We start from the raw sequence: 455,695 nt of genomic DNA on the forward strand, positions 1-455,695 counted from the left end.
GCGGCCGCTGCCGTCAAGCGCGGCGCCACGGTGACCTTCCTGCATCTGACCATGGGTGAGCAGGGCCATCCGTACCTGGTTCCCGCGCATTATTGCGTGCAGAAGGAAGAGGAAGCGGGCAGCGCGGCGGAGCGGCTCGGCGTCGCCATGCGTAGCTTTGGCCTGCGCGACGGCTTCCTGCCCACAGACGATCAGACGGCGCTCGAAGTGGGCGACATCATTCGCGAGCTGAAACCCGAGATCGTCATCACCCATTGGCATGGCAGCTGGCACAAGGACCATCGCGCCGCCGCGCATTTGACGAAGACCGGTATCTTCTTCGCCGGACTGCCGACCGTTGCCAGCGACCATCCGGCGCACACGCCGCAACTGCTGCTGTTCGGCGAGAACTGGGAGGACGATGACGGCTTCCGGCCCGAGCATCTCGTCGATGTCAGCGACGGGTTCGAGGCCTGGCGCGACGCGGTCATGGAGTATGAGCTGGCGCGCGGCCTGAGCAGCTTCCCCTATGTCGACTATTACAGTTCGCTCTACCGGCTGCGCGGCTGCCTGCGCGGCACGCGCCATGCGCAGGCCTTCGCGGCGGCGTCGCATTCGTGGAATGCCGGCAGCGGCCTGTTCTCGCTCCCCTTCGGCAAAGGGTCCGGTCGATGAGGCGGGTACTCGCCATCGATCTCGGCGCCACCAATCTGCGCGCTGCCGTATCTACGGGCGATGTCGGTGCGTTGGAGGCGCTGGGCAGCGAGCCGGCGCCAGCAACCCTTGATGCCTTCATTGCGCGCATCGACGCGCTGTGCACTGAGGCCGGGTCGGTCTCAGCGCTTGGCATCGCGGTGCCCGGTCTGGTCGAGGGCTCAATCTGCCGCTGGATCCCCAACTTGCCGTTCCTCGACGGCGTCGATATCCAGCCGCTGTTTCCCAAACTGCGCGTAGCGCTCGGCAATGACGCGCAGATTGCGCTGCTGGCGGAGGCTGTCGAAGGCAGTGCGAAAAACATGTCGGATGCGATCCTGCTCGCCATCGGCACCGGCATCGGTTCGGCGGTGCTGGCCAATGGCCGCATCGTTGCCGGCGCGCATGGCGGCGCCTGCTCGTTCGGCTGGGCCTGCGCCGACGTGAGGGATCATGGTGAAGAGCGCAGCGGCTGGCTGGAGCGCGTCGCGTCGGGCCGGGCGCTCGATGCCCTTGCCGGACAGATCGGCCTTGCCGACGGCCGCCAGCTGATCGCCGCTGCCCAGGCCGGCGAACTGGCCGCACTCACCTTGCTTGAACTGCCGGCGCGACAGCTCGGCACCGCGCTTGCAGGCGCTGTCGCGCTGCTCGATCCGCAAGCGGTGCTGATTTCGGGTGGTTTGGCGGACGCGCTGGATGTGATCCGGCCGCCGCTGCTTGCGGCGCTGCGACGTCAACTGCCGCCGCATCTGCGCGGCATCGACGTCAAGCCCGGAAAGTTCGGTCCCCGCGCCGGTCTGGTCGGCGCGGCGCTGGCCGGCGCCGTTGGGCAAGGGTGGAGGCAGGTGCGATGAGCGAAGCAAGCTTTCAGCAACCGGACCGCAGACGGCCGGAGCCGCTCTGGTACCAGGTCGAAGAGGCGATCCGAGCCATCGTCAAGAGCGGCGAATGGGCAACGGGCGACCAGATCCCGGCGGAGGACAGGCTGTGCGCCCTGTTCGGCGTCAGCCGCATCACGCTGCGCCACGCCTTACGCAATCTCGAGGAGGCAGGACTGCTCAGGCGCGAACATGGCCGCGGCACGTTCGTGCGCTCGACCACGCTGGTCGCCGGCACGCGCGAGCTGACCAGCTTCACCCAGGAGATGGGCAATATTGGCGTGGTCGCGGGCTCGCGTCTGCTCGACTGCAGCCTGACCACCGCCAATGCGGCGGCTGCCGGCGCGCTGGAGATCGAGGAGGGCGATCCGGTGGTGCGCATACGCAGGCTGCGGCTCGGCAACAACGAGCCGATCGGCATCCAGACGGCGCAGCTGTCGGCGGTGCGCGTGCCGGGCTTCCTCGATGCCGGCCTGCTGCAGGGCTCGCTCTACGAGGCGCTGGAGCGCCATTACGGCATCGTGCCGGTGGCCGCGCGGGAGAACTACCGGGTCGGCGCGGTCGGCGCGGCGGACGCCGAACTGCTCGACCTCGCTGTCGGCAGCCCGGCCTTCGTGGTCGAACGCATCACCACCGACGAGCGCGGCCCGTTCGAATTCACCGTCTCGATCATGCGCGGCGACCGCTACGAAATCCGCTCGACGCTGCGCGCCGGACGCGTGCCGCTGAACCCGAGAAGCTGATCCATTCCAGACCGACACATCAAACAGGAGTACCCACGTGTCCGATCTCTACATCCACCGTCTCGCCGCCCTCATCGACCAGGCTGCGAAAGCCAATGAAGAGGCCTTTGGTCAGGCTGCCAGCCGCTTTGCCGACTCGCTCGAGGGCGGCGGGCTGGTGCATCTCTATGGCTCCGGCCATTCGGTGCTGCCGGTGCAGGAAGTGTTTCCGCGCTATGGCAGCTATGTCGGCTTCAACCCCCTGACAGACCCGCGCGTGATGTGGCACAATGTGCTCGGCGCCGGCGGCGTGCGCGAGCTTTTGTGGCTGGAGCGTACGGAAAAATACGCCGAAAAATTCCTCGACCACCAGCCGCTCAACAAGGGCGATTCCATCATCATCTTCGGCCATAGCGGCCGCAACTCGTCGGGCATCGACACCGCGCTATACGCCAGGAAGCGCGGCATCTTCGTCGTCGCGGTCACCAGCAAGAACAATCTGGACAAGCCGGCGACGCACTCCTCCGGCAAGCGGCTGGCAGATGCCGCCGACCTCGTCATCGACACCTGTTCGCCGATCGAGGACGCCATCGTGCCGGTCGAGGGCTGGAGCCGGCCGGTGTCGGGCTCATCGACGGTGCTTGCCATGATCCTGGCGCATGAGCTGATCGCGCGCACGGCCGAGCAGCTCGCCAAGCGCGGCATCGAACTGCCGGTCTTCGCCTCGCCGACCATTGCCGGCGTGACGCTGCACGACACCGACGTCATCTACGGCGTCTACCGCGAGCGCATGCTGGAGGCGCAGCAGAAGCACCTGCCGACCTTCCAGGCAACGATGCGCGGAGAGTGAAAAAAGGGAGGCCCGGCACATGCCGGGCCTCCGACGTCTCGTTCCGCAATTCCTATCCTCTCAACGCCGCTTCGGGCGCCCGGCAGGCGATTTGTTGCCGCGCGGGCCGCTCTGAACCGGCGTGTTGCCCTGGTTTTCCTCCGACAGCTTGCGCCAGCGGGCAAGGCGCTCAGGGGAGAGCGTACCCGCCTTCAACGCAGCCTGCACCGCGCAGCCCGGTTCGTGGACATGGGTGCAGTCGCGGAACTTGCACAGCGGTGCGAGCTCGGTGATTTCGGCAAACAGCGTGTCGATGCCGGATGCGACGTCGCTGACATGCAGCGTGCGCATGCCCGGCGTGTCGATCACCCAGCCGCCACCGGCAATGGGGTGCAGCGACCGCGCCGTGGTGGTGTGGCGACCCTTGGCATCGTGTTCCCGGATGCCCGCGGTCTGTTGCGGCGATTGCTGCGCCGATCCGGCCAGCGTGTTGACCAGCGTCGATTTGCCGACGCCGGAGGAGCCGACCAGCGCCACCGTCTGCCCTGCGCCACACCAGGGAGCAAGCGCCGCTGCGGCATCGGCGACGCGCGGGTTCAGCACCACCACGGCCAGCCCACGCTGCAGGGCGGCGGCCTGGCCTTGGTAAGCCTCGGCATCGTCAGCGGTGTCGGCCTTGGTCAGCAGGATCACCGGCGTCGTTCCGGCCTCGTTGGCCAGCGCGAGATAGCGCTCGAGCCGGGCGATGTTGAAATCGGCATTGCAGGACGTCACGATGAACAGCGTGTCGACATTGGCCGCGGCCAGCTGCGGCACCCTGCCGCCCTGTGTGCGGCGCTCCAGCACCGTCTTGCGGGTCAGGCGGCGGCGCAGCAGATGCGTGTGAGGCTCGACCAGCACCCAGTCGCCGACGGCATAGTCGCCGGTGTTGGCATTGGCCGGCAGCGTCAGATCCACTGGCCCTGACAGAGACAGACCGGCCAGACGGTCGCGGTGCACCGAAGCGATGCGCGTCGGCACCAGGTCTGCCTCATCGGCTTCAAGCTGGTCGCCGAAGAAATCCGTCCAGCCCAGGCTTGCGAGGGAAGCCGTCACGGTTTTGACCACGGCGACGGCGTCACAGACATCGGAGAGTATCCTTTGGCAAAATGGGCGCGGACCCTCGGGGCGGTTGTTCAAGCCGTGTATGGGCGGCATGGCGGCATTTGGCAAGCCGAACCGCGCCGATGGCCAAGCCGTTTCGCGCACCGCTTGGAACGCATCGAGGCGGTGGTTCGCTGAACGTCACCAGACACGGAAACCTACCGTGGCACCTATCCACGTCGCGTGCGTCGAGGGTCGTTCAACATTGAGGAAAAGTCCTATGCGCTTACGTCTCGTTACTCTCAATGTCTGCAACACGGAAGGCGAACCGGAGCGCCTGGCGGCCATCAACCGGGAGCTGGGGCGGCTCGACCCGGATCTGGTCGCCTTTCAGGAGGTCGTCCAGACAGCCGATGTGAAATTCCTCGATACGCTGCCCGATGGTTTGGATTTGCATGCAACGCATCAGGCCTCGTCGTCGACCTCGAAGTTGGCAAGGACGGCTGAGGATGGCAGGTCGGGAAGCCTGGTAGAAGGGAGGGGGATGGCCGGCGCCACAGGGGGCGGGGGGTTGGGATGGGGTTGCCTGAAGCACCGGCCAAAGCGGGACAAGTCCCACGTCCACAAGCTAGCAGAGGTTGGATCGGTTCATATGGTGTGATCGCGGAACTGGCGCCAAAGCGCTTTCACATCCCCGCGCAGGCGTCGGCAACGGGCCCGCAACCGGGGGTTTCCGGTCGGTTGGTGGGTTGCGCAAGCGCCGGTTGAAGGCGCTGCGGGAGGCTGTCGTTTTTAGTGGGGTTCGAGTGCTATGCGCTCAGCGACAGGTGCTCAAGGCAAGGCAATCGCATGGCGCCACCACATGCCATTGTCCTGCTTACGCCACCGGCAGCATCCGCCCCGCAATCAGATCCGCCGCCTTCTCCGCAATCATGACCACGGCGGCGTTGGTGTTCGACGACACGATGCTCGGCATGACCGAGCTGTCGCAGACGCGCAGGCCTTGCAGCCCGCGCACGCGAAGCTCGGGGTCGACGACGCTGTCGGCATCGCCGCCCATCCGGCAGGTGCCGACTGGGTGATAGGCGCTGCGGCCATGTTCTCGGGCGAAGGCTTCGAGTGCTGAGCGCCCCTGCATCGCCTTGCCGGGCAGATGCTCGCGGCTGATGTATCTGGCGAAGGCTGGCTGCGACAGGATTTCGCGGCTGATCTCGATGCCGTCGATGGCGCGTTCGAGATCATAGCGCTCGGCGAACGGGTTGGGGTCGATGATGGGCGCATCGCGCAGGTCCGCGGACTTGAGCGTGACGCTGCCGCGCGAACGCGGGCGCACATGGTAGGAGTTCAGCGTGCAGCCATTGCCGCCGGGAACCGAGCCGATGCCTTCCTCAACGCCGGCGCCGGGCAGGAAATGGAACTGGATGTCCGGCGTCTTCTCCGCGCGGTCGCCCCACCAGAAGCCGCCGGCCTCGACGATGTTGGAGGCCACCGGCCCCTTGCCGAACAGCGCATATTCAAGACCGGCGACCGCTTGCCAGCGCTTCTTCTTGTAACGGTCGATGCCGTGCGGTCCGTTGAGCTCGGCGACGACATCGACGTCCATGTGATCGTGCAGATTCTGGCCGACGTTTTTGGAATCGTGGACCACCTTGATGCCGTGCTCGCCGAGATGCACGGCCGGGCCGATGCCGGACAGCATCAGCAATTTCGGCGAGCCGATGGCGCCGGCGGCGACGATGACTTCGCGCTCGGCGCGGAGCAGTTCGGTGCGGCCATTGACGATGATCTCGACACCGATGGCGCGGCCGTTCTCGACCACGATGCGGCTGACGGAGGCGTCGGTGCGTAGCGTCAGATTCTTGCGGCCGAGCGCCGGCTTCAGATAGGCGACCGCCGTGCTCGAGCGTTTCCCCCGGCGCGTCGTCGTCTGGTAGAAGCCGGCGCCCGCCTGCTTACCGGCGTTGAAGTCGGCGCGGAAAGGAAGGCCCGCCTGCTGCGCCGCCTTGACGAAGATGCGGGTCAGCGGATGCGGCGCGCCGCTGGAGACGCCGAGCGGGCCGTCAGTGCCGTGCTGCGCATCGGCAAAAGTGTCGTTGCCCTCGGAGCGGACGAAGTAGGGCAGCACGTCGGCATAGCTCCAGCCGGCACAGCCATTCTCAGTCGCCCAGCCGTCATAATCCTCAGGGCAACCGCGGGTGAACACCTGGGCGTTGATCGAGGAGCCGCCGCCCAGCACGCGGGCCTGCGGATAGACCATGGTGCGGCCGTCGATCTCCTTGCCGGGCGCGGTGTCATAACCCCAGATCAGCGGCCCCGACGTCATCTTGAAGAAGCCGACCGGCAAATGGATGTAGCGGTCGGTGTCGGGCGGACCGGCCTCGAGCAGCACGACGGACACGTCCGGGTCCTCGCTCAGCCGGGCGGCCAGAATGCAGCCAGCCGAACCGCCGCCGACAATGATGTAATCCGTCATTTCCACTCCCGGGTTCTCTTTGTTGGAGCATGATCTCCGGACAAAACGGTTTCCCGATTTGTCCGAGAAAACCGGTTCCCACTTCTAGGGATCATGCTCCGGCGGGCGATGAAAATCACCGCCCCTTCCTCTTGCGCGCGACGATCTCAAGTCGCTTGTGCCACGTCAAGAGAAAGGGTATGGTTATCGTGTTGAAGGGTTGTCGTACAAGTGGAGGAGCTTGACGATCCTCACCACGAGGTCCCGGCCGCGCTCCCTGCGCAAGATGCCGGGCGGAACAGAATTCAATCGGGAGGTTTCGAGGTATGAACGACACGAAGAATTTTGCGGTCAACCGGCGCACGCTGATGATGGGCGCCACCGCCGGCGTGGCGGCACTCGCGATGCCGAGCGTGCTGCGCGCGCAGGAAAAGCCGACGCTGGTGACGTCGATCCGCTCGCTGTCCAACCCCTATCACGCGGTGTGGAAGACCGGCGCGGAAGCGTATGCCAAATGGGCCGGGCTGGAACACGTCACGCTGGTTTCGGAAGGCAACAGCGAGAAGGGCATTGCCGACATCAAGGCGATGCTGGCCAAGACCGGCGGCAACATGGTGCTGAATTCCGATCCCAACGACACGCCCGATGCGCGCCCGATCGTCGAGGCCTGCGCCAAGGCCGGCGCCTATGTGGTGACCCAGTGGAACAAGCCTGGGGATCTGCACCCGAAGGATTTCAACCCGAACTATGTCTCGCATATCGAGTTCGACGGCATCGACAGCGGCAAGACCATCGCCGAGATCCTGTTCAAGACCATTGGCGGCAAGGGCGGCATCGTCGCACTCGGCGGCCTGATCTCGACCACGGCGGCGATCGAACGCAAGAAGGGCCTCGATGCGGCGCTCGCCGCCAACCCGGACATCAAGCTGCTCGACTTCCAGGTCGCCAACTGGAAGTCGACCGAAGCCTTCGACCTGATGGGCAATCTGCTCACCCGCTTCGGCGACGACATCAAGGGCATCTGGGCGGCCAATGACGATATGGGCTCCGGCGCACTGGAAGCGCTGCGTGCCGAAAATCTCGCCGGCAAGGTGCCGATCGTCGGCGTCGACGGCATCAAGACGGCGGTCGATGCGGTGCGCACCGGCGAGTTCGCCTGCACCGTCACTTCGGATCCGTTCTGGCAGGGTGGCATGGGTCTAGCCATCGGCTACAACGCCAAGATCGGCAAGTTCGACCCTACCAAGGAGCCCCCGGAGCACCGTGAGTTCTACGGCAAGGCGGTGCTGATCTCGCACGACAATGTCGAGGAATATTACAAGACCAATGTCGATGCGAAGCCCGAGATCGACTGGAACGATCTGTGGGGCCGGGTCACCGGAGCAATCCGCACCTGATCCATCGGAGTGGGCTGCAACTCCCTGGCGGCCCGCTTCCTCCCGCAGCCGTCGCGATCCCCTTGTCGCGACGGCTGTCACCAGCAGACGGGAAGCGGTTTCTTGACAATCCATACAGAACCCCTGAAGTCCGTTTCGGACATCGAGCGGACGACGCCCATGACATCGTTCCCCGGCCGCATCGCGACATTCCTGGGCGGCAGGCGCTGGCGCAGCCTGGCGCCGCTGGCGGTGCTGATTGTACTCTGCGTACTCATCGCCATTGCCAACCCCAATTTCATCGAGCTGCGCAATCTGGTGCGGCTTGCGAATTCCGCCGCCGTGCCGCTGACGCTGGCGATGGGGCTGACCTTCATCATCCTGATGGGCAGCATCGACCTCGCAGTCGAAGGCACGCTTTCGGTGGCGGCGATGGTGCTTGTGCTGCTCGCCGCCAATGACGGCAACGGCAACGACTATGGCTGGTGGGCGGTGCTCGCTGCCATCGCCGCCGGCACCGCCATGGGCTTCGTCAGCGGTCTCATCCAGACCATGCTGCGCATCCCGTCCTTCATGGGCACGCTCGGCATGTGGTTCATCGGCCTCGGCCTGTCGGTCTATATGCTGGGCGGCACGGCCATCAAGCTGAACGACGCCTCGATCCGCGACCTGGCCTTGCACCGTTTCCTCGGCCTGCCGGTGGCGGTCTGGGTCGCGTTCGGCGCCTTCCTGCTCGCCACTGTCATCCAGTATCACACCAAGCTCGGCCGCCACATATTGGCGATCGGCGGTGATGAGGATGTCGCCAAGCTCTCCGGCGTCAATGTCGTGCGCGTGCGCATCACCGCTTTTGCGCTGGCCGGGTTCTTCTTCGGCATTGCCGGCGTGCTGGCCGCGGCACAGCTCGGCCAGTCGCACGCCGTCATCGGCGACGGCAGGCTGTTTGCAGCGGTCACCGCAGTGGTCGTCGGCGGCACCGCTTTGACCGGCGGCGAGGGCGGCGTCGTCAACACGCTGATCGGTGTGCTGATCGTCACCGTGCTTGCCAATGGCATGATCCTGCTCGGCATCTCGCCCTACATCCAGCAGACGGTGCAGGGTCTGATGATCATCGCCGCGGTGGCGCTGTCGCTCGACCGTGTCCGCCTGAAAATCGTCAAGTGAACGCCATGCTGCAGGCGTCCAGCATCATCAAGAATTTCCCCGGCGTCCAGGCGCTGCGCGACGTCTCAATCGAGGTGCGGCCCAATGAAGTTGTCGGGCTGATCGGCGAGAACGGCGCCGGCAAGTCGACGCTGATGCGGGTGCTGGCCGGCGGCTACCGGCCGGATAGCGGCTCGCTGACGCTGGATGGCGAACAGCTGCGCATGCGCAACGCCCGTGATGCGGCCAGGCATGGCATCGGCATGGTGTTCCAGGAGCAGTCGCTGGTGCTGAACCTGACGGTTGCCGAAAACATCTATCTCGGCGAAGAGGACCGCTTCACCCGCTTCGGCCTCGTCAATTGGCGCGCCATGAACGCGGCGGCGCGGCGGCAACTGGCCAAGATCGGCATCGACATCGACGTCACCGCGCGCACCTCCGAACTCACCTTCGCCGCACGCCAGATGGTCGAGCTCGCCAAGGCGCTGACCTTGGAGGAAGTGGTCGAGCGGCAGTTGCTGATCCTGCTCGACGAGCCGACCTCGGTGCTCAACGCCGCCGACATCGAGGTGCTGTTCGCGCGGGTGCGGTCGCTCAAATCCCGCGCCAGCTTCGTCTTCGTCTCGCACCGCCTCGAAGAGGTGCTCAATATCTCCGACCGCGTCTACACGATGAAGGATGGCGCCGTCGTTGCCGAACATCGTGCAGCCGAAGTCACCGCGCCTGAGCTGCACGAGATCATGGTCGGGCGCGGCCTGCAGGCCGAATATTACCGCGAGGCCCGCCAGCTCGCGCCGCGCGATATCGTGATGGTCGAGGCCAAGGGGCTTGGCGCCAACGGTTTCTATCACGGCGTCGATCTCTCGATCCGGGCCGGCGAGATTGTCGGCATTGCCGGCGTCGTCGGCTCCGGCCGCGAGGAGGTGACGCGCACCGTTGGCGGCTTCGTCCAGCATGATGCCGGCGAGATGAAAATCGCCGGCGATGCCGTGCGCTTCTCCTCGCCGGAGCCGGCTGTGCGCAAGGGCATCGGCTATGTCCCGCGCGAGCGCCGGCTCGAAGGGCTGGTGATGTTCCTGTCGATCGCGGAGAACATTTCGCTGGCCGATCTCTCCAGCGTCATGCGCCATGGCGCCATCGACTATGGCAAGGAGCGCCGGCTTGCCGCCGACTGGATCAAGCGGCTGCGCATCAAGGCGCCCGGTCCCGATGCCGCCTGCCGCAAGCTCAGCGGCGGCAACCAGCAGAAGGTGGTGCTGGCGCGCTGGATGACGGCGGGCTCGCGCATCCTGGTGCTCGACCATCCCACACGCGGCCTCGATGTCGGCGCCAAGGAGGAGGTCTACGAATTGGTGCGCGATCTCTCGGCGCAAGGCGTGGCGATCCTTTTGATTTCCGACACGCTGGAGGAAACGATCGGTCTGTCGCACCAGGTGCTGGTGATGCGCGACGGTGCAATCACCGCGCGCTTCGATGCCAGTCCGGGCAACAAGCCGAACCAGGTCGATCTTCTCAGGGCAATGGTGTGAACCGATGAATGAGGCGTTCTCCATCAGGCAGGTTTTCGAGGGCAAGTGGACGCAAGGCGCCATTCCGCTGATCCTGCTGGTCGGCCTGCTGCTGATCATCGAGATCGCCGCGCCCGGCTTCCTCACCGGCGAAACCGTGGCGCTTTTGTTTGCCAACACCGCCGTGCTGTTCATCCTGGCGACCGGCGTCACCTTCGCCATCCTGCTTGGCGGCATCGATTTGTCGATCCAGGCGGTGGCATCGCTGGCCAGCGTCATCCTGGCGCAATTGCTGCCGTCGCTCGGCCTCGCCGCCTTTCCGGTGGCGATCCTGTCGGGGCTCGCCTTCGGCGTGTTGAGCGGTGTCGTCCATGTCAAGCTGCGCGTGCCGTCCTTCGTCGCGACACTCGCCACCGGCGGCGTGGTCACCGGCCTTGCGCTCTGGGTCTCCAATGGCCGCGCCATCACCATCGAGGAAGGTGGCCGAGAAAACACGGCGTGGATCAACGCCACCATCATCGGCATTCCGGTGGTGGTGCTGATTTCGGCGGTCATCGGCATCGCCGCCTTTCTGGCGCTGCGCTACACACGCTTCGGCCGCCAGGCGATCGCGGTCGGCGCCGGCGAGCCGGCGGCGTGGGCCGCGGGCATCAATGTCGACCGCACCAAGATCATCGCCTTTGCCGCGTCGGGTATGCTCGCGGCCATCGCCGGCATCGTGCTAGCAGCCAGGCTGTCGAGCGGTTCGCCGGTGCTGGCCAACCAGCTGCTGCTGCCGGCCATCGCCGCCGTCATAGTCGGCGGCACGGCGATCACCGGCGGGCTCGGCGGCGTTGCCCGCACGGCGGTCGGCGCGCTGATCATCTCGATCGTTCGCATCGGCATGACCTTTGTCGGCGTCAACATTTTCCTGGAAAACATGGTGTTCGGCGCCGTGCTCATTGCCGCCGTCGCCATCACCATCGACCGCAGCAAGATCGCGGTCATCAAGTGATCCCGCCTCCCAGGCAAGCGCGGACAGGACGGGACCGCATCGGCGCGAGGCCGATGCGGTCCGGCCCGATCGGATCACATCGTGTCGAGGCCGATCAGCTCGATCTTGTAGCCGTCGGGGTCTTCGACGAAAGCGATGTGGGTGGTGCCGTGCTGCATCGGGCCGGGCTTGCGCTGGATCTTGGCGCCGCGCTTTTCCAGTTCGGCGCAGACGGCGTAGATGTCGTTGACGCCGAGCGCCAGATGGCCGAAGCCGGTGCCGATCTCGTAGGGCTCCTCGCGGCCCCAGTTCAGCGTCAGCTCGACGACGGCTTCCTTTTCCTCGGGGCCGTAGCCGACAAAGGCGTTGGTGAACTTGCCGCCGGGGTAGTCGTCGCGGCGCAGCAGGGTCATGCCAAGCACCTCGGTGTAGAAGGCGATCGACTTGTCGAGGTCGAGCACCCTGATCATGGTGTGCATATAGCGAAAGCCCGGGGCGTCGCTCATTGGGGGAGTCCTCCGAATTCTGTGATTTGCGGGTCTGATCATCCACATCGAACGCTTGACGGCAAATGGCCTCGCTTGATGTTCTAAATCAGGGTTATATGATAACACGACAACGCAGGTATTTGTCCAGTCGTTTTGCCAAGGGGCCCAGAGCCAATCCATGAATGCCGCGCCCTCCGCATCGCAGATCGCAGCCCTCGCCGGCCTGCTGCCGAACGGTGGGCTGCTGACCGATGAAGCGGATCTGGCGCGCTTCAGCCGCGATTGGTCGGGCGATCATTTCGGCCGGCCGCTGGCCGTGGCGCGGCCCTCTTCGGTGGAGGAGATGTCGGCGCTGATGCGGTTCTGCCATGCCGAGCGCATTCCGGTGGTGCCGCAAGGCGGCCTGACCGGGCTCGTGGGCGCCGCAGTGGCGGCGGATGGCGGCGAGATCGTCATCTCGCTGGAGCGCATGAACCGTATCCGTTCGATCAGCCCGATCGACTTTGCCATGGTGGTCGAGGCCGGCTGCATCCTCGAGGACGCCAAGCGCGCGGCCGAAGCGAGCGACTGCCTGCTGCCGATCACCTTCGGCGCGCAGGGCAGCTGCCGCATCGGCGGCAATGTCGCCACCAATGCCGGCGGCTTCAACGTGCTGCGCTACGGCATGACGCGCGACCTGGTGCTTGGCCTGGAAGTGGTGCTGGCCGACGGCCGCATCTGGAACGGGCTGAAAGTGCTGCGCAAGGACAATCGCGGCTATGATCTGAAGCAGATCTTCATCGGCTCGGAGGGCACGCTCGGCATCGTCACCGCGGCGGCGCTGAAGCTGTTCCCCAAGCCGACGCAGATCGAAACCGCGCTGGTCGGCTTGCGCTCCGTCGAGGACGCGATGGCACTCTATGCAAGGGCGCGGCGCGATTGCAGCGATTTGCTCACCGCCTTCGAGCTGATCCTGCGCGGCGGCATCGAGATCACCATGCGCGAGGGCAAGGATTTTCTCGATCCGCTCAGCCAGCCCTATCCCGTCTACGTGCTGATCGAGGTGTCGTCGGGCGGGCTGATCGACCTCTCCAATATGCTTCTGGATTTTCTCGGCAGCGTCGAGGACATCGTCGAGGACGGCGTCATCGCTTCGACCAGGGCGCAGGGCGAGCGGCTGTGGCTTTATCGCGAGATCATGGTCGAGCGGCAGGGCAAGGGAGGCCGCTACCTGCGCACCGATGTGTCGGTGCCGATCTCCAGGCTTGCCGATTTCGTCACCGATGCGCTGGCCGCCTTGGAGAAAGCCCGGCCCGACGCCCTGGCTGTCACCTACGGCCATGTCGGCGACGGCAACATCCACCTCAACGTCGTGCCACCGGAAGGCATGGGCACCGAGGCGATGGAACATCTGTTCGAGCAGGCGGAAGCCGAGATCTTCACTGTCGTCGACCGCTATGGCGGCTCGATCAGCGCCGAGCACGGCATTGGCCGGGTCAAGCAGAAGGCATTCCTCGACCGCATCGATCCGGTGACGCTCGACCTCGCCGCCGGCATCAAGGACGCATTCGACCCGCGCCACATTCTCAGCAACGGCCGCATTCTGGCGCCGGCACCCGCCGTCGACTATAGGTGAGCGATGACGCTGAAACTCGACAAGGTCAATCGCGGCCCACACCTCTCCACTCTGGTGGCCAGTTCCATCTCGCGCGAGATCGCGCAAGGGCGGCTGAAGCCGGGTGACCAGCTGCCGACCGAGGCGGCGCTGGCAACCACTTTCGGGGTCAGCCGCAACGTGGTGCGCGAGGCGATCGCGCGGCTGCGCTCGGAAGGCCGAATCTGGTCGCAGCAGGGGCGCGGCGCCTTCGTGGTCGAGAGCAACAACCCGACGGTGCTGACCATCGACCATGAGACGCTGCAGCGCGCCGACTCGTTTCGCAATCTGTTCGAACTGCGTGGCATCCTCGAAGTGCAGGCGGCGGCCCTTGCCGCAAAACGGCGCAGCGACGCCGATCTCAAAGCCATGGGCGATGCGCTGTCCGGCATGCGCGCCGCCCCCTATGGCAGCGTCGCCTGGCTGCGCAGCGACCTCGAATTCCACCGCACCGTCGCCGAGGCGACGCGCAATTCCTACATGGGCCAATTCCTGGTCTTCGTGTCCGAGCGGGTGCGCGAAAGCATTCTCGCCGCCGGCAACCAGCAAAAGTCGGACGACATGGCCCGCATCACGCTCGGCGAACATGAGCGCATCCTGAGAGCGATCCGTGCCGGCGACGCCGAAGGGGCGCAAGCCGCGATGCGCGACCATCTGGCGGGCGCGGCGCTGCGGGTGGGGTTGCATGAGGGGGAAGCTGCGGAGATAGCGCCGGGGCCTGAGGCAGCGTCTCCGGTACGGCATTCGCGGTTGCGGAAGGCTGTGCGCGGGCAGGCTTAGGGATAGCCTTGCCTTGTCCGCGCGCTGGGCCAATCGCCTATGGCGGCGCTGACCCCCACTCCGTCTCGGCTTCGCCGAGCCACCTTGCCGGGGCGAGCCACGGGTCTCGCCCGTCCTTCGGACCCCCCATTTCATGGGGGATGAGGAAATGCCAATCTCCGAGATCGCAGCCCTTCAAAAGCTTTGGTTTCCTCTCCCCCACGAATGTGGGGGTAGAGGTGGCTCGGCGAAGCCGAGACGGAGTGGGGGAGCGCCATATCAGATTTCACACGGTCGTCGGCTCAACCAGCTCAGGGCCGGAGATAGGCCGCCACCCCACCGCGCTATTTCAGCGGCAGAAACAGCTCAAGCACCACTTCGCGCACCGGTCCGTTCGACGAAAAGTGCCGCTGGCAATAGATCGGAAAGTCGCGCGCCTCCTCGCCGCTGGCCGGAAGCCATTCGCGGTAGAGGTAGAGCGCTGCGGGCTCGAGATTGTTGGTGTTGCCGGGATAGCGCAGCACCGCGCAGCGTCCGCCGGGGATCACGCCGGCCTTCATCTGCGCGGCCTCGATCGGCCCGCCTTCTACCGGCAGGTCGGTTCCGGCACAAATATCCATGCTGTAATCGGCCGGGTTCGCCGGCTCCCTTTCGGAACGGAAGATGTTGAAGGTCGGGCTTGTCTCGGGCGAGAGCCCGGCCGCCTTGCGCCAGGCGATGAAGCGCTGGATGGTGTCCTGGAGCGTCGCCCGGTCGCCGCGATGCTCCATGATCGCCACCGGCGTCGGCGGCACATCGCGGATCATCACGTCGGCGGGTTCGAAGATTATCTGCATGAGCGTGGTCCTTGCTTTGTCGAGCGGCCCGAAGGCCATGAGCCACGCCCCCCAGTCGGGAGACTTCCGGAACGACGAAGGCGATTGTCCGAACCGTTGCCGAAAGGCGCGGGCGAAGGCATCCGGTGCGTCGTAACCGGCATCCATCGCTATGTCGGTGACGCTTTGGGCGTCGCTCTCGGCAAGCCGGTACGAAGCGCGCTTCAGGCGGGCGAGCTGGACATAGCGATGCACGGACAAGCCGAAGGTTGACGTGAACTGCCGGTGGAAATGGTATTTCGAGAACGCCGCGACGCCGCTTAGCGCCTCCAGGCCCAGATCGTCGTCCAGATGCTGGTCTATGTGGTCCAGCACCCTCTGCATCCGGGCTTGGTAGTTTTCAAGTGGCGTCATCAAACGTCTCGTCCTGCGTGGCGACACCAGATAGGCGGTTCCGGACATGTCGCGCTCGACCGATCTTGCGGTTTGACATGGAGGGATCGGTGCTGGGCGCGGGCAATTCATGACTGTGGAAGGTTTCTCCGCAAGGAGGTTTCGGGATAGCGGTTTCGGCCCGCGCCCTCCAATCGCGCCCATAGCACATGTCAGCGCTGGCCTCCTCTCCGTCTCGGTTTCGCCGAGCCACCTCTCCCCACTATGAGGGCGAGGAATCGCTATCGCAGAGGTCGCGGCCTGGAAAAAATTCGGTAATAGGTAGCAGCTACACCTGAGATTCCCGCGCTGCGCTGGGCATGTTACGGGCATTGTGCTACGGTTCGAATGTCGGAGGCAGCATGACCCAGTTGATACTTACGGGAACGATCGGCGGGCTTCTTGGCACCGGGCTGGCTCTAATCGGTGTTCGGCAGGTGAGGATTCTCGACTGTGTGGTCGCGTTCGGCATGTTGCTTCTGGGGCTGACGTGGTTTGTGGGCTAGCGCAATGCGCTTGTTAGCTCGACGGCTTCTCACGCAGTTGCACCGGTCCTGTCCCGTTCCGTTGGATGAACTCAGCCTTCTTGTCACAATCGCTTTCAACAGCGGTTCGTGGACCTCACGAAGCGCGGTAGTGCTCACTCGGGTACGCTAGGAACGGACCGACGATGCTCTTGTGCATCACCTCCGCTGCCGCCAGAAAGCGCCCATTTGGGGAGCGCCGTACGAGGTTTTACCCCGCCGGCTCCACCAGCGACACCCCGTTCAACCCCGCCACAATATCCGACAGCGCCGGCACGAACTTCTCGCCATGACCTGTCGTGACGGCAGTGGCAAAGCCGTTGCGCACCGCGGCGCCGATCGGGTTGGCGATGCCGGCGGCCTGGGCGAAGGAGGCGAGGTAGGTCATGTCCTTCAGCGCATTGGCGATGGCGAAGCGCTGGGCGTTTTCGTTGCGGTTCAAGACGAAATCGAAGAAGGCCTGGTAGAAGCCGCAATCCATGCGGCTGCCGGAGATGACGCTGTTGAAGACCTGCGGCGTCAGGCCGGCCTTGGCGCCGAGGCTCAGCGCTTCCGAATAGATCGCGGAATAGCCCATCGAGATGAAATTGTTGAGCAGCTTCATGGTGTGGCCGCTGCCGGTTGGGCCGGTGTGGACGATTCGAGCAGCGAAGGCTTCCAGCACCGGCCGTGCGCGGGCGACGATCTCGGCCGCACCGCCGACCATGACGTCGAGCTTGCCTTCCGTGGCTTCCTTGGGCGTGCGCGCCAGCGGCGCGTCGATCAGCGTTATGTCTTGCTGGGCGAGATCGGCGGCAAGCGCCGTCGTCGATGACGGGTTGGAGGTCGAGCAGTCGATGATCAGCAACGGCTTGGCTGCCGCGGCAAGGCCGTCCGGGCCCTTGACCAGCGCTTCGACCTCGCGCGAGCCGGTGACGCACAGGATGACGATGTCGCAGGTAGCGGCCAGTTCGCGCGGGCTTGCCGCCTCGGTGGCGCCGGCCGCGATCAGCCGGTCGGCGGCCGTGCGGCTGCGGTGGACATGCACCGTCAGCGGCCAGCCCTTGCGCAGCAGATTGTCGGCCATGCCAGCACCCATGCTGCCCAGGCCGATGAAACCGATGCGTTCTTTCATGCAATCCTCGGGTTCTTTCATGTAATTCTCCTTGGACCCACACCGGCGGGCTCACCCTTGGTCACCTTGCGGCGAGCACCTGTCGATGCAATCCTTTGAACAAGAATCGAACCGGAGGCCTTCGATGGCGGAGCCCATGACTTTCGATGCCATACCGCAGGCGCCCAACCTGCGGACGGGTCTGGTCAACACGCTGATTGCGCAGATCGAATCCGGCGACCTTGCGCCGGGGCAGCGGCTGCCGACCGAGCAGGAGATTGTTGCTGCCACAGGCGTCAGCCGCACCGTGGTGCGCGAGGCGCTGGCGGCGCTGCGTGCGCGCGGGCTGATTACCACGCGCCAGGGGCTCGGCGCCTTCGTCGCCAAGGATCCGCCGCCGAAGACGTTTTCCGTGCTGCCCGACGATCTCGAATCGATCGACGAGGTGCTGCGCGTGCTCGAACTGCGCATGGGCATCGAGGTGGAGGCGACCGGTCTCGCCGCCGAACGCCGCAGCGAGGCGGCGCTTCAACAGATGAGCGCTCGGCTCGACGCGCTGGAGGCGGCGGTGCGTGCGGGCGGCTCCGGCTCGGAAGAGGATTTCGGCTTCCACCGCGCCATTCTCGCCGCGACGCAGAACCCGAATTTCACCCGGCTGTTCGACACGTTCGGCAGCGCCATGGTCCCGCGCCATTGGACGCGGCTCGACCGGATGACGGAGGCCGAGCGGGAAAAATATCTCGACCGCATGCAGCGCGAGCACCGCGCCATTCTCGGGGCCATCGAAGCCAGGGACGTCAACGCCGCGCGCCGCGCCATGCGCAGCCATCTGACCAAAAGCTATGCCCGCTTCGAGGATCTGCGCGACAAGGCTGTTCACGATTAGGAGCCGACCACGGTTGACGGACTGCTCATCCGGCGACCCCGCCGAGATAAAGTTCGCGCATCGACGACATGTTCCTCCCGGCCTCAAATCGTTGCAGTCTTACCCCGTTGTCATACAACCCTGTAATCTGGTAAATCCCAGGAAGAGGGATGTCAATCGCGTTGCCATGCGGTATGAGGCTCCCGGAAAAATCGCAATCATGGAGCCGGCATTGCCGGCGAAGCCGCAAGTCAGGAACAGCGAGATGCATTCACGGAAATTTGGCCGTACCGGCAGATCAGTCAGCGAGATCGGCTTCGGCGCGTGGGCGATCGGCGCCGCCTGGGGCGAGGTCAATGATGACGATGCGGTCGCAGCCCTGCATGCCGCGCTTGATGCCGGCGTCAGCTTCCTCGACACCGCCGACGTCTATGGCGACGGCCGTTCGGAAAAGCTGATCGCACGGGTGATGAAGGAACGCGGTGGCGCGCGCCCGTTCATCGCCACAAAGGCCGGACGGCGGCTGCCGAAGCAGACCGTCAAAGGCTACAGCGTCGAGAACCTCAACGGCTGGATCGACCGCAGCCTGAAATACCTCGAGACCGACACGCTCGACCTGGTGCAGCTGCATTGCCCGCCGACCGATCTTTACTACCACCCGGAGGTGTTCGAGCGTCTCGACCGTTTGGTGGAGCAGGGCAAGATCCGCAATTACGGCGTCAGCGTCGAGCGTGTCGAAGAGGCGCTGAAGGCGATGCAATATCCCGGCGTCGTCAGCGTGCAGATCATCTTCAACGCCTTCCGCCAGCGCCCGGCCGAGCTGTTCTTCGACCAGGCGAAAAAGAACGATGTCGCCGTCATCGCCCGCGTGCCGCTGGCCAGCGGCCTGTTGTCCGGCAAGTTCAGGGCGGACACCAAGTTCGAGACCACCGATCATCGCCTGTTCAACAGGAATGGCGAAGCCTTCGATGTCGGCGAGACGTTTTCGGGCGTGCCCTATGAGGTCGGGCTGGCGGCGGTCGAGAAGGTGCGGCCGCTGGTGTCAGGCGACACCACGATGGCGAAATTCGCGCTGCGCTGGATCCTGATGTTCGACGCGGTGACGGTTGTCATTCCCGGCGCCCGCAATCCGGCGCAGGCGGTTTCCAATGCGGAAGCGGCGGAGCTTGCGCCGTTGTCCTCCGAGTTGATGGCCAAGGTGGAGGCGGTCTACGACGAGAACATCAAGCCCTACGTGCATCAGCGCTGGTGAGCCAGCGCCTGCCGCCCTCGACCGGCTGACTGACCAGAGGCCAGCCGGGCCAAATTGCGTTCGTCCGTCACAAGCCGTGCAGCGGATTCTATGATCCATCGGTCATTTAATCGACCGCGCCGCTTGTTATTGTGCAGTGCAGCAACGATATTGCTGCGTGTGCGTTGTGTGCACGAGTCTGCCCATTCCGGCGCGCAAGGATACCGATTTGCGAGACATATCCGATACGATCGCCCGGCTGAGCGCGATGCGCGGCCGGCCTGCCGGCGCAGGACAGAGCAAGGACGATCACCTGTCCGAGATGACAGGGTTCGGGTCCAATCCCGGCGCCTTCCGCGCGCGGTTTTATCTCCCTGAAAACCTGCCGAAGGAGGCAGCGCTGGTCGTGGTGCTGCATGGCTGTACCCAGACTGCCGCCGCGTACGATCATGGCTCCGGCTGGACCGAACTTGCTGCCGATCAGGGTTTTGCTGTGCTTTTCCCCGAGCAGCAGCGCGCCAACAACGCCAATCTTTGCTTCAACTGGTTCGTGCCAGGCGATATAAGCCGCGACAGCGGCGAGGCGCTGTCCATCCGCCAGATGATCGAGGCGGCGGTGGTCACCCACGGTCTCGACCGCAAGCGGATATTCGTCACCGGTCTTTCCGCCGGCGGCGCCATGGCGGCGGTGATGCTGGCGACCTACCCGGACGTGTTTGCCGGTGGCGCGATCATTGCCGGGCTTGCCTATGGCAGCGCCTCGACCATCCCCGAAGCCTTCGACCGCATGCGTGGCCATGGCGGACCGTCCAGATCCGAGTTGCAGCGTCTGTTGCGGGCGGCCTCGCCGCACAAGGGGCCGTGGCCGCGGATTTCGATCTGGCAGGGCTCGGCCGATACGACCGTGGTGCCTTCCAATGCCGACGCGGTGCTGGCGCAATGGCAGGGCGTGCACGGCCTCGCTCAAGCGCCGACACGCACGGAAAAGGTCGACGGTCAGAGCCGAAAAGTCTGGTCCGATGGCAAGGGCCGCGACGTGGTCGAGGCATACAGCATTGCCGGCATGGGCCATGGCACACCATTGCAGGCGAGCGGCGACAATGCTCTCGGCAAAGCAGGGCCGTTCATGTTGGATGTCGGGATTTCCTCGACGCGCCACATCGCCCGTTTCTGGGGGCTGACGAAGCCAGAGGTACGACGCACGGCGAAAGCCAAGGCCGCTTCAGGCACTGCATTGCAGCCTTTCTCGCCGAAGGAAAAACCGCGAGCTGTCCGTGTCGATCCGGCCCCGGAGCCTGTCAATCCGTCAGGCGGTCCGGCGGGCGGGATTACCAAGGTCATCGAGGACGCGATGCGGGCAGCGGGATTGATGCGCTGAGGCGGAGGTTCGCCCCGCACGAAGGACAAGGGCAAGCACCAGCATCATTATCGCAGCAGGCCTTCGTCCTCGAACGCATCCCAGCCCTTCAGTCCGGGCGGCGGGCCATCCGTGTCCCGGGCGTTCCTCGCAGTGCGCGCTTGGCCGGTGCCCTTTCCCGCGCGCGTCAACGCGGCCTTGCCCGCGCCGCGCCGCCTGTTCTCGGCGACTTCCTGGACATCCTGCTCTCTCCACACGGTTGCCAGATCGCGGTCCAGGACGTCCTCGATGTGGCGCGGGTCGAAAACGTGGAAGGTGACAGACTTTGATCGCCCACGCATCTTGACGGTGCGTGTGCCGGTGCTTTGCAGCCGACCGTCCTTGAGCCATTTGTGGCGCTCGCGCGAAGAGATCGTAAGGATATCCTCGACCTCGCGTGGAAGCACAGGCAGCGCTTCCACTCCCTCCAGTGTTTTGGAGATACTGGCAGAGGCGGCCTTGAACGCTTCCGCTTCGGATCTCGACATTCGCAATGCGATGCGGCCCGTCTCGGCCTTGACGTGCTTCCTGACTGCCCATGGCAGCCGGGCTCTGACTTCACGTTCGATCCCCTTGGAGCGCACGGCGGACCCGAGTGTCGCTGACGGCGACAACGGCCATTCGGCAATCAGTTGCGGGGACGGGCTCATGCTTTCCTGGGGCTGGGTTCGTTGGTTCGACGTTAACACGGCGAGAGCCGGTCAAGCCAAGGCAACAGCGAAAAGGGGCAGATCCGATGAGAACCCGCCCCTTATGGCCGAATCTGAACGTCGCTTGCAGTGCGCCGACAGCACCTTCGGCCCCGCCGCCGTACGGCGACGGGGCTCGATGATCAGAGTGGGCTGGCGTTGCGCGTTCTGTCGCGCTCGGCCTCGATGTCGGTGTAGGGGTCGGCATTGGCATCGAAGCCGGTCCAGCCACCGGCTTCATAGGCGCGTCGGCGGTCTTGCAGATCGACCGAGTTGGACTCGCCAAGAATACGCTCGGCCTCATCGGCGAGTTCGTCACTGACCCTGGCGGTCACCATCGTGCCACCGCGGCGAACGCCCTCCGCATAGACATGCGCATCCCTTTCGGGGACGCCTGACTCGGTCAGCGCCCCGACGATGCCACCGGCAGCGCCACCGACGACCGCGCCGCCAACGGCGCCGACCGCGGTGGCGGCCAGCCATCCTGCGGCCACGACAGGACCGACGCCCGGAATGGCCATGATGCCGAGCCCTGTCAGAAGCCCGCCGGCGCCGCCAATGACGGCTCCGAGACCGGCGCCGCCGGCCGCATCCTCGGCGGCGTTGGAAGTGTCGCCGTCGTCGTACCAGTCATCCGAATTGTTGGCGACGATGCTGATGTCGGCCTGCGGCACGCCGATTGCCTCCAGTTCGCCGACGGCATCGGAGGCATCATCGTAGTTGTCGAAAAGTCCGGTTACGGTTTTCATGGTCTTGATCTCCTCGTTCTGGTTCAGAGGGTTCAGTTCGCGCCGGCAACGACGTTGCCCTGATAATCGAGCGCCACGGTCGTGGTCTTGCCATCCTTGGTGGCCTGACCGCGCCAGATGCCCTGGTCGTCTTTGGTCAGCTTGGACACGCCGGAGAAGCCGGCATCCTGAATGCGGCTCTTCGCCTGATCCTCGGTGAAGCTGTTGGCACCCGGGACCGGGGCGGCCGGATTGGTGGTGTCGGTCGTGCTCACGGCCGGGGTGGTGGAGCTGGTGGTCGACGATGCATTGTCGGCGGAAGCGATCTTCTCGACCATTTCCTGATGCATTTTGAGCGTCGGCAAGGTCTCGGAGGCAAAGGTCTTCAGCTGCGCGTTGTCGCCGTCCTTGGCATAGCTCTCGAACAGCGTGACCGCCTCCGAATGCGCATCGCGCTGCATCTGGACATAGGGCTTGTCGACGGCATCGTTGGCATTCTGCAGAGCCTCCAGATCGGCCTTGTGCTTGGCGTCCAGCTCCGTCGGCACTTTCAGCTTCTGTTCGCCGGCGATGGTCGCAAGCTTGGCGTTGGCGGCGCCGTGATCGTCGATCATCTTCTTGGCGAAATCCTTGACGCCTTGATCCTGGGCCTTGCCTTCTGCGATCTTGCTGGAGTCCACTTCGAACAGGCCGCCGATGGCAGCCTTGTCGACAAAGTCCTGAGCACTGTCGGCGGCGAAGGCGGGCAGGGCGAAGACCATGGCTGTGGCGGTGGCCAGCGAAGCTAGAAGAACACGTGTTTTCATGGACAGAGATCCTCGTTGGGGCACACATCGTGCTGTGAGCCTAACCAGTGCGGCCAAGCTTTGTTCCGCCGCCCAAGCGTTATAACCGGGAGGGTCGATGCCGCGATGATGGCCCCTCATCCTCGGATTTTGCGCCTTTGCGATGTCGACGCGTGGCTCGGACGGCGACCCGCTCGATGGGCGCCTTGCAAGTCCATCGCAAAGGGAAACGAGGCCTCGCCGCCCGCAATGAATAGCGCCCGCGGTGGCCTATCGAGGTTCAGCGATCGTTGCGTTCGAGGCGGCGCGCAACCTCTGTCTGGGCGACCTGCAGCAGCGTGTCTATTTCGAACATCGCCGCCGCATGGCCGCCGTCGCGAATGACACGGCGGGCGCGGTGTAGCAGATCGGAGACCGTCCGCAGCGTTTCAGCATGGCTCGATCGATTCGACAAATGCGTGCCCTCCATCAGCCACAACCGTTGGATCGGGAGAGTGTTCCCAAAGTTGGCGGCCGGCCGGGTGAATGACTGTGAGCGCAGGCAGCGGAACCATCCTTGTCCGTTGGCCGTTCCCCCTGCCTCAACGAAAGGAACAGCCATGGCCGAGAACGACACCCCGAAGGACACCGCGAAGGACACCCCCAAGGACACCCCGAAGATTTCCGCCCGAGAGGCCCAGGAGGCCCTGGAGAAGCAGGTCGCATCGCTGAGGCGCGAGATCAGCAAGATCAACCGGACGCTTGCCGAGCGCGCAGAAGATGCCGTCGGCGAAGCCGGCGGCTGGTACGGCAGCGCGACCGAGCGCGCGGCACGGGCAACGCAGCAGCTGAGATCGCAGGCGCAGACGGTGTCCGAAGCCGTCCAGCAAAATCCCGGCACCATCAGCAGCGCTTTCGTGCTTGGCGGCATTGCCGGGTTGTTGATCGGCATGCTGCTCGGGCAAAGCCAGGAACGCGACCGAAGCTGGTTCTAGTGGGGTATCTTATGACCTATGGCGCCCGCCGGTTTTGCCGGCGGGCTTTGTATGGACGCCAGATCACTGTGGCTTTGAGTGAAAAACTCCCCGCTCGGGTAAACGGGATTTGTGGTCGGCGCCGCCTGCGCGGCGCCCTCGACAGGTGAGTTGAGTTTCCCTGCCGCGGTCGTATGTTGTTGACCGCAGTGGAGGATCACAAATGCCCATTCGACGCAAAGCCACGGAGGCCGGCGTTTTGCAGCCATCCGAACTCGAGCTGTTGGGCCGTGTATTCGAGCAGCTTAAGCGCGACGGTCAGTCGCCCGAAGCACGCGACGCCATCGCATCCCGGATTATCGCGAACTATATGGCCGGCGTGGTCGACGAAGCCGAGCTCGTCAGTCTTTCGAGGCAACCGCTGGGCCGGTAGTGCGCTTTTCATTCCGGGTTCAGAAGAGTTTCAGGTCGTCAAATCAGAGGGATAAGGCAATGCCGGCTGACCCACCGATAGAGCGACGGTCGCATATCCGTGATCTTGTTCTGAAGGAAGCGACAATCCGCGTTGGCGACGCCAGTATCAATTGTCTGGTTTGCAACCAGCACGCTCACGGTGCGGAGCTGCGGGTGAAGGCCGATATCGCAATCCCCGACCGTTTCGTCCTTCACGTGCCTGTCGATCATACCAGCTATCGCGCCGTGGTGCGGTGGAGACGGAACGAGCGACTTGGGGTGCAGCTTGATTCGGGACGGCAGGCGTAGATGGCGGTAGCCGGGACGGATCACCCAGCTGTTCAAGTGCAGGGTTGATGGGACAAGGCAGGGCTCGTTTGCGGCACGAACGCTTCCTTCCATGCTGCTTGCGATTTGCAATCAGTTGCGATAGCCTCTGACCGCTTGCATTGCAAGCGGTTGGTCCGTGGACCCACTAGGTGAAGGCGCTGCTTTTGGGCAAACTTATCTTGGGAATGAACGTTTCCATCGATGGCTATGTCGATGACCTTGCCGGAAATCTGGTCATGGGCGCACCAAGCCAGAAGCACTTCGAGTACTGGATCGAGACGATTCGCAACCATGCCGGCGCTGTGTATGGCCGCCGGATGTACGAGGTCATGCGCTATTGGGACGATGATCACGCGGAATGGGATGCTTCGCTTCGCCAGTTCGCGACACTCTGGCGCAAGCTGCCCAAATGGGTCGTTTCGCGCACACTTTCACGGGTCGGCCCGAACGCCACCCTCATCTCCGGCGATATTGAAACGCAGATTCGCGAGATCGCGGCCCGCACGGAGGGTATCCTGAGCGTTTCCGGTCCGGAACTGGGCGGTCTTATGACCGGGCTGGGCCTGATTGAGGAATATCATCTGCACGTGAGGCCGTTCGTGCTCGGCAAGGGCAAGCCTTTCTTCCACGAGGCAAGGCCTCCGCTGCAACTGGTGTCGAGCACATTGATCGATGACGATACCGTTCATATGATCTATGTGCCGCGAGGCTGAACGATAAGGCGCTTCAGCGCCAACATGCAAACCAACACGTACGTTCGCAGTGGGCCTGGTCCCGGCCTTCGCACCGAGGTCTCACATGTCAGCTTGCGTGCTGGGTATCCAAGCAGCAGAGGGTCTGCTGTCGGCCGAAAATCTGCCGGTCAGCAATGCGCCCCATGCCGGTCAAAGAGGCCTTGCCGCCGTTCCTCCATAAGCAGACATTGCAGACCTACAAGGACATCGCTTTTACGCCCGAAGCGCCGCTTCGGTTGGTCCTTCAGTGACCTGGCGGCCCAAGGGCGTCGTCCTCCACCGCCCGCCCTCGTCCGCAACTCACCGTTGCCAGCGGCTCTGCTCCTGGCCTTCCCGCGATGACCGAGCGGGTAGTGAAACATCATGGTCAAGCCTGAAAAGCAAGGTCCAACCTAGCCGCCTTTCCAGGCCTGCGTCATCATCGTCCAGCAGTTCAGGATCCTGCGTGCGCCAGCCGGGTCCGTCGGGTCGGCCGGCCGCACAGTTTTTTTCATCCCGCTGGAACATTGGCGAAGGAATGCAGTTGGGGTCGCTGCAGATGCCGCCGCGTGGTGCCTGTGGGCGATTGGTGGCAACACCTGATCGGCCGCCGCTCCTTTACGAGGCGGCTTAGCGTGTGAGCCAATCCTGCAGCAAAGGCCTTGGGATTGGAACGACCAACAGGAGGCAGTCATGAAGCACCAGACACTCGATCAACTCCAGTCAGTCGCGGACATCAGTCCACTATCGCCGGCTCTGCTGGCTACAAGGACGCAACGGATAGAGCGGTGGGCGGAACTGCTCTATCGAAATCCGACGCGCTCCCTTGTGGCTCTCACCGGGACTGAGCATCTGCATCCCTCTGTCCGCGGAGAAGCGCGCGCGGTCGGATCGGCGATCAGTGTCGCCTTTGACGATCCACTGCTGCGTGCGTCGGGCATGCAATCGGATACCTACGGGGAAGCCAGACGCTTCTTCGAACTCTCCGATTGGCAGTTGCATGAGATCGTCTGCAGTTGCCACACCGGCGCCACCATGCAGGCTGGCTGGGCCGCCGGGCGTGTCCGCAGGGTCCTCAATGGGAGCAAGATATTGGCTTGGCTGAGAAAAGGATTCATGCCGCACTGAGACACAGCGCTTGCGCCTGAAGAAGCATGCAGGCTCCAGCAGAGATTGCGTCGGCTCCGCGAAGGCATGGCTGACCTCAATGGAGTAGGGCGGCCGAGTTGCTTGCGACTTCAGAAATGACGTTCACCATTGCTTAGTGGACCTCGTCAGGGTGATCGGCAAGTTCGTGAATAGCGAGTACCAGCGCCAGTTTCGACCAACCGGTCGGCAGCGCCCTCGTGACCAAGCGGGGTTACTTATCCTCGGTGCGTCACATGTGCGCTTCGTCAGCGGTATAGCCTGCCAATCCCTCCACAGCCGTTTTGACGCTGCGAAAAGCTCGAGGCGTGAGGGGGCAATTTAACCCAGGAATCCCGAAAACGGACCTTCCGCTTTCGGCCCCGAAATTGAAATCCGAGGCACCCCGCCATCACCCCGGAAAGATCGTAAACCCGCCATCGACGCGGAGCACCTGCCCATTGATAAATCGTGCGCGGGGGCCGGCTAGAAAGGCCACCGCCTCGGCGATCTCCTCCGGCTCGGCATAGCGGTTCAGCGACTTCTTGCTCGAATCCATGCGCTCCGGATCGACCGTGCGGGTCGCCTGGAAGCGTGCCGTCTTCGTGGCGCCTGGGCTGACCGCGTTGATGCGCACGCCGTCGTCGATCAGTTCCTTGGCGAGACAGCGCGTGTAATGCACGACCGCGGCCTTCAAGGTGGAGTAAACGACCTCGGGCGAGCAGCCGAGATGTGCCGCCGCGGAGGCGATGTTGATGACGGAGCCGCCGCCGCGCTGCTTCATCGGCGGCACGAAGGCCTGGCAGACCAGCATCGTGCCGATCAGATTGTTCTCGGTGAGCACGCGGATGTCGTCCAGTTCGATGTCGAGGGCGTTGTTCGGGTTCGGCTTGCCGCCCTTGGCGCCGATGTCGCCGCCAGCGCAATTGACCAGCACATGGACGTCGCCGAGATCGGCCTCGATCCTGCGCTTCATCTCGGCCACCGCCTTCTGGTCGCCAATGTTGCCGGTCACCGACGTGACCTTCGTGCCGTGCCGCTTCAGGCGCTCGACCACTTCGCCGAGATTGGCGAACTCGCCGTACTTCGCCGGCGCTTCCTCGTCCATGTCGTGGATCGCGACATTGGCGCCGAGTTCGGCCAGGCGCTCGGCCATCACGCGGCCGAGGCCACGGCCGGAGCCGGTTACGAAGGCGGTCAATCCATCGAGTTCACGTGCCGTCATCGGATATTCTCCATCAGTTTGCGCATGTTGGCGGCGCTGCGCCGGATCATGTCGAGCTCATAGGAAACCAGTGAGACGTCGGCTTCGCGCTCCCAAGGCGTGCGGTAGTCGGCATCGTCGGGCAGCCGGTTGCGCTGCGCGGCCGCCAGGCAGGCGGCAAATTCGCGTGCCGTCTTCTGCGGATAGCCGCGCCACCAGTCGTCGCTGAGATAGCGGACATGCCGGGCCTCTAAGGCGCCCGGTTCGAGAACGGCGGTCATGCGATCGTGGTGCTGGCCAAGAATGGCGAACAGCTTGGCAAACGGCACCGCACCGTCGCCGATGGCGCAGCGGATCAGCCGGTAACCTTCGGTCGTGAACTGCACGCGGTAATCCTTGAGGTGGACATGGCGGACATAGGGGGCGATCACCTTCGTAAAATCGAGCGGCGCTTCGCCGACCGGGAACGTGTTGCCGGTGTCGAAGGTGACGCCCACACTGTCACCACCGAGGGCGCAGAAATCGACGAGTTCCCGGCTGGTAAAGTCCTGGTGGTTTTCGATCGCAAGGACATACCCTTCGGTATTCGCGCGGGGACCCCATTCCACCAATCGCCCCCGAATGATGCCGGCGTACTCGCTCCATTTTGCGCCGGCGGCGTTGCGGTCGCCGCAGAGAACCGGCGTCAGCGCCGTCCGGATGATTTTGGCCTTGAGCAGGCGCGCGGCCCGAAACGCATCGTCGAGCGGTTCGCCCACCAGCAGGCCGCCGCTGACGACCGGCGTGATGCCAAGGCCGGCGAGCCGTTCGCGCAGCGCGATCACCGCGTCGTCGGAAAGCTCGCTCAGCCATGGCACCCAGATCTCCAGCACGCGCGCGCCGAGTTCGGTCGCGAGCGCGATGAAACCTTCGAGCCCCGCTGGCTGCGGATTGGCGCGTGGCGTGCCGCGGCCCTGGAGGCCGAGATGATAGGTCAGGCCGTAGGGGTTCAGGCCGACCTCGAGCATGAAGCGATCCTTTGAGTCAGGTGTGGTCATCTCAGGCCGGCATCCACGGTGATCGACTGCTTGGTGATCATGCGGCTGTCGTCGGCGGCGAGGAACAGCACCGTGCGCGCGATCTCCTCGCCGAGCAGAACCTTGCGGATCACCTGGCGCTGCACGACCTGGTCGACCGAACCTTCGGTCTTGTACCAAAGCTCCCGCTGCCGGTCGGTGATGACGGCGCCCGGCTCGATGGCGTTGACGCGGATGTTGTCGGGGCCAAACGCCCGCGCCAGCGCGAAGGTCAGCCCGACCACCGCAGCCTTGGCCGCCGCATAGGGGGCCATCTCTGACGCGCCGAAACGCCAGGCGATCGAGGAAAAATTGACGATCGAACCAAAGCCCACTTCCTTCATGTGCGGATGCACGGCCTGAGCGGCAAAGAAGTGGTGCCTGAGGTTCACATCCTGGGCATGGTCCCATGTCGCCTGGGTCACGTCGGCGACCGGCTGGCGATTGTCATCGGCGGCGTTGTTGACCAGCACCGCGACAGGCCCTAGGCGGTCGCGCACCGTGCCGATCGCGGCCTGGAGGGCGGGGATATCGGTCACATCGCAGCGCAGGAACAGGGGCGCGTGCGCTGCCGCGGCGGCGAGTTCCCGCGCGAGCGCCTCGCCGGCCTCCTGCTGCAGATCGAGAAACGCCACTCGTGCGCCATTGGCGGCGAAGGCGCGGACCGTGTCGGCGCCGATGCCCGACGCACCGCCGGTGATCAGCACGACACGCTCGGACAGGCTCGGATAGGTGGCGAAGGACAAGGCGGAACTCTTTTCAGATCAGGCTTCGGTCAGATCGGGTCAGATCAGATCAGGCGTTGGGTCGTCGGGTCGAACAGGCAGGCACGCGCCATGTCGATGCCGAGCGTCACCGTCTCGCCCATAAGCGGCGTGCCGTCGGGGTCGAAACGGCCGGTGATCTCCTTGCCGCCCAGGCGCAGGACGGCCATGGTCTCCGCGCCTGTCGGCTCGACCAGTTCGACCACTGCATCGATCTGCGCGATGCCCGGCTTGCGGCGCGCAAGGTCGGGATCGAAGCGGTAGATGTGCTCGGGACGGATGCCGAGCACAAGCTGTCGCGGCGTGTCGGATGGGAGCGCCTGGACGATCGGCAGGCTGGCCGTCTTGCCGTCGGCGGTCTGCAGGACGACAGTCGGGCGGCCGTCTTCCTGGCTCAGTTCCGCGGCCAAAAAATTCATCGCCGGCGACCCCATGAAGCCGGCGACGAACATGTTGGCCGGACGGTTGTAGATCGTGGCGGGATCGTCGAATTGCTGGACCTCGCCCTGATGCATCACGGCGATGCGCGACGCCAGCGTCATCGCCTCGACCTGGTCGTGGGTGACGTAGACGGTGGTCTTGCCGACGCGGTGATGCAGCTTCTTGATTTCGGTGCGCATGTCGACGCGCAGCTTGGCATCGAGATTGGAGAGCGGCTCGTCGAACAGGAACAGTTTGGGATCGCGAACCAGCGCCCGGCCCATGGCGACGCGCTGGCGCTGGCCGCCCGAGAGCTGTCCGGGCTTGCGGCCAAGCAACGGCTCGATCTGCAGGAAGGCAGCAACTCGACTGACGGCCTCGTCCTGCTGCGGCTTCGGGACGCGGCGGCTTTCCATGCCGAAGGTGATGTTCTCGCGCACCGTCATCGTCGGGTAGAGCGCGTAGGACTGGAACACCATGGCGATGTCGCGGTCCTTCGGCGGCACCGAATTGACCAGCCGCCCGTCGATGCGGATCTCGCCGGAGGTAACGGTTTCAAGCCCGGCGATCATCGCCAGCAGAGTGGACTTGCCGCAGCCGGAGGGTCCGACCAGCGCGATGAACTCGCCGTTCCGCGCCTCGAGATCGACGCCCTTCAGCACCTCGACCGCACCGTAGTTCTTGCGCAGCGATCGGATGGTCAATGTCGACATGCGATGCCCTTCACTTGATCGCGCCTCATTTGATGGCACCTTGCGTCAGGCCGCGCACAAAATACTTGCCGCCGAAGAGATAGATCAGCAGCGGCGGCAGCGCGCCGATCAGCACGGCGGCGCTCATGACATCGTAGGCGCGCACATTGGTGCCGCTTGCCGTCAGCGCGACGAGCGCTGCCGTGATCGGCTGTTGCTGCCCGGAGGTGAAGACGACGCCGAACAGATATTCGTTCCAGATGCCGGTGAACTGCCAGATCACCGTGACGATCAGGATCGGTGAGGAGAGCGGCAGAATGATCTTGCGGAAGATGCGCCAGAAGCCGGCGCCGTCGATGCGCGCCGCCTTGATCAGGTCGTCGGGGATGCTGACGTAGTAGTTGCGGCAAAACAAAGTGGTGAACGAAATGCCCTGGATGACGTGGATGAGGACGAGCCCGTAGACCGAATTGCTGAGGCCGAGATTGCCGAGGATGAACGCCCACGGCATCAACGAAATCTGGCCCGGAATGAAGACGCCGAGCAGCATGCAGGTGAACAAAGCTTCCGAACCTCTGAAGCGCCATTTCGACAGGATGTAACCGTTCATCGCGCCGGCCGCCGTCGAGATGATCGTGGCCGGGATCGTCATCTTCAGGGAGTTGTAGAAGTTGCGCTGCATGCCCTCGCAGGTGCCGCCGATGCAATAGGTGCTCCAGGCCTGGCCCCAGGCATCGAGGCGGAAGCTGCGCGGCAGCGAGATCAACCCGTTGCGCGCGATCTCCTGCTGGTCGCGGAATGAATTCAGCACCACCACCAGCAACGGGACCAGGTAGATCGCCGCGAAGACGACCAGCAGCCCATAGATGGCGAAGCGGGTGAGAAAATGCCGGCGCGACGCGACTGCGGCAGCGCGACGGTCGAGCGACTGGTCCAGGGAGACGTCAGCCATGGCCGGCTTCCTTGCGCCGGCGCCAGACCACCCAGAATGAATAGGGCACCAGCACCACGGCAACAGCGGCAAGCATCATGATGGCGGCGGCCGCACCTTCGCCGATCTGGCCGCGTTGGAACATCAGGTCATAGACGTAGATGGCGGGGAAGGTGGTCGAGATCCCCGGGCCGCCTTTGGTCAGGGCCGCCACGAGGTCGAAGGTCTTGATGGCGAACTGGATCTGGATGACGGCGACCGCCAGGAAGATCGGCGCAATGGTTGGCAGAAGCACCTTGCGATAGAGGCGGAACGTCGATGCGCCGTCGATCTGCGCGGCCTTGACGAGGTCCTGATCCACCGAGCGCAGGCCGGCCAGGAACAGCGCCATGGCAAAGCCCGAGGCCTGCCAGACACCGGTGATGATCACCGCGTAGATCGCATAGTGCCGGTCGCTGGCGAGTGCGAAACTGAAGCTCGCCCAGCCGAAACCGCGCACCATGGCCTGGATGCCGTCGGTCGGATTGTAGAGCCAGCTCCAGACCGTGCCGGTGACGATGAAGGAGACGGCCAGCGGATAGAGGAAGATCGTGCGCCAGGCCGCTTCGCCGCGCACGCGCTGGTCGATCAGGATCGCCAGCAGCAGTCCCACCGCCATCGAGCCGACGATGTAGAAAGCGCTGAAGAAAAACAGGTTGTTGTAGGCGATGTTCCAGCGCCGGTTCGCCCACAGCGACGCGTAGTTGTCCAGGCCGACGAAGCCGTAGGTCGGCAGCAGCGAGGAGTTGGACAGCGAGATATAGAGCGTCCAGCCGGTGAACACGAAGATGTAGACGAAGCTCGCCACGAGAGAGGGGCCGAGCACCAGCAAGGGCATCGCGGAGCCCAGCCGCTCGCGCCAGGGGCGGGCGGGCGCCGGTACCGACAGGATCAGGTCGTGATTTGACATTCAGAGCACGGAGATTGGCAGAGCACAGGACTGGCGGAGCGCGGGACCGGGATGGCGGATGGCCGGGTGCGGATGGCGCCCGGCCATTGCCATCTATTTCTGTGCTTCCGCCGCGTCGGCCATCGCGTTGGCGCCATCCTCCGGCGACATGTCCGGCGTCGCCACGAACTCGGTAATGGAGTCCATGATCGCGCCGCGCATCTTCTGCGGGATGGTCATGTTGTGGGCCATCGAGCGGACCAGTGTGCCGTCCTTGATCGAAGCCTGGAGATCCTTCTGCGAGAGCTGCTGGCACGGATTGAAGCCCTTCGACAGATCGATATCCAGGCGTGCGGGGATCGAGCCCTTGGCCTGGTTGAAGACCGTCTGGAAGTCGGGCGACAGGATCAGGCTGGCCAGCAGCTTCTGGCCGTCGATGTAATCCTGGTCCTTCTGCTTGAAGAACACGACCGAGTCCGAGTTGAGGATGAAGCCGGGTTTGCCCCAATCGGTCGGCGCCTGGGCGCAGACATAGTCGGTGCCTTCCTTGAAGCCGGCGGCGGTCAAAAGGCCGATCGTCCAGTCGCCCATGATGTGGAACGCCGCGTCGCCCTTGCCGACCAGCGCCGACATCGAATCCCAGTCGCGGCCGACCATGCCCGGATCCATGTATTTGCTCGTCATCAGGCGCATCTGCGTGAAGGCCTTGACCATTCCCGGGCTGCGCATGGACTCGACATCGCCTTCCACAAAGGCCTTACGGTAGAGATCGATGTCCTGGCCGTAGAGCACGACCTCGAACACCGTCGAATCCGTCCAGTCGGCGGTCGAATGCGAGATGCAGATCTTGCCTGTGGCGACGATCTTGTCGCAGGCGGCATTGAACTCGGCCCAGGTCTTGGGCATTTCCGCCACGCCGGCCGCCTGCATGACCTTGGGCGAGGCCCAGAGCCAGTTGATGCGGTGGATGTTCATGGGCGCGGCGACCCATTTGCCGGTCGGCTTCATCACCGGAAGCAATTCCGGCGCCACCACTTTCTCCCACCCTTCCGAGGCCGCCAACTCGTCGAGATCGGCGGTCATGCCGGTCTCGTTCCATTCGGCGATCTCGGGGCCCTTGAGCTGCACGGCAGGCGGGGCATTGCCGGCGATCACGTCGGCGCGCAGCTTGGCCAGCGTATTGGCGGTGTGGCCGGCGATCGAGGTCTGTTCCCATTTGCCGCCCTTGGCGGTGAACATCTCGCCGAGCTTGGCGATCGCCTGGGCGTCCGATCCGGTCGCCCACTGGTGCAAAAGGTTGGTCTTGGGTTCGGCGAAGGCTGTTCCGGCGAAAAATGTGCACGCAGCAGCGGCCGCAAGCGCGGTCATGACGGACTTCATCGTTTCACTCCCATATCGTGTTGCACGGTTCGTCTCGACCGCTTATGGCCGCGGTTTGAAGCCGCCGCCGGCGAGATGCGTCAATCTCGAGTTCTTTCCAAGATGACATATTGGAGCTATCAGTCAACGATGTTTATGTTGAGCCATGACAAAACCTTCGCTTAGAACCTGGCTGATCGACAGACCCTCCGCGTCGCCGGAGAGCATGATCGTGCGCTGCCTGAGCGAGCGCGGCGCACTCTCCGCGTTGCAGATCGCACGCGCCACCGGTCTGGCGCGCTCGACGGTGTCAACCGCGCTTAACGGCTTGAAAAGGTCTGGAATGGTGATCGAAGCCCCGACCAGCCGCGACGGCATCAGAGGCATCGGCAGGCCAGCCGCGGCGGTGACGCTCAATCCGACAGCGGGCACCTGCGTCGGCATTCACCTGGCTCTTCAGCAGATACGGCTCATCGTCGCCGATGTCTCGCATTCCGTCATTGCCGAACAAAATATTCCAATGGCGCTGGACTACCAGCCGCAACAGGCGGCCCAGGCGGTCAAATCGGCAATTGCCCAATCTTACAGGGAAAACGGTCTGCCGGTGGCGGGGCTCCTGGGGGTTGGTGTCTCCGTCTCCGGCCCTGTCAGCCGCGATGGAGTGGTGCTGCGCGCAAGCATGGTTCCAACATGGGCCGGCGTCAACATACGAGATGTGTTCGGACCCGTCCTGGAACAGCCGATCTTCGCCGACAACGAGAGCAACTGCGCGGCCATTGCCGAGCTGATGTGGGGCGCGGCCGTAGGCCAGGACGATTTCGTCCTGTTCAAGATCGATCTGGGTGTCGGCGGCGCCATAGTCCAGCATGGCCGGCTGGTGACGGGCGTCGCCGGCGGCGCTGGCGAATTCGGGCACATCAGCATCGATCCCGGCGGCGACCTTTGCCGCTGCGGCAATCGCGGATGCCTGGAGCTCTACGCGAGTTTTGCCCGGCCGCTGGAACAGATTTCGCGTGTCGTTGGGCGGCAAGTCACCATGGACGATGTCATCGCCATGGCCGAGCAGGGCGACGTGAGGGCGTTGCGGATGATCGAGGATACCGCCGAGATCGCCGGCCGGGGTCTCGGCCTGATCGGCTCGGTGCTCAATCCGCCGCTTATCATCATCGGCGGCCACATGGCTTTGGCAGGGGACATTCTGTTGACGCCGCTGATCGCGTCCTATGAACGCCACACGCTGATCAAGTCCCGGGATGTCGCTCCCGCCCTGCGCACGCGCATCATCGTTGGCAAGCACACCGAGAACGATGCCTTGCTGGGCGCGGTCGGCCTCGTTTTGAGACACCAGACGAAGGAACTGTCGCTGGGGTGATCGTCAGGACCAGCCTGTGCTTGTTCAAGTCAATTGCATGTGTCCGCAGCCTTGAGCGCTTCGGCGCGGGACGATTTGGGCAAATCCGCGATCCGCCGGACAGAAGCGTAAAACCTTGGATAGTCACCCGAACACAGGTCGAACAAGCGAAGAAAGGCCGGAACCTGTTCACCGTAGACGGCAGTCGCGGCGAGCTTTGCGTTGTTGATCGGGGCATCGAACCAGGCGTCGTATCCACGGTATCCCGCCCAGTGCCTGTCGCGCATCCGCCGGTAGCGCGCCCGCAACCGGTCGATGGTTGCTGCCTTGGCGGCCGCCATCTTTTCCGGGGTGCGGGGACTACCATAGACCTGCCTTAGCTCGTCGCGCGTCCTCGCCACCAGCCCGAGAAAATCGGCGCTGCGCTTGCGATCGGCTTCGTAGCGGCGCAATCCGGCCCGATCGCCGGCGGCGCGGAGCCATTTCCTGACGCCGCTGGTTTCGACGGCTACGGCGAACGCCTCATTGAATGCGGAATCGCCATCCACATAGAGGCGCTGATGCGCCAGCTCATGAAAAACAAGGCTTGCGAGATAGGTGTCGTCCTGATGCAGCATGGTGCTCAGCAGCGGGTCACTCGACCAGCCAAGCGTGGAATAGGCGGTGACGCCCGAGACATAGACGTCGAGGCCCTGTCTTTGGAGCTCGACAGCGCTTTCAGCTGCGGATTTCCGGGAGAAATAACCCCGGTATGGAACGCAGCCGAAAACCGGAAAGCACCATGTTCGTGGCGCGAGCGAGAATTGCGGCGCGGCAAAAACGGCCCAGGTCACGGCGTCGCGATGGATGTCGACATAGCTGCGGTAGCTGCTGTTCTCGGGCAATGCCAGTTCATCCGTCGCAAACCGTCTTATCGCGCTGGCCGACGTCAATTTCGCGCGCAATGCCTCGGGCGTCGAAGGGTCAAGGATGAGTTTCCCGACATTCCTGCGCGCGGCCATGATCTGCGCGTGACCCTGCAACGACTGCGCGTAGTAGGAAATGCTCGTGCAGCCGGTCGCCCCGGACGCGATGATCGCCGCGGCAAGCATCTGAAGAACGCGCTTCACTGTTTGCCCACCCTTGCCCATCTCCCCATGCAGCAAACGTCCTGGTCCACCTCAAACAGGAGGCACCGGTTTCCGTCAAGAGCTGCAGGGGCAGGGGGCGACACCGACCTGGGCAGGGCAATGCGGGCATTCGCCTAGGATTGACGAAAGTCCACCGCAGGGCGGAGCGGGCGAGATACGGACCGTCCGTTGGGACGCCGTTCCCCAAGCTGCAGCGCGCTACTGGTCCGAAAACCTCACGCTCACGCCGCGCTGGCGAAAATAAGCCTGCATCAACTTACGGCCCGAGCGGTTGTTCTGCGCCAATTTTGCCGGATCGAACACCGCCTGTTTTGCGCCCTCTCGTGTCAGCGCAGCCTTGAGCGTCGCGATATGGGCGTCGATGTCGGCATTGTCCGCCCGCAGCGAGGCATAGATACTTTCGGTCGCTTCGGCCACAGTCGGTTCGCTCACAGATGTCGTCCTTTGGTTGGTTGGGCGGCGGCTTTACCACAGATTTGCGGCTCCGACGATATCGACTGAACCGTCAGAGCACAGCGCCCAGGGCGCAAAACCGCAAAACGTATGTATTCGGCCCTGCTAAACATTGCCCGGCAGGCGAATGGGTCTAACTATCGCTAGGAAACGGGGGGAATCACGTGGCTGCCAATCGTCGAAACGACATCTCATCGTCCGAGCGGGGGCTAGGACGGATTCTTGCGGCAGGCAATGCCCATCCGCGCACAGCTCTGCCTACCGTGGCAACCATCGTCACGACAGTAGCTGCGCTGTATTTCGGTCGTGAGGTGTTCCTTCCCATTGCCATCGCGCTGCTTTTGACCTTTGCTCTGGTGCCGATGGTCTCCGCACTGAAGCGTGTCGGCTTGCCTCGGCTGCCCGCAGTGCTTCTGAGCGTGATTGGCGCATTCGCGGCCCTGGGCCTGTTCAGCTTCATTGTTGCGACCCAGGTAAGCGAGCTTGCTCAGAACATTTCCGTCTACCAGACAAACATTCTGACCAAGGTACGTTCCCTCAAGGAGACGGGCGTTGGTGGCGGCATAATTGCCAGGCTGAGCGGGGTGATCGAGCGTGTCGGTCAGGAGATCGACAAGCAGGATGTGGCGCCGCCTGCGGCCGACAAGCCCCGGCGCGAGCCTGTTCCCGTCGAGATCGTCGCCCGCGAGAGACCTCTGGAGGTATTGCAGAACATCATCGGACCGTTGATCAGCCCGCTGGCATCAGCTGGCCTGATCATCATCGTCGTCATCTTCATGTTGCTTGAGCGCGAGGATCTGCGCGACCGGTTTATCCGCCTCGTCGGCTATGGCGACCTCCATCGCACAACGCAGGCATTGCAGGATGCCGGCAAACGGGTTGGCCGCTATCTGATCATGCAATTGGTGGTCAACATCGTCTACGCCATACCAATCGCGATTGGCCTTTGGGTGCTCGGCATTCCCAACGCGCTGCTGTGGGGGTTGCTGGCACTGGCGCTGCGCTTCGTTCCCTATATCGGCCCTGTTATCGGCATGCTGCTGCCCTTGTTTCTGGCCTTGGCGGTTGCGCCCGGCTGGTCGCTGGTGCTGTGGACCGCCGCACTGTTTGTCGTCATGGAATTGGTAACCGGCAACGTCATCGAACCGTGGCTCTACGGCTCGCGCACGGGACTTTCTCCTTTGGCAATCATCGTTGCGGCAATTTTCTGGACATGGTTGTGGGGGCCGCTCGGCCTGGTCCTTTCGACGCCGCTGACAGTTTGCCTCGTCGTCCTCGGGCGACATGTTCCGCAGTTCGAATTTCTCGACGTCCTGTTTGGCAACGAGCCCGTCCTTGAAGCTCACGCCCGGCTCTATCAACGGCTCCTGGCCGGCGATCCCGACGAGGCAACTGACCATGCCGAGGAGATCCTCGAGGAGAAGTACCTGATCGATTTCTACGACACTGTCGCCATTCCTGCTCTCCTGTTGGGCGAGCAGGACCGCATGCGTGGCGTGATGGGCGATCAACAGCGAAGGCAGGTGGCGGCGAGCGCCCAAATTCTTGTGGCAAATCTTGCCGACGATGCACAGGAAGAGGCAAGCGAGGAAGATGCGCCGACAACCACCGCGGAAGGGAGCGCGAGCAAGGAAACAGATGGCATCGAAGAGGAAGAGATCGAACTGCCCGACGGCAAGGACATGTCGGTGCTTTGTGCCGGCGGTCGCGGCGAACTCGACGACGCCGCTGCCGCCATGCTCGCTCAGGTGCTGGAGGTGCAAGGTGCTACGGTGGCGAAGGCCAGTTTTGTCGATATGGAGCCGGCAGGTATTCGTCGTCTCGAACTAGAGGCGATCGACACCGTCGTGGTCGGTTTCCTGAACCGGGATTCGCTCAAGCATGCCCGCTTTCTGGTCCGGAGACTGAAGCGCGCCAAGGCAGGTTTGAGAATTGGGATTGTGTTCTGGTCAGACGCGGAGCGGGGCGATGTCGGGCAAGAAAGGCAAGCTTTGGCCGCCGACATCAGCGCCGATTTCGTAGCGCACGGCATGGTCAACGCTGTGCTTGGCGCACTTTCTCCAGCGCCGGCCGTTCCCCTCAAAGTCGTTTGGAAACGCCGCGATCGACGCCGTCCGGCCCCTCGAAAACGGATCCCGGCCCAGGCAACGGCCGCAACAGCCTAGCCGCACCGCCATGTCACAGATTGCCGCGCCGGCGCTGGAATGCCTGGTGAGACGGCAAGATCGTCCCCCACTCGCAAGCCATGGAACAATCTCGCGGCCTTGCGGTTCCTAACGTCGAAGGAGACCCCCCATGCTTAGATTCCTTATCCGCCTTGGCGCGATCTATGCAGCGTTCCAGATCGGCAGAGAGTTCGGCCGCAAGGAGACCGAAGTCGTGCTCCTGCCGCCGCCCGTTGACTACGAGCGGCACCCGACGTCAAGAAACGAAACCGAGTTCGGAGAGACATAGGACTGCTCAATCTGTCTGGTCGATCTGGCCTATGCTGGCGCGCGGGGCGCATTGTCGTGCGAACGGACCGGCCACTTGGCTGTGCCAGGATCGATCCTCGCAACGCAATAAGCCGCTATCTCTGCCGTTCAAACGCGGCACAGCGAGGTTGACCGTGCGTCGAGGAATGAGTCTCTCTCAGATCTTGGCGTTGAGCCGATGGAGAAGGCATGATCAGCACGAGCAAGGCACGACCCTAAGAAAGTGGAAGGGAAGAAGCACTGGTGCTGTCAATTGCCAGGGAGACCGGCATCACCGAGGATCACAGGCGCGACCTTGTTCGCCTGATCGGCACCGGCCGCAATTCACTGCTCCGTGAGGCACGGCAGCTGCTCCGGCAGCGCCTGGCTAGTTTAGACCGAAGGTGCTCAGAGCACGGCTATCCCGTCGCCTTCTGCTGCCCGGCGGTCATCGCTTTGAGAGCCCGGACCACCTCTGCAGGTCCGGCGGGTTTCATCACTCTTACGCCAGACGAGAACGCTTCGGGGGTTTCCTCGAGCCCCAGGCCGGAATAGACGATGAAAGGAACCGCCCGCCCTGCCAAGGTTTTTGCCGCGTCAACAGCCTCGCCGTCCGACAGCCTGACGTCCAGGATCGCTGCGGCGGGGGTATGGTCCGCAAGAAAACGTTTCGCCTGGGAACATGTCGCCGCCAATGCCACGGCAAAGCCCGCCTCCGAAAGAGTGGACTCCATATCCAGTGCTATCAAGGCTTCGTCGTCGACGACAAGGACCAAGGGTTTGCCCATGCGCGGATGATCGCACGTTTGTAGATGGAAGACGAGTCGAGGCTACGACCCTTTTAGGGTCCGGTTCCCGTACGCAGCGGGTCGAGACCGCGAGCAATGGGAACCAACTGATCCAAGCCGCATTATATTTGGTTGGACTGGACAAGGTGTTTGGGATGCATGAAGCAACACAGGCGAATGTTGTCGCCTTCGAAAACCCGGGGGTGTCCAGCAATGACGGTCTGGATTTCGATTACAAGGATTTCTTCGAAAACGGTGCCGTTGCCCTGCATCTGGTGAACGCAGACGGCTTGATCGTGCATGCCAACCAGGCTGAGCTCGACCTTCTCGGCTATCCTGCGGAGGACTACCTCGGTTGCCACATCGCCGAGTTCTATCCCGACCGGGACGTCATAGAGGACATTTTGGGTCGCCTTGCCAATGGCGAGAAGATCGTAAGATATCCGGCGCGATTGAGGGCCAGCGATGGATCGATCAAGCACGTCGAAGTCACCTCAAGCGGACATTTCCGGGACGGCAAGCTGATCAACACCCGGTGCTTCACGGTCGATGTAACCGACTTGGTACACACCCGCTCGGAGCTCAGGCAGCATGACAGTACCTATCACCAGATACTCGACGGCCTACCCGTCGCCATCTACACGACCGATCAGGATGGGACGATCACCTACTACAACCGCGCCGCGGCCGATCTGGCAGGCAGGGAGCCTGAGGTCGGCAAGGATAAATGGTGTGTGACGTTCAAGCTGTTCAGTGCCGACGGCAAGGAATTGCCGCACGATGAATGCCCGATGGCCATCGCGCTCAAGGAGAACAGGCCGGTCCGCAATCAGCAAGCTGTTGCGCAGCGTCCCGATGGATCGTTTTTTCCGTTCCTGCCCTACCCGACACCGCTGCGGGACGAGCACGGCGCTCTGATTGGCGCCGTCAACATGCTGCTGGACCTGACGGACCGCCAGCGTGCCGAAGAAACCAGGCAGCACCTGTCAGCGATCGTGGAATCCTCATTTGACGCTATCGTCAGCAAGGATCTCAACACCATCATAAAAAGCTGGAACCACGGCGCCGAACGGCTTTTCGGCTATACTGCCGACGAAGCGATTGGCCGGTCGGTGACCATGCTGATCCCCGAAGACCATCAGGACGAGGAACCCCGCATCCTCCAACGCATTCGCCGCGGCGAGCGCGTCGAACCATTCGAAACGACCCGCCTGCGCAAGGATGGCAGCCTGGTTCCGGTTTCGCTGACGATATCGCCCGTGCGTAACGCAACTGGGCAGATCACCGGCGCATCGAAGATAGCGCGAGACATCACGTCGGCGAAGGAGAATGAATACCGCATCCGCATGCTGATGCGCGAGGTCAACCACCGGGTGAAAAACCAGTATTCGGTCATCCTGTCGATGATCCGGGAGACCAACAAGCGATCGGAGACGCCAAAACACTTTGAAACCCAGGTGCGCGAGCGCATCATGGCGTTGTCGCGATCTCACGACCTGCTTGTTTCGGCGGATTGGAAGGGTGCCACGATCAGCGACCTCTTGGCGGCCCAGGTCGAGCCTTTCCCGCGGGGGGATGTGATCGAAATGTCGGGCCCATCATTGGTACTCAGTCCCAACGCAGTTCAGTATCTCGGGATTGCCTTCCACGAACTGGCGACCAACTCGGCCAAATACGGGGTTCTCTCAGGGGACAAGGGCCGGATCTCGGTCACATGGGGCATCACCGGTTCCGGTGCTTCGAGGCTCTTTCACCTCACATGGGTCGAAACCGATGGGCCGCAGGTTCAGACTGTCGGACAAGGTGGCTTTGGAACCGTTGTGCTGAAGAGGGTTGCGCCCGCAGCGGTCAGTGGGCAGGGAAATCTCGAACACGGTGCGCATGGCATAACATGGAGCTTGGAAGCGCCTTTGGCTTCCGTGGCAGCTTCTGCCGTCCATGAAGCTTAGAAGCACGAAGCAGCCCTGCGACGAGCATTCGTCAATTGGAAGCCCTTGATGCGGCCTTTGCCGAGCGAAAACCCCGTTTCCGCTGAAGATCGCCAGAGCCATTGCTAAAGTCGACAGAGCAAATCACCGGCAGAGGGCGCATTTCGTTGCACGGAACGGGACAGGACCGGCGTAGCCAGAGGCGAGGTAACTATGGACATCGACGAGTTCCGTGCGACCCTTCAGGGTGTAGAGCCCCCGGCGAATCTTGGGATGGCGCTCCACGCTCTATGGTGGGATAGACAGGGCGATTGGGAGCGGGCGCATGAGTGTGTGCAGGCCAACGAATCTGATCCGGCCTCTGTATGGGTTCATGCCTATCTGCACCGCAAAGAAGGCGACCTTTCTAATGCAGCCTACTGGTACCGCCGCGCCGGGCAGCCTGTGGCAACTGGCAAGCTAGACGCAGAGTGGGAGTCGATTACAGAATCACTTCTTGCAGGATAGTGAGGGTCGCCCAAGGGGCAGCCTAGCGCCTCATCGCCCCCGTAGAGGCGAAACTCACCTCCGCCCGATGGGATCGGCTGGGCCCAGGAGGTCCGAACGTTTCCGCATAAATTCATGCAGCGAGATTGTTCTCGCGATTCCGTAAGGTCTCTGTTTAATAATCTATATCTAATATTGACTATTTTCTGTCGCTCAAAAGTCGCAGACTTCATTTTACTGATCACCGTTAGCTTCTTGGTAGCTCTCGCGACTATAAACTTCTTGCGGGCGAATAGCTTTCATGCTGCCTTCGCGCACTCAGGAATCAGGGAGCTTAGGCATGGCGGAGCGGATTGCGCGTGATGGGTTTTGGGTTTTGCATCGCGCGCGCTTGCCGCAAGTCGTGTCGCTTCGCTCCGGCACTTCCGCCTTGACGATCCTAACTGTTGCCCTTGCGCTGAGCGCCGCGCCGGCTCGGGCCGATGGCGGCAATGGCAGCAGCGCAGGCGCTGGACAAGGTGGCGTTGACGGCGCGCTCGCGAGTGCCACGGGTCAGAATGCCGCCAATGGCGCGACCGCTGGTGGCGGTGGTGGCGGCATTGACCTCACGACGGGTGACGGGGCGCCAGGAGGATCGGGAGCGGTAAGTGGGACAGCCAACAACCCAAATGGCGTTGCCGGTGCCACTGGTGCTACGGGTCTGGTCATCTCGACAGACGGGACCATTGCAACCAGCATCAGCGGCGGGGCCGGCGCTTTGGGCTCCCCTGGCACGAATGGCGTCGTCAGGAGCAGCGGCGGTGGCGGTGGCGGTGTGGGCGTCAGTGCCACGGCCGACGTTACAGTCACTGGCACAGGATCGGTGAGTGGTGGCACTGGCGGCCGAGGTGGGACCAATGGCAACAGCGGCAGCGGTGGCGGCGGCGTCGGCATATTCTCGTCCGCAAACGTGTTTGTAGAGGCGGGCGGCAGCGTTACCGGCGGCACGAGTCTTTCCACAATTGGGGTCCAAGCAGGTGCTGGCGGCGGCGCAGCTGCCATCGTCCTGATGGGCGGCGGGACAATCCAGAACAGCGGGAATCTGCTCGGGGGTGCCGGTGGAAGAACAGTTCTCGGCGGCGGTGGGGACGGTGGCGCCGCTGTTCTGCTGCTTTCAGGTGGAACCGTCATCAACAAGCTAGGTGCGACGATCGTTGGCGGCAGTGGCGGTCAGGGCTCCTTGGCAGGCGGCGATGGCGCCGCAGGGATCAAGGGCGCCAACATCGCGGTCATCAATGCGGGTACGATCAGCGGCGGTGCCGTCGGCACCGGTGGCGGAACGCCGGCAGCCGGCAAAGCCATCCAGTTCACCGGCGGTGTCAATTCGCTGGAGATTCAGGCCGGCTCCACCATCACAGGCAATGTGGTCGCTTTCAGCGCCGCGGATACATTCAAGCTGGGTGGCGATATCAGCGCCAGTTTCGGTGTGTCGCAGATCGGCGCTGGCGCCAAATATGACGGGTTTGGGTTCTACGAGAAAACCGGAAACAGCACCTGGACCCTAACGGGGACGACAACTGCCGTCACGCCTTGGACCTTGTCCGGCGGGACCCTGCAAATTTCGAGTGACAACAATCTGGGCGCCCTCTCGGGCGGCTTGACCTTCGACGGCGGCACGTTGCGCACGACCACCAGCTTCGCCACCAATCGCAATGTCCTGATCAATTCGACCGGCGGGTTCGACACGGTGGCAGGCACGCAGTTGGACGTGTCAGGCCAGGTGACCGGCACCGGCACACTGGTCAAGAGCGGCGCCGGCACGCTCAACGTCAGCAATTTGTCCAACAACTATACGGGTGGCAACATCGTCAATGCAGGAACGCTTGCCGGCAACACCGTGGCGATCCGTGGCGACATCCTGGACAACGGCGCTGTCTCGTTTCTCGACCTCGGCCCCCACACCTTCGGCGGAAATATCTCCGGCTCGGGCAGCGTCGACATCGAAGGCTTCGGCACGCTGACGCTGACCGGTGCCAACACCCACAGCGGCGGCACCAAGGTCGGGACCGGCAAAAGCATCTCGGTCGCGTCGGACCAGAATCTGGGTGCCGCGACGGGCCTGCTGACACTCGACGGCGGCGAACTCGGCACGACAGCAAGCTTCGCCATGAGCCGCGATGTCAACCTCACTTCCGCCTATGGCTACTTCCGCGCGGCGGCGGGTACGACGCTGACCGCCAATGGCGAGCTGAGCGGCGTGGGCGGCGTCTACAAGGAGGGCGCCGGCACCCTGGTGCTCAAGGGCGACAGTACCTATTCCGGCCGCACCACCGTCGACAGCGGCAAGCTTATCGTCGAGGGCTCGCTCGGCAGCACCGAAACGACGGTAAACAGCGGCGGCACGCTGGGCGGCTCCGGCTCGATCGGCGGCGCGGTGATCGTCGCCGATGGCGGTGTGCTGGCGCCGGGGTCCAGCCCTGGCACGCTTACGGTCGGATCGCTCAGCCTGAGCTCCGGTTCTATGCTCGACTACGAGCTCGGCCAGGCGGGAATTGTCGGCGGCGGTGTCAACGACCTGATCGAGGTGACCGGCGCGCTGACGCTGGACGGCAGCCTCAACATCACCGATGTCGGCGGCTTCGGGCCTGGCGTCTACCGGCTCATCAATTATGGCGGCGCCCTCACCGACAATGGTCTCGAGCTCGGCAATCTGCCGGCCGGTGTCACGGCCGCCGACCTGACGGTGCAGACCTCCGTCGCCAACCAGGTCAATCTCGTCAGCAGCGTCGGCACCGACTTGCTCTTCTGGGATGGTGACGCGGCCGGCAACGCCAACAATGATCTGGTCGACGGCGGCAACGGCACGTGGACGGCGACAAGCCTGAACTGGACGACGAGCACCGGCCTGGTAACTGGCGCGATGAAGCCGCAGCCCGGCTTCGCCATCTTCCAGACGCTCGGCGGCACCGTCATCGCCGACGGCAGCGCCGGCGCGCTTGCGATTACGGGAATGCAATTCGCCGCCGATGGCTACCGCATCGAAGGCGACGCCATCACGCTTGATGGCGCTGGCGGCGAGAGCATCATTCGGGTCGGCGACGGCACGGTGGCCGGAGCAGGTTACACCGCCACCATCGCCTCCGTGCTAACCGGGACCAGCAGCCTGACCAAGACCGATGCGGGCACGCTGGTGCTGTCCGGCGCCAACACCTACACGGGCGGCACCTCCGTCCTGGGCGGCGTGCTATCTGTTTCAGCCGACAACAATCTTGGCGTTGCCGCTGGCGGCCTGACGCTCTCCGGCGGGACGCTGCGCAACACAGCGGCGTTCAGCTCGGCGCGCGACGTCACGCTTTCGTCGGCCGGCGGCACCTTCGACACTGTGGCCGACCTGACCTTGTCCGGTGCGATCTCTGGCGCTGGCAGCCTTGCCAAGACCGGCGCCGGCACGCTGACGCTTACGGGAACGAACAGCTATGGCGGCAACACGTTGGTCAGCGCTGGCACGCTGGTCGGCGATGCAACCTCGATTCGTGGCGACATCGGCAATTCCGGCACTGTCGTGTTCGACCAGGCGGCGGACGCCAGCTTCGCCGGCGATATCTCCGGCACCGGCGCAATGATGAAGGATGGCGCCGGCGTGCTGACGCTGTCAGGCACGTCGCTGCTGGACTGGACCGTCAATCAAGGCGGCCTCGTCTCGGCAGCCGAGCGCTTCGGTGGCGATGTCGCGATCGGCGCCGGCGCCTCCTTCACATTCGACCAAGTCGCCTCCGCCAGCTATGCCGGCGTGCTCTCGGGCGCCGGTACGTTCATCAAGGACGGCCAAGGCACGCTGCTGCTTGCGTTGGACAACTCAGGCTTTACCGGCGCCACTACGGTCAGCGGCGGCACGCTTGCCGCGGGCGCTGCGAACGCGTTCAGTTCCTCCTCGCAGTTTTCCGTCGCCTCGGGCGCCACGCTCGATCTTGCCGGCACGTCCCAGACGATTGCGGGGCTGAGCAACGCCGGAACGGTGCGCATCGCGGGTGGCGTCCCAGGCGACACACTTACCGTAAGCGGCGACTATGTCGGCAATAGCGGCGCCGTCGTTCTCAACGCTGCGCTCGGTGGTGACGGTTCGCCGACAGACATGCTGGTGATCGCCGGCAACACGTCAGGGACGGGTACCCTTCAGGTCGTCAATTTCGGCGGGTCGGGCGCCCAAACGGTCGGAGGCATCAAGATCGTCGACGTCGGCGGCGTCTCAAACGGCAGCTTCTCGCTCGACGGCAATTATACCTTCGAAGACGATGCAGCGGTCGTCGGGGGCGCCTACGCATACAGGCTCTACAAGAACGGCGTCAGCACACCGGCCGATGGCGATTGGTATCTGCGCTCGGCCCTGGTCAACGGCGATCCCGATCCGCAGCCGCTCTATTCGCCCGGCGTGCCTCTGTACGAGGCCTATGAAGGGGTGCTGCAGGCCTTCAATGAACTGGGCACCATGCAGCAACGCATTGGCAATCGGTCGTGGGGCGAGGGTGCTACGCCGCAAGGTGCGGACCTGCCAGGCCAGGGCTCGGTCGACGGCAAGGCGATATGGGCGCGCATCGAAGCTGCCCATGCCGAGATCAAGCCTGAGACGTCGACCTCCGGCACGAACTATGACGTGACCACCTGGAAGCTGCAGGCCGGCGTCGATGGCCTGCTGCACGAAAGCGACGCCGGTACCCTGATCGGAGGGATTACGGCCCACTACGGAACCGCGTCGTCGGACGTCTCCTCGATCTTCGGGGCAGGGTCGATCGCTGCCACCGGCTACGGCGTCGGCAGCACGCTCACCTGGTTCGGCAGCGGTGGCTTCTACGTCGACGCGCAGGCCGAGGCGACATGGTATGACAGTGACATCCGGTCGGCCACGCTGGGCACCACGCTTGCGGACGGCAACAACGGTTTCGGCTACGGGCTGAGCATCGAGACCGGACAGAAGATCGCCCTCAACGGCAACTGGTCGCTGACGCCGCAGGCCCAGCTTGCCTATTCCTCGGTCGACTTCGACGCGTTCACCGACCCGTTTGGCGCCGTCGTGTCGCCCGGCAGCAGCAACAGTCTCGTCGGCCGCCTCGGCCTCTCCGCGGACTATGAAGACCAGTGGGTGGACGATGCGGGGCAAGTCAGCCGCACGCACATTTACGGGCTCGGCAACCTTTACTACGACTTCCTCGACGGAAATGATGTCGATGTGTCTGGCACGAAACTGGTCAGCGAAAATCAGGCGCTGTGGGGTGGTGTCGGCCTTGGTGGCTCGCTGAGCTGGGCGGACGGCCGCTACGCCGTCTTCGGAGAAGGGACAGCGCGGACAAGCCTCAAGGATTTTGGCGATAGCCACGCCCTGGGCGCCAAGCTCGGGTTCGCTGTGAAATGGTAGCGGCGATCGAGATGGACATGTCGACCTTGGCTTGAGCGTCGTGTCCGGCACGGTTATGGATCCGGACTTGCGGGCCACCCGGCTCGACGGCCCTCGGACGTTTCCTTACCGGCTGCCGGCATCAAGTACCAGGCTCGCAACCGAAGCACCCTGGCGCTCGATCACAGGGATGCCAGCGCGCTGGACATGCGCTCCAGTCCTTGGCGCAACAGAGGACGCGGGCAGCCGACATTCAGGCGGATGAAGCCTTCGCCGCCAGGCCCGTAGACGCGGCCATCGTAGAGATTAACCTTGGCCCAATCGACAAAGAACTTCTGAATTCCACCCACTCGGCGATCGAGCGCGCACGCGTCCAACCACACCAGAAACGATGCGTCGGGCCGCATGGGCGTGATGCCTGGAAGGTGTTCACCGGCGAACTCGCAAACCAGATCGATGTTGCCGGCGATGTAGCGCGTGAGTTGGTCGAGCCACGGCGCGCCGCTGCTGTAAGCAACCTCCAAAGCCAGGCGGCCGAAAAAGTTCGCATTCACCATGAATGACGCCTGCATTGCGGCAAGAAGCGCCTCGCGGCGCTTTTTGCTGGCTACCGAAATGGTTGCCGAAGGAACCCCGGCAAGATTGAAAGTCTTCGTTGGAGCGGTGCAGATGAACGATTTCTCGGCAGCATCTTCCGAGATGGAGGAGAAGACGATGTGGGGGCGATCCGACAACCTTATGTCGCAGTGAATGTCGTCGGATATCACCAGGATCCCATGACGCTCGCAGATGTCGTTGAGCGCCGCCAATTCTTCGCGTGTCCAGGCCATTCCGGCAGGGTTGTGAGGATTGCACAGCAGGAATGCCTTGGCGCCGCCGGCCGCCAGTTTCTCGAAATCCTCGAGATCGAGCTCATATCTGTTGTTCTGCAGCCTCAGCCGGTTCGTAAGCAGAACGCGGCCGTTTCCCTGAACCACTTCGAAATAGGGCGAGTACACGGGCGACTGCACAATGACGCCGTCACCGGGCTTGGTGAAGGTTCGCAGTATCGCATCCACCGACGGCATGATCGCCGGCGCGGGAAGCAAGGTCTCCAGTTTCGGCGACCAGTTGTGCCGGTGCGCGAACCACGATTGCACGATCTCATAGTGGCGCGGATCGCGGCGTGTGTAGCCGTAAATGCCATGCTCCGCGGCCTCGCGCAGTCGCGCGATGACGGTTTCTGGAGCGCGGAAGTCCATATCCGCCGTCCACAGCGACAGCAGGTCCTGGCCCTCGACCTGGGGAGAGAACTCGTCCCACTGGTTGGCCCATTTGACGGATCCGAACTGCTGACGGTCGTGGATCTGGTCGAAATCTATTCCCGCGATATGTCGTTGCCCAAGCGCCGATGCGGGCGTGTCTGCACAAGCCATTTGATAGTCACCTTGCCGCGGGCATTGCTTGCGGCATCATCATCGCCTCCTAGGATTTGTGGCCACGCGCCAATTGGCGCTCCACAGATTGCGAGTAACGCGACATGCCGAAGCAAAAGCTCCAGTAGACCAGCCCCGCAAAGAGGTAGCCGGTTGATGAGATCGTCGGGCCTGCCCAGTTCGGATCGACGCGCGCCGTTTCAACGGCCTTCAGGAAATCCGCGATGCCGACGACGGCGACCAGAGTCGTGTCTTTGAACAGACCGATGAAGGTCGAGACGATGCTCGGTATGACGATCGTCAACGCCTGAGGGAGGACGATCAGGCGCATCATGTCGAAGTAGCCGATCCCGAGCGCCTTGGCCGCTTCGTGTTGGCCCTTCGGGATCGCCTGAAGGCCGGCTCTCACGACCTCGGCCATATAGGCGGACGAGAACAACGCTATCGCGATGAGCGGGCGCAACAGTCGATCAGGCGTCAGATAATCCGGGACGAAGAGCGGCATCATAAAGTTCGCCATGAACAACACTGTGATAAACGGCACGCCGCGGACGACTTCGATGAACGTGACGCAAACCGTCTTGACGAAAGGGAGTTCCGACCTGCGTCCAAGCGCCAGGATAACCCCGATCGGAAGCGAGAAGACGATGCCCACGATCGACATCAGCAACGTGATCAAGAGACCGCCCCAGAGCGTCGTATCGATGACAGGCAAATGAAGAAAGGCAACGCCGCGCACGAGAACGAACGCGGCCACGGGGTAGACGAGGAAGAACAGCAACGCCGCCACTTTGCGCCGCGGAGCCTTCGTCCACAGGAGCCAAACGATGAGGATGGCGCCGATCGCCTGCGCAAGGTCCACGCGCCACCGCTCGGAAACCGGATACGCGCCGTATCGCAGGTAGTCGAACTTCTCGGCGATGAAAGGCCAGCAAGCCCCCTGGCTGTTCGCACGGCAAGCTTCATGGCCGCCGCTCCAGACCGCGTTGAAGATCGCAAAGCTCAGGAAGTGATGCAGCAGCCACGCGGCGAGGAGGACAAAGCATATTGTCAGCGCGCCTGAAGACGGCGTCGAAAACAGGTTCTTTTTCATCCAGCTCACTGGACCCGGTCGAACGTCCGCGGGAGGCGCCATGGCTGGTATGAGCGCGCTGATCACAATTGGCGAACGCATGGACTGATCGCTCACCCGTCACCTCTCAACGATTGCAAAATGTTGGTTGCACGCGTTCATGGCCAATGACGTGGCAAGGGAGATAACGAGATAGACCGACAGGGTAATCGCCATGACCTGGACGGCGGCTCCGGTCTGGTTGAGCACCGTGCCTGCAAAGATCTGAACGAGGTCGGGATAGCCGATGAACACGGCAAGCGACGAGTTCTTGATGAGATTGAGATACTGGCTTGTCAAAGGGGGAATGATGATGCGCAGCGCCTGGGGAACGACGACCAGACGAAGCGTCTTGCCCGGCGCCAGCCCCAGCGCATGCGCAGCCTCGGTCTGGCCCTTTGGCACTGCCTGGATTCCACCTCGCACGATCTCGGCGATGTATGAACCGGTGTAGACCGACAGACCGATCAGGAGAGCGGCAAACTCCGGATAGAGCTGATGCCCGCCTTGAAAATTGAAACCCCGTAGCTGCGGGGCGACGAACGAGACCGGCTCGCCAGCCGCCAGGAAAAGGACCAACGGAAATCCTATCAAGGTCGCCAGACTGACCAGAAGCACCGGCAGCTGCCTGCCCGTCCGTCTCTGGACGCTCCTGGCGCGAAACCAGAATGCAACGCAGCAGGAAATGGCCGCAACGAATGCCAGGCCCACCAGCCCCGCTCCCGGATGCAAATGAATCTCCGGAACGATGAGGCCGCGATTGTTGAGGTAGATGCCGCCGGGAATGGCGATGGACGCCTTCGGCGAGGGCAACGGCTTGAGGACGGCGTTGTACCAGAACAGCAGCTGCAGCAATAACGGAACATTGCGCACAAGCTCGACATAGGCGGTCGCCACCTTCGAAACGATCCAGTTCGGCGACAGGCGGGCAACGCCGATGACGAAGCCAAGGAAGGTCGCAAACAGGATTGCGAGGACACTGACGTAGAGGGTGTTGACCACTCCCACCCAGAACGCCTGACCGTAGCTGGACAATGCATCGTACGGTATCAGGGTTTGATTGATGTCGAAGCCGGCAGACTCATTCCAAAAGTCGAATGAGAGCGGAATCCCCCGGACCCGCATATTCGATGCAGTCTGCATGCCGATGCCCAGGGCCAAGGCCAGCAGGCAGCCGGCGAGCAAGAGCTGGTAGAAGATGCCCCGCACCTTCGTATCGTGCAGCGACAACCTCCTGCGCGACGGCGCGGGAAGCGACAAATGGGACATGGGCTGTTCCTATCTGGTCCGTGCAAGGCGCTGACGGTAACACGCCAGCGCCTTGCAACCATGCCTTTGCCTAAAGCGCGTCGCCATTGAACGGACTCAGGCGACGCGCTTTAGGGTCTTCGTTATGCATGTCGTGTCTCAAAACCGGGGCCATTTTTGAGCGACATGCGTTAGCGGATCGGCGGAGCGTATTGAACGCCGCCTTGGTTCCAGAGCGCGTTCATGCCGCGCTCCATTTTCAGCGGCGAATCCTTGCCGACATTGCGATCAAACACTTCGCCGTAATTGCCGACCTGCTTGATCACCTCGACCGGCCAGTTATCGCCGAGCCCGATGTCCTTGCCTATGCTGCCGTCCACGCCAAGCAAGCGGCGGATGCTGGGGTTGTCCGACGATTTCATGGCATCGACGTTCTTGGAGGTGACCCCGTATTCCTCCGCGGCCACCATGACGTAGAGCGTCCACTTCGCCACATTGAGCCACTGGTCGTCACCCTGCCGCACGGCCGGGCCAAGCGGCTCCTTGGAGATCAGCTCGGGAAGAACAATGCTGTCGTCCGGCTTGGCCATGCGAAGCCGCGACGCGTTCAAGGTGGAGGTGTCTGCGGACAAGACGTCGCAACGTCCCTCCTCATAAGCCTTCACTACAGCTTCCTCGTCCGCGAAACCAACCGTCGTGTACTTGATCGACTGCGAGCGAAAATAGTCGGCAAGGTTCAACTCGGTCGTGGTGCCCTGGGTGACGCATATCGATGCGCCGTCAAGTCCCTTGGCTGACGTGATATTGTCCGCCTTGCGCACCATGAACCCCTGGCCGTCATAGAAATACGTGCCGGCAAACAGTATGCCTAGCGACGTATCGCGGGACGATGTCCAGGTTGCGTTGTGGGCGAGAATGTCGATCTCTCCCGACTGCAAGGCGGTGAAGCGATCCTTTGGCGTCAATGGGATGAACTTGACCTTTTGCGCGTCCCCGAGCACGGCAGCGGCCACGGCGCGACAATAATCGACGACAAATCCGGTCCATTTGCCTTCATTGTCGGGAAGGCTGAAGCCAGCCGTGGCCGAATTCGTGCCACAGGTCAGCACGCCATTTTTCTTGACATTATCGAGGGTTGCGGACCACGCCGAGGAGGCGGTGCACGCGATGGCGAGGGCAAGTAGGCCCTTGAACGTTGATCTCATTTCGGCATTCCCCTGTTATTGTTGAAGGGAATGTGCTCTCCAGCCCAAGTATTCGTCAAATCGATTGTTCTCATGGTGAAAATGAGCGCTGCTCATAGTTGCGAAGCACTCCAGCTGAAAAGCGGTTGAGTGGTGAAGCAGCGCGCGCGACCTATTTTACGGCCGACCCCGGTGCTCCGACGGTGCCTTGGTGTCTCTTGCTCCGCGATTCGTTGTAGATTCCCACGATGATTTCCCGGAGCCACCTGGTTCCCGGGTCATTCGCCATCTGGCGGTGAACAATAAGCCAGGCATTCACATTCGCTATCGGAAGGGGTGGCGGGACCAACGTCACCTCACTCCTCTCATCCAGCATTTGCAGGATGGCATCACCGCAATGGGTAATCAGTTCAGTGCCGCGAAGCGCCCAGGGCAGCACCGGATAGTTCGAGATGGTCGCAACGACATTGCGGCGAAGACCCATCTGTTTGAGGGCGGCATCCGCGAGGCCTTCCGCCAGGCCATCTGCGGAAATCTGGAGGTGGGAACTGGCCAGATAGGTTTCCAGCGTCATTGCGCTTCTGGCGATCTTGCTTCCGCTCCACACTGCGCAAAACAATCGGTCCTGGCCAAGCTCCACCTTCAAGAGACCTGGGTCGTCGCGTATCGCTGCTCCCGTCAGCGCGCAGTCAACTTGTCTCAGATAGACCGATGAACCGATTTCGGGTCCGTTTGCGGGAATGACGTTCAGCGTCGCGCCAGGAGCTTGCCTGGAAAATTCTCGAATGAGGCCCGGGATGAAAACCATGGCATGATAATCTGTAAGTCCAACGCGAAAGTTGCGCCGCGTCGTTGCTGGATTGAAGATCTGATGCCGGTCGATCGATGCGCGGATCGTTGCGAGTGCGGCGGAAATATTCGACAGCAGCTCAACTGCCCGGGGAGTTGGCCGCATCTCGCCGCCATCTCTGGTGAACAATTCATCCTGCAATAGATACCGAAGCTTCGACAGGGAGTGGCTTACAGCTGATTGTGTTCTGCCCAATTCGGTAGCCGCCCGCGTCACGCTCCTTTCCCGCATCATCACGTCAAAGACCCGCAATAGATTGAGGTCGATATCGTTATAATTCACGGAATTACCTCATCTGCGACCTGAGACCGCACCAGGCGGCACTAACGCGTTGGTTGCGACGGTGACAGATGGGGCACGAAGAGTGAAGACAGAGGTCCGGGGCTAAGCGCTTGAAACTCTGGCGGAACAGGTGACGACGACCGCCGCATCTCCCATTGTGGAGATCAGCGCGGCTGAAAGCCGACACGTTCCCAAAAATCGCTTGTTCAAGGCCGAGCCGAACGGCACACGGATGCCAAAACGCGAAAAGGGCGCAGTTCGTGACGGCGCCCTTTATTTGATAAGGTTCAACTGTCCTATCCTACGAGTCTTGCCGACCATACCAGTCGTCGACGTCTCGCCGCACTCGATCCTTCTCAATGCCGTAGCGTTCCTGGATCGTACCTTCGAGCTGATCGCGGTTGCCGGCTATGCGGTCGAGATCATCATCGGTGAGCTTGCCCCACTGCTCCTTGACCTTACCTTTGAATTGCTTCCAATTTCCTTCGACGCGATTCCAGTCCATAATGGCGATCTCCTTTCGTTTGTCCTTCGAACAACGGTCGTATGGCCGTTGGGTTCCGCTGCAGGAAAGTGCGCTTGCTGGTGATCTAGCAATGGAACCCGATGTCCGTCGCCCGCTTGTGTGCGCTGGCCCTTTCCGTTTTTGGGAACACAGCGGGCCTTTTGCCGTTGGGTGCGATGGAACAGCTTCGCAAGGAAATGCAGGTATTCGCCGATCCGGGCATGTGCGTCGCCCTGGCGGCAGTGCTGATGCCTTATGCGATCGGTGTCGCACTGCTGCTGCGGATAGCCGGTTGATGAACTTGCCAGCCGAAAGCGTTTGCGCAAGGCAAAACAGCCGGTCGGCCCCGCGCCTCTTTCCCCTACGCAAGAGGTGCGGGCGATGTCGCGGGCTTCAGTCCTTGTGCGGGACGATATAGCGACGGCTCACCGAATCCGCCCCTGTGCCCCGCGTGACGACAATGGTCCTGTATCCCGCGGGAACGGAACCTGTAGCCATCGGATCGATTAAACGGCATCGACCGACAATCTCTCCGTTGGGCGCGTCCGCGAGCCTCCTCGCTAGCGTCAACTGGCATGTGTCAAGGGATCCGAAAACGGCCGGTGATGTATCGAGTGGTTCGCAGACTCCCTGGCCGGGGCTGCAAGAAAGCAAAACTAGCACAGCAGCCGTTACCGGATCCATTTTTGAAGCCCCCTCCGCGAATGAGCCTCAACGCGCTATGTCGCAGTTAAGCCCGGTTGTGCCGAGCCCGGCCAGCAGGGGCAGGAAGCCATGCCCACTATATCGCGCTGCCGGAATCGCAGACGCCGGCAGCAACCAGCGAGATGACCAAGGCGCGGATGTAGAGCGGGACGAAGCTTATATCAGTGGTGGGTCTTTCGATCCGCCAGCGTAACCGCTTCGTCTATTTGTTGGCGCAGGCGGGTGAGGTCGTCCAACCGAAAATCAAGCGGCAGTTCCGCTCCACTCTCCAATCGGAGAAAGATGGCTACAGTGCCGTCCTCTTTCATGGCCAGTTGAGTGCTCGTTATAGAAATGCCCTGCAGTTTTGGTGTCATTTCGGCAGGAAGAGTGGCGACGAGCTTTCCCATCTCGGCCGAGAGGGCAGCAATTGCCAAAGGAACACATTGTGCGGAGAAATCGAGTTGGAATCTCTTTGTGTCGATTGATCCAAATGTGACCGACACCGTGCCTAAGGCGGCGTCGATCCCAGATGCTAAAACTACATCCAGAACCGGAGCTTTCATAACCGTGTCCGCCATGGCGTTCCCCCGCTTTGTTGAATCGCAGCAAATCATCATCCCTGCGCCGGCACAAGGACACGCCCAACGCTCCCCGCCAACCATGGGATCTACGCCTTGTCGACAAGTCGCGTCTTCCGCTTCGGCGCTACGTAGCTCTCCACTAAGCGAGCGTGAAATTCGAACTCGGCGCAATGATAACCCACAAAGACCAAATCTTGCCGTCTATGGTTATGGGACGGTTTAGGACCAGCAAGGTCCGCGGGATTTGCGGCGTGGGATCCTTCATGGACGTGGATCCCAATCGGGATAGATCTTGGCGGACAGCCTAAAGCCGATCGATGACGAGGCATGGGCGGATTGCATTCTGACTCCGGAGATGGTTGCGAAGCTCTCCGCCTAACCGCTCCGCATCGCAAACGACAGAACCCCGCCAAGTGTGGGGTTTTGTTGTGGCAGGCGGGCGGAACCGGAACGCTCTTAAACCGTTTAAAGCCCATAAGGGACGGCAACGGAAAGATAGAAGATCATGAATAAGATTGTATCGGGTATGCTGGCGGCCACGCTGTCAGTTTCGTTCGCGGCCACCGCCGCTGTGCCTGCAGGTGCAGCGCAAATGTTCACGCCGCAGGCGCCTTCGGCGTCGTCCGATGTGCAGGCGGTGGACTACAAGCCGTGGATGAAGCATCGCGGCGATCGCAATTTCTCGCGCTACAACAATGACGGCCCCTACTGGAACGGCCATCGCGGCTCGCGCCATTACCGACACGGCTATCGCCGCCACGGCGATTTCTGGTTCCCCGCCGGAGCATTCATTGCCGGCGCCCTGATTACCGGCGCGCTCAACAACAACCATCGCGTCTACCGGGGTGGCGATTCGCATGTGCAGTGGTGCTACGATCATTACCGCAGCTACCGCGCCTCGGACAACACCTACCAGCCGAACTACGGCCCTCGTCGGGAGTGCAATTCTCCCTACTGAGATTTTTGACCGAAATGAGAACCCCGCTTCGGCGGGGTTTTTCTTTGTGTGAGGCGTGACGGCGAATTAGGGTTACGAGACCCGACATCGCTGTGAGGGACAAACAAATGCTCCGCCGCCACGAGACTCAAGATATCCGGCTGGGCAAGGTTCCGAAGAGTTGCTACCGTCGAGTTTCCCCGGTTATGGCAGATCGATAAATAGTCAAAAAATACAATAAAATCAACGGCGATGGCGGAGAGAGCGGGATTCGAACCCGCGTTACGGTCTCCCGTAAACACACTTTCCAGGCGTGCGCCTTCAACCACTCGGCCACCTCTCCGTCCTTGCATTCGCGCCGGCCGGTTTTGCCACGCGGGTTGGGGAGATGCATCCCTTTGGGATTTGCGGGAAGACCCGCTTGATGGACACCGCCAACCAGCGGATGCCCTTCCCGGCGCCCGTCAATCAAACAGGCGCGGGGCTCATCTAGTCGATCCGGCGCCGAATGCCAAGCCATAACGGCAGTCTATTCGCTTTGCCGTCCACGCATCGTTTCGCGGGGCGTTGAACGCCTCCGCTTCTAAGGCGCTTCGGTTCTGAATGGTGTGCACGGGCAAGGCGGCAGGGCCGGCCGTGCTTGACTTCGCCCCTCGCCACCTGTCGAGTGCGGCGGAGGCTTTGCGGGGGCAACGTCCAGACATGACATCGAGCAATGAACAGCCGGCCAGCGGAACGCCGGCCGGAGGCATGCCAGGCGGGCTGACGCCCGCAGGGCGTCCGGACAGCGGGCTGTCCTTCGTGCCCGTGGTCTGGCTCCTCTTCGTCATGGCATGGTCGGTCTACTGGCTGGTCTCGGCGCGGTGGCTGTTCGAGAGTTCCGGCCTGCCGGACAGGGTCTTCTATTTCGTGCTTGGCGGACTGGCCTTCGACATCGTCACCATCGTGTGGGGGCTTTATCTGCTCGGCCTCGCCTTAAGCCGTTCCGCGCGCTTTCCGCGTCATTTCACCATCTGGCAGATCACCACCATCGCCTGGCGGCTGGCCGAGCAGGTCTATGCGCTGACCGTGGCCGATTTCACCGTCTCCGCCAGGGAGCTTGCGATCGCCGCCACCGAAATCGTCATCGGCCTTTTTTGCATTTACTTGCTGCGCCGCCGCGACGAGGCCAAGGCCTTTTATGCAAGGCCGGAAGCGCAGGCACCGTCAGCCTTTAGTTCGATCGTCGCCGCCCTGGCCGGCATCATCCTCGGCGCCGTCGTCGGCACTGTCGCCGGCTTCGCGCTCGGCGCGGGGATCGCCGAAGCCACCGACATCAGCTGTTTCGAAGGCGGCTGCGGCTACTTCGCGGTGTTCATCGGCCTTGCCGGGCTGGTGGTCGGGGCCATTGGCGGCGGCGTCCTCGGCGTCTGGCTCGTCCATCGGCGGAGCCGAAAAGTGGCCATAGGCGGGCGATAGGCTTCAAATTCGCGTATGGCGATTGCACGCCGGGCGTGCGCATTCTATTCCTCGCCTTTGACCGGAAGGTCCTCGGGAGGAACTTGAGGACCGGGGAAGATTTCGATGCTGCGTTTTTTGTTTCGCCTCGCGGCCATGGTCGCACTCTCGGTCGCCGTCATCATGGCCGTGCTCGACGCGACGCGCTCGGTGGCGGCTTCCGCATTGGTCATGACGCCGCTGAATTCGAGCTGGCTGGCGGTTTCGCCCGACACCCGCGCGGGCTTCGAGACCTTCGTGCGCGCCAAGGTCAATCCGATGATATGGGATGGCGGCATCGCCTGGGTGCTTGCCCAGCCCGGGTTTGCCGTGTTCGCGGTGCTTGCCTTCATCCTCTATGCGATCGGCTACCGGCGCCGGCGGCGCGGCGGAGAATTCGCGCCGGGCTGATGGGTTGTCCCAGCGGACTTGCGACGACAATGTGGCAATCGCCCACAGCTGTCACCGTCTTGGGCATGTTTTTCCAACGGGGGGCATGCTTTTCCAAAAGGTCAAAATTCCGCGTGAATTTTGTTTCGGGCCGTGCCAGATTGCCTTGAGCGGGAGGGGAGTACACTCCTGGCTGATGCCGCATGCCTGCCGGAGAACCGGGCAGGCGGACGGCGCGTAACGGAAAAAAATAACCGACAGGGTGTGGATCACATGAAACGTATCGTTCTCGGCCTCCTGGCCGCAACCGCAATGGTTCTTCCGGCTTTCGCCGCGGATGTCCAGCCGGCCATCCTCTACGATCTCGGCGGCAAATTCGACAAATCCTTCAACGAGGCTGCCTATCACGGCGCCGAGAAGTTCAAGACCGAGACCGGCACCGCCTATGTCGAGTTCGAAGTTTCGAACGCCTCGCAACGCGAGCAGGCGCTGCGCCGCTTCGCCGAGGACGGCCGCAACCCGATCGTCATGGCCGGCTTTGCCTGGGAGGATGCGCTGAAGGTGGTCGCGAAGGAATATCCCGATCTCAACTTCGCCATCATCGACGATGCCGTCGATATGCCCAATGTCCGCTCGCTTGTGTTCAAGGAAAACGAAGGCTCCTATCTCGTCGGCATCCTGGCGGCGATGGCCTCGAAGTCCAAGAAGGTCTCCTTCATCGGCGGCATGGACATTCCGCTGATCCGCAAGTTCGAATGCGGCTATGTCGGCGGCGCCAAGGCGGCCGGTGCGACCGACGTCATCCAGAACATGACCGGCGACACGCCGGCGGCGTGGAACGACCCGGCCAAGGGCGGCGAGATCGCCAAGACGCAGATCGACCAGGGCTCCGACGTGGTCTATGCCGCGGCCGGCGGCACCGGTGTCGGCGTGCTGCAGGCGGCGGCGGATGCCGGCAAGCTCGGCATCGGCGTCGATTCCAACCAGAACGGCCTGCAGCCCGGCAAGGTGCTGACCTCGATGCTGAAGCGCGTCGACGTGGCCGTCTACACCGCCTTCATGGACGGCAAGAACGGCACCTTCAAAGGCGGCCTGCAAAATCTCGGCCTCAAGGAAGGCGGTGTCGACTACGCCATGGACGACAACAACAAGGCGCTGGTCACCGACGAGATGAAGGCTGCCGTCGAAAAGGCCAAGGCCGACATCATCGCCGGCACGATCCAGGTGCACGACTATACCGCCGACAACGCCTGCCCGTATTGATCTGTATCCATTAGAGTTGAAACCGCCGGGCGAGAGTCCGGCGGTTTTGTTTTTGGGTTTTGACGGGGGCCGCAACTTGAGAGGCGAGAGTGAAGCCGACCATCGGACCGATGACCGAACGCGATGTTGATGCAGTGGCGCGACTGCGCATCGCCGCCTTTTTCGAGGGCAGCGCAAGAACGCTGAATGAGGACGTCGCCGGGCTTCGCGAGTTGCTCAATGGAGATGGCTTCGAGGCGGCGCTTGTGGCGCGGATAGGGGAGGTCCCGGTCGGGACCTGCCTGCTGGTTCGCCACGAAATTGAACCCGCGCATGAGCTGACGCCTTTGGCTGGCGGGATTGGTCGTCGATAGCGACCACCGCGGCAAAGGGATCGGCCGCGCGCTGGTTGCAGCCATCGAAGCGCATGCAACCGCGATCGGTGTGGAGAGGACCTACCTCTATACGTGGGTGGCGCGAGACTTCTATGCCGGGCTCGGTTGGGCAGTGGTCGAGTCGTTTGAGCAGGACGGCTACCCGATGCTGCTGATGTCGCGCGAACTCGGCCTATAGCTGTCCGACGAGATAACCCAGCGCGAATACCATGATCAGCGCGATGGCGATGACGGCGCCGCGTCGGCCACCGAGCGAATGCACGCCGACGCCATAGGGCTTCCGCTCCAGTCTGCCGATCACCGGCTTCGCTTCGTCCTGGCCAACCACACGCATCTGCGGCAGTTCGGCGATGCGTTGCGAGATCAGCCGCCAGCGATCGCTGCCGCCCGATGGCGCACCACGGTCGAGGACATGCATGCGCTCGGCCAGCCGCATCACCGTGTCGCGGAAGGCGGGATCGATCTCCAGGTCGCGCTCGGCACGCTCGCGGTCGCGATCGTTCATCAGGCCAAGCACATAGTCGCCCGCCCGCGCAACGCGATCGCTTTCACCGGCCATCGGCTTCTCCTTGCTACCAGTGCGGCGGTTTGGTTATCGGCACTTCGGGGGCCGACTGTTCCTCCAGCGCCATGAAGCGCCCGGTCAGCGCATCGAGCTTGCGCTGCATGCGCTCGATCGCCGTCCACTGTTCGGCGATCTGGCCCGACAGTTCCTCGATGGTCTTTTCCTGTTCAGCGGCGCGGATTTCCAGCGTCGTCAGCCGGTCGACAGGCATGATCATTCGAAACTCCCCAGGTCCTGGTGCACGCAGTTGCAGCATGATGCGACTGTTGAGCCTTGCATATTAGTGAATGTGAAGGTCTGCGGCCACGTTCGAAATTGACAAGCGCACCGGGATTTGTCGAGAGTGGCCACTGCGCCGCCAATTGGCACGGGTGGGGCATCATGCTAGGCGTTTTGACCAAGCGATAAAAAAATAAGAGTGGGACAGGCTGCATGGCGCAAGCCGCAATCGAACTGATCGGCATCAACAAGAGTTTTGGCGCCGTTCGCGCCAATCGCGACATCAATCTGGAGATCGCACGCGGCACCATCCACGGCATCGTCGGCGAGAACGGCGCCGGCAAGTCGACGCTGATGTCGATCCTCTACGGCTTCTACCAGGCCGACAGCGGCGAGATCCGTGTCGGCGGCAAGCCGGCGTCGATCAAGACCTCCAACGACGCCATCGCGCTCGGCATCGGCATGGTGCACCAGCACTTCATGCTGGTCGACAATTTCACCGTGCTGGAAAACATCATCCTCGGCGCCGAAAGCGATGCGCTGTTGAAAAAGAGCATCGCCAAGGCGCGCTCCGAACTGGAGCGGCTCGAGCGCGAATACGGACTGGAAGTCGACCCCGACGCCATCATCGAGGAATTGCCGGTCGGCCTGCAGCAGCGTGTCGAAATCCTGAAGGCGCTTTATCGCGGCGCCGAAATCCTGATTCTCGACGAGCCGACGGGCGTGTTGACGCCGGCCGAGGCCGACCATCTGTTCCGCATCCTCAGGCAATTGAAGGACCAGGGGAAAACGGTGGTGCTGATCACCCACAAGCTGCGCGAGATCATGGCCATCACCGACAATGTCTCGGTCATGCGCCAGGGCACGATGGTGGCGACGCGCGAGACCAGCAAGACGACAGTCGGCGAACTGGCCGAACTGATGGTCGGGCGGCGCGTGCTGCTGCGGGTCGAAAAGGGCGAGACGGAGGCCGGCGCGGTCAAGCTCGCGGTCAAGAACCTGACGGTTAAAGACCAGCGCGGCGTCACCATGGTCGACGACATCTCCTTCGATATCCGCGCCGGCGAGATCGTCGGCATTGCCGGTGTCGCCGGCAACGGCCAGTCCGAACTGCTCGAGGCGATTTCCGGCATCAGGCGCGCGGTTTCCGGCTCGGTGATGCTCGATGGCAAGCCGATCGACCTGACCGGGGCCGCCGATCCCGGCGAGTTGCGCGACCGTGGGCTCGCCCATGTGCCGGAGGACCGCCATCATGTCGGCCTGGTGCTGGCCTTCGAGGAGAACGAGAATTCGATCCTCGGCTACCATGACGACCCGCGCTACCTGAAAGGGCCGTTCCTCAACATCGACGCCATCATGGCTGATGCCAAGGACAAGATCGAGAAATACGACATCCGTCCCGGCAATCCGCGTCTGAAAACGGCGAATTTCTCCGGCGGCAACCAGCAGAAGATCGTGCTGGCGCGAGAAATGGAGCAGGACCCCGGTGTTCTGATCGTCGGCCAGCCGACACGCGGCGTCGATGTCGGCGCCATAGAATTCATCCACAAGCGGCTGATTGCCATGCGCGACCAGGGCAAGGCGGTGCTGGTGGTGTCGGTCGAGCTCGACGAGATCCGTTCGCTGTCCGACCGTATCCTGGTGATGTTTGCCGGCCGCATCGTCGGCGAGCGCGGCCCGGAGGCGACCGAAGGCGAGCTTGGCCTGCTGATGGCCGGTGTCGAGCGCCAGGAGGCGGCGCAATGAGCACGCCTTACGCAAAATTGCCGGCCTGGGCCGATTATGGGCTGATCCCGCTGATCAACCTGTCGGTGGCCTTCATCGTTGCCGGCTTCGTCGTCATGCTCGTGGGCGAAAACCCATTTCGCGCCGCCGTCATCCTGGTCGAAGGCGCCTTCGGCAAGGGAACCGGCATTGCCTTCACCCTTTTCTACGCCACCACCTTCATCTTCACCGGCCTGTCGGTGGCGGTGGCCGCGCATTGCGGCCTGTTCAACATCGGCACCGAGGGCCAGGCCTATATTGCCGGCCTCGGCGTGGCGGTGGTCTGCCTTGCCTTCGACAGTGTGCTGCCATGGTGGCTGACCTTTCCGCTGGCGATCGCCGCCGGGGCCGCGGTCGGCGCGCTGTGGGCGCTGATCCCGGCCTATCTGCAGGCCAAGCGCGGCTCGCACATCGTCATCACCACCATCATGTTCAATTTCATCGCCGCGTCGATCATGGTCTATCTCCTGGTCGGGCCGTTGAAGCCGGCGGCCTCGCAAGCGCCGCAGACGCGCAACTTCCTCGACGGGGCCGAGCTGCCCAAGCTCAACTGGATCATCGAACTGTTCGGCGCCAAGATCCGCTCGGCGCCGTTCAATATCTGCTTCCTGCTGGCGCTGGTCATGGCCTTCCTGGTCTGGCTGCTGATCTGGCGCACCAAGCTCGGCTATGAGATGCGCACCTACGGGCACAGTCCGAAGGCGGCGCGCTATGCCGGCATTTCGGAGACCCGCATCATCATCATCGCGATGATGATCTCGGGCGCGCTGGCGGGCATGATGACGCTGAACCCGGTGATGGGCGACCAGCACAATGTGGCAATCGACTTCGTCTCCGGCGCCGGCTTCGTCGGCATCGCCGTAGCGCTGATGGGCCGGCTGCATCCGGTCGGCATCGTGCTGGCGGCGATCCTGTTTGGCATGCTCTACCAGGGCGGTGCAGAACTTGCCTTCGAGATGCCAGCGATTTCCCGCGACATGATCGTCATCATCCAGGGCCTGGTCATCCTGTTTGCCGGTGCGCTAGAGCACATGTTCCGGCCCTATGTGCAGGCGCTGTTCGCTTCGTTCAGTCCAAGGTCGGTCGGCATGGAAGCGGTCAAAGGGAAGGGCGCCTGAGATGGATGTGTTCATCGCCATCGTGCAGATCCTGGACTCGACCATACGCCTGTCGGTACCCTTGCTGCTCGCTTGCCTCGCCGGCCTCTATTCTGAACGCGCTGGCGTCTTCGACATCGGGCTGGAAGGCAAGATGCTGGTCGGCGCCTTCGCCGGTGCGGCCGCAGCTTCGGTCTTCCATTCGGCCTTCCTCGGTCTCGGCATGGCGATCGTGATGTCGGTCGCCTTTGCCCTGGTGCACGGCTTCGCCTCGATCACCCACCGCGGCAACCAGATCGTTTCCGGCGTGGCGATCAACTTCGTCGCCGCCGGGTCGACAATCATTCTGGGCCAGGCCTGGTTCCAGCAAGGCGGGCGAACGCCGGCGCTGCAGCCGGGCGAGCGCTTCGAGGCCATCACTCTGCCAGGTGCTGCCGCCATCCACGACGTGCCGATTATAGGGCCGATCTATTCCGAGCTTTTGTCCGGCCATTCGATCCTGGTCTATCTCGCTTTCGCCATGGTGCCGTTCACCTGGTGGGTGCTGTTTCGCACCCGCTTTGGCCTCAGGCTGCGCGCCGTCGGCGAGAACCCGGCCGCCGTCGACACCGCCGGCATCTCGGTCGCCTGGCTGCGCTACCGGGCGCTGATCTGCACCGGTATCCTCACCGGCATCGCCGGCGCCTACCTGTCGATGGTGCAGAATGGCGGCTTCGTGAAGGATATGACCGCCGGCAAGGGCTACATTGCGCTGGCGGCGCTGATCTTTGCCAAATGGCGACCGGTGAACGCCATGTTCGCCTGTCTTCTGTTCGGCTTCCTCGACGCGGCGGCGATCCGCCTGCAGGGTTCGCCATTGCCGTTGATCGGCAAGGTGCCGGTGCAGTTCATGCAGGCGCTGCCCTATGTGCTGACCGTGATCCTGCTTGCCGGCTTCATCGGCAAGGCGATCCCGCCGCGCGCCGGCGGCGTGCCTTATGTCAAGGAACGTTGATCCGGGCGCGCCCAGGAGCACTGTGTCGAACATGCGGCTGGTGCTCGAAAGGCGCCAGGAAAACGCAAAGCGCCGGGTTTTGACCACGATCGTCGGAGAGAACGTCTAGATGTCGCATGATCTGTTCGAAGCCGCGCAGGAGGCCATGGCCAAGGCCTACGCGCCCTATTCGAAGTTTCCGGTGGGTGCGGCGTTGCGCACCGAAGACGGCCGTGTCTTCACCGGCGCCAACATCGAGGTCGCGTCCTATCCGGAAGGCTGGTGCGCCGAGACCACGGCGCTCGGCCATTACATCATGGGCGGCGGCGGCAAGATCGTCGAGGTCGCCGTCATTGCCTCGCGCATGGCCAAATGCTCGCCCTGTGGCGGCTGCCGGCAAAGGCTGGCGGAATTCTGCCGGCCGGACACAAAGCTCTATCTTTGCGACAACACCGGCGTGGTCGAGACCGTGACCATGGGCGACATGCTGCCCTACGGGTTTCGTGGCGACATTTTGAAGTGAGAGTTGGCTGATATGAAGGAAGCTCTGGACCACCTCGTTGAAAGGCTGGACGGGTTGGCGCCGACAACGGCGATGGTGCTGGGGTCGGGCCTTGGCGGGCTTGTCGACCAGGTCGAAAATGCCGTGCGCATCTCTTATGCCGACCTGCCGGGTTTCCCCCGCAGCGGGGTGACTGGCCATGCCGGCGAGGTGGTCGCGGGGCTTTTCGCCGGCACGCCGGTGCTGATGCTGTCCGGCCGCGCCCATTATTACGAGCACGGCGTTGCTGCGGCGATGCGGCCGGCGCTGGAGGTGCTTGCCGGCATCGGCATCACCAAGCTGATCCTTACCAATGCCGCCGGCTCGGTCGATCCCGACATGCTGCCTGGATCGGTGATGCTGATCACCGATCACATCAATTTCTCCGGCTCCAACCCGCTGATCGGCGAGCCGAGCGACCGCCGCTTCGTCGGCCTGACCGAAGCCTATGATGCCGGCTTGCGCGCGGCGATCGAACGGGCGGCGAAGGCGACAGGGACGGCGCTGCACAAGGGCGTCTATATGTGGTTTTCCGGTCCGTGTTTCGAAACCCCTGCTGAAATCCGCATGGCCCGCGTCATGGGCGCCAATGCGGTAGGGATGTCGACCGTGCCGGAGGTCATTCTCGCCCGCTTCCTTGGGCTTCGCGTAGCCGCCTGTTCGGTGATCACCAATCTCGCCGCCGGGATGACCGGGGCGGAACTGTCGCACCAGGAGACCAAGGACATGGCGCCGATCGGCGGCGCACGGCTGGCGACGATCCTTGCGCATGTGTTCCAGGATGGGTTGCCGGAGCCGAAGGGCGCTGCCTGATGCTTCCGCAGGAAATCATCCGCCGCAAGCGCGACGGCCAGAAACTGTCCCCGCAGGAGATTTCGGCCTTCGTCGCGGGCGTGACTTCGGGCAGCGTCTCGGACGGCCAGGTCGGCGCCTTCGCCATGGCCGTGTTCTTCAACGGCATGAACCGCGACGAGGCGGTGGCGCTGACGCTCGCCATGCGCGATTCCGGCGATGTGCTCGACTGGTCGGACCTGCCGGGTCCGGTCACCGACAAACATTCGACCGGCGGCGTCGGCGACAATGTCTCGCTGATGCTGGCGCCGATCGTCGCCGCTTGCGGCGCCTATGTGCCGATGATCTCCGGCAGGGGCCTTGGGCATACCGGCGGCACGCTGGACAAAATGGATGCCATCCCAGGCTATATCAGCCAGCCGGATATCGCGCGCTTCCGCAAGACCGTGCTCGAGACCGGCTGTGCCATCATCGGCCAGACCGCCGATCTCGCGCCCGCCGACCGTCGCCTCTATGCGATCCGCGATGTGACCGGAACGGTGGAATCGGTGCCGCTGATCACTGCCTCTATCCTGTCGAAGAAACTGGCGGCCGGCCTGCAGTCGCTGGTGCTCGACGTCAAGGTCGGCAATGGCGCCTTCATGGAGAAGTCGCGCGACGCGACAGCACTTGCCAACAGCCTGGTCGAGATCGCCAACGGCGCCGGCCTGAAGGCCTCGGCGCTGGTCACCGGCATGAACGAGCCGCTGGCGTCGGCGGCCGGCAACGCGGTCGAGGTTCGCAACGCCGTCGATTTCCTCACCGGGAGGCTCCGCGACAAGCGACTGGAGGATGTGACGCTGGCGCTGGCCGCCGAGATGCTGCAATCGGCAGGGCTGGCGTCGTCCAATCAGGACGGTCTCAGGCGCGCGGCCGAGACGCTGGCCGGCGGCCGCGCGGCGGCCGCCTTCGCACGTATGGTCGCAGCCCTTGGCGGTCCCGCCGATTTCGTCGAGAAGCCGGAAAAATACCTGCCGAAAGCGGCGGTGGAGTTTGCGGTCAAGGCGGCAGGCAACGGCTTTGCCACCGGCATTGCCACCCGCGATATCGGCCTTGCCGTGGTCGGGCTCGGTGGCGGGCGTACGCGGCCGGACGACAGGATCGACCATGCGGTCGGCATCACCAGGCTGCTGCCGCTCGGCGCCGAGGTGCGGACCGGCGAGCCGCTGGCGCTCGTCCACGCCCGCACGCAAGCGGAGGCCGAAGCGGCCGCAGCCGCCGTGCTTTCGGCCTATACGATCGGGGCGTCGAAACCAGCCGCCGACAAGACTGTCATCCGGCGCGTGCTGCCGCGCGGGTAGCGGAAGGCGCTACTGCACCAGCAACAGTGTGCCGTTTTCGACCTGGTATTTTGCCAGCCGCTGCAAAAAGCTCATGCCGATCAGGTTGGTGCGCAGCGCCTTGTCGTCGAGGACCACGGCCTGGATGTTGTCGACGCTGATCTTGCCGATCTGCAGGCGGTCGATGTTGACCACAGCGGCCCTGATCGCGCCATTGGCGGTGTTGACCTGATGGCTGAAATCCGACGGGTTGAGTGAGATGCCGATGCGGCGCGCCGTCGAGGTGTTGATGGCGACCAAAGTGGCGCCGGTGTCGATCATGCCGTCGACCTGGCGGCCGTTGAGCTTGAAGGCGGAGGTGAAATGGCCGCGCTCGTCGGCCGCCACCAGGACCTTGCGACCGGTGGGCAGCGGTGCGGCCGGCTTGTCGGGAACCGAGGCGAGGCTCAGCTCGGGCTGCGGTTGCGGCTTGCCGGCGACGGTCGACTTCAACAGGTTGTCGAGAATCTGCGGGTTCGACTGATAGACGATCGGGATCGATGCCGACGTTCCGGCGAACACGCCCAGAATGAGAAGCTTGCGCAGCATGAATGGACCTTCGTGAAGGCCCATTTTTGCCCACGTATGGTGTGTGCCGCTTTAACGCCAACCCGAAACCGCGGCTTTGCGTAAACGGGCGGTAAACGACTGGATGCCAGCTGGCCTTGCCAGCCGCCGTCATTTGGTTCCGTACATGCGGTCGCCGGCATCGCCGAGGCCGGGCATGATGTAGCCCTTCTCGTTGAGCTGGCGGTCGATGGAAGCGGTAAAGACCGGGACATCCGGATGCGCCTTGGTGAAGCGCTCGATGCCTTCTGGCGCCGCCAGCAGGCAAAGGAAACGGATGTTGGTGGCTCCGCGCTCCTTCAGCTTGTCGATGGCCGCGATGGCCGAGTTCGCGGTCGCCAGCATCGGATCGACGACGATCACCAGCCGGTCGGCGAGATCGCTCGGCGCCTTGAAGAAATATTCCACCGCCTCCAGCGTTTCGTGATCGCGGTAGAGGCCGACATGCGCGACGCGGGCCGCCGGGACCAGGTCGAGCAGGCCTTCGAGCAGGCCATTGCCGGCGCGCAGCACCGAGGCGAAGACCAGCTTCTTGCCCTCCAGCGTCGGCGCTTCCATGGTTTCCATCGGCGTTTCGATGGTCGTCGTCGTCAGTTCGAGGTTGCGGGTGACCTCGTAGCCGAGCAGGAGCGAGATCTCGCGGAGCAGTCGCCGGAAGCCGGCGGTCGACGTCTCCTTCTTGCGCATGATGGTCAGCTTGTGCTGGACAAGCGGGTGGTCGACGACGGTGACGCCCTGCATGGGTTGCTCCAGTGAATGGTGAATGGTGAATAGTGAATAGTGAATAGTGAGCAGGTTTGCGAGTCCCGATGGATCGATCATTGCCGTTGACAGGCCGAACCGCCGGCAAACCAATCACCAATCACCAATCACCAGTCACCTCTTCGCATCGAGCCGGGCAAGCAGCGCGCTTTTCGTCTTCCTGTCGACGAAAGCCGCTTCGATCGCCGTCCTGGTGACGGCGGTCAAAGCTTTTTCATTCATGGAGAAATGCTCGGCGGCGATGTCGTATTCGCGCTTCAGCGAGGTCCAGAAATAGGGTGGGTCGTCGGAGTTCAGCGTCACCTTGCAGCCGGCTGCCTGCAGCGCAGGGAAAGGGTGATCGGCGAAACTGTCGTAGACCTTGAGCGCGATGTTGGAGCCGGGGCAGCATTCCAGCACGATGCCCTCATCGGCGATGCGCCGCACCAGATCGGGGTTTTCGATGGCGCGCACGCCATGGCCGATGCGCGACGGGCGGATATGGTCGAGTGCGGCCTGCACCGTCTCCCATCCGGTCAGCTCGCCGGCATGGATGGTGATGCCGAGGCCGGCTTCGCGGGCGATCTCGAAGGCCCTGACATAATCCTCCATCTCGCCCATGCGCTCGTCGCCGGCGACGCCGAAGCCGGTGACCAGCGGATTTCCGCAGCGCGCCGCAAAGCGCGCCGCCTGCTCGATCGACTCGACGCCGACATGGCGTACGCCGGTGACGATCATGCGGCCCTCGATGCCGGTCTTGGCTTTGGCGCGCAGCATGCCTTCGCCGAGCGCATCGGTATAGGCCTTGGGCGACAGGCCGGCCCTGACGGCATGGTCGGGCGAGGTGAAGACCTCGGAATAGATGGCGCCGTCGCGGGCAAGGCTGGTCAGATAATGGTCGGCGAGGCGGGCATAATCCTCCTCGGAGCGGAACAGGTCGGCGGAAAAGTCGTAAGCCGCGAGGAAAGAGGTGAAGTCGTGCCAGACGAACGAGCCGTTCTGGATATAAAGCGAGGTGTCCTTGCCGTATTTCTGCGCCTGGCGGACGACGAGTTCGGGCGCCGCTGCCCCCTCGATGTGGCAGTGCAGTTCCGCTTTCAAAGGCATGCAGTTATCCCGTCTCATCAGTCCAGGCCGTAAAGCCCACCACCTGGAAGCGCGGCCGAACACCGCGCCTTAAACAATAGCGCCCGCACCATCGATCGGCTATGGTCCCGCCGGTTTTATGACGGATCAAAATAATGTCAGTTGAGAGAACCACGGCCGCGGGCGGCATGGAAACCTCCTATGGTTTCAAGAAGGTAGGGGCAGGCGACAAGCAGCCTCTGGTCAATGAGGTTTTCCACAAGGTGGCGAACCGCTACGACCTGATGAACGACCTGATGTCGGCCGGGCTGCACCGGCTGTGGAAGGATGCCATGGTGACATGGCTCAATCCGCCGAAACGTCCGGGCTGGAAAGTGCTTGACGTGGCGGGCGGCACCGGCGACATCGCCTTCCGCATTGTAGACGCCAGCCATGGCAACACGCATGCCACGGTGCTCGACATCAACGGCTCGATGCTTAGCGTCGGCCGTGACCGCGCGGAGAAAAAGGGCCTGTCCGGCAACACCGATTTCGTCGAGGCCAATGCCGAGGAACTGCCTTTCACCGATAGCACCTTTGACGCCTACACCATCGCATTCGGCATCCGCAACGTGCCGCGCATCGATGTCGCGCTGACGGAAGCCTTTCGCGTGCTGAAGCCCGGCGGACGGTTCCTGTGCCTGGAGTTTTCCGAGGTCGAGATGCCGCTGCTGGACAAGGTCTACGAAGCCTGGTCGTTCAACGCCATTCCGCAGATCGGCAAGATGGTGACGGGCGAGGGCGAACCCTATTCCTACCTGGTCGAATCGATCCGCAAATTTCCCAATCAGCAGAACTTTGCTGCCATGATCACCCGCGCGGGCTTCGAGCGCGTGTCGTTCCGCAACTATTCCGGCGGCATCGCAGCGCTTCATTCGGGCTGGAAGCTTTGAGGCCGGACAGTTTGCAGCAGCAGGGTAGACGATGAGCAGCGTCGGCGCCGCCTTTCGGCTCGCACGGGCCGGCTGGGTGTTGGTCCGCGAGGGCGTGATCGCAGCACTGCCGGGCGACGAACTCAGCGGCCTGCCGAAATTCGGCTGGCGCATGGCGCGGCTGTTTACCCGCCGCCGCGCGCTCGCTTATGAGCGCAGCGACCGGCTGGCCAAGGCGGTGGTCCGGCTCGGACCCTCCTACGTCAAGCTCGGCCAGTTCCTGGCGACGCGGCCTGATGTCGTCGGCAACGACATGGCGCTCGACCTCGCCATGCTGCAGGACAAGATGCACACTTTTTCGCAGGCGGAAGCGGTGGCGGCGATCGAGGGCTCGCTCGGGCGCAAGATCGGCGAACTCTATACGCAGTTCGGCGGGCCGGTCGCGGCGGCCTCCATCGCCCAGGTTCATCCCGCGCAAGCCATGCATGACGGTGTCGATATCAAGGTGGCGGTGAAGGTGATCCGGCCTGGCGTGCGCCGCCGCTTCTTCCAGGATCTCGAAAGCTATTTCCTCGCCGCCCGGCTGCAGGAGAAATACATCCCGTCGTCGCGCCGGCTGCGGCCGGTCGAGGTGACCGAGACGCTGGCGCAGACCACCAAGATCGAGATGGATCTTCGCCTCGAGGCGGCCGCACTTTCGGAACTGGGCGAAAACACCAAGGACGATCCGGGCTTCCGCGTGCCGTCGGTCGACTGGGAGCGCACCGGGCGCGATGTGCTGACCATGGAATGGGTCGACGGCGTCAAGATGAACGACATCGCCGGCCTCGCGGCGGCGGGGCACGATCTGAAGGCGATCGCCACCAACCTGATCCAGTCGTTCCTGCGTCACACGCTGCGCGACGGCTTCTTCCATGCCGACATGCATCCAGGCAATCTGTTCGTCGAGGCCAATGGCAATATCGTCGCCGTCGATCTCGGCATTGCCGGACGGCTCGGCAAGAAGGAGCGCCGGTTCCTCGCCGAAATCCTCTACGGCTTCATCACGCGCGACTATCTGCGCGTCGCCGAGGTGCATTTCGAGGCCGGCTACGTGCCGCGTCAGCACAATGTCGCGGCTTTCGCGCAGGCGATCCGCGCCATCGGCGAGCCGATCCATGGCCAGCCGGCTGAAACCATCTCGATGGCGAAGCTTCTGACGCTGCTCTTCGAGGTCACCGAACTGTTCGATATGGCCACGCGGTCGGAACTGATCCTGTTGCAGAAGACCATGGTGGTGGTCGAAGGCGTCGCGCGCACGCTCGACCCGGCCTTCAACATGTGGAAGACGGCCGAGCCGGTGGTCGGCCAGTGGATCGCCGGCAATCTCGGCCCGAGCGGCCTGCTGATGGACGCGCGCGACGGCGCCAAGGCGCTGCTGGCGCTGGCCCGCCAAGCGCCCGATCTTGCCGCCCGCACCGAACGGCTGTCGCGCGAGATCGATTTTATGGCCGAACACGGCCTGCGCTTCGACGAAGCGACATCGCGCGCCATCGGTAAGGCCGAAGCCCGTTACACCCGCTCGGGCCGGCTGGCGCTGTGGGTGATCGCGCTGACGCTGGTTTACATCGCGTGGAAGCTGCTCTGATCGCTTGCAACGCTAGCAACGGTGGTGCTAGCGTTGCAGTCGCGCTATTGATGTCGCGGAGCAAGTCATGGGCACCATTACTGTCCGCAATCTAGCTGACGACGTGAAGCAGAAATTGCGTGAGCGCGCTGCGGCGCGCGGGGTGTCGATGGAGGAAGAGGCGCGTGATGCGCTTGCCAAAAGCGTGCTGTCGGCGGAAGCCGGCATGCCCGAGAGCGAAACCCTCTATGCAACAATCCGCCGCCTGGTTGAGCCTCATGGAGGTTTTGACAACGATCTGTCCCAGCGAGGTCAATCCACAAAAACGCACAACACCCTCGACGGCAAGCGCATCCTGCTGATCATCGGCGGCGGCATCGCCGCCTACAAGGCGCTGGACCTGATCCGCCGGCTGCGCGAGCGCGGTGCGGCGGTGCGCGTCGTGATGACATCGGCGGCGCAGGAGTTCGTCACCACGCTTTCGGTCGGCGCGCTTTCGGCCGACCATGTCTTCACCGAACTCTTCGACCGCAGTGACGAGCACGATGTTGGCCATATCCGCCTGTCGCGCGAGGCCGACCTCTTGGTGGTGGCGCCGGCCACCGCCGACCTGATGGCCAAGCTCGCCAACGGCCATGCCAACGATCTGGCCTCGACGGTGCTGCTCGCCACCGACAAGAAGGTGCTGATGGCGCCGGCGATGAACCCGAAAATGTGGTCGCATGCCGCGACGCGCCGCAACCGGGCGACGCTCGCCAAGGACGGCATCGCCTTTGTCGGCCCGGCCAGGGGCGAGATGGCCGAGAGCAATGAGGTGGGCGAAGGCCGCATGGCCGAGCCGCTGGACATCGTGGCAGTGATCGAGGCACTGCTCGACAGCAGGCCGAAGCCGCTGGCCGGCCGCAGGATCATCGTCACCTCGGGGCCGACGCATGAGCCGATCGACCCGGTGCGCTACATCGCCAACCGCTCTTCGGGCAAGCAGGGCCATGCGATTGCGGCAGCGCTGGCAAGACTGGGCGCGGATGTACGCCTGATCTCCGGTCCGGTCAGCATTGCCGATCCGGCCGGCGTTGTGACGACACATGTCGAGACCGCGGCCGAGATGAAGGCGGCCGTCGAACAGTTGTTGCCGGCGGACGCCGCGGTCTTCGTAGCTGCCGTCGCCGACTGGCGCACCGCTGGCACGGCCGGCGAGAAGATCAAGAAGGTGGCGGGCCAGGGCCCACCGGCGCTGCAAATGGTCGAAAACCCCGACATTCTCGCCAGTGTTGGTCATCACGGGCAACGGCCGGGGCTGGTTGTCGGCTTCGCCGCCGAGACGCAGGACCTGATTGCGAATGCCGAGGCCAAGCTGAAGAAGAAGGGCGCCGATTTCATTGTCGCCAACGATGTCTCGCATGAAAGCGGCGTCGGCCCCACCGGCGTCATGGGCGGCGACCGCAACAAGGTGCGCATCGTCTCGAAGGACGGTGTCGAGGAATGGCCTGAGATGGGCAAGGGCGAGGTGGCGGCGCGGCTCGCCGCGCTCATCGCCGAGCGTTTGCAAGCCTGAGCGGCCGCCGGTTCCGCAATCGGGCAGGCCATGGTCTTGCAAGCAGCCTTGTGGCCGAGGGCATTTGACGTCGACAGCGCCGGCGGAATGCTGTCGCCAAATTCTCGATCGGCCGTGCCCTCAGCCTGGCGCCAGTTGCGGCCGGCGTGCCTCCAAAGCCATCTTCAACGCCGCCAGGCAACCGACAATGCCAAGTGGCACGAAGGCCAGGTACAGCCAGCCGGCGACGTGCGCTGCTGCCTCGCGGTTCAGCCCGTCCGAAAAGCCGCTGGCATTGGCGATGATGCCGGCCATGGCGGCGCCCACGGCGTAGCCGATGCGCTGCATGGTCGGCACGGCGGCCGAGGCGATCGTCTGCTCGCTGTCGCGGGCCGAGGCGACGATGATGCGGGTCAGGAAGGGCCATGACACGCCGAAGCCACCGCCTTGCAACAAAGCGCAGAGCAGGATCAGCGGGATCGAGCCGGCGGGGATGGCATAGGCGAAACCGGCGAGGCCGGCTGCAATCATCAGCGCGCCGATGACGAGGATCTGCCGTTCGCGCTGCAGCGGCGCATTGGCGACGGCGATCGACAGGATTGACCAGGCGATCGATTCGGCGGCGATGATGTAGCCTGTGGTCAGGATCGGGATGCCGTGCAGCGTGGTAAGCAGAAGCGGCCCGTAGATGGAAAAAGAGACTGTCGCCACCGAGAAGGCGGCAACCATGGTCATGCCGCTGCCGACCGGCGAGCGCCATGAGACCAGGCCCGACGGGAACAGTCGCGATTGCGGCTTAATGGCGTCGACGAAAACGAACAGCGCCAGGCCGGCGAGGCCGATGATCAGCAGCAGCGACGATCGAAGCAAGGCGACGTCGACGCCTGCGGTGGCGATCAGCACGACGGCGATGGCGAGGCAGCCAAGTGCTGCATAGGGGAAGGGCGGCGAGGTGCCGGCGGCGGCTTGCGGCTTCGTCGCTTCCGGCGTGTTCAGGACGATGAAGCTTGCCGATGCCATGGCAATGCCACCCAGCACGAAGACGCCGAAGGCCCAGCGCCAGGACAGGAGCTCGACCATGATCGCGCCGAGCATCGGGCCGCTGAACGCGGCGACGCCCCAGATCGCCGACATTATGCCGAACAGCTGTGGCCAGATGTTGCGGTTAAACAGCCGCTCGACCGAGACGAAGGCCAGCGACACCAGCGCACCGCCGCCGAGCCCCTCGACCAGACGGCCGGCAAGAAACACCGGCATGGACGGCGCGGTGGCGCAGATCAGGGCGCCCACGGCATAGAGCAGGGCGGCGACCGTGACGTTGGAGCGTAGAGCGACATAGCTGACCAGCCGCCCGGCCGCTGCGCCGGCGACAATGGCGCCGAGCTCGTAGACGGCCAGCGACCAGCCGACGAACTGCACACCGGCGAGGTCCCCGACCATGGCCGGCATGACCGTCGCCACCATCGTCTCGTTGGTGGCGTGCAGCAGGATGCCGAGGCTGATGAAGCAGAAGCGCGCGAGGTCGCCGCTTGCCCACAATGCCCGCCAGTCGACCTTGTTGCTGGTGATTTCAGTCATTCTTTTACCCTGCCTTTGCATATCTCGATGCCGGCGCATGGCGCCAGAAGCCAGTGGGGGCTTTCCGGCGGGGCCATGCGCGCTGTTTCAGTCAGGCGAGTTGTAAAACCTCAAGCGCAGTTGAGCTCAAGTGGCTTTTTATCGAAGTGCAAACGGTCGAGATTGGCCGGAAGCCTCTCCGCTTGATGCGCCGGTCAGTTCTCAATGCTGCGCAGCTGAAACTGGCTGACGCCGATCGCGATGTTGATACCGGTCTGCGTCTGCAGGCTGAGCGGCTGCAGGGTGAAGGCCTGCGAGGAGCCGCCGACCAGGAGATTGGCGCCGGCGCCGACCGCAGCGGTCACTTCGGCGCTGGCGCCGATATAGTCGCCGGCCAGCGCGCCGGGCGCATAGATGTTCCTCAGCGGCGTCAGCACCAGCCATTGCATGACGGTCTGCTTGGTGGTGCCGATGTCGAGCCCATATTTGTTGACGGCGCCGAAATAGGCTTCCGGCGAAAAGCTCTTGTCGGCCGGCGTGAAGGTGCAGCTCAGATCCTTGCTGGAGCCGAAAACGAAGCCGGTGCCGCCGCCGATGGCGCAATCGAGCACACCGAGTTCGATGCCCTGGTCTTGCGCTTGGGCCTGGGCGGTACAGATGATGGTGATAGCGGCGGCGATGGCTGGTTTCAGCACGGCGGATCCCCCAAAAAGCATACGGCGCGAAACAGTAACCTGTTCCGCGCCGCGCGTAGAGGGATCAGTCGATCCTTATTTGCCGACGCTTATTTGAACGAGTGGATCAGCTCCAGGGAGGTCACGGCGACCGCTACATTGACGCCGGTCTGCGCCTGGACGCTGAGCGGCTCCAGCACAAAGGCGCCGTCGAGCCCGCCGACCAGCAGATTGGCGCCGCCGCCGGTCACCACGCTCGCCTCGGCGTTGACGCCGTAATAATGGCCGGCAAGGTCGCCCTCGTCATGGCCGCGGGTGGCGGCCAGAACCGCCCACACCAGCTGGCCCTGATGCGTCTGGCCGAGATCGACCCCGAGCTTGGAGATCATCCCCGTGTATTTCTCGGACGGCCCATGGTGATAAGGGCGGAACGTGCAGTCGACGCCCTTGTTCGACGTGATGACGTAACCGACGCCGCCGTCGATGGTGCAATCGAGCGTGCCGAGCTGAAGCTTGCCGGCGCTGGCGGGAACGGCAAGCAGCGTCGTGGCAAGTGCCGCGGCACAGATGATTTTCTTGATCATGGGTCAGTCCTTTCGAAAATGCCTTCAACAACGGTTGAATGGCCCGGAGCGTTCCGCTGAAAACTTGGCGCGATCAAGGCAGGGGTTAACGCTTTGCCCCGGTGGTTAAGATTGGGTGATAGTGGGGTTTTCTGGACACGCATCCCTAGCGGAAGCGCTCTGCGCTTTCCCGGGGAGAAACCGCTCAAGCGGGGCACTGCATCAGGAATGGAACGTTGTTATAAAAGGCCGCGGATGGCGGCGCGCCGGCTGCATCTCAGCCGGCGGTGGCGCCCGATGTGCGCGACAGGCCGTCCTTGGCCGGCTGGTAGGTCGGGTCGAGATGGACGGCTTCGCGGTAGGCCTTCGAGGCCTTGACCTTGTCGCCGCGGCGCTCGTAGATCAGCGCCTGGTTGGACCAGGCTTCGGCGTTCTTGCCGTCGAGCTTGATGGCCATGTTGAAGTCGGAGAAGGCGTTGTCCTCGTCATTCATGGCGAGATAGGAGAGGCCGCGGCCGTTATAGGGTTCGGCCGCGTCCGGCGCCAGGGAGATGGCGGTCGAGAAATCCTCGATGGCAAACTTGTGCTGGCCCTGGCTTTGATAGATCAGGCCGCGATTGTGATAGGCGCGGGCATCCGTGGTGTCGAGCTGGATCGCCTTCTGGAAATCGTTGAAGGCCTGCTGGGTCTGGCCGGCCTTGCGATAGAGGTTGCCGCGGCCGATATAGGCGGCGTCATAATTTGCATTGATCTGGATCGAGCGGTTGTAGTCGGCAAGGGCGGCCGCCTGGTTGCCGAGGAAGCGCTGGATCAGTGCCCGGTTCGAATAGGCCTGGTAGAAATTCGGGTTGAGCTGGATGGCGGTGTCGAAATCCTTCAGCGCCGCCTGGTACTGGCCGCCACGGCCATAGGCCGAGCCGCGCACATTGTAGCCTTCCGGATCCTGCGGATTGCGCTGGATCACCGCCGACAGCGAGGAGATGTTCTCGCTTGAGCCTTGCGCCTTGTCGATGTTGTTGAATTCGCCGGTCGGAACGCTCTGGCAACCGGCAAGCACCAGGCCGGACATCAGGGCTGCCGCCAGGGCCAAACCGCGCATTGTGGTTTTGCGCTCTACGCCGATTGCGTTCATGTCTGCCCTGTCCTCACTTCAGCCGCGCGGTCCAGGTCCCCCTCCGGGCCGGGTCACAGATTGTCGTAACAAAATCTAGAACGCCGTTTGCGCGTTCAAGGGAACGGCCTCCAACAGAATGGCGGCGCTCCAAACAAAAAGGTGGCGGCGATTCCGCATCGCGCCACCTCAGAGTATCCTTCGAAAAGGACGAAAAATTGGCGTCAGAACCGCGGCGGACGCGGAGCACCACCAGGACCACCGGCGGCGCCGGCAGCAACCGGGCGCGGCGTCATCGGCAGCAGGCCTTCGCGCTGGGCGCGCTTGCGGGCCAGCTTGCGGGCGCGGCGAACGGCTTCGGCCTTTTCACGGGCGCGCTTCTCGGAAGGCTTCTCGTAATGGCCGCGCATCTTCATTTCGCGGAAAATGCCTTCGCGCTGCATCTTCTTTTTGAGAGCGCGAAGCGCCTGATCAACGTTATTGTCGCGGACGAGTACCTGCACGGGCAATCCTGTCTTTCGGGTTTGATATCAACAGGCAAGTGACCATAGCCACATGCCTCCGCGGCGCTTTACACCACGAATTGTGGCGGCTGATAGCAGAATCAGGCCGCGCTGTCCACACTGGAAATGAAGGACAACCGCCAATTTGCCACGGCAGCCCCGAGATAGGGCGCCAACTAGGCGCTGGCCAGATGGAGCCGTGCGAAATCCTCGAAGAATTCGCCGTAATCGCAGGTAATTTCCTCGCCGGCTGATATATCTCGAGTGGCGGTGGCGCCGCCATATTGCGAAAAATCCGTGTTCGGCCGCTCGGCGTGGTTCATGAAGCGGCCATTATCGACTTCATAGACCATGAAGCCGGGACGGTCGGGGCTCGGATAGGCATAGCGGTCGAGCAATTCCTTGAGGTGCGGCGGCGCCGCCTCGTATTTGTCCGTCGGGATCAGCCGGTCGAAATCCGGATCGAGCCGCCAGATCGAGGCGCCCTTCCTGATCGGCTCGGCGGCGAACACGCCGACGCCTTCGATTGCGCTCTGGGCGACATAGGTCCTGATCAGCAGCATGTCCGTCCTCCTCACCCGAAACCGAATCGCCAAATCGCGAGGAAAAAGCAAGTCCGGTTTCGGGTTCTATGGCTGATCGGCGCGGGCGATGACCCGCGAAATGCTTCACGTCCGGGTGATCGAGACGCCGCCATCGGCAAACAGCGCCGATCCTGTGGTGAAGCTCGACGCATCCGATGCCAGGAAGAGCGCAGCGCGGGCGATCTCTTCAGGCACAGCGACACGTTTCAAGGCATGCAGGTTTTCCACGAAAGCGCGTGATTCCGGCGTCTTGAATGTTGCCGACGGGGTGTCGGTGCCACCCGGCATCAGCGCGTTGACCCGCACGCCCCTGGGGCCGTATTCGGCGGCCAGCACCTGCGTCAGGCCGATCAGTCCGGCCTTGCTGGCGGCATAGCTGGTCATGCCCGGCATGCCGACTGTGTGACCGACGAAGGTCGAGGTGAAGATCAGCGATCCGCCGCCGCGTTCGACCATCGCCGGCACCTGGTATTTCGCGCCGAGAAAGGCGCTGGTCAGATTGGCGTCGAGCGTCTCGCGCCATCCGTCCAGCGACAGTTCCGAAATCGGACCCATCGTTCCGACGGAGCCGACATTGTTGAAGGCGATATCGAGCCCGCCGAATTTTTCGACGGCGAGATCGACGAGGGCTTTTGCATAGGCTTCGTCGCGGACATCGCCGGCAAGCGCGACTGCCGTGCCGTCGGCGTCCTCGATTTCGACGACCAGCGCATCGAGTTCGGCCTGGCGGCGGGCGGCGATGACGACCCTGGCGCCTTCTTCGGCGAAGAGTTTTGCGGTGGCGCGGCCGATGCCGGAACTGGCGCCGGTGACGATCGCTATTTTATTGGTGAGTGCGAACATTTTTTGCATCCTTTCATCGCGCCGGCTGTGCCGGCACCCGGGATGTTGATCGCAGTTCGGGACGGTGCTAGCCACCCGATACGTGCTCGACTTGCTGAATGGCTTCGCAGCGGCACAAGCGCCGCGCGCCGGACTATTGCTTCAGCAGCCAGCCGAGGCGATCGAGCGAAAATGCGTAGCTGATGGCGATGAGCAGCGTGATGACAACGCCCGTGGTTGTGTGACCGGCGGCATAGAATCCGGCTGCACCGCCAAACAGGATGGCCAGTTCAAGCACCAGCCTGACTGCGCCTGGTACAGGAACCGGCGCGCGTCCGGACCGGCTCGGATCGCCGCGCACCGCGAAGGTTCCCCACAGCGCAGCTGCAATGAACGGCAAGGCCAAGGCGAAGAGCCAGCGCCACCATCCGCCGGAGAGGCTCCAGCCGGCAAAGCCGAGGCCAAGCAAGGCGGCAAGTTCCAGCAGGAAACGCAAGGTTAGATTCCACCAGGCGTTGCCCATATCCGTCCTCCAGAGTCTCGCGATCGCCAGTGTGTCCGAACGCAGCCATGCCTGCCAGCCCGGGCAGGTCTTTTCCACCGCGGCGCAAAACGGCAAGCGCCGTCGCAAACAGCGCAAGGGTGGAAGCGCCGTTTCGCTAGTGATACACCTCGCGCGCCGGGGCTGCGTAAAATACCCCATCGCCATTTGCGAGGCTGGAACGTTGAAAAAATATTCGGTATTCGCCATCGCCCGCGAGGCCATGCGCGGCCACAAGGGCTGGGAGGAACAATGGTCCTCGCCGGAGCCGAAGAAGGAATATGACGTCATCATCGTCGGCGCCGGCGGTCATGGCCTGGCCACCGCCTACTATCTCGCCACCGTGCACGGCATCACCAATGTCGCGGTGCTGGAAAAGGGCTGGCTAGGCGGCGGCAACACCGGGCGCAACACCACCATCATCCGCTCCAACTACCTTTACGACGAGAGCGCCGGCATTTACGACCATGCGCTGAAGCTGTGGGATGGGCTCTCCCAGGAACTCAACTACAACGTCATGTATTCGGCGCGCGGCGTCATGATGCTGGCGCACAATGTGCACGACATCCAGGTGCTGAAGCGCCATGTCCATGCCAACCGTCTCAACGGCATCGACAATGAATGGCTGACGCCTGAGCAGGCGAAGGAATTCTGCCCGCCGCTCAACATTTCCAGGCAGGCGCGCTATCCCGTCGTCGGCGCCGCCTTGCAGCGGCGAGGCGGCACGGCGCGTCACGATGCGGTGGCCTGGGGCTATGCGCGCGGCGCTTCGGCGCGCGGCGTGCACATCATCCAGAATTGCGAGGTCACCGGCGTCAAGCGGGCGGCCAATGGCGCGGTCATGGGCGTCGACACGACGCGCGGCTTCATCGGCGCCAAGAAGGTCGGCGTGGTGGCTGCAGGCCACTCCTCGGTGATCATGAACATGGCGGGCGTGCGCATGCCGCTGGAAAGCTATCCGCTGCAGGCGCTGGTGTCGGAGCCGGTCAAGCCGGTGGTGCCTTGCGTGGTGATGTCGAACACGGTGCACGCCTACATCTCGCAGTCCGACAAGGGCGAGCTGGTGATCGGCGCCGGCACCGACCAGTATGTCTCCTATTCGCAGACCGGCGGCCTGCACATTTTGCAGCATACGCTGGACGCCATCTGCGAGATGTTCCCGATCTTCACCCGCATGAAGATGCTGCGCTCGTGGGGCGGCATCGTCGACGTGACGCCCGACCGTTCGCCGATCCTGGCCAAGACGCCGGTATCAGGCCTCTATGTCAATTGCGGCTGGGGCACGGGCGGCTTCAAGGCAACGCCCGGCTCAGGCCATGTCTTTGCCCACACGATTGCCAAGGACGATCCGCATCCGATCAACGCGCCCTTCACCATCGAGCGCTTCCGCACCGGGCGCCTCATCGACGAGGCAGCAGCGGCGGCGGTGGCGCACTGATGATGGTGGAACTGGCTGTAGCGGTGCCGCTGGTGCTGGCGGGGGAGCAGGACCTGTTCCATTTTCCGTCACCGGACGAGGTGCGGACGCAGCCGATCAGCCGCGCCGGCAACGAAGCCAATTGGCCGTTTTCGATCGACGCCGGCATTCTGGCATGCGTGTGGAGCGGTGGCCAGAAGGTGGTCATCTTCATGGAGAACAGGCCCTCCGATCTCGGCGAGGACGACACATTCGATGCGCGCAGCGTCATCGTAACGACCGATCCGTTTCAGCTCACGATCGGCAACATGGCGTATCGCGAGCTGTTTCGCCCCGCCGCAAGTGTAGAGGAGCGCATTCGGCTCGTCGCGCCTTTTGCGGCGATGGGCCAGAGGCTTTGCAACCAACCGGCCGGCGCGCATGTCGGCCACGGCGAATTGTAGGAACGAACGATAATGCTTCTCATCCGCTGCCCCTATTGCGAGGAAGAGCGCCCGGAGCTCGAGTTCCGTAACGCCGGCGAGGCGCATATTGCGCGTTCGGCCAACATGGCGGGCGAGAGCGACGACGACTTCGAAAAGTTCTTCTTCATCCGCTCGAACCCCAAGGGCATCATCTATGAGCGCTGGCGCCACATCCATGGCTGCGCGCGTTTCTTCAACGCGGTGCGCGACACCGTCACCGACAAGTTCGTCATGACTTACAAAGCCGGCGAGCCGAAACCGTCCAAGCTGCCCAAAAACTCCAACGAAATGGCTTCCAAATGAGCGGCGCGTTCCGCATTCCGAGCGCCGGCCGTCTCAGCCAGGCCAAGACCGCGCGGTTCTCTTTCGACGGCCAGTCTTACACCGGCATCGAAGGCGACACGCTGGCCTCGGCGCTGCTTGCCAATGGCGTGCATCTGGTGGGACGTTCGTTCAAGTATCACCGTCCGCGCGGCTTCCTGTCGGCCGGAGCGGAAGAGCCAAATGCGCTGGTCGAGGTCAAGCGCGACGCGGCACGCAAGGCGCCCAACATCCGCGCCACGGTGCAGGAGCTCTATGACGGGCTCGTCGCCAACTCGCAAAACCGCTGGCCGTCGCTCGCCTTCGACGTCGGCGCGGTCAACGATCTGGCATCGCCGCTGTTTTCGGCCGGTTTCTACTACAAGACCTTCATGTGGCCGAAGGCGGCCTGGAAGAGTCTCTACGAGCCGAAGATCCGCGCCGCGGCGGGTCTCGGCGTTTCGCCCGACAAGCCAGATCCCGACCATTATTCCTCGCGCTATGCGCATTGCGACGTGCTGGTGCTGGGCGGCGGTGCGGCCGGCATCGCGGCAGCGCTTGCCGCTGCCGAAACCGGCGCGCGTGTCATCCTCGTCGACGAGCAGGCCGGCTTCGGCGGCAGCCTGCGTTTCGAGAGCGGCGCCAGGATAGACGGCCATGACGGCTTTGGCTGGGCGCAAGCAGCGGTAGCCAAGCTTGCCGCCATGGACAATGTCCGTGTGCTCTCGCGCACGACGGCGTTCGGCTATTACGCGCAGAATTTCGTCGGCCTGGTCGAGCGGGTCAGCGACCATCTGCAAAACCCCGGCCACGATTTGCCGCGCGAGCGCCTATGGCAGGTACGCGCCAAGCGCGTGGTGCTGGCGACCGGCGCCATCGAACGCCATATGGTGTTTGCCGACAATGACCGGCCCGGCATCATGCTGGCCTCGGCGGCGCGGACTTATCTCAACCAGTACGGTGTCGCGGTCGGCAAAAATGTCGGCGTCTACACCGCCAATGACTCGGCCTACTCCGCCGCGATCGACCTGAAGAAGGCCGGCGTCAACGTGGCGGCGATCGTTGACCTGCGCGACCATCCGACCGGACCTGTGATCGACGAGGCGAGGGCGCTCGGGATCGAGGTCAATTTCGGCCGCGCGGTGATCCGCGCCGGCGGCAAGTTGCGCGTGACCTCGATGACGGTGCAGCCGAAGAATGGGGGCGGCGAGCGCACCATTCCGGTCGACGCCATCCTGATGTCGGCCGGCTGGACGCCGTCGGTGCATTTGTTCTCACAGTCGCGCGGCAAGGTCGCCTTCAATGACGAGACCAAGCGCTTCGTGCCGGGCATCTATGCGCAGGACTGCGTTTCGGTCGGCGCCTGCAACGGTACGGATGGGCTCTCGGCGTCGATCGACGAAGCCTATGCGGCCGGCGCCAAGGCGGCGAAGGATGCGGGCGGCAAAGTGGCCAAGGGCGTTAAGCCGAAGGTCGACGCGTCGGAAAGCTGGTCGCGCGGCATGCTGGGCGCGGCGCCCGGCGCCGGGCCGGACAAGACGGTCAAGGCCTTCGTCGATTTCCAGAACGACGTCACCGCCAAGGACATCCGCCAGGCGGTGCATGAAGGCATGCGCTCGATCGAGCACGTCAAGCGCTTCACCACCAACGGCATGGCGACCGACCAGGGCAAGACCTCCAACATGCACGGCCTGGCGATTGCCGCCGAGACGCTGGGCAAGCCGATCCCCGAGGTCGGGCTGACCACGTTCCGCGCACCCTATACGCCTGTCACTTTCGGCGCGATCGTCAGCCATTCGCGCGGTCCGCTGTTCGACCCGACACGCAAGACCGCGATCCATCCCTGGGCGGAAGCTCAAGGCGCGGTGTTCGAGGATGTCGGCCAGTGGAAGCGCGCCTGGTATTTCCCCAAACCCGGCGAGGACATGCACAAGGCGGTCGACCGCGAATGCGTCGCTGTGCGCAGCAATGCCGGCCTGTTCGATGCCTCGACGCTGGGCAAGATCGAAGTGGTCGGACCGGATGCGGCCAGGTTCATGGAACTGCTCTACACCAATCCATGGGAGAAGCTGGAACGCGGCCGCTGCCGCTATGGCATCATGCTGCGCGAGGACGGCTTCATCTATGATGACGGCGTCGTCGGCCGACTGGCGCCGGATCGTTTCCATGTGACGACGACAACCGGCGGCGCGCCGCGCGTCATGAACCACATGGAGGACTATCTCCAGACCGAGTTCCCGCATCTCAATGTCTGGCTGACGTCGATCACCGAACAATGGGCGGTCATCGCCGTGCAGGGGCCGAAGTCGCGCGACATCATTGCACCGCTGGTCGAAGGCGTCGACATGTCGGACGAGGCGCTGCCGCATATGTCGGTGCGCGAAGGCAAGATCTGCGGCGTGCCGACCAGGCTGTTTCGCATGTCGTTCACCGGCGAGCGCGGTTTTGAAGTCAACGTGCCGGCCGATCACGGCCAGGCCGTCTGGGAAGCGCTGTGGGCCGAGGGCCAAAAGCATGGCGCGACTGCCTACGGCACCGAGGCGATGCACGTGCTGCGCGCCGAAAAGGGCTACATCATCGTCGGGCAGGACACGGACGGTACGGTGACGCCGAACGATGCCGGGCTCGACTGGGCGGTCGGCAAGAAGAAGACCGATTTCGTCGGCATTCGCGGCCTGACGCGGCCCGATCTGGTCGCCAAGGGCCGCAAGCAGCTGGTCGGCTTGAAGACCAAGGACCCGAAAGTGGTGCTTGAGGAAGGCGCGCAGATCGTCGCCGACCCGAAGCAGGCGATCCCGATGAAGATGATCGGTCACGTCACATCCAGCTACTGGTCGGAAAATTGCGGTCGCTCGATCGCGCTGGCGCTGGTTGCCGGCGGGCGCGACCGGATGGGCGACACGCTCTATGTGCCGATGCCGAACGGGATGATCGAAGTGGAGGTTACCGGCATGGTGTTCTTCGACGAGACGGGAGGGCGCCTCAATGGCTAAGGCTGCTGCAAAGAAGACGGCCCCAGCTGCAGCGCCGTCGGTCGAGCGCCGCCCGGCCCTGGCTGAACGCGTCGTTTCCGCAACGGATGTCAAGGTCGAGGTGCTGCCGCCGGCGGAGCGCATGTCGCTGCGCGCGCCGGAGGCTTCCGTCGCGGCGCTGTCGAAGGCGCTCGGCCTGACCTTGCCGAAGCAGCCGAAAACTTCGGCGTCGAAGACAGGGCGCACGGCGCTGTGGCTTGGCCCTGACGAGTGGCTGGTTATCGATGAGGCTGGCAAGGATCCGCTGGCCGATCGTGCTGGGGTTGCCGCATTGCATTCGGCGGTCGGCATCTCGCACCGCAACGTCGCCTTCGCCGTCACCGGCCCGGCGGCTGCCGCCGCGATCAATGCAGGCTGCCCGCAGGATTTGTCGCTCGAGGCTTTTCCGGTGGGCGCGGCGTCGCGCACCATTCTCGGCAAGTGCGAAATCCTGCTGTTGCGCACGGCAGCCGACGCTTTCCGGGTCGAGTGCTGGCGTTCCTTCTCGGACTATGTCTTTACTTTCCTGTCGGAAGCAGCCAGCGACGCGGCGGCGTAGGAACGTTTGACGGGTCAAGCCGTTCTGCTTCCCCCATCAGGGAGAACATACGATGCCGTCGAAAGCGCCGCCGAAGTCAGCTGGCAAGACGTCCGCCGTGCGCTCACTCGAACATGAGCAGCATCACGAGGTGACTGCCGAAGAAGAGGAACTCGAGGAAGGCCTCGAGGACACGTTTCCGGCCAGCGATCCGGTGTCGATCACCTCGACCGCCATCCCAGGCGCGCCGGCAAGACCCGGCAAGGCCAAGACGGTGCCGGGTCGCAAACCGCGCAAGAAATAACCCGTTCGGCTACGCCAGGTTTGAACTCAGGAAAAGCCGGCTTGCGCTGAGGAAATGGGGGCGCTGAGGAAAAAACGGGCGGCCGGGATTATCCTGCCGCCCTTAAATTAATCGTTGTGCTGTGGTCGAGCCCGATCAACTTAGAACGTGCTCGGCACGATCCATGGGTTGATCTCGATGCCGAGACGCGGGCTCTTGGCCTTGACGTCGGACTTTTCGACCGAGCCGGTCACGGCGCAATCGAGCTTGGCATTGGTCGTGGTGTCGACGCAGGTGGCGGCGGGGGCCTGCTTGGTCGAGTGTGTGTTGTTGGCGGCGAAAGCCGAGCCGGAGAGAGCCAGCACGGTGGCGAGAGCGAGAAGGGTCTTGTTCATGTCTGTCTCCATCGGTTAAATTCTTTTCGTACATGTACGATACAACGTACACATACGCCCACCGAGATGGGTTTTCAAGTCGAAAAGCGTACGCGTACGACAAATTTTTTTGAATGCCGAAAATTGCGGCGCACTGACACAGCCGAAGCTGTCAGGCCGGACGTTGAATTGGAGGGGCGGGGATGCTCAGCAGTCGACCGGGGTCTCGGTCAGCGGCGGCACATTCTGAGTGCTGAGCGTGGCGAGTGTGAAATCGCACATCCGCGTCACGAAAGCCTGCGGATCCCCGAAGGGGTAGAACGGGAACGTGATCAAAAGCGAGATGGTGCCGTGGCCGACTGCCCAAAGCATGGTGGCGATGGCGCGCGGATCGCCCTGCAGCTTGCCTGCAGCAACGCAGGCCTCGACCCTGGATATCAGCGCTTTCATCGCCGGGTTGGCCTCTTCCATGTCCTCATAGCTTCTGCCTTCCGGCAGCTTGGTCTTTTCGGTCATGAACACGGTGCGGTATTCGTTGGGATTGCCGAGCCCGAAGGCAGCATATTCGGTCATCACCGCACGCAAGGCCTCGATCGGATCGTCGGAAGGATGCTCCTCGATGCGGCGGGCAAGTGTTTCGAAGGCATCCTCGGCCAGCGCAAACAGGATGTCTTGCTTGTCGGCGAAGTAGGAATAGACCGACATCGGAGCATAGCCGACCCGCTTGGCCAACTTGCGGATGGTCAGGCCTTCATAGCCCTCTTCCTTGACGAGCTTGTGGGCTGCGTCGAGCAGTTCGGAACGCAGTTCGGCCTTTTGTTTCTCGCGGCGTTTCTGGACGCTCAGTGGCAAGATCCGGTGCCTTTGGGTTGGTTGTGCATGACTAAATATATACGCTGTACGGAAACGGGCAAGGGCGCTGTCAGGGACATCAAAAAGCGACCTCAAGCTTTCTCTCGAATAGTCGTGCCCGTTCTGGTCCATTTCGCCAGCATCTATGTCACAGCATATGTAACCAGGGCGCACGCAGGCAACATCGGACCGTTACAAACAAAGCCTATCTGGCGGCACTGCAAGAAATTTCGGTTTTGGGGGGCCTCTATGGCTGCGATAGAGCTTTCGTCCGGGCTGCCGGGCGCACATCCACTTTCTCATGGCGCCAGGCTGGCGCTCAGGCGAGTCGTGATAGTCGCATGGCTGGCGATCGCAATCGGCTTCGCCATGGAAGCGCTTATTCTGACTGCCGGATTTGCGGCAGGTTCGCACCCGGCCCCGACCCAGGTTCTGATCGACTTGGCGCAAGGCGTGACCTGGTCATTCTTCGTCTGCGCCGGCGTCAGCCTCGGCACGGCGATCACCAAGGTGCGAGCCTCGCTTGGCGGCCTGATCGCCATGATCTCGGGGCCGCTGGCCATGGGCATCGCCAAAGGTACGCAAAAGGTGATGGTGAGCGCGCTTGATGTATCGGCAAAGCCCGTGATCCTGTCGCTCACCACGCTCGGTATGTTGCGGGCGATCGAGTATGGCTTGCTGGGCTGGATGCTGGCTTCGCTCGCATCCAAGGAAGAACCTCGCTCGCTGCATTTCATGCTGGCGGGTGCCTTGGCCGGCGCGGTGTTCGGCGGCGGGATCACGGCGCTGACGATCGAGACTGCCGCAGCCAAGGACATTGCGCTGGCATTGCCGCAGGCTGTCGCCACCGGCCTCATTGAGATCGTGTTTCCGATCGGATGCTCGCTGGTCGTCTACATCGCCCTGCAAGTCAGCCGGCACATGAAGTTCATTTCCAGCGATGCGCGCTAGAGCCGGATGATTTCAGGTCGAATTGACCTCAAATCTGAAACCGGCTCTAATCAAATAGATAGAGCATGATGTCGTCCGAAAACCGCTTCACACTTTTCGGCATCATGCTCTGTCTACAGACGGTGATCGGTTTGCGTCCTGTTTCCAGGCCGGTTGCCACCACCTCCGTATGGGCTTGCTCCCCGGTCGGGGAACGGAACTGATCCGATCTGTCATCAAATCGCGCCGACCACAATATCTCATTGTCGAGTCAGGTTCGGTCGATCAGGTTGGCGGAAAGGTGCGACAGCAGCTTCACCGCTTCGCCATAGGTTTTTGCCTTTTCGGGATTTGAGGCGTTGCCGTCGAGCGCCCGCTTGTAGACACCCTGGCAGATGGCCGCCAAACGGAAGAAGGAGAAGGCGAGGAAGAAGCTCCAATTGTCGATGCCGCCCAGCCGGCGCCGCCTGCAATAGGCCGCGACATAGGCTTCCTCCGAGGGCAGGCCGAGGGCGGCGCGGTCGACGCCGCCAAGGCCGCGAAAGCCTGAGGCGTGCGGCAGCCGCCATTGCATGCATTGATAGGCGATGTCGGCGAAGGGATGGCCGAGTGTCGACAGTTCCCAGTCGAGAACCGCCAGCACTTTCGGCTCGCTGGGCGCGAAGATCATGTTGTCCAGCCGGTAGTCGCCATGCACGAGGGATATCCGGCCGTCATCGGTCGGCATATGCGTCTCCAGCCAGGCGATCAGCCGGTCCATGTCGGCAACCGTGCCGGTCTCCGAGGCGCGGTACTGGCTGGTCCAGCGTGCCAGCTGGCGTTCGAAGTAATTGCCGGGTTTGCCGAAATCGCCGAGCCCGACCGCCTCGACATCGACATCGTGCAGGGCCGCAAGCGTGGCGTTCATAGCATCGTAGAGGGCGGCGCGCTCATCGTTGCCAGCGGCCTCCGGCACTGCCGGATCCCAGAAGATGCGGCCGTCGAGACAGTCCATGACGTAGAACATGCGGCCGATCGGCGTCGCCTCCGCCGACAGATGCAGCATCGCCGGCACCGGCACGGCCGTGCCGGCCAGCGCCTTCATGACCGTGAATTCGCGGTCGACCTGATGCGCCGATTTCAGCAACTGGCCCGGCGGCTTGGCGCGCAGGACATAGCGGCCGCTGGCCGCGGTCAGCAGATAGGTCGGGTTCGACTGGCCGGATTTGAATTTTTCGATGGAATGAAGCCCGGCAAAACCCGGGATGTGCGCCTCGAGATAGGGCGCTAGTGCCGTCTGGTCCAGCGCGTTGGCGTCGCCGCTCATGCGGTCTCCGGCTCACGCTCGATCAGCGTCAGCGTCAGCCAGCGCGCCGTCAGCGCCGGCTTCTTCGAGCCTTCGATCTCGATGGTCACGTCATGCGCCGTCTGCACCCAGCCCGACGGCCTGACCTTGACGTCGGCCAGCACGAAGCGGGTGCGGATGCGCGCGCCGGTCTTCACCGGCGCCAGGAAGCGCAGCGAATCGAAACCGTGGTTGACGCCCATCTTGCCCTTTTCCAGCGGCGGCATGGTCTCGAAGGTCATCGCCGAGAGCAGCGACAACGACAGGAAGCCATGCGCGATGGTGCCGCCGAACGGCGTCTCGTTTTTGGCCCGCTCGGGGTCGCAATGGATGAACTGGTGGTCGTCGGTGGCGTCGGCGAACTGGTCGATCATGGTCTGTGTGACCTCGCGCCATGGCGAGACGCCGACTTCCTTGCCGACGCTGGCCAGAAGCACATCGAGACTGATCGGTTCCACTGCGGTGTCCTCCCCTTGCCGCCGACCGCGGCTCATTCCTTGAACAATGTCAGCCCATGCTGCACCGACTGCCCGCCGTCGATCGGCAGGATGGCGCCGGTGACATAGGAACCGGCACGGCTGCACAAATAGAGCGTTGCGCCGCCGATGTCATCCGCCACGCCGATACGGCCGATGGGGACATGGCTGCCGACATGTCTGGCCTTTTCTTCGGTGCCGGTGGCAAAGGCGGTCATCCGGCTCTGGAAGGGGCCGGGGGCGAAGGCGTTGACGGTGATGCGCCGCGCCGCGAGTTCGATCGCCAGCGTGCGCGTCAGGTGGTGAACGGCGCCCTTGGACGCGGTGTAGGAATAGGCGTCGTCGGCCAGCGGCTGCGTGCCCATCACCGAGCCCAGGTTGATGACGCGGGCCGGATCGGCATCGCTCGCGGCGGCTTCCAGCAGCGGCAGCAATTCGCGCGTCAGATGGAAGACGGCGGTGACGTTGACGGCGAACACCTTGGCCCAGCCGCTATAGGGAAAATCCTCCAGGGAGGCACCCCAGGATATGCCGGCATTGTTGACCAGAATATGCAGCTTCTCGGTGCGCGCCTTGACCTCGCCGACCAGCGCGGCAATGCCTGCTTCGCTCGAGACGTCACCGGCAAAGCCTTCGGCACTGCCGGAGCCGCCGAGCCCGTTCAACTCAGCGGCGACCTTGATGCAATCCTCGCCCTTGCGTGAAGCGATCATCACGGTGGCGCCGGCTTGGACCAAAGCGGTCGCCACCATGCGGCCGATGCCGGTCGCGGCTCCCGTCACCAGCGCTGTCTTGCCGGCGACTGAGAACAGTTCTTCCAGATAGCTCATCGGAATTCCTCCGCGCTTTTCTGCTCACGGTCCGGGGCGAAAGGGGCTCGCGTTGACAAGGCTACCCGAAGTACGGTCATCCTTGCCACGGGTAAAGTGCCCAGATGCGTGAAAGGGTTGGAGACCGATGGCGGACATGAATCTCGGCATGACCGAGCGGCTGAAGCCGATCCACGCCCGCGTCGCCGCTATGGTGCGCGACGAGATCATGCCGCTCGATCATGAGTTTTTGAGCGAGGTCGGCAAGGGCGGCGACCGCTGGGTCTATACCGCGCGGCAGACCGAAATCCTCGAAGGGTTGAAGAAGACGGCCAAGGAGCGCGGCCTGTGGAATTTCTGGCTGACCGGCTCCGAGCGCGGCTATGGGCTGTCAACCGTCGAATATGCCTATCTGGCCGAGGAGATGGGCAAGGCGCATCTCGGCGCGGAGACCTTCAATTGCTCGGCGCCCGACACCGGCAATATGGAGGTGCTGGAGCGCTATGGCTCGGAGGACCACAAGCAGGCATGGCTGGCGCCGCTGCTCGAGGGGAAAATCCGCTCGGCCTATCTGATGACGGAGCCGGATGTCGCCTCCTCCGACGCCACCAACATCGCCATGCGCTGCGAAAAGCAAGGCGGCGACTATGTACTCAACGGCGAGAAATGGTGGGCGTCGGGGGCCGGGGACCCGCGCTGCGCCATCTACATTGTCATGGTCCGCACCAGCGGCGAAGCCGAGCCGCAGCACCGCCGCCATTCGATCATCCTGGTGCCGTCCGACACCAAAGGCGTGATCAAGCTTCGACCGATGCAGGTCTATGGCGATGACGACGCGCCGCACGGCCACATGCATCTTCGCTTCGACAATGTCAGGGTGCCGGCGGGAAACCTGATCCTCGGCGAGGGCAGGGGGTTCGAGATCGCGCAGGGGCGGCTCGGCCCCGGCCGCATCCACCATTGCATGCGCGCCATCGGCCAAGCCGAAATGGCGCTGGAGCTGCTGTGCCAGCGCTCGGTGCGCCGCGAGGCCTTCGGCCAGCCATTGGCCAAGCTCGGCGCCAATTTCGACATCATCGCCGAGTGCCGCATGGAGATCGAGATGGCGCGGCTGCTCTGCCTCAAGGCGGCGTGGATGATCGACCAAGGCGATGCGCGCGCAGCCGCGCCCTGGATCAGCCAGATCAAGGTCATCGCACCGCGCGTCGCGCTCAAGGTCACCGACGAGGCCGTGCAGATGTTCGGGGCGCAAGGCATCAGCCAGGACACGCCGCTGGCACGCTCATGGACGCATCTGCGAACCCTGCGCCTTGCCGACGGGCCGGACGCGGTGCACCGCCGGCAGGTGGCGCGTACGGAACTCAGGAAATACACGCAGGAAAAGGTCTGAGCGGATGAAGGCCATTATCGCCCGCGATTTCGCGCCGCTCGACCAGCTCGTCCATGCCGACAATCTGAAGGCGCTGGTCGGCTGGCATCTCGCCGGCAAGGTTCGGCCGGCCATCGAAGGCACTTATCCGCTGGCCGATGCCGCCGCCGTGGTGACGCGCGTGCTTGGCCGTGGCGCATCCGGCAAGCTCATCCTCAAACTGTAAGGAGCCCCGCCATGGCGATCCCCTCAGACATGAAAGCACTGCTGCTGACCGGCGACGGCTACACCAGGACGCCCTCCGGCAGTGCGCTGGAGGCGATGGAGCCGTACCTCAAGCTTGGCAGCATCGGCGTGCCGACGCCCGGACCGAGCCAGGTTCTAATCAAGGTCAGCCTCGCCTCGATCAACCCGTCCGACGTCATGTTCATCAAGGGCCAGTACGGTCAGCCGCGCGCCAAGGGCCAGCCGGCCGGCTTCGAGGGTGTCGGCACGGTCGTTGCCAGCGGCGACGAGCCCTATGCGAAAAGCCTGATCGGCAAGCGCATCGCCTTCACCACCGGCGTCACCAATTGGGGCGCGTGGGCGGACTATGCAGTTGCCGAAGCTGCCGGCTGCATTCCGCTGCTCGACACGGTCCGCGACGAGGATGGCGCGGCGATGATCGTCAACCCGCTCACGGCGCTCGCCATGTTCGACATCGTCAAGGAGACGGGCGAAAAAGCCTTCATCATGACCGCCGGCGCCAGCCAGCTTTGCAAGCTGATCGCGGGTCTCGCCAAGGAGGCTGGGTTCCGGCCGATCGTCACCGTGCGCCGCGACGAGCAGATTCCGCTGTTGAAGGAGATCGGGGCTGCCCATGTGCTCAACGAGAAGGCGCCGGATTTCAAGGCAGCACTACGCGATGTGGTCAAGGCCGAGCAGCCGCGCATCTTCCTCGATGCCGTGACCGGGCCGGTGGCCTCGGCGATCTTCGACGCCATGCCGAAGCGCTCGCGCTGGATCATCTATGGACGGCTCGATCCGGACACCACTGTCATCCGTGAGCCCGGCCAGATGATCTTCCAACACAAGCACATTGAAGGCTTCTGGCTGGTCGAATGGATGCGCCAGTTCCGCGACAAGCGCGGCCCGGCGATCATGGAAGCACAGAAGCGCTTTTCGGATGGGCGCTGGTCAACCGACGTGACGGCGGTGCTACCGCTGGATGAGGCGATGGCGAAGGTCCCGGCGGAGCTGGCCAAGCCGAACGGGAAGGTGTTTATCAGGCCGTGACTTTCTACCCTCCCCCTTGTGGGGAGGGTCGACGAAGAGCAATTTTGCTCTTTCGTCGGGGTGGGGGTCTTGGCTCCTACCTCTGTTATTCGCGGGAGCGCTGGACCGACGTTAGTTGGCGCTGCACCCCCACCCCGGACCTGCGGTCCGACCCTCCCCACAAGGGGGAGGGTAAGCGGAGCTACTCCGCCGGCTCGACATTGGCGTACGCCGCTTCCTCAAGCTCCCGCTTCAGCCTCGCTTCCTCATGCGTCTTCGGCGTGACGAAGCGGCCGAGCAGGAGGTAGGCGACCGGGGTCAGGAACAGCGTCGAGACGGTGGCGAGACCCAGCCCGCCGACAATGACCCAGCCGAGCGCGATGCGCGCTTCGGCACCGGCGCCGGCGGCCAGCACCAGCGGGACCCCGCCGAGAATGGTGCAGATCATCGTCATCATCACCGGCCGCAGGCGGATGATCGAGGCCTGCTCGATCGCCTCGCGCACGCCGAGGCCGCGGTCGCGCAGCTGGTTGGCGAATTCGACGATGAGGATGCCGTTCTTGGCCATGACGCCGACCAGAAGCACGAGGCCAATCTGGCTGTAGGCATTGAGGCTGGTGCCTGACAAAAGCAGCGCAAAGATTGCGCAGGCAAGGCCGAGGGGGACCGTCGCCATGATGATGACGGCGCTGACGAAGCTTTCGAACTGGGCGGCGAGCACCAGGAGGATGATGACCAGCGCGAAGCCGAAAATGGTGATCATGGCGCTGTTGGTCTCGCCGAGCGTCGCGGCTTCGGCCAGCGGCAGGACGCGGCTGCCCGGCGGCAGCAGCGGGGCGGCGATCTGCTCGGCAACGCCGAGCGCGTCACCCAGTGCGAAATTGCCGTTCAGGTTCGAGGTGATCGCCACCGAAGGCTGCTGCTGTTCGCGGGTCAGCGACGGCGGCACGGCGCGCTCGGTCAGCGTGGCGATGGTCGACATTGGCACGAAGCGGCCGTCGGCGGTCTTCAGGAAGATGTTTTCCAGATCGGTCGGATCATTGATCGGGTTGGTGGTCGAGACCAGCTTCACGCCATAGCTGCGGTCGGCGATGTAGACATCGACGACATCGTTGCCGTCGAGCATCGCCTGCAAGGTGTTGGCGAGACCCGATATGTCGATGCCGAGATCGGAGGCGCGCTCGCGGTCGATCGCCACCGCCAGCTGCGGCTGCGTCGGGTCGATGGAAAGCCGCGGCGTCTGGAAGCGCGGATCGGCCTGCATCCGGGCGATGATCTTCACCGCCGCGTCGCCGAGCGCCTTGCGGTCGTTGCCGACCAGCGCGAATTGCAGGCCGTTGCCGGCGCCGCGAATGCCGAGGCTATTGGCCTGCACCGGGAAGATGCGCACGGATGGCACCTGCCGGGTCAGCTGGCTTATCTGCGCCATGATCTCCTGCTGGCTGCGCGTGCGCTCGTCCCACGGCGCCAGCGTCATCACCATGAAGCCGGAATTGTAGGCGCCGTTCTGGCCGGCGTTTTCGAAGGTCGAGACGATCTCGCCGGAATCGCGCAGCGGCTGGATCAGCCGCTCGATCTTCTGCATCTGCTGCGTGGTGTAATCGAGGCTGACGCCTTGCGGCGCGTTGATGCGCAACAGCACGACGGCGCGGTCCTCGCTCGGCGTCAGTTCCTGGCGGATGGTGCCGAACAGGCTGAAGGCGACGCCCGCAAACAGCACCGCAACCAGCAGCACGATCCACGGCGCGCCGAGGCAGGCATGCAGGGCGCGCTTGTAGGCCGCGTTCAGCGCGCCACCGACGCGCGCGCCAATGCCGTGACCGCCTTCATGGTGGAGCGATGCGCCGGTCAACATGCGCGAGGCCAGCATCGGGCACAGCGTCAGCGCCACCACGCAGGAGAGCAGCACCGACATGGCGAGGACGAAGCCGAATTCGCGAAACAGGCCGCCGGTCTGTCCCGGCAGGAAGGAGATCGGCACGAAAACGGCAACGAGCGTCAGCGTCGTGGCGATGACTGCGAAGAACACTTCTTGGGCGCCGAGCACGGCGGCGGCACGAGGCCCCATGCCTTCGTTGCGCCGTCGCACGATGTTTTCCAGAACGACGATGGCGTCGTCGACGACAAGGCCGGTTGCCAGCACCAGCGCCAGAAGCGTCAGGATGTTGATGGAGAAGCCGGCGAGATAGATGGCGGCGATGGTGCCAATCATGGCGACCGGCATTGACAGACCAGGGATCAGCGTCGCGCGCCAGTCGAGCAGGAAGATGTAGATGACGATCAGCACCATGGAGATCGACAGGCCGAGCGCGATCTCGACCTCGTGCACGGCGCCGTTGACGAAGACTGCGTCGTCGCTGGTGATCTTGATCGACATGCCCTTGGGCAGGTTTTCCTGCAGCTTGGCGACGGCTGCCTTCACTCCGGTGGAAATATCCAGCGTGTTCGATTCCGCCTGGCGGATGATGCCAAGGCCAATGCCGGTCTTGCCGTCGGAGCGCAACGAGGTCTGGCCGATGTCGGGACCGAGCGTGACGGTGGCGACGTCGCGGATGCGCGTCGTGCCGCCGATGATGATGTTTTCGAATTCTTCCGGCGTCGTCACATCGGCCGTGGTGCGGACGATGAGATCCTGGTTGGTGGTGGTGATCGAACCGGCTGGTGAATCGAAAGCGACCGAGGCAAGCGCTGCCCTCAGATCGGCCACAGTGAAGCCGAGGCTGGCGAGCTTGTTCTGGTCGACATCGATGCGGAAGATCTTGTCGCGGTCGCCATAGACCTGAACGTCGGCGACGCCAGGCACGGCAGCCAGTTCGTCCTCGATCTGGTCCTGGACGATCACCGTCATGTCCTGCACCGACATGGTGTCGGAGGTGACGGCCAGTCGCATCACGGCATCGGAATTGGCATCGGCCTTGACGATGCGCGGCGGGTCGGCGGTCTCCGGTATCATGTTGGCGACACGGCCGACCGCGTCGCGCACGTCGGAGGCGGCGACGTTCAAATCGACGCCGTCGTTGAACTCGATGGTGACGCGGCTCTGGCCGAAGGAAGAGGTCGACGAGATCGACTTGACGCCGGAGACGCGGGCGACCGCGCCCTCGATGGTGTCGGTCAGTTCACGGTCGACGGTTTCGGCGGCGGCACCCTCGAAGGCCGTCGACACGGTGACCACGGCGCGGTCGACATCGGGCAGTTCGCGGATTTCGACGCCATAGAAAGCGGCAAGGCCGGCCACTGCGATCAGCGTGTTCAGCACGAAGGCCATAACCGGCCTGCGGATGAAGAGTGCGGTGAAGCCGGTTTCGCTGGCGGTGCTGACGGGTGCAGTCATGAGCCTTCGGCAGCTTCCGCGGCGCGCTGATCCTGGCCGGCGATGCGGACCGCGCCGCCTTCGCTGACGCTCTGGGTGCCTTCGGTGACGACCATGTCGCCATCCTCGATCTCAGCGTCGATCAGCACCGTCTCAGTGTTGCGCTGGATGATGCGCACGGGAACGCGCCTGGCCTTGCCGTCCTCGACCTGCCAGACATAGGCGCCGTCGGAACCCCACAGGATTGCCAGCGGGCTGACGGCCGGATAGGTGTCGCCGGGGAAGCGCATGGTGATGCCGAATGACATGCCGGCGCGCAGCGAATCCGCCGGATTGGCGATTGCAGCCTTGACCAGCAGGGTGCGGCTCTTTTCGTCGATGTGGTTGTCGATGGCCGACACGGTGCCGGTATAGGCCTTGCTCGGATTGGCGATCGGCGTCGCCGACAGTTGCGCGCCGACCTTGACGGCGGCGGCGAAGCGCTCGGGCACCAGGAAATCGACCAGGATGGAGGAGCGGTCGTCAAGCGTGGCGATCGCCGACTGGCTGGTGACGTAATTGCCGGCCGATATCGGCAGGATGCCGACCGTGCCGGCGATAGGGGCGACGATCGAACGACGCTGCAAGGCGAGTTCGGCATCCTGCAGCGCCAGTTTGGCGCCGGCTAGCACCACTTGGGCATCGGCGACGGCGACCGGAGTCGCGGCGTTGGAGGCCCTCAATGATTTCACCCGCTCGAGCTTGTCATGGGCATCCTGCAAGGCGAGCTTGGCACGATCTTGCGAGATCACCTCGGTCTCGGAATCGAGAACAGCGATGATCTGCCCCTTGTCGACGCGGGTGCCGGATTGGACGAGAAATTCAACGAGGCGCCCAGAGCTGTATGGGTTGACCGTCACCGAGGCGTTGGCGCGGCCGGTGCCGATCGCCTGCAGGCGATCGTTGATGGTGGCGGTGGCTGCAGGCAAGGCGACGACATTTGCCGGGCGGCCGGCAGCGTTGCGGCCGCCTGCCTGTTTTGTCGTGTCGACCGCACCGGTTGTGGCGGGCGCCGAAGCATAGGTCCAGTCGATGCCCCAGCGTGCCAGAACCTCCGGCGCGCCCGGGAAGAATCGCGCCCAGGCGAGGACAGCCGCGACCAGGATCACAAGCGCAAAAACGATCTGTTTCCAGGCGACCATCGACACTCCGGTTGGCAAAACGTCTACCGGTTTCACCAAGCAAAAAAACGCGCAGCGACGCACCCGGTATGTGCGAAGCCGCCGCAATATCATGGCTTTATGGCAATTCTGCCGCTTCCATGCACATTAAATCTGCGTAATTTTGCGCACCTGCGGCCGGGATTGAGCGTGTCAGCGCAGGCTTTCCAGGTCGCGGATGCGCCTGGCGCTGTCGGCCTCGAGCTGCCTGGTGACGGCGCCGATCAGCGTCTCGGCGACAACGAACAGAGCGGCGGAAGAGTCCCACGCCGAAGGCACGGCGGTGCGTCCGGCAATGACATGGCGGGCGAAGCGGGCGATCGGCGATAGCCACTGGTCGGTGAACAGCACGATCTGAACGCCGCGCTGATGCGCGGTCTCGGCAAAGCGGACCAGACTGTCCTGGTAGCGCCTGATGTCGAAGATCACCAGCACGTCGCGCTTGCCCATGTCGATCAGCCGGTCGCGCCAGATGCTCTCCTGGCCGGCGATGTGATAAACGTCGGGCTGGATGATGGCGAGGTGGGCGGCCATGTAGCGCGCCAACGGATCGGTGAAGCGGCCGCCGATCAGGAATGTCTTGCCGCGCCGTTCGGCGAGCCTTGCGGCGATGTCGGCAAGCTGTCTGTCGGAGAGATGCCTGAAGGTCTCGCGCATATTGTCCAGCGTCGCCTCCAGCATTGGCGATACTGCACCGCTTGGGGAGGCCGGGTTGAGCGTGCGCGATGCCGGCGACTGCAATTGCGCCGCCAGTTCGTCCTGCAGCGCCGACTGGAATTCGGGATAGTTCTGGAACCCTAGCCTCGAGACAAAGCGCAGGATGGTCGGCGACGATACGCCGGCGGCGGTCGAGAACTCGGCGACCGTCTTCAGCCCGATCAGCGGATAGTTCGCAATCAGTGTCTGCGCGGCGCGGCGCTCGCCGGCCGGCATCGTGCCGATGCGGTCCGAAATCAGTTCGGCAATGCTGGAAATCATCGTTTTCCCCACCCCTGAGCCCGTCCAGACCGCTTCCCCGAAATCGCGTTTGACAAAGCCGGACAAACTGTATGAAATCATCCACAGGGACGCAATGAGGCAAAATACGTAACATAAGATACAGCGCTCCCCAGGGGACGGCAGATTATGGAGAGAGCACGGCCCGCCAGCCTTGCATCGTCTGATACCGTAGGGGTGACGAACCCCGGCGGGTCCAGCCCTTTCGTGCTGACCTGCGACCACGCTTCCAACTTCCTGCCGTCGGCATTCGGCACGCTTGGCCTGCCGGCCGAGGACCTCTCCCGCCACATCGCCTGGGACCCCGGCGCGCTGCCGGTGGCCCGCCGCATGGCGGCAGCGCTCGATGCGACGCTGGTCGAAACCCGCATCTCGCGCCTGATCATCGACTGCAACCGTCCGCTCGACGCACCGGACCTGGTGCCGCCCGTCAGCGAGACGACGGCCATTCCGGGCAATGCCGGCCTGTCGGACAGTGAGCGCGCCGAGCGCATCGCTTTGTCGTGGCGGCCGTTCCACGACACGATCGCATCGATCATCGACGACCGGCAGGCGCGTGGGCAGGAGACCCGTCTGGTGTCGGTGCATTCCTTCACCCCCGTCTACAAGGGCAAGAAGCGGCCCTGGCATATCGGCATCATCCATGATGACGACCGCCGGCTGGCGTCGCCGCTGATAGCGGCGCTGCAGCGGCTCTCCGGCGTCAGTGTCGGCATCAACGAGCCCTATTCGCCGGCCGACCGCGTCTATTTCACTTTGGAGCGCCATGCACGCTCGCGCGGCCTTGCCTGCGCAATGATCGAAATCCGCAACGACGAGATCTCCGGCGAGACCGGGCAGCGGAAATGGGCGGATCTGCTCACAGGCATTTTTTCTGACCTGAAACCCGAGGAGGCCAAGGGTTCCCGGCGACACGCAATGGGAAAGTCAGTTCAATCGGCCAGCTAAGAACGTTAAAAAGGGGACTTCAAATGGCAGCACCGATACACACGGACACATCGGAGGACGTGAAGGTCCTTCACAGCATGGGCTACGCCCAGGAACTATCGCGGCGCATGGGAGCATTCCAAAGCTTTGCGATCTCGTTTTCGATCATCTGCATCCTGTCCGGCGGGTTTGGATCATTCCCGATCGCGCTTTCGACGGGCGGTCCATTCTCACTGACCATCGGCTGGATCATCGGCAGCGCGTATGCGCTTGTCGTTGCGGCCTGTCTTGGCCAGATCGCGTCAGCCTACCCGACGGCAGGCAGCCTGTATCACTGGTCGTCAATCCTGGGCGGCCGGTTCTGGGGTTGGGCAACGGCCTACGTCAATCTGCTGGGACTGCTGTTCGTCATCCCGGCCGTGAATGTGTTTCTCTATCTCATCACGCGTGATCTGTTCTTCGGTTCGGTACTCGGCTGGGACGTCTCCGGCTGGGGGATGGGGACGCAAATTCTATCGGTCGCCGTCATCACCGCGGCGCAAGCCCTGCTGAACCACTTCGGCATCAGGCTGACGACCATACTGACGGATTTCTCCGGCTACCTGATCCTCGGGGTCACCGTCATCCTTATCATCATGTTTCTGATGGCGGCGCCAAGCCTGGACATCGGCAAGGCGTTCACCTTCGTAAACAACACCGGGGCTTCTGGTGGTGGCGTTTCCCCGCAAACCGGTCCATTGATGGCGATCATCATCGGCCTTCTCTATCCGCTGTTCACCATTACCGGCTTTGACGCGTCCGCACACACGGCGGAAGAAACAGTCAATGCGCGCGACACGGTGCACAAGGGCATGCTGCATTCAGTCTTCTGGTCCGGCGTGTTCGGTTTTGTGCTGATCCTTGTCATGATCATGGCCATCCCGGATCTGAATGCCGCCGCCGCCTCCGGCTGGAGTTCCTTCAACAATCTCTTCATCGCAGCCATCATGACGTCGTTTATCGGCAAGTTGATGCTGATCGGTGTGATCATTTCCAACTTCCTCTGCGCATTAGCCGCCGTGACGTCCACATCACGGATGATCTATGCGTTTGCGCGTGATGGTGGCTTGCCATTCTCGGGCCTGCTGAGCTCGGTCAGCCCGACATATCGCACGCCGGTGGCGGCGATCTGGTTCTCCGCCATCATGGCGGTCGTGTTGACCGCCGTGACGACGCCACTCAATGCCTTTGCCGCGCTCTCGACCGGCTGCGCTATGTATCTCTACATTTCATATGCAATGCCGATTGTTGCGGGTTTCTTTGCCGAAGGAAAAACCTGGACCACCTTTGGCAGCTTCCGTCTGGGCGGTTTGTCAAAAGTCTTCGCGGTCATTGTCATGATCGGAACCGTCCTGGTCACGATCGGTGGTCATGCCTTCGTCGTGTCGATCCCCGGCACACCGGGCGACGCTGCCGCCAATCCGCCGGTTGCCGCCACAAGCTTCGTGCCGGGCCTGTGGTACTATTCGGTTGGCTTCGCCATCATCCTGGCAATTCTTTGGTTCGCCATTGAAAACCGGCGTTTCCAGGGTCCGCCAATCGGCGAGGCGGCAATCGCCAAGCGCAAGGCGATCATTGCAGCCGCTGAAAAGGCTGTCGGCGAATCTGCCTGAGCAACAATCAAAGCCGTGGCGAGTTCGATAGCCACGGCTTTTTCCCTTTCAAAGTGACAAGCCCAAGCGGCTAGCTGGAGTGCCAAAGGAATGGCCGGAAATTTCTCGTTCGATCAGTTGAAGAAAGCGGTCTCCAATGGCGAGATCGACACGGTGCTGGCCTGCATCGTCGACATGCAGGGGCGGCTCGCGGGAAAGCGTTTCCTGGCGCAGTACTTTGTGGATTCTGCTCATGACGAGACGCATGGCTGCAACTATCTGCTCGCCGCCGACATCGATATGGAGCCGGTGCCGGGCTACAAGGCGGCAAGCTGGTCGAAGGGCTATGGCGACTTCGTCATGAAGCCGGACCTTGCCACGCTGCGGCGGATTCCGTGGCTGGAAAAGACCGCGCTGGTGATCTGCGACGTGCTCGACCACCACACCCATGACGACCTTCCGCATTCGCCGCGCGCGATGCTGAAAAAGCAGGTCAAGCGGCTCACCGAACGCGGCTATATCGGCTACTTCGCCTCCGAGCTCGAATTCTACCTGTTCAACGAGACCTATGATTCCGCCCGCAAGAAGCACTGGCAGGGGCTCGACACCGCGTCGCCCTATATCGGCGACTACCAGATCGGCATCACCACCAAGGAAGAAGGCGTCATGCGCCGGCTTCGCAACGAGATGGAAGCGGCGGGCATTCCGATCGAAAACTCCAAGGGCGAATGGGGCCCGGGGCAGGAAGAGATCAATGTGCGCTATGCCGAGGCGCTCGACATGGCGGACCGCCACGTCATCCTGAAGAACGGCGCCAAGGAGATTGCCGAGTCCGAAGGCAAGTCGATTTCCTTCATGTCGAAATACAATTACGGGCTCGCCGGTAATTCCAGCCACATCCACAATTCGCTGTGGAGCGCCGATGGCAAGACGCCATTGTTCTTCGACAAGAAGGCGGACTGGACTTTGTCCACGCTTGGCCAGCAATGGGCGGCTGGGCAACTGAAATATGCCAGGGAGTTTACCTGGTTCCTGGCTCCCTACATCAACTCCTACAAGCGCTTCCAGGCCGGCACCTTCGCACCGACCAAGATCATGTGGAGCGAGGACAACCGCACCGCCGGCTTCCGCCTGTGCGGTGAGGGCACCAAGGGCATCCGCATGGAATGCCGCATCGGCGGCGCCGACCTGAACCCCTATCTCGCTTTCGCGGCGCTGATCGCCGCCGGCCTTGCCGGCATCGACGAGAAGCTCGAACTGCAGAAGCCGTTCGTCGGCGATGCCTACCAGGCCTCGCGCCTGCCGGAGATCCCGAAGACGCTGCGCGACGCCACCGAGACGCTGGCCAAGTCGAAGATGCTGAAGCAGGCGCTCGGCGACGATGTGCTCGAACATTATGTCCACACCGCAAAGTGGGAGCAGTTCGAATACGACCGCCGCATTACGGATTGGGAACTGCACAGGGGGTTCGAGCGGTATTAAAACTTTATACAGCTTTAATGTTGACAATGTAGTGAAGTTAGTACCATATGGTACCTGTAAACTGCAGTGCGCTACATTGAGGAGTTTGCAATGTCCAAATATGCGCCGCTCAAGGACTTTCTCATTGCCCAAAATGTCGATCGCGTTCCGATGTCATTCGCCGAAATCGAGAGAGTGCTCAATCTGCCGCTGCCCGCATCGAAGCAATACCCTGCATGGTGGAGCAACAATCCGAGCAACAATCCCATGACAAGGGAGTGGCTTGAGGCTGGGTTCGAGACCGAATCCGTCAATATAGGGAGTGGGAAACTGGTATTTCGCCGCGTTCGCAAAGTACCCATTTCGGCGCCGCCCAGTGGTAGCGTGCCTGCCGCGCCAAAGGAGGCGCGCGCGGATCGCCACCCCGGTTTTGGTTTCATGAAGGGCCTGATAACAATCGAAGCCGGATTTGATATCACCAAACCTTTCGATGACGAGCCATGGGACCGGGGCTATCTGGGCGGTGAGGCTGACGCGCGTGACGGCAAACTTGCGGTGCGTAAATGAGCGAAGAGCCAAACCTGCTTCTGGATACATGTGCGATGATCTTTGTCGCCAACGATAGTCTGATCGATCCGCACGCAAGCCGGGAGATTTCGGAAGCGGCCTATGACGGCCGTCTGTATCTTTCGCCGATGTCGGCATGGGAGATCGGAATTGGCGTAGCCAAGGGCCGGCTCAATCTGCCATTGGCGCCACTCGACTTCGTGGAGCGATTCATCGAGCGAATGTCGGCAAAGCTCAGCGCTATCTCACCAGCCATTCTGATTGCGTCATCCAACCTGCCCGGTCCGCCTCATGGTGATCCCATGGATCGGATACTGATGGCAAGTGCGCGAGCGTTGGACATGGTTCTGGTGACGCGTGACGAGCCCATCCTTCGCTATGGCCGCAATGGCCATCTGCGCACCCTAGCCTGCTAACTTGGAGTATCCTTTGGAAACCGTAAAACTCAAATCGCCCATCGATGGTTCGATTTACGCCGAGCGGCCGATCGCGACCGACCAGGCGATCAATGCCGCGGTCGAGCGCGCCAAGGCGGCGCAGGAGAAGTGGGCGCTGACGCCGATCGTCGAGCGCGGCAAATTTATGCTGGCGATGCTCGAAGCGCTGGTCGCGATGACCGACGAGATCGTGCCGGAGATCGCCTGGCAGATGGGGCGACCGGTGCGCTATGGCGGCGAGTTCGGCGGCGTCAGGGAGCGCACCGATTACATGGTCGAGATCGCTGAAGCCGCGCTGAAATCCGTGCCGGCATCCAACCCGAAGGACGGCTTCCGACGCTATGTGAAGAAGGATCCGCTCGGCGTCGTCATGGTGATCGCGCCGTGGAACTATCCCTATCTGACCGCCGTCAACACCATCGTGCCGGCACTGATGGCCGGCAATACCGTTATCCTCAAACATGCGGCGCAGACGCTGCTGGTTGGCGAACGGTTCCAGCAGGCGTTCGACAAGGTTGGGCTGCCCAAGGGCGTGTTCCAGAATGTCGTGCTGAACCATGCCCAGACCGAGAAGCTGCTCGGCTCGGGCAAGATCGACCATGTCAATTTCACCGGTTCGGTCGGCGGTGGCCGCGCCATCGAGAAGGCGGCGGCCGGCACCTTCATGACGCTCGGACTCGAACTCGGCGGCAAGGACCCGGCCTATGTGCTGCCCGACGCCAAGCTCGACCATGCGGTGGCCAATCTGGTCGACGGCGCCTTCTACAATTCCGGCCAGTGCTGCTGCGGCATCGAGCGCGTCTATGTGCATGAGAAGGTCTACGACCAGTTCGTCGAAGGTTTCATCGCCGAGACGAAGAATTATGCCGTCGGCAATCCGCTGGAACAGGCGACGACAATGGGGCCGATGGCGCAGGCGCGCTTTGCCGACCTGATCCGCGAGCAGAAGGCCGAGGCGCTGCGCAAGGGTGCAATCGCACACATCAATATGAAGGTGGCTAACGACAAGGCCGGCTCGCCCTATCTGGCGCCGGAAGTGCTGACCGGCGTCGACCACCAGATGAGCGTCATGCGCGAGGAAAGTTTTGGCCCGATCGTCGGCATCATGAAGGTGCGTAACGACGAGGAGGCGATCGCGCTGATGAACGACAGCCCCTACGGGCTGACCGCTTCGATCTGGACCGGCGATATCGAGCATGCGGTGGCGATCGGCGACCGCGTCGAGACCGGCACCGTGTTCATGAACCGCTGCGACTACCTCGATCCGGCGCTGGTCTGGACCGGCGTCAAGGACACCGGCAAAGGCGTCGCCCTTTCGGCGCTCGGCTACGACAATCTGACCCGGCCGAAATCCTTCCATCTGCGCGAAGCCATCTGATTTTTTGAAAGACAAGACATGTCCAAGCTGATCTCCAAATGGAACTACCCGACCACCGTCCGCTTCGGCGCCGGGCGCATCAAGGAACTGCCTGAGGTGCTCGCTGCCACCGGCATTAAGCGGCCGCTATTCGTCACCGATCCGGGGTTGGCGAAACTGCCGGTCGTCGCTTCGACGCTGAAAATCCTCGACGACGCCAAGGTATCTTATGGCGTGTTCTCCGAGGTGAAGCCGAACCCGGTCGATTCTAACCTCACCGCCGGGATCGCCGTGTTCAAGAAGGGCAAGCATGACGGCGTCATCGCCTTCGGCGGCGGTTCAGCGCTCGATCTCGGCAAGCTGATCGCGTTCCAGGCTGGCCAGACGCGGCCGATCTGGGACTTTGAGGATGTCGGCGACTGGTGGACGCGCGCCAATTCGGATGCCATCGCGCCGATCATAGCCGTGCCGACCACTGCCGGCACAGGCTCGGAAGTCGGGCGTGCCGGCGTCATCACCAATGAGGCGACGCACACTAAGAAGGTGATCTTCCATCCGAAGCTTTTGCCGGCAATCGTCATTGCCGATCCGGAACTGTCGGTCGGCATGCCCGGCTTCATCACCGCCGGCACCGGCATGGATGCGCTGGCGCACTGCCTCGAAGCCTATTGCGCGCCGGGCTATCACCCGATGGCCGACGGCATTGCGGTGGAAGGTGTGCGCCTGGTGTTCGAGAACCTGCCCAAGGCCTACGCCAACGGCAAGGACCTTGTCGCGCGCGCGCACATGATGAGTGCGGCCGCCATGGGTGCTGCCGCCTTCCAGAAGGGTCTTGGCGCCATCCACTCGCTGTCGCATCCGATCGGCGCGCTCTACGACACCCATCACGGCATGACGAATGCGGTGTTCATGCCCTATGTCTTGGCCTTCAATCGCGACTCCATCGAGGAGCGGATTGCCCGGCTCGCTGCCTATTGCGGCATCAAGGGTGGCTTCGACGGCTTTGCCAAAGCGATCATCAAGCTGCGCAAGGAATTGAAGGTGCCGCATGCGCTGCCCGATCTGATCAAGGGGCTCGACATGGACAAGAAGCGCAAAGGGCTGATCGCCGACATGGCGGTGGTCGATCCGACGGCCGGCGGCAACCCGGTCAGGCTGACCAAAAAGGCGGCGCTGACGCTGCTCGAGAACACTATCGCCGGCACTGTCTGAGGCGGTTTCTGCGCCGGACGTGATCCAAAAAACGAAGGGAAAGGAAGGGCAAGGGGGCAAAAAGCAAGGCAATAAACCATTAGCCGGGAAATTAAGTCGAGGCTAATTGCTACAGCCGGTTAAAAAGAGTTAACTTTTCGTACCGCCGGGGGCCAGTTTCAAAAAGCTTTCATCTGGCTGTCATATGAAACCGATACCGCATCGCAGGCGTCCAGGACGCCAGTTCAACGGAGAGAACACATGTTCAAGTTCACAGGGAAAGTGCTTTCCCTTTCGGCCGTCGCCCTCATGGCGACCTCTGCTATCTCGTCGGCCCAGTCCATGGATGAACTGGTTGCCGCTGCGAAGAAGGAAGGCCAGCTCACGACCATCGCGCTGCCGCATGACTGGTGCGGCTACGGCGCCGTCATCGACGGCTTCAAGGCAAAGTATCCTGAGATCACCATCAACGAACTCAACCCCGATGCCGGCTCCGGCGACGAGGTCGAGGCGATCAAGGCCAACAAGGACAACAAGGGCCCGCAGGCGCCCGACGTCATCGACGTTGGCCTGTCCTTCGGCCCGACCGCCAAGGCTGACGGCCTGATCCAGCCCTACAAAGTGTCGACCTGGGACTCGATCCCCGACAGCGCCAAGGATGCCGATGGTTACTGGACCGGCGACTACTATGGCGTACTATCCTTCCTGGTGAACAAGGACCTCGTCAAGGAAGCGCCGGCTGACTGGGCTGACCTGCTGAAGCCGGAATTCGCCAACACCGTGGCGCTTGCCGGCGACCCGCGCGCCTCGAACCAGGCCATCCAGGCCGTCTACGCGGCCGGCATTTCCGGTGGTGCGGCTGCCGGCGAAGCTGCTGGCACTGCTGGTCTCGACTTCTTCAAGAAGCTTAACGCCGCCGGCAATTTCGTGCCGGTCATCGGCAAACCGGCGACCCTGGCACAAGGCCAGACGCCGATCCTGGTGACCTGGGATTACAATGCACTTGCCGGTCGCGACACGCTGAAGGGCAATCCGCCCGTCGACGTCGTCGTGCCGAAGACCGGTGTAGTTGCCGGCGTCTATGTGCAGGCGATCAGTGCTTTCGCACCGCATCCGAACGCTGCCAAGCTCTGGCTGGAGTATCTCTACTCCGACGAAGGCCAGATCGGCTGGCTGAAGGGCTATTGCCACCCGATCCGCTTCAACGATCTTGCCAAGAACGGCAAGCTCCCGGCGGACGTGATGGCCAAGCTGCCGCCGGCCGAGGCTTACGCTGCCGCGGTGTTCCCGACGCTGGACGAGCAGGGCAAGGCAAAGGAAGCCGTCACCAAGAACTGGGATGCCGTCGTCGGCGCCAACGTCAAGTAAGGCTTGAAACCAACCGGGCGGCCTCGCGGCCGCCCGGTGTTCCTCGGAGACGGCAGCCGGCGCATGACAGATATCTCGCTTTCCGATCAAGCAGTTGCCGGGAAGACCGCGCCCCCCAGCGAGGCGCGTGCAATGCGACTGCCGACGCAATGGCTCGGCGTTGCGCCATTCTTCATCTTCGCCATCATGTTCCTGATCCTACCCACGCTCTATCTGATGCTGGGTGCATTCCAGAACGATGCCGGCGAATTCACGTTCGAAAACATAGCAGCACTGGCGCAGCCATCGATTGTCGCCGCCTACTGGATCTCGCTCAAGGTCAGCCTTTCCTCGTCGCTGATCGGCGCCTTCGCAGGTCTCGGCATCGCCATCGCCATCGTGCGCGGCGGCCTGCCGGAGTGGATACGTTCGGCGACGCTGACATTCTCCGGCGTGGCTTCCAATTTCGCCGGCGTACCGCTGGCCTTCGCCTTCATCGCCACGCTCGGACGCCTCGGTCTCGCCACGGTGCTGCTCAACACCGTGTTCGGCCTCAACATTTATGCGCACGGCTTCAACATCCTATCGTTCTGGGGCCTGACGCTGACCTATGTCTATTTCCAGATTCCCCTAATGGTGGTCATCATCACGCCGGCGATCGACGGCTTGAAGAAGGAGTGGGGCGAGGCTGCGGCGACGCTTGGCGCCACCCAGACGCAATACTGGCGCATGGTGGTCATCCCGGTGATCTGGCCGAGTTTCCTCGGCACGGTCATCCTGCTCTTCGCCAATGCCTTCGGCGCCATCGCCACCGCCTATGCGCTGACCGGCTCTTCACTCAACATCGTGCCGATCCTGCTCTATGCGCAGATACGCGGTGACGTGCTGCACAATGCCCATCTCGGCTATGCGATCGCCTTCGGCATGATCGTCATCACCGGGCTGGCCAATGTCTTCTACATTTGGTTCCGGACGCGCTCGGAGAGGTGGCTGAAATGAAGTCCGGAAAATTCTGGGCCTGGGTCGTCTTCGGGCTGGGCGCGGCCTATTTCTTCATTCCGCTGATCGCGACGGTGGAATTTTCCTTGCGCATGCGGCGCGGCGCTTATTCCTTCGACGCCTATCAGATCGTGCTTGGCGACCCTCGTTTTCAGGCGACCTTTGGCTACTCAGTGCTTGCCGCCATCTTCACCATCATTCTGGGCGTGTTGATCGTGGTGCCCGCCGCCTACTGGATTCGACTGCGCCTGCCGCAACTGCGGCCGATCGTAGAGTTCATCACGCTGCTGCCGCTGGTCATTCCCGCCATCGTCATCGTCTTCGGCTATATCAGGATGTACGGTTCGAATTCGCCGCTGCCGTTCCTGGCGACCGACATGGGCACAAATGCCTTGCTGGTCATCGGCTATGCAATGCTGGCGCTGCCCTACATGTATCGCGCGGTCGATACCGGACTGCGTACCATCGACGTCAGGACGCTGACCGAAGCGGCGCAGATCCTTGGCGCCGGTTGGGGCACGATCATTGGTCGTGTGATCCTGCCCAATGTGCTGATCGCCGTGCTGTCGGGCGCCTTCCTTACCTTCGCCATCGTCATTGGCGAATTCACCATGGCCAGCTTGCTCAACCGGCCCGCCTTCGGCCCCTATCTGCAAAACGTTGGCGCCAACCGCGCCTATGAGCCGGCGGCGCTTGCCATCATCGCCTTCGCCATCACCTGGGGCTGTATGTCGCTGATCCAGATTCTGTCCCGTTTCGCGCCGAGATCGGCGAACCGCCCGAACTGATCGACAAAGTACTGATCGAAAGAAAAAGCCATGGCCGAACCATTCCTCTCCATCCAGCATGTGCGAAAATCCTTCGGCGCCACCACCGTGGTCGAAGATTTCAATCTTGATGTCGAGCCGGGCGAGTTCGTTTCCTTCCTTGGGCCATCGGGTTGCGGCAAGACCACCGTGCTGCGCATGGTCGCCGGTTTCGAAGAGCCGTCGGCGGGCAAGATCGTCGTCGCAGGCAAGGACATCACGAGGCTAAAGCCCAACCAGCGCAATGTCGGCATGGTGTTCCAAGCCTATGCGCTGTTCCCCAACCTGACGGTGGCGCAAAACATCGGCTTTGGCCTGAAGGTCGCCGGCATGCCCAAGGCGGACATCGACAGACGCGTGGCCGAGATGCTCGACATCATCAAGCTGCCGCAGATGGCCGACCGCTATCCCTACCAGCTCTCCGGCGGCCAGCAGCAGCGCATCGCGCTGGCGCGTGCCATCGCGCCGAAGCCGAAGCTGCTTTTGCTCGACGAGCCGCTGTCGGCGCTCGACGCCAAGGTACGTGTGTCGTTGCGCGAGGAAATCCGCTCGATCCAGAAGAAGCTCGGCATCACCACCATCTTCGTCACACATGACCAGGAAGAGGCGCTGTCGATCTCCGACCGCATCGCGGTGATGTATGGCGGCAAGGCCGAGCAGGTCGGCACGCCGTTCGAGATCTACAACCGGCCGGCGACCAAGTTCGTCGCCAATTTCGTCGGCACGCTGAACGTGCTCGAAGGCAAGGTCACTGACGCTGCGGCCGGCACGGTGCAAGTCAACACGCAGGAAGTCTCGCTCAAGGGCAAGCTCAACGGCTCGAAGTCCGGTGACACCCTGTCGCTGGCGCTGCGTCCCGAGGCGATTTCGCTAGGGCGCCAGCCCGGTCGCGATTCAAGCCTGTCGGGCGAAATCTCCGAAGTGCACTTCCTCGGCTCGGTGATCCGCGTTCGCGTCGGCATCGGCGGCAACACGGTGTCGCTCGACACCTTCAACAGCCCGGCCACACCACCGCCGGCTGTTGGCGAGAAGGCGGAGATATCGTTTTCATCGAGCGACATGCTGGTGCTGCACTAGTAAAAGCAGCATCCCAAGGGAACCGAGACGGTCGAATCAGGCCAGCGCGATGAACGGCCGTATCCTGCCAAGGTCGGGCGTTTGCTGGACAATCAACAGCATCTTGCCATCCAGCCACTGCCCATGATGCCGCTTCGCCGCTACGATGGGCCATGGCGCTATTCGAACTTACCCTCATCCTGCTTCTGGCTGCCGTCGCGCTGACGGCGCTGTCGCGGCGGCTGGAAATTCCCTATCCGTCCCTGCTGGCTCTGGCCGGCGTCGCGATTGCCTTCGTACCCGGTGCGCCGACGATCGAGATCGATCCGGAGCTGGCGCTTGCCCTGTTCATCGCGCCGGTGCTTCTCGACGCCGCCTATGACACGTCGCTGCGCGACCTCAAGCGCTACCGGCTGTCGCTCGCGTTGCTCGCGCTAGGCGCCGTGGTCTTCACCACCGTGGTGGTTGCCTTGGTCGGCTGGAAGATGGCCGGCCTGCCGATCGCGGCGGCAATCGCGCTTGGCGCCATCGTCGCGCCACCGGATGCGGTGGCCGCATCCGCCGTGCTCAGCCAGTTCAAGGTACCGCACCGCATCACCGCCATCCTGCAGGGCGAGAGCCTGCTCAACGATGCCACGGCGCTGCTGATCTACCGGCTGGCGGTTTCGGCGGCGCTTGGCACGATCATGCTCAGCAACGCCGTTCCGGTGATCCTGCTGGCAACGATCGGCAGTGTGATCGCGGGCTATCTGTTTGGCCGCGTCTCGCTGCTGGCGCTCGGCCGCATCGAGGATGCGGCGAGCAGCACGGTGGTGCAGTTTGCCGGAACCTTCGCCGTGTGGATCATCGCCGACAGGCTCGGCCTTTCCGCCATCATCACCATCGTCGTCTATGCCATGACCATTGCGCGCAGGGCGCCGCGCCAGTCGTCGGCGAGACGCCGCGTCAGCACCTATTCGGTCTGGGAGTCGGCGGTGTTCGTGCTCAACGTGCTGGCTTTCGTGCTGATGGGCCTGCAGGCACGCACGATCGTTGGCAGGCTGGCCGGCGACGGGCAAGGCGAAGCATTCCTTTTCGCCGCAACGGTGCTGGTCGTCGTTATCGTCGCGCGCCTTGTCTGGGTGGCGAGTTACGTCGCGATCATCCGGTGGCTTGCCCGCTTCGGCAGCCAAGAGGCAAGGCGGGAATTGCCGACGTTCGGCGGCGCCGTCATTGTCGGCTGGTGCGGCATGCGTGGGTTGGTGACGCTGGTGGTGGCCATTGCGCTGCCGGCCGATTTTCCCGGCCGCGACCCGATCGTGCTTGCCGCCTTCGCGGTGGTGCTGGGCACGCTGGTGCTGCAAGGCATGACGCTGAAGCCGCTGCTGCGCTGGATCAACTTCGACCCCGATAGAACCGTCGACAATGAGGTGGCGCAGGCGCGCGTCGCCATCATGCAGGCAGCACTGGACGTGCTGAGCCGCAAGACATCTGCGGCCGCCGCCGTCGTGCGCGAACAGTATGAAGCGCAGCGCCTGATTGCGGAAAACCCGGAGGACGCTCAGGCCGCGACCGAATACGACCGGCTGCGCCTCTATGCCATCAACCGCCAGCGCGACACGCTCGAGGAGTTGCGCAGCAACGGCACGATCGGCGACGAAGCCTACCACCGGCTGGAGGAAGAGATCGACTGGGCCGAACTGGCGGCATCGCCGGCGGGCCGGTTCCAGCCGCTGACCACATCATAGACGCTGGCCCAGTTCCGCCGTCGTGCCGGTACATTGCAACCCGTCTGCCGAACCGCTACTGCCAAAGCGAAATTGAGCCGGATAAGCAATGAAGCTGGTCAGCTACAACATCCAGTACGGGTTCGGCGGCGATGGCCGTTACGATCTTTCGCGCTGCACCAAGCTGGTCGACGGCGCCGATATCATCGCGCTGCAGGAGGTCGAGCGGCATTGGCAGCGCACCAATGAGGACGACCAGCCGGAGGTCCTGTCCAAGCTGCTGCCTAGCTATTACTGGGTCTATGGCCCGGCCTTCGACATGGACGCCAGTGAGCAGCGCGACGGCCGGGTCGTCAACCGCCGCCGCCAGTTCGGCACCATGCTGCTGTCGAAGCTGCCGATCGCCTGGTCGCGGCTGCACGCGCTGCCCATGCGCCGCACGCTGCGGCCGCTCAACACGCGCAACGCCGCGCTCGAATGCATGATCCGCACGCCGGCCGGACCGGTAAGGGTCCTGTCGCTGCATCTCGCCCATATCGCGGCGGAGGAGCGTCTGGAGCAGATCGACTATCTCTTGGCCGAGCATCGCCGCGCGCCGTCCGAGGGCGGCCCGTGGAGCGGCGCGGACGATGAGCCTTCGCGCAACTGGACCAGCGGCGAGGCCGAGCCGGAGAACCCGACGGCGGCGATCTGGATGGGCGATTTCAACATGGAGCCTGGCAGCGCCGAATACAGCCGCATCGTCGGCAGCACGCCCTATCATCGCGGGGCGGCCTATCTCGACGGCTTTGTTGATGCCGCTGCCGTCGCTAGCGAGCCGGCTGCCGATTACCACACCCATGTGAAAACGATCGACGGGAAAGTGGCAAAACGCCGGCTCGACCATTGCTTCGTCGGCGGTATGTTCGCGGACCGTGTGCGCTCGGTCAGTGCCGATATAGGCGAGATCGCTTCAGACCATTTTCCGGTCCGGATCGATATCGATCTCGAAACGCCTTTGAGCTCAGGAGATCGGTGAGCCCTCGATGACGCTTTTCGTCTTCTTCGCGGTGCTAGCCGCCGCCGCCATGCACGCGATCTGGAACGCGCTGGTCAAGGTCCATCTCGATCGCTTCCTGTCGATCACGCTGATGACGCTGGGCATGGGGTTTGCCGCGCTTTTCGTGCTGCCCTTCGTCGAGTTTCCGAAGGCCGAAGTGTGGCCTTTCATCATCGCCTCGGTGATTTTCCACATGGGCTACCGGACTTTCCTGATCGGCGCCTACAAGGCCGGCGATTTCGCCCAGACCTATCCGCTGGCGCGCGGCACGGCGCCGCTTTTGACCGCCCTCGGCGGCGTTGTCGTGGTGCAGGAGATGCCGGCGCCTTTCGCCATCCTCGGCATCCTGCTGCTGTCGGCCGGCACGTTGGTGATGTCGTTTCGCGGCGGCGCGCATCTGGAGCGGATCAATGTGCGGGCGGTCGGCTTTGCGCTCGGCACTTCGATCTTCATATCCAGCTACACGCTCTCCGACGGCAGCGGCGCGCGGCTGGCCGCAACGGCAACGAGCTATGCCGCATGGCTGTTCATCTGCGATGCCACGTGGGCGCTGGTGCTGTGCCTCATCTTTCGCGGGCCCAAGGCGCTGCCCGTGCTGGCGCGCGACTGGAAGGCAGGCCTGTTCACCGGCGTGCTCAGCGGCGCGGCATACTGGATCGTCATGTGGGCGATGACCAAGGCGCCGATCGCCTCGGTGGCGTCGTTGCGCGAGACGTCGATCCTGTTTGCCATGATGATCTCGGTTTTCGCGCTCGGCGAGAAGATGACAGGCTGGCGCGGCGCCGCCGCGCTCGGCATCGTCGCCGGTGTCGTGGCCCTCAGACTGGGCTGAGAGCCTGATACTTCAGCCGAGCACCGTCATCACCTGTCCGCGCCGTTCCGGACTGAAGCGGATGACGACGATGATGCAGACGGCGACCACGCCGGCAAACAGCGCCAGCGCGTAGCCACGAGATTGGGCGAGAAGGCAGCCAGCGCGCCGACCACCGAATAGCTGACGATGTTGAGCATCAGAATGGGCTTGCGCCCATATTTGTCGGCCAGCCTGCCGAAGAAGAAGGCGCCGATGAAGCGTGTCGCCAGCGTCAGGAACAACGCTTTGGAGACTGCCGGAACGTCAGTGTTGAATCCGGTTGCGATATCAGTGAGCAGGAACGTCAGAAGGAAGAAATCAAAAGCGTCGAGCGTCCAGCCGAGGAAGGAGGCAAGGACGGTTTTCTTCTGTTGCGCGGAAGAGCCACGACGTTCCTCCTAAGCGCCCCGGGGAACGATATGTTCCTTGGGGCGCAAAAGAGAACAGGCGTCAGCCGGCTTTCGAAAGAAGCGCGGTCACTTTTTCGTAATGTCGAGATCGAACACCATCAGCCCGTCGGTGCCGCCTTCGAGCGCTGCGACCAATCGGGCGCCGGCGCGCTGATGCGCTTCATGCACGAGATAGGCGTCGCGGGCGGCGGCATCGCGGAAGTCGATGGTGAAGGCATGGCTGAAGCCGCGCGCGAACGGCTCCGGGCTGACATTGGTGCTGAAATGGACCGTGTCCATGCCGTCGACAACGGAGCGCAGTGCTTCGAGATCGGCGTGGATTGCGGTGCGCTCGGTGGCGGGCACATCGCTGCGGAAGCGTACGAAGACGCAGTGTCTGATCATTGGTTCGTTCTCCCAAGTGGCTATGCGGCCCGATTGCCGGAGAACACCGCCGGCGGCAGCGGCTCGCGGCCGAGGATGATGTCGGCGCCTTTTTCGCCGACCATGATGGTCGGCGCATTGGTGTTGGAGGAAGGCACGCGCGGCATCACCGAGGCATCGCAGACGCGCAGGCCCTCGATGCCGCGCAGGCGCAGGTCCGGTGTGACCACCGCCATATCGTCATGGCCCATGCGGCAGGTACCCACGGGGTGATGGTCGGTCTTGGCGGTGCGGCAGGCATAGTCGATCAGCTCGTCGTCGCTGGCGAGCGATGGTCCGGGCAGCACCTCGCGCAACACGTAAGGTGCAAGCGCCTTCTGCCGCATGATCTCGCGCGCAAGCCTGAGGCCCTTGATCGACATGGCGCGGTCATAAGGGTCCGACCAATAGTTGGGATCGATCAGCGGGTGGTCGGCCGGGTCGGCGCTGCTCAGCCGCACCGTGCCGCGCGAGCGCGGGCGCAGGAAGGCCGAGTTCAAGGTCACGCCGGGGTTCTTCAACCTCTCGACGCCGGCCTCGATGCCGGAGCCGAGTCCCAGATGGAACTGGATGTCGGGCGAGGCGGCGGTCGGATCGGCGTACCAGAAGCCGCCGGTCTCGAACAGGCTGGAGGCGACCGGCCCTTTCTTCAGCAGCAGATACTGCAAGCCGGCCCACGCGGTGCGGTGCAGCTTGGCGTAGTTGTCATAGGTGTGGTCGCCGGTGCATTCGGCGATGACGAACAAATCGAGATGGTCCTGCATGTTGGAGCCGACACCGGGCAGATCATGCACCGGCGTCACGCCGACCGATTTCAGGTGATCAGCCGGGCCGATGCCCGACTGCATCAACAGCTTCGGCGAACCGATGGCGCCGGACGAGACGATCACTTCGCGCTCGGCGCGCATGATGGTCTTCTCGCCGCCGGGTTTGTCGACGATCTCGACGCCGGTGGCGCGGCCTTTCTCGACGACGATGCGGGTGACCAGCACATCGGTTCGGACCGTCAGGTTCTTGCGGGCGCGGATGGGCTTCAAATAGGCGACCGAAGCGGATGAGCGCCGGGCGTCCTTCTGGGTCAGCTGGTAGTAGCCGACGCCCTCCTGGCTAGCGCCGTTGAAATCCGGGTTGAAGGGGATGCCCATCTCTTGGCCGGCGCGGAAATAGGCTTCGCAAATCGGCAGCGGCGAAATAGGGTTAGACACGCCGAGCGGCCCCTGGTCGCCGTGAAAATCGTTGGCGAAGCGCTGGTTGTTCTCGGCGCGCTTGAAATAAGGCAGCACGTCGCGATAGCCCCAGCCCGCGAGGCCCTCTTCCTTCTCCCATGCGTCGTAGTCGCGAGCGTTGCCGCGCGTGTATATCTGGGCATTGATGGACGAGCCGCCGCCGACCACCTTCGCCTGCGTATACCAGAAGACGCGGTCCTGCATGTGCCTCTGCGGCACGGTCGACCAGCCCCAGGAAGCGATGCCCTTGGTCATCTTGGCAAAGCCCGCCGGCATGTGGATGTAGGGGTGCCAGTCCTTGCCGCCGGCCTCGAGCAGCAGCACGGAATTCGCTGGATCCTCGCTCAGCCGGTTGGCCAGAACGCAGCCGGCCGGGCCGGCACCTACGATGATGTAGTCGGTCATAACCCTATCCACCTACAGTCGAGGCACGGAGAGCGCGCCGTCGACATTGATAATCGAGCCTGTGGAAAAGCCGAGCTTGCCGGCGGCAAGCGTCGCCACCACGGCGCCGATGTCCGATGCTTCGCCCCAGCGTTTTGCCGGCACCAGGCCGCTGTCGATAAGCGCGTCGTATTTGGCTGATACGCTCGCGGTCATGTCGGTGCGAATGATGCCGGGCCGCAGTTCGAACACGCCGATGTTTTCCGGCGCAAGCCGTAGCGCCAGGTTCTTCACCCACATCGAAAGGCCGGCTTTCGAGATGCAGTAGTCGGGGCGTTCCGGCGAGGCCATATCGGCGCTGACCGAGGTGATGGTGATGATCGAGCGCGGATGATTGCTGGGAGCCGCCAGCATCGCCTTGGCGACGGCCTGGCTAAGGAATACGGTGCCGCGCAGATTGATGCCGAGCGCACGGTCGAAGTTTTCGGGCGTCAGTTCCAGCAGGTCGCCGCGCACCACGGCGCCGACGCCGGCATTGTTGACGAGGCAGTCGATGCGGCTGAAGGCACGTATGGCGGCGTCGACGAGGGCCGTGTGATCCTCGAGGTTGGCGATATCACAACGGACATAGGCGAACTCCGCACCCCGTGCGGTGATGTTGGCGGCCAGTTCGTCCGGCGCTTGTTCGGCAAGGTCGGCGATCAAAATGTCGAAGCCGTCCCCGGCCAGCGCCTCGGCGCAGGCGAGCCCAATGCCGCGCGCACCGCCGGTGACGATTGCTGCGGGGCGGGTCATGCCGCGAGGTCCGTTCGGCGAATATGCTCGGCCACGCGCAGCGCCTGTGCCGCAATCGACAGCGCCGGATTCACGGCGGCCGAGTTCGGCAAAAAACTGGCGTCGACAACGAACAGGTTCGGGTGGTCGAAGGCGCGGCAGAAAGGGTCGAGCGGCGACGTCGCCGGATGGTCGCCCATTTTCACCGTGCCGCACTGGTGCGAGGGCGTGCGCTTGTCGAAGGGACGCGACAGCACGATGGGATAACCGCAGGCGCGGAAGTTCTCACGCATCACCCTGGTCAGCCCGTCCAGCGACTGCATGTTGGAGCGCCGCCATTGCATGACGATGTCCTTGCCGTCGACCATGATGCGGCTTTCCGGATCGGGTAGATCCTCGCACATCAGATACCAGTCGACAGCGTGACCGGCCATGTAATCGAGCGCGAATTTCGGCACGTGTTTGACGTTGGCCTTCAACATGTTGCCGTCGATCTTGCCGAGCAGCTGGACGTTGCCGAGCGGCTTGCCGCCTTTGCCGTCGGAGAGATAGTAGTCATTCAGCATCAGCGTCTTCTGGTAGACGCTGTCGTTCCTGCGGCGCGGATCGATCGCCAGCATGGCGCTCGAATTATGGTTCATGAAATTGCGGCCGACCTGGTCGGAGCGGTTGGCGAGGCCTTTGCCATCTGGTGAAGGCGAGCGCAGCAGGATGACGGCGGAATTGACCGCGCCGGCGGACAGGATGACCAGCTTCGGCGCGACTTTCTTCAGCTCGCCATTCTGACGGTAGTGAACGGCAGCGATGCTTTTGCCGTCGGACGACGCTTCGAGATATTCGACATGGCAGCCGGTTTCGAGCCGGATATTGCTGTCCTTGAGTGCAGCCGTCAGCGGTCCGGTCTGCGCATCAACCTTGCCCTGGGCGGTGTTGGGGAATGCGTCCCAGCCGGTCTTGCCCTCTTTCAGCCAGGTGTCGATGTCGACGCCGAGCGGCAGCGAGGCGGGGTGCAGGCCCAGTCCCTTCAGCTCGGCGCGGGCGCGCGCAATCGGCGCTTCGTCGGGCACCGGCTTGAAAGCATAGGGGATCGAGTGGAACGGTTCGGTCGGGTCCTCGCCGAGCGAGCCGCGGACGCGAAACAGCTGCTCGGCTTTCGAATACCAAGGCTCGAATTCATCGTAGGAAAACGGCCATGCCGGCGAGACGCCACCGAAGTGCTCCATGGCGGCGAAATCCTCTTTGCGGTAGCGGATCAGCACCGCGCCGTAGAATTTCGAATTGCCGCCGACATAGTAGTAATTGCCGGGGTTGAAGGCGCCGCCGCCGGGCTCGCGCCACATCTCCTTCGGACGGTAGTGGCCATCGACGAAGATCGAGCGCGTGTCGCGGGCATGCGGCGTTGCCGGCAAGGGCTCGCCGCGCTCCAGCATCAGGACCGAGGCGCCGCTGCCGGCCAGGCCGGAAGCGATCGTAGCGCCGCCGATGCCGGAGCCGATGATGACCATATCGGGGCTGACCATCTCGATCAGCGGATGCGGTGTTCGGTCGCCGGATCGAAGAACACGGCCTTGGTCAGGTTGAAGGCGAGCGGCGTGCTGGTGCCCGGCTGGATGTTGGCGTCGGCCCGCAACCGCGCCACCACGCCCTTGCCGCCGAGATTGGTCACCGCGAACGTGTCGGACCCTGCCGGCTCGACCACTTCGATGTGCAGGTCGGCAGTGGCAATGTTGGAGGCGTTGCGTTCCGCACCTTCCGGATCGGTCAGCGCTTCCGGGCGCACGCCGAAGATGATCGGCTTGCCCTGGAATGCCGAAAGACCCGCCGGCGCGTTGGCCATCGGCAGCGTGATCGGCTCGCGCGCCTCGCGCTCCAACACGACGGACAGCGCATTGCCCGACGTGGCAATGGTCGCCGGGATCAGGTTCATCGCCGGCGAACCCATGAAGTCGGCGACGAACAAATTGGTCGGGTTGTTGTAGATCTCGGCCGGGGTGCCGAACTGCTGCACCTCGCCGTCGCGCATGACGGCGATCTTGGTAGCCAGCGTCATCGCCTCGATCTGGTCGTGGGTGACGTAGACGATGGTTGTGCCGGTGGTGGCATGCAGGCGCTTGATCTCGATGCGCATGTCAACGCGCAATTTGGCGTCGAGGTTGGACAAAGGCTCGTCGAACAGGAACAGCTTGGGGTCGCGCACCAGCGCCCGGCCCATGGCGACGCGCTGGCGCTGGCCGCCGGAAAGCTGGCTCGGCTTGCGCTGCAGGAGGTGGCCGATCTGCAGGACCTTGGCCACCTTGTCGATCGCCTTTTGGCGTTCGTCGGCCGGCACGCCGCGCATCTCCATGCCGAAGGAGATGTTTCCGGCCACCGTCATGTTCGGATAGAGCGCATAGCTCTGGAACACCATGGCGATGTCGCGCTTGGATGGGTGCAGATCGTTGATGGCGCGGCCGTCGACGCGGATTTCGCCCTCGGTGATCTGCTCCAGGCCGGCAATCGTGTTGAGCAAGGTGGACTTGCCGCAGCCGGACGGGCCGACCAGCACCAGGAAGCCGCCCTTTTCGAGCTCGACATCGATGCCCTTCAGGATCTCGACATTCCCGAAGCGCTTCTTCAGCCCATCAATTTCCAGAAAAGCCATGGTCGTTCCTTCCGAATTGATCAGCCCTTGACCGCGCCAGCCATCAGCCCGCGCACGAAATAGCGGCCGGCGACGACATAGACGATCAGGGTGGGCAGAGCCGCGATCATCGCGGCCGCCATGTTGACGTTGTATTCGACGACGCCGGTCGAGGTGTTGACGACGTTGTTGAGCGCCACCGTCATCGGCATGGAGTCGCCTGTGCCGGCGTAAGCCGAAGCGAACAGGAAGTCGTTCCAGATGTTGGTGAACTGGTAGATGACGGTGACGACGAAGATCGGCATCGAGTTCGGCAGCATGATGCGGCGGAAGATCTGGAAGAAGGAGGCGCCGTCGACCTGTGCGGCCTTGATCAGCTCGTTCGGGAATGCCTCGTAATAGTTGCGGAAAAACAGTGTAGTGAAGCCGATGCCGTAGACGACATGGACGAAGACCAGGTTGACCGTCGGATTGCCGAGACCGAAACTCGTACCCGTCGCATTCTGCAGCTTCACGCCGAAACGTCCCAGGCTGCCGAGGATGGTCGCCATCGGCAGCAGCACCGACTGGAACGGAATGAAGCAGGCAAACAGCATCAGCCCGAACACCAGCGTGGCGCCGCGAAAACGCCATTTGGTCAAGACGTAGCCGTTGAGCGCGCCGAGCATGGTCGAGATCAGTACGGCTGGAACCACCATCTTGATCGAGTTCCAGAAATAGCCCTTGATGCCGGCGCAGGTGAGGCCGACGCAGGTCTCGCCCCAGGCCTTCAGCCACGGGTCGAAGGTCGGCGCCGTGGGCAACGCCAGCATGTTGCCGTTCTGGATCTCGTCCATGGTCTTGAACGAGGTCACCAGCATGACGAACAGCGGCATCAGATAAAACAGCGCAAACAGCGCCAGAAGCCCGTAGATGACGATGCGGTTGAGGGTCTTGGTGCTCATGCCGCCGGAGGCCTTTTGGGAAGCAGCGGGGCGGGCAGGGGTGGCGACAGCGCTCATCGCGGCTTCTCCCGCAGTTCGGAATAGAGATAGGGCACGATGATGGCGACGATGGTCATCAGCATGATCACGGCACTGGCCGAGCCGACGGCCATTTCGTTGCGCTTGAAGGTGTACTCATACATGAAGTTGGACGGCAGCCAGGCCGAGCCACCGGGGCCGCCGCTGGTCAGCGCCACGACGAGATCGTAGGACTTGATGGCAAGGTGCGCGAGCACGATGAAGGCCGACAGGAAGATTGGCCGCAGCAGCGGAATGACGATGCGGCGGTAGAGCTGAAAGGTGGTGGCACCGTCGATCTGCGCCGCCTTCATGATCTCGCCGTCAATGCCACGCAGGCCGGCCAGGAACATCGCCATGATGAAGCCGGAGGCCTGCCAGACGCCGGCAATGACCACCGTGTAGATGACGAAATCCTTGTTCTTGATCCAGTCGAAATGGAAGCTCGTCCAGCCCCACTGATGCAAGGTCTGCTCAAGACCGAGGCCGGGGTCGAGGAACCATTTCCAGGCGACGCCGGTGACGATGAAGGACAGCGCCATCGGGTAGAGATAGATCGGCCGCAACACGCCTTCGCCGCGAATCTTCTGGTCGAGCAGGATGGCCAGGAACAGGCCGAGCGCCAGGCAGATGGCGATGTAGAGAAAGCCAAAAATGCCCATATTGACGATCGACGTGTACCAGCTCGATGGCGGGTCGGAGTCGAAGGTCCAGCCCCACAGCCGTAGATACGCGCGTGGTCCGGTAATGACATAGGACGGGAAGGTCTTGGAATTAGTGAAGGACAGATAGACAGTCCACAGGATAAAGCCATAGACGAAGACGATGGTGATGGCGAAGCTCGGCGCCAGCACGATCTTCGGCAGCGCGTCCTGCAATCGCGCGCGCACGGAGGGGCGAGACCGCTCGGGTGTCAGCTTGATCTGGGTCGTCGCTACACTGCTCATGAGGCTCCTCCCGTTAGGGTCGTCCGTGCTCTGCCGTCAGGAGGCAAGGCGGCCCCGTGCATACGGGTCTCTGGTCGGCATGGTGTTCAAGAGGGTTTCACCGTTTCACGGAAACGGCGAACCTCTCTAACTCTTTCTTTTACGCAATTCCGGCCGGAAAACCGCTCACACTTTTCCTGGAATTGCGCCAGCCGGCCAATCCTGAGGCGAACCTTCCCCGCCGAAGCGGGAAAGGTGTCTTGCCGGCCAGGGCTTACTTGGCGTCGTCGATTGCCTTGACCAGTTCGGTCACGGCTTCGTCCGAGGTCTTGATCTGACCGTGGACGAACTTCGAAACGACGTCCTTGTAGGCATTGGCGACCGCCGGAGGCGCGCCATAGCCCTGGGCAAGCGAGCCGAACAGTGTGCCGCCTTCGTTGGCAGCCTTCAGGTCGGCGATGCCCTTCTTGCCGCACGCGTCGAAGTCGGTGTCGGGAACGTCGGTACGGGCGGGAACCGAACCCTTGACGACGTTGAAGGCCGACTGGAAGCTCTTCGACAGGGTGGCGGTGGCCAACGCGACCTGGGCGGCCTTGCGGTCGTCCGGAACGTTGAACATGCCGAACATGTCGGAGTTGTAGACCACCGAGCCTTCCGTGCCCGGGAAGCGATAGCACAGGAAGTCGGTGCCCGGCGTTTTCTTGGCGGCGTTGAACTCGCCCTTGGCCCAGTCACCCATCACCTGCACCAGGGCATCGCCCTTGATGACCATGGCGGTGGCAAGGTTCCAGTCGCGGCCCGAGAAGTTCGGGTCGACATAGGTGACGAGCTTGGCGAGGTTGTCGAACGACTTCTTCATCGTGTCCGACTTGAGGGACTCGTCGTCGAGGTCGTTGAAGGCCTTCTTGTAGAACTCAGGTCCGCCGGTCGACAGCACAACCGAGTCGAACATGGTGGCTTCCTGCCAGTTCTGGCCGCCAAGGGCGAGCGGAATGACGCCAGCCGCCTTGGCTTTGTCGAGCAGGGCGACGAAGTCGTCGAAGGTCTTTGGCTCGGTGCCGCCGATCTTGTCCATCACCGCCTTGTTGATCCACAGCCAGTTGACGGAGTGGACGTTGACTGGAGCAGCGACCCACTTGCCGTCGTAGACGGAGAACTTCTGCAGGGCTGCCGGAACCGACTTGTCCCAGCCTTCCTTCTTCGCCGTCTCGGTCAGGTCGCCCATGACGCCGGCCGCCGCATAATCGAGCACGGTGTAGCCGAGCATCTGCGACGCGGTCGGGTAATTTCCGGCCGCGACCATCGCCTTCAGCGCAGTCATGGCGGCGTCGCCGCCACCACCGGCCACCGGCACGTCCTTCCAGGCATAGCCTTCCTTGGCAAGGTCGCCCTTGAGGACGTTGAGAGCAGCCGCTTCGCCGCCCGACGTCCACCAATGCAGCATCTGCACTTCCTTGACGTCCTCGGCATGGGCCGAGAAAGCAAAGGCCGTCGCAAGAGCCGTTCCGATAAGCAGTTTGCGCAACATGTACTACCTCCCTTGTTGCATTACACGACCGGTGGAAGCCCACCGGGTTCTTCCAAACTCAGCCGACCCACCAACCGGTGCGCTGGCCGCGATGAAACTGGATTGTCTTTTCCTCGGTATAATCCTCGACAGCGCGTTTGCCGAGTTCGCGTCCGATGCCGGACTGCTTGTAGCCCCCGAATGGCAGCTCGGGAAAGCCTTCCATGAATGTGTTCACCCAAACGGTCCCCGAACGCACACCACGCGCCACCGACATACAAGTGTCGATGCTGGCGCTCCACACCCCTGCAGACAGACCATAGGGCGTGTTGTTGGCGATGTGCAACGCCTTTTCAATCGATCCAAAAGTCAGCACGGAGAGCACCGGGCCGAACACTTCCTCGCGCGCAATAGCCATGTCTTCGGTAACGCCGCGGATGATGGTCGGATCGAGATACTGGCCGGCATTGGACGCCAGCTGGCCGCCACCGCAATAGACATTGCTGCCGTCTTTTGCTGCCACCGCGACGTAACCCGCGACCTTGGTCAGATGGTCGGCTGATATCATCGCGCCAACCTTGGTTCGGTCGTCGAGTGGGTCGCCGACCGTTACCATGGCGGTGAGCGCCTTGACGGTGGCGAGGAAATCGTCGGCGATGGCTTCATGCACGATCAGCCGGCTGCCGGCATTGCAGCATTCGCCGGCGTTGAAGAAGCCGCCGAACACTGCTGCGTCAGCGGCCGCCTCGAGATCGGCATCGGGGAAGACGATCTGGCCGTTCTTGCCGCCGAGCTCCATCGAGACTTTCTTCAGCGACTGCGCGGCGGAAGCCATGGTCATCTTGCCGACGCGGGTAGAGCCGGTGAACGACACCATCTCGACCAGCGGATGGCTGACCATCGGCCCCCCGACATCGGCGCCGAGGCCGGCCAGGATGTTGACGACGCCCGCGGGCAGGCCGGCCTGCATCAGGATGTCGCCGAGCACGAAGGTCGAGGCCGAGGTCATTTCGCTCGGCTTAACCACCGCGGTGCAGCCGGCGGCGAGCGCGAAGGGCAATTTCTGGCTGACGATCAGGAACGGGAAATTCCACGGGGTGATGATCGAGACGACGCCGATCGGCTCGCGCAGGACGACGCCCAGCATGGCGTCGCCGAGATTGGCGTAGCTTTCGCCGTGCAGCGTGCGGGCGAGCGAGGCGGCATAGCGCCAGATGTCGATGGCGCCGCCGATCTCGCCGCGCGCCTGGGCGATCGGCTTGCCGGATTCCAGCGCATCGAGTCGGGCGATGTCTTCGAGCTGGGCCTCGATCAGGTCGGCCGTCTTGAGCAGGATGGCTGCGCGCTCGGCCGCCTTCGTGCGCGGCCACGGGCCGGTCTCGAATGCCTTGTGCGCGGCCTGCATGGCCGCCTCCACCTCGGCCTCGCCGGCCTGCGCATAGCGCGAAACGGTGAAGCCATGGCCGGGGCTGTTGCGCGCAATCGTGCGGCCGTCACGGGCATCGACATGCTTGCCGTCGATCAGGAGCTTGTAAGCCTTCGGCGCCTTGGACGCCTCGGCCGGCATGGAAATGTTGAGCGGTGCGTTCATCATGCTTTCTCTAAGATCTGGAAAAGGCCGGCCTCTGCTTGGCCTTGAAGGCGCTCACGCCGGCTTTGAGGTCGCCGGTCAGCGCAACGAAGCCGCTGGCGAGCGCCTCGGTGGCGGCCGCACTTTCCTCGCCTTCGGCGACTGCGATCATCAGCTTGGCGGCTTCGGTTGCGAGCGGCCCGCGCCCGGCGATTTTTTCGGCCCAAGTCCTGGCCTCTGCCAGCGCCTGGCCGGTCTCGACCACGCGGTCAACGACGCCGAGGGCAAGCGCGTCGGAGGCGGCAAAGAGCTCGCCGCCGAGTGCCATGCGGCGCACGATCTGGGCCCCAAAGCGGCGCACGGCGCGCTGCGTGCCGGACCAACCGGGGACGACGCCGATCGATGTCTCGGGGAAGCCGAGCTTCACCTGCGTTTCGGCGACACGGAAGTCGCAGGCGACCGCCAGCTCCAGCCCGCCACCCAGCGCATGGCCGGAAAGCACCGCGATGGTCGGCTGCCGCAGCCGCGCCAGTCGGTCGAAGACACGGTGGCCGTAGCGCACCCATTGCACCTGAAAGTCGGCAGCGCTCATTTGTGCCCAGGCCTCGACGTCGCCGCCGGCGCAAAAGCCTTTGCCTTCGCCGCGGATCAGCACGACGCGCACGCCTTCAGCCATTTCGGCTTCGTCGAGCGCTGTCTCGAGCGCGCGCAGCATCGGAATGTCCAGCGCGTTGAACTTCTCCGGCCGGCGCAGCGTGACGATGCCGATGGCGCCGTCCTGCTCGAAGGTGACGAGGCGCTCAGCCATGCGCGCCTCCGAGAGAAGCGCCACCATTCAGCGACAGGCCGATCGGCCGGTCCTGATAGAGAGCCGCCGGCGTGAACTTGAGATCGTTGGCGATGCCGAGCGGAATCTCTGACTGCGCCAGCACATCGCGTTCGAGGTCGATGCCGGGCGCCAGTTCCGTCACCATCAGACCGTCCGGCGTCAGCTTCATCACGCAGCGCTCGGTGACGTAGGTGATGTCCTGCCCTTGCGCGACGGCGCGCTTGCCGGAGAAGGAGATGTGTTCGACCTCGTTGACCACCTTCTTGACCTTGCCTTCTGCATCGATGCGGATGCCGCCATCGGCGAGCGACAGTTTTGCGCCGGCATTGAAGAAGCCGGAGAAGACGATCTTTTTCGCCCGTGCCGTGATGTCGACAAAGCCGCCGGCCCCGGCGGTGACATGTGGCCGGGCCGAGAGTTTCGACACGTTGACGGAGCCATGGCGGTCGATCTGCAAGAAGGAGAGCAGCGAGGCATCGAAGCCGCCGGCCTGGAAATAGATGAACTGGTGCGGCGAGGGCATGATCGCCTCGGCATTGGAAGCGCAGCCGAACTCGAAGTCGAGCAGCGGCACGCCGCCGACGGCGCCCTGCTCGATCACCCAGGTGACCTTGCCGTGCTGGCCTTCCTCGAGAAGGATACGCGGCACGTTTGCCGAGATGCCGAAGCCAATGTTGACCGCCATGCCGTCGCGCAATTCCATGGCGACGCGGCGCGCGATTACTTTCTGGACGTTCATCTCAGCGTTGCGGAAGCTGGACAACGGCCGGAAGATCTCGCCCGAAATCGCCGGGTCGTAAGGCGTCAACGTCGTCTGCAACTGGTCCGGCGCCACCACGATGTGGTCGACCAGGACGCCGGGCACGCGCACGTCATGCGGCTTCAGCGTGCCGTTCTCGACGACGCGCTTGACCTGCGCAATGACGATGCCGCCATTGTTGCGGGCGGCGAGCGCCTGTTCGAGGCCGCCCAAATAGGCGCCTTCATGCTCGTAAGTGAGGTTGCCGCGCTCGTCGGCGGTGGTGGCGCGGATGATCGAAATGTTGGGCACGATCGAGCGGAAATAGAGCCATTCCTCGCCGTCGAACTGCTGCACCGAGACGATCGGCTCGCTTGCAGCCGCGTTCATGGCGCAGCCCTGGTGGCGCGGGTCGGCAAAAGTGTCAAGGCCGACCTTGGTCAGCACGCCCGGCCGCTTGGCGGCGGCCTCGCGGTGCATGTCGAACAGGATGCCCGACGGCACATTGTAGGCGGCGACCGAATTGTCGCCGATCATCTTCCAGATCTGCGGCGGCTCGGACGAGGAGGGGCCCGAGGGATAGGAGCCGCAGAGCGTGCGCTTCAACAAACCGGGCTTGGCCAGATGGTCGATGCCCTTGATGCCATACATGTCGCCGGCGGCGATAGGGTGCAGCGTGGTGATATTTTTCGGATGGCCTTCCGCGTCGAAGCGCCCGCCGATGGCGGCGAGCACGGCGTCCGGGCAGCCGAGCCCGCTCGACGACGAGACCGACACGGTCATGCCGTCCTTGATGAGGTTGGCGGCCTGCTGAGCGGAGACGAGCTTGCTCACTTGGCGCTCCCGAGTTTCGGCTCGATGGCAACCGCCTTGCCGGATTTCCCGGACAGCAACGCTGCTTCGGCCGACGCCAGCGACCAGACGCCGTCCTCGCCGGTGGCGGAGGGCTGGCCTTCTCCACGCATGGCGGCATGGAACTGGCGCAGCGACCTGGCGTAGAGGTCTTCTCGGTCGAAGCTCAGTTCTTCCTCGCCTTTGGCGGTGCGTAGCAGCACCGAGCCGACTGGCTTCTGCGTCATCACATTTTTTGCGATCAGCGAACCTTCGGAACCATGCACCTCAAAGCCGGTATCGGCGAACTTGGTTGTGAAGCCTTCATGCGACTGGGCAATCAAACCGGACCTGAAGCGCCAGATGCACATGGCACCGTCTTCCAGCCCGCTGCCGGCCATGCCGGCCAACTGGGTGAAGGCCGAAATCTCGACCGGGTCGTCGCCGAGCACGAAGCGCAGCGTGTCGGCATCATGCACGGTGATGTCGAGCACCACGCCGCCGCCGGCCTCAGGCTTGGTAATGCGCCAGCCCTGCAGGTTTTCCGGCAAATAGACGGAATGGAAGACGCGCGCGGCAATCGGCTTGCCGATATGGCCGGCTGATATGGCGTCGCGCATGGCGCGGTGGGCGCCGGCATTGCGCAGATGATGATTGGTGCCAAGCACGACACCGGCTTCCTTGGCGGCGGCGACCATTGTGCGCGCGTCGGCGCTGTTCAGCGCCAGCGGCTTTTCGCACAGAACATGCTTTCCCGCGTCGATCGCGGCCAGCGCCTGTTCGAGATGCAGTTCATTGGTGGTCGAGATGTAGACGGCGTCGATGTCGGCGCTGAGCAGGTCATCGAGCGTCGAGACGGCAAGCGGGATGTTGTGTTCATCGGCATAGGTCTTGGCGCGCTCCGGGCTGGAGCTCATCACCGCTGATATTTCGCCACCCTCTTGCGCGCGAATGGCGTTGATCATGAACTGTTTGGCGATCGTGCTGGCGCCGATCAGTCCCCATTTGACGCTCATGCCGCGTCTCCCATTCCTGCTGATGTGTCCTGGGTGCCGCGATCGGGACCGCAGCTGTCCCTGACGACCAGATTGACGGCGCCGATATGGTCCTCGGCATGCGTGATGCGCGACTGGATCATCTTCAGCATGACGTGGGCGGCGCGTTCGCCGAGGCCGGGTGTGTCCACCGAGACGCTGGTCAGCGCCGGCATATAATGCTCGGCCTCGACCACGTCGTCGAAGCCGACGACGGCAAAGTCCGCGCCGGGCTCCAGCCCGCGCTTGCGCAGCGCCAGCATGACGCCGAAGGCGACGGCATCGTTGAAGCACAGTGCCGCCGTCGGCGGCTCGGCCATGGCAAGGGCGGTTTCCAGGCACGCGATGCCGCCCCTGCGGCTGGTCTCGCCTTCGACGACAAGCACGTCGCGCCTGGCAATGCCCAATGTTTCGCAAGCTTCACGAAAACCGCCCAGGCGCTCCTGATAGACGACCAGGTCGGAGGTGCCGCCGAAGAAGGCCAGCCGGCGATGGCCCTTGCCGATCAGATGGGCGGCGGCGAGATACGCGCCGCGATGGTTGTCAGGAGCGATCACCGGGATGCGGCTGTCCGGCAGGCGGCGCATGGCGAAGACGACCGGCACGCCCGCCATCTCGAGGCGACGGAAGGCGCCCGGCGTGGTGCCGCGTGCCGGTGACACGATCAGGCCTGCGACGCCCTGTTCCATCAGCGACTTCAGCACTTCTTCCTGGCGCACCGGGTTCTCCGCCGTGTTGGCGATGAAGGGCACGATGCCGGCCGACTGGAAGACGCGCTCCATGCCGACCGCCAGCTCGGCGAAAAAGGGGTTGGTGAGATCGTTGATGACCATGCCGATGACGTTGGAATGGGCTTTGCGCAGATTGGCGGCGCCGCGGTTGTAGACATAGCCGACATCCTCGATCGCCTTGCGAACCTTGACCGCGGTTTCAGGCCGGATCAGCCCTGAGCCTTGCAGCACAAGCGACACCGTCGATTTGGACACACCAGCCTCGCGGGCGATGTCCAGGATCGTTGCCTTGGCCCGGCTGGCCATGTCGGTGGTTTCCTCCGCTTAGATGGGCAAATCTATTGGAACGTTCTAATCACTCTGCCAACCGAGAGTCAATCGGGATTCTTGCGGAGGTCGAAAAGGTGATGAATGTGGTTCCTAGCAAGGACTCTTAGCCTTCTTGGCATTTGGACCGGTTCAATCGCCGCAATCATAAAGGTTCTTGATTTATTGGAACGTTCCATTTATAGGATGCCGAAAACGGAGGTTGCCATGGATATCACCCTGCCTACGCAGAATGGCGGCCGCGTCAGCTACAAGCTCGCGGGCAGTCCGGTCGAGCCCGTAATCGGTGCGGTTTTCCCGCGCATCGCCTATGCCGCGGCCCACGTCGTCGCCGATCCTTTCGCGATGACCGACCCCTGGTCGAAGCCTGCGGTCGATTGGGACAAGACGATGGCGTTTCGGCATCATTTGTGGCGGCTTGGCTTCCGCATCGCCGAGGCGATGGACACCTCCCAGCGCGGCATGGGTTTCGACTGGGCGAATGCGCAGGAATTGATCCGCCGCTCGATCGCCGAGGCGCGCAGCGTCGAAGGCGCAGACCTCTCCTCGGGCGCCGGCACCGATCATCTGGCGCCGGCCAATTCGAGATCACTCGAAGATGTGATCGCCGCCTATGAGGAGCAGTTCGCTTTCATTGAAGGCGAGGGCGGCAAGGCGATCATGATGGCCAGCCGGGCGCTGGCAGCGGTCGCAAAGGGTCCGGACGACTATATCAGGGTCTACGATCGCATCCTCAGCCAGGCATCCGGCAAGGTCATCCTGCACTGGCTGGGCGACATGTTCGATCCTGCACTGAAAGGTTATTGGGGCAGCGGCAATTTCGAGGCCGCGCTCGACACCGTCGTCGCCATCATCGAGCGCCATGCCGGCAAGGTCGAGGGGATAAAGATTTCCCTGCTCGATGCCGGCAAGGAAGTTGCCTTGCGCAACCGGTTGCCGGAAGGCGTCGTCATGTTCACCGGCGACGATTTCAACTATCCCGAACTGATTGCCGGCGACGGGAAGCGGCACTCGCACGCCTTGCTCGGCATATTCGACGCCATCGCGCCAGTCGCCAGTGCGGCGCTCGCGAAACTGGCTGACGGCGACCGCGCCGGATTTGACGCGCTGATGGCGCCGACAGTGCCGTTGTCGCGCAAGATCTTCGAGGCGCCGACGGAGTATTACAAGGCCGGCATCGTCTTCATGGCCTGGCTCAACGGCCATCAGGACCATTTCGCCATGGTCGGCGGCATGCAGTCGGCGCGCGGCATCCTGCACTATGCCGACATCTTCCGCCTTGCCGACCAGGCAGGGTTGCTCGCCGATCCCGAGCTTGCGCTGGCCAGGATGAAGCATTTCTGCGCGGTTGCAGGTGCCTGAGAACGACACAATCGCTGGCTGAACCTGTCCCCCGTATGGGGGATTTGCGTTCTCGCGCCAAATCTGTATTCGGTTGCCGGGATTGGATGCGGACGGAGCGGCAATGACGGAAAAAGTGGCGCTCATCACCGGGGTTACCGGGCAGGACGGGGCCTATCTCGCAGAATTGCTTCTGCAGAAGGGCTATATTGTCCATGGCGTCAAACGCCGCTCGTCCTCGTTCAACACCGAGCGCGTTGACGACATCTATGTCGATCCGCACGAGCGCGGTGCGCGTTTCTTCCTGCATTATGGCGACCTGACCGACGCGACCAACCTTATTCGCCTGGTGCAGGAGACACAGCCCGGCGAGATCTACAATCTCGGCGCCCAGAGTCATGTCCAGGTGAGTTTCGAGACGCCGGAATACACCGGCAATGCCGATGCGCTGGGAACACTCAGGCTGCTCGAGGCGATCCGCATCCTGCGCCTGGAGAAGTCGGTGCGCTTCTATCAGGCATCGACGTCGGAGCTTTACGGCAAGGCGCGCGAGGTCCCGCAAAGCGAGGCGACGCCCTTCCATCCGCGCTCGCCCTATGCCGCGGCCAAGCTTTACGCCTACTGGATCACGGTCAACTACCGCGAGGCTTACGGCATGTTCGCCGCCAACGGCATCCTGTTCAACCACGAAAGCCCGACACGCGGCGAGACCTTCGTCACCCGCAAGATTACGCGGGCCGTCGCCTCGATCCATCATGGCCTGCAGGACACGCTCTATCTCGGCAATCTCGACGCCAAGCGTGATTGGGGCCATGCGCGCGACTATGTGGAGGGCATGTGGCGCATTCTGCAGCACAGCGAAGCCGACGATTTCGTGCTGGCGACCGGCGAGGCGCATTCGGTGCGCGAATTCGTCGAACTGGCGTTTGCCGAGACCGGCCGCACCATCCGCTGGCAAGGCGAGGGTGTCGATGAAGTCGGTGTCGATGCCGGTTCGGGCACTGTCCTGGTGCGCATCGATCCGCGCTATTTCCGGCCGACCGAGGTCGACCTGCTGCTCGGCGACCCCGCCAAGGCCAAAGCCAGGCTGGGGTGGTCGCACACGACCGGCTTCAGGGATCTGGTGGCGGAAATGGTGCAGGCCGATCTGGCGCGCACCGCCGGCGGCACGCGGCAGAACAGCCGTTCTGCGTGAGGCAGGTTCATGGACGCGACATTTGATCTGAAAGGCAAGCGTGTCTTCGTCGCCGGGCATCGCGGCATGGTCGGTTCGGCCGTCGTGCGCCGGCTGGCGAGCGAGGACTGCGAGATACTCACCGTATCGCGCGACAGGCTCGACCTGCTCGACCAGGCAGGGGTGCGGCGCTGGATGGCCGAGCACAGGCCGGATGCGGTGGTGATGGCGGCCGCCAAAGTCGGCGGTATCCTGGCCAATGACCGGTTCCCTGTCGATTTCCTGCAGCAAAACCTGGTTATGCAGGGCAATGTCATTGACGGCGCCTTTCGCAGCGAGGTCGGCAAGCTTTTGTTTCTCGGCTCGTCCTGCATCTATCCAAAGCTCGCGCCGCAGCCGATCAGGGAAGACGCGCTGCTGACCGGTCCGCTCGAACCCACCAATGAATGGTATGCGATCGCCAAGATCGCCGGGCTCAAACTGTGCCAGGCCTATCGGCGCCAGCATGGCGTCGACTACATCTCGGCGATGCCGGCCAACCTTTACGGTCCTGGCGACAATTTCGATCTCCAGTCCAGCCATGTCGTGCCGGCCCTGATGCGAAAGGCGCATGCACTGGCGCTGAGCGGCGGCAACAGCCTCGAGGTCTGGGGCTCGGGCACGCCACGGCGTGAATTCCTGCATGTCGACGACGCCGCCGGTGCCTTGGTCTGGCTGTTGAAGAATTATGCCGGCGACAGCCACGTCAATGTCGGTTCGGGCGAGGATGTCACCATTGCCGAGCTTGCCCAGACCGTCGCATCGGTCGCCGGCGTCGAGGCTGATATCGCCTTCGATACGACCAAGGCAGATGGCACGCCGCGCAAGTTGATGGATGTTTCGCGGCTGTTTGCGACGGGATGGCGCCCGCGCTACGCGCTTCGCGATGGATTGGAACAGACATATGCGTGGTTTCTCAACCATATTGAGAAGGGTGATGTCCGCCTCGGCGCGGCCTGATTCCAATTTTCCTTGAACCATTTCGCTGCCGCCCGCGACCAGGCGGTGTGTAGCAAACACGGTCCATCAAGGAGAACGTCAATGTTTATCACTTCAAGAAACGCATTTCTCGCCGCCATCGCGGTTTCGGTGCTGGCAGGGTGTCAGACGGCACCGCCGAGGGAATGCGAGAAGACCAAGCCCGGTGTCACCTACAACGGCAAATGCTGCGGCATCGGCACACCGTGCCGTGAAGGCAACAACACCCCTCATGACAAGCCCGACAGGCCCGATCCGCGGCCACAGTGATCCGCGAGCCAGAAACGTCCCGGCACGTGCCGGGACGTTTCGTCCCCCGACAGGGTGGATTTACGGATCGGAAGGCCGCTACCCGGTTCCTTGCTGGCCGGCATTTTAATACGAAACGGGACGGCGGGGCAGTAGACGATGCGGTCGCGCAGATCGCGCGAAAACTTCCCGCCGGATCTGTACTTCAAGGGGCTGTTCGACTGTTCGAAGGGAAGGTCCCGGAGAAACTCAGATTTCGCTTTCCGTCGATGCGAAGGATGCTACTAAAAAAAATTCGAGATGCTCTTGAACTCATTTGGGGCGCCTCCTAATTCGATTTCCGCCAAGGCCATAAGGCTCGGCAAAAAATGGCGGCGCCGCACGGGGCGGCGTCCTTGTACCCATGTTGCTTCAAGGAGGATGTGGCTATGAGAACCTTTGATACCCTCTATCGGACCACCGTCGGTTTCGACCGGCTTTTCGACATGCTCGACAGCGGCACGCGTCCGGACTGGCCGCCCTATAACATCGAGAAGGTCGACGAGAACGATTACCGTATCTCGATGGCCATCGCAGGCTTCAGCCAAGATGAGGTTGAGCTGACCCAGCATGGACCCGAACTGGTCGTGGTAGGCCAGAAAGCTGATGATCAGAGCGGACGCCAGCTGCTGCACCAGGGCATTGCCTACCGCAGTTTCAGGCAGACGTTCAAGCTTGCCGACCACATGAAGATCAAGGCAGCCAAACTGGAGAATGGCCTCCTCTCGATCGACATTGTCCGCGAGATTCCCGAAGAGCTGAAGCCGCGCCGCATCAGCATCGGCGTGGGCGACACGCCAACGGCCGCCACTCAGATCACGCAAGACACGGACCGCGCGCGTAAAGCCGCGTAATCCTGTCGATCTGTCACACTTTGAACTGCGGGTCCGCCTCCCGGTTCCGGCCGGGAGGCTGTGATTGCGGAGAAACGAAGATGATCACTGCAGGACCTACTGGCGCGCCTCTGTCGCGCGCCTGCAGTTGGCCTGGACCGCGCAAACCATGAAACTCAATGGTTCGTTCAATTTGGAGGATCATATGAACGATCGGATGTTTGACAGCGCCGTTTTCGTGAAAAGCGGCGACAACCTTGTTCAGGAAATCACGTGTCTCGAGGACGCTCTGGAGTTCCTCTATGAATGGCCGAAGGACAGGCGCGGCCCCATTCACCAAACCGCATTGCGGGCCTGCCAGCGAGCTTTCGATAGCGATTATCCGCTTTCCGCAGCCAGAGACGCGTTCAGCGGTTTTGCGAAAGCAGCCAGAATCCTTGAGGAAGTATCCACGACAATGCCGTGGATGATGGGCAGAGGTGGCGAAGGCGGAGGAGTGACTGCCTAAAGCGCGTCGCGAAACGGATTCATGCGACACGCTTTAAGTCTTTGTTTTGATGCATGTCGTTGTCCCAGAACGGCGGCATACTTCTGGGTGACATGCATTAGGAAAGGAGGTCATGATGCTATCGAAACCTTTTGAAAAGCCAGTCCGGGTGTGGGTGGGATTGGGCTTTCCCCGCCAACTCAACACGGTCGCAGATGCCTATCAATTCGCAGCCGAATGGTGTGGCAACAGCCCGGAGCAGAGAGCTGCTATTCGCGCTTGCAAAGCCGCTCTGATTGGTGATGTGGAACCCGAGACAGCACGAGGCGTCTTCGTCGCGTTCGCTCGCAAGAAGGATATTCTTATGGAGGACGGCATCGAGCCTGCGCCTTCAAGGACGCTAAGCCCGCACCACGTCTAAAGCGCGTCGCGTTTGAACGGACTCAGACGACGCGTTTAGGTCTTTGTTTTTATGCATGTCGTCGTCTCAAAACCGGGGCCACTTTTGAGCGCCATGCATTAGAATGTCCACAAACACGAGGCGGCTGCCACAAGCGGTGGCCGCCTTACCGGCTAAGTCGTCGAAGGGGTGCGCCAAAAACGGGCTTGGCTAAGTTATTGAAAGGATGGTGGGCGTGACAGGGATTGAACCTGTGACCCCTGCAATGTCAATGCAGTGCTCTCCCGCTGAGCTACACGCCCATCCGAAGCCGCGCATACACCATTTTTGGTCCAGCGCGTCAATAGCCGGAAAGGGAAAGAAAGGCTCGTTTTGTCGCGCCGCCGACGAAGCGGCGAGATCACACTGTGCGTGCTTCAGGCGGCCTGCAGCATTTTTTCGACCTCGTTGACGAGATCGCGCAGGTGGAAGGGCTTGGACAGCACCTTGGCGTCTTTCGGCGCCTTGGAATCGGGGTTGAGCGCGACGGCCGCGAAACCGGTGATGAACATCACCTTCAGGTCGGGATCGATCTCGGTGGCGCGGCGGGCGAGTTCGATGCCGTCCATCTCCGGCATGACGATATCGGTCAGCAGCAGGGAGAAAGGTTCTTCGCGCAGCCGCTCGTAGGCGCTGGCGCCATTGTCAAAATCGCTGACGTGGTAGCCGGCCCGCTCCAGTGCCTTGACCAGGAACCGGCGCATGTCGTCGTCGTCTTCCGCCAGCAGAATGCGTGCCATCTTGTCCCGTCCGAATCACCCCAGCCAAGCCTGCCGTCCGGCAAGCCCGTTAACCATCCTGTATATGAGGAGCTGACGGTAAACATCAAGTGAACGTTGGCGGCATTAATCCTGATTTGACGGGGTTCCTGACATGCCGAAATGCTGGACATGCGGCCGATGAGGTGGCAGTTTCCCATCATGATGCATTGCTGTTTCCGGGTTCGTTCAAATTGACGACGGCAGCCGAAGATTTTTCGGTCGTTCCACCCTTCGAAATCCGATCGGGCGCCGAGCAGCGCGTTCCCTTCGTCTTCAACTCACCGCATAGCGGCCGCTATTATCCAGACCGCTTCCTGGCCATGGCGCGGCTCGACCGGAACGCCATCCGCCGCTCCGAGGATTGCTATGTCGACGAGCTGTTCGGCAGCGCGGTGGCGCTGGGCGCGCCGATGCTGGCGGCGAATTTTCCGCGCGCCTATCTCGACGTCAACCGCGAACCCTGGGAACTCGACCCGCGCATGTTCGCCGAGCCGGTGCCGTCCTTCTGCAACATCCGCTCGGCGCGCGTCGCCGGCGGGCTCGGCACCGTGCCCAAGCTGGTGGGCGAGGGGCTCGACATCTATTCCGGCCGTCTGCCGCTGGCGGAGGCCGTCCAGCGCATAGAGGTGGTCTACAAACCCTATCACGAGACGCTGAAGCGGCTTTTGACCAGAACCCATGCCAGGTTCGGCTATGCCGTGCTGATCGACTGCCATTCGATGCCGGCGAGCATCAGGGTGGGCGACAGCGGCCTGCGGCCGGATTTCATCGTCGGCGACCGTTTCGGCATCTCGGCCACGGCGGCCCTGACCGAGACGGCGATCGGCCTGCTCATCGGCATGGGCTACACCGTCGCGCACAACAAACCCTATGCAGGCGGCTTCATCACCGAGCATTACGGCCGGCCGGCGCGCCATCTGCATGCGCTGCAGATCGAGGTCAATCGCGGCCTCTACATGAATGAGCGGACGTTCCAGAAATCGGCCGGCTTCGATGCGCTGGCCGACGATATGGCGCGCTTTTCGGCCGACCTGATGGCGATGCCCGACCACCACTTCGTCGACCTGCCGCTGGCCGCCGAATGACGCCGGAGCGGCGGCTGTTCATGCAATCCCGCGCTGGCCATCCCGCAGCGTAAAAAAAGACCGCATCGTTTGCACGACACGGTCGAAGTCTAGGGAGGAAACGCCCAAGGAGGGCATGGACAGGAAAACCTGTCCGAGAACAAATTTATTGTGCGATGCACAAATGTCAATCGATCCCACGCTTTTTTAATTCACTCTGATGTGAAAATGCGTTTCGATGGTCCCGATGTGTGACATTTCAGCAACGCTGATGTCTCTGATAAATCGATAAACCGGCTTGTTTTGGCGGGAAAGTGCCGGCAGACCGGGTTGGCACTCTGTAATGCGGGAGAATCACGTGGACATCAGCATCGATTTCATGCGCCGGATCGCGCAAGCGGCGGCGGCTGAAACCTTGCCGCGTTTCCGCGCACAGGGCGCCGTGGCCAACAAGGAAAAAGGCAGTTTCGACCCGGTCACCGAGGCCGACCGCGAGGCCGAGCGCGCCATTCGGGCGCTGATCTCGGCTGAGTATCCCGATCACGGTATCCTTGGCGAAGAACATGGCAGCGAAAACATCTCCTCAAGGCATGTCTGGGTGATCGATCCGATCGATGGTACCCGCGCCTTCATCTCAGGCCTGCCGGTGTGGGGAACGCTGGTCGGGTTGACGGTCGACGGTGACGCCGTCGCCGGCATGATGGCGCAGCCGTTCACCGGCGAGCTGTTCTACGCCAACGCTTCCGGCTCCCACTACGAAGGCCCCGGTGGGCCGCGGAAGCTGTCGACCCGCAAGAGGACGAAGCTTGACGAGGCGACCTTGTTCACCACCACGCCGGCGCTTTTCAAGGGCGAGGCGCGCACCCGCTACGACGCGTTCGAGGAACAGATCCAGCTCGCCCGCTACGGCGCCGATTGCTACGCCTTTGCCATGATTGCCTCGGGCAGCGTCGACATCGTCGCCGATCCCGGATTGAAACCCTACGACATCGTGGCGCTGATCCCGATCATCGAAAAGGCCGGCGGCGTCGTCACCACATTCGAGGGCGGTCCGGCGGAAAAGGGCGGCGACATCCTGGCCGCCGCAACGCCGGAGCTTCATGCGGCTGCAATGGCAGCCCTGCGGGGCTGATAGTCGACCCGATCAGCGCGGCTTGATCGAGCGCTGGAATTCCGCCGGCGTTCGCCCGTAGACCTGCCTGAACGCGGAGCTGAAATGGCTGTGGCTGGAGAAGCCGAGGTCCAGGCCGAGCGTGGTCAGATTGTCGTAGCGGCCAAGCAGGTCGAGCGCGCGCGCCAGCCGCAGGCGCAGATGGTAGCGATAGAGCGGCATCGCCTCGACCTGCTGGAAAACCTGCGTGAGATAAACCGGTGATACCCCGACTTCAGCGGCGATCTCGGCCAGCGTCCAGCGCCGCGAAAGATCCGAGGACAGGACGAGCTTGGCGCGATCGACCAGCTTCTGCCGGCCAGCGCTGGCGCCGGCGGCATGCGAGGTGCTCTCGCCGAGGGAGCGCCGCACCAGCGTCAGCGCCAGGGTTTCGGCCTCCAGCGTTTCGGCAATGTTGCGGCTCAGGCTGTAGCGCAGCACCGCCACCAGCGCCTGAGCCCGCGGGTCGATGCGGCGGCGCTGACGACGAAACGCCACGGCGCTGCCCGAGCGCAACTGCTCCTTCGGCGTCAGCTCCTGCAGTTGCGCCTCCTCGACAACGAGATCGAGGCAGGAATCGCCACCCTCGACGGGATGGCTGATCCGGTAGCCTTCGGCGTTGTTGAAGAACAACAACTGGTTGGCTTCGGCGACCGCATCGTTGCGGCCGACATGGCGCACGAAGACGCCGCGATAGGGAAACACAAGATGCGTGGCAGCGGTGCACTCTTCTTCGCTCTTGTGCCGGCATTCGCCGCTGCAGAGGACATCCCTCACCCTGACGGTGCCGGTGTCCAGAAGCGTCTGTACCGTGAACTGCGACATGGTGAGCTGAGACATGGCCGTTGCGTTCTACCCTTGCGCCGAAAGCTGCTCCGGCACATTAGGCGATTGGCTTGTCCAAACCTGTCAGGAGACTTCACCTGTCGGGCCCTTCGTACGGCCATGGCTCAGTCCCACAAACGGCGCATGTATTCGCAGTGAGCTTGGCTGCGCGACAGGCCGATGTCCTTGAGCTGTTCGTCGGTCATTTCGAGCAAGGCAAGGCGGCTTCGGCGCCTTTCCAGTTGACGGCCGATCCAGTTGGCCGCCGCGATGCCTTGTGTCCGCAAGGACCGCCGGAACGTCGCGGTTTGAGTTGTCGGCTGATGTGCGAGGCATTGCGCCGCCGCTGCATGATCGGGGCGCATCGCTCAGGCTTCCCCGTTGCCGGCCACTGATGCGCCGGCCACTGATGCGCCGGCTTCGTTCAGCGCAATCGCGCATTCCTCACAGCAGACCTCGACGGTCTTGCCGCCGACCTTGACGCGGATCGGATTGGCGTCCAGCTGGCAATCGCAGGCAGCGCAGGTTTTCTCGGTCATGACGTCATCTCCTTGGCGTTCGGTTCGACACGGAGAGATGAGCATTCCGGGGCGGCACCGGCTGTCAGAATCTTTAGCTCTTTGTGTGCTGCCGACGCTGCTCCTGACAGAAGGCTGTCAGCAGGCGCAAGCTCAAGGCGCCGCAACATGCAGCGCCGGTGGCATCAGGCTGTGGGGTCGTCGTTGCCGGGTATGAAGGCGTCGAAGGCGGCGAGCAACTGCTCGCGATAGACATCGGCCTCCTGCAGGATCTCGTGTTTCGAGCCATCGATCATCAGCAGCGAGCCGAGGCGCAGACGCCTGGCGTAGGCTTCCACGGCCTTGGTCGAGACGACCTGATCGGCGCCGGCGGCGATCATCAGCAGCGGCACCTGGATCCTGGCCATGAAGTCGGGCTCGCTGATGGCTTCGCCTGCCTTGATTGCCGCCTGCAGCCAGCGGATCGTCGGCCCGCCGAGCGCCAGTTGCGGATAGTGCTCGTAGATTTTCGTGTTGCGCTGATAGCGCCCGGGGTCCGATGTCACCTTGTTGAGGGCGAAGGGCAGGGTTTCCCTGGGACGCGGACCCCAGGCGGCGTAGAGCCGACCGAAGCCGAGAAAGCACAATACCGAGCAGACGCGGCGCGCCATTTTTGCCGACACGGGCGAGTCGGGCACCGTCAGGAAAGGCGCAATCAGCACCATTCGACGCACCCGGTTGACCATCGACGGCGCCGCGAGCAGCGCGATCACGGCGCCCATCGAATGGGCGAGGATGTAATACGGGCCGCGGCAGTCGGGCAGCACGATGTCCTCGAAGAACTGTTCGAGGTCGCCGGTGTAATCGTAGAAGGAGCGGACATAGCCGCGTTGCGGGTCGGCGATCAGCCGGTCGGAATCGCCCTGGCCGCGCCAGTCGAGCGTGGCGACGCCGAGGCCGCGGTCGGTCAGGTTGCGGATGGTTTCGAAATACTTCTCGATGCACTCGTTGCGGCCGGGCAGCAGCACGACGGTGCCTTTCAGCGGCCGGGTGACCGCGGCAAACAGGCCGTAGCGGATCTTCTTGCCGTCGCGCGTGGTGAAAAAGCCGCCGGCGACATTTTGCGGCGGCGGATTGCCTGGCGTGGGATGGAAGAGATCCGTCATTAGGCGCTTGCGTCTTCGTGGTGTCTCACCCGGCAGGGCGTCGGCATGGTGATAGACGCCAATGGATGAAAAGCAAAGGGAGGACGCCAAGGGGGCGGACGAACGACAAGCAAGGCCGGAAGCAGCCTGCGGCGGCGTGCTTCCGGCCTCTGTCGATCCGGGAGGAAGGGACGTTACACCCGGTCGGCCTCGTCGCGGCGCTTTCATCCGGCGCCGCCTGGTTCTTTATCCTGGGGGCACTCTAGCGCCGGCCGGCTGAACGGGCGCCGAAGCAGCGGTTCATCTGCCGTTCATCGACGCCTCGATTGGCGCTCTTCAAAAATCCTTGAAATGCGCTTTTGCGCTCCCCAAATGTCGGATGCAGCCGCCGATGTCGGGGCTGCTGGTCCACCCGAAACGCCTTTCCAGGGTTTCGCACCGGCCACACGCAAACATGTTGCTCAACAGGAGAACACCTCATGCGTCACGTTGATTTTTCCCCGCTCTATCGCTCGACCGTCGGCTTCGACCGCCTGTTCACCATGCTCGACTCGCTGGCCCAGCCCGATGGCGCGCAGACCTATCCGCCCTACAACATCGAGCGCACCGGCGAGGACGCCTATCGCATCTCGATGGCGGTTGCCGGCTTCTCGGACGAAGAGATTTCGATCGAAGCCCACCGCAACGTGCTGACCGTCAAGGGTGAGCGCAAGGAAGAGGGCAATGGCGAAGGCTCCGAGCTGCTCTACCGCGGCATTGCCTCGCGTTCGTTCGAGCGCCGCTTCCAGCTTGCCGACCATGTCGAGGTCGTCGGCGCCACCCTGAAGAACGGCCTGCTTTTCGTCGACCTTAAGCGCAACATCCCCGAGGAGCTGAAGCCGCGCAAGATCGCGATTACCGCCTCTTCGGCCAACGCCAAGCAGATCGAGGCCAAGAACGCCGCGTGATCAAGACGGCGGCGTCACAACGCCCAAGGTTGAAAGCGTCTCCTCCCGAGACGAAAGCGGCGCCGCGAGGCGCCGCTTTTTTTCGCCGCAGCCTCTGTCACCCCAACCGAAGAGTTCTGGCTCTTTTGCGGCGGGCGCCGTCTTCCCATGAAGGGCGATGTCTGATCTTTCGGCTGATTTTTCCCTGGCCCTAACGGCAACCATTGCGGTGACCTTCCTGCTGGCCGGCATCGTCAAGGGCGTTACCGGTATGGGACTGCCGACGTTGGCGATGGGGCTGCTGGGCACAATCATGCCGCCGGTCGCCGCGGCTTCGCTGCTGATCGTGCCGTCCTTCGTCACCAATATCTGGCAGCTGTTTGCCGGCCCGAGCTTCGGATGGATCCTCAGGCGGCTGTGGCTGATGATGGTCGGCATCGTCGCCGGCACGCTGGCCGGCTCATGGCTGCTGGCCAGCGGCAATGTCAAATGGACGACGGCCGGCCTCGGGGCGGCGCTGATCGTCTATGCCGTCTATACGCTGCTGGCGCGGCAGTTGACGGTTCCCGCGTCAGCCGAGCGCTGGTCGTCGCCCATCGTCGGTTTCCTTACCGGCATCGTCACCGGCGGCACCGGCGTGTTCGTCGTGCCCGCTGTACCTTACATTCAGGCGCTGGGCTTGAGCCGTGGCGATCTGATCCAGGCGCTCGGCCTGTCCTTCACCGTGTCGACGATCGCGCTCGCTGCCGGCCTTGCCTCGCACGGCGCGTTCCAGGTCGGGCATGTCGCCATGTCGTCGCTGGCGGTTGCGCCGGCCTTGCTCGGCATGTGGCTCGGACAGTTGCTCCGGCAGCGGATCAGCCCGGCGACCTTCCGGCGCTGGTTTCTTGTTTTCCTGATCTTGCTTGGCCTCGAGCTTTTGGCGCGGCCTTTCCTTGCTTAGCGATCGGTGCCGGTTGCGAGAACGGCCTCGACGTTTTGCCGGTGGACGGGCTCGTACAGCGCGAAGTACTCGACCGCGCCCGTGGCGAATATGTCGGCGCCGCAGGTTTTCAGATCCTGCTTCGCAAGATCAGGCTCACGCCGGCAGCGAAGCAGTTTTTGAACGTAGGCTTGCGTCGCGGCGATGAGGCCTTTGTCGTAGCCGCCTCGCTCAATCGCTTCGAGCGAGCCGTGATTGGGCAAGATGCGGTCTATCGACCAGCCGGCCATGCGTTCGAGATCGACCAGATGTTGCGCCAGCCGATCCGCCTCGCTGACATAGGTGATCGGATCCTCGAGCGTGTCGCCCGCCAGGAGCAGGCCGGTTTCGGGCATGAACAGCACCGTGCCGTCATGGCTGTGGATTTCGACCTGACGCAGTTCGACGGCGATCGATCCAACGGCGAGGTCAAGACTGCCTGCGAAGGTCCTGTTCGGCAGCACGAGAGGCTTGATCGGTGGAACACCGCTTTCGATCTCAGCCCGGTTGTTCGCGAGCGCCGAGGCGGTGAGCGTGTTGGCGATAATCTCGCAATCCTGAAACACCTCATTGCCGGCAATATGATCGTCATGCCAGTGGCTGAGCACGACCCGGATCGATGTTGCGCCCATGGCTTCGAGCGTCTGCCTGATGAAGCGCGCGTGAGGCAGCGAAATATGCGTGTCGTAGACAAGCGCCTGCGAACCATCGACGATCGCATAGGTGCAGATGCCGAGGGCATAGGCGCCGTCGTCCAGCCAGTTCGGCTCGTCCGACCAGGCGCGAACGCCGTCAACGCGGCCATCGTAGAAGCCGAGCACGTTTGGCGCCGGGCGAACCAGCCGCATGGTTGAGCCGAGAGGTGGCTTTGTCATTGGCGCGGTCTCGCGGGTTCAGGCGATCATCTGGCCGAAGCGATCGACCTCATCTGAAGTCGTGGCAAAGCTCGTGACGAAGCGATAGAGCAACTCGTCGTCGCCGACATGGCCGTCGAAGCCGCGCGGCCTGTGCCAGTCGTAAAAGGCGGCGCCGACGGATTGCAGCCTTTCGGCTTCCGCCTTTTTCATCACCGCGAACACCTCGTTGGCCTGCGGCAACCAGGCGAGCTTAGCCGTTGCCGAATCCTCGATCGCAGCCGCCAGGCGCGCGGCCATGGCATTGGCATGACGGGCCATGTCCAGCCACAGGCCGTCCGTGAAGTAGGCGTCGAACTGCGCTGCGATGAAGCGCGACTTGGAGAACAGCTGTGCGGCGCGCTTGCGCAGGAAGGACAGCTCCTTGGCGCGGTCTAGATCGAACAGCACCACCGCTTCGGCGCACCAGCAGCCGTTCTTGGTGCCGCCGAACGAGACGATATCGACGCCGCGCTTCCAGGTCATTTCGGCCGGCGTCGTCTCAAGCGCGACCAATGCGTTGGCAAAACGGGCGCCGTCCATATGCAGCGGCAGGGAAAAGCGTTTGGCGATCTCCGAAATGGTGGAAATGTCGTCGAGCCCGTACACTGTGCCGACTTCGGTCGATTGGGTGATCGAGACGGCCGTCGGGCGTCCCCAATGGACGATTTCGGGTGCGAAACGGGCGACGGCGCGTTCAAGATTGTGCGGATCGATCTTGCCCAGGGCGCCGTCGACAGCATGGAGACGCGAGCCGCCGCTGAAATATTCCGGCGCGCCGCATTCGTCCTCGATGATGTGCGATTCGCGGTGCGCAAAGGAAATGCCGCCGGGCTTGTTGTAAGCGGCCAGGGACAGCGAGTTGGCCGCCGTGCCGGTAGCGACGAAGAACACCGCGACCTCGCGTTCGAAGATCTCGCTGAAACGCTGGTAGACGGCCCGGTCGAGATCGCCATCGCTATAGGCGGTCGAAAAGCCGCCAGCATTGGCTGACAGCCCGGCGGCAATGTTGGAATGGACGCCCGCCCAGTTGTCGGATGCAAAGAACATCAGGAAAGTCCCTGTCTGGTTGAGAAAGTCTGGTTGCGACAAGAGCGCGACCATGGCCGTTTCGGGGTTTGACGCGCAAGGGCCAAGGGCTGAAAAAGCGGTAAAGCCAAAGGCGATCACGAAGGAGTGCCGGGACCGAAATTTCGTTTCGACGTCGCCTGACGTAATTTTCAGTCGCCAAACATCCAAGAATTTGGTGAATCGGTCTTGTGTGCGCCCAGGATTTCTGCCATAAAAATTTAGGACAGTAGTGCTGTCTTATTTTGTCGCACAAGTCAGGCTGGATTGGCGTATATTTGGGCCACTCCGGCCGTTGCCGCGAGCGACGGGTAGACGGCTCGGCTGTGGCCTGTACGATACCGGATACGAACCGGCGGTGCACCGCACGGTCCGCCAAGGATTTCGAAAAGACGTGCCGCAAGAATGAGAGCGGAAGCCAGTCGCTTCCCAAGGTAGACCAGCGCCCCAAATGCTAGACGTGCAAGGGGCCGGAACGGAGGACAGGACGATGACGGAACTGACGCCATCTGCGATTATCGGCCAGGCCGCGCAGACGAAAGCGGCAGCCGTTAAAAATATCGTTCTGACCAAAGAAGGCCAGACCACCAACGGCCTGACCACCAATGGCATGGCCGCGCAGGGTCTCTATGATCCGCGCAACGAGCATGACGCGTGCGGCGTCGGCTTCATCGTCAACATGAAGAACGTGAAGTCGCACCAGATCGTCAAGGACGGGCTCTTCGTGCTCGAAAACCTGACGCATCGCGGCGCTGTCGGCGCCGATCCGCTGATGGGCGACGGCGCCGGCGTGCTGGTGCAGGTTCCCGATCATTTCTTCCGCGAAGAGATGGCGGCCCAGGGCGTCGAACTGCCGGCGGCAGGCCAATACGGCGTCGGCCACTGGTTCATGCCGCAGGATGCGGCACTGCGCGCCCATATCGAAGAGATCATCGCCGAGTCGGCGCAGTCAGAAGGGCTGCCGCTGCTCGGCTTTCGCGACGTGCCGGTCGACAATTCATCGCTGTCGAAGGCGCCCGATATTGCGGCCTCCGAACCGTTCCATCGCCAGGTCTTCATCGGCCGCACATCGGACATTCCAGATGACGAGGAATACGAGGCCAGGCTGTACCTGCTGCGCAAGGTGATTTCCGGCCGCATCTACGCCGAGAACAACAACAAGGATATCGGCGCCTACTGTGTGTCGCTATCGGCGCGCACCATTGTCTACAAGGGCATGTTCCTGGCCTACCAGGTCGGCGCCTATTACAAGGATTTGTCGGATCCGCGTTTCGAGACCGCGCTGATCCTCGTCCACCAGCGCTTCTCGACCAACACCTTCCCGTCATGGAAGCTCGCGCACCCCTACCGCATGGTCGCGCATAATGGCGAGATCAACACGGTGCGCGGCAACAACAACTGGATGGCGGCGCGCCAGGCCTCGGTCGATTCCGAACTGTTCGGCAACAACATCTCGAAGCTGTGGCCGATCTCCTATGACGGCCAGTCCGACACGGCGTGCTTCGACAATGCGCTCGAATTCCTGTTCCAGGGCGGCTACAGCCTCAGCCACGCCATGATGATGCTGATCCCGGAAGCCTGGGCCGGCAACAAGCTGATGGATGCCGACCGCAAGGCTTTCTACGAATACCACGCAGCCCTTATGGAGCCGTGGGACGGGCCGGCCGCGGTCGCCTTCACCGACGGTCGCCAGATCGGCGCCACGCTCGACCGCAACGGTCTGCGCCCGGCGCGCTACATCGTCACCGACGACGACCGCGTCATCATGGCGTCAGAGGCCGGCGTGCTGCCGGTGCCGGAGGAGAGGATCGTCAAGAAGTGGCGGCTGCAGCCCGGCCGCATGCTTCTGATCGACCTCGCCAAGGGCCGCATCATTTCCGACGAGGAGATCAAGTCGGAGATCGCCACCAGGCATCCCTACAAGACCTGGCTCAACAACACGCAGCTGATCCTGGAGGATCTGAAGCCGGTCGAGCCGCGCGCGCTGCGCAAGGATGTCAGCCTGCTCGATCGCCAGCAGGCGTTCGGCTACAGCCAGGAAGACACCAAGCTGCTGATGTCGCCGATGGCGACCACCGGCCAGGAAGCGGTGGGTTCGATGGGCACGGACACGCCGATCTCGGCGATGTCGGACAAGTCGAAGCTGCTCTACACCTACTTCAAGCAGAATTTCGCCCAGGTCACCAACCCGCCGATCGACCCGATCCGCGAGGAACTGGTGATGAGCCTGGTGTCCTTCATCGGGCCGCGGCCGAACATCTTCGACCTGGTTGGCAATTCGCGCCGCAAGCGGCTCGAAGTGCGCCAGCCGATCCTGACCAATGGCGATCTGGAAAAGATCCGCTCGATCGGCCACACAGAGGACCGTTTCGACACCAAGACCATCGACATCACCTACGGGTCGAGCGAGGGCGCGGCCGGCATGCAGGGCGCCGTCGAGCGTCTGTGCGAGCGCGCCGAGGCGGCCGTTGCCGGCGGCTACAACATCATCATCCTGTCCGACCGCCAGGTCGGTCCCGACCGTATCGCCATTCCGGCACTGCTGGCGACGGCTGCGGTGCACCATCACCTGATCCGCAAGGGTCTGCGCACCGCGGTCGGCCTGGTCGTCGAATCCGGCGAGCCGCGCGAAGTGCATCATTTCTGCTGTCTCGCCGGCTACGGCGCCGAGGCGATCAACCCCTACCTTGCCTTCGATACGCTGCTCGACATGCACAAGCGTGGCGAACTGCCGGCGGAGGTCGACGCCTACGAGGTGGTCTCGCGCTACATCAAGTCGATCGGCAAGGGCATCCTCAAGGTGATGTCGAAGATGGGCATCTCCACCTACCAGTCCTATTGCGGCGCGCAGATATTCGACGCCATCGGGCTGAAGTCGGATTTCGTCGACAAGTACTTCACCGGCACAGCGACGCTGATCGAAGGTGTCGGCCTGGACGAGGTCGCGGCTGAGACGCTCAGCCGCCACACCGACGGTTTCGGCAACGATCCGGTGCTGCGCAACAGCCTCGAGGTCGGCGGCGAGTACATGTACCGCATGCGCGGCGAAGCCCATATGTGGTCGCCCGACGCCGTCGCCACCTTGCAGCACGCCGTGCGCCAGGGCTCGTGGGAGACGTTCAAGGAGTATTCCGCGCAGATCGACAGCGAGACGGCCCGTGCCCAGACCATACGCGGCCTGTTCAGGATCAAGCTTGCGGAAGAGACCGGCCGCAAGAAGGTGGCGATAGAGGACGTGATGTCGGCGGCCGATATCGTCAAGCGCTTCTCGACAGGGGCGATGTCGTTCGGCTCGATCTCGCGCGAGGCACACACGACGCTGGCGCGCGCCATGAACCAGATCGGCGGCAAGTCGAACACCGGCGAGGGCGGCGAAGAGGCCGACCGCTATCTGCCGCTGCCCGGCGGCGGCAAGAACCCCGAACGTTCGGCGATCAAGCAGGTCGCCTCGGGGCGGTTTGGCGTCACCGCCGAGTATCTCGTCAATTCCGATGTCATGCAGATCAAGGTCGCGCAGGGCGCCAAGCCCGGTGAGGGCGGCCAGCTGCCCGGCCACAAGGTCGACGCGACCATTGCGAAGGTCCGGCACTCGACGCCCGGCGTCGGCCTGATCTCGCCGCCGCCGCATCACGACATCTATTCGATCGAGGATCTGGCGCAGCTGATTTACGATCTGAAGAACGTCAACCCGGCGGCCGACGTCTCGGTAAAGCTGGTGTCGGAAGTCGGTGTCGGTACGGTTGCGGCGGGCGTCGCCAAGGCGCGCGCCGACCACATCACCATCTCCGGCTATGATGGCGGCACCGGCGCGTCGCCGCTGACCTCGCTCAAGCATGCCGGCAGTCCATGGGAAATGGGCCTTGCCGAGACGCACCAGACGCTGGTGCTGAACGGGCTGCGCTCGCGCGTTGCACTGCAGGTCGATGGTGGCTTGCGCACGGGGCGCGACGTCATCATCGGTGCGCTGCTCGGTGCCGACGAGTTCGGCTTCTCGACCGCGCCGCTGATCGCGGCCGGCTGCATCATGATGCGCAAGTGCCACTTGAACACCTGCCCGGTCGGCGTCGCGACGCAGGATCCGGTTCTGCGCAAGCGTTTCAAGGGCACGCCCGAGCATGTCATCAACTTCTTCTTCTATGTTGCGGAAGAGGTGAGGGGGCTGCTGGCCGAGATGGGCTACACCCATATCGACCAGATCATCGGCGACAGCGACCTGCTGGAAAAGCGCGAGATGATCCAGCATTGGAAGGCGCGTGGGCTCGATTTCGGCAAGATGTTCTTCAAGCCGGACGCGCCGCATGAGGCGGTGCACTGGACCGAACGGCAGAAACACCCGATCGACGATGTACTCGATCGCAAGCTGATCGAACTGGCGAAGCCCGCGCTCGAAAGCAAGCAGCCGGTCAAGATCGAGGTCGACATCCGCAATGTCGATCGCTCCACGGGCGCCATGCTGTCGGGCGAAGTCGCCAAGCGCTTCAGGCACAAGGGCCTGCGCGAGGACACGATCCAGGTGAAGCTGACCGGCACCGCCGGCCAGTCGTTCGGCGCCTTCCTGGCGCGCGGCATCTCGTTCGATCTCGTCGGTGCGGCCAACGACTATGTCGGCAAGGGCCTGTCGGGCGGACGCATCGTCATCCGGCCGCCGGAGGAGTCCAGGATCGTCGCGGCGGAATCGATCATCGTCGGCAACACCGTCCTCTATGGCGCGACCGAGGGCGAGGCCTATTTCGCAGGTGTCGCCGGCGAGCGCTTCGCGGTGCGCAATTCGGGCGTCGCCGCCGTCGTTGAAGGCGTCGGCGATCATGGCTGCGAATACATGACCGGCGGCATCGTCGTCGTCATCGGCCAGACCGGTCGCAACTTCGCTGCCGGCATGTCGGGCGGCGTGGCCTATGTTCTGGATGAGGCCGGCGATTTCGCCGCGCGCTGCAACATGGCGATGGTCGAGCTGGAGCCGGTTCCGGAAGAAGACGATCTGATGGAAAGGCTGCTGCATCATGGCGGTGACCTCGACCACAAGGGTCGCGTCGACGTCTCGGGCGACATGACCACCCATGACGAGGAACGGCTTTACCAGCTTATCTCGAACCACGTCCATTTCACCGGTTCGGTACGCGGCCGCGAGATACTCGACGACTGGACGACCTTCCGGCCGAAATTCCGCAAGATCATGCCGGTCGAATACCGCCGCGCGCTGATCGAGATGGAGCGCATGCGCATGGGCGTGGCGGCGGAATAGGTTTTTCGACTTGCCGGGAGGCGCAGGCTTCCCGGCGGAACTTTCAGCGACAGTTTGACCTCGGATGCAAGGTTGCCACGGCTGCCTCAAGGGGTTAACGGGTGCGAAAACCGCACCATCTGGACAGCAGGAACTGGACTATGGGCAAGGTAACAGGCTTTCTCGAAATCGACCGGCAGGTGCACAAGTACCAGCCGGCCTCCGACCGCATCCGGCATTTTCGTGAATTCACGCTGCCGATGTCGGACAAGGAGGTCGAGAAACAGGCGGCGCGCTGCATGGATTGCGGCATCCCGTTCTGCCACGGGCCGACCGGTTGCCCGATCCACAACCAGATCCCGGACTGGAACGACCTCGTCTACAATGGCGACTGGGACAATGCGATCCGCAACCTGCATTCGACCAACAATTTCCCCGAGTTCACCGGCCGCATCTGCCCCGCGCCCTGCGAGGAAGCCTGCACGCTGAACCTCGAGGACATTCCGGTTGCCATCAAGACTGTCGAACAGGCAATCGCCGACAAGGCTTATGAAACCGGCCATATCCGGCCTTATCCGCCAGAGAAGAAGACGGGCAAGCGGGTCGCTGTCATCGGCTCCGGTCCGGCAGGGATGGCGGCGGCGCAGCAGCTTGGCCGCGCCGGCCACGAGGTCAGCGTTTATGAGCGTGAGAGCCGTCCCGGCGGGCTGATGCGCTACGGCATTCCCGACTTCAAGATCGAGAAGCACTATATCGACCGCCGCATCGAGCAGATGCAGGGCGAGGGCGTGACCTTCCATTGCGGCGTCAATGTCGGCGTCGACAAGCCGGTGGCAGAGTTGCTCGCCGGATATGATGCGGTGCTCTATTGCGGCGGTTCGGAATCGCCGCGTCCGGCCAATATTCCGGGCGACGATCTCGGCGGCGTCTATGACGCCATGCCCTATCTGGTGCAGCAGAACCGTCGCGTCGGCGGCGAGCCGATCCAGTCGGTGGCCTGGCCGTCGCATCCGATCATCGCCGGCGGCCAGCATGTCGTCGTCGTCGGCGGCGGCGATACCGCGTCCGACTGCGTCGGCACCGCCTTCCGCCAGGGCGCGGTGCGCGTCACCCAGCTCGACATCCGCCCGCAGCCGCCGGAGAAGGAAGACAAGCTTTCGGTCTGGCCTTACTGGGCGACCAAGATGCGCACCTCGTCCTCACAGGCCGAAGGTGCGGAGCGCGAATTCCAGGTGGCGACGCTCGAATTCATCGGCGAGGACGGCCAGCTGACCGGCGTCAAATGCTGCGAAGTCGACGAGAAGCGCAAGCCTATCCCCGGCACCGAATTCGTCATCCGTGCAGACCTCGCCTTCATCGCCATCGGCTTTGCCGGACCGGCTGCCGCCGGCGTCGCGAAAGAGCTGGACGGTGAGATGAAAATCACCACCGACAGCCGCCGTTCCCGCAATGTCGAAGCCAACGATCGCGACTACAAGACCAGCGTCGACAAGCTCTACGCCGCAGGTGATGTGCGCCGCGGCCAGTCGCTGGTTGTGTGGGCGATCCGCGAAGGCCGCCAGGCCGCGCGCTCGATCGATGAAGCGCTGATGGGGTCGACGGTACTCCCCCGTTAACGGTTGATCGCCGTCGTCGTATCCGTCGCGGCAGCGGCCTTGGGCGGCCAGGAGAAGTCGTCGGCGCGACCGGGCGAGGCCTCGGGCGCCTTGCCTTCGAGGATTAGTTTTTCGCCGGGCAGATCCGGATTGGCTTTCGGCGCCGCCGCCGCACCGAGAAGTTCGGTACCGCCGTCGAGCGCCGGATCGTTGAGCAGCATTGGAACGGTGCGGTCGACCACGATCGGGGCGGCGGGCAGCGACGGCGCCTCGACCGGGGCGCCGGCCGGTGCGGCAGCCGTCACCACGCTTCCCAGCGCTGCCAGGCCGAGGATCTTGGCCAGCGGCTTTTCGGTGTAGAAGGCGAGCTTTCGCTTGCCGGCTTTCGAGACGTTGATGCCGTCGTCGGAGCGCAGCCGCACGGCCTGGCCGTTAATGTCGGGGCCGGTCGAGACAAAGGCGCCGTTCTCGTCGACGAACCCATCCCAGACATCGACGAATTCGCCGCCGTTCTTCTCGGCAGCCGAGTGGTAGATGTCGTTGAATGCGAGCATGTCGGAGGTCATCTTCGGCGTCTTGAAGGCTGGCATGCCGACCCACAGATAAGGCACCTTGGTCGCCGCCAGTGCCTTTCCCAAGGCTTCGGTCCGGCGTTCGTATTCCTTGGTCCAGTTCTCGGAGCGCGGCTGCTCGCGCACATCGTTGACGCGCATCTGCTGGCGGTCGTTGGAGCCGAGCATGACGACGACCACGGAGGGTTTTTCGGTCTCGACCAGCGATTTGACCTGTTCGGGCCAATTGTAGACATCATCGCGCACGAAACCCGAAGAACCGTTGGCGCGCTCGACGATCCTGACGTTGGCATTGTCGGCAAAGGCTGTTTCGAGGCCTTCGGCCAGGCCGTTGGCCATGAAATCGCCGATCACCAGAACGACGCGGGCATCCGGTGTCTTCTCGACAATCGGAGCGGAAGGTTCAACGGGTGCACGGGGCTTCTTCTTGACCTTCGGCTTTGCCTTGCGGACGTCGAGCGGCGGCTCGATGCGTTCGCTGCGGCGCGGGAACAGAAGGTCGCGCAGCGACCAGCCGCGGTTCTGCGGTTGTTCCTGCGCCAAAGCCGGTGTGTGGAAACTGCCGGCGAGTCCCGTCGCCAGGACGACGATGGCCAGAATGAGGATCGGCAAGCGGAAAACGATCACACGGATACGCGCTGCCGAAACCAAGCACCCTCTCCATCCCTTGGTGCATGGCCCTTGCAGGGGATCATGCACAGACCGATGCTACGGCATCCCTTGCGTCGCAAATGCAAGCTGCCGTCGCCGGCTCTATTTCTTTCTGAGCCATTTGAGCACTTCCATGCTCGGATACCCGTCCTGGGTCAAGCCGACCGTTGCCTGATAGGTCATGATGGCGGTTTTCGTGCCGTCACCGATCTTGCCGTCGAACTTGCCGTCGTAAAGTCCGTGCTGCGAAAGCCGCTTCTGCAACTCCTGCCTTTCCTCGAAGGACAGTTTGGTGAAGGGCCGCTTCCAGTCCTGCACCAGACCATTAGAGCCGGCGATTTCGTCGGCAAGAAGGCCGACGGCCAGGGCATATTTGTCGGCGTTGTTGTAGGCCTTGATGACGGAGAAGTTCTTGATCATCAGGAATGCCGGTCCGCCGCGGCCGTCCGGCACTTTCAGCGTCGCCTTGTCGGTTGCGTTCTTGAACGGCTTGCCATTGGCCCTGGCGACGCCGAGCGCCTGCCACTGCGCCAATGTCTTCGAGCCGGCAGGCAGTTTGCCGGCTGGAATGGTGACCTCGTAGCCCCAGGTCTTGCCGCCCTGCCAGCCATTCTTCTTCAGCAGATTGGCTGATGTCGCCAACGCATCGGGGATCGAATTCCAGATGTCGCGCTTGCCGTTGCCGTCCATGTCGACGGCATAATGCTGGTAGCTGGTCGGGATGAACTGGGTCTGGCCCATGGCGCCGGCCCAGGAGCCCATCAGGTGGCTTTCGTCGATGTCGCCGGTCTGCAGGATTTTCAGCGCGGCGACCAATTGGGTGCGGGCGAATTTCGAACGCTTGGCGTCGCCATAGGCGAGGGTTGCCAGCGAGCGGATGACATTGCGCATGATGTCGTCGCGCTTGAGGATCTCGCCATAATTCGATTCCATCGACCAGATGGCGAGCAGGATGTAGCGGTCGACGCCGAACCTGGCTTCGATCCGGTCCAGCCACGGCTTCCATTTCCTGGCCATCTGCTGGCCGACGGCAACGGACTGGTCGTGGACGCGGTTGTCGAAATAGTCCCAGGCGGGCGCGGTGAACTCGGGCTGGGTGCGTGCCTTTTCCAGCACCACCGGGTCGGGCTCATTGATGCCCCGGAACGCTCGGTCGTAGACCGCGCCGGAAACGCCGCCCGCCACGGCCGTGGCGCGGAAGCCGGCGACCCATTGCCGAAACCCGGCATCGGCGAAGGCCGGTCCGGCCGGCATCAGCAAGGCGAGCGAGAGGCTGGCCGCCGTCAGCACGCTGGTAAAGAGTTTTGCGGCACTGCGAACGGACATATTTTCCCCTTTCTCTATCTCAGGAAAGACCATTCATCGCCGAACCGGGTTAGCAATTGGTTTACCATAGGCGGCGCCTGGAACGAAAAGACACCTGGATGCTTTACCGGTTGATGTTTCCCTCAATGGCCCGATAATCCACAATTCCGGCGCGAAAATGTCGCGAGGCGGGATTGCCGGGCACGCCCTCAAACGGATAATTGACGCATGAAGCGAGTTCGCAAGGCAGTTTTCCCGGTCGCCGGTCTCGGCACACGGTTTCTCCCGGCCACCAAGGCCATTCCCAAGGAGATGCTGACCGTCGTCGACCGGCCGGTCATCCAGTATGTCGTCGATGAGGCGCGCGAGGCCGGCATCGAACATTTCATCTTCGTCACCGGCCGCAACAAGGCGGTCATAGAAGACCATTTCGATATCCAGTTCGAGCTCTATGATACGCTGGCACAGCGCGGCAAGGACGACCAGCTGGCCCGCTTGCAGCGGCTGCAGCCGGCCCCGGGGCAGACCTCGTTCACCCGCCAGCAGGTGCCGATGGGTCTCGGCCACGCCGTCTGGTGCGCCCGCGAACTGGTCGGCGACGAACCCTTCGCGCTGTTGCTGCCCGACATGATCATGCAGTCGGAGAAGAGCTGCACGAAGGCCATGGTCGAGCTCTACGAGGAGACCGGCAACAACATCATCGCGGTGCAGGAATGCGATCCGGCCGAGACCCACAAATATGGCATTGTCGGCCGCGGCGAGGACACGCATCACGGCTTCCGCATCACCGAGATGGTCGAAAAGCCGAAGACCGGCACCGCGCCGTCCAATCTCTACATCAACGGCCGCTACATCCTGCAGCCCGAGATTTTCAAGATCCTCGAAAGCCAGGAAAAGGGCGCCGGCAACGAGATCCAGCTCACCGACGCGATGCTGAAGCTGGAAAAGCAGCAGCCCTTCTTTGGCTACCACTTTCAGGGCCGCACCTTCGATTGCGGCTCGCCGGAAGGCTTCGTCGAGGCCAATGTCGCCTTCGCGCTGTGGCGCAGCGACATGAACGAGAACATGGCCGGCGTCATCCGCACGCTGCTCGATGAGATGAAGCCGTCCGAGCGTCGCGGCGCTGCTTTTTAGCTACCGCTGCAGCTTCAGCCCCAAATAGATGCTGTTGGCGGTGTAGTTGCGCCCGGGCAGATTGCTGGTCAGCTTTTCGGTGCGGGCGCGGCTGGTGAGGCCGACATAGCGGTTCAGCCACCAGGTCAGCCCGGCCTCTGCACTCAGCGTCATGTCATGGCCGTCGGAGCCGGTGTAATTGCGCCAGTCGAGCCCAAGGGCTGCGTTGCCGGTCAGGTCGGCGCGGATCTGCCGCTCGCCGGTGAGGCGGCCGGAATAGAGGATGTCGCCGCTCTTACCGGCATTCGTCGTGCCTTCGACCGTGGTTCGCCCGGTGAGGCCGATGATGGTACCGCGCTCGGGCGACCATTTGAGGTCGGCATTGATGGTGGCTCCCGAAATCGCCTCCAGGTTCTTGTCGTCGATCGCCTCCCTCAGCCAGCCGGCCGAGAACTCACCCTTGAGCTTCTCGCCCATGTCGACTTCGATACCGGCGCGCGCGCCAAGCCGGGTCGAAGAGCGCTCGAAGCCCTTGTTGTCGATCCGTTGGTCATATACCCGGCGGCCGAGCTCAATCTCAGCAAAGGGCGTCAGAGCCGGGGAAATTTCATAGCCGGTCCGCAACGTTGCAGTGTAGAGCGTGTTGTCCTGGTCCTTCTGCGACAGCGAGGTGCCATCGGTAAGTTCGGCATCGCCATAGATGTCGTGGGAGACCGCACCGGTCAGCGCAAAGCGCAGCTTGCCGACATCCTTCTCGACGGCGAGGCTGCCGTCGACAGTCTGGCGGATCGGCTGCGAGGTGACGCCGGCAATGGCGTCGGGCGCGGAGGCCGATTCCGGCGCAATCTCGTAGCCGAGCTTGGCGATGGCGCGCAGTTCATTGTCGAGGTCGACATTGTACGTGCCTTGGATACGGCCGCGTGCCTCATTGATCTTCTGGCCCGAAATGGTGTTGCGGAAATTGCCGTAGCCGTCGATGACCGCCGAATTCTCGCGCCAATCGGAGGCGGCGGAGAAACGGAGCGCCGTTTCGGACAGCACCGCCGACTTGCCGCCAGCGCTGGAATCGGCGTTCGACGTGACGGCAACGCCCTGCTCGAGCGTCGGCCGCAGCAGGAACGAGCCGACCTTGATGCCGGTTGCCGCGTACGGGTCGTCCTCGAGCTTCTTCTTCTGGCCCTCGATGGCGCCGGTGCGCTCGGCGCCGGGGTCGAGCTTTCGTCGGTCGACACCGCCGACGGTGAGGACACGGCCGTTCGCTGTGTCCTGATCGGCGTCGCCTGCCGCAGTGCCGTCCGGAGTCGCGGCGGTGGTGGTCTGGTCCGTGGCTTTGCCAGGCTTCTTCTTGTCGGCAGCCTTGGTTTTGTCCTTGGCCTTGTCTGCATCCGCGGCGGCGCGTTGTTTTGCCGTCGATGGCCGGCGTGGCTGGACGGTTGGCGGCTTGTCGGCGAACGAATCGTCGATGGTCGCCGGCGGGTCGAAAATGCTGTTTGCGCCGGCCTGTGACGGGTCGGTGTCGTCAGGCAAGGCGCCATCGCTGGCCGGCACATAAGCGGTTGGCGTGTTTCCCGTGGGGGCGGTGTCGGCAGGGGCGGGCTTGACCTGCGTGTTGGCCTTGCTCAATTGCCTGGCCCGGCGCTGCTGGTCGGACAGGATCGCCGATTCCGAAACTTCGCCGCGCAGCTCGGTCTCCTGGGCATGAAGCGCAGTTGGCCGCAGCAAAGCGAGCACGCTCGTCGCCAGAAGCAGAGCGCAAAAGGCTCTGCCCGTTCGACCTTTTTTCTCTTGAGGCTGGGCCCGCGACATCGTCACCACTGCTTGCGCGGCGCAAGCGCGCCATACTTACCGAACCGTAAACGGGGATGGTTAACGGAGGGTTGAAGGTGTGCCTATACGACATGGCTGGACGGCAATTCTGTTGGACAGGCGAACGGCAAAGCGCTAATCGCATCAGCCATGCATGCGGGATCCCCAGAAAAGAAGCCTTTGGAGGCTTCGGTCGCCTCGGCGCTGAGAACGGTAGCCACGGAACAGGCCGGCGTGGCGGCATTGGCCGCCGCGCTGGAGAACGAACTGGCCGAACCTTTCGCCCGCGCCGTCGACATGGTGTCGCGCATCAATGGCCGCGTCATAGTCACCGGCGTCGGCAAAAGCGGCCATATCGGCACTAAGATCGCGGCTAGTCTGGCTTCGACCGGCACGCCTGCCTTCTTCGTCCATCCGGCGGAGGCCAATCATGGCGACCTTGGCATGATCGCCAGAGACGATGCCATCATCGCCATGTCATGGTCCGGCGAGAGCAAAGAGTTGATGGGCATCGTCGCCTATTCCAGGCGCTTCTCGATCCCGCTGATTGCGATTACCGCGGGCGCGGCCTCGGCGCTGGCGCGCGCGGCCGACGTGGTGGTGCTCCTGCCGTCCGCGCCGGAAGCCTGCCCGCACGGTCTGGCGCCGACGACATCGACCCTGCTGCAACTGGTGGTCGGCGATGCGCTGGCCATAGCGCTGCTCGAAGCGCGCGGCTTCACGCCCGACCATTTCCGCACGTTCCACCCCGGCGGCCAGCTCGGCGCCAACCTCACGCAGATCCACGAGATCATGCATGTCGGCGACAGGCTGCCGCTGGTGTCTTCCGGCACGGGCATGCGCGAGGCGATCCTCGAATTGTCGAACAAGGGCTTCGGCTGCGTGGCGATCGCGACGGCGGATGGCGCGTTGGTGGGCATCATCACCGACGGCGACATCAGGCGTCACATCGGCAGCAATCTCATGGAAATGAGCGTCGATCAGGTGATGACGAAAAAGCCGAAGACCGCCACACCGGACACGCTGGTGGCGACGGCGCTGCAGATTATCAACAATTCGGCCATTACGAGCCTTATGGTGGTCGAAGGCAGGCGGCTCGTGGGACTGGTTCATCTGCACGACCTGCTGCGCATCGGCGCCGCCTGAAAAAATCAAAGGACGCGTCGCGTTCGGGAAGCCCTGCGCGACGCGCCCTGATTTTCCGGATCGAAAGCGCCATGCGCTTTCGAAATGTCAAACAGCCTCGACGGTCAGTTCCAGATCCGTGTCGGCCGAACTGACGACGCGCACCTGCGTGCCGGCCGGCAGGTCGGGACCGGAGACGCGCCACAGTGTGTCGCCGAGTTTGATGCGGCCGCGACCGTCCTTGATCGGCTCGGCCAGCGTTGCCATCCTGCCGACCAACTGCGCGCCGCGCCGGTTGAGGAGCGGCTGGTCGCTAGGGGTATTACGCCCACCAACCAGCTTCTTTCCGGCAAGGGCCGAGACCAGCGACAGGGCCAGGAAGGCGAGGACCTGGACTTCCCAGGCCCAGAAGCTTGCGTCCCAGACGAGCAGGGAAATCACACCGATCACCAATGCGGCGATGCCGATCCACAGCATGAATATTCCTGGCGCGATGACCTCCATCACCAGGAGGACGAAGCCCAGAACCATCCAGTTCCACGGACCAAGTTCGGAAATGATGCGGTCGAACATGGGAGTGCGCTCCTATGATCTCAGTTCTCAGCTAGCCTCAATTCTCGCTTGGGCGAACCACCGGAGGGCGGGCGGCTTGCCTGGCGGCGCCGGCGGTACCTTCGCTGCGGAACACCTCCCTGGCGATCTCGCTTATGCCGCCGAGCGTGCCGATCAGCGCCGAGGCTTCCATCGGCATCAGCACGACCTTGCTGTTGTTGGCGGTGCCGATCTTGCCCATCGCTTCAGTGTATTTCAGCGCCACGAAGTAGTTGAGTGCCTGCACGTCGCCCTTGGAGATGGCTTCCGATACAACCTGGGTGGCTCGCGCTTCGGCTTCGGCCGAGCGTTCGCGCGCCTCGGCGTCGCGGAAGGCGGCTTCCTTGCGGCCCTCGGCCTCGAGGATCTGCGACTGCTTGAGGCCTTCGGCGGCGAGGATCTGCGCACGCTTGTTGCGTTCGGCGGTCATCTGACGGCCCATCGATTCGATGAGGTTGGCCGGCGGATTGATGTCCTTGATCTCGACGCGGGTAATCTTGATGCCCCACGGATGCGCCGCTTCGTCGACGACGCGCAGCAGCCGTTCGTTGATGGCGTCGCGGTTCGACAGCAGTTCGTCGAGGTCCATCGAACCCATGACGGTACGGATGTTGGTCATCGTCAAATTGAGGATGGCGTTCTCCAGGCCGGCGACCTGGTAGGCGGCCTGGGCCGCATTGAGGATCTGGTAGAAGGCGATGCCGTCGACGCCCACAATGGCGTTGTCGCGCGTGATGATTTCCTGGCTCGGAACGTCGAGCACCTGCTCCATCATGTTCATCTTGGCGCCGATTCGGTCGACGAACGGCACGATGAGGTTGAGGCCGGGGCTTAGTGTTTTGGTGTAACGACCAAAACGCTCCACCGTATAATTATAGCCTTGCGGGATTGTCCGGATGCCTTTGATAAGAAGCACCAATACCAGAAAGGCAAGCGCACCAATCGCAATACCGAAACCACTGAAGTCCATTTGAATCTCCCTCAGATGCCGGCCATGGCGTTGATTCCATGCAACCGACTTCACCAAACACTTAGGTGTGTTTCAATAATGTTACAATCAGGTGATCGTTGATTATTAGTGCATGGAATAGCGCAACTGCGGCGATCGATCGCCGCAACGTGGCGGCCTCAGACCCAGCCCGACAGCTCGCGCCGCACCATCGCCTCGATCACCGCCATGCCTTCTGCACTGTCGTTGAGGCACGGGATGTGGGCGAATTTCTCGCCGCCGGCGTGATGGAAGGTCTCGGCCGCCTCGCGGCCGATTTCGTCCAGCGTCTCGATGCAGTCGACGGAAAAGCCTGGGTTGACGATGGCGATCGATTTCACGCCGTCCTTCGCCAGTTTCTCGACCGTCTTGTCGGTGTAGGGCTGCAGCCATTCCTGGGCGCCGAAGCGCGACTGGAAGGTGATGATCAGCTTCTTTTCATCCCACCCCAGTCGTTCACGCAACAGCCGTGTCGTCTTCTGGCAGTGGCAGTGATAGGGATCGCCCTTCTCGAAATAGGGCTTCGGGATGCCGTGATAGGAGGTGATGACCACCTCGGGCTCGAAGTCTAGCGTTGCCAGATGCCGTTCGATCGAATGGGCGAGCGCCTCGATGTAGACCGGCTCGTCATAGTAGGGCGGAACACTGCGCACGGCAGGCGCGCGGCGCATCTTCATCAAGGCGCGAAACAGCTGGTCGTTGGCGGTCGCGGTGGTGGTCGCGGAGTATTGCGGGTAGAGTGGGAACGACAGGATGCGGTCGCAGCCTTGCTCGACCAGCCTTTGAGCGACGCTCGCGGTCGAGGGGTTGCCGTAGCGCATCGCCCAGTCGACCACGACATCGGGTAGGTCGATGAGCGCTGCGGCCAGCTTTTCGCCCTGCGCGCGGGTGTAGGTGCGCAGCGGCGACTCGTTCCTCTCGCGGTTCCATATCCTGGCGTAATTGGCGCCGGACTTCTTCGGTCTGGTGGTCAGCACCAAGCCGTAGAGGATCGGATACCAGATCGCCTTGTTGAGTTCGATGACGCGCGGATCGGACAGGAATTCGCGGAGATAGCGCCACATCGGCTTGAAATCGGTACCGTCCGGCGTGCCGAGATTGACCAACATGACGCCGATCTTGCCTGCCTTTACCGGCGGATGTCCGGCCGGCAGCGGGTCGAGCGCTTTCGCGGCTTTGGGGTCGACAGGCGTGGAAAGCGTCATGAAGGTCTCCCGACACCGCGAAACCGACGATGTCGGGCGAACCTAGCGAAGCGGCGCGAGTTTTCAATGCCGCGTCTGGCCGCACCTTACCCTGAAAGCCAAAAACCCGTCCGGTTACCCGGACGGGTTTTGCTGGTCGCAAGTGCGAAGCGAGGTTACTTCGCCGGAATGGTCAAGGTCGCGCCGACAGGAAGCCGGCGTGGTTCGTAGCCTTTGTTGGCCTCGGAGATCACCTTCCACTTGGCGCCGTCGCCGTAGGCCTTTTTGGCGAGATCCCAATAGGTATCGCCGGCGACGATGACATGGCTGGCTTCGGCCGGGGCGGCGTCAGCCGGCTTTGCCGGAGCAGGTGCGGCTTCGGCCGGTTTTGCCGGTTCGGCCGGAGCCGGCGTTGCCGGGGCGGTTTCCGCCGGGACAGTCGGCGGCGTGGTGGTGATGTCGCCGGAGCCTGCCGGCAATGCGGGCATCGCCGGCTCCGCCGGTGCAGCCTCGGCCGGTTTTGCCGGTTCCGCTGGAGCAGGTGCCGGTTCGGCTGGTTTTGCCGGCTCGGCGGCCGGGGCAGCCGCTACGGTTGCGGCAACCTCGGTGATGCGGCCGTCGAGCTTGGGCGTATAGGGCCGGTGCGCGGCGAGATAGTCGGCGACCACCTGTTCGAGGCCCGGGCCGTAATCATAGGCGTTCTTGGCCTTCTCGGCGAAGACCTTGTAGCCGTCGCCGCCCTGGCGGACGTAATTGTTGGTGGCGACCAGATAGTCCTTGTCCGGATTGATCGGCGCCCAGGTACCGTTCTGCATCACCTCGACCGACTTGACTCGGCCTGCATTGGGCGCGACCGACTTGTCGAAGGAGTATTTGAGACCTGCCACCTGCGGGAAGCGGCCGCCGCCGTCCTCGACCTGGCTGACGCCGTTTTCCAGCCCGGCAACCAGATCCTTGCCGGAAATCTGGAAGGTCGCCAGCGTGTTCTGGAACGGCAGCACGGTCAGCACCTCGCCCATGGTCACGGTGCCCTTGTCGATCGAAGCACGCAGGCCGCCGCCATTCGAGACGACGATCTCGACGCCCTGTCCCTTGACGCGGTCGAGGATGGCGTCGGAGACGAGGTTGCCCATCGCGCATTCCTTGGTGCGGCAGCTTTCGCGGCTGCCGTCGATGGCCTCGGTGGTCTCGGCCACTTCCTTGTTCTTCAGCGCCTCGATCGGCGCACCGAGTTCCTTGATGCGGGCAAGAACGGCCCGATCGGGAGTGATCGACTTGTCGAGGAAGATCGGGTCGCCGCTAGCTTCCTTGACGTTGCCATTGTCGTCGAACACGACCTTGAATTCGCCGAGATATTTCGAATAGGACGCGGCCTGCACGACAGGCACCTTGGAGCCGTCGGGGTTGTCGACCATCGTCGGATAGGGGCCTTCCGCCTTCGGGTCGGTGTTGGACAGAAGCGAATGGCTGTGGCCGCCGACCACCACATCGATGCCCGGGATCTTGGCGATGACATCGCGCTCGCGCCTGTAGCCGATATGGGTGACGGCAATGATCTTGTTGACGCCTTGCGCCTTCAGCTTCTCGACCTCGGCGGTGATCGACTTCACGTCGTCCTCTATGGTAATGTTGGGGCCGGGAGAGGCGAGTTCCGGCGTGTCGTTGGTTACGGCGCCGACAATGCCGATCTTCTGGCCGCCGACCTCAAGCACAATCGACGGCTTGATCTTGCCTGCGGCGCCGGACTTGTCGTTGGGCACGACATTGGCGCTGACGATCGGGAACTTCGCCTTGTCGAGATAAGGCACCAGCGCGCTCTCGCCATCGTCGAATTCGTGGTTGCCGAGCGTCACCGCGTCGGGCTTGATCTGATTGAGGAATTCCTCCTCCGCCGTGCCCTTGTAGGTGATGTAGAACAGCGATCCCTGAAAGCTGTCGCCGGCATTGAGCAGCAGCACGTTCTGGCCTTCGAGCTTCTTGCGCTCCTGTGCGATCGCGGTGACCAGCCGGCCGGCGCCGCCGATGCACTCACCCTTGGTCTCTTCCTCGGCCGAGCAGGTCGACTCGTATTTGTTGTTGCCTTCGATGCGGCTGTGCCAATCGTTGAAATGCAGGATGTTCAACGTGTAGTCGGCAAAGGATGGTGCGGCCGACAGGCCGAGTGTCGAGGCAGAGAGGGCGGCAATGGCGGCGAGCTTCTTCATCTTCGTCTCCCGGATATGATCAAAGGCGTTTAACGCTCTTGCCCGACTGCAGGATAACAGCCAGCATTTCGGGTATGTTCACATCGCGGTTGTGGCGATGCAAGAAGAATCAGGGCGGATAACCGGCATCGGTTTGCCGGCATAAAAAGGCGGCGGCATCGCGCCGCCGCCATCCGCAAAGCCGCATGGGAAAGGTTCAGCCGCGCCTGGTCAGCACGAAGTTCTGCCCGGCGGAGCTGGTGCAATTCAGCTGGTTTATGGACACCAGCAGGCAGTTGAAAGCGATTGGCTGCTGCCGGATAAGCGAGGTTCCGTTGATCTCGACCGAGGTGGCGCCGGTCTTGGTGTAGCTGCCGTCAGCGAATTTCTCACCGGTCTCCGCCGAAACGGTGGTGAAGACGCTGCCGTTCAATGTCGAGACCGCCTTGCCTTCGGCGTTCAGCCATGAGCCTTCGACGCCTCGCGCCTGCGATGAGATCGGTGGCCCGTCGGAGCCGCCGGTGGTGCAGGCGGCAAGCATCGTCGCAAGAGCGCCCGCCGCGCCCGCAGAAAGAATTTTGCGCGCAATCGTCATATCAAATCCTCTCCTGACGCATCGGCCCAATCGTCAAACGACGTTTTGGAGAACACGATGTGCGTGGCCTCAAGTTTCCAGAGCCGTCCCTCGTGCGTCCAACTGGATGCACACTGCTCTCGTCCGCATCCCTTCAATCGCCCGATTTCCGGGCGATTGCAAGGCAGTGAGGCAGGGGTATGGAACCGCTATCGAACGAGGATGTTGCGGAATTGCCACGGGTCGCTTTTGTCGAGGTCCTCGGGAAACAGGCCCGGACGGTTATCGAGCGGCGTCCAGTCGGTGTAGTAGCCCTTGACTGGTCCGAGATACTGGGACTGCACTTCCAGGCAGCGCTTGTAGTCCATCTCGTCGGCCTCGACGATGCCGGCTTCCGGGTTTTCCAGCGCCCAGACCATGCCGGCGAGCACGGCCGAGGTGACCTGCATGCCGGTAGCGTTCTGGTAGGGCGCCAGCTTGCGGGCTTCGGCCAGCGACAGCTGCGAACCGTACCAGTAGGCGTTCTTGGCATGGCCGTAGAGCAGCACGCCAAGCTCGTCCACGCCATCGACCAGCTCGTTTTCGTCAAGCACATGGTGGACCGGCTGCGGCTTGCCGGCAGCGCCGAACATTTCGTGGAGTGACAACACGGCGTCGTTGCAGGGGTGATAGGCATAGTGGCAGGTCGGGCGGTATTGCACCTTGCCCTTCTTACCGCGCACGGTGAAGAAGTCGGCGATCGAGATCGCCTCATTGTGCGTCACCAGGAAACCGTATTGCGCGCCCGGCGTCGGGCACCAGGAGCGCACGCGGGTGTTGGCGCCGGGCTGTTCGAGATAAATCGCAGCCTTGGAGCCATGCTTGTGCTCCTTGCCGTTCTTCGGCATCCATCTCTCATGCGTGCCCCAGCCGAGCTCGGCCGGCTGCAGCCCTTCCGAGATGAAACCTTCGACCGACCAGGTGTTCCAGAACACGTTCATCGGCTTCGGCTTCTTGGTGCGCTGGGTGTCGCGCTCGGCGATGTGGATGCCCTTGACGCCGGCCTTCTTCATCAGCTTCGCCCAGCCGTCACGGTCGTCCTGCGCGGGTTCGGAAAACTCAAGGCCGAGGTCGCCGGCAAGGTTCAGCAGCGCCTGCTTGACGAACCACGAGACCATGCCCGGATTGGCGCCACAGGTCGAAACCGCGGTAGCGCCGCCGGGCTTGTCGTGCTTCTCCTTGATCAAGGCTTCGCGCAGCGCGTAGTTGGTGCGGCTGGCATTGTCGGCCTTGGCGTCGAAATAGAAGCCGAGCCACGGCTCGACGACGGTGTCGATGTAGAGCACGCCGAGCTTGCGGCAGAGCCGCATCAGGTCGACCGAGCCGGTATCGACCGACAGATTGATGCAAAAGCCCTGGCCGCCACCATTGGTCAAAAGCGGCGTCAGCAGTTTCTTGTAGTTTTTCTCGGTCACGTGCTCCTGCACGAAGGCGATGCCGCGCTCGTCGAGCAGCTTGCGGTCGGTGTCGAGCGGGTCGATGACCGTCATGCGCGACTTGTCGAATTTGAAATGGCGCTCGATCAGAGGCAGCGTTCCCCGTCCGATCGAACCAAAGCCGATCATCACGACAGGGCCGGTGATTTCACCGTAAACGGGCCAGTTTTCATTCGCCATTTTATCGAGCACTCCTTCAAGCAACGCGCCAAAACGGCCGTTCGACCGCCGCGCGACAAACCATAGATCATTGTCACAATAAAGCGAAAAGCAGGGATAAGGTTAGTTCCCGACGGCGCAGATGCGCCTACGGTTCGAGCAGTTTCGCGAATTCCGGCGTGAGCAGCGCTTGTGCTTCGGAGTCCGGGATTTCAACGAGATCGCCGCCGCAAGCCTGGATGACGTTGGGCAAACCTTGCAGTCCGAAGACCAGAACCTGCCTGTCGCCATCGCGCTTCAGGCTGGCGCCGAGATAGTCGCCGATCAAATCGTCGATGCCGCATTCGGCCTCGTAATCCACCTCGGTCTGGTCGCTTGGCTTCTTGCGCTTCTCCTTGACGAAGGTGGCCAGCGAGGGGCCTGGCTTGCCGTCGACCGTATCGGAAAACATGTCCTGAAGGGTAAGCAAGGCGCCACGGCGCACGTCCATGACATAGGCCTCGGAATAGTTGTTCGGATGCGCACCGCCGCAATAGAGGCTGCCGGATTCCGACCAGCTCATCAGCTTCGGCGTCAATGACGTAACTTTGGACGTCGTGTCTTCATAGCCGCCAAGCGAATCGTCGTCCATGCCCTCCATCGGCGGCCCGTCGTGGAAACCGGCATATTGCAGCGCCGCGCATGTCAAGGCGCTGAGGCTGTCATGCCAATGGCGGTTCTGCAGCAAGGCATTGGCGGCTTCGATCGGCGCACTGCCGGCGAGATCGACGATGCGCGGCCTGGCGAATTTGGTGCGCGGATCGGTGACATAGTTGTAGGCTGCATCCGGCCAACCTTCCTTGGCGTCTGCCTTGGGCGCGAAATCCAGCTTGAGATAGTCGTAGGGCGATGCCGCCATGGTGATCGGCGCATCGTCGCCCGAGAATGTCATGTCGGTGAAATCATAGAGATCGCGTGGCGTCGTCGCCGGCGTCTCCGTCTGGGCACGGCTGGCGATCCTTGTCAGCTTCAGCGGCTGGGTCTTTTTGGCCGTCCAGGTGCCTTCCAGCGTCTTGCCCTTGTCGGCGGAACTCAACCGCCAGACGGCGCCGATGGGTGGAGCCTGGCCGTCGCGGCACTTCTTGGCATCGCAGGCTTCTTCCTCGGCCAATTGAAAGGTGGCGCCCTTGCTCGACTTCGCCTGCAGAGGAATATCGACGCCCTTGGAGCGGTAGAAATAGCGGCCCGCCAGTGCCTCTCCAGCCGTCGCCGGATCACCGGTAAACTCGACGACGATGTCGATGTTGCCGAGCTTCCCCGCATAGGTCACCGGTTCCGCATGCGCTGTTGCCGGCAACGCCAGCAATGCACCGAGCAGGACGGCTAGCTTCAGAACATGTCGGATCATCGTCACTCCTGAGCCATGGTTTGCAGGCGTTGCATCAGCCGGTCACGGTCTGATGTCATCCCCTTGTAGTCGAGTTGAGCCTCATCCAGCGCCTGCAATTGCGCCGCGAAAGAGGCGGCAAGCGTTGCCCGGTCGGGATGCCGCGCCAGCACTTTCAGCGGGTCGAGATGGATGCGGATGGTGAACAGGATGTCGCGCGACAGAGGCAGTTTGCGCAGCGTCTGGCGCTCCACGCGGATGAAGGCGTGGGTGTTGACGTCGCCGTCGGGAAATCGCGAGGGGCGCCTGGTGGCGCGGTCGATGCGCTCGACATTGGAGAGCGGGTGATAGAGCGCGTCGCCGGCCTGGATCGACCAGTTGAAGCGTTCGACGGCCTGACCCTGCAGGCCGTCGAACATGCGGTTGATGAGCTCGGCCGGCCTGGTGCCCGGACCGAAGCCCGGCACCGGTGCGTGGATCTGCTGCAGCGGCCGGCCGAATTTCTCGACCAGCGACCAGGATGACGGGAAACACAGCGAGCCGGCGGCGAGCCGCCAGCCGGTGTCGTCACGGCGCATCAGGATCAGGTCTTCCTGGACGAGCAGCGACGCTGCGACCAGCGGGGCATCGGGGAAGGTGGCGTCAGAGTCGGCTTTGGCGCCAATGACCTCAACCCCGGCATTGGTGCGCCGGTACATCCCGGGAAATGTCGACAGCAGATGTGCTTCGATGAGGCCGCGCACTTCGCGCTGGGTGTCGCGCGTGCCGTCTTCCTCGACAAACACCTTGTCGGGAATCTCGGCATAGAGCCGGCGCTTTTCGGCGAGATGGTCGAAGAGATACCGGTCGACCTCGATCCACTTGTCGAGCTCGAGCGGCTTCAGCCCGATGGTGAAGAGCTTTGAGGAGCCATCATAGGGCGTGTGCGTGGGCTGACGAGAATTCATGCTTCGCTAGAAAGTGTCCAATGCCGGCGGTTATTCTCGCAGCCGCTTCGTATCAGGCCAATGTTGCCGGGATCAAGCCGCGCAGAGAATTGCCGACGAACAGTGTTTTGGCGGATTTCAACTCGTCATAGCTGTAGATCGCCTCCTGGGCGCGGCCTTCGTCCAGCAGCTCGGCGCGCAATACGCCAGGCAGCAGGCCGCAGTCGAGCCTGGGTGTCATCAGCATGCCATCACCGAAATCGGCGAAGACGTTGGTGATGGTGCCTTCGCAGATTTCACTGCGCTCATTTGCGAGCAACACTTCGTCGGCCTGGGTGATCAGATATTCGGAGCGGGCGTGAGTGTAGACTTGCCGCCGGCCGGTCTTGTGGCGCAGCAGCGTGTCGGTGGAGGAGAGCCGCACCCGTGCCAGCTGCAGCCGCCAGACCTTGTCGGCGGCGAACGGCTCATAGGGCTGGACCGAGGCGGTCACTTCGCCATTGCGCTGCAGGACGAGCCGGGTGCGCAGCGCCTTTTGCTGCGCCCCGATAGTATTCGCCAGCACCTCGCCGATCCGCTGCGGATCGCAGGCAAAGCCGAGTTCTTCCGCCGAGCCGTAAAGGCGCGCGAGATGGCGTTCGAAGCGCAGAAAGCCCTGGCCGGGCTCCCAGCGCATCGTCTCGATCAGCTCGAAATCGGCGGTGTCCCCGTCGCGAAGCGCGCCTTCAGCAGACACTCCTGATACTCCTCTTGCGCCGTCGAATCGAAGACGACGCCGCCGCCGACATTGTAAACGGCCTCGCCACTGGAAAAGAGCGATATGGTGCGGATCGCCACCGAAAAGCGCATCATGCCGGCAGGCGCGATCCAGCCGATGGCGCCGCAATAGACGTCGCGCGGTGTCTCTTCCAGCTCGTGCAGGATTTCCATGGCGCGGATTTTCGGCGCGCCGGTGATCGAGCCACAGGGAAACAGCGCGCCAAAGATTTGGCGGATGCCGAGATCAGGCAGAAGCTTCGCCCGCACACGGCTCACCATCTGATGGACGGTCGGGTAGCTCTCGATGCGGAACAGTTCCGGCACTTCCAGCGTGCCGACCTCGCTGATCAGCGAGATGTCATTGCGCAGGAGATCGACGATCATTCGGTTCTCGGCCTGGTTCTTTTCGTCGCTGCGCAAGAAGGACTTCAACCGCGCGTCCTCGGCCTTGGTCGCGCCGCGCGGTGCGGTACCCTTCATCGGATGGGTTTCGATCATGCCTTCGGCATTGATCTCGAAGAACAGCTCGGGCGAACGCGACAAGACGATTGGATCGCCGAGCGAAATCAGCGCGCCATACTTGACCGGCTGGCGTCCTGTCAGTGCGTCGAAGGCAGCAAGCGGATCGCCCGACCATTGGGCACGGACCGGAAAGGTCAGGTTGCCTTGGTAGCAATCGCCCTTGCGGATGTGGTCGTGAAGGCGCGCGAAGCGTTTGGCGTAGTCCTGAGCGGACCAACTGGCCTTGGCGTCGAAGATGGGGCCATTGGTGGCCGGCGCACCGTTGCGCGGCACGGCCTCTTCGACCGGAGCATCGAACACACCCAGACAAACCAGTGGCGCGCGCCGGCCTTCAGGCAGCAGCGGCACCAGTTTCGGTTCGAGCAGATAGCCCGCTTCGTAGGAGAAATAGCCGGCCAGCCATTTGCCGGCATCGCTCGCGGCCTGCGCGGCCACCAGCGCCGGCAGAAAATCCTTGGCATCATAGGCAATGATGATGTCGGCCTGGTGGTCGAAGACCAACTGACGGCCGCTTTCATCGTTGCGGAAAATGGCAGAGGGCAGGGGCATGGGGCTCGGGTGCTGCGGTCGATGACGCCAGAACCGCTCTATATGGGGGCCGGGCGGCGTGCAATCGAGGGAGCGGCGTCGCAGGGCGCAAAGACAGTGGCGAATGCAAAAACAAAGACGGCGCCCGAGAGCGCCGCCTTCTGGTTATGTTGCCGATGACAGATCAGCTGTTGTTGGCGGTCCCGGCGCTCGGGAATTGGCGTGCGAACTCCTTTTCGTCGCCGGCGGCAAGCAGCTTGGCCTGCTCGACCCACTTTTCGCGGGCGATGCGGCCGTCGAAATTCAGCGTGTCCTCGATGCGCTTGACATCGGTCGCGGTCCAGCCGGCGATCTGCGCGTAGGTCGTGACGCCAAGGCCCTTGAGCAGTTTGTCGTTGACCGGGCCGATACCGATCAGGCGGCGCAGATTGTCGGCCTTCCCAGCTGCCGGGGCGGCCTTCTTCGGGACGGCGGCGGGCTTTGAAGCCGCGGCTTTGGGCGCGGCCTTGGCGGCGGCAGGTTTGCTGGCCGCTGGTTTTGCGTCCGCGGATTTGGCCGCAGCTGGTTTGGCCGCGGCGGGTTTGGCGGGGGCCGGTTTCGCGGCCGGGGCGGACTTGGCCGTTGCCGCTGTCGACACCAGCGCGGCCGGCGCCGAACTGGAAGGCTTGGCGGATGGAGCCGATGTTTCACGCAGCCGGCGTTCGAGATCGGCGCGGGTCTTGCCGCAGGCGTCGAGTTCGCCGGTCAGGCGGTCGGCGTCGGCGCGCAGTCTGTCCCGCTCGCTGCGGGTGCGGTCGAGATCGCCGCGCAGGCTGTCAAGTTCGCCGCGCAGCCGGCCCCAGATAAACCAGCCAACCAACACACCTACAAGGAACGCCAGGACAATGTAAAAGAAGGTCATCGTCTCTCTCCAGTCGGATCCGTCCGCCGCCGTCCCAAGTCATGACCTTGGCAGATCGGATCATCCAATGTGGTTCGGCGGCTCAGGGAACAGCCGGTCTGTCGTCGACTGTCGGCGTTCGGCTTTCCCGCCCATTGCCAACCGTCGCTGTCGCATTCGTCAGACCGCTGCCATGGGCCGGGATGCTGTCCGGCCTTAAGCCGCGCGCCCGGCTGAGCTTCGGTCGGAAAGCTATCATACGGCTTCGGGAAAGCTAACGGAAAATTTCGCCGGAGAGTTATTCAAGAACAGATATTTAGAACAAGAACAACGCTGCCGTCACATGCATTCCGGCTAAACTGTTCTGCGATTCCGCAAAGTCGAGACCGCTCCTGAACCTGTCACTCTGCGCCATCGGTCCAATGGGTGCCCGCATTAACTGTCGAGCGCTTCCAACTCGTCGATCAGGCCGCCGATCACGCCAAGCCCGATCTGCCAGAAGGCGGGGTCGGTGGCGTCGAGGCCGAAGGGCGCGAGAAGCTCCGAGTGATGCTTGGTGCCGCCGGCGCGCAACATCTCGAAATACTTGTCCTGGAAGCCATGCTCGGCGTTCTGGTAGACCGCGTAGAGCGAGTTCACCAGGCAGTCGCCAAAGGCATAGGCGTAGACGTAGAAGGGGGAGTGGACGAAGTGCGGGATGTAGGTCCAGAAGACCTCATAGCCCTCGCGCAGCTTGATCGCCGGCCCCAGGCTTTCGGCCTGCACCTCGAGCCAGAACTGGCCGAGCTTGTCGGAGGTCAGTTCGCCATTCTTGCGCTCGGCATGCACCTTGCGCTCGAACTCGTAGAAGGCGATCTGGCGCACGACCGTGTTGATCATGTCCTCGACCTTCTGGGCGAGCATCGCCTTGCGCTCGCGCTTGTCGGTGGTCTGATCGAGCAGCGAACGGAAGGTCAGCATCTCGCCGAATACCGAGGCCGTCTCGGCCAAAGTCAGCGGCGTCGAAGCCATCAGCGCGCCCTGGCCGCCGGCGAGCACCTGATGCACGCCGTGGCCGAGTTCATGCGCCAGCGTCATCACATCGCGCGGCTTGCCCATGTAGTTGAGCAGCACGTAAGGGTGCGCCGAAGGCACGGTCGGATGGGCGAAGGCGCCGGGCGACTTGCCGGGCCTGACCGGCGCGTCGATCCAGTTGCGGTCGAAGAAGGTGCGGGCGATCTCCGCCATGTCGGGGGAAAAGCGCTGATAGGCCGATAGCACAGTGTTCCTGGCATCATCCCAAGGAATCACCGCTTGCGGCGTTTCGGGCAAGGGCGCGTTGCGGTCCCAGTGGTTCATCACCTCCATGCCCAGCCAGCGCGCCTTCATCGCGTAGTAGCGATGAGACAGGCGCGGATAGGCCTCGCGCACGGCCGATGCCAGCGCGTCGACCACGCTGCGCTCGACACGGTTGGCGAGATGGCGTGAGTCGGCGATGTCCTCGAAGCCGCGCCAGCGGTCGGAAATCTCCTTGTCCTTGGCCAGCGTGTTGGTGATCAGCGTGAAGGTGCGCAGGCTCTTGCGGAAGGTTGTGGCCAGCGCTTCGGAGGCGCGGCGGCGGACCTCCCCATCGGCGTCCTGCAGGCGGTTCAGCGCCGGCTCCAGCGTCAGTTCCTCGCCGTCTATGTCGAAACGCAGATCGGTCATCGTCTCGTCGAACAGCCGGTTCCAGGCACCGCGCCCGGTGATCGACTTCTCATGGAACAGCTGCTCGACCCGATCCTCGAGCTGGTAGGGCTTGTCCATTCTGAGGTCGAGCACCCAGGGCCGGTAATGGGCAAAGCCGGCGTCGGCGGCGAGGGCGGATTCGAGCGCCTTGTCATCGATCAGGTTCAGTTCCAGCGCGAAGAACAGAAGATGCGCGCTGGCGTCGGTCATCTTTTCCTGGATGTCGCCATAGAGCTTTGCGCGCTGCGGATCGGCGGTGTTGCCGGCATAGATCAGGCCGGCATAGGAGACGATGCGGCCGATCAGTTCCTCCAGCGCCTCATAGGCTGTCAGCGCCTCGCCAAGCCTGCCGGCGCTTCCGCGCCCGGCCTCCGCAGCCAGTGTGCCCTTCCAGCGGTTCTCGAAGGCGACGGCGTCGGCCGCCGCCTTGGCAAGGTCACGCTTCAGTTCGGGCGCCTCCATGCCGGAATAAAGATCGGCGAGATTCCATTCCGGCAGGTCGCCAAGTTCCGCCGCGCCCTGACCGGACGCTACCGCCGCAAGCTGCCGACCGAGAATCCTGCTCATCAACAATTACCTTCTGGAATCAAGGGGAAAGGACAAGCCGGTCAAATCCTAAGGAATTCGTTCACCGGGTTTTTTGAAACCTTGTTTAGAACCCTGTGCCAAGATGATCCATGGGAATTTCCCAGGCGGGCAACTCAAATCAGTCATGACAGGTTCCATTCTTATAGTCGATGACGATCCCGTGCAGCGCCGGCTGCTCGAAGCGGCGGTGACGAAATTCGGCCACAGCGCCATCGTTGCCGATGGCGGCGAGGCCGGTCTGAGCGCGCTTGACGGACCCAATGCGAGGGATATTTCGGCAGTCATCCTCGACCTTGTCATGCCGGGCCTCGACGGCATCGGCGTGCTGAAGGCGATGCGCGAGCGCGGCATCACTGTTCCCGTCATTGTGCAGACTGCGCAGGGCGGCATAGAAACGGTGGTCTCGGCGATGCGCCACGGCGCCTTCGATTTTGTCGTCAAGCCGGCGTCTCCCGACCGGCTGCAGACCGCGATCGGCAACGCGCTCAAGGTCGAGGCGGTCGAGGACGAGGTCAAGCGCACGTCGCGGCGTCGGGGCGGCCACCTGACATTCAAGGACATGATCACGCATAGCCCGGCGATGGACCGGGTGATCCGCCTCGGCCAGAAGGCTGCGGCCTCCAACATCCCGATCCTGATCGAGGGCGAATCGGGCGTTGGCAAGGAATTGGTGGCGCGCGCCATCCAGGGCAGCGGCGAACGCCGCACAAAACCGTTCGTCACCGTCAATTGCGGCGCCATCCCCGACAATCTGGTCGAATCGATCCTGTTCGGTCACGAAAAAGGTTCGTTCACCGGCGCCACCGAAAAGCATACCGGCAAGTTCGTCGAGGCGCATTCGGGCACGCTGTTCCTGGACGAGATCGGCGACCTGCCGCTCGACGTGCAGGTCAAGCTGTTGCGCGCCGTGCAGGATGGCGAGGTCGATCCGGTCGGCGGCCGTTCCACCGTCAGGGTCGACATCAGGCTGATCTCGGCCACGCACCGCAACCTTCTGCAGCAGGTCAAGGACGGCAAGTTTCGCGAGGACCTGTTCTACCGGCTCAACGTTTACCCGATCGTCGTGCCGCCGCTGCGCGACCGCCGCGACGACATCCCCTATCTGGTCAAGCATTTCATGGACAAGGTGGCGCCGGCGGGCAATCGCCTGCACGGCATCTCGGATGCCGCACTGGCCATGCTGCAGGCCTATGATTGGCCGGGAAACATCAGGCAGCTGGAAAACGCCGTGTTCAGGGCCTCGGTGCTTGCCGAAGGCGATGTGCTCACGACTGACGAATTTCCGCAGATCCGGGCGCAGGTCGACGGCACCGTCAATCTCGACGCCGATGCGTCCTTGTCGGACCCCGGCATGGCCTTGAGCACCGGATCGCAAGGCGATGGCGCGCAGACTGACGACGCCGGTACTGCAGCTGCCGAGCCCGCCCCTCCGGCGAGGCTGCTTCAGCGTTTCGGCACGCTGCGGGCGCTGGACGAGCGTGGCAATGTGCGTGCGCTGGCCGATGTCGAACTCGAAATGATCAAGCTCGCCATCGACCATTATAACGGCCAGATGAGCGAGGTCGCGCGGCGTCTCGGCATCGGCCGCTCGACGCTCTACCGCAAGCTCAAGGAATACGGCGTCGACCCGGAAACCGGCCGCCTCGACCGCCTTGCCTCCTGAACGCCGAATTCCACAGCTTGCCAACGCAAGGCCGGGACCAGCTTGCCATGCCACATCCGGCGCTGCATAAGGGTTGGGGCGGGAATATGACTGATGCGGACAGCGTTGTTCACGCATTAAGGCCAGCGGTAACAGATCGTGTAGCGGGAAAAGGCTGAATCTTGATCTAAACCAGCAGTTTACCAAGAAATCCTGTGTATTATTTTTGACGGGATATCGCCACGGTGTTACCGCATTTCGGCTTCAATAAGCGATGATTAACCATTAGGATCGATATTCGGATGTGAGAACCACGCATCCGTTTGGACAAATCCGGGGACAAACGGCAGCCTGCAAGGCCTTTTGATTTGAACAAAGTCGAACGACACAGAAACGGGCGGCGCGATCACATGGGCGTCTGGCCGAGATGGCTGGCAGCGTTGATCGTTGCGTTCGCTTTCCTCGCCGCAACTGCTGCCGGCGCCAGCGCTGAAACGCGCTCGCTCAAGCTCTATCACCTCCACACGCACGAAAAGGCCGAGATCGTCTACAAGCGCAATGGCCGCTACGATCCGGCAGGCCTCAGGAAGATCAACATCATCCTGCGCGACTGGCGTCGCAACGAACCGACCAAGATGGATCCGCGCCTGCTCGATCTGGTGTGGGAAGCTTACCGGCAGGCCGGCGCCACCGACTACATCCAGGTCGTTTGCGGCTATCGCTCGCCGTCGACCAATTCGATGCTGCGCAGCCGCAGCCGCGGTGTCGCCAAGGAAAGCCAGCATATGCTGGGCAAGGCGATGGACTTCTACATTCCGGGTGTGCCGCTGAAAAAGCTGCGCAACATCGGCCTGAAGATGCAGGGCGGCGGCGTCGGCTACTATCCGTCGTCGGGGTCGCCCTTCGTCCACATGGACGTCGGCAATGTGCGGCATTGGCCAGGCATCAGCCGCCAGGAACTGGTCAGCCTGTTCCCCAATGGCAAGACGCTGCATGTGCCGAGCGACGGCAGGCCGTTGCCGGGTTATGACCAAGCGCTCGCCTCCTACAAGGCGCGCAAGGGCGCCGGTTCTCCTGCCATCATGATGGCCAGCGCAGGCGGCAGCACCAAGAAATCCGGTGGCTTCCTGTCCGCGTTCTTTGGCGGTGGCGGTGAAGACGAAGCCGACGACAGCGCCGATGTCGCTACCGCCGCGCCGCCGCCGAGAAGCGTGAAGCCGGTGCTGGCTGCCACGAGCAACAACAACAGCAATCTGCCTGGCATCGCGATCGTGTCGCCGCAGAACGCCAAGCGCGCCAACATTCCGCAGCTTGCCGACGACAGCGCTGACGATTCGGAGCCGCAGGACACGCCGGAGACGATCATCGCCGCGCTGCCCGCCAAGGAAGTGCCGCTGCCCGCTTTCGCACCGCGGCCGAAGGCCGATGTCGGCGCGCAACAACCTGAGACCGTGCCGTTCGGCGTGGCCGATGCCACCACCGAACAGACGGTGGCGACGGCGCAGGCGCCGGCCAATGTGCCGTTCGGCACGGCCGATGCGAGCAATGCCGACCAAGGGGCCGATCAAGCTGCCGCTCCGGCGCAGGTCGCGGTCAACGTCCCGTTGCCGACCTGGCGTCCCGACCGCTCTTCGCCGCCGGCTGAGCTTGCGCCGCAGGACAAGGGCGTTCTGCTGGCGCTGGCCGATACGGCTGCCCACAAGCAGACCGCAACCGACGCGTTCTCGGTGCTGCCGTCGCAGCGTCCGGACGAGGTCAAGGCGGTTCTCGAACAGGCCAGTGCCGCCGATACAGCCGGTGCTACCGACGACTATCAGGTTGCGTCGCTTGAGCCGCGCTCGGCTTTCAACGATCCGTCAGGTGTCGATGCCGCATCGCCGCGCGGTGCTATTGCTGCCCGTCCCGCCGGTACCGATCCAGCCTCGGTGATCGGCGCCGGCGTCAAGACGACACGCAAGGAAGCAAGGGCTTCGGCTCGCGACCTGAAGCCAGGACCGAAGGCAGTGGTGGTGGCGGCCGAACCGCAGGCGGCGCGCTGGGCGCTGAGCAGCGGCGACAACATCGCCACCGTTTCCAGCCCGACGACAGCGCCGCGCTATGCCTACAACATCGTGCATACGCCGCCGAGCGAGGTCTACACCGCAGGCTTCCAGGCGGACAACCAGATGGCCGATGCCAACCGCTTCACCGGCAATGCCGTAAAATTCCTTTCGGTCGCCCGCTTCCAGACGAAGTAAGGGCGTGACCGGGGCGTTATCGACTCGAAGCCGCGCTGGGCAACCCGTGCGGCTTTTGTTTTTAGCGAGATCTCGAGCACTGGCTTCCATCGCCACAGAATGCTAACCACCAAGCTGCATTCCCGCTTCGTCTAATGGTAGGACAGCGCCCTTTGAAGGCGTGAATCGTGGTTCGAGCCCATGAGCGGGAACCAAAATCTCACGCGTAGCAAACCCGGTCGGCGCAGCTGGCGGGTTTTTGTGCCGAGTGCAATTCCGGGAACACTGTGATTTTCCCGGGAAAGCGCGGAGCGCTTCCCTTGGGAATTGCGCAAAGACAAAGTAGCGGAGGTTATTTTCCGAGCTTGCTCGCGGTCTGTGCGAGCGCCTCGATCTCATCCCACTTGCCGGCCTTGACCAACTCGTCCGGCGCCACCCACGAGCCGCCGACGCAGATAACGTTGGACAGGCTGAGATAGTCGGCCGCGTTCTTGGCCGAGATGCCGCCGGTCGGGCAGAATTTCACGTCGGCCAGCGGCGAGGCAAAGGCCTTCAGCGAGGCGATGCCGCCGGATTGTTCGGCCGGGAAGAATTTCAGGAACCGCAGGCCGGCCTCGCGGGCAGCCATGATCTCGCCGGGCGTGATGGCGCCGGGCAGCAAGGGAACGTCGCTGTCCTTAGCCGCCGCCAGCAACTCTCGCGTGATGCCGGGGCTGACGATGAATTTCGAGCCAGCGGCCGCTGCCTCGTCGAACTGCTTGGCATCGAGAATTGTGCCGGCGCCGACAATGGCGCCCTCGACCTCACCGGCGACGCGGCGGATCGCTTCCAGCGCATCGGCGGTTCTCAACGTGATCTCGATTGCCGGCAGGCCGCCGGCGGCCAGCGCCCGGGCGAGCGGGACGGCGTCCGCGACATTGGCGATCTTCAGCACCGGAATGACCGGCTGGCCATTGAGCAGCGACAGGAGCGTTTCGGTCTTGCTGAGCATTGGCTTGTCTCTCCCTAGGTGATTTCAACCGATTAGCAGAAGGCCGATTCCGAGTCCACGAAACCCGGCCTGCCGCGATGTCACATGTCGGCCAACGAGCCTGCGGGCGAATACCGACGAAGTGTCTTTAGCTCTGCCTTGAATCCGCTTTGACCACGGTCTAGTGGCTTGGCGATGACCAACCATGAACCCGTGCGCGTTGCCGCGCTCTACAAATTTGCGAGGCTGGGCGACTTCGACGCGCTGCGGGTCTTGCGCAGGCCGCTTGCCGCCTTCTGCTGCGGGCGCGGCATCAAGGGCACGCTGCTTCTGGCGCAGGAGGGCATTAACGGCACGGTCGCCGGCAGCGAAACCGACATAGCCGACCTGATCGCTTATCTCGAGGCCATCGAGGGTCTTGCCGATCTCGAGGTCAAATACAGCACGGCCGCCGAAATGCCGTTCCATCGCATGAAGGTGCGGCTGAAGCGCGAGATCGTCACCATGGGCGTCGAAGACCTCGACCCGGCGACGGGTGCGGGGACCTATGTCGCGCCGGCCGACTGGAACGCGCTGATCTCGGACCCCGGCACCATCGTCATCGACACACGCAACGCGTACGAAGTGTCGATCGGCACCTTCGAGGGCGCGGTGGACCCGCGCACGTCGAGCTTTCGCGAATTCCCGGCCTGGGTGGAAAAACACCGCGACCAACTCGACGGCCGCAAGGTTGCGATGTTCTGCACCGGCGGCATCCGCTGCGAAAAGGCGACGGCCTATGTGAAGTCGCTCGGCTTCGAGGATGTGTTCCATCTCAAGGGCGGCATCCTCAGATATCTTGAAGAGGTGCCGGCCGAAGACAGCCTGTGGCAGGGCGAGTGTTTCGTCTTCGACGAGCGGGTCTCGGTGTCGCATGGGTTGACCGAAGGCGAGGCCGAACTCTGCCGCGCCTGCCGGCATCCGCTGACGCCGGAGAACCGGCTGTCGCCGCATTTTTCCACCGGCGTGTCATGCCCGCATTGCTACGAGGCACGCTCGGATGAGGATCGCACCCGCTATGCCGAGCGCCAGCGCCAGGTCGAACTTGCGCAGGCGCAAGGCAGGGGACATATCGGCAGTTAAGTGCCGCCGACGCCCTGACTGGATCACCACACGACAGAATAGCGGTCGATCACCCACAGCCATGTGCCGTCGGCCTGCCGGCGCGCGACCTCTGAGGTTATCGAGCCGTCGGCAAGCCTGGTCGACGTCAACGCGAGGTCGCCGTTGATGGCCGCCGGGCGCTGCTCGCCGCGCTGGAATTTTCGCCCGCTCGCGGCAAAGGCTTCGAACAAAGCGCGGATCGCCTCGTGGCCACGCGTCAATTCGGCTGCTCCGGTGTCGATGACGGCATCGGGTTGGAACAACGCCACCATGCCGTCAATGTCTCCGGCCCACTGCCGGTCGATCAACAAACGTTCCAGATCCTGCGGATCGCGCGCCGGTTCCCGGCCAGGTTGATCGGTCACAGCAAGGTTCCTCCCTCGACAATGCGGCGGCGACATTAGCGCAAGCCGAGGCCGGTATCGACACACCGATCACCGATTTGCGGCATTGCCGGCGCCGATAGCAAAGCGCGCCTCCGTCATTGTAATGTCAGTGTGCGGGACCTACGTCTGCAACGTCCAAAACCTGCCCGTCCACGTTGGTGCGGGCCCTTTTCTGGAGGCACCATGTTCGACCCCAAGAAGCTTCTCGACGATCTGCTCGGCTCGCAAGTTCCCGGCACAACCGGCACCGTTCGCGACAAGGCCGGGCAGGCTGTGCAGATGGCCAAGGACAATCCGCTGGCCGCCGGTGCGCTGGCCGCGGTGCTGCTTGGAACCGGCACGGGACGGCAGGTCACCGGCACGGCCGTGAAGCTCGGCGGACTGGCTGCGATCGGCGGTCTCGCCTACAAGGCCTACCAGAATTACAAGGCCGGCAATGCACCCGAGCAGGCGCCGGCGGCCGGCCAGCCGGAATTGCTGCCGCCGCCCGCCGACACCGGCTTTCATCCTTCACAGGCGCCACAGGGCGAGGACGAGTTCACGCTGACCCTGGTGCGGGCGATGATCTCGGCGGCCAAGGCCGATGGCCATGTCGATGACGCGGAACGCCAAAAGATCGCCGGCAAGCTCAGTCTGGCCGGCATCGGCACGGAAGCGGAAAAGTTTCTGATGGCGGAGCTGGACAGCCCGCTCGACCTCGATACGCTGGTCGCAGGCGCCAAGACCGATGAGCAGAGGCTCGAGCTCTACACGGCGTCCCGACTGACGATCGACCCCGATACGCGCGCCGAACGCGGCTATCTCGACCTGCTCGCCGGCCGGCTCGGCCTGCCGGATGCGCCCGTCGATCATGTCGAGGCGACGGTGTCGGCGGCCAAGGTGCCGGTTCCGTCAGGCACGGCGCCGAACCCGCGCTGGTAGACAACGCAGCCGCGCGCCTGGGGCAGGGGGGCCGAGGCCGGAAAAAATGCGTTAACGTCTCGTTTACCGAGGAAGCGCATGATTTTAGTCAGTCGGATCGGGCTTTCCTCCTCCCAAGCCCGGTTCAGATCAGGGCGGTCGCCAATGACCGCCCCTTTTTGTTGGACCGATCACATAAAGTGCGTCGCGCTTCATGTTTTTGTCCTGATGCATGTCGTTCTCTCACAACCGGGGCCACTTTGAGCGACATGCACAGTGTCCGGCTTGCCATGATCCCCGTCATTTGCGATGGGTCGGTGCATTCGGATGCACCCCGATCTGTGCCGGGATGCGCGGCGCGCAGGAGCAAAATCCATGACAGCCCTCCCAGAGAAAACCGCCATCGTCACCGGCGCCGGCACCGGCATCGGCAAGAGCGTCGCCACGGCGCTGCTGAAGGCGGGCTGGAACACGGTGTTTTGCGGCCGCCGCAAAGCGGTGCTCGATGCCGCCATTGCCGAGGCCGGGAAAACGGACGCCAAGGCGCTGGCGGTTGCCTGCGACATCAGCAAGGCCGGCGAAGTCGATGACCTGTTCGAGACGGTGGCCGCAGCCTTCGGCCGCGTCGACCTGCTCTTCAACAATGCCGGCATGAGCTACAAGTCGACGCCCATCGACGAGATCCCGGTCGAGGTCTGGAACGATATTGTCGGAGTCAATCTCACCGGATCGTTCCTATGCGCCCGCGCCGCCTTCGGCGTCATGCGCAAGCAAAAGCCAATGGGCGGCCGCATCATCAACAATGGCTCTGTGTCGGCCTATGCGCCACGGCCGGGCTCGGTGCCCTACACCGCGACCAAGCACGCCATATCGGGGCTGACCAAGACGCTGGCGCTCGACGGCCGGCCCTATGACATCGCCTGCGGCCAGATCGATATAGGCAACGCGCTGACCGATATGGCGCACGCAATGACGGTCGGCGTGCCGCAGGCCAATGGCACCATCGCCGCCGAGGCGGTGATGGACGTCCAACGCGTCGCCGACGCCGTCGTCCACATGGCCAGCCTGCCGCTCGACGCCAACGTGCTGTTCATGACCGTGATGGCGACCAAGATGCCGTTCGTGGGGCGTGGGTGAACAGCCGAAGGCCTACCTCTTCAAAAACGCCTCGATCCGCTCCAGCGCGTGCAAGATGTTCTCTTCGGAATTGGCGTAGGAAAGCCTGATGTAGCCTTCGCCGAGAATGCCGAAATCGGGGCCGCCGATCAGCGCCACGCCGGCCTCCTCGAGCAGTGCCGAGGCGAGCTTCTTGGCCTTCCAGCCGGTCTTCGAAACATTCGGGAAGGCATAGAATGCGCCTTTCGGCGTAATGCAGGAGACGCCGGGCAGCGCGTTCAGCCCCTCGACCACGATCTTCCTGCGGTTGTCGAAGGCGCGCATCATCTTGTCGACATCGTCCTGCGGGCCGTCGATGGCGGCGATGCCGGCGAACTGGCTCGGCGCGTTGACGCAGGACCAGCAATTGACCGCCAGCTTGCGGACCTTGTCGTAGAGATGCCCGCCCTTGTCGCCATTCGGCCAGATCGACCAGCCCATGCGCCAGCCGGTCATCGCCCATGTCTTCGACCAGCCGTTGAGCACGATCAGCCGGTCGCGAATTTCCGGAAAATTGAGCAGCGAAAAATGCGTCTCGCCGTCATAGGTCATGACGTCGTAGACTTCGTCGGAGAGGATAGCGACCTGCGGATGCGCTTGCAGCCCCTCCACCAGCTTCTCGATCTCGGCGCGCGGCGTGACGCCGCCGGTCGGGTTGGCCGGTGAGTTGAGGATTAGCAGCCTCGTCTTCGAGGTGATCAGCCCCAGCGTCTCCTCGGCCGAGAAGGCAAAGCCGTTCTCTTCGCGGATCGGCACCGGAATGGGCGCGGCGCCGGTGAACTCGATCATCGAGCGATAGATGGGAAAGCCAGGGTCGGGATAGAGGATCTCGGCGCCGGGTTCGCCGAACATCAGGATCGCCGCGAACATGGTCGGCTTGCCGCCGGGCAGGATCATCACATTTTCCGGCGAGACCTCGACGCCGGTGGTGGCCAGCGTGCGCCGCACCACCGCTTCGCGCGTCGCCAGCAGGCCGTTGGCCGGGGTGTAGCCATGGTGACCGTCGCGCAGCGCCTTGATCGCTGCGTCGACAATGTGCTGCGGCGTTTTGAAGTCGGGCTGGCCGATGCCGAGATTGACGATATCGCGGCCCTGTTGAGCCAGTGCGGTCGCCCGCGCCAGCACGGCAAAGGCGTTTTCCTCGCCGAGGCGGTCGAAGGCCGAAATCGTGTGGAGCATTTTTCCCGTCCGTGTGGTTCTTGCTGTTAGGTCGCGTTTTTGTGAGCGTCTGCTCACAAAAGTCAAACGGATTGGAGTTTTGCGTGTCGGAAAATCTCAAAGATTGGCAAGCGCGTCCGCGGCCCGAGCGCAAGCCCATTGACGGCCGCTATGTCCGGCTCGAACCGCTGAGCGCCGAAAAGCATGGCGACGGCCTTTACGAGGCGTCGTCGGTGCCTGACATTGACGGCCGCTTTGCCTGGCTGCCCGACTATCCGCCGCAAACCCGCGCCGATTTCCAGCCATGGCTGGACAAGGTCGAGGCGAGCGAGGATCCGCTGTTCTTCACCGTCATCGACAAGGCCAGCGGCAGGGTCGCGGGGCGACAGACGCTGATGCGCATCGATCCCACCTATGGCGTCATTGAGATCGGCAACATCTATTGGGGGCCGCTGATCTCGCGCAAGCCGGCAGCGACCGAAGCGCAGTTCCTGTTCATGAAGTACATTTTCGACGGGCTCGGCTATCGCCGCTACGAGTGGAAATGCAACAACCGCAACGACCCTTCGAAGCGCGCTGCGGAGCGGTTCGGCTTCAAGTTCGAGGGCATTTTCCGCCAGCATCTTGTGGTCAAGGGTGAAAACCGCGATACGGCATGGTACTCGATCATCGACAAGGAATGGCCGGCGCTGCGCAAAGCCTATGAGGCATGGCTCGATCCCGCCAATTTCGATGGCGAAGGCCGGCAGAAGCGGCGGCTCGAGGATTTCCGCGCCGAGTTCGGCGCGTAACAGGAGTTTTTTCCGATGGCGCACAGCCATGATCATGGTTTGCATGCTGGGCATGGCGCCGGCCACGTGCATGGCTCGACCGACAAGAAGCGTGTGCTGATCGCAGCCTGCCTGACCGCCGGCTTCATGGTGGCCGAAGGGCTTGGCGGCCTTTTGACGGGATCGCTGGCGCTGCTGGCCGACGCCGGCCACATGCTCGCCGACTCGATTGCGCTTGGCCTTGCCTGGTACGCCTTCCATCTTGGCGGGCGGCCGGCGACGGTGCGCCTCACGTATGGCTTCGGCCGAGTCAAGACGCTGGTTGCCTACACCAACGGCATTGCCATCTTCGCCATTGCGCTGTGGATCGTCTACGAAGCCTGGGGCCGGCTGATGACGCCGGCGCCGGTGCTGGGCGGGCCGATGCTGGTGGTGGCGATCGCCGGCCTTCTGGTAAACTTCGCCTCGTTCTTCGTGCTGCATGGCGGCGACCACGACAGCCTCAACATGCGCGGCGCCATCCTGCATGTGCTGGGCGACCTGCTCGGTTCGGCGGCGGCGATCGTGGCGGCGCTGGTCATCCTGGCCACCGGCTGGACGCCGATCGACCCGATTCTGTCGGTGCTGGTCTCCCTGCTGATCCTGTCCACCGCATGGTCATTGATGCGCGAAGCCGCCCACGTCCTTCTCGAAGGCGTACCGGCAAGCCTCGACCGCGACATCATCGCCAAGGACATTGCCGGCACCGTCAAGGGCGTGCGCGAGGTGCACCATATGCATGTCTGGTCGCTGGACGGCTCCAGCAACATGGCGACGCTGCATGCCTGCCTCAACGATGGCATCGATCCGCACCAGGCGGTCAGCGCCATCAAGAAGCGGCTCGCCGCCGAACACGGCATCAGCCACGCGACGGTCGAACCGGAATTCGGCCAGTGCGCCGACAGCCATGACGAGCACGATCATGACCACGACCATGGTGCGCCACCGCATCACGGCCATTATCACTGACAGGGAATTTCATGGCATTGGCATCCGAGTTGACGAGTTCCCGCTGTGGCGGGACGGCATGATGGATCGCGACACGCGAAACGCGCTGATTGCCGCAGCCTGGATCATGCTGCTGTTCGGCATCGCGGCGTTCTATCTGCCGACCGTGATGCTGGCCGTCGGCAATGTCTCGACCGTACTTGCCGGCATCGTCGGCATCGCCTTCGTGCTGGCATTCTTCCTGGTGTTCTGGTTGCGGGGTCGCAGCCAGAACAAGGGCAAATAAGAGGCTTTGAAATGCGCATCCTGATTACTGGCGCCGCCGGCATGGTCGGCCGCAAACTTGTCGACCGGCTGGCCAAGGACGGCACGCTCAACGGCCGCAAGATCACCGGGCTCGACCTGCACGACATCGTGCCGCCGCAGGCGCCGGCAATGGAGGGCGTCAGCATCACCGCCCATACCGGCGACCTTGCCGACCCAGGGGCTGCTGAAAGCCTGGTGTCGTCACACCCCGATGTGATCTTCCATCTCGCCGGCATCGTGTCGGGCGAGGCGGAGGCGAATTTCGATCTCGGCTACCGCGTCAATCTCGACGGCACACGGGCTCTGTTCGATGCGGTCCGGCTGGCGGGCTTTTCGCCGCGTCTGGTCTTCACCTCGTCGATCGCGGTGTTCGGCGCGCCGTTCCCCGATGTCATCCCGGACGACTTTCATCCGACGCCGCTGACCTCCTACGGCACGCAGAAGCAGATGAGCGAAGCGCTGCTGGCCGACTATTCCAGGCGCGGCTTCTTCGACGGCATCGGCATAAGGCTGCCGACCATCTGCGTGCGGCCCGGCAAGCCGAACAAGGCGGCGTCAGGTTTCTTCTCCGGCATCATCCGCGAGCCGCTGAGCGGCCACGAGGCGATCCTGCCGGTGCCGCGCTCGGTGCTGCACACCCATGCCAGCCCGCGCTCTGCGGTCGGTTTCCTGATCCATGCCGCCGGGCTCGACGGTGCCGCTGTCGGGCCGCGCCGCAACCTTACAATGCCCGGCGTTGCCGTCACCGTCGGCGAGCAGATCGAGGCGCTGGAACGCATTGCGGGCACCGAGGTGGCGAGCCTGATCCGTGAGGAGCCCGACGAAACGATCTGGGCGATCGTCAAGGGTTGGCCGACGCGCTTCGAGGCGCGACGGTCAAGAGACCTCGGCTTCAGCGCCGAAAACAGTTTCGATGAAATCATCCGCGCCCATATCGAGGATGAGCTGGGCGGAATGATCGCGGGTCAGGCCTGACCCGCCGAGGTCACACAGTTCCGGACAGGCTCGCCGACAACAGCAACAGTCCGAACAGGAAGACGAAGGCGGCGCCGCCGATTTCGACGACTGTGTGGATGCGGTTGCCCATGCGGCCGTCGCCGGCGAAATAGACCGCCCAGTTCTTGGCTGTCACCGCGATCGTCGCCAACGCCGAGACTGTGATGGCGGTGCCGATAGACATCGCCAGCACCGACAGCAGGCCGCCGAGCCACAGGCCGTTGAGCAGCGCGAAGCTGAGCACAATCAGCGCGCCGGAGCAGGGGCGGATGCCGACGGCGGCTACAGCCGACCAGGCCGTGCGCCAGTCGAAGCGATCGGCCGACAGCAGCGCCGGATCAGGCGCATGCGAATGGCCGCACGTGTCGCAGACCTCGCCGGCCGGTTGATCGTGAGCGGCGTGATTGTGATGAGCGTGGTCGTGATGGGAATGATCGTGTGTGTCGTGGTCGTGCGCAGCGTGATCGTGATGATCATGCGAATGGTCGTGATGCACATGCAAGGCATGCGAATGCGCATGCGCCGCGTGGCTGTGAGCGGCATGCGAATGGCCGCCATGGGAATGACCGGCGTGGGCTGCCGACAGGCTGTAGGCGGGCGCCTTGCCGAACCAGCGCAGGACCGTAGGCCCGAGCTTGCGCCACAGCAGCCAGGCGCCGAACAAAGTGACGAAGACATAGCTCATGATCTCCATGAACCAGGCTGCGTCGGTCATCGAGATGGCGGTGCCGCGCAGGACGAAATAGGCAAGCAGCATCACCAGGATCGCGGTCAGGCCCTGCAGCAGCGCTGAGACGAAGGACAGCAGGATACCGCGCCTGAGCGCCACTTCATTGGCCACCATGTAGGACGAGATCACCGCCTTGCCGTGGCCGGGGCCGGCGGCGTGGAAAATGCCGTAGGCGAAGGACAGGCCGATCAGCAGCCACATCTTGCTGCCCTCCTCGCGCATTGCTTTCATCGCCGTGGCCAATGCGCGGTAGAATTCCTGCTGGCGCAGATTGATCCACATCAGGATGTGGGCGAACGGGCCGGTGGTGGGCGCCATGCCGTCATTGACACCGATGCCGAGTGAGCTCTGGGCATGGGCCTGCCCGAGAAAGTGCGTCATCAGCAGGGCAGCGGCCACGAGGCCGAATGCCAAACGCAGGGACGGTTTCATCACCGGATCTATCCTTCTGGCGGGCAATTCAGTTCGAGCTTGGTGGCGAAGATCTTGCTCATGTCGGTGCCTGTCGGGTCGTTGAAGAACGCGTCCGTCAGGGTCTTCTGGTTTTCCTTGATCGCCTCGTCTGGATCAGGCCGGATGACGCTCTTGGTGCAGTTCGAGGGCAGGCCTTCCACCGTGATGTTGCTATCCTCGGTGAAGTCGATCGCTGTGTAGAAGGTTGGATCGTAGACGCCGAAATCGATCTTGCCGGCGAGCTTGATCGGCACCTTGGGTTCGGATTCGAACAGGATGATCAACTGGTCGTTGTCGAAATTGGCCATCAGATGCGGTGGCGGCGTCATAGGCACGTCCTTGCCGTCGACGGTGACGAGCTGGAAATAGTTGAATTCGGCCAGCGAGGCATGAACTGTGTCGGCGACATCCTTCAGCTCCTTGTCGTCAAGCTTCAGGTCGGAGTTCTTGTCGAACTCCATCATCACCGTACTCGAAAACAGATCATCGAAACGCCAGAGGTGACGCAGCGCTTTCACACTTTGGTGATCCGGCGAGAGGATCACGTCGAGGCGGGCCTCGGCGAAGACATGAGGATGCGCGCCAGCCGCTCCGACGGAGGCAAAAGTCGTCGCCAGGGCCGAAGCCAGCATGATTGCGTGCCGTTTCAGATGCATTCTCGGTCGCTGTTCCATCGGCCTCGGAGAGATTTCGAGAGGTTACCAGAAACGGGGCGAAATTGGGACCGCGGCACGGCAGGACCGGCTCAAGCGCTCTCGCGGTTCTTGAACCATTGCACCAGGAAATCGACGAAGACACGGACCTTGGCCGGAAGATAGCGACGGTGCGGGTAGACGGCGAAAATGCCGCTGCCCGACTGGATGCGGTCGTCGAGCAAGGACACCAGCAGCCCGGATGCGAGGTCGGGTGCGGCGATGAAATCCGGCAGGATGGTGAAGCCCAGACCCGACACGGCGGCGGCTCGCGCGGCCATCGGGCTGTTGACCTCGATCGGACCCGATACGTTGACACTGACAGACTCCTCGCCATCGCCCCTGAAGCGCCAGTTGGCGAGCGAGCGGCCATTGGTGTCGACGATGCAGGGCAAGTTGGCGAGATCCTGCGGGCGCGTCGGCTTGCCGTGCTTGGTGATCAGCTCCGGCGAGGCGCAAAGCTTGATCGAAAACGGCCCCAGGCGGCGGGCGATCAGCGATGAGTTCTCCAGGCGCGAGATGCGCACGGCAAGATCGAAACCTTCCTCGACCAGATCGACAAAACGGTCGTCGAGATGGATGTCGAGCACGATGTCGGGATGCTGCTTGGCGAAGTCGATGAGCGACTGTCCGATTGGCGCATCGGCGAAGGTGCGCGCCGCCGACAGCTTGATCCTGCCGCGCACGTCGCCGGAGGATTCGCGCACGGCGTCGGCCAGGCTGTCGACCTCGCGCACGATTTCCGAAGCGCGGCTGTAATAGGTATGGCCGGCCTCGGTCAACGAGAACTGCCGCGTGGTGCGGTTGAGCAGCAGCGCGCCGAGTTCGTCCTCGAGTTCGCGCACATATTTCGACAGCAGCGCCTTGGAGCGACCGATCTTGCGCGCGGCCGCCGAAAAGCCTTCGGCCTCGACGACGTCGATGAAGGCGCGCATGCGGGTCAGTGTATCCATCATCGGGCCTTTCGTGCCGCATCGAGAATTCGCCGGCCGAGCCGTATCAGGGCAATGTCGCTGCCGGGAGGGCCGAGCAGCGAGAGGCCGAAAGGGGCACCGTCAACCGAGCCCAGCGGCAGGGTGATTTGCGGAAAGCCTGAAAGACCCGAAAGGCACAAAAGATGCAAGGCCCTTTCGCGGTAGGCCTGGAGCTGCTGCGGCTCGCTTTTGACCAGAGGTGCGGGGCCTGGAACGGTGGGCAGGACAAGAAACCCGTCTTGGCCGAGCAAGGCAGCCAGCTCGGAGCGGAAGGTCAGGCGGCGCACCGCCTCGGCCCGCGCGGTCTTTTCGTCGATTGTCCGGCCGAAACCAAAGCGCTCCTCGACGCCCGGCCCGAGATTGCGCTCGCCCGAAATGATCCAGGCGCCATGTTGCTGCCAGGCCTCGGCGGCCTGGAGGCGGCGAAAGCACCAGTAGAGCTCGTCGGGGAAGGAGGCGAAGCTGTACTCTACCGGCGCCGGCTCACCGATAAGACTGGCGGCCAGCGCTCTCATCCTGGCATATTCGGCTGCCTCAGCGGGGCCGGCCACGAAAGCGTCCAGCCAGCGGATCGAAAGCGGTCGGGTGAGCGGATATGGATGCGGGTCGCGGCCGAGCAGCAATTTGCCGATCGTCTCATAGGTCTCGATGTCGTCGGCGAACCAGCCGAATGTGTCGAAGCTCGGCGCCAGCTTCATCGTGCCTTCGAGCGAAATGCGGCCATGCGTGGTGCGCAGCCCGATCAATCCGCAAAAGCTCGCCGGGGCGCGGATCGAGCCGCCGGTGTCCGAGCCGGTGGCGATATCGGCAAGCTTGCCGGCCACCGCCGCCGCCGAGCCTGACGAGGAACCGCCGGAGACGCGATCGGGAGCGGCCGGGTTCACCGGAAACGGAAAATGCGCGTTCTGGCCCATCAGCGAGAAGGCGAACTCGTCGGTCTGCGTCTTGCCGATGAAGCGCGCGCCGGCATCGAGAATCACCTGTACGGCCGGTGCGGTGCTCGACGCGGCGTGGGACTCGGCGAACTTCACCGGATTGCCGCAACCGGTGCGATAGCCGGCGACGTCGTAAATGTCCTTGACGGCCAGTTTGAGCCCCGCCAGCGGCCCCAGTTCCGCATTGGCGACCGGCATGCGGCGCAGGTCGAGAAAGGCGTTGAGCGGGCCGTGTGTGCCTGGCATCGTTCGATATCCGTATACAGTAGGCCAGCATTGTTCGATGCCGGAAATTTTACAACCTGGGATACGATTTTTATTGATTGTGAAATCTTTCGATCTTATATCGCGCTTGCCCAAAGTCGCACGTGCCTGTGGGTGTCCGCCGATCCTCGAATGGTGAGGGAAATCGGTAAGGTAACTGGAGCTAACCCCTCCAGTCGGTCTAGCGGCCAACCGCCAGCCCGAGGACACCTTGAAGCAACGACGGTGCGGGCCTTTCTGGTGTTCTGCCGGTCGTCCAAAGACCGGGGTTACTGAAGAGGCACACCTTCATTGCCGGCAGTGCGGACGGGTCTCCCATCCAAGCCAAGGCAGACAAAGCGAACCGAGGCCGGGCAAGGCCAAGGTTCACCGCCGCGAGACGGCGTTTCATGGTTCCGGGGTCTCCACCGGCTGGTTCCATGAATTTCCGTCCCGCCTTTGTTTGACCGCGTGTTCGCGAGGCCGAAAGCCCGCGTCCCGCAGCTTATTGCGCGCCGCAAGGCGTTGATGGAGAGACCCCGATGGCCACCCAGCGCATCCTCGACTTCCTCGCCACCCGACGTCCGTCCGGCCCCTGCCTCGTCGTCGACCTCGATGTCGTGCGCGACAATTTCCGTGCCTTCGAGAAGGCGCTGCCCGATTCCAGGATCTACTATGCGGTGAAAGCAAACCCGGCGCCGGAGATCCTGCGCCTGCTTGCTGCGATGGGCTCGTCTTTCGACACCGCTTCCGTTGCCGAGGTCGAGATGGCGATGGACGCTGGTGCGCCGGCGGACCGTATCTCCTTCGGCAACACCATCAAGAAGGAGCGTGACATTGCACGCGCCTACCAGCTCGGCATTCGGCTGTTTGCCGTCGATTGCGTCGAGGAGGTCGACAAGATCGCCCGCGTCGCTCCCGGCGCCCGCGTGTTCTGCCGCGTGCTGACCGACGGCGAAGGCGCCGAGTGGCCGCTGTCGCGCAAGTTCGGCTGCGTGCCGGCGATGGCCGTCGACGTGCTGCGCCATGCCAGGACGCTCGGCCTCGACGCCTATGGCGTGTCGTTCCATGTCGGCTCGCAGCAGACCGACCTGACGGCGTGGGACCGTGCGCTGGCCGACGCCAAGAAGGTGTTCGCCACGCTCGCCGACGAAGGCATCGTCCTCAAGATGGTCAATATGGGCGGCGGTTTCCCGACGCGCTATCTGCGTGATGTGCCGGCGGCTCAGGCTTACGGCCAGGCCATCTTCTCGGCGCTGCGCAAGCATTTCGGCAATGCGATCCCTGAGACCATCATCGAGCCGGGTCGCGGCATGGTCGGCAATGCCGGCGTCATCAAGTCGGAAGTCGTGCTGATCTCGAAGAAGGCCGAAAACGACAATGTGCGCTGGGTGTTCCTCGACATCGGCAAGTTCGGCGGTCTGGCCGAGACGATGGACGAGGCGATCCGCTATCCGATCGTCACCCGCCATGACGGTTCGGAGACCGCACCTTGCGTGCTCGCCGGCCCGACCTGCGATTCGGCCGACGTGATGTACGAGAAGACGCCGTATCCGCTGCCTCTGTCGCTGACCATCGGCGACGATGTGCTGATCGAAGGCACCGGCGCCTACACGACCACCTACTCGGCGGTCGCCTTCAACGGCTTCGAGCCTCTCCGATCCTACGTGATCTGACGGCTTCGGCCTTCAGATCACCCCAGGCGGACGTTTGCGTCCGCCCGGGTTCGCCTGTGGAACAAGCTCCGCTCGTGAAGGATCGCGGAAATGGACATTGTAAATTACATTGACGGCATTGGATTCTCCCCCCCGAGGGGGAGATGGCCGGCGCCATTCCCATCGTCGCCGAAACTGCGGCAGACATTGCATCGCGTGAAGCGTTGCTCGATCGCGCCATGGGGCCGATGCGGCGCAAGAAATCGTCGGAGAAGCTGCGGCGTGGCCGCCGGCCTTCCGAAGGCCTCGCCTTCGTGGCGCGTGATGCGGCGGGCGCGGTGATCGGCACTGTGCGGCTGTGGGACGTGCGTCTTGGCGAGGGTGGCCCGGGAGCACTTCTGCTCGGACCGCTCGCCGTCGATCCGGCGCTGAAGAACGCCGGCATCGGCTCGGCGCTGATGCGCCATGCTTTGGCCGAGGCCGCGCGTCTCGGCCATGCCGCGGTGCTGCTGGTCGGCGATGCGCCTTACTATGGCCGCTTCGGCTTCTCGGCGGAAAAGACCGGCGCGCTCGCCATGCCTGGTCCGTACGAGCGGCACCGCCTGCTGGCGTTGGAGCTGATAGAGGGTGCGCTCGACGGCGCGCATGGCACGCTGAAGGCTGCAGGTCGCAAGCTCAAGGCACAGAGGCTGTCGCTGGCCGCCTGATTGTCCAAAAACAAACGCCGCCGGTCCTTTGCATTTCAGCGAGGGCGGCGTTTTGTTGTTGCGAAGGGCTCAGCCGATCAGTTGGCTGAGCGCCATGGCGACCGACATATCGCCTTCGACCTTTATCTTGCCGGACATGAACGCCATGGTCGGGTTGAGGTCGCCGGCGATCAGCGAATCCAGATCGTCGAGCGACAGCTTTATGGTGCAGTCGGTCGGCGCGTCGGTGGTCGAGACGGTCGCGCCGTCGATGACGATGACGCCGTTGCTGCCGGTATCGAACTTCACGGAATGTTCGAACCCGGCGCTCGCCACGCGCGACCTCATCTTCTCGGCAATATCCTGAACGCTCATGACTGTTCTCCTGGTCTCGTTGCGTTTTGCCGCGCTTCAGTGACCGGCCTCCGCCGAAGTCACTGTCTCGCGCGTACCGCGATCTGGTCGCTTGGCGCATATAGCTTCGAGTTGACGTAAACGTCAACGCGCGATGCGTCATCTCGTTTCAGTCGGAAGGAATGCGGCAGAGAACATTCGCCCTGCGACGAAGGTTAGTGTTCAGCAGCGGGCTTCGCCGCCTCGGCCTGGGCCGATTCCGCCGGGGCCGGTTCGGTCGGCGTGGCCGGATCCTTGCGGCGGCGCATGGCGTTGTCGCGGATTTCGTCCTTGGTCAGGAAGTTGACCTGGTCGATCAGCACTTCATGCACCAGGTCGGCGCCGACGCGGGCGTTGACGGTGTCGCGTATGGCCTTGCGGAAGGCATCGAGATCGATGGTTTCCTTCTTGGTGAAGTCGATCTGAGGATTGGAGTAGAGATAGGAATAGACCTGATCGGTCATCAGCGCTTCGGCCGGGATCGACATCTTCTTTATCTCGGCCGGCTCGACCGTGTAGACGAGCTTGGTGAGGAAATAGCCGTCGATCTTGGAATCGCGGATCAGCGGCACCGAGATGATGTCGGTCTTGACGTAGTCGAGGCCACCCAGCATCGGTTTCGGCGTCTCGCCGACGCCGCGCTCACCGGCCGCCTGGAACGAATAGAACACCGCGCCAAGCGTGGCGGCGCAGATCCAGATCGCGGCAGCGATGAATTTGATCACCGGTTGTTCCCGCCTGTTGCCGAGATCATCAGCTCGCCCAACCGAATTCGCCGGCCGAATAGGTGCCGTCGGCTTCGGCGCGCTGAATGGCGTTCTTCAACAGCGTGGCGACTTCGTTGACCGCGTTGAGGTGGGCGAGGATTGCAGCCTCGTTTTTCGCGAGCTTCTGGCGCAGCCGCGCCAGACTGTCGCGATGCTGTTCCAGGAATTCGATCTCGTTGGCGCCCTTCATGGCGCGGGTCAGCTCATAGAGGTAGCGGCTCTTGCGGGCGTTGGAGGCCTTGAGATCATAGCTGGTGTCGTTCTTCAAACCGGCCGTCTCTTCCTCGACCGCTTCCTCGATGCGGCCGATGATGGCGGCAAGGTTGCCCGGCCGTGCAAACGGGATCGGCGCTTCGGACGTACGCGCCGGCAGGTTGGAAGAGTATTTTGAAAAATCGGCCATTGAAAATCCTGGTCTAGATCTTGATTTCGGTTTTGATGGTCGTCTCGTCGCCGGTCATCGACCGTGCGGCCTTGCGCTGCAATTCCTCGACCAGCGAGGTGGACAGCCGGGTCTGCTGGTCGATCTCGGTCTTGTGCGGCCCGGTTGACACCGGGCCGATCGGCACGGTGCGCTTGCCGTCCTTGTAGTGGTCGGCGAGCAGCGATTTGGCGATGCCGATCCCGCCGCGCTCGGCCATGACGTCGGCGACACGCTCGGCAAGCTGCGATTTCCACATGTCGCCGGCCAGCCCCTTGCCGTAGACGCCCTCGGTGTCCTTGGGCAGCATGTTTTGGATGAAGGTCTGCAAGACCATCGCCTCGAACTTCTTGAACTTGCTGGCGGGATCGGCATTTGCGGCGGCCTTGTCGGCGGTAGCGCGCGACAGGATCGAGCCGGCATCGACCGAAGCAGCCATGTCGACAGAAAAATTACCGCCAACGCCGTTGGCCCGCTTGGCCAGCGCGGCACGGGCAGCCTCGATATCCGCCGGGTCGACGGCTCGGGCAACATCGAGAACGATGTCACTGGGTGGAGAAATCGCCAAGAAAGTCCGCCTCTTTGCCGGGTTTCCTGAGCGACCATGCCGCAACAAGCTTGTGGCAGGCTTGCGAGGGAGAGGGGAGGCGGAATGCTGTCAGCTCGTCTGCTACGCGCCAATAGCGGCCGTCCACACGGGTGGTCTTCAATGACCCCGGACGGTGAAGGCCTGCTTACCGAAGCCTGTTCGACGAGGCGGCTATCCCACTTGTAATCCCGGCCCAATCCTTTACCGCACCCGTTGTGCGGTTTATCACCGCCAGAGTGGCGGATTCAGTGAGATCCCAAAGTGAAAAGAAGACGCCTCTTGTTTGTCGGCGGGAGCGGGGATCCTGGCGGTCTTCATATCCATACCGCCGACGTGGCCCACACCGCCGCTTCGCTTGGGTTTCCCGTCAAGATCATTTCCGTCAACACCGACTATTTTTCCGAGCTCCTTTCCCCTGAGACAATCGATGTAGAGCTTGTCGAGGGCCTTTCTTATCAAAGGCTCATCGTCAAACCGAGACGGTTCCCGATCTCAAGATACATCCTTTGGTGGTCTGTGCTGGTCAGGCATCCCGGCCACGATATCATTTTCTGCCGTGGTGCTTTCGCGGAAACGCCTGTCGTCGAGTTGCTCATGGCCAAGGCCGCGGGCCGGCGAATTTACACCATCGAACACAGGCCGCGCGAGGCCGCGTGGCGATCCATGTTTTCAAAGCGCAGATATGGCGCGGTCATGAATGCCTGCGTCCAACGCACCATCGGCGTGTCGAGCGAATTGTCAGAGATCGCGACGAAAGAGTTTGGCATGGCTCCCGACAAGGTCCGCGTCTGTGCTAATTGGGTAGACCCCATCTTCGCACCACCGACTGTCAATGAAAGGCGCCAAGCGCGCGAACGGCTTGGACTGTCAGACGATGTGCGAACGATCGGCTATGTCGGCCGGTTCGGGCCGGAAAAAAATATCGATGTCCTGATTGATGCTTTCTCGGCTCTTCGCGCGAGTCGGTCCGCCGCCAACGTCGCTCTGATCATCGCCGGGGATGGCTGGTTTCGCTCCGAAGTGGAAAACAAAGTGCGCTCGTCCGGAGCTGCTGACCGGATCAAATTGCTCGGCTGGCAAAACGATCCGCGTGCGATCTACCATGCGCTTGACCTCTTCGTACTGGCCAGCTCAGTCGAGGGTTTTTCCCTCAGCCTGCTGGAGGCGATGGCCACAGGCCTACCCTGTGTCGCCCATCCCATGGCGAGCGCGCTGGAGCTGATCAAGGACGGCAGTAACGGCTTTGTGTCCGACATATCGACGGCGAGCTTGTTGGGCGAAAAGCTGAAGGAATTTCTGGACGCCGAAGCAGCGACGGTGAGCCGTCTTGGTCAGGCTGCCGCGCAGACCGTGGCGACCAGCTTCTCACGCAGCGCACGCTTGCCCGCGGTCCTTAGGGCACTTGACATCCCGCTCGATGGCTCAGGCCTGCCGCAGCCATTTCCGCGCGTTCTCACCTATCGGAACGCACAAGCCCGATCGCCCGCCGCAGGCTCGAAATCCAGTGCTTGAGCCAGAGGGTTTTCCGGCCTGTCCGCCAGGCGGCCCTGGCACAATTTTTGTCAAAATAGTCGAGCCGGTCTTCCATCAGAGCGTTAAGCGCTGGAGAAAGCCGGTATTGTTTTCGAATGCGCAGCATGAGCGCGAGATGGTGCTTCCACTCCGTGTATTCGTCGTGATGTCGTGATTCTGAATGCGTCTGGTAGCGTTCGCCTTCTGCCGTATCGCGCCCAGTGACGTCATAGGTCGCCAATTGCCGGTCGATATAGACGAAGGGTCCGCGCGTGTTGAGCCGCAGCCAAAGGTCGATGTCCTCGGTGCGGGCGAGGCTTTCATCGAACCCTCCCGCCGCCAGTATCGCGTCGCGCCGAACCATCGTCGAGGAGGTGTGAATCCAAAGGTATCCGGCGATGGTCGTGGTCAGCACGACATCAGAGCGGGCCAGCAGGGAACGGTCCGCCTTGAGTTCCCGGCATGGCAGAAGAGATGCGGTCCGATCATAGGTTTCCCACCACGGCATCATGGTACCGAAGATCATGTCGCAGGCGGTCATGGACGTGTCGGCAAGCTCGTCGACCATGCGATAGTCGCTGCCAATCAGGATCGCGTCGGGCCGGGTGTTGGCCGCCGCAATGAATTGCGCCAGCTTGTCGTCGTCCCACCGATCATCGCTGTCCAGAAATGCGATATACAGTCCGCGCGCCTCGCGAATCGCGGCGTTGCGCGCGCCGGCCGGTCCGCTCGTGCCGGGGTTTCGCAGAATGCGCAGACGTGGCTCGGCCAGAGAGAGCGCAGTGATAGCGGCCAAGGTGTCGTCCGTGCTTCCGTCGTCGACAATGAGCAGCTCCCAGTCCCCGAACGTCTGAGCCGTAACCGAGGCGACCGCCTTCAGCAGATAAGGCAGGCGATTGTAGGTTGGAATGATGACCGTGCAGGCTCGCTCTGACATAAGGGCTCTTGCGTTGAAAGCCGGTGCCACGACGCGCTGTTGCGCCTTGCAGGCCCTGGACAGCAGGTTCACCGGCAGGCTTGTCACTCCTCGCGCCGCTTTGCAAGCCGCAGCGCCTGCCTACGGACCGCAGCGCTTCTTCCGCCTGCTGCGAAACCACGTTGCAACGGCGGCGGAACGGGGGACCGCTCCCAGCGCCATCTTTACGAGACAATCGCCTTTCATGGTGGCGCTTTACAGGGTGGCTGGACGGCAGGGACAAGCGTCGCCTTTACTCGGCAAAGAGCCCGTCAACCTCAGTTCCGCAACCGGGCAAATTCGAAGTGACGCAATCAATCAAAACCCTGATCGTGTCGGAGTATTTTCCCCACCAGCCGGAACAGATGGTCCATGGCGTCTTCCAGAGGCTCCGGCGTCACGCCGACGCGCTGAGTAGTATCGGTTCCGTCGATTTCGTTTTCATGTGGCCGTTGCACTGGTCCGAAAACGAAGACCGGCAACGTCAATCCGTCGAGGATTTTCGGCGGTCATGGTCTGTTGCCGGGCGGATAATACTGATTTCACCGCCCGCTCTGCCGTCTCGCTTCCGGCGCTGGCCGCGCGATCTTGGCATCCGCGACGTGATCGCCGCGACGCGCGGCGCAGTCAGTTTCACGGAGGGCCGGGTCACGATGCGGTCCAGCCGTATGGCGGAAGTTTCCCGGCTTGAGCAGGCGATCAGCGAGTTGAAGCCTGACCTCATCCTGGCGCATCGATTGGCGTCGACAGCGGCTCTGATCCGCACGGTGATGGATTTGCCTCCGGTGCTGGTCGACTTCGATGACCTCGAACATGTCGCCCTTGGCAGGTCTCGCCAGATGGAGCGCTCTCCCGCGAAACGCCTTAAACTGAGCCTGGTGTCCGCGGTCGCACGCCGAACAGAAAGACTCGTCGCGGGGTTTGCGACGGTGGGCCTCGTGTGTTCCGAGCATGATCGCAAAATCGTCGAAGAGCTTTCGCCGGGCGCCCGCATCGAAGTCGCACCCAATGCTGCCGTGATGACCGGCCGTTCCCCGATGCCTTCCGAGCCAACGGCTCTTTTTGTCGGCTACACCCGATATCCACCGAATGCCGAGGCTATCCTCTGGCTTGTTGGAAAGGTTTTTCCGCTGGTCCGGGCACGGCTGCCGCGAGCGCGGCTCCTCATCGCCGGTGATGGCGGCCGCGAACTTGGAATAGATGACGCCGGCGCAGGGGTAGAGACGCTAGGATTCGTTACGGATCTTTCATCTGCCTATGCGAGGGCAAGGGTTGTTGTCTGTCCGGTCAAGCGTGGCGGCGGCACACGGATCAAGATCATTGAGGCTGCGCTGTACGGCCGACCGGTCGTTTCAACTTCCATCGGAGCGGAAGGGCTCGGTTTCATCGATGGCAAGGAAGTGGTCCTTGCCAATGAGGAAGGGGCCTTTGCCGAAGCGATGGTCGAGTTGATGAGCAGCGATGAAAGGTCGGCCAGCATCGGCGCTGCAGCGGAGGAACGGGCACGCCAACTTTACGGCGCGGAACAGGTGCGTTCCAATCTGGCAGCGTTGGCAAGGTCGATGGTCGATCCGGACACTGCGCAGACATCGAAATCCGGACTGGACGCCGATGCAACAGTGAACACGCCGATAGCGTACCTATAAGCCAACGTGTTTCACGCAGTTGGTCGCGATCCACCATTGCATACCGGAGCCCCTCACAAGCCTCGAAAACTCCGAGGTTTTTTCACCAAAGCGTGAACGCTACATTCTTGTTTTTGTCGCATTCCTTTGTTTTCAAAGCGTTTCGACTGTGGGGGCCAAATATAGTGTTTTGCCGGGATTACTTCCGTTCCGAGGGCTGGTGAATGCGCTTCGGGATAGCGATCAGCAACCTGTCGACTTTCGGCGGGCTGCAACGGGATTGCCTCTCTATCGCCAGGAATATCGTGGCGGCGGGGCATGAGGTTACGATCCTGACCACGGAAATACGCGGGTCGATCGCAGACCCCGGCTGTTCGATCCAGATTGTAGAAGCCAACAATCGCACCAATCCCGGAAGGGATATCGCGCTTGGCGCCGCGCTGAAGGCGCATCGCCAGGGGTTTGACCGGATCATCGGTTTCAACAAGCTTCCGATGCTCGACATCTATTATTCCGGCGATCGCTCTTACGCGAAGATCAAGACAGGCGCGTGGCGCCCTTTTTCACCACGCCACCGAACCCAGATGCGGCTGGAGCAGCTTTGCTTTTCGCCAAGTTCGCGCACCAGCCTCATCATGCTGACCGAGCGCCAGCAAAATGAGTATCAGAGCGTCTGGAAAACGCCGGAGAGTCGGTTTCGACGCATTTCGCCCAATCTCGATCCGGCGAGGCGAATGCCGCATCTACGCACTGACGGAACGCGTGAACGCATCCGGGCTGAATTGGGCATTGCGGCAAACAGCAAGGTATGGCTGTCGATCGGCTCCTCGGCTTGGGTAAAGGGCTTCGACAGGGTGGCGGCCGCGCTGGAGGCATTTCCCGACTCGGTCTGGGTGGTGGTGGGCGTCGTGCCTGTCAGCGGCATGGGCAGCCGCCTGATCCAGAAGGTGACAATACACGCCCGGGGCCGAACAAAGATCATTGGAGTCCGAGACGACATACCGGCTGTTATGGCGGCGGCGGATCTCCTCATTCATCCTGCCCGAATCGAAACCACGGGAACGGTCATCGTCGAAGCCCTTGCCAATGGACTTCCGGTGATCACCACCGATACGTGCGGGTTTGCTCCCTTGGTCGAAAAGGCCGATGCCGGCGTCGTCATCGCCGGCGCGTACTCTTTTCGGGCGCTCGTCGAAGCCATCGCCATGGCACGAGCACCGGGCCAGCAAGCAGCATGGTCGTCACATGCCAAAGCTTTCGGCGGCGATCCCTCCTTATCCGATGGGCACGAGGAAGCGGCGCGCCTGTTTGTCGGAGAGCTTTGGTAGACACGGCCACATGCGCCGAGCCGAGGCTGTTGCTTTCAGGGGGGCTGGGCATTGGAGCAGAAACCTGACTATTTCGGGGTGCATGGCCGGCAAGATGAAAATCCCACGCTTCTCATCACCGTTTGACGCCCGGAAGCGTGACGCCGAGAAATTGCCGAAGCGCGTCTGGCTTACGCTCGACGATGGTCCGGAGCCCGGTCATACCGAGCAGATTTTGAAGGTGCTCGACCTTCATCGGATCAAGGCTACGTTCTTCGTGATTGGAGAAAAGGTGGCCGCTCATCCGGCCATCGTCCAGCGCGTCTTCGATGCGGGACACCGGATCGGAAACCATACGTTTTCGCATCGCCGTCTGACCGAGCTTAAACCAGCGGAAGTTCGCCAGGAGATCGAGAGCACCGGTAGCCTGATTTCCGCATTCACGCCGGGAGGGAAGATTTTTCGTCCGCCCTTCGGGGCTTTGAGCAGGGTCGTTTCAGAGATTGCGGATGAACTCGGGCATCGCACCCTTCTGTGGGATGTGGATCCAAACGATTGGGATCCTCACCGCCAGCCGAAGGGGTGGATCAGGAGCGCGCTTCGCGAAGTTCGAGCGAAGCGGGATTGCGTTATCCTCACCCACGATAGCCTGCCCACAACCGCCGAGAATTTCGACCTGTTCATCACGCTCCTGAAGAAAGCCGGCCCGATTACATTCGAAGATCCGGCGACGCTTCGTGCGACCGACCTGGCCCTTCAGGCGTTCTCGTCGACCGATTGAGCCATAGCTTGAGCCGATACCGCCAGAACCGCCATTGCGTCCTTGCGGTCTTCGGCAAAGGCCTGGCGATCATGAGAAATCGTTCGGCTGTGCGGAAACTGCCGTGGAGGTAATGGACGCGGGCAATCTTGATGGCCAGAAGAGCTTCCCGCCTGCGCAATGTATCCTCGTCGATCCGAACAGTGCCAAGCTCGCGCAATGCCTTGCGCCAAATGAAAAACTGCGTAGCGGGCTGGACCAAAAGCCGATTGTCGGCCCGTGCAGTCGATATTTGGTAGGTCAGCACCGGGTTGGGCACCTTGTCGACGCCGGCCTGGGTCAACAGCCTTGCCCAGAACAGTGTGTCCTCCTCGTAGGCGACGCCTTCGGGAAAGCGGACTGTGCCGATCGCCAGGCTTCTGATCAGGGCAGCGCCGACATTGATCGTCTCACATTTGTCGATGAGATAATTGCCTGCGTTTTCGAGCTTTGATGGACCATATCCGGCTGGCGCGTCGATGAGCCGGTCAACGCCATCTGTGCGCCTGATATAGGAGCCGACCACTATTCCGGTGCTCCCGTGCTCGGTCCCCTTGCGCAGCAAGTTGCGCAGCCCATCCTTCATATGGATGTCGTCGGCGTCGATGAAGTAGAGCCATGGCGAGACGGCTGTCTTTATGCCGACATTGCGGGCGGCGCCCGCCTGAAATCGGTCCACCCGTTTGACCAACACCGGAAGCCCGCTTTGCCGGCCGGTCTGTTCGGCGATTTCAGCGGTGCCGTCCGTCGATCCGTCGTCGACGATCAGGATTTCCTCGATGAGGTCGGCTTCCGAAGCCAGCGACCGGATCGTCGAAGCGATCGAACGCCCTGCATTGTGTGCAGGGATGATCACTGAAATGTCTTTCATCCGTATGCCCCCACCCGACATCAGCAGTTGCGATTTGCAGGTTCGGGTCAAGCCGCAGTTTGGCGCGGGCGCCTTCTTGCGGCAACTTTCCGGTGAACAGGAGCGCGCCGGTTCGCTTGCTCGCCGGCCGGCGACTGTTTTTCGGGCGTTCGGCTTTGCCTAGCGGCAAATTGAGATTTGTTCTGCGAGGAACGCCGTTATAAACCCATTGCTGTTGGAGGAGATACTCTTTGAAGGGCGTTGCGCTTTTAACCGTACCGAGAAGCGGCTCCGAATGGCTTGGAAGCCTTGCGAATGCCACAGGTTCCATGGGGTGTTTCGGGGAATGGCTGGATCCAGACCATCTCAAATTCGTGGCCCGCTCTTATGACGAGCTGGAAAGCGCCGTCCTCAAGGCCGGATTGTCAGAAAACGGGCGTTTCGCCATCAAGCTGTTCCCTGGCCATCTGCGTGAAACGCGAGAAACGTTTGAGAAAGACTTTCTGTTTGAAACGCTGAAGAAGCACGAAATCGGGTTGATTTTCCTCGAACGGCGAGACCGGCTCCGACAGGCCATTTCGTACTATCGCGCCAGTGTTTCCAGGCAATGGACCAACAGAGCAAGGGGAACGGGAGCGAAAGCCGCCTACGATTTCGCGGAGATCTCCCGAGCCTGCATTTCTCTTGAAGATGGGTACTCGTTCTGGTCGAAATATCTCGACATGCTTGGGCTGCCCCACAAGCATGTCGTCTATGAGGAGATGTTTGAGGATCCGACACCTTTTTTGGAAGCGGTCGCTGAGCATATGGGTGTTGGAGCTCCCGCCGAGAGACCGGCTTCTTCGATTCAGATCCAGCGCGATGGCCTGACAGAAGAATGGGCAGAGCGTTTTCGATCGGATGCCGCAGCCAACGGGATTATTGATCTGCTGCTTGAGGAGAGACCAGCTGTAAGGACGTTGTCCAATCTTCGGCGGTTCTTCAAAAAGCGGCCACTAACCAAAGCCTATTCGTAGGATATCGGGCTGCGCAGATGCAGAGGTCATCTCGCTCGAAGCTGACGCGTTTAAGATCGCGGTAAACCGCGGAACGTCCAATGCGCGCAAGCCAGCCTGTCGACAGGCCGCCGGAAATGCTTGCATTTACTGGAACCGCAGCTACTCGCCGCCTCGCCTCTGCGCGATCAGATCGAGCCGGTCGCGGTCGGAGCGTTCGCGTTCGTCGCGGCTTCGCACGTCCTTGTAGGCACGTTCGACCATGTTGGTGCGCGCCGTCGCAGTGGCGATGAGCGTGACCTCCTGCCTGGCGCTTTCCAGGCTCGCTTCCTGCCGGACCAGCGCATTGGCGATGCGGCGATGGTAGAGGTCAGGGAACAGCACCGCCATCGACTGGTCGGCGTCGAAATGCTGGACAAGTTCCTTGGCCTCGGTTTCGGCGGTTGCGGCTGCCGCCAGGAAGGCCGCATGGCGCGTCTCGTGCAGGGCCTTCAGCTGCTCCTGCACCTTGACCAGTTTCTTCAGCCGTTCCTTGCGCGTGCTCATCTCACCTCGCCAGCGTCAGATCGACAAAGCCGTCGACGAACAGCGACAGCATGGTGCCGATGGCGAAGTAGAAGATGATCATGCCGCCGGCGATGACGAAAGGCAGCGAGATGAAGTAGACCGGAATCTGCGGCGTCAGCTTGTTGACGAAGCCGATGGTCAAATTGACCAGGATGGCATAGGCGATGAACGGGCTGCCGAGCCGGATGACCAGGAAGAAGGCGTCCGACACCGTGTCGGTGAGATCGACCAGTGCGGCCTGCGGGTTGAAGAAGACGTTGACCGGCGCCACCGTGTAGGAGGCGACCAGAGCGCGGATGATCTCGTGGTCGAAATCGAAGACGAAGAGCAGCAGCAACGCTGAAAACGAGATGATGGCGGCCAGGGCCGCCTGCGGCTCTGGCTCCTCGATGGCGGGGCCGCCGGTGCCGCCATAGCCGATCAGCATGGCGATGGCCGAACCCATGAAGCGCAGCGCCTCCATGTAGAGCCTCGTCATCGCGCCGATCAGCCCGCCGACCAAAAGTTCGGAGATGATCATCGGTGCCAGCACCTGCGGACGCGCATCGACGAAGGGAAAGATCTTGTCCCACAGGAAGGCGAGCAGGCCACCGGTGGCGGCGATCGACGCGAACAGCCGGACCTGGACCGGCACGCGGGCGCTGGACAGGCCCGGCATCAGCATGAAGCAGGCGCCGATGCGACAGAAGGCGAGGAAGGCGGCGATGACGACGCCTTGCGACAGTATGTTCACGAGATCGTCCCGAGCACCTTGATCTCGACGCCCTTGGCGATTTCGACATGGGAGAGAACGGGAAGCGTCGTGAACAGGCGCTCGATGATCATGCGCACATAGGGGCGAGCATCGGGCGCGGTGACGAGGACAAAACGCTCGCCGGCCTCGAGATGCTTGCGGATCGCCTTGGTCGCGTCCTGGCCGAATTCCTCCAACTGGCGCGGGTCGATGTCGAATTCGCGCACCTCGCCCTTGGCGTCGCGCTTGAGGCTCTGGTGGAAGGCGAGATCCCAGCGGTTGCCGAGCCGCAGCACCTTGAGCATGCCGCCCTCGGAGAGATCGCCGCAGATCTGCTGGGCCATGCGGATGCGGACATGCTCGACGATCTGCTCGGTGCGGCGCACATGCGGTGCGATCTCGGCGATAGCCTCGATGATCAAATGCAGGTTGCGGATCGATACGCGTTCGGCCAGCAGCAGTTTCAGCACCGCCTGCAGGCCGGGATAGGAGATGTGCGAGGTGCAGATCTCGTCGGCGAGCTTGCGGTATTCCGGATCCTGGCGCTCGAGCAGCGCCTTCATGTCCTTGTAGGACAGAAGCTGCGGCAGGTTGTTGCGGATCACCTCGGACAAATGCGTGAGCAGCACCGACATGTTGTCGGCAAAGGTATAGTTCTCGCGCTTCAGATCCTCGGCGAAGGTTTCCAGCACCGAGAAGGCGCGCATGCCGAAGGCCGGCTCGCGGATTTCCTCGCCGGGAACGTCGGGCAAATCCCGGTTGCCGAGCAGCACCATGATCTCGCCGACGCGCATCTGGTATTCGGCGACGACGGTGCCGTGGACCTTGATCTGATAACTTTTCGGCGGAATGCCGAAATCGTCGGCGACGCGCACTTCCGGCACAACGAAGCCGTATTGCGTGGCAAATTTCTTGCGCATCTTGGCCATGCGGAACACCAGTTCCTGATGCGACACCAGCAGCCGCGTCGACAGCTGCTTGCCGATCAGAAGCTCGATCTCGGCGGTGGTCAGCGAAGCCTTGACCGAGTTCTTCTCTTCCTCGACTTTGTTCGCCTTCTCCAGATCCTTGATCGCTTCGGCGGCGGCAGCCTCGCGGTTGGCGCGCATCGGGATGACGTAGCCAAGGCCGGCCATGCCTGCAGCCAGCGTGAAGAACGGGAAGAACGGCAGGCCGGGCATCAGGCCGAGCAGGACGAGCAGCGAGGCCGCGACATAGAGCGCGCGCGGATGCGCGCCGAGCTGGCCGAACACCGCCTGGTTGGTCGAGCCGCGCGTGCCGCCCTTGGACACAAGCAGGCCGGCGGCGAGCGAAACGATCAGCGCCGGGATCTGGGTGACGAGGCCGTCGCCGACCGACAGTTTGATGAAGACATCGGCGGCTTCGCCCATGCCCATGCCGTGCCTGATGTAGCCGATGGCGATGCCGCCGACGATGTTGATTGCGGTGATGATGAGGCCGGCAATGGCATCGCCGCGCACGAATTTCGAGGCACCGTCCATCGAGCCGAAGAAGGAGGATTCCTCTTCCAGCTCGCGGCGGCGCAGTTGCGCTGTCTTGTCGTCGATCATGCCGGCGGACAGGTCGGCGTCGATCGACATCTGCTTGCCGGGGATGGCGTCGAGGGTGAAGCGGGCGCCGACTTCGGCAATACGGGTGGCGCCTTTGGTGATGACGATGAAGTTGACCACAATCAGGATCATGAAGACGATCAGGCCGATGACGAAATCGCTGGCCATCACAAGTTTGGAGAAGCCGGCGATGACATAGCCGGCGGCGTGCGTGCCCTCATTGCCGTGCGACAGGATCATGCGCGTGGTGGCGATGTTGAGCGATAGCCGTAGCATGGTGGCGATCAGCAGCACGGTCGGGAAGGACGAGAAATCGAGCGGCCGCTGGATCCACAGCGCCACCATCAGGATCAGCACCGACAATGCGATCGAGAAGGCGAGGCCGATGTCGATGAGGAAGGCCGGGATCGGGAGGAACAGCACGGCCAGGATGATGACGATGCCGATGGCGAAGAAGACATCGCGGCCGTTCTTGGCCACTGTTCCTGTCGCTAAGCTTTCGCTGACCGCCATATCGTCCCCAATCACAAGCCTGCCGAGCACGCGACAGCCCTTCGAGCCTAACCGGTCAAGCTTGCGCGAGGGTGGGAGGACTGGTTACTTGCCAGGACGACAGAGGCCTTGAGGAGAGAGATCATGCTGGTGATCATCGGCACCATTCGCCTGCCTGCGCAACGGCTCGACGAGGCAAGGCCGGCCATGCGGCGCATGATACTGGGCAGCCGTGCGGAGCCCGGCTGCATCGAATACTCCTACGCGCAGGACGTGCTCGACGTCGGGCTCATCCATGTAACCGAGGTGTGGAGCGACAGGGCCGCGCTCGACGCGCATTTCCGCTCGCCTCACATCGCCGATTGGCGGGCGAGTTGGGCATCGCTCGGCATAGGCGAGCGCAACCTCATGCTCTATGAGGCCGGCGAGCCGAAGCCGATCTGAGGACCGGGCACAGTCAAGAAGGCGTGGGCCCAAGAAAGTCTAGCAGGCGTTGACCTGTCTGCAGGACCATCCGCCGCCATCGGTATCGTGGCAGTCTTCATAGCTGCCGTAGCAGGTGTTCGTCGAATTGCGATACCAAGGGTAGCCGCCAGGACAGCAAACATCTTGTTGTGCAGTCTGGATAAATTCCTTTGCCGGCCGGCTTTGGCTTTCCGGACTGCCTCCCGCCAAAAAAAGAGACATCGGGTGTGACACAACAGACCTAACCGGCATATCCATGCTTGAATTGCTCACCGCAGACGAGCTCAAAAAAATCATGCCGACAGCCAATGAAAAAAATCCCCGCGCACTCATCTTCTCCTCCTTGAGGGAAATAGAGACGGCCAAAAATAACACAGCTGCGTCGATTGCGTAAGCGATCGCTCATATACCTCGACACGCTCGCGGGGAATTGAAGCGGGGCGGCAAGCCTGACTGCGCCTCAGCGCCAGAATGGCGCCGCAAGCAGCCGGCATTATGTCGGCGTGCTGATCGTCGCCGAACTGCACAGCGATCCGTCCGATGGTGACACGCCGGTGCTGGCGCTGGCCAAGTTCACGGATGCGGTGCTGGTGCCGAGCATGAACGTCCAGTCCGCCGCCGGAACCTCCAGCGCGCCGTCGCCGAGGAACTGGCGGTGGTCGAGAATTTCGACAACCGGGCCGTTGTCGGCTTTTGACCGAGGGCCATCTGATGCGACGCTACGCCGAGGACTCGACAAGGCGCGGCGCGACCTGTCGGGCGAAGAACAGGCCTCAGCCGGCATTTTAAAATGTCCCGGCGCTTGCCACGTGTACAGTGTCACTGTACAAATTGTTCAGTGGGAGAAAAAGACGGGATGAGCACCGACCAGGCTCCGGTCAAGAATGGCGTCGCCTCGACGGCGACGCATGCCCATCAGATGTTGGGCCAGCGGCTGAAGAGCCTGCGTCTCGGCCGGCGGCTTTCGCTGCGCGAACTCGCCGAGCTGACCGGGACCAGCGCCAGCTTCATCAGCCAGCTCGAGCGCGGCCTGACCGGCGCCAGCACCGCCTCGCTCAACCAGATGGCCTCGGCGCTTGGGGTGAGCGTGGCGATGCTGTTCGAGGATAGTGCCGCCGGGCAGCGCGGGGTCTTGCTGCGCAGCGAGCGGCCGAGCCTGCCGCCCAGCGACGGCTGCCGCAAGATGCTGCTCTCGCGTCCCCCTTTAAGCGACATGGAAGTCTATGTCGGCGAGTTCGAAATCGGCGGCTCGACCGGCCCAGCGCTCTACACCCATGGCGACGCGCACGAGATGCTCGTCGTGCTGCGCGGCATCGTCGAGGTTTCGCTCGGCGATGTCAGGCATGTGCTGGAAGAGGGCGACAGCATCGAATACGCGACATCGACAGCACATCGCTCAGAGAACATCGGCAGTGGCCGAGCCGAGGTGATGTGGATCATTGCGCCACCGACTTCGGTGCGCGCCGAACTCGATCAATACAGGGCCTGGAAACCGCTCGCAGCCAGGTAGGTTCAATCCATGCGGGTCAAATGGGAGAACAATAATCATGCTGAAAACAAGACATCTTGGCCTTGGCGCCGTGCTGGCGCTCGGCGTTCTGGCAACCGCAGCGTTCGCGCAGGAAAAGCCTGTCGCGGGTGAGGTCAAGGAAGGCTCGCTCAAGGGCAAGACGCTGACGCTCGTCTCCTATGGCGGCATCTACCAGGACGGCCAGGCCGCCGCGCTCAAGGAGTTCGTCGAAAAGTCCGGCGCCACGCTGCTCAATGACGGGCCGACAGAGATCGCCAAGCTGCAGGCGCAGGTCGAATCCGGCAACGTCACTTGGGACGTCGTCGACACCGCCGACCTGCCGCCTTACGTCTATTGCGGCAAGCTGTTCCAGAAGCTTGATTTCAGCAAGCTCGACGTCTCCAAGGTGCCCGAGGGCCAGGTCGGCGAATGCTCGGTGCCGGCCATGAACTACGGCGTCGTGCTGATGTACAACAAGGAGAAGTATGGGGATAACCCGCCCAAGAACTGGGCCGATTTCTTCGACACGGCAAAATTCCCCGGCACGCGCGCGCTCGACGGTTCGGGCGACCCGACGGGCGGCCTGCTGGAGCAGGCGTTGAAGGCGTCTGGCGGCGACCCGAAGGCGATGACGGCGGCCGACATCGACAAGGCCATCGATGTCATCCGCAAGCTCGGTCCCGACACGATCTATTGGAAGACCGGCGCTGAATCGCAGCAGCTTGCCGAATCTGGCGAAGCCGACATGCTGATGATGTGGACCGGACGTGCCATGACGGCGGTGAAGAACGGCGCCAAATATGCGCCGGCCTGGCAGGACTGGCTGGTGGTGATGGACCAGATGACCATTCCGGTCGGCGTCAAAGATACGGATGCGGCTTATGCGCTGCTCAATGCCTATCTCGGCAAGGGGGCGCAGGAGATCCTGGCGCAGCAGACCTCCTATACGCCGATCAACAATGACGCGCAGCCCAAGGTCGATGCGTCGGTCGCCGCCTTCCTGACCAACACGCCCGAGCGCCAGAAGCAGGGTTACAAGCAGAACATCAAGTTCTGGGTCGAGAACTTCCCGGTGGCGCAGGAGAAGTGGTCGGCGCTGATGGCCGGCAACTGAACAGCCGAGCGAGAGCCAGGCCGTGAGCGCGTCCGAACCCATCGCCCAACCCGCCGCCGATGTGCGGCCCGGTCGGGCATGGCGGCCGTTCGCGCTCACGGCGCCGGCGCTCATCCTGCTTGTCGCGGTGATCGGCTACCCGCTGCTCACCATCGTTTTGCGCAGCCTGTCGGAACCTGAGTGGGGGCTGCAGAACTATGCCTGGTTCTTCGGCGCGCCGGTCAACCTGACAGTGCTGCAGCGGACTTTCGTCATTTCGGCCTGGGTGACGCTGGTCTGCGTCATCGCGGCCTATCCCTATGCCTATCTGATGACCGCGGTCGGGCCGCGCGTCCGGCTGGTGCTTGTGCTTTGCGTGCTGATCCCGTTCTGGGTGAGTGGTGTGGTGCGAACGCTGTCATGGGTGATCCTGCTGCAGGATTCGGGCGTCATCAATTCGTTGCTGCGCTCGGTCGGGTTCGGCGGCGTCAAGCTGATCCGCACCCAGACCGGCGTGGTCATCGGCATGGCGCAGGTGCTGTTGCCGTTCATGATCCTGCCGCTCTATTCCGTGATGCAAGGCATCGACCTCAGGCTGATGCGTGCGGCGCAAAGCCTCGGTGCGCGGCCGTCGCGCGCGTTCTTCACCGTCTATCTGCCGCTGTCGCTGCCCGGCGTCTATGCCGGCGCGATCATCGTCTTCATCCTGTCGCTCGGCTTCTACATCACGCCTGCTTTGCTCGGCGGCCCGCGCTCGACCATGCTGTCGACGCTGGTGCAGACGCAGGTGCTCAGCCTGCTGCAATGGGGCAGGGGCGGCGCCATGGGCGTCGTTCTGCTGGTCACCACCTTCGTGCTGCTGGCGCTGGCAGCACCTGTGATGCGGTCCAGTCATCGGGAAGCGGGGCGGCGCTGATGGAGATGAAGCCGCTCACCCGCGTTCTTCTCGGGCTCGTCTGCCTGCTGGTGGCGATATGGCTGGTGGCGCCGACGCTGGTCGTGGTGCCGATGTCGTTCAACGAAAACAAATCGCTGGCGTTTCCGCCGCAAGGCTTTTCCTGGCAGTGGTACCAGAATTTCGCCACCAATCCGGACTGGTCGAACAGCTTCCTGAACTCGCTGAAAGTCGCCTCCATCGTTGCCGTCCTGGCAACGGTGCTCGGCACGCTTGCCGCCTTCGGCCTCGACCGCATGAAGGCGCGGCCGGCGAACCTTTTGCGTATGCTGATGCTGACGCCGATGGTGGTGCCGGGCGTGGTGCTGGCGATCGGCATCTATGCCGTCTATCTCGACACGCAGCTCGTCGGCACGCTGCTCGGCTTCGTGCTGGCCCACACCATCCTTGCGCTGCCCTTCGTGCTGATCGCGGTCTCGGCCAGTCTCGAAGTGTTCGACCGCCGGCTGGAGACAGCCGCAGCCAGCCTGGGCGCCGGCGCACTGACCACGTTTCGCACGGTGACGCTGCCGCTGATCGCGCCGGGCGTGCTCTCAGGCCTGCTGTTCGCTTTCGCCACCTCGTTCGACGAGATTGTCGTGTCGCTGTTCATCACCAACCCCTATCTCAAGACATTGCCGGTGCAGATTTTTGCCTCGATCACGCGCGACGCCGATCCGACGGTGGCGGCTGTCGGCACGATCCTGCTTTTCGCGACCACGATCCTGATCGGCGGCGGCATGCTCCTTCTTGGCCGCGAGCGGAAAGGACGCCAATGAATCCGAAGCCGACAAGCAAGGGCGCGGCGATCGATCTCGAAGCGATCAGCAAGGCCTATGGCGGCTTCAAGGCGCTGGACGGCGTGTCGCTGCGCATCGAGCCCGGCGAGTTCATGACGCTGCTCGGCCCCAGCGGCTCGGGCAAGACGACGACGCTCAACGTGATTGCCGGTTTCACCGATGTCACCAGCGGCAAGCTTCTGGTCGGGGAAAAAAGCGTCGTCGGCGTGCCGGCGCACAAGCGCAACATCGGCGTCGTCTTCCAGCATTACGCGCTGTTCCCGCATATGAGCGTCGGCCGCAACGTCGCCTATCCGCTGACGCTGCGCGGCGTCGACCAGGCGACGCGGCAGACACGCGTGGCAAGGGCGCTCGACATGGTCAAGATGGGCGATTTCGCGCATCGCTATCCCAGCGAATTGTCGGGCGGCCAGCAGCAGCGCGTGGCGCTGGCGCGCGCCATCGTCTTCGACCCCCCGCTGCTCCTGATGGACGAGCCGCTCGGCGCGCTCGACAAGAAGCTGCGCCAATGGCTGCAGCTCGAGATCAAGCGCATCCACCGCGAGCTCGGCACCACCTTCGTCTATGTCACGCACGACCAGGAAGAGGCGCTGGTGCTGTCCGACCGCGTCGCCGTGTTCAACCGCGGGCGCATCGAGCAGGTCGGCACCGGCCGCCAGCTCTATGACGAGCCGGCAACGCTGTTCGTCGGCCGCTTCATCGGCGATTCCACCGTGCTGCGCGGCGAGGCGCGCAGCGATGGCAACAGCACCGCGCTGAGCATCGCCGGCGAGACGGTGACGGTACCGCGTAAGCTGTCGGGAGAAGCCAGCCCGGTGATGCTGCTGCGTCCCGAAAAGCTCGCGATCCGAAGAGCCGGCCAAAGTGCTGCCAATGGCGCCAACCGCCTGTCGGGGACGATCGCGGAAGCCATCTATCTCGGCTCGGAATCGAAATACGAAGTTAAGCTCGCCGACGGCTCGGCCGCGATCGTGCGCTCACCGCTGACCGGCGAGAGTTTTGGCCTCGGCGACAAGGTCGAGCTCTGCTTCGACGGCACCGACGCCAAGCTGCTGGCGGACGACGCAAGCGCCGACACCACACTCACCTGATTCCATCTGGCCTGATCCCATCTGGCCTGATCTCATCTGAAAGTCATTCCATGCAAGCCAAGCGCAACGGCGACATATCGTTCTGGTATGCGGATCTGGGGGCGGTTCCCGTTCCGCGCCCGCCCTTGCCTGGAAACATCGAGGCCGATGTCGCCATTGTCGGCGCCGGCTATACCGGCCTGTGGACCGCCTACTATCTGAAAAAGGCGAAGCCATCGCTGCGCGTCGTGATCGTCGAGCGCGAATTTGCCGGCTTCGGCGCTTCGGGGCGCAATGGCGGCTGGCTGTCGGGCGGCTTCAGCTGGTCGCGCGAAAAATATCTCAAGACATCGAGCCGCCAAGGCGTGATGGCGATGCAGGCGGCGATGGCAGGCTGCGTTGACGAAGTGATCCGGGTCGCGACCGAGGAAGGCATCGACGCCGACATTCGCCGCGTCGACAACCTGACGGTGGCCACCAACGCAGCGCAGTTGGAGCGCGTGTGCGAAGAATGCGAGACGATCCGTTCCTGGGATGTCGACCCGAACCGCGTCGAGATGCTGGACGCCGCCTCAACGCGCACGCGCATCAACATCCGTAACGTCATGGGCGGCTTCGTCGTCCATGGCCAGGCGCGGGTGCAGCCGGCCAAGCTGGTGCGTGGGCTTGCCGATGCCGTCGAGCGGCTGGGCGTGCCGATCTATGAGAAGACGACGGTGACAAGCATCGCCAAGGGCAGCGTGACGACAGACCGCGGTACGGTGCAGGCGGAGACGATCATCCGCGCGACCGAGGGTTTTACATCAGGCATCCCCGGCGAGGAGCGGACCTGGCTGGCGCTCAACAGCGCGCAGATCGTGACTGAGCCGCTGCCGCCCGACCTGTGGCGCGACATCGGTTGGGAAGGGCACGAACTGCTCGGCAATGCGGCGCATGCCTATTGCTATGCCCAGCGCACGCGTGAGGGACGCATCACGATGGGCGGACGCGGCGTCCCTTATCGCTACGGCTCGCGCACCGACGTCAACGGCCAGACGCAGCAGGCCACGATCGACCAGCTGCACACGATCCTGACGACGCTCTTGCCGCAGACCAAGGGATGCCGCATCGACCATGCCTGGTGCGGCGTGCTCGGCGTGCCGCGCGACTGGTGCACCACGGTCGGCCTCGATCCCGCGACCCGCATCGGCTGGGCCGGCGGCTATGTCGGCCTCGGCGTGTCCAGCTCCAACCTTTCGGGGCGCACGCTGGCTGACCTTGTTCTCGGGGCAAACACCGAGCTGACGAAGCTGCCCTGGGTCAACCGCAAGGTCAGGCCATGGGAACCGGAGCCCTTCCGCTGGCTGGGCGTGCATTCGATGTACCAGCTTTATCGCATTGCCGATGGCCGCGAGGCGGCAGGGCTTGCGCGCACCTCGAAGCTGGCCGCGTTGGCCGACAGCATCACCGACCACTAAAGCCATTTGTTCTCACGCAATTCCGGGGCAGACCCCTTTCCTGGAATTGCTCTTATCCATGGAGCTAGACTTGATCGATCTTTCGACCTTCCACGATCTCGCCAAGGCCGAGATCGGCGCGTTCTCTCCTAAGCCAACCTCGATTGAAGGGGATCAGGTCGAGGCCGTGCGCTCGTTCTTTCAATCGCCGGACGGGACTGTCGATGTCGGCATCTGGGAATGCACGCCCGGCCGCTTCACCGCCGATCGTTCGGACTCGTCGGAGATCTGCCACATCATTTCGGGGCGCGTGGAACTGAGCCGCATCGATGGCGAGGTGCGGGAACTCGGTCCGGGCGATCTCCTCGTCCTGCCGCAGGGCTGGAAGGGCGAGTGGCTGATACGCGAGACCACGCGCAAGCTCTACATGATCCAGAGCGCCGGCTGACCGGCGCTACGGCTATGGCGAGCTCAGTGATCGATCGGCCCCTTCGGCGAGACCAGCGCGGTGCCGGCGGTCGTCGGGCGCTCGATCAGGCGGCGCACGCGCGGCGGTTCGTCGCCGCTGTGCAGCGCCCGCACCCGCTCGCCGACGACGGCGTCGGCATGGGTGGCGCGCCGGTTGTGGCGGATGTATTCCAGCCAGGTCGGCGTGTGGTAGTGTTCGATCCAGACTGCGGGATTTTCTAGGTCCCGAGCCAGCGTCCAGTTGCGGGCGCCGTCGCGGCGGCGGATGCGCCCGCGCTCGGCCATGGTGGCGAGGAATTCGGGCACATCTTCGTCGCGGATAATGTACTCTATCATGATGGCGATGGGGCCGCTGCGCGGCTTCAGGTCGAGGCCGAGATGCGGCTCCTTGAAGCGGTTGAGCGGGTCGAGGTTGAGAGTCGTCTGCTGCGGCAGCGGCAGGAACAAGCCGATGGCGCCGCCAACAAGCATCGCGATGGCCGCCGCAATCAGCGCGGTTTCGGCGCCATGCGCATCGGCAACGACGCCCCAGATCCAGCTGCCCAGCGCAATGCCGCCGAAGGTCGCCGTCTGGTAGACCGACAGCACCCGGCCGACGACCCAGCGCGGCGTCGACATCTGCACCGTGACGTTGAAATGCGACAGCGCGATCACCCAGCAGGCGCCGCCGATGAGCAAACCCGCCGCAGTCTGCCAGGCATTGAGGCTGATGGCGGCATTGAAGGCGCAGACGGCAAAGCCGGCGAAGGCCATCCGCACCATCGTCTCGCTGGACAGCAATTGTCTGAGACGCACGCTTATCAGCGCGCCGCCGACGGCGCCGATGCCGAAGGCGCCGAGCATGATGCCGTAGGTCAAGGCATCGCCCTTGACGACGTCGCGCGCCACCAGCGGCAGCAGCGCCAAAACCGCGCCGGCGCTGAAGCCGAAGGCGGAGCCCCTGACCAGCACCTTGCCGATGTTGGGCGACATGGCGACATAGCGCAGGCCGGCGCCCATGGCGGCGCCCAACGTCTCGCGCGGCAGCGTCGAGACCGGCAGCTCCGGCTTCCAGCGGAAGAGCACGATGATAAGACCTATATAGCTCAGCGCATTGGCGGCGAACGCAGCAGCCGCACCAGCGGCGGCAACGATGATGCCGCCGATCGCCGGGCCGACGCTGCGTGTCAGGTTGAAGCCCAGTGAATTGAGTGCAACCGCGGCCGGCAGCTTGTTGCGCGGCACCATGTCGCCGACCGATGCCTGCCAGGACGGGTTGTTGAGCGCCGTGCCGCTGTCGATCAGGAAGGTGAAGGCAAGCAGCGTCCACGGCGTCATCCAGCCGTTCCAGGTGAACAGCGTTAGAAGTGCAGAGACGACCAGCATGAAGATTTGGGCGATCAGCATCACCTTGCGCCGGTTGAAGCTGTCGGCGATGGCGCCGGCGACGAGTGCAAACAGCATGATCGGCAGAGTGGCCGAGGCCTGGACCAGCGCCACCTGATAGGGCGACGTGGCGATGGTGGTCATCATCCAGGCGGCGCCGACGCCCTGGATCAGGCCACCGAAATTCGACACCAGGCTGGCCGACCAGACGGCGCGGAAGATGCCGTGCCGGAACGGCGCCAGCGCCGAAACGCGTTCGCTGTCCGGCTCGTCATCGATCATCAGACCTGTCCCACCTTAACGTGCTGGTTTCGTCCGCCGGGACGACAATCATGGCATCCGTTTGAAATAGAGCACGACATCCAAAAGGGCGAACGCGTCTTCGAAAAAGATCATGGTCCAACAACAGGATAGCAAGGCGAAAATACGTCAGCCGGGAAGGGTTCGCTACCCAGAGCGATGTTCTCATTGGTCCACTGCGCGGGGCTGTCGGCCGCGCGCGAAGTCAGCTTCTGTCCCGGGCAGCGGTATGCAAGGCTTCGGTCAGCGTGCCTGTCGTCTCGCCGCCGGCGTGAAGGCGCAGGAAAAGCTCCATGCCGACAAGCCGCAGCCTGGACGGTTGCTCGCGCCGCGCGAGCTGGACCATGTCCTCCACATTCGCGGCGGGCCATTTCATGGCATCGCGCAGGAAACCGCCGCGCAGCAAAGTCTCCGTGCCGGCAGAGAATTGCGACGACATTTCGAAGCCGATCTTGCGCGCCTGGACGTTCTGGCGCGGAATGTGCTTTTCAGCGATCTTTCGCAAAAGCCATTTTCCTGTTTTGTCGCGGTATTTCTGCCGCCTCGGCAAATGGATGGCGAAGTCGATCAGCCGGTTTTCCAGGAACGGGACCCGCAGTTCCACGGACGCCGCCATGCTCAGCCGGTCGTGCCGGTGCAGGATGTCCTGCAGATGCGAATAGAGGTCGTAGAGGCAACTACCGAGAAAGGCGCGATCGGCGGGCGGCGTCACCGGCTCCAGCCGGTCGAAGATCTCGGTTTGCAGGAAATTCAGCTCCGGCGACAAAGCACGCAGGACCATGCTGCGATCCATTTGTGAGTGGCTTCCAGCCGAGACCTTGTAGGGGGCATGACGCTGCTGTTCGAATCTCCGGTCGAGCGAGCGCTTCGAGTGCACCAGGCGCCGGGGCCACGACCAGGAACGCCACTTCTTCATGCTCAAGGCCTGCAAGGGGTAGCCGCCAAACAATTCGTCTGCGCCTTCGCCGGTGAGCAGCACCTTGACGCCATCGGCCCGGCATCGTTCGGCAAGCGCCAGCAGCGCGACATGGCTGGCGTGCCAGCCATCGCTTTCAAGATGCCAGATTACCCTTGGCCAAAGTTCGAAAAACCGGTTCCTGTCGACCTGCACCCGGCGCAAGGGCACGCCCACATGGCGGCCGGTGCGTTCGGCGTCTTCGGCCTCGCTGTTGCCGAGCTGCGGGTCGACGACATAACCATGGACTTCCGGCCTGAACCGCTTTGCCAGCGCCGTTATCAGGCCGGAGTCGACACCGCTGCTGCAGGCGGTGGCAACGCTGGTATCGGCGATGCAGTGAAGCCCGACGCTGTCCTTGAGCAACGCCTCGAGCGTTGCCATGTGTTCAGCATCAGCGGATGCATCGCCGGTAATGCGCGCGGTCTCCAGCACGTCCAGCACATGCCAGAAGCGGCGCTTCTCGATAACGCCATCGGTGATCTTCCACAGGCCGGCGGGCGGCAGGCGCTCGATGCGGTCGAACAGGCTGTAGCTGGAATCGCGGCTCTGCCAGGCAAGCCGCAAGGTGATCTCGCGGCTGTCGATGTCGCGCGGAAAACCGTCGCAGGCGAGGATCGCCTTGTCCTCCGAGGCGAACAGGATTCGCTCCGGCGTGTCGGCCACCGACATCGGCTTGATTCCAAGACGGTCACGCGCAAGCCACAGCGCACTGCTGCGAGCGTCGAAATAGGCGAAGGAAAACATCCCGTCGAACAGCGGCACGGCTTTTTCGGGACCCCAGTGATGCAAGGCTTCGAGAACCACTTCGGCATCGCAGATGGTTCGAAAGACGACGCCTTGCGCCTGCAGCGTTTCGCGCAGCGAGCGGTAATTGTAGACCTCGCCATTGTAGACGAGAACGCCATCGCCGGAAGAAGTCAGCATCGGCTCACGGGCGGCGGGCGAGGGATCGATGATGGTAAGTCGGCGGTGACCGAGCGCCAGCCGATTGTTGTGCCAGCTGTCATGATCGTCGGGGCCGCGATGTACCAGCGCCTGCATCATGCTGGCGACATCCGACAGGTCGTTGGCGTCGATCGGGTTTCGTTTGCGCCAGACGCCGGCTATTCCGCACATGGCCTGCCGGTGAGTTCTGCCTGAGTCATGGCCTGCAATGTAGCCGGAACACAGCCGCCTGCAAGCGCTGCCTAGAACCCGTTTTCGATGCGCTCGAAGATGACGTTGGTGAAGGCCGATATCTGGCTGCCGATGAACGGACCGGTCAGCGCCACGACCAGCATGATGGCTACGATCTTGGGTACGAAGGTCAGGGTGATTTCCTGGATTTGGGTCAGGGCCTGGATCAGCGCGATGCCGATGCCGACCACCATGGCAACCAGCACCACCGGCGCGGACGCGACGAGCACCGTCCACACCGCATACTGGACGATGTCTAGGGCGTCGGCCTCGTTCATGTGAGCGCGCCTTTATGGAACTGTCTAGCTGGCCGGCTTTATCGAAACGCCCGCGCCGACCGGCACTTCGGTGCCGTTCTGCAGCACGGCGATCACGCCGTTGCTTGCAAGCTTGGCCGAGGCCACGACGCCGGTCGTCTTGCCGTCGGCCGAGGTGATCGAACGGCCGATCAGGGCATCGGCCTGCGACAGCGCCGACGACTGCATGATCTGGTCGAGCTTGGTGTTGGTCTGCACCGATTGCTCGACCTGCGAGAAGGTGGCGAGTTGGGCGACGTACTGCGTCGAATCCATCGGTTTCGTCGGATCCTGGTTCTTCATCTCGGCGATCAACAGCTTCAGGAACGACTGGTAGTCGACCGCTGTCTTCGACGTCTGCTGGGTACCCTGGTTGGCGCCCGTGGGGATCGTCGTCGTCATGTCCACATTCATCAGTATTGTGCTCCCACGGCCAGCGGGCGCTTCGCACCCTGAACATCGTCATTGCCGCCAAGTGCGCGGCGTTCGAGCGGATAAAGCGCGCGGATAGCCTTCAGCGCTTCATAGATATGGTCTTCGCCGACCATGCGGTCGATCTGCTTCAGCGCGCCACTGATCTGCTCATCCTCGAAGCTTGCCAAAAGCAAGGGCAGCGAGCGGCGGAACATGGCGCGCGCCTCGATGGCGCCGGCCGGGTTCATCAGCATCACCTGCAGGATGAAATAGAGCTGCTTGAGCGGCGTCGAGGCATCGTCGGCCTGGATGACATGGTTCTCGAGCAGGAACTGTACGTCGTTCATCAGCTCGACGGTGACCTTGCGGTCGACGCGGATGACGGCGCCGTTGATGTAGATCTTCTCGTTCGGCTTCAGCGATATCTTCAGCGTGTTGGTCATTGAATGCCGTCCCGGATGATCTGGGACACTTCGATCAGCCCTTCGAAATTGTCGGTGCGGCCCTGGCGGATGTCCTCGGCCTCGCGCAGCAGCCACAGGCCGATGGAGATGAGGTTGGCGCGCAGTTCCTTGGGCAGGACATTGTCGCTGGAACCGAGATCCTCGACGAAGGTGGTCCAGACCCGGTTGGTGAAGTGCAGCGCCTCGACCGCTTCCATCGAGGTGTGGCCGACCGCCGCCGCCGCCGCCAGCATTTCGATCGAGCGGGTCAAAAGCTGCCGCTCGCGATCTTTCGCATCGGCAACGGAGTCTGTCTGGATGTCGGCGTAGGAGAATTGGTACATCGTTTGGCTCTACCGTTGCGGTTGAGATTGTCAGGTCAGGTAGTTCAGCAGGCTCATCTGCTGCAGGCGCGCGGTCAGCGCAAAGGACGTCTCGATATGCTGCGTCAGATCCGCGACGCGGGTGGCTGCCTCGGCGGGGTCGACGCCTTCCAGATCAAGGATATGGCGCTCGAACAGGTCGACCTGCGTCTTCATGCGGTCGCTGGCGTCGGAGACCCGCTTCTCGGCAAGGCCGGTCTCGGCCTGCAGTTGCCCTAGCCCGCCCAGCGCCTCGCCGACCATCGCCTGGGCGCGGCCGACAACGGTGGTCTTCGCCGCCTGGCTGATATTGCCGGACAGCAGGCCGGTGATCAGGGCGGAAGCCATGGCGAGCTTGCGGATGCTGTCGTCATTGGCGCTGGCCGAGGTTTGGGTGGTTTCGCCCAGCGAAATGCGGCTGACGATCTGCTGGTCGGTGGCGTTCGACCAGTTGGCCTGCCAGCCGGAGCCCATGAACTGCGGCAAGACATTGCTGGTGATGAAGCCGTCCATCTGGGCGGCGGTGATGTTGGCAGCGAGCGGATCGGCCTGCGTGAAGCCGAAATACGACGAGAAGGAAGCGTCGAACGCCGCCTTGGCCGGCGAGCCCGCGGCGGTGAAATCGTCGATCGGCTTGACGTCGGTGTTGGTGCCGGCAAACAGATATTCGCCGTTGACGCTGGCGTTGAGGATAGAGGTCATCTGCTGCACGGCGGCCTTGCCGGCTTGCTGCGTGATGGTGCTCGAGGAATTGCCGGCGGCGGTCAGCGCGGTCAGCAAATTCTGCGCAGTGTCGGAAAGCTGGCCAAGCGCAGCCTGCGTCGAGGACAGCCGCGCGGTGACCAGCGAATTGGAATCGATGATGACGTTCAACCGGTCGAGGTCGCGCGAGAAGGTGACCGCCTGCGAGGTGCGCGCGCCGAGCGCCAGACCGACATCGGCGACGGTGCCGGTCGTCGATTCCTTGGTGGCTTTGACCAGTTCGGCCTGCATGCGCATCTGCTGATAGCGCGCGGCGTTGGAGAGGGCGGCTGATGAGACGGATGTGGCTTTCATGGCTTATCCTACGGCATCGAGCAGGGCCGACAGCATGTCGTCGACGGTTTTCATCATGCGCGCCGAGGCCTGATAGGTGTGTTCGAGGTCGAGCAGCAGCGACATCTCCTGGTCGACATTGACGCCGGTGTCGTTGGACAGCGCCTCGGCGGTGCGCGATGCCAGCGCTTCCTTGGCGTCGGCGTTGCTCGAGGCCTGCTGGCGCTGGCCTTCGAACCAGCCAATGGCATTGGCGGCGTAGTCGGACACGCTGGACGTGACGGTGATGCCGGCCGCAGCGTCGAAAGGCATCGGCTTGTCGAGCTTGTCGCCATAGCCGATCAAGAGCTGCGAATAGGAGGCGTTGCCGGCAGTGTTGGCGATATAGGCCGCACCATTGGCGCCGCCGTCGCGCAGCAGCACCGGATTGCCGCCGACGCTCGAGTCCATTGCGGCGTTGACCTTGATCGAGCCGGCAAGCCCGTCGATCAGCGTGCCGGCGGCCGGAATGGCGGGCGCACCCGACCAGGTGAACAGGCCGGTTCGGTCGGGCTGCGAAGGTGCTGTTTCGGCAAAGGCGGTGATGAGGCCGCGCGCCACTTCGTCGAGCTGGCTCTGCATCGTCGCCGCGACGCCGTCGCGCAAGGTGATGAGCCCGGCGAGCTTGCCGTCGGCGCTGGTGTTACCGCCAGCCCCGGCGCTGACCGGCACATTGTCGATGTAGATGGTGTTGCCTGGTGTGCCGGCCGTGTAGCCCGCCGACGGGGTGAAACTTACCGAGCGCGGAATGGTCTCGAACAGTGTCGTGCCATCCTTGGTGGTGATGACCATGTCGTTGTCGCCACGCGTGAAGGTCGACACCGGCACATAGTCCGCGATCTTCTTCAGCAAAGCGTCGCGCTGGTCGAGCGCGTCGGATGCGTCGGTACCCGAACGGGTTGCGGAGATGACCGCCTTGTTGGCGTCCTGGAACTGACTAAGCAGCGAGTTGAGATCGTTAACCGCCGTTGATATCTCGCCATCGGCCTGGGTGCGGAAATCCTGGATCGCGTTGGTGCCGTCGTTCAGAGCGCGCACCACCTGCTGGGCCGCGTCGATGACGCTGGAGCCGAGGTTCTGGTTGGATGGCGTAGCGGCGTAAAGCTGCAGCGCGTTCTGCAGCTTGCCGATCGCGGTCGAGGCAGAGGAGGAGTTGTCGACGCCGTTGACGGCAACGGCGAGGCGGTCAATTCCGCTGTAAAGCGTGCTCTGGCCGCTCCATGCCGATTGCGCGCTAAGGTTCTGGCGAAACAGCAGGGCGTTGGTGGCGCGCTGGATCTCGACCGAGCGGGCGCCGGGCGCGCTGCTGACGACGACCGCCGTGCGGCGGGCATAGTCGGGGTTGCTGGCGTCGGCAATATTGCGGGAAAGGACGCTGGTCTGCTTCGATGTGGTCTGAAGCGACTGTTGGGCTATGGTCAATGCGGAAGTCAGCGACATGCGGGTCTTTCACGAGGCCAGTGGGGAGGGGATGACGTCTCTGCCCTGTCGGCGGCGTCGGCGTTCGGAAACCTGCAATTCCAGACCACCCCGGCCGGTTTGCCGGTGTGGCCTTGAATTCGAAATCCGCGCACCGCGCTGCTCTGGTTTGGGTTCATTCCCCTGGCGCCCGTCGTTTATCTCTTCAGGTTGACAAGGACATCCATGAGGTCGGAACCGGTCTGGAACACTTTCGAGTTAGCGGTGTAGCTGCGCTGCGCCGCGATCATGTTGGTCAATTCCTCGGCGATATCGACGTTGGAATTTTCCAACGCGCCGGAGATGATGCTGCCGAGCTTGCCTTCATTGGCGAAGCCGATGCGCACGGTGCCGGAGTCGGTGGACTGCGCATAGACATTGCCAGGCAGTGCGGTGAGGTTGTCGGCGCTCTGGACGTCGGCCAGTGGGATCTTGAACAGCGGCTTGGTCGAGCCGTCCTGATACTGGGCGTAAATGACTCCGTCCTCGCCGATCTGGATCTTTTCGATCGTGCTGGGCGCGTTGCCGTTGACCTTGGCTTCGGAGACCGTGAAGCCGGTGCCGAGCTGAGTCAGCTTGGACAAATCGAGGTCGAGCGACGCACCGCCCGGTACGGGGATCGTTATGCTGTCGACCGCGCCGGTTAGCTTGCCGGTGGTGGTGTCGAAGGTCAGGTTGGCCGTGGCCAGCGCGCCGCCCGTATAGGGGAAGGATGTGCCCGGCGTCGCCTGGGACTGGTCGAACACAGAGACCGACCAGGCGCCGGTGCCGGTGTTGGTGAAATAGACGTCGAGCAGCTTCTTGTTGCCGAGATTGTCGTAGGTGACCATCGAGGATTTCGACGTGTATTCCGCCGTCGGGCTGTTGGTGGACGGCAGCGGACCGGCGGGCGGCGTGGCGCCGGCCGGCAGATTGGCGTTGAAGTTGCCCGCGGTGCTGGGCGTCGCGGTCATTTCCTGGTCGGAGATCTGGACCGGCACCAGCCCTTCGAAACCGTTGGCGGTGGCAGCCGGTGTGCCGTTGGCGTAGCTGTAGGCCATCAGCTGGTAGCCGGCGGCGTTGACCAGTCTGCCCTGAGCGTCGGGAACGAATGCGCCGGCGCGGGTGAGGAAAGGCGTTCCGCTGGGGTCCTGGACGACGAAGAAACCGTTGCCGTTGACCGCAAGGTCGGAAACCGAGGTCGTGTACTGCAGCACGCCCTGGGCGCTGATGGCCGAGCGGATGGTGGTGTTGACGCCGCCGGAATTATAGGCGCCGCCGACCTGCGGCATGATCAGCGTCGAAAACTCGGCCGAGGATCGCTTGTAGCCGGTGGTGTCGGAATTGGCGATGTTGTCGGCTGTGGCCGAAAGGCGGTTGGCCTGCGCGTTCATGCCGGAAACGCCGGTCCGCATCATTCCGTAAAGGCTCATCGAACGTCTCCTCAATGCCCAACATCGTTGGGCCCATCTGTGGTCGCGAGGATATAATTTCTGTCTTGCGCGAGGCTGGCGCAGACCGCCATCAGAACACCAGCCGGTAGCCAAGGAAGCGCTTGGAATCTATCGGGTCCTGGCCGAGCTTTTCGCGCAGCTTCTTGCGCAATTTGGAGATGTGGCTCTCGACGACGTTCTCCTCGACCTCTTCGTCGAAGATGCCGTAGATGGCGTTGAAGACCTGGGTCTTGGTGACGCGGCGTCCGCGGTTGCTCGCCAGATATTCGAGGATGCGGCGTTCGCGGCGCGGCAGAGGCAACGGCTGGCCATCGATCTCGGGATCGCGGCCGTCCATGAAGATGCGCATGGCGCCGATCTCGGTATAGCTGACGTCCTCATGGGCGCGGCGGCGGATGGCGGTGATGCGGGCCAGGATCTCCCGGATATGGACCGGCTTGCGGATGACGTCGTCGACACCGCTCTCGAACAGCCGCAGCGTATTTTCAAGCGAGTGCTGTTCGCTGAGCGCGATAACCGGAGCGCCGGTGCGGTCGCGGATCTGGCGTGGCGAGATGGCGCCTTCGCGGCAGTCGCCGATGAGGAAGGCTCGGACCGATCGCAAATCCGTGTCGGCGGCCGATGTCACCCACTCGCCGAATTCACCGGACGCGAAGCCTGCACAGGCGACGCCCTCACGATCGAAAAGTGAATTATAGCCTTCAGTTACGAGCTCACGCTCGTCAACGATTACAATCATCGGCCCCGCCTCCGAATCAGATCATCTGCCCCGTGGGAAGAGCCGTAACCGGTGCCGGGAATCCTGAACAACCATCATTTCTTGTAGCTATTTTCTTGGGAGTTATTTCGAGTTTCGAAATAACCGCAATCAGGAGGTTGTATCGTTGGTTGCCGAACGGGTGACGTGGCACGTCACCCGCCGGGCGTGGATTTGCAGCCGTTCGCAAGAGATGATTCACCTAATGGTTGCAGAAGTTGCGGGCGTTCGGGGTCCATTTGCCGAAGCCGGTGGCGACCATATTGGCGATGACGCGGCAGACATAGAATTTCTGCGCGGGGTCATTGTCGGGGCCGGCGTGGTAGCGGGCGACGGCCATCGACCAGCTGACATGACGCGCATGCAGGCTGGCCAGGAAGCGCGCGGCATAGTCGACATTCTGGCGCGGGTCCAGCATGTCGTCGACGCTGCGGAAATGCGCGGCGTGATAGTGATGGTTGATCTGCATGCAGCCGAGATCGATGAGTGTCTTGCCCTCGCGCCGGGCTGCTTCGAAGGCGGCCAGGGCCTCGGTGCGGTTCCTTGGAAATACCGCTTTCCCCTCTATATTCAACGCATTAGGCTGCAGGCTTCCCTTCTTGCCGGTCTCGGTCAGTCCGACCGCATAGAGGATGCCGGCCGGCACGCCATAGCGATCGGCGGCACGCAAAATCTCGGGCTCGCAAGGGTTGGTGGCGGCGGTGGCCGGCTTGGTGGCGAGGCTAGATAAACATATCGTCGCCAGCACGCTCGCGAGCAGGCGCGCCAGCGCGGCCGAATTCCTGGGCATCGTCATTGCGGTTTCTTCCCGACTGGTGGCCGCCCGAACCCGTATTGTTGCCGCTCGAGTTTCCGGGCTGAAAAGCGGACTGGTCGCGGCCTTGCGGCATTGGATGCGAGTTCGCTGCATCGCTGCGGGCCGCCGCGTGGATCGCTATCGAGGGTTGCAGGATGGTCACCTTGTCGACATCGAAGCCGAGCCCGCGCAACGACTTCACGATGGCGTCGCTGTCGGTGGCGAGACGGCGGTAAGCCTCATGGGTTTCGGGCTTCAATTCTATCGAAAGTTGTTCTCCGGAAAGCCTGAGACTGGCGGTGACCATGCCGAGCTCTGCCGGGTGAAGCTCGATCTTCAATATATGTGTCGGAACGGCAACAGAACCGGCCGTCTGGGCGGTCGTCGACGGCGTCGAAACCGCTTGCCGCAGGCCGTTATCCGAAGCCAGCGCGTCGATAAGCGCCGAAGTCGTTTGGTTTATCGGACTATGCGCCGGCGCGGGGAAGCTCTGTTCGGCGACAATGTCGACGCGCGCAGCGAATGGCGGCTGTTTTCCCTGTGTGGACGATGCCGCGGAATGGGCTCCATCGACGGACTTCGCCGACGGCGCGGACCGTTTTGCCTCGGGTGCCGAAACGTCGCTTGCCGTCTGGCCCGCCGGTAGAGGAGGCGTCGGACCATCCTGGTGCGGCAGTTTGCCGGACTGGAGCCCGATCGCGGGCAGCTTTTGCCCCTGATCCTGTGCGGAAACGCTGGTACCGGGCTTGGCCCGTTCCGATCGCGTCGTCGTGTCGAGTCTGTTGTCAATGCCGGACGCTGCGCGGTGTCTCTTCAGAGGCGACGTCTGTGCAGAAGTGGCCTCGCCAGCGGGCGCCGGTTGCCCAGTCTGTCCATTCGTCGCGATGCCGTTCCCGCTTGTCCGGACCGTTGAGAAATGCCTGATATCGTGCAGCGCCAGCACCAGTGGCAAATGATCCTGCAGCGATCCTGCATCCGCGTCTCGTCCGGCCACCTCAGCGTCCTTGGATGGTTTGTCCGGGCCACTATCGGCATGTTCTTTTGCGGCCTTGCCGGCAGCGGATTTCGTCCCCGTTTTGCCAGACTGGGTGTGTGGGATTTCGCTTTTGCCGGGACCGGCAGGGCTGCGTTTGGCCCAATGCAGCTCGTGCGACGCGGCCTCAATTGCTCCCTGGCCTATCGGTGTCGGCGCATCGTCGTCGCCGCGCACCATGTCGCCGAAGCTTTTGTCGCCGCCCTTGGCGTTTGAGGCCGACTGCTTCGATCCGGCGTGCGCGGGAGCCGGCAGGGCCTGGCCAACATTGGTGGTCATTTCGGGGCTGCTCCAAGCATCTGGTCGATCAAATCGAGCTGGTGACGCGTCCTCGCCATGGCGGCGTCGGTGGGATCGGTAGGCTCTACTGCGGCGGGGGCCGGCACCGATGCCGGCACGACCGGAGCCGCATCGCTGGCCGAGGCGACTGCAGGCGTTTCCGCCGCCTTTGGCTCGGGCGTGCTCGGTGCCTGCGCGGCCGGCTCACTTGCCGCCTTCGGTTGGTCGGTTGCGGGCTGTTCACTCGACGTTGTGGCGGCTGGCTGTTCCGGCATCGCGCCTTCGACCGGCGGCAGCTCTGGCTCGTCGGGTCTTTCCAGGGCCGCGGTCTTGACCGGCTCCTGCCTGGCCGCGGCAGGTGCGGGCTTTTCGGCAGGCAGCGGCGCCGGCGGGGCGATGACTTCACCCGCCACGGCCTGCGCGGCATCGAGCAGGTCGCGGTCGCTTTGCGAAAGCTGGTTGCGATCGATCTTGTCCAGCTTGGCGCGGACCTCGCCGATGGTGCCGGACGTTACCGTGGACAGGCTGGAATAGAGCTGGGCGCGCGGATCGTCCTGATTGTGGATGCCGTCGCGGCCCCGTTCAGCCCTGGCCGAGGCAAAGGCGGAGAGATCGGCAAAGCCGTCGATCGCGGCGCGGCGGGCGATGCGCAGATAGATCACCTTCTCGCGTTCTGGATCCATCATTGCGGTGATGTCGGCGAGCTTGTCCTGGCTGATCGCCATGTGCAGCGTGATGACGCCGGAGACGAAGGCGTCGGCGAACTGGCTGGCATAGGGCGAATAGAGGTAGTCTTCGACGTATTGGGTTGAGGCAAGCGCGAAACGCGCACCGTCGCCTTGCGCGGCGGCGATGCCGACCGAGCGGCGCAGTGCTGCTTCCTCGACCAGCGTGCCGGGGCTGAGCAGGCGAGCATCGTCGAGCAGCGCAAGCGCGCTGACCGGTTGCTCGGTGGCGAGAAGCGAGCCCTTGACCAGCGCCAGAAAGGCACCGACATCGGGGGGCAGGGTCATCGGATCGATCGGCTTCAGCGCCTCGATCGCAGCCGCCTGCCGGCCGTTCAGATAATCGACAATGCCCTTGGCGATGGTCAGGCTTTGCGGGTCGGTCTTGGCGCGCGACACCGCCGCCTCGACGGTGACGGGGTTGCCGCCACTCATGCCATAGACCAGCAAGGCGCGAAAATTCTTCGGGTCGCTGAAATCATCTGCGTCCGCCGCGCGCAGCCTTGTGTCGGCCATTTCGAGCAGCTTGGCCTGCATCGGCAGCGCGGCGTGATCGCCGGCGGCGATGCGGTCCTGCACAAGCTGCAGCGAGCGCACCAGCTGATAGGGCTGCAAGCCGTCCTCGGCGAAGGCCGATGGCGGATGGACAGCGCTCAGCAGCAGCAGCCCGACGGCGCGGCCGATGATCGCGGCGCGCCTCATCCGTCGGTCGCCATCAGGATTTCGATGCGGCGGTTCGCGGCCGCCATCGGGTCGGCTGCAATTTTCGGCTCGCGATCGGCGAAGCCGGCGACCTCGGTGATGCGGCGCTCGTCGACGCCGCCGCGCACCAGCATGTAATAGGCGGAATGGGCGCGCGCCGTGGACAGCCGCCAATTGTCGTAAGTGTCGCTGCGGAACGGCCGCGCGTCGGTGTGGCCGTTGATGCTGATCGTGCCTTTCTGCTCGTTGACGATGCGGCCGATCTTTTCCATCGCCAGCACCAGTTCACGCCTAGGCACCGCCGATCCGATCTCGAACATGCCGAAATCGAACTGGTCCGTGATCGAAATGACGACACCCTTGTCGGTGGCTTCGACGGAGACGCCATTATGCAATTTGTCGCCTGGCTTGAAGGCCTCGGCCAGTTCCTGCTTGACCTGCGCCGCGGCTCTAACAGTGGCGGCCGTCGGCGCTTTTTCTGCGGCTTCGGGTTTGGGTGCGGGTTGTGCTTCGGCGGCTTCGGCCTTTGCAATTTCGGCCTTGGCTGCTTCAGCCTTGGCCTCTGTTTTGGCTTCAGCCTTGGTCAGCGGCTTATCGGAAACGGATTTCGCCAGCGGCTCGAGCGGCGCCGCGGCCACTGGCGGCGCGGCCGGCACGGCCTTCACCTCCGCCACTTGCGTCTGTGCCGCCTTGTCACCCGGCTTCAGGGGATCGCCTTCGATCTTGGTGCGTTCGGCGGTGGCTTCGGCGCCTGGTGCAGCCACCTGCTGCGACCAGAAATCCGGCGCGAACGGGTCGCGGTAGGATTGGCCGCCGGATGCGCCGGTAGCCGGGCCGGACGCCTGCGCGCCGCCATCGCCCTTCTCGCTGACATTTTGCATGACGCCGGTGTCGGTGGCGATTTCCGACAGCACCGCATAGGGATCGGCAAACAGATGCTCGTCGGAAAGATCCGTCTTTGGCGCCGATTCCTTCGGCTGCTTCTTGTCCGAGGTGCCGGCGCCGCCGATGCCGTCCTGTCCGGCCTTGCTGGTCTTGTCCCGCGGGTCGTCCGCCGTCAGCCCGACCTTGCTCGGGCCATCGCCGAGGTCTTCAAGGCCCTTGCGGCTGGCGTTGCGATCGACCAGCTTGACCGGGTTGAAATAGCTGGCAACGGCAGCCTTGGTCTGCTCGTTGGCGGCGTTGATCAGCCACATGACGAGGAAGAAGCACATCATGGCAGTCATGAAATCGGCAAAAGCAATCTTCCAGACGCCGCCGTGGTGGGCGTCGTCGTGGTCGTCGTGATTGCGCCGCACGATGATGATCTCGTGCCTGGGCTCAGCGGCGTCGGCAACGCTCATGACGTCCACTCGTTCATAATAGGGCCCCCGCTCATGACAGGGCCTCCGACAAGGCGGCCGACCATTCGGCAATGCGGGTTTCGAACACCGCCTCGTCAATGGCGACGGTAAGGTCGAAGCCGGGCGCCTCGATGAAATCGAGATTGGCCGCGCGTGGGCCGAGCGAAGCCTTCAGTGCCTCGAACAATGACAGCGGTCCGCGCACGGCGATGCGCACCGCCTCGCTGTCGCCGACGGCTTCGCGGATCGTGCCGGCAAGGGCTTCCAGCGAACGCTTCTGCAGATCGTCGCTGACAAGGCCGCCAATGATGCGCGCAATGGTGGCGCCGACGAGGTCGCTGACCTTGGCCTCCATGATCTCGATACGGGCAGTGACGACCGCGCCGAGATCGCCGCCGAAACTTTCCAGAAAGGCCTTTGCTTCATCGGCATTGGCCTGTCTCTGCGCCTCGAGCGCTGCCTGGTGGGCGATGGCAAGGCGGGCTTCAAGGGCGGCTTCGGCATCGATGACCGCTTCGGCGATCAGCGCGCCGATGTCGGCCTGCGGCGCCGACGTCTCCGGCCTTGGCTCGGCCATGGCCGCGAGCGAGGGCTGGCCGGCACGCTGGCTGCGTGCGCCGAAATCCGGCAAAAGGTCGAAAAGCGCTGCCGAGGCCATGGTCTATACCGCTGCTTCCTGGGCCGCCCATTTGCGCAGGATCTGCGCGGTGCGCTCCTCATTGATGTCGACCATGCGGGCAAGCCGCTCCTGTGGCGCCGGCCTGATCTTCTGGCGAAGATCATCGAGTGGAGTCGGGCCGGGGCGGCTGCCGGGCAAGGCAGCCGGCGCCGGTTCGGCGCCGGCGGCTTCGGGTGTCGGCAGCGAACGCTGGACGTCGTCGAAGCTCGGACCGGCAAGTGCCGGCGTCGGCCGCGCGCTCAGCGCGGTGGCCATTGGCCTCAGGCCGAAGAAGGCGACCAGGAACACCACGACGATGAAAGCGCCGGCGTTGATCATCGTACCGGCATGGGTTCCGATCGACGCCATTATGCCCGGCTGTTCGACCGCCTCGCCGTCGAGCCCGTCGATGAACTCGACGGCCGAGACATCGATGATGTCGCCGCGCTTGTCGTCGAAGCCAGTGGCCGAAGCCACCATCTTCTGGATGTCGGCAACGCGCTTGGCGATCTGCTCGGGCGTTGCGTCCTTGCCGAGGATGGTCATCAGCCGCTGCTGATTGACGACGACGGCGATCGACATCTTGGTGACGGAATAGCCGTTCGAGACTGTGGCGATCTTCTTGGAGTTGATCTCGTAATTGGTGATCTCCTCCTTGCGATCATTCTCCGATGACGTCTGCGGACCATCGGTGCTGGTCGCCTGGGTCTCGGGCAGGTTCTGCTCGACGGTGGCCGGGGTCGAGGCCTGCCTCTGATTGCTGTTTTCGTTGGCGCGCACCGACTGCACGGAACGCTCCACGCGTGACTCCGGATCGAAGATCGTCTCTTCGGTCTGGCGGGTGTCGGTGTTGACATCGGCCTTGACGCTGGCGCGGAAATTGTCGGGGCCGAGATAAGGCGTCAGCGCGCGGCGGATGTTGTCGCCGATCTGCGCCTCGACGGTCTGCTCGACGCCGAGCGTGCGGGCAGCACTTGTGTTGGAGGGATCGTCGCCGGCGGCGAGAAGGTTGCCGTTGGAATCGAGCACGGTAACCTTGTCGGCCGACAGGCCCGGCACGGCGGCGGCGACGAGATGGCGGATCGACATGGCGCTCTTTTCGGCGTCGATGCCGGAATAGCGGATGACCACCGAGGCGGAGGGTTGCTGTTCGTCGCGGCGGAAATTGGCGCGCTCGGACATGACGATGTGAACGCGGGCGGCCTTGATGCCGGATATCGACTGGATGGTGCGGGCGATCTCGCCTTCCAGCGCGCGCACGCGGGTGATCTGCTGCATGAAGGAGGTCAGGCCAAGAGAACCGACATTGTCGAACAGTTCGTAGCCGGCATTGGCGCTGGTCGGCAGGCCCTTTTCGGCGAGCAGCATGCGCGCCTGCGCGGTGGTGCCGGCCGGCACCAGCACGGAGGTGCCGTCGGAGCCGACGTCGAAGCCGATGCCGGCTTCGCCGAGCACCAGGCCGATCTGGTTCACGTCGGAGCGATCGAGCCCGACATAGAGCGTCTCATAGGCCGGGCGGTTGAGATAGACCGAGCCGATGCCGATGACGGCCATCACCAATGCGGCAATGCCGGCCAGCATGGCAAGGCGCCTGACGCCAAATGCCCTGAGATTCGAGATGATGCTCTGGATCTGTTGCGGCACGATTCAAGCGCTCCCAGCATGATATTCCGTGGGAACACTAGACCGCGAAGCTTGTGCGAAGATGATAGAGCATGTCGCCCGGAAGTGTGCAGCGGTTCCGGGTCAACGACATGCGTCAAAACACACCCATACAGGAAAGGGCCGCGCTGTTGGCGCGGCCTATTCAAGGAAGAGAAAGCCGGGTCAGGCTTACTGCTTGAACAGCGCCAGGATCGACTGCGAGTTGCCGTTGGCGATCGACAGCGACTGGATGCCGAGCTGCTGCTGGACCTGGAGGGCCTGCAGCCGCGTGGATTCCTTGTTCATGTCGGCGTCGACCAGCGCGCCGACGCCCTTGTCGATGGAGTCCGAGAGGTTCGACAGGAAGCTCTTCTGGGTGTCGATGCGCGACTTGGCGGCGCCGAGATAGGCGGCACCCGTGGACAGCTTGGCAAGCGCCGTTTCAACGGCGCCGAGTGCGGTGTCGATGGCCGCCGGGAGGACCTGGGTGGTGCTGGGATCGAAGAAGGTCGTCGCCAGCAGAGCGCCGACGATGCCGCCAGTGCCAGGAAGATCGAGAACCTGCGTGTCGGCCGCCTTGACGTCGATGGTGTCGATGGCGACGGTCGTGCCGGTGCGGTTATAGGACGCGACGATCTTCAGGTCGGAGGTCGCAGCAGCGTCGTTCTGCAGCAGGTTCGAGCCGGCATAGGAGGCGTTGGTGACCGACGACTTGATCTGGTCCTGGATGGCCTTGATTTCGGTCGCGATCTTCTGCTGGTCGTCCTTGCTGGCGCTGCGTGCAGTGACCAGCTTGGCCTTGATCAGGTCGACCTGGTCCTTGATGTCGGTGATGGCGGTGTAGGCGGTATCGACCTTGCCGGCGCCGAGGCCAAGCGCGTCCTGAACGGCCGAAAGCGCCTTGTTGTCGGACTTCATCGTGGTGGCGATCGACCAGTAGGCGGCGTTGTCGCTGGCGGTGGCGACGCGGTAGCCGGTCGAAATGCGTGACTGGGTGGTTTCAAGCTGCTTGTTGGTGTTGTTCAGGCTCTGCAGCGCGGTCAGAGCCGAAGCGTTCGTCATGATGCTAGCCAAGATATTTACCCCTTTTCAAACACTGGCGTGTCCCGAACACGCCGGATCAACTTCATCAAGGGGGTAGGCATAAGCCCATCGACCGTATGGTCTGCCCGCCATGGAATGGTTAACCATGACTACCGGGATATGGTTAACGGCCTGTTAAACCAAGCCATTCAGGGCGCTGGCCAAGAGCAAAAATCGGCAGCCATTCAGCAAGACAATCAACAGCCGCAAAAGAAATCGGGCCGCGCTGTTGGCGCGGCCCGACGGATGGTGTCAGTCGTAATGTCGAGAGATCAGCCGCGGAAGAGCGACAGGATCGACTGCGAGTTGCCGTTGGCGATCGACAGCGCCTGGATGCCGAGCTGCTGCTGGACCTGCAGGGCCTGCAGCCGCGTCGATTCCTTGTTCATGTCGGCGTCGACCAGCGCGCCGACGCCCTTGTCGATCGAGTCCGACAGGTTCGACAGGAAGCTCTTCTGGGTGTCAATGCGCGACTTGGCGGCGCCGAGCGAGGCAGCGCCGGTGGACAGCTTGGCAAGCGCGGTTTCAACAGTGCCGAGCGCGGTGTCGATGGCGGCGGGGGTAACCGCCGTGGTGCTCGGGTCGAAGAAGGCAGCGGCGAGCAGGCCGCCGACGATGCCCCCCGTGCCGGCGACATCGAGAACCTGCGTATCGGCTGCCTTGACGTCGATGGTGTCGATGGTGACGGTCGCGCCGGTACGGTTGTAAGCCGCAACGATCTTCAGGTCGGACGCAGCGGCAGCGTCGTTCTGCAGCAGGTTCGAGCCGGCGAAGTTGGCGTTGGCGACCGAGGACTTGATCTGCGCCTGGATGGCGTTGATTTCGGTCGCGATCTTCTGCTGGTCTTCCTTCGAGGCGCTACGGGCAGTGACCAGCTTGGTCTTGATCAGGTCGACCTGGTCCTTGACGTCGTTGATGGCGGTGTAGGCGGTGTCAACCTTGCCGGCGCCGAGGCCGAGGGCGTCCTGCACGGCCGAGTTGGCCTTGTTGTCGGACTTCATCGAGGTCGCGATCGACCAGTAAGCGGCGTTGTCGGAAGCGGTGGCAACGCGGTAGCCGGTCGAGATGCGGGCCTGCGTCTGCTCGAGGGATTTGTTGGTGTTGTTCAGGCTCTGCAGCGCGGTCAGCGCCGAGGCGTTCGTCATGATACTGGACATGGCTACTCGTACCTTGATTTTTACAGGGTGTTTTTGACATACCGGCTTTTCCGGTATGACGGAGCGGCATCATGCCAATGATCGTGAGACCCGATCACCCGCCATCTGCGAGCAATATGCGGGCAAGTCCCTACCAAAGGGCTAAACGGGACGGTTAACCGGAAATATATTGCATAAAACTTTAGCAAGGCGCCAACGGCGCGCGGACGGTCAGGTGAAGGAGCGCACCAGGCTGCCGACAAGCAGGTTCCAGCCGTCGATGAGGACGAAGAACAGGATCTTGAAGGGCAGCGAAACGACGGTCGGCGGCAGCATCATCATGCCCATGGCCATGGTGATGGTGGCGACGATCAGGTCGATGACGAGGAACGGCAGCACGATCAGGAAGCCGATCTCGAAGCCGCGGCGGATTTCGGAGATCATGAAGGCCGGCACCAGGATGCGCAGGTCGACGGTGTCCCTGGCAACGACCTGGCCGCGTTCGCGGGCGAGATCGGCGAACAGGTCGAAGTCCTTGTCGCGGACATTGTGCAGCATGAAGGTGCGGAACGGGTCCGAAATCTTTTCGAACGCCTCGGTCTGGCTGATCTGGTTGTCCATCAGCGGCTTGACGCCGGTGTTCCAGGCCTGGTCGAAGGTCGGCGCCATGACGTAGAAGGTCATGAACAGCGACAGCGAGATCAGGATCAGATTGGCCGGCGTCGACTGCAGGCCGATGCCGGCGCGCAGGATCGAGAAGGCGATGACGAAGCGGGTGAAGCTCGTCACCATGATCAACAGGCCCGGCGCCACCGACAGCACGGTGAGCAGACCGAACATCTGGATGATATAGCCGACGGTGGCGCCGTCGGCCTTGCCGATGCCGCCGAGATCGAGCTGCTGGGCGGCGGCGACAGAGGTGGCGGCGACGACGATCGCGGCGGCGAGGACGAGTTTTCTCATTCGAGCAGCAATGTCCTGATCAGAACCTGTTTGGCATGGCCACCGCTGCGGATTGCGGCGCGCTCCTCGAGGTCGGCTTTCAAATGCTGGTAGCCGCTGGCGCCTTCGATCTGATGCATCTTCAGGGTGCGGACCATGGCAAGCAGGTCCTGGTGAATGCTTTCGGTAAGTTCCGGCGGCTGCGGCGCATCGTAGACCACCGACGCTTCCAGCCTTATCCAGGTGTCAGCAGGCGAAGCCAGATTGGTGGTGATCGGCGCCAGCTGGACAAGCGTCGGCCCGGTGCCGGGAGCATGTTCGGCCGCCTTGCTCGGTTGCTCGGCATTGGACTGGTTCTCCGGTGCGGCGGGCACAGGCACCGGTCCCCCGACGCCCTTCAGATAGCCGCCGGACATCCAGCCCATGCCGATCGCGGCGCCCGTCACCGCCAGCAGCATCGCAAGCTGGATGACAAGCGACGGGCCCTTTTTTTGCTGAACCTGTTCGACATTTGCCACGGCGCCGTTCTCCAGTCCTAAAAGGGGAGGACTTGGTCGAGGATCTGCTGACCGTAAGCGGGCTGCTGGATTTCGCTGACGCGGCCGCGGCCGCCATAGGAGATGCGCGCCTCGGCGATGCGTTCATAAGAGATGGTGTTTTCAGCGCCGATATCGGATGGACGCACCATGCCGGCGATGGTCAGCACCCTGAGCTCGTAATTGACGCGCACTTCCTGCGAGCCGCGGATCATCAAATTGCCGTTGGGCAGGACTTCGGTGACGACCGCGGCGACGTTGAGCTCGAGGTTCTCCGAGCGCTTGATTTCGCCGTCCGCATTGGTTTCGGTGGTGGAACTCAAGCCGGCGTCGCCCTTGCCGCTGGTGGTGGCACCTTCCCATCCGAGGTTGACGTCATAGCCGAGCTTGCGCCCGGCGGTGCGGCTGCGGTCGTTCTGGTTCTTGAAGTTGGCCTTGTCGTTGAGCTTGATCCTCACGGTGAGGATGTCGCCGTCGCGCAGCGCGCGTGGGTCGGTGAACAACCGGCTCTGGCGGTCGTCCCACAGCGAGAATTTCTTCACCGGCGCGGCTGGCGTTTCGGGATAGGAGTAGGGCGCATTGACGCTGCCGGTAATGCCGGTGCCGACCGGCGACAGCGCCGGCTCCCTGCCGATCTCCCTGGGGTCGGAGGCGCAGCCGGCAAGTGAAGCCGTGGCGACCAGGGCGAGAATATGCGACTTCATGACGGATCTACCCTTCGGGCCGCGCTGGCCATGATGCCGGTGAGTGTGGCCGCTGCCTTCTGGTCCATCTCGTTGAGAATGACGCCGGCCTTGCGCGAATCGAGTTTCATCAGGATGGCGGCGGCGAGATCGGCGTTGACCATGGCCAGGCGCTCGGCCGCGGCATCCGGTTTCATGCCGGCATAGATCTTGACGACGCCATCCTCGGCGCGGGCCAGGAAGACTTCACGCCGTTTCAGCCATTGCTCGTATTCGGCGCGCTTGTCGTCCAGCGCCTTCATGCGCAGGTCGATGCCGGCCTGCAGCTGCTTCAGCTCTTCGGCCTGCAGCGCGTAACGGCGGTCGCGGGCGGCGTCGGCGATGTTGGAGCAGAAGCGCTGGATCTCGCTTTCATCGGGCACCTTCTCGCGGACCAGCTGCTGCACTGCCGCCGGCTGTTGCCCGCCAGGCAGAACCTGCCGCACCGCTTCTTCCGCGCGGACAGTGCCGCCGGCAAGGACGGTGGCGGCGATGACGCAAGCTGCCAAGGCTGCGCTGCGGCGGTGCTGCTTTTGGGAAAAGAAATCGATCATCGGCATGGCCTATTGGAGAACCAGATCGGCCTGCAAAGCGCCGGCCGACTTGATGCCTTGCAAAATGGCAATGATGCCGTCCGGCTTGACGCCGAGACGGTTGAGGCCCGACACCAGCGTTTCGAGGTTCGGTCCGTCGAGCACATTGACGCGGGCGTCAGGCCGCGTGGCGTCGATGGTGGTGAACGGTTCCTCCGCTGTCACGCCCTTGGAGAACGGTTCGGGCTGGACGATCTTCGGCTGCTCGGTGATCCGCACGGTGAGCGTGCCGTGGCTGATCGCCACCCGCGAGATCTTGACCTCGTTGCCGATGACGATGGTGCCGGTGCGTTCGTCTATGACGACGCGTGCCGGCGTGTCTGTCTCGACCACCAAATTCTCGATCTCGGCGTAGAAGCGCGCCGCCGAAACATTCTTCGGCCGCCTGATCTGCACGGTGCGTGCATCGCGCTCCGCCGCCACGCGCATGCCGAAGCGTTGCGAGGTGTAGCCGTTGATGGCGTCGGCGATGCGGACGGCAGTGGAGAAATCGGGGTTGCGCAATTGCAAGGTGAGCAGCGCCTGGTCCTCGAATTCGGCGCGCACAGTGCGCTCGACGATGGCGCCGTTGGGCACGCGGCCGGCCGTCGGCACGCCCTGCGTCAGCTTTTCGGCATCGCCTTGGGCAGTGAAGCCGGAAACGATGACCGAGCCTTGCCCGACAGCATAGATCTCGCCATCGGCCGCCTTCAGTGGCGTCATTATCAGCGTGCCGCCGGCAAGCGATGTGGCGTCGCCCATGGAGGAGACGTCGATGTCGATGCGGGCGCCCGACTGCACGTAAGGCGGCATGTTGGCGGTGACGATGACGGCGGCGACGTTCTTGGCCCGCGCGCTGCCGCCTTCGGTGGCGATGCCGAGATTTTCGAGCATGGCGCGGATCGACTGTTCGGTGAAGGGCGAATTGCGCAGGCTGTCGCCCGATCCGGCGAGGCCGATGACGAGGCCGTAGCCGACGAGCTGGTTGTCGCGCGAAGCCTGCAGCTGCGCAATGTCCTTGATGCGCGATGCGACCTGGCCGGGTGGCAGAGAGCTTGGGCCGTTGGAGACCCTGAACATGCGGTTGGTGGTGGCCGGATCGTATTCGGGATCGACAAAGGCGCCGCCATTCTGGCCGGCAAGATCGCGCTTTTGCTTCGGCGTAAGACCGTCGGCCAGCGCCGGCTGCAGGCCGACAACGGCCGCGAGCAGAAGGGCAGCTCCGCGTCTCATGACGCGCTGACCCGGATGGTGCCGTCAGCCATCACCGTGCCGGAAAAGATCTTGCCGCTGTCGGTGTTGCGGACCTTTATCAAATCGCCGGCGGCACCCGGCTGCAGCGACACCGCCGTGGCCGAAATGGTGAGGTCGCCGGCGATGAAATAGACCTGCACGTCGGCGCCCTGTTCGACCAGCCAGGCGTCGCGGATGGCGGCGACCGGGATATAGCGGCCGGGCAGCAGCGTGCGCTTGGCGACCTTGCCCTGGAGTTCCATGGCCCGCGTGGCGACCGCATCTGGCCTGTGCTTGCCGGGGAGCAGCGTCACCGGTTTCAGCGCGCCGGTGTCGATCATCTCGCCGGGATAGATGACCCGGTTGGGGATCAGCACGATCTCGCCGGTTGCCTGACTGCTTGCGACCTGGGTGGTGGTCTCCTGATTTGCCGCTTCCTGCGCAAACGCCGGGACACCGCCGGCTACCAGCGCGAGCATCAGCGCGGTGCGGCAAAGCGCGGAGCGGGAGGCCGGAGAGACCATCAAACCTTACCTGATGTTCTTGGACACGACCGAGGCCATGTCGTCGGCGGCCTGGATGACCTTGGAGTTCATCTCATAGGCGCGCTGCGCCGAGATCAGCTCGGTGATTTCCTTGACCGGATCGACGTTGGAGGCCTCGAGATAACCCTGCTCGACCGAGGCGAAGCCGGGATCGCCGGGCACGCCGACATTGGCCGGGCCGGAGGCCGGCGTCTCCTGGAACAGATTGTCGCCGAGCGGCGCGAGGCCGGCTTCATTGGCAAAGTTGGCGAGCTGCAGCTGGCCCAGCAGCTGGAGGTCGGTCTGGCCGTCGATGCGGGCAAAGACCTGGCCGGTCTTGTTGACGACAACTTCGATGGCATCGGTCGGCACGGTGATGGCCGGGATGACATTGGCGCCGTCGACGGTCACCAGCTGGCCGGTGGCGTTGGTGTTGAAGGCGCCGGCGCGGCTGTAGAGCGTGCCGCCGTCGCCGCCCTCGATCTGGAACCAGCCGCGGCCCGTCAGCGCCATGTCGAAACTGTTGCCGGTCGAGGTCAGTTCGCCCTGCGTATGGACGTTGCGCACCGCCGTCGTCTTGACGCCGAGGCCGATCGACACGCCTTCCGGCACAAGCGATGAATTGGAGCGGTTGGGCACGCCCTGCGTGCGGTCGACCTGGTAGAGCAGGTCGGAGAATTCGGCGCGCGCGCGCTTGTAGCCGGTGGTGTTGATGTTGGCGATGTTGTTGGCGATGACTTCCAGATTTGTCTGCTGGGCATTCATGCCGGTCGCTGCGATGGCGAGTGCTTTCACGGCAAGTCTCCTCAGATGCCCATACGGCTGATTTCGAGATAGGCGGAGACGACCTTGTCGCGGATGGCGATCGTGGTCTGCAGGGCCTGCTGGGCGCTCATGACGGCGTCGACGACCTGACGGGTATCGGCGTCGCCCTTGAGCGCCTGGATCGAGACCTGCTCGGCGTTGTGCAAGGTGTTGACGGTCTTTGAAGCAGCCTGGCTCAGCGCTTCGGCGAAGGTGGCGCCGATTTCGCTGCCGGCCATCGGCGCCCTGGTGCCCTGGAACAGGTCGGTCGTGGTATCGGCGCCACCGATCTCCGGCTTGAGGGGAAGCGATCCGATACCGCCAATGCCGCTGATCATTACTGGTTCCTCATCAGGTCGATGGTCATGGAGATCAGATCACGCGCCTGCTTGATGACCTGAAGGTTGGCTTCGTAGGAGCGGTTGGCCTCGCTCATGTCGGCCATCTCGACCAGCACGTTGACATTGGGCATCTTGACGTAGCCCTTGTCGTCGGCGGCCTCGTTGCCGGGCTGGAATTCGACGGGAAAGTCGCTGGGGTCGCGGTCGATGGAGTTGACCTCAACTGTCGTGCCACCGGAGGCACGGTCGAGTTCCGAGACGAAACTGATGGTCTTGCGGCGATAGGGGTCAGCGCCCGGGGTGTTGCCGGTCGACTGCGCGTTGGCGAGATTTTCCGAGACGACGCGCAAGCGGTCCGACTGGGCGCTGAGGCCGGACGCGGCGATCTTGAGGGCTGAGGTCAAGGCGTCCATGGTCAGCTCTTCACCGCCATCATCATCATCGAATGGAAGGCCTTGACGATCGCGGTGTTGAGTTCAAACGAGCGGCGGACCTCGCCGGCCTTCATCAGTTCGTTCTCGACCACGACCGTGTTCTTCGAGGGCATGATGGCGCCGGTCGTCTCTTCTGGCTTGACCGTGAAGCCGGCATTAGTGGCGGCAGTGCCGAGGTGGCCTGCCTGGGTGGCGGTCAGCGACACTGCCGTGCGGTCGAGCACCTTCTCAAACGGCTCGACATCGCCGGCGGTGTAGCCCGGCGTGTTGACGTTGGCGATGTTGCCGGCAATGGCCGACTGGCGCACCGACAGCCATTGCGACTGCTTGGCGGCGAGATCGAAAAGATTGACGGGCTCCATGGGGATCTCCGGGCTGGTACGTACAAGACTAGGCTGCCAGTCTTGCGCGGACCTTGCGCGGCTCGGGGGTAAATCCGGTGTGCCGCTATTTGGAGAGTTCGATCACCTGGTCGGTGCTGGTGACCATGACCCACTTGCCGCCCCGTTGCTCGATCGACGAGACGACGCTGGTATCGGGCAGCTTCGAGCCGCGCTGGACGATCCACAGGCCGGCATCGTCCTCGATCATGGCGCGGCCATTGGCGACATGAACCATGCGAAATTTGGCGTCCGCCGGGAAGGGCTGCTCGTCGACGCCGGGAGGCTGGGTCTTGTCCTCGGGGTCCTGCAGCGTGCCGGTGGCGAACAGGTCGACATCGGGAACATCGTTTGCCGTCAGCGGCTGACCGCTGTTCTCCATCTGCGAGCCGCCGCTGACCCGCCCTGCATTGGTGCCGCTGCCGCCGAACTTGATCGCCTGCACGCCGAACTGGTCCTGATTGAAGAAGATATACCAGGGAAACAGCGCGCAGATCAGGCCAAGCGTGATGCCGAGCGCGGCAAAGACGATATCGCTGCGGCGGTCGGATTTCTTGTCGAGCCTGGGATATTGCGGCCTTGGCGGCTGCGGCCATTCGGTGACCGGGAACAGCCCGTCGAGAAGCGAGTCACGACTGGTCTCGATCGCTTCTTTGGGGCCGGCGCGAGGGGTCCTTGGCAATTCAGGCTTGACGACGCTGGGCAAGGCAGGCTCGGCCAAGCGAGGCACAGTGGACTCGACTACGCTGGCTACCCTGGGCAAGAATGGCCTGGCGGCCCTGGCCAGAATGGCCTCAGCCTTGGCGGCCTTGTCGAGATCGGCCTTTGCCCTGACAGCTCTCGCTTCGTTGGCCCGGGCTTCCTCGGCGGCACTGGCCTCTGCGATCATCTCGCGCAAAAGCCGCTCGGTGTACTGAAGCTCAGTCTCCTGCATCGACACTTTGCTTGCCTTTCAGATGACGGGCGAGGTCGAAGAATGCGTCGCTCGAGGCGCGATCCCTGGGCGACTGCGTCAGCGCCTCGTAGATCAGCGGCACCTGGCGCACGGCAATATCGAGCTCGGCATCGGCGCCGCCCTGATAGGCGCCGAGCAGGCGGATGTCGCGCGTGTCCTCGAAGCGCGAGATCATCGACTTCAGCCTGGTCACCAGCATGCGTTGCTCGGGGCTCCATGCCTTGTCGGCGAGGCGCGAGATCGACGACAGCGGATTGACCGGGGGGTAGCGGCCCTGTTCGGCAATGGCGCGGTCGAGCACGACATGGCCGTCGAGAATGCCGCGTACCGAATCGGCGACCGGGTCGTTGTGGTCGTCGCCGTCGACCAGCACCGAGATGATGGCAGTGATTGATCCCTGTCCTTTGATACCGGGGCCTTCAGCGCCCGGGCCAGCGCGTTCGAGCAGCTTGGGCAGGTCGGTGAAAACCGAAGCGGGATAGCCGCGGGCGACCGGCGGCTCGCCGGTGCCGGTCGCTACCTCGCGCAGCGCATGGGCAAAGCGGGTAATCGAATCCAGCACCAGCAGCACGCGATGGCCCTGGTCGCGAAAATGTTCGGCAACGCGCATGGCGGTATCCGGCGCGCGCCGGCGCATCATGGCGCTCTCGTCGCTGGTAGCGACGACGGCGACCGTCTTGGCCATGCTCTCTGCGCCGATCGTGTCTTCGAGGAATTCGCGTACCTCGCGGCCGCGCTCGCCGATCAGCGCCACGACCACGGTGTCGAAGGCGTCGGCGCCGGCCAGCATGGCGAGCAGCGTCGACTTGCCGACGCCGGAACCGGCAAAGACGCCGAGGCGCTGGCCGAGGCAGAGCGGCGTGAAGATGTCGATGACCTTGACCCCGGTCGTGAAGGCGGTGCCGACGCGCTGCCGCGCCATGGCGCCGGGCGTTGTGCCGTCGCCGCTCGCAGCCTCGCCGATCCTGATCAGCGGCGGGCCGCCGTCGATGACGCGGGTCAGCGCGTCGATGGCGCGCCCACGCCACGAAGCATGCGGCGTTACCGTCAGCGGGCCGCGGCGAAACACGGCGTCGCCGATGCCGGCGTCGGCGCTGCGTTCGAAAGGGGCGATGACGACTTCGTCGCGGCCGATCCTGACGATCTCCCCGCGGCGCGTTCCGGCATTGCCGCGCTGCTCGACGAGGTCGCCAAGCCTTGCGACTTCGGACAGGCCGCGCACCTTGTAATGCGTTGGCGAAACCTCCGAAACACGGCCGCCGCGCCGCAGCAACGTCTCGGTGTCATCGAAGCGGCGCCAGATCCGCTCCAGCGCAGCCAGCCGGTTTTCCGGTGCTGTCTCCGGTTGCCGTTCAAGCGCGCGTATCGATGATTTGCTGCTCGACATGCTGCTACGACTTGGAGCCGAGCGTCTTGATGGCGTCGTCGGTCGAGGCATCGGTCTGGCGCATCAGCGCCGCCGTGTTCTCGAAGGCGCGCTGGACCATGATCAGGCGCGTCATCTCCAGCACCGGATTGACGTTGGATTCCTCGACATAGCCCTGCGCGACGCCGAGATCGGAACGGTCGGTGACCGGCTCCGGCGCACGCGCGGGCACTATGCCAGAATTGCCGTAGCGGACGAAATTCGGGCCGGGATCGAAATTGAACAGGCCGATGGCGCCGACGAGCTTGTCGCCCTGGCGCAGCGAGCCGTCGGCGCCCGCCTTGGGTGGGCCGTCGCTCGGGTCGAGCTGGATCGGCGCACCGCCGGCGTCGAGCACCGGATGGCCTTCGAGCGACATCAACTCGCCGTTCTCGTTCATCGAAAAGCGTCCGTCGCGCGTCATCACGGTGCCGGCCGGGGTGTCGATGCCGAACCAGGCATCGCCCTGGACGGCGAAGTCGAACGGGTTGCCGGTCTGCGTCATCGCGCCATGCGCGCCGGACAAATAGGTCTTGCCGGAGGAGGCGAAGGACACCGATTTGGGGCCGCTGCCGGAGACGACATCCTCGAACTTCACGCCGGTGGCGCGAAAGCCGATGGTCGAGGCGTTGGCGACATTATCGGCGATGGTGTCGAGACGGCGCTCAAGCGCGATCTGCGAGGAAAGGGCGACGTAAAGGCTGTCCTGCATGGTGTTCTCAGAATCTCAGTTTCTGCATGGCCATCATCAGATCGGTCGAGATGCCGACGGTGGTCGGCTGCGCAAACAGCACACCGATCGATGTCTGGGCGGTCGAGGTCGGATGATTGATTTCCCAAAGGCTGGTGAAGCGGGTGAGGAATTTCTCGAGCTTGGCCGGGTCGGTGAAATCGGTGAGGTCGAGCTTTGCCTCGAAGGCCTGCGCCTGCTTGTCGATATCTGCGGCAGCGAAGGAATCGGGCAGGCCGATGGCGGTGCGTACCACGCTGGCCAGGGCCGTGTCGGCCAGCACGTCGTACCAGTTGGTGATGGTCGAGGCCTTGCGCTCGAAATAGAGCGCCAACCGCACGCCCTCATTGGTCTTGCCGGCGTCTTCTTCCAGGGTCTGGCGCATGTATTTGTCGACCACCGGCTGCTGCGACGGGCTGCGGGTCGTTGCCGCTTCGCCGTAGGCCTCGAAATTCAACGAGGTGGCGAGCCTGGCATAGGCCTTGTTGGAGAGCTTGTTGGCGACACTGGCGGGATCGCGGACACCGCCCTCAAGGACATCACGGACGAGATCCTTGTTGGTGGTCGCCGGATCGAGCCCGCTTGCGGACAGAGCATAGTTATAAAGGCGGCTGTCGGCCATCAGGTCGTCGACCGATTTCACCTTGGTGATGTTGGCGAGGTAGTAGCTGGTCTCGGCCTGGACGGCGTCCGCATTCGGCTTGATGAGGCCAAGACTGGACTCGGTCGTGTAGAGCTTCGGCGTGGTCTTCAGCACCGCGTCGCGCGTGGTCGTCTGATCGCCATACTGGGCAAAATCAAAGGCGCTGACGAAGTTGGCGTAGCTCTTGTCGGTCAACAGGTTGGCGGGACTCAACGGATCAGTGACGCCGCCATTGACCATGGTGCGGATCTGCTTCGTCGTCTGGGTCGATGCATCAAGCCCATAGGCAGCCATGGCGAAGGTCAGCAGGCGCTTTTCCTTCAGCAGGTCTTCGATGGACTTCACCTTGGAGATGTTGGCTGCGTAGTAGTCGGCCTCGCCCTTGATGTATTGCGCGGTCGGCTTGACGAGCAACAGTCCGGTTCCGCCGATCACAGCCTTCGGCACCGCCTGCTGGACGGCGTCGCGCGCCGTAGCCTGGTCGCCATATTGGGCAAAGTCGAAAGCCGCGACGAAAGCCGCATAGCCCTTGTTTGTCGACGTGTTTGCGGGGCTGTTCGGGTCGGTGACGCCGCCTTCCAGCATGGCCCGCACGGTCGCAGCCGGCTCGGCGTCGGCGTCCAGGCCGAACGCGGCCATGGCATAGCTGAGCAGGCGATCGTTGCCCATCAGGTCGTCGATCGATTTAACGTTGGAAATATTGCTCAGGTAGTACGAGGTTTCGCCCTTGTAGTAGGTGAAGCCGTTCTGCGAAGGGCCGACCGAGACCTGGAGACCATAATTGTTGGTCACGCCCTGCTGTGCCGAATTGTAGCTCGTGGCATTAGGGCCCAGGGCGGCGAAATTGAAGGCCGACACGAACTCGGCATAACGCTTGTCGCTCAGTTTGTTGGCGAAGCTGTCGGAATCCGACACCCCTTCCTTCAGGGCTTTGACCATGAAGGCCTTGGCGTAAGCCATGTCGCCGAGACCGAAGGCTTTCATGGCATATTTGAACAGCCGGTCGTTCTTTACGAAATCGTCGATCGATTTCACGCTGCCGATGTTGGCGAGATAGTAGTCGGTGTCGCGCTTGGTGATCGGCTCCGCCTCGATGCGGTCGATCGCCTTGGGGATGTCCCTGGCGATGAGCTGGTAGCTGGTAAAAGTGCTCAACACGACATGCCTCCGGTCGCAACTTCAAAAGCAAGACTATGCGGACTTGCTTGCGCGAGGCTGAATCGCCTCACCTTGCCTGATTCAAGCCTCACACAAGGCACGGGGGCTATCGGTTAGGCCTGACGTGATGCGGAAGGATCTGGCGTGGGCATTCTGATCGGACTTGTGGTGACGCTCGGCTGTGTTCTCGGCGGCTTCATGGCCATGGGCGGCCATCTGAATGTGCTGATGCAGCCTTGGGAAGCGGTGGTCATCTGTGGCGCCGCGCTTGGCACCTTTCTCGTCGCCAACCCGATGAAGACGGTCAAGGACACCGGCAGGGGTATCCTCGAAGCGTTCAAGCAGGCGGTGCCGAAAGAGCGCGACTATCTGGAGACGCTGGGCGTGCTGCACAGCCTGATGCGCGAACTGCGCTCGAAGTCGCGCAGCGAGGTCGAGGCGCATATCGACAATCCGGAGGAGTCGGCGATCTTCCAGGCGTTCCCGACCGTGCTCAAGAACCACGACCTGACGAATTTCATCTGCGACTACTGCCGCATCATCATCATCGGCAATGCCCGCTCGCATGAGATCGAGGCGCTGATGGACGAGGAAATCCAGACCATCAAGTCCGACAAGATGAAGGCCTACCATGCGCTGGTGGCGGTGGGCGACGGTCTGCCGGCGCTCGGCATCGTCGCCGCCGTGCTCGGCGTGGTCAAGGCGATGGGCGCACTCGACCAGTCGCCCGAAATCCTCGGCGGCCTGATCGGCGCCGCCCTTGTCGGAACCTTCCTCGGCATCTTCCTGTCCTATGCGGTGGTCGGGCCGGTCGCCACCAAGATCAAGACGGTGCGCGAGAAGAAGAACCGCCTCTATATCATCGTCAAGCAGACGCTGCTTGCCTACATGAACGGCGCTCTGCCGCAGGTGGCGATCGAGTTCGGCCGCAAGACCATCTCGTCCTATGAGCGGCCGACGATCGATGCCGTCGAGCAAAGCACGATGAACACAGCTTCCGCCGAGAAGAAAGCGGCTTGAGCCATGCATGACGACAGACAGGACCGCACGCCGTCATGACAAGTCCTGGCAGCCCCTCGCAAGCCCGCTCGCTGATCATCGAGCGTCTGGTCGGTGACAGCGGTGAGGCCGCTCACGTCATCGGCACCGGGCGCTCGATGGGGGAGCGCGCACTGCCGCTGCTGCAGAAGAGCCTGGCCGGCGAGCTCGGTGCACCGGTCACCGTCGACCTGCGCACGGTCGAGATCAGCCGTGTTCCCGATGCCCGCACGAATGCCGGCGATGCCTTTGCCATGGCCATCATAGCATCGCCGACGTCTTCGGATGCGATGACGCTGGTGGCTGATGCGCCGGCCATCGCCGTGATGGTGTGCGCGCTGTTCGGCGGCGATCCGGATCAGCCGGTTTCGCCGATCGAGCGCGCTCTGTCGCAGATCGAGACCGATGTCGCGACCACGGTCTTCCAGGAAGTTGCGCAGGCGTTGAACGGATCGGGCCGGCGCTCGCTCGAGCTGCGGCTGCCGGTGCCGCGGGCGCTTTCGGGCAGCGAAGCCAAGCGTCGCGTGCTGCGCGATGGCGCGGCGGTGCGCATCGTCTTCGGCATCTCGACGCCGACCGACAGCGGAACGGTCACGGTGATGATCCCGCAGCGCATTCTGCTTGCCACACGCGGTATCGCCGATGTCCACGACAGCGAAGGCACGACCTCCGACTGGCGGGCACGTTTTTCCGAAGAAGTGATGCGCTCGACGGTGACGCTCGAAGCGACCATGCCGCTGGCCCGCCTGACGCTCGGCGATCTCGCCGGTTTCGAGCCAGGCCAGGTCATCGAGTTCGAGGAAACCGCGCAGTCGCAGGCCAAGCTGAGCGCGCGCGACATGACGCTGTTTGTCTGCGAGTTCGGTAAACTCGGGCAGAACTACACCGTCCGGATCAGGCATCCTTACGATGCCGGTCAGGATTTTATCGATGGGCTCATGCCGGGCTGACGCCGGGCAAGCCCAAGCATTTGGAGACGACTGATGGCCAAGACCAAGGTGGAAGCCAATATCGACCAGCCGGACGAACAACTCGACCGCGCCATCGAGGAATTGCGCGGTGTCCTCCAGGAGGAGGAAAAGCGCCCCGACGCCGCCTTGCGGGCTGCCACGTCCGGCGCCAATTCGAACATCATCATGAGCATCCCGGTCGATGTGCAGATCATCCTCGGCAGTACGGAAATGCCGGTGTCGGACCTGATGGCGCTGCAGAAGGGCTCGACGGTGGCGCTCAACCGGCGCATCGGCGAACCGGTCGATGTCGTGGTCAACGGCCGCAAGATCGCGCGCGGCGAGATCACCGTGCTGGAAAGCGATCCGTCGCGCTTCGGCATCAGGCTGACCGAAATTATCGCTGCCGCCAAGAGCGCCTGAGGATTAGACGACATGCGGTCTCAGCAGCGATCGGAGCTTATGCCATGACGACGCCGGTGACGCTCACGCGCCCGCAAAAGGCCGCCGCCATCCTGGTGGCGATGGGCAAGCCTTCGGCCAGCCGGCTGCTGAAATTCTTCAAGCAGGAAGAACTGAAGGCGCTGATCGAAGGGGCGCGGCTGCTGCGCACCATTCCGCAAAGCGACCTCGAACGCATCGTCGCCGAATTCGAGGCCGAGTTCACCGAAGGCGCGGGCCTGCTCGATTCCGCCGACCGGATGGACACGATCCTCAATGAATCGCTGTCGCCCGAAGAGATGAGCGCCATCATGGGCGACAAGCGCTTCGAGGTTGCGCCGGAAGGACCACCGCCGATCTGGCCGGAGCTGGAAAAGCTCGAGCCGACGCGTCTGGGCACGTTCCTTGCCGCCGAGCATCCACAAACCGCGGCCATGGTGCTGTCGAAGCTTGCGCCGCAGGCCGCCGCCAACATTCTGCTGACGATGGAAAAGCCGATGCGCAGCCAGATCATCAAGCGCATGGTGACGATGGCGACCATTCCGGACGCGGCCACCAGGATCATCGAGAACCAGCTGCGCGCCAGCGTGCTGGCGCAGACAGCGACCAAGGACATCTCGGCGGGACAGGCGCGCGTCGCCAGTATGCTCAACGAGATGGACAAGCCTCAGTTGGAAGAGGTCATGCAGGATCTGGAAGAGGCCGGCACGCCGGACCTCGGCGGTGTCCGCTCCAGGTTGTTTGCCTTCGACGATCTGCCGCTTTTGACGCAGAAGGCGCGGGTGCTTCTGTTCGACGGGCTGTCGACCGAACTGATTACGCTGGCGCTGCGCGGTGCACCACCCGCATTGACGGAATCGGCGCTCTCGGCGATCGGCGCACGGTCGCGGCGCATGATCGAGTCCGAGCTCGGACAGGGCTCGGAAGGCATTCAGCTTGCCGACATCATGACGGCGCGCAAGAACATCGCGGTGGCGACAATCCGGCTTTCGCGCGAGGGGGCTTTCGAACTGCCCTCGTCGCAGCAGAGCGAAGCGGCTTAACGCCGAGCGCTGAATGGCTGAAGCGGCGGACAAAGACTCCAAAACCGAAGACGCGACCGAAAAGAAGATCCGCGACACCATCGAACAGGGCAGGCTGCCCCATTCCAGGGAGGCCGCACTTCTGGCGTCCTTCATCGCCATACTGGTGTTCACCGTCTTCTACGCCAAGGACGCGGTCGTCAATCTCGGCATGTTCCTGTCGATGTTCCTGGAAAAGCCCGAGGCGTGGCCGATGGACACCGAGACCGACGTCATCGCGCTCTACAAGACCGTGATGATGGAAATAGGCAACGCCGTCGTCAGCCTGCTGGTGCTGCTGGTGGTGGCCGGCATCGGCGCCTCGGTGCTGCAGAACATGCCGCAAGTCGTCGGCGAGCGGATCCGGCCGCAACTGTCGCGCATCTCGATAGCCAAGGGCTGGACCAGGATGTTCGGTATTCAGGGCTGGGTAGAATTCCTGAAATCGCTGGGCAAACTCGGCTTCGCCAGTATCGTGCTCTACTTCACGCTGTCGCAGGACTACCGCCAGCTCCTGGCCGGCATGATCACCAACCCCGTCGCTTTCGGCCTCGTCATCAAAAGCATCACCGTCGACATATTGGTGGCGATCGTCTTCGTCATGGGGCTGATCGCGGCGGTCGACGTCGTCTGGTCGCGCTTCCATTGGAAGCAGGATCTGCGGATGACCAAGCAGGAGGTCAAGGACGAGTTCAAACAGTCCGAGGGCGACCCGATCATCAAGTCCCGGCTGCGCTCGCTGGCGCGTGACCGGGCGCGCAAGCGGATGATGACGGCGGTGCCGCGCGCGACGCTGATCATCGCCAATCCGACGCACTTTTCCATCGCGCTCAGATATGTTCGCGACGAGGATTCAGCGCCCCTGGTGCTGGCCAAGGGCCAGGACCTTGTGGCGCTCAAGATTCGCGAGATTGCCAAGGAGCACAACATCCCGATCTTCGAGGACGTGGCGCTCGCCCGCTCCATGTACAAGCAAGTTTCGGTTGATAGCGTGATCCCGTCGCAATTCTACCAGGCCGTCGCCGAACTGGTGCGGATCGTCTACTCCAAAAAGGCTGAGCGGAGACAAATTTCATGAACCGCCAACCGCACGCAAAATCCCGCGAACTCATCGTCGCCAAGGCCATCGAGCAGGTGGTCGACGAGTTGCGGCTGATCGACGTCGCCGACTACATCGCCTTCATCCGGCTCGAGCATTTCGCTTGCCTGTCGGATCTGGTGGATTCGGCTGTGGAGCTTTTTTTCCTGCCGGGCACGCTCAGGCTCGGCCATGGCGGAGAGGCACATGTCGACTGGAGCGGCAGCCCGCGCATCGTGCTCGATCTCGAGCTTCGGCCGCCGGGCGTCACCGTCTATTTCCAGCTGACGCTGAGCGAGGAGAGGTCTTCGGTCGCGGTCAACTATGTTTCGTTCGAGAAGCCCGGCGAAGACCCCGAGCACAACACCGCCTTGCTGGAGACGGTCATCGAAGAGGCGCGCATTCGCCGGACCGAGCCGCTCGCCTATCGCTGATCTTTTGTCTTATCCCAATCGCCGGACGCGGCTTTGATCACTCGATCAGACCCAGGCGCAGCGCCTTGGCCACCGCCTGGTTGCGGTTGACCGCGTTGAGCTTCTGCGTCGACTGGGTGAGATACTGGTTGGCGGTGTGGACCGACAGCTTCAGCAGCCTGGCGATCTCTTCGCTGGTGTTGCCGTTGGCGGTCAGCTTCAGGCACTCCAGTTCACGCTTGGAGATCGACCGCATCCGGCCGGCATCGTTCGGACGAATGCGGGCGACGGCGGCGAACAGCGAAAAACAGCGGGCGTGGATTTCGTAGAGCGTGTCCTCCGGCAGAGCGATCGTCGAGCCGAGGAACACCACCAGCCCGCAATGGCCGCGATCGGCATGGACGGGAAAGGCAATGCCGTTGGTGCCTGGCGCCAGCGGCGCCGTCCGCTCCGCCCAGGCGAGGTTCTTGAAGACGGCGTCCGAGCCGGCGATGCCGTCGTCCGCCCACCAGCGCGGCGCTGTCGAGGCGCCGCTGTGGCGAACCATCTCCTCGCCATTGGCGCCGGCGATGAACTTGGTTGTCACCGCGGTGGCGGGATAGTCGGAATCGAAGCTCGGCACCAGGCGCGCCCGTTCCGGCGAGGGGCTGACGAAGTAGAGGCCGAAGGCCGACGCGTTGATGTCGACGGCGATCCAGCGGCAGCGGCGCACCGCGTCCGGGATGGTAACGGCATGGTGCGTCTCGGAACTGATGGAGAAGGCGCCGAACGGATTTCGCTGCTCGTTGAAAAGGGCTTCGGCCGCCGCTTTGATGTCAGCATGTTTCAAATGATGCCGCTCCTGATCGCCGTGGCGATGGCCATCGCGCGGTTCGAGGCCGCGAATTTCTGGATGGCGTGGGTGATGTAGCTGTTGACGGTGTTGGACGAGACCCCGAGGATCACCGCGACCTCATCGGTGGTTTTGCCTTCAGACACCCAGAACAGGCATTCGCGCTCGCGGTCGGACAGCGGGTCCTGCATGGCGGCGGCGGCGATCAATTGCGGGATAGCGGACAGCGCGTAACAGCACTTCAACTGAGCCTTCATCAGCGCCGGCTGGTCGATACTGCCGGCCTCGGCCGCCGAGAAAAGCGCAAACAGCCGCTGGCGGCCGACATTGAGCCGCAATGAATAGACTTCGGCGTGGCCAAGCACGTCGAGCAGGCGCGCCTCTTCGCCGGTGAGCAGTCCGCCGGCGTCGGGCGCCGCGGCGGCGACCAGCGGCCTCGGGCGGATGCCAGGTGCAACGGTCAGCGGTCCCTGGGCAAGGCCGGCGATCAGCCGCTTGCCGATCAGTTCGATGGCGTCGAAGATCCAGTTGGATGAGACGATGCGGGCGTCATTGCGGTCCTGGTCGTGGACGATGGCGACGAGCATGTAGCTGTCGGCGCCGATCTCGGCGGCAAGCTGCATGAAAAAGGAGGTGAGATCGCCGCGCGATTCGAGGCGCGAGCCTAACGTATCGGATTGGAGAAGCGCGGCGGAACTGCTCATTGGATGCTTTGGTTGTATGTCATGGCCGGAGTCTTTTCTTGAGCCCGGACGCTGGGGTTAGCAGCGGCCGAACTTGAAGACGCATCACGTTTACGAAGCACTCACACGGCGCGGCGGTCGCGCTGATCGCCGAATCCATTCAGGGAACGCGAAGCCGTCCGCGTCTGGTGCCGGTCATTGGCCGGAACTTGAGACTTTGGGTGGTCGCCGCGCCCCCCAAGGACCGGCTGATTCGGGTCTAATCTACCCGCAGATGAATCCGACATCAAACGCGATTTGACAAAATCAATATTATTGGACTCAAGCGACTCAGGGGCGGCTTCCGCGGCCTTTTCCGCCGCAAAAGGCCTGAAACGCCGACACGAAAAAGCCAGAGGGTGTTGCGATACTGCCGTATCGAGGGCCGATCGATTCCGATAGGGTCTCGGCAGCCGGCAGGGGTGGGCATCCCTTCGGTCATACGGCGGATTTGGCGGCGCTTGCTCGCGGCCATCAGCATCGGGGGTCATGATGAAGCAGGTTTTCCTGGCGTTCACGGTGGTGCTTGCGGTTCTTGCCGGTATGGAAGCGCCCGCCAAGGCTGAGCCGACCGTTACCTATGCGCTCGACAACGGGCTGCAGGTGGTGCTGGTGCCCGACCATCGCGTGCCGAAGTGGTGATGAACCTGCGCTACCGCGTCGGGTCGATGAATGAACCCGCGGGACGCTCGGGCTTTGCGCATCTGTTCGAACATCTGATGTTTTCCGGCACGCCGGCCTGGCCGAACGTGTTCGGCGCGCACGCCGCGCTCGGCAACGAGATCAATGCCTGGACCACCGAAGACGGCACCGTTTATTACGTCGACGGGCTGTCGTCGTCACTGCCGATGATCCTGTCGCTGGAGGCCGACCGCATGGCCAATCTCGGCCGTTCGGTGACTCAGACCAAGCTCGATCTGCAGCGCTCGGTGGTCAAGAACGAGATGCGCCAGAACGTGCTCGACAAGGCCGGCGCATCCGGCTGGGAAGCTTTCTGGTCCGGGCTGTTCCCGAAGCCGCATCCCTATAGCCGCATGGTCATCGGCTCGGTCGCCGATCTCGATGCGGCGACGCTCGACGATGTCAGGGGTTTCTTCAACAGCTACTATCTGCCCAACAATGCGGTGCTGGTGCTGGTCGGCGACTTGGAGATCGACGACACCAAGGCGCTGATTGCCGACACGTTCGGCCGCGTGGCGCGCGGCGCCGATGTGGCGCGGCCCGCCGTGCCGGCACCGACTCAGGCCCGGCTCAAGCTGGTGCTCGAGGATCGTGTGCCAAGCCCCATCGTCGTGGTCGGCTTCAGTGGCCCGGTGGCGCAGTCGCCCGACAATGGTGCGCTCAGCATTGCCGCCGAACTGCTCGGCAACGGCGAATATGGATTTTTGCGCAACCGGCTGGTTTCGCAGTTGGGCATTGCCACCTATGCCAGCGCGAGCTGGACCGGCGGTCTGCTCGGTGGCCGCTTTACCTTCGAGGCGGGTGCCGCCGAAGGTGTGGCGCCGGAAGCGCTGGAAAGCGCGATGAAAACGGCGTTCGCGGATTTCCTGAAGACCCCGCTCGATCCGGTCGATGTCGAGCGTGCGCGCACCGGCATCTTGCTGGCAGCGCGGCTCGGCAGCGAAGCACTGAAGGATCGCGCCGGCGTCGTCTCCTACAATGCCGACGTGCTCGGCGATGCGCAGAGCGCGCTGGTCGACGACCCGCGGGTGAAGGACGCCAGCGTGGCGGGCGTCGAGGCAACGATGAAGCGGCTGTTGAAACCGGAAGACGCCAGCATACTGGTGCTGAAGCCCGGCCCGCGCGGTGGCTATCCCGATGCACTGATCGGGTCGTCCGGCACACCGCAGCCGTTCACCGCGCCGGAGCGAGCGGCGATCGACATTCCGAAGCATGCGGCCGGGCAAGCGCCTTCGGCAACACTGCCCGCCATGGAAACGGCGACGCTCTCGAATGGCATCAAACTCGTCCACTACACAATGCCGGAAGCGCCGATGGTCTATGTCGCCGCCAGTGCCGCCGGCGGCTGGAACAGCGTGCCGGAAGGCAAGGAGGGATTGCTGGAGCTTGCAGCAAGCATGGCGACACGCGGGGCCGCCGATCGCGGCTCGGCTGATTTCGCCAAGGCGGCCAGCGACATCGGCGCCGGCGTCGGCCACCAGGCCGGAACGCTGACCACGATGATGACGCTTGGCGTGCCGCCGGAAAAGCTCGACCAGGGTATTGGCCTGCTCGCCGACGCGGTGCTGAAGCCTCGTTTCGACAAGACCGAATGGACTGTGCTGATGGCGCAGACAGTCGACTGGCTAAACGGCCGCGAGGCGGATCTGCCCGGCGTTGCCGGCCGCATGGCAAAGGCGACGCTGATCCCGCAGGTGCCGGGCAAGGCAGCGGTGGACTGGTCGGCAAAGGCGCTGGCCTCGATCTCGCTCGACGAGGCGAGGGACGCATTCAAGGCGGAGTTCACGCCGAAGGCGGTGACCTTCTACAGCGTCGGCCCGATGCCGGTCGCGACCGTCGCCGCCAGCCTTGAAAAAGCATTCGGCGCGTGGACAAGCGACACCGCCGGCTATGCCGTCGAGCCGTCGCCGGCGGCGCATTTCAACGGGGGACAGAAAGTGCTGCTGGTGCCCGAACCCGGCGCCAGCCAGTCGGCGCTGTTCGTGGCGCGGCCGGCGCCCGGCACCGACGAGAGCGAGCGCGCTGAATCGACCGCGGTCTCCAACCTGCTTGGCGCCGATTTCTCCAGCAGGCTGAATTCGGTGATCCGCGAGGAGAAGGGCTACTCCTATGGCGTGTCGAGCTATCTGATGCGCCCGATGAAGGCCGGCTCGGGATTGGTCGTGGCAACCACCGTCGAGCGCGCCAACACCGGGCCGGCGATTACCGAAATCCTGAAAGGATTTGCCGGCCTGACCACCTTGCCGGTGGCGCAGGACGAGGTCGACCGCACGGTGACTGTCTATCGCCGGGCGCTGGCTGGATCGGCCGAGACGTCGGCTGGTCTGTTCTCCTCGCTGATTGGCGCGGTCGGCAGCGGATCGACGCTGGAGGACCAGCAAACCCGCATGGCGGCGCGCACAAAGCTGACGCTCGATGCGGTTCAGAAACAGGCGCTGGCCCTGGCGTCGCTCGATCCGTCGCTGATCGTGGTGGCGGGCGACCCCGATGTGGTGATGTCGCAGCTTGCCGCTATCGGTTTCAAGGACGTCGAGATCGTCAAGCGTGACGAGGTCGGCGAAGAGACGGCGATGCGGGCGCTCGATCTTCTCGGGGGCAATCGCCAGGCGCCGCTCTCCGCATCGCCATGGCGGGTCGGCGATGGCGGCACGACACGGGCGGTGCATTCCTGTACAGGCGATAGGGACTGCGGCGCGCAGATCCACGCCGACTGATCGATACGAGGCGGCCGCCGGCCGCGTTTAAATCTTGGGCAACTTTGTTTCGGGGGAAACGATGAGCGATTCATTTCGGGAAGTCACATCCGTCTCGTGGTTCGGGCGGATCAAGCGCGCGGTCGGCGGGGTCATCTTCGGCCTTATCCTGATCGTGCTGATGGTGATCGGGCTGTTCTGGAACGAAGGCCGCGCCGTGCAGACGGCGCGCTCGCTGGCCGAAGGTTCTGGAGCGGTGGTTTCGGTCGGCGCCGACAGCGTCGATACCGCCAATGACGGCAAGCTGGTTCATGTCAGCGGACTGGTGACGGCGGACAGCGGCCTGGCGGATCCGGATTTCGGCATCGCCACGCAAGGGCTGCGGCTGTCGCGCAGTGTCGAGATGTATCAGTGGAAGGAAGAGTCCAAGTCGGAGACGACCAAGAAGCTCGGCGGTGGCGAAGAGACGGTGACCACCTACAGCTATTCCAAGGTGTGGGACGACAGCCAGATCGACTCGTCGGACTTCAAGAAGCCGGACGGCCACCAGAATCCGCCGATGGAAATCCACGGCCGGACCTTCCAGATTCCTGAGGGCAAGCTTGTCGCCTTCGATCTCGATACGCCAGTGCTGGACCGTATCGAGGGTGACAAGGACTATTCGCTCTCAGCCGACCAGTCGGCGGCGATAAAGGCTGCCTATACCGGAACGAAACCGCTCAGCATCGTCGATGGCAAGATTTTTCTCGGCAATGACAACACGACGCCCGCTTTGGGTGACTATCGAATCGGCTACGAACTGGCGCCGCTGGGCGTGATCAGCATCATCGCGCGCCAGGCCGACAGCCGCTTCGAGCCCTACCAGACGCAAGCCGGCGATGCGCTGCTGATGGTCGACACCGGCAACGTCCCGGCCGAAAAGATGTTCGCCGACGCCGTCAGCGCCAACACGCTGATCACCTGGCTGCTGCGCGGCGCCGGCTTGCTGTTGCTGACCATAGGCTTTGCGCTGTTCCTCAGCCCGATCGGGGTGATCCTCGACGTCATACCCTTCCTCGGCAGCATGGCGCGGATGGGTACTGGCATCATCGCCTTCGTCCTGGCGATCCTGGTCGGCACGGTGACGATTGCGATTGCCTGGTTCTGGTACCGACCGTTGCTGGCGCTCGCCATCCTGGCGGCAGGCGTGATTGCGGCGGTGATTGTCTACCGCATCGGTCGGTCGCGAAGGCCAGCCGTTCCGGTGGTTGCGCCCAACCCGGCGGCGGCCGCCTAGATAGAGGTCGGGGCGGCCGGAGCCGCCCCATATCTCTTTGGCGCAATTCCGGCGGGAAAACCGCTTCACACTTATCTTGGAATTGCTTTCCTATTTGTCCTCGAAGCCGGTGAGCACGCCGACGGCGTTGATGCCGATCTCCTCGACGGCGTAGCCGCCTTCCATCACGAACAGCGTCGGCAGGCCGAGCTTGGCGATGCGATGGCCGATCTTCGGATAGTCCGGGCTTTTCAGCTTGAACTTGCTGATCGGGTCCTTCTCGAAGGTGTCGACGCCAAGGGAGACGATGACGATATCGGGGGCGTAGGCGGCGAGCTTGACGCAGGCATCCTCCAGCGAGGCGTTCCAGGCGTCCCAATTGGTGCCGAAGGGCATGGGATAATTGACGTTGAAGCCTTCGCCGGCGCCGGCGCCGCGTTCGTCGGCATGGCCGAGGAAGAACGGGTACTCGACCATCGGATCGCCATGCAGGTTTAGAACCTGCACGTCGGCGCGTTCATAGAAGATCTCCTGCGTGCCATTGCCGTGGTGATAGTCGACGTCGAGGATCGAGACGCGTTTTGCGCCCTGATCGAGGAACCACTGCGCGGCGACCGCGGCATTGTTGATGTAGCAGTAGCCGCCCATGAACCCGGCACCGGCGTGATGGCCGGGCGGGCGGCAGAGCGCGAAGGCCGACCGCTCGCCACCCTTGACCAAGGCCGCCGCCGTCAGCGCCACGTCATAGGACGATTTGATCGCGGTCCATGTGCCTTCGACGAAGGTGGCGCCGGCGTCGAAGGAATAGTAGCCGAGCAAGGCGTCGACGCGCTTGGGTGGCACGTCGCCGCGCAGGCCGCGCGTCGGCCAGGTGAAGGGCATCGCCGTGCCCTCGAAGCCGGCGGCCTTCCACGCCGGCCAGACGGTCGGCAGGAAGTCGATATAGTCGGCCTTGTGGATGCGCTTGGCGGCTGTGAGATCGTGCTCGACCGGTCCGATGATCGGCCCCAGCTTCTCGCTCTCGACCCGCGCCCTGATGAACTCGGCCCGCGACGGCTTTTCGAAACCCGGCACGATTGCCGACGTCACCAGTTCCATCTGGCCGGCATGGCCGGCATGAAGCGGCGAATAGACAGTCTTCATGAATTTCCTCTCGAAATAGCGAAATCAGTCAAGGTTGAGATAGGGGGTGACCAAAGCGAGCCACATTCTTTCCACATCGTCCTCGATGAGGTCGTATGTCTTGCGGTCTCTTTTCAGCCCCACAAGCCGGCAGGCGTGCCCGACATCCATCATCAGCACGCCGAGCCGGCTGGCGATCTTGTCCTCAAGGGCCGGGTTCACATGCTGCAGCCACGCGGCGTAAAGCGCGATGATCTGCTCGTCATATTCGTCTTGGATCGGCCTGAGGTCGGCATTGCCGGATATCGCCTCGATCACCGGCATCAGGGTGGCGTTTTCGAGATATATTCTGGAGGTATCGATGAAGAGCTTGCGCACCTCCTGCCGAAACTCGTCGCGGTTGGTGGGTGGGGTGACCTCGATGCGCCTGGCGATCACCTCGGGAAACGACGACAGCCAGCGCCGGGCGAGGTCGAGGAGAATGGCTTCCTTGTTGGGAAAGTACTGGTAGACCGAACCGACCGACAGGCCCGCGCGCCGGGCGATGGCGAGCGTCGTCGGTGTCTTGGTTCCTTGCTCCCGCGTCAGGATCAAAGCCGCGTCGAGTATCCGGTCGACCACCTTGCTCGACCGTTCCTGCCGCGGCTGCTTGCGCGGTTCGAGCGCCATCCTGGTTTCGCGGCTGAGACTGCGCTTCACGGATTGATGCCTTCGTTCCCTGCCGGTTTCAACACAGGTCCGGGTCTCAACATTGGCGTGGTGTGTTGTCCATAATACATTCGAAATTCGGCACGTTGACAAACGCGAATAATTAGTCGCATTCTTTTATCCACGCTGTCTTGAGAGATCACAAGGGGAATTTCAAAACAGCGCACTGGCATCAGTTTTCGTCCGATAACGCCGCTCCAGCGGAGTGGCAGCTTGTCGGATAAGAGGGTTGTCGGTCTCAGCCAGTCGTCAAAAGCGCGGAGTCGCGATGTCTGTCACGGGTGCGGGTCAAAATGCTGATCTGATCGTCATCAATGGTCGCGTGCGGACCATGGACGATGACAATCCCGCCGCCGAGGCGATTGCCGTCAAGGACGGCGCCATCATCGCCATCGGCAACCACGCCGCCATCGAAAAACTCAAGGGAACGACCACAGACGTGATCGACGCCAAGGGCGGTTCGGTCCTGCCCGGTTTCATCGAAGCCCACATGCATCTGTTCTCGGGAGGGGCTGAGCTCGCGCATCTTCAACTCGGCGGTATCCATGGCTTCGAGGCGCTTCAAAGCGCCATCCGCGACTACGCCACGACGTGGCCCGAGGCGAAGATGCTTGTGGGACAGGGCGTCGACTACACCGTGCTCGGCGACGAGCGGGTGACACGCCATCATCTCGACGCCATCCTGCCCGACCGCCCCTTCTGCATGGCGGCACCCGACCACCATACGATGTGGGCCAACACCAAGGCGTTGGAGATGGCCGGCATCCTGAAGGGACGCACGCTCGGTCCGGGCAACGAGATCGTGATGGGTGACGACGGCCTGGCCGCGGGCGAATTGCGCGAGGGCGAGGCCTTCGGTCCGGTGCTCGACCTTGCCGGCGAAAGCCGGGTGCGGTTGGGGCTGTCGACCGGCGGCGAGCCGGACCCAATGCCGTCGGCCGCCGAGCGGGCCGCTGACCGTGACATCATGCGGCGCGGACTTGCCTGGTGCGCGCGCCACGGCATCACCTCGATCCAGAACATGGACGGCAATCTCTACCAACTCGAATTGCTTTCCGAGATCGAGGCCGAGGAAGGCCTGCCCTGCCGCGTCAAGATCCCGTTCCACTACAAGAATTTCATGACGCTCGACATGCTCGAGAAGGCGTCCGTCATGGCCGAGCGCTACGACAGCGAGTGGCTGTCATCGGGCATGGTCAAGGTGTTCTATGACGGCGTGCTCGATTCCTGGACCGCGGTTATGGTCGAACCCTATGCGGATCGTCCCGACTGGGTCGGCGAGCCGCTGTTCACGCCGCAGCAATTTATCGATCTCGCCGTGGCTATCGACAAACGCGGGCTGCAGATCGCCGTGCACTCGATCGGTGACGGCGCCGTGCGCGCAGTGCTCGACGGTTACGAGGCGGCGCAGAAGGTCAATGGCAAGCGCGACAGCCGGCACAGGGTTGAGCACATCGAGGTCACCACAGCAGCCGACGTGCCGCGTTTTGCCGAACTCGGCGTCATCGCCTCGATGCAGCCGTCGCATCCGCCCGGCGCCATGGATTTTCCGCTGGAGCCGACGGTGTCACGCATCGGGCCGGCCCGCTGGCCGCTGAGCTATGCCTGGCGCACCCTGAAAAGCGCCGGCGCCCATGTCGTGTTCGCCTCGGACTGGCCGGTGGCAGCGATCGACCCGATCCTGAGCATTCAGGCGGCAGTGCAGCGCAAACCATGGGCAGAAGGCGATCCTGACCAGAGTTTCTCGCTGCAGGAAGCGATTGCCGCCTACACGGTCGAGGGCGCCTATGCCGAATTCGCCGAGCATCGCAAAGGCGTTCTGAAACCCGGCTACATGGCGGATCTGGTGGTTTTGTCGGCCGATATCGAGAAGACGGCGCCGGCCGATCTGCACAAGCTGCGACCGGTGACGACGGTCTGCGGTGGCAAGGTAACCTACCAGGCCTGACAATGGCATGCGGCTTGCACAGCTTGCCGCTTGCAAGACGAAATGACCGACTGAACTGTGGTTCAATGCCGGACTTGCCAACCAACCGGCCGTGTGGTCACATCGAACAGGGGAAAAACTCCGCCAGCAAGAGCGGGGTCAACAGTGAGGCGTATCGTGCCGGAAAAACCGGATCGGAATGCAATTGAAGTCGTAAACGTCAGTAAAATTTTCGGATCGGGTGAGGGGCAGGTTGCTGCCCTCGATACGGTCTCGGTATCCATCCGCGAGAATGAGTTCTTCACCCTGCTGGGACCATCCGGCTGCGGCAAGACCACGTTGCTGCGGCTGATTGCCGGCTTCGACTTTCCAACCGCCGGCGAAATCCTCCTCTACGGTCAGGACATCGCGCCGTTGCCGCCCTTCAAGCGGCCGGTCAACACCGTCTTCCAATCCTACGCGCTGTTCCCGCATATGACGGTCGCCGACAATATCGGCTTTGGCCTGGAAATGCTGGGCAAGCCGAAGGCCGAGATCAAGGCGCGCGTCGCCGAGATGCTGAAACTGGTGAAGATGGAGGCGCTGGCGGGTCGCCGAACCAGCCAGATCTCCGGCGGCCAGCAGCAGCGCGTGGCGCTCGCCCGGGCGCTGGCGCCGCAGCCCAAGGTGCTCCTGCTCGACGAACCGCTCTCGGCGCTCGACTACAAGCTGCGCAAGGAAATGCAGATCGAATTGAAGCGGCTGCAGCACGAGACCGGAATTACCTTCATCTTCGTCACCCACGACCAGGAGGAAGCGCTGACCATGTCGGACCGCATCGCGGTGATGTCGTCGGGCAAAATCCTGCAGGTCGGCTCGCCGCGCGACATCTACGACCGGCCGGCCGAGCGTTTCGTCGCCGACTTCATCGGCGAGTCGAACTTCCTCAAGGCGGATGTGGTTAGCGCGACTGGTGGCCGGGCGACGGTGAAGCTGCCGTCTGGTGTGGAAATCCCAGCCTCGCTGCCGGAAGGCTTCAGCCCCAGCGGCAAGGTCACCATCGTCGTGCGTCCAGAGCATGCGCAGTTGGGCACGGCCAGCCCGAGCGCTTCGCTGTCCGGCACCGTCGAAAACATCGTCTATCTCGGCACCGACACGCACTTCCATCTGCGCCTTGCCGGTGGCGAGCCGTTCATCGTGCGGCGTCAGAACAGCCGCGGCGCCGGTGACGGCTTCGTGCAGGGCGGCCAGATCGGCATCATGATCGGCAACGACGCCGCGCAAGTGCTGAAGGACTGATCATGGCGACCGCGGAACAAGTCGCCAAGGCAGCGGAGCGACGCGATGTGCGCGACCGGTGGCTGCTGTCAGCGCCAGCCTTGCTGGTGATCTTCCTCGCCGCGACCGGCCCCTTGCTGATCGTGCTGATCTACTCGTTCCTGACGCCTGGCCCCTATGGCGATGTGAAGTGGCAGTTTTCGCCCGATGCCTGGCTGTCGGTGTTCATGGAACGCGACATTTTCGACGATACGCTTTCGCTTGCGGCAGCGCATGTCACCATCTTCTGGCGCTCGATCAAGCTGGCGGTGATAACGACGATCGCCACTTTGGCATTGGGGTTTCCAACCGCCTATTTCATGGCGACGCGCAGCGAGAAAACCAGGGATCTCTGGCTGTTCCTGATCACCATTCCGTTCTGGACCAACCTTCTGATCCGCACCTTCGCCGTGCTGCAGATCATCCGCAACGAAGGCATCATCAACACCATCCTTATCAAGCTTGGTATCGTCTCAGCGCCGGTGCAGATCCTCTTCACCGACACGGCGATTCTGATCGGCATGGCCTATGTCTATCTGCCGCTGATGGTGCTGCCGATCTATGCCAGCATGGAGAAGCTTGATTTTCGCCTCGTCGAGGCGGGCTACGACCTCTACGCGACCCGATTCAAGGTATTGCGGAAGATCATTTTCCCGCTGGTCAAACCCGGCGTCATTGCCGGCTCCATCCTGGTCTTCATTCCAGCCCTTGGCGCCTATGTGACGCCGAGCGTGCTTGGCGGCGGCAAGAATATGATGCTGTCCAACCTGATCGAATTGCAGTTCGGCCAAGGCCGCAACTGGCCGCTCGGCTCGGCGCTGTCGATCACGGTGATGATCATCGTCATGGTGGCGCTGCTTGCCTATGTGCGCAATGCCGGCAAGTCGGGGGCGCGGCATGGCTAAGAACTTTTCCATCAAGCACCAGACCGGCTTCACGGTGATCGCTGCGACCTGTTTTATCGTGCTCTATCTGCCGATCATCGTGCTGGTCGCCTATGCCTTCAACGCGGCGAACTCGACGTCGGAATGGGGCGGCTTTTCGATGCGCTGGTTCCAGTCGGCTTGGCAGAACGTGCAAGTTATCGACGCGACGCTACGCTCGTTCCAGATCGGCGCCGTCGCTGCGGTGCTGTCGACAATCTTTGCCACCATGGCCGCGCTCGCCACCACGCGCACCGCGTCCTATCCGGGCCTCACCTTCAAATATGCGGCGATCAACCAGCCGCTGATGGTGCCCGAGATCGTCACCGGCGTGGCGCTGCTGATCTTCTTCTCGCGCATCAAGATCTTCACCGGCTATTCCGGCATTGGCTATCTGATCGCCGCGCACACGGCGTTCTGCATCCCGTTCGCCTATCTGCCGATCCGGGCGCGGCTGGAAAACATGGACCTGACGCTGGAGCGCGCGGCCGCCGATCTGTACGCGACGCCTTGGAAGACCTTCCGCCGCATCACGCTGCCGCTTTTGTGGCCCGGCATACTGGCCGGACTGATGCTGGCCTTCGTCATCTCGCTCGATGACGTCGTCATCACCGAGTTTGTCAAATCGGGCGGCCAGGATACGCTGCCCACCTACATGCTCGGCCAGATCCGCCGCGGCATCACGCCTGAGATCAACGCGATATCGACCGCCTTCCTGCTGCTTTCGGTCGCGATCGTCACGTTGTTTTTCTTCGTCAGCAGGAAAAGAGACTGAACCGACAAATGGGAGCTAAAACCATGAACTGGAAAACAACGACAGCCGCCATCGGGTTGGCGCTGCTCGCAACGACGAGCCTGGCCCGCGCCGATGGCGAGCTGAACATTTACAATTGGGGCAACTATACCAGCCCCGATGTGATCAAAAAGTTCGAAGCCAAATACAACGTCAAGGTGACGATCACCGATTACGATTCCAACGATACGGCGCTCGCCAAGGTACGCCAGGGCGGCACCGGCTTCGACATCGCCGTTCCGTCGCAAACCTACGTGCCGATCTGGATCAAGGAGGGCCTCGTGCAGGAGACCGATCCGGGCAAGATGGAGAACTTCAAGAACGTGGCGCCGGAATGGGCCAATCCAGACTTCGACCCCGGCCGCAAATATTCCGTGCCGTGGGCGCTGGGCACCGTCGGCGTCGTCGTCAACACCGATGCCTACAAGGGACCAGCCGACAGCTGGGGCATCATCTTCAACACGCCGGACGAGCTGAAGGGCAAGACCAATGTCGTTCCCGAGATGAATGACGTTATCTTCGCGGCGATCAAATATGTCGGCGGCCAGCAGTGCACCGACGACAAGACGGTGCTGAAGAAGGTGCGCGACACGCTTGTCGCGGCCAAGCCGAACTGGATCGCCATGGAATACAACACCATCGAAAAGATGGGCGCCGGCGACTTCAAGGCGACCAGCGACTGGAACGGTTCGGCGCTGCGTCAGCGGCTGGCCAATCCGGCCATCCATTACAATTATCCGAAGGAAGGCTACGGCCTGTGGAGCGATAACGTCGTCGTTCTCAAGGAAGCCAAAAATGTCGAGAACGCCAAGCTGTTCCAGAACTTCATCATGGATCCGGAAAACGCGGCCGGCCTCTCGGCCTTCCACCGTTACGCAAACGCCATTACCGGCTCGGACAAATACATGCCGGCCGATATGAAGGATGCCCCGGAAGTCGTCATTCCGGAGGCTGCGAAGGCACAAGGCGAATTCCAGAAGATGTGCGCGCCTGAGATCCAGGACATCTACACCAAGATCTGGACCGAACTGCAGAAATAACCGCAGTCTGACAGACCCGGCGGCATGCGCCGCCGGGTCTTTTCTTTTCCGGAATGGCTTTCATGGACTCCTATCGCAACAGCGATCCGCGGCCGTCGATCATGCAGGGCTCGCCGCCTCAAATGGTGCTGCCGAAGGTCGACTGGGACCGGCCGCCATGGAATCGCTGGGCCTTCCAACACATCCGCGAATTCCTGCCGACCATCGAGGTCTGGCGCGGTAATGGCCATCGCCATCGTCTTGAGCGCGCAGAGACCGATCTCGACGCGCTGCCGGTGGAAGACAGCAAGGGCCGTCCGACGACGCTCGTTGGCCTGCTCGACGAGACCTACACGGACGGCTTCCTGGTGCTCAAAGACGGCAAGGTCGCCTATGAGCGCTATTTCAACGGCATGGCCGAGCGCACGCTGCATCTGTCGCAGTCGATGGCGAAGTCGGTAACAGGCACCGTGTTCGGTATTCTGGTTGGGCGCGGCTTGATCGACCCGGCCAAACCGGTGAGCGCCTATCTGCCGGAGCTCGGCGCGACCGGCTGGGACGGCGCCAGCGTGCAGCATGTGCTGGATATGACCACCGGCGTGCGGTTTTCCGAGGAATACACCGACCGTTACTCCGACATCGGCCAGGTTGATGTCGCCACGGGCTGGAAGCCGGTGCCGCCGGACAGCGATCCGGATTTCCAATGGCCGCCGCATCTGTTCGAGTTGATCCTGCAGCTGAAGGACAAGGTGCGGCCGCATGGCGCCGCGTTCGAGTACCGCTCGATCGAGACCGACGTGCTTGCCTTCATCATGGAGCGGGTCACCGGTAAACGCCTGGCGCAGCTGGTGTCCGAGGAGCTGTGGCAGAAGCTCGGCCCCGACGAAAGCGCTTGCTTCACGGTCGACAGCGCCGGCTATGCGCTGGCCGATGGCGGCTTCAACGCGACGCTGCGCGATTACGCCCGCTTCGGCCAGCTGATCCTCGACAAGGGCCGCGGCATCGTGCCGGCCGACTGGATCGAGGCGACGCGCAACGGCAAGCATGGGCCGGACTTCAATCCGAGCCTGCCGGAGGGCAGCTATCGCAACCAGTTCTGGATCGAGAATCCGCGCACGCGCGCTTTGATGTGCCGAGGCGTGTTCGGGCAGATGATCCATATCGACTGGGACACCGGCATGGTCGTGGTCAAGCTTTCAAGCTATCCGGATTTCAGCAATGTCGCCTATTCGGTGGCAACGCTGAAGGCGGTGCACGCCATCGCCAAGGCGCTTGGTTGACCCACAACAAACCATCCCTCTGAGGAAACGTTCATGACCGGCAAGACTGCGTTCGAGACCCGCTACGGCTTTGCCCGCAATGAGGTGCTGCTCTCCAACTGGCGCGAAAGCCCGTTCAACCGCTGGTCGTTCCAGAACCTTGGCGAGCTGGTGCCGACCGCTCCCGTGGCGGCGACGCCGGGAAGCGTCGAAGCGCCGGTGCGGGACCTGAGCGGCCTGCTCGGCGAAAAGGTTTCGATCGCCAGCGCCCCGGAAACGGTGGCCGAATTCCTCACACGTTCGAGCAGCGACGCGCTGACGGTGATGAAGGCTGGCAAGGTCATCGGCGACTGGTTCGCGCCCAATATGGATTTCGGCGCCCGTCACATCATCTTTTCGATCAGCAAATCGGTCACCGCGATCATCGCCGGAATACTGGAAGGCGAGGGCGTGTTCGACCCGGAAGCGCCGGTGACCCAGTACATTCCGGAAGCCGCCGGTTCGGCCTATGCCGATGCAAGCTGCCGGCATGTGCTCGATATGAGCGTCAGCCTCGACTTCGAGGAGGCCTATCTCGATCCCGAAAGCGCCTTTGCCCGTTACCGTCGCGCTACGCTGTGGAATCCGGGCGGCGGCACTGAAAGCTTGCGCGAATTCATTCTGACCTTGCAGCGGCTCGAAGAACCGCACGGCAAAACCTTCCGCTACCGTTCGCCCAATTCCGATCTGCTCGGCCTGTTGCTCGAACGAGCTTCCGGCCAGCGCTTCCCGGACCTCATGCGCGAGAAACTGTGGCTACCGCTGGGTGCTGTCAGCGAGGCTTCGATCGGCGTCGACATGGAAGGTACGGCGCGCACCGCCGGCGGCATTTCGGTGACGCCGCGCGACCTGGCGCGTATCGGCGAGATGATGCGGCAGGGCGGCACGGCCAATGGCCGCGGCATCGTGCCAGAAGGCTGGGTGCGCGATACGACCGTTGCCGGCGGCAGCGCGGAGGCCTGGCAGCGCGGCACAATGGTGCATCTGTTCCCAAAGGGCCGTTACCGTAACAAATGGTACCAGACGGGGGCGGCAAACGGCGCCTTCTGCGGCATCGGCATCCACGGCCAATGGCTCTACGTCAACCCGAAGACGGAAGTGGTGATTGCAAAAATGGGGTCGCAGCTGGTGCCTGAAGATTATCCGCTCGAACGCGAGATCGTTGCCTTTTTCGAGGCGCTGAGCGGGATGGTCTGAGGACGAGCCAAAGCAAGGCGCTTTCCTGTGGACCTCTTTGACGCTTGAGAACACTGCGGTTGGCGGGACGGACATCAGCGCCTATGGTCGCCGCTCTTTGCGACAGGGACCAGCATGGCAGCAGACAGCAAACGCATCGCATCCATCATCGCGGCAGAGATCGGGGCGCGGTCGGAGCAGGCATCGGCAGCTATAGGGCTGCTCGATGAGGGCGCGACGGTGCCGTTCGTGGCGCGCTACCGCAAGGAGGTCACCGGCGGGCTCGACGACACGCAATTGCGCGACCTTGCCGAGCGGCTGGCCTATCTGCGCGAGCTCGATGCGCGGCGCGATACGATCCTTGGTTCGATTCGCGAGCAGGGCAAGCTGACCGACGAACTTGAGGCCAAAATTGTGGCTGCCGCCACCAAGGCTGAACTGGAAGACATCTACCTGCCCTACAAGCCCAAGCGCCGCACCAAGGCCGAGATCGCCCGGGAGCGCGGGCTGGGGCCATTGGCGGAGGCTATTTTGGCCAACCGGTCGTTGGTGCCCGCCGAGGCGGCGCTGCCTTATGTGACCGAGGATGTGGCCGACGCCAAGGCCGCACTGGAAGGCGCACGCGACATCCTGTCGGAACAGTTTGCGGAAAATGCCGATCTGGTCGGCAAATTGCGAACCTACATGAAGGAGCGCGCTTTCATGCGTGCCCGTGTCGTCGACGGCAAGCAGGAGGCCGGGGCGAAATTCTCCGACTATTTCGACCATGTCGAGCGTTGGGCAAATGTTCCGAGCCACCGTGCGCTGGCCATGCTGCGCGGCCGCAACGAAGAGGTGTTGTCGCTCGACATCGAGGTCGATGCCGACCATGCCTCGCCGGTGAAGCCGGTCGAGCGGATGATCGCCAATGCCTACGCCATCGGCGGCAGCCTGCCGGGCGACCGCTGGCTGATGGAAGTCGCCGGCTGGACCTGGCGGATCAAGCTTTCGCTGCACCTGACGCTCGATTTGATGCGTGACCTGCGCGAGCGGGCGGAGGAAGAGGCGATCCATGTCTTTGCACGCAACCTCAAGGATTTGCTGCTGGCAGCGCCCGCAGGATCGCGTCCGACCATGGGGCTCGATCCCGGCATCCGCACCGGCGTCAAGGTCGCGGTGGTAGATGGCACCGGCAAGGTGCTGGCGACGACGACGGTCTATCCATTTCCGCCGCGGAACGATGTGCGCGGCACACAGGCGGAGCTCGCCAAGCTCATCCGCCTGCACAAGGTCGAGCTGATCTCGATTGGCAACGGCACCGGCAGCCGCGAGACTGAAAAGCTGGTCGCCGACATGCTGTCCGACATGCCTTCAGATGGTGGGCCAAAGCCGCTCAAGGTGATCGTCAGCGAAGCCGGCGCCTCGGTCTATTCGGCCTCCGCGACAGCGGCGGCTGAGTTTCCCGGGCTCGACGTGTCGCTGCGCGGTGCGGTGTCGATCGCCAGGCGCCTGCAGGACCCGCTCGCCGAACTGGTCAAGATCGAGCCGAAATCGATCGGCGTTGGCCAGTACCAGCATGATGTCGACCAGTACCGGCTTGGCCGCTCGCTGGAGGCGGTGGTGGAGGACGCGGTGAATGCTGTCGGCGTCGATCTCAACACCGCCTCGGCGCCGCTCTTGGCCCGCGTGTCAGGCCTGGGCGCGTCGCTTGCCGATGCCATTGTCGCGCATCGCGATGCGACCGGGCCGTTCGCCAGCCGCAAGGAACTGCTCAAGGTAGCGCGGCTCGGCCCGCGCGCGTTCGAACAGTCCGCAGGCTTCCTCCGCATTGCCAATGGCAGCGAGCCGCTCGACGCCTCGTCCGTCCATCCGGAAGCCTATGGCGTGGCCAAGAAGATCGTCGCTGCCTGCGGTCGCGATGTGCGCTCGCTGATGGGAGACAGTGCCGCGCTCAAGGCGCTCGATCCGCGCGTCTTCGTTGACGAACGGTTCGGCCTGCCGACGGTGCGCGACATCATTGCGGAGCTGGAAAAGCCCGGCCGCGACCCGCGCCCCGGCTTCAAGACGGCGACCTTTGCCGACGGCGTCGACGATATCAAGGATCTGAAGCCCGGCATGCTTCTCGAAGGCACCGTCACCAATGTCGCGGCCTTCGGCGCCTTCGTCGATATCGGCGTGCACCAGGACGGGCTGGTGCATGTCTCGCAACTGGCCGATCGTTTCATCAAGGACGCGCATGAGGTGGTGAAGGCGGGCGATGTGGTGAAGGTGCGGGTCGTCGATGTCGACATCAAGCGCAAGCGCATCGCGCTGTCCATGCGCAAGGACGGCGGCGAGGGCGGGACGCCGAAGGGGCCGCGCGACAATGGCGGCGGCAAGCCGGCGCAACCTTCGCCGATGCCGCAGCGTCAGCCGGAAGGACCGGCACAGCAAGGCGCGTTTGGTGCGGCGCTGGCCGATGCCTTGAAGCGGAAGTAGCCTCGAATGGTTCCTTGCAATCGCTAGAGCGTTATCTACCATCCTTGTGTGGAGATACGCGCGATATGGCAAGTTTCGAGAAAGTGAGTGTCCAAGAGTTGGGGCGTCTTTGGGACGGGGGCATGGCGAGTGGCAGTTCGGTCGATGGAGACCAGGCTTTCGCCCGGATCAAAAGCAAGCTCGATGCGAAAGTTGCCGAACGCAAGTCGCAAAAACGCTGCGCTTCCAGCCGGAAACCGAGCCGATGAAGCGGAAGTAGCTACCAGGCCAGAACGGCCGGTTCCTTCTCAACCTGGCCCAGCAGCCAGTCGCGAAAGCTGACGACGGGCGGGTGGCCGCGCTTGTCGTTCGGGACGACGAGGTAGTAGGCGCTGCGGCTTTGCATCGGCTGTCCCGGCGCCTGCACGAGCTGACCGCGCTGCAATTCGCCGGCGATAAGAACTTGCGGCAGGAGCGCGACGCCAAGCCCCGCCATGCAGGCTTGGGCAACGGTGCCGAATTGCTCGAACTGCATGCCGGGTCCGATCGGTGCGCTCAAGCCCTGTTCCTCGAACCATTCGCCCCAGGCCCCGGGACGCGTCGCCATGTGCAGCAGCGGCAGGCGGCTGATGTCGGCCGCCGTGGTGATATCGCGGCTGGCAAGGAAGTCTGGCGAGACCACCGGCATTACGGTCTCGCGCATCAGAAGCGTGGAGTCGGCGTCCGGCCAGTCGGGCTGGCCATGATGGATGGCGGCGTCGAGCCGCTCGCGGGCGAAGTCGAAGCGGCCGATGCGGGTGACAAAGTTGATGGTGATGTCAGGGTTTTCTGCGACGAAATCCGGGATCAGCGGCATCAGCCAGCGCGTGCCGAAGGTCGGCAGTATGGCGAGGTTCAGCATGCCGCTATGCCGATTGCTCATCAATCCGAGCGCGGCGTCGCGCAATTGCCCGAGTGCCGCCCGCACGGCTTCGGCATAGATTTCGCCCGCCGTGGACAGCCGAACATTGCGGCTGTCGCGCTCGAACAGCCGGCGGCCGAACTGTTCCTCCAGAAGTGCTATCTGGCGGCTGACGGCCCCTTGGGTCAAATCGAGTTCCTGGGCGGCAGCGGTGAAGGAGCCAAGGCGGGCCACGGCCTCGATGGCGGCAAGGGCGCTGGTGCTGGGTAAAAGCCGGCGTTGGACGTTCATGATCCATTACTAAACCTCATTGATCTGTGATGCAATTTTGTTTGATTTTTTCGAAGCGGAGGTGGATAAGCCCGAGCACTTCAAGATTTTGGGAGAGAGCGAAGCCATGGCCGCCGACAAGAACGCGTTCGTCTGGGAAGACCCCTTCCTGATCGAGAACCAGCTTTCCGAGGATGAGCGCATGGTGCGCGATGGCGCGGCCGCCTTTGCCGCCGACAAGCTCGCGCCGCGCATCGAGGAGGCCTATCTCGAGGAAAAGACCGACGCCGGCATTTTTCGTGAGATGGGCGAGGCCGGCCTGCTCGGCATCACCATTCCCGAGGAATATGGCGGGCTCGGCGCCAATTACGTCACCTACGGGTTGGTGGCGCGCGAGGTCGAGCGGGTCGATTCCGGCTACCGCTCGATGATGTCCGTGCAGTCGTCGCTGGTGATGTATCCGATCCATGCCTATGGCTCGGAAGAACAGCGCAAGAAATTTCTACCTAAGCTGGCCTCCGGCGAATGGATCGGCTGCTTCGGCCTGACCGAACCGGATGCGGGTTCCGATCCCGGCGGTATGAAGACGCGGGCCGAGAAGACCGCGAACGGGTACAGGATTTCCGGCTCGAAAATGTGGATCTCCAACGCGCCGATCGCCGATGTGTTCGTCGTCTGGGCGAAGCTCAAGGGCGACAACGGCAAGGACGAAATCCGCGGCTTCGTGCTGGAAAAGGGCATGAAGGGGCTTTCGGCACCGAAGATCGGCGGCAAGCTCAGCCTTCGCGCGTCGATCACCGGCGAAGTGGTGATGGAAGGCGTCGAGGTTGGCGAAGATGCGCTGCTGCCCAACGCCAAGGGCCTCGGCGGTCCGTTCGGCTGCCTCAACCGCGCGCGCTACGGCATTTCCTGGGGCGCGATGGGCGCGGCCGACGATTGCTGGCGCCGGGCGCGGCAATATGGCCTCGACCGCAAGCAGTTCGGCAAGCCGCTCGCCGGCACGCAGCTGTTCCAGAAGAAGCTCGCCGATATGCAGACCGAGATCGCGCTGGGCCTGCAGGCCAGCTTGCGGGTCGGCAGGCTGATGGACGAGGGCAAGATGGCACCGGAAATGATCTCGATCGTCAAGCGCAACAATTGCGGCAAGGCGCTCGACATCGCCCGCCAGGCCCGCGACATGCATGGCGGCAACGGCATCCAGATCGGCTACCACGTCATGCGCCACGCGCAGAACCTGGAGACGGTCAACACCTATGAAGGCACGCATGACGTGCATGCGCTGATCCTTGGCAGGGCTCAGACGGGGATACAGGCGTTTTTCTAAGCTGTGCCGAATTCAAGTGAGGCCGGCCTGCAAATGGCCGATACCTGCGCTTCCGGTGCTCGCGTACCAAAAGTACGCTCTGCTCCGGTTCTCGGTATCAGCCATTTTCGACTCGGCCTGACCTGAATCTCGACACAGCGTAGCCGGCTTCGGCTGCTTAATTTAGGTGCAGCGCAACATCTCTGCTTGGAGAATGGCCAATAGATGTGTCAGGGTTCGGCTGAAGAAACGCCGATCTCCGGGGCCCCATGGCAATACTGGCAGCCGTCTACCACCTGACCCATTACAAATATGACCGGCCGGTGGTTCTCGGGCCCCAGGTCATCAGGCTGCAGCCGGCACCGCATTCCCGCACCAAGGTGCTCAGCCATTCGCTGAAGGTCGGGCCGGCGAACCACTTCGTCAATCTGCAGCAGGACCCCTACGGCAATTTCCTGGCCCGCTTCGTCTTCCCGGAACCAGTGACGGAATTGAAGATCGAGGTCGACCTCGTCGCCGACATGACGGTCTACAATCCGTTCGATTTCTTCGTCGAGCCATCGGCCGAGACCTTCCCGTTCGAGTACCCCGAAGACATCAGGGACGATCTCGCCATCTACCGCACGCCGGAGCCGGCGGGGCCGCTGCTGTCGACTTTCCTCGCAACCATCGACCGTAGCGCCACCAACACCGTCAATTTCGTCGTCGACCTCAATGCGCGGCTGCAGCGGGAGATCGCTTATATCGTGCGGATGGAAACCGGCGTGTTCTCGCCGGAGGAAACGCTGGCCGCGAAAAAGGGATCGTGCCGGGATTCGAGCTGGCTGCTGGTGCAAATCCTCAGGAATCTCGGCCTCGCCGCGCGTTTCGTCTCCGGCTATCTGATCCAGCTGAAGCCCGATCTGGTCGCGCTCGATGGCCCCGCCGGAACCGCCGTCGACTTCACCGACCTGCACGCCTGGTGCGAGGTCTATCTGCCGGGCGCCGGCTGGATCGGCTTCGATCCGACGTCGGGCCTGCTCACCGGCGAAAGCCATGTGCCGCTGGCGGCCACGCCGCATTTCCGCAACGCCGCACCCATTTCCGGCATGGCGAGCTTCGCCAATGTCGAATTCGGCTTCGACATGCGTGTCGACCGCATCGCCGAACATCCGCGCATCACCAAGCCATTCTCGGACGAAAGCTGGCAGGCGCTGGATGCGCTGGGCAACAAGGTCGACGCCGCACTTCAAGCGGGCGACGTCAGGCTGACCATGGGCGGCGAGCCGACCTTTGTCTCCATCGACGATTTCGAGTCCGCCGAGTGGAACACCGCCGCCGTCGGCCCGACCAAGCGCGAAAAGGCCGATGCGCTGATCCGTAAATTGCGCGAACGCTTCGCGCCGGGCGGCTTCCTCCACTACGGCCAGGGCAAATGGTATCCGGGCGAAAGCCTGCCGCGCTGGACCTTTTCGCTCTATTGGCGCACCGACGGCCAGCCGGTGTGGAGCGATCCGTCGCTGATCGCACGCGAAAAGAGCGACGCAAAGGTGGGGCCGCAGCAGGCCGAGAGCTTGCTGACGGCAATCGCCGGCGAACTCGGCATCGACAAGGCGATGGTCAGCGAGGCCTATGAGGACCCGGCCGAATGGCTGCTGAAAGAAGGCAAGCTGCCCGACAATGTCGATCCGTCCAACTCCAAGCTGGAAGACCCGGAAGAGCGCAGCCGCATGGCGAAAGTGTTCGAGCGCGGGCTGACCAAGCCGTCGGGCTACGTGCTGCCGGTGCAGCGCTGGAACAGCCAGGCTTCGGACCCGCGCTGGCGCTCGGAGAAGTGGAAGACACGGCGCGGGCGGCTGTTCCTGGTGCCGGGCGATTCCCCTGTCGGTTACCGCCTGCCGCTGGGCACGCTGCCCTATGTGCCGCCGGCGCAGTTCCCCTATATTGTGCCGGTCGATCCGTCGCTGCCGCGTGGACCGCTGCCGGCGCGGGAAGCCATACTGCCAGAACCGGCTCCGGCCGAGCTGGAAGGCGCCGACGAGATGGCACGACGCCAGCAGGCGATTTCTTTCACGGCGACGACCGGCCAGCAGGATAGGGTCGAACAGGAGATCACCGAGATCGGCGGCGCGGTGCGTACAGCACTTTCGGTCGAGCCACGCGACGGGCGGCTGTGCGTGTTCATGCCGCCGGTCGAGGCGCTGGAAGACTATCTCGAACTCGTCGCAGCCGCCGAAAACGCGGCCAAGGCGATCGGCCTTCCCGTGCATATCGAAGGCTATGGACCGCCGCACGATCCGCGCCTCAACGTCATCAGGGTGGCACCCGATCCCGGCGTCATCGAGGTCAACATCCATCCGGCTGCCAACTGGCAGGACTGCGTGGCGACGACGACGGCGATCTACGAGGAAGCACGGCAGACGCGGCTTGGCGCCGACAAGTTCATGATCGACGGCCGCCACACCGGTACCGGCGGGGGCAACCATGTCGTCGTCGGCGGCGCGACGCCCAATGACAGCCCGTTCCTGCGCCGGCCCGATCTGTTGAAGAGCCTGGTGCTGCAATGGCAGCGGCGCCCGTCGCTGTCCTATCTATTCTCCGGCCTGTTCATCGGCCCGACCAGCCAGGCGCCGCGCTTCGACGAGGCGCGGCACGATTCGCTTTACGAACTCGAGATCGCGATGGCGCAGGTGCCGCACCCGGGCCAGGGCAACCCACCGCTGCCTTGGCTGGTCGACCGACTGTTTCGCAACCTGTTGACCGATGTCACCGGCAATACGCACCGCTCGGAAATCTGCATCGACAAGCTGTTTTCGCCCGATGGCCCGACCGGCCGGCTTGGGCTTGTTGAGTTCCGCGGTTTCGAGATGCCGCCCAATGCGCGCATGTCGCTGGCGCAGCAATTGCTGGTACGCGCCATCATCGCCCGTGCGTGGAACAACCCGCTTGATGGCCGCTTCGTGCGCTGGGGCACCTCGCTCCATGACCGTTTCATGCTGCCGCATTATGTCTGGGCGGATTTCCTCGACATGCTCGACGACCTCAAGCTCAACGGTTTTGAATTCCGGCCGGAATGGTTCGATGCCCAGCTGGAGTTCCGCTTTCCGTTCTGCGGCGAAGTCCAGCATGCCGGCATCAAGCTGGAACTGCGGCAGGCGCTGGAGCCGTGGCATGTCATGGGCGAGCAAGGCGCAATCGGCGGCACTGTGCGTTTCGTCGACTCCTCGGTCGAACGGCTGCAGGTCAGGACCGAAGGCCTCAAACCGGAACGTCATGCCATTGTCTGCAATGGCCGAATCGTGCCGATGAAGGTCACCGACAATCGCGAGGTCGCGGTAGCCGGTGTGCGCTTCAAGGCCTGGCAGCCTTCGTCGGGCCTGCACCCGGCGCTGCCGGTCAACACGCCGCTCGTCTTCGATATCTACGACCGTTGGTCGGGGCGGGCGGTGGGCGGCTGCGTCTACCATGTCGCGCATCCAGGTGGGCGCAGCTACGACACCTTCCCGGTCAACGGCAATGAGGCTGAGGCGCGGCGTCTCGCCCGCTTCGAGCCGCGCGGCCATACGCCGTCGGCCTATGTGGTGCGCAATGAAGAAGCCTCTGAAGACTTCCCCATGACCCTTGACCTCAGGCGGCCAGCAAGACTCTGATCAGCGATGGCAAAGGGGAATCAGAAAAAGGTCCGCGGCAAGCCGCTGAGGCACAGTCTGCTGGAGCACTACCAGCCGATTGACGGCGTCGTCGACGAGATGGTCGATGCTTCGGGCCGTCCGCGTCCGGCCTGGGCGCCCTTCATCGAGGCGCTGGAGGAGCTGGGTCCGGAAAAGCTCGGCCAGCGCTTTGCCCGCGCCGACCAGTATCTGCGCGACGCCGGGGTTTATTACCGCGTCTATGACAAGGCCGGCGCCAATGAGCGCGAATGGCCGCTGGCGCATATCCCGCTGCTGATCGAAGACAAGGAATGGGCCGGGATCAGCGCCGGTCTCGTCCAGCGCGCCGACCTTTTCGAGGAGATAGTCGCTGATATCTATGGCCCGAACCGGCTGATCGAGAAGGGAATCTTGCCGGCAGGCCTGATTGCGGCGAGCCCCGAATTTTTGCGCCCCGTCGTCGGCACCATGCCGGCCAGCGGTCATTTCCTGCATTTTTGCGCCTTCGAGCTTGGCCGTGGGCCGGATGGAAGCTGGTGGGTGCTGGGCGACCGCACGCAGGCGCCGTCGGGCGCCGGCTTTGCGCTGGAAAACCGCGTCGCCACGACGCGGGCTTTGTCCGACATCTATGGCGAGATGCATGTGCATCGCCTGGCCGGTTTCTTCCGTCGCTTTCGCGATGCTCTGATCGGCATGGCGAAGGAGAATGACGGCCGCGTCGCCATTCTGACGCCGGGGCCGCTCAACGAGACCTATTACGAGCACGCCTATATCGCCCGCTATCTCGGCATCATGCTGCTCGAGGGCGAGGATCTGACCGTCGCCGGCGGCAAGCTTATGGTGCGCACGGTTTCGGGGCTGATGCCGATCAGCGTGCTGTGGCGGCGGCTCGATGCCGCCTTCGCCGATCCGCTGGAACTGCGGCCAGACTCGCATATCGGCACCCCGGGGCTGGTCGAGGCGACCCGCCGCGGCACGGTTTCGACGGTCAATGCGCTGGGTTCGGGCTTGATGGAAACCCGGGCGCTGCTCGCCTTCCTGCCGAAGATTTCGCGCGCATTGCGCGGCGAAGAACTTCTGTTGCCAAGCGTCGCCACCTGGTGGTGCGGGCAAGCAACCGAACGGGCCCATGTGCTTGCCAATATCGATCGCATGGTGATCGGTCCGGCGCTGTCGACGCGGCTGGCCTTCGAGGATGACGGCCAGACCAGGCTCGGTTCGGCACTGACGCCGGAGGAACGCATCGCGCTGATCGCGCGCATCGAGAGCGATGGCAGCGGTTTCGTCGGCCAGGAAGCGGTGACGCTGTCGACGACGCCGGTCTATGTCGGCGGCTGGCTGGAACCGCGACCGGCAAGCCTGCGCGTTTATCTGGCGCGCACGCCCGATGGCTGGACGGTAATGCCGGGCGGTTTCGCCCGTGTCGGCCTTTCGCTCGACCCGACGGCCATCGCCATGCAGCGCGGCGGCCAGGCGGCCGACGTCTGGGTGGTCAGCGACCGGTCGGTCGAGCGCGAGACGCTGCTGCCGCAGGAGCATGACAGCTTTGTCCGCACCATGCCGGGCAGCCTGCCCAGCCGCGCGGCGGAAAACCTGACCTGGCTCGGCCGCTATATCGAGCGCTCGGAGGATACGGTTCGCATCCTGCGCGCCTATCATGTGCGGCTGGCCGAGACGTCCGATCCTGACATGCTGCTGCTCGCCGATATCAGGGACTATCTCGAACCCTTCGGCGTCGATCTCGAAGCGGCCATTCCGCCCGGATTGATCGGCACGCTGGACAGCGCCGTCTACAGCGCCGGACAGATCCGCGACCGCTTTTCGCCCGATGGCTGGCTGGCGCTGAAGGACCTGTCGAAGACCATTCATCAGTTCGCCACCACGGTGGCGCCGGGTGACGACGCGACACGGGCGATGACGGTCATGCTGCGCAAGCTCGCCGGTTTCTCTGGCCTGTTGCACGAGAATATGTACCGTTTCACCGGCTGGCGTTTCCTCGAGATCGGCCGGCGGATCGAGCGCGGCATCCAGATCGCCCGTACGCTAGCCCGACTGACAAGGTCCGGTGCGCCGGACGGCTCGCTCGACATGATGCTGGAGATCGGCGACAGCGTCATGACCCACCGCCGGCAATATCCGGTGCGGGCCGGACGGCGCACAGTGATCGACCTCTTGGCGCTCGACCCACTCAACCCGCGCTCGATCCTGTTCCAGCTCGAACGGCTGAAGGCGGAGATCGGCCTGTTGCCATCGGTTGGGCCGGAGGGGCATATGTCGGTCGCGGCCAAGGAAATCCTGCAGCTCAACACGGCAATTGCCGTCATGGAGCCATCGGAGATGTCGGCGGAGGTGCTGGACGATCTCGCAACTGAGATCGGCAACCTCTATAGCAGCCTGGCTAAAGCGTATTTCGGTTAACATGCTGTACGATATCAGGCTTCATCTCAGCTACGATTATGACGCCGCGGCCGGTGGCAGCCGGCATCAGGTGCGTGTATTGCCGCCGACCATTGCCGGCGTGCAGCGCGTGATCGCGGCCTCGCTTTCGTTTGTGCCGACCCCATCGGAGCGCACGGATTTTGCCGATTTCTTCGGCAACAATGTCACCGCGATCGCCTTTCGCGACGTCCATGACGGGCTCGACATCAGAATGAGCGCGCGCGTGTCGGTGTCACGGCCGGAGCCTGGGCTCGACGTGTCGCCCGATCTGCAGCGCCTGCGGGAAGAACTCGGCGCCGTACGGTCACTGGCGCCGGATGCACCGCATCACTTTCTCGCCGCCAGCGATCATGCCGGCATCGATGCGGCGATCACCGCCTATGCCCGCGACAGCGCCGGCGGCTCGACGGTCGGCATGGCCATCGATCTGTGCAACCGCATCCACCGCGACTTCACCTATGACGGGGAAGCGACCACGGTGCGTACCGGGGCCAGCGATGCCTTCCGTTTGAAGCGGGGCGTGTGCCAGGACTTCTCCCACATCATGATCGCCGGCCTGCGCGGGCTAGGTATTCCTGCGGGTTATGTCAGCGGCTTCCTGCGCACCATTCCCCCGAAAGGGAAGCCGCGGCTCGAAGGCGCCGATGCCATGCATGCCTGGGTCAAGGTGTGGTGTGGGCGCGATGCCGGCTGGCAGGAATTCGACCCGACCAATGGCATGCGGGCCAGCAACGACCACATCACCGTTGGCTATGGCCGCGACTATTCCGACGTGGCTCCGATCGTCGGCGTGCTGAAAACCACCGGCGGCCAGGTCGGCGACCAGGCCGTCGACGTCATCCCGGTCGCGCTCGAGAAGGCCTGACAGCCTCGAAGCACAGCTTCTCAACAACGGCCATGCCCGTTATGCTCGGTCGAAACTTCGGGGAGGATCGGTCGGCAGGCATGCTGATGCGGAGTTCGGTATTGACGGCAATCAGTGTCATCATCCCGGCGCACAATGCGGCGGCAACCATTGCGGCCACGCTGGCCTCGCTTCGTTCCGAAGCCGAGGTTATCGGCGAGGTGCTGCTGGTCGACGATTCCTCCTCGGACGGGACGGCAGAAGCCGCGCTGAATGCCGCCACGCAATTCTCGTTGCCGTTGCGCGTGCTCAAGAGCAGCTGCCGGGACGCGGGCGGCTCCCGCAATGTGGCGCTGGCGCAGGCGCAATGCTCCTGGATCTACCTGATCGACGCCGACGACTTGCATCTGGAGGGCGGGCTGCGGTCGATGCTGGTCCGGGCGGGGGAGCAACCGGCCGCCGACATGGTGATCGGCGCCTACCGTCGGCGCACCGATGGCGAGAACCGGAACCTCAAGCTTCCAGCCGGCTACATAGAAGACGGTATAGCCAATGCCTCGGCCTATCTGGAAGGTCACATTCGCTCGATCGCCGTGGGCAGTGCGCTGGTTTCCCGGCGCGTCGTCGGCGACACGCGCTTCCCGACCGGGCTTGCCTATGACGAGGACACGCTGTTCTGGTCCAGGCTGATGGGCAGGGCGTCGCTTGCCCTGATCGTGCATCCCGTCATGATCTACCACGTTTCGGCAGTGCGTTCCGATGATCGCTTCATCACCAGGCCGGTGCGCCGCTTTCTCGACTGGCGGCTGGCGCTGCGCGAGCTGACTGACTGTGGCATCCCACTGTCGTCGCTAAAGACCAGGGAGGGGCTGGTCGCCCTCAAGATCGCCCGGGTTCACTATGCGCGCGGCGATCTGGAGACGGCGGCGCGGTTCCTGAGGATCGCGGCGGCGGCGCCGAAGGTGCGGTCGAACACCTGGCGTTGCAGGCGCTACCAGCTGAAGCTGGCGCTGCGGCGCTGGTTTTCCTCTCCGCGCGTCCAGTTGCAACGTGCCTGAATCAGCCCCGCCGCAGCTTGCCGTCATTGTCATCGGCTATCGCGCGCCGGCTCAAATCGTCGAGGCGGTGACATCCCTGCTGGATCAGGATGAGCCGCTCGAGATCATGGTGGTCAACTCGGGCGGAGGCGAGGTCCTGGCGCTGCTGACCGGCGCCGGGTCAAGGTGCCAGTGATCGAGGCCGGTCGAAGGCTGTTTGTAGGCGCAGCCCGCAATCTCGGCATTGCGGCCACCAAAGCGCCTTTCGTTGCCTTTCTTGCCGATGATTGCCTCGCCTGTTCGGGCTGGGCCGAGGCACGGATGCAGCGGCATCTGGCTGGCGACCGCGCCGTGGCGAGCGCGATGGTGAATAGCCATCCGCGCAATCTGATCGCCTGTGCGGCTCATCTGATCATGTTCATGCGACGGCTTCCCGGTCTGCCGTCGGATCGTGCGCTGCGTTACGGCGTGTCGTTCGATCGGCGGCTGTTCGATGAATTTGGCTTGTTCGATGAAACCATGCCTGCTGCCGAAGACACCGAATTCCTGGGGCGGCTGCCGCAGGAACTGCAGCCGGTGTGGGAGCCTAAGGTGCAAACCGTTCATCGCAACGAAACCCGGCTGTCCAGATTGCTTGCCGATCAGTACAGGCGCGGCTGTCGCCGCGGCGATTACCTCGCAGCGTCTGCCCTGAACACTCCGTTTCGGTGTTTTCGCGACACGTTTCGCGATCGGCGGAATGCCCGCAAGCTGGCGAAGATCGGGCTTTCCGATCGGGATCGAACTTTCGCGATGATGTCGATGCCAATTGTCTGGCTTGCCCTGCTGGTCAAATCCGTGGGTGTCTATATTGGCGTGCGAAATCGCGTGAAAGCGGCAACAAGAAAATGATAACGAGCCAAATCAAGCCTCGACGCTGGCGACGGAGCCGACTGTTCTGGACGCGCCAGAGAACGGTCGCAGTTTTCAGCTATCGTTATGACGCGCATCTGGTTGCCGATCTGATCACCAATATCGATCCGGTCGTTGACGGCTGGATTGCCTATGACGATCGCGGGGCGACCGGCGTGTTCAGCAGCGAGCCGCAGCGGCGGCGGATCTTACTCGACGCAGCGCATGAAGCTGCCGCCGACTGGATCCTGGCTATTGATCCCGATGAGCGGCTGGAACGCGGTACCGCGGAGCGGATCGGACAGCTGACGGGGGATTACAGGCGCATGGCCTGGGGGTTCCGGCTCCGCGAATTGTATTCGCCGACCGAGTACCGGGTCGACGGGATGTGGGCCGAAAAGTTCCAGTATCGTCTGTTCAGAGCCTACGATCCGGCGAAGTACCGACCAGAGGACCTGCACGGGCTCTGGTATCCTCCCGATCTTGGTTTCAAGGCCCGCAACCAGCGGGCTCAACCTCTATCATTTAAAGATGATGGAGCCGAAGCGGCGGATCGCCCGCCGCAATCTCTACCACCACCTTGATCCAAAGGGGCTCCTGCAGGATGTGGGCTATGACTACCTTGCCGATGAGGCAGGGGCCGTGTTCGAACAGATTCCGCCCGGGCGCGACTACCATCCGCCTCACGTCGACGATGGCGGCCTCTGGATGGCCGTGCCGGCTGGTGCCACCATTGGTGGACCCGACCACATTCCATAGCAACGGGGTGGAACCAGCAGTCGGCTTGGCGCTTATCTACGAGAAAAATTTCGTGGAGCGGGCATGCTTGACAAATCTGGGACGCCATCCGGCCGGTCGGCTGCCGGACAGGGGGACGATGGAGCGCCGAAGAACGGCGCGCAGACCGCTGCCGAACAGGCCTCGCTCACCTATATCAGCGACAGCGAGCCGGGGATCCGGCGCCTGAAGGCGGGCGAAGGCTTTTCCTACAAGGGCGCGAAAGGACAGGCCGTCGGCGCGGCAGCCATTGCCCGCATCAAGGCGCTGGCCATTCCGCCGGCATGGACGGATGTGTGGATCTCGCCCGATCCCGCCGGCCACATCCAGGCGACCGGCCGCGACCAGCGCGGGCGCAAACAGTACCGCTACCATCCGCTGTGGGCCGCCGAGCGCGATGGCGCCAAATACTCCAGCCTTGTCGCCTTTGCCGAAAGCCTGCCGGAGCTGCGCCGCCGGATCGATGCCGATCTGCGCCGCCGTGGCCTGCCGGCCGAGCGCGTCGTGGCGGCAATTGTCTGGCTGCTCGACAACACGATGATCCGGGTCGGCAATGCCGCCTATGCCCGCGACAACAAGAGCTTTGGGCTGACGACGCTACGCGACCGTCACGTCGACATCAAGGGATCCAGCCTGCGCTTTGCCTTCAAGGGCAAGTCCGGCAAGGAATGGAAGTTGAAGCTGGTCGACCGCCGCATCGCCCGGGTCGTGCGCGGCGCGCAGGATATTCCGGGGCAGCAACTGTTCCAATATCTCGACGAGGACGGCGAGAGGCATGGAGTGCGCTCCGACGATGTCAACCGCTATATCCGCGACGCGATCGGCGCCAATTTCAGCTCCAAGCATTTCCGCACCTGGGGCGGCACCATCCATGCCGCGTCGCTGTTTGCGCGGACGGAGCTTCCCGAAAGCCAGGCGCAGACCAAGCGTGTGATGAACGCGGTCATCGACAAGGTGGCCGAGCGGCTCGGCAACACACGCGCCGTCTGCCGCAAATGCTACATCCATCCACAGGTTTTTGAAGCCTGGGTGGAAGGGCGGCTGCTTAGCGAAATGACCGAGGCCAACAAGCGCAAGCGAGCGATCGACGGTCTCGATGATGAAGAGGCTCTTGTGCTGAGATGGTTGAAGGCAAGCGAAGGCTGACAAAAATGGCGTAACTTTTTTGTCGACGCCATGTCGGCACAGGCCCTACTGTTTCGTCCTTTGAGACAGAAAAGGACGTCCCATGCTCTACGCTATCCTCTGCTATGCCTCCGAAGATGTCGTCTCCTCCTGGAGCAAGGCACAGGATGACGAGGTCATGGCAAAGCTCATGCATGTGCAGGAAAAATACGCTCAAGCCGGCCGGCTTGGGCCGGTGGCGCGGCTTTTGCCCACCACCGCCGCGACGACGCTGCGCAAGGTCAAGGGCGAATCGGTCGTCATCGACGGCCCGTTTGCCGAGACCAAGGAACAGTTCCTCGGCTTCTACACGCTGGAATGCGCCGATCTCGACGAAGCGGTCGACTTCGCGCGCGAGCTTTCCGAGGTCAATCCCAGCGGCGGATCCTATGAGATCCGACCGGTTTCCGTCTTCAACCCAACCAGAGTAGCCACATGACAGACCTCGCCTGGATAAGCTCGGCGATCAGCGCTGCCCGCCCGCAGGCTATGGGTGCGCTGCTGCGCTATTTCCGCAATCTCGATACGGCGGAGGAAGCTTTCCAGGACGCGTGCCTGAGGGCACTCAAGAACTGGCCGCAGAACGGGCCGCCGCGCGATCCTGCGGCCTGGCTGATCTTTGTCGGCCGCAACACCGGCATCGACGCGGTGCGCAAGCGCGCCAAGCAGGCGCCGATGCCGGAAGAGGACCAGATCTCGGACCTGGAAGATGCCGAGAGCGATATCGCCGAACGGCTGGACGGCGCGCACTACCGCGATGACATATTGCGGCTCTTGTTCATCTGCTGCCATCCGGATCTGCCGCCTACGCAGCAGATCGCGGTGGCGCTGCGCATCGTCTCCGGTCTCACCGTCAAGCAGATCGCGCGTGCGTTCCTGGTCGGCGAAAGCGCCATGGAACAGCGCATCACGCGCGCCAAGGCGCGCATTGCCGATGCCGGCGTGCCGTTCGAGACGCCCGGCGCGGTCGAGCGCTCGGAGCGGCTCGCCGCCGTTGCCGCCATGGTCTATCTGATCTTCAACGAAGGTTATTCCACCAACAGCGGCGAGGCGCCGGCGCGTGCGCCGCTTTGCGAGGAGGCGATCCGGCTGGCGCGCCTGTTGCTCCGGCTGTTCCAGACCGAGCCGGAGATCATGGGCCTGACGGCATTGCTTTTGCTGCAGCATGCGCGCGCGCCGGCCCGCTTCGACGAGAATGGCGAGATCGTGCTGCTCGACGACCAGGACCGCTCGCTGTGGAGCCGCAAGATGATCGACGAAGGCCTGGCGCTGGTCGACAAGGCCCTGCGCCACCAGAAGCCCGGACCCTACCAGGTGCAGGCGGCGATCGCCGCCCTTCATGCGCGGGCGGCAACCCCCGAGGAGACCGACTGGACAGAGATCGACCTGCTCTACAGCCTGCTGGAGGCGATGCAACCTTCGCCGGTGGTGACGCTGAACCGTGCGGTTGCGGTCGCCAAGGTGCGCGGGCCGGAAGCTGCCCTTGCCATGATCGAGCCGCTTGGCGAGAGGCTGTCCGGCTATTTCCACTTCTTCGGCCTCAAGGGCGGTCTGTTGATGCAACTCGGCCGTGGCGAAGAGGCGCGTGTCGCCTTCGATCGCGCCATTGCGTTGGCCAACACGGCAGCGGAAGCCGCCCATATCCGCATGCATATCGACCGGCTGATGCGAGACGGAGCCGTGAAGGCGCCGGCGAAGACAGCGCACTAAGCCTGTTCCTCCTGTGGCTCAATCGTGCAATCCCGGCTTGGACCATGCCGGGGTGGCGATTTTCCCCTGAAACGAGTAATGGCACGCCATGACAGCGCCCGCGGTATGCGGGCGACAATGGCGCCAAGGCTCGACCGCCGCCCTATGATGGCGAGCGGATCTGAAAGGGACAAAAATGACGATAGCGAAGGAAACGGCAGAACTTCTGGCGAAACTGGGTGTGGCCAAGGACGCGCTGACCGGCGGCGACCTCGTCGTGCGCAGTCCGGTGACGGGTGAACAGATCGCGGCGCTGAAGACGATTTCGCCGGCCGATGCGGCCAAGACCATCGATGCCGCGCACACGGCGTTCCAGGTTTGGCGGATGGTGCCGGGTCCCCGGCGCGGCGAACTGGTGCGGCTGCTCGGCGAGGAGTTGCGCGCGCACAAAACCGAGCTTGGCCGGCTGGTGTCGATCGAGGTCGGCAAGATCCCGTCGGAAGGCCTCGGCGAAGTCCAGGAAATGATCGACATCTGCGATTTCGCCGTCGGCCTTTCCCGCCAGCTCTACGGTCTGACCATCGCCACCGAGCGTCCGGGACATCGCATGATGGAGACCTGGCATCCGCTCGGCGTCGTCGGCGTCATTTCGGCCTTCAACTTCCCGGTCGCGGTGTGGTCGTGGAACGCGGCGCTGGCGCTGGTCTGCGGCGATGCCGTGGTGTGGAAGCCCTCGGAAAAGACGCCGCTGACGGCGCTCGCCTGCGAGGCGATTTTTGCCGGCGCGGTCAAGCGCTTCGGCGCGGATGCGCCGCAGGGCCTGGCACCGGTGCTGATTGGCGACCGCTCCGTCGGCGAGATCCTGGTCGACCACCCGAAGGTGGCGCTGGTTTCGGCCACCGGCTCGACCCGCATGGGCCGGGATGTCGGCCCGCGTCTGGCCAAGCGCTTTGCCCGCGCCGTGCTCGAACTCGGCGGCAACAATGCCGGCATCGTCTGCCCGACCGCCGATCTCGACATGGCGCTGCGCGCCATCGCCTTTGGCGCCATGGGCACCGCCGGCCAGCGCTGCACGACGCTGCGGCGCCTGTTCGTGCATGACAGCGTCTATGACGCGCTGCTGCCGCGGCTGAAGAAGGCCTATGAGAGCGTCTCGGTCGGCAATCCGCTGGAGACGTCTTCGCTCGTCGGGCCGCTGATCGACAAGGCGGCCTTCGACGCCATGCAGAAGGCGCTCAAGGAAGCCACCGCTCACGGTGGCAAGCTGACCGGCGGTTCGCGGGTCGAGAATGGCCATCCCGATGCCTATTACGTGCATCCGGCGCTGGTCGAAATGCCGAAGCAGGTGGCTCCCGTCACCGAAGAAACCTTCGCGCCGATCCTCTACGTGATGAAATATTCCGATTTCGATGCCGTGCTCGACGAGCACAATGCGGTCGGCGCCGGACTGTCGTCGTCGATCTTCACCCGCGACCTGCAGGAATCCGAGCGCTTCCTCGGCGTCGATGGTTCGGATTGCGGCATCGCCAACGTCAACATCGGCACGTCGGGCGCCGAGATCGGCGGCGCGTTCGGCGGCGAGAAGGAAACCGGCGGCGGGCGCGAGAGCGGCTCCGATGCCTGGAAGGCCTATATGCGCCGCGCCACCAACACGGTGAACTATTCCAAGGCGCTGCCGCTGGCGCAGGGCGTGTCATTCGACATCGATTGAGATGCTGCGCCCGGCTTTTGACCAGTTGATCCACCCGAACCCGTCGGGCGGATCGCTGCCGCTCGCGCGGATCGTTCCGCTTTAAGGCTTCGCCCCCGCTGTCCAGATGTCCGTATCCCGACGGCGGAAAGGCCACCTCGGCCATGCGCCCGGACGGGTCCTCGCGGTCGGCACGATCGGCTGCGCAACAGCGTCTGCGCCGAACGTTCAGCCAGCGTGCGGCGACGCCGGTCGGCAGGCTTCGAACGCGGCATCGATGACGGCAAGTTTGGCGGCCTGCACGGTCATGTATTCCTGGTAGAAGTTGTTCGAGACCCACATTACGGAATGCCCGCGCCGGCCCAGCCAGCCGACGCTGCCGAGCTTTTCGGCGTCGCGCAATTTGCGCGCAAGATGGGTGCGCGAGAGTTTTAGCCAACTGGCGAATTCGCCGATCGAAATCACGCTGGTCGGGATCCGGTCGAGGGCGGCATTGTCGGGATCGATGCCGGACATCAGCCAATCCATGACGATGCCGCCATTGTTGAGCCAGATGAACAGCGAAAACGTCTGCTTGGGCTCACGCACAGGGTTGGAGGAGAGCAGGCCTTCCGCCACCATCGGCTGCAGCCTGGCAATCATGCCGTGCTGCTCGAGAAACGCGGCGAGGCGGTTGCCGCTGTCGAGACCGTCGAGCGTGCGCAGATGCGCAACCACCCAGCCATCGAATTCCTTCAGCGTCGCTGCCGTCACCTGAAAGGGATGGGCTCGTCCATCACCGGTGTGCGGCAGGTATTCGATGATGTGATAGTGCAGCATCTCCTTGATGAAGGCTTCAGCCGTGTTGCGGCTGGCGACGGAATAGTGAAGCACTGCATCGATGAAGCGGGCCAGTGTCAGTTCCGTGCGGGGATCGCGCGGGTCGCGGGCGAAATGCAGGGCTAGGCCGGTGTGAGCCAGCAGCCAGCGCTGTTGCGTGGCGAATACGGCGGCCAAGCGTGGGCTCGTTTCATAGATATGCAGCAGCGCCTTCGACTGCGCCTCGACATGACGGTGCAGCGCCGGATGGCCGGCAATATATTCGAAATTCAGCGCCATCCTCCTCGTCCTCCGGCCAGCCCCCCGGCAGCGAAGACGTGCAATCACATTTCCAGCCTTAGCCGCCCGCGTCCAGCCATGCCAACCCGGACAAAAGGCCTAGAGCGATCAACCGTTCCACAGACACGTTGAAACCCCCGTCATCTCTTGATTTCGAGGCAAATTGCTTGAGAAGCGCCGCGCGCTTCTGCAGAGAAAACCGTGTCACACTTTTTTGGAAACGCTCTGGTCCGTTCGCGCCTAGGGCGTGTCGGAAAACGCTAAGCCATTGCAACCGTTGAAAAACCTACCGCAATAATAGTCAGCCCGGCAGCCTGCGGTTGAATTTGCCTCAAGATCGCAGCACGTTGCGCGCGGTCCTTTGTATCCAGGGCGGTTCGCCACGTTGGAGCGCCTGGGCTATCGTTCCGGCTATTACGGCCGCACGCCCTGGAAGGGCTCGGCCTCAAAATTGTTTTCCACACACGCAACGCGAGGTGATGGAGAGCCATCGTGTCCTAGCCACGGGAGACCACATCGTGGCAAACTTCTTGTTAACCACATGCTCGGTGAAATTATCGGATTAACCTCAGATGCCACTATCGAGGTTATGTTCCGTACCTTAGCGTTCAATATGAGTTCAAGGGATGTGTGGATTCGGGGGTTATTTCGGGTCAATCCGGGATGCGGAAGCTTTGCTCACGCACATGGTAGCCGCAATTGCCCATCGTGGGCCGGATGAGCAAGGGAAATTCGTAGCACCCGATGCCGGGCTCGGGCATGCGCGGCTGTCGGTGATCGGCATCGGAGACGGCCAGCAACCGATGTCCGACGAGGCCGGCAATTTGACGATTGCGTTCAACGGCGAGATTTTCAACTACATAGAACTGCGCGAAGGGCTGATCGCCAAGGGCCGACACTTTCGGACGTCGAGCGACACAGAGGTCATCCTTCAGCTCTATGAGGAGATGGGCGAACACTGCTTGTCTCTCCTGAACGGTGATTTCGCCTTGGCGATATGGGACAATCGGCAGCGACGAATGGTGCTTGCACGAGACCGGATGGGTGTCCGGCCGCTCTTCTACACAAGTAAGGACGGGGTGCTTTACTTTGCCTCGGAGATCAAAGCTCTGTTGAAGGTCCCGGGCGTCTCCGCTGAAATTGATCCGATTGCGCTGGATCAGATCTTTACGCTGTGGGCGCCGATCGCTCCGCGCACGGCGTTCCGCAATATCCACGAGTTGGAACCGGCAAGTGTGATGATCGCGACGCAGGGGCAGGTCACGGTCAGACGGTACTGGCACCTGGACTATCCGCATCGTGATGAGCCGTCGAAGATCACGAACGAGGACCACGCGGCAGAGGAATTGCAAGCCCTTCTGACCGATGCGGTGAGGCTTCGCATGCGGGCCGACGTGCCGGTCGGTTCCTATCTTTCCGGAGGGCTCGATTCGTCGCTCGTTTCGGCGCTTGCCGCCGGCATGACTCCTCGGAGACTGGAGACATTTTCCGTAACCTTCGACAGCGCCGAGCATGACGAAAGCGCCTTTCAGACCGAAATGGCCTCGGCGCTCGGCACGCGCCACCACGCCATAGAATGCGGCGCCCGCGATATCGCCAGCGTCTTTCCTGACGTCATCCGCTTTGCCGAGCGGCCGATCATCCGCACGGCGCCAGCGCCACTCTACAAATTGTCCGCCCTGGTTCGCCAGGCCGGCCTGAAGGTGGTGCTGACGGGTGAAGGCGCCGACGAGGTCTTCGCCGGTTACGACGTCTTCAAGGAGGCGCGTGTCCGCCGGTTCTGCGGGCGGCAGCCCACATCGCGCATAAGGCCGCAGCTGTTCCGCCGGCTTTACCCGTATCTGCCGGGCCTGCAACAGCAATCGGTGGAGTATCTGGCTGCCTTCTTCGGCACCAGCAACGCTGCCCTCGACGATCCGCTGTTCTCGCATCGGCCACGCTTCAAGACCACGGCGGCGGCGAAAATCTTCTTTTCCGGCGACCTGCGCGCGACGTTGAAGGGTTATGACGCAGCTGAAGAGCTGACCAGCCGCCTACCCGAGGCGTTTTCCCTATGGCATCCGCTGCATCAGGCGCAATATCTCGAAACCCGCTTCCTCCTGCCCGGCTACATCCTCTCCAGCCAAGGCGATCGGATGGCCATGGCGCACGGCATCGAAGGGCGGTTTCCTTTCCTGGATCATCGCGTGGTAGAGTTCGCGGCAAGACTTCCGCCGGAGATGAAACTGAAAGGCTTGATGGAGAAGCACATATTGCGCAAGGTGGCCAGGCACCACCTTCCGGCGGCGATCGGTAAACGCACCAAGCAACCTTACCGCGCCCCGGAGGCCCGCTCCTTCGTCGGGGCGGAGGAACTAGACTATGTTCGTGACTGCCTGGGCGAGGCGAGCATTACCGCCGGCGGCCTGTTCAACGCCAAGGCGGTGGCCAAGCTCCACGAGAAATGCCGCATTGAGACCGCGACCGGATTTCGCGACAACGCCGCCTTCGTCGGCATTCTGTCGACGCAGCTGTGGCAGAAGAATTTCGCCGGCCAAGCGGCCGGCGCGGCAAGAGCGGCCTGAGACGGCGAGGAAAAGGAAAGACATGATGACGGCAATCAAGGACAGGGTCAGAAGCTTTATCGTCGACAACTTCCTGTTCGGCGACACCTCCTACAAACTGTCGGATTCAGCCTCGCTGATCGAGAACGACATTATCGACTCGACTGCGGTACTTGAGCTGGTGGCCTTCATCGAGGACAATTTCGGCATCGCGATGGTGGATGCCGACATCGTTCCGGCCAACCTGGACTCGCTTGACCGCATCTCGTCCTTCATCGAGGCGAGAGCACAAACGCTGGCAGCGTAAGCGCCAACGGCGAGGAACGTCCCGTGCGGATCGAGCATTTTCTGGTGGCGAAGGCTGCTGCCCACCCGGCCAAGACGGCATTGGTCACCAAGGGCAAAAGGCTGAGCTACGAAGAACTCGACGACCTTTCGAGCCGGCTGGCCACCGCTCTCTTCATGAATGGGATCAGGCGCGACGACCGCGTTCTGATCTTCATGGACAATTGCTGGGAGGCCGCCGTATCGATCTTTGCCGCACTCAAGGCAGGTGCGACCTTCAGTCCGATCAACCCCTCCACAAAGGCCGACAAGCTCGGTTACGTCATCGCCGATTGCGACGCCAGGGCGGTCCTGACGCAGGCGAAGCTGATGCCCGTGGTCACCGAAGCCTGCGCATCGCAAGGCAAGCCCGGCATCTTCGTGGCTTCCACCCCTGGGGCCGACGGGCAATGCCCGGCAGGGGCCGCGTCCCTGACTGACTGCCTGACGTTCGATGGCGCGGAGGTAAACCATCGCGGCATCGACGTCGACCTTGCGATGCTGATCTACACGTCAGGTTCGACCGGCCGCCCCAAGGGTGTGATGATGACGCATCGCAATTGCGACGCCGCCGCGGGGTCGATCGCCACCTATCTGCGCAACGCGCCGGACGACATCATCCTGAACGTCCTCCCGCTTGCCTTCGACTATGGCCTCTACCAGTTGCTGATGGCAGTCAGGCTCGGGGCCACGCTGGTGCTCGAGAAGTCCTTCGCCTTCCCGCACGAGATCTTCGAACGCATCCGCAAAGAGGGCGTCACCGGCCTTCCGCTGGTGCCTACCATGGCGGCGATGATCCTGCAGATGCGTGATCTGGCGCCGGGTTTCCTGCCCAGCCTCCGCTATATTTCCAACACCGCGGCCGCCTTGCCGCCAGCCCACATAGAACGCCTGCGCTCGCTGCTGCCCGGCGTCCGGATCTATTCGATGTATGGGCTGACCGAATGCAAGCGCTGCACCTATTTGCCACCCGAGGAACTTGACCGCCGGCCAGGGTCGGTCGGCATAGCCATCCCCAACACGGAAGCCTTTGTCGTGGACGACCTTGGACAACGCGTGCCGGCGGGCGTGGCAGGTGAGCTAGTCATCCGCGGTCCGCACGTGATGCAGGGCTATTGGCGCAACAAGGCCGCGACGGAACGAGCGCTCCGGCCGGGGCCTAACCCTTGGGAAAAGGTGCTCTATACGGGCGACCTGTTCCAGACCGACGAGGACGGCTTTCTCTATTTTGTCGGGCGTAAGGACGACATCATCAAGACGCGTGGCGAGAAGGTCGCCCCCAAGGAAGTGGAGGCCGTGCTCCACGCCCATCCAGGTATCGCGGAAGCGGTGGTCGTCGGCGTGCCGGATCCGGTGCTGGGGCATGCGATTGGCGCGCTCGTCGTGCGGTCCGATCCGGCGCTTGGCGGAAAGGACATCATTCGTCACTGCGCGCGCCACCTGGAGGATTTCATGGTCCCCAAAATCATAGAGTTCCGGAGCGAATTACCGAAGACGGAGTCGGGCAAGGTCAGCCGCCGGCTCGCGGCTGAGATGATGGAGGCCGAGCAATGAACATCGGCTCAACCCAGGATGCGCCGGCCTTCACGCAAGCCCTGGCCATCGATCCCGCCGCCGAAACGGACAGGATCGTGGCGGCCCTGCGCGAGCAGTTGCGCGGCATTCGCAAGCGCGGACTCGTGCTCGGTCTTTCGGGCGGTGTAGATTCCAGCGTTTCGGCTGCATTGGCCGCGCGGGCCGTCGGCCACCAGAATGTGCTGTGCGTCCTCATGCCGGAAAGCGATTCCGACCCCGAAAGCCTGCGGCTCGGCCATCTGGTCGCCGACACTTTCGGCGTCGAGGCCGTTGTGGAGGATATCGGGCCGACCCTGCGGGCAATGGGCTGCTATGAACGCCGCGACGCCTTCATCCGCGAATTGGTCCCGGACTATGGCAAGGGCTGGGCCTCGAAGATCGTGATCGCGAACGTGCTCGAAGGCGAGGGCTACAACATCTCGTCGCTGGTGGTGCAGGACCCGCAAGGCAAGCAGACGAAATTGCGGATGCCGGTGGCTGTCTATCTCGGCATCGTTGCCGCCACCAACATGAAGCAGCGCACCCGCAAGCAGCTCGAATATTATCATGCCGACCGGCTGAACTTCGCCGTGCTCGGCACACCGAACCGGCTGGAATACGACCAGGGGTTCTTCGTCAAGAACGGCGACGGCGCCGCCGACGTCAAGCCGATCGCGCATCTCTACAAGACGCAGGTCTATGCGCTAGCCGCCTATCTCGGCATTCCGGAAGAGGTCCGCAACCGGCCGCCGACCACCGACACCTACTCGCTGGCGCAGACGCAGGAAGAATTCTACTTCTCCCTGCCTTACGATCGGATGGATCTGTGTCTCTACGGCCTCAACAACGGCGTGTCCGCCGAGGTGGTAGGGCAAGCGGCGGGATTGACCGCCTCACAGATCGAACGCGTCTGGGCCGACATCGCCGCCAAGCGAAAGGCAACGCGCTATCTGCACCTGCGCCCGCAGCTCGTTGACGGCGTGGACGAAGTCGGCTCCTGACCTATGCATATCGAGCAAAAGTGATCCGGTCTTGCGATACGACATGCATGAAAGAAATACTAAGCTCTTGTCTTTACGCAATTCCGGACGGAAAGCCGCGCACCCTTTCCTGGAATTGCTGTAGGCGGAACGCTTCAGGTGAAGCGGCCGCCGATCAACTGGCTCCACTGCTCGCCCGCAAGCCCGTTCAGAAAGACCTGCGCGTTCTTCATGGCATCGAGAAGCTCGGGATCGCGTGAATGCACGACGGTCGAGGCGACCGGTATGAAGGCTATGCGTCTTACAAGCATGGCGTCCAGAAGCGCGGGCTGGACGCGGCCGCGCAAGCCGGAGACACCGCGCCGGGCGGCATGCTCGACCAGGCAATCGATCACCGGCCCGGCCTGGCCGGGAAGAGCGAGGACCTGCAGCACGCGGCCGATCCCGTCCGGTCGCGCGTAATAGGCGAAAGCGCCGACATTGGCGCCGTTCGGCGATGCCACCGACACGTAGACAAGCTCTCCGAAATCCGGCTTTTGCGCCGCATCGCCCAGAATATGGTTGAGCTGACCTTCCGCCCACTGCGGACGTAGCGGAAATTGGGCGCAAAGCGGCTCCAGCAGCCCCGCAAAGCTGCCGCTGTCGATCTCGGAGGCCCGAAATGCCCCCCGGCTCGATGCGTTGGCGACGACGCCGGTCCAGCGTCGTTGACTGCCCTTCATTTTGCGAAGGTAGAGCCGGTCGACGATCCGGGCGAGCGGGTTGAACATCCAGGCAAGCTTCATGTGATTGGCAAAAAGGCTGAGCATGAAGGTCGCCGGCCGCATCACGCGAACCCAGTCAAGGCTGTATTGCGGCAGCACAACGCCGCGAAGCCGCGTCCACAGTTTCACGGACGTATCATTGGCGGTTTCGCTGAAGGAGATGTCCTGCGGACCATCGAGGAAGGCCTTCAACAGGCGGGCACCGGCCATCGGATCGGTCTCGTGATCCTCGACCATCAGCGAGCTGCAGATGGCAGCGTAGAGCTGCCGGCCGTTGAATTTCATTGGCAGCGCATGAACGCCGACGAACCCGGAAACCTGGCCGGCGTCATTGACATGGACAAGCGAACGGAGCCCGCTGCCCCAGTCGGGTGCGTCCAGATAAAACCGCCTCATGTAATCGACGAGGGAGGCCGGCGCTGGCCCCCGCTTCTTGCGCAGCATGCGTTGAAACATGCCCGCGACGGCCGCAAGGTCGGCCTGATCGAGGGCGCGGACGACGCTCACGCCGGGCTCCCGGTTCCGGGAACCCGGCCACCATGTTTGCGCGCCATGGCGACACGGGGCTGGCCGTCGGCCGTCACGGCAAAGGTTGGGGTTTCGTAGGATTTCGTTCTCGATAAAAGGGTTGCTATCTGCCGATCTTGACCTTCGCCGAACTCAAATAGCAGCCATCCGCCTGGCTTGAGGAAAGCTGCGGCATCCCGGACCAGCCTTTGGAGGATCGAAATACCGTAAGGGCCGCCGTCGAAAGCTTCCCGAGGTTCGTTCTCCAACAGATGCGCGCTTTCGCTATCGAGACGGGATGAGGAAATATAGGGCGGGTTGCACACAACCATGTCGGCAGCGCCGCGGAGGCCGTCACCCTCGATCGCGGCAAATAGGTCGCCTTGCCGGACCTTGATCCTGTCCTGCAGGGCGAGGCGCACAACATTGCGGCGGGCAAGCGAAACCGTGCTGTCGGTCAGGTCCGCCGCCCATGCCCGAGCCCGAGGACATTCGCTGACGATGCCCACGGCAAGATTGCCGCTGCCGCAGCACATGTCGATCAGGATCGTTTCGTGCGCCTGTTCGCCAAGAATGGCCGCGGCCGTCCGGCCAAGCAGTTCCGTTTCGGCTCGCGGCACCAGGACGTCAGGCGCGAGTTCCAGCTCAACCCGCATGAAGCGGTGCAATCGCGGCCAATTGCGATCGTTTGCACGGCCGGCAGGAAGGCTGTGATGCTGCGGCAAGGAAAATCCCTATCCTGAGGATAAAACGCGGGTTCCCTGTTGTTACCAACTCCGGGTAAATTGATGTTAAAGATCATGATTGGATTGGGAGTAACCGGCCTATGTTGGCGGCGTCCTGTCCCATCAATGGCGGATTCCTGTGCCGCCGCAAGCCGATCCATGCGCTAATTCAGAGCAACGCCTCGTACCGGTCTCCGATCTTTTCAATTTCGAAATCCGCCGCCCTGCTTTTCAGGATCGCGGCGGTTGTCGGCTGGTCGAGCATTCCGGCCATCGCCACTGCCAGGGCCGCGGCATCGCCGACCGGCACCAGGGCGCCGAAGCGGCCGTCATCAAGTATTTCGCGCGGGCCGTGCGGCGCGTCCGTGGAGACCACCGGAATCCCCGCTGCCATGGCCTCGACCAGAACATTGCCGAAGCCCTCGCTGGTCGATGATAGGACGAACAAGTCAGCTACGGCGTAGCAGGCCGCCGGATCATTGACATAGCCCGCAAACAGAACGTCTGCGCCGATACCGGATTCTTCGGCATAGGCGCGCAGCTCGTCGGCCAGCGGACCCTCGCCGAAGATGACAAGCCGAGCCCGGCGGCCGGCGCGCAGCACAGCGAAGGCCCGCAGCAACGTCCAATGATCCTTAACGGGCACCAGGCGTCCGGCGGTGATGATGATGGGGCCGTCGCCCATCGCCGCGAGCTCTGCCTGCCAGGCGTAGGAGCGTTGCTGGGATGCCGCAGCCGGCGGCAGCGGGTTGTTGATGACCACGACCTTGGATTTCGGGAAGCCTCGGGCCACAAGATCGCCGCCGACACCCTCAGAAACCGCGATGGCCCTGGTGGCGCGGGCCGCAACCAGGGCCGAAAGCCAGACCGCCATTTTCGCGCCAAGGCTGCCGGAAGGCAGTGAGGCGGCGGCGTGGAAACTCGGGAAGAACCGCGCCCTGCTTCGCGCGAGGGAAAGCGCCAGCGCCACGACCAGATTGGCGAATTCCGGGGCGCTGTAGATCGCGTCGGGAGAAAGGCGGCCAAGCAGGCCCGCGCTTCGCACGATGCCTTTCAATGTCGCCCACTTGCCATAACCCTCGCCGCGAATGAGGAGGCCGAAATCGACCAGATGCACGGCAGGCGAAAGCAGGGCGGCATTGGGCCCCTGCGCGTTCCAGGTAAAAAGCGTGACGTTGTGGCCGCGCGATGCCAGTTCGTTCGCCATCAGGACGAACACACGCTCGGCGCCACCGCCCCTGAGGCTGGCAATGTGAAAGACAATCCGCTTCGCCATTTCAGGCGCGGCTGGCAATGACATCCGGGCGGTTCGGCGGAAGCCGCATGTCGCGCACGATACCCAGGGTAATGGCGAGCAACATGCCGAGGATCATGCCGCCAATGGCCCCCAGGCCGATCATCACGACGGTGCGCGGGGGCCATGAACGGCCCTTTGGCGGCACTGCGGTGGAAATCACCTGCACATTGGTGCTGTCGATCTGTTCGCGCTCGGTTATCTGGCGTGCCCGCGACAGGAAGCTCTCATAGATAGCCGTCTTCGACGCGGCGTCACGTTCAAGCTCACGCAAGGCGACCTCGGAATCGCTATCCGAGAACACGTTGCCCTTCAAGTCATTCATCTTGGCATTGAGGGAGGCCGACGAGGTTTTGGCGGCATCGAGATTGACCTTCGCCAAGCGCAGGGTGCGCGCGTATTCGGCGCTGAGTTGCGCGCTGACCGTGTTGTACTCCGTCTTAAGCCTGACGATCGACGGATGACGGGGGCCAAAGGTCATCGACTGCGAATCGATCTGCTGGCGCAGGCCGTTGGCCGTTGCGCGCAGCGCCACAAGCGCCTCCGACGTGGCGGGACCGGAATTGGTGCCGTTTGCGCCGGCGGCAAGCAGGGCGTCGTAACTTGCCTGCGCGGCGATGACGCGCGATTGCGTCTCCACGATCTGGCCGTTGAGCTGGGTCATGGTTTGCGAGGAAACAAGCTGCCCATTGCTGGTGGCCAGATTGTGGCTGCGCCTATAGGCCTCGACCTTCTCTTCGGCCGCCTGCACATCGCTCTTGAGCTGGCCCAGCCGCCCGTCCAGCGCGGCCGCGGCACGGCTGGCGCCGGAAGCCTCGGCGCTGGCCAGCTCTTCCTGGAAAGTCTTGACGATATCCTGCGAAATCAGGATCGCCTTAGCGGGGGTTTCCGCCGATACCATCAAGGTCGTGACAAACGACTTTTCATCCGCGATGCTGCTAACCCGTTCCGCCAGGTTCTTCAGGGCGGTAAGCTTTGGGTCGGGTTTGGCGCCGTCCGTCCCTGTGCGGCTTCGGTCCGCGTCGAAGAACTCCGGGTCACTGGCCAGGTCAAGATCGTCTACAACACGTGAAAGCACGCTGCCCGAGGTCAAGATGCGCTCTTTGCTGCGCGCGCTGAGCAGCTGTCCATCGACCTGGGCCGATTGCGGGTAAAGATCATTCGGAACAACCTGAAGATTGGCGGGATTGATGAGGATGTCCGTGGTCACGGTGTAGCGCTGCTTGCTCAGCAGAGCGTAGGCACCGCCGATGATCCCGCCGGCTATTGCCAGCAGGCATACCAGAGCGAGGCCGGCGCGCAGCCAGACAAACAGACGCCCGAAATCGAGTTCGAGAAAGGTTCCGATCGTGTTGAGCGTCACCGTCGTGACGGGCTCGGCTACAGGCGGCGCCACGGGTGCAGGCGACACAGGGGCCGACGTTACAGGGGCCGACGTTACAGGGGCCGACGTTACAGCGGGTGCCGCCGCATGTGCCATGATCGGCGCGGTTTGTTGCGGCTTTGGCCTGCTGGCGCGCCGCGCATTTTCGATCCGTTCATAGGGGCTAATGCCGGCGGCGGCCGCGGCTGGAGGAGGACCGGAAGCGGCGGACATCATGCTAACCCTTTAATATTCAATACGCACAGCCTGCTTTACGGAAACATCGTTAACATTTCATTTTCCAGGCGTGTCAGGCGCGTTCCGGAACAGCGATCTATCCACCCTTGGTCGGTATTCTGCCACGCCCGTCGTAGCCTGGCAAAGCGTGCAGGCGTTTCAAATGGAAATACAAGAGGTCGTCGCGAGGGCACCCGCAAGGAGCGGGCTTGGCGTCATGTCGCTGTTGATGCTGGTTGGCCTTGAAGGGGCGTGCCGGTTTGGCGCCCATCCGGCTTTCGATAAGCGAGCAACAAGATGACGAGCAGCATGATATCCGGCGCCTTCGAAGAAAGGGCATTGTTTGACAATGCCGCGAGAATGGACGCGGCCGCTGCGATATGGGCGGCCCGAGGCGTATTGCGCAGGAGCTTGAAAAGGAACCGGAAGAAAGCAAAGGCGAAGAGCAGGGCGATCGGCAGGCCGAACAAAAGCGTAAGAACGACCGGCGTGCTTTCGATGAAGGGGAGGTTGAGCTTTTCGTTGACGATCTTCAACAACTCGTTGGGATTCATGCCAAGCAGGATGTCCCTCCATTCAACAAACTTGAATACATCGTAGATCTTGACGCGCGCGTCGTAATTTTGATCAAAGAGCGTGTTGCTGAAGCGGTTCAGCAGCCCCGCCGAAAAGAGTATCGCAATCATTATGGCGCCACCGGCCAGCGTCAGCATCAGCACCAGGAGTTTGGCCTGGCGTTGATGTCTGGGTGACAAGTCCGGCCAAGGCAGGAACACGAGCAGGAACAGGATCTCGCCGCAAGCGAGCAGCAGGGCGGTGCGCGCGCCCGAAGCGGCCGTGCCGATGAAGAGAATGAAGATGCAAAGCGCGCACACCCAGATACGCCACCGCGTCAATGCAACGAAACCTATGGCGGTGGTGCAAAGCGCGCCCAGCGCCAGCGGATGGGCCGACAGTCCGATCGGCCGAAAGTCCAGCTCAACGAGGGGATAGGGCAGGAATCGATGCTGGGTGACGGCCTCGATCGTTCCGATGATGGCGCTGAGGACGATCATGCCGACGATAACATTGCCAAGCGCCCTGCGCACATGGTCACCCAGGGCAAGCATGATCATCGCCGCGGCACAAGAGACCAGATAGGAATCGATTATGAAGCCGGCCGAGCCGGCACGGCCTATCACGAAGAGATAAGGCACCAGCCACAACAGCAGCAGCGAATATAACAATGTCGCCTTGAACAGCCTGACTTCATCGCCTTCGAGCCGAATTGGCCGGGTCGTGGCGATGACGACAAGCAGCAGAAAGATCGCATAGGTCCCGATATGCAGCTTTTCGGGAAACGACCCCCCCTCCGTCGAATAGGACATCACCATATTCATCAACTGCGGAGAGATGGTCGAGCGGAGCAGGAAAGCGAAGGCCGCGAGGAGAAAGAACAGGAGTGTGAGGGCGTCTTGGCGGCTGGCCTGCGCGGTCACGAACTGTTGCTCTGTGGGGGTGACACTCACGATTATCCGACCAGCGTTGCGGCTTGCGATTGAGATGGCAGGGGACGCACGCGCCCCCGGGTACATTTTCCTGGACGAACGTAAAGGAATATGGATAACCCGATCTTAACAGTGGCGATGCCGGGCATGGGTCGCCACATGTCAGCTTTGCCGAAAAGCCGGACACCGCTCATTGAAATCTCACCAAAGTGCGCCGCGTGGGAACGAATGCACGCAATGCACTTGCGCGACATGCATCGGCAGCCGGATTTACGCTATTCGTGAACTCGGTAACCCACACTTAATTGGCCGGTCGTATTGATGGCGATGCTTTGCACGGCGCCCGACGCGCTGCCTGTGGACGGCACAATGGCATCAGGCACCGGCAAAGCGCAGGAGATCAAGGTGAAGAAGTTCTATTCGATTCAGTATCTTCGCGCCTGCGCCGCCTTGCTGGTTCTGTTCGCACACGCCTTTTCCTATCAGATTGGCGTGGACAATCTGATTATTGTGACGGCGGGCCGCCTGGGCGTCGTTCTGTTCTTTGTCATCAGCGGTTTCATAATGGTCCATATTACGGGAGATGGTCCGTTTTCCGCTGCCACCTTCCTGAAACGCCGAGCAATCCGGATCATCCCCCTTTACTGGCTTTTCACCAGCCTCGCCGCGGTTCTGGCGGCGCTCGCGCCAAGTCTCTTCCAGAAGACCGTCTTTACGTGGCCCCACTATCTTCAGTCGCTCCTCTTCATTGTTCACGAAGCGCCTGGACGGGATAGCGCCAGTCCAATCCTCTCACTCGGCTGGACGCTCAATTACGAGGTATTTTTCTATATCGCTTTTGCGGTGTTCGCATTCCTGTCCGTGACCTCGCGCGTATTTGTGCTGACGGTCTTTTTCATTGCGATGTGGATAGCCGGGCTGTGGCTGGCTCCCACCAACCCTGTTATCCAGTTCTATCTCAACCCTTCTCCGGTGGCATTCGTCATCGGTATGTGGATAGGGCGGCGCTATTTGGACGGTGATTTCACTTCCGACATACGCCATGCTTGGTTATTCGGCGTAATGACCGCTGCGGGCGGGGTGCTTTCATTCGTCGATGACGGTACGCCGCTCTTGGGTCAGATCAGCTTCGCGGGACAAGCAATGTGGGCGGCGGGCCTACTTCATCTCAGCCTCATTCTGGAGCCGAAACTCAAGCACTGGAGCCTTCTCGAGCAGTTGGGCGACGCTTCCTACGCGCTTTATCTGTCGCATATCTTCGTGATCGGCGCTGTGGCGTACCTGGCCAGACGCACCGTCGGATACGAGCATCCGACAACGGTATTGTTGGTGTCGGTGGTCAGCATCGTGACAGCCTGCCTCGTCAGTCTGGTGATTTACCAGATGATCGAGAAGCCGATTCTTCAGACCCTGAACGGCAAAAGGAAGACGAGAAACACACCGCTTCCTCATATTGCCACGGAGAACAAATAAGCAGGCCAAGCAACGGGACGGTCACGGCTTTCAGCGCTTCAGTCAGCCCGCGCTGTCCACGACCTCGACATTGCCGGCGCGGTTAAGCGTATGAATGCCCGTGCGTGCCCATGCCGGACCCGCGCCGATCGGCCGGGGCGAGGCGAAGCGGACATCGGACGCGTCGAGTCGCTCAAGCTGCATCAGCCCCAGACCACCGCCATAGGCCCTCGATCCGTTCTGCACCGGCAGCACCAGGGCATCGTCCTGGCGGATAAAGGCGCCGCCCGGCCGGGTGGCCGAATGATCGACGGCAATGGGATTGAGCGGATGGGCGACCCATGGCCCGCGCAGCGAGGGCGCGCAATAGACCGCCATCGTGTCCGACGCGCTGCCGTAGCCGAACCGCTCCGTTCCAACCAGCCAGAAGCGACCGTCGGATTCGAGCAGCGTCGCGTCGTTGAAATCCCTGTCCGCCATCAGCACCGTGTCGCGGACCCAGCGGTCGGGAAACTGCGCGGCGCGATAGAGCACAAGTTCGCGAGCCGAACCACTTTCGGGGATCATGAAAATCTCGCCATCGTGTGCGAACACCTGCGGATACGACAGGTGGTGCGCTTCCTCCAATACAACCCTTGGAACACCGAAAGTGCCATCGTCACCGAGCTCGGCGACGGAAATCACGCCGCGACTCGTCGCGTAGGGGAATTCCTCGACAAACAGATGATGGCGGCGGTCGGCCTCGAAGACGAACGGGTCGGCATAGAAGCGTTGGCCATCGTCCGGCAGGACTGTGAACGGTTTGCCGTCGAGTTGCCCGGTTTCGGCGATGCCTGGTCCGTCGATCACCCGATAGGCAACCTGCCAATAGAAGGGGCGTCGTCCCCGCCTGATTTTTTGCACGGCGCGATCGATCAAAGCCCTGCCAAAAAAGGGCACATAGTGTCGAACAAAACTGTCGTTCTTCAGGATCGGCACCGGGTTGTCGCTTACCGGCACAAGCTTGCCCGCAAAGAAGCGGGCGACGGTTTGCATGATCAGCGACATGGCGCCGGCGAGCAGGTCGTTGCAGCTTCGAGATAGCCAGAGCCTGTCTGCCAGCATCGGTCTAGCCTGGGCCACGACAACGCCATCGAGGCGAGCGCCAAGTTCAGGCAATTGTCCGCTCGCCAACATTGCGGCAACGCCGGCTGGAAAGCTGTTGCGACCGCAAAATTCGAGCCTCAGGACTGGCGCGTCTTGCCCCGTTGCGCTGGCAGTGAGATCTATGACGAGGTCCGGAGGGCCGCGATCGATGGGCGGCAACGGCTCGGACCGGCCCGCCAGCGAGGGACCGAAACGCCGGCTCTCGATCGCCAAGACAGTGTCCAGCCCCCGAGCGGTTGGCGCCGCCGCCGGCGCGTGGCAACTCGAGACCACGTAACCTGCCGCATCCAACCGCATAAAAAGCTCATTTTCCCAGCGCCGGGATCCGACGGCGTGGCCGATGATTAAAATATTAGTCAACCCAAGTTATTCTCGTTAAAGCAAAAAATGGCTTGCTCTGGTATCTTTCCCCACAGTTCCTGGCAAGGGTTGCCCAAGGGGGGCTGCGGACTCTAGCGTTAATCATACGTTAATTTTTTTGAATACGAAGGCGGTTCAGGGCGCTATTGTTAGGCTGAAAGCACATGTCAGCCGGGCGCCCACGCTTTCGGTGACCAGGGTCAACCATGAACGCCGTTTCACATCCGAGATTGCCCTCAAGGCGAAAACTGCTGATCGTGTTCGGCACGAGGCCGGAGGCGCTCAAATGTTTTCCGGTGGCGCGCGCCGCGCTCGCCCATCCAGGCTTTACCACGGAAATATGTGTGACGGGCCAGCATCGCGAGATGGTCGATCAGGTCATTGAATTGACGGGCCTGCCGGTGCACTACGATCTCAACATCATGCAGCCAGGTCAGACGTTGTTCGACGTGACCTCGCGCGTGCTCCTCGGAATGGCGGGGGTGCTGGAGAAGGCGAAGCCGGACATCGTCATCGTCCAGGGCGACACAACCACCGCGATGACCGCGGCTCTAGCTGCCTTCTACAAGCGGATTCCGGTTGCCCATATCGAGGCGGGATTGCGCAGCCACAACATCAACTCTCCCTTTCCGGAGGAACTGAACCGCAAGATTGCCGGCAACATCGCCACTTGGCATTTTGCGCCGACCACCGAGGCGCGCGACAATCTCATCGCCGAAGGAAAGGCTGCGAACACCATCTTCGTAACCGGCAATACCGTGATCGACACGCTGCTGCATTTCTCCAGCGAGATCGATGCCGACAAGCTGATGAACGCCAACCTCGCCGCTCGTTTCCCCTTCATCGATCCGACCAAGAAAATGATCCTCGTCACCGGTCATCGCCGTGAGAATTTCGATGGCGGCATCCAGAGGATCTGCACCGCGCTGAAGGCATTGTCGGCGCGCAGGGATGTGCAGATCATCTACCCGGTCCATCCCAACCCGAATGTGCGCTCCGTGGTCGACGCCGAAATCGGGACGGTGCCGAACATCCACCTGATCGACCCGCAGGACTATTTGCCGTTCCTGTACCTGCAGAAACAGAGCTACCTGGTGTTGACCGACAGCGGCGGCGTGCAGGAAGAGGCGCCTTCACTCGGCAAGCCGGTGCTGGTGATGCGGGAAAACACGGAGCGACCCGAAGGGATCGCCGCTGGTACTGCCCGGCTGGTCGGTACCGATATCGAAAAAATTCTGGCCAATGCCAATAGCCTGCTCGATGATGAGAGCGTCTATCGCGGCATGGCGGAGAGGCACAACCCATACGGCGATGGCCAAGCTGCGACCCGGATCGTTGAGGAATTGCTGAATCATGGCTGAAATCAAAACCGTTTCCGTTATCGGCATGGGCTATATCGGCCTGCCGACCTGCGCCATTTTTGCCAGCCGCGGACTCGAAGTCATCGGTGTCGATATCAATGAGGCGGTGGTCGCGAAGGTCAACCGCGGCGAAATCCACATCATCGAACCGGACCTGGATGGTTTGATCCAGAAAGTCGTCGCCAATGGCAAGCTCAAGGCATTCAGCACGCCTCAGCCGGCCGATGCCTATATTATTGCCGTTCCAACTCCGATCACCCCGGACCGCAAGCCGGATGTCAGCTACGTGCTTGCGGCAGCGCGAAGCATCGCTCCGGTGCTAAAACGGGACGACCTGGTGGTGCTGGAATCAACATCGCCGGTCGGCACGACGCGCGTCATGACAGCGCTGCTCGCGGAACTGCGACCCGATCTCAAATTTCCCGTTGCGCATGGCGAGGAAGCTGACGTCCTGGTCGCCTACTCTCCCGAGCGCGTGCTGCCGGGAAAGGTGCTGACCGAGCTGATCAACAATGATCGCTCGATCGGCGGACTGTCCCGAAAGTCTTCGGAGCGGACAGCGGCACTCTATTCAAGCTTCGTCGCCGGCGACCTGTTCATAACCCAGGCCGAAAGCGCGGAACTGGTTAAGCTGACCGAAAATGCGTTCCGCGATGTCAATATCGCCTTCGCCAATGAGCTTGCGGCGGTGTGCCAGGATCTATCGCTCAATGTCTGGGAGGTAATCGATCTCGCCAACCGGCATCCTCGCGTGAACATCCTGCAGCCGAGCCCGGGCGTGGGCGGCCACTGCATTGCGATCGATCCGTATTTTATCATCGACGCCGCACCGAACAATACGCGGCTGATCAGTTCGGCGCGGCGAATCAATTCCGAGCGACCCTTGTCGGTGGTCAGGGACATCGAGGCATTGCTCGACCCGACCCGCAAGCAGACGATCGCCTGTCTTGGCCTCAGCTTCAAACCCAACATCGACGATATGCGCGAGAGCCCGGCGGTCGAGGTTGTTAAGCTTCTGTCCAAGATTCCCAATATCAAGATCGTCGCTGCCGAGCCCAATGCGCGTCAGTTGCCACACGAGCTCGAGGGCAGCGGCGTCATGTTCACCGATGCACTTTCCGCTATTGACCAATCCGATATCGTCGTCCTGCTGGTCGACCATCGACAATTCAATCTGATCGATCCCGAAGCGCTCAAGGACAAGAAGCTCGTCGACACACGGGGCCTGTGGACCTGGCGCAAGGCGCGCAAGCCCGACGCCCGCATCGAAGGCAAGAAATCCGAAATGGAACGCTCGCAGTCTCTCGCTCGCACCGGAGAAGCGGCATGAACTCGCATGACCCGGCATGGGCGCAACACTCTCTATTGGCATCGCGCCGCCGCGAGTTTCTCGGTGCGACCATCCATGCGCTGACCATGGCCGAGACGCTGGCCATCGCAGACGAGGCGATGGCGACGCGGCGGCCGCTTCATCATGTTGTCGTGAACGTCGCCAAGCTTGTGAACATGCGCAAGAATGCCGAACTGCGCGAGGATGTCGTCGGGGCGGATATGGTCAATGTCGACGGCAAAGGCGTGCTTTGGGGCGCGCGGCTCTGCGGCGTCGAGTTGCCGGAGCGTGTGACCGGCGTCGACGTCATGATCAACCTGCTTGCGCTGTGCGCCAAGCGTGGCTATCGCCCCTACCTTCTGGGCGCTGAACAGCACATTCTCGACGCAGTTGAAAGCCGACTTGCCAGAGATCATCCGAGCCTGGCCATTGCCGGCCGGCGCAATGGGTATTTCAAGGCGGAGGAAGAGGCCGCGATCGTCGAGGCCATCAACGCTTCAGGTGCCGACTGCCTGTTTGTGGCGATGCCGACGCCGAGCAAGGAGCGCTTTCTCAAGCGCTATCGCGACGTACTCGCTCCGAGTTTCGTCATGGGCGTGGGCGGCAGCTTCGACGTCTATGGTGGAAAGGTCGCCCGGGCACCGAAACTGGTTCAGGCGGCGGGCCTGGAGTGGCTGTTTCGCGTGGCGCAGGAGCCGCGACGCTTGTGGCGCCGCTACTACGATACCAACACCGCCTATGCACTGCTGCTGTGGCGTGAGTTCTGGTCTCGCCGGGGACGCCGAAACGTCAATCCGTAGGCTCGCGACTTTCAGACAAGCATGCCTCATTGCGCGGGATTTATGCGATCCGGAGCCGTGCCCTTAGCTTACCGATGAACTGCGTCACGGCCGCGGGGTGAAACAACCAGGTCAGTCCCAGGAAAGCCGCACCGCCGGCGACACCGCCCGCCGCGAGCGGAAAGATCGCCGGCATATTCCCCAGCGCAGTGCTGGCAAGGCTGGCGGCCAGTCCGGTGCAGATAGAAATGATGGCCGAGACAGCGATGTCGCGCCAGGGAACCGGCACCGGCGTGAGCCTCTCGGCGATGACGATGCAGGCTGCAAGACCTGCCAGCGATCCGCCCGCCAACGCCAACGCCGCGCCAACCTCCGCCATGGTGGGAATCAACAGAAAAGACAGTGAAATCGTTGCCACCGAGCCGAAGGAATTGGCGATGATCAGCAACCACGGCCGCTTATGTGCGTGCACCACGACGCCATAAACGAAGCTTGTGAGATTGGCACAAAGAACGCTGAAGGCGATGATCGGGAACAGCAGACCGAAGCGACCATGATATTCCGCGGGCAGCAGGAGTCGCGTGATGTCGCCGCTGAGCGCGATAAGCGTTGCTGCGACCGGCAGGCAAAGGCGTATCATCAAGGCCATGAGTTGCGACAACAACCGCCCGGACGCCTCGGATCCCTCTTCGTCGAAGCGGCTGACCACTTCTGGAAATGCGCCCATGTTGATTGCGTTGGCGACCATATCGATCGGCTGCCGAGCCAATGCGTAGGCGGCTGCGAAGACGGCCACCGCGCCGGCATCGTAGTAGAGCTTGAGGAAGACGCGTTCAGCGCTGTTGAGACCGAAACCGACCAGCGCCATGATGACGAGGGGCACGCCGAGGGCAAAAAACTCCTTGTGGGTGAAGCGCGGCGGGCCGCCAATAACGCGCCCGGATGCCACCACGCACGCCACGATGCCGGCAATCAGCACGGCGAGGCTCGAGCCGAGCGATACCGTCAGAAACGAGCGTTGGAAGATAAGGATGGCGGCGATCGGCAAGGCGAGTTGCAGCAGGCCGCGCAGATATTCAAGCATCGAATAGAGGGAATGACGCTGCTGCATTTGCAGCACCGTCAACGCGAACCGGCTGATGGAGCCGGCAATCAGATAGCTGCAGACGGCGATTGCAAATTCGATCCAGCGCTCCGGCACGATCACCGCCGAGGCGATCACGGATATGATCAGGGCCAGCACCGTGGTGACAAGCAATACCTGTCCGGCAAGCATCAGGCTGCCACGGCTGACGTCGCCTTTTCCGCCAAGCCGCAGCAAGGCAATGCGCAGCCAGTTGGTAACGGCAACATCCGTCATTTCGCCCACGGTGACCACCAGGGTCAGCAGGCCATACTCGGTCTGGTCGATCAGCCGCGTCATGACGACCAGCAGGAGCAGAGCGGAAACCCGCGTCAGCAGAATAGCTGGGCCATAGATGAGTGTGGAACGGAGCAGCAAAGGGTTGTTCCCGGAAAATTTGCCGTCGATTAATCGTTGACCGACGGGAATTCCAGCATGATGACGGCAAAGGGTGAACGGATACAGTTTGAACCAAAAGATTTGTCGTAAACCTTTTTTGGAACGTTTGCTTTAGGGTCACCCGGCATCCGCAATCCAAATGGTGTCATGTTGCAGCGTCTCGCCCACAATAGAAAAATACATGTCTTGGTCGCAACGCCCTCGGGCGTTTCGGGACAAGGCGGCATCGACCGGATCATGGGGGCGCTGAAGCAGGAGTTCGAACGGCAAGAGATCGCCGACATCGATCTGCGCTTTCTTTCCAGCCGTGGCCCGGGACATGTCGGGCTTTCGATCTTCTACATGCTTGGTTTTTGCGCGCGGATGCTTGCGGCCCGCCTCGACAGACGCGCCGACGTCATTCACATCAATATATCGGTCTCCGGCAGCACCTATCGCAAGATGATGATCGCCGCCTGCGCCAGGCTGTTGTCGATACCATATGTCCTTCATCTGCATGGGGCGCAGTATCAGACATTCTGGAAAGATGATCATAGTTTCATGAGCCGCCGTATCAGGGCTCTGTTCGAGCATGCCGGCCGGGTGATTGTCCTGGGGGGGCTTTGGCGCGATTTCGTCGCCAGCCGGGCACCGGCGAACGGCGGCAATATTATCATCGTTCCCAACGCCACGGCAGTTCCTTCCCTGGCGCATGTCGGCGGAGGCGATCACGTGCACATCCTGTTCCTCGGCCGCATCGGCGAGCGAAAGGGCGTGCCGCAGTTGGGCGAGGCGCTGGAGCGGATGAAACATCTCAGGGGTTGGCGTGCCACGATCGCCGGCGATGGTGAGGTCGAGCCGGCACGAGCGAGGTCGGTCGCTCTAGGGATTGCCGACCGTATTGCTTTTCCGGGCTGGGTGGGACCTGACGAGGTCGCATCACTGATCGCTTCGGCCGATATTCTGGTGCTCCCCTCGTTCGCCGAAAATCTGCCAATGTCGGTGATCGAAGGCATGGCGGCCGGCCTGGCTGTCGTGGCCACCCCGGTTGGCGCGGTCGAGGACATCATCACCCACGAACAATCCGGTCTGTTGGTGCCGCCCGGCGATGTGGCGGCGTTGACCGAGGCGTTAACTCGGCTGGTCGAGGATACGGCGCTGCGCGCGCGGCTTGGCGCCGCCGCCATGGCGGTGCACCGGGAAAGGCTTGAGCTTGCACCGTTTGTCGACGCGATCTGCGATGTCTGGAGATCGGTCGCGTCCGAGGCGCGATCGGTCAAGCGCTGACGCTGTCCTTCATTGTCGTCACTGCGGCGGGCCAAGCGCGAATTCGCGGTGGAATATCTCCAGGTTCAAAAGCGCCCATATCAGTTTTTCGTGGTCCGCGGCGCGCTCGGCGTGCTCCCTGACAATCTGGTCCAGCTTCTTGGCGCTCAAATAGCTACGGATGACCGAATGGGACGAACACAGATGGTCCCGTACATAATCGCTCATCGGCCCGCGGAACCATTCGGCGACGGGCACCTTGAAGCCGATCTTTGGGCGGTTGAGGACCTCGTCGGGAACCATGCCGGCCATGCAGTCGCGCAGGATCTGTTTGCTGTGCAGGAAGCCCAGCCTGTAACGATCGGGCAGTTGGCTGACGAAGGAAACCAGATCGCGATCAAGGAATGGCATTCGCCCCTCGATTGAACCGGCCATCATCACTCGGTCGCCCCGTTCCAAGAGGTTGTCGGGCAACCACGATGTCTGATCAAAAAACAACACACGGCGCAGATGAGATTCCGTCACACTCGAAGAGAACGGGAAATCGTTGCAGTCATGGCCGCAAGTGGCCAACCCACCGAGGAGCGAATCGCGTTCCCGCGCCGTCATGGCTCCAAACCAGGAGATCATCCGGGTGGCAAAGTCCCGTTCACCCGCGCTTCGGGCAAATGTATCGAACTTGGCCGATGCGCCGGGCAATGCGCGCATCAAAGGGGCGAGGAGATTGTTGTGAAGCGACGCTGGAACAAGTGACCGGTAGACACCCGCCAGAGACTCTGCGCGATGTTTGGGGTAGCCGCCGAGAATCTCGTCCGCACCTTCGCCCGTAAGCACCATCTTGACGTCCTGCGAGGCTCGAACCGACATCAGGTAAATTGGAATGTCCGTACTTTGTGAAACAGGTGCCCCCCGATGGCGGACCATCTTGGGCAGATGATTCATCAGGTCATCCGCCTGGATGACGATTTCGCAATGATCGGTCTTGAAATGATCGGCGACGCGCCGGGCGAATGGAAGCTCGCTGTAAGCCTGTTCGCTGAAACCGACCGAAAACGTACGAATGGGGTTGTCGCTGTGCCTGGTCATCAGGGCAACGATTGCCGACGAGTCGAGGCCCCCGGACAGAAAGGCGCCAAACGGCGCATCACTGCGCATCCTGATCTCGACAGAACGGTCGAGCAATTCCAGAAATCGCCGCTTGGCGGTTCCTGGATCGATATCCGCTGTCAGATCGGTCTGATCCGGGGGCGCATAGTAGCGCGTTTCCGTTACTTCCCCTTGCGACCACACAGCGTAGCTTCCCGGGTTGAGCTTGCGGATCTGTTTGAAAAGCGTCCGCGGTCCAGGCACGTAACGCCAGGTCAGATACTCGCGCACTCCATCCAGATCGAGCTGCTGGCCATCTGGCTGCGCAGACAACAACGCGCTGATCTCCGAGGCAAACGACAGCAAATTTCTGCCTTGCATGAGGTAAAGGGGTTTTTTTCCAAAGGGGTCGCGAGCGAGGATCAATTCGCGCCGTTGAGCGTCCCACAGCGCAAAAGCGAACATCCCGCTCAATCGGTCGAACATGGCCAGGCGCCACTGGTCATAAGCCCTGAGCAGCACTTCCGTGTCGGAGCGTGTGCGAAAACGGTGGCCGAGACCGATCAACTCCTCACGCAACTCGATGTAGTTGTATATTTCGCCGTTGAAAATAATCCGGAGCCGTCCGTCCTCGGTCTGCATCGGCTGATTTGAATCGGCGTTTAAGTCAATAATCGCCAGGCGGCGATGCACCAATGCCAACTGGTCCTCGCCTGTGTTCAGGTCCAGGAGTTCGATGCCTTCGGCATCGGGACCACGATGCTGCAAGGCATTCGACATCCCGGCGGCCCGATCTTGTGGCTTCTCGACCCTGCGCCCAATCCAGCCGGCAATTCCGCACATTCTTTCCCTTGGCCCTCTTTCCCTTGTTTGCGTATGATCGAGGACACCAATCTACAGCGAATATATTAATAGCTGCTCGGTGGAGTGATTTTAAACCTGAGCCTGATTTGGTTCGATCAGGCCCTCTCGGCTGCAACTGGAGACGACAGTCCTTGGGTTTCACGCGATTGATCGCCAGCAACCAGGCAGACCGCTCGAACCGATCCTGACCCGATGACGAGTTATGGCAGGCCCAGTGCCCGCAACATCTCCCGGTCCGGGATCGCAGGCCCCTTGGGTTGGATAACACTCATTCCGTAAGGATTGGAGAATTCCCAGGCCGACCACGGCATCGCGAAGCGTTCCGCCTCTCTGCGCACTGCCATGAGATAGCGCAGGCGATCAGCATCGAAAGCTCCCATGCGGCCATCCGCAGACATCAGGATAACGCCGAATTCGCCCACGAACAGGCGTCTGCTCGCTATGCCATGGGCTTCAGCCCAGTCGACCGCCTGACGGAAACCCGCTTCGAGCTGGCTCTGCCCCCAATTCTGCTCAAAGTATCGGGCGATCGTTTCACGCGCCGCGGCCATGTTCATCACCTCTTCGATCTGGCTCAAGCCGGCGGCGTCCATCTGCGCCTTGAGGGTTTCGGCGACCACTTCGGGCGTGCTGGCGTCGGCAGGCCAGGGAAGGCCGGAGGAGAAAGCGTTCTTGTCATCGGCCCGCTGGTGCGTGAAGCTGTGCGGATCATACATGTGGAAGCTGTAATAGACGTTGGGGTCGTCGAAGTTGGGGTCCAGGTTGACCAGTCCCGCGATGCTCCCGCCGCAGGCGCCGGCCGCGACGATGGTGAGTTCGCTGCTGACGGCGCGAATATCGCGAACCGTGCCTGCCATGATCCGCTGCCAGTCATCGCTGCCGCTTGAATCGCAAGGGTAGTAGGCGGGCTCGTTATAGGGCTCGAGGGCGACCTTGTCGGCGCCAATTTTGATCAGCATGGCAGCCACCGCCACTACCATTTTGCGATAGCGGGCAACACCCTCGCTGTCGGCCCCGCCATGGATCATTTCCATGCTGTAGGCCGGAACCTGGCTGACGCCATGCAGATCGAAAACCACCTTGAGCCCGCTTGAAACCACCCGCTGCACCGCAGCGGCAAGCATGTCCAGCGCCTGTTGTCGTTTGGCGCCCTCGCTGGCAAGCAGAGGGCCAGGGTCGACACTCAGCCGGACAAAGTCGAAGCCCATGGATCGAATGCGACCAAACTGGTCGCCGTCCGGCCAATCGGTGAGCGGCCTGCCGCCCGCAAGCCATTCCTTCTCGCTGCGATAGGGCGGCCATTTGTAGGAACCATCTTTCTCCACCGGCGACCAGTTGAGCCATTCATGGACGCCAACGCCGCGCTCAAGCGGGATCGGCGCCGCCTCGGCTGACAAAGCCATGCCAAGCGCGCACGCTATGACGTAGACAACTTTTCTCATCGCAAAACTCCGCGTCATGGCCGAAGATATTAACCGCGGGAACGGAAAAGAGGATGCCGCCACACGCTTTTTCGACGGGATGGTGTATGAGGATCAAAATCTTGGCGGAGCGCGGATGAGGGTCGGGTGGTATTTCAACCGATTGCGCAGCATGGAGTTGGCCGAGATATTGCATCGGTTGGACGAGCAGCGCCGGAGGACCGTTTCGCGCCGCCGCGACAACGGCTGGCAGCGCTATGCGTCGCCGCAGTTGCACCCGGTGCTGCACGGATTGCGGAATGCTGTGCCGGCCGCTGCGACACCAGCCCAGCGGCAAGCTATCGAGGCGGCTGCGCAAAACACTCTTCGGGGCCAGTTTTCAGCACTTGGGCAGACCTGGCCACAGCGAGACCCCTATACTCTCTTTCCACCCGAGCTCTGGCGCCTTGATCCGGTGACCGGCCGGCTTTGGCCAGGCCCCAAGACCCATACTTTCGATATCGATTTTCGCCATGCCACCGGCCGTGGCGATGTAAAATATGTCTGGGAAATCAACCGGCTGCAGCAACTGCCGCCACTGGCTGCCCATCTGCTTCTCACCGGCGATGATCAATCCCGTGCGGCCATCGAGGCGGCGATCGAGAGCTGGCATTTCGCCAACCCACCATTTCGGGGCGTTGGCTGGGCCTCGGGCATCGAGGTCGCGCTACGAGCCATCAGCCTGATTGTCACGCTCGACCTCGTCGGCGACCGACTTGGCGCGGCGACGCGAGAAAAAGTCGGTGAAATACTGGCGGCAAGCGCCTATTGGCTGCCGCGGTTTCCCTCCCGTTTTTCGTCCGCCAACAACCATCTCGTCGCGGAATTGGCTGGCGAATATTTGATCGGTCTGGCTTTCGGGGCCGAGGTGGCTCGCGAGTCGCTCCTGGCTGAGGTGCTCAAACAGATCCTGGCCGATGGCGCCGGGGCCGAGCAGACCCCGACCTACGCCGCCTTCAGTGCCGAACTTTTCCTGCTGTGCGCTGCGGCGGCGCGCCAGGCCGGACTGCCTTTTCCCCAGCCCGTCGAAGCGCGTTTGGCCGCTTTCGCCAATTTCGCAGGCTGGCTCCCGCCGAAAACCAGCGGCTTCGGCGACAATGATGAAGGCCGCGTGATCACGCTGGGGGGCGAAACCGATTATGTCGGATCGGTCGCGGCCGCCATCCGTGGTTTTCTACGGATGCCGGGCAGCGCACCGGAGCCTGGCGATTTTCGTGCGCTTTTCTTCGGCGCGCCACCGCGGCCGGCGCCGGTGCCGAATGGATTGCATACATTCACGCAAGGCGGGCTCTCCGTCTGGCGCGGCGAGATGAATGGTCGCAACGTCCATCTGACATACGACCACGGCCCGCTGGGCTACCTTTCGATAGCGGCGCACGGTCATGCCGACGCGCTGTCGCTCACCCTGTGCATTGACGGCGATCCGGTGCTGGTCGACCCCGGCACATGGCTCTATGGTTCGGGGGGAGGCTGGCGCGACTGGTTCCGCTCGACGCCGGCGCACAACACGCTGAACCTAGAGGGTAAAAGCCAAAGCATCATCTCCGGGGCGTTCAACTGGTCGCACAAGGCGGTTGCGACATTGGTGGAGAGCGAGCCGGGGCCGCACTGGAGGCTGTGTGCCCGACATGACGGGTACAAAGGCCGCTTCGGCGTTGTGCATCAACGCGCCGTGACACGCGATGGCGACGGCATCCTCGTGACCGACCAACTGCTCGGCGGCAGCCGCGTCGCTGAGATCGTCTTCCAACTCGCCGCCGACCTCCACGCCAACAGGGATGGAAACATTGTCACGATATTGCGCGGCGCTGAACCTTTGATGACTATCCACTTTCCAGACGCAGCGATCCACATCCGTTCCGGCGGCGACACACCGGGCCAGGGCGGCTGGGTTTCGCCGCGTTTTGGTGCAAGGCAGCCAGCCGAACGCCTCGCATGGCGTGGCCAAGTAGGCGAAAAGGGAGTAGTCATCCGGCTCGCGCCAAGTCCGCCGCAGACCCGATAACGGGCAGGTTGCAGGCGCAGCGTTCGACATTAATTACGTTCAGATATTTAGCGGTTTTGACACCGTTGATCTGCTAATTTGGCCATGATTGTTCTGCCAGTCGCATCCCGATACACAGTTGCGGGCAGCATATGATAGGCCTGGCAATATGTGCTTCGCGACGAGCCGGATCACCATTTCACCACCTAGGAGCCACTGCATCGATGTTTTCGGAATTCGCCAGAGTGATCGTGGAAAAACTCTCACACATCGATCTGCTGACACTCGGTCTCCTGTTGCTCACGGCGCTGGGGAGCGCGGTGGTCGCCTACTGGCGAACGGTCGAACAGAAATCCTTCCGGGACTTTTTCGACTTCGCCTTTCCCGCGGAAGTCATCATGCACCCATCGGCGCGAGCGGACGCATTGTTCTGGATCACGAAAAGGCTGGTGATGCCCTTCCTGCTCATTCCCGCCGGTGTCACCTTCGTTGCCGCCACGGGATATGCAACAAACCAGGCAGTCGGCTGGCTCTTCAGCATCTCGCAACCGCTGATACCCGGCCCCGCCGGCCCAGTGACGATCATCCTCTTCACCGCAACCATGCTCGTTGCTTACGATATCTCCTACTACCTATATCACGTTGCCCAGCACCGTTTCCCGTTCCTGTGGGAATTGCACAAGGTGCATCATTCGGCCGAAGTGATGGTTGGGATCACCAAGGACCGGGTTCACCCCCTGGACGATCTGATGAACCGGATCTGGGACGGCGTCATACCGGGGATCAGTTTCGGCTTGTGGAGCCTGATTGCGCTTGATCCGGTCGAGATCGCCATATTTGGCATCAACGTCTATGTCATTCGCAACATTCTCATGATGGACTTTGTTCGCCACACGCATCTGAAGATTTCCTTCGGCCGGTTGAACGGCGTCATCTTGTGTCCGCACTGGCACCAGGTGCATCACAGTGTCGACCCTCGCCACTACGACAAGAATTTCGGGCTGCTTTTTTCATTCTGGGATCGCATATTCGGAACGCAGTTCATCCCGGATCCGGACGAAGACCTCAAGTTTGGACTGATAGATCGCGACGTACGCGACTATCAGTCGCTTTTCGGACTTTACGTGCTGCCGCTCAAGAAAATGGCAAACCATATCATGCGACTTTTTCAAAAGCGCATCGATGTCGCGCAGCCGCAGGACCGTCTCCAACCATGAACAAAATGGCTTCGATTGACGCTGTTGGTGCGGAGCGACTGGAAATCGTCAGTTCGACGGATCGCCTGGCCGCCATCGAAGCCGAATGGGTAGACCTATGGCATCGTACCCATGCACTGATCTTTCAGAGCCATGCCTGGGTTTCGGCATGGTGGAGCACCGTGCGTGACCGCGACCGGCGCTCGCTGCGGATCGGCCTGGTATGGAGCGATGACAGGCTGGTCGCTGTCATTCCCCTGGCGATCGGCAGACGAAAAGGACTTCGGCTCCTCGAATGGGCCGCCAATAGCTATACGGACTATGGTGATATTCTTGTCGCGCCGGAATGCTCCCTATCGGCCCTCCAGAACCTCTGGAACCGGATCTGTTCGGCGGGTGGCTTCGATCTTGCTTTTATCAATCGTCTGTCGCCGGATGCGGCAGCCCGCAGGATTTTTACACCGGGCTCTTCCAGCGGCGTCAAGCTTCGCGCCAATCACCGGGAGGAAGTCAGTTATCGCGTCGCTGGACAGTGGGCCAGCGGAGCAGCATGGCTGGCGGACCAGCCGAAAAAGATGCGCCAGAACTATCGGCGCGGCATCAAGATACTGGAAGAAACAGGCGAAGTGAAATTCCGCCTCCTGTCGGCTGACGAGCCGCTGCAGCCATTGCTGGAGCGACTGTCGGCGCTGAAGCGCAGATGGCTGGAAAAGCACACGCGTGAATCCGACCTTTTCGAAGAGGGCGAGCCGGTTCTTGCCGCCCTGGTGGACGCGCTGTCACGCGCCGGTGTGCTGCGCATTTTCGTACTTGAATGCAATGGTGCGATGGTCGCGGTTTCCATCAACATCGTCCAGCACAACGTCATGATGGCATTCGTTACCACCTACGACCCTGACTTTAGCCGAGCGTCGCCGGGTGCGGTCCTGATTACGGAGTATATACAGTGGTCGTTTGATCACGGCTTGGGATTGGTCGATTTCCTCTGTGGCGGAGAGGCCTTCAAACATAGGTTTGCAACACAGGCCGTTACCCTCCAATCCGTTCTTGGGGCACGCACTGTGCAGGGCGCGCTCGCTTCTCTCGCTGATCGTATCTGTCAGACGATCCGCGTACGCTCACGCGGATTGGCGTCGGCGAATCCAGAGCGCCCGCCCGATGAGACTGCTTAATTTAGCTGGATAACTTGGGCATAAGCCGCCGAGCGTTGAGGGCTGGCGTGCGACATGGGCGCGCCATTCGAAAATCCGCGTCGATTACGCCTCGGAATCGGGACCGAATGGGTCCGCAGGTGGAGACTTCAGCCAATTCCCGCAAATCACGTCTCTCGAGGCACAGTTTGTTGTCTGCGAAGCGTCGCAACACGTTCGTTGGCGTCACAACGGTAGCAGGCTAGGTCCTGAAAATCATTGAAGATTTTTTCGGACAGGGCGCCTACCATAGGTCGGCGTTTTTTCTATAATTTCAGTAGCTTAAGGTAGGCTGGTAGCGGGAGACCGCTACATCGCGAGACCCACTATCGAGGAAGCACTCTTCTGCTATCGGCGACGCTCAGTCTAAAGCGCAAACGTCGCCGAAGATCGCCCGGAATTATGGTGGACGCGCGGGTGGTCTCGATTGGCTACCCGCACCTGTTGAAGCGCCCGAGATTGGACGTTCCGACAGCTTGGCTTCACTAAGCCCTGGGTTTGCGTTTGGCAGGGGCCTTTTTGGCCGGCGTTGGTTGCGGTTTGCGTCCGAGCCCCGCAGCCTTCGCGAGCGTAGATCTTTGGGCCGCGTAGTTCGGTGCTACCATCGGGTAGTCTGGCTTCAATCCCCACTTTTCGCGGTATTCGTTCGGAGCCAGCCCATAGTGAACCGCAAGATGACGTTTCAGCGATTTGAATTTCTTCCCGTCTTCCAGGCAGATGATGTGATCCGGTGTTACCGACCTTTTTGGATTGACGGCGGGTTCCTGCTGAGACGGCCCAGGCACATTCGGCTGACCAAGGCCTGTAAGCGACGAATGGATCGACGCGATGAGGTCTGGCAACGCAGCGACGGGCAGAGGGTTTTGGCTGACATAGGCAGAGACAATGTCTGCCGTCAGCCCGACCAGATCAGCCGTCACGGCTTCGTTTTGATCATTCAAGTATTCGCTCCTGGTATGGGGTCAAATCCGCATCGCCCATTTTCGTATACCGTAATTTTGGGCGATGCCGAGATAAATCTACCTGTCAGGCCAAAGCTCGGCTCAATGCTCGTTGGCGTGAGTCGTAGAGGATCCAAGTTCGCCGTCACAATGGGTGAAGACGGTTACCGTCTTCGCACTACACTCGTCGGTTCAGTGTGTTTGCAGTCCGGAAACTGATTGCATCCACGAAACATCGATCCGTCTTTGTTGCGCCGCTCCACCAATTGGCCGACGAGGCAGGCCGGGCATTGGCTCAATTCGGCTCCCTCAATCGTCTCGAAGCGGACTTCATCGCCGGCGATCTCGCAAAGCTCGTGGATATAGCGGGATGGCTGACGGCGGTTGGTGAGCATATAGACCCCTCGGCTGGCACGCGTCAGCGCCACGTAAAACAGGCGCCGTTCTTCCGCGTAAGCGAAGGTCTCGGGGCGAGGAATCACCAGGTTCAACAGCTCGTCGTCTTCGATGCGGCTTGGTACGCCGTAGTTGCCCTCGCTGACATCGAGCAGCACCGTGTAGTCGGCCTCGAGGCCCTTGGCCCTGTGAAACGACAGCCCGGTCACCTCGATGTTGGCAAAGGACGGCGGCCGCCCCTCGAATGGATCAAGGACGTTGTAGCGCCACAAAACCAGAACCTTGAGCTTGCCGCGCTTTTCGCCGCGCCACCGGTCGGCGATGGTACCCAGAGCGGCATCAAGCCGTTCGAGCAGGCGCTGACATGCCACCGCAAAGTCCGGCTTGTCGCGTTGATCATCGATGGGAATGACACGGATTGATCGCGAGACGGCCGGGCGCGTCGAGCGGACGGACTTCTTGATCTGTTCGGGATTGCGCTGGACGAACTTGGCGGCCGTCTCGGCAATGAGCTGGTTACAGCGATATGTCTGCTCCAGGCGCCCCTGCCAACTGGTCCCGAAGTTCGCTTCGAACCGCGTAAAGATCGTGATGTCCGATCCGGCAAAGCGATAGATCGACTGCCAGTCGTCTCCGACCGCGAACACCTTGCTGAACGCTTTCTGCTGTTTGAGCGCCTTGATGAGGTTAGCGCGCGGCTCGGAAATGTCCTGAAACTCGTCCACGAGAATGAGGGAATAGGGGCTTCGATATCGGCCAGTCTCGACCAGCCGCACCGCATCCGCGATCATCGAATCGAAGTCGATCCGCCCGGTTTCCTCAAGCTTTCGGGAGTACCCTTGAGTGATCAGCCAGACCGCGCGCGCGAACAGCCTCCCACGCTCCTTGTCATGCAAGTTTTTGGCACGTTCGAGCAGCATGTCGAGCGTGAGGTGACTGGCACGTATGTGCTTCAAGCAGGTGGATATCAGCTGGTGATAGTGCTTGATAACGACCGGATCGAGCGCCTTGGTGATTTCGGCGTAGCTCTTTCGCTCGAAAGGTATTGAGCGACGCGTCAGTTCAGACTCAAGCGTGCTGAGCAGCGTCTCGTCGCTGGCTTGAGCGGAAGTGGTCTCGAAGAAATCGATCTCATTGCGGCGATATGCCTGCCGCTTGTTCTCGGCGTGCTCGGCGTAGTCCGCAAAGGGTGAGCTTCCGTCCGCATCGAGCGCGAAATGCTCATGCACAGTTTCGGTCTGCGGATAGTAGAAATCCGGATGCAGATGGCGGACGCTGCCACCGTCTTCCTCCACCGCAATTTGCCGTTCATATTCGAAGGCGACTGAATGCAGCCAAAGCCAGTTGGCGATCTTCTTCTCCTGCAACGACTTTACGATCACGGCGGACAAGGAACCGATCGTGGCGCTACCCTTTCTAAGGGTGTCCGATACGTAGCGCTGATAGTCGGCCTCCCCGCCAAATACCTCAATCGGGATGTCGGCTTTGGGATGCACGACGAGAAGCTCGGCCCACATCCGGGCAAATTCCGGATCGCTCTCGACAAGGTTCTGGATTATCGCCTCGATGCCCCTGGTTTCGCCAGCGGGATGATCCACCCAGTTGGCGAGCTGCGGTGGCCGACCCTCGACCTCCTCAATGATTCCGCGCCCGAGCGCATGAAATGTCGTGACGCGACACTCCAAGGCGTCCTCCGCGACCTGCAACTGAGCCGCGATCCTCGTCCTGAGTTCATCGGCTGCGTTTCTGTTGAAGGCCAGGAGCAGGATCTCGTCGGGCCGATAGAGTTGTTTCTCCAGGACGTAGGCGACCTTGCCGACCATCGTCGCGGATTTGCCGGATCCTGCCGAGGCCACCAGCAGGTTGTTGTCCTCAAGGCGGATACAAGCCTCGCGCTGCTGATCGGAAAACGATCGCCGGTCGAGATCTTCGAAGAACGGCTGGAACCTCGTCAGTTCCGAGCTGACGAACGCCTCGTTGTAGGCATGGCGAACGGCCGGGTCCGTTATCATAGCGAACGAGGCCGGAAGGGAGGCCTTAAGTCCTACCGGCATCATGTCTGGGTTTAGAAGCGGGTGAGAGAGGGCGGCCGCTGCGGCGCCGGGGACGCCGGCAACAGCCCTGCCCAGATCGGCCTGTGCAAGATACTGTCTGTTGCCTTCGGTAAGCTCGCGAAGCCTTTCGTCGACATCGAGCAGGCGATCCTTCTCGGTGGCGATAAGCCCAAACAGGTGAGTGTTGATGAAGGCATGAAGGTCTGCGGCCAGTTGTGTGGCCGCGTCACCCGACAATGCCGAAAGGGTGTCTGTTCTGCCACGAGCTCGTATCTCGACGGTGTGCCACAGAAGCGCCTTGCTGGTCGAAATCGACACGATATCAAGGCAGCTAAGCTCCACCTCGCCATCTTGAGCCAGCCGGAAATGTCCTGAGATTTTCGGGTCAAGGGTCAGCTTCCATTTTCCCGCGGGAAACATCCGCGCAAAGAAACCTGGGCGATAGGTCCGCGAGCGGCCAGATAGCAATTTGGTCAAGGCCACATTCAATACGCCCGCTAAACAAGAGGTCTTGGAGGGCGAATATCAGCAACAGATTGAAATGTTCCAAATCATCGTGGAGGGCATTGCTCGGGCCGCAATGTAGGTCGTGGCTCTCTTTCGTCTCCTCTCACAGGAAACAGCGCAAGCGCGTCGGCGCGTCAACGATCTCATTAGATGGTTGCGGCGAGTTACGCCGTGCCAAACGCCGGGCTTTCCTTTTACATCCTACCGCGCCAATGATGAGAATCTGGAGTGGGGGGCAGTAGATGGCAATCGTTCGGCGAAGCTTCGATGCCATTCGAAGCAGGCTCACCGGCATCGGGTTCCTAAGTATTAGCGCGAGCTGGAATCCGCCAGTCGCACAACGGACGGTGATCTTGCGGCTGTTCAATTTCTTAGAGAATCGGCGTGTGCTCTACGTGCCGATGCATTTCGAGGTTCCGGACCAAGTTGATCAGTCGGTGATTCAGATTCGCAATGAGCTCACGCAAATCTTGAACGACCTTCCCGAGCATTCGCCAGCTGCACGCCGTGTCCGGCATCTGCGCACAGCCTCCCGGCGTTTTCTGGAGGATGCGCTGCCGGACTACCGAAACATCGCCTATCGCCTGCGCAACGACGTCGATAGTGGATCATCGATCCGGTGGCATGATCATGGCTACCGCCCGTTGACGCCCGGCTATTTCGTGGCGTTAGGGGAGTTGCGGGCAATCTTCGGATTGCAGCTTTCGGCGCTCGCCGCCGAATTCGAGATAGACGTGGAGGAAGACCTTACATCGATCTTCCCCGTGGCTATCGAGCGCCATGATTGAATCGGTAGCGCTATAAGACTAACGCCACGCTGACATGTGCGTGCGGATAAACGTGAAGGCTGGGGGACTATGTGATCGAACGTAGGGGCAAGGATTCAACCGGCGAATGGCCAACTATCGCCGAAAAGCATTGGTATGTGCTGTCGATCGTCAGTGCGACGTTCACGGCCGTAGCTATCGTAATCGCTTTCTGATCATTTTCAGTGACGGCTTCGATGGCGAGCATGATACCCGCTTGGCCCAAGCGCTCGCCCCCTTCGGTGTTGCACTGTTCGCGCTCGTAACTTTCTGCACGGTTAGCTGGCGAGGTTCCATTAGCGTTAGGCAGGCCAATCAAGCTGAGAACGAAGGGCGCCCAAAACTGCTTCAGGAGGGAGCTAAACTTTTGAGCGAGCCAAGCAAACCATCCCATGTGTCTGCCGGTGTCGCTACTCTAAGTGTGCTCATTCATAGCGGGCAAGGGGACTACGCGCGGAGCGCAATGAACCTGCTCGCTGATTTTGTCGAAGATCACATGCGCAACTATCACGGCAACCGGCATCGAGAAGAGATTTCCGGCGTCATGCGGTCGGGAGACGAGGCCGGTTTTAATACCGGCCGAAGCATCACCTTCTACGTTGCAGAGCCAGAACAGGATTACCACTACGACGATGATCCTGTATACTGGCACTACATTCCAGGGTTTGCCTCAGTAAGATATTTCGGAGGGGAATTTCTCTTCGATGACGAATGCGAAATTGATAGATGGGAAAATGCATCGTTTAACGGCGTAACAATAGTGGGATGGAAGCGCGTAACGGTTGACGGTCGATTTGAGAGACCCATGTTCAAGAACTGCGGTATCACTCGTGTCGACTCGATTGATTCAATTAATTTTCATGCGAATTATAAATATGCTTTTGAGAAATGTGATTTTTCGAATTGCATATTCGCGGATGAGAAGATCCTCGCGGTGGATTTTCGAGAGGGCGAAAATTACTTTCGGGCTGATGCCCCTCCTACACTCGCTGGCGGAACTGCGGCAATCGACTGGGCTGCGTTACTGAATCGGAGAGGATGACTGAACGTCATAAATCAATAACCTCCCTTTTGGGCCTTTCAGCTTCAGGTCCTGAGGCTTTGGCGGTTGTCCGCTTCGAACCTGTCGCCGCTTGGCTATCGAGGGATTCTACATGCTCTGTGACAATTTGGGGCTGATACGCTACCACGTCAGAACACAGGGGTTGTTATGGCTTCGTTTTCCCAAGAACAGCTGCAGGCAATTGCGGATGCACTCGCGGATACGTCGGAGGATTGAGAGGCCCCGAAATTGGTCACCTTCTGACGAGCTGTCGTATCAAGGATACCGATCCCGCCATCACGAAAAGACATCGCCTCTACAACGCCTTCGCCCATGAGCAGAATACGCGCCGCGATCGCACTCGCATCATTGGGTTCATCCGGAAGGCCATGAAGCCGGCGCGGTTTGTCCGCGAGCCTGAACGCTTCGAACCAATGCGTGCGAACCTCAACCGGGCGCTCGCGTTCACGGGGCTTTCGGTCGCCGCTTCTGGCGAGCTATCGAAGGCAGAAAAGGTCGAGACGCTCGGGCAGGCAGAGCGGCGGGCGCGAGAGCTGCGCGAAGACCTCGCTTCACGAGGCGTGCATCCGGACGTAATGAAGTTCTGTCGGCAAGAACTGCTGCAGGACAACTATTTCCACGCTGTGCTCGAAGCGGTGAAAAGCATCGCCGCCAAGGTGCGGTCCCGCACCGGGCTCGATGACGACGGCGCCGTGCTCGTCGACAGGGCGTTCTCGGGGACACCTCCGATGCTGGCAATCAATGCCCTCGCTACGAAAAGCGAGCAGGACGAGCAGAAGGGCTTCGGTAATCTCCTGAAAGGGACGTTCGGGATGTTCCGCAATCCCACCGCACACGAGGCGCGAATAAACTGGGCGATGTCAAAGGAAGACGCCGAAGACTTGCTGTCGCTTGTTTCGTTGATTCACCGTCGCCTGGACGCTGCCAGCATGCCTCCGCGGAGCTGATTGAAGGCGGTTGGCCTCTCCCTATTCGCCTAAGTCCGGGCGCCGCTTTCGACGTTCGCGCCACGCGCGATCTTCTCTTCGTAGGAGTGACTGTTTATGCCTTGCACGCACGTTCTTAACCGCGCGTCCAACCTTGGCGATATCGGCCCGCAGCCGATCTGGGGAAGCGCCCAAAGTCTCAGCTATGGATTCCGCCGTGGTGTTTTCCCGCATGAATTCGCGAGAAACCACCGCCATCTCGGGTCCAACGGGAAATATGCTGCGATGGATGTCGATGTGGTTACCCACGATTTCCAATTGGAAGGGGTTGTCCAAAGCCCGGATGAAATGATCCGGCGTCGGCTGATCCCCGAGCCATAAATCGTAGAGAGCGGATCGATGCAGCAAAGTCACATCATCGGTGACGTGGTGTGCCGTCTTTGCGTGCACATACCTGTCCTGGAAGAACCTCGTAACAGCAGACCAGTCCGTGAAGTAGACGCCATCCTGCAACCCTGGCAAAGAAAAAGGCAGCGAATTTAGTATGCAAGGGACGACCTCCTTGTTCGCAGCCTCAGGGCCAAATTCCTCGGTTAGGATATCTGGATATTGCCGAAGCGCGTCTGCTTGGCGCTGCAGTTGGCGCGCGTTGGAGCGGTTTTCGAGCGCGAAGTAATACGCCTGTGCGGGGTTTCGGCCCGAGAGGCTGCGATTCTTACACTCAAACAGAAAAACACGGTCGCCCCAGACAAGAACGGCATCGAATTCATATACCTCTGCCTCGCGTTTGACCTTAAAGCCCCGGCAATCCATTTCGCGGTCAGTGAAAAACTTGCGTACGCTGGTCTCGAAAGCGGCTCCCTTTCGTGACAGCTGCTCGCGCAGTCTGGAGAGGTTTGAGAGGACGACGCTGACAATATGGGTTGCGAGAACGGCCGGAGCGAAGAGAATAAGCTTGCCGCTAGAGGTCCTTACCAGCGGGCAGTCATACATATCGCGGCTGGTCCGTCCCAAAGACACATGCCCGAGAAAGATCCGTGTCGCCTCCGCAGAGAGCCCCACCTGCTGCAATTTGGCGGACAGCTCGGCCTCTTCGATAAGGATTACGCCAGCAGGGCTACTGTCGAAGCGCTCCTCCGCCAGGCCTTTCAGGAATGCGTAGCCACGCAGCCATTCGACCAAGCGGAGTTTGCCCGGCCGAGCAAGATCCTCGACCACCGCGTAGCCTAATATTGCGGACAACGATACGGCCGAATGAGCCTCCTCGGCCGACACGTAAGCATCTGGAAGCAGAGGAGCAGGGCCGGCGATGCCGCGTAATCCCTGACGCATTCGCGTTTCAAAGGACATCTCCAGGAATGTCTGCACCAGACGGTCCTGCAGCCGTTCGTTGGCGATGAAATCCCACAGCCACGTTTCCGTCGGGCCTGTGTCGATTACGCGCTGAATATTGTCGGGCAACCCCTTTGGACGGGCCTCGCCCGTCAGTTCGGTCCACTCCGTCTCTAGAAATCTGCGGTGTTCCTCCGTGCGTTCCCACCGACCCCAGCAGATACCAAGGACCTCGGTGGAGCCCGCCTTGTAGATGGTTTCCTCATCCGCAGGTTCGAAATCTGGCACGACGAGCAGGCCATTCTTGTCGAACCAATCGTTGGTATACCCTTCCATCAACAGGGTGCTGGTCAGAGTCTTGACGATCGCGTCGGAGGCTGCATCAGGCGAAAAGTCGTTGCCATCGTCGTCCTTCAGGAGAACGCCTGCCATGGCCTCAAGGGTTTCTCCCTGGCGTATGGCTGCAGCGGCGCGCTTATTTACGTCCTTATACTGAGCGTTTGCGCGCTGTAGGTAGGCGGCTACCCTTACGTCTGGCAGCAACTTCGATACCTCAGCGCGAGCGAGCAATGTGAGAATGCCACGATAGCCATCCTCGATCGTCCGAAACGTCGCGCGGACGCTCTCAAAGCGAGACAGCGCGTCGTCTCCCAAGCGTTCCTTGAGATATGCGGCCAGTCCGTCGAGCAGCTGGTCTCGTAGCTTCTCGCGTTTCGGGTCTGGATATCTGAGAACTAACCGCCCGCATCGCCTTACGTGGCCCAGCAGTTCACCGGCGAGCGCTTCATCGAACTCGATCGCGTCCAGGTGAGTCTTAAGCTTTTGCCACGACAAGTCGTCGAGGGCGTCTTTGATCTCGCCTTCGCTAAGTTGCTTTTCCATGTGACTTATCTGCGGCTTGAATGCGCCGGCGTCCTTTTCAACCAAATGGGCTGCAATCTCTGAGCGCAGATCTGGTGTTTTCGCAAGGGCACGTGCGACATTCAGTTGAGAACTCTACACGGCTCACCGTGAAAATTATTGGTTTAGCTACTGAATGAGCCGATTAGAGTGCCAAGCGGGCTCTTGGGAATCAGTCATGATCATCGACCAGAAGCATCCCATCTCTTGGTCCCTCGTCGAGCGCGGCGCCGACGGCCGGAAAGTGATGACGGATCCCGCAATCACAAAGCCATTCCTCTATCACATGCTGGAATGGCGTTACGCCAAGCTGATTTTCGAAACAAACAAACTGCGGCTCTCGCCCGTTCGATGTTGGCAGGACCCCTATGAGCGGTGGTGGTGCGATCGTCTGTTCAATCGCCCCGGTCCCTTGTCGGGATTTCAATCGTACGGCTCGTGTTGGACCACAGGTGCACATGACGAACCGCGTTGGCGAATGGCAGGCTTTGGTCCCGAAAAAGAAACTCCTGTTGTCCGAATCCGCTGTCGTGTGGACGCGATGGTGAACGCGGCAAAAGCCCTCATCGAGAACAGCGCCGGCTCCGCTTTTCTAGGCCGCGTCCAGTATCGTGGCGAGAGAACTCTTGTTCGTCTGGCTCAGTCGATCGCAGAAGGATCGAAGAAAGAAGTTACCCGGATGGCCGCGACCATGCTGTTGCACAAGCGGCGGGCCTTCAAGTTCGAAGACGAAGTGAGACTCCTTTGGCTGGACAAGCAGGCATTGAGAGAGGGTGTCTATATCGACATCGAGGCGAAGACGTTCATCAATCAAGTGATGATTACACCTCATGCAAGCCCCGCTGAAACGGCGAACATCAAACGGGAGATGAAGCTTTTTGGCGTATCTTGCCTCGCGTCTGGCGTGTTGAAGTCGCCGCGTTAGGTCGGTCTGCGAATCCTTTTGCCTCACGCAGTTCGTTCCCATTTATACCGGGGTCGAAACCGGGATTTTAACGCATGGGCGGACGCTATGGTGAGGTACGCGGAAGTTCGAAGATTGAGACCTACCTTGAATATGTGCATCAGGTCGAACGCTCCGATATGCTCCCACACGATAACCCAGACCCGCGCTACAAGAAGCAGTGTAAGCGAGAAATGGTTCAAGACCCTGAAACCGGGGAGTGGGTCTTAGCCTTCCACCAGCATACCTAGCTGGTGATTTGATTCCCCGGAGTTAGGTGGCTGCTTTGCACGCAATTTTGAAGTGGCCGCCGGATCGGAGCAAAGAAGGGTGCGGCGTGTGAGTTGAGGCCGCACAAAGGCACGCTTCGGGTGGACGAGTAGGAATTTATGCGAAGACTTTCGACCCTATATCTCGGCATCGGCACCCATGCTGCCACAGTGCCGCCGATCTGGTCGGGGCAAGCTTCCATGTCGTCGCCCCCCGTTCGGGCGAAGAACCCATTCGGGCTCTGGTCCTAAGCATTAGGCCTCCGGTCGGGCTGCATTAGCTGGGTGATGCAGGCCTGCCCGATCGGCAGAGTGTCGGCGAGCCCGGCTTGCGGGCCGATATCGTTCAGCTTGCCGGTTTCGATGAGCGTAACCATGGCGGCGGCGCGTTCGCCGCCGCAGTCGGAGCAGGCGAAGAGGGTTTGCGGGCGCTCGCTCGGCGGCATTGCTGGTCAGGCAAATACGGCCATGCCGAGGAGGCGGGTGAAGGCGGGTTGTGTTCAAGCTGCTTGCTAATGACATGGCGGCCGGTTGGCTAAGCAGGTTTGGCGCCGTAGCCCACGTGTGGTCGTCTGCCTGCCATCTTCGCTACGGTCGATGCAACAGCGATTTTCAATTCAAGCGGTGTCTATGCCCCAAGATTTGCTGCCCCGAATTTTTCAGGCCGACATCCATCGTTTCTACAAGCGCATCGTGCTGCCTGCGCTGGACAACCTGCCACTCCATAGCGGCGTAAAGACCAGCGGGTCTGCGGCATCCATGGCGGAGTTTCTCGAACACGCCCAAATGCACACGTCGAACATGCTCGCTTTCGAAGCGCGACGCAGCTTTGCGCTCACACTTGACGGCCTCTTTGAGCGCCAACTCCGGATTTGGGCAAGGGTATATGTCCTGGACGATCGGCGTCCCGGTATTGCCACTGTTGAAGTCAATAAACTTGTCCGAGGCGTGGGTTTGCGTCATGGCCTCGATCTGGAAACAGGGCAGGTGAGGGCAACAATCGAGGAATTGCATCTGTTAGGAAACGCCGTTCGGCAGGGCGACGGAGGTTCTTTGATCAAGTTGCGTGCCTGTGCTCCTCACCTTTGGCGCTATGCGGACGACACCGTCGCTGCAAAATCGGAAGAGCATGCCATTCTCAGTGAAGGCATTCAGCTCTCCGACAGCGACTTCACGCGCTACGTGCGCGCTCTAACGCGGTTTTGGGGATTGGCTGACCGGGAGCCGGGCGCCGTGATCGACATGCCGTATTGAACGCGGGCCTTGAAAGTTAGGTGGTCGCCACTTGTGCAAATCGCGCCGCCAGCTGACCGGGTATCGCGTCATAACTTCCGGCCTTTTCGACATGTCGAGCGAGGGCGGCAAATGTTTCCGATTTCTGCCGGGCAAGCCTGAAGGCTTCATAGGTTCGTTTGTCGACATAGGTCACGTCGGCATAAGCGGCGAGGCAGGCCAGATAGCGGTCTGTCAGTTCACTACCGTCCCATTCATGGGTATTAGGGTGGAAGCGTCGAATGGCATTGTAGATGATCCCCGAGGGCAATCGGTCCTCCTTTACACGCGCAATGAGCTCCGGCCAGGGCAGCCTTAACTTTACGTTCAGCACTTCCAGTTTTCTGCGGAAAACCGCCATGTCACCGATGTCGCCGAGGGTCGTGTCAGGGCCGATATCCGACAGGTCAAATCCCCAGGCTTGCAGAATCCGGAGGCCGGGATTGTCGGGGCGAACGACCTCCGTGCCAACGCGTATGACGTCTTTCATGAAAGCGCGCGTTGTATGGTCCGCATCGGGAATGCGCGTATCACCACGCTCCCTGATATCTGCCGCAAGGCCGCGATGGAGGCGCTGGAACTGCCGTAGCATATCACCCGGCGCCCGCATCCCATCCTTCAAGAGGTCCCCTACCTTGGCGTCAGAGTTCCCGGCGAAGCTGGATTTTGAAATGGCCACCACTTCGCGGGTGTGTTCTTCACTGTCGCCGAAACCTTCGCGCAGCGCCGTCCAGCTTTCGAGAAATGGCCGGACGAGTTCAGCGCCGCTCGTGATGCGAAAGATGGTCTTCGCCGCTTCTTCGCGAACGGAGGTCGCGCTTGCCGCCGGATTTTGAAATGCGGCGGCTATTTCGAAGGATTGCAGATCGGCGACTGAACCAACGATGTCTTCCTTAAGGAAGGAGTCGATGGCGGCGACCAAGGGCAGCGACTGAAGGTACGCGACGCGTTGCGCGGCCACTTCCTCGCTTCGGTGCGAAAACAGCTCCTGAAAATGATGCCAGGAGAGCAGCAAAACACTACCGGTTTCCATGAAAGCCTGATCGAAGGCTTCGGCCCGCCTTACGCGCGCGCTGTCCTTGCTCGCCTTGTCCCCGGCGATAGCGCCGAGATGGGAAGAATCCAAGGCAACGAATTTCGGGAGAAGAAACGTACGACCAAGTGTTTCCAATATGGGTTCTCACCAAAGGCTACCGCCGTCGTAAGCCGGCCAAACACGCTGGGAAGGAGTAATTTATAGCCAATTGAAGCGGTTAGTTGAAAGTTTTCGTCAGGAAGTATTGGCCCGGACTATGATTGCGAATCAGAATCGCACAAAATTCCAATAGTCCCATCATGGCGAGTTGATAGTCCCTTGCGCAAGCCTGCGAAAAAGAAAGCCACGACGACCAATTTGGTCAGACCGAGCCGTGACGGCGACCAATTTCACTACCTGTGGGCCGCGCGCCGCTGCCTCAATCTTCTGCCGCCTGAATCCGACCTCAAATCGGTAACTGTCGAGGGCGCATCCCCATCAGATAAGACCGCAAAGGGACCGATCACAGCGGGAGAGGAAGTGATCGATCTCGCGGAGTACTTTGGGGACCGTGATTTTGCTAAAGCAACCCTTGTCCGGTACATCCAGCTCAAACATTCGACCGAGGCGCCGAACAAGCCTTGGCCAGCAAGCGGGCTTGAAAACACGATCGCCGGCTTTGCCAAACGGTACAAAGCCATTCTCGCTGGCTTTTCGAAGAATGGTAGCTATCCCACCCTCGAGTTTGTTTTCGTATCGAACCGGCCAATCAGCCCGGCGGTGATTAAAGCAGTCGAGAATGCGGCGAATGTACTTGTGGTCAAGCCGGCCGACTTGAGGAAGCTAGAAACATATACCGGCCTTAAGGGAACTAAACTCGCGGATTTCTGCAAATTGCTGAAGCTGGAGGGCAGGCATGATGCGTTATGGGATCAAAGGAATATTCTTTTCCAAGATGTCAGCCAGTACTTGCCGGATGCGGATGTCGATGCGCCAGTCCAACTAAAGGAGCTTGTGAACTGCAAGGCTCTCTCGCAGGCCGCATCCAATCCCAGCATTGAACGCATGGATGTGCTTCGGGCGTTAAAGGCCGACGAAGGACGGCTTTATCCCGCGCCGTGCCGCATCGAGCAGTTAAGCAACGCCGTTCCGCGCGAACAGGAGCGCGATCTCGTCAACGCTATTGTCGGTGCTGCAAACCGGCCTGTCGTGGTGCATGCCGAAGGAGGTATTGGCAAGTCGATCTTTGCCAGCCGCATTCATCTCGGGCTTCCACTAGGTTCTGCGAGCATCCTCTACGATTGCTTCGGAAACGGCCAATACCGCAGCGCCACCGGCTATCGCCACCGTCACAAAGACGCTCTCGTTCAAATCGCCAACGAACTCGCTGGAAAGACGCTGTGTCACCTCTTGATCCCCACTTCACGGGCAGGGGCCGTTGATTACCTCAAGAAGTTTCTCTTTCGCCTTGAGCAGGCCGCCGGCCTTCTTCGCGCGGAAAATCCGGATGCCCTGCTTTGCATCATCATCGATGCCGCCGACAACGCACAGATGGCGGCGGAAGAGATTGGCGAGGCGCGTGCTTTCATCCGCGATTTGCTAAGGGAGCAGATACCGGATGGGGTCCGGATCGTCGCCCTTTGTAGGTCTCACCGCCAGGAGAAATTGGACCCGCCGCCGAACACGCTATCCCTTGAACTGGAATCCTTCAGCCGGGACGAGACCGCCGCCCATCTGCGTCAGGTATTCCCCGACTCTAGTGAACAGGATATCGACGAATTTCACCGCCTAAGCTCCAAGAATCCGCGTGTCCAGGCGCTCGCCCTTTCAGCCGGCGGGACACTCCCAGAAATCCTCCGAGAGCTTGGCCCAAACCCGACCACCGTCGAAAAAGCAATTGGCAATCTGCTGTCCGCCGCGATTGCCAAGTTGCGCGATGAGGCCGGCTCCGTAGAGAAAGCCCAGATCGACCGCATCTGTGTAGCCCTTGCTGCATTGCGGCCGCTTGTTCCGATTTCGGTCCTGTCTTCGATGTCAGGGGTTTCGGCCTCGGCCATCAAGAGCTTTGCATATGACCTTCGGCGCCCGCTTATCGTCACGGGCGAAACCATCCAGTTTTTTGACGAGCCTTCCGAAAGCTGGTTCCGTGAGAGGTTCAAACCGACAGCGGCCGATCTCACCGCATTCATTGCCAGCATCAAGCCGCTATCGTCCGGCAGCGCCTATGTCGCAGCGGCGCTGCCGCAACTTATGCTGGAGGCGGGGCAGTTTGACGAGTTGGTAGCGCTCGCACTGTCATCGGAGGGGCTACCGGAACTCAACCCGCTCGACCGGCGTGACGTCGAGCTTCAGCGCCTGCAATTTGCGCTGAAGGCGAGCCTCCGGGCCAAGCGCTATCTGGACGCTGCTAAACTCGCATTGAAGACTGGCGGCGAGACGGCAGGTGATGAGCGCCAGCGGGCGCTGCTGCAGGGAAACACGGATCTGGTTTCGGCCCTTATGGAGGGGGACCGCATTCAGGAACTTGTTTCGCGTAAAATCTTTGGCTCGCGGTGGGTCGGCTCACACAATGCCTATGAAGCCGCGCTCATGTCTGGCCACGCCGAATTGCAAGGCGATGCGCGTAGCCGATTGCGAATGGCGGTGGAATGGGTGCGCAACTGGTCACGGCTTCCCGACAAGGACCGCGCGCGAGAGACGATGGCCGACAATGACATCGGTGAAATGGCTATCGCATACTTTAATATCCATGGTGCGCGCGCTTGCGTAAATAGCCTTGAGGGATGGACACCGCCCTCCGTTCCTTTCAGCGTTGGGCGCTACCTTGCGCATCGCTTCGTCGATCACAGCCGTTACGAGGACCTTGACGAGCTTGCACTTGCGGCAGGTGATAACGTCTATCTCGTGCTCGCTATCGTCGTGGAGTTGCGTGAGGTTTGCCGGACGCCGCCGAAGGAGGCGCTGGCAAGGTGCCTCAAGCAACTGTGCAAACCGTCATTCATGGTTAGCACGGGTGAAAATTGGAACGGCCATGAACGCCCTTTGATGGCCGTCACGGCGTTGGTCGAAGCCTGCCATCAACTATCGATCGGCACAAAGGCCGCGCTCGCAAAGCTTTTGTCGCGCTACCTGCCCAAGGAGCCTCCGCGCGGATTGGGGACCCGTTTCAACGACGCACGGTCGCCTCTGCTTCGAGCTTATGCCTTACGTGCAGCACTGCTCGGGAAGACACTGGACTTACTTGATCTTGCGCATGCCGAGCTTCGTGCGGAGATTGAAAAGGAGAAAAACCATTCCTACTCGCAAGAAGCCCAGGAGTTCAAAGAAGACGTCGGAGCCTTATTGCCCTGGCACACTCTTTGGGCGGAACGCCTGGTAAGGAACGCAGGTAAGGCAGGGTTGGCGAGCGCGATTGCGCGGACACTCAAAGAGTCCGCTTCAGCCGCACGGATTAATTACCGCGAAGAATGGCGCACCGCGGACCAGGTTGCAGAATTGTGGTTGGCGATCCTCGTGAGCGCCAAGGCCGCGAACAGCACCGCCATCCAGAATTTCACGGACTGGGTTGCAGCGTTAAAGCGGCCTCTTTACACGCCGACGCTCGCGCGGCTTGCCCGCTCGATGGCACGGGTTGGGGGGCTGGCCGGTCAGGCGCTTCACTATGCAAGCCAAGCGTTTAACCTGACAAAGGATGAACGCGACGGCGCTGATACAAAAGCCGAAATGTATGTGAGCTTGGCAAGGTCGGTGCTCGCCGCGAGCCGGTCGGAAGCCGAGGCTTATTTCAATCAAGCTGTTGAAGTAGCGAGCAAGGTTGGCGACGAAAATACGGACCGCTGGGCAGCGCTGTTGGATTTAGCCGAGGCCGCCGCCAATCCGACCCAGCCTTCTGCTGAAATGGCATACACCCTAGCTCGCTGCGCCGAAGTGACCTATGACTATGTTGCGCGAGACAAGCATTTCGACTGGCATCGGACAGTTGAAGCCATCGCAGCTCTTTGTCCTGTATCATCCTTCGCGATATTGAGCCGGTGGCGCGACCGCGCCTTTGGTCGGGCCGGCAGGGTTTTGCGGATAGCGGTAGAGTTCCTTATTGAACGAAAAGTGCTGGACGCCCGCAAGGCCCTCCCCCTGATTGGGTTCCGAGCGGAATGGGATGAGGCGGATGTACTCGCTTCCGCGCTCGATGCCTGCGGGACGAAGGCCGAGAAGCAGCGTGTTGCGGACTTGGGCTACCACTACATAATTATGCAGGGACACACGGTCTCGTCGTGGCGCAAGCTAAAAGACCTCTTCGCCAAACACGGAATTGTGGCGCCTGACATCCAAGAGCGCCTAGACCATCAAGAGCGCAACGAGAAGAAGGGCGACGACGAAGAGGGGACTGGAAAAGGCCGTCCGTCGAAGCGCTGGAAGGAAGATGCCAAAAAGGATTGGCGCGCTATTTTCCGGGGCGTCGACCCTGCTGTAGCTAATGAACTCGCGCAAGCTCAGCAGCGGTTCCGCAACTCCGAGCCGCCATTTTTTCAGGATCAATTTTTCCAGCAGGCCATCGCGCGCATTCCCGCCGGAAAGGAAGCCGAGTTTGTAGCCGCATTGGCCGAAGTGCCTGAATTTGACCTTTACCACCTGCGAAGCTTCCTCGAGAACATCCCCGTTGCATGGAAAACGGGGCTCTCTGCGCAAGCAGCGATTGCAACGACCTTGCGCACTTTCTGCCGCCGGTACTGTATGGATGTAACCCGTGGCCGGTATTACGAAGTGTTGCCGTTCAAGACCGCCTGCCAACTGGCCGGTGTTCCTGAAGGCGATGTGCTTGACGTCGTTCTGGCAGGCATCGGCGAAGTCACGGAGATCATCGATGTTGGCCGGTTGTTTACGCTTGTGGGGCTGCTTGCTGGCAAGCTAAGCCGCACTGAGGCATTGGACGCGCTTGGCTTTGGCCTGAAACTTTTCGATGCGGTCCTTAAAGAGACCGACGGCGATGGGCCATGGACTACGGCTCTTGCGCCGGTAGGTGACATCGATGGCGCCGTTGCAGGATATGTCTTTGGCTCACTCGCTTCGCCCCGCGCGTCAAGGCGCTGGGAGGCCGCACATGTGGTTCATGGTCTCTGCGTGCTTCAGCATCGCAGGATCGTTTCTGCCCTGGTGGCGTTTGTCGACGGCAATTCAGGTGGCGTCTTTGCCGATGCCGGCTTGTTTTTCTACAACCTGCATGCGCGCCAGTGGCTGCTGATTGCTTTCGCGCGCGCTGCCAGGGATTGCCCCGATGTTGTTGCCAACCACGCCGATTTCATCCTCAAACATGTGGCCCCGTCAGAGGCGCATGTCGTCATTCGTGAAATGGCGAAACGGGCGGCGCTCGCACTGATCGATGCCGGATTGCTGGATCCGGGGTTACGCGCACAAATCTTGGCTGTGAATGTATCGCAGTTCCCGGCGATTGAAGAACACTCCCATGAGCGGGGAAGCGCGCGTTCGTCGCAAAAGACGGGCGGCGACGACCGCTTCTATTTTGATTACGACATGGAGTCCTACTGGTTCCCGCCGCTGGCGAAGTGCTTCGGCCTCTTGGGCAATGACGTTCAGCAGCGGGCGGAGGCGGTCATAACCTCCGATTGGCATTATCTCGGGCGCTTGCATTGGGAAGAAGACGCGCGAAGCCGGCGTAAAATGTTCGACTATAACGACACACGGCATTCGCACGGATCATCTCCGAGCGTCGACGATCTCCGCTCTTATATGACTTCCCATGCTATTATGGTTGTGGCCGGTCGGCTTCTGGACACGATGCCAACCTATCGTAGCCCCGACTCGACCGAAGACGATTTTTCAGAATGGTTCCGATCATACCACGACTTATCCCGCAAGGACGGTTATTGGCTCGCCGACCGCCGAGACCCCATCCCCCTCGACACCCTCTCTTGGAAAAATGACATCAAAGACGCCGATTGGCCGTCATCCGTTGTCCGCACCGACATAGATCGCGTGTTTTCCCCATCGCCAGGAATGATAACGCTTTGGGGTCACTGGAATGCGTTGTCAGGCAGGCAACAGGAAGAGTGCACGATCCGAAGCGCCCTTGTTTCGCCCGAGAGGGCATCGGCGCTGCTTCGTGCATTGCAAAGTGCCGACAACCACCATGACTACGCCATCCCTGAAGCCATGGGTGAGCGGGACATCAATTCGGGCGCATTCCGCTTGCGGGGCTGGATTGTTGATCGCACGCGAGACCGGGGCATTGACGGCAAAGATCCCTGGGCGGGGGATATTCGCTACCCGGCACCGCGGCCATCGGGAGATGTTATCTCTGCGATGAAATTGACCGCCGACCGCGAAGGCCGGAACTGGCTGTTAGACGACAAAGAGCCCGCCGCCATCGTTAGTGAGACCTGGGGCATGTTTCATGAGCAGGATGACGTGGACGCTGGCGATAGGCGCGGAAGCCGAATTCATGCTTCGCGGCCATTCATCCGGGAACTATTGCGCAAGCTCCACATGGATATGATCGTTGAAGTGGAAATCGAGCGACGGCGCAGCTACTCTCGATATGAAAGCCGAGACTACGATGACAGCAAGCAAACCCCGCCCACGGTCCAACTCTTCCTTCTCAGGGCCGACGGAAGTGTCGAATCATGCTGACGCGATCTTGGCCCTTGGCAAAAAGCTCATCGCCGATCTGAAGCTCGCCGACACCAATGACACGCTCTCGCGCTGGATGGTCCACTATCTTGCCGAGCAAATTAAGAATGCCGAGCAAAAGACAGCGAAAGACTACCCGCAGCGTGTCATAGCATGCCGCGATGCGATCTTCGCGCTTTGGCAACACAGGCACGAGCTGCCAACTGGCAGCCGTCCGTTTCAGGAACTCGAACCAATATTAAGAACGTTGGCGTCGCTCCATACTGACGCCGGGCCGTATCGCTATTTTCAACCGCCATTGCCGCCCCGGGATGCACGCAAGGAAAGCAAAGCGTCGCAACAATGGCTGCAATTGGCGGAGCGTCTCGACTATTCCGCGCGCATCCTCATTAGGCAATGCCTGGCGAACGCCGCAGACAACGCGATCGACAAATCAAAGGAATGGGTCGCGCTTGCCCAGAAGGCTGGCCTTGAGCAGATTGAATTGCCGATCTTGCGGATCATTATTGCGGACGGCGATCTCGCTGACACAAGCGATCCCGACGAAGAGCAGCGGAAGCTGCTGAAGGATCGCGCAGACAAGCTACGCGGAGTTGTCGAACTAGCAACGACTGTTATCGAGGAATATGAAAGCCAACTCAACGGAAAGCCTGACGCAAAACTCAAAAGACTCAAAGCGCTTAAGGCGCCCGCCGTTTCCCGTTTGGCCAAGCCCGCACAGTTGATCGTTGAAGAGCGTAGGTCTCGCCGCAAGAGGCCAACGAAGAAACTTTGAGCCTTCCGTAGACTACTCGACGATTTGTGGGTCATCCCCCTGAGCAGGACCGGGCTCTAGGCGCACGCGCCCGAAGCCGCTGCGCGTCTCCGCCCGTTGGGTGACGATCCTTTGCCCAAGATAGGGGTCAGAGGCCCCCCCTCACACCTTGGCAACAACAAAATCACCATCCCCCAATCTCTCGGCTGCGCCTCACTCGCTGCGAACCGGGTGGTCCCCTGACGATTTTTCTTGTTGCTCCTCCTGGCTCGGTCTCGCTACTAATCCTTTCGCTCCTCGTGCCGTTCCCCATCGAACGCTTGCCTTCCTCTCGCTAGCCATAGGTTCCGAGCATGCTCGCCTTCATGGCTCTGCAGCTTGGCGGCGATCCAGAGCAGCGCGCCGTAGATGATAGCGCGATCATCGGCAATCAGATCAACAATGCCTGCCTTCACGACGAGACCCCCGAGTTCGATCAGATGTCGGGTGCGTTTGCGGTGCTCGATTTGCCATGTGCGCATGTCATTGCGAGCCAGAGCCGCTTGCCGGCGATTGTGTGTTGCCCAGTTGCGCTGCAGCGCTGCGAGGGTTGCGCTTAGGTGTCGGAGCAGTTCGCCGGGACCCGTTGTCGAAAAACATTACCCCACGCTTGGCCCATGCCTCACGCTTTGCGGCGTCCTCCGTCTCAGTGATTGCGACCAACGCGCCGGCCAGTTCTTCGGTGCTGAGCTGATCGGCGCCGGTGGCGATCACCAGTTCGCCTAGCTGCTGCACCTTTCGCGTCTTGAGTTCTCGCGCCTTGTCTTCCAGTGCCTTCAGTTCGGCGTCAAAATCCCGTGGTTTACGCATGGCTATCTCCATCGGTTGTCGATGTGGCGATGATAGGGGAGCGTCTGCCGGAAGGCTTCAGGGTTGCCGAGACAGCCCGGGACGGGCTGGTCCATCCCGAGATTTTTTCGAGGGAGGGCGCGCTTATACGTCGTGCCGACGTGCGCTTTGACGTGCAAATGATCCTGTCGCGATGGCGATCTATCATCTTCACGTCAAGGTCATTGGCCGCAAGGCAGGCTCAAGCGCTGTCGCGTCAGCCGCCTACCGCTCGGCCTCGCGGTTACGCGACGAGAGGATCGAGCGCAGCCATGATTTTTCGGCCAAGCGCGGTGTCGTTCATTCCGAGGTCATGCTGCCGGAGAACGCACCGGCGACCTGGAGCGACCGCGAACGACTGTGGAACGATGTCGAGGCGTTCGAGGGGCGCAAGGATGCCCAACTTGCCCGCGAGGTGGAGTTTGCCCTGCCGCGCGAACTGAACCAGGCGCAAGGCATCGAACTGGCGCGTGACTTCGTGCAAGCCGAGTTTGTCTGCCAAGGGATGGTCGCCGATCTCAATGTGCATTGGGACAGGGCGGAGGATGGCAGTCCCAAGCCGCATGCTCATGTCATGCTCACCATGCGGTCCGCAGACGAGAACGGTTTTGGTGCCAAGGTTCGAGACTGGAACCGCACCGAACTGGTCGAGCGCTGGCGCGAGCGATGGGCGGAGCTGGCCAATGAGCGCTTGGCCGAACTCGACATCGACGCCCGCATCGATCATCGCAGTCTGGAAGCGCAGGGCATTGCTCTGGAGCCGCAGACCCAGATTGGTGCGCCGGCGCAACGCATCGAGGGCAGTGGCCTTGCTGCTGGCAACATTCAAGCAGATCGCGCCGAACTGCATCGCGAGATCGCGCGCAACAATGGTGTGCGGATCATTGCGGAACCGTCCGTGGCTCTGGATGCCATCACCCATCAGCAATCGACCTTCACCGTCAAGGACATCGCGAAGTTCTCGCATCGGCACAGCGATGGAGTGGAGCAGTTCAACGCGGTCATGGCAGCCATCAGCAGCGCCCCTGATCTGGTCGAGCTCGGCAAGGACGGACGCGGCGAAGACCGCTTCACCACCCGGCAGATGATCGAGACCGAACAGCGCCTTCACCACGCGGCGGAACGCATGGCTGGGGAGGGGCGTCACGCGGCCAGTGACGTACATCGCCGGGCAGCGCTGGCGCTGGCTGCGCAACGCGGGCTTATCCTTTCGGGCGAGCAGACCGATGCGCTTGCGCATATCACCGACGGCCGAAGTCTTGGTGTCATCGTCGGCTTTGCCGGAACCGGAAAGAGCGCCATGCTGGGCGTTGCGCGCCAGGCATGGTCAGCGGCGGGCTATGAAGTCCGAGGCGCGGCACTTTCCGGCATTGCAGCCGAGAATCTCGACAGCGGTTCAGGCATCTCGTCGCGCACCATTGCCAGCATGGAACACAGCTGGGGACAGGGCAGGGATCTGCTCACTGCGCGTGATGTCCTGGTGATCGATGAAGCAGGCATGGTCGGCACGCGCCAGTTGGAGCGCGTGCTTTCCCATGCGGCGGACGTTGGCGCGAAAGTCGTCCTCGTCGGCGATCCGCAGCAGTTGCAGGCAATCGAAGCCGGCGCTGCATTCCGTTCCATTCACGAGCGACATGGCGGTGTCGAAATCGGCCGGGTGCGTCGGCAGCGCGAGGACTGGCAGCGTGATGCCACGCGTGATCTGGCAACTGGCAGGATCGGTGCCGCGATCAGCGCCTACGACGCGCAAGGCATGGTGCATCAGGCTGCAACGCGCGACGAAGCGCGAGGTGTACTCGTCGAGCGCTGGGATCGCGACAGGCAGGCGCATCCAGATGCGCGCCGGATCATCCTTACCCACACAAACGACGAAGTGCGCGCCCTAAACCAGGCAGCGCGCGAGCGACTGCGCGCTGCTGGAGAACTCGGCGGCGAGGTTCACGTGAAGGTGGAACGCGGTGCAAGGGCCTTCGCCAGCGGCGACCGTGTCATGTTCTTGCGCAACGAGCGCGGGCTCGGCGTCAAAAACGGCACGCTGGGAATCGTGGAGGAGCTCAACACACAGAGCATGACGATTCGCGTCGACGATGGGAGGTCGGTGCGGTTCGACCTGAAAGACTACGCGCACATTGACCACGGTTATGCCGCGACCATTCACAAGGCGCAGGGCATGACCGTCGACCGAACCCATGTCCTGGCAACGCCAGGCATGGATGCACATGGCAGCTACGTCGCACTGTCCCGGCATCGAGACAGGATGGACCTGCATTATGGCGGCGACGACTTCAGTACGCGGGAGCGGCTGGACCGAACGCTGTCACGCGACCGCGCCAAGGACATGGCGTCGGATTACGAGCAGGTCAACCCGGCGCAACACTATGCCGAGCGGCGCGGCATCACGTTCCGCGAGCGCGTGGTGGAGATCGTGCGCCGGATCGTTCCGGAGAAGCTGCGCGACAGGATCGGCGGACTACTGGACGGGTTGCGCTCGCCCGGAGACGGCGAGCCCAGCCAGGAACGTGGACCTGGGCCGGCAAGGGAAAGTGTCGGGGCGCGGATCGGACATGCGGGGCCCATGCCCGGCGGAGGAAATCTCGCCACAGGCGTGCCGCGCGACACGAACGTGCCGGCGGATGCGGAAGCGGCATTGCGCAGCGCTCGCACGAAGGCGCTTGTTCGTCACGCGCGCGCTATCGACGCGATCCTCAGTACTGGAAATGCTGACGGGCAGGGCAGTCCCGAGCAGATGCGCGAACTAAAAGAAGCCCGCGGCGCTTTCGAGAAGGTTCGGCCGTATGGCTGGCGCGATGCCGAAGCGGCTTATGTGAAAAATCCCGAACTTGTCCGCGATGCGGCGGCCGGCCGCGTCAGCCGCATCGTGCTTGCTCTCCAGCTTGAAACGGAAATCCGCACCGGGAGGGACATAGATCCCGGCCGCCGCGCGGACCGCTTCGTGGAACGTTGGCAAAGGCTCGAACGGACGGGACGGGAGCAGTATCAGGCCGGCGACATGTCCGGCTACAAGTCAACGCGCTCGGCCATGTCCGATATGGCCAAGAGCCTTGAACGCGATCCACAGCTTGAATCCCTGCTTGCCAATCATAAGAAGGCGCTTGGCATCCAAGTCGAATCCGGCCGCCGCCTGGGTGTGGAACTCGCGTTCAACCACGGCATTGGCAGCGGGCGTGGCATAGGAATCTAAACCCTCCGATTTGCCGCCGTTCCCACGCCCCAGATCGACGCGATGACAAATCTGATTGCGCGGCGACCTTGGGTTGTCCTGTCTGGTTCCAGCAGGTGCCAAATGCTCTCAGCGAAAGGCAAGGCAGCATGCCTGAACTGGATCGTATCATTCGCCTTAAGACCGTCCTCGCGCGGACCGGCTTGTCCCGCTCGACGATGTACCGAAAAATCGGCGAAGGCACGTTCCCGGCCCAGGTCAAGATCAGCTTAAACGGTGCGGGATGGAGGGAGTCGGACATCAATCGGTGGGTCGCTGATCCTGTCTCATGGCACACCTGTGCATCACGAAAAAACAGCGACTAGAGCATTTCCTCCTTTGAGAGAATCGTAGGATTCCCAAAGAAGGGTGTTTGTAATTCAAGATGCTGGCTGGATGGAGGCCAGCATCTGATGACGCGAGCCCTTTCAAACGATCTTCGTGAGCGTGTTGTTGAAGCAGTTGGAGCGGGTGAGAACTGCCGTGCGGTGGCATCGCGCTTTGGTGTTGCAGTTTCCTCTGTGGTGAAGTGGTCGCAGCGTTACCGTGCCACCGGCTCGGTGGCGCCGGGCAAGATGGGCGGACACCGCAAGAGGGTGCTGGAGCCGCATCGAGCTTTCATTGTGGATCGGATCAATCAGACCTCTGATCTGACGCTGCATCGGCTGAAGGAGGAGTTGGATGCGCGCGGGGTCAAGGTCTCGCACAATACGGTCTGGATGTTCCTGCGCCGCGAGGGTCTAAGCTTCAAAAAAACGCTGTTCGCCCTTGAGCAGGCGCGCGCTGATATTGCCCGCAGGCGCTGGCGATGGCGATCCTGGCAGACCGGCCTCGATCCGAAATGCTTGGTCTTCATCGACGAGACCTGGATCAAGACCAACATGGCTCCGCTGCGAGGTTGGGGGCCGAAGGGCAAGCGGCTGCGCGGCTTGGCTCCGCACGGCCACTGGCGCACGCTGACCTTTCTGGGCGCGTTGCGCTGGGATCGGCTCACAGCACCTTGCGTCTTCGACGGCCCGATCAACGGCCAGTGCTTCCGCGCTTATGTCGAGCAGCAGCTCGTCACCGTGCTGAAACCCGGCGATATCGTCGTCATGGATAATCTCGGAAGTCATAAGTCGGCGGTCATCAGGCAGATGATCAAGGCTGCCGGCGCCAGGCTCTGGTACCTGCCGCCCTATTCCCCGGACCTCAATCCGATCGAGCAGGCCTTCGCCAAGATCAAACACTGGATGCGCCAAGCTCAGAAGCGCACCGTCGAGGACACTTGGCGCCACATCGGCCACCTGGTCGAAACCATCGAGGCAGCCGAATGCAAGAACTACTTCGAAAACGCCGGTTACGCTTCCGTCAAAACCTGAAACGCTCTAGCGGCGGTGGAGTGGCACGTTGCACCCATCGTTGAACAGTCCTCTCTGAAGTAAGTTCAACGACTGGGAAGGGGCCGGAAGCGGGCAGGCAAATTACTCGCGCCGCCAGCGAATAACGGACGTTCAACTTGCTCATAATAGCCAGAGAGTTCTGTATTCCGCAGCTACATGCAGATAATGTCGCGCAATGGGGTTTCAAACGTATCGGGAGTGCCTATTAGGACGAAGCCATCGGGGCTATAGCTACGATCCTCGATCTTCGACGCGGTGACTCCGTCGCTCGCTGGCAGGTTAGACAGCAGCCCAAGAAACCTCTTGAAGCTCTCCTCGTCGTCCACGTCCCGAAGTTGCTTAATGACCGCCTTGTGGATGCCAAACTTCCAACCCGGCATGAACTCGACGCCGACGTAATCTCTATCGATATCGACGCGATTCGCCTCAAAAAGAGGATCCAGCACCGTTGCGTAGGCTCGGGTGATTAACCGGGGCCAAGCGACTTCATAGTTGAATTGGACGGTCGACGGTGGGTCGGTCACCTGACCCTGCAAGCCAGCCTGATCAAAAGCGAAGACACAGGCCGAGCGTGTTTTGGGTGCGATGCCGTTGAGAGTCTGGATGGCGCATACTTGGCGCAGTGCTTTGTTTCTTGCTGCGTTGATGACGCTTTGTGGCACGCCGTACATCGCAAAGCCGGCCCGCCCCTTGCTCTCGAGGACATGAATGTCGTCGGGGCCGCGGAAAGCGAAGAAGTCGGGCTCCGTTTTCGCCGCCGGTTTTGTAGAGTGTCGGAAGTACTTCGGCATCGACTTAGGATAGGGCGCGGAGCTCGACATGCGGGTGAAAGTGCCAGCGTGTTGTTCTACTGGCACCACCACGGCGGCGCCCAAATGGCGTTGGGCAAACCATCTTGTCAGCGCCTCCGCCAGCTTGAACGCGTCCGTTTTCTGGTTAGAGGCCGTTTGCGACTTGAAGCCATGGGTCGGTTTCAACTGGGCATCAAGAAGGCTGAACATTGTCACAACACCTCGCAGTGACCACCAAAACGCGCCGGTCAGTTGATGCGGTCGATGGCAAGGACCGAGGGCGATCAGCGACAACGCCAATTCCATGCGGTTAGTGGCTATAGAGGTCAACTTATTGACCGCTGAATAGCGCGCCGGAAATCCTGTACACTGCAGACTCTTGTGGGCCAACGTCCCCTCCCTGTACCGGCACCCGGCTCGAAACGCCCAAGATTTGGATGGTTAAAATATCGCGGCGGTTGGCCATTGGTGGCCCGCAGCAGTCTTATGGTCATTCTGATGGTTATACGGTGCGTATCCCAGCATGGACGAGACACCCCCACCCATCCAGCTTCGTCGCGATACTATACCCCTGCCATGTGAACCAGGCCCCGGCGAGCGCAACAAGGGATATCACGATCAGCACGACGCGATGCCAGCGGATTCGTCCCTCGATGGCATCGAAAGCGTCCGTGAACATATCGCGGATTTCACTGAAATCCGAATTGAGCTTGGTACGCTGGCCCTTGATTTCCCGGTCGATGGCACCAAGCGTTAGCCACTGATTTGCGCACGAGGCGATCAGCAGGGCAACGAAAAGGCAGGCTCCGCCAAGAATGGCGATGTTCGCAATGGCCACGGGACCGCAGGTGTTCGTAGCTTTCATCTGGGTTGCCACAACGACGGCGGAGACGGGTAGACCCAACAACTGCCCCTGAATGTCGGTGAAGGTCTTGTGTACCCGGTTGACATAGTCGGCTTGATTCTTCTCGATCTCGCTGCGGATCTTCGAATACGAAAAACTCGACGCAAAAAGTTTGTATCCTTCGTCGACACGCTTCTTAAGTTCGTCCGCATTCTGCAGCAGATAGACGAAGCGCCTCGCCGCTGGTTGGCTAGCCACGAGAGTTGTGACCGCTTCGCCGAGAATGCCGAGCCTTTGCTCTCGGTGGATATCGCCTTCCAGTGTGGCCGCCAGCGCCTCGATCTGTTTGGCTTCGACGAGCCGAAAATCGCTGGCGTCGTAGCGGACCGGCACCTCTACGCGGCCGTCCCCAAAATAGACTAGCTTCGCATGTTGGACGTCGGTGAAGAGCGCGGCTCCACTTAGAGTGGCGACAAACTTTAGGATCGCCCTGTATCTGGCGAGCGCGTCTGAAGCCGGTACGAGGCCCGAGTGTGAGCGGTCGGATTTTATAAAGAAGGTGGATGACTCCTCCACTCGACGTTCCGGGGCTCTGAGCAATCCGTCCCACGTCTCGACGAGCAAGCCGAGACTATACTTTGGGTAACCTATTCGAGCAGGGATGACGCTGTCCAGCTTGACCTGGTCGGGGGCGATCAGAGGTGTGATGTCGGCTGCTTCTGCTGCCTTTTCCGAGATTTCAATGAGCCCGAGCGTCTCCAAGATACTTTGGTTGGCAACGGTGATGTGCCCGTTGTCGCCGGCGTCCCAAACGGAGTTGAGATAGACTTCCAGCAGATCCGGCCAGGTGATCGTCGCCTTAGCCACCTTCGATCTCCTCGGTCAGTTCCTGCCTGATGTGGTCTGGCACCTCCAGCAGGGTGATGCTGTTTTCGACGGGATCAAAACGCACCTTGCCCTCGTGCAGTGCTTTGCGCTCAAACTCAACCGCCCAGTTGGGAGTCTTCACTTTGAACTCGACCAGCCCTCTGAGAGCGCGACGGTCCGCGACGAAGCCGTCATTGAGGCCGCGATCGGGGTCCGCGAGTAATTCGATGAGAGCCTCAGGGTCGTCAGGGTGAAGTTCGTTTGCGAGGGTGGTGAAGTTGATCGGCTTATCGGCCTTTGCATCGCGTGTGCAGATGTTCATCGCGCGAGCCATGAACTCGGCCCGTTCGGCAGGCTCCATCGGCTGGGTGTCGGCGAATTGCTTGAGCGCCTGAACCATGTGGGTGGTCTCGACCCTGGCCAGCACCGTGGTCTCGCAGCCCAAGAATTGCTTGAAATACTCTGAAACGGCCCCTTTTCCCTTTAGGAAGCTGAGGTAGCGCTCCTCGTTCGCCGCCCAGCCCGTGAGGTTGACGCGGCCGGCGAAGCGATATCCGTCTACGTCGAGATGTTTCACGTCTTCTAAGTTGGCGTTCTCCGTAAGCGCGGCGCTGATCTTGTCGTTGACGATCGCCACCAAGACGTATTGGATTTCGTCACGGTTGAAATGCGCGAAGAAGACGTGCCCGCCCTCGGAAGCCGGACGCCCACCGGCTTCTTTGGCGAGCGTGTCCATAAGCGCCAACGTCGTCTCTTCGAAAGTTGACCCCCCGTCGACGTATTCTCCAAGTCGGAGCGATGTAGGGAAATTAGCGGTATCCATCGAGAAACGGCCGTAGGCCTTTGACGGCCGCCTCGCATACAGCCGATGCAGGTCATCGATCAGTCGCCTAGCTGTATTCCCCACAGCGAGCGCCCCGTTACCGGGGTGGACTTGATAGGCGCCAGCGTCGGTCTTCTCTAGATGATGGATTGCCACTGAAACAATGTTGTCGGCCAACTCGCCCCCCTTTTTGGTCGATTCCTTTTTGCCGAATAAAACCAAAAATAATCGCTCATCGCTACGAAAAGTTTTACTGCACCGCTCAGGTGTAGCGCGAATTTCATCGATCTATGGGATTTATCGGGTCAGTATCACTCTAGGAATGTTCATGAACAGGCTCCAGGCTCAACCGTGTGATACGGCTCTACCAAGACAAACAAAGGGACGCCAAGGTCAGCTCGGCGCAGGGGGACTCCTGCGTATCTGCCTGCGATCTCAGCTCATGGCGATCGGCACCGGTTATCTCAACGTCCGACATGAGGCGCATTGCAGCCCGGCAGCGTTGGGGCCGTCAGCGGAATGGCAGGTCCGGAGCGTAGGAGGCCGGAAACCTGCCGTTCGGGCGGCGTTCAATACGCGCCGTTTATGCGCCATTCCTCACCACCGCCAACAGCGGATTCACCTGCGAGGATTGGGCTCTCCGCAACGGCAAAAAGCAACAGAAGGAATCGCAATTTTGCGATGCGCGTTGGCTCAGCTGGCGCATTCTATATGGATATGTCAAACTCGACACCGAAAACATTGAATGAGTTGGCACTATTTATTCTCGTACTTACTTAGTTCTGCTTTGAGATCCTTGATCGTCCCCTCAATCAAAGAAAGCGCATTTTCGAGCGCTGTCCCGAAGTTTTCCAGATGCCGGTCCCATACTCCTAGGATTTCAAGCGGGATCTTTTCTCGCAGCTCCTTTCCCGCCGCGCGTTCCCCTTCCACATCACCGAGGCGTATTTCCCACTTTTGCTTGAGGAATTCGTGGTTCGCTATCGTTGCCTTAAGAACGTCCAGTGGCAATACCGAATAGGCGACCCCGTCTATAGTCCCGGGTTCGTGACCCTTGATGTTGGACGTGTGCGCTAATGTTAGTGCAGCGAAGCCACTCTTCTCGAGCTGCTCGCTGACCTTACCGTCAACGGACATCTGCCGCTCAGCATCTTCGTCCAACATGATAATTTGCAGAACGTCGTCCAGGGTCGTCGGCTTCGCCAACCCGAAGTTCGCCATCAGTTTCTGGATATCAGTCAGGATATGTTTTCGGGCGCTCGTGTAGCGTTGGAATGGCGACTCGCGACCATGGCCATCGAGAACGTCGACGCGCGTGTCCCAAGCAGGAAGATCAACGATTGTCATGTGGGACACATTTTCCAGATAGGCGGATTTAAGAAGGTCGCCCGGATGAATTTCATGTGGCTTGAGGCCTGGACACAATGCGAGTCCGGCGTCGTCATAGGATTGTGAGACCAGATATGAGCAAAAAAAGCCCTTCTCTCTCGCTGGTAGCCATAATCCAGTCCACGCCCCCAATCTGCGTAACCTCTTGAAGGCCGACATTACCGCGCCCGGCGTCCAGTAATCGAGCTCACGGTATTTCTCAACGGCTATCGATGCCTTGGCAGCAAAGGATTCCGATTGGTCCGTGGTTCTCAATCGATAGACCGCTACGTTCGATTTCGATGCTATGCCGAACCGGAAGTAATTGAAATTGCTCACCCCGTAATCGGCTGCTTCCAGGAAATTCAATTCCCCTTTGTAAATCGCCGCGTGACTGAATGGGCTGCCTGTGGCTGTCCGGATGGCTTTTGATTCGTGTCCATCCGGATCGGTGCAAAACAGGATGTCACCGGGTATGAGGTTAGCCAGCTTGAATTTGCTTACAGCTTTGTCGTCACCGGTCGACTTTGTCATGTCACGCCTACCCATCCGTACCCATACTGTGTCAGAAGATTGGCTGCCTCCAACGCTATGACTAGTTTCTTAGACACAGCCAATTGCTGTACGAGATGTTTGTCTCAAGCTGCACCAGCAATGAGCCCAAATCGCTCCTAATCAGCTCGAAGAAGCGCTCGGCCGGCATTTTCGCATCTAAGGTGACCGCGTCGTAATCCAAATTGATCTCGCCAAAACTATCGTCCTGCAACGTTGGGCGCGAATGACCCCTGCTTCTGGTAGTGGCGTCGTCCGGATCACATCGCCCCAGTGCCAGGGATAATCACCGGACGTGACATCTGGAGGCGAGACGCAGGATGCGCTTACAGCGGTCGGCACAAGGGCTAAGACAACTCCAGCGAGCAGTGCCAGGCGCTTCAGTGCCATGCTCGATCCTTTTGGCAAATGCCTCCGTTCATTCGAACGCGTTGGACTGTATGAAATACTTTCATTGGCGATCACCACTCTGGGTGGTCTTACTCCCGTCAACACTCGTAGTGGTACCAAGTCGGCTACCTTCCTCGCCGAATTCGATCGTCCTCCGGTACCTCGAGATTGTCAAAGAATACCTGATCGACCGTCGCTTCCTAAGTGTCTCGTGGACAAAGGTGGACTTGCGTTTGGCCGGTTGCTTTTCAGAAGCAGTCACGGGCGACCGGACGGGATAGCGGATGCGAGTGTGCGCTGATCGGGCTGCTCTTGCCGGCCGAACCGGGCGCGGTTGCCGGCCGGGGGGCGACAACCGCGCCCGGTTCGACCCGCGTTTCCAGCATCGCCCCGAACGCGCCGGTCTCTGGTCGAGCGGTCTTTTCGTAGCGGGACGCAATGCCTTCACGTTGGTTGGCGCGCTGGGTTAACCGCCTAGTAAATTCCTATGATGTTGTCGTTGGCGTCAAGTTTCAAGAGTACCGCACTGCCAGTACGCCATGCATCTTCAATCTGGTAATACACGTCGATTTGATCTCCCTTGAGCGGTCGACATTTGTCGCCAATTGCGAATACAAATTCCCATTTTTCATTAACCAGCGCAGTGGGAAAGAATGGAATCACCGCCTGCTCTGGAGCATCGCTGTACTCGCCCTTACAGACCTCGTCTCGCATATCCTGAATATGCACCTGTTTAAGGTGATCTCTATCTAAATCGAGAGAGATCGGCCATTTTTCGTTTTTGCGCCCAAGCAGCAAAGATGACTGAAGCAAGATCATTACAATTCGGCTGTCGGTCCAAACTTCTAAGACGTCCCCTTCCAACTCAAGCCGAAGATCCCACCTGATCTCCTGCGTGTTATTTCCTCTCCCTTTAACTTGGTAACTGTCAAGACGCTTATCCATCTCGTTCCTCCCGGGGGTGTTTGGTCTACAATAAGGTCATACCACACTTGCCACCTCACTGCGCTGTCGATCTAAGGGCAGCGGGATAAGTGTCTTCGCCAATTGGCGAGGGCAAGAAGTGGAATTAACAAACGAGGGCGGGACTGTATTGACGGTATCGCCCTTCCGACTAAAGGTCCCAACGAGCGCTTCGAGCAAGTTTGCACCAATGCGGATCCAGACCGACCAACTTCCTTCATAGGCGGGCGCAGTTCGGCTGGAGGCGAAAGGCAGCAGGTTCGAAAAGCTTCCAAGCAACCACTACCTGTTCCAGTTGCCGGAAGCAGCATGGAGGCGGCCTTAGTATAAAAATAATCAATCTGTTACAAATTTAGACAGCATTTTGCGGTGTGATTGCTGAGCCAAGGCTCGCGAAATGGTAGTCGCTACCGTGACTTGAAAGCTATTTCTGGATCGGTGGCGACGCAGGCAGCGCGACCATACCTCTCGAACAACCTGACCACGCCGTCGAAACGGTAGGTTCGGATGAAACGCCAAAGGGCGCGCCGGCGCACATCGTCAAAGTGCGCCAGCGTGTCTTCTTTCAGAGGAACTTCGCCCATTAGCTGCAGCCAATAAAAGAAGAGCCTTTCGAAATCATCTTTGTCGATCACTCCTTTTGCGATCAGATTGTCGATTCTTTCTAGGCGCCCAAGAAAGGCGTCGATCAAATCTCTTATCCTGCGCTCGCTTATGGTGAAAAGGTCGGATTTCTCCGCACCCGGGTTGGAAGTCAGACTGACTATGCCGTCGGCATGATTGCGGAGGGCGAAAGCGAATAGCGTCGGATTTACGAAAAGAGGAGCAGTGCCTGACGTCCCGGTGTCGGGCACCTCGCAATAATCAATCATGCTCATTGCTGATTGAACAGCGGTGTCGTTGTGAAACATCTCTATTTCGTTGGCTGCGGTGACGGCGTTTGTTCGCGCGCGTTCGGCGCGCTGATCCCGGCTGTTCTGCCAATATTGAAACACGGCCCACCCAGCACCGGCGAGAGTTGCCACAAGCCCGAGTGCGGTCCCAACTTCGGTGAGCGAGGTCGCCCAGTCGATGCCAGCCATATTTGCCCCTTGCCGCAGTTCGCAACAACTCCGATTTCCTGGCATGCTGCCGTACGATACAGAAACCGTCAACAAACTCCTGCGGACCGACTTGACTAAGCCGCATCTTGTTTTGGAACTCCAGTGAAGAGGCGCGCCCAAAGAATGTCGGCATCGCTGTTTGCGTGTCCTTGATTTGGACCTCTGCGGCCCGCCACGAGGCGAAAGCACCACCTTTTGTGGTTCTTTTTGCTCAGCAGCCTCAGCGTTGTGAGGCCAAGCTCATCCACGGGGCGCGCGAACGGCTGGTCCGGCTGGCCACGAAGACAAGTCTCAATTTGCGCCATGTGCAGTCGGCAAGCTGGCGCTGATCGAGCACCAGCGTTATGCACGCGCCAGAAGAGTTCAAGCGGGCCAACAAGGCGCTGCGCAGGCTCAAAACCTATCTCGGCCGGACCATTCGCGACATCGCTCGCCAGGTCGCCGGCGATGCGGAACCGGACGCGCTGTTCAAATGGCCGCTCTACCAGGCCGCCACCGTTCTCGAATACCGTCAGCGCCAGCGCGGCCGCAAAATCTACAGGCTGCACACCCCCAAGGTGAAATGCATCGGCAAGGGCAGGCGCATATGCCCTACGAGTTCGGAGTGAAGGTGTCGGTGGCCACCAAGCTGAAGCGCTCCAAGGACGGCCAGTTCGCCCTGCATGCAAAAGCACTGCCCGGCAATCCCTATGACGGCCACACGCTGGCAAGCGTCATCCCCGACATGGAAAAGACCATCGGCAACCAGATCGGCCGCATCCTCGCCGACGCTGGCAATCGCGGCCACAACGCACCGCAAAGCCACAAGTCAGGGTCTTCACCAGCGGCCAGAAACGCCGCGTCACTCCGGCCATCAAACGCCAGATGCGGCGGCGGTCGGCGATCGAGCCCGTGATCAGCCACATCATGGCCGAGCCACCGCAGGGCCGCAACTTCCTCGCCGGCCAGCAGGGCGACGCCGTCACCGCCATCCTGGCCGCCGCCGGCTACAACTTCTCCCTCCTGCTCAGGTGGCTGAAGGGTTTTTTGTCGCTCTTGATCGCTCTGCTTCAACTCCGGCCCAAGCCGGTCGCCGCTTAGAGACGGGATTGTTCACGGTCGGCCAAATATTCTACCGCCAAAACCGCCCTGCTCATTTTGCAGAAAGCACGCCTGCAGGTTTCACAGTTGACGGTGTTTATCAAATCGCGGTTCGTGCAATCGCCGCCACAGACACGGCTACACCGTTGGCCCTATCAGGAAGAAAATAGAGCTTAAGAGTGTCAAAGATTGCTGATTTTGCCAAGCCATCTGTATTAACGTTGACAGTTAGATTTGCTGACTTTCCGGTTGCGAACGTCAGGATAGTTTGAAATTGGCTCGCCTGGAGTTCGGCTCCCGCCTTTAGAATGTCATCGTAGTAAAGAACAGACCCGACAGCTACGCTGCCAACTGTAACCTGTCCGGCGAAGACTGAGCCTTCAGCAAAGAATGAAAAGGCCGCTCCCAAAAAAGGATAGGGTCCGTTTACGTTATCGACAACTAGACATCGTAGCGTGCTCGGATGCGCAGGCATCCCCTTCGACAGAACCCAGTCGATCTTGTTAGTCACGACGGATGGTCGCGTCCTTCGGTCCCACTGGCCAGCGATCCGAAACGATTGCATCCCAAATCTCCTTTGGAGCCTCAGACTACTGGAAGCCTGCACGATGCGATGAATGGGTACGACATCGAGTTGCACTCGAAGACAAAAGTGTACGGAGAAAACTTGGGATCAAACATCAAGTTCCCAAGGTATGGATATTTGCTGGTGTCAACTGTGTACTGAACTTCGAATTCGCCGCCCGGCGGGATATCAAGTGGCGGCTGTGGTATCGGTGGCGGCAGCAACTGATTCACATCGAAGACATCGCCGTTAGATGCCACAACCTTGACAAGAAAGATATGGCTGTTCACCCAGTCTACGCTTATAACCGATGACGTATTATTAATGAACTTCGGAACAAGGTTGACGATGCCCCCCGAAATCGATGTTGAAGCAAGTAACGCAAAGCCAAACACTTCGATGGTGGCGCGGGCCAGAATGTCGCCGTCTGTCGTCGATGTTATCTCATTGAATTCCATGTTCGTATCCTCAGTGGCTCAGGGTGGCCGCAAAGCCAGCGATCAGGCGCTCCCGCCCAGCGAGAAGTCCATTAACCGCCAGGTCAACTGTGTACGGAGTGCCGGTCCATTGGATAGACGGTTTTAGTTCGATAGTTTGGTCATTGAGGAACTTCTGGAGTTGGGATTGCGCCCAAGGAGCCAGAACCGCGTCTGCACCGCGCAAGACCATTTTGAGTATTGCCTCCCAGAGAACAAAAAAGACCGCAGCCCATCCTCCAGCAACTGCCCACGGCAGACTAATATCGATATTCGTGGCGACCACACGAAAGCTTATGAGCCCAGCAGCCGCTTTCGGCTCAAGTTCGATAACGGCCTTAACCGCGATTGGGATTATGATGGTCTTTTGTAGGGTAGCAGAAAACTGGATTGTACCATCGAACAAGGTAACGTCGAGTTCGGTGAGGAAGACGTCCCCTGCCGGATCAGGTTTCCCTGAGTTGTCAAACGTTGTTGGAATAACCCCGCCGATCCAAAGGTCTTGCAGAATCTGCTTCAGCCAGCGGCTTCCCACCCCAACTGCAAAGGCGAATCCCCGAGGGAGAACGGCAACGCTGGCGTAGGACTGATGGCCCAGGTTTTGATCCGCCTCGAGCAAGACGTGAAGTTCCTCTCGACTCGGTTTTCCTCCAACAACATCCTTGACATCCAATAGCCCGAGTTGGCCGGCATCGGAGCCAAATATCTCGTTGGCGGGGGCCGGGAGCGAACCAGCCAAGCCGTTCAGATTGGGTAATGCTATTTGGGTGCGCAGTGTCACAACCCAGATACGTTCGAAAACCTGCCGAATCAGCTCGTTGAACCTGGCGCCGATAGCAAGGTCACCAATGTTGTGAAGGGAAAGATCCGTAAGGCCCGTAAAGGCGATGACGAGGAGATTCGAATTTCCCAGCGTGTGGAAATTCAGAGAGGCTGCCGCAGTCAACTTGCCCTTGAACGGAAGCCGAAAGGTATGGTTGATTGCGGGGTCCACATAAGTGCCGCCATCTGGTAAATTTATAGTCCACTCCGATAGACCGATTATATTTTCAATCACGCCCGAGTAGCTTAACTCCAATCCTATTACCCGGTCCTGTCCGCGAACATGAACTATGGAAGCATCGTCAATATGCGCTAGTAGCCTGCTCTTAACATCTAGTCCGAGACTGCCCTCCGAAAACGAAAACCCCGTTTCAAAATCCGACGGAATCAATCCTGACGAAAGTGCGTGCATCAATACGTCGGACAGAAATTTATGCTCAATACTTGCTTCGAGGTCGAAATTTCCTGCGCTCTTTTTGAGAGGGGCCACTTGAACCTCACGCAATAGCGTTTTGTGAAAGAGCGATTGAATTCATCAGACCGAGACATCCAGCGGGCCAGATAATTTCTCTTGCTTCGGCATGCACTCGGAGGCCTGTCCCTTCTAGCGGCCGATCGATAACAAGATCCCAGGACTGCCGATCAACGATCCCGGTGACAGTCTTATCAGCCAAGACCTTCCCGATTACCATCAAGACAATGGATATTATCCCGCCCAGCGGTATGAGTGCATCTGCAGCAGTAAAAACGGCCAGTGCGAATGGAAAGGACGGGTCTATGTCTACCCCAGTCGCGTCAACCCGAACTTGGCCATGCAAGATGTATGGTCGCGCTCTGCCACTTGCGTGAAATAGCTGATCGAGCTGAACCCATTTAATGATTGTCTCGACCACCTTTCGGCACCAGGAATTGCAAGGATCGAGGGCAGTACATATCACACGCTCGACCGTTTCCTCGACACGTTGGAGCGTGCGGGATTGCACTTTGATCTCATCGATCACGAGGAAAGGGGGCTGCACTGAAAAATGTGCGTCATGAAAGATCAAGTCGCCTGTGATCCCTCCTGCACCCGGCTTTACAGGGTAGCCTTCAAGCGACTGCTCCAGCCTTCGAAGCGCGAAATCAACAACAAAAAGGCCGATGAACACGCCTACATCAGTGGGCATTGCTAGGGCGTACTGTACTGCCCGCAGATCAACCGCTTCCCCCATAACCTGCAAGCACAGGGCGAGCGCACGGTTACCACCTGATTCGACAATCGTATAATAGAAATTGACCTGAAGACCGATGCTGCCCAACATCGGTACTGTTGCCCCTAGAGACCAACTGATGGGAAGGAGGCCAACCCTATTGACCAAAATAGAAATTGCGGCACGGCGAACAATCGCGCTCAAGACGTCGAGTGCAGGCTGTGGCAGTGAGACGTTTTGATTATCTATTCTCAAAGAGAAGCTGCGTACGTCGAGAGCTCGGAGATCTAGATACAAGGAGCGGTGATTCCCGGTCACCACATACGCACCTTTGACCCGTATTTCGATTCCTCCAAGGAGGGCTATGTCAATCTCTGGTGGCTGACTCGGTGCCGGCCCGTTCGGCAAGGCCGTCAACTGCGTATGCAGGGCTCCTGATGCGGCGATCTCGAATGCCAGATCAATCTCATCTGGGCTTACCAGCTTTAGACGCGGCGAGTGCAACTGCACGCCGAACAGACTCGCAACAGAAATCTCAAAACCCGGCAGTTGGAGTTGCCTGTTAAGCGCGAAAATAAACTGTGAGGCCTGCTGCTGCACAAACGCTTCGGCGAAGTTCTGCAGCACCGACTCGGGGATCTGCACCACCAGCCCAAATCCGCCGTTGGCGCTCACCGTACCGGCTCCGATTGTTCGGGCACCATTGTCTCAGGCCTAAAGCTGTCTACTAGGCTGATTGGAATTGAGAAGCTTACCTCTTCAGGGAAGCTTTTCGTTTGTTTGCCTTCTTTGATATCAAACGTGACAGTGACATCTAGACTACCAGACTTACCCACGGCGCGACGATCAGGTCTCACGAGTATAGCAAAGTCACGCCGATAATTAGCTTCATTTAACGGAAAATCAGACGGGTCCGGAGCGACCGCGGGAAATCTTTCACCGGTCGTGAGCTCGATGCCAGAAATTCCTCCGTTGCGCACCTCAGGTCGACCGATTATTGGAGCGTTTCGAGCGGTGATCGAAATTTTTGGAACGAGGTCATGGCCAAACCCGGACCGCCATGCCAAGTTTTGGGGGTTGAAATGCGCAAAGCACATCGGCGCGTTTGGGCGAGCATTGTTTTGAACGGCAAAGTAGATATAAATCAAATCATTGCTCGGTGGCGTTCCAGCTACAGGCCTATAGATCACCACCTTATGAGGGCGAAACACGGTGAATGGCCGATCTTGATTGCCCCCCCCACTCAACGAGCAAGCGCAGCCGCCAAGCCAGAATGACAAAGAGATCGCAGCTAAAAGCCTACCAACGGCAACCCGTTTGCTTACGAAATGCATCCCGCAGTCCCCCACTGCTTTTCAAGAGCATGCTTATTGCTAGTCGCAATGTACGTTAATGACTCTTTCTTATATTACTTACAGCTGTGGCGCAACTGTCGCCGAGTGTGACCTCATAGGCCGCACCCGTAGAGCCAGTTCACCAAACATGTCCGATTTCGATTTGTACAGAGATTTCCGTACAAGGCTAAGCTCGACTCACCGACTTGATCAATAAGCACCAGCTTGCCTTTGAATCCCACGAGAAGTACGCCTCAAGCAGATCGAGAAGCGCCAGAAAACTCCTTTGGCATTGAGCCAAATAATCTGGAGCTAGACGGCAATCGGTAAGCACCTCGGAAGGCGCACAGCGATCATCATCGCGTGAGCCTGGTCCGCAGTGATGGCGCCGGCATTCGCCTTAGGTCTCGATCCGATGGGATAGCAGGTGCAATAAGCTATTGCACAACTCCGCTACCTATAACGTCGATGCCGGGCCCCGAACTACCTCACCCTCGTGGGTTGGTGAGCGAAGGGACTCTTCGCAACTGGCTTGCATGCGGATCGGGTCATCGTTCCTCAATATCGGCAAGGTAATCCTGTATCCGAGCGGCGAGTTGGATCCCTGGGAGAAATCGATCCTCATTGTCTGCAGACCACACGCGAACTGCAGCAGGAAAAAAGGCACTCACTGCCAGAGTAGCAAAGAGGCCTTACAGTTATTCCGAGGTCACTGGCTAAATGATAAGCGTTCGGAATCCGTGGTCAATCGGGATGCCAGAGTACTGAGAAATTGCGATCATGCCCAAGCGTAAAAGATCACAATCGATCACTTAACACATGCCCCAGTTAACGGCCCCACGTCTACAGAAGCAGATCACAAGCGATTGATAAATATTATGAATCTCGTCATAGTGGTTTGATGCACAATTATCCCACTCCATACCCCCTCGAGCGCGCTGGATCACGCTGTGTCACGATACCCAGTAGCGTGAACGGAAGGGGCACAAACACCCTTCGGCCGCGATTTCGCCAATAGCAATACCGCAGAAACGTGCCACTTTGGCGGAGGATCTGCGCCCTCCGAAGGCAGAAGTTCCAGGTTCGAATCCTGTCCGGGTGCAGCATTGCCGCAGTTCGCTGCCGACAACTATTCCTGCTGGAATTGACAGGGCCAATCTTCAGGTCTCGTCAAGCCAGAAGGCAACTCGGTCCGGGCGTCTCCGCAAGCCATGTTGAGCTGCCACTGGGACAGACCCGCTGAATTGGAAAGATCGAGGCCCTCGATACGGGTCAGAAAGAAAAAAGCGCGGTCAAAGTCTATCGGCGCGGTGAACGTCGCTCCTCGGAAGTCCGCCCGTGCGAGATTGGCAAACGAAAAGCGGCTGCCGCTGATATCGGCGTCATGGAACTGCGCTCGCCCCAATTCCGCCTTTGTGAAATCAACATTGGTCAGATTGGCGTCCTCGAAATTCGAGCGCTGCACTTCCGCGCTCGTAAACACAGCGCCCTGCGCGTCCATATGGCTGAAGTCGGTCCTGTAGGCCTCGATTTTGTCGAACCGGGCGCCTTTGGCGGTCGAGTCGGCCAGGGAAGCACGCACAAGCGTTGCCTTCTCAAAATTTGCCGCAAGGAGAGTGCTGTTCCTGAGGTCGGTCGAAGTGAAATCAACACCGATCAGGTTCGCCCCGCTCAGGTCCTGTCCTTTTAGGATGAGAAGCTGTTTGTCACAGTCCTGCCAATTGACGCCAGGCGTCGCGGCTGCGTCGCAATTTTGAGCGGCAGTGGCGTTCTGCCAAGCAAATACAATGCAAACCGCTAGAACCAAGCCGGATGTGCCGTAAGCTCTGGTTCGTCTCAAAGTCATTGTTGCTTGGACCTCTGCTACTCGCCGACAATCAACCTTACCACATCTGCCGACACTCGAGCCACGGTGACGACCGCCGTCACAGTTGGCGCATTTCTCATATTCAAGCTTTGATGTTGATCAACGATCAACCCGCGCGCGTAGGGGCGCGATTTGCGAGCGCCTCCCCATATCGGCGGTCCGGCAGAGATTTCATCTGTCACCAGCCACGTCGTGAACCCATAAAATGTAAAATGACCGGGACGGTGCCGAACTAGCGACTTTTAGCGCGGGGAGCGGTACGAACGTCTCACCCGTAACGCCAGTCTGCAGCAAGGTCAGGAAAGTGTTGCATCGCCTGGAGAGGATGTCCTCTTTGGGGATGAAGCCTGGGCTTGGGCTATGACCGATATATGCTGCGCATTGCTGACATTGATTGAGAAACAGATAATCCTAAAGTCGCCTGTAGATGCCGCCTTCGTCTAAGTGTTCGCGGTACCGCGTGACAAGCGCACACCAGCGCCACCGCCATTCTCTGGAATGAATTCTATTCCGGCTGCTTCGAGCGATAGCTTCAGCGCTTGCAGGATTGATTCAGATGCTGGTTTCGAACCACGTTCGAACTGCACGATCGTCCTCAAACTTACCTTGGATAGATCCGCCAGTTCCTGTTGAGAAATGTCGAGAAGCCCACGGGCCGCGCGAACTTGGGCCGCACTTACCTTCATTGTTCAAATGCCTTGTTGCACAAAAAGTGCAAATATGCTTGTTTTAGGAAACGACCGTTGGAAGTGGTTCCCCCGCTTCCAACAGTCTAACCACGCCCACGCTTTGCGGAGCTCGGATCATGGCTGATTCCGACAATAACACGACTTTGCCTTTCGTCACCCGCAGGAAGGTGCTTGCGGGAACAGCAACCGCAACGGCGGCGACGCAGGCTACATCGTTTGCTCGAATCGACTTGGAGGGTGATGACGCCATTGATCCTGCGGTGGCGGTGTGGAAACGATGGCAGGCGGCTTGGGAAGAGGCTGAACGGCTTTGCAATCAGCAGCAGCGGCTGGAGAGGGTACTTATCGAGACCGTTGGCTTCCCTTGCACGACAGTTACCTTGTCCGACGGCGAGAGCGTGACAGTTCACTCCGTTGAAGCCCTCCAGGAATTGCTCGGTGTTCGTCCCGCTAACACAGTGGCCCGCACCCAAGCTGAAGCTGAAATCGTAGCCAATCAGGCGCGCTGGGATGCCGCCGCTAGGGAGATTGGTTATTCGACAGCCTTACTTGCTGAGCGCGAAGCTGGCGAGCGGGCGAAGGAATTACTCGAAGCCTTATCCCAAGTTCCTGCAACGTCGCTCGCCGGTATTGCTGCCAAGCTAAATGCAGCGCTTAGGGAAGGGGAGTATTCGCTGCATGACAGTGAGCCCCCGTGGCCACAGATCCGCTCGGCCTTAGACGATATAGCTCGGATTAGAGAGCAGGAAGTCTCGAGCTGAACTTCGGCACTAAGGTATCGGAATCGCGATCATTCGTCGGTTTGGTGATTTTCGCAGGGCTTACCGAGACAAACTCTCTACACATGGAGCGACTGATGCAGTTCCGAAAAGCATTTGCGGAGCCAGGGCGCCGCAGCGTCTTCAACGCACCGGTAAACCATGGAATCGAGGGTGGCCCGCATCCTGCTGATCAATATGTGGGCAGGCAGATCGCTGCGGTTCGCGTGCAGTCGGACGTATCGCAGGCCCAGCTTGCCCGATCTATAGGGATCAGTTTTCAGCAGCTTCAAAAATATGAGAACGCGAGAAACCGCGTGAGCGCTTCCATGCTCTACGAGATCGCCAGGTCGCTAGGCGTTCCAGTGGGCCGCTTCTTCGAAGGCCTGCCGGGCAATGAGACCGATCGTGATCCTCCTCCGCTGCCGGTCGACGAACGCATCAATTTTATTGCCAGCGCGGAAGGTCGACGCCTGATTGAAAGGCTTGTGCATCTCCATCCGCGAGTGCGAGGTCGGGTGTCGTCTTTAATCGCAGCATTAGGAGAGGAACTGGCAGTCATCGACCCAAAGCAGGAGAGCGCTAGGTCCAGCGAACCCATGCCGGTCGAATGCAGGCTGGCTTGACCGGCAGTTATGGCAAAGCTCAACGAGTTCCCTTCGACGGCTGGAATGGCGAAGTTCGCGCTGTCGCTTCGATCCGCACCGCCAAGGAGGGGATGGTCGAGCGAGTGTTTCCCGAAGAGACCTCGACAACGGCTACATCGCCGCAGGCAGGGAGAAAGTGGCCCTGTCGTTGCCTATGGCGATGATGGGAGCCTTGCATGAAAAAGCTTCCGAACGCATCCCAAGTTCCTGCCATAGGCCTCCCAGCAGCACGGCTGCAGCCCGTGCGATCTAGATTCGCCAGTTCGGCGACTATCCGATTTCCGCGCCGAAGGGTCCCAAGTGCACGATCGAAGGGGTGTGCCCCTTTTATCGCCGGTCGTGTTAGTGATGCTCGGCTTCGTGAAGTCGGCACGACACAGACGCGATGGTGGATTGCTGCGCGAAACCGCCCCAGCGGTAACGCCGGAGGAGCTTCGCACAGCCATGCTTAAGTTTGTCGAAGCACTCGCCATCGCCGATGCCAGAGGCGATCATCTCAAATCCGTCGGCGCTTCGGCTGGCCGAAATGCTGCCATGGATGCAGATCGCTGCGAGAAGAAGGCTTCCGACACATGAGGCGGGCCGCTGTCTACGCACGCTTTTCGACCGAGCTGCAGAACGAAAAATCCACTGAAGACCAGATTGCGCTGTGCCGTGCTTACGCAGCGCGCAACGGTCTGGCTATCGTTGCGGTCTACGAGGACAAGGCGCGCTCCGGCTCATCTATATTGGGTCGCGACGCGCTGATGCGCCTGATGGAAGCTGCGGGCCAGAACGCGTTCGACATCGTCGTCGTCGAGGCGCTCGATCGCCTATCGCGCGACATGGCGGATCTCGCAGGTCTTCACAAACGTCTCTCTTTTCTCGACATTGAAATCCAGGCTGTTCATGACGGTATCGCCGATGCGGTGCTCATTGGTATTCGTGGACTTGTCGGTCAGATGCAGAGGGAGGATGGCGCAAAGAAAGTCCGTAGGGGTATGGCTGGAGTCGTCCGTGATGGACGTCATGCCGGAGGCCGGGCCTATGGCTATCGACCGGTCTTGGGCCATCCTGGCGAACTCGAGATCGTCCAAGAGGAGGCAGACGTTATCCGGCGTATTTTTGCCGCTTATTCGGCCGGTCGCGCTCCACGCGACCTAGCCGGTGACCTCAACCGGGATGGGATAGCGCCACCGCGCGGGATACGGTGGAACGGTTCCACCATCAACGGAAATGCACAGCGCGGCGTAGGTCTGCTCTTCAACGAGCTCTATGTCGGTCGGATCGTCTGGAACAAGGTCCGAATGGTGAAGAACCCCGATACTGGCAAGCGTGTCTCCAGGCCAAATCCAAAGGACCAATGGCAGACGAAAGAAGTTGCGCATTTGCGCATCATCGAAGACGAAACTTGGCACAAGGCGCAGGCTCGCAAAGCAGTGAGGTTGAACGCAACCTCTCATGTCAAGCGTCGGCCAGCTCACCTGTTGTCCGGTCTGCTCCGCTGCGGCGTTTGCGGTTCAGGTCTGTCGGTTCACGATCGTGATAAGACAGGCAAGACGCGTATTCGGTGCTCGGCAGTTCGAGAAAGCGGGAGCTGCTCCAATCGGCGCATCATCTATCTGCCCGAGATCGAAAAGGCGGTTCTTGATGGCATGCGCGACCAACTGAAAGCCCCCGACCTCATCGAGGCATACATCCGCAGATACAACCAAGAGCGCCGAGAATTGTCCGCACAGGCGAATGCGATGCGCACAGCGCTGCAAGGCAAGCGCGATCGGATAGAAGGCGAACGGCAGCGCACGATCGATCTTGTGATCAGGAGCGTCATTGCTGAAGAGGATGCCAAGCAGCGTATTGCAGAACTCAAGACGCAGCTCTCCGAGGTAGAGGCACAGCTCTCCGGTCTCGATGAGCCGCCGTCACCCGTAGCTCTCCACCCTGCGACCTTGCAGCGTTACATCGAAACCGTCGACGGCCTTTCAAAGGCGTTGGCCGACCACGCAACTGCTGCTGACGACCGTGGCCCGCTGATCCAAAACCTTCGAGGACTTGTTCATAGTGTCACCGTGCACCCCAAGCGGGCACGTGAGGGCTTCGAAATCGAGGTCAAGGGCAAGCTTGCCGCCCTTATAGGCGGGGTCGCATTTCCCAATGCACGGTATTCTGAAAAGCCCACCGGACTAGGCAGCCGCTTCAACGCTGCCGTTACGTACGATAGTGGGTGAGCGGCCCGAGACATAGGTGACGATTTGTACCGGACACATGGGTAACACTTTTGGCTTTTGGCCGGAGGTGTTGATGCCGTGGAAAGAGTGTTCGGTGATGGAGGAACGTCTTCGTTTTGTGGCTCGTCTTCTCGACGGGGAAGGCATGAGCGATGTGTGCCGCGAGTTCGGCATCTCGCGCAAGACCGGCTACAAGATCTTCAACCGCTACAAGGAGGACGGGCTGGATGCGCTCACCGACCGCTCGCGGCGGCCGGTGCGCTACGCCAACCAGCTTCCCGACCAGATCGAGCGGCTGATCGTGGAGAGCAAGCGGGAGAAGCCGCACTGGGGTGCCAGGAAGATACGCGAGCTGCTGGTGCGCAGGCTGGCCGGCGACGTCCGCATCCCGGCCAGGAGCACCGTTCATGCCGTGCTCGATCGCCACGGCCTTGTGAGCCAGGCCCGCAAGAGGAACCGAGCGAACAAGGCCGTGGGCACGCAACTGTCCCAGGCGGTTGTGCCCAACGATCTGTGGTGCGCCGACTTCAAGGGCGAGTTCAAGCTCGGCAACCGCCAATACTGTTACCCCCTGACGGTCACCGACCAGGCCTCGCGCTACCTGCTGGCCTGCGAAGCCCTTGAATCGACAAAGGAGGTTCCGGTCCTCGAGGCTTTCGTCCGGCTCTTCAAGGAACGCGGCCTGCCGGAAGCGATCAGAAGCGACAATGGCCTGCCCTTCGCCAGCCCCAACGGCCTTTACAACCTCTCGAAGCTGTCGGTCTTCTGGCTCAGGCTCGGCATCGCCGTCGAGCGCATCAAGCCCGGTCACCCGCAGCAGAACGGCCGCCATGAGCGCATGCACCGCACCCTGAAGCAGGAGACCACGCGGCCGCCGGGCATGAACGCCCTCCAGCAGCAGGCCCGGTTCGATGCTTTCATGAGCGAATTCAACGACGAGAGGCCCCACGAGGCGATCCAAATGAAAGTGCCAGCCGAGCTCTACAGAGCTTCTTCAAGAGCCTATCAAGGCCTCCCCGAGCTGGACTACCCCTTCCATGACAAGGACATTCTCGTCACCGCCTGCGGCCGCATCTGCATGCACAGGAAGAAGATCAACATCTCCACCGTGCTCGCCGGCCAAAGGCTCGGAATCACCGAAGTCGACGACGGCATTTGGCTCATCAGCTTCATGCACTATGATCTCGGATATATCGACCTGGAACAAAGGACCTTGCAAACCATCGACAACCCGTTCGGCACGAGGTTGTCACCCATGTCTTAGGTACAGAATGTTACCCATGTCTCCGGGCCGTACAGGGTTGGAAGTGGTAGCGGGAGAGGGACTTGAACCCCCGACCCCAGGATTATGATTCCCGTGCTCTAACCAACTGAGCTACCCCGCCAGGGCGGCGAAAGGCCCGAAATCCGCCTTAAATCGAAAGGCATTTCGAGGCGTTCGCCAAGGTCGCGCGGATATAAGGTTGGGAGGGCGAGCCTGTCAAGCATCGATGCGCGAGGGCGCCGGCAGATTGTCGCCGGTAAAAGCTTTGCCGGGCTGGCATCTCCGGTAAGCCACCGGGGTTGAGTTCGACGGGGCACGCCGCTATGTCTCGGCCAAGAAATAAGAGTTTGAAGCTGATGAAGCCGCGCATTGCAGTCCTCGGTTGCGGATACTGGGGCAGCAACCACATCCGCACCCTCAAGGCGCTCGGCGCGCTACATGCGGTTTCCGATGCCAATCGGGCGCGGGCCGAAGGCTTTGCCAGCGAGCAGGACTGCCTGGCGATCGAGCCCGACCAGCTGTTCGTGCGTGATGATATCGACGCCATCGTCATGGCGCTGCCGCCGCAATTCCATGCCGATCTTGCCGTGCGCGCCGCTGAGGCCGGCAAGGACGTGCTGGTGGAAAAGCCGATTGCGTTGACCGTGCCCGACGCCGAGCGCGCCGTGCAGGCGGCCAGGGACAACGGCCGCGTGTTCATGGTCGGCCATGTCTTGCGATTCCATCCCGCCTTCGAGACGCTGAAGGCGCTGATCGACAATGGCGAGCTCGGCGAGGTTCGCTACATCCACTCGCACCGGCTCGGCCTCGGCAAATTCCACACCGAGAACGACGCACTGTGGGATCTGGCGCCGCACGATCTGTCGATGATCCTGGCCATCACCGGCACCGAGCCGATCGACGTCAGGGGCGAGGGGGCCGCACTCCTCGACAATCTCAGCGATTTCGCGCATCTGCACATGCGTTTTCCCAATGGCTTGCGCAGCCATCTCTTCACCTCGCGGCTCAATCCCTATCGCGAGCGGCGGCTGACCGTGGTCGGCACCAAGGCAATGGCGGTGTTCGACGATGTCGAGCCATGGGAGCGCAAGCTGGCCGTCTACCGCCACGCGGTGTGGCAGGACAGCGGCCAGTGGGCCTTCACCACCAACGAGCCGTCCTATGTCGCGGTCGGCCAGGGCATGCCGCTGACGCGCGAGCTCGAGCACTTCATCCAGTGTATCGAGACGCGGGCCGAGCCGCGCACCAGCGGCGAGGAAGCCATCAGGGTGCTCCGCATCCTGACGGCGGGTACAGTCACGCACACAAAGTCCTGAGACCGTTTCGAAACTCTGCCCTTAAGGCAGATCGAAACTAAAACTGTCTCCGAGAGGGGTAGTGTTTACTCTGCGGGAATCTGCGCCGGCCTGGCTGCGAGCCGGCTGAGCATGGCTTCGGCCTCGGCGCCGCGCTCGGAGCGCTCGATGAAGCCGCCGCCGAAGACGCGGGCTTCGTTGCCGTCGTCGGAATAGAGCACGCAGGCCTGTCCGGGCGCGATGCCGGACTCGCCGTCGACCAGTTCGACAAAGGTGCTGCCGGCGCGGTGATGCAGCACGGCCGGGCGCGGCGGCCGCGTCGAGCGGACCTTGGCGAACAGCTCCATGCCGGCGGCCGGAATGTCGGACAGCGCGCGATCGCCCAGCCAGTTCATGTTGCGCAGATAGATCTTGTGGGTCTCCAGCGCCTCGCGCGGGCCGACGATGACACGGGCCCGGTCGGCGTCGAGATGGACGACGTAAAGCGGCTCGCCCGAGGCGATGCCGATGCCGCGGCGCTGGCCGATCGTATAGCGCAGGATGCCGTCATGGCGACCGAGCACGCGGCCGTCGATATGGACGATGTCGCCTGGGTTGGCGGCAGCTGGCTTCAGCTTGGCGATGATGTCGGAATATTTGCCCTGCGGCACGAAGCAGATGTCCTGACTGTCCTGCTTGGCGGCAACGGTCAGCCCCATTTCTTCGGCGATGGCCCGCACCGCAGGCTTGGACAGCCCACCCAGCGGAAAGCGCAGATAGTCGATCTGCGCCTGCGTGGTGGCAAACAGGAAATAGCTCTGGTCGCGGTCGGCATCGACGGGCCGGAACAGCGCGCGGTGGGCGCCATTGGCCCCGGAGCGGATATAGTGGCCGGTGGCGAGCGCATCGGCGCCAAGGTCCTTGGCGGTGGCCAAAAGGTCGGCGAACTTCACCGTCTGATTGCAAGAGACGCACGGAATGGGCGTTTCGCCGGCGACGTAGCTTTCGGCAAACGGGTCGATGACCGCCTTACGGAAGCGCTCCTCATAGTCGAGCACGTAATGCGGAATGCCCAGTGTCTCGGAAACGCGGCGGGCATCGTCAATGTCCTGGCCGGCGCAGCACGACCCGGCCCGGTGCGTTGCGGCGCCATGGTCGTAGAGCTGCAGCGTGACGCCGACGACATCATAGCCTTCGCGCTTCAAAAGGCCGGCAACGACAGACGAATCCACACCGCCCGACATGGCGACGACGATGCGGGTGTTTTGCGGGCTGGCGGGAAGGTCGAGGCTGTTCATGGTTCTTTCGTTCTGCGCGGCGCTTCAATGGCAGTGGCGCGAATATAGGTCAACCACACCAGCGGCGCCAGCTTTGCGGCGGTGCCGATTTTGCGGGAAAATTGCGCGCCTGCCCGCCGTTGCCTCAAATGCCGACGAAAAGACTAACGCGGCGTTCATGATCCTTACCTACTCATTAGGGTTCGCTTAGGCAATTTTTAAAGCTGTGGCGGTAATGTGGTGGGGATTGGGTCTTTGAGTTTTTAGTAGAGAGTACGATGACCGATCTTGTTAGACCGCGAGTCAAATATGTTATTGGGCCTGACGGCAGCCCTCTTACGATTGCCGATCTTCCGCCGACGAATACACGTCGCTGGGTTATCCGGCGCAAGGCGGAAGTGGTTGCTGCGGTGCGCGGCGGGCTTTTGAGCCTCGACGAGGCATGCCAGCGCTACAAGCTGACCACCGAGGAATTCCTGTCCTGGCAAGCGTCGATCGACGAATACGGCCTTGCCGGGCTGCGCACGACGCGCATCCAGCAATACCGGCACTAGAGCCAGGACCACAACAGAAAAGGGCGCGGTAACCGCGCCCTTTTGCCTGTCGGTAATGCCTGCTTCAGACCGTCAGCACCACCTTGCCGATCGGCCTAGTGGCGAGAAAAGCGTGCGCGGCGCCCGCCTGTTCGAGCGGAAACGCCTTTGCCACATGGACCGCAAGCTTTCCCGCATCGACCAGTTTGCCAAGTTCGACGAGGCCTTCACGGTCGGGCACGACGGACATGCGCTCGACGCGGATCCCACGCGCAGCAGCCTTGGCTCGGGTGGTGTCGTGGATATTGAGCAGCGACACCAGGGCGCCACCGTCCTTCAGGACTGTCAGCGATTGGTCGGCATGGTCGCCGCCCATCGGCTCCAGCACCAAGTCGACGTCGCTGACCTCGGCGGTGAAATCTCGCTTGGGTGTAGTCGACCACTTCATCGGCGCCGAGCGAGCGGACGAAATCGAGTTTCTTCGGGCTGGCGGTGGCGATGACATAAGCGCCGTGCGCCTTGGCGATCTGCACCGCCAGATGCCCGACGCCGCCGGCCGCAGCATGGATCAACACGCGCTGGCCGCGCTTCAGGCCGCCATGGCGGACAAGGCCTTGCCAGGCGGTCAGACCGGCCAGCGGCAGCGCGCCGGCATGATTGTGGTCAATGCCTTGCGGCTTCGGTGCGATTTCATCGGCCGGGGCCACAGCGAGCTCCGCATAGGCCGCGGCCTGCTTGGGAAAACGCGGCATGCCGAACACGGCGTCACCGACCCTGAGGCCGCCATCGACGCCTGGGCCTACCGCCTCGACCGTACCTGAAATATCCCAGCCCAAAGTGAAGGGCGGTTCGCCCAGCAATGGATAGTAGCCGGCGCGCACCGAGCCATCGACCGGATTGATGCCGGCAGCATGCACGCGCACGAGCACTTCGCCGGACTTGGGCGAGGGCGCGGGGCGATCGGCGATGACGAGGACGTCGGGTCCGCCGACTGAATTCTGGACAACGGCACGCATGGGAGGCTCCTGCTGGGGTTTCTGTGCCACTATCATTTGGATAGTAATATTCCCTTGTCCAGTATGTACCTTTTCCATATATAGGCACCTCATGGATAGTGATAATGATTGCGGCTCCGGCTATGACGCCTTCCAGCGGACGTGTCCTTCGCACGCCGTGCTCGAGATGCTGGCCAGCAAATGGGTCTATCTGACGGTTTGTGCGCTGCGCCGTGGCCAGATGCGCAACGGCGAACTGGCGCGTAAGCTCGAAGGCATCACGCCTAAAATGCTGACGCAGACGCTGCGCGTCCTCGAGCGCGACGGGCTTGTGCGGCGCGAAATCTTTCCGGTGATCCCGCCGCGGGTCGAATATGAATTGACCGAACTTGGCCAGAACCTGGCGGGGCTGCTCACCCAGATACGCTCCTGGTCGGAAGAGCATGTGCCTGACATCAAGCAAGCGCGGGCGAGGGCGGCGGCGAACCTGGAAAGGGATTTGGCACGGGCCTGAAGCTGCGGCCGCCTTACGGGCCGGATCAGCAGCGCCGGAGCCTTTTGGCGCGCTACACGCAAAGCAAAGCGCGGCGTCAGGCGGCGCCGGTCGGGTTAAAACCCTGCCGTCAGCCGATCATGGCGCTGCGACCGCCGAGTTCCGCGTCGCGGATCTTGGTGTCGCGCGATTCCAGCATCTCGGCCTTGGAAAGCTCCGCTTCAGCTTCGCCGAGTAATGATTCGGCAGCACTTCGCTGCTGGGCGAGGTCGCTTTGAGAGTTTCTGAGGTTATCACGGCGCAGACGCGCCGCCTTGGCGAAGGTCGGATAGGCAAAATGATTGATGTCGGTGATGCCGGCCTTCTTCTCCTCGGCGGTGATCTGAAGCTCCAGTTCAACGGCCATGCGCTCGAACTCGGCGATCATCATGTCGAGCTGCAGCAGCTGCCGCCGCTTCTCATTCACCTGAAATTGCTTCAGCCGAACGAGGTTTTCACGTGACTTCATGATTCGGTACTCCCGGAAACGCACACCTGCACATATCGTCCAATCCGCCCGCCAGGGCCTGGCGTCGCCCGTATCCACCGGCATTCCCCGAACTATGGGAAACAAATCCCTAAAGTTTTTTGCCGGCGGTAACCATTCGTTTACGCGCATTGTTAATCATAAGGGCGAGGACTTAAGGCCGGGTAAAAATTCCGGCTCCCGATACGGAAGCCGGCCAGCGAGTCCCTTGAGTCACTTAGTCCGACTTATTAATGTGTTGCATTAGCGATTTGGTTCTGTGATTCATCATTAGATTCAAGAGGGTGTAGAAAGGGGTTAAAAAATCTGGTACCGTCCTTGGTGCGGAATTAGGTTTTGTTAACCATTCGATGGCAGCCTCTGTTCAGGCAATCACTGCTCCGGTCCCGGATGGGTCGTGACATGGTCCGGCGGCAGAAAAGGGGAATGAAATGCGCGTTCTGCTGATAGAAGACGACAGTGCAACCGCTCAGAGCATCGAGCTGATGCTCAAATCTGAAAGTTTTAATGTTTACACGACCGACCTCGGCGAAGAAGGTGTCGATCTCGGTAAACTTTATGATTACGATATCATTCTTCTCGACCTCAACCTTCCCGATATGTCCGGCTACGAAGTCTTGCGGACACTTCGCCTGTCCAAGGTGAAGACGCCGATCCTGATCCTGTCCGGCATGGCCGGTATAGAGGACAAGGTGCGCGGCCTGGGCTTCGGCGCCGACGACTATATGACCAAGCCGTTCCACAAGGACGAACTGGTCGCCCGCATTCATGCCATCGTGCGCCGTTCCAAGGGCCATGCCCAGTCGGTCATCACCACCGGCGACCTGGTGGTCAATCTCGACGCCAAGACCGTCGAAGTCGGCGGCCAGCGCGTGCATCTGACCGGCAAGGAATACCAGATGCTGGAGTTGCTCTCGCTGCGCAAGGGCACCACGCTGACCAAGGAAATGTTCCTCAACCACCTTTATGGCGGCATGGACGAACCGGAACTGAAGATCATCGACGTCTTCATTTGCAAGCTGCGCAAGAAGCTCGACGCAGCATCCGGTGGGCAGAACTACATCGAGACGGTCTGGGGTCGCGGCTATGTGCTGCGCGAGCCGGAAGACATCCGCGTCAGCGCCTGAGCGAACACCATCCGATTGAATTTAATGAGAAAACCCGGCTCAGGCCGGGTTTTTTGCTGTCCTTCTTGGCCGAGGACGTGCCGAGTCAGGCGGCAACCTTCAAGGTACGAAAACGTTCGAGCAGTTGCGGCCGGTTGAACGGCTTCAACAGATAACCCTGGGCGCCGGCGCGCTTTGCCTTCATGATCGAGGCAACATCGACCTCGACCAGTGAGATCAGAATCTGCGGTTTGATCGTGCTCTCCATGGCGCGAACCTGGCGAATGACGTCGACCGCTTGCATGTCCGGCAGGGCGCCGTCGACGACAATCACATCAGGCATCTCGGCAGCGCACATCTCGACAGCATCAAGTCCAGTTGCCGCTTCGATCACCACCATGTCGGAGCCGCCAAGAATCCGTTTTGCAACCTTTCTGATGACGCTCGAATCGTCGACAAACATGCAGCGCTTCATTTCCGGGTCCTCTTTGCCATGGTGCGAACCGGCGGCATCCGGGTATCGGGATGCACACTAGGCCAATCTGGTAAAGAAGCAGAAAAGCCGTTAGGTAAAGTTTTTACAAACATGTCGTTTGCAGCCCCATTCGGCAGGGGCGTTGCCGGCAATGAAACTTGCTTGTTCTGAATTGCCGCAAATATCAGCGGGAAAAGATACTTGATTGTTCTTGATGCTCGGACGTCCTGCCGAGCGGCTTCGCTCAGGCCGCGGACAGCACGATCTCTTCGGCGGTCGCGTGAATCGAGATCGTCATGTTGGCCTCACGCGCCAGCAGCAGCGTGTAGTAGGGCTGGACGGTATGGGCGTCGATAGGCTCCTCGGGCTTGTTGCCGGAATGGAGTTCGAGGAATTTCGGCGGCACGCGCAGCATCGGGCCGCTTGCGGCAAGCGCAAAGCGCGGCTCGGTGTCGAGGTTTTCCAGCGTGACCACCAATCTGCCACCGCGCGGGATGGCAGCATTGGCGACGAGCAGCAAATTGAGCAGCAGCTTGACCTTGTTCTTGGGCAGCAGGGCGCGAACCCCGTTCCAGATCAATTCCGGCTTCTCGTTCTTCAGGAAGGCGATGGCGACGGACTCGGCATCGCCGGTGTCGATCATCATGCCCGCCGAACCGGCGGCGCCGAAGGCGATGCGGGCGAATTGCAGGCGGGCCGAAGCGTTTCTGGCGCTCTGCCGGATCAGTTTCATGGCGTCTTCGTCGGCGCCGCCCTCGTCCAGGAGTTCAAGGCCGTTGTTGATGGCGCCGACCGGCGAAATGATGTCGTGGCAGACTCGGCTGCACAACAACGCTGCGAGATCGGGTGCGGAGAGAGAGAAAAGCTCAGCCATCGGCGAAAAATCCCTGCTAAAATTCACATCCTGGTGGCCGCGCGGCCGACAGCCACGCTCACCACCCGAATCACGCTCTCTCCCCCCCAGGCATTCTGAATACACAGCGCCCGAGCGTGCAGCAACAATCCACAATTCTTGTGAGAAAAACGGCATCTTTGCACAGGATCGGAGCCCGCGCAGACCGTCAGAAACAGCCTTCGAACCGCCATGTTCATGTGGGAGGTTAATGGTTGAAAAAGGATTACGGCATAGTTTGCCCGTAACAGTCATCCTTAACGGCCGCCTAAAGAGCCGGACGGGGTGCGAGGCGTCGGCGAAAGTGCTCCCTGACGGAGATTGGAAGCATGGTTTCCCGATTCTACGACCGGACGTTTGTCCGCGTCTTCTTCATGGCGATTGCCCTCATGGGCGCTCTCGCTTTCTCAACCTCTGCGTCGCGGGCACAGGAATACACCGCTCAGGAGATCGTCGATTCCGGTCACAAGTTCTTCGGCGCGACGTCGGGCGGTCTCGCCACCGTCGTCGAGAAGATTTTTGCCTCCTACGGCCTGCCCAATGGCTATCTGCTCGGCGAAGAGGGATCCGGCGCGCTGATTGGCGGCCTGACCTATGGCGAAGGTACGCTCTACACCAAGAATGCCGGCGACCATAAGGTGTTCTGGCAAGGGCCTTCGCTCGGTTGGGATTTCGGCGGCGAGGGATCGCGGGTGATGATGCTCGTCTATAACCTCGACGACGTCAGCAATCTCTACAATCGGTTCGGCGGCGTTGCCGGTTCGGCCTATGTCGTGGCCGGCGTCGGCTTCAACGTGCTGCAGAACAACAGGGTGCTGCTGGTGCCGATCCGCACCGGCGTCGGCGCGCGGCTTGGCGTCAATCTCGGCTATCTGAAGCTGACGCAGAGGCCGACCTGGAATCCTTTCTGAGCGATTCCGACCACACTTCGACCCGATCAACAGATTCTGACCCGGTGCAGCTGCGGCAAACCCTTGCCGCAGCGCTGGATTTGCGTCATTGGCAAAGTCCAGACTTGGCGGTTGCCGGATAGCGGCCCGCCCGTAACGGGTAGTCACCTTGGTTCAGTCGATCCTGTTCTTCGCCCTCGGCTTTCTGTGCGCAGGCTTTCTGGCGCTGCTGGTCGCGCCGGCCATCTGGCGGCGGGCGGTCGCGCTGACACGCAAGCGTGTCGAGGCGTCGGTGCCGCGAACGCTGGCCGAGATCCAGGCCGACAAGGACAGCTTGCGGGCCGAGTTCGCCATGACGACGCGCCGGCTCGAAATCAGCATCAAGACGCTGCGTGAGCAGGCGAATGAGCAACTCGTCGAAATCAATCGCGGCCGCGAGGCGCTGAAGGGCCTGGCGGTCGAGCGCAAGGACAAGAAGCAGGCGCTTTCGGAGCTCGGGGAAAAAAACGAATTGCTGCTGCATCGCGAGCAGCAGATACAACAGCTGTCGGACAGGCTTGCACAAACAGAGCGCATGATGGAAAAGCGCGCGCTCGAGCTGGAAAAGCTCGAACATATGTACGACGACGCGTCCTTCTCCTCCAGCAATCGTCAGATCGAACTGGTGGCTCGCGAATCCGAGCTGGAAAAACTTGCCAACGACATTTCAGTGCTGCGCGGCCAGCGGAAGGAGGCCGACAAGCGCCATCAGGAAGTCGTCGCCGAAGGCAAGGCCACGCGCGATGCCTTGAAGGCCGAAAAGAAAAGAACCGCCGACCTCGACAGAAAGCTCGAGCGCCTGCTCGCCACGCTTGCCGATCGCGAGGACAAGCTCGATCGCCGCGAAAAGGAACTGGCCCGGCTTCGCGAGCGGGTGAAGGGCGAGGCTACAGGAGGCGCCGCGGCTGCTGGCCTGGTTGGTGCGCAAGACAGTGCCCGCGCCAGGAACGAGGACATGGACAAGACGCTCGCCAAGCTCGAAGGCGACCGAGAGCGGCTCGAAGCCAGGCTGACGACGCTGGCCCGCGAAAACAAGCGGATGAAGGCGGAGCTTGGCGGTTCTGGATCCGCGAAGCCCGGGAATGGCCCCGGCAATGGCAATGATGCCGGTTCTGCCTTGCGCGAACAGATGAACAATCTGGCGGCTGAGGTCGTCCATTTGACGGCCAAGCTCGAAGGACCTGATTCACCGATCGCCAAGGCGCTGGCGGCGCCGCAGGAAACGCGGTCAGGAACCACCAGCCTCGCCGATCGCGTCCGGGCGTTGCAGAAGGCGGACTCGCCGAGCTGAGTTTCGAGCCTCGGCTTGGAATTGCCCGACTACCCCTATCAGCGCGAAAAATGATGCAGCGCGATGGCTGAGGCGGCCGCAACATTCAGGCTGTCGAACCCTTCCGACATCGCGATCCGCACCGTCCGCAGGCGAGTGAGCAGCCTCTCCGGGAGGCCCTCGCCTTCGGTGCCGAGATAGAGCGCCAGTCGTTTCGGTCGCGCGGCATCGCGAATGTCAGCCTCACCACGCGGCGACAAAGCGACCTGGCCGAAGTCCAACTCGCCGAGCTTCGCGATGAAAGCTTCAGTGTCGCCGAAGGACGCAAAGGGCACCTTCAACGCGGCGCCGACGGAGACGCGGATCGCCTTGCGATACAGTGGGTCGCAACAGGTGGCGTCGACGAAGACGGCATCGGCGCCGAAGGCGGCGGCATTGCGGAAGATCGATCCGATATTGTCATGGTTGGCGATGCCGATGAGAACGACGATCAACGCTTCGGCAGGCAAGGTGTCGAGCAAGGCCTCGGCGGGCTGTGGCGTGCCCTTGCTGCAGATCGCCAATATACCGCGATGCATGTGGAAGCCGGCGATCCTGTCCATGACGGCGCTTGCCGCAACGTAGACCGGCAGGTCGGCAGGGGCCTTGCGCAGTATGTCGTGGAGCCCGGCCAGGCGGTTTTCGAGAACCAGGACCGACTCCGCAGCAAAGCGTCCGGCTGACAGCAGGACGTCCAGCACCACCTTGCCTTCGGCAACGAACCGGCCATGGCGGCCGGTGAGATCGCGCTCGCGGATGTCGAGATAGGCGGCGACCCGCGGATCGCGCGCGTCGTCGATCTGGATCGGATCCATCAATACCTCGGCCGGCGAAAAATCGTCAGCGAGGTAAGGAGCGACCGGAGCCGCCAGTCAAGCCCTGCAGGTCAAGTCCCGGCGCGGCGCAGACGCGTTGCCATCTGGGACAAGTCGCCTATCCCGAAAATGCCGTCCAGCATGCGCAACAGTTCGCGCACCGCTTCGGACTTGCAGGAATAGTAGATCATCTGCCGGTCGCGGCGGGTCTCGACAAGATCGAGCGCCCTGAGCTTGGCCAGATGTTGCGACAAAGCGGACTGGCTGAGCATCACCTTTTCGGCGATGGCGCCGACCGACATTTCACCGTCGGCCAGATAGCTCATGATCAAGAGCCGCTTTTCGTTGCCCATAAGGGTCAGAAATGTCGCCGCCGATTCGGCATTGGCGATTAGTTTGGTCGAGACCATCGATGCCCCATGTTTTCCTGCTCATCCAAACGCTATGGGGGCAAATAGCGTTGGCTGCTATAATTCAGCTATGGATCACGCTGCTGATTTCAGCGTCGCCTGAATCGTAGATCATTTCGCCCAAATCTCAAGACGTGCTTTTGATTCATGACGATTATCCTTGCGTAGCTGGCGCACGACCGGCTTTGGCCATGTCGACCAGAACCGGCCGCAGGTCGCGCGCGGTCTTCAATGGCTGTGGAAAATAGACCCTGCAAACGGTGTCGCCCGATGCCAGGTCGATGCCATCGGCATCGAAGCCGGTCATGGTCCAACCATCACCTTCAACCCTGGCGAAATGATGGGCATAGACGGCGATGGCGTCGAGATGGTCGGCATTCATGTGGTCGAGAGCGGATTGTTCGCTGGCGGCCAGCTCGTCGACGATCAACCCCTCGGTGATGAGATCGGCACGGTCGAGCAGGTAGGCCTTACCGAAGCCGCCATTCAGGCTGGCGCGCTCCGGCTCGAGGCGAAAGATCGAGAAATCGCCGAGCCCGGCATAGAGCTTTGCCTTGGGATTGCGGTTGAGATAGCGCCGCTCGGCGCGGGCATGCGCGCTCGACCCGCGTTCCAGCGGCTGCGCCCGGCAGACCAGCGTTATCCTGGGATGCGCCAGCGGATCGCCCTTGCCGGGTTCGCCGACAAGCAGCGAGCAGCGCGGCTCGGCAAGGATGGCGCCGGTATGGGCTGACAGCGCCGAGACAAGGATCAGAGGCGTGCCATCGATGTCGGTGGCGACTCCGACCCTGGAGGCCAGCGGTGCGCCGGTCGAAGGCTCGATCACCGCGAGGGCGCCGAAACGGGCGCTGCGGATCAGCGTTGCGGCCAGCCTGATCGCCTCGGCGTCCGTCGCGCGAATGACGTCCTTCTTCGGCTGGTCCAAAATGCCCACCAGGTAAGTTGATTTTCTAAATCCAGTTACTGGCCAATCATGCCGGCTTTGACAAGCGCTTTGATCTCGGCTGTCGAAAAGCCGAAGCGCGCCAGCACGGTCTGAGGTCGCTGATCGTCATCTTCAGGCATGCCGGCAAGCGCCGGCTGCGAGGTCGAGAAGCGTGGCGCGGGTGCGGGCCGCTCGAGCGCACCGGCTTTCACAAATGCGTGACGCGCCCGGTTGTGCGGATGATCCCTGGCTTCGGCCAGCGACAGAACCGGCGCCACGCAGGCATCGCTTGCGGCAAACAGCGCGTCCCAGCCGTCGCGTGTCTTCTGCCGGAACCGGTCGGCAATGGCCGCGCGCATGTCCGGCCACAACGCCTTGTCGTATTGGCCGCGGACAAAATCCTCGCCGAGCGGCAGCAGCCTTGCGAATGCGGCGAAGAAGCGCGGCTCAAGGCAGCCGACCGCAACGTGGCGTGCGTCCGCCGTCTCATAGGTGTCGTAGAAGGGCGCACCGGAATCGAGCAGGTTGGCGCCGCGCCGGTCGCTCCACAGACCTGCCGACATGAAGGCGTGTATGGGGGCCGCCAGCATCGAAGCGCCCTCGACCATCGCCGCGTCGATCACCTGGCCTTTGCCGGAGCGCGAGCGCTCGAACAGCGCTGCAAGCACCCCGGCGATCAGCATCATGGCGCCGCCGCCATTGTCGGCGATCAGATTCAGCGGCGGCACCGGCCGGCCTTCCTCCCGACCGATGGCATGCAACACACCGGAATAGGCGAGGTAGGTGATGTCGTGGCCGGCGCGACCTGCGAGCGGCCCGTCCTGGCCGAAGCCGGTCATGCGGCCGTAAATCAGCGCCGGATTGCGCGCCAATGCAGCATCCGGGCCGAGACCAAGCCTCTCCATCACACCGGGGCGAAAGCCTTCGACAAACAGATCGGCCTTTTCGGCAAGGCGCAGCAGCAGTTCCGTTCCTTTGGCCTGCTTGAGGTCGACGTGCAGGATGGAGCGGCCGTGACGGTCGAGATTGTACGCATCGGAGAGCGGCAGCAGGGGTTGGTCCGAACCGGTGCGCTCGATGGGCAGCACCTCGGCGCCCATCTCCGACAACATCAGCCCGGCCAGAGGCACCGGGCCGAGCCCAGCCATCTCGATGACTTTCAGGCCGGCCAGCGGACCGGTCTTCACTGCGCCGGCCGCCATGGCCGTCTATTTCGGCGCCATGCGGATTGCCCCATCGAGGCGGATGGTTTCGCCGTTCAGCATCTGGTTTTCGACGATATGCAGGGCGAGCGCGGCATATTCGGACGGCTCGCCGAGGCGGGACGGGAAGGGCACGGCCGCGCCGAGCGAATCCTGCACCTCCTGCGGCATGCCGGCCATCATTGGCGTCTTGAAGATGCCGGGCGCGATGGTGCAGACGCGAATGCCGGAGCGCGCCAGGTCGCGGGCAACCGGCAGCGTCATGCCGACGACGCCGCCCTTGGATGCGGCATAGGCGGCCTGGCCGATCTGGCCATCATAAGCGGCCACCGACGCGGTGTTGACGATGACGCCGCGCTCGCCGCCCTGCAGCGGTTCGAGTTTGGCGGCACGGTCGGCGACGAGGCGGATCATGTTGAAGGTGCCGATCAAATTGATCTCGATCACCTTGCGGTACTGGTCGAGCGGATGTGGACCATCCTTGCCGATCGTCTTCACGCCGATGGCAATGCCCGCGCAATTGACCAGGATGCGCGCTGGCCCAAGTCTCTTTTCCACCTCGGCGAGCGCGGCCGCACCGCTGTCGGCGCTGCTCACATCGCACTGGATGGCGGCGCCGCCAATGTCGCCCGCCACCTTCGATGCCCGGTCGATGCCGATATCGAAAATGGCGACGCGCGCGCCCTTGTCGGCCAGCGCGCGGGCGGTTGCCTCGCCGAGGCCAGAGCCGCCGCCGGTTACGATCGCAATCTGGCCGTTCGGGTTCATGCTGCGTGCTCCGTGCTGCTCCGGGTCATGCTACGGAGGTCGCCGCCATGGTGCAACCTGACCAATGGGGATCCATCGCGGCCGCTGCCGCGACCGATCCTGGAGCTCAGGCCATCACTGGTGCCTGCTCGGCGATCCTGGCCAGGTTGGCATGGCCGACCTCGCCGGAGAGCCGCGCCACGGCACCGGGCACGATCTCGTGCGACAGCAGCCGGTCGAGGTCGACCGGGCGCGGCATGGAGATCTGGCCGCGGGGGATCTTTCTGAAGCCGAGCGGGCCGTAATAAGGTTCGTCGCCGACAAGGATCACCGCCGGCGCGCCGGCCTTGGCGGCCGCCTCCAGCGATATCGCCACGAGCCGGCGGCCGATGCCGAGATTTTTGAAGGCGGGCCGCACGGCAAGCGGCCCGAGCATCAGCGCGCGTCCGGCGCCGGCGGCGATGCGGGTCATGCGCACCGAAGCAACGACGATGTCGCCATTCATGGCGACAAAGGATAGCGAGCGCTCGTGGCCGCCGGTCTCGCGAATCTTGTAGGCGGCCAGCACGAAACGGCCGGGGCCAAAGGCTTCGTCGTTGATGGCTTCGATTTCGGGATCATGCGCCGGAGTTTCCGGCAGGTATTTCACGTCGGCAAGGCTCATGGTCTTCGCGGTCCGATAAAGAGGAAAGGTTGCTGCAAGCGGCAGCGTTCGCCAGTCAGCGCTTTCTAAGCGCGGGCGCCCTTTCGTCGTCGGTCAAACCGGATCAAGCCAAGATCGAACATGCGGAGTGTCCGCTAGCATCAATTTCCGGCGGCTGCAATCGGCTGTTTTCATCCGGCGTTTCATACGAGTGACGCTCTGTTCAGCAGATGACGGCTTCGACATTGCCGCCTTGCGACTACATTGGCCAAGGCACGCAAGGAGATTTCGTATGGGATTGCTGGTCGAAGGCAAATGGCAGGACCGTCCGGCCAATGTCGATAGCAGCGGCAGGTTCATCCGCGTCGAGACGCAGTGGCGTGACTGGATCACGCGCGACGGCGCGCCGGCGCAAGGTCGTACGCGCGGCTTCAAGGCCGAGCCCGGACGCTACCATCTTTATGTCTCGCTCGCCTGTCCGTGGGCGCACCGCACGCTGATCTTTCGCGCGCTGAAGAAGCTAGAAGACATCATCCCGGTTTCAGTCGTGCATCATTTCCTCGGTGCTGAGGGCTGGACGTTTTTGGCCGAGGATGGCGCCACCGGCGACACGCTCTACGGCCTCGACTTCCTGCATCAGATCTACACCAAGGCCGATCCAGCCTATTCGGGCCGGGTTTCGGTGCCGGTGCTGTGGGACAAGAAGGAAGAGACCATCGTCTCCAACGAATCCGCCGAAATCATCCGCATGCTCAATTCGGCCTTCGACGAGTGGGGCGATGCCGCTCTCGATTTCTATCCGCCAGGCCTGCGCGGCGAGATCGACAAGGTCAATGCGCTGGTCTTTCCAGCCGTCAACAACGGCGTCTACCGCGCCGGCTTTGCCACCACGCAAGCGGCCTATGAAAAGGCGTTCGGCGAGCTGTTCGCGGCGCTCGACACGCTGGAGGGCCGACTGTCAAAACAGCGCTATCTCACTGGCGAGCGTGTCACCGAGGCCGACTGGCGGCTGTTCACCACGCTGGTGCGTTTCGACCCGGTCTATGTCGGCCATTTCAAATGCAATCTGCGCCGCATCGCCGACTATCCGAACCTTTCGAACTATCTGCGCGACCTCTACCAGGTGCCCGGTATCGCCGGCACGGTGAACCTGCACCACATCAAAATGCACTATTACGGCAGCCACGAGAGCATCAACCCGACGCGCATCGTGCCGGTCGGGCCTGGGCTCGACTATGGCGCGCCGCACGACCGGGCGCGGTTCAGGCAGGCGGCGTGAGCATCGGATTGACAGCCTACCAGTACGGCGATACCGGCTCGCCTTCAAAAACCTCGGCAAGCCGCCGCAGCGTCGCCGGCGTCGTGCCATGCGGCAAGCGGTCGAGCGGAAAGAAGCCTGCTTCGGCGATCTCGTGGTCCGGCAGTTTCGGCGCGGTCTGGTTGAAGGTTTCGATGAGATAGAGGCCGACATGGTCGCGGCGGCTGGAGCGGCGGTTGAAATGCATCGATTTCAGCACCGGCTGGGCTGTCAGCGCGATATTGCCTTCCTCGGCCAGTTCGCGCACCAGCGCCTCACCGAGCGTCTCGCCGACTTCGACGCCCCCGCCCGGCAATTGCCAGCCGGGAACGTAGGTGTGGCGGATGAGGAAGACAGTGTTCGAGGCGCGATCGTGGATCAGGCCGCGCACGCCCAGCGTCATCGGCCGCCGCAGCAGGAAATAGAGATGGAACAGCCTTGCCCTGAGGCCTGCCCAGCCGGTCTGGCGAAACGCCTGCTCCGGGTCCGATATAGCCATGACTAGCGAAACCGTGGATGGGCAGGAAACAGTGAGTGGAAAGCGGGGAGCGCGTCGCCTATGAAGGAAGGATGTTCAGGCTCGCGCATATTTCCGATGTCCATCTGGGGCCGCTTCCCGGTGTAACCTATCGCGAACTCGCGTCCAAGCGCGTCGTCGGCTACGTCAACTGGCAGCGCAACCGCCGCCGCCATATGCACGATGCCGTCATCGACACCATCGTCGCCGACATGAAGGCGAGCACACCCGACCACCTCACCGTTACCGGCGATCTGGTCAATCTGGCGCTCGACGGCGAGATCGAGATGGCCAAGCACTGGCTTGAGACGCTGGGTTCGCCGGAGGATGTCTCGGTGGTGCCGGGCAACCACGACGCCTATGTGCCGGGCGCCTTCGACAAGGTCTGCCGCTCCTGGGCGGCGTGGATGAGCGGCGACGGCGTGACTGCGCCGATCGACCGCAACGCTTTTCCCTATCTGCGCGTACGCGGCAATGTCGCGCTGATCGGCGTTTCGACGGCGCGCGCCACGGCGCCGTTCATGGCCAACGGCTTCTTCCTCGAAGGTCAGGCGCAAAGGCTGGCGACAGTGCTCGACGCAACGAACAAACGCGGCCTGTTGCGGGTGATCATGATCCATCATCCGCCGGTGCGCGGCGCCGTCGCCCAGCAAAAGCGCCTGTTCGGCATCTCCCGGTTCCACAAGACCGTTCATAGGCATGGCGCCGAACTCGTGCTGCACGGCCATTCGCATCTGCCGTCGCTGTTCTTCATCGGCGGGCGCGGCGCCAGGATTCCGGTCGTCGGCGTCGCCGCCGCCGGGCAGTCGCCAGGCAGCAAGAACCCGGCGGCACAGTACAATCTGCTCGATATTGACGGGGAGAAGGGCAATTGGCTGATTCGCCTGACGCGGCGCGGCCTGACCGGGCCGGCCTTGCCGCCATCGGACCTGCAGGTCATTGAACTCGGCGCGCAGACACCGAGGCCTTCAGATCGTTGATCAGAAGCTGATCTTCATCGCCATCAGGCGATCCCAAAACAGCGCGGCCGCCACCGCCAGGCCAACAAGCGCGCCGGCGGCGACTAAGCCGAGACCGGAAAGGAACGTCGACCAGCCCTTGCGGGGCACGGCTGCTTGCAAGGGCGGCTCAGCTTCCGGCACGGCGGCGCGTTTCAGGTCGGCGACGGCCGGCTCGACACCGCCCTCCATCATGCGCTGGCGCTCGACGATACGCTCCGCCACATAGCGCGTGACCTGATCGGCGACCGGTTTCATATCGGTCGATTCGGCGAGCACGACGCGGCCGATGCGGGTATCCCTGAGAAAGCGGTAGGTGCGGCGGTCGCGCCCCATGGCGACATGGCTGACGGCGTCGATCCACAGGCGGGGCTGCAGGCCGGAGGAGACGACGAAGTCGAAATTGTCCATGTCGGCGGGCACGTCGGCAAAGACCGGGGCGAGCTCGGCCGCGAGCAGATCAAGCCGCATCCGGTGCGCCTCGCGCATGTCGACCACGACATCGTCGCGATCGGCGAAGGCATTTTTCACATCGCGAACGGCGTCGGACAGTTTGCGGGAGGTGTCGATGGGGGTGATGTTTTCGCCAGTGTCCTTCATCGGCGTCGCCTCGCTGATATGGTTAATTGCGAGTTAACACAGGCGGCGGCAAAATGCACTGGCGAGATGCGGGGCGCAAGTAAGTTAGCTCGCCGCGGCCTCGAATGTCGGACGCAGGCGCCTGCCGCGGCGTGCCATGTTTCGGCGCACGGCCTGGGCGACCACATCAGGCACTTCCTCGACCAGCATATGGCCGGCATCGAGCACGTGATGAATATGAAAATGCGCCGGCAGACAATCAGCCTGGGTAAAGGGCAGCACCGGATCGTCCGTTCCCCAAACCACCATCACCGGCATGTCGAGGGTGTCCAGCTGTTCGCGGGGTATGACCCCCTGCCGCTCGTTCCTGGTCATGACGGCCGATATCTCAATCAGCTTGCGCAACTGGCCGGGGTGACGGCGTAGGTCCGCCAGGACGCCAACGATGCGTTCGGGCGGCGGGCTTCGCGGTCCCGACATGGCGGCAAGGCAGGCGCGGATTTCCCGTCTGTCGGCGGCCGCGGCGTAGCGGCGCAACAGCGGTCCGTTGATCTCGGGGCCAACACCGCCCGGCGCCAGAAGCATCAGCGAGCCTATCCTTTCAGGCTCGGCAAGCGCCATCAGGGAGGCGACCGCGCCGCCCAGCGAATGACCGGCGACATGCACCCTTGCTATGCCGCGTGCGGCGATATCGGCGAGAACCGCTCGCGCCGCTGTTTTGGCCGGGCCGCTGCCAGGAAATTCGAGAGACAGTCCGTGTCCCGGAAGATCGTAGGCCAAGGTCCTGACATCGGGCCCTAGCGACGCGGTCACCTCGCGCCAGATATCATGGCAACCACCGAAGCCATGCAGCAGGACGACCGTCTTCGGCCCGGCGCCACGCTCGGCAACATAGAGGGATGAGACCATGAAAATGTGCGATTATTGCAAGACTGGAGAGGAAATTCGAATCGAGGCTGGATTGCTCCCAGTCCAGACCGATGGCCAGTAAAGTTTTCGCGATCCGGAAAGACTAGCTGGCGTTGCCGAGGCCCGCGGCGCGCAGCGCCTCAACCAGCCGGTCCGTCAGATCGGCGGGATATTTGCGCTCGGCGAAGGCCGCGCGCGGATCGGCGGCGAATTTCGGGAATTTGGTGGTCATCTCATCCAGAAGCTTGGCTGCCAGCTGTTCGCGGCCGGAAGCCTTGGCGCCGATCAGCCGCGCCGCCAGATAATGCGATTTCATCGCCGTCGTGCGCAGCGACTCGCTGGCTATCGCGGCCTTGTTCATGTCGCCCAGCATGAACTGTCCAGCGAAAAGCCCAAAATCCCACCATGTCGGATGGCCGCTGAACGTCTCGACGGCATGGGTCAGGATCGGTGTTCCCTCGGCATATTTGCCGGCAAAGATCAGGCCATAGCCGTAAGCGGCAGCCATGCCGAGGTCGTAGGGGTTGAGCTCATAGGCCTTGCGCATCCAGCGGATCGATTCCTCGGTGTTGCCGAGGCGCGAGTTGAGGTAGCCATAGGCGCGGTGCGCATAAGGGCTGGTCGGTCCCATCTGGATGGCGCGATGGGCGAAAGACATTGCCTGATCGACCGTCGCGCCAGGCGGATAGGCGTAATGATCGGTGGCGGCCTCAAGGGTCAGGGAGGCCAGTTCCGAATAGACCAAGGACGATTTCGCACCCTGGCCGGCGAGCTTGTCCAGGCAGCGATAGGCAGCCTCGTGCGTCCTGGTGCTCTGGTCGAGATAGTATCTGTCGTTGAGGATCAGGCAGCTCGTCAGCCCGGTCTGAATGCCGTTCTGTTCGATGTAGCTGTAGAGCGGGCCGGAGGCGGGAATGGTCGAGCTGAGGATGGCGGCGATACGATCCTCGACGGTGCCAGGTGCGCTGTCGGCGACCGTCAGACTGCGGGACAAAAGCACGCGGCCGGTCGCCACGCTCTGCAGTTCGAGCGTCACGTCACCTGCCATTGGTCCCGGCAGGACATCGAAAACGAAGCTGGTCGGGTCGGTGCTCGGATCGCGCTTGCTGTCGGCGTCGCGGCCGATGAAGTCGATCGTGTCGAAACCGGCAAGGCCGGCGCGCAGCGAAGCGGCGACGCGGCCGGCCTCGGGTCCGGTGGCCTTCACCGCGATGAAGACGAGGGGCAGGGCCTCCATCGACGGCGATGCGATGCTGCTCGTTACGCCCGCGGTCTCGACCACCGCGGTAGGATCGCTGCTGGCAAGCAATGCGCCGCTGCCCTGGCGCAGGATGAGCACGCCCAGCATGAGAATGACCAGCGTCATGGCGACCCAGAAGAACTGGAGATGGCGCGCCAGCGAAGGCCCAGGTTCTGTAACCCCCGAAGCTGTCGCGGCAGCGGGAACGGCGTCAAGAGCCGCCTGGTCGGGCGATCCGGGCAAGGCGGCTACCGCCGCCGCAAGCGGCTCCTGCCCAACCGGCAGGCGTATGGCGTTGAGCTCATAGGACGGCACGTAGCCGCCGCGCGGAATGGCAATGCGAACCGGTTCGGCTATGCCTTCATTGGCGAAATAATGCTGGAGAAGTTCGCGCAGCCGGCCTGCCTGCACCCGGACAACGGCGTCGGTCGACGAATCGAAATCGCCGTCCTTGCCGAAGACGTCCATGGCGATGGAGAAACCCTTGAGCCTGTCGGCTTCGCCGGCCTGCTCGCGCTCAACAAGATAACGCAGCAACTTGCGCGCGCGCTCGGAACGGCCGAACGTTTCGCTGGCGAGCAGTCGCTCCAGTGTCTCGCGCACTGCGGGGGCGGCAGGCGTGGCATGCTGCAAGTGTCGATCCTCTCGAACTCGGCACAGGTTGAGGCGCAATCATATAGAGCCTGCACTTCCATACAAGCATGCTTATGTTATGCGATCGCGTAACACACCGGATAGTTGCCGGTGGTTGACACAAAAAACCGGAATTTCCCTCGGCAAATGGGGGATTTCCGGGCGCCGCGGACATTCGGCGCCCGGGAAAATATCAGCCGGCCTTGCGGCCGATTATCCGGTTGGCGGCCGAAACAACGGCTTCCAGCGAGGCGGCGACGATGTTGGTGTTGATGCCGGCGCCGAACAGCTTGCCGCCGGGATATTCCATCTCGACATAGGAAATCGCCGAGGCGTTCGAGCCGCGCTGGAGCGAATGTTCGGAATAATCAAGCACCGACATGTCGACGCCAACATGACGCGACAGCGCATCGACGAAGCCGTCGATCGGGCCGGTGCCGGAGCCGGTGATGGTCGTCTCCTTGCCGTTGTCGAGGATCACCGCCTCGACCACGCGCCGGCCCTTTTTCTCGGTGTCGGGATAGGTGTGATGGTCGAGGAACTTCAGTCGTGCGCCGGGCTGGTCGACATAGGTTTCGATAAAGCGGTCATGGATGCGTTTTGCCGGCACTTCCTTGCCTTCGGCGTCGGTGATCGCCTGGATCTCCTGGCTGAACTCGATCTGCAGGTTGCGCGGCAGATTGAGGCCGTAATCGGCCTGCATTACATAGGCGATGCCGCCTTTGCCCGACTGCGAGTTGATGCGGATGATCGCCTCATAGCTGCGTCCGACATCGGCCGGATCGATCGGCAGATAGGGCACTTCCCAGACCGGCGTGTTGGCCTTCTTCAAGGCCTTCATGCCCTTGTTGATGGCGTCCTGGTGCGAGCCGGAAAAGGCGGTGTAGACGAGTTCGCCGACATAGGGATGGCGCTCGGAGATCTTCAGCTGGTTGGAATATTCGTAGACGTCCTTCATCCGGTTGATGTCCGAGCAATCCAGATGGGGATCGACGCCTTGCGTGTACATGTTGAGCGCCAGCGTCACGATGTCGACATTGCCGGTGCGCTCGCCATTGCCGAACAGCGTGCCTTCGACGCGGTCCGCACCCGCCATCAGGCCGAGCTCGGTGGTGGCGATGCCGGTGCCGCGGTCATTGTGGGGATGCAGCGAGATCAACAAGTTTTCACGGTTGTCGAGGTTACGGCACATCCACTCGATACGGTCGGCGTAGATGTTGGGCGTCGACATCTCGACCGTCGAGGGCAGGTTGATGATCAGCTTGTTGTCGGGCGTCGGCCTGACGATCTCGGTGACGGCGTTGCAGATCTCCAGCGCCACGTCGAGTTCGGTGCCGGTAAAGCTCTCCGGCGAATATTCGAAGCGATAACCGCCGCCGGCCTTGGCCGCCATGTCGGTGATCATCTTGGCCGCGTCGGTGGCGATGCGCTTGATACCGCCGACATCCTTCTCGAAGACGACGCGACGCTGCAACTCGCTGGTCGAATTGTAGAAATGCACGATCGGGTTGGTGGCGCCCTTCAGAGATTCGAAGGTGCGGGTGATGAGTTCGGGACGGCACTGCACCAGCACCTGTAGCGAAACATCAGCCGGCACATTGCCTTCCTCGATGCACCAGCGGGCGAAATCGAAATCGGTCTGCGAGGCCGAGGGGAAACCTATCTCAATCTCCTTGAAACCCATGTCGAGCAGCAGGGCGAACATGCGCGCCTTGCGCTCATGACCCATCGGATCGATCAGCGCCTGGTTGCCGTCGCGCAAATCGACCGAGCACCAGACCGGTGCCTTGTCGATGACCTTGTTGGGCCAGGTGCGGTCGGTGAGACCGACCGTCGGGTAGGGCTGGTATTTTCGGGCCGCGCCCGGCATGTGGCCGGCCGCGCGTTTTACGCTTTCGGCTTCGCCGGCGCGGATGTCTTCTCGTGCGTTCATCGTCTTGTTCTCCCGGCGGCTCGCGGATCGGTCTTCGGACGGATTCCAGGGCGAGCAGCGCCTTATCAGATTTTCGTTCGCTTGATGTGAATTGCCAATTTCTGAACTGGCCAAGGAGCGTGCGCGTAAGCGGCGGTTCGACCGCCGGGCGCTCCTTCAGCGAACCCGGCGATCGCCGATAAGGCCGAGAAGAAGCAGGGTCGATGCCAGCGCGCGCACGGTCTCGCCGGCAAAGCCGGTCGGACGGGAAGCGACGGAGGAGACGCGCGTGTTCATGGCGGGGTTCATACAGGAGCCGCCATGGACAGGCAAGTGGGCTGCCATTCCACCACTCGCGAGCACTCTTCCCCATGCGCGGCAAATGCGCCAGACTTGCGTGTAGCCGGGGCCGCAATGCTTCGCCGTCGGAGGGGTCATCCGTGAATTTTGTTTTCTTCTCGCCGCATTTTCCCGCCAACGGCGCCGATTTCTGCGACCGGCTGAAAAAGGCCGGCGCTACGGTGCTGGGCATTGGCGATGCGCCTTATGAGGCGCTGGACGGCAAGCTGAAGGCGGCCCTGTCGGAATATTACCGCATCGCCGACATGGAGGACTACGATCCGGTGTTCCGGGCGATGGGTCATTTCATCCACAAATGGGGCCGGATCGAGCGCTTCGAGTCCCTCAACGAGCATTGGCTGGAGCTGGAGGCCAATATCCGCACCGACTTCAACATCTACGGCACCAAGCTCGATTTCGTGAAGAATTTGAAGCGCAAGAGCCGCATGCGTGCATTCTTCCGCAAGAGCGGCGTCGACACCATCGCCCAGCGCAAATGCTCCGACCGGGCCGGCGCCATGACCTTTATCCGCCGCGTCGGCTATCCCGTGGTGGTGAAGCCCGATTCCGGGTCCGGCGCCTCGAACACCTTCAAGATTTCCAACGCCAGGGAGCTTGACCAGTTTTTCAGAGACAAGCCCGAGGACGTGACCTTCGTCATGGAGCAGTTCATCGAGGGGCTGGTGGTGACCTTCGATGGGCTGGTCAACCGTGACGGCGAGGTGGTGCTGGCGGCCAGCCACCGCTACGACCAGAGCATCATGGAAGTGGTCAACAAGGATCGCCACATGAGCTACACCTGCTTTCCCAAGGTCCGACCGGCGATCGAAGAGGCCGGCCGCAAAATCCTCAAGGCGTTCGACGTGCGCGAGCGCTTCTTCCACATCGAGCTGTTCGAAACCAAGGACGACCGCGTCATCGCGCTTGAGGTCAACATGCGGCCGCCCGGCGCCTGGATGACCGATGCGATCAACTACACGTTCGACATCGACGTCTACGCGGCCTGGGCGGACATGGTGGTGAAGGATGCCACCGGTGGTCCTTATGAGGGCAAGTATTTCACCGCTTATGCCAGCCGCAAGCAGCACCTCCACTATTTGCACAGCCATGAGGACGTGCTAGCCGCGCATCGCGACAAGATCGTCCATCATCAGCCGATAGAAAAGGTTTTCAGCCGCGCCATGGGAAATTACGCCTACCAGATGCGCTCGAAGGACGAAGCAGCACTGCGCGCGGCTGTCGCCTACATCCACGCGGAAAAGGCTTAGACGCGATGGACATCTCTTATCACAAGGGTTTCTCCGGCAATCTCGGCCGCGACATGGAATACAAGCGCTACGGCCATGCCGGCCGGCCGGTGGTGGTGTTCCCGACGTCGCAGGGGCGGTTCTATCAGTTCGAGGATTCCGGCGGGGTAGGAGCGCTGGCCGAATTCATCGACACCGGCCGCATCCAGCTGTTCGCGGTCGACGGCGTGGATTCGGAATCGTTCTTCAACAAGCATGCCGGCGCCGCCCACCGCATCGGTCGCCACGAGGCTTACTTCCGATATGTGCGCGAGGAGGCGCTGCCGGAGTTTCTGGCGACCGCCGAGCAAGCCAATGGCGGGCGCAAATTAAAGCCGCTGTTCACCGGCTGTTCGATGGGCGGTTATCATTCCACGAACTTCGTCTTTCGCTTTCCCGAACTCGCCAGCGGCGTCATCGCGCTGTCGGGCGTCTATTCGGCGGGCGACTTCTTCGGCAAGGCGCTGGAAGGTGATATCTTCTACAATTCACCGCTCGACTATCTGCCCGGCATCGTAGACCCAAAACTGCTTGCCCGGCTGAAGGCGCTGAGGATGATCTTCTGCTGCGGGCAGGGCGCCTGGGAAGAGCGGATGCTGGTCGAGACCCGCAGGCTGGAACAGATCCTGCGCGACAAATCCATTCCCGCCTGGGTCGACTATTGGGGCGGCGATGTCAGTCATGACTGGCCATGGTGGCACAAGCAGCTGGTCTATTTCTTCGGCCGCTGGCTGGATGATGATCTGATGCACCGGCTCGATTGATGACCACACCCGAACCTATCCGCCGCTTTATCGAGGCCACCAATGCGGGTGATAGCGAAGCCGTTCTCCACACGTTCACAGCCGACGCGTCCCTGACCGACTGGGGGCGGTCCTTCCAAGGCCGCCAGCAGATCGCGCGCTGGAACCAGTCGGATAATATCGGCGTGAAGTCCAATCTTCGCATTGTCCGCATCGCCGAGGTCGAGGGCAGCTACCGCGTCCGCATTGCCGTGAAAGGCAATGGCTTCAACGGCGAGGGTGACATGACCTTCGTGCTCGACGGCCACCGCATAGCGAGCCTCGTCATCTCCTGACGCGGCTCAGCTACCCTTCCTGGCAAACCGGCAGAGCAATGGTCTCGTGTTCCACCGCCCATCCACGGCGCAAGCCGAGAAAGACGACAAGGGCGGTGACGATGGTGATTGCCGCCAGCACGATCAGCAGCCTGTCGAACGCGATCTCATAGGCCTGGACCAGGACCGTGGCTCCGGCACCCGGCAAGCGGGCTGCCGCTTCGCCGATGTTGCCGGTCACCAGCAGCTGCGCGGCGGCGGTTGCATCCAGGGAAGACGCCGTTCCCTGAGCCGCCAGTTGGGCTGCCGTGAAACCCGACAGGACTGCCATGACGATCGCCAGCGCCACGCCTTCGCAAGCGACGCGGGTGGTGTTGAAGATGCCGACCGCCATGCCGGCACGCTCTTTCGGCACGACGCCGACGGCAAGTCCGTCCATCAGCCCCCAGGGCAAGGCGATGCCGACGCCGATGAGGATCAGCGGCGCCACCAGCGCTGCGACGACAGGCGGTATCAGGCTCAGCCAGACAAGGCCGCCGGCGGCCACAAGCAGGCCGACACCGCAGATCGTTGCCGGAGCGATCCAGCGCGCTACCTGGCCGGCGAGCAGTGGCAGGATCAACAGCGGTCCCGACAGGCAGATCATCAACTGCCCCGCCTTGATCTCGCTCATCCCCTCGATGCCGATGAAGCGGATCGGCAACAGCACCAGCAGGACGACGAAGCCATAGGCGGGAGCGGCCGCCAGGAACTGGACGCCGACGAAGCGGGGAAAGCGGAACAGCGAGAGATCGAGCATCGGCCGGCGCACGCGCCGCTCGACGACGACGAAAGCGGCAAAGCAAAGGGCGGCCGCCACGAGAAGCGCGATCACCAGGGGATCGGTCCAGCCGCTCTGCGGCGCTTGCAGCACGCCGTAGGTCAGCGATGCCAGCGCGATCGTAAAGGTGCCGGCTCCCGCCCAGTCGAGGCCGGTCGCATCCGGATCGCGCGATTCCCTGATGGTGCGCAGGCCGAGCAAAGCGGCTGCAATCGCGAGCACTGCCACCAAGACGAAGATCGATCGCCAGCCGAAAGCATCTATGAGCAGGCCCGACGCGATCGGCCCAAAAGCGAGGCCGATGCCGAAACTGGTGCCGAGGAAGGAGAAGGCGCGCAGCCGCAATGGCCCATCGAATTCCTGGGCAAGAGCGGAGGCGCCGCCGGCAAAGGCGGCGGCACTGCCGAGCCCTTGCGCAGCCCTGAGCACATCGAACCAGACGATATCAGGAGCAAACATCGATCCCAGCGATGCCAGCACATAGGTGGCGAGGCCAACAAGGAAGAGCCGCTTGCGGCCATGATTGTCGGCCAGCGCGCCTGATGCCATCAAGGTGGCGGCGAAGGTCAGCATGAAGGCGTTGGTCACCCAGTTGAGCGCGATCGGGCTGCCGCCGAGGTCGGCCGCAATGCGGGAAAGCGCGACGGCCGGGCCGGTGAAGGTCAAGGGCATTGTCATGGCGGCAAGGCATACCGACAACAGGACAAGCCATGGCGCGACCGCGCCGTTTGTGGTTTTCGGGGTCATAATTTTCCTATCTGAACCAGGATCCGCCGGCCTGCCGCAAGCTTGGTGCGCCGGTCGTAACGGGAAGATAGGCTCGCGACACTTCGAGAAAAATAGTGTTAAATCTCCAGATATACCGGACTGAAACGCTCGAATGGAGAGATGCGATGGAACGCCTCAATGGGCTCCTGGCCTTTGCCCGCACGGCTGAGTTCGGCAGCTTCATCGCTGCGGGCCGCACGCTCGGAATCTCGGCATCGGCCGTCGGCAAGAGCGTCGCCAGGCTCGAGCAGGATCTCGGCGTAAGGTTGCTTCAGCGCAGCACGCGCCGCATCGGCCTGACCGAAGAGGGCAAGCTGTTCAACGAGCGGGTGCGGCGCATCCTCGACGACATCGACGATGCCGAGGCGATGCTGTCGCGGAGCCGCGAAACACCGCATGGGCGGCTGCGCGTTTCGACGCCGATCGTGACCTATCATTTGCTGTTCCCGGTGCTGTCGGAGTTCATGGCGCGCTATCCCGAAATCGAACTCGACATCGACTTTAACGACCGCATCGTCGACCTCATCGACGAAGGCGTCGACATCGCGATCCGCAGCGGCGACCTGCCGGATTCGCGCCTGGTGGCGCGGCCGCTTGCACCCTTCCGGCTGCTGTTGTGTGCGGCACCCTCCTATATCGAGCAGCACGGCAACCCGAGCCGCCCGGACGATCTCGTGAACCATTACGGCATCCGCTTCCGCTTTCCCAACAGCGGCAAGCTGCAAGGCTGGCCGTTCATCGGCGGCAGCGCCGAGCCGCAGGTCCGCTCGATGCTGACCTGCAACAACACGGAGGCGCTGAAGGGCGCCACGATGGCCGGGCTCGGCATCAGCTCGATGCCCGATTTCCTGGTCCGCGAGGCGCTGCGTGACGGCCAGCTACGCACGGTGCTGGACGACCATGTCGACGGCCGCGGCCAGTTCCGGTTGTTGTGGCCGTCCAATCGTCATTTGTCGCCGAAGGTTCGCGCCTTCGTCGATTTCCTTCCCGACCGGCTTGCCGCGACGCTGAGCGGCTCTTGAATTAGTCCTTCGCGGCCGACGGCGATAACGAAGACAGCGAGGAATAGCTCTGCTTCTCAGTAGGTGGCGCGGCCGCCGGACAGGTCGAAGGTCGCGCCGGTGGTGAAGGAATTTTCGTCCGATAGCATGAAGGCGATCATCGCAGCCGCCTCTTCGACTTCGACGAACCGGCCTCGCGGCACCTTGCCCAGCATGTAGGCGACCTGGGCCTCAGTGAGCTGTTCGAGGATGCGGGTGCGGGCGGGCGATGGGGTCAGCGCGTTGACGGCGATGTCGTGGCCGGCCAGTTCCTTACCGAGCGATTTTGTCAGCGCGAGCACGCCGGCCTTGGCGGCGGAATAGGCGGCGGCATTCGGATTGCCTTCCTTGCCTGCGACCGAGGCGATGTTGACGATGCGGCCGTAGCTGCGCGCGATCATGCCGGGCACCAGGCGCTTGCAGCAGTAGAAGACGCCGTTGAGGTCGATGTCGATTATCTGGCGCCAGGCGGCAGGATCATAATCCGCCACCGTCGCTGCCGGTCCGGCGATGCCGGCATTGTTTACCAGCAGATCGACCGGACCAAGCGAGCGCTCGGTTTCGGTCGCGGCGCTGTCGACGGCCTCCATCAGCGATTGATCGCACAGCAAACCCTCGACCCGGCCGAGCGGGGCGAGTTCGGAAACGGCCTTCGCCATGGCGGTCTCGTCCACATCCCAGATGGCGACGCTGGCGCCCGATGACAGCAGTCGCCGGGCGACAGCAAGGCCGATGCCTTGCGCGCCGCCGGTCACCACGGCGACCCGGCCTGAGAGATCGACGGCATTCACACGACGTTTCATGGGCACTTTTCCTCTTCCCTGGATATTTGAATCTCAGTCCCTGACGGCTCTCGCCATCAGCCGCGCTATGCTCGGCCCGGCGATGAGCACGACCAGGAAGCGGGCCGACTGCAAGGCCATGACGAAGGATATGTCGACGTTCTGCGCGGCGGCGGCAATGATGGCGACGCTGTCCATGCCGCCGGGGCTGGTCGCGAGATAGGCGGTCAGCGGATCGATACCAAGGACGTGGCTGATCAGCCAGGCTAGCCCGCCGCAAAAGGCGATCAGCACGACGATAGAGCCGACGATCTGCGGCAGCGCCCGTGTCGCATGACGCAGGATCGCCCGGGTAAAATTCAGCCCTATCGACCAGCCGACCATCGCATAGGAGAGCGCCAGCAGCCATGGCGGCAATTGCATCGCCACGCCGAAGCCGAGATGGACGATGGTGCCGATGATGAAGGTGCCGAGGAAGAAGGGTGACGGCAGCCGGCACAACCGGCCGAGCAGGCCGCCGACCAGCGCCACGCCGAGCGTGGCGGCAAAGGCTGCCGGTTCGATCGGCGGGAACCAGACGATGGCTGGTACCTCGATGCCGGAAGTGTCGACCCACATCTTGGCGACGAGTGCTGCCGTCATCGAGACGAAGATGACGCGCAGATACTGCATGAAGGCGACGAGGCGCTGATCGGCGCCGAAGGCACCGGCCATCAGCACCATGGCAGTGGCAGCACCCGGCGACGAGCCCCAGACCGCGGTGGTGCCGGGCAGGATGCGCCAGCGGCTGATCAACCAGCCAAGCAGGCTGGACGCCGCAAGGGTCGCCAGCACCACGACAAGGACCAGCGGCCATTCCTTGTAGAACACCGAAAAAATGTCGGTGGAGATCGACGCCGCGACCAGACAGCCGACCAAGGCCTGGGCGGCGGCGAACAGCGGCCGCGGCACGCGCACCGTGGCGCCATTGGTGCCGGCAAGGATCGCCGCCAGCATCGGGCCGATCAGCAGCGCCGCCGGCAGTGCGGCGTATTCCAGCGCGCCGGCGAACAGCAGCGAGACGATCAGCAGCACCAGCCACTGCCGAACCGGACGCATGCGCGCCATGCGTTCGACGGCCGGTTGGTCTGGCGAAGAGTCCATGTTTGGGTCTTAGACCTGGAAGAGAAAAATGCGAACGCTGTCTCGGACGAAATTCACGACCCCGACCCCGCGTTGGGATGTCACTCGTTCTTGATGGCGGGCAGGCCGAAACCGCCGGCCGGATGGGTCTCGACCTGGAATTCGAAGCCGGCGATGATCGGCCGGGCCTTGGCGATCGCTGCCTGGACCTCCGGCAGCTGCAGCGAAGCCTTGTGGCTTGCGGCGTCGGTCCACACTTCGGTCACCCAGATCGCGTCGGCATCGGCCGGGTCGCGGGCGATGACATAACTCAGGCAACCCGGCATGGCGCCGGTCGAGGCGAGCAGCACATCCATGATCGCGTCGCGCTGGCCGCGCGCCGCCCGCATCTTTCCGATCAATCCGTACATTGCCTCTCCCCTTTCTTCCAACCTCAGCAAACGTGCGCACGACATGCATGGTTGCGAGACGCAGTATGCAATTGCCGGCTCACGGCATCAACTGGCCACCGTTCACCTCGATCACCTGGCCGGTGATGTAACCACTCAGGAGATCGGAGGACAGGAAGAGATAGGCGCCGACGCAGTCTTCGGCCGTGCCGGCACGCCCTTGAGGAATGGTGGCGACCATGCCCTTCATCTGCTCGTCGGTGGAATAGCGCTCATGGAAGGGTGTCGCGATGGTGCCCGGCGCCACCGCGTTGACGCGGATGCCGAAGCCGATCAGTTCCTTGGCCATGCCGCGCGTCACATTGGAGACAAAGGCCTTGGCCGAACCGTACAGCCCGGCGCCGCCGCCAGCGCCATTGCGCGCCGCGATCGACGAGGTGTTGACGATGAAGCCGCCCTGCTTCTTCAGCCATGGCATCGCCTTGCGCGAGGCCGTCAGCACCGAGCGGGCGTTGAGGTCCATCACCGCGTCGTAGTGCGCCTCGGTCTGCTCCGCATAAGGTACGCGGCCGAGCATGCCGCCGGCATTGTTGATCAGCCCGTCGAGCCGCCCGAATGTTTCGGCGCTCTCCTCGACTACCCGCTCGACATCGGCTGCCTGTGAGAAGTCGCCCTGTGTCAGGAACACCTCACCGCCGCTGTCGCGGATGTTTTTGGCCAGCGTTTCTGCGGCCTCCCGGCTCGAATTCTAGTGCAGGGCGACCCGGCATTTCTGGGCGGCGTAGGCCAGTGCAAGGGCGGCACCGATGCCGGTCGAAGCGCCGGTGACCAGCACCGCCTTGCCGGCAAGATCGGGGATGACGAGGGTGGTCGCGGTCATGAGCACTTTCCTTCGGGCTGTTTGGCCACCCTTCGTAGGCTCTCATGGCCTTCACGTTCAAGCCCGTGGCGGCTCAGGGCCGGAGATAGGCGTAGCCCTGGCGCTGCAGTTCGGCGAGCTTGACGACGCCGCCCTTGTCGGCGGCGTGGAAGCCCTCGAGCAGGTCGGCAAGCGTGATCTCCATGCCTTGCATGGTGTTGCCGCAGGCATGCGGCTCAAGGCCCTGCTGGACAAGGCCGGCAAAGCGTCCCGAGATCGCCGCCGATATGCCTTTCGACTTGAAGCCGGCGAGGGCCGGACCATGCACGACCAACACGATGTCGACATTGCCGCCGGTGCCTTCATAGTGGTTCTTGATGTTGCCGAGCACGAAGTTGACCTTATCGAGGTCGCTGAGGTGATAGGCGACCTTCGGTCTGTCTTCAGCGGCGGCGGCCCGGCTCAGCCCGAACAGGCCGGCGGCGCCGGCAAGGCTGGCCCGGAACATGTCGCGTCGACGCATGGCATCCTCTCGGCTTGCGCTCACCGCAAATTGCGTGGCTGCGGCCATGATACTAGCATAAATTGACGTTACGTCCTGTCGATGCGAGGAGGGGTCACATGGCGTTCAGGAAGTGGAAGGTTGTTGCCAGCGCTGGATTTGGCTGCGTGCTGCTCGGCGCGCTTGCAAGTTCGGCCCTTGCCGGCGATGCGCTTAAATTACCCGAACTCAGCCCGAATGGCGCTGATGCGTGTTTCGGCCGCGTCTATGATGCGGCGCACCTCAAGGCGCATCCAAAGCAGAAGGTGGCGCGGATCTTCTTCCTCTATGGCCATGATCCGGTGAGCCATCCGAACGAAGAGCCGATGGCAAACGCCGACACCTCCTACAACGGTTTTCTCACCACCACGGTGCGCGGCGCCAAGGCGCCGCAATGGGCCGGCGGCTGGTGCAATCACGAGTCCGAGGACGGCAAGTCAGGTCCGATCCGCTGCGGCATGGACTGCGACCGCACCATGGCGTCGCTGAAGCTCGATGACAAAGGCCGCCTGATCCTCACCGACGTCTCGTCCGATCTCTATCTCGACGCCGGATCGGAAGACGAACTGGGCGAAGCCGAATATGACCGGCAGGCTCTGGGCTCGGCGGACGACAATTTCCGCCTCGAGCCGATGCCGGCCGCAACCTGCCAGGCTGAATTCGCCAAGATCGATCCGATCGATCCGGCGCTGGGTGCGCCGTTGCGCGAGCGGCTGAAGCCGGACCAGCCTTTCTGCTTCGGACGCAATTACGATGCCGCGCATCTCTCCTCGCATCCCGACCAGATGACGCAGTCGATCCGGGTCTTCCGCGGGCCGGTCGAACTCGCCTCCTTTGCCTCAGGCGATGTCGCCAACTGGCCCGACGGCTCCGATGTCGCCGTTTCGGTGACCACCAGGAAGAACGGGACGAAGGTCACGCAGACCTATTCCTGCCAGGGTGAAGCGGATCAATGGCGCTGCGCGGCCAGTTCGAAGATGAGCAACTTTTCCTGCGATATCGCGCAAAAGGAAATCTTCCTCAAGCGCGGCGCCAACGGCACCCTGATGCTGGCCAACCCCAATAGCAGCCTGGCGATTGTCGATCTGTGCTCGGCGGATGGCAAGACCAAGTCCGATGACAAGGTCTACCGGTTGGAGGCTATGCCGCAGTCGGCCTGCACTCGTTGAGTTCGATCTTGTCTATGACGCTACCATGGTATATATCTTTGCTATATCTCATTTGAGGATAGCACATGGACAAGGCAAAGGTGTTCTGGTCAGGCCGGTCACAAGCTGTGCGCTTGCCTAAGGAGTTTCGGTTCGAGGCAGACGAGGTTTCGATCCGTCGTCATGGGCGAACTGTCATCTTGGAGCCGCTTGCGCAGGATTGGGCATGGCTCGACCAGGTCATCGCACCGGTTGACGACGATTTCGTCCAGGGAGCGCTGGAGCGTCAGGATGGTCAGGATCGACCTGCTTTGGATGACCTCTTTAAGTGACCTACCTGCTCGACACCAATGCCGTCATAGCGATCATCTCGGGCGACGAGGGTCTGCTGGCTTTGCTTAAACGGCATGCACCACAAGACTTTGCTCTCTCGGCGGTCGTTTTGCATGAGCTGTACTACGGCGCTGAAAAGAGCCAGCGAAAGGTCCAAAATCTGGCGCGCATCGAAGCTTTGCAGTTCCCGGTACTTGAATTCGACCGAGACGACGCGAGACATGCCGGTGAGATTCGTGCTGGGCTTGCGGCACTGGGAACCCCGATTGGTCCCTACGATGCGCTGATTGGCGGGCAGGCACGTGCTCGGGACCTCGCGCTGATAACCCGCAATATCCGCGAATTCGAGCGGATCAAAGATCTCACTATGGAAACGTGGTAACTCGCCTCACGCGAACGGCACCGCCGTCGTGCCTTTCGGCAGCTTCGCCTCGTCGTCCGGTTCGACATGGATGGTGACGCGCACCGAGGGGATTTCGGCCTTCAGCGCGTCCTCGATGCGGTCGCAAATGACGTGGCTGGCGCCAACCGTCATGTCGGCGTCGACGACCAGGTGGAACTCGATGAAGGTGGCGCGGCCGGCGATGCGGGTCTTGAGGTCATGAACCTCCAGCGCGCCCTTGCAATTGGCCGAGATGATGTCGCGAATGTGCATGTGTTCGGTCGTGTCCACTGCGCGGTCCATCAGCCCGTTCATCGACGAGCCGATGACGTGCCAGCCCTGCCACAGGATGTTGAGCGCGACGATGACGGCAAGCGCCGGATCAAGGATCTGCCAACCGGTCAGGATAGCGCCGACGAGGCCGCCGAAGACGCCGACCGAGGTCACGACGTCGGTCATGATGTGCCGGCCGTCGGCGACCAGCGCCGGTGATTTTGCGCTGCGCCCGGCGCGGATCAGCGTCCAGGCCCAGAAGGCGTTGATGACGGTGGCGACGCCGTTGATCGCCAAGCCCTCCCAGGGTTGTTCGAGCGGGGTCGGCGTCTGCCAGGAGCGCCAGACCTCGTTGAGGATCAAAAGCGCGGCGAGCACGATCAGCACGCCTTCCAGCACCGCCGAAAAATACTCGGCCTTGTGGTGGCCGAACGGATGGTCCTGGTCGGCCGGCTTGTAGCTGACCAGGACCGCCCAATAGGCGGCGGCCGAGGCTATGACGTTGACGATCGACTCCAGCGCATCCGAATAGAGCGCAACGGAGCCGGTGACGTACCATGCGGCAACCTTGAGCGCGAGCACCACGCAGGCGATGACAATCGACCAGAAGGCAAGGCTGGCGATCCTTTGCCTGGCCGCTGCCTTCGCTGCGATCGCCGCCGTGTTGTCCGTTGCCGCCATCGTTTCTAAGCGGCCTTTTCCTTGGCCTTGCGCGGCAGATGCGCAACGATGTTTTCGATGATGCGCATGCCGGCATTGTGGCCGAGCGTCATGATCGATTCCGGATGGAACTGGACGGCGGCGATCGGCTCCTTGCGGTGTTCGAAGGCCATGATGATGCCATCCTCGGTCTCGGCGGTGACGATGAAATCGTCGGGCAGCCGCACCGGATCGGCGAAGATCGAGTGGTAGCGGCCGACGGTCACTTCCTTGGGCAGGCCGGAGAAGATGATTCCAGGCTTGGAGACGCGGATGCGCGACGGCTTGCCGTGCATCGGCACGTGCAACTGCCTGAGTTCGCCGCCATAGGCCTCCGCCAGCGCCTGCAGGCCAAGGCAGACACCGAAGATCGGCAGGTCGCGGGCGCGGGCGTTCTTGATGGTCGCGGCGCAGTCGAAATCCTTCGGCGTGCCCGGTCCGGGCGACAGCACGACGAGATCGGGCTTCAGCCGTTCGAAGACTTCTTCCGGCACCGGCGAACGCACGGTCGAGACATTGGCACCGGTCTGGCGGAAATAGTTGGCCAGTGTGTGGACAAAGGAGTCCTCGTGGTCGACGAGCAGGATGTTGACGCCGTCGCCGACGCGCGCGGTGGTGCGTTCGGCGCCTGCGGCATTGCCCAATTTGGCGTCGCGAATGGCGGAGAGCATGGCGGATGCCTTCAGTTCGGTTTCGGCTTCTTCTTCCTCGGGGATGCTGTCGAAGAGCAATGTGGCGCCGGCTCGCACCTCGGCAATGCCGTCCTTGATGCGGATGGTGCGGAGCGTCAGGCCGGTGTTCATGTCGCCGTTGAAATTGACCATGCCGATGGCGCCGCCATACCAGGCACGCGGGCTCTTTTCGTTCTGCTCGATGAAGCGCATCGCCCACAGTTTCGGCGCGCCGGTGACGGTGACCGCCCAGGCATGCGACAGGAAGGCGTCGAAGGCATCCATGCCTTCGCGCAGGCGCCCTTCGATGTGATCGACGGTGTGGATCAGGCGCGAATACATTTCGATCTGGCGGCGGCCGATGACGCGCACCGAGCCCGGATCGCAGACCCTGGACTTGTCGTTGCGGTCGACGTCCGAGCACATTGTCAGCTCGGATTCATCCTTCTTGGAGTTGAGCAGCTTCAGGATCTGCTCGCTATCGGAAATGGCGTCGTCGCCGCGCTTGATGGTGCCGGATATCGGGCAGGTCTCGACGCGGCGGCCATTGACGCGCACGAACATTTCGGGCGAGGCGCCGATCAGATACTCGTTTTCGCCGAGATTGATGAAGAAGGAATAGGGCGACGGGTTGATCGACTTCAGCTTGCGCGAGATTTCGGAAGGCTGCGTCTCGCAGCGTTCGTAGAACATCTGCCCGGGCACGACCTCGAACAGGTCGCCGCGCTTGAAACTGTCCATCGCCTTGCGCACCAGATTGGCATATTCGCCCGGCTCATGGTCGCCGCGCGGCGGGATGCGGTCGGCGGTCTTGAACGGTTCGGCAATTTCGTCGCGCGGCAGCCCCTCGGTTGAAAAACCGTCGCCGGAATAGTCGTAGCGGTCGGTCCAGGCCTTGGTCGAATAATGGTCGACGACCAGGATCTCGTCAGGCAGGAACAGCACGAGATCGCGCTGGCTCTGTTTGCGCTCAAGCTTGTAGTCGACTGGATCGAACTGGAAGGCGAGGTCGTAACCGAAGGCGCCGTAAAGGCCGAGATTGGCGTCTTCATCGGTCTTGAACAGAGCGGTGATGGCGCGCAGCACAGTAAACACAGAGGGGACGCGGCTGCGCTCTTCCTCTGTGAAGACGCGGCCGGGCTTGGCGACATCGAGGCGGATCAGCTTTTTCGAGGTTTCAGCAATCGTCACCTCGGCAACGCCGGCCAGCGTCTTGCCGATCACCGGCAGCAGCACTTCGCCACGGCCATTCAGCGCCTCGATGCGCATGGCGCGGCCACGCGCGGAAATCACCAGCGGCGGATCGATGATGGCCGTATCCCAGCGTGTGTAGCGGCCCGGATATTCGTAATTCGAGGAAAACACCGCACCACGGCGCGAGTTCAAGCCATCGACATAGGCATCGATCGCACCGGCGTAAGGCTTGTCGTGGCGTTCGCGGGTGATGGTGACACCACCTGCGGTCACGAAGCTTTCCGCGCCGTTTTCCAGAGCCTTCATCGTCATTGCCGTCTCCATATGGCTTGTTGGGGCAACGGACCCGGGAATGGCTTTGAAAAAACAAATGGCCGCCCGGACATTCCGTTGCGGCCACCCTCTATTTTCACGCGCACGCGTTCGAACAGGCCGCTGTCAGCGAGCCCACCACCAAATGGTCTTGATCGAGCGCATGTTCATGGGCGAAATCCATAGCGGCGAAAAGCCGGATGCGCAACAGGTTTGAAAGGCCTGTTTGTGGCCGCCGCTTCCGCAGCCCATGGCACATCGCCAAGGCTTGGGGTCCTGCCTAGACTGTTCGTCCAACATCGGAAAGACGGGAAGACAGCAATGACCGAGCAGATCGAGCGCGCACGCAGGTTCCATGCGCTCCACGTCAGGGGCAACCCGATCGTTCTCTACAATGCCTGGGATCCGGGCTCGGCCAAGATCGTCGAGAGGGCGGGCGCCAAGGCGATCGCCACCGGCAGCTGGCCGGTCGCGGCTGCTTTTGGTTATGCCGATGGCGAGAAAATCCCGCTGGAGCTGGCGCTGGACAACATCAGGCGCATCGTCGCGGCAGTCGACCTGCCGGTGACCATGGACCTCGAAGGCGGCTACGGCGTCGAGCCGGAGACTGTCGCCCAGACGGTGACACGTGCCCTGCAGGCCGGCGCCATCGTTTTCAATTTCGAGGACCAGATCGTCGGCGGCGCCGGCCTGCACGACATCGCCATACAGGTGAAGCGGATCGAGGCGGCAGCGGCGGCGGTGAAGGCTTCCGGCATTCCCGCCTACATCAACGCCCGTACCGACATTTTCCTCAAGGCCAAGCCGGATGTGCATGACAGCGTGCTGCTCGACCAGGCCATCGAGCGGGCGCACGCTTATGAAAAGGCAGGAGCGAGCGGCTTCTTTGCGCCGGGGCTCGGCGACGAGGCTCTGATCGAGGCGCTGTGCAAGGCCACCGTGCTGCCGGTCAACATCATCGCGCTGGCGCATGTGCCGCCGCGCCAGCGCCTGGCCGAGCTTGGTGTCGCCCGTGTCAGCCACGGCCCGGTGCCGTACCGGCAAATGGCCGAATGGCTGGAGGCCAAGGCGCGGCTGGCGATTTCGGGTTAGCTCAGTCCTCCAGCGTGCCTGACCTCGCGTCGGCGCTCTTCTTGTTGCCGACCAGCTTCAAGAGATCCTCGCCGGCGCGGATGATGCGGCGTGAGCGGCGGGTCAGGATGACGCCGTCCTGCGGCGCCAGCACTTCGGTGCGGCCACCGGCCTCGCCCGGTGTGTGGACGATGGTGGCGAGGCGCGCGCCCTCGGCGACGCGGTCGCCGGGCTTGACGTCGTAGAGGATGGCGCCGGCCCGGGGCGCCGGCATCATGTCGATGTTCTCCAGCGGCGCGACGAGGCCCTTGAACGCGCCGGGTGCGGGAAGGGCGGTATCGGCGATGACGCCGCGCGCCGCCAGCAGCCGGTAGAGGCCTTCGGCATCGGAACTTGCCAGCGCGCCGTCGACATCCAGCATGCCACGGTATTCTACCGTGGTGGCAACGCGGCGGTCGAGCTTCGCCACGTTGGCGGGGACGTTCTGGTAGGGCATGATCGTGGCGCCCTCGAAGGTGCCGTCGGTGTCCTCGCTCCACAACACCACGGCGTCGATACCCATGGCGGCGGCGCAATCGGCCATCGCCGGCCACAGGCTGGCGTGGACGTAGAGATAGGCAAGGCCCTCGTCGTCGCAATGCAGGTCGAGCACGATGTCGTGGCCGAGCGACAGCTGCACCAGACGGGTCTTCAATCGCTGGTCGGGGGTGCCAAGCGTGGTGTCGGGCAAAAGCTTGGCGTCCGGTGCTGCGAGCAACGGAAAGCCGCGGTTGAAATTGTTGCGGGTGCCGAGATGAAAGCGGCCCTGGTGCTCGCCGAAATGATATTGGGCGCGGCCGATCGGATTGGCCCAGGGCACGACCGTGATGCTGCCCTTGATGCGGCCTTCGGCTTCGGCCTTGTTCAGCGCCGGCATCAGCGCGTCGATGGCGACGACACCAGGCAGTTCACCGGCGTGGAGTGCTGCCTGGAGATAGGCCGAAGGTGCTGCCTTGTCGGCGCCGGCGAAGCGGAACACCGGGAATTCGTAGGAAACGCCTTCGGTATCGCCGGCGATGCGTTCGATCGATTTCTGCATGGGATGCCTCCAGGATAAGAGGCAGAACACATGCACTTTTGCCGAAGGGCTGTCGATTGGTCCAGTTCGCGCCGCCATGGGCGCAATGGAATTATTCGGCGGCGGCCGGAACCGTCGTTATCGGCGCCGATCCTTCGAGCGCCTGCGAGACAACGGCTACGCTGACCGCCAGCAGGGCCAGCACCGCGCCGACCAGCGGCAAATGAGCATAGGAAACGCCGGCCGACAGAGCCACGCCGCCGATCCAGGCGCCGCTGGCATTGCCGATATTGAATGCGCCCTGGTTGAGCGTGGCGGCGAGGTTCGGCCCTTCCGAAGCCGCTTCGACGACGCGGATCTGCAGCGGCGGCACGACGACGAAGATCAGCAGTCCCCACAAGAAGACGACGCCGATGGCGACGCTGGCGATAGCGCCGAACTGCATGAAGCCGACAAACAGAACTGCCATCAAAAGCAGCGTGCCGATGACCGTCGGCATCAATTTCCAGTCGGCCAGCCGGCCGCCGATGATGTTGCCTATGGTCATGCCGGCGCCGAACAGCAGCAGGACCCAGGTGACCGCGGAGGTCGACAGGCCGGAGACATCGGTAAGGTAGGGCTTGATGTAGGTGAAGACGGCAAACAGGCTGGCCGAGGCCAGCGAGGCGATCAGCATGGCGAGCCAGACCTGCAGCTTGCCCAGCACGCGCAGTTCGCTGCGCAGGCCGCCGCCGCTCGGTTCGACGACATTGGATGGCACCAGCCAGGCGATGGCGGCAACAGAGATCAGGCCGATGCCGACGACGGCAAAGAAGGTGGAGCGCCAGCCGAAGGCTTCGCCAAGCGCGGTGCCGGCAGGAACGCCGAGAATGTTGGAGAGCGTCAATCCCGCGAACATCATCGCCATGGCGCTGGCGCGCTTGTTGCGCGGCACCAGGCTGGCGGCAACGACGGAACCAATGCCGAAAAAGGCGCCATGACCGAACGCGGTGAAGACGCGCGCGGCCATCAGAAGCCAGTAATTGGGCGCAATGGCGCAGAGCAGATTGCCGACGACGAACATCGCCGTCAGCGCGACCAGCACCGGCTTGCGCGGCAGATGCGCGGTGGCCATGGCGACGATGGGCGCGCCGAAGACGACGCCCAGCGCATAGCCGGTGACCAGCAGGCCGGCCGAGGGGATCGACACTCCGAGATCGGCCGCAACCTCCGGCAACAGGCCCATGATGACGAATTCGGTGGTGCCGATGCAAAAGGACGCAATGGCAAGCGCAAGGATCGGCAAAGGCATGGAAAATCCAGACTGAATCGGTTCAATTCAGACTGAACGAGAAGCCTTGCCGCGCGCAATGCACATTGCTGCAACGCACCAATGCAGAAAGCGCTGAGCTTGACGCGGAGTCATGTCAGGCGAGCGGCTTCAGCTCCTGGGCGATGGTTGGCAACAGCTCCGAGACGTTGGGGTGGATATGCACGGCGCGCGCCAGCGTATCGACCGGCGCCTTGGCGTACATCAGGTCGAGCACGCAGTGCACCGCCTCGTCGCCGCCGGGGCCGAGCACGGAGCAGCCGAGGATTTGCCTGGTGTCGGCATCGACCAGGATTTTCATGAAACCTTGCGTCTCGCCCTTTTCGATGGCGCGGCCGACGCGGGTCATTGGCCGCTGGCCGACCAGCGCCTTGCGCCCGGATTTCTTCACCGCCGCCTCGGTCATGCCGCAGCGGCCGAGCGGCGGATCGATGTAGAGCGCATAGGCCTCGATGCGGTCGCTGACCTTGCGCGGATCGTCGTCGAGCAGATTGGCCGCGACGATCTCATAATCGTTGTAGGAGGTGTGGGTGAAGGCGCCCTTGCCGTTGCAGTCGCCCATTGCCCAGATGCCGGGCGCGCTGGTGCGCAACTGGTCGTCGACGGTGACGAAGCCGCGCAGATCGACCGCGACGCCGGCCTTATCGAGGCCGAGATCGTCGGTGTTGGGGGTGCGGCCGAGTGCCAGAAGCACATGCGAGCCGACCGCCGGCGGCTTGCCGGATGAGAAGGTCACGGCGATGTCCTTGCCCTGTCTGGCAAAGCGGATGTCGTCGGCGCCGACATGGACTTCTATGGCTTCGTTTTCGAGGATCGACAGGATGGCCGCCGACACGTCCTCGTCCTCGCGGCCGGTCAGGCGCGAACTCTTCTCGATGACGGTGACTTCAGAGCCGAAGCGGCGAAACATCTGCGCGAATTCAAGAGAGATGTAGCTGCCGCCGACGACGATAAGATGGCGCGGCAAAACGTCGAGGTCCATCATCGAGGAGTTGGTGAGGTAGTCGACGTCGTTGACGCCGGGCAGGTCGGGCACCGAGGCGCGGCCGCCCGTGTTGAGGAAGATCTTTTCGGCGGTCAGAAGGTCGTCGCCGATACGCACGGTGTTGGCGGATTCGAAGCGGGCATGGCCGCGATAAAGCGTGCAGCCCTTCATGCCGGCGATCCACGTCTCCAGATTGCTGCGGGAGTCGTTTGTGACCTTGTCCTTGCGCGCCTTGATCCTCTTGTAGTTCACGCCGACAGGGCCTGAGAACGTCACGCCGTAGTCCGCGGCACGCCGCGCCAGATGCGCGGCATAGGCGCTGGCGACCATGGTCTTGGTCGGCATGCAGCCGGTGTTGACGCAGGTGCCGCCGACCAGCTTGCGCTCGATCAGCGCCACGCTCATGCCGGCTGACGTCAGCCGGCCGGCGAGAGGAGGGCCGGCCTGTCCGGCGCCGATGATGATGGCGTCGTATGTCTTGGCGTCTGAGGCTTGGGCAGTCATACCACCGCCGCCACGATCAGTAGGCCGCCGATTATCGCCACCGCGTCCTCGATGAGGGCGGCAGGCAAATCCTTGCCGAAGGCGGCGGCCAACCGGCCGCGCGCTTCGGCGCCGCCATAGGTGCCGATGACGGCGCCGATGGCGCCGGCAATCAGGCCGCCAATGGTGGAACCGGCGGTGGCGCCGATCACCGCGCCGCTGAAGGCGCCAAGCAGGATGCGGGCGCCGAATTGCTGCGGCACCTTGCGGCTCGGCGTCGAGGGCAGCTGGTCGGTGACCAGTTCGACGATGGCGAGGATGGTGAAGATACCGACGGCGGCCCAATGGCCCATGAAACTTGCCCAGGTGCCGGCCACCGGCAGCCAGCCGAGATAGGCGCCCCAGGCGATCGCGCCCGGCGCGGTCATGGCGCGAAGACCGGCAATGACGCCGATCAGAAGTGCAAGCAAATAGAGCATGTCGATCCCCTCGAAAGCAGGCCCGGGACTGGCCCACGAGGGCAAGCTAGCATAGGTCCTACGTTTGACGAGAGTAGGCGATGGTGCTTCTTCCATCAGTGAGCATTGTACTTTGGTAACCAGTCGAACATGACGAAGGGACGGAGTCGCTGTGATGGCCGGAAGCGAACGCACAAGGATGATTGCAGGCGAATGGTACATCTGCATCGACGACGAACTGGAGGCGCTGCGGGTGATCGCGCGCGATGCGGTGTTCGAGCATAATACGATACCGCCCCAGCAACGCGGCAATATCGGCCCGGCGCTATTGGCGCTGCTCGGCAGCGCGGGCGCAGGCTCCCGCATCGAGGCGCCGTTCCACTGCGCCTACGGTTTCAACATCCATCTCGGCGACGGCGCCTTCCTCAATGCCGGCTGCACCATCCTCGACACCGCGCCGGTGCGTATCGGCAGGCGGACGCTTCTCGGCCCCAATGTGCAGATCTACTGCGCCGAGCACCACAAGGAGGCCGCTGGCCGTCAGTCGGGACTGGAGATTGCCAGGCCGGTCACCATCGGCGATGACGCCTGGATCGGCGGCAGCGCCATCATCCTCGGCGGCATCAGCATCGGCGATGGCGCCATAGTCGGCGCCGGCGCGGTGGTGACGCGCGACGTGCCTGACAACACCACGGTGGTCGGCAATCCGGCGCGGGCGGTCAAGCGGGGCTGAACTCGTCGTGGGCGGTCAGTATGAAGCCGTGCGTGCCATACGCTCGTCCGGACCGGCTCGCCGCGAGAATTCACGCCGGTATTGGGCCGGTGACGTCTTGAGCCGTGCGGCGAAATGCTGGCGCAGCGAGGTGGCGCTGCCGAAGCCGGCTTCGAAGGCCACCATGTCCATCGATTTTTCCGTCGCCTCCAGCAGCTGTTGCGCCAGTTCGATGCGTTGGCCGGCCAACCATTCGCCAAAGCTGGTGCCGATCGATTTCTGGAAACGGCGGGTGAAAGTGCGCCGGGTCAGGCCCGCGGCCTCCGCGACGCGGTCGAGGTTGTGCGTTTGTCCGAGCGTTGCCCGCACCGTGTCGAGCGCCAGGGTGAAGCGGTCGGTGGCCGGGGTTTTCGCCAGCGGGCGCTCGATGAACTGCGCTTGCCCACCCTGCCGGTGCGGCGACAGCACGATGTGCCTGGCCAGCCGCAGCGCTACCTCTGCGCCATAGCGGGCGCGCACAATGTGCAGGCAGCAATCGAGCCCGGCGGCGACGCCGGCCGAGGTGACGATGTCGCCGTCGTCGACATAGAGCACGTCGGCGTCGACTTCGATGTCCGGGTATAATGTTTGCAGCCGGTCGGTGGAGGCCCAATGTGTCGTCGCACGCCGGCCCGCAAGCAGCCCGGCGGCGGCAATGGCGAAGGTGCCGAGACAGAGGCCAACGATCAGCGCACCGCGCCGGTGCGCGTGGGTGAGCGCTGCCAGGAGCGGCGGCGGAAGTGGGGCCTCGAGATCCTTCCAGCTCGGAATGATGACAATGTCGGCATCGTCGAATGCGGAAAGGCCATACGGCACCGCGATGGTCAGCCCGGCATCGGTGTGGATCGCTCCATCGTCGAGCGCGCAGACGCGAAAGTCGAAACGCGGCAGGCCAAGCTTGGTGCGGTCGGTGCCGAACACCACGCACGGCACGGAGAGGTGGAACGGGCTGATGCCGTCAAAGGCGAGAACGGCAATGATCGGGTCGGCCATGCGTGTTTCCAGCAAGCGAAAAGCGGATTGTCCCAATTCTTTCGAATGATGTCAATCGGGCCACTTTTGGCAGTCGGGGGATTCGCCTATTTTCGACCTGTCCCATTCAAGCCCGAAGGAGAACACCATGTCCGCCAATATCACGCCGCGCCGCGCACTCATCGTCATCGATGTCCAGAATGATTATGATGGCGGCAACCTCGCCATCCAGTGTCCGCCGTTCCGCGACAGCGTCGTCAATGTCGCGCGCGCTATGGATGCCGCCGCTGCGGCCGGCGTGAAGGTGGTGGTCGTCAAGCAGATGGCGCCCGAGACCTCGCCAGTCTTCGCCAAGGGCAGCCATGGCGGCGAACTGCATCCCGATATCGCCCGGCGAAGCCGCGACCACTATGTCGAGAAGTCACTGCCTAGCGCCTTTGCCGGCACCGACCTCGAGGCGTGGCTGCGCGCCAATACTATCGATACGATAACGGTGATCGGCTACATGACGCATAATTGCGACCTGTCGACCATCATCCACGCCGCGCATGTCGGCTTTGCGGTCGAGTTCCTATCCGACGCCACCGGTTCGCTGCCTTACGCCAACAGCGCCGGCTACGCCTCGGCCGAGGAGATCCACCGCGTGGTGTCCATCATCCTGCAGTCGCGCTTTGCGGCCGTGCTCAAGACCGCCGAATGGATCGATTGCCTGAAGACCGGTGCTTTGCCCGAACGCGACACGCCCTATGCGTCAAACCAGCGCGCGCTGGCGCGCAACGCTGCATAGGCAAATCTGTCCCCGAAAAGCAAAAGGGCGGCCAGTGGCCGCCCTTCTTGGATCTCGCAACGATCTCGAAATTTTCAAAACAGGCCTTCGATCTGGCCGATCTCGTTGAGGAAGATTTTTTCCGAGGACGGCGCCTTGGGCAGGCCGGGCATGGTCATGACCTCACCGCAGATGACGACGACGAAGCCGGCGCCCGCCGAAAGCCTGACCTCGCGCACCGGCACGGTGTGGCCGGTCGGCGCGCCACGCAGGTTCGGGTCGGTCGAGAAGGAATATTGGGTCTTGGCCATGCAGACCGGCAGGTGCCCGTAGCCGGCCTGCTCCCAGGCATGCAGCTGGTCGCGCACCGACTTGTCGGCGATCGCCTCGTCGCCGCGATAGATGCGCTGGACGATGGTGTTGATCTTCTCGAACAGCGGCATTGCGTCGGGATAGAGCGGCGCGAACTGCGAGGCGCCGGATTCGGCGATCTCGACGACCTTGCGCGCCAACTCCTCAATGCCGGCAGAGCCATTGGCCCAATGCTTGCACAGGATCGCCTCGGCGCCGAGCGAGGCGACGAAATCCTTCATCGCCTGGATTTCCACCTCGGTATCGGTGGTGAAATGATTGATCGCCACGATCGCAGGCACGCCGAACTGTTTCACATTCTCGATGTGGCGGCCCAGATTGAGGCAGCCCTTCTTGACTGCCTCGATGTTTTCCTTGCCGAGGTCTTCCTTCTTGACGCCGCCATTCATCTTCATGGCGCGCACGGTGGCGACGATGACGGCAGCCGCCGGCTTCAAACCCGCCTTGCGGCACTTGATGTCGAAGAATTTTTCGGCTCCGAGGTCGGCGCCGAAGCCGGCTTCGGTGACGACGTAGTCGGCGAGCTTCAGCGCCGTGGTGGTGGCGACCACCGAGTTGCAGCCATGCGCGATGTTGGCGAACGGGCCGCCATGCACGAAGGCAGGGTTGTTCTCCAGCGTCTGCACCAGGTTTGGCTGCATGGCGTCCTTCAGCAGCACCGCCATGGCGCCGTCGGCCTTCAAGTCGCGGGCATAGACCGGGCTCTTGTCGCGGCGGTAGGCGACGATGATGTCGCCGAGGCGCTTTTCCAGATCCTTGAGGTCGGTGGAAAGGCACAAGATCGCCATCACTTCAGAGGCGACGGTGATGTCGAAGCCTGCCTCGCGCGGATAACCGTTGGCGACGCCGCCGAGCGAGCAGATGATTTCGCGCAGCGCCCGGTCGTTCATGTCCATGACGCGGCGCCAGGCGACGCGGCGGGTGTCGATGCCGAGCTCATTGCCCCAGTAGATGTGGTTGTCGATCAGCGCCGACAAAAGATTGTGCGCCGTGGTGATGGCGTGGAAGTCGCCGGTGAAGTGGAGGTTCATGTCCTCCATCGGCACGACCTGCGCGTAGCCGCCGCCGGCGGCACCGCCCTTGACGCCGAAATTCGGGCCGAGCGAAGCCTCGCGGATGCAGACGATCGCCTTCTTGCCGATGCGGTTCAGACCGTCACCAAGGCCGACGGTGGTGGTCGTCTTGCCTTCGCCGGCCGGCGTCGGGTTGATGGCGGTGACGAGGATCAGCTTGCCGTCCTTGTTGCCCTTCACCGATTTGATGAATTCGGCCGAAATCTTCGCCTTGTCGTGGCCGTAGGGCAAAAGGTGCTCGGTCGGGATGCCGATCTTGGCGCCGATCTCCTGGATTTGCTTTTTCTTGGCGCCGCGCGCGATCTCGATGTCGGACTTCACTTCGGCCATGACGGCTTTCCTTCGGATTGGACGGTGGAGGGGACGGGTTTGATCTCACTCGCAGGCATGTTGAACCCGGGCGCGGGCATGTTCTAACCCTGTCGCTCCCGCGGCGTCAACTTGCATGCAACTATGTTTCCTATGAAGAAAGTGTCTCCGCGGCCGGCCGACCTGTCGCCGGTTCTTCCTGGCTCCGTTGCCGCGCCGTATAGAAGCCAGAGGACGCGACGTTCCGCCGTCTCAAAACAGCCGCCCAATGCACGGAATGCGACAGAGGCGACGGCGCAAATTCGCCATCGCTCGCCGGGAAAGCAGTGAACGCTACTGAGTCAGGACGTTGCTGATCTCGACCATGTTGGAGCGCACGCGAAGCACGTAGAAACCCATCGTCGTCAGGTGCGTCGGCATGATCCAGCCATCCTCGCGGCCATTGGCGATGATGAAGGGCTGGATGCGCAGGGCCGAGACGAATTGCGCATCCATCGTGTCCCACAGATTGCCGAGATGCTTTTCCTTGATGACGTCCTCGAAGTCGGCCTGGGCGCCCTTCATCAGGCCGTAATAGGCATAGAGCTGGCCATAGGCGAACCAGAAGCGGTCGTCGGCGCGGAAGTCGAACCAGCCATTGTTATGGTTTTCGGCGCGCTCCTTGAGGATCGCCGATGTCGAACCGATGTCGGAAGAGATGCGGTCGATATACTGCTTCAGATTGTCGGCGCGGGCATCGAACGTCGCCTGGCAGCTGCCGAGGCGGGCGTTGAAGGAGCGCAGCTTGGTGACGGCATCGCGATAATAGCTCGGCGTCGGCGTCTTGGGGCCGAACGGGTTGAGGCCGAAATACCAGGTCTCCTCGTCGAACTGCAGATTGCCGCGCGCATCCTGCAGGTCGCCGTCGATCTGCGATGTGGTGCGGACACGGCCGAGATTGTCGGCAAGCTCGGTGGCGGTGCGCCGCACCGCCTGGTTGATGCCACGCTGGAACGAGGCCTTGTTGTCCATGAACGGCGTGTTGTCCCAGTCGATGCCGAACAGGCCGAGTTTGTAGAGGATCATCGACGAGATCCAGGCATTCTGGTTGACGTTGAAGTCCGTCAGGTCGGCCGCCACCTGGGCGATGCCCGAATTGCCGCAGGTCTTGGCGGTGTCGGTGCCGGCGCCGGCCGCGACCTGTTCGCCGGCGGAAATGTTGCGGTTCTCGAAGGTGTATTTGTCGACGTAGTTGGGATCGAACTTGTTCCACCACTGGGTGGCGTAGAAGAAATTGGCGTAGAGGCCGATCAACACCAGAAGCGCGAGGCCGACCACAGCCTTCAGGATCCAGCCGCGCTGCGTATACCAGCGCCCAGCCCAGAGGAACGGCCACAGGATCGCGCCGATGACGAGGCCGATGCCGCGGCCTATCCATTGGAAGATGCGGGTGAAGAAATTCACGATCGGATCAAGCATGGCTCTCGTTCACCCCTCAGTCAGTCAGGCCGTAAAGGCGCGTGCGAAACGCCACTTTGTCTTTCAAATATGTGGTTTTCAGAACGTCCACAACATGCGACCGCCAGGCGTCGCTGTAGCCGTCATAGTCCTTGTAGAAGCCCGGCTTGTTGAAGACGTAACGCGAGACAAAGTCCTGCGGCACGAAATCCGAGATCAGCTGGTTGGTCAGCCAGGCGTCGGGATGGTCGGGCTTGCCACGCACGACCAGGAAGCGCTGTTGCGGAAACACATCCTCGATCTTGAGATGGCCGAGCTGGGCGATCTCACGCTTGGCGGCGTTGAGAAAGGGGAAATTGCCGTCCTTGGTGATCAGATCGGCATGGCCATGGATCCAGGTCTGCAGCCAGACCTTGTCGACCTCGGTCAAATTGCGGTTCGGCTCTGTGTCGCGGATGAGAGCGCGCACCACCATCTCGGCGCGATGCTCGAGATAGCCCGAGCTTTCGACCCATGACGCGCGCGGCAGTTCGATGCGGCCGGTGCTGGCCAGGAACTTGAACACCTTGTCGGCATCGTTGATCGAGAGATAGCTGACCTGCCAGGGCCGCGAACGGCGAAAGCCGGGGGCGGCCGGGTCGCCGATGACGGTGGTCATATCAGGATCGACGAAGACGTAGACGCCGCCGAAATGGCTGGTCCAGTAGGCGTTGTGGCGGAAGATCACCTGGTCGGGCACCAGCGCATTCTCACGGATATCGCCGCAGACCTTCGCCAGCTCCACCATACGGCTCAGCATGGTGTTGTCGCGCCAGGCATCGGGCTCCTGCTTCAGCCGGTCGACCAGCTTGCCGAGTTCGGCGGCCTTGCCCAGCACGTCCTCGGCCGAAAGCACCCTGAACTCGACCTGGCTGATCGACAGCAGATCCTCGATGTCGTTGACCAGGGGAACGGAATCCTCGATCTCGCCGTAGATGACATCCTTGATGGTCAGCGCATCGATGGCGCGCTGGTTCTTGGACATGAACTCGAACATCAGCTGCGAGGTGTTGGAAAAGGCGGTGTGCACCACCGGCAGATCGATCTGCGACGGCGTCAGAATGACGAAGCGGCGGTTGACCTCGTTGGGATCGAGATAGTCGTAGTCGCCGCATTCCTCGGCCACTTCGGGCGAGAAGCCGGTGCGGTCGATCTGGAAGCTCTTCAGCTTGGTCGGTTTGAGGCCGAAGGCGACAAGCGCCTTGTTGTAACGCTGGATGAGGTGCGGCTCGTCGACGGTGAGCAAGCGGCCGTAGATCAGCTCATTGTCGCGGAGAAGGTCGGGCTTTTTGGCGTGGCTCATGCAGAACGTTCCGAGTGGCGTTGCCTGTTGTGGCGAAGCGCCAACGCTGACGCCTCCCTCTCCCCGTTCTGCACGGGGAGAGGGCAAGGGTGAGGGGCAGCGCTAGCATTCAAGGACATGTCTCCCCATGGCCTTTGGCGGCAAAAATCGAAGATCATTGGTCCGGATGTGCCGATCGAGGCGCTGTTCGATAGCTGCCAGTATGGTCGTAGCGATCTCTGGTCCACGCATGCGCCGCCCCTCACCCTTGCCCTCGCCCCGTGAAGGACGGGGAGAGGGGGGCGTCAGCGTTAGCGCCAAGCCTTTCAGCACCCGCGGGCAGCGAAGGAAGCTCACGCATTCCACAGCCCCTTCTTCTTCATCTCCTCCATCTCGCGCCCCGCCCGTTCGCGCAGGCGTGCGTCGCGCAGCAGCTTCTCCACCGCGGCGTCGTCGGATTTGTCGGAATAGCGGAACTCCGAGTCGGCGTAGCGGTTGATCTCCTGCATGACCATGTCCATCGAGAACGGCCCACGCAGTTCCTCGATCATGGCTTTCTTCTCGTCGTAGCCCTTGTGCATGAAGGCTTCCGGCTTCTCGAACCAGTCGTCGGGCAGCTCGATGTCCATGGCGCGCATCTTGATGGCGTCGGTGACGTTCTTGATGGCTCGGCCGGTGAAGCGCGGCTCGGCATCCTTGATCAGGTGCAGATAGGTGCCGATGTCGGCCATCGATTTCGGCGCGCCATTCTCCTTCATGTAGCGCTCATAGACCTTCATCAGCCCGTCTTCCTGAGGCTTCTCGTGCTCCTCATAGGCTTCGGTCATCGCGCGCTGGATCTCCTGCGCGGCGTAGAGCTTGTGGTCGCCGAGTGGGATCTTGTGGTTCTTGCCGGCAAGCAGGACGAAGATGTCGATATAGTCGTCGCGGCTCTGTGGGCCGTCGACCAGCCAGCGGGCCCCGGCGCGCTGGCGCAGCGCATCGTCGACATTTTCGGGATAGTTGGAAAACATGCCGAACGAGCAATTGCCGCGCACCACCGTGCCGGCGCCGGCAAAGGCGTCCATCAAGACGCCGGTGATTTCCTGTTGGCCGGCCGAGGCGCGGTCGTCGGAGCGGCGGGCCGCCACCTGGTCGATGTCGTCGACGGTGCCGAAACCGATGACACGTGGGTTCAAGACATTGTTGATGAACTGGCGGCAATTCTGGCCGGATTTGCCTTGGTAGGACGAGATCTGGTCGACGCCGAAATTCTCATAGGCGAAGGGATAGCCGGCAACCTGGCAATAATTGTTGACGAGGCCGGCGATCATCTGGATCAGCGTCGTCTTGCCGGTGCCCGGCGCGCCATCGCCGATGAAGGTGAAGAGGAAGCCGCCGAGCTCGACGAACGGGTTCAGCTCGCGCTCGAAATCATAGGCCATCAGCATCTTGGCGAGCTTAACCGACTGGTATTTGGCGATGTGGTTGCCGACGACCTCTTCGGGCTTCTTGAAGGTCATCACCAGCGGTTTCGAACGCTTGCCGGGCGCGACGTCGAAGCCGTCGAGGGTGAAATCGTCGGCGTCGATGCGGATATGGGCGTTCTCGAACGGACCGATGCCGTCGAAGCGGCCTTTGCGGGCCAGCAGCCCATCAATGGCGACCCGTGCAAAAGCTCGCGCGCGCGTCGTCAGGTCGCCATCGTCCTTGGAGCCTGCAATCGCCTTGTCCAACCCGGCGACGATCGACTTCACCGCGTCCTGCGGCGTGTCGAACAGGAAGTCCGGTTCGGGGATATCGTTGGGAGCCTCGCCGTCGCTGTCGATCAGCTGGAACAGGTAAGAGGCGAGGCTGAAGGCTGAAACGTAAGCCGAGGCTGACAGAAGCTTCTTGAAGGTCGCCGCCTCATCGCCCTCAAGAGGCGCACGGGTGTTCTTGGCCTGGAGGCTTTCGAGGTCGGAGCCCTCGGCGAAGACGTCGGAGATGGCGAGCGCTATCGCCAGGCCGCGGCGGGCGCGGAACAGCAGCGTGTGCTGCGGGATGCTCATCAACTGGTCGTCGGGATGGATCGCGGCGACGGTCTTGGTAAGCTCGACCTCGCGGGTACGGCGCACCGAGCCGACCGAGACTGTCGAGACAAAGCGGCGATTGGTGCCGGCAAGTGCTGTGCCGGATTCGCGCGCAGGGTCTTCCAGAACCACGACGCGGGTGATGAAGCTCTGCGCCGTGGCGCGGTGCTTTTCGATTGCGGCTTCCGGGATGGTGGTCAGGCCGGTGTCCATCGTATCAATCCTCCTCGCGACTCACTCTTGTGCCTGCCCTCGCGTGAGCAAAATTGAAAACATCCCGTCAAAGGGTTCGTGATCGGGAAAGCGTTCGGCTTGAAAGATGGCCTCTCCCGGCCCTCCAAGCTTGAAACGGCAACGCTCAGTCCGTGCAAGACAATAAGCGACAGCCTGGTACTCAGTTAGGTCCGCTAACATCGCGCTAACGCAAATCTGATTCGGTTTTCCGTTGTTAGATGGCGGTCCGAATTCAACACGGTCTTCTGGCTCAAATGCATATCTTTTCATCAATCTTGGCCAGTGATATTCGACGAGCTTTTGTCTATTGCCGCAAAAGAACTGAATCACGATTTTTACATTGTAGCTATATCTTGGTTGCCGACTCTGTCTTATTCCAATGATCGGACGGGATGAATTACGTGTTCGGACAGGTAATTTTTCGACCAGAACGAGCATGACGCCTCCGGATCGAATGTGACGGTATGCTTCATATTGATCCAATTCGTACCAATAGAAAGTACAGATCGTGTCACCGTCTGTATTTTCATCTTCAGACCGCGAAGTAACCGGTCTGTAGCCGAACCCGGAAAACCATTCGGATAAGCCGGAAATTTGTTGAAGAACAAAAAACGCGGCAAGCGCCGGGTCTGCAACATCGATATAATTGAAAGCTTCAAGCTTCCGCACCCCATCCGGTAATCCTCGATGACGCCACCGACTTTCAACGTGAACCCGGTGTCCGAGAATGCGCTCAAGGTTACGCAATGGTCGGGCGGTCAGTTTGTGTTTCTTGTAAGCACCGATATGCATATCGACATCCCACCAAGCGAGAACCCGGTAGGGCGATTCATTACTGCGGGAAGCAAGGTTATCCGTTTCGATCACAATCGCCTTCTGCCCCTGACCGCGCCCCGGAGATTGTCAGACCCACCAAAAATGCCACCTCACACATCGCTGATCACCTGTCCGTTGGACAGAATATGGACCTTGTAGCCGGAAAAGATCTTTTGAGCTTCGCCGGCGGCGTAGAGTGCTTGATAGGCTTCGTGCGGGATCAGGGCGTGGTTCTCGTAGCTCGACACACCCTGGCGCGCGGCTTCGAGATCGTCGGTGTTGATAAAGAATTCCTGCGTCGTCTTATCGCTCGAAAACAGCCCCTTGCGGCCGGGCTTCTCGCCCTTGGAGTAGATCTCCTGGATGGTCCAGGTGAGCAGCCAGGCATTTTCCGGCTTGCGCACCTTGGCCAGCACTTCGGCCACCGTCGAATTGTTGTCGGTAATGCCCGCGGAATAGAAGGGGCCGAGCACGACGCGGCGCAGCTGCTTGGGGTGCAGCGGCTCGAAATCCTTGTCGAGATTGACCGCAATCGTTGCGGGCGAAAGCGTGTAGGCGGAATTCTTCTCGGTGAAATCGTCGAAACGATGGGCGAGTTCGGGGTTGAGCAGACCGTCTACCGGCAGCGGGATGTCGACCCGTCCATTGAGCTTGCCGCTGCTGTCAACGAGCTGCCGGATCATGCTTTCGGAGGAATCCTCCACCGTCACCATGTAGACCAGCGGCAGGTTGGCGCTGCCGTCGAAGCTCGCCCAGTGCACGAGGTAATAGGGGCGCCCGGTCTTTGGATTGACCGAGACCTTGGCCGTCTGCGCCAGCGAGAACGGGCCAAAAGTCTGTTCGCTCTTGACGTCCTCGAGATAGAGCCGCTCGGCCATCGACTTCTGCAGCGCTTCGGGGAATTCCTTGTGGCGCAGGATGAAGTCGGCCATTTCCTCGCGCAATTCGCCGGCCAGCGGAATGTTGGCCAGCCGCGCCTCGGCCTGGCGGCGGTCGTTTTCCAGTTCGAGCAGGTTCTGGAAGACGGGATAGCCGCTGTCGGCGCGCGAAATGCGGAACGTGTCCATGAAGCCGAGCCGGTTGCGCCAGCAGGAAAACGATTTGTCCAGCCGGGCAATGTATTCGGCGACAATCTTGGCGACGATGCCGTGCCGGTAAAGCGGCGAGCGGTCGTCGCGCATGAACACTTCAAGGCCGCTGAGTGCCGCCGTGATGGCGGAAAAATAGCGCGCCGCCGCTTCGTTTTCGGGAGTCATGCCGGTGTGCCCGCGTGCAGCCGCTCCTTACGACTGCACGTAGTTGGCCGAATTGTGCTTCTTCATCACGTCGTCGAAACGGCGGGCGAAGGCGTCGTCGGCGAGCTTCTTGCGGCGCTGGATGTCGGAGCTGGCGACCATGTTCTTCTCGTGCATTTCGAGAAGATCGCCGATGTGCTTTTGCGAGGCGGCGCCAATGCCGGCCATGGTCTCTTCGGCGGTGTTGTCGACCTGGCTGCCCAGCGTGTTGATCTTGTGGGCGACATCCTGCTGGGCGGCGGTCTTCAAGGAATCTTCCAGTGCCTTGTAGAGCACGATGCGCTGCTCGGTATCGATGGTCAGCTTGTTGATAAGCGTCGACTGCGCTGCGATCTGATTGTTGAGCGAATCGACGAAGGTCTGGAACATCGAGGTGTAGCGTTCCAGCGTCTGGCTTTCGGCCAGAAGCTCCTGCTCCTTGGCCTGCTTTTCATTGTATTCGGTCGCCAGTTTCGAGCGCTCGCCCTCAAGCTGCGTGCGCTCCTTCTGACTGGTAGAAGCGGCGATCTTGTTTTCGATGTCGAGCAGCAGCGGATTGACCTCCTCGATGCGCTTCTGCACCGCCTCGAGGTTGGTCATGGTGACCTTGCGGCGCTCGATCACCTGCGACAGGCTGTTTTCCGAGGTCTTGTAGCGCTGGTCGAGGACCTCTTTCTGCGCTTTCAGGATGCCGACGATGGTGTCGGACTTGACCAGAAGCTCCTGCAGATTGCCGGCCAGCGACATGTTGCGGACGCGGTCGGTGCGCATGCGCTGCTTGCGTTGCGCCGAGAAGATACCGACGAAGCTTTCCCAGCCGGTGTAGTTCTTCATGCTCTCGAATTCAGTGCCGAAGACGTTGGTGGCGTCTTCCAGCCCGATGATCAGGTCGGCGATGTTGCCTTCCATCACCTTCTGCTGCTTCAGCACGTCCTCGATGCGGGCATTCTCGATGTCGAAATTGGCGTCTCCGATCTTCTTGTCGGCGGTGGCCAGCGTATCAAGCACGGTGCCGGACTGCTCGATCTTGGAGCGCATGTCCTGCACGACCTGCCTGGTCTTGGCAATTTCGGCATCGAAATTCTGCAATGTCGCCATAGGGGCCTCCCGCTTCGGCTTCCGGTCGCTGGCTGCGAACAGCGGCGAATATATGTGGGGTATCAGGGGATTGAAAGACGCAAGACAAGACCCGCCCCGAAAACAAAAAAATGCCTGGTCGTCTTGAAAGGCAATGAAGGCGGGGTCATGGCGTGATTAACCAGCCGGCCAAGTATTGTTCAATTGTCATTGAACTTTGACGCTGCGAAGAAGTCGATCTCGGACAGTGTGGGTGTGCTGAATTCGACAGAGGGCTCAATGAGTTGCAAGCGCGAGACAGCTGGCGGAAGCCGTCGCCATCACGCTACGCATCGCGCCGTTCAAGGCTTCGGATCGGCCTTCAGATAGGCGATGACGTTGGCGATGTCCTCGTCGCTGCTCAGGCCGGAGAAGCCCATCCTGTTGCCGGGTACTTTCAGCTTGGGAGCGCCGAGATAGGCTTTGAGGTTGGCTTCGTCCCAGACCAGGCCGGCCGCGCCGGCGTCCTTCATGGCCTGCGAATAGTTGAAGTTCTGGGCGGTGCCGGCGATGCGGCCGACGATACCGAGGAGATGCGGGCCGACCTTGTCGCGGTCGCTTGCCGCCTCGTGACAGGCCATGCAGCGGTAGAACACTTTCTTGCCAAGTGCTGCATCGCCGTCGGCCAGCGCGGCGAGGATACCGGCCAAGTAAATGACAAGGCCTGATGAAATGGCTCGAAGCATGGCGGTTCCCGGCTGGCTCTGGCTGAGGGCAAAATAGGCTGCAGGCCTTAACAAACGCCGTATGCCGGTGGATAGCAGCCGGGCTCAATCCGTGCGCGGGATCGCCGCGACCGCCTGCTTGACCTGCTTTTCAATCGCCGCCGACGAATGATTGTCGCGCACGAAAGCGCGGCCGATCTCCGCCATCTCGGCGGCCGCTTGCGGGCGTGTCGCGAGATCGATGATTTTCAATGCCAACTTGCCGGCATCGTCGCTGGACAGGAAATGCCTGCCCGCCTGCAGGCCAAGCCCTTCGACGGCCTTTTCGGTGGCGGCGACGACAAGGCCCGCCGCCATCGCCTCCAGCACCTTGATGCGGGTTCCGCCGCCGAAGCGCAGCGGGATCGGCGCATAGCCGGCACGCCCAAGCAATTCCGGCAGATGCGGTGGGTTCTCGATCAACCGCAGACCATGCCTGGTGCATAGACCGCGCACGACATCGCGCGGGTTTCTGCCGGCGACGGTGATCGACCAGGGCCGGCCGGAGGCGGCGAGGCGCGGCGCCATCGCGCGGCCGATCTGCTTGACGGCGTCGATGTTGGGGAAGTAGCCGAGATGCCCGATGAAGCACAGGCTGAGCTCACTGAAGCGCTCGGCAGCAATCGGCAGGGAAAGCACGCTCTCGTCTGGAATGGGGTTGGCGACGAACCTGACGTCGTTGACGGGGCCGAGAGCGGACAGAAGCGCTTCGTCGGCCCGCGAACAAACCCAGACCTGGTCGGCCAGGGCAGCCGCACACCTGTCGGCTTCGCGCGCCTCTGCCTTCCTTCGCCTGTTTTGGCGCCAGTCTCGAATTTGCTGCCACAGCGTCAGGCCGGCGATCCGGTCGGACACCGTCCGGGAATCGATGTTGTGCTGGTCAAGGACGGTGCGCGCGCGATGCTTCGGCGCCAGCGTCAGCAGCTGCGAAAGCACGATCTCCTCGATCACCACGAGATCGGGCGCGAATTCCCTCCAGATGGCGTCGGCTTCGGCCAGCTCGTCGTCCGGCATCATATGCACGGTCGGATGCGGGCTGCGCCTGCCCCAAGGCGCCCTGCCGCGCGCTGCCTCGATGATCCGGTGACGGATGTTCGGCGGTGTGGAGGGTGCCGGGGCGCCAGTCAGGCTTACCGTCAGGACCTCGCCCATCGATGCCAGGGCGCGTGCATTGGCGGCGTTCCGGATCTCTCCGCCGGAGACCGGCGGAAACGGGCAATCAACTGTGAACTGCAGAATTTTCATGTTGTCCCGGCCGTTCAGCCTCTGGTGAAGCCAATGAAATCGTCGGGCGCGGCGCGGCCCATTTCCTCTTCCCAGTGGCGGCGGCAGAGCGAGATATAGACGTCCTTGCCGATCGCCACCTGTTCGCCTTGTCTGGCCACCTTGCCGTCAGCGCCGAGACGCACGACCATCGTCGCCTTGCGGCCGCAGCGGCAGATGGTGCGCACTTCGCGCAGATCGTCTGCGATGGCCAGAAGCGCTCGCGAACCGGAAAACAGATTGCCCTGGAAATCGGTGCGCAGGCCGTAGCACATCACCGGGATGTTCAGCCGGTCGGCGATACGGGCGAGCTGCCAGACCTGCTCTTCCTCGAGAAATTGCGCCTCGTCGACAAACATGCAATGCACCGTCGTATGTTCGTGATGCTCGGCGACGCGAGCGTAGAGATCGTCGCCGTCGCGGAACATCTCGGCCTCCGTCTCCAGGCCGATGCGCGACGAGATCAGCCCGGTGTCGCCCTTTCTGTAGTGGCCGGCGACGAACAGCATCGTCGTCATACCGCGTTCGCGATAATTGTAGGACGCCTGCAGCAGCATTGTCGTTTTGCCGGCATTCATCGTCGCATAGTGGAAGTAGAGCTTGGCCATGCCGTCCTTTTAAGCCGAGTTGGCGCGGCGCGGGGAGAGGGCACCGCTGCATTTGATGGGAAAAGCCGTCTGCAATCGAAAAAGCGGCGGGCGTGTCGCTGTTTGGCCAGTCCGCGCCGTTGATCGTGATTGTCTTAGCGCTTGAAACCACACCAGAATGGTGTTTGGCTGACGAAACAAGGCGGGCAGAGAAACCGTAACTACGCTTCGCCAAAGAATCACAATGGGAGACTGCCAATGTCGCGTATGAACACCTTCGTCGCCGGCCTCGGCCTGGCGACTTTTCTGTCCACGAGCGCTGCACTTGCCGGCGATCCGGAGAGCTGCAAGGCGGTGCGCCTTTCCGATGTCGGCTGGACCGACATCCAGGCAACCACCGGCGTCGCTTCGGTGCTGCTCACCGCGCTCGGCTACGAGCCGCAGACGATCCAGCTATCGGTACCGGTGACCATGGCGTCGCTGAAAAACAAGGATCTCGACGTCTTCCTCGGCAACTGGATGCCGTCGATGACCAACGACATCAAGGACTACACCGCCGATGGTTCGGTCGAGACGATCGGCACCAACCTGACCGGCGCCGGCTACGGCATCGTCGTACCGACCTATGTCGCGGAGGCCGGCGTCAAGTCGCTGACCGACATCGGCAAGTTCAAGGACAAGTTCAACGGCAAGATTTACGGCATCGAGGCGGGCAATGACGGCAACCGCATCATCCTCGACATGATCAAGAACCCGAAGGACAATCTCGAAGGCTTCGAGCTGGTCGAGTCCTCGGAAGCCGGCATGCTGACGCAGGCCGAGCAGTCGATCAAGAACAATGAGTGGATCGCGTTCCTCGGCTGGACGCCGCATCCGGTGATGGGCGCCATGAAGCTCACCTATCTCGACGGCATGGGCGACAGCGGCTTCGGCGCCGCCACCGTCTACACCAATGTGCGCAAGGGCTACACCACCGAATGCCCGAATGCCGGCAAGTTCATCGCCAACCTGAAATTCAACCTGGACATGGAAGGCGAGATGATGGACGCGATCCTGAAGGGCGGCGACGCCAACACGGTCGCAGCCGACTGGCTGAAGAAGCACCCTGACGCGGTTGCGCCGTGGATTGCCGGCGTCACCACCTTCGATGGCGGCGATGCGGCAGCGGCGGTCAAGACCGCGCTCGGAAGCTGAGCCGACTGAATTCGGCAAAGCCGAACCAGGAAGGGCAGCCAATCTAGAAAAGGCTGCCCTTTTTCATATCCTGTGAGAAGATGACCTAACGACAGCGGAGGCCGGAAGCAGGCGGTCTCTCGCATGAGAGGGGCGATATGGATCCGATTTCGAAATTCATGGTCGATCACAAGATACCGATCGGCGCCTGGGGAAAGGCGTTCTTCGGTTTCCTCACCGACAATTTCGACACCGTGTTCAGGGCCTTCTCGAATGGCCTCAATTTCCTGCTCGACGGGCTGGTCGGCATCCTTTTGATGGTGCCGCCGGTGCTGCTGGCGCTGATCATCGCCATCATCGCCTGGCTGCTGCAGCGCTCTCGGCCGCTGGCCATAGGCGTCTTTCTCGGCCTGATCTTCATCATCAACCAGAATCTCTGGAAGCAGACGGTGCAGACGCTGGTGCTGGTCGTGGCCGCCGCCGCCATGGCGATGGCCATCGGCGTGCCGCTCGGCATCTGGGCCGCGCACAAGCCGAAGGTCTACCGCATCATGCTGCCGGTGCTCGACCTGATGCAGACGCTGCCGACCTTCGTCTACCTGATCCCGGTCCTGACCCTGTTCGGTCTCGGCAACGCGCCCGGCCTCATCGTCACCATCATCTTCGTCATCCCGACCGCGGTCCGGCTCACCCATCTCGGCGTCGTCTCGGTGCCGAAGTCGATCATCGAGGCCGGCGAGGCGTTCGGCGCCACCAAGCAGCAGCTGCTGTGGAAGGTCGAATTGCCCTCAGCGCTGCCGACCATCATGGCCGGGCTGACGCAATCGATCATGCTGTCGCTGTCGATGGTGGTGTTTGCAGCACTGATCGGCGCCGGCGGCCTCGGCACTGAAATCAACCGCGCGCTCGGCTCGCGCCGCATCGATCTCGGGCTCGAGGCGGGCCTGGCGATTGTCGTACTCGCCATCGTGCTCGACCGGATGACGCGTATCGGCGTTGGAGGCAAGAAATGACCGTCGCCGTCGATTTCAAAAATGTCGATATCGTCTTCGGCTCCGACCAGGCGGGTTCGCTGGCTCTGATCGACGGCGGCGCCACGCGCGCCGAAATCCTTGAAAAGACCGGCAATGTGCTGGGTTGCGCCGGCGCCAGCCTGACCGTGCATGAGGGCGAAATCTCGGTGCTGATGGGCCTGTCCGGCTCCGGCAAGTCGACGCTGCTGCGGGCGGTCAACCGGCTCAACGTGGTGTCGCGCGGTCAGGTGCTGGTCAAGGACGGCGACAATATCGTCGATGTCGTGACCTGCGATCAGGCGACGCTGCGGCGGCTGCGGCAGAAGCAGGTGGCGATGGTGTTCCAGCAGTTCGGCCTGCTGCCTTGGCGTACGGTGGAGGAGAATGTCGGCCTCGGCCTCGAACTCGCCGGCGTGCCGGAGCAAGAGCGCAAGGAGCGCGTGCAACGCCAGCTGAAACTGGTCAATCTCGACCAGTGGTCGAAGAAATACGCGCATGAGCTGTCCGGCGGCATGCAGCAGCGCGTCGGCCTGGCCCGTGCCTTCGCCACCGAGGCGCCGATCCTGCTGATGGACGAGCCGTTCTCGGCGCTCGATCCGCTGATCCGCACCAAGCTGCAGGACGAATTGCTGCAGCTGCAGGCGGAGCTGAAGAAGACCATCATCTTCGTCAGCCATGATCTGGAAGAGGCGCTGAAGATCGGCACCCACATCACCATCATGGAAGGCGGGCGCATCGTGCAGACCGGGGCGCCGGAAGACATCGTGCTCAAGCCCGCCAACGACTATGTCCGCGACTTCATCGCCAATGTGAATCCGTTGTCGGTGCTGACCGCCTGGAACGTCATGCGCGACAGCCGCGACCTCGAGCACGGCGATAATGGCTGGGTGTGGCTCGACCGGCGCAAGACGACGCGTTTCAAGATCGACGAGCACGGGCTGGTGGCGGCGGCCGAGCGCGACGGCAAACCGGCGGTGTGGGTGTCGTGCGCCGATGTCGAGGCGCAGCCGGAGGAGACGGCGCAAGTGTTCTGGGCCAACCCCGGAACCTCGCTGAAGACGGTGATGCTGGCCATGCACCGCTCGCAGACGGCACCCGTGGCGCTGTTCGACGACCAGTCGCGCTTTGTCGGCGCGATCGGGATACGCGATGTGCTGAGCGCGGTGTTGCGGCGCTAGATCATGATGAGATTTGGTTGAAATCTCATCATGATCTAACCCTTTGTTGGAGCATGATCTTTTCCAAAAACCGGTACCCACTTTTTGGGATCATGCTCTAAGCCAGCCCGATGCGCGTGGCCCCGAGCTTGAACAGGGCTGTGGCATCCCGGTCGAAGCGGAAGGTGTCGATGAAGTCGTCGGCTCGGTAATCCGGAAGCGTCTTGCGGATGGCGGCGGCGAAGTTTTTCGCCTCGTCCAGCCGCCCAGCCAACGCCAGGCAGTGGGCGGCGATCGACAGGATGATGACATGTGCGTTGGGGCGGGCGGCCGCCTTCAGTGCCCAATCGGCTGCCTCGTCGAACTGGCCGAGGCGGACATGCGCCATGGCGCGTGCGCCCAGCATGCCGAACAGCATCGGGTCGAACGGCGACAGATGGCGCGAATGATCCGACGACCCGATCGCCGCTTGCGGGTCGCCCGACTGCGAATGCACGAACGACAGCGCATAGTGGCCAAGCGCGAAGTTCGGGCTGAGGTCGACGGCTCTTTGCAGTTCTAGCACGGACGCATCACCCTCGCCGCGCAGCCACAGCGCCCGGCCCATCGCCCAGTGCGCGGCGGGATTATGATCGTCGACCAAAACGCTCTGGCCGGCCGCCTCAAAGGCAAGCGCGCTGTCCTGGTCGCGGTCGCCCCAGCGCTGGAAGGCGCTCTGCCAATGGGTGAAGGACAGGCCGGCATAGGCGCGGGCAAAGGTCGGATCCTGCTGCAGTGCGATGCCGAAGAAATGCCTGGCTTGCTCGTTTTCGCTGCGGGTGAAGCGATACATATGCCAGAGTCCTCGATGGTAGGCCTCCCAGGCATTGAGCGAATTGGGCGCCTTCAGCATGGCGCGGTTGCGCTCGACGGTCTCGATCTCGGATGAGACCGAGGCCACGATGCTGTTGCCGATATCGTCAAGCACGGCGAAAAGATCGTCGGGCTTGCGCTCGAAGGTCTCGGCCCAGACGATCCTGGCTGTGCGGACCTCGACGAGCTCGACGGTGACGATCAGGCGGCCGGTCAAGCTGCGCACCGTGCCGGTGGCGACATAGTCGACATTCAGCCTTCGGCCGGCATCTTCCGGCGCGATGTTCTTTTCCGCCAGCGCAAAGACCGAGCCCCGGGCGATGACAAAGAAGTCCCTGAGCTTGGCGAGGCGGGTGATGATGTCGTGGGTCAAGCCATCGGCCAGCCCGCCACGAACGCCGCTAGCGGCGTCTTCGGCAAATGGCATCACGGCCAGCGAAGCCTTGTGCGGCGTCGCGGCTTCTGAACCGGCAAGCATGATTGACGCCTGGTTCGGCCCGGGCGGAGCTGCCGGTTGTGCCGGCAAAATCGCGCAGGGCCGTTCGCTGCGGATGGACAGCCACGCATTGCGCACCGGGCCGAAATCCAGTTCTTCCGACTGGAACAACTCCGCCGCAGCGGCAAGATGATCTTCGCAGGCGCCGAACTGGCCGCGCCGCGCCAGCCTCACCAGGAGTGCGACATGGGCGCTGCTGTCGAACGGGGTCAATTCCAGCCATTTTTCGAGATGAGCGGAGACGTCTTCGGAATCGGCCGGGAGCGTCTTGACCAGGCATTCCAGTATAGCCGCGTGGCAGGAACCGAAGCGGCGGCGCTGCGCGGTCAGCCAGCTGTTGAAGAGAGGGCAGCGGTCGATCTCCAGCCCTTCGAGGAAGTCGCCGACGAACAGGCCGGAGAGCGACTGCAGTCGCATCGGCTCGAGCGTTTCGATGCCTGCGGCAGCCGCCGCCGCGACATCCAGCACGTCGACTGAGATGCCGTCGAGATCGAGCGCGATCGTATCGCCCGATGTTTCGATTCTGCAGCGGCCTGGTTCGTCGAGCGCGGCCCGCAGCTTGCTCAGGCACCAGCGAAGCTCACCCCTGGGATCATTTGGAACGTCCCACAGCAACTCGCAGAGCTTGCCACGTCCGACCGGATGGGGCGCCAGCGCCAGATAGGCCAGCAGCGCGCGCAGCTTGCGCGATGCCGGCAAGACCACCGGGACGCCGTCGCGCGCAATCGTCGGCGGCCCAAACAGGCGCACGACAACACCTTGATGGCTGCTCGCCAGGCTCGATTCCACGCCAGATACCACGCCTGCTCCCACGCTGACCTGCCGGCCCCTGCTTTACCACCGAGCACGACAAAGTGCACCCGGCTCGCAAAATTTGTGCGCCGAATGTGGTGTTTACCACACTGCCGCACGTCAAGGACCTGTAGTGCGGCAAGGTGTCGAAATCTCGCCGCCCAAACCGCCGGTGTGTAACCGGCCCGTGAGCAAGAACCAGGAGTCTACCATGTTGCATCAGCAGAAAATCAGAACCACGGCCGGCCGCGGCCGCCTGTTCGACAGCATTCTCGACACCATCGGCGACACGCCGGTCATCCGCGTCAATAATCTCGGACCGGCGCACACCACCATCTACGTCAAGGCCGAGTTCTTCAATCCGGCGGCGTCGGTGAAGGACCGGCTGGCCCTCAACATCATCGAGGAAGGCGAACGCACCGGCGCGCTCAAGCCTGGACAGACCATTGTCGAGGCGACCAGCGGCAACACCGGCATCGGTCTTGCCATGGTCTGTGCGCAGAAGGGCTACAAGCTGGTGGTGACGATGGCCGACAGTTTCTCGGTCGAGCGCCGCAAGCTGATGCGGATGCTGGGCGCCAAGGTGGTGCTGACGCCGCGCGCCGAGAAAGGCTTCGGCATGTACAAGAAGGCGGTGGAACTGGCCGAAGCGAATGGCTGGTTCCTGGCCCGCCAGTTCGAGACCAAGGCCAACGCCGACATTCATGAAGCTACCACGGGACGCGAGATCGTCAACGATTTCGCCGGCTCGCGGCTCGACTATTTCGTCACCGGCTACGGCACCGGCGGCACCGTCGCCGGCGTGGCGCGGGTGCTGCGCCGCGAGCGGCCTGAGACCCGGATCGTGCTCACCGAACCGGCCAATGCGCAGCTTGTCGGCAGCGGCAAGCCGCAGATGCGTGGCGCCGGCGGAGCGCCGGCCGCCAGCCATCCGGCTTTCGAACCGCACCCGATCCAGGGCTGGACGCCGGATTTCATCCCGCACGTCCTGCAGGAGGCCATCGCTGGCAACTTCTATGACGAGGTGATGCCGATCGCCGGGCCGGAGGGCATGAAATGGGCCAAGGCGCTGGCGCAGCAGGAAGGCATCTTCACCGGCATTTCCGGCGGTTCGGCTTTTGCCGTGGCACGCCAGATCGCCGGCACGGCGCCGGCCGGTTCGGTGATCCTGTGCATGCTTCCCGATACCGGCGAACGCTATATGTCGACACCGCTGTTCGATGGCATCGAGGCCGAGATGAATGCGGAAGAGCTTGCTCTCTCGCGCTCGACGCCCGGTTGCCAGTTCCCGGCATGATGACGCGGGAGCAAATTGCATGGACGCGATGCCTGGACACTCGGCTACCAGTACCGAGGAAACGCTTGACCCCTCGGACTGGGCCGATGTGCAAAGCCTGTCGCATCGGATCGTTGACGATGCCGTCGCTTACCTGCGCGATGTCAGGCAACGGCCGGTGTGGCAGGAGATGCCTGGAGATGTGAGGCATTTCTTCACCGCCTCGCTGCCGCAATCGCCGACCCCGCTTGCCGACATCTATGGCGATGTCGTGGACAAGGTGATGCCCTATCCGATGGGCAACATCCATCCGCGCTTCTGGTCCTGGTATATGGGGTCGAGCAATTTTACCGGCGCGATCGGCGATTTCCTGGCGGCAATCCAGGGCTCCAATCTCGGCGGCGGCAACCATGCCGCCGCCCTGATGGACGGCCAGGTGGTCGACTGGTGCAAGCAGATGATGGGCATGCCGGCTTCGGCCAGCGGCACGCTGGTCAGCGGCGGCTCGATGGCCAACATCATCGGGCTCACCGTGGCGCGCAACACCAAGGCCGGCATCGACGTGCGCGAGCACGGCGTTGGAGCAATCGAAAAGCCTTTGCGTTTCTATGGCTCGGACCAGGTCCATTCCTGTCACCGCAAGGGGATGGAAGCGCTCGGTCTCGGCAACAAGGCGCTGCGCCGCATTGCCAGCGACGCCGGCCTGCGCATCGACATTGAAGGTTTGAGGACCGCGATATCGGAAGATCGCGCGGCCGGGTTCAAGCCGGCCTGCATCATCGGCAACGCCGGCACTGTCAACACCGGCGCCATCGACGATCTGCAGGCGCTGGCCAAGCTGGCGCATGAGGAGGACCTCTGGTTCCATGTCGACGGCTGCATCGGCGCGCTGATCGCGATCGCGCCTGAGAATGCACATCGCGTCGCCGGCATCGAATGGGCCGATTCCATCGCGCTCGATCCGCACAAATGGCTGCATGCGCCTTTCGAGGCAGGCTGCGCGCTGGTGCGCGATGCCTTGGCGCATCGCAAGACCTTCGCGGTGACGCCGGAATATCTGGAGTCGACACCGCGCGGCCTCGCCTCCGGCCAATGGCTGCACGACTATGGCCTGCAGACGACACGTGGCTTCAAGGCACTCAAAGTGTGGATGGCGTTGCGAGAACACGGTGTCGAAAAATTCGGCCGCCTGATCGACCAGAACATTGCGCAGGGGCAGTATCTCTCAAGGCTGATCGCGGCCGAGCCAGCGCTCGAACTGACGGCGCCGACCAGCATCAACATCGTCTGCTTCCGCTATCGCGCGGATGGTCTCGATGGCGAGCGCGCGAAAGCGCTCAACACCGAGATCATGCTGAGGCTGCAGGAAGACGGAACCGCCGCCATTTCCGATACCACGGTGCAAGGCCGGCATTGCCTCAGGGTGGCGATCAACAACCACCGGACCCGGCGCGAGGATCTCGACCTTCTCGTCGCCGAAACGGTCCGCCTCGGCAACGAGATCGCTTCTGCCTGACCGGCCATGGGGTAGTTCTCAGCCGCTGGCGGCCTCCTTTAAATCGCCCTCCGTAGCGGGAAACGTCACGCCGGGAAGGTAAAATGTGATCGGCCGGATTTCGTAGACTGCCGAGGGATTCACGCGGCGCAAGTCGCGCGCAGCCGCAATCGCCGCCTCCTGCGTGGCGCAGTCGAGGACATAAAGACCCAGCAATTGTTCCTTGGTCTCGGCAAACGGCCCGTCGATGACGATGCCTTCGCCCGGACCGCGCAGCGTGACGGCCTCGGCGGTCGCGCCCAGTCTTGCCGCCGGCCCAAGCTTGCCTTCGCGGGTCAGCCTGGCGTTGACTTCGAGCAGGTCGTGCATCAGCGCCGCATCCTGCTGCGGCGTCAGGGACTGGATGGTCTGTTCGACGTGATAGGCCAGGATGGCGTAAAACATGCGGCGATCTCCTCCTGTTCGAGCGGCCGCACTATTGCAAGGGCGGGTTGGTTGATCCACCCCCGGAGCCCATCGAGACGCCAGTCTGCTGCCTTATGCCGCCAGCGGCAGGCTGAGCTCCGTCAGCAGGCCGCCGCGGGGATGGTTGGACAGGTTGACATCGCCGCCGGCGGCACGCGCAATGTTGCGGGCAATGGTCAGGCCGAGGCCGAGGCCGCCGGTCTGGCGGTTGCGCGATTGCTCCAGCCGCACGAAGGAACCGAACACCTGATCGAGCTGCGCCTGCGGTATGCCCGGCCCCTCGTCGCGGATAACCAGCGTGACCGTGCCGTCCGACTGCCGCAGGCTGACATGGGCTTTCTTGCCGTAGGTCACGGCATTCTGGACCAGATTGTTGACGCAGCGCTTGAGCGCCACCGGCCGCGCCATGCAGATCATGCCACGCGGCCTGGCGCCGTCATGGTCGAACGTGACGTCCTCGAAACTGTCGGCGATCGATTCCACCAGCGACCAGAAATCGATCCGCTCGCTCTTCTCCTCGGTGACTTCGAAGGTGGCGAAGTCGATGACGGAGCTGGCGATGCTCTCGATGTCGGCGAGGTCGTGGGCGAGCGCCTCGCGCGCCGTCGATCTGCGCAACAGTTCGAGGCGCAGCCGCATGCGGGTCAGCGGCGTGCGCAGATCGTGGGCGAGCGCGGCGGCCAGATGTTCGCGGTCCTCGACATAGTCGCGCAGCCTCACCTGCATGGCGTTCACGGCTTTGGCCGCGGCGCGGATTTCGCGGCTGCCGGTCTCGGCGATCGGCGGGCTCTTCAGGTCCGTGCCGATCCGGTTGACCGCCGTTTCCATCATCCGATAGGGCGCCGTCAGCCGGCGCAGCGACCAGATCGACATGATCACCACCAGGGCCGCGATCAGCGAATAGAGCGGCAGGCTGTCGAAGCTCAATATCGGTCCGACCGGCGTGTTGGGCTCGGTGAAATTCAGCCATTGGCCGTCGGCGAAGCGGACAGATGCCGTCAGCTTGTCGCTCTGGGCGAAGCTGGCCGCCAGCGATAACAGGTCACGCTCCACCGCGCCGACATCCTTGGTCACGGCCACACCGCCAGGCGCGTTGGCTGCCTGGGTTGCCGGATCGCGCCGGACGCGGGCGTCGGTGATGCCGAATTTCGACAGCCGCCCGACCAGGATGTCCTCGAGTTCGGCCAGTTCGTCGTCGCCGGCGATCGACGAGGTGACCGCGGGCGTGTCCGACACGGTCAGCGCATAGGTGGCGTTGAACAGACCGGAGGCCGTCAGCTTGCGCTGCTCCGGCGTGTCGTCATGCATCAGCTGCACCAGCGAATAGGCGCGGTCGTTAAGCCGGTAGAGATCGACCTCGTCATTGGCGACGGCGCGATCGCGCGAGACGATATAGAGCGTAGCGACCTGGCTGATCAGCAGGCCGGCAATGACGATGAGCAAAACCCAGACCGGCAGGGTTTGCGGCAGGAAACGTCTCATTCGGAGGTGGTCTCGGGCAGAAACTGGTAGCCTCCGCTGCGCACGGTCAGGATCAGTTTCGGCGTCTTGGGGTCGTCTTCCATCTTGCGCCTGAGGCGGCTGACCAGGATGTCGATGCTGCGATCGAAGGAATAGTCGCTGTCGCCGCCGGAAAGCTCGATGAGCTGGTCACGGGTGAGCACTCGCTGCGCGCTTTTAACGAAGGTCTGCAACAGGTTGAACTCCGCCATCGTCAGCTCGACCCTGACGTCGCCCGGCGCCATCAGCCGGCGGCGCGAGCAGTCCATCGTCCAGCCGGCGAAATGATAGATCTGCTTGGTGGTGGCGCGCTTCGGCTCGGCAGCACCATTGCGCCTCAAAACGGCGCGGATACGGGCCAGCAGCTCGCGCGGATCGAAGGGTTTGGGCACATAATCGTCGGCGCCCATTTCCAGGCCGACGACGCGGTCGGTGGTCTCGGTGACCGCCGTCAGCATGATGATCGGCGTCGAGTAGCTGGCGCGCAGGTCGCGGCAGAGCTCCAGCCCGCTCTTTCCCGGCAGCATCACATCAAGCACGATCAGGTCTACCTGCGTGCGGCGCAGTATGTCTTCCATCTCGACGCCGTCGGCGGCAACCGTGGTGCGCAGGCCGCGCTTCTGGAAGAATTCCTGAAGCAGGTCGCGAATGCCCTTGTCGTCGTCGACGATCAGTATGTGCGCATCGGATTTCACGGCGATCCTGTCATTGCTGGCGGCCGGTCGGCGGCTGCCTTCTGAGTCTGCTTCTGTGGCGTCACCCACACGATAGAATTCTGGCCACATGTTGGCCAGCGGCGATGATCGCCCGCAAAGCCGATTTGCCAGAAACAATTCAGAAACAAAATTCTATAGTCCGGAAAAACTCCCGAAAAAAATCAAGGGCATAAAGGGTGCCGTGGCGGTCAGGACATTGGCTGCGACGCGAAGTTTCCGGAGTAACGGACATCACCAATGCACAGGTTCACGATCAGCTTGATGGGTGCGCTGCTCAGCATTCCGCTCGTCACAGCCGCGGTCGGAGCCACAACCGCAAAGGTGACGCCGATCACAAGGAGCGAGCGCTGCATCGATCTCAATCGCCAGGTAGACGAAGCCCTCGAAACCCATGCCGCGGCAACGCAGGTCACCGCGGCGAAAGCACTGCAAAGAAAGGGAAACCGGTTCTGCGCCAACAAGAAACAGGCACAGGGTATCCGGATGCTCGCGAACGCTTTGAAGCTGCTTGGAGTGACACCGATCGACCCGGTTCAGTGACACTCGAAACTCGACCCGCACAAAGAAGGAAATGAAGCCATGAAAAAGTCCATCCTCTCCGCCACCGGTCTCGCCGTCGCTCTCGCTTTCGCAATGCCGGCGCTGGGCAATGCCGCTGCCACCACGACCGCTGCTCCGGCTGCTTCCACGACCACCGCTCCGGCGACCACGACCGCCAAGCCCCCGGTGAAGAAGGTCGTCGCCAAGAAGCCCGTCAAGAAGCACAAGAAGGCGAAGAAGGTCGTCAAGACGGACGCCCCGAAGGCCTGATCCAGACAGCCAACAGGCTTGTCTGTAACAAGGCCGCTCCAGCACCCCCGGCTGGAGCGGCCTTGTCGTGTGAGAGCATGATTACCCGTTGATGGGTGCCGGCCACCCAGGACTTTAACCCGTTTGCAATGCCGGTCCGGTAGGATAGCCCGCATGAAGAAGCGGCTTTCATCCATTCTGCGCTCGATGGCCATCGGCGGCCTTCTCGCCTCGGCAACGGTCAGGGTGCTGGTCCAGTTTACCGCCAGCCCGGTGCCCGATCCGGTGAGCGGGCGCACGGAGCCGTCGCTGTTTGCACCGGCAATCTCCAGCAGCTGGCAATACATCACACCATGGCAAAGCCTGCTGCTGACCGTGATCACCGGCGCGGCGCTGGCCTGCTTCTTCGGCTGGCTCGCGGTCGCCTGGGTCGAATACAAGGCGGCCGGATCAAGGCCCGATGCGGCATCCAGCGCACGGCAATTCCAGGCTCGTCGCGTCGCCGACCGCCAGGGCCGTTGAACCGCAGCGTACAGTTCCTAAATTTGTGAACGGCAGCACTTCCGGGAAGCCGGTTTGGCGCGCCGATCAAAATGGACGACGGCTTTCCCCCATGACAAAGTGAGAGCGACCCCTCGCGCGATACCGGTTCCCGATGCCTGAAATCAGCTCCAAACCCCGGACCAAGACCAAGCCGCGGACCGAGCGACCGAAGCTCTACAAGGTCATCCTCATCAATGACGATTTTACGCCGCGCGAATTCGTGGTGACGGTGCTGAAGGGCGAGTTCAAGCTCAGCGAAGACCAGGCGAACCGGGTGATGATCACCGCGCACCGGCTCGGCGTTTGCGTCGTTGCCGTCTTCACCAGGGATGTCGCCGAGACCAAGGCGACACGGGCTACCGATGCCGGCAAGGCCAAGGGCTACCCGCTGCTGTTTACGACGGAGCCGGAGGAGTAGGTTGAGCGTCTTTCTCCCCGTATAGTGACGGGGAGAAGGGATCCTTACCTTCCCTCCCGGTACCACATCGCGCCCATGGCCAGCAGCAGCAGGCAAAGGCCGAGGAAGCCGCCGAACAGGGGTACGCGCGAGACGGCTTTGAGCACGCTGTCGTCGGTGCTGCGCAGGCCGATCCAGTCTGCGCCCGAGGCCGCACCGGAGGCGCGGACCGGGACGATGGAGGGCAGGGCGACACTGCCGGTGAGCTGGCCAAGGGTGGAGGAGGCCGCCAGCCGGCGCACGCTGCCGCCGGTGGCCTCAGTCGGAGCCTTCAACCGGTCCTCGGTAGAGACGACGTCGGAGAATTCCGGCGCGTTGACCGGGCCGACATGGGCGAGTGCGGTCAGGTCACCATTGCCGATCTGGTAGAGGCCGATCTCCTTGGTCTCGATGCTGCCCAGGAAAACGCCGGGTTCGGACTTCTCCAGCTTGACGATCAGCGCCTTGCCCGAAGGGGTGATCACCTGCGCCGGGCCGGGATCGTCGCTCATCGTCTGGCGGCGGATTTCCAGCATCATGCCGCGGCCGTCGGCAGTCAGCCGCTCTTCCTCGAGTTCAGGTTCCTTCATCAGCCAGTGGGCGATGCGGCGGTAAAGCTGGACATGCGGCCCGCCACCCTCGAAGCCGCGCGCCCATAGCCAGCCCTGATCGGACAGAAGCATGCCGACGCGGCCTTCGCCCTTATGGTCGAGCAGAAGCAGCGGGCGGTTGTCGGCGCCCTTCATCACCACTTCGCCTTCGGGGTTCTGCACGCCGATCGTGCGGAACCAGCGGCTCCAGCGCGGCGGCTCCGTCGCCGAGCCGTCGAGGCCGCGCGTCACCGGATGGCGCTGGCCGAGATCGGTGAGGCGCGGATAGAAGGCCTTGTCGATGACTTCGCCGGTCGGCATTGCCGGCAGCGACGACATTAGCGGGGTGCGGGCGATCGAGGCGTCGCCGGCATATTCCGGCCCGGCGGCGATCAGCAGCGCGCCGCCCTTTTCGACATATTCGGAGATGTAGTCGTAATAGAGGATCGGCAGCACGTCGCGGTGCTGGTAGCGGTCGAAGATGATGAGATCGAAATCCTTGATCTTCTCGACGAACAGCTCGCGGGTCGGGAAGGCGATCAGCGACAGTTCGTTGATCGGCGTGCCGTCCTGCTTTTCCGGCGGCCGCAAAATAGTGAAATGGACGAGATCGACCGAGGCGTCGGATTTCAGCAGGTTGCGCCACGTGCGCTCGCCGGCATGCGGTTCGCCGGAAACCAAAAGCACGCGCAAATTCTCGCGGATGCCGTCGATCAGCGCGATGGCGCGGTTGTTGGCGTCGGTCAGTTCGCCCGGCTCGCGGTCAATGGAGAGTTCGACGATGTTGCGGCCGGCGCCGGGGATGGTCACCTGCAGCGGCATCGCCTGGCCGATGGTCGCCTCTTCGACCGCGACCTGCTCGCCATTGACCGAGACGCGGACATCGACCGGGCCGGTTTCGCCGTCGGTGGCGATGACCCGGTAGGTCATGTCGAGCGGCTTGCCGACCAAGCCGAAGCGCGGCGCATTCTCGAAGCGGATGCGGCGGTCCTTCTCGTGCTCGTTGCCGGTGATCAGCGCGTGCAGCGGCGCATTGAAGTCGGGGGCGGCCGGCGCGTCATGCACCTCGCCATCGGTGATCATGATGGCGCCACCGATGCGCGAGGGCGGCACGTCGCGGAACGCGCCTTCAAGCGCTGCAAAAAGCTTGGTCTCGGTGCGCTCGTCGGCGGCTTCCGACTTGCCGGCCTCGATGACGCGGACGTCGAACTGCTTGAAGCGGCCAAGGCGCTGCTGCAAACCGGCAAGCGCTTCGTCGGTCTGTTTGGTCCGGTCGCCGATATCCTGGCTCTGGCTGCGGTCGACGATGACGGCAACGACGCTCTTCAGCGCCTCGCGCTCCTCATCGAGGAAGACCGGATTGAGGAGTGCTGCGCCCAGCGCAATCAGCGCTGCGAAGCGGAAGATCGCGCCGCGCTGGCGAAACCACAAGCCGACAGCCGCCAGCACCAGCAGCGGTGCGAGCACCAAAGCCAGCAAGGGCCAGGACAGCAGCGGTTCGAAGGAAATCGACCAGTTCATGGGTTACCCTCCCCCTTGTGGGGAGGGTCGATCCGCGTAGCGGAGCGGGGTGGGGGTAGGCGACAGAGCGCTGGCGCTGCACCCCCACCCCGGCTCACTGTCTTCGCTTCGCTGCGACAGCGAGCCGACCCTCCCCAAAAGGGGGAGGGTGAGGCTGCGCCGCCGGCGCCAGACAGGATCGAGACGAAATTAGCCAATACTGCCATCCTACTGCCCCAGCCGTTCGAGCAGGATCGGCACGTGCACCTGGTCGGATTTGTAGTTGCCGGTCAGCATGTACATCATGATGTTGACGCCGGCGCGCAGCGCATAGATGCGCTGCATCGGATCCGATGGCACGGTCGGCAAAAGCGGGTCACCATTCTCGTCGACGGCCCAGGCGCCGGCAAAATCATTGGCGGTGATCAGGATCGGCGAGACGCCGTCGCCGACGCGCACCGGCCGATTCTCGGCATTGCTGGCCTCGAGCGAGGCTTCCACCCAGAGCGGGCTGCCGGAGAAACGGCCGGGAAATTCGGGCAGGATGAAGAAGGATTTGGTCAGCACGTGGTCGGCGGGCACCGGCTCCAGCGGCGGCACGTTGAGATTGCCGAGAATGTCGCGCAACCGTTCCGTCGCCGGGCTCGCCGAATCCGCACCGATGCCGTTGGCGAACTGGTCGCGCGTGTCGAACAGCACCGTGCCGCCCTGCTGCATATAGGCGTCGATGCGGGCGATCGCGGCTTGGCTCGGCATCGGCGCGGAAGGATCGATCGGCCAGTAGATCAGCGGATAGAAGGAAAGCTCGTCCTTCGAGATATCGACGCCCGCCGGCGCGCCCGGCTCGAGCGCGGTCTTCTCGATCAGGAAGCGGGTCAGGCCTTCGAGCCCGGCGCGGCTGATCGAATCGTCACCGGGCACACCGGTCAGCACATAGGCGATGCGGGTCTTGGCAATATCCTCGATAGCCGCGGCATCGCCGGGCTTGGCATCGTCGGCGCGGGCGAGGTCGGCATGGCCAAACAGCATGCCGAGGCCAAGCAGCAGCGCAGCCGTCGTTGCCGCGGCCGATCGGGCGCGGCGCGGTCGGCGCGACATCAGCCCGCCCATCCAGAACACCGCCAGCGTGTCGAGCAGCATAAGCATAAGTGCCGCTGTGACCAGCGATCCCTTGAGGTCGCGCGATTCATCGAAAGCGTACTGGATATTGGTCACCGGCACTGTGAATTGCGGGCGCACCAGCGGCGCGAAGGCGGTGGCCGGGTCGAGCAGATTGTGGGCGAAAACGCCGGTTTCCGAGCCATAGAGGCCGGGCGGGTTCTCGAACGTCACCGGCAGCGAGCCGGCGCCAGGGACCAGCGGTCGTGCGTCCGGCGTCGGCGGCACCAAAGTGCCGTCGGCGGCTATCATGCGATAAGGCGCCAGCGACGTAGCAGCGGCTTCGGCGTTGGCAACCGCCGCACCCTGGTTGCGCGACAGCTGCACGATGCGCCGCAGCATCTCGACGAAGCTGCCGGAGATCGGCAGCGTCGACCATGTCGCTTCCGGGGTGATATGGAACAGCACCAGCGTGCCCTTGCCCTTCTTCAACCCGGTCACCAGCGGGGTGCCATCGGCAAGGGTTGCCCAGGTGCGCTCGACGATGTCCGGCGTCGGTTCGGCCAACACCTGCCGGCTCACCGTGACCTCGGCCGGCGGTGCGAGGTCGGCGAACGGGCCGTTCTTCGGGAATTCGGTCACCGCCTGCGGCGTCGTCCAGGAGAGCGCGCCGCCAAGCGAGCGCTCGCCGGTGCGCAGCCTGACCGGCAACAGATCATCGTCATTGCCGGCGGCGGCCAGCCGCGAACCGGCGAAGCGCACCAGCGTGCCGCCATTGTCGACCCAGTCGACCAGCCGCTGATGGACCTGCGGCGGAATGGTGCCGATGTCGGCCATGACGATCATCGCCGGCTTCTGGTCGAGAAGCTGCGGGATGGCGTCGGCGAGATCGACGCTCGACGGTTCGACCAGATCGGCGAAAGGCTGCAACGCCCGCCTGATGTAATAGAGCGGCGACAGAAGCGGCTGCGCCTGGTCGGCCTCGGCCTGCGATAAAAGTCCGACGCGGCGGCGCTTGGAGCTTTCGTCGAGCACGCGCACCGCACCTGCCTGGCGTTCGCCGTCGAGCGCGATCGAGGCGAAGTCGTTGCGCAGTTCGAACGGCACCGCCATCGTGCCGGTGGCGGTGGTCTCACCCGGCGCGAAGGTCAGCGTCGCGTCGGCGATGCGGCGGCCCTTATCGTCGAAGGCGCCGGCGGTGACTTGGGCCGGCGCCGGATCGCCGGGCGCGCGGATGGCGGTCAGGGCGAAGCCGTCGACCTGATTTTCGGCGCCAGTGAGCCCAGTCAGCGCCAGGCGGTCGGAATTGGCCCAGACGACACGGGCGGCGTTTTTCGACAGCAGTGTGTTGAAGGCGGCCTTGTCGCCCTTTGCCGCAAGGCCGTCGGTGAGAACGGCAACGCTGGCGCCGGGCAAGGTTCCCAGCACGCCGGCGACGCGGGCATAGACAGCGGGTCGGTCGGTCGGGATCGGCCTCGGCTTGGCGGCGCGCAGCCGGTCGAGGGCAGCCGCCGCATCGAAGGGGCCGATCTCGGCGTTCGGCTTTTCGGCGGTGAAGGCGATGACGACCGGTACGCCGTTCGAACCGGCATCGGCGATCAGCCGCTGGGCGGTGGCGACGCGCTTGCCCCAGTCGGCGGCACTCGCCCAGTCATTGTCGATGACGAGCGCCAGGGCGGCGCCCTCGGCCGGCAATTTTTCGCGCGGATTGAAGACGGGTTCGGCCAAAGCGGCGACGACAAGGGCTGCCATCAGCAGCCGCAGCAGCGTCAGCCACCACGGGCTCTGCTGCGGCGTTTCCTCGCGCTTCAGCACGCGAGCGAGGATCTTCAGCGGCGGAAAGATTTCGGACTGCGGCTTGGGCGGCGTGAGCCTGAGCAGCCACCAGATCACCGGCAGCGCCAGCAGGCCCCACAACACGATGGGAGCGCCAAAGGAGAGCGGCAGCCAGCTCATGCGCCGGCCCTTCCCACGAATGCGCCATCGGCGGTCATCGCCATGTGGATGCGCACCAGCGCCTCGGAAGCGAGGCGGTCGGTGTGGTTGACGGTATAGCTCCAGCCGAGGCGCTTGCACCAGCTGGCCAGCTCCTGGCGGCGGGCGGTGTAGAGCAGGCGATATTCGTCGCCGAGCATTTCGGCGCGGCCGGCGGTCAGCTTGTCGCCGGTCTCGGGATCGGTGAATTCGGTGCGGCCGGCATAGGGAAAGGTCTCCTCCGCCGGATCGGCAACCTCGATCAGATGCGCACGCACGCCATGCCGCGCCAGCACATCGAGCCATTCCATGGTCTCCTCGACCGGGTCGAGGAAATCGCTGACGACGACGATGTCGCAGAAGCGGCGGACGGCGGACAGGTCAGGCTTTGCCGGCGGGTCGGCGGCGTGCATCAATTGCGCCGCGATGCGCTCGGCGCCGTTGCGGGCGGTGAACGGATCGGTCAGGCCGGGCCACGCGATGCGCTCGCCGCTGCGAGATAGCAATTCGGCCATGGCCAGTGCCAGCACCAGCGCGCGCGATTCCTTGGAAACGCTGGCGCCAGTCGATTTGTAGAGCATGGAGGGCGATGGGTCGGCCCAAAGCCACACCGTGTGGGCTGCTTCCCATTCGCGGTCGCGCACATAGGTGTGGTCGTCCCGGGCCGAACGGCGCCAGTCGATGCGCGAGGAATCGCCTTCGACATAGGGGCGGAACTGCCAGAAATTCTCGCCGATGCCGCGCTTGCGGCGGCCATGCCAGCCGGCAATTACCGTATTGACGATACGGCGTGCCTCGACCAGCAGGTCCGGCACCAGCGAAGCCCGCAACCGGCCCCTGGCGAGCGCGTCGCGCGTCGCTGCCGGTGCCTGGACTTCGCCGATACGCGCCATCAGATTCCTTTGGCCAGTTTCGCTACCACATCGCGCACGGTCGTGCCCTCGGCGCGGGCGGCAAAGGTCAGCGCCATGCGGTGCTGCAGCACCGGTTCGGCCAGCGCGCGGATGTCGTCCACCGACGGCGCCAGCCGCCCGTCATAAAGCGCGCGCGCACGGGCGCACAGCGTCAGCGCCTGGCTGGCGCGCGGGCCGGGACCCCAGGCGACATGCTTGTCGGTCTCGGCATTGCCCTGGCCGGGACGCGCCGAACGCACCAGTTTGAGGATGGCGTCGACGACGGTTTCGGGCACCGGCATACGGCGGATCAGCGTCTGGATTTCCCTCAGCCGCGCCGGCTGCAGCACGTTTTGCGCCTTGGCGTCCTCGATGCCGGTGGTTTCGAGCAGGATGCGCCGCTCGGCCTCGATTTCGGGATAAAGGATGTCGACCTGCATCAGGAAGCGGTCGAGCTGCGCTTCGGGCAGGGGATAGGTGCCTTCCTGCTCCAGCGGGTTTTGCGTCGCCAGTACATGGAAGGGCGCGGGCAGGTCGTGGCGAATGCCGGCGATGGTGACGTGATATTCCTGCATCGCCTGCAGCAGCGCCGACTGGGTGCGCGGCGAGGCGCGGTTGATCTCGTCGGCCATCAGCAATTGCGCGAAGATCGGGCCGGAGATGAAGCGGAAGGAGCGCTTGCCGGCCTCGTCCTGTTCCATCACCTCTGAGCCGAGAATGTCCGACGGCATCAGGTCGGGTGTGAACTGGATGCGGCGCGAATCGAGGCCGAGCACGACACCGAGCGTTTCGACCAGCTTGGTCTTGGCAAGGCCGGGCACGCCGACCAGCAGCGCATGGCCGCCGGCAAGCAGCGCCACCAGCGTGCGCTCGACCACCACTTCCTGGCCGAAAATGACGCGGCCGACGCCGTCGCGCACCCTGGAAATATCGGCCAGCGCCGTCTCGGCCTGGGCGATCATGTCCTTTTCGCTGATTGGGCTTTCCTTTACCATTACGCTCATGCCGCATCGATCCTTGTGCTGGAAGTACCGGCTTGCACTGTAGTGCCTTAGAATGCCGCGATTCGGCTTCGCCTGGCGCCTACGAATGAATTTAAATCACAGACTTAGGCTGACAAGCGGAACAACAGTGACTATTTCGTGACCATGACGGAACGCTCCGAACATCGCGAGCACAGCCTTGCTGCCGCAACCGAGGCGCGCGGTCTCGAAGCGTTGATCTCGCGTGCGGCTCGCGCCGGCAAGGGCGCGGCGCCGGTGGAGCGCTGGAATCCCGACTTTTGCGGCGATCTAGACATGGAGATCAAACAAGACGGAACGTGGTTCTATCTCGGCACGCCGATCGGCCGCATGCCGCTGGTGCAGCTGTTTTCCAGCGTGCTGCGCAAGGACGAGGATGGCAGGACCTATCTGGTGACGCCGGTCGAACGGGTCGGCATCCGCGTCGTGGACGCGCCTTTCATCGCGGTTGAAATGGATGTTTCCGGCGCCGGCGCCGAGCAGACCATCACTTTCCGCACCAATGTCGGCGATGTCGTCGAGGCCGGACCTGGCCATCCGCTGCGCTTCGTCGACGAGAACGAGACCGGCGGCCTGAAGCCCTATGTGCTGGTGCGCGGGAGGCTGGAAGCGCTGGTGGCGCGGCCGGTGATGTACGAACTGGTCGAGCATGGCGAGGAGATCGATATCGGCGGCAAGACGATGTTTGCCGTGCGCTCGAAAGGCGAAATCTATCCGATCATGCCGGCGGAAAAACTGAAGCGGCTGAGCGCATGAAGGATCAGGTGAGGCCGCCGCCGTTTTCCACAGCGGATTTTCGCGCGCGGGTCGCGGCGCAAGCTGAAGCCCATGCCGGCGACGATTATGGCGATCATCGCTTCAACCCCGGCCATCCACGGTTGACGCAGCTCAAAGCGCTGCGCGACGCCGCGGTGCTGATCCCGGTCGTCGATCATGGACGCGATGCGACCGTGCTTTTGACCAAGCGGGCGGAAAAACTGCGCAGCCATTCCGGGCAGGTGGCTTTTCCCGGCGGCACCATTGATCCCACCGATGCGACCCCGGAAGCAGCGGCCTTGCGCGAAACCTTCGAGGAGATCGGGCTCGGCCAGGACCGCATCGAGATCATCGGCCGCATGCCCGATTATGTCGCCGGCAGCGGCTATCGCATCGCCCCGGTGCTGGCGGTCGTGCAGCCCGGTTTTACGCTGTCGCTCAATGCCGACGAGGTCGATGCCGCCTTCGAAGTGCCGCTCTCGTTCCTGATGGATCCGGCTAACCACACCAGGGACAGCCGCATGTGGAACGATCTGGAATGGTTCTTCTACGATATGCCCTATGGCGGCCAGCGCATCTGGGGCGTCACCGCCGGCATCATCCGCACCCTCTATGAAAGGCTCTATGCTTGAGTGATCCGGTATCGCTGGCGGGCAGAGCCGACTGGCTGGGTGAAAAGCATCTGCAGCGGCTGCTTGCCGTGCTGGCGCAGGGCGGCGAGGAAGCCCGCATCGCGGGCGGCGCGGTGCGCAATGCGCTGATTGGGCAGCCGGTCGCCGATATCGATGTTGCTACCACTTGCCTGCCCGAGGAAACCGTTCGCCGGGCCGAGGCGGCGGGCTTCAAGGCGGTGCCGACCGGCATCGAGCACGGCACGATCACGGTGATTGCCGGCGGCGCGCCCTATGAGGTCACCACGCTGCGCGCCGACATCGAGACCGATGGCCGCCGCGCTAAAGTGTCGTTCGGCCGCGACTGGAAGGCCGACGCCGAACGGCGCGATTTCACAATCAACGCGCTCTATGCGGAGGCTGACGGGACGGTGGTCGACCTGGTTGGCGGCGTCGGCGATATCGAGGCACGAAGGCTGCGCTTCATTGGCGATGCCGAGCAGCGGATCCGCGAAGACTATCTGCGCATCCTGCGTTTCTTCCGCTTTTTCGCCTGGTATGGCGAGGGTCGGCCCGATGCCGAGGGATTGAAGGCCTGCGCCCGGCTCAAGGACGGTCTCGCCCATCTCTCGGCCGAACGCATCTGGTCCGAGCTGAAGAAGTTGTTATCGGCCCCAGATCCGTCGCGCGCCTTGCTGTGGATGCGCCAGGCCGGCGTGCTCACCAGCGCCCTGCCGGAAAGCGAGAAATGGGGCATCGATGCCATTCATGGGCTGACCAAGACAGAAAAGGATCTGGGCTGGGCGCCGGACCCGCTGCTCAGGCTGGAGGCGATCGTGCCGCCCGATGCGGCGAGGATGAAGACACTGGCCGAGCGGCTGAAACTTTCGACCACTGAGGCGGAGCGCCTGCGCCACTGGGCGCTGACGGCTGCCGTCGAGCCCAAGACAAGCGAAGCGGAACTGGCCAAGAAACTCTATTCCGGCGAGCGCCAGGGTTTTCTCGATCGCCTGCGGCTGTCGCTGGCGTCGGCGCGAGCGCGGGCTCTCGAGGACAATGACGCGCTGGTTCAGGCCGGTGGGTTTTCGCGCCTGCTCGCTTTTGCGCTGAAATGGGAAAAACCGGTGTTCCCAGTCAAGGGCGGCGATCTGACGGCGCTTGGCGCGTCGCCGGGGCCAATGCTCGGTGCGATTCTGAAAAACCTGGAAAAGGAATGGATCTGGTCCGGCTTTGGGCTCGATCGCGACGCGCTGCTGGAGCGCGCCGCGGAAGCCTTGAAGGCCAGATAGGACTGCTCAGGCCGCGTCGCGAACTTTCTCGATGCGCGAGCGGATCGCCTCGATCATCGTCTCGCGAATGACAGTTTCGCCATGTGTCTCGCGCATATGGTCGACGGCGCGGCGCATGACCTCGGCTTCCTCACCGGCACGCGTGTGCCACTCACAGCCGGGAACCAGCGAGCCGCAATGGAATTCCTTCATGGGATTTTCTCCTTTCCTCCTTGGAGCCTGTGCCTCTCATGGGCACACGAAGCTCCGCCATCTCTGTTCCGCGCCCTGTCACAGCAGTCGGTTTCGGGGGCACGCACGGGGGAGCTAGCATAACACGGTTCGACCATTTTGGTTGCCGTGGTGCGAAAAAGGCGGAGCAGCGCTGCTCCGCCCCTCTTGTCAGGCTAAGCCAAAGGCGAGACCGTTCGGTCTTGTCCCGGTCACTTCACGATCTTGACGGACTCGGCAACCTTGTTCTTGCCGCTCATGTCCCAGGAAACGCGGACCTTTTCGCCGGCCTTCAGGCCAGGATCCTTGAAGGTCTTGGGCAGCGTAAAGGTCGATCCATCGTCCAGAACGAGGCTCATGGCCGTGCCATCATAGGTCTTGACCGTGCCCGTGGTGTGCTTGACCGCGGCAGAGGCAATCGAGCCGGAAGCGAGAAGGGCAGCGGCGGCTGCCGAAACAATGAGCTTTCGCATGTAATACTCCTGGAAATGCGGGCATCCGTTTGGAAAATGCTCCGCCTTGTTCAGGGCCGTCCGGTAGCGTCGTGTCGCGGTTCGGGACTGAACCGCCGGCGCTTCCCGGCCCGAAACGACAAATAGTCGTTTTATTTCAATCGCCTATTAGACGAAAAAGATAATGGCGATGCCACATTGGCTGCCCAGATTCGGCGAATGGGACGTCAATGCGGCTCACGTTTCGCTCACCGATTTTTTACGGCCACCTGACCTCCGGCGGCAGGCTGGACAGGATCGAAGCGACATTGCCGCCGGTCTTCAGGCCGAAGATGGTGCCGCGATCGTGAAGAAGGTTGAATTCGACGTAACGGCCGCGGCGAATGAGCTGCTCGTCGCGGTCGTCGTCGGTCCAGTTCTCGTTGAAATGGGCGCGAACCAGGTGTCCGTAGACGACAAGGAAAGAACGCCCGACATCCTGGACGAAGTTCAAATCGGCATTCCAGCCGCCTTTCTCCTCCCCCGAATGCAGCCAGTCGAAAAAGATGCCGCCGACGCCGCGCGGCTCGTGGCGGTGCGGCAGATAGAAATACTCGTCGCACCAGGCCTTGAATTTGGGGTGGTCGGCGATCGCAGCGTTCTTCTCGCAGGCGAACTGCATGGCTCGATGGAAGGCGACCGTGTCGGGGTGATCTTCCGTGCGGTTGCGGTCGAGCACCGGCGTCAGATCGGCGCCGCCGCCAAACCAGTGGCGCGACGTCACGACCATGCGGGTGTTCATGTGCACGGCCGGCACGTTGGGGTTCCAGGGATGCGCGATCAACGAAATGCCTGATGCCCAGAAGCTCGGGTCTTCCTCGGCGCCGGGCATCTGCTTCCTGAATTCGGGCGAGAATTCGCCATAGACGGTCGAAGTATGGACGCCGACCTTCTCGAAGACGCGGCCGCGCATCATCGCCATGGCGCCGCCGCCGCCCTTTCCATTGTCGCGTTCCCATGGCGTCTTCTCGAAGCTGCCGGGCGACCATTCGGCCAGTGGTCCCTGCAGTTCCTGTTCGATCTGCTCGAAGGTTGTGCAAATGCGCTCGCGCAGCGTCTCGAACCAGAGCCTAGCCTTCATTTTCTTCTGTTCGATGTCGGGTGGCAGGCCTGCCGGTATTTCTGGTCGTTCCAAAATGCTGTCTCCGGTCGCGGCCGACAAAGGACCTAGTGGAGTGAATTTGACATTTGCACACAGCGTGGCGCAGGGCACGATGCAAATGTCAAATTCGAAAACTCCACCAGAAACATAAACTTGCTAGTGGTCCTTGTGATTCCAACATTCGCAACGGCGCCTGGGGAATAGGGAGGCGAATGTTGGAATCGGACCACTAGCCTTTTCCGGGCGCGATCCCTAATCTCTTAGGGGCAAGGGTCAAGTGTCATCTGGTTCGGCCCAGGAGTTCTTTCATGCGCACGCCGGCAAGACCGCCGCTGCATGGCCTGAAGAAAAGGCTCGATCGTTCACGCGCCGAGCGCGAGCGCATGCCGCGTGACGGGTTTTTGCGCGAGACCTTCGTCCTGCCGCGCCCGGATGCGCGGCTCAAGGCCAAGGAATGGTTCGAGCGTTTTCCCAAGCAGGCCTACTGGACCGAGATCGAAAGCTGGTTCGAGCGGCCGGGCGACGTAATCGAATTCACCATACGGCGGCTGCCCGCGGCGGATTAGGATTCCACAAGCAGTCGCCTTGCGCCCGGCCCTTGCGCACTCAAGCGATCTTCCCTGTTTCGCAGCGGGCATTTGTCGATCGACATGCAGCCGCAGCCGATGCAGTCGGTAAGGCCGTCGCGCAGCTTCTTTAGCTGAGTGATCTTGCGATCGAGGTCGTCGCGCCAGCCGGTCGACAACAGGTTCCAGTCCTCGCGCGTCGGGGTACGGCCTTCTGGCAGCGATTCAAGTGCGGCGCCGATCTCGGCCAGCGAGATGCCGACCTCCTGGGCGATCCGGATGATCGCCACCCGCCGCAGCACGTCGCGGCCATAGCGCCGCTGGTTGCCCGACGTGCGGTGGCTGCGGATCAGCCCGCGCGCCTCGTAGAAATGCAGCGCCGACACCGCCACGCCGCTGCGCATGGCCAACTGGCCGACCGTCAATTCCTTTACCGGAGCCATCTCGATTTTCCGCTTGACCTCAACTTAAGTTGAGCTTGTAGCCAGGAAATGTCGATAGGGCAATTGAGGAGAAGGCGATGTGCGCCTGGGTGAGAATGATGCAAGACGCAAGGGCCGTTGGCGATGACGACAACGCGTTGAAGGTTCTAGCCGAGTTGCCGGATGGCTTCACCGGCGACCATGGCGACGGACAGCGCGACGTTGATGCTGCGCGTGCCCGGCTGCATCGGGATCGTCAGCCGCGCATCCGCCGCCTGATGGACAGGATCCGGCACGCCGGCGGATTCGCGGCCGAACAGCAGGATGTCGCCTTGGGCGAAGCTGAAGCCCGTATAGGGGGTCGCGGCTTTGGTGGTGAGCAGCACCAGCCGGCAGGCTTGGCCCTTGCGCCAATCCTCGAAGGCGTTCCAGTCGACATGCCGGGTCAGGGCAGCCATTTCGAGGTAGTCCATCCCGGCGCGCTTGAGCGCTTTGTCGGAGAGCGGAAAGCCGGCTGGTTCGATAATGTCGACGCCAAGGCCGAGGCAGGCGGCGAAGCGCAGGATTGTTCCGGTGTTGCCGGCGATGTCAGGCTGGTAGAGGGCGATGCGGAGACGGTGGTTCATTTCCGCGTCTTTCTAATAAGTGGCAGATCGGCCACAGCGGGTGGCTGGTTTTGGAAATTGCTGGACCTGCGGGTGGCCATTTTCTGCGAAGTCGATTATACCGCACGCATTGTCAACCCGAACCGATGGAGGGGTATTTCATGATGACCATGCACATCCAGCGCCCCTCCCGTGGGCTTACCTGCCTGCTGGCGGTTTCGGTACGACGATTTACCTGATCTCTTAGATCTGATCGCACCGATTCCCGCCGAACCCAATTTTCGGCTCTCGAAGGAATCCTGCGATGTTTTTCAAACGGTCAAAGGGGCCAAGCGCCCCAGCTGAGCATGTCGCGACCGAGGCCTATCCTCGTGTCCCGACGGATGCAATCCGTGCCTCCGGCCGAAGGCCGGCGCACGACATTGCTTCGCCTTTTTATGTCTATTTTCACACGGAGGACGGACCGATGTTCGATCCCTATAAGATACCTGGTTCAAGAAGCCTGCACGAACGCAAGACGGCGACCTGGGCGTTGCTAGTCGGCGAGACCTATTCGTCGGCGGTTCATGCCGAGACGCGCCGGCGTCCGCATCGCGGCATGTTGCCGGATGTCGATTTCTCGCGTGCGGTTCCCGACCACAGCCGGCCGTCGCTGGTGCGCCGGATCATCCGGCTGATCCGGCCGGGCGCGAAAAACCGGACTGGCGGCGGCGTGCCGTCAGCTCAGTCGAAGGCTTCTGTCGGTGAAAAGCCCGCAAGTCCCTATATTGCGCGAAGCAGGACCGATGGCCCGGGTGATTCCGGGCCGTCAGTCCCCGCCGACGTACGGTCTGGGGACGCGGAGCGCCCCGGGGATTTTTCCCGCGCCGCATGAGCGGACAACAGTTTTGTGAGCATCACTATGTTTAGCTGGTTTGAAAGAAGGCTCGATCCGTTCCCCGCAGCGGAACCGGTCGAGCCGCCGAAGACGCTGGTTGCCTTCTGCGTGCATTATACGCGCGGCGCCTGGCCATACATCATCGTCGACGCGGTGCTGGTGACGGCGATTGCCATCGCGGAAGTGTGGATGTTCGGCTTCATGGGCCACATCGTCGACTGGCTGTCCGGGCAGAACCGCGAAACCTTCCTGCAGACCGAGAGCTGGAAGCTTGCCGGCATGGCCTTCGTCGTGCTGTTCGCGCTGCCGGGTACGGTATGGCTGCATTCTTTGCTCAACCAGCAGACGCTGATGGGCAACTACCCCATGCGCATCCGATGGCAGGTGCATCGTTATCTCTTGAAGCAGTCGATGAGCTTCTACCAGGACGAATTTGCCGGCCGCATCGCCACCAAGCTGATGCAGACGGCACTCGCCGTGCGCGAATGCGTCATCAAGGTGATCGAGGTGCTCAATTACGTCATCGTCTATTTCCTCGGCATGCTGTTCATCGTCGGCTCGGCCGACTTGCGGCTGGCGGCACCTCTCGGCGTCTGGCTGCTCGGCTATATCGGGTTGTTGCGCTATATCATCCCGAAGCTGGGCAAGGTCGGCGAGGCGCAGGCCAATGCGCGCTCGACGATGACCGGCCGCGTCGTCGACAGCTACACCAACATCCAGACGGTCAAGTTGTTTTCCCATGCACGGCGCGAAGCAACGTTCGCCAAAGAAGGCATGGCAGGCTTCCTCGACACGGTCTACCGGTCGATGCGGCTGGTGACGGTGCTTTACGGGCTGCTCTATATCCTCAACGCGCTGCTCCTGTTTTCGGTGACGGCGCTGGCGCTGTGGCTGTGGCTCGGCCAGGCGGTGACGATCGGCGCCGTCGCCGTGGTCATCGGCCTCGTGCTCCGTATGTGGGGCATGTCGCAGTGGATCATGTGGGAAATGTCGAGCCTGTTCGAGAACATCGGCACGGTGCAAGACGGCATCGCCTCGATCTCGCTGCCGCGCCTGGTCGAAGACCGGCCGGGGGCGAAGGACATTGCCGTCACCAAGGGCGAGATCCGCTTCGACGACATTCGTTTCCACTATGGCAAGCAGAAGGGCGTCATCGAGAACCTGTCGCTGACGGTGAAGCCCGGCGAGAAAGTCGGCATTGTCGGGCGCTCGGGTGCGGGCAAGTCGACGCTGGTCAATCTCCTGTTGCGGTTCTACGACCTCGAGAACGGCCGGATCCTGATCGACGGCCAGGAGATCGCTTCGGTGACGCAGGATTCGCTGCGCGCGCAGATCGGCATGGTGACGCAGGACACTTCGCTGCTGCATCGTTCGGTGCGCGACAACATCCTTTACGGGCGGCCCGATGCGACGGAGGAAATGCTTGTCGAGGCAGCCGGGCGGGCCGAGGCGCTGGAGTTTATCGGCAGGCTTTCGGATCACACCGGACGTAAAGGGCTCGACGCTCATGTCGGCGACCGCGGCGTCAAATTGTCCGGCGGCCAGCGGCAACGCATCGCCATTGCTCGCGTTATGTTGAAGGACGCACCGATACTTATCCTTGACGAAGCGACGTCGGCGCTGGATTCCGAAGCCGAGGCCGCCATCCAGGAGAATCTCTACAAGCTCATGCAAGGCAAGACCGTCATCGCCATTGCGCACCGGCTGTCGACCATTGCGGCGATGGACAGGCTCGTCGTCCTCGACAAGGGCCGTGTCATCGAGGAGGGGTCGCACGAGGAACTCGTCGCCAGCGGCGGGCTCTACGCGCAGCTCTGGCAGCGCCAGTCGGGCGGGTTCCTGCTCGATGACGGTCCGGTCGATGCCGCCAATGACGCTGTTGCCAACGACATCGGCGTGAAGGGTGAAGCCGCAGAGTGATGACGTCAGCATGATGACAGCCGTCTATCGCTGGTTCGAGGACTGGGTCTATCCGTTCAGGGAGCCGGCGGACCTTCGGCCACTGTCAAGCGTCGGCGGCTTCCTCTGGCACTATGTCGGCCAGGCGAAGTTCGCCTTCTTCGCCATGCTGGTCATCGGCGGCATCGCGCCGCTGATCGAGGCCGGGCTTTTCTACTTCGTCGGGCGGCTGGTCGATATTCTCGATCAGCTTCCCGGTGAACGCACCTGGGACGCGCTGTGGACCGCCGCCGGGCCTGAGCTTGTCTTCATGATCGCAGTGGTGCTGGTCATCCGCACCATCGTCGTCGGCCTGTCGGCGCTGGTCAACGAACAGACGATCACGCCGGGGTTCTACAATCTGGTGCGCTGGCAGGCGCACCGGCACGTATCGCGCCAGTCCTACACCTTCTTCCAGAACGATTTCGCCGGCCGTATCGCGACAAAAGTCTGGCAGGCGGGGCAGGCGACCGGCGACCTGATGGAGAGCTTCATCGAGGTCATCTGGTTCATGCTCATCTATACGGTGACGACCTTGGCGCTGGTCGCCGGGCTGGATCTGCGCCTGGCCGTGCTGGTGGTGATCTGGATCCTCGCGTTCGCCTGGCTGGCCAAGCTCTATCTGCCCTCGATCCGCAGGCATGCCGAGGCCACGGCTGAAGCTGGCTCGATGATCAATGGGCGCATCATCGATTCCTATTCCAACGTGCAGACGCTGAAGCTATTCTCGGCCGACGGCGACGACCGCTACATCAAGAACGGCTTCGACATCTATCTCGATGCACTACGGCCCTTCACCCGCCGGCTGACCGGCGTGCGCATGGCGCTGACGACGCTGTCGGGCATCATGATCACCGCAATTGGCTGCTTTGCCGTCTATCTCTGGGTCGAAGGGTCGATCACCGTCGGCGCCGTCGCGTTCACGCTGTCGCTGGTCTTGCGGCTCAACATGCTGCTCGGGCGCGTGATGATGCAGCTCAACGGCATATTGCGAAATCTCGGCGTCCTGGAAAACTCCAAGGCGCTGATCTCGCAGCCGCTTGGCCTTGTCGATGCGCCGGATGCGAAAGAGCTTGTCGTCGCCGGCGGCCGCATCGAGGTGAAGAATGTCGAGTTCCACTACGGCAAGGGTTTTGGCGTGCTGAATGGCATCGACCTTGTGGTCAAGCCTGGCGAGAAGGTCGGGCTGGTCGGGCCGTCGGGCGCGGGCAAGACGACGCTCGCCAACCTCATCTTGCGCCTCTACGACCTCGAGAGCGGCAAAATCCTGATCGACGGGCAAGGCGTCGCCGAGGTGACGCAGAACTCGCTGCGCGCCAATATCGGTGTGGTCAGCCAGGACACGGCGCTGTTCCACCGCTCGCTGCGCGACAACATCAAGCTCGGCATGCCGGACGCGACCGAGGCCGAGGTGATCGCGGCGGCGAAGAAGGCCGAGGCGCACGAGTTCATATTGGGCCTGCGCGACAACCGGGACCGTACCGGCTACGAGGCTTTTGTCGGCGAGCGCGGCGTGAAACTGTCGGGCGGCCAGCGCCAGCGCGTCGCGATCGCCCGCGTCTTCCTCAAGGATGCGCCGATCCTGATCCTCGACGAGGCGACCTCGGCGCTCGATTCCGACATCGAGGCGGCGATCCAGGAGAATCTGGCCAGGCTGATGGAGAACAAGACGGTCATCGCCATAGCGCACCGGCTGTCGACCATCGCCGCGCTCGACCGTCTTGTGGTGCTGGACGGAGGCCGCATCGTCGAACAGGGCACGCATGACGAGCTGGTGGCGCTCGACGGGCTCTATGCGCGGCTGTGGAAGCGGCAGTCCGGCGGCTTCCTCTACCACGAGGAAAGCGTGCTGGAAGAGACACGGCCGGCGGAGTAGGGCATGGCAGCGTCGCCTGATGTCGGCTACGTCCTCAAGCGGCTGCGGCCAACCGCGCCGGCCTTCGACGCGCTGAAGGAGGAGAGCCGGCTGGAGGGCTACTGGATGCTGGTGCGTCTGGCGGATGGCTGGGCAGGCGGCCGCAACAAGTTCCTGAAACGAGGCGAGGCGCTGTTTGGCGCATGGCATGGCCGAGAACTCGCTGGTGTGTGCGGGTTGAACATCGATCCTTATTTCGAAGGCCGGGACCACGGCCGGGTCAGGCACCTGTTCGTCAGCGCGCGTCACCGCCGCAGCGGCCTTGGGCGCATGCTGGTCGAGACCGTCATTGACAGGGCACGTCACCATTTTGCCGTGCTGAACACCCGCGCGCCACAAGAAGCCTTTGGTTTCTATGAACGGCTTGGCTTCCAGCCGGTGGTGGGCGAAGAATTCGTCACGCACCGCATGATGCTCTCTCAAGACAGAAAAGGAGGCTGAGATGCCACTGCGTCCGCCATCCCTAGGCGCCTCGGCTGCCGAAGCCGCGTTCGACGCCCTCGGCCATGAGATACTGGCTGAAAAGGCCGCAGCGCTCGGCCGTGCCGGCCAACGGGTCGAGGAAACGCTGGCCAAGCTCCGTCAGAACAACGACGACGAGGAGCAGCGACCGCGGCTGCTCAAGGAGGCTGCCGCGGCGGTGCACGCCTATTTCATCCAGCGTGAACTCTGCGGCCTGCGCCGGCATGAGTCGGTCATCCGCGAATACGATATCCCAAGGGCCGTGCTGGTCAGGCTCGGTGCAAGCTAGAGGTCACCAGCCGGCAACAATCATTCCAGCCATTCGGTGATGAAGCTGCCGTTTTCGTGGATGTCGGTCGTTTCGAGCGGGCCTGGGCCGAGATTGGTGAATTTGTGCGGCGTATCAGGCGGCACGATCAGGATCTGGCCGGCCGTGGCCTCGATCTGCTGGTCGCCGATCGTGAACAGGCCGGTGCCTTGCCGGATGATGAAGATTTCACAATAGGGATGCGTGTGCAGGCGCGGGCCGCCGCCAATCTCTTCCTGATAGTTGAAAATCAGGCAGGAGTTGGAGTCGTAGGCGCCGCATTGCAGTTCGCCCTGCCAGCGGCCGGGCGTCCTGGTCCAGGTCTCGCGGTCGATAATATGTGCCATAGCCTCTAACCCTTCGTCGGTATCCAGGGGTTGAAAAGCTTCACGCCGGTGCCTTCAAAATCCTTGGTGTTGCGGGTCACGACTGTCAAGTTTTTGACGAGCGCGGTAGCGGCTATGAGGGCGTCGCGCTCCGGCTTTGGATCGGGAACGTGGAGGTTTGCGCAACGCACGACAACAGCCGTGTCTATGCTCAATATCCGGTCGTCAAACTGTGGAATGAGTGTCTGATCCAACCACTCACGGTACATGGTGGCCTGGCGAGTATCCTTCCTCGACAAGAGCAATGTTCCGATTTCGAGTTCCAGGATCGAAATGACCGAAATGAAAAAGCTGGCGATGTCGTGGGTCTCTGACCAGGCCAAAACGTTGCGATCGGCCTTGTCCCGACGACGCAGATTCGAAACGACATTGGTGTCAAGAATGAACATCAGTCGAGTTCGGGAATCTTGAAAAACGGTCCTTCCAGGCGAGGTGGTTCCCAGTCGAAATCTGCTTCGGGGCGATCATCGGCAATCGCGTCCGCGAGGCTTCTCGGCTTCTTCTCTAAACGCTGATATTCCTCCATCGACATGAGCACATGGGAGGGCTTGCCGCGGTCGGTAATGATGACCGGCCCGTTCTTGGCTGCCCGTTTGGCATGCGCCGTGTCCTGGTTGAATTCACGGCTCGACATGATGGTTATCGTCTTCGTCGAGATATTCATATCAACACCTCCATCCGGAAGATGTAGACATATTGCTACATTCGGCCAAGCTCGTCAAATTTCTCTTCGTGCGGAACGCCCGCGACAATCTGCCCTTGTGGCCTCAGCCCGCTGGACAAAAACGGGCTTCACGCATAAACCGAAATCCAAATGCCGGAGGAATTCGCTAGCTTGTTCGCCATGCGCTGTCGGGCCGGCGCGATGGAGCGGGGACAAAGCTCGGCCGCCGGCTCGGAAGAGGCGAAAGGATCAGGCACCCGTGAGCGCAACCGACACCCAGGATCCCAACCGTCGTGATTTTCTCTACGTCGCCACCGGCATGGCGGCAGTGGTTGGCGCAGGCGCCGTTGCCTGGCCCTTCATCGACCAGATGCGCCCCGATGCCTCGACGCTGGCGCTGGCCTCGGTCGAGGTCGACGTCGCCTCGCTGACGCCTGGCATGTCGCTGATCGTCAAATGGCGCGGCAAGCCGGTCGTGGTGCGCAACCGCACCGAGCAGGAGATGAAGGACGGCGAGGCCGTGAACCTTGCCGACCTCAAGGATCCTATTGCCCGCAACGCCAATCTGCCCGCCGATGCGCCGGCGACCGACGCCAACCGCACCACGCCCGGCAAGGAAGCCTGGATGGTGATGGTGCAGGTCTGCACGCATCTGGGGTGCATTCCGCTTGGCCAGGAAGGCGATTTCGGCGGCTGGTTCTGCCCGTGCCACGGTTCGGTGTACGATACCGCCGGCCGCATCCGCAAAGGCCCGGCGCCGGAAAACATGGCCGTGCCGGTATTCAAGTTCATTTCCGATACCAAAATCCTTATCGGTTGAGGCAGGGGATAATTCGATGAGCGAGGGACACTCGACCTATACGCCCAAGACCGGTATCGAACGCTGGTTCGACGCCCGCATGCCGCTGCCGCGCATGGTCTATGACAGCTTCATCGCCTATCCGGTGCCGCGCAACCTTAACTATGCGTGGACCTTCGGCGGCATCCTCACGATCATGCTGGTGGCGCAGATCCTGACCGGTATCGTGCTGGCCATGCACTATACCGCCGACACCAACCTCGCCTTCAATTCGGTCGAGAAGATCATGCGCGACGTCAATTCGGGCTGGCTGTTGCGCTACATGCATTCCAACGGCGCCTCGTTCTTCTTCGTCGCCGTCTACATCCACATCTTCCGCGGGCTTTATTACGGCTCCTACAAGGCGCCGCGCGAGCTGCTGTGGATCCTCGGCTGCATCATCTATCTGCTGATGATGGCGACCGGCTTCATGGGCTATGTGCTGCCTTGGGGTCAGATGAGCTTCTGGGGCGCCACCGTCATCACCGGCTTCTTCAGTGCCATTCCGCTGGTCGGCAACTGGATCCAGGAACTGCTGCTCGGCGGTTTCGCCGTCGACAACCCGACGCTCAACCGCTTCTTTGCGCTGCACTATTTGCTGCCGTTCATGATCGCCGGCGTCGTCGTGCTGCACGTCTGGGCGCTGCACGTGGTCGGCCAGTCGAACCCGACCGGCATCGAGGTGAAATCGAAGACCGACACCGTTGCCTTTACGCCCTATGCGACCATCAAGGATGCATTCGGCATGATCGTGTTCCTGTTCTTCTTCGCCTATTTCGTCTTCTACCTGCCGAACTTTCTCGGCCATCCGGACAATTACACGATCGCCAACCCGCTGAAGACGCCGGCCCACATCGTGCCGGAATGGTACTTCCTGCCGTTCTACGCGATCCTGCGCGCGATCACCTTCAACATCGGGCCGATCAACTCCAAGCTCGGTGGCGTGCTGTGCATGTTCGGCGCCATCGTCATGCTGTTCCTGGTGCCGTGGCTCGACACCTCCAAGGTGCGCTCGGCGGTCTACCGGCCCTGGTACAAGCTGTTCTTCTGGCTGTTCGTCGCCGACGCTGTCCTGCTTGGCTGGCTTGGCTCGCAGCCGGCGGAAGGCGGCGGTCTGTTGACCCTCCTGATAGGTGAGGTCTCGGGCAACTACGTTGGCTACGCTCAAGCGGCGACACTGTTCTACTTCGCCTTCTTCCTCGTCATCCTGCCGGTGCTTGGCCTGATCGAGACGCCACGCAGACTGCCGAATTCGATCACCGAGGCGGTGCTGGAGAAGAACAAGGGTGCCGGAGGGGGACATCCGGCCGGTGCGACCGCGGCGCCGGAAACCAAAGGCTGAGTGAGAATCTAAGGGGATTTGGCATGAAAAAGATTCTCACCTCGCTCGCCCTGCTAGGCGTGTTTGCCGCTGGCATCGGAGCCGTCGGCAGTGTGGCGATCGCCGCTGAAGAGGCGCACAACGCGGCGGCACCGACGCATTTCCCGATCCACGAGCCGAAGGAGATGGACTGGACTTTTGCCGGTCCGTTCGGCACCTACGACAAGGCGCAGCTGCAGCGTGGCTTGAAGGTCTACAAGGAAGTCTGCTCGGCCTGCCACTCGATGAATCTGGTGGCGTTCCGCACGCTGGAGGACCTCGGCTATTCGGAAGCGCAGATCAAGTCGCTGTCGGCCGAGTACACCATCCATGATGGACCCAACGATGCCGGCGACATGTTCGACCGGCCGGGCAAGCCGTCAGACCATTTCCCGGCGCCGTTCGCCAATGAGGAGGCGGCTGCCGCTTCCAACGGCGGCGCTGCCCCACCGGATATGTCGCTGCTGGCCAAGGCGCGCGGCGTCGAGCGCGGCTTCCCGCGCTTCGTCTTCGACATCTTCACGCAATACGCGCAGGGCGGCCCGGACTACATCCATTCTCTGCTGACAGGCTACGACGAGACGCCACCTGCCGGCATGGTGATCCCCGAAGGCACCCACTACAATCCATACTTCATGTCCGGCGTGTCGCTGAAGATGCCCAAGCCGCTCTCCGACGGCCAGGTGACCTACGATGACGGTTCGCCGCAGACGATCGACCAGTATTCGCGCGACGTCTCGGCGTTCCTGATGTGGGCGGCCGAGCCGCATATGGAAGACCGCAAGAAGACCGGCTTCCGCGTGCTGGTGTTTCTGCTTCTGTTCGGGGCGCTGATGTATCTGACCAAGCGCAAGGTGTGGGAAGGCGTGGCGCACTAAGCCGCATCTTATTCCTCGGAAATGGAAAGGGCGTCTTCGGACGCCCTTTTTGCTTGCCAAACCGGACATGGTTCGCATCTTGGCGCAGCATCCGTCCAGTAAGAAGTCCGTTGGCACGCCGCCATGCGATTGGTATTACACGCGCGCCCGGCGGATCGCCGGCTAGAGGGGCATTTGGATCGATGATGCGGCTACGCGACTGTCACAACTTTTCCGACTTCCGGCGCATGGCCCAGCAGCGGTTGCCGGGCCCAATCTTCAACTACATCGATGGCGCGGCCGACGACGAGGTCACCTATCGCCGCAACACCGAGAGTTTCGAGCGCTGCGACCTCGTTCCCAGCGTGCTGCGCGGGGTAAGTGAGATCGACATGTCGGTGACGGTGATGGGCCAGAAGCTGGCCATGCCCGTCTATTGCTCGCCGACCGCCTTGCAGCGGCTGTTCCATCATCAAGGCGAGCGCGCGGTGGCCAAGGCTTCGGCCAAATTCGGCACTATGTTTGGCGTGTCCTCGCTCGGCACCGTCAGTCTTGAGGAAGCGCGCAAGATCAGCAGCAGCCCGCAGGTCTACCAGTTCTATTTCCACCGGGATCGCGGCCTCAACCGGGCGATGATGCAGCGGGCGAAAGCGGTTGGCGTCGAAGTGATGATGCTGACCGTCGACAGCATCACCGGAGGCAACCGCGAGCGCGACAAGCGCACCGGCTTTGCCATCCCCTTCAAGCTCAACCTTGCCGGCATGCTGCAGTTCGCGCTGAAGCCGGGTTGGGCGATCAACTATTTCACCCATGAGGGGTTCAAGCTGCCGCAGCTCGACGAGCATGTCGACATGGGCGGCGGCACGATGTCGATCAGCCGCTACTTCACCGAGATGCTCGATCCGTCGATGACCTGGGACGATGTTGCCGAGATGGTCAGACTGTGGGGAGGTCCGTTCTGCCTCAAGGGCGTCATGGCGGTGGAGGATGCCAAGCGCGCCGTCGAGATCGGCTGCAGCGGCATTGTGCTGTCCAACCATGGCGGCCGGCAGCTGGACGGCTCGCGGGCGGCGTTCGACCAGCTGGCCGAGATCGTAGATGCCGTCGGCGACAGAATAGACATCATCATGGATGGCGGCGTGCAGCGCGGCACCCATGTGCTGAAGGCGCTGTCGCTCGGCGCCAAGGCTGTTGGCGTCGGCCGCTATTATCTGTTCCCGCTGGCGGCGGCCGGCCAGCCCGGCGTAGAGCGGGCGCTGGAGCAGATGCGGGTCGAGATCGAGCGCGGCATGAAGCTGATGGGCTGCAGTTCGATCGAACAATTGTCGCGCAACAACCTCCGTTTCAGGTAATCTCGACCCATGAAATCCTCGCTCGAAGACACGCTGCTCGCCGCGATCCGCACCATTCCGGACTACCCCAAGGCCGGCATCCTGTTTCGCGACATCACCACTTTGCTCGGCAATGCGCGCGCCTTCCGCCGCGCCATCGACGAGCTGGTGCATCCCTATGCCGGCCAGAAGATCGACAAGATCGCCGGCATCGAGGCGCGTGGCTTCATCCTCGGCGGTGCGGTCGCGCACCAGCTTTCGGCCGGCTTCGTGCCGATCCGCAAGAAGGGCAAGCTGCCTTACGAGACGGTACGCGTCGCCTACAGCCTGGAATACGGGCTGGACGAGATGGAGATGCACAAGGACGGCGTTGCGCCGGGCGAGAAGGTGATCCTGGTTGACGACCTGATCGCGACCGGCGGAACGGCGGAGGCGGCGGTCAAGCTGCTAAGGCAGATCGGCGCCGATATTCTTGCCGCGTGCTTCGTCATCGACCTGCCGGATCTCGGCGGACGGGCGAAGCTCGAAGCGCTGGGCGTGCCGGTGCGGACGTTGATCGGGTTTGAGGGGCATTAGGGAGTAGGGAGTAGGGAGTAGGGAGTAGGGAGTAGGGAGTAGGGAGTAGGGAGTAGGGAGTAGGGAGTTGGGAGGAAGCTCCGCATTCCGTGCAAGGCGCAGCACCCACTGCTGCCTAATCCCTACTGCCTAAACCCTAGCCCTACCCAGCCTTCACCAGCACGGCGCTGTCGAACTCCAGCACCTTGTCGCCTGCCGAATCGGAACCTTCCGAGCGCAGCGCCAGCAGGCGCCAGCCGGGGCGGGTGGCAAGCGGGCGGTGGGACAGGGCCGTGCGCATGAAGGTGACGGTTTCTCCGGCATAGACCGGCTTTGGCCATTTCAGGTTCCTGAAGCCGGGGGAGGGGCCGAATTCTGGTACCGGGCCGGGTCCGGTCCATTGAGAAGCGTCCATAGGATTTTTGAGATTGAGCTTCATCCAGGTGGCCGCGGTGTGCCAGCCTGAGGCGCAGAGGCGGCCGAACACGCTTTTCTTCGCCGCCTCCTCGTCGACATGAAAGACCTGTGGATCGTATTTGCAGGCGAACGCCTTGATCGCCTCGGTTTCGAATGTGTGCGAACCGAGGTTGATGGTATCGCCGATGCGGAAGAACGCGTCGAGGCTCATGCGCCGGCCTCGCGGGTCAAGAACATGACAGTGTTCTCAAGTTCGAAGACGCTTTCACCGCGCTGGTTGAACAGTTCGCTGCGCAAGGTGACGAGGCCGAGCTGAGGCCTGGATTTCGACAGGCGCCTGGCAAGCACGCTGGTGCTGCCGGCCAGTGTGTCGCCGGCCAGCACCGGCTTCTTCCATTTGACCTGGTCGATGCCGGGCGCGCCTTGCGCGGTCGAGTCGAGCAGGAAGGCGTCGCACAGCATGCGCATGAAGATCGCGCAGGTGTGCCAGCCGGAGGCGGCCAAGCCGCCAAGGATGCTGGCCTTGCCAGCGGCTTCGTCGAGATGCATCGGCTGCGGGTCGAATTCGGTGGCGAATTCGATGATTTCGGCCGCACTCACTTGCTTGGCGCCGAGGTCGATCGACGCGCCCTCGGTGAAATCCTCGTAGGCCCAGCTTTTTGCGGTCATGATCTTAATCCGGTTGTACGATCACCGGGCATCCGGATGCCGTCCGGGCGGCGTTTGGTCAAGCGAATTCTATTGGGCCTACAACCAGCCGCGGCGGCGGAAATACCAGAACGGCAGGATCGCCGACAGGATCATCAGGGCGATGGCGAAGGGATAGCCGAGCTCCCATTT

At 62.4% G+C, this 455,695-nt stretch carries 427 protein-coding genes, 4 tRNA genes and 5 pseudogenes (2 of these 436 only partly in view); 207 read left to right on the forward strand and 229 right to left on the reverse strand.

The annotated features are described in order from the left end of the window. The 4 genes in view from ACYG9R_RS16210 to ACYG9R_RS16225 are tightly spaced (at most 37 nt apart) and all read left to right on the forward strand, a layout consistent with a single transcriptional unit that may run on beyond the window. Positions 1-654 carry the 3' portion of a PIG-L deacetylase family protein gene (locus ACYG9R_RS16210; protein WP_023698618.1) on the forward strand. It extends 87 nt beyond the left edge of the window, so the window shows 654 of its 741 coding nt (coding positions 88-741); the start codon falls outside the window, past its left edge; the stop codon is at positions 652-654. Continuing rightward, positions 651-1,526, forward strand: coding sequence for an ROK family protein (locus ACYG9R_RS16215; protein WP_023824598.1), 876 nt, complete (start codon positions 651-653; stop codon positions 1,524-1,526). Before ACYG9R_RS16210 ends, ACYG9R_RS16215 begins: the two co-directional genes overlap by 4 nt. Continuing rightward, positions 1,523-2,293 (forward strand): GntR family transcriptional regulator, encoded by a 771-nt coding sequence (locus ACYG9R_RS16220; RefSeq protein ID WP_023824597.1) that lies wholly within the window; start codon positions 1,523-1,525, stop codon positions 2,291-2,293. Before ACYG9R_RS16215 ends, ACYG9R_RS16220 begins: the two co-directional genes overlap by 4 nt. A 37-nt stretch (positions 2,294-2,330) precedes the next feature. Beyond that, positions 2,331-3,122 (forward strand): sugar isomerase domain-containing protein, encoded by a 792-nt coding sequence (locus ACYG9R_RS16225; RefSeq protein WP_023700933.1) that lies wholly within the window; start codon positions 2,331-2,333, stop codon positions 3,120-3,122. 60 nt (positions 3,123-3,182) lie between these two features. Here the strand turns inward: ACYG9R_RS16225 and rsgA are convergent, their stop codons facing one another. Next, entirely contained in the window at positions 3,183-4,208 is a 1,026-nt protein-coding gene (rsgA, locus tag ACYG9R_RS16230) for a ribosome small subunit-dependent GTPase A (protein WP_023824596.1), read from the reverse strand. A 256-nt stretch (positions 4,209-4,464) separates the two neighbouring features. Here rsgA and ACYG9R_RS16235 point away from each other — a divergent pair, with 256 nt between their 5' ends. Further along, the gene (locus tag ACYG9R_RS16235) at positions 4,465-4,845 is read left to right on the forward strand and encodes an endonuclease/exonuclease/phosphatase family protein (RefSeq protein WP_023726494.1); all 381 of its coding nucleotides are present in this window, start codon (positions 4,465-4,467) and stop codon (positions 4,843-4,845) included. Positions 4,846-5,061: 216 nt separating this feature from the next. Here ACYG9R_RS16235 and ACYG9R_RS16240 read toward each other — a convergent pair whose 3' ends face one another. Further along, positions 5,062-6,657 (reverse strand): GMC family oxidoreductase, encoded by a 1,596-nt coding sequence (locus ACYG9R_RS16240; protein ID WP_023728493.1) that lies wholly within the window; start codon positions 6,655-6,657, stop codon positions 5,062-5,064. Between the two features lie 305 nt (positions 6,658-6,962). On the opposite strand from ACYG9R_RS16240, the gene ACYG9R_RS16245 reads away from it, so the two are divergent. The 4 genes from ACYG9R_RS16245 to ACYG9R_RS16260 all read left to right on the forward strand — a co-directional run bounded on the left by ACYG9R_RS16245 (position 6,963) and on the right by ACYG9R_RS16260 (position 11,657). Next, complete coding sequence (locus ACYG9R_RS16245; protein WP_023744122.1) at positions 6,963-8,033, forward strand: sugar ABC transporter substrate-binding protein; 1,071 nt, start codon at positions 6,963-6,965, stop codon at positions 8,031-8,033. A 159-nt stretch (positions 8,034-8,192) separates the two neighbouring features. Further along, a complete protein-coding gene (locus ACYG9R_RS16250; protein ID WP_023744123.1) occupies positions 8,193-9,176 on the forward strand; it encodes an ABC transporter permease in 984 nt (327 codons plus the stop codon). A 5-nt stretch (positions 9,177-9,181) separates the two neighbouring features. Then, complete coding sequence (locus ACYG9R_RS16255; RefSeq protein WP_023704159.1) at positions 9,182-10,684, forward strand: sugar ABC transporter ATP-binding protein; 1,503 nt, start codon at positions 9,182-9,184, stop codon at positions 10,682-10,684. A gap of 4 nt (positions 10,685-10,688) precedes the next feature. Beyond that, complete coding sequence (locus tag ACYG9R_RS16260; RefSeq protein ID WP_023704158.1) at positions 10,689-11,657, forward strand: ABC transporter permease; 969 nt, start codon at positions 10,689-10,691, stop codon at positions 11,655-11,657. 74 nt (positions 11,658-11,731) lie between these two features. Here the strand turns inward: ACYG9R_RS16260 and gloA are convergent, their stop codons facing one another. Then, positions 11,732-12,142 (reverse strand): lactoylglutathione lyase, encoded by a 411-nt coding sequence (gene gloA / locus ACYG9R_RS16265; RefSeq protein WP_023726498.1) that lies wholly within the window; start codon positions 12,140-12,142, stop codon positions 11,732-11,734. 160 nt (positions 12,143-12,302) lie between these two features. Here gloA and ACYG9R_RS16270 point away from each other — a divergent pair, with 160 nt between their 5' ends. Both ACYG9R_RS16270 and ACYG9R_RS16275 read left to right on the forward strand, forming a co-directional pair. Beyond that, entirely contained in the window at positions 12,303-13,739 is a 1,437-nt protein-coding gene (locus ACYG9R_RS16270) for an FAD-binding oxidoreductase (RefSeq protein WP_023824594.1), read from the forward strand. A 3-nt stretch (positions 13,740-13,742) separates the two neighbouring features. Continuing rightward, positions 13,743-14,537 carry a FadR/GntR family transcriptional regulator gene (locus tag ACYG9R_RS16275; protein ID WP_023671079.1) on the forward strand — a complete coding sequence of 265 codons (795 nt, stop codon included), beginning with the start codon at positions 13,743-13,745 and terminating at the stop codon, positions 14,535-14,537. A gap of 323 nt (positions 14,538-14,860) precedes the next feature. On the opposite strand, the gene ACYG9R_RS16280 is transcribed toward ACYG9R_RS16275, so the two are convergent. After that, on the reverse strand, positions 14,861-15,745 hold the full coding sequence (locus tag ACYG9R_RS16280) for an AraC family transcriptional regulator (protein WP_031199638.1): 885 nt from the start codon (positions 15,743-15,745) through the stop codon (positions 14,861-14,863). 380 nt (positions 15,746-16,125) lie between these two features. Between ACYG9R_RS16280 and ACYG9R_RS16285 the strand changes: the two genes are divergently transcribed. Beyond that, positions 16,126-16,269, forward strand: coding sequence for a hypothetical protein (locus ACYG9R_RS16285; protein ID WP_023756462.1), 144 nt, complete (start codon positions 16,126-16,128; stop codon positions 16,267-16,269). A 229-nt stretch (positions 16,270-16,498) separates the two neighbouring features. Here ACYG9R_RS16285 and ACYG9R_RS16290 read toward each other — a convergent pair whose 3' ends face one another. Beyond that, positions 16,499-17,401 (reverse strand): NAD(P)-dependent oxidoreductase, encoded by a 903-nt coding sequence (locus ACYG9R_RS16290; RefSeq protein ID WP_023824592.1) that lies wholly within the window; start codon positions 17,399-17,401, stop codon positions 16,499-16,501. Positions 17,402-17,525: 124 nt separating this feature from the next. Here ACYG9R_RS16290 and ACYG9R_RS16295 point away from each other — a divergent pair, with 124 nt between their 5' ends. From ACYG9R_RS16295 to ACYG9R_RS16305, 3 genes are all read left to right on the forward strand, one after another. Further along, positions 17,526-18,266 carry a FadR/GntR family transcriptional regulator gene (locus tag ACYG9R_RS16295; RefSeq protein ID WP_023704152.1) on the forward strand — a complete coding sequence of 247 codons (741 nt, stop codon included), beginning with the start codon at positions 17,526-17,528 and terminating at the stop codon, positions 18,264-18,266. 244 nt (positions 18,267-18,510) lie between these two features. Then, on the forward strand, positions 18,511-19,497 hold the full coding sequence (locus ACYG9R_RS16300; RefSeq protein WP_023824591.1) for an aldo/keto reductase: 987 nt from the start codon (positions 18,511-18,513) through the stop codon (positions 19,495-19,497). A 208-nt stretch (positions 19,498-19,705) separates the two neighbouring features. Beyond that, positions 19,706-20,854: an extracellular catalytic domain type 1 short-chain-length polyhydroxyalkanoate depolymerase gene (locus ACYG9R_RS16305; protein ID WP_023824590.1), complete on the forward strand. Its 1,149-nt coding sequence runs from the start codon at positions 19,706-19,708 to the stop codon at positions 20,852-20,854. 47 nt (positions 20,855-20,901) lie between these two features. Here the strand turns inward: ACYG9R_RS16305 and ACYG9R_RS16310 are convergent, their stop codons facing one another. The 4 genes from ACYG9R_RS16310 to ACYG9R_RS16325 form a co-directional block, all read right to left on the reverse strand. After that, the gene (locus ACYG9R_RS16310) at positions 20,902-21,522 is read right to left on the reverse strand and encodes a hypothetical protein (protein WP_031195548.1); all 621 of its coding nucleotides are present in this window, start codon (positions 21,520-21,522) and stop codon (positions 20,902-20,904) included. Between the two features lie 182 nt (positions 21,523-21,704). Further along, a complete protein-coding gene (locus ACYG9R_RS16315; protein WP_023704148.1) occupies positions 21,705-22,310 on the reverse strand; it encodes a general stress protein in 606 nt (201 codons plus the stop codon). A gap of 32 nt (positions 22,311-22,342) precedes the next feature. Beyond that, the gene (locus ACYG9R_RS16320; protein ID WP_023671088.1) at positions 22,343-23,095 is read right to left on the reverse strand and encodes a DUF4142 domain-containing protein; all 753 of its coding nucleotides are present in this window, start codon (positions 23,093-23,095) and stop codon (positions 22,343-22,345) included. A 259-nt stretch (positions 23,096-23,354) separates the two neighbouring features. After that, complete coding sequence (locus ACYG9R_RS16325) at positions 23,355-23,528, reverse strand: hypothetical protein (RefSeq protein WP_155923304.1); 174 nt, start codon at positions 23,526-23,528, stop codon at positions 23,355-23,357. Between the two features lie 145 nt (positions 23,529-23,673). Here ACYG9R_RS16325 and ACYG9R_RS16330 point away from each other — a divergent pair, with 145 nt between their 5' ends. The 5 genes from ACYG9R_RS16330 to ACYG9R_RS16350 all read left to right on the forward strand — a co-directional run bounded on the left by ACYG9R_RS16330 (position 23,674) and on the right by ACYG9R_RS16350 (position 26,651). Beyond that, entirely contained in the window at positions 23,674-24,048 is a 375-nt protein-coding gene (locus ACYG9R_RS16330) for a hypothetical protein (RefSeq protein ID WP_023824589.1), read from the forward strand. Positions 24,049-24,250: 202 nt separating this feature from the next. Further along, positions 24,251-24,460, forward strand: a complete 210-nt coding sequence (locus ACYG9R_RS16335; RefSeq protein WP_023671091.1) for a hypothetical protein — start codon at positions 24,251-24,253, stop codon at positions 24,458-24,460. A gap of 59 nt (positions 24,461-24,519) precedes the next feature. Next, positions 24,520-24,789 (forward strand): PilZ domain-containing protein, encoded by a 270-nt coding sequence (locus ACYG9R_RS16340; RefSeq protein WP_023726509.1) that lies wholly within the window; start codon positions 24,520-24,522, stop codon positions 24,787-24,789. 185 nt (positions 24,790-24,974) lie between these two features. Next, positions 24,975-25,523 carry a dihydrofolate reductase family protein gene (locus ACYG9R_RS16345; RefSeq protein WP_023824588.1) on the forward strand — a complete coding sequence of 183 codons (549 nt, stop codon included), beginning with the start codon at positions 24,975-24,977 and terminating at the stop codon, positions 25,521-25,523. A 693-nt stretch (positions 25,524-26,216) separates the two neighbouring features. After that, on the forward strand, positions 26,217-26,651 hold the full coding sequence (locus ACYG9R_RS16350) for a hypothetical protein (protein ID WP_023671095.1): 435 nt from the start codon (positions 26,217-26,219) through the stop codon (positions 26,649-26,651). A 409-nt stretch (positions 26,652-27,060) separates the two neighbouring features. On the opposite strand, the gene ACYG9R_RS16355 is transcribed toward ACYG9R_RS16350, so the two are convergent. The 7 genes from ACYG9R_RS16355 to ACYG9R_RS16385 all read right to left on the reverse strand — a co-directional run bounded on the left by ACYG9R_RS16355 (position 27,061) and on the right by ACYG9R_RS16385 (position 34,022). Beyond that, positions 27,061-27,873 (reverse strand): SDR family NAD(P)-dependent oxidoreductase, encoded by an 813-nt coding sequence (locus tag ACYG9R_RS16355; RefSeq protein ID WP_023710874.1) that lies wholly within the window; start codon positions 27,871-27,873, stop codon positions 27,061-27,063. Then, positions 27,870-28,859, reverse strand: a complete 990-nt coding sequence (locus ACYG9R_RS16360; RefSeq protein ID WP_023710875.1) for a sugar phosphate isomerase/epimerase family protein — start codon at positions 28,857-28,859, stop codon at positions 27,870-27,872. The genes ACYG9R_RS16355 and ACYG9R_RS16360 overlap by 4 nt, the downstream gene beginning before the upstream one ends. Positions 28,860-28,885: 26 nt before the next feature. Next, positions 28,886-29,653, reverse strand: a complete 768-nt coding sequence (locus tag ACYG9R_RS16365) for an SDR family NAD(P)-dependent oxidoreductase (RefSeq protein WP_023710876.1) — start codon at positions 29,651-29,653, stop codon at positions 28,886-28,888. A 44-nt stretch (positions 29,654-29,697) separates the two neighbouring features. After that, complete coding sequence (locus ACYG9R_RS16370; RefSeq protein ID WP_023824587.1) at positions 29,698-30,804, reverse strand: ABC transporter ATP-binding protein; 1,107 nt, start codon at positions 30,802-30,804, stop codon at positions 29,698-29,700. Positions 30,805-30,829: 25 nt separating this feature from the next. After that, entirely contained in the window at positions 30,830-31,735 is a 906-nt protein-coding gene (locus ACYG9R_RS16375; RefSeq protein ID WP_023824586.1) for a carbohydrate ABC transporter permease, read from the reverse strand. Beyond that, the gene (locus ACYG9R_RS16380; RefSeq protein WP_023817220.1) at positions 31,728-32,663 is read right to left on the reverse strand and encodes a carbohydrate ABC transporter permease; all 936 of its coding nucleotides are present in this window, start codon (positions 32,661-32,663) and stop codon (positions 31,728-31,730) included. The genes ACYG9R_RS16375 and ACYG9R_RS16380 overlap by 8 nt, the downstream gene beginning before the upstream one ends. Positions 32,664-32,756: 93 nt before the next feature. Further along, entirely contained in the window at positions 32,757-34,022 is a 1,266-nt protein-coding gene (locus ACYG9R_RS16385; RefSeq protein WP_023710878.1) for an ABC transporter substrate-binding protein, read from the reverse strand. A 145-nt stretch (positions 34,023-34,167) separates the two neighbouring features. Between ACYG9R_RS16385 and ACYG9R_RS16390 the strand changes: the two genes are divergently transcribed. Further along, positions 34,168-35,373, forward strand: a complete 1,206-nt coding sequence (locus ACYG9R_RS16390) for an ROK family transcriptional regulator (protein WP_023747087.1) — start codon at positions 34,168-34,170, stop codon at positions 35,371-35,373. Between the two features lie 29 nt (positions 35,374-35,402). Here ACYG9R_RS16390 and ACYG9R_RS16395 read toward each other — a convergent pair whose 3' ends face one another. Then, positions 35,403-36,443 carry an aminopeptidase gene (locus tag ACYG9R_RS16395; protein WP_031199636.1) on the reverse strand — a complete coding sequence of 347 codons (1,041 nt, stop codon included), beginning with the start codon at positions 36,441-36,443 and terminating at the stop codon, positions 35,403-35,405. Between the two features lie 237 nt (positions 36,444-36,680). After that, the gene (locus tag ACYG9R_RS16400) at positions 36,681-36,914 is read right to left on the reverse strand and encodes a hypothetical protein (protein WP_023671105.1); all 234 of its coding nucleotides are present in this window, start codon (positions 36,912-36,914) and stop codon (positions 36,681-36,683) included. A gap of 185 nt (positions 36,915-37,099) precedes the next feature. Between ACYG9R_RS16400 and ACYG9R_RS16405 the strand changes: the two genes are divergently transcribed. Together ACYG9R_RS16405 and ACYG9R_RS16410 are read left to right on the forward strand one after the other, a co-directional pair. Next, on the forward strand, positions 37,100-39,100 hold the full coding sequence (locus tag ACYG9R_RS16405) for an AI-2E family transporter (RefSeq protein ID WP_023824584.1): 2,001 nt from the start codon (positions 37,100-37,102) through the stop codon (positions 39,098-39,100). 130 nt (positions 39,101-39,230) lie between these two features. Then, positions 39,231-39,389 (forward strand): hypothetical protein, encoded by a 159-nt coding sequence (locus ACYG9R_RS16410; protein WP_023726519.1) that lies wholly within the window; start codon positions 39,231-39,233, stop codon positions 39,387-39,389. A gap of 418 nt (positions 39,390-39,807) precedes the next feature. On the opposite strand, the gene ACYG9R_RS16415 is transcribed toward ACYG9R_RS16410, so the two are convergent. Further along, a complete protein-coding gene (locus ACYG9R_RS16415; protein WP_023671108.1) occupies positions 39,808-40,176 on the reverse strand; it encodes a response regulator in 369 nt (122 codons plus the stop codon). Between the two features lie 155 nt (positions 40,177-40,331). On the opposite strand from ACYG9R_RS16415, the gene ACYG9R_RS16420 reads away from it, so the two are divergent. The 3 genes from ACYG9R_RS16420 to ACYG9R_RS16430 all read left to right on the forward strand — a co-directional run bounded on the left by ACYG9R_RS16420 (position 40,332) and on the right by ACYG9R_RS16430 (position 47,979). Further along, a complete protein-coding gene (locus tag ACYG9R_RS16420; protein ID WP_023824583.1) occupies positions 40,332-42,125 on the forward strand; it encodes a PAS domain S-box protein in 1,794 nt (597 codons plus the stop codon). A 192-nt stretch (positions 42,126-42,317) separates the two neighbouring features. Beyond that, entirely contained in the window at positions 42,318-42,611 is a 294-nt protein-coding gene (locus ACYG9R_RS16425) for a hypothetical protein (RefSeq protein ID WP_023704064.1), read from the forward strand. Between the two features lie 319 nt (positions 42,612-42,930). Continuing rightward, the gene (locus ACYG9R_RS16430) at positions 42,931-47,979 is read left to right on the forward strand and encodes an autotransporter outer membrane beta-barrel domain-containing protein (RefSeq protein ID WP_460221839.1); all 5,049 of its coding nucleotides are present in this window, start codon (positions 42,931-42,933) and stop codon (positions 47,977-47,979) included. Between the two features lie 161 nt (positions 47,980-48,140). Here ACYG9R_RS16430 and ACYG9R_RS16435 read toward each other — a convergent pair whose 3' ends face one another. From ACYG9R_RS16435 to ACYG9R_RS16460, 6 genes are all read right to left on the reverse strand, one after another. Continuing rightward, on the reverse strand, positions 48,141-49,373 hold the full coding sequence (locus tag ACYG9R_RS16435; protein WP_050590585.1) for a MalY/PatB family protein: 1,233 nt from the start codon (positions 49,371-49,373) through the stop codon (positions 48,141-48,143). 49 nt (positions 49,374-49,422) lie between these two features. Then, on the reverse strand, positions 49,423-50,547 hold the full coding sequence (locus ACYG9R_RS16440) for an amino acid ABC transporter permease (protein ID WP_031197741.1): 1,125 nt from the start codon (positions 50,545-50,547) through the stop codon (positions 49,423-49,425). Between the two features lie 18 nt (positions 50,548-50,565). After that, positions 50,566-51,753: an amino acid ABC transporter permease gene (locus ACYG9R_RS16445; protein WP_023825160.1), complete on the reverse strand. Its 1,188-nt coding sequence runs from the start codon at positions 51,751-51,753 to the stop codon at positions 50,566-50,568. Between the two features lie 170 nt (positions 51,754-51,923). Next, the gene (locus ACYG9R_RS16450) at positions 51,924-52,937 is read right to left on the reverse strand and encodes an amino acid ABC transporter substrate-binding protein (RefSeq protein WP_023686475.1); all 1,014 of its coding nucleotides are present in this window, start codon (positions 52,935-52,937) and stop codon (positions 51,924-51,926) included. A 151-nt stretch (positions 52,938-53,088) separates the two neighbouring features. Continuing rightward, positions 53,089-54,048: a LysR family transcriptional regulator gene (locus ACYG9R_RS16455; RefSeq protein WP_023686474.1), complete on the reverse strand. Its 960-nt coding sequence runs from the start codon at positions 54,046-54,048 to the stop codon at positions 53,089-53,091. Between the two features lie 301 nt (positions 54,049-54,349). Continuing rightward, positions 54,350-54,553: a CsbD family protein gene (locus tag ACYG9R_RS16460; protein WP_023673385.1), complete on the reverse strand. Its 204-nt coding sequence runs from the start codon at positions 54,551-54,553 to the stop codon at positions 54,350-54,352. 101 nt (positions 54,554-54,654) lie between these two features. Between ACYG9R_RS16460 and ACYG9R_RS16465 the strand changes: the two genes are divergently transcribed. Then, the gene (locus ACYG9R_RS16465; protein WP_155923352.1) at positions 54,655-54,849 is read left to right on the forward strand and encodes a hypothetical protein; all 195 of its coding nucleotides are present in this window, start codon (positions 54,655-54,657) and stop codon (positions 54,847-54,849) included. Between the two features lie 570 nt (positions 54,850-55,419). Here ACYG9R_RS16465 and ACYG9R_RS16470 read toward each other — a convergent pair. Further along, positions 55,420-55,818 (reverse strand): hypothetical protein, encoded by a 399-nt coding sequence (locus ACYG9R_RS16470; RefSeq protein ID WP_023755061.1) that lies wholly within the window; start codon positions 55,816-55,818, stop codon positions 55,420-55,422. 508 nt (positions 55,819-56,326) lie between these two features. On the opposite strand from ACYG9R_RS16470, the gene ACYG9R_RS16475 reads away from it, so the two are divergent. Beyond that, complete coding sequence (locus ACYG9R_RS16475) at positions 56,327-56,779, forward strand: BA14K family protein (protein ID WP_023683173.1); 453 nt, start codon at positions 56,327-56,329, stop codon at positions 56,777-56,779. Positions 56,780-57,011: 232 nt separating this feature from the next. Here ACYG9R_RS16475 and ACYG9R_RS16480 read toward each other — a convergent pair. Further along, a tRNA-Ser gene (locus ACYG9R_RS16480) sits at positions 57,012-57,101 on the reverse strand. 359 nt (positions 57,102-57,460) lie between these two features. Here ACYG9R_RS16480 and ACYG9R_RS16485 point away from each other — a divergent pair. The 5 genes from ACYG9R_RS16485 to ACYG9R_RS16505 all read left to right on the forward strand — a co-directional run bounded on the left by ACYG9R_RS16485 (position 57,461) and on the right by ACYG9R_RS16505 (position 60,439). Beyond that, on the forward strand, positions 57,461-58,216 hold the full coding sequence (locus tag ACYG9R_RS16485; protein WP_023825162.1) for a hypothetical protein: 756 nt from the start codon (positions 57,461-57,463) through the stop codon (positions 58,214-58,216). Between the two features lie 105 nt (positions 58,217-58,321). After that, entirely contained in the window at positions 58,322-58,645 is a 324-nt protein-coding gene (locus ACYG9R_RS16490) for a hypothetical protein (RefSeq protein ID WP_023825163.1), read from the forward strand. A gap of 252 nt (positions 58,646-58,897) precedes the next feature. Continuing rightward, positions 58,898-59,887 (forward strand): BMP family lipoprotein, encoded by a 990-nt coding sequence (locus tag ACYG9R_RS16495; protein ID WP_023683177.1) that lies wholly within the window; start codon positions 58,898-58,900, stop codon positions 59,885-59,887. A gap of 89 nt (positions 59,888-59,976) precedes the next feature. Continuing rightward, the gene (locus ACYG9R_RS16500; RefSeq protein ID WP_245260154.1) at positions 59,977-60,240 is read left to right on the forward strand and encodes a hypothetical protein; all 264 of its coding nucleotides are present in this window, start codon (positions 59,977-59,979) and stop codon (positions 60,238-60,240) included. Further along, positions 60,227-60,439, forward strand: a complete 213-nt coding sequence (locus ACYG9R_RS16505; protein WP_245260155.1) for a GNAT family N-acetyltransferase — start codon at positions 60,227-60,229, stop codon at positions 60,437-60,439. Before ACYG9R_RS16500 ends, ACYG9R_RS16505 begins: the two co-directional genes overlap by 14 nt. Here ACYG9R_RS16505 and ACYG9R_RS16510 read toward each other — a convergent pair. Together ACYG9R_RS16510 and ACYG9R_RS16515 are read right to left on the reverse strand one after the other, a co-directional pair. Then, on the reverse strand, positions 60,434-60,820 hold the full coding sequence (locus tag ACYG9R_RS16510; RefSeq protein WP_023825164.1) for a hypothetical protein: 387 nt from the start codon (positions 60,818-60,820) through the stop codon (positions 60,434-60,436). The two genes, ACYG9R_RS16505 and ACYG9R_RS16510, sit on opposite strands and share 6 nt — an antisense overlap. Positions 60,821-60,833: 13 nt before the next feature. Next, positions 60,834-61,040 (reverse strand): SlyX family protein, encoded by a 207-nt coding sequence (locus tag ACYG9R_RS16515; RefSeq protein ID WP_196813645.1) that lies wholly within the window; start codon positions 61,038-61,040, stop codon positions 60,834-60,836. 218 nt (positions 61,041-61,258) lie between these two features. Here ACYG9R_RS16515 and ACYG9R_RS16520 point away from each other — a divergent pair, with 218 nt between their 5' ends. The 6 genes from ACYG9R_RS16520 to deoA all read left to right on the forward strand — a co-directional run bounded on the left by ACYG9R_RS16520 (position 61,259) and on the right by deoA (position 67,552). Beyond that, a complete protein-coding gene (locus ACYG9R_RS16520) occupies positions 61,259-62,791 on the forward strand; it encodes an ABC transporter ATP-binding protein (RefSeq protein WP_023825166.1) in 1,533 nt (510 codons plus the stop codon). Continuing rightward, entirely contained in the window at positions 62,788-63,927 is a 1,140-nt protein-coding gene (locus ACYG9R_RS16525) for an ABC transporter permease (protein WP_023804685.1), read from the forward strand. The genes ACYG9R_RS16520 and ACYG9R_RS16525 overlap by 4 nt, the downstream gene beginning before the upstream one ends. 1 nt (position 63,928) lies before the next feature. Then, entirely contained in the window at positions 63,929-64,900 is a 972-nt protein-coding gene (locus ACYG9R_RS16530) for an ABC transporter permease (RefSeq protein WP_023671125.1), read from the forward strand. Positions 64,901-65,009: 109 nt separating this feature from the next. Further along, entirely contained in the window at positions 65,010-65,402 is a 393-nt protein-coding gene (gene cdd, locus ACYG9R_RS16535; RefSeq protein ID WP_023714063.1) for a cytidine deaminase, read from the forward strand. A 12-nt stretch (positions 65,403-65,414) separates the two neighbouring features. Next, positions 65,415-66,233 carry a purine-nucleoside phosphorylase gene (locus ACYG9R_RS16540; RefSeq protein WP_023686468.1) on the forward strand — a complete coding sequence of 273 codons (819 nt, stop codon included), beginning with the start codon at positions 65,415-65,417 and terminating at the stop codon, positions 66,231-66,233. Continuing rightward, complete coding sequence (gene deoA / locus ACYG9R_RS16545; RefSeq protein ID WP_023740922.1) at positions 66,233-67,552, forward strand: thymidine phosphorylase; 1,320 nt, start codon at positions 66,233-66,235, stop codon at positions 67,550-67,552. Before ACYG9R_RS16540 ends, deoA begins: the two co-directional genes overlap by 1 nt. Before the next feature lie 9 nt (positions 67,553-67,561). On the opposite strand, the gene ACYG9R_RS16550 is transcribed toward deoA, so the two are convergent. From ACYG9R_RS16550 to ACYG9R_RS16560, 3 genes are all read right to left on the reverse strand, one after another. Continuing rightward, positions 67,562-68,119 (reverse strand): TIGR02281 family clan AA aspartic protease, encoded by a 558-nt coding sequence (locus tag ACYG9R_RS16550; RefSeq protein ID WP_023740923.1) that lies wholly within the window; start codon positions 68,117-68,119, stop codon positions 67,562-67,564. A gap of 129 nt (positions 68,120-68,248) precedes the next feature. Then, a complete protein-coding gene (gene upp, locus ACYG9R_RS16555) occupies positions 68,249-68,878 on the reverse strand; it encodes a uracil phosphoribosyltransferase (RefSeq protein ID WP_023671129.1) in 630 nt (209 codons plus the stop codon). A 135-nt stretch (positions 68,879-69,013) separates the two neighbouring features. Beyond that, complete coding sequence (locus ACYG9R_RS16560; RefSeq protein ID WP_023825167.1) at positions 69,014-69,985, reverse strand: adenosine deaminase; 972 nt, start codon at positions 69,983-69,985, stop codon at positions 69,014-69,016. Between the two features lie 134 nt (positions 69,986-70,119). Here ACYG9R_RS16560 and ubiE point away from each other — a divergent pair, with 134 nt between their 5' ends. From ubiE to coaBC, 3 genes are all read left to right on the forward strand, one after another. Next, on the forward strand, positions 70,120-70,896 hold the full coding sequence (ubiE, locus tag ACYG9R_RS16565) for a bifunctional demethylmenaquinone methyltransferase/2-methoxy-6-polyprenyl-1,4-benzoquinol methylase UbiE (RefSeq protein WP_023825168.1): 777 nt from the start codon (positions 70,120-70,122) through the stop codon (positions 70,894-70,896). A gap of 31 nt (positions 70,897-70,927) precedes the next feature. After that, the gene (ubiB, locus tag ACYG9R_RS16570; RefSeq protein ID WP_023825169.1) at positions 70,928-72,502 is read left to right on the forward strand and encodes a 2-polyprenylphenol 6-hydroxylase; all 1,575 of its coding nucleotides are present in this window, start codon (positions 70,928-70,930) and stop codon (positions 72,500-72,502) included. Between the two features lie 67 nt (positions 72,503-72,569). Beyond that, positions 72,570-74,036: a bifunctional phosphopantothenoylcysteine decarboxylase/phosphopantothenate--cysteine ligase CoaBC gene (gene coaBC / locus ACYG9R_RS16575; RefSeq protein ID WP_023671133.1), complete on the forward strand. Its 1,467-nt coding sequence runs from the start codon at positions 72,570-72,572 to the stop codon at positions 74,034-74,036. Between the two features lie 120 nt (positions 74,037-74,156). Here the strand turns inward: coaBC and ACYG9R_RS16580 are convergent, their stop codons facing one another. The 8 genes from ACYG9R_RS16580 to ACYG9R_RS16615 all read right to left on the reverse strand — a co-directional run bounded on the left by ACYG9R_RS16580 (position 74,157) and on the right by ACYG9R_RS16615 (position 80,352). Then, positions 74,157-75,593: an MFS transporter gene (locus tag ACYG9R_RS16580; protein ID WP_023825170.1), complete on the reverse strand. Its 1,437-nt coding sequence runs from the start codon at positions 75,591-75,593 to the stop codon at positions 74,157-74,159. A gap of 194 nt (positions 75,594-75,787) precedes the next feature. After that, entirely contained in the window at positions 75,788-76,267 is a 480-nt protein-coding gene (locus ACYG9R_RS16585; protein WP_023825171.1) for a DUF992 domain-containing protein, read from the reverse strand. A gap of 89 nt (positions 76,268-76,356) precedes the next feature. Continuing rightward, positions 76,357-76,830 carry a DUF992 domain-containing protein gene (locus ACYG9R_RS16590; RefSeq protein WP_023671136.1) on the reverse strand — a complete coding sequence of 158 codons (474 nt, stop codon included), beginning with the start codon at positions 76,828-76,830 and terminating at the stop codon, positions 76,357-76,359. A 256-nt stretch (positions 76,831-77,086) separates the two neighbouring features. Further along, on the reverse strand, positions 77,087-77,941 hold the full coding sequence (locus ACYG9R_RS16595; RefSeq protein ID WP_023686462.1) for a tetratricopeptide repeat protein: 855 nt from the start codon (positions 77,939-77,941) through the stop codon (positions 77,087-77,089). Positions 77,942-78,144: 203 nt separating this feature from the next. After that, the gene (rpsU, locus tag ACYG9R_RS16600) at positions 78,145-78,423 is read right to left on the reverse strand and encodes a 30S ribosomal protein S21 (protein ID WP_023671138.1); all 279 of its coding nucleotides are present in this window, start codon (positions 78,421-78,423) and stop codon (positions 78,145-78,147) included. A gap of 176 nt (positions 78,424-78,599) precedes the next feature. Further along, positions 78,600-78,986, reverse strand: a complete 387-nt coding sequence (locus tag ACYG9R_RS16605) for an SET domain-containing protein (RefSeq protein WP_023686461.1) — start codon at positions 78,984-78,986, stop codon at positions 78,600-78,602. A 105-nt stretch (positions 78,987-79,091) separates the two neighbouring features. After that, positions 79,092-79,850, reverse strand: coding sequence for an SDR family oxidoreductase (locus ACYG9R_RS16610; RefSeq protein WP_023671140.1), 759 nt, complete (start codon positions 79,848-79,850; stop codon positions 79,092-79,094). A gap of 133 nt (positions 79,851-79,983) precedes the next feature. Next, positions 79,984-80,352 carry a YrdB family protein gene (locus ACYG9R_RS16615; protein ID WP_023671141.1) on the reverse strand — a complete coding sequence of 123 codons (369 nt, stop codon included), beginning with the start codon at positions 80,350-80,352 and terminating at the stop codon, positions 79,984-79,986. 202 nt (positions 80,353-80,554) lie between these two features. Here ACYG9R_RS16615 and ACYG9R_RS16620 point away from each other — a divergent pair, with 202 nt between their 5' ends. From ACYG9R_RS16620 to ACYG9R_RS16645, 6 genes are read left to right on the forward strand one after another with little or no spacing between them, the layout of a single operon-like run. Then, on the forward strand, positions 80,555-81,808 hold the full coding sequence (locus tag ACYG9R_RS16620) for a sarcosine oxidase subunit beta (protein ID WP_023686460.1): 1,254 nt from the start codon (positions 80,555-80,557) through the stop codon (positions 81,806-81,808). Next, a complete protein-coding gene (locus ACYG9R_RS16625; protein ID WP_023686459.1) occupies positions 81,808-82,230 on the forward strand; it encodes a hypothetical protein in 423 nt (140 codons plus the stop codon). Before ACYG9R_RS16620 ends, ACYG9R_RS16625 begins: the two co-directional genes overlap by 1 nt. 12 nt (positions 82,231-82,242) lie before the next feature. Beyond that, positions 82,243-82,554, forward strand: coding sequence for a sarcosine oxidase subunit delta (locus ACYG9R_RS16630; RefSeq protein WP_023683197.1), 312 nt, complete (start codon positions 82,243-82,245; stop codon positions 82,552-82,554). Beyond that, positions 82,551-85,544: a sarcosine oxidase subunit alpha gene (locus tag ACYG9R_RS16635; protein WP_023814643.1), complete on the forward strand. Its 2,994-nt coding sequence runs from the start codon at positions 82,551-82,553 to the stop codon at positions 85,542-85,544. The genes ACYG9R_RS16630 and ACYG9R_RS16635 overlap by 4 nt, the downstream gene beginning before the upstream one ends. Further along, entirely contained in the window at positions 85,537-86,121 is a 585-nt protein-coding gene (locus ACYG9R_RS16640) for a sarcosine oxidase subunit gamma (protein WP_023691852.1), read from the forward strand. The genes ACYG9R_RS16635 and ACYG9R_RS16640 overlap by 8 nt, the downstream gene beginning before the upstream one ends. 52 nt (positions 86,122-86,173) lie before the next feature. Continuing rightward, the gene (locus tag ACYG9R_RS16645; protein ID WP_023691851.1) at positions 86,174-86,404 is read left to right on the forward strand and encodes a hypothetical protein; all 231 of its coding nucleotides are present in this window, start codon (positions 86,174-86,176) and stop codon (positions 86,402-86,404) included. Between the two features lie 140 nt (positions 86,405-86,544). Here ACYG9R_RS16645 and ACYG9R_RS16650 read toward each other — a convergent pair whose 3' ends face one another. Together ACYG9R_RS16650 and ACYG9R_RS16655 are read right to left on the reverse strand one after the other, a co-directional pair. Continuing rightward, on the reverse strand, positions 86,545-86,778 hold the full coding sequence (locus ACYG9R_RS16650) for a DUF680 domain-containing protein (protein ID WP_023671148.1): 234 nt from the start codon (positions 86,776-86,778) through the stop codon (positions 86,545-86,547). 186 nt (positions 86,779-86,964) lie between these two features. Next, a complete protein-coding gene (locus ACYG9R_RS16655) occupies positions 86,965-87,609 on the reverse strand; it encodes a TetR/AcrR family transcriptional regulator (RefSeq protein WP_023671149.1) in 645 nt (214 codons plus the stop codon). A 249-nt stretch (positions 87,610-87,858) separates the two neighbouring features. Between ACYG9R_RS16655 and ACYG9R_RS16660 the strand changes: the two genes are divergently transcribed. Further along, complete coding sequence (locus tag ACYG9R_RS16660) at positions 87,859-88,560, forward strand: hypothetical protein (protein WP_023700998.1); 702 nt, start codon at positions 87,859-87,861, stop codon at positions 88,558-88,560. Positions 88,561-88,810: 250 nt separating this feature from the next. Here ACYG9R_RS16660 and ACYG9R_RS16665 read toward each other — a convergent pair whose 3' ends face one another. Genes ACYG9R_RS16665 through ACYG9R_RS16675 form a run of 3 tightly spaced genes read right to left on the reverse strand, consistent with a single transcriptional unit; the run spans position 88,811 to position 91,169 of the window. Then, positions 88,811-89,845, reverse strand: coding sequence for a phosphotransferase family protein (locus ACYG9R_RS16665; protein ID WP_023825172.1), 1,035 nt, complete (start codon positions 89,843-89,845; stop codon positions 88,811-88,813). Continuing rightward, entirely contained in the window at positions 89,842-90,357 is a 516-nt protein-coding gene (locus ACYG9R_RS16670; RefSeq protein ID WP_280790513.1) for a MaoC family dehydratase, read from the reverse strand. Before ACYG9R_RS16670 ends, ACYG9R_RS16665 begins: the two co-directional genes overlap by 4 nt. Continuing rightward, a complete protein-coding gene (locus tag ACYG9R_RS16675; protein WP_023671153.1) occupies positions 90,354-91,169 on the reverse strand; it encodes an SDR family oxidoreductase in 816 nt (271 codons plus the stop codon). Before ACYG9R_RS16675 ends, ACYG9R_RS16670 begins: the two co-directional genes overlap by 4 nt. Before the next feature lie 127 nt (positions 91,170-91,296). On the opposite strand from ACYG9R_RS16675, the gene ACYG9R_RS16680 reads away from it, so the two are divergent. The 3 genes from ACYG9R_RS16680 to ACYG9R_RS16690 are packed head-to-tail and all read left to right on the forward strand — an operon-like array spanning position 91,297 to position 93,792. Then, on the forward strand, positions 91,297-92,538 hold the full coding sequence (locus ACYG9R_RS16680; protein ID WP_023825173.1) for an acyl-CoA dehydrogenase family protein: 1,242 nt from the start codon (positions 91,297-91,299) through the stop codon (positions 92,536-92,538). Beyond that, a complete protein-coding gene (locus ACYG9R_RS16685; RefSeq protein ID WP_196813644.1) occupies positions 92,459-92,743 on the forward strand; it encodes a zinc-binding dehydrogenase in 285 nt (94 codons plus the stop codon). Before ACYG9R_RS16680 ends, ACYG9R_RS16685 begins: the two co-directional genes overlap by 80 nt. 11 nt (positions 92,744-92,754) lie before the next feature. Further along, positions 92,755-93,792, forward strand: a complete 1,038-nt coding sequence (locus ACYG9R_RS16690) for a zinc-binding dehydrogenase (RefSeq protein WP_023825174.1) — start codon at positions 92,755-92,757, stop codon at positions 93,790-93,792. A gap of 181 nt (positions 93,793-93,973) precedes the next feature. Here the strand turns inward: ACYG9R_RS16690 and ACYG9R_RS16695 are convergent, their stop codons facing one another. From ACYG9R_RS16695 to ACYG9R_RS16705, 3 genes are all read right to left on the reverse strand, one after another. Continuing rightward, positions 93,974-97,105, reverse strand: coding sequence for an efflux RND transporter permease subunit (locus ACYG9R_RS16695; RefSeq protein ID WP_023704042.1), 3,132 nt, complete (start codon positions 97,103-97,105; stop codon positions 93,974-93,976). After that, complete coding sequence (locus tag ACYG9R_RS16700; RefSeq protein ID WP_023825175.1) at positions 97,102-98,265, reverse strand: efflux RND transporter periplasmic adaptor subunit; 1,164 nt, start codon at positions 98,263-98,265, stop codon at positions 97,102-97,104. The genes ACYG9R_RS16695 and ACYG9R_RS16700 overlap by 4 nt, the downstream gene beginning before the upstream one ends. A 171-nt stretch (positions 98,266-98,436) precedes the next feature. After that, complete coding sequence (locus ACYG9R_RS16705; RefSeq protein ID WP_023825176.1) at positions 98,437-99,261, reverse strand: MurR/RpiR family transcriptional regulator; 825 nt, start codon at positions 99,259-99,261, stop codon at positions 98,437-98,439. 147 nt (positions 99,262-99,408) lie between these two features. Here ACYG9R_RS16705 and ACYG9R_RS16710 point away from each other — a divergent pair, with 147 nt between their 5' ends. The 14 genes from ACYG9R_RS16710 to ACYG9R_RS16775 all read left to right on the forward strand — a co-directional run bounded on the left by ACYG9R_RS16710 (position 99,409) and on the right by ACYG9R_RS16775 (position 114,635). Further along, entirely contained in the window at positions 99,409-100,227 is an 819-nt protein-coding gene (locus tag ACYG9R_RS16710; protein ID WP_023825177.1) for an N-formylglutamate amidohydrolase, read from the forward strand. 23 nt (positions 100,228-100,250) lie between these two features. After that, positions 100,251-101,858: an amino acid permease gene (locus tag ACYG9R_RS16715; protein WP_023825178.1), complete on the forward strand. Its 1,608-nt coding sequence runs from the start codon at positions 100,251-100,253 to the stop codon at positions 101,856-101,858. Positions 101,859-101,948: 90 nt separating this feature from the next. Further along, entirely contained in the window at positions 101,949-103,319 is a 1,371-nt protein-coding gene (locus ACYG9R_RS16720) for a glutamine synthetase family protein (protein ID WP_023671164.1), read from the forward strand. Positions 103,320-103,409: 90 nt separating this feature from the next. Beyond that, positions 103,410-103,865 carry a DUF7662 domain-containing protein gene (locus ACYG9R_RS16725; protein WP_023695631.1) on the forward strand — a complete coding sequence of 152 codons (456 nt, stop codon included), beginning with the start codon at positions 103,410-103,412 and terminating at the stop codon, positions 103,863-103,865. Further along, complete coding sequence (locus tag ACYG9R_RS16730; RefSeq protein WP_031196520.1) at positions 103,862-104,281, forward strand: type II toxin-antitoxin system VapC family toxin; 420 nt, start codon at positions 103,862-103,864, stop codon at positions 104,279-104,281. Before ACYG9R_RS16725 ends, ACYG9R_RS16730 begins: the two co-directional genes overlap by 4 nt. A gap of 13 nt (positions 104,282-104,294) precedes the next feature. Continuing rightward, on the forward strand, positions 104,295-105,680 hold the full coding sequence (locus ACYG9R_RS16735) for an aldehyde dehydrogenase family protein (RefSeq protein ID WP_023825179.1): 1,386 nt from the start codon (positions 104,295-104,297) through the stop codon (positions 105,678-105,680). A gap of 18 nt (positions 105,681-105,698) precedes the next feature. Beyond that, the gene (locus tag ACYG9R_RS16740; RefSeq protein WP_023683212.1) at positions 105,699-106,871 is read left to right on the forward strand and encodes an iron-containing alcohol dehydrogenase; all 1,173 of its coding nucleotides are present in this window, start codon (positions 105,699-105,701) and stop codon (positions 106,869-106,871) included. A 240-nt stretch (positions 106,872-107,111) separates the two neighbouring features. Continuing rightward, positions 107,112-108,218 (forward strand): ABC transporter substrate-binding protein, encoded by a 1,107-nt coding sequence (locus ACYG9R_RS16745; RefSeq protein ID WP_023671169.1) that lies wholly within the window; start codon positions 107,112-107,114, stop codon positions 108,216-108,218. Positions 108,219-108,281: 63 nt separating this feature from the next. Then, positions 108,282-109,196, forward strand: a complete 915-nt coding sequence (locus ACYG9R_RS16750) for an ABC transporter permease (protein ID WP_023825180.1) — start codon at positions 108,282-108,284, stop codon at positions 109,194-109,196. Then, positions 109,193-109,984 (forward strand): ABC transporter permease, encoded by a 792-nt coding sequence (locus tag ACYG9R_RS16755; protein ID WP_023671171.1) that lies wholly within the window; start codon positions 109,193-109,195, stop codon positions 109,982-109,984. Before ACYG9R_RS16750 ends, ACYG9R_RS16755 begins: the two co-directional genes overlap by 4 nt. Positions 109,985-110,014: 30 nt before the next feature. Next, on the forward strand, positions 110,015-111,079 hold the full coding sequence (locus ACYG9R_RS16760; protein ID WP_023683214.1) for an ABC transporter ATP-binding protein: 1,065 nt from the start codon (positions 110,015-110,017) through the stop codon (positions 111,077-111,079). 152 nt (positions 111,080-111,231) lie between these two features. Further along, positions 111,232-112,785, forward strand: coding sequence for a cation:proton antiporter (locus tag ACYG9R_RS16765; RefSeq protein ID WP_023704038.1), 1,554 nt, complete (start codon positions 111,232-111,234; stop codon positions 112,783-112,785). Positions 112,786-112,873: 88 nt separating this feature from the next. Further along, positions 112,874-113,782, forward strand: coding sequence for an endonuclease/exonuclease/phosphatase family protein (locus tag ACYG9R_RS16770; protein WP_023740943.1), 909 nt, complete (start codon positions 112,874-112,876; stop codon positions 113,780-113,782). A 7-nt stretch (positions 113,783-113,789) separates the two neighbouring features. Beyond that, entirely contained in the window at positions 113,790-114,635 is an 846-nt protein-coding gene (locus ACYG9R_RS16775; protein WP_023755041.1) for an EamA family transporter, read from the forward strand. A gap of 29 nt (positions 114,636-114,664) precedes the next feature. On the opposite strand, the pseudogene ACYG9R_RS16780 reads toward ACYG9R_RS16775, so the two are convergent. The 14 genes and pseudogenes from ACYG9R_RS16780 to ACYG9R_RS16845 form a co-directional block, all read right to left on the reverse strand. Continuing rightward, positions 114,665-114,988, reverse strand: a pseudogene (locus ACYG9R_RS16780) (MFS transporter); the annotation flags it as partial. A gap of 144 nt (positions 114,989-115,132) precedes the next feature. Continuing rightward, the gene (locus ACYG9R_RS16785) at positions 115,133-115,450 is read right to left on the reverse strand and encodes a Dabb family protein (protein ID WP_023683219.1); all 318 of its coding nucleotides are present in this window, start codon (positions 115,448-115,450) and stop codon (positions 115,133-115,135) included. 20 nt (positions 115,451-115,470) lie between these two features. Beyond that, positions 115,471-117,099, reverse strand: a complete 1,629-nt coding sequence (locus tag ACYG9R_RS16790) for a GMC family oxidoreductase (protein ID WP_023671177.1) — start codon at positions 117,097-117,099, stop codon at positions 115,471-115,473. A gap of 12 nt (positions 117,100-117,111) precedes the next feature. Then, positions 117,112-117,873: a 3-ketoacyl-ACP reductase gene (locus ACYG9R_RS16795; protein WP_023825182.1), complete on the reverse strand. Its 762-nt coding sequence runs from the start codon at positions 117,871-117,873 to the stop codon at positions 117,112-117,114. After that, positions 117,870-119,372 (reverse strand): GMC oxidoreductase, encoded by a 1,503-nt coding sequence (locus ACYG9R_RS16800; RefSeq protein ID WP_023825183.1) that lies wholly within the window; start codon positions 119,370-119,372, stop codon positions 117,870-117,872. Before ACYG9R_RS16800 ends, ACYG9R_RS16795 begins: the two co-directional genes overlap by 4 nt. A 5-nt stretch (positions 119,373-119,377) precedes the next feature. Then, positions 119,378-120,493 (reverse strand): ABC transporter ATP-binding protein, encoded by a 1,116-nt coding sequence (locus ACYG9R_RS16805; protein ID WP_023671180.1) that lies wholly within the window; start codon positions 120,491-120,493, stop codon positions 119,378-119,380. A gap of 20 nt (positions 120,494-120,513) precedes the next feature. Continuing rightward, positions 120,514-121,473 (reverse strand): carbohydrate ABC transporter permease, encoded by a 960-nt coding sequence (locus tag ACYG9R_RS16810; RefSeq protein ID WP_023671181.1) that lies wholly within the window; start codon positions 121,471-121,473, stop codon positions 120,514-120,516. Beyond that, entirely contained in the window at positions 121,470-122,420 is a 951-nt protein-coding gene (locus ACYG9R_RS16815) for a carbohydrate ABC transporter permease (protein WP_023671182.1), read from the reverse strand. The genes ACYG9R_RS16810 and ACYG9R_RS16815 overlap by 4 nt, the downstream gene beginning before the upstream one ends. 253 nt (positions 122,421-122,673) lie before the next feature. Beyond that, positions 122,674-123,927 carry an ABC transporter substrate-binding protein gene (locus ACYG9R_RS16820; protein ID WP_027049809.1) on the reverse strand — a complete coding sequence of 418 codons (1,254 nt, stop codon included), beginning with the start codon at positions 123,925-123,927 and terminating at the stop codon, positions 122,674-122,676. 58 nt (positions 123,928-123,985) lie between these two features. Continuing rightward, entirely contained in the window at positions 123,986-125,497 is a 1,512-nt protein-coding gene (locus ACYG9R_RS16825; RefSeq protein ID WP_023825184.1) for an aldehyde dehydrogenase family protein, read from the reverse strand. A 10-nt stretch (positions 125,498-125,507) separates the two neighbouring features. Further along, positions 125,508-126,284 (reverse strand): enoyl-CoA hydratase/isomerase family protein, encoded by a 777-nt coding sequence (locus ACYG9R_RS16830; RefSeq protein ID WP_023683222.1) that lies wholly within the window; start codon positions 126,282-126,284, stop codon positions 125,508-125,510. After that, a complete protein-coding gene (locus ACYG9R_RS16835) occupies positions 126,277-127,878 on the reverse strand; it encodes an acyl CoA:acetate/3-ketoacid CoA transferase (RefSeq protein WP_023825185.1) in 1,602 nt (533 codons plus the stop codon). The genes ACYG9R_RS16830 and ACYG9R_RS16835 overlap by 8 nt, the downstream gene beginning before the upstream one ends. Next, the gene (locus tag ACYG9R_RS16840; RefSeq protein WP_023820638.1) at positions 127,875-128,891 is read right to left on the reverse strand and encodes a Gfo/Idh/MocA family protein; all 1,017 of its coding nucleotides are present in this window, start codon (positions 128,889-128,891) and stop codon (positions 127,875-127,877) included. Before ACYG9R_RS16840 ends, ACYG9R_RS16835 begins: the two co-directional genes overlap by 4 nt. Then, positions 128,888-129,946 carry a LacI family DNA-binding transcriptional regulator gene (locus ACYG9R_RS16845; RefSeq protein WP_023725194.1) on the reverse strand — a complete coding sequence of 353 codons (1,059 nt, stop codon included), beginning with the start codon at positions 129,944-129,946 and terminating at the stop codon, positions 128,888-128,890. The genes ACYG9R_RS16840 and ACYG9R_RS16845 overlap by 4 nt, the downstream gene beginning before the upstream one ends. A gap of 228 nt (positions 129,947-130,174) precedes the next feature. Here ACYG9R_RS16845 and ACYG9R_RS16850 point away from each other — a divergent pair, with 228 nt between their 5' ends. From ACYG9R_RS16850 to ACYG9R_RS16880, 7 genes are all read left to right on the forward strand, one after another. Next, entirely contained in the window at positions 130,175-131,329 is a 1,155-nt protein-coding gene (locus ACYG9R_RS16850) for a dihydrodipicolinate synthase family protein (RefSeq protein WP_023725193.1), read from the forward strand. Positions 131,330-131,432: 103 nt separating this feature from the next. After that, positions 131,433-132,503, forward strand: coding sequence for a GDP-mannose 4,6-dehydratase (gene gmd / locus ACYG9R_RS16855; RefSeq protein ID WP_023701025.1), 1,071 nt, complete (start codon positions 131,433-131,435; stop codon positions 132,501-132,503). 9 nt (positions 132,504-132,512) lie between these two features. Next, the gene (gene fcl, locus ACYG9R_RS16860) at positions 132,513-133,481 is read left to right on the forward strand and encodes a GDP-L-fucose synthase (RefSeq protein WP_023701026.1); all 969 of its coding nucleotides are present in this window, start codon (positions 132,513-132,515) and stop codon (positions 133,479-133,481) included. Between the two features lie 81 nt (positions 133,482-133,562). Further along, the gene (locus tag ACYG9R_RS16865) at positions 133,563-133,769 is read left to right on the forward strand and encodes a hypothetical protein (protein WP_023710933.1); all 207 of its coding nucleotides are present in this window, start codon (positions 133,563-133,565) and stop codon (positions 133,767-133,769) included. 407 nt (positions 133,770-134,176) lie between these two features. After that, positions 134,177-134,641 (forward strand): Hsp20 family protein, encoded by a 465-nt coding sequence (locus ACYG9R_RS16870; RefSeq protein ID WP_023671192.1) that lies wholly within the window; start codon positions 134,177-134,179, stop codon positions 134,639-134,641. 64 nt (positions 134,642-134,705) lie between these two features. Continuing rightward, positions 134,706-135,128, forward strand: coding sequence for a DUF982 domain-containing protein (locus tag ACYG9R_RS16875; protein ID WP_306413578.1), 423 nt, complete (start codon positions 134,706-134,708; stop codon positions 135,126-135,128). Positions 135,129-135,240: 112 nt separating this feature from the next. Beyond that, positions 135,241-135,528: a DUF982 domain-containing protein gene (locus tag ACYG9R_RS16880; RefSeq protein WP_245260022.1), complete on the forward strand. Its 288-nt coding sequence runs from the start codon at positions 135,241-135,243 to the stop codon at positions 135,526-135,528. A gap of 206 nt (positions 135,529-135,734) precedes the next feature. Here the strand turns inward: ACYG9R_RS16880 and ACYG9R_RS16885 are convergent. Continuing rightward, a tRNA-Val gene (locus ACYG9R_RS16885) sits at positions 135,735-135,809 on the reverse strand. Between the two features lie 114 nt (positions 135,810-135,923). After that, complete coding sequence (cpdR, locus tag ACYG9R_RS16890; RefSeq protein WP_023671195.1) at positions 135,924-136,286, reverse strand: cell cycle two-component system response regulator CpdR; 363 nt, start codon at positions 136,284-136,286, stop codon at positions 135,924-135,926. A gap of 164 nt (positions 136,287-136,450) precedes the next feature. Between cpdR and ACYG9R_RS16895 the strand changes: the two genes are divergently transcribed. Continuing rightward, the gene (locus ACYG9R_RS16895) at positions 136,451-137,392 is read left to right on the forward strand and encodes an N-formylglutamate amidohydrolase (RefSeq protein WP_023683232.1); all 942 of its coding nucleotides are present in this window, start codon (positions 136,451-136,453) and stop codon (positions 137,390-137,392) included. A 337-nt stretch (positions 137,393-137,729) separates the two neighbouring features. Next, entirely contained in the window at positions 137,730-138,503 is a 774-nt protein-coding gene (gene hisN, locus ACYG9R_RS16900) for a histidinol-phosphatase (RefSeq protein ID WP_023683233.1), read from the forward strand. Positions 138,504-138,515: 12 nt separating this feature from the next. Here hisN and ACYG9R_RS16905 read toward each other — a convergent pair whose 3' ends face one another. From ACYG9R_RS16905 to ACYG9R_RS16920, 4 genes are all read right to left on the reverse strand, one after another. Next, a complete protein-coding gene (locus ACYG9R_RS16905; RefSeq protein WP_023683234.1) occupies positions 138,516-139,346 on the reverse strand; it encodes a helix-turn-helix domain-containing protein in 831 nt (276 codons plus the stop codon). Positions 139,347-139,471: 125 nt separating this feature from the next. Then, complete coding sequence (locus ACYG9R_RS16910) at positions 139,472-139,711, reverse strand: DUF1127 domain-containing protein (RefSeq protein WP_023683235.1); 240 nt, start codon at positions 139,709-139,711, stop codon at positions 139,472-139,474. Between the two features lie 3 nt (positions 139,712-139,714). Continuing rightward, positions 139,715-139,885, reverse strand: coding sequence for a hypothetical protein (locus tag ACYG9R_RS16915; RefSeq protein ID WP_023683236.1), 171 nt, complete (start codon positions 139,883-139,885; stop codon positions 139,715-139,717). Positions 139,886-140,049: 164 nt separating this feature from the next. Beyond that, the gene (locus tag ACYG9R_RS16920) at positions 140,050-141,009 is read right to left on the reverse strand and encodes an alpha/beta fold hydrolase (protein ID WP_023683237.1); all 960 of its coding nucleotides are present in this window, start codon (positions 141,007-141,009) and stop codon (positions 140,050-140,052) included. Positions 141,010-141,467: 458 nt separating this feature from the next. Between ACYG9R_RS16920 and ACYG9R_RS16925 the strand changes: the two genes are divergently transcribed. Both ACYG9R_RS16925 and ACYG9R_RS16930 read left to right on the forward strand, forming a co-directional pair. Next, entirely contained in the window at positions 141,468-141,935 is a 468-nt protein-coding gene (locus ACYG9R_RS16925; protein ID WP_023671202.1) for an Hsp20 family protein, read from the forward strand. A 157-nt stretch (positions 141,936-142,092) separates the two neighbouring features. Beyond that, positions 142,093-142,857 (forward strand): sulfite exporter TauE/SafE family protein, encoded by a 765-nt coding sequence (locus tag ACYG9R_RS16930; RefSeq protein WP_023823285.1) that lies wholly within the window; start codon positions 142,093-142,095, stop codon positions 142,855-142,857. Here the strand turns inward: ACYG9R_RS16930 and ACYG9R_RS16935 are convergent. Together ACYG9R_RS16935 and ACYG9R_RS16940 are read right to left on the reverse strand one after the other, a co-directional pair. Continuing rightward, entirely contained in the window at positions 142,854-143,750 is an 897-nt protein-coding gene (locus tag ACYG9R_RS16935) for an MBL fold metallo-hydrolase (protein WP_023823286.1), read from the reverse strand. The two genes, ACYG9R_RS16930 and ACYG9R_RS16935, sit on opposite strands and share 4 nt — an antisense overlap. An 18-nt stretch (positions 143,751-143,768) precedes the next feature. Then, positions 143,769-144,818: a threonine aldolase family protein gene (locus ACYG9R_RS16940; protein ID WP_023823287.1), complete on the reverse strand. Its 1,050-nt coding sequence runs from the start codon at positions 144,816-144,818 to the stop codon at positions 143,769-143,771. A gap of 508 nt (positions 144,819-145,326) precedes the next feature. Here ACYG9R_RS16940 and gltB point away from each other — a divergent pair. Continuing rightward, positions 145,327-150,078 carry a glutamate synthase large subunit gene (gene gltB / locus ACYG9R_RS16945; protein WP_023823288.1) on the forward strand — a complete coding sequence of 1,584 codons (4,752 nt, stop codon included), beginning with the start codon at positions 145,327-145,329 and terminating at the stop codon, positions 150,076-150,078. 140 nt (positions 150,079-150,218) lie between these two features. Next, on the forward strand, positions 150,219-151,673 hold the full coding sequence (locus ACYG9R_RS16950) for a glutamate synthase subunit beta (RefSeq protein ID WP_023686414.1): 1,455 nt from the start codon (positions 150,219-150,221) through the stop codon (positions 151,671-151,673). On the opposite strand, the gene ACYG9R_RS16955 is transcribed toward ACYG9R_RS16950, so the two are convergent. Next, positions 151,670-152,875 (reverse strand): SGNH/GDSL hydrolase family protein, encoded by a 1,206-nt coding sequence (locus ACYG9R_RS16955; protein WP_023823289.1) that lies wholly within the window; start codon positions 152,873-152,875, stop codon positions 151,670-151,672. The two genes, ACYG9R_RS16950 and ACYG9R_RS16955, sit on opposite strands and share 4 nt — an antisense overlap. Positions 152,876-152,977: 102 nt before the next feature. Further along, complete coding sequence (locus ACYG9R_RS16960; protein ID WP_023744196.1) at positions 152,978-154,201, reverse strand: lytic murein transglycosylase; 1,224 nt, start codon at positions 154,199-154,201, stop codon at positions 152,978-152,980. A gap of 207 nt (positions 154,202-154,408) precedes the next feature. Between ACYG9R_RS16960 and galU the strand changes: the two genes are divergently transcribed. Continuing rightward, positions 154,409-155,314: a UTP--glucose-1-phosphate uridylyltransferase GalU gene (gene galU, locus ACYG9R_RS16965; RefSeq protein ID WP_023671956.1), complete on the forward strand. Its 906-nt coding sequence runs from the start codon at positions 154,409-154,411 to the stop codon at positions 155,312-155,314. On the opposite strand, the gene ACYG9R_RS16970 is transcribed toward galU, so the two are convergent. Beyond that, a complete protein-coding gene (locus tag ACYG9R_RS16970) occupies positions 155,315-157,099 on the reverse strand; it encodes an outer membrane beta-barrel protein (protein WP_031196517.1) in 1,785 nt (594 codons plus the stop codon). A gap of 150 nt (positions 157,100-157,249) precedes the next feature. Between ACYG9R_RS16970 and ACYG9R_RS16975 the strand changes: the two genes are divergently transcribed. Then, positions 157,250-158,245 carry a KpsF/GutQ family sugar-phosphate isomerase gene (locus tag ACYG9R_RS16975; protein ID WP_023686410.1) on the forward strand — a complete coding sequence of 332 codons (996 nt, stop codon included), beginning with the start codon at positions 157,250-157,252 and terminating at the stop codon, positions 158,243-158,245. 87 nt (positions 158,246-158,332) lie between these two features. Here ACYG9R_RS16975 and ACYG9R_RS16980 read toward each other — a convergent pair whose 3' ends face one another. The 12 genes from ACYG9R_RS16980 to ACYG9R_RS17035 form a co-directional block, all read right to left on the reverse strand. After that, the gene (locus ACYG9R_RS16980; RefSeq protein ID WP_023686409.1) at positions 158,333-158,797 is read right to left on the reverse strand and encodes an NfeD family protein; all 465 of its coding nucleotides are present in this window, start codon (positions 158,795-158,797) and stop codon (positions 158,333-158,335) included. Between the two features lie 37 nt (positions 158,798-158,834). After that, a complete protein-coding gene (locus ACYG9R_RS16985) occupies positions 158,835-159,785 on the reverse strand; it encodes an SPFH domain-containing protein (RefSeq protein WP_023671952.1) in 951 nt (316 codons plus the stop codon). Between the two features lie 158 nt (positions 159,786-159,943). Beyond that, the gene (gene hemH / locus ACYG9R_RS16990) at positions 159,944-161,008 is read right to left on the reverse strand and encodes a ferrochelatase (protein WP_023686407.1); all 1,065 of its coding nucleotides are present in this window, start codon (positions 161,006-161,008) and stop codon (positions 159,944-159,946) included. A gap of 155 nt (positions 161,009-161,163) precedes the next feature. Beyond that, positions 161,164-163,191, reverse strand: a complete 2,028-nt coding sequence (locus tag ACYG9R_RS16995; protein WP_023823290.1) for a bifunctional metallophosphatase/5'-nucleotidase — start codon at positions 163,189-163,191, stop codon at positions 161,164-161,166. A gap of 196 nt (positions 163,192-163,387) precedes the next feature. Continuing rightward, positions 163,388-163,765 (reverse strand): hypothetical protein, encoded by a 378-nt coding sequence (locus tag ACYG9R_RS17000; RefSeq protein ID WP_023823291.1) that lies wholly within the window; start codon positions 163,763-163,765, stop codon positions 163,388-163,390. Between the two features lie 188 nt (positions 163,766-163,953). Beyond that, a complete protein-coding gene (locus tag ACYG9R_RS17005) occupies positions 163,954-165,399 on the reverse strand; it encodes a homospermidine synthase (protein WP_023691759.1) in 1,446 nt (481 codons plus the stop codon). A 127-nt stretch (positions 165,400-165,526) separates the two neighbouring features. Further along, entirely contained in the window at positions 165,527-166,765 is a 1,239-nt protein-coding gene (locus ACYG9R_RS17010; RefSeq protein WP_023823292.1) for a hypothetical protein, read from the reverse strand. 2 nt (positions 166,766-166,767) lie between these two features. Then, positions 166,768-167,691, reverse strand: coding sequence for a heme-dependent oxidative N-demethylase family protein (locus ACYG9R_RS17015; RefSeq protein ID WP_023823293.1), 924 nt, complete (start codon positions 167,689-167,691; stop codon positions 166,768-166,770). A gap of 52 nt (positions 167,692-167,743) precedes the next feature. Next, a complete protein-coding gene (locus ACYG9R_RS17020; protein ID WP_031199162.1) occupies positions 167,744-168,406 on the reverse strand; it encodes an aminotransferase class IV family protein in 663 nt (220 codons plus the stop codon). Then, a complete protein-coding gene (locus ACYG9R_RS17025; RefSeq protein WP_023823294.1) occupies positions 168,355-169,500 on the reverse strand; it encodes an aminodeoxychorismate synthase component I in 1,146 nt (381 codons plus the stop codon). Before ACYG9R_RS17025 ends, ACYG9R_RS17020 begins: the two co-directional genes overlap by 52 nt. 163 nt (positions 169,501-169,663) lie before the next feature. Beyond that, positions 169,664-170,380 carry a protein in NADH-ubiquinone oxidoreductase complex gene (locus tag ACYG9R_RS17030; RefSeq protein ID WP_023704007.1) on the reverse strand — a complete coding sequence of 239 codons (717 nt, stop codon included), beginning with the start codon at positions 170,378-170,380 and terminating at the stop codon, positions 169,664-169,666. A gap of 414 nt (positions 170,381-170,794) precedes the next feature. Beyond that, positions 170,795-172,633, reverse strand: coding sequence for a M3 family oligoendopeptidase (locus tag ACYG9R_RS17035; protein ID WP_023823295.1), 1,839 nt, complete (start codon positions 172,631-172,633; stop codon positions 170,795-170,797). 145 nt (positions 172,634-172,778) lie between these two features. On the opposite strand from ACYG9R_RS17035, the gene ACYG9R_RS17040 reads away from it, so the two are divergent. The 3 genes from ACYG9R_RS17040 (at position 172,779) to ACYG9R_RS17050 (ending at position 176,727) form a co-directional block, all read left to right on the forward strand. Then, a complete protein-coding gene (locus tag ACYG9R_RS17040) occupies positions 172,779-174,317 on the forward strand; it encodes a sigma-54-dependent transcriptional regulator (RefSeq protein ID WP_023823296.1) in 1,539 nt (512 codons plus the stop codon). Positions 174,318-174,706: 389 nt separating this feature from the next. Further along, complete coding sequence (locus ACYG9R_RS17045) at positions 174,707-176,533, forward strand: DUF882 domain-containing protein (protein WP_023728404.1); 1,827 nt, start codon at positions 174,707-174,709, stop codon at positions 176,531-176,533. 120 nt (positions 176,534-176,653) lie between these two features. Then, positions 176,654-176,727: transfer RNA gene (locus tag ACYG9R_RS17050), tRNA-Gln, on the forward strand. A gap of 137 nt (positions 176,728-176,864) precedes the next feature. Here ACYG9R_RS17050 and ACYG9R_RS17055 read toward each other — a convergent pair. Continuing rightward, the gene (locus tag ACYG9R_RS17055; RefSeq protein WP_023701045.1) at positions 176,865-177,503 is read right to left on the reverse strand and encodes a 2-dehydro-3-deoxy-phosphogluconate aldolase; all 639 of its coding nucleotides are present in this window, start codon (positions 177,501-177,503) and stop codon (positions 176,865-176,867) included. Positions 177,504-177,677: 174 nt separating this feature from the next. Between ACYG9R_RS17055 and trhO the strand changes: the two genes are divergently transcribed. Further along, complete coding sequence (gene trhO / locus ACYG9R_RS17060) at positions 177,678-178,604, forward strand: oxygen-dependent tRNA uridine(34) hydroxylase TrhO (protein WP_023823297.1); 927 nt, start codon at positions 177,678-177,680, stop codon at positions 178,602-178,604. 23 nt (positions 178,605-178,627) lie between these two features. Here the strand turns inward: trhO and ACYG9R_RS17065 are convergent, their stop codons facing one another. Further along, positions 178,628-178,990 (reverse strand): YybH family protein, encoded by a 363-nt coding sequence (locus tag ACYG9R_RS17065; protein ID WP_023701047.1) that lies wholly within the window; start codon positions 178,988-178,990, stop codon positions 178,628-178,630. 204 nt (positions 178,991-179,194) lie between these two features. On the opposite strand from ACYG9R_RS17065, the gene ACYG9R_RS17070 reads away from it, so the two are divergent. Both ACYG9R_RS17070 and ACYG9R_RS17075 read left to right on the forward strand, forming a co-directional pair. Continuing rightward, positions 179,195-179,932 carry a tellurite resistance TerB family protein gene (locus ACYG9R_RS17070; RefSeq protein WP_023823298.1) on the forward strand — a complete coding sequence of 246 codons (738 nt, stop codon included), beginning with the start codon at positions 179,195-179,197 and terminating at the stop codon, positions 179,930-179,932. A gap of 354 nt (positions 179,933-180,286) precedes the next feature. Further along, a complete protein-coding gene (locus ACYG9R_RS17075; protein ID WP_023823299.1) occupies positions 180,287-181,048 on the forward strand; it encodes an SDR family oxidoreductase in 762 nt (253 codons plus the stop codon). 12 nt (positions 181,049-181,060) lie between these two features. Here ACYG9R_RS17075 and ACYG9R_RS17080 read toward each other — a convergent pair whose 3' ends face one another. Beyond that, positions 181,061-182,245, reverse strand: coding sequence for a pyridoxal phosphate-dependent aminotransferase (locus ACYG9R_RS17080; protein ID WP_023823300.1), 1,185 nt, complete (start codon positions 182,243-182,245; stop codon positions 181,061-181,063). An 83-nt stretch (positions 182,246-182,328) separates the two neighbouring features. On the opposite strand from ACYG9R_RS17080, the gene ACYG9R_RS17085 reads away from it, so the two are divergent. From ACYG9R_RS17085 to denD, 4 genes are read left to right on the forward strand one after another with little or no spacing between them, the layout of a single operon-like run. Continuing rightward, on the forward strand, positions 182,329-183,015 hold the full coding sequence (locus ACYG9R_RS17085) for a GNAT family N-acetyltransferase (RefSeq protein WP_023747150.1): 687 nt from the start codon (positions 182,329-182,331) through the stop codon (positions 183,013-183,015). A 15-nt stretch (positions 183,016-183,030) separates the two neighbouring features. Next, positions 183,031-184,002, forward strand: a complete 972-nt coding sequence (locus tag ACYG9R_RS17090; RefSeq protein WP_023823301.1) for a cation diffusion facilitator family transporter — start codon at positions 183,031-183,033, stop codon at positions 184,000-184,002. A 58-nt stretch (positions 184,003-184,060) separates the two neighbouring features. Continuing rightward, a complete protein-coding gene (locus tag ACYG9R_RS17095) occupies positions 184,061-184,267 on the forward strand; it encodes a hypothetical protein (protein ID WP_023686390.1) in 207 nt (68 codons plus the stop codon). Between the two features lie 11 nt (positions 184,268-184,278). Further along, on the forward strand, positions 184,279-185,262 hold the full coding sequence (gene denD, locus ACYG9R_RS17100) for a D-erythronate dehydrogenase (RefSeq protein ID WP_023823302.1): 984 nt from the start codon (positions 184,279-184,281) through the stop codon (positions 185,260-185,262). 10 nt (positions 185,263-185,272) lie between these two features. On the opposite strand, the gene ACYG9R_RS17105 is transcribed toward denD, so the two are convergent. The 4 genes from ACYG9R_RS17105 to ACYG9R_RS17120 form a co-directional block, all read right to left on the reverse strand. After that, positions 185,273-186,445, reverse strand: a complete 1,173-nt coding sequence (locus ACYG9R_RS17105) for a nickel/cobalt transporter (protein ID WP_460221876.1) — start codon at positions 186,443-186,445, stop codon at positions 185,273-185,275. A gap of 8 nt (positions 186,446-186,453) precedes the next feature. Beyond that, entirely contained in the window at positions 186,454-187,122 is a 669-nt protein-coding gene (locus tag ACYG9R_RS17110) for a DUF1007 family protein (protein WP_023671926.1), read from the reverse strand. Between the two features lie 89 nt (positions 187,123-187,211). After that, the gene (locus ACYG9R_RS17115) at positions 187,212-188,111 is read right to left on the reverse strand and encodes a LysR family transcriptional regulator (RefSeq protein ID WP_023823304.1); all 900 of its coding nucleotides are present in this window, start codon (positions 188,109-188,111) and stop codon (positions 187,212-187,214) included. Beyond that, positions 188,111-189,313, reverse strand: coding sequence for an amidase (locus tag ACYG9R_RS17120; RefSeq protein ID WP_023823305.1), 1,203 nt, complete (start codon positions 189,311-189,313; stop codon positions 188,111-188,113). Before ACYG9R_RS17120 ends, ACYG9R_RS17115 begins: the two co-directional genes overlap by 1 nt. 539 nt (positions 189,314-189,852) lie before the next feature. Here ACYG9R_RS17120 and odc2 point away from each other — a divergent pair. Beyond that, positions 189,853-190,986, forward strand: a complete 1,134-nt coding sequence (odc2, locus tag ACYG9R_RS17125; RefSeq protein WP_023671923.1) for an ornithine/lysine decarboxylase — start codon at positions 189,853-189,855, stop codon at positions 190,984-190,986. A gap of 143 nt (positions 190,987-191,129) precedes the next feature. Beyond that, positions 191,130-191,672 carry a GNAT family N-acetyltransferase gene (locus ACYG9R_RS17130; protein WP_023823306.1) on the forward strand — a complete coding sequence of 181 codons (543 nt, stop codon included), beginning with the start codon at positions 191,130-191,132 and terminating at the stop codon, positions 191,670-191,672. Positions 191,673-191,741: 69 nt separating this feature from the next. Here the strand turns inward: ACYG9R_RS17130 and ACYG9R_RS17135 are convergent, their stop codons facing one another. The 4 genes from ACYG9R_RS17135 to ACYG9R_RS17150 form a co-directional block, all read right to left on the reverse strand. Beyond that, positions 191,742-192,026 carry an SCP2 sterol-binding domain-containing protein gene (locus tag ACYG9R_RS17135; protein ID WP_023683274.1) on the reverse strand — a complete coding sequence of 95 codons (285 nt, stop codon included), beginning with the start codon at positions 192,024-192,026 and terminating at the stop codon, positions 191,742-191,744. Positions 192,027-192,220: 194 nt separating this feature from the next. Then, complete coding sequence (locus ACYG9R_RS17140; protein ID WP_023683275.1) at positions 192,221-192,769, reverse strand: hypothetical protein; 549 nt, start codon at positions 192,767-192,769, stop codon at positions 192,221-192,223. 28 nt (positions 192,770-192,797) lie between these two features. Continuing rightward, positions 192,798-193,214, reverse strand: coding sequence for a hypothetical protein (locus ACYG9R_RS17145; RefSeq protein ID WP_023671919.1), 417 nt, complete (start codon positions 193,212-193,214; stop codon positions 192,798-192,800). Positions 193,215-193,227: 13 nt separating this feature from the next. Next, positions 193,228-193,800: a rod-binding protein gene (locus ACYG9R_RS17150; protein WP_023671918.1), complete on the reverse strand. Its 573-nt coding sequence runs from the start codon at positions 193,798-193,800 to the stop codon at positions 193,228-193,230. Between the two features lie 282 nt (positions 193,801-194,082). Between ACYG9R_RS17150 and ACYG9R_RS17155 the strand changes: the two genes are divergently transcribed. Then, complete coding sequence (locus tag ACYG9R_RS17155) at positions 194,083-195,333, forward strand: glycosyltransferase family 4 protein (RefSeq protein ID WP_081726809.1); 1,251 nt, start codon at positions 194,083-194,085, stop codon at positions 195,331-195,333. Here the strand turns inward: ACYG9R_RS17155 and ACYG9R_RS17160 are convergent. Further along, on the reverse strand, positions 195,275-196,357 hold the full coding sequence (locus tag ACYG9R_RS17160) for a glycosyltransferase (RefSeq protein WP_023671916.1): 1,083 nt from the start codon (positions 196,355-196,357) through the stop codon (positions 195,275-195,277). The two genes, ACYG9R_RS17155 and ACYG9R_RS17160, sit on opposite strands and share 59 nt — an antisense overlap. A gap of 236 nt (positions 196,358-196,593) precedes the next feature. Here ACYG9R_RS17160 and ACYG9R_RS17165 point away from each other — a divergent pair, with 236 nt between their 5' ends. The 3 genes from ACYG9R_RS17165 to ACYG9R_RS17175 all read left to right on the forward strand — a co-directional run bounded on the left by ACYG9R_RS17165 (position 196,594) and on the right by ACYG9R_RS17175 (position 200,001). Further along, complete coding sequence (locus ACYG9R_RS17165; protein WP_023823308.1) at positions 196,594-197,934, forward strand: glycosyltransferase; 1,341 nt, start codon at positions 196,594-196,596, stop codon at positions 197,932-197,934. Between the two features lie 203 nt (positions 197,935-198,137). After that, positions 198,138-199,241: a glycosyltransferase family 4 protein gene (locus ACYG9R_RS17170; RefSeq protein WP_023823309.1), complete on the forward strand. Its 1,104-nt coding sequence runs from the start codon at positions 198,138-198,140 to the stop codon at positions 199,239-199,241. An 82-nt stretch (positions 199,242-199,323) separates the two neighbouring features. After that, positions 199,324-200,001, forward strand: coding sequence for a polysaccharide deacetylase family protein (locus tag ACYG9R_RS17175; protein ID WP_023823310.1), 678 nt, complete (start codon positions 199,324-199,326; stop codon positions 199,999-200,001). Here the strand turns inward: ACYG9R_RS17175 and ACYG9R_RS17180 are convergent. Further along, positions 199,931-200,890 (reverse strand): glycosyltransferase family 2 protein, encoded by a 960-nt coding sequence (locus tag ACYG9R_RS17180; RefSeq protein WP_023823311.1) that lies wholly within the window; start codon positions 200,888-200,890, stop codon positions 199,931-199,933. The two genes, ACYG9R_RS17175 and ACYG9R_RS17180, sit on opposite strands and share 71 nt — an antisense overlap. Before the next feature lie 230 nt (positions 200,891-201,120). Between ACYG9R_RS17180 and ACYG9R_RS17185 the strand changes: the two genes are divergently transcribed. Beyond that, positions 201,121-201,885 (forward strand): Stf0 family sulfotransferase, encoded by a 765-nt coding sequence (locus ACYG9R_RS17185; protein WP_023671911.1) that lies wholly within the window; start codon positions 201,121-201,123, stop codon positions 201,883-201,885. A gap of 141 nt (positions 201,886-202,026) precedes the next feature. On the opposite strand, the gene ACYG9R_RS17190 is transcribed toward ACYG9R_RS17185, so the two are convergent. From ACYG9R_RS17190 to flhA, 3 genes are read right to left on the reverse strand one after another with little or no spacing between them, the layout of a single operon-like run. Further along, complete coding sequence (locus ACYG9R_RS17190) at positions 202,027-202,410, reverse strand: hypothetical protein (RefSeq protein ID WP_023671910.1); 384 nt, start codon at positions 202,408-202,410, stop codon at positions 202,027-202,029. A gap of 1 nt (position 202,411) precedes the next feature. Further along, positions 202,412-203,164 carry a flagellar biosynthetic protein FliR gene (fliR, locus tag ACYG9R_RS17195; protein ID WP_023714022.1) on the reverse strand — a complete coding sequence of 251 codons (753 nt, stop codon included), beginning with the start codon at positions 203,162-203,164 and terminating at the stop codon, positions 202,412-202,414. Next, entirely contained in the window at positions 203,161-205,248 is a 2,088-nt protein-coding gene (flhA, locus tag ACYG9R_RS17200; RefSeq protein WP_023671908.1) for a flagellar biosynthesis protein FlhA, read from the reverse strand. Before flhA ends, fliR begins: the two co-directional genes overlap by 4 nt. A 123-nt stretch (positions 205,249-205,371) precedes the next feature. On the opposite strand from flhA, the gene ACYG9R_RS17205 reads away from it, so the two are divergent. Next, positions 205,372-205,671, forward strand: coding sequence for a putative quinol monooxygenase (locus ACYG9R_RS17205; RefSeq protein ID WP_023683279.1), 300 nt, complete (start codon positions 205,372-205,374; stop codon positions 205,669-205,671). 39 nt (positions 205,672-205,710) lie between these two features. Here ACYG9R_RS17205 and ACYG9R_RS17210 read toward each other — a convergent pair whose 3' ends face one another. Further along, positions 205,711-206,025: a hypothetical protein gene (locus tag ACYG9R_RS17210; protein ID WP_155923196.1), complete on the reverse strand. Its 315-nt coding sequence runs from the start codon at positions 206,023-206,025 to the stop codon at positions 205,711-205,713. 170 nt (positions 206,026-206,195) lie between these two features. Between ACYG9R_RS17210 and ACYG9R_RS17215 the strand changes: the two genes are divergently transcribed. The 8 genes from ACYG9R_RS17215 to ACYG9R_RS17250 are packed head-to-tail and all read left to right on the forward strand — an operon-like array spanning position 206,196 to position 212,983. Beyond that, positions 206,196-206,552: a hypothetical protein gene (locus tag ACYG9R_RS17215; protein ID WP_245260023.1), complete on the forward strand. Its 357-nt coding sequence runs from the start codon at positions 206,196-206,198 to the stop codon at positions 206,550-206,552. Further along, entirely contained in the window at positions 206,549-207,202 is a 654-nt protein-coding gene (locus ACYG9R_RS17220; RefSeq protein WP_027049833.1) for a helix-turn-helix domain-containing protein, read from the forward strand. Before ACYG9R_RS17215 ends, ACYG9R_RS17220 begins: the two co-directional genes overlap by 4 nt. Before the next feature lie 37 nt (positions 207,203-207,239). Further along, positions 207,240-208,316, forward strand: a complete 1,077-nt coding sequence (locus ACYG9R_RS17225; RefSeq protein ID WP_023728389.1) for an extracellular solute-binding protein — start codon at positions 207,240-207,242, stop codon at positions 208,314-208,316. 22 nt (positions 208,317-208,338) lie between these two features. Then, complete coding sequence (locus ACYG9R_RS17230) at positions 208,339-209,211, forward strand: ABC transporter permease (RefSeq protein WP_023683283.1); 873 nt, start codon at positions 208,339-208,341, stop codon at positions 209,209-209,211. After that, positions 209,211-210,008 carry an ABC transporter permease gene (locus ACYG9R_RS17235; RefSeq protein ID WP_023695739.1) on the forward strand — a complete coding sequence of 266 codons (798 nt, stop codon included), beginning with the start codon at positions 209,211-209,213 and terminating at the stop codon, positions 210,006-210,008. The genes ACYG9R_RS17230 and ACYG9R_RS17235 overlap by 1 nt, the downstream gene beginning before the upstream one ends. Further along, entirely contained in the window at positions 210,005-211,120 is a 1,116-nt protein-coding gene (locus ACYG9R_RS17240; RefSeq protein WP_023823312.1) for an ABC transporter ATP-binding protein, read from the forward strand. Before ACYG9R_RS17235 ends, ACYG9R_RS17240 begins: the two co-directional genes overlap by 4 nt. A gap of 50 nt (positions 211,121-211,170) precedes the next feature. Beyond that, positions 211,171-212,556 carry an NAD(P)/FAD-dependent oxidoreductase gene (locus ACYG9R_RS17245; RefSeq protein WP_023823313.1) on the forward strand — a complete coding sequence of 462 codons (1,386 nt, stop codon included), beginning with the start codon at positions 211,171-211,173 and terminating at the stop codon, positions 212,554-212,556. Between the two features lie 58 nt (positions 212,557-212,614). Beyond that, positions 212,615-212,983, forward strand: coding sequence for a cupin domain-containing protein (locus ACYG9R_RS17250; RefSeq protein WP_081726812.1), 369 nt, complete (start codon positions 212,615-212,617; stop codon positions 212,981-212,983). A 23-nt stretch (positions 212,984-213,006) separates the two neighbouring features. On the opposite strand, the gene ACYG9R_RS17255 is transcribed toward ACYG9R_RS17250, so the two are convergent. The 32 genes from ACYG9R_RS17255 to ACYG9R_RS17410 all read right to left on the reverse strand — a co-directional run bounded on the left by ACYG9R_RS17255 (position 213,007) and on the right by ACYG9R_RS17410 (position 243,817). Then, positions 213,007-214,650 carry an MFS transporter gene (locus tag ACYG9R_RS17255; RefSeq protein ID WP_023671898.1) on the reverse strand — a complete coding sequence of 548 codons (1,644 nt, stop codon included), beginning with the start codon at positions 214,648-214,650 and terminating at the stop codon, positions 213,007-213,009. A 223-nt stretch (positions 214,651-214,873) separates the two neighbouring features. Continuing rightward, positions 214,874-216,742: an asparagine synthase (glutamine-hydrolyzing) gene (gene asnB / locus ACYG9R_RS17260; RefSeq protein ID WP_023823314.1), complete on the reverse strand. Its 1,869-nt coding sequence runs from the start codon at positions 216,740-216,742 to the stop codon at positions 214,874-214,876. 71 nt (positions 216,743-216,813) lie between these two features. Next, positions 216,814-217,080 carry a flagellar biosynthesis protein FliQ gene (gene fliQ / locus ACYG9R_RS17265; protein ID WP_023671896.1) on the reverse strand — a complete coding sequence of 89 codons (267 nt, stop codon included), beginning with the start codon at positions 217,078-217,080 and terminating at the stop codon, positions 216,814-216,816. 24 nt (positions 217,081-217,104) lie between these two features. Further along, a complete protein-coding gene (flgD, locus tag ACYG9R_RS17270; RefSeq protein ID WP_023823315.1) occupies positions 217,105-217,512 on the reverse strand; it encodes a flagellar hook assembly protein FlgD in 408 nt (135 codons plus the stop codon). After that, positions 217,512-217,955, reverse strand: a complete 444-nt coding sequence (gene flbT, locus ACYG9R_RS17275; protein WP_023683290.1) for a flagellar biosynthesis repressor FlbT — start codon at positions 217,953-217,955, stop codon at positions 217,512-217,514. Before flbT ends, flgD begins: the two co-directional genes overlap by 1 nt. Continuing rightward, positions 217,952-218,299: a flagellar biosynthesis regulator FlaF gene (gene flaF / locus ACYG9R_RS17280; protein WP_023671893.1), complete on the reverse strand. Its 348-nt coding sequence runs from the start codon at positions 218,297-218,299 to the stop codon at positions 217,952-217,954. Before flaF ends, flbT begins: the two co-directional genes overlap by 4 nt. Before the next feature lie 30 nt (positions 218,300-218,329). Next, positions 218,330-219,373, reverse strand: a complete 1,044-nt coding sequence (locus tag ACYG9R_RS17285) for a flagellar hook-associated family protein (protein ID WP_023671892.1) — start codon at positions 219,371-219,373, stop codon at positions 218,330-218,332. 3 nt (positions 219,374-219,376) lie between these two features. Then, positions 219,377-220,831: a flagellar hook-associated protein FlgK gene (gene flgK, locus ACYG9R_RS17290; RefSeq protein WP_023823316.1), complete on the reverse strand. Its 1,455-nt coding sequence runs from the start codon at positions 220,829-220,831 to the stop codon at positions 219,377-219,379. Between the two features lie 176 nt (positions 220,832-221,007). Beyond that, the gene (locus ACYG9R_RS17295) at positions 221,008-222,261 is read right to left on the reverse strand and encodes a flagellar hook protein FlgE (RefSeq protein WP_023823317.1); all 1,254 of its coding nucleotides are present in this window, start codon (positions 222,259-222,261) and stop codon (positions 221,008-221,010) included. 91 nt (positions 222,262-222,352) lie between these two features. Further along, a complete protein-coding gene (locus ACYG9R_RS17300) occupies positions 222,353-223,021 on the reverse strand; it encodes a response regulator transcription factor (RefSeq protein ID WP_023683295.1) in 669 nt (222 codons plus the stop codon). Positions 223,022-223,241: 220 nt separating this feature from the next. Continuing rightward, complete coding sequence (locus tag ACYG9R_RS17305) at positions 223,242-223,829, reverse strand: transglycosylase SLT domain-containing protein (protein ID WP_373432824.1); 588 nt, start codon at positions 223,827-223,829, stop codon at positions 223,242-223,244. Further along, positions 223,762-225,048 carry a flagellar hook-length control protein FliK gene (gene fliK, locus ACYG9R_RS17310; RefSeq protein ID WP_196813570.1) on the reverse strand — a complete coding sequence of 429 codons (1,287 nt, stop codon included), beginning with the start codon at positions 225,046-225,048 and terminating at the stop codon, positions 223,762-223,764. Before fliK ends, ACYG9R_RS17305 begins: the two co-directional genes overlap by 68 nt. A gap of 95 nt (positions 225,049-225,143) precedes the next feature. Continuing rightward, positions 225,144-226,574: a chemotaxis protein gene (locus tag ACYG9R_RS17315; RefSeq protein ID WP_023823318.1), complete on the reverse strand. Its 1,431-nt coding sequence runs from the start codon at positions 226,572-226,574 to the stop codon at positions 225,144-225,146. Beyond that, the gene (locus tag ACYG9R_RS17320) at positions 226,571-227,917 is read right to left on the reverse strand and encodes a MotB family protein (RefSeq protein WP_023823319.1); all 1,347 of its coding nucleotides are present in this window, start codon (positions 227,915-227,917) and stop codon (positions 226,571-226,573) included. Before ACYG9R_RS17320 ends, ACYG9R_RS17315 begins: the two co-directional genes overlap by 4 nt. 31 nt (positions 227,918-227,948) lie before the next feature. Then, positions 227,949-228,575: a hypothetical protein gene (locus ACYG9R_RS17325; protein ID WP_023683300.1), complete on the reverse strand. Its 627-nt coding sequence runs from the start codon at positions 228,573-228,575 to the stop codon at positions 227,949-227,951. Positions 228,576-228,578: 3 nt separating this feature from the next. Further along, positions 228,579-230,219, reverse strand: coding sequence for a flagellar basal-body MS-ring/collar protein FliF (gene fliF / locus ACYG9R_RS17330; RefSeq protein WP_023823320.1), 1,641 nt, complete (start codon positions 230,217-230,219; stop codon positions 228,579-228,581). A 189-nt stretch (positions 230,220-230,408) separates the two neighbouring features. After that, entirely contained in the window at positions 230,409-231,293 is an 885-nt protein-coding gene (locus tag ACYG9R_RS17335) for a flagellin N-terminal helical domain-containing protein (RefSeq protein ID WP_023683302.1), read from the reverse strand. Between the two features lie 281 nt (positions 231,294-231,574). Further along, positions 231,575-232,459, reverse strand: coding sequence for a flagellin N-terminal helical domain-containing protein (locus ACYG9R_RS17340; protein ID WP_023683303.1), 885 nt, complete (start codon positions 232,457-232,459; stop codon positions 231,575-231,577). Between the two features lie 210 nt (positions 232,460-232,669). Beyond that, positions 232,670-233,401 (reverse strand): flagellar type III secretion system pore protein FliP, encoded by a 732-nt coding sequence (gene fliP / locus ACYG9R_RS17345; protein ID WP_023710973.1) that lies wholly within the window; start codon positions 233,399-233,401, stop codon positions 232,670-232,672. Next, positions 233,398-233,898 carry a flagellar basal body-associated FliL family protein gene (locus ACYG9R_RS17350; protein ID WP_023673655.1) on the reverse strand — a complete coding sequence of 167 codons (501 nt, stop codon included), beginning with the start codon at positions 233,896-233,898 and terminating at the stop codon, positions 233,398-233,400. Before ACYG9R_RS17350 ends, fliP begins: the two co-directional genes overlap by 4 nt. Before the next feature lie 17 nt (positions 233,899-233,915). Next, positions 233,916-234,620, reverse strand: coding sequence for a flagellar basal body L-ring protein FlgH (gene flgH, locus ACYG9R_RS17355; protein WP_023691727.1), 705 nt, complete (start codon positions 234,618-234,620; stop codon positions 233,916-233,918). Continuing rightward, entirely contained in the window at positions 234,617-235,198 is a 582-nt protein-coding gene (locus ACYG9R_RS17360) for a MotE family protein (protein WP_027049841.1), read from the reverse strand. The genes flgH and ACYG9R_RS17360 overlap by 4 nt, the downstream gene beginning before the upstream one ends. Before the next feature lie 3 nt (positions 235,199-235,201). After that, positions 235,202-236,443, reverse strand: a complete 1,242-nt coding sequence (locus ACYG9R_RS17365; RefSeq protein ID WP_023673652.1) for a flagellar basal body P-ring protein FlgI — start codon at positions 236,441-236,443, stop codon at positions 235,202-235,204. Continuing rightward, positions 236,440-236,967: a flagellar basal body P-ring formation chaperone FlgA gene (gene flgA, locus ACYG9R_RS17370; RefSeq protein ID WP_023807240.1), complete on the reverse strand. Its 528-nt coding sequence runs from the start codon at positions 236,965-236,967 to the stop codon at positions 236,440-236,442. Before flgA ends, ACYG9R_RS17365 begins: the two co-directional genes overlap by 4 nt. A gap of 6 nt (positions 236,968-236,973) precedes the next feature. After that, a complete protein-coding gene (gene flgG, locus ACYG9R_RS17375) occupies positions 236,974-237,762 on the reverse strand; it encodes a flagellar basal-body rod protein FlgG (RefSeq protein WP_023673650.1) in 789 nt (262 codons plus the stop codon). A gap of 11 nt (positions 237,763-237,773) precedes the next feature. Further along, positions 237,774-238,109, reverse strand: a complete 336-nt coding sequence (locus tag ACYG9R_RS17380) for a flagellar hook-basal body complex protein FliE (RefSeq protein ID WP_023686342.1) — start codon at positions 238,107-238,109, stop codon at positions 237,774-237,776. Next, positions 238,109-238,525, reverse strand: coding sequence for a flagellar basal body rod protein FlgC (gene flgC, locus ACYG9R_RS17385; RefSeq protein WP_023686341.1), 417 nt, complete (start codon positions 238,523-238,525; stop codon positions 238,109-238,111). The genes ACYG9R_RS17380 and flgC overlap by 1 nt, the downstream gene beginning before the upstream one ends. Positions 238,526-238,527: 2 nt before the next feature. Continuing rightward, positions 238,528-238,908 (reverse strand): flagellar basal body rod protein FlgB, encoded by a 381-nt coding sequence (gene flgB, locus ACYG9R_RS17390; RefSeq protein ID WP_023683310.1) that lies wholly within the window; start codon positions 238,906-238,908, stop codon positions 238,528-238,530. An 85-nt stretch (positions 238,909-238,993) separates the two neighbouring features. After that, the gene (locus ACYG9R_RS17395) at positions 238,994-239,860 is read right to left on the reverse strand and encodes a hypothetical protein (RefSeq protein ID WP_023673646.1); all 867 of its coding nucleotides are present in this window, start codon (positions 239,858-239,860) and stop codon (positions 238,994-238,996) included. Next, a complete protein-coding gene (fliI, locus tag ACYG9R_RS17400) occupies positions 239,847-241,268 on the reverse strand; it encodes a flagellar protein export ATPase FliI (protein WP_023823321.1) in 1,422 nt (473 codons plus the stop codon). Before fliI ends, ACYG9R_RS17395 begins: the two co-directional genes overlap by 14 nt. Positions 241,269-241,272: 4 nt before the next feature. Beyond that, positions 241,273-241,998, reverse strand: a complete 726-nt coding sequence (gene flgF / locus ACYG9R_RS17405) for a flagellar basal-body rod protein FlgF (protein ID WP_023823322.1) — start codon at positions 241,996-241,998, stop codon at positions 241,273-241,275. A gap of 7 nt (positions 241,999-242,005) precedes the next feature. Next, positions 242,006-243,817, reverse strand: coding sequence for a DUF1217 domain-containing protein (locus ACYG9R_RS17410; protein WP_023823323.1), 1,812 nt, complete (start codon positions 243,815-243,817; stop codon positions 242,006-242,008). Between the two features lie 144 nt (positions 243,818-243,961). On the opposite strand from ACYG9R_RS17410, the gene motA reads away from it, so the two are divergent. The 6 genes from motA to ACYG9R_RS17440 are packed head-to-tail and all read left to right on the forward strand — an operon-like array spanning position 243,962 to position 248,819. Further along, the gene (gene motA, locus ACYG9R_RS17415) at positions 243,962-244,837 is read left to right on the forward strand and encodes a flagellar motor stator protein MotA (RefSeq protein ID WP_023823324.1); all 876 of its coding nucleotides are present in this window, start codon (positions 243,962-243,964) and stop codon (positions 244,835-244,837) included. Between the two features lie 35 nt (positions 244,838-244,872). After that, the gene (locus ACYG9R_RS17420; protein ID WP_023823325.1) at positions 244,873-245,805 is read left to right on the forward strand and encodes a FliM/FliN family flagellar motor switch protein; all 933 of its coding nucleotides are present in this window, start codon (positions 244,873-244,875) and stop codon (positions 245,803-245,805) included. Between the two features lie 33 nt (positions 245,806-245,838). Next, positions 245,839-246,228, forward strand: coding sequence for a flagellar motor switch protein FliN (fliN, locus tag ACYG9R_RS17425; protein WP_023671753.1), 390 nt, complete (start codon positions 245,839-245,841; stop codon positions 246,226-246,228). 44 nt (positions 246,229-246,272) lie between these two features. Next, the gene (locus ACYG9R_RS17430; RefSeq protein WP_023728370.1) at positions 246,273-247,289 is read left to right on the forward strand and encodes a flagellar motor switch protein FliG; all 1,017 of its coding nucleotides are present in this window, start codon (positions 246,273-246,275) and stop codon (positions 247,287-247,289) included. Positions 247,290-247,302: 13 nt separating this feature from the next. Beyond that, on the forward strand, positions 247,303-248,385 hold the full coding sequence (flhB, locus tag ACYG9R_RS17435) for a flagellar biosynthesis protein FlhB (protein WP_023823326.1): 1,083 nt from the start codon (positions 247,303-247,305) through the stop codon (positions 248,383-248,385). Continuing rightward, positions 248,382-248,819, forward strand: coding sequence for a hypothetical protein (locus tag ACYG9R_RS17440; RefSeq protein WP_023671756.1), 438 nt, complete (start codon positions 248,382-248,384; stop codon positions 248,817-248,819). Before flhB ends, ACYG9R_RS17440 begins: the two co-directional genes overlap by 4 nt. 37 nt (positions 248,820-248,856) lie before the next feature. Here ACYG9R_RS17440 and ACYG9R_RS17445 read toward each other — a convergent pair whose 3' ends face one another. Continuing rightward, positions 248,857-249,627: a helix-turn-helix transcriptional regulator gene (locus ACYG9R_RS17445; protein ID WP_023823327.1), complete on the reverse strand. Its 771-nt coding sequence runs from the start codon at positions 249,625-249,627 to the stop codon at positions 248,857-248,859. Then, a complete protein-coding gene (locus ACYG9R_RS17450) occupies positions 249,624-250,334 on the reverse strand; it encodes a helix-turn-helix transcriptional regulator (RefSeq protein ID WP_023671758.1) in 711 nt (236 codons plus the stop codon). Before ACYG9R_RS17450 ends, ACYG9R_RS17445 begins: the two co-directional genes overlap by 4 nt. A 507-nt stretch (positions 250,335-250,841) precedes the next feature. Between ACYG9R_RS17450 and ACYG9R_RS17455 the strand changes: the two genes are divergently transcribed. The 3 genes from ACYG9R_RS17455 to ACYG9R_RS17465 all read left to right on the forward strand — a co-directional run bounded on the left by ACYG9R_RS17455 (position 250,842) and on the right by ACYG9R_RS17465 (position 255,002). Continuing rightward, positions 250,842-250,994, forward strand: a complete 153-nt coding sequence (locus ACYG9R_RS17455) for a hypothetical protein (RefSeq protein WP_023823328.1) — start codon at positions 250,842-250,844, stop codon at positions 250,992-250,994. Further along, positions 250,994-253,747 (forward strand): M16 family metallopeptidase, encoded by a 2,754-nt coding sequence (locus ACYG9R_RS17460; protein WP_023823329.1) that lies wholly within the window; start codon positions 250,994-250,996, stop codon positions 253,745-253,747. Before ACYG9R_RS17455 ends, ACYG9R_RS17460 begins: the two co-directional genes overlap by 1 nt. 61 nt (positions 253,748-253,808) lie before the next feature. Beyond that, positions 253,809-255,002 carry a TMEM43 family protein gene (locus tag ACYG9R_RS17465; protein ID WP_023823330.1) on the forward strand — a complete coding sequence of 398 codons (1,194 nt, stop codon included), beginning with the start codon at positions 253,809-253,811 and terminating at the stop codon, positions 255,000-255,002. Between the two features lie 90 nt (positions 255,003-255,092). Here the strand turns inward: ACYG9R_RS17465 and ACYG9R_RS17470 are convergent, their stop codons facing one another. Together ACYG9R_RS17470 and ACYG9R_RS17475 are read right to left on the reverse strand one after the other, a co-directional pair. Beyond that, a complete protein-coding gene (locus ACYG9R_RS17470) occupies positions 255,093-256,124 on the reverse strand; it encodes a histone deacetylase family protein (RefSeq protein WP_023699752.1) in 1,032 nt (343 codons plus the stop codon). 24 nt (positions 256,125-256,148) lie between these two features. Continuing rightward, complete coding sequence (locus ACYG9R_RS17475; protein WP_023686329.1) at positions 256,149-256,802, reverse strand: TetR/AcrR family transcriptional regulator; 654 nt, start codon at positions 256,800-256,802, stop codon at positions 256,149-256,151. 277 nt (positions 256,803-257,079) lie between these two features. Between ACYG9R_RS17475 and ACYG9R_RS17480 the strand changes: the two genes are divergently transcribed. From ACYG9R_RS17480 to ACYG9R_RS17520, 9 genes are all read left to right on the forward strand, one after another. Then, entirely contained in the window at positions 257,080-258,759 is a 1,680-nt protein-coding gene (locus ACYG9R_RS17480; RefSeq protein ID WP_023696889.1) for an amidohydrolase, read from the forward strand. A 156-nt stretch (positions 258,760-258,915) separates the two neighbouring features. Next, positions 258,916-260,016, forward strand: coding sequence for an ABC transporter ATP-binding protein (locus ACYG9R_RS17485; protein ID WP_023691713.1), 1,101 nt, complete (start codon positions 258,916-258,918; stop codon positions 260,014-260,016). 2 nt (positions 260,017-260,018) lie between these two features. Further along, a complete protein-coding gene (locus ACYG9R_RS17490) occupies positions 260,019-260,939 on the forward strand; it encodes an ABC transporter permease (protein ID WP_023691712.1) in 921 nt (306 codons plus the stop codon). Then, positions 260,932-261,732 carry an ABC transporter permease gene (locus tag ACYG9R_RS17495; RefSeq protein ID WP_023671766.1) on the forward strand — a complete coding sequence of 267 codons (801 nt, stop codon included), beginning with the start codon at positions 260,932-260,934 and terminating at the stop codon, positions 261,730-261,732. The genes ACYG9R_RS17490 and ACYG9R_RS17495 overlap by 8 nt, the downstream gene beginning before the upstream one ends. Before the next feature lie 23 nt (positions 261,733-261,755). Beyond that, on the forward strand, positions 261,756-262,790 hold the full coding sequence (locus ACYG9R_RS17500; RefSeq protein ID WP_023671767.1) for an ABC transporter substrate-binding protein: 1,035 nt from the start codon (positions 261,756-261,758) through the stop codon (positions 262,788-262,790). Between the two features lie 62 nt (positions 262,791-262,852). Beyond that, the gene (locus ACYG9R_RS17505) at positions 262,853-264,049 is read left to right on the forward strand and encodes a serine hydrolase domain-containing protein (RefSeq protein WP_023823332.1); all 1,197 of its coding nucleotides are present in this window, start codon (positions 262,853-262,855) and stop codon (positions 264,047-264,049) included. 33 nt (positions 264,050-264,082) lie between these two features. Then, positions 264,083-265,264, forward strand: coding sequence for a serine hydrolase domain-containing protein (locus ACYG9R_RS17510; protein WP_023823333.1), 1,182 nt, complete (start codon positions 264,083-264,085; stop codon positions 265,262-265,264). A 114-nt stretch (positions 265,265-265,378) separates the two neighbouring features. Continuing rightward, a complete protein-coding gene (locus ACYG9R_RS17515) occupies positions 265,379-267,700 on the forward strand; it encodes a Tex family protein (RefSeq protein WP_023823334.1) in 2,322 nt (773 codons plus the stop codon). Positions 267,701-267,765: 65 nt separating this feature from the next. Beyond that, positions 267,766-267,948: a hypothetical protein gene (locus ACYG9R_RS17520; RefSeq protein WP_023714001.1), complete on the forward strand. Its 183-nt coding sequence runs from the start codon at positions 267,766-267,768 to the stop codon at positions 267,946-267,948. 11 nt (positions 267,949-267,959) lie between these two features. Here the strand turns inward: ACYG9R_RS17520 and ACYG9R_RS17525 are convergent, their stop codons facing one another. After that, positions 267,960-268,871 (reverse strand): LysR family transcriptional regulator, encoded by a 912-nt coding sequence (locus ACYG9R_RS17525; protein WP_460221840.1) that lies wholly within the window; start codon positions 268,869-268,871, stop codon positions 267,960-267,962. Between the two features lie 106 nt (positions 268,872-268,977). On the opposite strand from ACYG9R_RS17525, the gene ACYG9R_RS17530 reads away from it, so the two are divergent. The 13 genes from ACYG9R_RS17530 to amaB all read left to right on the forward strand — a co-directional run bounded on the left by ACYG9R_RS17530 (position 268,978) and on the right by amaB (position 284,334). Continuing rightward, complete coding sequence (locus ACYG9R_RS17530) at positions 268,978-270,174, forward strand: acyl-CoA dehydrogenase (protein WP_023751298.1); 1,197 nt, start codon at positions 268,978-268,980, stop codon at positions 270,172-270,174. Positions 270,175-270,422: 248 nt separating this feature from the next. Beyond that, positions 270,423-273,782 carry a transglutaminase family protein gene (locus ACYG9R_RS17535; protein WP_023823335.1) on the forward strand — a complete coding sequence of 1,120 codons (3,360 nt, stop codon included), beginning with the start codon at positions 270,423-270,425 and terminating at the stop codon, positions 273,780-273,782. Between the two features lie 6 nt (positions 273,783-273,788). Next, complete coding sequence (locus ACYG9R_RS17540; protein ID WP_023823336.1) at positions 273,789-276,200, forward strand: circularly permuted type 2 ATP-grasp protein; 2,412 nt, start codon at positions 273,789-273,791, stop codon at positions 276,198-276,200. Position 276,201: 1 nt separating this feature from the next. After that, positions 276,202-277,086, forward strand: coding sequence for a transglutaminase family protein (locus tag ACYG9R_RS17545; RefSeq protein WP_023683456.1), 885 nt, complete (start codon positions 276,202-276,204; stop codon positions 277,084-277,086). Between the two features lie 101 nt (positions 277,087-277,187). Further along, positions 277,188-278,123: a glycosyltransferase family 2 protein gene (locus ACYG9R_RS17550; protein WP_023686317.1), complete on the forward strand. Its 936-nt coding sequence runs from the start codon at positions 277,188-277,190 to the stop codon at positions 278,121-278,123. Beyond that, complete coding sequence (locus ACYG9R_RS17555; RefSeq protein ID WP_023823337.1) at positions 278,116-278,298, forward strand: glycosyltransferase; 183 nt, start codon at positions 278,116-278,118, stop codon at positions 278,296-278,298. The genes ACYG9R_RS17550 and ACYG9R_RS17555 overlap by 8 nt, the downstream gene beginning before the upstream one ends. Further along, the gene (locus tag ACYG9R_RS17560; protein WP_023823338.1) at positions 278,295-278,993 is read left to right on the forward strand and encodes a glycosyltransferase family 2 protein; all 699 of its coding nucleotides are present in this window, start codon (positions 278,295-278,297) and stop codon (positions 278,991-278,993) included. Before ACYG9R_RS17555 ends, ACYG9R_RS17560 begins: the two co-directional genes overlap by 4 nt. Continuing rightward, a complete protein-coding gene (locus ACYG9R_RS17565) occupies positions 278,990-279,577 on the forward strand; it encodes a hypothetical protein (RefSeq protein WP_023823339.1) in 588 nt (195 codons plus the stop codon). The genes ACYG9R_RS17560 and ACYG9R_RS17565 overlap by 4 nt, the downstream gene beginning before the upstream one ends. 22 nt (positions 279,578-279,599) lie before the next feature. Further along, positions 279,600-279,752, forward strand: coding sequence for a hypothetical protein (locus tag ACYG9R_RS17570; protein ID WP_155923198.1), 153 nt, complete (start codon positions 279,600-279,602; stop codon positions 279,750-279,752). A 63-nt stretch (positions 279,753-279,815) separates the two neighbouring features. Further along, positions 279,816-280,916: a DNA topoisomerase IB gene (locus tag ACYG9R_RS17575; RefSeq protein WP_023686314.1), complete on the forward strand. Its 1,101-nt coding sequence runs from the start codon at positions 279,816-279,818 to the stop codon at positions 280,914-280,916. An 82-nt stretch (positions 280,917-280,998) separates the two neighbouring features. Further along, the gene (locus ACYG9R_RS17580; protein WP_023671781.1) at positions 280,999-281,373 is read left to right on the forward strand and encodes a YciI family protein; all 375 of its coding nucleotides are present in this window, start codon (positions 280,999-281,001) and stop codon (positions 281,371-281,373) included. Further along, positions 281,370-282,644, forward strand: coding sequence for an RNA polymerase sigma factor (locus ACYG9R_RS17585; RefSeq protein WP_023707663.1), 1,275 nt, complete (start codon positions 281,370-281,372; stop codon positions 282,642-282,644). The genes ACYG9R_RS17580 and ACYG9R_RS17585 overlap by 4 nt, the downstream gene beginning before the upstream one ends. A 175-nt stretch (positions 282,645-282,819) precedes the next feature. Continuing rightward, the gene (gene amaB / locus ACYG9R_RS17590; protein WP_023823342.1) at positions 282,820-284,334 is read left to right on the forward strand and encodes an L-piperidine-6-carboxylate dehydrogenase; all 1,515 of its coding nucleotides are present in this window, start codon (positions 282,820-282,822) and stop codon (positions 284,332-284,334) included. A gap of 207 nt (positions 284,335-284,541) precedes the next feature. Here the strand turns inward: amaB and ACYG9R_RS17595 are convergent, their stop codons facing one another. Continuing rightward, the gene (locus ACYG9R_RS17595; RefSeq protein ID WP_023823343.1) at positions 284,542-285,411 is read right to left on the reverse strand and encodes a hypothetical protein; all 870 of its coding nucleotides are present in this window, start codon (positions 285,409-285,411) and stop codon (positions 284,542-284,544) included. A gap of 626 nt (positions 285,412-286,037) precedes the next feature. On the opposite strand from ACYG9R_RS17595, the gene asnB (ACYG9R_RS17600) reads away from it, so the two are divergent. The 4 genes from asnB (ACYG9R_RS17600) to nadE are packed head-to-tail and all read left to right on the forward strand — an operon-like array spanning position 286,038 to position 290,833. Further along, positions 286,038-287,975 carry an asparagine synthase (glutamine-hydrolyzing) gene (asnB, locus tag ACYG9R_RS17600; protein ID WP_023725130.1) on the forward strand — a complete coding sequence of 646 codons (1,938 nt, stop codon included), beginning with the start codon at positions 286,038-286,040 and terminating at the stop codon, positions 287,973-287,975. Between the two features lie 22 nt (positions 287,976-287,997). Continuing rightward, positions 287,998-288,261, forward strand: a complete 264-nt coding sequence (locus ACYG9R_RS17605) for an acyl carrier protein (RefSeq protein ID WP_023671787.1) — start codon at positions 287,998-288,000, stop codon at positions 288,259-288,261. Positions 288,262-288,284: 23 nt separating this feature from the next. Further along, positions 288,285-289,832, forward strand: a complete 1,548-nt coding sequence (locus ACYG9R_RS17610; RefSeq protein WP_023683447.1) for a class I adenylate-forming enzyme family protein — start codon at positions 288,285-288,287, stop codon at positions 289,830-289,832. After that, entirely contained in the window at positions 289,829-290,833 is a 1,005-nt protein-coding gene (gene nadE / locus ACYG9R_RS17615) for an NAD(+) synthase (RefSeq protein WP_023751291.1), read from the forward strand. The genes ACYG9R_RS17610 and nadE overlap by 4 nt, the downstream gene beginning before the upstream one ends. Positions 290,834-290,967: 134 nt before the next feature. On the opposite strand, the gene ACYG9R_RS17620 is transcribed toward nadE, so the two are convergent. The 5 genes from ACYG9R_RS17620 to ACYG9R_RS17640 all read right to left on the reverse strand — a co-directional run bounded on the left by ACYG9R_RS17620 (position 290,968) and on the right by ACYG9R_RS17640 (position 297,180). Then, on the reverse strand, positions 290,968-292,083 hold the full coding sequence (locus tag ACYG9R_RS17620) for a hypothetical protein (RefSeq protein ID WP_023671790.1): 1,116 nt from the start codon (positions 292,081-292,083) through the stop codon (positions 290,968-290,970). Then, positions 292,080-292,808 carry a N5-glutamine methyltransferase family protein gene (locus ACYG9R_RS17625; RefSeq protein WP_023671791.1) on the reverse strand — a complete coding sequence of 243 codons (729 nt, stop codon included), beginning with the start codon at positions 292,806-292,808 and terminating at the stop codon, positions 292,080-292,082. The genes ACYG9R_RS17620 and ACYG9R_RS17625 overlap by 4 nt, the downstream gene beginning before the upstream one ends. A gap of 169 nt (positions 292,809-292,977) precedes the next feature. Further along, positions 292,978-294,108 carry a glycosyltransferase gene (locus tag ACYG9R_RS17630; RefSeq protein ID WP_348528128.1) on the reverse strand — a complete coding sequence of 377 codons (1,131 nt, stop codon included), beginning with the start codon at positions 294,106-294,108 and terminating at the stop codon, positions 292,978-292,980. Further along, positions 294,086-295,699 (reverse strand): GumC family protein, encoded by a 1,614-nt coding sequence (locus ACYG9R_RS17635; RefSeq protein WP_031199181.1) that lies wholly within the window; start codon positions 295,697-295,699, stop codon positions 294,086-294,088. Before ACYG9R_RS17635 ends, ACYG9R_RS17630 begins: the two co-directional genes overlap by 23 nt. A 218-nt stretch (positions 295,700-295,917) precedes the next feature. Next, positions 295,918-297,180, reverse strand: coding sequence for a VpsF family polysaccharide biosynthesis protein (locus tag ACYG9R_RS17640; RefSeq protein WP_023754981.1), 1,263 nt, complete (start codon positions 297,178-297,180; stop codon positions 295,918-295,920). Between the two features lie 378 nt (positions 297,181-297,558). Here ACYG9R_RS17640 and ACYG9R_RS17645 point away from each other — a divergent pair, with 378 nt between their 5' ends. Next, entirely contained in the window at positions 297,559-298,662 is a 1,104-nt protein-coding gene (locus ACYG9R_RS17645) for an acyltransferase family protein (protein ID WP_196813572.1), read from the forward strand. Between the two features lie 42 nt (positions 298,663-298,704). Here the strand turns inward: ACYG9R_RS17645 and ACYG9R_RS17650 are convergent, their stop codons facing one another. Further along, entirely contained in the window at positions 298,705-299,619 is a 915-nt protein-coding gene (locus ACYG9R_RS17650; RefSeq protein ID WP_245260025.1) for a glucosamine inositolphosphorylceramide transferase family protein, read from the reverse strand. Between the two features lie 734 nt (positions 299,620-300,353). Between ACYG9R_RS17650 and wecB the strand changes: the two genes are divergently transcribed. The 3 genes from wecB to ACYG9R_RS17665 are packed head-to-tail and all read left to right on the forward strand — an operon-like array spanning position 300,354 to position 303,638. Further along, a complete protein-coding gene (gene wecB / locus ACYG9R_RS17655) occupies positions 300,354-301,508 on the forward strand; it encodes a non-hydrolyzing UDP-N-acetylglucosamine 2-epimerase (protein ID WP_023823347.1) in 1,155 nt (384 codons plus the stop codon). After that, positions 301,501-302,838, forward strand: a complete 1,338-nt coding sequence (wecC, locus tag ACYG9R_RS17660) for a UDP-N-acetyl-D-mannosamine dehydrogenase (protein WP_023820697.1) — start codon at positions 301,501-301,503, stop codon at positions 302,836-302,838. Before wecB ends, wecC begins: the two co-directional genes overlap by 8 nt. Next, complete coding sequence (locus ACYG9R_RS17665) at positions 302,835-303,638, forward strand: WecB/TagA/CpsF family glycosyltransferase (RefSeq protein ID WP_023725122.1); 804 nt, start codon at positions 302,835-302,837, stop codon at positions 303,636-303,638. The genes wecC and ACYG9R_RS17665 overlap by 4 nt, the downstream gene beginning before the upstream one ends. A 40-nt stretch (positions 303,639-303,678) precedes the next feature. Here ACYG9R_RS17665 and ACYG9R_RS17670 read toward each other — a convergent pair whose 3' ends face one another. Then, entirely contained in the window at positions 303,679-305,118 is a 1,440-nt protein-coding gene (locus tag ACYG9R_RS17670) for a lipopolysaccharide biosynthesis protein (RefSeq protein WP_023823348.1), read from the reverse strand. Positions 305,119-305,286: 168 nt separating this feature from the next. Between ACYG9R_RS17670 and ACYG9R_RS17675 the strand changes: the two genes are divergently transcribed. Then, on the forward strand, positions 305,287-306,405 hold the full coding sequence (locus ACYG9R_RS17675) for a glycosyltransferase (protein WP_031199189.1): 1,119 nt from the start codon (positions 305,287-305,289) through the stop codon (positions 306,403-306,405). 18 nt (positions 306,406-306,423) lie between these two features. Here ACYG9R_RS17675 and asnB (ACYG9R_RS17680) read toward each other — a convergent pair whose 3' ends face one another. Together asnB (ACYG9R_RS17680) and ACYG9R_RS17685 are read right to left on the reverse strand one after the other, a co-directional pair. Beyond that, positions 306,424-308,313 (reverse strand): asparagine synthase (glutamine-hydrolyzing), encoded by a 1,890-nt coding sequence (gene asnB / locus ACYG9R_RS17680; protein ID WP_023703936.1) that lies wholly within the window; start codon positions 308,311-308,313, stop codon positions 306,424-306,426. A 221-nt stretch (positions 308,314-308,534) separates the two neighbouring features. Next, positions 308,535-309,776 carry a glycoside hydrolase family 5 protein gene (locus ACYG9R_RS17685; RefSeq protein WP_031199190.1) on the reverse strand — a complete coding sequence of 414 codons (1,242 nt, stop codon included), beginning with the start codon at positions 309,774-309,776 and terminating at the stop codon, positions 308,535-308,537. 16 nt (positions 309,777-309,792) lie between these two features. Between ACYG9R_RS17685 and ACYG9R_RS17690 the strand changes: the two genes are divergently transcribed. From ACYG9R_RS17690 to ACYG9R_RS17700, 3 genes are all read left to right on the forward strand, one after another. Beyond that, the gene (locus tag ACYG9R_RS17690; protein WP_023671805.1) at positions 309,793-311,799 is read left to right on the forward strand and encodes a heparinase II/III family protein; all 2,007 of its coding nucleotides are present in this window, start codon (positions 309,793-309,795) and stop codon (positions 311,797-311,799) included. Positions 311,800-312,002: 203 nt separating this feature from the next. Further along, a complete protein-coding gene (locus ACYG9R_RS17695) occupies positions 312,003-312,995 on the forward strand; it encodes a sterol desaturase family protein (protein WP_023686296.1) in 993 nt (330 codons plus the stop codon). Beyond that, complete coding sequence (locus ACYG9R_RS17700; protein ID WP_023696861.1) at positions 312,992-314,146, forward strand: GNAT family N-acetyltransferase; 1,155 nt, start codon at positions 312,992-312,994, stop codon at positions 314,144-314,146. The genes ACYG9R_RS17695 and ACYG9R_RS17700 overlap by 4 nt, the downstream gene beginning before the upstream one ends. Before the next feature lie 503 nt (positions 314,147-314,649). Here the strand turns inward: ACYG9R_RS17700 and ACYG9R_RS17705 are convergent. Then, positions 314,650-315,105 carry a Ros/MucR family transcriptional regulator gene (locus ACYG9R_RS17705; RefSeq protein ID WP_081726813.1) on the reverse strand — a complete coding sequence of 152 codons (456 nt, stop codon included), beginning with the start codon at positions 315,103-315,105 and terminating at the stop codon, positions 314,650-314,652. Between the two features lie 164 nt (positions 315,106-315,269). After that, complete coding sequence (locus ACYG9R_RS17710) at positions 315,270-318,032, reverse strand: UvrD-helicase domain-containing protein (RefSeq protein WP_245260027.1); 2,763 nt, start codon at positions 318,030-318,032, stop codon at positions 315,270-315,272. A 272-nt stretch (positions 318,033-318,304) separates the two neighbouring features. Between ACYG9R_RS17710 and ACYG9R_RS17715 the strand changes: the two genes are divergently transcribed. The 3 genes from ACYG9R_RS17715 (at position 318,305) to ACYG9R_RS17725 (ending at position 320,878) form a co-directional block, all read left to right on the forward strand. After that, on the forward strand, positions 318,305-318,850 hold the full coding sequence (locus tag ACYG9R_RS17715) for a DUF6650 family protein (RefSeq protein WP_155923200.1): 546 nt from the start codon (positions 318,305-318,307) through the stop codon (positions 318,848-318,850). Positions 318,851-318,956: 106 nt separating this feature from the next. Further along, positions 318,957-319,910 (forward strand): hypothetical protein, encoded by a 954-nt coding sequence (locus ACYG9R_RS17720; RefSeq protein ID WP_155923202.1) that lies wholly within the window; start codon positions 318,957-318,959, stop codon positions 319,908-319,910. 233 nt (positions 319,911-320,143) lie between these two features. After that, positions 320,144-320,878 (forward strand): TIGR02391 family protein, encoded by a 735-nt coding sequence (locus ACYG9R_RS17725; RefSeq protein ID WP_245260028.1) that lies wholly within the window; start codon positions 320,144-320,146, stop codon positions 320,876-320,878. A gap of 21 nt (positions 320,879-320,899) precedes the next feature. Here ACYG9R_RS17725 and ACYG9R_RS17730 read toward each other — a convergent pair whose 3' ends face one another. Further along, positions 320,900-323,071 (reverse strand): nuclease-related domain-containing protein, encoded by a 2,172-nt coding sequence (locus ACYG9R_RS17730; RefSeq protein ID WP_031204031.1) that lies wholly within the window; start codon positions 323,069-323,071, stop codon positions 320,900-320,902. 196 nt (positions 323,072-323,267) lie between these two features. Here ACYG9R_RS17730 and ACYG9R_RS17735 point away from each other — a divergent pair, with 196 nt between their 5' ends. After that, positions 323,268-324,014, forward strand: a complete 747-nt coding sequence (locus ACYG9R_RS17735) for a hypothetical protein (protein WP_023683420.1) — start codon at positions 323,268-323,270, stop codon at positions 324,012-324,014. A 535-nt stretch (positions 324,015-324,549) separates the two neighbouring features. Here the strand turns inward: ACYG9R_RS17735 and ACYG9R_RS17740 are convergent. Further along, positions 324,550-324,775 (reverse strand): annotated as a pseudogene (locus tag ACYG9R_RS17740) (hypothetical protein); the annotation flags it as partial. A 123-nt stretch (positions 324,776-324,898) separates the two neighbouring features. Here ACYG9R_RS17740 and ACYG9R_RS17745 point away from each other — a divergent pair. Next, positions 324,899-325,555, forward strand: coding sequence for a hypothetical protein (locus ACYG9R_RS17745; protein WP_155923204.1), 657 nt, complete (start codon positions 324,899-324,901; stop codon positions 325,553-325,555). A 16-nt stretch (positions 325,556-325,571) separates the two neighbouring features. On the opposite strand, the gene ACYG9R_RS17750 is transcribed toward ACYG9R_RS17745, so the two are convergent. After that, the gene (locus ACYG9R_RS17750; protein ID WP_155923206.1) at positions 325,572-326,744 is read right to left on the reverse strand and encodes a hypothetical protein; all 1,173 of its coding nucleotides are present in this window, start codon (positions 326,742-326,744) and stop codon (positions 325,572-325,574) included. A gap of 183 nt (positions 326,745-326,927) precedes the next feature. On the opposite strand from ACYG9R_RS17750, the gene avs3a reads away from it, so the two are divergent. After that, on the forward strand, positions 326,928-333,233 hold the full coding sequence (gene avs3a, locus ACYG9R_RS17755) for an AVAST type 3 anti-phage nuclease/ATPase Avs3a (RefSeq protein ID WP_023823355.1): 6,306 nt from the start codon (positions 326,928-326,930) through the stop codon (positions 333,231-333,233). 7 nt (positions 333,234-333,240) lie between these two features. Next, entirely contained in the window at positions 333,241-334,008 is a 768-nt protein-coding gene (avs3b, locus tag ACYG9R_RS17760) for an AVAST type 3 anti-phage proein Avs3b (protein ID WP_050591973.1), read from the forward strand. A 260-nt stretch (positions 334,009-334,268) separates the two neighbouring features. Here avs3b and ACYG9R_RS17765 read toward each other — a convergent pair whose 3' ends face one another. After that, positions 334,269-334,508 (reverse strand): conjugal transfer protein TraD, encoded by a 240-nt coding sequence (locus tag ACYG9R_RS17765; protein WP_023683413.1) that lies wholly within the window; start codon positions 334,506-334,508, stop codon positions 334,269-334,271. Position 334,509: 1 nt separating this feature from the next. Continuing rightward, positions 334,510-334,836, reverse strand: a complete 327-nt coding sequence (locus tag ACYG9R_RS17770; protein WP_023823357.1) for a conjugal transfer protein TraD — start codon at positions 334,834-334,836, stop codon at positions 334,510-334,512. Positions 334,837-335,008: 172 nt separating this feature from the next. On the opposite strand from ACYG9R_RS17770, the gene traA reads away from it, so the two are divergent. The 3 genes from traA to ACYG9R_RS17785 all read left to right on the forward strand — a co-directional run bounded on the left by traA (position 335,009) and on the right by ACYG9R_RS17785 (position 339,435). After that, positions 335,009-338,056 carry a Ti-type conjugative transfer relaxase TraA gene (gene traA / locus ACYG9R_RS17775; protein ID WP_023823358.1) on the forward strand — a complete coding sequence of 1,016 codons (3,048 nt, stop codon included), beginning with the start codon at positions 335,009-335,011 and terminating at the stop codon, positions 338,054-338,056. A 128-nt stretch (positions 338,057-338,184) separates the two neighbouring features. Further along, positions 338,185-338,400, forward strand: coding sequence for a helix-turn-helix transcriptional regulator (locus tag ACYG9R_RS17780; protein ID WP_032885734.1), 216 nt, complete (start codon positions 338,185-338,187; stop codon positions 338,398-338,400). 84 nt (positions 338,401-338,484) lie between these two features. Next, positions 338,485-339,435, forward strand: coding sequence for an IS630 family transposase (locus tag ACYG9R_RS17785; protein ID WP_280800227.1), 951 nt, complete (start codon positions 338,485-338,487; stop codon positions 339,433-339,435). Positions 339,436-339,608: 173 nt separating this feature from the next. On the opposite strand, the gene ACYG9R_RS17790 is transcribed toward ACYG9R_RS17785, so the two are convergent. From ACYG9R_RS17790 to ACYG9R_RS17815, 6 genes are all read right to left on the reverse strand, one after another. After that, positions 339,609-340,637 carry a hypothetical protein gene (locus ACYG9R_RS17790; RefSeq protein ID WP_155923207.1) on the reverse strand — a complete coding sequence of 343 codons (1,029 nt, stop codon included), beginning with the start codon at positions 340,635-340,637 and terminating at the stop codon, positions 339,609-339,611. Between the two features lie 112 nt (positions 340,638-340,749). Continuing rightward, entirely contained in the window at positions 340,750-341,958 is a 1,209-nt protein-coding gene (locus tag ACYG9R_RS17795; RefSeq protein ID WP_023683408.1) for a hypothetical protein, read from the reverse strand. Continuing rightward, positions 341,951-342,958, reverse strand: coding sequence for a nucleoid-associated protein (locus tag ACYG9R_RS17800; RefSeq protein ID WP_031199201.1), 1,008 nt, complete (start codon positions 342,956-342,958; stop codon positions 341,951-341,953). Before ACYG9R_RS17800 ends, ACYG9R_RS17795 begins: the two co-directional genes overlap by 8 nt. A gap of 579 nt (positions 342,959-343,537) precedes the next feature. Then, complete coding sequence (locus tag ACYG9R_RS17805) at positions 343,538-344,683, reverse strand: C40 family peptidase (RefSeq protein WP_196813573.1); 1,146 nt, start codon at positions 344,681-344,683, stop codon at positions 343,538-343,540. An 882-nt stretch (positions 344,684-345,565) separates the two neighbouring features. After that, entirely contained in the window at positions 345,566-346,036 is a 471-nt protein-coding gene (locus ACYG9R_RS17810; protein WP_023823361.1) for a hypothetical protein, read from the reverse strand. A gap of 425 nt (positions 346,037-346,461) precedes the next feature. After that, positions 346,462-347,136, reverse strand: a complete 675-nt coding sequence (locus ACYG9R_RS17815; protein ID WP_023683402.1) for a hypothetical protein — start codon at positions 347,134-347,136, stop codon at positions 346,462-346,464. A gap of 251 nt (positions 347,137-347,387) precedes the next feature. Here ACYG9R_RS17815 and ACYG9R_RS17820 point away from each other — a divergent pair. Beyond that, positions 347,388-348,237 (forward strand): annotated as a pseudogene (locus ACYG9R_RS17820) (transposase family protein); the annotation flags it as partial. A 100-nt stretch (positions 348,238-348,337) separates the two neighbouring features. Here ACYG9R_RS17820 and ACYG9R_RS17825 read toward each other — a convergent pair. The 7 genes from ACYG9R_RS17825 to ACYG9R_RS17855 all read right to left on the reverse strand — a co-directional run bounded on the left by ACYG9R_RS17825 (position 348,338) and on the right by ACYG9R_RS17855 (position 355,177). Continuing rightward, the gene (locus tag ACYG9R_RS17825) at positions 348,338-348,748 is read right to left on the reverse strand and encodes a hypothetical protein (protein WP_155923208.1); all 411 of its coding nucleotides are present in this window, start codon (positions 348,746-348,748) and stop codon (positions 348,338-348,340) included. A 74-nt stretch (positions 348,749-348,822) separates the two neighbouring features. Continuing rightward, entirely contained in the window at positions 348,823-349,260 is a 438-nt protein-coding gene (locus tag ACYG9R_RS17830; protein ID WP_023683397.1) for a hypothetical protein, read from the reverse strand. 10 nt (positions 349,261-349,270) lie between these two features. After that, positions 349,271-350,590 (reverse strand): hypothetical protein, encoded by a 1,320-nt coding sequence (locus ACYG9R_RS17835; protein ID WP_155923209.1) that lies wholly within the window; start codon positions 350,588-350,590, stop codon positions 349,271-349,273. 7 nt (positions 350,591-350,597) lie between these two features. After that, positions 350,598-351,965 (reverse strand): hypothetical protein, encoded by a 1,368-nt coding sequence (locus tag ACYG9R_RS17840; protein ID WP_031199203.1) that lies wholly within the window; start codon positions 351,963-351,965, stop codon positions 350,598-350,600. Further along, a complete protein-coding gene (locus tag ACYG9R_RS17845; RefSeq protein WP_155923210.1) occupies positions 351,962-352,624 on the reverse strand; it encodes a hypothetical protein in 663 nt (220 codons plus the stop codon). Before ACYG9R_RS17845 ends, ACYG9R_RS17840 begins: the two co-directional genes overlap by 4 nt. A 1,129-nt stretch (positions 352,625-353,753) precedes the next feature. Continuing rightward, positions 353,754-354,470, reverse strand: a complete 717-nt coding sequence (locus ACYG9R_RS17850) for a pentapeptide repeat-containing protein (protein ID WP_023823365.1) — start codon at positions 354,468-354,470, stop codon at positions 353,754-353,756. Positions 354,471-354,931: 461 nt separating this feature from the next. After that, the gene (locus ACYG9R_RS17855) at positions 354,932-355,177 is read right to left on the reverse strand and encodes a helix-turn-helix domain-containing protein (RefSeq protein WP_031199205.1); all 246 of its coding nucleotides are present in this window, start codon (positions 355,175-355,177) and stop codon (positions 354,932-354,934) included. A 119-nt stretch (positions 355,178-355,296) separates the two neighbouring features. Here ACYG9R_RS17855 and ACYG9R_RS17860 point away from each other — a divergent pair, with 119 nt between their 5' ends. The 5 genes from ACYG9R_RS17860 to ACYG9R_RS17880 all read left to right on the forward strand — a co-directional run bounded on the left by ACYG9R_RS17860 (position 355,297) and on the right by ACYG9R_RS17880 (position 360,056). Further along, positions 355,297-355,941: a hypothetical protein gene (locus ACYG9R_RS17860; RefSeq protein WP_023823366.1), complete on the forward strand. Its 645-nt coding sequence runs from the start codon at positions 355,297-355,299 to the stop codon at positions 355,939-355,941. A 95-nt stretch (positions 355,942-356,036) separates the two neighbouring features. After that, complete coding sequence (locus ACYG9R_RS17865; RefSeq protein WP_023823367.1) at positions 356,037-356,564, forward strand: helix-turn-helix domain-containing protein; 528 nt, start codon at positions 356,037-356,039, stop codon at positions 356,562-356,564. A gap of 465 nt (positions 356,565-357,029) precedes the next feature. Continuing rightward, positions 357,030-357,161 carry a hypothetical protein gene (locus tag ACYG9R_RS17870; protein WP_023796138.1) on the forward strand — a complete coding sequence of 44 codons (132 nt, stop codon included), beginning with the start codon at positions 357,030-357,032 and terminating at the stop codon, positions 357,159-357,161. Next, positions 357,158-358,792 (forward strand): recombinase family protein, encoded by a 1,635-nt coding sequence (locus ACYG9R_RS17875; RefSeq protein ID WP_023823368.1) that lies wholly within the window; start codon positions 357,158-357,160, stop codon positions 358,790-358,792. Before ACYG9R_RS17870 ends, ACYG9R_RS17875 begins: the two co-directional genes overlap by 4 nt. 73 nt (positions 358,793-358,865) lie before the next feature. Next, positions 358,866-360,056, forward strand: coding sequence for an IS481 family transposase (locus ACYG9R_RS17880; RefSeq protein ID WP_023823369.1), 1,191 nt, complete (start codon positions 358,866-358,868; stop codon positions 360,054-360,056). 44 nt (positions 360,057-360,100) lie between these two features. On the opposite strand, the gene ACYG9R_RS17885 is transcribed toward ACYG9R_RS17880, so the two are convergent. Further along, a tRNA-Met gene (locus ACYG9R_RS17885) sits at positions 360,101-360,177 on the reverse strand. 235 nt (positions 360,178-360,412) lie between these two features. Between ACYG9R_RS17885 and ACYG9R_RS17890 the strand changes: the two genes are divergently transcribed. Further along, positions 360,413-361,372, forward strand: coding sequence for a Gfo/Idh/MocA family protein (locus ACYG9R_RS17890; protein WP_023699712.1), 960 nt, complete (start codon positions 360,413-360,415; stop codon positions 361,370-361,372). A gap of 65 nt (positions 361,373-361,437) precedes the next feature. On the opposite strand, the gene mnmA is transcribed toward ACYG9R_RS17890, so the two are convergent. After that, the gene (gene mnmA, locus ACYG9R_RS17895) at positions 361,438-362,628 is read right to left on the reverse strand and encodes a tRNA 2-thiouridine(34) synthase MnmA (protein WP_023683624.1); all 1,191 of its coding nucleotides are present in this window, start codon (positions 362,626-362,628) and stop codon (positions 361,438-361,440) included. A gap of 257 nt (positions 362,629-362,885) precedes the next feature. On the opposite strand from mnmA, the gene sciP reads away from it, so the two are divergent. Continuing rightward, a complete protein-coding gene (sciP, locus tag ACYG9R_RS17900; protein ID WP_013529904.1) occupies positions 362,886-363,161 on the forward strand; it encodes a CtrA inhibitor SciP in 276 nt (91 codons plus the stop codon). Between the two features lie 64 nt (positions 363,162-363,225). Here sciP and ACYG9R_RS17905 read toward each other — a convergent pair whose 3' ends face one another. Further along, positions 363,226-363,705, reverse strand: a complete 480-nt coding sequence (locus ACYG9R_RS17905; RefSeq protein WP_348528129.1) for a zinc-binding dehydrogenase — start codon at positions 363,703-363,705, stop codon at positions 363,226-363,228. Beyond that, positions 363,617-364,249, reverse strand: a pseudogene (locus ACYG9R_RS17910) (NADP-dependent oxidoreductase); the annotation flags it as partial. The gene ACYG9R_RS17905 and the pseudogene ACYG9R_RS17910, both read right to left, overlap by 89 nt. Between ACYG9R_RS17910 and ACYG9R_RS17915 the strand changes: the two are divergent. Beyond that, on the forward strand, positions 364,248-364,649 hold the full coding sequence (locus tag ACYG9R_RS17915; RefSeq protein ID WP_023699710.1) for a winged helix-turn-helix transcriptional regulator: 402 nt from the start codon (positions 364,248-364,250) through the stop codon (positions 364,647-364,649). The pseudogene ACYG9R_RS17910 and the gene ACYG9R_RS17915 sit on opposite strands and share 2 nt — an antisense overlap. Positions 364,650-364,758: 109 nt before the next feature. On the opposite strand, the gene ACYG9R_RS17920 is transcribed toward ACYG9R_RS17915, so the two are convergent. After that, positions 364,759-365,136 (reverse strand): flagellar export protein FliJ, encoded by a 378-nt coding sequence (locus ACYG9R_RS17920; protein ID WP_023669945.1) that lies wholly within the window; start codon positions 365,134-365,136, stop codon positions 364,759-364,761. A gap of 449 nt (positions 365,137-365,585) precedes the next feature. Here ACYG9R_RS17920 and ctrA point away from each other — a divergent pair, with 449 nt between their 5' ends. Beyond that, the gene (gene ctrA / locus ACYG9R_RS17925; protein WP_006203583.1) at positions 365,586-366,281 is read left to right on the forward strand and encodes a response regulator transcription factor CtrA; all 696 of its coding nucleotides are present in this window, start codon (positions 365,586-365,588) and stop codon (positions 366,279-366,281) included. Between the two features lie 85 nt (positions 366,282-366,366). Here ctrA and ACYG9R_RS17930 read toward each other — a convergent pair whose 3' ends face one another. Then, the gene (locus ACYG9R_RS17930) at positions 366,367-366,735 is read right to left on the reverse strand and encodes a response regulator transcription factor (RefSeq protein WP_023669946.1); all 369 of its coding nucleotides are present in this window, start codon (positions 366,733-366,735) and stop codon (positions 366,367-366,369) included. 244 nt (positions 366,736-366,979) lie between these two features. After that, entirely contained in the window at positions 366,980-367,609 is a 630-nt protein-coding gene (gene chpT / locus ACYG9R_RS17935) for a histidine phosphotransferase ChpT (protein WP_023669947.1), read from the reverse strand. 392 nt (positions 367,610-368,001) lie between these two features. On the opposite strand from chpT, the gene ACYG9R_RS17940 reads away from it, so the two are divergent. Together ACYG9R_RS17940 and ACYG9R_RS17945 are read left to right on the forward strand one after the other, a co-directional pair. Continuing rightward, positions 368,002-368,538, forward strand: coding sequence for a DUF1134 domain-containing protein (locus tag ACYG9R_RS17940; protein ID WP_245259859.1), 537 nt, complete (start codon positions 368,002-368,004; stop codon positions 368,536-368,538). Positions 368,539-368,686: 148 nt separating this feature from the next. After that, on the forward strand, positions 368,687-369,847 hold the full coding sequence (locus ACYG9R_RS17945) for a coiled-coil domain-containing protein (RefSeq protein ID WP_023823372.1): 1,161 nt from the start codon (positions 368,687-368,689) through the stop codon (positions 369,845-369,847). 38 nt (positions 369,848-369,885) lie between these two features. Here ACYG9R_RS17945 and ACYG9R_RS17950 read toward each other — a convergent pair whose 3' ends face one another. From ACYG9R_RS17950 to ACYG9R_RS17975, 6 genes are all read right to left on the reverse strand, one after another. Continuing rightward, on the reverse strand, positions 369,886-370,680 hold the full coding sequence (locus ACYG9R_RS17950; RefSeq protein ID WP_023691642.1) for a TrmH family RNA methyltransferase: 795 nt from the start codon (positions 370,678-370,680) through the stop codon (positions 369,886-369,888). A gap of 71 nt (positions 370,681-370,751) precedes the next feature. Next, a complete protein-coding gene (locus tag ACYG9R_RS17955; protein WP_023669951.1) occupies positions 370,752-371,090 on the reverse strand; it encodes an ArsR/SmtB family transcription factor in 339 nt (112 codons plus the stop codon). Positions 371,091-371,244: 154 nt separating this feature from the next. Beyond that, entirely contained in the window at positions 371,245-372,015 is a 771-nt protein-coding gene (locus tag ACYG9R_RS17960; RefSeq protein WP_023823373.1) for a HugZ family pyridoxamine 5'-phosphate oxidase, read from the reverse strand. A 35-nt stretch (positions 372,016-372,050) separates the two neighbouring features. After that, positions 372,051-373,217 carry a CaiB/BaiF CoA transferase family protein gene (locus ACYG9R_RS17965; RefSeq protein ID WP_023823374.1) on the reverse strand — a complete coding sequence of 389 codons (1,167 nt, stop codon included), beginning with the start codon at positions 373,215-373,217 and terminating at the stop codon, positions 372,051-372,053. 6 nt (positions 373,218-373,223) lie between these two features. Continuing rightward, on the reverse strand, positions 373,224-373,985 hold the full coding sequence (locus ACYG9R_RS17970) for a 3-hydroxyacyl-CoA dehydrogenase (RefSeq protein WP_023734990.1): 762 nt from the start codon (positions 373,983-373,985) through the stop codon (positions 373,224-373,226). A 106-nt stretch (positions 373,986-374,091) separates the two neighbouring features. Next, positions 374,092-374,628 (reverse strand): GNAT family N-acetyltransferase, encoded by a 537-nt coding sequence (locus ACYG9R_RS17975; protein ID WP_023823375.1) that lies wholly within the window; start codon positions 374,626-374,628, stop codon positions 374,092-374,094. Between the two features lie 271 nt (positions 374,629-374,899). On the opposite strand from ACYG9R_RS17975, the gene ACYG9R_RS17980 reads away from it, so the two are divergent. After that, positions 374,900-375,886 carry a glutathione S-transferase family protein gene (locus ACYG9R_RS17980; protein ID WP_023823376.1) on the forward strand — a complete coding sequence of 329 codons (987 nt, stop codon included), beginning with the start codon at positions 374,900-374,902 and terminating at the stop codon, positions 375,884-375,886. Positions 375,887-375,902: 16 nt separating this feature from the next. Here ACYG9R_RS17980 and ACYG9R_RS17985 read toward each other — a convergent pair whose 3' ends face one another. After that, entirely contained in the window at positions 375,903-376,403 is a 501-nt protein-coding gene (locus tag ACYG9R_RS17985; protein ID WP_031195394.1) for an NUDIX domain-containing protein, read from the reverse strand. Between the two features lie 71 nt (positions 376,404-376,474). On the opposite strand from ACYG9R_RS17985, the gene ACYG9R_RS17990 reads away from it, so the two are divergent. After that, complete coding sequence (locus ACYG9R_RS17990; protein ID WP_023695843.1) at positions 376,475-377,401, forward strand: metallophosphoesterase family protein; 927 nt, start codon at positions 376,475-376,477, stop codon at positions 377,399-377,401. Here the strand turns inward: ACYG9R_RS17990 and ACYG9R_RS17995 are convergent, their stop codons facing one another. The 4 genes from ACYG9R_RS17995 to leuA form a co-directional block, all read right to left on the reverse strand. Next, positions 377,402-378,019, reverse strand: a complete 618-nt coding sequence (locus ACYG9R_RS17995) for a hypothetical protein (RefSeq protein ID WP_023683637.1) — start codon at positions 378,017-378,019, stop codon at positions 377,402-377,404. It abuts the gene before it with no gap. Positions 378,020-378,103: 84 nt separating this feature from the next. Then, entirely contained in the window at positions 378,104-378,907 is an 804-nt protein-coding gene (locus tag ACYG9R_RS18000; RefSeq protein ID WP_023823377.1) for an alpha/beta fold hydrolase, read from the reverse strand. A gap of 103 nt (positions 378,908-379,010) precedes the next feature. Then, positions 379,011-380,780 (reverse strand): tetratricopeptide repeat protein, encoded by a 1,770-nt coding sequence (locus ACYG9R_RS18005; RefSeq protein ID WP_023823378.1) that lies wholly within the window; start codon positions 380,778-380,780, stop codon positions 379,011-379,013. A 193-nt stretch (positions 380,781-380,973) separates the two neighbouring features. Then, complete coding sequence (gene leuA, locus ACYG9R_RS18010; RefSeq protein WP_023823379.1) at positions 380,974-382,650, reverse strand: 2-isopropylmalate synthase; 1,677 nt, start codon at positions 382,648-382,650, stop codon at positions 380,974-380,976. Positions 382,651-383,132: 482 nt separating this feature from the next. Between leuA and ACYG9R_RS18015 the strand changes: the two genes are divergently transcribed. From ACYG9R_RS18015 to ACYG9R_RS18025, 3 genes are read left to right on the forward strand one after another with little or no spacing between them, the layout of a single operon-like run. Next, positions 383,133-384,299 carry an ATP-grasp domain-containing protein gene (locus ACYG9R_RS18015; RefSeq protein WP_023695839.1) on the forward strand — a complete coding sequence of 389 codons (1,167 nt, stop codon included), beginning with the start codon at positions 383,133-383,135 and terminating at the stop codon, positions 384,297-384,299. A 5-nt stretch (positions 384,300-384,304) separates the two neighbouring features. Next, positions 384,305-385,081: an esterase family protein gene (locus ACYG9R_RS18020; protein ID WP_023695838.1), complete on the forward strand. Its 777-nt coding sequence runs from the start codon at positions 384,305-384,307 to the stop codon at positions 385,079-385,081. Then, positions 385,081-385,395, forward strand: a complete 315-nt coding sequence (locus tag ACYG9R_RS18025) for a nuclear transport factor 2 family protein (protein ID WP_031192978.1) — start codon at positions 385,081-385,083, stop codon at positions 385,393-385,395. The genes ACYG9R_RS18020 and ACYG9R_RS18025 overlap by 1 nt, the downstream gene beginning before the upstream one ends. Before the next feature lie 10 nt (positions 385,396-385,405). Here ACYG9R_RS18025 and ACYG9R_RS18030 read toward each other — a convergent pair whose 3' ends face one another. Then, positions 385,406-386,941 carry an MFS transporter gene (locus tag ACYG9R_RS18030; protein ID WP_023695837.1) on the reverse strand — a complete coding sequence of 512 codons (1,536 nt, stop codon included), beginning with the start codon at positions 386,939-386,941 and terminating at the stop codon, positions 385,406-385,408. Positions 386,942-387,087: 146 nt separating this feature from the next. Here ACYG9R_RS18030 and ACYG9R_RS18035 point away from each other — a divergent pair, with 146 nt between their 5' ends. Beyond that, entirely contained in the window at positions 387,088-387,984 is an 897-nt protein-coding gene (locus ACYG9R_RS18035) for a LysR family transcriptional regulator (RefSeq protein ID WP_023695836.1), read from the forward strand. A 56-nt stretch (positions 387,985-388,040) separates the two neighbouring features. On the opposite strand, the gene ACYG9R_RS18040 is transcribed toward ACYG9R_RS18035, so the two are convergent. From ACYG9R_RS18040 to ACYG9R_RS18060, 5 genes and pseudogenes are all read right to left on the reverse strand, one after another. Beyond that, a complete protein-coding gene (locus ACYG9R_RS18040) occupies positions 388,041-388,793 on the reverse strand; it encodes an SDR family NAD(P)-dependent oxidoreductase (protein WP_023669968.1) in 753 nt (250 codons plus the stop codon). 45 nt (positions 388,794-388,838) lie between these two features. Continuing rightward, positions 388,839-389,927, reverse strand: coding sequence for an AbrB family transcriptional regulator (locus tag ACYG9R_RS18045; protein ID WP_023823380.1), 1,089 nt, complete (start codon positions 389,925-389,927; stop codon positions 388,839-388,841). A gap of 80 nt (positions 389,928-390,007) precedes the next feature. Next, a complete protein-coding gene (locus ACYG9R_RS18050; RefSeq protein ID WP_023691624.1) occupies positions 390,008-390,316 on the reverse strand; it encodes a putative quinol monooxygenase in 309 nt (102 codons plus the stop codon). 79 nt (positions 390,317-390,395) lie between these two features. Further along, a pseudogene (locus ACYG9R_RS18055) lies at positions 390,396-391,175 on the reverse strand (SDR family NAD(P)-dependent oxidoreductase). 73 nt (positions 391,176-391,248) lie between these two features. Beyond that, a complete protein-coding gene (locus ACYG9R_RS18060) occupies positions 391,249-391,677 on the reverse strand; it encodes a DsrE family protein (RefSeq protein ID WP_023686179.1) in 429 nt (142 codons plus the stop codon). Positions 391,678-391,775: 98 nt separating this feature from the next. On the opposite strand from ACYG9R_RS18060, the gene ACYG9R_RS18065 reads away from it, so the two are divergent. From ACYG9R_RS18065 to ACYG9R_RS18075, 3 genes are all read left to right on the forward strand, one after another. After that, positions 391,776-392,864: a hypothetical protein gene (locus ACYG9R_RS18065; RefSeq protein WP_023669973.1), complete on the forward strand. Its 1,089-nt coding sequence runs from the start codon at positions 391,776-391,778 to the stop codon at positions 392,862-392,864. A 65-nt stretch (positions 392,865-392,929) separates the two neighbouring features. After that, a complete protein-coding gene (locus ACYG9R_RS18070) occupies positions 392,930-393,175 on the forward strand; it encodes an antitoxin (RefSeq protein WP_023669974.1) in 246 nt (81 codons plus the stop codon). Further along, on the forward strand, positions 393,172-393,558 hold the full coding sequence (locus ACYG9R_RS18075) for a type II toxin-antitoxin system VapC family toxin (RefSeq protein WP_023823381.1): 387 nt from the start codon (positions 393,172-393,174) through the stop codon (positions 393,556-393,558). Before ACYG9R_RS18070 ends, ACYG9R_RS18075 begins: the two co-directional genes overlap by 4 nt. Before the next feature lie 6 nt (positions 393,559-393,564). On the opposite strand, the gene ACYG9R_RS18080 is transcribed toward ACYG9R_RS18075, so the two are convergent. Together ACYG9R_RS18080 and ACYG9R_RS18085 are read right to left on the reverse strand one after the other, a co-directional pair. Next, positions 393,565-394,512, reverse strand: coding sequence for a cation diffusion facilitator family transporter (locus ACYG9R_RS18080; protein ID WP_023669976.1), 948 nt, complete (start codon positions 394,510-394,512; stop codon positions 393,565-393,567). A gap of 5 nt (positions 394,513-394,517) precedes the next feature. Next, positions 394,518-396,707 (reverse strand): anthranilate synthase, encoded by a 2,190-nt coding sequence (locus ACYG9R_RS18085; protein ID WP_023669977.1) that lies wholly within the window; start codon positions 396,705-396,707, stop codon positions 394,518-394,520. Positions 396,708-397,028: 321 nt separating this feature from the next. Between ACYG9R_RS18085 and ACYG9R_RS18090 the strand changes: the two genes are divergently transcribed. Continuing rightward, positions 397,029-397,799, forward strand: a complete 771-nt coding sequence (locus ACYG9R_RS18090) for an isocitrate lyase/PEP mutase family protein (protein ID WP_023823382.1) — start codon at positions 397,029-397,031, stop codon at positions 397,797-397,799. 1 nt (position 397,800) lies between these two features. On the opposite strand, the gene ACYG9R_RS18095 is transcribed toward ACYG9R_RS18090, so the two are convergent. The 4 genes from ACYG9R_RS18095 to ACYG9R_RS18110 all read right to left on the reverse strand — a co-directional run bounded on the left by ACYG9R_RS18095 (position 397,801) and on the right by ACYG9R_RS18110 (position 402,091). Next, the gene (locus ACYG9R_RS18095) at positions 397,801-398,856 is read right to left on the reverse strand and encodes a succinylglutamate desuccinylase/aspartoacylase family protein (protein WP_023804790.1); all 1,056 of its coding nucleotides are present in this window, start codon (positions 398,854-398,856) and stop codon (positions 397,801-397,803) included. Positions 398,857-398,947: 91 nt separating this feature from the next. Beyond that, positions 398,948-400,126 carry an MFS transporter gene (locus ACYG9R_RS18100; RefSeq protein ID WP_023737782.1) on the reverse strand — a complete coding sequence of 393 codons (1,179 nt, stop codon included), beginning with the start codon at positions 400,124-400,126 and terminating at the stop codon, positions 398,948-398,950. 115 nt (positions 400,127-400,241) lie between these two features. Continuing rightward, positions 400,242-401,633 (reverse strand): FAD-containing oxidoreductase, encoded by a 1,392-nt coding sequence (locus ACYG9R_RS18105; RefSeq protein ID WP_023733378.1) that lies wholly within the window; start codon positions 401,631-401,633, stop codon positions 400,242-400,244. Beyond that, positions 401,630-402,091 (reverse strand): membrane protein, encoded by a 462-nt coding sequence (locus ACYG9R_RS18110; protein ID WP_023669981.1) that lies wholly within the window; start codon positions 402,089-402,091, stop codon positions 401,630-401,632. Before ACYG9R_RS18110 ends, ACYG9R_RS18105 begins: the two co-directional genes overlap by 4 nt. Before the next feature lie 154 nt (positions 402,092-402,245). Here ACYG9R_RS18110 and ACYG9R_RS18115 point away from each other — a divergent pair, with 154 nt between their 5' ends. Beyond that, complete coding sequence (locus ACYG9R_RS18115) at positions 402,246-402,803, forward strand: sugar O-acetyltransferase (protein ID WP_023823383.1); 558 nt, start codon at positions 402,246-402,248, stop codon at positions 402,801-402,803. Between the two features lie 15 nt (positions 402,804-402,818). Here the strand turns inward: ACYG9R_RS18115 and ACYG9R_RS18120 are convergent, their stop codons facing one another. Next, positions 402,819-403,814 (reverse strand): helix-turn-helix domain-containing protein, encoded by a 996-nt coding sequence (locus tag ACYG9R_RS18120; RefSeq protein ID WP_023823384.1) that lies wholly within the window; start codon positions 403,812-403,814, stop codon positions 402,819-402,821. A 127-nt stretch (positions 403,815-403,941) separates the two neighbouring features. On the opposite strand from ACYG9R_RS18120, the gene ACYG9R_RS18125 reads away from it, so the two are divergent. Continuing rightward, positions 403,942-404,580 (forward strand): cysteine hydrolase family protein, encoded by a 639-nt coding sequence (locus ACYG9R_RS18125; protein WP_023823385.1) that lies wholly within the window; start codon positions 403,942-403,944, stop codon positions 404,578-404,580. Between the two features lie 74 nt (positions 404,581-404,654). Here the strand turns inward: ACYG9R_RS18125 and ACYG9R_RS18130 are convergent, their stop codons facing one another. The 10 genes from ACYG9R_RS18130 to ACYG9R_RS18175 form a co-directional block, all read right to left on the reverse strand. Beyond that, positions 404,655-406,334: a formate--tetrahydrofolate ligase gene (locus ACYG9R_RS18130; protein WP_023669985.1), complete on the reverse strand. Its 1,680-nt coding sequence runs from the start codon at positions 406,332-406,334 to the stop codon at positions 404,655-404,657. Between the two features lie 312 nt (positions 406,335-406,646). Next, on the reverse strand, positions 406,647-407,771 hold the full coding sequence (locus ACYG9R_RS18135) for a DUF2333 family protein (RefSeq protein ID WP_023686165.1): 1,125 nt from the start codon (positions 407,769-407,771) through the stop codon (positions 406,647-406,649). 16 nt (positions 407,772-407,787) lie between these two features. Next, positions 407,788-409,092: a DUF6638 family protein gene (locus tag ACYG9R_RS18140; RefSeq protein WP_023823386.1), complete on the reverse strand. Its 1,305-nt coding sequence runs from the start codon at positions 409,090-409,092 to the stop codon at positions 407,788-407,790. Between the two features lie 332 nt (positions 409,093-409,424). Continuing rightward, a complete protein-coding gene (locus ACYG9R_RS18145) occupies positions 409,425-411,335 on the reverse strand; it encodes an ATP-binding protein (RefSeq protein ID WP_023823387.1) in 1,911 nt (636 codons plus the stop codon). A gap of 21 nt (positions 411,336-411,356) precedes the next feature. Beyond that, positions 411,357-412,223 (reverse strand): hypothetical protein, encoded by an 867-nt coding sequence (locus ACYG9R_RS18150; protein ID WP_155923211.1) that lies wholly within the window; start codon positions 412,221-412,223, stop codon positions 411,357-411,359. A gap of 59 nt (positions 412,224-412,282) precedes the next feature. After that, complete coding sequence (locus tag ACYG9R_RS18155; RefSeq protein ID WP_023823388.1) at positions 412,283-413,428, reverse strand: hypothetical protein; 1,146 nt, start codon at positions 413,426-413,428, stop codon at positions 412,283-412,285. 27 nt (positions 413,429-413,455) lie between these two features. After that, on the reverse strand, positions 413,456-414,544 hold the full coding sequence (locus ACYG9R_RS18160) for a hypothetical protein (RefSeq protein WP_023733373.1): 1,089 nt from the start codon (positions 414,542-414,544) through the stop codon (positions 413,456-413,458). 320 nt (positions 414,545-414,864) lie between these two features. Beyond that, the gene (locus ACYG9R_RS18165) at positions 414,865-415,248 is read right to left on the reverse strand and encodes a c-type cytochrome (RefSeq protein WP_023734985.1); all 384 of its coding nucleotides are present in this window, start codon (positions 415,246-415,248) and stop codon (positions 414,865-414,867) included. 84 nt (positions 415,249-415,332) lie between these two features. Continuing rightward, the gene (locus ACYG9R_RS18170; protein ID WP_023691608.1) at positions 415,333-416,511 is read right to left on the reverse strand and encodes a glycosyltransferase; all 1,179 of its coding nucleotides are present in this window, start codon (positions 416,509-416,511) and stop codon (positions 415,333-415,335) included. A 14-nt stretch (positions 416,512-416,525) separates the two neighbouring features. Continuing rightward, positions 416,526-417,137 (reverse strand): thymidine kinase, encoded by a 612-nt coding sequence (locus ACYG9R_RS18175; RefSeq protein WP_023823389.1) that lies wholly within the window; start codon positions 417,135-417,137, stop codon positions 416,526-416,528. A 237-nt stretch (positions 417,138-417,374) separates the two neighbouring features. On the opposite strand from ACYG9R_RS18175, the gene ACYG9R_RS18180 reads away from it, so the two are divergent. The 3 genes from ACYG9R_RS18180 to choV all read left to right on the forward strand — a co-directional run bounded on the left by ACYG9R_RS18180 (position 417,375) and on the right by choV (position 420,480). Next, positions 417,375-418,310, forward strand: coding sequence for a choline ABC transporter substrate-binding protein (locus ACYG9R_RS18180; RefSeq protein ID WP_023686157.1), 936 nt, complete (start codon positions 417,375-417,377; stop codon positions 418,308-418,310). A 137-nt stretch (positions 418,311-418,447) separates the two neighbouring features. Next, entirely contained in the window at positions 418,448-419,302 is an 855-nt protein-coding gene (gene choW / locus ACYG9R_RS18185) for a choline ABC transporter permease subunit (RefSeq protein ID WP_023669995.1), read from the forward strand. Beyond that, positions 419,299-420,480 (forward strand): choline ABC transporter ATP-binding protein, encoded by a 1,182-nt coding sequence (gene choV, locus ACYG9R_RS18190; RefSeq protein WP_023669996.1) that lies wholly within the window; start codon positions 419,299-419,301, stop codon positions 420,478-420,480. Before choW ends, choV begins: the two co-directional genes overlap by 4 nt. A 97-nt stretch (positions 420,481-420,577) precedes the next feature. Here the strand turns inward: choV and ACYG9R_RS18195 are convergent, their stop codons facing one another. Continuing rightward, on the reverse strand, positions 420,578-422,608 hold the full coding sequence (locus ACYG9R_RS18195; protein ID WP_050590524.1) for a transcriptional regulator: 2,031 nt from the start codon (positions 422,606-422,608) through the stop codon (positions 420,578-420,580). Between the two features lie 202 nt (positions 422,609-422,810). Here ACYG9R_RS18195 and ACYG9R_RS18200 point away from each other — a divergent pair, with 202 nt between their 5' ends. Beyond that, complete coding sequence (locus ACYG9R_RS18200) at positions 422,811-423,896, forward strand: PLP-dependent cysteine synthase family protein (RefSeq protein ID WP_023823391.1); 1,086 nt, start codon at positions 422,811-422,813, stop codon at positions 423,894-423,896. Between the two features lie 19 nt (positions 423,897-423,915). Next, on the forward strand, positions 423,916-425,391 hold the full coding sequence (locus tag ACYG9R_RS18205) for a pyridoxal phosphate-dependent decarboxylase family protein (protein WP_023823392.1): 1,476 nt from the start codon (positions 423,916-423,918) through the stop codon (positions 425,389-425,391). Positions 425,392-425,409: 18 nt separating this feature from the next. On the opposite strand, the gene ACYG9R_RS18210 is transcribed toward ACYG9R_RS18205, so the two are convergent. The 3 genes from ACYG9R_RS18210 to ACYG9R_RS18220 form a co-directional block, all read right to left on the reverse strand. Continuing rightward, positions 425,410-425,814 carry a YciI family protein gene (locus tag ACYG9R_RS18210; RefSeq protein ID WP_023823393.1) on the reverse strand — a complete coding sequence of 135 codons (405 nt, stop codon included), beginning with the start codon at positions 425,812-425,814 and terminating at the stop codon, positions 425,410-425,412. 93 nt (positions 425,815-425,907) lie between these two features. Beyond that, positions 425,908-427,317 carry an ATP-binding protein gene (locus tag ACYG9R_RS18215; protein WP_023670001.1) on the reverse strand — a complete coding sequence of 470 codons (1,410 nt, stop codon included), beginning with the start codon at positions 427,315-427,317 and terminating at the stop codon, positions 425,908-425,910. Then, positions 427,314-428,030 (reverse strand): response regulator, encoded by a 717-nt coding sequence (locus ACYG9R_RS18220; RefSeq protein WP_023670002.1) that lies wholly within the window; start codon positions 428,028-428,030, stop codon positions 427,314-427,316. The genes ACYG9R_RS18215 and ACYG9R_RS18220 overlap by 4 nt, the downstream gene beginning before the upstream one ends. 258 nt (positions 428,031-428,288) lie before the next feature. Between ACYG9R_RS18220 and ACYG9R_RS18225 the strand changes: the two genes are divergently transcribed. From ACYG9R_RS18225 to clpS, 4 genes are all read left to right on the forward strand, one after another. Further along, positions 428,289-428,591, forward strand: coding sequence for a hypothetical protein (locus tag ACYG9R_RS18225; protein WP_023683677.1), 303 nt, complete (start codon positions 428,289-428,291; stop codon positions 428,589-428,591). Between the two features lie 39 nt (positions 428,592-428,630). Then, positions 428,631-428,861 carry a hypothetical protein gene (locus ACYG9R_RS18230; RefSeq protein ID WP_023670004.1) on the forward strand — a complete coding sequence of 77 codons (231 nt, stop codon included), beginning with the start codon at positions 428,631-428,633 and terminating at the stop codon, positions 428,859-428,861. A gap of 153 nt (positions 428,862-429,014) precedes the next feature. After that, a complete protein-coding gene (locus ACYG9R_RS18235) occupies positions 429,015-429,362 on the forward strand; it encodes a hypothetical protein (RefSeq protein ID WP_023823394.1) in 348 nt (115 codons plus the stop codon). Between the two features lie 133 nt (positions 429,363-429,495). Next, entirely contained in the window at positions 429,496-429,801 is a 306-nt protein-coding gene (gene clpS / locus ACYG9R_RS18240; protein WP_023823395.1) for an ATP-dependent Clp protease adapter ClpS, read from the forward strand. Positions 429,802-429,845: 44 nt separating this feature from the next. On the opposite strand, the gene ACYG9R_RS18245 is transcribed toward clpS, so the two are convergent. The 4 genes from ACYG9R_RS18245 to ACYG9R_RS18260 form a co-directional block, all read right to left on the reverse strand. Next, the gene (locus ACYG9R_RS18245) at positions 429,846-431,930 is read right to left on the reverse strand and encodes a membrane protein (protein ID WP_023823396.1); all 2,085 of its coding nucleotides are present in this window, start codon (positions 431,928-431,930) and stop codon (positions 429,846-429,848) included. Between the two features lie 207 nt (positions 431,931-432,137). Beyond that, positions 432,138-434,963: a DUF4159 domain-containing protein gene (locus tag ACYG9R_RS18250; protein ID WP_023823397.1), complete on the reverse strand. Its 2,826-nt coding sequence runs from the start codon at positions 434,961-434,963 to the stop codon at positions 432,138-432,140. Then, entirely contained in the window at positions 434,960-435,874 is a 915-nt protein-coding gene (locus ACYG9R_RS18255) for a DUF58 domain-containing protein (RefSeq protein ID WP_023823398.1), read from the reverse strand. The genes ACYG9R_RS18250 and ACYG9R_RS18255 overlap by 4 nt, the downstream gene beginning before the upstream one ends. Beyond that, positions 435,874-436,878 (reverse strand): AAA family ATPase, encoded by a 1,005-nt coding sequence (locus tag ACYG9R_RS18260; protein WP_023754586.1) that lies wholly within the window; start codon positions 436,876-436,878, stop codon positions 435,874-435,876. Before ACYG9R_RS18260 ends, ACYG9R_RS18255 begins: the two co-directional genes overlap by 1 nt. A gap of 144 nt (positions 436,879-437,022) precedes the next feature. Between ACYG9R_RS18260 and ACYG9R_RS18265 the strand changes: the two genes are divergently transcribed. The 3 genes from ACYG9R_RS18265 to ACYG9R_RS18275 are packed head-to-tail and all read left to right on the forward strand — an operon-like array spanning position 437,023 to position 439,552. Further along, complete coding sequence (locus ACYG9R_RS18265) at positions 437,023-437,652, forward strand: DUF1285 domain-containing protein (RefSeq protein ID WP_023670010.1); 630 nt, start codon at positions 437,023-437,025, stop codon at positions 437,650-437,652. Continuing rightward, positions 437,649-438,284, forward strand: a complete 636-nt coding sequence (locus ACYG9R_RS18270; protein WP_023823399.1) for a CoA pyrophosphatase — start codon at positions 437,649-437,651, stop codon at positions 438,282-438,284. The genes ACYG9R_RS18265 and ACYG9R_RS18270 overlap by 4 nt, the downstream gene beginning before the upstream one ends. Further along, positions 438,281-439,552 (forward strand): CCA tRNA nucleotidyltransferase, encoded by a 1,272-nt coding sequence (locus ACYG9R_RS18275; RefSeq protein WP_023823400.1) that lies wholly within the window; start codon positions 438,281-438,283, stop codon positions 439,550-439,552. The genes ACYG9R_RS18270 and ACYG9R_RS18275 overlap by 4 nt, the downstream gene beginning before the upstream one ends. Before the next feature lie 6 nt (positions 439,553-439,558). On the opposite strand, the gene ACYG9R_RS18280 is transcribed toward ACYG9R_RS18275, so the two are convergent. The 3 genes from ACYG9R_RS18280 to hemF all read right to left on the reverse strand — a co-directional run bounded on the left by ACYG9R_RS18280 (position 439,559) and on the right by hemF (position 441,388). Beyond that, entirely contained in the window at positions 439,559-439,744 is a 186-nt protein-coding gene (locus ACYG9R_RS18280) for a DUF1059 domain-containing protein (protein WP_023670013.1), read from the reverse strand. A gap of 230 nt (positions 439,745-439,974) precedes the next feature. Then, complete coding sequence (locus tag ACYG9R_RS18285; RefSeq protein ID WP_023705918.1) at positions 439,975-440,235, reverse strand: DUF1344 domain-containing protein; 261 nt, start codon at positions 440,233-440,235, stop codon at positions 439,975-439,977. A 238-nt stretch (positions 440,236-440,473) separates the two neighbouring features. Further along, positions 440,474-441,388, reverse strand: coding sequence for an oxygen-dependent coproporphyrinogen oxidase (gene hemF, locus ACYG9R_RS18290; RefSeq protein WP_023695814.1), 915 nt, complete (start codon positions 441,386-441,388; stop codon positions 440,474-440,476). 275 nt (positions 441,389-441,663) lie between these two features. Between hemF and ACYG9R_RS18295 the strand changes: the two genes are divergently transcribed. Next, positions 441,664-441,921: a hypothetical protein gene (locus ACYG9R_RS18295; RefSeq protein WP_023683688.1), complete on the forward strand. Its 258-nt coding sequence runs from the start codon at positions 441,664-441,666 to the stop codon at positions 441,919-441,921. Here the strand turns inward: ACYG9R_RS18295 and soxR are convergent. Together soxR and ACYG9R_RS18305 are read right to left on the reverse strand one after the other, a co-directional pair. Next, the gene (gene soxR, locus ACYG9R_RS18300; RefSeq protein ID WP_023691595.1) at positions 441,918-442,364 is read right to left on the reverse strand and encodes a redox-sensitive transcriptional activator SoxR; all 447 of its coding nucleotides are present in this window, start codon (positions 442,362-442,364) and stop codon (positions 441,918-441,920) included. The two genes, ACYG9R_RS18295 and soxR, sit on opposite strands and share 4 nt — an antisense overlap. A 146-nt stretch (positions 442,365-442,510) precedes the next feature. Next, positions 442,511-442,969 (reverse strand): tRNA (cytidine(34)-2'-O)-methyltransferase, encoded by a 459-nt coding sequence (locus ACYG9R_RS18305; RefSeq protein ID WP_023670018.1) that lies wholly within the window; start codon positions 442,967-442,969, stop codon positions 442,511-442,513. A 445-nt stretch (positions 442,970-443,414) separates the two neighbouring features. Between ACYG9R_RS18305 and ACYG9R_RS18310 the strand changes: the two genes are divergently transcribed. The 5 genes from ACYG9R_RS18310 to ACYG9R_RS18330 are packed head-to-tail and all read left to right on the forward strand — an operon-like array spanning position 443,415 to position 448,429. Then, positions 443,415-443,822: a hypothetical protein gene (locus tag ACYG9R_RS18310; RefSeq protein WP_023705916.1), complete on the forward strand. Its 408-nt coding sequence runs from the start codon at positions 443,415-443,417 to the stop codon at positions 443,820-443,822. Positions 443,823-443,849: 27 nt separating this feature from the next. Beyond that, positions 443,850-445,745: an ABC transporter ATP-binding protein gene (locus tag ACYG9R_RS18315; RefSeq protein WP_023705915.1), complete on the forward strand. Its 1,896-nt coding sequence runs from the start codon at positions 443,850-443,852 to the stop codon at positions 445,743-445,745. A gap of 10 nt (positions 445,746-445,755) precedes the next feature. Further along, positions 445,756-447,639 carry an ABC transporter ATP-binding protein gene (locus ACYG9R_RS18320; RefSeq protein WP_023823401.1) on the forward strand — a complete coding sequence of 628 codons (1,884 nt, stop codon included), beginning with the start codon at positions 445,756-445,758 and terminating at the stop codon, positions 447,637-447,639. 3 nt (positions 447,640-447,642) lie between these two features. Further along, a complete protein-coding gene (locus ACYG9R_RS18325) occupies positions 447,643-448,119 on the forward strand; it encodes a GNAT family N-acetyltransferase (RefSeq protein WP_023823402.1) in 477 nt (158 codons plus the stop codon). Position 448,120: 1 nt separating this feature from the next. Next, the gene (locus ACYG9R_RS18330) at positions 448,121-448,429 is read left to right on the forward strand and encodes a DUF6665 family protein (RefSeq protein ID WP_023823403.1); all 309 of its coding nucleotides are present in this window, start codon (positions 448,121-448,123) and stop codon (positions 448,427-448,429) included. Positions 448,430-448,449: 20 nt separating this feature from the next. Here ACYG9R_RS18330 and ACYG9R_RS18335 read toward each other — a convergent pair whose 3' ends face one another. The 3 genes from ACYG9R_RS18335 to ACYG9R_RS18345 are packed head-to-tail and all read right to left on the reverse strand — an operon-like array spanning position 448,450 to position 449,497. Beyond that, positions 448,450-448,794, reverse strand: coding sequence for a cupin domain-containing protein (locus ACYG9R_RS18335; RefSeq protein WP_023683696.1), 345 nt, complete (start codon positions 448,792-448,794; stop codon positions 448,450-448,452). 5 nt (positions 448,795-448,799) lie between these two features. After that, complete coding sequence (locus ACYG9R_RS18340) at positions 448,800-449,222, reverse strand: type II toxin-antitoxin system VapC family toxin (RefSeq protein WP_023823404.1); 423 nt, start codon at positions 449,220-449,222, stop codon at positions 448,800-448,802. Continuing rightward, entirely contained in the window at positions 449,222-449,497 is a 276-nt protein-coding gene (locus ACYG9R_RS18345; protein WP_023701566.1) for a type II toxin-antitoxin system Phd/YefM family antitoxin, read from the reverse strand. Before ACYG9R_RS18345 ends, ACYG9R_RS18340 begins: the two co-directional genes overlap by 1 nt. Positions 449,498-449,756: 259 nt before the next feature. Here ACYG9R_RS18345 and petA point away from each other — a divergent pair, with 259 nt between their 5' ends. The 5 genes from petA (at position 449,757) to ACYG9R_RS18370 (ending at position 454,459) form a co-directional block, all read left to right on the forward strand. After that, complete coding sequence (petA, locus tag ACYG9R_RS18350; RefSeq protein ID WP_023670027.1) at positions 449,757-450,317, forward strand: ubiquinol-cytochrome c reductase iron-sulfur subunit; 561 nt, start codon at positions 449,757-449,759, stop codon at positions 450,315-450,317. Between the two features lie 16 nt (positions 450,318-450,333). Continuing rightward, the gene (locus ACYG9R_RS18355) at positions 450,334-451,677 is read left to right on the forward strand and encodes a cytochrome b (protein ID WP_023670028.1); all 1,344 of its coding nucleotides are present in this window, start codon (positions 450,334-450,336) and stop codon (positions 451,675-451,677) included. Positions 451,678-451,700: 23 nt separating this feature from the next. Further along, positions 451,701-452,573 (forward strand): cytochrome c1, encoded by an 873-nt coding sequence (locus ACYG9R_RS18360; RefSeq protein WP_023670029.1) that lies wholly within the window; start codon positions 451,701-451,703, stop codon positions 452,571-452,573. Between the two features lie 185 nt (positions 452,574-452,758). Next, positions 452,759-453,904, forward strand: coding sequence for an alpha-hydroxy acid oxidase (locus tag ACYG9R_RS18365; RefSeq protein ID WP_023823405.1), 1,146 nt, complete (start codon positions 452,759-452,761; stop codon positions 453,902-453,904). Positions 453,905-453,913: 9 nt separating this feature from the next. Then, positions 453,914-454,459: an adenine phosphoribosyltransferase gene (locus ACYG9R_RS18370; RefSeq protein ID WP_023711138.1), complete on the forward strand. Its 546-nt coding sequence runs from the start codon at positions 453,914-453,916 to the stop codon at positions 454,457-454,459. Between the two features lie 142 nt (positions 454,460-454,601). Here the strand turns inward: ACYG9R_RS18370 and ACYG9R_RS18375 are convergent, their stop codons facing one another. From ACYG9R_RS18375 to corA, 3 genes are all read right to left on the reverse strand, one after another. Beyond that, a complete protein-coding gene (locus ACYG9R_RS18375) occupies positions 454,602-455,066 on the reverse strand; it encodes a MaoC family dehydratase (protein WP_023814991.1) in 465 nt (154 codons plus the stop codon). Further along, positions 455,063-455,524: a MaoC family dehydratase gene (locus ACYG9R_RS18380; RefSeq protein WP_023670033.1), complete on the reverse strand. Its 462-nt coding sequence runs from the start codon at positions 455,522-455,524 to the stop codon at positions 455,063-455,065. The genes ACYG9R_RS18375 and ACYG9R_RS18380 overlap by 4 nt, the downstream gene beginning before the upstream one ends. 78 nt (positions 455,525-455,602) lie before the next feature. Continuing rightward, positions 455,603-455,695 carry the 3' portion of a magnesium/cobalt transporter CorA gene (gene corA / locus ACYG9R_RS18385; RefSeq protein WP_023814992.1) on the reverse strand. 882 nt of this gene lie beyond the right edge of the window, so 93 of the gene's 975 nt are visible here — the last part of the coding sequence; the start codon falls outside the window, past its right edge — the gene reads right to left on this strand; the stop codon is at positions 455,603-455,605.

The sequence above is a fragment of the Mesorhizobium sp. RSR565B genome, assembly GCF_054719465.1.

Bases quoted from the DNA above. Each gene is read 5' to 3' on its own strand.
- ACYG9R_RS16215 (WP_023824598.1), top strand. From the start codon at position 651: ATGAGGCGGGTACTCGCCATCGATCTCGGCGCCACCAATCTGCGCGCT.
- ACYG9R_RS16220 (WP_023824597.1), top strand. From the start codon at position 1,523: ATGAGCGAAGCAAGCTTTCAGCAACCGGACCGCAGACGGCCGGAGCCG.
- ACYG9R_RS16235 (WP_023726494.1), top strand. From the start codon at position 4,465: ATGCGCTTACGTCTCGTTACTCTCAATGTCTGCAACACGGAAGGCGAA.
- ACYG9R_RS16240 (WP_023728493.1), bottom strand. From the start codon at position 6,657: ATGACGGATTACATCATTGTCGGCGGCGGTTCGGCTGGCTGCATTCTG.
- ACYG9R_RS16245 (WP_023744122.1), top strand. From the start codon at position 6,963: ATGAACGACACGAAGAATTTTGCGGTCAACCGGCGCACGCTGATGATG.
- ACYG9R_RS16250 (WP_023744123.1), top strand. From the start codon at position 8,193: ATGACATCGTTCCCCGGCCGCATCGCGACATTCCTGGGCGGCAGGCGC.
- ACYG9R_RS16255 (WP_023704159.1), top strand. From the start codon at position 9,182: ATGCTGCAGGCGTCCAGCATCATCAAGAATTTCCCCGGCGTCCAGGCG.
- ACYG9R_RS16260 (WP_023704158.1), top strand. From the start codon at position 10,689: ATGAATGAGGCGTTCTCCATCAGGCAGGTTTTCGAGGGCAAGTGGACG.
- gloA (WP_023726498.1), bottom strand. From the start codon at position 12,142: ATGAGCGACGCCCCGGGCTTTCGCTATATGCACACCATGATCAGGGTG.
- ACYG9R_RS16270 (WP_023824594.1), top strand. From the start codon at position 12,303: ATGAATGCCGCGCCCTCCGCATCGCAGATCGCAGCCCTCGCCGGCCTG.
- ACYG9R_RS16275 (WP_023671079.1), top strand. From the start codon at position 13,743: ATGACGCTGAAACTCGACAAGGTCAATCGCGGCCCACACCTCTCCACT.
- ACYG9R_RS16280 (WP_031199638.1), bottom strand. From the start codon at position 15,745: ATGACGCCACTTGAAAACTACCAAGCCCGGATGCAGAGGGTGCTGGAC.
- ACYG9R_RS16285 (WP_023756462.1), top strand. From the start codon at position 16,126: ATGACCCAGTTGATACTTACGGGAACGATCGGCGGGCTTCTTGGCACC.
- ACYG9R_RS16290 (WP_023824592.1), bottom strand. From the start codon at position 17,401: ATGAAAGAACGCATCGGTTTCATCGGCCTGGGCAGCATGGGTGCTGGC.
- ACYG9R_RS16295 (WP_023704152.1), top strand. From the start codon at position 17,526: ATGGCGGAGCCCATGACTTTCGATGCCATACCGCAGGCGCCCAACCTG.
- ACYG9R_RS16300 (WP_023824591.1), top strand. From the start codon at position 18,511: ATGCATTCACGGAAATTTGGCCGTACCGGCAGATCAGTCAGCGAGATC.
- ACYG9R_RS16310 (WP_031195548.1), bottom strand. From the start codon at position 21,522: ATGAGCCCGTCCCCGCAACTGATTGCCGAATGGCCGTTGTCGCCGTCA.
- ACYG9R_RS16315 (WP_023704148.1), bottom strand. From the start codon at position 22,310: ATGAAAACCGTAACCGGACTTTTCGACAACTACGATGATGCCTCCGAT.
- ACYG9R_RS16320 (WP_023671088.1), bottom strand. From the start codon at position 23,095: ATGAAAACACGTGTTCTTCTAGCTTCGCTGGCCACCGCCACAGCCATG.
- ACYG9R_RS16330 (WP_023824589.1), top strand. From the start codon at position 23,674: ATGGCCGAGAACGACACCCCGAAGGACACCGCGAAGGACACCCCCAAG.
- ACYG9R_RS16335 (WP_023671091.1), top strand. From the start codon at position 24,251: ATGCCCATTCGACGCAAAGCCACGGAGGCCGGCGTTTTGCAGCCATCC.
- ACYG9R_RS16340 (WP_023726509.1), top strand. From the start codon at position 24,520: ATGCCGGCTGACCCACCGATAGAGCGACGGTCGCATATCCGTGATCTT.
- ACYG9R_RS16350 (WP_023671095.1), top strand. From the start codon at position 26,217: ATGAAGCACCAGACACTCGATCAACTCCAGTCAGTCGCGGACATCAGT.
- ACYG9R_RS16355 (WP_023710874.1), bottom strand. From the start codon at position 27,873: ATGACGGCACGTGAACTCGATGGATTGACCGCCTTCGTAACCGGCTCC.
- ACYG9R_RS16360 (WP_023710875.1), bottom strand. From the start codon at position 28,859: ATGCTCGAGGTCGGCCTGAACCCCTACGGCCTGACCTATCATCTCGGC.
- ACYG9R_RS16370 (WP_023824587.1), bottom strand. From the start codon at position 30,804: ATGTCGACATTGACCATCCGATCGCTGCGCAAGAACTACGGTGCGGTC.
- ACYG9R_RS16375 (WP_023824586.1), bottom strand. From the start codon at position 31,735: ATGGCTGACGTCTCCCTGGACCAGTCGCTCGACCGTCGCGCTGCCGCA.
- ACYG9R_RS16380 (WP_023817220.1), bottom strand. From the start codon at position 32,663: ATGTCAAATCACGACCTGATCCTGTCGGTACCGGCGCCCGCCCGCCCC.
- ACYG9R_RS16385 (WP_023710878.1), bottom strand. From the start codon at position 34,022: ATGAAGTCCGTCATGACCGCGCTTGCGGCCGCTGCTGCGTGCACATTT.
- ACYG9R_RS16390 (WP_023747087.1), top strand. From the start codon at position 34,168: ATGACAAAACCTTCGCTTAGAACCTGGCTGATCGACAGACCCTCCGCG.
- ACYG9R_RS16395 (WP_031199636.1), bottom strand. From the start codon at position 36,443: ATGCTTGCCGCGGCGATCATCGCGTCCGGGGCGACCGGCTGCACGAGC.
- ACYG9R_RS16410 (WP_023726519.1), top strand. From the start codon at position 39,231: ATGCTTAGATTCCTTATCCGCCTTGGCGCGATCTATGCAGCGTTCCAG.
- ACYG9R_RS16415 (WP_023671108.1), bottom strand. From the start codon at position 40,176: ATGGGCAAACCCTTGGTCCTTGTCGTCGACGACGAAGCCTTGATAGCA.
- ACYG9R_RS16420 (WP_023824583.1), top strand. From the start codon at position 40,332: ATGCATGAAGCAACACAGGCGAATGTTGTCGCCTTCGAAAACCCGGGG.
- ACYG9R_RS16425 (WP_023704064.1), top strand. From the start codon at position 42,318: ATGGACATCGACGAGTTCCGTGCGACCCTTCAGGGTGTAGAGCCCCCG.
- ACYG9R_RS16430 (WP_460221839.1), top strand. From the start codon at position 42,931: ATGGCGGAGCGGATTGCGCGTGATGGGTTTTGGGTTTTGCATCGCGCG.
- ACYG9R_RS16435 (WP_050590585.1), bottom strand. From the start codon at position 49,373: ATGGCTTGTGCAGACACGCCCGCATCGGCGCTTGGGCAACGACATATC.
- ACYG9R_RS16440 (WP_031197741.1), bottom strand. From the start codon at position 50,547: ATGCGTTCGCCAATTGTGATCAGCGCGCTCATACCAGCCATGGCGCCT.
- ACYG9R_RS16445 (WP_023825160.1), bottom strand. From the start codon at position 51,753: ATGTCCCATTTGTCGCTTCCCGCGCCGTCGCGCAGGAGGTTGTCGCTG.
- ACYG9R_RS16450 (WP_023686475.1), bottom strand. From the start codon at position 52,937: ATGAGATCAACGTTCAAGGGCCTACTTGCCCTCGCCATCGCGTGCACC.
- ACYG9R_RS16460 (WP_023673385.1), bottom strand. From the start codon at position 54,553: ATGGACTGGAATCGCGTCGAAGGAAATTGGAAGCAATTCAAAGGTAAG.
- ACYG9R_RS16465 (WP_155923352.1), top strand. From the start codon at position 54,655: ATGTCCGTCGCCCGCTTGTGTGCGCTGGCCCTTTCCGTTTTTGGGAAC.
- ACYG9R_RS16470 (WP_023755061.1), bottom strand. From the start codon at position 55,818: ATGGCGGACACGGTTATGAAAGCTCCGGTTCTGGATGTAGTTTTAGCA.
- ACYG9R_RS16475 (WP_023683173.1), top strand. From the start codon at position 56,327: ATGAATAAGATTGTATCGGGTATGCTGGCGGCCACGCTGTCAGTTTCG.
- ACYG9R_RS16485 (WP_023825162.1), top strand. From the start codon at position 57,461: ATGACATCGAGCAATGAACAGCCGGCCAGCGGAACGCCGGCCGGAGGC.
- ACYG9R_RS16490 (WP_023825163.1), top strand. From the start codon at position 58,322: ATGCTGCGTTTTTTGTTTCGCCTCGCGGCCATGGTCGCACTCTCGGTC.
- ACYG9R_RS16495 (WP_023683177.1), top strand. From the start codon at position 58,898: ATGAAACGTATCGTTCTCGGCCTCCTGGCCGCAACCGCAATGGTTCTT.
- ACYG9R_RS16510 (WP_023825164.1), bottom strand. From the start codon at position 60,820: ATGGCCGGTGAAAGCGATCGCGTTGCGCGGGCGGGCGACTATGTGCTT.
- ACYG9R_RS16520 (WP_023825166.1), top strand. From the start codon at position 61,259: ATGGCGCAAGCCGCAATCGAACTGATCGGCATCAACAAGAGTTTTGGC.
- ACYG9R_RS16525 (WP_023804685.1), top strand. From the start codon at position 62,788: ATGAGCACGCCTTACGCAAAATTGCCGGCCTGGGCCGATTATGGGCTG.
- ACYG9R_RS16530 (WP_023671125.1), top strand. From the start codon at position 63,929: ATGGATGTGTTCATCGCCATCGTGCAGATCCTGGACTCGACCATACGC.
- cdd (WP_023714063.1), top strand. From the start codon at position 65,010: ATGTCGCATGATCTGTTCGAAGCCGCGCAGGAGGCCATGGCCAAGGCC.
- ACYG9R_RS16540 (WP_023686468.1), top strand. From the start codon at position 65,415: ATGAAGGAAGCTCTGGACCACCTCGTTGAAAGGCTGGACGGGTTGGCG.
- deoA (WP_023740922.1), top strand. From the start codon at position 66,233: ATGCTTCCGCAGGAAATCATCCGCCGCAAGCGCGACGGCCAGAAACTG.
- ACYG9R_RS16550 (WP_023740923.1), bottom strand. From the start codon at position 68,119: ATGCTGCGCAAGCTTCTCATTCTGGGCGTGTTCGCCGGAACGTCGGCA.
- upp (WP_023671129.1), bottom strand. From the start codon at position 68,878: ATGCAGGGCGTCACCGTCGTCGACCACCCGCTTGTCCAGCACAAGCTG.
- ACYG9R_RS16560 (WP_023825167.1), bottom strand. From the start codon at position 69,985: ATGCCTTTGAAAGCGGAACTGCACTGCCACATCGAGGGGGCAGCGGCG.
- ubiE (WP_023825168.1), top strand. From the start codon at position 70,120: ATGTCAGTTGAGAGAACCACGGCCGCGGGCGGCATGGAAACCTCCTAT.
- ubiB (WP_023825169.1), top strand. From the start codon at position 70,928: ATGAGCAGCGTCGGCGCCGCCTTTCGGCTCGCACGGGCCGGCTGGGTG.
- coaBC (WP_023671133.1), top strand. From the start codon at position 72,570: ATGGGCACCATTACTGTCCGCAATCTAGCTGACGACGTGAAGCAGAAA.
- ACYG9R_RS16580 (WP_023825170.1), bottom strand. From the start codon at position 75,593: ATGACTGAAATCACCAGCAACAAGGTCGACTGGCGGGCATTGTGGGCA.
- ACYG9R_RS16590 (WP_023671136.1), bottom strand. From the start codon at position 76,830: ATGATCAAGAAAATCATCTGTGCCGCGGCACTTGCCACGACGCTGCTT.
- ACYG9R_RS16595 (WP_023686462.1), bottom strand. From the start codon at position 77,941: ATGAACGCAATCGGCGTAGAGCGCAAAACCACAATGCGCGGTTTGGCC.
- ACYG9R_RS16605 (WP_023686461.1), bottom strand. From the start codon at position 78,986: ATGCTGCTGATCAGGACCTATGTCGCCCAGAGCGCAATCGAAGGCGTC.
- ACYG9R_RS16610 (WP_023671140.1), bottom strand. From the start codon at position 79,850: ATGTTCGCACTCACCAATAAAATAGCGATCGTCACCGGCGCCAGTTCC.
- ACYG9R_RS16615 (WP_023671141.1), bottom strand. From the start codon at position 80,352: ATGGGCAACGCCTGGTGGAATCTAACCTTGCGTTTCCTGCTGGAACTT.
- ACYG9R_RS16625 (WP_023686459.1), top strand. From the start codon at position 81,808: ATGATGGTGGAACTGGCTGTAGCGGTGCCGCTGGTGCTGGCGGGGGAG.
- ACYG9R_RS16630 (WP_023683197.1), top strand. From the start codon at position 82,243: ATGCTTCTCATCCGCTGCCCCTATTGCGAGGAAGAGCGCCCGGAGCTC.
- ACYG9R_RS16635 (WP_023814643.1), top strand. From the start codon at position 82,551: ATGAGCGGCGCGTTCCGCATTCCGAGCGCCGGCCGTCTCAGCCAGGCC.
- ACYG9R_RS16640 (WP_023691852.1), top strand. From the start codon at position 85,537: ATGGCTAAGGCTGCTGCAAAGAAGACGGCCCCAGCTGCAGCGCCGTCG.
- ACYG9R_RS16645 (WP_023691851.1), top strand. From the start codon at position 86,174: ATGCCGTCGAAAGCGCCGCCGAAGTCAGCTGGCAAGACGTCCGCCGTG.
- ACYG9R_RS16650 (WP_023671148.1), bottom strand. From the start codon at position 86,778: ATGAACAAGACCCTTCTCGCTCTCGCCACCGTGCTGGCTCTCTCCGGC.
- ACYG9R_RS16660 (WP_023700998.1), top strand. From the start codon at position 87,859: ATGGCTGCGATAGAGCTTTCGTCCGGGCTGCCGGGCGCACATCCACTT.
- ACYG9R_RS16665 (WP_023825172.1), bottom strand. From the start codon at position 89,845: ATGAGCGGCGACGCCAACGCGCTGGACCAGACGGCACTAGCGCCCTAT.
- ACYG9R_RS16670 (WP_280790513.1), bottom strand. From the start codon at position 90,357: ATGAGCCGCGGTCGGCGGCAAGGGGAGGACACCGCAGTGGAACCGATC.
- ACYG9R_RS16675 (WP_023671153.1), bottom strand. From the start codon at position 91,169: ATGAGCTATCTGGAAGAACTGTTCTCAGTCGCCGGCAAGACAGCGCTG.
- ACYG9R_RS16680 (WP_023825173.1), top strand. From the start codon at position 91,297: ATGGCGGACATGAATCTCGGCATGACCGAGCGGCTGAAGCCGATCCAC.
- ACYG9R_RS16690 (WP_023825174.1), top strand. From the start codon at position 92,755: ATGGCGATCCCCTCAGACATGAAAGCACTGCTGCTGACCGGCGACGGC.
- ACYG9R_RS16695 (WP_023704042.1), bottom strand. From the start codon at position 97,105: ATGACTGCACCCGTCAGCACCGCCAGCGAAACCGGCTTCACCGCACTC.
- ACYG9R_RS16700 (WP_023825175.1), bottom strand. From the start codon at position 98,265: ATGGTCGCCTGGAAACAGATCGTTTTTGCGCTTGTGATCCTGGTCGCG.
- ACYG9R_RS16705 (WP_023825176.1), bottom strand. From the start codon at position 99,261: ATGATTTCCAGCATTGCCGAACTGATTTCGGACCGCATCGGCACGATG.
- ACYG9R_RS16710 (WP_023825177.1), top strand. From the start codon at position 99,409: ATGGAGAGAGCACGGCCCGCCAGCCTTGCATCGTCTGATACCGTAGGG.
- ACYG9R_RS16715 (WP_023825178.1), top strand. From the start codon at position 100,251: ATGGCAGCACCGATACACACGGACACATCGGAGGACGTGAAGGTCCTT.
- ACYG9R_RS16720 (WP_023671164.1), top strand. From the start codon at position 101,949: ATGGCCGGAAATTTCTCGTTCGATCAGTTGAAGAAAGCGGTCTCCAAT.
- ACYG9R_RS16725 (WP_023695631.1), top strand. From the start codon at position 103,410: ATGTCCAAATATGCGCCGCTCAAGGACTTTCTCATTGCCCAAAATGTC.
- ACYG9R_RS16730 (WP_031196520.1), top strand. From the start codon at position 103,862: ATGAGCGAAGAGCCAAACCTGCTTCTGGATACATGTGCGATGATCTTT.
- ACYG9R_RS16740 (WP_023683212.1), top strand. From the start codon at position 105,699: ATGTCCAAGCTGATCTCCAAATGGAACTACCCGACCACCGTCCGCTTC.
- ACYG9R_RS16745 (WP_023671169.1), top strand. From the start codon at position 107,112: ATGTTCAAGTTCACAGGGAAAGTGCTTTCCCTTTCGGCCGTCGCCCTC.
- ACYG9R_RS16750 (WP_023825180.1), top strand. From the start codon at position 108,282: ATGACAGATATCTCGCTTTCCGATCAAGCAGTTGCCGGGAAGACCGCG.
- ACYG9R_RS16755 (WP_023671171.1), top strand. From the start codon at position 109,193: ATGAAGTCCGGAAAATTCTGGGCCTGGGTCGTCTTCGGGCTGGGCGCG.
- ACYG9R_RS16760 (WP_023683214.1), top strand. From the start codon at position 110,015: ATGGCCGAACCATTCCTCTCCATCCAGCATGTGCGAAAATCCTTCGGC.
- ACYG9R_RS16765 (WP_023704038.1), top strand. From the start codon at position 111,232: ATGGCGCTATTCGAACTTACCCTCATCCTGCTTCTGGCTGCCGTCGCG.
- ACYG9R_RS16770 (WP_023740943.1), top strand. From the start codon at position 112,874: ATGAAGCTGGTCAGCTACAACATCCAGTACGGGTTCGGCGGCGATGGC.
- ACYG9R_RS16775 (WP_023755041.1), top strand. From the start codon at position 113,790: ATGACGCTTTTCGTCTTCTTCGCGGTGCTAGCCGCCGCCGCCATGCAC.
- ACYG9R_RS16785 (WP_023683219.1), bottom strand. From the start codon at position 115,450: ATGATCAGACACTGCGTCTTCGTACGCTTCCGCAGCGATGTGCCCGCC.
- ACYG9R_RS16790 (WP_023671177.1), bottom strand. From the start codon at position 117,099: ATGACCGACTACATCATCGTAGGTGCCGGCCCGGCCGGCTGCGTTCTG.
- ACYG9R_RS16795 (WP_023825182.1), bottom strand. From the start codon at position 117,873: ATGACCCGCCCCGCAGCAATCGTCACCGGCGGTGCGCGCGGCATTGGG.
- ACYG9R_RS16800 (WP_023825183.1), bottom strand. From the start codon at position 119,372: ATGGTCAGCCCCGATATGGTCATCATCGGCTCCGGCATCGGCGGCGCT.
- ACYG9R_RS16805 (WP_023671180.1), bottom strand. From the start codon at position 120,493: ATGGCTTTTCTGGAAATTGATGGGCTGAAGAAGCGCTTCGGGAATGTC.
- ACYG9R_RS16810 (WP_023671181.1), bottom strand. From the start codon at position 121,473: ATGAGCGCTGTCGCCACCCCTGCCCGCCCCGCTGCTTCCCAAAAGGCC.
- ACYG9R_RS16815 (WP_023671182.1), bottom strand. From the start codon at position 122,420: ATGAGCAGTGTAGCGACGACCCAGATCAAGCTGACACCCGAGCGGTCT.
- ACYG9R_RS16820 (WP_027049809.1), bottom strand. From the start codon at position 123,927: ATGTTGCGCAAACTGCTTATCGGAACGGCTCTTGCGACGGCCTTTGCT.
- ACYG9R_RS16825 (WP_023825184.1), bottom strand. From the start codon at position 125,497: ATGAACGCACCGCTCAACATTTCCATGCCGGCCGAGGCGTCCAAGGCG.
- ACYG9R_RS16830 (WP_023683222.1), bottom strand. From the start codon at position 126,284: ATGGCTGAGCGCCTCGTCACCTTCGAGCAGGACGGCGCCATCGGCATC.
- ACYG9R_RS16840 (WP_023820638.1), bottom strand. From the start codon at position 128,891: ATGAGCGTCAAATGGGGACTGATCGGCGCCAGCACGATCGCCAAACAG.
- ACYG9R_RS16845 (WP_023725194.1), bottom strand. From the start codon at position 129,946: ATGGCCAGCCGGGCCAAGGCAACGATCCTGGACATCGCCCGCGAGGCT.
- ACYG9R_RS16850 (WP_023725193.1), top strand. From the start codon at position 130,175: ATGGATATCACCCTGCCTACGCAGAATGGCGGCCGCGTCAGCTACAAG.
- gmd (WP_023701025.1), top strand. From the start codon at position 131,433: ATGACGGAAAAAGTGGCGCTCATCACCGGGGTTACCGGGCAGGACGGG.
- fcl (WP_023701026.1), top strand. From the start codon at position 132,513: ATGGACGCGACATTTGATCTGAAAGGCAAGCGTGTCTTCGTCGCCGGG.
- ACYG9R_RS16865 (WP_023710933.1), top strand. From the start codon at position 133,563: ATGTTTATCACTTCAAGAAACGCATTTCTCGCCGCCATCGCGGTTTCG.
- ACYG9R_RS16870 (WP_023671192.1), top strand. From the start codon at position 134,177: ATGAGAACCTTTGATACCCTCTATCGGACCACCGTCGGTTTCGACCGG.
- ACYG9R_RS16880 (WP_245260022.1), top strand. From the start codon at position 135,241: ATGATGCTATCGAAACCTTTTGAAAAGCCAGTCCGGGTGTGGGTGGGA.
- cpdR (WP_023671195.1), bottom strand. From the start codon at position 136,286: ATGGCACGCATTCTGCTGGCGGAAGACGACGACGACATGCGCCGGTTC.
- ACYG9R_RS16905 (WP_023683234.1), bottom strand. From the start codon at position 139,346: ATGTCGCAGTTCACGGTACAGACGCTTCTGGACACCGGCACCGTCAGG.
- ACYG9R_RS16910 (WP_023683235.1), bottom strand. From the start codon at position 139,711: ATGCGCCCCGATCATGCAGCGGCGGCGCAATGCCTCGCACATCAGCCG.
- ACYG9R_RS16915 (WP_023683236.1), bottom strand. From the start codon at position 139,885: ATGACCGAGAAAACCTGCGCTGCCTGCGATTGCCAGCTGGACGCCAAT.
- ACYG9R_RS16920 (WP_023683237.1), bottom strand. From the start codon at position 141,009: ATGACGGATCTCTTCCATCCCACGCCAGGCAATCCGCCGCCGCAAAAT.
- ACYG9R_RS16925 (WP_023671202.1), top strand. From the start codon at position 141,468: ATGCGTCACGTTGATTTTTCCCCGCTCTATCGCTCGACCGTCGGCTTC.
- ACYG9R_RS16930 (WP_023823285.1), top strand. From the start codon at position 142,093: ATGTCTGATCTTTCGGCTGATTTTTCCCTGGCCCTAACGGCAACCATT.
- ACYG9R_RS16935 (WP_023823286.1), bottom strand. From the start codon at position 143,750: ATGACAAAGCCACCTCTCGGCTCAACCATGCGGCTGGTTCGCCCGGCG.
- ACYG9R_RS16940 (WP_023823287.1), bottom strand. From the start codon at position 144,818: ATGTTCTTTGCATCCGACAACTGGGCGGGCGTCCATTCCAACATTGCC.
- gltB (WP_023823288.1), top strand. From the start codon at position 145,327: ATGACGGAACTGACGCCATCTGCGATTATCGGCCAGGCCGCGCAGACG.
- ACYG9R_RS16950 (WP_023686414.1), top strand. From the start codon at position 150,219: ATGGGCAAGGTAACAGGCTTTCTCGAAATCGACCGGCAGGTGCACAAG.
- ACYG9R_RS16960 (WP_023744196.1), bottom strand. From the start codon at position 154,201: ATGTCCGTTCGCAGTGCCGCAAAACTCTTTACCAGCGTGCTGACGGCG.
- galU (WP_023671956.1), top strand. From the start codon at position 154,409: ATGAAGCGAGTTCGCAAGGCAGTTTTCCCGGTCGCCGGTCTCGGCACA.
- ACYG9R_RS16970 (WP_031196517.1), bottom strand. From the start codon at position 157,099: ATGTCGCGGGCCCAGCCTCAAGAGAAAAAAGGTCGAACGGGCAGAGCC.
- ACYG9R_RS16975 (WP_023686410.1), top strand. From the start codon at position 157,250: ATGCATGCGGGATCCCCAGAAAAGAAGCCTTTGGAGGCTTCGGTCGCC.
- ACYG9R_RS16980 (WP_023686409.1), bottom strand. From the start codon at position 158,797: ATGTTCGACCGCATCATTTCCGAACTTGGTCCGTGGAACTGGATGGTT.
- ACYG9R_RS16985 (WP_023671952.1), bottom strand. From the start codon at position 159,785: ATGGACTTCAGTGGTTTCGGTATTGCGATTGGTGCGCTTGCCTTTCTG.
- hemH (WP_023686407.1), bottom strand. From the start codon at position 161,008: ATGACGCTTTCCACGCCTGTCGACCCCAAAGCCGCGAAAGCGCTCGAC.
- ACYG9R_RS16995 (WP_023823290.1), bottom strand. From the start codon at position 163,191: ATGAAGAAGCTCGCCGCCATTGCCGCCCTCTCTGCCTCGACACTCGGC.
- ACYG9R_RS17000 (WP_023823291.1), bottom strand. From the start codon at position 163,765: ATGACGATTGCGCGCAAAATTCTTTCTGCGGGCGCGGCGGGCGCTCTT.
- ACYG9R_RS17005 (WP_023691759.1), bottom strand. From the start codon at position 165,399: ATGGCGAATGAAAACTGGCCCGTTTACGGTGAAATCACCGGCCCTGTC.
- ACYG9R_RS17010 (WP_023823292.1), bottom strand. From the start codon at position 166,765: ATGATCCGACATGTTCTGAAGCTAGCCGTCCTGCTCGGTGCATTGCTG.
- ACYG9R_RS17015 (WP_023823293.1), bottom strand. From the start codon at position 167,691: ATGAATTCTCGTCAGCCCACGCACACGCCCTATGATGGCTCCTCAAAG.
- ACYG9R_RS17025 (WP_023823294.1), bottom strand. From the start codon at position 169,500: ATGCCCCTGCCCTCTGCCATTTTCCGCAACGATGAAAGCGGCCGTCAG.
- ACYG9R_RS17030 (WP_023704007.1), bottom strand. From the start codon at position 170,380: ATGACCTTCTTTTACATTGTCCTGGCGTTCCTTGTAGGTGTGTTGGTT.
- ACYG9R_RS17035 (WP_023823295.1), bottom strand. From the start codon at position 172,633: ATGAGCAGGATTCTCGGTCGGCAGCTTGCGGCGGTAGCGTCCGGTCAG.
- ACYG9R_RS17040 (WP_023823296.1), top strand. From the start codon at position 172,779: ATGACAGGTTCCATTCTTATAGTCGATGACGATCCCGTGCAGCGCCGG.
- ACYG9R_RS17045 (WP_023728404.1), top strand. From the start codon at position 174,707: ATGGGCGTCTGGCCGAGATGGCTGGCAGCGTTGATCGTTGCGTTCGCT.
- ACYG9R_RS17055 (WP_023701045.1), bottom strand. From the start codon at position 177,503: ATGCTCAGCAAGACCGAAACGCTCCTGTCGCTGCTCAATGGCCAGCCG.
- trhO (WP_023823297.1), top strand. From the start codon at position 177,678: ATGACCAACCATGAACCCGTGCGCGTTGCCGCGCTCTACAAATTTGCG.
- ACYG9R_RS17070 (WP_023823298.1), top strand. From the start codon at position 179,195: ATGTTCGACCCCAAGAAGCTTCTCGACGATCTGCTCGGCTCGCAAGTT.
- ACYG9R_RS17075 (WP_023823299.1), top strand. From the start codon at position 180,287: ATGACAGCCCTCCCAGAGAAAACCGCCATCGTCACCGGCGCCGGCACC.
- ACYG9R_RS17080 (WP_023823300.1), bottom strand. From the start codon at position 182,245: ATGCTCCACACGATTTCGGCCTTCGACCGCCTCGGCGAGGAAAACGCC.
- ACYG9R_RS17090 (WP_023823301.1), top strand. From the start codon at position 183,031: ATGGCGCACAGCCATGATCATGGTTTGCATGCTGGGCATGGCGCCGGC.
- ACYG9R_RS17095 (WP_023686390.1), top strand. From the start codon at position 184,061: ATGATGGATCGCGACACGCGAAACGCGCTGATTGCCGCAGCCTGGATC.
- denD (WP_023823302.1), top strand. From the start codon at position 184,279: ATGCGCATCCTGATTACTGGCGCCGCCGGCATGGTCGGCCGCAAACTT.
- ACYG9R_RS17105 (WP_460221876.1), bottom strand. From the start codon at position 186,445: ATGAAACCGTCCCTGCGTTTGGCATTCGGCCTCGTGGCCGCTGCCCTG.
- ACYG9R_RS17110 (WP_023671926.1), bottom strand. From the start codon at position 187,122: ATGCATCTGAAACGGCACGCAATCATGCTGGCTTCGGCCCTGGCGACG.
- ACYG9R_RS17115 (WP_023823304.1), bottom strand. From the start codon at position 188,111: ATGGATACACTGACCCGCATGCGCGCCTTCATCGACGTCGTCGAGGCC.
- ACYG9R_RS17120 (WP_023823305.1), bottom strand. From the start codon at position 189,313: ATGCCAGGCACACACGGCCCGCTCAACGCCTTTCTCGACCTGCGCCGC.
- odc2 (WP_023671923.1), top strand. From the start codon at position 189,853: ATGGCCACCCAGCGCATCCTCGACTTCCTCGCCACCCGACGTCCGTCC.
- ACYG9R_RS17130 (WP_023823306.1), top strand. From the start codon at position 191,130: ATGGCCGGCGCCATTCCCATCGTCGCCGAAACTGCGGCAGACATTGCA.
- ACYG9R_RS17135 (WP_023683274.1), bottom strand. From the start codon at position 192,026: ATGAGCGTTCAGGATATTGCCGAGAAGATGAGGTCGCGCGTGGCGAGC.
- ACYG9R_RS17145 (WP_023671919.1), bottom strand. From the start codon at position 193,214: ATGGCCGATTTTTCAAAATACTCTTCCAACCTGCCGGCGCGTACGTCC.
- ACYG9R_RS17170 (WP_023823309.1), top strand. From the start codon at position 198,138: ATGCGCTTCGGGATAGCGATCAGCAACCTGTCGACTTTCGGCGGGCTG.
- ACYG9R_RS17175 (WP_023823310.1), top strand. From the start codon at position 199,324: ATGGCCGGCAAGATGAAAATCCCACGCTTCTCATCACCGTTTGACGCC.
- ACYG9R_RS17180 (WP_023823311.1), bottom strand. From the start codon at position 200,890: ATGAAAGACATTTCAGTGATCATCCCTGCACACAATGCAGGGCGTTCG.
- ACYG9R_RS17190 (WP_023671910.1), bottom strand. From the start codon at position 202,410: ATGAGCACGCGCAAGGAACGGCTGAAGAAACTGGTCAAGGTGCAGGAG.
- flhA (WP_023671908.1), bottom strand. From the start codon at position 205,248: ATGGCGGTCAGCGAAAGCTTAGCGACAGGAACAGTGGCCAAGAACGGC.
- ACYG9R_RS17205 (WP_023683279.1), top strand. From the start codon at position 205,372: ATGCTGGTGATCATCGGCACCATTCGCCTGCCTGCGCAACGGCTCGAC.
- ACYG9R_RS17210 (WP_155923196.1), bottom strand. From the start codon at position 206,025: ATGAGTGCGCGGGGATTTTTTTCATTGGCTGTCGGCATGATTTTTTTG.
- ACYG9R_RS17220 (WP_027049833.1), top strand. From the start codon at position 206,549: ATGAGCACCGACCAGGCTCCGGTCAAGAATGGCGTCGCCTCGACGGCG.
- ACYG9R_RS17225 (WP_023728389.1), top strand. From the start codon at position 207,240: ATGCTGAAAACAAGACATCTTGGCCTTGGCGCCGTGCTGGCGCTCGGC.
- ACYG9R_RS17235 (WP_023695739.1), top strand. From the start codon at position 209,211: ATGGAGATGAAGCCGCTCACCCGCGTTCTTCTCGGGCTCGTCTGCCTG.
- ACYG9R_RS17240 (WP_023823312.1), top strand. From the start codon at position 210,005: ATGAATCCGAAGCCGACAAGCAAGGGCGCGGCGATCGATCTCGAAGCG.
- ACYG9R_RS17245 (WP_023823313.1), top strand. From the start codon at position 211,171: ATGCAAGCCAAGCGCAACGGCGACATATCGTTCTGGTATGCGGATCTG.
- ACYG9R_RS17250 (WP_081726812.1), top strand. From the start codon at position 212,615: ATGGAGCTAGACTTGATCGATCTTTCGACCTTCCACGATCTCGCCAAG.
- ACYG9R_RS17255 (WP_023671898.1), bottom strand. From the start codon at position 214,650: ATGATCGATGACGAGCCGGACAGCGAACGCGTTTCGGCGCTGGCGCCG.
- asnB (WP_023823314.1), bottom strand. From the start codon at position 216,742: ATGTGCGGAATAGCCGGCGTCTGGCGCAAACGAAACCCGATCGACGCC.
- fliQ (WP_023671896.1), bottom strand. From the start codon at position 217,080: ATGAACGAGGCCGACGCCCTAGACATCGTCCAGTATGCGGTGTGGACG.
- flgD (WP_023823315.1), bottom strand. From the start codon at position 217,512: ATGAATGTGGACATGACGACGACGATCCCCACGGGCGCCAACCAGGGT.
- flbT (WP_023683290.1), bottom strand. From the start codon at position 217,955: ATGACCAACACGCTGAAGATATCGCTGAAGCCGAACGAGAAGATCTAC.
- flaF (WP_023671893.1), bottom strand. From the start codon at position 218,299: ATGTACCAATTCTCCTACGCCGACATCCAGACAGACTCCGTTGCCGAT.
- ACYG9R_RS17285 (WP_023671892.1), bottom strand. From the start codon at position 219,373: ATGAAAGCCACATCCGTCTCATCAGCCGCCCTCTCCAACGCCGCGCGC.
- flgK (WP_023823316.1), bottom strand. From the start codon at position 220,831: ATGTCGCTGACTTCCGCATTGACCATAGCCCAACAGTCGCTTCAGACC.
- ACYG9R_RS17295 (WP_023823317.1), bottom strand. From the start codon at position 222,261: ATGAGCCTTTACGGAATGATGCGGACCGGCGTTTCCGGCATGAACGCG.
- ACYG9R_RS17300 (WP_023683295.1), bottom strand. From the start codon at position 223,021: ATGATTGTAATCGTTGACGAGCGTGAGCTCGTAACTGAAGGCTATAAT.
- ACYG9R_RS17305 (WP_373432824.1), bottom strand. From the start codon at position 223,829: ATGCCCAGGAATTCGGCCGCGCTGGCGCGCCTGCTCGCGAGCGTGCTG.
- fliK (WP_196813570.1), bottom strand. From the start codon at position 225,048: ATGGTGCGCGGCGACGACGATGCGCCGACACCGATAGGCCAGGGAGCA.
- ACYG9R_RS17315 (WP_023823318.1), bottom strand. From the start codon at position 226,574: ATGAGGCGCGCCGCGATCATCGGCCGCGCCGTCGGGCTGCTGCTGCTG.
- ACYG9R_RS17320 (WP_023823319.1), bottom strand. From the start codon at position 227,917: ATGAGCGTTGCCGACGCCGCTGAGCCCAGGCACGAGATCATCATCGTG.
- ACYG9R_RS17325 (WP_023683300.1), bottom strand. From the start codon at position 228,575: ATGGCCTCGGCAGCGCTTTTCGACCTTTTGCCGGATTTCGGCGCACGC.
- ACYG9R_RS17340 (WP_023683303.1), bottom strand. From the start codon at position 232,459: ATGTCCAGTATCATGACGAACGCCTCGGCGCTGACCGCGCTGCAGAGC.
- fliP (WP_023710973.1), bottom strand. From the start codon at position 233,401: ATGAGAAAACTCGTCCTCGCCGCCGCGATCGTCGTCGCCGCCACCTCT.
- flgH (WP_023691727.1), bottom strand. From the start codon at position 234,620: ATGAAGTCGCATATTCTCGCCCTGGTCGCCACGGCTTCACTTGCCGGC.
- ACYG9R_RS17360 (WP_027049841.1), bottom strand. From the start codon at position 235,198: ATGCCGATGATCGATTTCTTTTCCCAAAAGCAGCACCGCCGCAGCGCA.
- ACYG9R_RS17365 (WP_023673652.1), bottom strand. From the start codon at position 236,443: ATGAGACGCGGAGCTGCCCTTCTGCTCGCGGCCGTTGTCGGCCTGCAG.
- flgA (WP_023807240.1), bottom strand. From the start codon at position 236,967: ATGGTCTCTCCGGCCTCCCGCTCCGCGCTTTGCCGCACCGCGCTGATG.
- ACYG9R_RS17380 (WP_023686342.1), bottom strand. From the start codon at position 238,109: ATGATCAGCGGCATTGGCGGTATCGGATCGCTTCCCCTCAAGCCGGAG.
- flgC (WP_023686341.1), bottom strand. From the start codon at position 238,525: ATGGACGCCTTGACCTCAGCCCTCAAGATCGCCGCGTCCGGCCTCAGC.
- flgB (WP_023683310.1), bottom strand. From the start codon at position 238,908: ATGGAGCCCGTCAATCTTTTCGATCTCGCCGCCAAGCAGTCGCAATGG.
- ACYG9R_RS17395 (WP_023673646.1), bottom strand. From the start codon at position 239,860: ATGCAGGAGACTGAGCTTCAGTACACCGAGCGGCTTTTGCGCGAGATG.
- fliI (WP_023823321.1), bottom strand. From the start codon at position 241,268: ATGTCGAGCAGCAAATCATCGATACGCGCGCTTGAACGGCAACCGGAG.
- flgF (WP_023823322.1), bottom strand. From the start codon at position 241,998: ATGCAGGACAGCCTTTACGTCGCCCTTTCCTCGCAGATCGCGCTTGAG.
- ACYG9R_RS17420 (WP_023823325.1), top strand. From the start codon at position 244,873: ATGACAAGTCCTGGCAGCCCCTCGCAAGCCCGCTCGCTGATCATCGAG.
- fliN (WP_023671753.1), top strand. From the start codon at position 245,839: ATGGCCAAGACCAAGGTGGAAGCCAATATCGACCAGCCGGACGAACAA.
- ACYG9R_RS17430 (WP_023728370.1), top strand. From the start codon at position 246,273: ATGACGACGCCGGTGACGCTCACGCGCCCGCAAAAGGCCGCCGCCATC.
- flhB (WP_023823326.1), top strand. From the start codon at position 247,303: ATGGCTGAAGCGGCGGACAAAGACTCCAAAACCGAAGACGCGACCGAA.
- ACYG9R_RS17440 (WP_023671756.1), top strand. From the start codon at position 248,382: ATGAACCGCCAACCGCACGCAAAATCCCGCGAACTCATCGTCGCCAAG.
- ACYG9R_RS17450 (WP_023671758.1), bottom strand. From the start codon at position 250,334: ATGAGCAGTTCCGCCGCGCTTCTCCAATCCGATACGTTAGGCTCGCGC.
- ACYG9R_RS17455 (WP_023823328.1), top strand. From the start codon at position 250,842: ATGATGAAGCAGGTTTTCCTGGCGTTCACGGTGGTGCTTGCGGTTCTT.
- ACYG9R_RS17460 (WP_023823329.1), top strand. From the start codon at position 250,994: ATGAACCTGCGCTACCGCGTCGGGTCGATGAATGAACCCGCGGGACGC.
- ACYG9R_RS17465 (WP_023823330.1), top strand. From the start codon at position 253,809: ATGAGCGATTCATTTCGGGAAGTCACATCCGTCTCGTGGTTCGGGCGG.
- ACYG9R_RS17470 (WP_023699752.1), bottom strand. From the start codon at position 256,124: ATGAAGACTGTCTATTCGCCGCTTCATGCCGGCCATGCCGGCCAGATG.
- ACYG9R_RS17480 (WP_023696889.1), top strand. From the start codon at position 257,080: ATGTCTGTCACGGGTGCGGGTCAAAATGCTGATCTGATCGTCATCAAT.
- ACYG9R_RS17490 (WP_023691712.1), top strand. From the start codon at position 260,019: ATGGCGACCGCGGAACAAGTCGCCAAGGCAGCGGAGCGACGCGATGTG.
- ACYG9R_RS17495 (WP_023671766.1), top strand. From the start codon at position 260,932: ATGGCTAAGAACTTTTCCATCAAGCACCAGACCGGCTTCACGGTGATC.
- ACYG9R_RS17500 (WP_023671767.1), top strand. From the start codon at position 261,756: ATGAACTGGAAAACAACGACAGCCGCCATCGGGTTGGCGCTGCTCGCA.
- ACYG9R_RS17505 (WP_023823332.1), top strand. From the start codon at position 262,853: ATGGACTCCTATCGCAACAGCGATCCGCGGCCGTCGATCATGCAGGGC.
- ACYG9R_RS17510 (WP_023823333.1), top strand. From the start codon at position 264,083: ATGACCGGCAAGACTGCGTTCGAGACCCGCTACGGCTTTGCCCGCAAT.
- ACYG9R_RS17515 (WP_023823334.1), top strand. From the start codon at position 265,379: ATGGCAGCAGACAGCAAACGCATCGCATCCATCATCGCGGCAGAGATC.
- ACYG9R_RS17520 (WP_023714001.1), top strand. From the start codon at position 267,766: ATGGCAAGTTTCGAGAAAGTGAGTGTCCAAGAGTTGGGGCGTCTTTGG.
- ACYG9R_RS17525 (WP_460221840.1), bottom strand. From the start codon at position 268,871: ATGAACGTCCAACGCCGGCTTTTACCCAGCACCAGCGCCCTTGCCGCC.
- ACYG9R_RS17530 (WP_023751298.1), top strand. From the start codon at position 268,978: ATGGCCGCCGACAAGAACGCGTTCGTCTGGGAAGACCCCTTCCTGATC.
- ACYG9R_RS17535 (WP_023823335.1), top strand. From the start codon at position 270,423: ATGGCAATACTGGCAGCCGTCTACCACCTGACCCATTACAAATATGAC.
- ACYG9R_RS17540 (WP_023823336.1), top strand. From the start codon at position 273,789: ATGGCAAAGGGGAATCAGAAAAAGGTCCGCGGCAAGCCGCTGAGGCAC.
- ACYG9R_RS17545 (WP_023683456.1), top strand. From the start codon at position 276,202: ATGCTGTACGATATCAGGCTTCATCTCAGCTACGATTATGACGCCGCG.
- ACYG9R_RS17565 (WP_023823339.1), top strand. From the start codon at position 278,990: ATGATAACGAGCCAAATCAAGCCTCGACGCTGGCGACGGAGCCGACTG.
- ACYG9R_RS17575 (WP_023686314.1), top strand. From the start codon at position 279,816: ATGCTTGACAAATCTGGGACGCCATCCGGCCGGTCGGCTGCCGGACAG.
- ACYG9R_RS17580 (WP_023671781.1), top strand. From the start codon at position 280,999: ATGCTCTACGCTATCCTCTGCTATGCCTCCGAAGATGTCGTCTCCTCC.
- ACYG9R_RS17585 (WP_023707663.1), top strand. From the start codon at position 281,370: ATGACAGACCTCGCCTGGATAAGCTCGGCGATCAGCGCTGCCCGCCCG.
- amaB (WP_023823342.1), top strand. From the start codon at position 282,820: ATGACGATAGCGAAGGAAACGGCAGAACTTCTGGCGAAACTGGGTGTG.
- ACYG9R_RS17595 (WP_023823343.1), bottom strand. From the start codon at position 285,411: ATGGCGCTGAATTTCGAATATATTGCCGGCCATCCGGCGCTGCACCGT.
- asnB (WP_023725130.1), top strand. From the start codon at position 286,038: ATGTGTGGATTCGGGGGTTATTTCGGGTCAATCCGGGATGCGGAAGCT.
- ACYG9R_RS17605 (WP_023671787.1), top strand. From the start codon at position 287,998: ATGATGACGGCAATCAAGGACAGGGTCAGAAGCTTTATCGTCGACAAC.
- nadE (WP_023751291.1), top strand. From the start codon at position 289,829: ATGAACATCGGCTCAACCCAGGATGCGCCGGCCTTCACGCAAGCCCTG.
- ACYG9R_RS17630 (WP_348528128.1), bottom strand. From the start codon at position 294,108: ATGTCATTGCCAGCCGCGCCTGAAATGGCGAAGCGGATTGTCTTTCAC.
- ACYG9R_RS17635 (WP_031199181.1), bottom strand. From the start codon at position 295,699: ATGTCCGCCGCTTCCGGTCCTCCTCCAGCCGCGGCCGCCGCCGGCATT.
- ACYG9R_RS17645 (WP_196813572.1), top strand. From the start codon at position 297,559: ATGGCATCAGGCACCGGCAAAGCGCAGGAGATCAAGGTGAAGAAGTTC.
- wecB (WP_023823347.1), top strand. From the start codon at position 300,354: ATGAACGCCGTTTCACATCCGAGATTGCCCTCAAGGCGAAAACTGCTG.
- wecC (WP_023820697.1), top strand. From the start codon at position 301,501: ATGGCTGAAATCAAAACCGTTTCCGTTATCGGCATGGGCTATATCGGC.
- ACYG9R_RS17665 (WP_023725122.1), top strand. From the start codon at position 302,835: ATGAACTCGCATGACCCGGCATGGGCGCAACACTCTCTATTGGCATCG.
- ACYG9R_RS17675 (WP_031199189.1), top strand. From the start codon at position 305,287: ATGTTGCAGCGTCTCGCCCACAATAGAAAAATACATGTCTTGGTCGCA.
- asnB (WP_023703936.1), bottom strand. From the start codon at position 308,313: ATGTGCGGAATTGCCGGCTGGATTGGGCGCAGGGTCGAGAAGCCACAA.
- ACYG9R_RS17685 (WP_031199190.1), bottom strand. From the start codon at position 309,776: ATGAGAAAAGTTGTCTACGTCATAGCGTGCGCGCTTGGCATGGCTTTG.
- ACYG9R_RS17690 (WP_023671805.1), top strand. From the start codon at position 309,793: ATGGCCGAAGATATTAACCGCGGGAACGGAAAAGAGGATGCCGCCACA.
- ACYG9R_RS17695 (WP_023686296.1), top strand. From the start codon at position 312,003: ATGTTTTCGGAATTCGCCAGAGTGATCGTGGAAAAACTCTCACACATC.
- ACYG9R_RS17700 (WP_023696861.1), top strand. From the start codon at position 312,992: ATGAACAAAATGGCTTCGATTGACGCTGTTGGTGCGGAGCGACTGGAA.
- ACYG9R_RS17715 (WP_155923200.1), top strand. From the start codon at position 318,305: ATGGCAATCGTTCGGCGAAGCTTCGATGCCATTCGAAGCAGGCTCACC.
- ACYG9R_RS17720 (WP_155923202.1), top strand. From the start codon at position 318,957: ATGGCCAACTATCGCCGAAAAGCATTGGTATGTGCTGTCGATCGTCAG.
- ACYG9R_RS17730 (WP_031204031.1), bottom strand. From the start codon at position 323,071: ATGGAAAAGCAACTTAGCGAAGGCGAGATCAAAGACGCCCTCGACGAC.
- ACYG9R_RS17735 (WP_023683420.1), top strand. From the start codon at position 323,268: ATGATCATCGACCAGAAGCATCCCATCTCTTGGTCCCTCGTCGAGCGC.
- ACYG9R_RS17745 (WP_155923204.1), top strand. From the start codon at position 324,899: ATGCAACAGCGATTTTCAATTCAAGCGGTGTCTATGCCCCAAGATTTG.
- ACYG9R_RS17765 (WP_023683413.1), bottom strand. From the start codon at position 334,508: ATGCGCACATGGCAAATCGAGCACCGCAAACGCACCCGACATCTGATC.
- ACYG9R_RS17770 (WP_023823357.1), bottom strand. From the start codon at position 334,836: ATGCGTAAACCACGGGATTTTGACGCCGAACTGAAGGCACTGGAAGAC.
- traA (WP_023823358.1), top strand. From the start codon at position 335,009: ATGGCGATCTATCATCTTCACGTCAAGGTCATTGGCCGCAAGGCAGGC.
- ACYG9R_RS17780 (WP_032885734.1), top strand. From the start codon at position 338,185: ATGCCTGAACTGGATCGTATCATTCGCCTTAAGACCGTCCTCGCGCGG.
- ACYG9R_RS17805 (WP_196813573.1), bottom strand. From the start codon at position 344,683: ATGACAAAGTCGACCGGTGACGACAAAGCTGTAAGCAAATTCAAGCTG.
- ACYG9R_RS17810 (WP_023823361.1), bottom strand. From the start codon at position 346,036: ATGGATAAGCGTCTTGACAGTTACCAAGTTAAAGGGAGAGGAAATAAC.
- ACYG9R_RS17815 (WP_023683402.1), bottom strand. From the start codon at position 347,136: ATGGCTGGCATCGACTGGGCGACCTCGCTCACCGAAGTTGGGACCGCA.
- ACYG9R_RS17830 (WP_023683397.1), bottom strand. From the start codon at position 349,260: ATGGAATTCAATGAGATAACATCGACGACAGACGGCGACATTCTGGCC.
- ACYG9R_RS17845 (WP_155923210.1), bottom strand. From the start codon at position 352,624: ATGCATTTCGTAAGCAAACGGGTTGCCGTTGGTAGGCTTTTAGCTGCG.
- ACYG9R_RS17850 (WP_023823365.1), bottom strand. From the start codon at position 354,470: ATGACTTTGAGACGAACCAGAGCTTACGGCACATCCGGCTTGGTTCTA.
- ACYG9R_RS17855 (WP_031199205.1), bottom strand. From the start codon at position 355,177: ATGAAGGTAAGTGCGGCCCAAGTTCGCGCGGCCCGTGGGCTTCTCGAC.
- ACYG9R_RS17860 (WP_023823366.1), top strand. From the start codon at position 355,297: ATGGCTGATTCCGACAATAACACGACTTTGCCTTTCGTCACCCGCAGG.
- ACYG9R_RS17865 (WP_023823367.1), top strand. From the start codon at position 356,037: ATGCAGTTCCGAAAAGCATTTGCGGAGCCAGGGCGCCGCAGCGTCTTC.
- ACYG9R_RS17870 (WP_023796138.1), top strand. From the start codon at position 357,030: ATGCTTAAGTTTGTCGAAGCACTCGCCATCGCCGATGCCAGAGGCGAT.
- ACYG9R_RS17875 (WP_023823368.1), top strand. From the start codon at position 357,158: ATGAGGCGGGCCGCTGTCTACGCACGCTTTTCGACCGAGCTGCAGAAC.
- ACYG9R_RS17880 (WP_023823369.1), top strand. From the start codon at position 358,866: ATGCCGTGGAAAGAGTGTTCGGTGATGGAGGAACGTCTTCGTTTTGTG.
- ACYG9R_RS17890 (WP_023699712.1), top strand. From the start codon at position 360,413: ATGAAGCCGCGCATTGCAGTCCTCGGTTGCGGATACTGGGGCAGCAAC.
- mnmA (WP_023683624.1), bottom strand. From the start codon at position 362,628: ATGAACAGCCTCGACCTTCCCGCCAGCCCGCAAAACACCCGCATCGTC.
- sciP (WP_013529904.1), top strand. From the start codon at position 362,886: ATGACCGATCTTGTTAGACCGCGAGTCAAATATGTTATTGGGCCTGAC.
- ACYG9R_RS17905 (WP_348528129.1), bottom strand. From the start codon at position 363,705: ATGCTGCGGCCGGCGGCGTCGGGCATCTGGCGGTGCAGATCGCCAAGG.
- ACYG9R_RS17915 (WP_023699710.1), top strand. From the start codon at position 364,248: ATGGATAGTGATAATGATTGCGGCTCCGGCTATGACGCCTTCCAGCGG.
- ACYG9R_RS17920 (WP_023669945.1), bottom strand. From the start codon at position 365,136: ATGAAGTCACGTGAAAACCTCGTTCGGCTGAAGCAATTTCAGGTGAAT.
- ctrA (WP_006203583.1), top strand. From the start codon at position 365,586: ATGCGCGTTCTGCTGATAGAAGACGACAGTGCAACCGCTCAGAGCATC.
- ACYG9R_RS17930 (WP_023669946.1), bottom strand. From the start codon at position 366,735: ATGAAGCGCTGCATGTTTGTCGACGATTCGAGCGTCATCAGAAAGGTT.
- chpT (WP_023669947.1), bottom strand. From the start codon at position 367,609: ATGGCTGAGCTTTTCTCTCTCTCCGCACCCGATCTCGCAGCGTTGTTG.
- ACYG9R_RS17940 (WP_245259859.1), top strand. From the start codon at position 368,002: ATGGCGATTGCCCTCATGGGCGCTCTCGCTTTCTCAACCTCTGCGTCG.
- ACYG9R_RS17950 (WP_023691642.1), bottom strand. From the start codon at position 370,680: ATGGATCCGATCCAGATCGACGACGCGCGCGATCCGCGGGTCGCCGCC.
- ACYG9R_RS17955 (WP_023669951.1), bottom strand. From the start codon at position 371,090: ATGGTCTCGACCAAACTAATCGCCAATGCCGAATCGGCGGCGACATTT.
- ACYG9R_RS17965 (WP_023823374.1), bottom strand. From the start codon at position 373,217: ATGGCGGCCGGCGCAGTGAAGACCGGTCCGCTGGCCGGCCTGAAAGTC.
- ACYG9R_RS17970 (WP_023734990.1), bottom strand. From the start codon at position 373,985: ATGAACCCGAACGGCCAGATTGCGATCGTAACCGGCGGCGGCTCTGGC.
- ACYG9R_RS17975 (WP_023823375.1), bottom strand. From the start codon at position 374,628: ATGAGCCTTGCCGACGTGAAATACCTGCCGGAAACTCCGGCGCATGAT.
- ACYG9R_RS17980 (WP_023823376.1), top strand. From the start codon at position 374,900: ATGGGATTGCTGGTCGAAGGCAAATGGCAGGACCGTCCGGCCAATGTC.
- ACYG9R_RS17985 (WP_031195394.1), bottom strand. From the start codon at position 376,403: ATGGCTATATCGGACCCGGAGCAGGCGTTTCGCCAGACCGGCTGGGCA.
- ACYG9R_RS17990 (WP_023695843.1), top strand. From the start codon at position 376,475: ATGTTCAGGCTCGCGCATATTTCCGATGTCCATCTGGGGCCGCTTCCC.
- ACYG9R_RS17995 (WP_023683637.1), bottom strand. From the start codon at position 378,019: ATGAAGGACACTGGCGAAAACATCACCCCCATCGACACCTCCCGCAAA.
- ACYG9R_RS18000 (WP_023823377.1), bottom strand. From the start codon at position 378,907: ATGGTCTCATCCCTCTATGTTGCCGAGCGTGGCGCCGGGCCGAAGACG.
- leuA (WP_023823379.1), bottom strand. From the start codon at position 382,650: ATGCCGGGCGCGGCCCGAAAATACCAGCCCTACCCGACGGTCGGTCTC.
- ACYG9R_RS18020 (WP_023695838.1), top strand. From the start codon at position 384,305: ATGGACATCTCTTATCACAAGGGTTTCTCCGGCAATCTCGGCCGCGAC.
- ACYG9R_RS18025 (WP_031192978.1), top strand. From the start codon at position 385,081: ATGACCACACCCGAACCTATCCGCCGCTTTATCGAGGCCACCAATGCG.
- ACYG9R_RS18030 (WP_023695837.1), bottom strand. From the start codon at position 386,941: ATGACCCCGAAAACCACAAACGGCGCGGTCGCGCCATGGCTTGTCCTG.
- ACYG9R_RS18035 (WP_023695836.1), top strand. From the start codon at position 387,088: ATGGAACGCCTCAATGGGCTCCTGGCCTTTGCCCGCACGGCTGAGTTC.
- ACYG9R_RS18045 (WP_023823380.1), bottom strand. From the start codon at position 389,927: ATGGACTCTTCGCCAGACCAACCGGCCGTCGAACGCATGGCGCGCATG.
- ACYG9R_RS18050 (WP_023691624.1), bottom strand. From the start codon at position 390,316: ATGTACGGATTGATCGGAAAGATGCGGGCGGCGCGCGGCCAGCGCGAC.
- ACYG9R_RS18060 (WP_023686179.1), bottom strand. From the start codon at position 391,677: ATGCGTCGACGCGACATGTTCCGGGCCAGCCTTGCCGGCGCCGCCGGC.
- ACYG9R_RS18065 (WP_023669973.1), top strand. From the start codon at position 391,776: ATGGCGTTCAGGAAGTGGAAGGTTGTTGCCAGCGCTGGATTTGGCTGC.
- ACYG9R_RS18070 (WP_023669974.1), top strand. From the start codon at position 392,930: ATGGACAAGGCAAAGGTGTTCTGGTCAGGCCGGTCACAAGCTGTGCGC.
- ACYG9R_RS18080 (WP_023669976.1), bottom strand. From the start codon at position 394,512: ATGGCGGCAACGGACAACACGGCGGCGATCGCAGCGAAGGCAGCGGCC.
- ACYG9R_RS18085 (WP_023669977.1), bottom strand. From the start codon at position 396,707: ATGACGATGAAGGCTCTGGAAAACGGCGCGGAAAGCTTCGTGACCGCA.
- ACYG9R_RS18090 (WP_023823382.1), top strand. From the start codon at position 397,029: ATGACCGAGCAGATCGAGCGCGCACGCAGGTTCCATGCGCTCCACGTC.
- ACYG9R_RS18095 (WP_023804790.1), bottom strand. From the start codon at position 398,856: ATGCAGAAATCGATCGAACGCATCGCCGGCGATACCGAAGGCGTTTCC.
- ACYG9R_RS18100 (WP_023737782.1), bottom strand. From the start codon at position 400,126: ATGCCTTTGCCGATCCTTGCGCTTGCCATTGCGTCCTTTTGCATCGGC.
- ACYG9R_RS18105 (WP_023733378.1), bottom strand. From the start codon at position 401,633: ATGACTGCCCAAGCCTCAGACGCCAAGACATACGACGCCATCATCATC.
- ACYG9R_RS18110 (WP_023669981.1), bottom strand. From the start codon at position 402,091: ATGCTCTATTTGCTTGCACTTCTGATCGGCGTCATTGCCGGTCTTCGC.
- ACYG9R_RS18115 (WP_023823383.1), top strand. From the start codon at position 402,246: ATGGCCGGAAGCGAACGCACAAGGATGATTGCAGGCGAATGGTACATC.
- ACYG9R_RS18120 (WP_023823384.1), bottom strand. From the start codon at position 403,814: ATGGCCGACCCGATCATTGCCGTTCTCGCCTTTGACGGCATCAGCCCG.
- ACYG9R_RS18125 (WP_023823385.1), top strand. From the start codon at position 403,942: ATGTCCGCCAATATCACGCCGCGCCGCGCACTCATCGTCATCGATGTC.
- ACYG9R_RS18130 (WP_023669985.1), bottom strand. From the start codon at position 406,334: ATGGCCGAAGTGAAGTCCGACATCGAGATCGCGCGCGGCGCCAAGAAA.
- ACYG9R_RS18135 (WP_023686165.1), bottom strand. From the start codon at position 407,771: ATGCTTGATCCGATCGTGAATTTCTTCACCCGCATCTTCCAATGGATA.
- ACYG9R_RS18140 (WP_023823386.1), bottom strand. From the start codon at position 409,092: ATGAGCCACGCCAAAAAGCCCGACCTTCTCCGCGACAATGAGCTGATC.
- ACYG9R_RS18145 (WP_023823387.1), bottom strand. From the start codon at position 411,335: ATGGACACCGGCCTGACCACCATCCCGGAAGCCGCAATCGAAAAGCAC.
- ACYG9R_RS18155 (WP_023823388.1), bottom strand. From the start codon at position 413,428: ATGACTCCCGAAAACGAAGCGGCGGCGCGCTATTTTTCCGCCATCACG.
- ACYG9R_RS18160 (WP_023733373.1), bottom strand. From the start codon at position 414,544: ATGGCGACATTGCAGAATTTCGATGCCGAAATTGCCAAGACCAGGCAG.
- ACYG9R_RS18165 (WP_023734985.1), bottom strand. From the start codon at position 415,248: ATGCTTCGAGCCATTTCATCAGGCCTTGTCATTTACTTGGCCGGTATC.
- ACYG9R_RS18170 (WP_023691608.1), bottom strand. From the start codon at position 416,511: ATGAAAATTCTGCAGTTCACAGTTGATTGCCCGTTTCCGCCGGTCTCC.
- ACYG9R_RS18175 (WP_023823389.1), bottom strand. From the start codon at position 417,137: ATGGCCAAGCTCTACTTCCACTATGCGACGATGAATGCCGGCAAAACG.
- ACYG9R_RS18180 (WP_023686157.1), top strand. From the start codon at position 417,375: ATGTCGCGTATGAACACCTTCGTCGCCGGCCTCGGCCTGGCGACTTTT.
- choW (WP_023669995.1), top strand. From the start codon at position 418,448: ATGGATCCGATTTCGAAATTCATGGTCGATCACAAGATACCGATCGGC.
- choV (WP_023669996.1), top strand. From the start codon at position 419,299: ATGACCGTCGCCGTCGATTTCAAAAATGTCGATATCGTCTTCGGCTCC.
- ACYG9R_RS18200 (WP_023823391.1), top strand. From the start codon at position 422,811: ATGTTGCATCAGCAGAAAATCAGAACCACGGCCGGCCGCGGCCGCCTG.
- ACYG9R_RS18205 (WP_023823392.1), top strand. From the start codon at position 423,916: ATGGACGCGATGCCTGGACACTCGGCTACCAGTACCGAGGAAACGCTT.
- ACYG9R_RS18210 (WP_023823393.1), bottom strand. From the start codon at position 425,814: ATGTTTTACGCCATCCTGGCCTATCACGTCGAACAGACCATCCAGTCC.
- ACYG9R_RS18215 (WP_023670001.1), bottom strand. From the start codon at position 427,317: ATGAGACGTTTCCTGCCGCAAACCCTGCCGGTCTGGGTTTTGCTCATC.
- ACYG9R_RS18225 (WP_023683677.1), top strand. From the start codon at position 428,289: ATGCACAGGTTCACGATCAGCTTGATGGGTGCGCTGCTCAGCATTCCG.
- ACYG9R_RS18230 (WP_023670004.1), top strand. From the start codon at position 428,631: ATGAAAAAGTCCATCCTCTCCGCCACCGGTCTCGCCGTCGCTCTCGCT.
- ACYG9R_RS18235 (WP_023823394.1), top strand. From the start codon at position 429,015: ATGAAGAAGCGGCTTTCATCCATTCTGCGCTCGATGGCCATCGGCGGC.
- clpS (WP_023823395.1), top strand. From the start codon at position 429,496: ATGCCTGAAATCAGCTCCAAACCCCGGACCAAGACCAAGCCGCGGACC.
- ACYG9R_RS18245 (WP_023823396.1), bottom strand. From the start codon at position 431,930: ATGAACTGGTCGATTTCCTTCGAACCGCTGCTGTCCTGGCCCTTGCTG.
- ACYG9R_RS18250 (WP_023823397.1), bottom strand. From the start codon at position 434,963: ATGAGCTGGCTGCCGCTCTCCTTTGGCGCTCCCATCGTGTTGTGGGGC.
- ACYG9R_RS18255 (WP_023823398.1), bottom strand. From the start codon at position 435,874: ATGGCGCGTATCGGCGAAGTCCAGGCACCGGCAGCGACGCGCGACGCG.
- ACYG9R_RS18260 (WP_023754586.1), bottom strand. From the start codon at position 436,878: ATGAGCGTAATGGTAAAGGAAAGCCCAATCAGCGAAAAGGACATGATC.
- ACYG9R_RS18265 (WP_023670010.1), top strand. From the start codon at position 437,023: ATGACGGAACGCTCCGAACATCGCGAGCACAGCCTTGCTGCCGCAACC.
- ACYG9R_RS18270 (WP_023823399.1), top strand. From the start codon at position 437,649: ATGAAGGATCAGGTGAGGCCGCCGCCGTTTTCCACAGCGGATTTTCGC.
- ACYG9R_RS18280 (WP_023670013.1), bottom strand. From the start codon at position 439,744: ATGAAGGAATTCCATTGCGGCTCGCTGGTTCCCGGCTGTGAGTGGCAC.
- ACYG9R_RS18285 (WP_023705918.1), bottom strand. From the start codon at position 440,235: ATGCGAAAGCTCATTGTTTCGGCAGCCGCCGCTGCCCTTCTCGCTTCC.
- ACYG9R_RS18295 (WP_023683688.1), top strand. From the start codon at position 441,664: ATGCGCACGCCGGCAAGACCGCCGCTGCATGGCCTGAAGAAAAGGCTC.
- soxR (WP_023691595.1), bottom strand. From the start codon at position 442,364: ATGGCTCCGGTAAAGGAATTGACGGTCGGCCAGTTGGCCATGCGCAGC.
- ACYG9R_RS18305 (WP_023670018.1), bottom strand. From the start codon at position 442,969: ATGAACCACCGTCTCCGCATCGCCCTCTACCAGCCTGACATCGCCGGC.
- ACYG9R_RS18310 (WP_023705916.1), top strand. From the start codon at position 443,415: ATGTTCGATCCCTATAAGATACCTGGTTCAAGAAGCCTGCACGAACGC.
- ACYG9R_RS18315 (WP_023705915.1), top strand. From the start codon at position 443,850: ATGTTTAGCTGGTTTGAAAGAAGGCTCGATCCGTTCCCCGCAGCGGAA.
- ACYG9R_RS18320 (WP_023823401.1), top strand. From the start codon at position 445,756: ATGATGACAGCCGTCTATCGCTGGTTCGAGGACTGGGTCTATCCGTTC.
- ACYG9R_RS18325 (WP_023823402.1), top strand. From the start codon at position 447,643: ATGGCAGCGTCGCCTGATGTCGGCTACGTCCTCAAGCGGCTGCGGCCA.
- ACYG9R_RS18330 (WP_023823403.1), top strand. From the start codon at position 448,121: ATGCCACTGCGTCCGCCATCCCTAGGCGCCTCGGCTGCCGAAGCCGCG.
- ACYG9R_RS18335 (WP_023683696.1), bottom strand. From the start codon at position 448,794: ATGGCACATATTATCGACCGCGAGACCTGGACCAGGACGCCCGGCCGC.
- ACYG9R_RS18340 (WP_023823404.1), bottom strand. From the start codon at position 449,222: ATGTTCATTCTTGACACCAATGTCGTTTCGAATCTGCGTCGTCGGGAC.
- ACYG9R_RS18345 (WP_023701566.1), bottom strand. From the start codon at position 449,497: ATGAATATCTCGACGAAGACGATAACCATCATGTCGAGCCGTGAATTC.
- ACYG9R_RS18355 (WP_023670028.1), top strand. From the start codon at position 450,334: ATGAGCGAGGGACACTCGACCTATACGCCCAAGACCGGTATCGAACGC.
- ACYG9R_RS18360 (WP_023670029.1), top strand. From the start codon at position 451,701: ATGAAAAAGATTCTCACCTCGCTCGCCCTGCTAGGCGTGTTTGCCGCT.
- ACYG9R_RS18365 (WP_023823405.1), top strand. From the start codon at position 452,759: ATGCGGCTACGCGACTGTCACAACTTTTCCGACTTCCGGCGCATGGCC.
- ACYG9R_RS18370 (WP_023711138.1), top strand. From the start codon at position 453,914: ATGAAATCCTCGCTCGAAGACACGCTGCTCGCCGCGATCCGCACCATT.
- ACYG9R_RS18375 (WP_023814991.1), bottom strand. From the start codon at position 455,066: ATGAGCCTCGACGCGTTCTTCCGCATCGGCGATACCATCAACCTCGGT.
- ACYG9R_RS18380 (WP_023670033.1), bottom strand. From the start codon at position 455,524: ATGACCGCAAAAAGCTGGGCCTACGAGGATTTCACCGAGGGCGCGTCG.